The 450,098-nt window shown below is 62.1% G+C and carries 445 protein-coding genes, 6 tRNA genes, 3 pseudogenes and 2 CRISPR repeat arrays (2 of these 456 running past the window's edge); of the genes and pseudogenes, 220 read left to right on the top strand and 234 right to left on the bottom strand.

All coding sequences use genetic code 11. The annotated features are described in order from the left end of the window. The 3 genes in view from AArc1_RS07820 to AArc1_RS07810 are tightly spaced (at most 3 nt apart) and all read left to right on the top strand, a layout consistent with a single transcriptional unit that may run on beyond the window. A protein-coding gene (locus tag AArc1_RS07820; protein WP_117363838.1) for a hypothetical protein crosses the window boundary here: on the top strand, nt 1–903 show its 3' portion. 561 nt of this gene lie to the left of the window's left edge; only the last 903 of its 1,464 coding nucleotides appear in the window; the start codon falls outside the window, past its left edge; the stop codon is at nt 901–903. Continuing rightward, on the top strand, nt 900–2,015 hold the full coding sequence (locus AArc1_RS07815) for a hypothetical protein (RefSeq protein WP_117363837.1): 1,116 nt from the start codon (nt 900–902) through the stop codon (nt 2,013–2,015). Before AArc1_RS07820 ends, AArc1_RS07815 begins: the two co-directional genes overlap by 4 nt. A 3-nt stretch (nt 2,016–2,018) precedes the next feature. Beyond that, nucleotides 2,019–2,828, top strand: coding sequence for a hypothetical protein (locus AArc1_RS07810; protein ID WP_117363836.1), 810 nt, complete (start codon nt 2,019–2,021; stop codon nt 2,826–2,828). 101 nt (nt 2,829–2,929) lie between these two features. Here the strand turns inward: AArc1_RS07810 and AArc1_RS07805 are convergent, their stop codons facing one another. The 11 genes from AArc1_RS07805 to AArc1_RS07765 form a co-directional block, all read right to left on the bottom strand. After that, nucleotides 2,930–3,220, bottom strand: coding sequence for a DUF7692 domain-containing protein (locus AArc1_RS07805; protein ID WP_117363835.1), 291 nt, complete (start codon nt 3,218–3,220; stop codon nt 2,930–2,932). Nucleotides 3,221–3,456: 236 nt separating this feature from the next. Beyond that, nucleotides 3,457–4,026: a hypothetical protein gene (locus tag AArc1_RS18460; RefSeq protein WP_133412333.1), complete on the bottom strand. Its 570-nt coding sequence runs from the start codon at nt 4,024–4,026 to the stop codon at nt 3,457–3,459. A gap of 355 nt (nt 4,027–4,381) precedes the next feature. Further along, nucleotides 4,382–6,001 carry a DUF7845 domain-containing protein gene (locus AArc1_RS07795; RefSeq protein WP_117363833.1) on the bottom strand — a complete coding sequence of 540 codons (1,620 nt, stop codon included), beginning with the start codon at nt 5,999–6,001 and terminating at the stop codon, nt 4,382–4,384. Continuing rightward, the gene (locus AArc1_RS07790) at nt 5,998–6,198 is read right to left on the bottom strand and encodes a hypothetical protein (RefSeq protein ID WP_117363832.1); all 201 of its coding nucleotides are present in this window, start codon (nt 6,196–6,198) and stop codon (nt 5,998–6,000) included. Before AArc1_RS07790 ends, AArc1_RS07795 begins: the two co-directional genes overlap by 4 nt. After that, nucleotides 6,198–6,710 (bottom strand): DUF488 family protein, N3 subclade, encoded by a 513-nt coding sequence (locus tag AArc1_RS07785; RefSeq protein WP_117363831.1) that lies wholly within the window; start codon nt 6,708–6,710, stop codon nt 6,198–6,200. The genes AArc1_RS07790 and AArc1_RS07785 overlap by 1 nt, the downstream gene beginning before the upstream one ends. Next, nucleotides 6,707–7,222 carry a hypothetical protein gene (locus AArc1_RS07780; protein WP_117363830.1) on the bottom strand — a complete coding sequence of 172 codons (516 nt, stop codon included), beginning with the start codon at nt 7,220–7,222 and terminating at the stop codon, nt 6,707–6,709. The genes AArc1_RS07785 and AArc1_RS07780 overlap by 4 nt, the downstream gene beginning before the upstream one ends. 112 nt (nt 7,223–7,334) lie before the next feature. Further along, nucleotides 7,335–8,324, bottom strand: a complete 990-nt coding sequence (locus AArc1_RS07775) for a DNA adenine methylase (RefSeq protein WP_228442408.1) — start codon at nt 8,322–8,324, stop codon at nt 7,335–7,337. Beyond that, nucleotides 8,321–8,455 carry a hypothetical protein gene (locus AArc1_RS19495; protein ID WP_267130097.1) on the bottom strand — a complete coding sequence of 45 codons (135 nt, stop codon included), beginning with the start codon at nt 8,453–8,455 and terminating at the stop codon, nt 8,321–8,323. Before AArc1_RS19495 ends, AArc1_RS07775 begins: the two co-directional genes overlap by 4 nt. Beyond that, nucleotides 8,448–8,687: a DUF7563 family protein gene (locus AArc1_RS19325; protein ID WP_117363829.1), complete on the bottom strand. Its 240-nt coding sequence runs from the start codon at nt 8,685–8,687 to the stop codon at nt 8,448–8,450. The genes AArc1_RS19495 and AArc1_RS19325 overlap by 8 nt, the downstream gene beginning before the upstream one ends. Before the next feature lie 83 nt (nt 8,688–8,770). Beyond that, a tRNA-Trp gene (locus tag AArc1_RS18690) sits at nt 8,771–8,945 on the bottom strand. 46 nt (nt 8,946–8,991) lie between these two features. Further along, on the bottom strand, nt 8,992–9,942 hold the full coding sequence (locus AArc1_RS07765) for a DUF5794 domain-containing protein (RefSeq protein WP_117363828.1): 951 nt from the start codon (nt 9,940–9,942) through the stop codon (nt 8,992–8,994). A 483-nt stretch (nt 9,943–10,425) separates the two neighbouring features. Here AArc1_RS07765 and AArc1_RS07760 point away from each other — a divergent pair. Continuing rightward, a tRNA-Leu gene (locus tag AArc1_RS07760) sits at nt 10,426–10,508 on the top strand. Between the two features lie 140 nt (nt 10,509–10,648). Here AArc1_RS07760 and AArc1_RS07755 read toward each other — a convergent pair. Continuing rightward, nucleotides 10,649–12,343, bottom strand: coding sequence for an ATP-binding protein (locus AArc1_RS07755; protein WP_117363827.1), 1,695 nt, complete (start codon nt 12,341–12,343; stop codon nt 10,649–10,651). A gap of 470 nt (nt 12,344–12,813) precedes the next feature. On the opposite strand from AArc1_RS07755, the gene AArc1_RS07750 reads away from it, so the two are divergent. The 7 genes from AArc1_RS07750 to AArc1_RS07720 all read left to right on the top strand — a co-directional run bounded on the left by AArc1_RS07750 (nt 12,814) and on the right by AArc1_RS07720 (nt 20,810). Beyond that, entirely contained in the window at nt 12,814–13,614 is an 801-nt protein-coding gene (locus tag AArc1_RS07750) for an inositol monophosphatase family protein (protein WP_117363826.1), read from the top strand. A 105-nt stretch (nt 13,615–13,719) separates the two neighbouring features. After that, a complete protein-coding gene (locus tag AArc1_RS07745; RefSeq protein ID WP_117363825.1) occupies nt 13,720–14,853 on the top strand; it encodes a DUF63 family protein in 1,134 nt (377 codons plus the stop codon). Between the two features lie 178 nt (nt 14,854–15,031). Further along, nucleotides 15,032–15,220, top strand: a complete 189-nt coding sequence (locus AArc1_RS19610; protein ID WP_133412332.1) for a hypothetical protein — start codon at nt 15,032–15,034, stop codon at nt 15,218–15,220. Nucleotides 15,221–15,504: 284 nt separating this feature from the next. Further along, entirely contained in the window at nt 15,505–17,859 is a 2,355-nt protein-coding gene (locus AArc1_RS07735; protein ID WP_117363823.1) for an amino acid permease, read from the top strand. Between the two features lie 151 nt (nt 17,860–18,010). After that, nucleotides 18,011–18,871 (top strand): NOP5/NOP56 family protein, encoded by an 861-nt coding sequence (locus tag AArc1_RS07730; protein ID WP_117363822.1) that lies wholly within the window; start codon nt 18,011–18,013, stop codon nt 18,869–18,871. Further along, complete coding sequence (locus AArc1_RS07725; protein ID WP_117365820.1) at nt 18,864–19,499, top strand: fibrillarin-like rRNA/tRNA 2'-O-methyltransferase; 636 nt, start codon at nt 18,864–18,866, stop codon at nt 19,497–19,499. Before AArc1_RS07730 ends, AArc1_RS07725 begins: the two co-directional genes overlap by 8 nt. A 222-nt stretch (nt 19,500–19,721) precedes the next feature. Further along, nucleotides 19,722–20,810, top strand: a complete 1,089-nt coding sequence (locus tag AArc1_RS07720; protein ID WP_117365819.1) for a glutamate--cysteine ligase — start codon at nt 19,722–19,724, stop codon at nt 20,808–20,810. A gap of 209 nt (nt 20,811–21,019) precedes the next feature. On the opposite strand, the gene AArc1_RS07715 is transcribed toward AArc1_RS07720, so the two are convergent. The 3 genes from AArc1_RS07715 to AArc1_RS07705 all read right to left on the bottom strand — a co-directional run bounded on the left by AArc1_RS07715 (nt 21,020) and on the right by AArc1_RS07705 (nt 24,920). After that, on the bottom strand, nt 21,020–23,140 hold the full coding sequence (locus AArc1_RS07715; RefSeq protein WP_117363821.1) for a cation:proton antiporter: 2,121 nt from the start codon (nt 23,138–23,140) through the stop codon (nt 21,020–21,022). Between the two features lie 648 nt (nt 23,141–23,788). Further along, nucleotides 23,789–24,568, bottom strand: coding sequence for a DICT sensory domain-containing protein (locus AArc1_RS07710; RefSeq protein ID WP_186336665.1), 780 nt, complete (start codon nt 24,566–24,568; stop codon nt 23,789–23,791). Further along, the gene (locus AArc1_RS07705; protein ID WP_117363820.1) at nt 24,552–24,920 is read right to left on the bottom strand and encodes a DUF7344 domain-containing protein; all 369 of its coding nucleotides are present in this window, start codon (nt 24,918–24,920) and stop codon (nt 24,552–24,554) included. Before AArc1_RS07705 ends, AArc1_RS07710 begins: the two co-directional genes overlap by 17 nt. Nucleotides 24,921–25,106: 186 nt before the next feature. On the opposite strand from AArc1_RS07705, the gene AArc1_RS07700 reads away from it, so the two are divergent. The 3 genes from AArc1_RS07700 (at nt 25,107) to gyrA (ending at nt 31,428) form a co-directional block, all read left to right on the top strand. Further along, nucleotides 25,107–26,801, top strand: coding sequence for a hydroxysqualene dehydroxylase (locus AArc1_RS07700; protein WP_117363819.1), 1,695 nt, complete (start codon nt 25,107–25,109; stop codon nt 26,799–26,801). Nucleotides 26,802–26,997: 196 nt separating this feature from the next. Then, nucleotides 26,998–28,926, top strand: a complete 1,929-nt coding sequence (gyrB, locus tag AArc1_RS07695) for a DNA topoisomerase (ATP-hydrolyzing) subunit B (protein WP_117363818.1) — start codon at nt 26,998–27,000, stop codon at nt 28,924–28,926. 27 nt (nt 28,927–28,953) lie between these two features. Next, entirely contained in the window at nt 28,954–31,428 is a 2,475-nt protein-coding gene (gene gyrA / locus AArc1_RS07690; protein WP_117363817.1) for a DNA gyrase subunit A, read from the top strand. A 328-nt stretch (nt 31,429–31,756) separates the two neighbouring features. Here gyrA and AArc1_RS07685 read toward each other — a convergent pair whose 3' ends face one another. The 3 genes from AArc1_RS07685 to AArc1_RS07675 all read right to left on the bottom strand — a co-directional run bounded on the left by AArc1_RS07685 (nt 31,757) and on the right by AArc1_RS07675 (nt 34,214). Then, complete coding sequence (locus AArc1_RS07685; protein WP_117363816.1) at nt 31,757–32,290, bottom strand: Rrf2 family transcriptional regulator; 534 nt, start codon at nt 32,288–32,290, stop codon at nt 31,757–31,759. A gap of 147 nt (nt 32,291–32,437) precedes the next feature. After that, on the bottom strand, nt 32,438–33,373 hold the full coding sequence (locus AArc1_RS07680; RefSeq protein ID WP_117363815.1) for a ZIP family metal transporter: 936 nt from the start codon (nt 33,371–33,373) through the stop codon (nt 32,438–32,440). A 160-nt stretch (nt 33,374–33,533) separates the two neighbouring features. Next, entirely contained in the window at nt 33,534–34,214 is a 681-nt protein-coding gene (locus AArc1_RS07675) for a metal-dependent transcriptional regulator (RefSeq protein ID WP_117363814.1), read from the bottom strand. A gap of 94 nt (nt 34,215–34,308) precedes the next feature. Here AArc1_RS07675 and rocF point away from each other — a divergent pair, with 94 nt between their 5' ends. Both rocF and AArc1_RS07665 read left to right on the top strand, forming a co-directional pair. Next, complete coding sequence (rocF, locus tag AArc1_RS07670; RefSeq protein WP_117365817.1) at nt 34,309–35,226, top strand: arginase; 918 nt, start codon at nt 34,309–34,311, stop codon at nt 35,224–35,226. Between the two features lie 83 nt (nt 35,227–35,309). Continuing rightward, nucleotides 35,310–36,479 carry an NAD(P)/FAD-dependent oxidoreductase gene (locus AArc1_RS07665; RefSeq protein WP_117363813.1) on the top strand — a complete coding sequence of 390 codons (1,170 nt, stop codon included), beginning with the start codon at nt 35,310–35,312 and terminating at the stop codon, nt 36,477–36,479. Nucleotides 36,480–36,688: 209 nt separating this feature from the next. On the opposite strand, the gene AArc1_RS07660 is transcribed toward AArc1_RS07665, so the two are convergent. From AArc1_RS07660 to AArc1_RS07650, 3 genes are all read right to left on the bottom strand, one after another. After that, on the bottom strand, nt 36,689–37,213 hold the full coding sequence (locus AArc1_RS07660; protein WP_117363812.1) for an acyltransferase: 525 nt from the start codon (nt 37,211–37,213) through the stop codon (nt 36,689–36,691). Nucleotides 37,214–37,330: 117 nt separating this feature from the next. After that, the gene (locus AArc1_RS07655; protein ID WP_117363811.1) at nt 37,331–38,143 is read right to left on the bottom strand and encodes an Nmad3 family putative nucleotide modification protein; all 813 of its coding nucleotides are present in this window, start codon (nt 38,141–38,143) and stop codon (nt 37,331–37,333) included. Between the two features lie 112 nt (nt 38,144–38,255). Continuing rightward, nucleotides 38,256–38,510 carry a hypothetical protein gene (locus tag AArc1_RS07650; RefSeq protein WP_323368563.1) on the bottom strand — a complete coding sequence of 85 codons (255 nt, stop codon included), beginning with the start codon at nt 38,508–38,510 and terminating at the stop codon, nt 38,256–38,258. A gap of 456 nt (nt 38,511–38,966) precedes the next feature. Here AArc1_RS07650 and AArc1_RS18685 point away from each other — a divergent pair, with 456 nt between their 5' ends. The 3 genes from AArc1_RS18685 to AArc1_RS07640 all read left to right on the top strand — a co-directional run bounded on the left by AArc1_RS18685 (nt 38,967) and on the right by AArc1_RS07640 (nt 40,303). After that, nucleotides 38,967–39,125: a hypothetical protein gene (locus AArc1_RS18685; RefSeq protein ID WP_154670611.1), complete on the top strand. Its 159-nt coding sequence runs from the start codon at nt 38,967–38,969 to the stop codon at nt 39,123–39,125. Nucleotides 39,126–39,370: 245 nt separating this feature from the next. Next, nucleotides 39,371–39,496, top strand: a complete 126-nt coding sequence (locus tag AArc1_RS19490; RefSeq protein WP_267130096.1) for a hypothetical protein — start codon at nt 39,371–39,373, stop codon at nt 39,494–39,496. Between the two features lie 156 nt (nt 39,497–39,652). Continuing rightward, complete coding sequence (locus AArc1_RS07640) at nt 39,653–40,303, top strand: type IV pilin (protein ID WP_117363809.1); 651 nt, start codon at nt 39,653–39,655, stop codon at nt 40,301–40,303. A gap of 224 nt (nt 40,304–40,527) precedes the next feature. Here the strand turns inward: AArc1_RS07640 and AArc1_RS07635 are convergent, their stop codons facing one another. The 7 genes from AArc1_RS07635 to AArc1_RS07605 form a co-directional block, all read right to left on the bottom strand. Further along, nucleotides 40,528–40,836 carry a DUF7692 domain-containing protein gene (locus AArc1_RS07635; protein WP_228442407.1) on the bottom strand — a complete coding sequence of 103 codons (309 nt, stop codon included), beginning with the start codon at nt 40,834–40,836 and terminating at the stop codon, nt 40,528–40,530. A 176-nt stretch (nt 40,837–41,012) separates the two neighbouring features. Next, nucleotides 41,013–41,083, bottom strand: a tRNA-Pro gene (locus AArc1_RS07630). Between the two features lie 376 nt (nt 41,084–41,459). Then, complete coding sequence (locus AArc1_RS07625; protein WP_267130095.1) at nt 41,460–42,368, bottom strand: RNA-guided pseudouridylation complex pseudouridine synthase subunit Cbf5; 909 nt, start codon at nt 42,366–42,368, stop codon at nt 41,460–41,462. 4 nt (nt 42,369–42,372) lie between these two features. Further along, nucleotides 42,373–42,948, bottom strand: coding sequence for a (d)CMP kinase (gene cmk / locus AArc1_RS07620; RefSeq protein WP_117363807.1), 576 nt, complete (start codon nt 42,946–42,948; stop codon nt 42,373–42,375). 134 nt (nt 42,949–43,082) lie between these two features. After that, complete coding sequence (locus tag AArc1_RS07615) at nt 43,083–44,030, bottom strand: DUF106 domain-containing protein (RefSeq protein WP_117363806.1); 948 nt, start codon at nt 44,028–44,030, stop codon at nt 43,083–43,085. Nucleotides 44,031–44,360: 330 nt separating this feature from the next. Continuing rightward, nucleotides 44,361–44,996 carry an adenylate kinase gene (locus tag AArc1_RS07610; RefSeq protein ID WP_117363805.1) on the bottom strand — a complete coding sequence of 212 codons (636 nt, stop codon included), beginning with the start codon at nt 44,994–44,996 and terminating at the stop codon, nt 44,361–44,363. 56 nt (nt 44,997–45,052) lie between these two features. Beyond that, nucleotides 45,053–45,337 carry an amphi-Trp domain-containing protein gene (locus AArc1_RS07605; protein ID WP_117363804.1) on the bottom strand — a complete coding sequence of 95 codons (285 nt, stop codon included), beginning with the start codon at nt 45,335–45,337 and terminating at the stop codon, nt 45,053–45,055. Nucleotides 45,338–45,718: 381 nt separating this feature from the next. Here AArc1_RS07605 and coxB point away from each other — a divergent pair, with 381 nt between their 5' ends. Both coxB and AArc1_RS07595 read left to right on the top strand, forming a co-directional pair. Continuing rightward, nucleotides 45,719–46,759: a cytochrome c oxidase subunit II gene (gene coxB / locus AArc1_RS07600; RefSeq protein ID WP_117363803.1), complete on the top strand. Its 1,041-nt coding sequence runs from the start codon at nt 45,719–45,721 to the stop codon at nt 46,757–46,759. Further along, the gene (locus tag AArc1_RS07595; protein WP_117363802.1) at nt 46,756–49,218 is read left to right on the top strand and encodes a cbb3-type cytochrome c oxidase subunit I; all 2,463 of its coding nucleotides are present in this window, start codon (nt 46,756–46,758) and stop codon (nt 49,216–49,218) included. Before coxB ends, AArc1_RS07595 begins: the two co-directional genes overlap by 4 nt. Before the next feature lie 449 nt (nt 49,219–49,667). Here AArc1_RS07595 and AArc1_RS07590 read toward each other — a convergent pair whose 3' ends face one another. Further along, nucleotides 49,668–51,284: a S8 family serine peptidase gene (locus tag AArc1_RS07590; RefSeq protein WP_117363801.1), complete on the bottom strand. Its 1,617-nt coding sequence runs from the start codon at nt 51,282–51,284 to the stop codon at nt 49,668–49,670. A gap of 221 nt (nt 51,285–51,505) precedes the next feature. Here AArc1_RS07590 and AArc1_RS07585 point away from each other — a divergent pair, with 221 nt between their 5' ends. After that, entirely contained in the window at nt 51,506–51,763 is a 258-nt protein-coding gene (locus AArc1_RS07585; protein WP_117363800.1) for a cytochrome C oxidase subunit IV family protein, read from the top strand. 704 nt (nt 51,764–52,467) lie between these two features. Here AArc1_RS07585 and secY read toward each other — a convergent pair. From secY to AArc1_RS07460, 25 genes are read right to left on the bottom strand one after another with little or no spacing between them, the layout of a single operon-like run. Next, nucleotides 52,468–53,931, bottom strand: a complete 1,464-nt coding sequence (secY, locus tag AArc1_RS07580; RefSeq protein ID WP_117363799.1) for a preprotein translocase subunit SecY — start codon at nt 53,929–53,931, stop codon at nt 52,468–52,470. 2 nt (nt 53,932–53,933) lie between these two features. Then, the gene (locus AArc1_RS07575; protein ID WP_117363798.1) at nt 53,934–54,428 is read right to left on the bottom strand and encodes an uL15m family ribosomal protein; all 495 of its coding nucleotides are present in this window, start codon (nt 54,426–54,428) and stop codon (nt 53,934–53,936) included. 2 nt (nt 54,429–54,430) lie between these two features. Continuing rightward, nucleotides 54,431–54,898, bottom strand: coding sequence for a 50S ribosomal protein L30 (locus AArc1_RS07570; RefSeq protein WP_117363797.1), 468 nt, complete (start codon nt 54,896–54,898; stop codon nt 54,431–54,433). Continuing rightward, the gene (locus tag AArc1_RS07565; RefSeq protein WP_117363796.1) at nt 54,898–55,551 is read right to left on the bottom strand and encodes a 30S ribosomal protein S5; all 654 of its coding nucleotides are present in this window, start codon (nt 55,549–55,551) and stop codon (nt 54,898–54,900) included. The genes AArc1_RS07570 and AArc1_RS07565 overlap by 1 nt, the downstream gene beginning before the upstream one ends. Then, nucleotides 55,548–56,096 carry a 50S ribosomal protein L18 gene (locus AArc1_RS07560; protein WP_117363795.1) on the bottom strand — a complete coding sequence of 183 codons (549 nt, stop codon included), beginning with the start codon at nt 56,094–56,096 and terminating at the stop codon, nt 55,548–55,550. Before AArc1_RS07560 ends, AArc1_RS07565 begins: the two co-directional genes overlap by 4 nt. Next, on the bottom strand, nt 56,096–56,545 hold the full coding sequence (locus AArc1_RS07555; RefSeq protein WP_117363794.1) for a 50S ribosomal protein L19e: 450 nt from the start codon (nt 56,543–56,545) through the stop codon (nt 56,096–56,098). Before AArc1_RS07555 ends, AArc1_RS07560 begins: the two co-directional genes overlap by 1 nt. Next, nucleotides 56,538–57,299: a 50S ribosomal protein L32e gene (locus tag AArc1_RS07550; RefSeq protein ID WP_117363793.1), complete on the bottom strand. Its 762-nt coding sequence runs from the start codon at nt 57,297–57,299 to the stop codon at nt 56,538–56,540. Before AArc1_RS07550 ends, AArc1_RS07555 begins: the two co-directional genes overlap by 8 nt. A gap of 3 nt (nt 57,300–57,302) precedes the next feature. Then, a complete protein-coding gene (locus AArc1_RS07545; protein ID WP_117363792.1) occupies nt 57,303–57,836 on the bottom strand; it encodes a 50S ribosomal protein L6 in 534 nt (177 codons plus the stop codon). 2 nt (nt 57,837–57,838) lie between these two features. Continuing rightward, a complete protein-coding gene (locus tag AArc1_RS07540; protein ID WP_117363791.1) occupies nt 57,839–58,231 on the bottom strand; it encodes a 30S ribosomal protein S8 in 393 nt (130 codons plus the stop codon). 1 nt (nt 58,232) lies between these two features. Further along, the gene (locus tag AArc1_RS07535; RefSeq protein WP_117363790.1) at nt 58,233–58,409 is read right to left on the bottom strand and encodes a 30S ribosomal protein S14; all 177 of its coding nucleotides are present in this window, start codon (nt 58,407–58,409) and stop codon (nt 58,233–58,235) included. Then, on the bottom strand, nt 58,402–58,944 hold the full coding sequence (locus AArc1_RS07530; protein ID WP_117363789.1) for a 50S ribosomal protein L5: 543 nt from the start codon (nt 58,942–58,944) through the stop codon (nt 58,402–58,404). The genes AArc1_RS07535 and AArc1_RS07530 overlap by 8 nt, the downstream gene beginning before the upstream one ends. Further along, the gene (locus AArc1_RS07525; protein WP_117363788.1) at nt 58,944–59,678 is read right to left on the bottom strand and encodes a 30S ribosomal protein S4e; all 735 of its coding nucleotides are present in this window, start codon (nt 59,676–59,678) and stop codon (nt 58,944–58,946) included. The genes AArc1_RS07530 and AArc1_RS07525 overlap by 1 nt, the downstream gene beginning before the upstream one ends. Then, on the bottom strand, nt 59,675–60,037 hold the full coding sequence (rplX, locus tag AArc1_RS07520; protein ID WP_117363787.1) for a 50S ribosomal protein L24: 363 nt from the start codon (nt 60,035–60,037) through the stop codon (nt 59,675–59,677). Before rplX ends, AArc1_RS07525 begins: the two co-directional genes overlap by 4 nt. 2 nt (nt 60,038–60,039) lie before the next feature. After that, nucleotides 60,040–60,438 (bottom strand): 50S ribosomal protein L14, encoded by a 399-nt coding sequence (locus AArc1_RS07515; RefSeq protein WP_117363786.1) that lies wholly within the window; start codon nt 60,436–60,438, stop codon nt 60,040–60,042. Beyond that, nucleotides 60,438–60,866, bottom strand: coding sequence for a 30S ribosomal protein S17 (locus AArc1_RS07510; protein ID WP_117363785.1), 429 nt, complete (start codon nt 60,864–60,866; stop codon nt 60,438–60,440). The genes AArc1_RS07515 and AArc1_RS07510 overlap by 1 nt, the downstream gene beginning before the upstream one ends. Next, the gene (locus AArc1_RS07505) at nt 60,857–61,264 is read right to left on the bottom strand and encodes a ribonuclease P protein component 1 (protein ID WP_117363784.1); all 408 of its coding nucleotides are present in this window, start codon (nt 61,262–61,264) and stop codon (nt 60,857–60,859) included. Before AArc1_RS07505 ends, AArc1_RS07510 begins: the two co-directional genes overlap by 10 nt. Nucleotides 61,265–61,274: 10 nt before the next feature. Further along, nucleotides 61,275–61,490, bottom strand: a complete 216-nt coding sequence (rpmC, locus tag AArc1_RS07500; protein ID WP_117363783.1) for a 50S ribosomal protein L29 — start codon at nt 61,488–61,490, stop codon at nt 61,275–61,277. Beyond that, nucleotides 61,490–62,425, bottom strand: coding sequence for a 30S ribosomal protein S3 (locus AArc1_RS07495; protein ID WP_117363782.1), 936 nt, complete (start codon nt 62,423–62,425; stop codon nt 61,490–61,492). The genes rpmC and AArc1_RS07495 overlap by 1 nt, the downstream gene beginning before the upstream one ends. Further along, nucleotides 62,425–62,940 (bottom strand): 50S ribosomal protein L22, encoded by a 516-nt coding sequence (locus AArc1_RS07490; protein WP_117363781.1) that lies wholly within the window; start codon nt 62,938–62,940, stop codon nt 62,425–62,427. The genes AArc1_RS07495 and AArc1_RS07490 overlap by 1 nt, the downstream gene beginning before the upstream one ends. 7 nt (nt 62,941–62,947) lie before the next feature. After that, nucleotides 62,948–63,373, bottom strand: coding sequence for a 30S ribosomal protein S19 (locus AArc1_RS07485; RefSeq protein ID WP_117363780.1), 426 nt, complete (start codon nt 63,371–63,373; stop codon nt 62,948–62,950). Next, nucleotides 63,370–64,092, bottom strand: coding sequence for a 50S ribosomal protein L2 (locus AArc1_RS07480; RefSeq protein WP_117363779.1), 723 nt, complete (start codon nt 64,090–64,092; stop codon nt 63,370–63,372). Before AArc1_RS07480 ends, AArc1_RS07485 begins: the two co-directional genes overlap by 4 nt. A 3-nt stretch (nt 64,093–64,095) precedes the next feature. Then, nucleotides 64,096–64,350: a 50S ribosomal protein L23 gene (locus tag AArc1_RS07475; protein WP_117363778.1), complete on the bottom strand. Its 255-nt coding sequence runs from the start codon at nt 64,348–64,350 to the stop codon at nt 64,096–64,098. After that, nucleotides 64,347–65,099 carry a 50S ribosomal protein L4 gene (gene rpl4p, locus AArc1_RS07470; RefSeq protein ID WP_117363777.1) on the bottom strand — a complete coding sequence of 251 codons (753 nt, stop codon included), beginning with the start codon at nt 65,097–65,099 and terminating at the stop codon, nt 64,347–64,349. Before rpl4p ends, AArc1_RS07475 begins: the two co-directional genes overlap by 4 nt. A gap of 3 nt (nt 65,100–65,102) precedes the next feature. Then, nucleotides 65,103–66,122: a 50S ribosomal protein L3 gene (locus tag AArc1_RS07465; protein ID WP_117363776.1), complete on the bottom strand. Its 1,020-nt coding sequence runs from the start codon at nt 66,120–66,122 to the stop codon at nt 65,103–65,105. A gap of 4 nt (nt 66,123–66,126) precedes the next feature. Then, entirely contained in the window at nt 66,127–67,014 is an 888-nt protein-coding gene (locus AArc1_RS07460; protein ID WP_117363775.1) for a putative RNA uridine N3 methyltransferase, read from the bottom strand. A gap of 303 nt (nt 67,015–67,317) precedes the next feature. On the opposite strand from AArc1_RS07460, the gene AArc1_RS07455 reads away from it, so the two are divergent. The 4 genes from AArc1_RS07455 to AArc1_RS07440 all read left to right on the top strand — a co-directional run bounded on the left by AArc1_RS07455 (nt 67,318) and on the right by AArc1_RS07440 (nt 69,262). Continuing rightward, nucleotides 67,318–67,388, top strand: a tRNA-Gly gene (locus AArc1_RS07455). Between the two features lie 635 nt (nt 67,389–68,023). Beyond that, nucleotides 68,024–68,371, top strand: a complete 348-nt coding sequence (locus AArc1_RS07450) for a HalOD1 output domain-containing protein (RefSeq protein ID WP_117363774.1) — start codon at nt 68,024–68,026, stop codon at nt 68,369–68,371. Nucleotides 68,372–68,500: 129 nt separating this feature from the next. After that, nucleotides 68,501–68,815 (top strand): MTH1187 family thiamine-binding protein, encoded by a 315-nt coding sequence (locus AArc1_RS07445; RefSeq protein ID WP_117363773.1) that lies wholly within the window; start codon nt 68,501–68,503, stop codon nt 68,813–68,815. Between the two features lie 72 nt (nt 68,816–68,887). Further along, the gene (locus tag AArc1_RS07440; RefSeq protein WP_117363772.1) at nt 68,888–69,262 is read left to right on the top strand and encodes a 30S ribosomal protein S8e; all 375 of its coding nucleotides are present in this window, start codon (nt 68,888–68,890) and stop codon (nt 69,260–69,262) included. A 234-nt stretch (nt 69,263–69,496) separates the two neighbouring features. On the opposite strand, the gene AArc1_RS07435 is transcribed toward AArc1_RS07440, so the two are convergent. Further along, nucleotides 69,497–70,492 carry a phosphate uptake regulator PhoU gene (locus AArc1_RS07435; RefSeq protein WP_117363771.1) on the bottom strand — a complete coding sequence of 332 codons (996 nt, stop codon included), beginning with the start codon at nt 70,490–70,492 and terminating at the stop codon, nt 69,497–69,499. A 202-nt stretch (nt 70,493–70,694) separates the two neighbouring features. Between AArc1_RS07435 and AArc1_RS07430 the strand changes: the two genes are divergently transcribed. The 4 genes from AArc1_RS07430 to pstB all read left to right on the top strand — a co-directional run bounded on the left by AArc1_RS07430 (nt 70,695) and on the right by pstB (nt 74,541). Continuing rightward, nucleotides 70,695–71,741 (top strand): PstS family phosphate ABC transporter substrate-binding protein, encoded by a 1,047-nt coding sequence (locus tag AArc1_RS07430; protein WP_117363770.1) that lies wholly within the window; start codon nt 70,695–70,697, stop codon nt 71,739–71,741. Between the two features lie 47 nt (nt 71,742–71,788). Further along, nucleotides 71,789–72,667: a phosphate ABC transporter permease subunit PstC gene (pstC, locus tag AArc1_RS07425; protein ID WP_117365814.1), complete on the top strand. Its 879-nt coding sequence runs from the start codon at nt 71,789–71,791 to the stop codon at nt 72,665–72,667. Continuing rightward, on the top strand, nt 72,664–73,566 hold the full coding sequence (gene pstA / locus AArc1_RS07420) for a phosphate ABC transporter permease PstA (protein WP_117363769.1): 903 nt from the start codon (nt 72,664–72,666) through the stop codon (nt 73,564–73,566). Before pstC ends, pstA begins: the two co-directional genes overlap by 4 nt. Nucleotides 73,567–73,680: 114 nt before the next feature. Further along, nucleotides 73,681–74,541, top strand: a complete 861-nt coding sequence (gene pstB, locus AArc1_RS07415) for a phosphate ABC transporter ATP-binding protein PstB (RefSeq protein ID WP_117365813.1) — start codon at nt 73,681–73,683, stop codon at nt 74,539–74,541. 85 nt (nt 74,542–74,626) lie between these two features. Here pstB and AArc1_RS07410 read toward each other — a convergent pair whose 3' ends face one another. The 11 genes from AArc1_RS07410 to AArc1_RS07360 form a co-directional block, all read right to left on the bottom strand. Next, nucleotides 74,627–75,388, bottom strand: coding sequence for an HNH endonuclease (locus AArc1_RS07410; RefSeq protein WP_394341270.1), 762 nt, complete (start codon nt 75,386–75,388; stop codon nt 74,627–74,629). A gap of 209 nt (nt 75,389–75,597) precedes the next feature. Continuing rightward, nucleotides 75,598–75,843: a hypothetical protein gene (locus AArc1_RS07405; RefSeq protein ID WP_117363767.1), complete on the bottom strand. Its 246-nt coding sequence runs from the start codon at nt 75,841–75,843 to the stop codon at nt 75,598–75,600. Nucleotides 75,844–75,970: 127 nt separating this feature from the next. Continuing rightward, nucleotides 75,971–77,449: an aminomethyl-transferring glycine dehydrogenase subunit GcvPB gene (gcvPB, locus tag AArc1_RS07400; RefSeq protein WP_117363766.1), complete on the bottom strand. Its 1,479-nt coding sequence runs from the start codon at nt 77,447–77,449 to the stop codon at nt 75,971–75,973. Further along, nucleotides 77,446–78,783 carry an aminomethyl-transferring glycine dehydrogenase subunit GcvPA gene (gene gcvPA, locus AArc1_RS07395; protein WP_117363765.1) on the bottom strand — a complete coding sequence of 446 codons (1,338 nt, stop codon included), beginning with the start codon at nt 78,781–78,783 and terminating at the stop codon, nt 77,446–77,448. Before gcvPA ends, gcvPB begins: the two co-directional genes overlap by 4 nt. Before the next feature lie 202 nt (nt 78,784–78,985). Next, nucleotides 78,986–80,293 (bottom strand): AI-2E family transporter, encoded by a 1,308-nt coding sequence (locus tag AArc1_RS07390; RefSeq protein WP_117363764.1) that lies wholly within the window; start codon nt 80,291–80,293, stop codon nt 78,986–78,988. A gap of 78 nt (nt 80,294–80,371) precedes the next feature. After that, nucleotides 80,372–82,822 carry a heavy metal translocating P-type ATPase gene (locus AArc1_RS07385; RefSeq protein WP_117365812.1) on the bottom strand — a complete coding sequence of 817 codons (2,451 nt, stop codon included), beginning with the start codon at nt 82,820–82,822 and terminating at the stop codon, nt 80,372–80,374. 34 nt (nt 82,823–82,856) lie between these two features. Further along, nucleotides 82,857–83,681, bottom strand: coding sequence for a sulfite exporter TauE/SafE family protein (locus AArc1_RS07380; protein WP_117363763.1), 825 nt, complete (start codon nt 83,679–83,681; stop codon nt 82,857–82,859). A 223-nt stretch (nt 83,682–83,904) separates the two neighbouring features. Beyond that, nucleotides 83,905–85,242, bottom strand: coding sequence for a hydroxymethylglutaryl-CoA synthase (gene hmgB, locus AArc1_RS07375; protein WP_117363762.1), 1,338 nt, complete (start codon nt 85,240–85,242; stop codon nt 83,905–83,907). A gap of 205 nt (nt 85,243–85,447) precedes the next feature. After that, on the bottom strand, nt 85,448–87,415 hold the full coding sequence (locus tag AArc1_RS07370; protein ID WP_117363761.1) for a hypothetical protein: 1,968 nt from the start codon (nt 87,413–87,415) through the stop codon (nt 85,448–85,450). Between the two features lie 68 nt (nt 87,416–87,483). Next, nucleotides 87,484–88,062: a DUF2150 family protein gene (locus tag AArc1_RS07365; protein WP_117363760.1), complete on the bottom strand. Its 579-nt coding sequence runs from the start codon at nt 88,060–88,062 to the stop codon at nt 87,484–87,486. Between the two features lie 74 nt (nt 88,063–88,136). Next, complete coding sequence (locus AArc1_RS07360) at nt 88,137–88,988, bottom strand: TatD family hydrolase (protein ID WP_117363759.1); 852 nt, start codon at nt 88,986–88,988, stop codon at nt 88,137–88,139. A gap of 174 nt (nt 88,989–89,162) precedes the next feature. On the opposite strand from AArc1_RS07360, the gene AArc1_RS07355 reads away from it, so the two are divergent. After that, nucleotides 89,163–90,755 (top strand): S8 family peptidase, encoded by a 1,593-nt coding sequence (locus AArc1_RS07355; RefSeq protein WP_186336663.1) that lies wholly within the window; start codon nt 89,163–89,165, stop codon nt 90,753–90,755. Between the two features lie 5 nt (nt 90,756–90,760). Here AArc1_RS07355 and AArc1_RS07350 read toward each other — a convergent pair whose 3' ends face one another. Continuing rightward, nucleotides 90,761–91,228 (bottom strand): NYN domain-containing protein, encoded by a 468-nt coding sequence (locus tag AArc1_RS07350; protein ID WP_117363757.1) that lies wholly within the window; start codon nt 91,226–91,228, stop codon nt 90,761–90,763. 258 nt (nt 91,229–91,486) lie between these two features. On the opposite strand from AArc1_RS07350, the gene AArc1_RS07345 reads away from it, so the two are divergent. The 3 genes from AArc1_RS07345 (at nt 91,487) to gcvH (ending at nt 95,049) form a co-directional block, all read left to right on the top strand. Continuing rightward, nucleotides 91,487–93,460, top strand: coding sequence for a S8 family serine peptidase (locus AArc1_RS07345; RefSeq protein ID WP_117363756.1), 1,974 nt, complete (start codon nt 91,487–91,489; stop codon nt 93,458–93,460). A 106-nt stretch (nt 93,461–93,566) separates the two neighbouring features. Further along, nucleotides 93,567–94,664, top strand: coding sequence for a glycine cleavage system aminomethyltransferase GcvT (gcvT, locus tag AArc1_RS07340; protein WP_117363755.1), 1,098 nt, complete (start codon nt 93,567–93,569; stop codon nt 94,662–94,664). Nucleotide 94,665: 1 nt separating this feature from the next. Further along, nucleotides 94,666–95,049, top strand: coding sequence for a glycine cleavage system protein GcvH (gcvH, locus tag AArc1_RS07335; RefSeq protein ID WP_117363754.1), 384 nt, complete (start codon nt 94,666–94,668; stop codon nt 95,047–95,049). Nucleotides 95,050–95,133: 84 nt separating this feature from the next. Here the strand turns inward: gcvH and AArc1_RS07330 are convergent, their stop codons facing one another. The 3 genes from AArc1_RS07330 to AArc1_RS07320 form a co-directional block, all read right to left on the bottom strand. After that, nucleotides 95,134–95,313 (bottom strand): hypothetical protein, encoded by a 180-nt coding sequence (locus AArc1_RS07330; RefSeq protein ID WP_117363753.1) that lies wholly within the window; start codon nt 95,311–95,313, stop codon nt 95,134–95,136. Between the two features lie 4 nt (nt 95,314–95,317). Next, nucleotides 95,318–96,028, bottom strand: a complete 711-nt coding sequence (locus AArc1_RS07325) for a helix-turn-helix domain-containing protein (protein WP_117363752.1) — start codon at nt 96,026–96,028, stop codon at nt 95,318–95,320. A gap of 281 nt (nt 96,029–96,309) precedes the next feature. Continuing rightward, on the bottom strand, nt 96,310–96,510 hold the full coding sequence (locus tag AArc1_RS07320; protein ID WP_117363751.1) for a DUF7835 family putative zinc beta-ribbon protein: 201 nt from the start codon (nt 96,508–96,510) through the stop codon (nt 96,310–96,312). Nucleotides 96,511–96,807: 297 nt separating this feature from the next. Here AArc1_RS07320 and AArc1_RS07315 point away from each other — a divergent pair, with 297 nt between their 5' ends. Next, complete coding sequence (locus AArc1_RS07315; RefSeq protein WP_117363750.1) at nt 96,808–97,158, top strand: ArsR/SmtB family transcription factor; 351 nt, start codon at nt 96,808–96,810, stop codon at nt 97,156–97,158. A gap of 73 nt (nt 97,159–97,231) precedes the next feature. Then, nucleotides 97,232–97,504, top strand: coding sequence for a DUF7521 family protein (locus AArc1_RS07310; protein WP_117365811.1), 273 nt, complete (start codon nt 97,232–97,234; stop codon nt 97,502–97,504). A 92-nt stretch (nt 97,505–97,596) separates the two neighbouring features. Here AArc1_RS07310 and AArc1_RS07305 read toward each other — a convergent pair whose 3' ends face one another. Beyond that, nucleotides 97,597–98,184: a hypothetical protein gene (locus AArc1_RS07305; RefSeq protein WP_117363749.1), complete on the bottom strand. Its 588-nt coding sequence runs from the start codon at nt 98,182–98,184 to the stop codon at nt 97,597–97,599. Between the two features lie 413 nt (nt 98,185–98,597). Here AArc1_RS07305 and AArc1_RS07300 point away from each other — a divergent pair, with 413 nt between their 5' ends. The 3 genes from AArc1_RS07300 to AArc1_RS07290 are packed head-to-tail and all read left to right on the top strand — an operon-like array spanning nt 98,598 to nt 100,761. Next, entirely contained in the window at nt 98,598–98,828 is a 231-nt protein-coding gene (locus AArc1_RS07300) for an AbrB/MazE/SpoVT family DNA-binding domain-containing protein (protein WP_117363748.1), read from the top strand. Further along, on the top strand, nt 98,829–99,203 hold the full coding sequence (locus AArc1_RS07295) for a PIN domain-containing protein (RefSeq protein WP_117363747.1): 375 nt from the start codon (nt 98,829–98,831) through the stop codon (nt 99,201–99,203). It abuts the gene before it with no gap. A 43-nt stretch (nt 99,204–99,246) separates the two neighbouring features. Next, the gene (locus AArc1_RS07290; protein WP_117363746.1) at nt 99,247–100,761 is read left to right on the top strand and encodes a replication factor C large subunit; all 1,515 of its coding nucleotides are present in this window, start codon (nt 99,247–99,249) and stop codon (nt 100,759–100,761) included. Between the two features lie 120 nt (nt 100,762–100,881). Here the strand turns inward: AArc1_RS07290 and AArc1_RS07285 are convergent, their stop codons facing one another. From AArc1_RS07285 to rbcL, 5 genes and pseudogenes are all read right to left on the bottom strand, one after another. Continuing rightward, nucleotides 100,882–102,093 (bottom strand): aminotransferase class I/II-fold pyridoxal phosphate-dependent enzyme, encoded by a 1,212-nt coding sequence (locus tag AArc1_RS07285; RefSeq protein WP_117363745.1) that lies wholly within the window; start codon nt 102,091–102,093, stop codon nt 100,882–100,884. Nucleotides 102,094–102,218: 125 nt separating this feature from the next. After that, nucleotides 102,219–102,340 (bottom strand): annotated as a pseudogene (locus AArc1_RS19315) (transcriptional regulator); the annotation flags it as partial. A gap of 22 nt (nt 102,341–102,362) precedes the next feature. After that, nucleotides 102,363–103,469 carry a biotin synthase BioB gene (gene bioB / locus AArc1_RS07275; protein ID WP_117363744.1) on the bottom strand — a complete coding sequence of 369 codons (1,107 nt, stop codon included), beginning with the start codon at nt 103,467–103,469 and terminating at the stop codon, nt 102,363–102,365. 115 nt (nt 103,470–103,584) lie between these two features. Then, complete coding sequence (locus AArc1_RS07270; RefSeq protein WP_117363743.1) at nt 103,585–104,511, bottom strand: cupredoxin domain-containing protein; 927 nt, start codon at nt 104,509–104,511, stop codon at nt 103,585–103,587. 61 nt (nt 104,512–104,572) lie between these two features. After that, the gene (rbcL, locus tag AArc1_RS07265) at nt 104,573–105,823 is read right to left on the bottom strand and encodes a type III ribulose-bisphosphate carboxylase (RefSeq protein ID WP_117363742.1); all 1,251 of its coding nucleotides are present in this window, start codon (nt 105,821–105,823) and stop codon (nt 104,573–104,575) included. Nucleotides 105,824–106,105: 282 nt separating this feature from the next. Here rbcL and AArc1_RS07260 point away from each other — a divergent pair, with 282 nt between their 5' ends. Then, entirely contained in the window at nt 106,106–107,005 is a 900-nt protein-coding gene (locus AArc1_RS07260) for a midas domain-containing protein (RefSeq protein ID WP_186336661.1), read from the top strand. Nucleotides 107,006–107,257: 252 nt separating this feature from the next. Here the strand turns inward: AArc1_RS07260 and AArc1_RS07255 are convergent, their stop codons facing one another. The 4 genes from AArc1_RS07255 to AArc1_RS07240 all read right to left on the bottom strand — a co-directional run bounded on the left by AArc1_RS07255 (nt 107,258) and on the right by AArc1_RS07240 (nt 110,635). Then, nucleotides 107,258–107,701: a universal stress protein gene (locus AArc1_RS07255; protein ID WP_117365810.1), complete on the bottom strand. Its 444-nt coding sequence runs from the start codon at nt 107,699–107,701 to the stop codon at nt 107,258–107,260. 131 nt (nt 107,702–107,832) lie between these two features. Further along, the gene (sucD, locus tag AArc1_RS07250; protein WP_117363741.1) at nt 107,833–108,705 is read right to left on the bottom strand and encodes a succinate--CoA ligase subunit alpha; all 873 of its coding nucleotides are present in this window, start codon (nt 108,703–108,705) and stop codon (nt 107,833–107,835) included. Next, nucleotides 108,705–109,856: an ADP-forming succinate--CoA ligase subunit beta gene (sucC, locus tag AArc1_RS07245; RefSeq protein WP_117363740.1), complete on the bottom strand. Its 1,152-nt coding sequence runs from the start codon at nt 109,854–109,856 to the stop codon at nt 108,705–108,707. The genes sucD and sucC overlap by 1 nt, the downstream gene beginning before the upstream one ends. A gap of 269 nt (nt 109,857–110,125) precedes the next feature. Continuing rightward, nucleotides 110,126–110,635 carry an Rrf2 family transcriptional regulator gene (locus AArc1_RS07240; protein WP_117365809.1) on the bottom strand — a complete coding sequence of 170 codons (510 nt, stop codon included), beginning with the start codon at nt 110,633–110,635 and terminating at the stop codon, nt 110,126–110,128. Between the two features lie 298 nt (nt 110,636–110,933). On the opposite strand from AArc1_RS07240, the gene AArc1_RS07235 reads away from it, so the two are divergent. Next, nucleotides 110,934–111,806: a UbiA family prenyltransferase gene (locus AArc1_RS07235; RefSeq protein WP_228442406.1), complete on the top strand. Its 873-nt coding sequence runs from the start codon at nt 110,934–110,936 to the stop codon at nt 111,804–111,806. 93 nt (nt 111,807–111,899) lie between these two features. Here the strand turns inward: AArc1_RS07235 and AArc1_RS07230 are convergent, their stop codons facing one another. Both AArc1_RS07230 and AArc1_RS07225 read right to left on the bottom strand, forming a co-directional pair. Next, nucleotides 111,900–112,127 (bottom strand): DUF5795 family protein, encoded by a 228-nt coding sequence (locus AArc1_RS07230; protein WP_117365807.1) that lies wholly within the window; start codon nt 112,125–112,127, stop codon nt 111,900–111,902. Between the two features lie 381 nt (nt 112,128–112,508). Then, nucleotides 112,509–112,583 (bottom strand) — tRNA-Glu (locus AArc1_RS07225). 272 nt (nt 112,584–112,855) lie between these two features. Between AArc1_RS07225 and AArc1_RS07220 the strand changes: the two genes are divergently transcribed. Next, nucleotides 112,856–113,593, top strand: a complete 738-nt coding sequence (locus AArc1_RS07220) for a fumarylacetoacetate hydrolase family protein (protein ID WP_117363739.1) — start codon at nt 112,856–112,858, stop codon at nt 113,591–113,593. Between the two features lie 259 nt (nt 113,594–113,852). On the opposite strand, the gene AArc1_RS07215 is transcribed toward AArc1_RS07220, so the two are convergent. Continuing rightward, entirely contained in the window at nt 113,853–114,140 is a 288-nt protein-coding gene (locus AArc1_RS07215; RefSeq protein WP_117363738.1) for a DUF357 domain-containing protein, read from the bottom strand. Between the two features lie 182 nt (nt 114,141–114,322). Here AArc1_RS07215 and AArc1_RS07210 point away from each other — a divergent pair, with 182 nt between their 5' ends. Then, the gene (locus tag AArc1_RS07210) at nt 114,323–115,699 is read left to right on the top strand and encodes an FAD-dependent oxidoreductase (RefSeq protein ID WP_117363737.1); all 1,377 of its coding nucleotides are present in this window, start codon (nt 114,323–114,325) and stop codon (nt 115,697–115,699) included. Between the two features lie 272 nt (nt 115,700–115,971). Here the strand turns inward: AArc1_RS07210 and AArc1_RS07205 are convergent, their stop codons facing one another. From AArc1_RS07205 to AArc1_RS07195, 3 genes are all read right to left on the bottom strand, one after another. Further along, nucleotides 115,972–116,859: a carboxypeptidase regulatory-like domain-containing protein gene (locus AArc1_RS07205; RefSeq protein ID WP_117363736.1), complete on the bottom strand. Its 888-nt coding sequence runs from the start codon at nt 116,857–116,859 to the stop codon at nt 115,972–115,974. Between the two features lie 222 nt (nt 116,860–117,081). Beyond that, the gene (locus AArc1_RS07200) at nt 117,082–119,787 is read right to left on the bottom strand and encodes a BGTF surface domain-containing protein (protein ID WP_117363735.1); all 2,706 of its coding nucleotides are present in this window, start codon (nt 119,785–119,787) and stop codon (nt 117,082–117,084) included. 510 nt (nt 119,788–120,297) lie between these two features. Continuing rightward, complete coding sequence (locus AArc1_RS07195) at nt 120,298–120,906, bottom strand: TetR/AcrR family transcriptional regulator (RefSeq protein WP_117363734.1); 609 nt, start codon at nt 120,904–120,906, stop codon at nt 120,298–120,300. Between the two features lie 282 nt (nt 120,907–121,188). Here AArc1_RS07195 and AArc1_RS07190 point away from each other — a divergent pair, with 282 nt between their 5' ends. Genes AArc1_RS07190 through AArc1_RS07180 form a run of 3 tightly spaced genes read left to right on the top strand, consistent with a single transcriptional unit; the run spans nt 121,189 to nt 127,309 of the window. Then, nucleotides 121,189–122,859 carry a COG1361 S-layer family protein gene (locus AArc1_RS07190; protein WP_228442405.1) on the top strand — a complete coding sequence of 557 codons (1,671 nt, stop codon included), beginning with the start codon at nt 121,189–121,191 and terminating at the stop codon, nt 122,857–122,859. A 9-nt stretch (nt 122,860–122,868) separates the two neighbouring features. Then, nucleotides 122,869–125,466, top strand: a complete 2,598-nt coding sequence (locus tag AArc1_RS07185; RefSeq protein WP_117363733.1) for an efflux RND transporter permease subunit — start codon at nt 122,869–122,871, stop codon at nt 125,464–125,466. Nucleotides 125,467–125,524: 58 nt separating this feature from the next. Continuing rightward, nucleotides 125,525–127,309, top strand: coding sequence for a MutS-related protein (locus AArc1_RS07180; RefSeq protein WP_117363732.1), 1,785 nt, complete (start codon nt 125,525–125,527; stop codon nt 127,307–127,309). Nucleotides 127,310–127,541: 232 nt separating this feature from the next. Here AArc1_RS07180 and AArc1_RS07175 read toward each other — a convergent pair whose 3' ends face one another. Together AArc1_RS07175 and AArc1_RS07170 are read right to left on the bottom strand one after the other, a co-directional pair. Next, on the bottom strand, nt 127,542–127,727 hold the full coding sequence (locus tag AArc1_RS07175) for a hypothetical protein (protein WP_117363731.1): 186 nt from the start codon (nt 127,725–127,727) through the stop codon (nt 127,542–127,544). Nucleotides 127,728–127,888: 161 nt separating this feature from the next. Beyond that, nucleotides 127,889–128,395 carry a DUF6735 family protein gene (locus tag AArc1_RS07170; protein WP_117363730.1) on the bottom strand — a complete coding sequence of 169 codons (507 nt, stop codon included), beginning with the start codon at nt 128,393–128,395 and terminating at the stop codon, nt 127,889–127,891. Between the two features lie 169 nt (nt 128,396–128,564). Between AArc1_RS07170 and AArc1_RS07165 the strand changes: the two genes are divergently transcribed. Next, nucleotides 128,565–129,218: an HAD family hydrolase gene (locus AArc1_RS07165; RefSeq protein WP_117363729.1), complete on the top strand. Its 654-nt coding sequence runs from the start codon at nt 128,565–128,567 to the stop codon at nt 129,216–129,218. Nucleotides 129,219–129,378: 160 nt separating this feature from the next. Here the strand turns inward: AArc1_RS07165 and AArc1_RS07160 are convergent, their stop codons facing one another. Together AArc1_RS07160 and AArc1_RS07155 are read right to left on the bottom strand one after the other, a co-directional pair. Continuing rightward, nucleotides 129,379–130,083, bottom strand: a complete 705-nt coding sequence (locus tag AArc1_RS07160) for a hypothetical protein (protein WP_117363728.1) — start codon at nt 130,081–130,083, stop codon at nt 129,379–129,381. Nucleotides 130,084–130,191: 108 nt separating this feature from the next. After that, entirely contained in the window at nt 130,192–130,374 is a 183-nt protein-coding gene (locus AArc1_RS07155) for an SRPBCC family protein (protein WP_394341220.1), read from the bottom strand. 47 nt (nt 130,375–130,421) lie between these two features. On the opposite strand from AArc1_RS07155, the gene AArc1_RS07150 reads away from it, so the two are divergent. Beyond that, a complete protein-coding gene (locus AArc1_RS07150; RefSeq protein ID WP_117363727.1) occupies nt 130,422–131,228 on the top strand; it encodes an NAD-dependent epimerase/dehydratase family protein in 807 nt (268 codons plus the stop codon). Between the two features lie 207 nt (nt 131,229–131,435). Beyond that, nucleotides 131,436–131,717: a DUF7535 family protein gene (locus AArc1_RS07145; protein WP_117363726.1), complete on the top strand. Its 282-nt coding sequence runs from the start codon at nt 131,436–131,438 to the stop codon at nt 131,715–131,717. Between the two features lie 114 nt (nt 131,718–131,831). On the opposite strand, the gene AArc1_RS07140 is transcribed toward AArc1_RS07145, so the two are convergent. Then, entirely contained in the window at nt 131,832–132,839 is a 1,008-nt protein-coding gene (locus AArc1_RS07140) for a glutathione S-transferase family protein (RefSeq protein WP_117363725.1), read from the bottom strand. A gap of 119 nt (nt 132,840–132,958) precedes the next feature. On the opposite strand from AArc1_RS07140, the gene AArc1_RS07135 reads away from it, so the two are divergent. Next, the gene (locus AArc1_RS07135) at nt 132,959–134,032 is read left to right on the top strand and encodes a DNA methyltransferase (RefSeq protein WP_117363724.1); all 1,074 of its coding nucleotides are present in this window, start codon (nt 132,959–132,961) and stop codon (nt 134,030–134,032) included. 242 nt (nt 134,033–134,274) lie between these two features. Here the strand turns inward: AArc1_RS07135 and AArc1_RS07130 are convergent, their stop codons facing one another. Then, nucleotides 134,275–134,937, bottom strand: coding sequence for a potassium channel family protein (locus tag AArc1_RS07130; RefSeq protein ID WP_117363723.1), 663 nt, complete (start codon nt 134,935–134,937; stop codon nt 134,275–134,277). Nucleotides 134,938–135,118: 181 nt separating this feature from the next. Here AArc1_RS07130 and AArc1_RS07125 point away from each other — a divergent pair, with 181 nt between their 5' ends. After that, the gene (locus AArc1_RS07125; protein WP_117363722.1) at nt 135,119–136,567 is read left to right on the top strand and encodes an NCS2 family permease; all 1,449 of its coding nucleotides are present in this window, start codon (nt 135,119–135,121) and stop codon (nt 136,565–136,567) included. Between the two features lie 86 nt (nt 136,568–136,653). Further along, nucleotides 136,654–136,899, top strand: coding sequence for a glutathione S-transferase N-terminal domain-containing protein (locus AArc1_RS07120; RefSeq protein WP_117363721.1), 246 nt, complete (start codon nt 136,654–136,656; stop codon nt 136,897–136,899). A gap of 130 nt (nt 136,900–137,029) precedes the next feature. Here AArc1_RS07120 and AArc1_RS07115 read toward each other — a convergent pair whose 3' ends face one another. Further along, nucleotides 137,030–138,001 (bottom strand): transcriptional regulator, encoded by a 972-nt coding sequence (locus AArc1_RS07115; RefSeq protein WP_117363720.1) that lies wholly within the window; start codon nt 137,999–138,001, stop codon nt 137,030–137,032. A 249-nt stretch (nt 138,002–138,250) separates the two neighbouring features. Between AArc1_RS07115 and AArc1_RS07110 the strand changes: the two genes are divergently transcribed. The 6 genes from AArc1_RS07110 (at nt 138,251) to AArc1_RS07085 (ending at nt 145,802) form a co-directional block, all read left to right on the top strand. Next, nucleotides 138,251–139,630 (top strand): tRNA(Ile)(2)-agmatinylcytidine synthase, encoded by a 1,380-nt coding sequence (locus AArc1_RS07110; protein ID WP_117363719.1) that lies wholly within the window; start codon nt 138,251–138,253, stop codon nt 139,628–139,630. 1,054 nt (nt 139,631–140,684) lie between these two features. Next, nucleotides 140,685–141,794 carry an OBG GTPase family GTP-binding protein gene (locus tag AArc1_RS07105; RefSeq protein ID WP_117363718.1) on the top strand — a complete coding sequence of 370 codons (1,110 nt, stop codon included), beginning with the start codon at nt 140,685–140,687 and terminating at the stop codon, nt 141,792–141,794. 134 nt (nt 141,795–141,928) lie between these two features. After that, on the top strand, nt 141,929–143,641 hold the full coding sequence (locus AArc1_RS07100; RefSeq protein WP_117363717.1) for a Na+/H+ antiporter NhaC family protein: 1,713 nt from the start codon (nt 141,929–141,931) through the stop codon (nt 143,639–143,641). Nucleotides 143,642–143,743: 102 nt separating this feature from the next. Beyond that, the gene (locus AArc1_RS07095; RefSeq protein WP_117363716.1) at nt 143,744–144,538 is read left to right on the top strand and encodes a VOC family protein; all 795 of its coding nucleotides are present in this window, start codon (nt 143,744–143,746) and stop codon (nt 144,536–144,538) included. 180 nt (nt 144,539–144,718) lie between these two features. Further along, nucleotides 144,719–145,525, top strand: a complete 807-nt coding sequence (locus tag AArc1_RS07090) for a CheR family methyltransferase (protein ID WP_117363715.1) — start codon at nt 144,719–144,721, stop codon at nt 145,523–145,525. A 46-nt stretch (nt 145,526–145,571) separates the two neighbouring features. After that, complete coding sequence (locus tag AArc1_RS07085) at nt 145,572–145,802, top strand: DUF7385 family protein (RefSeq protein WP_117363714.1); 231 nt, start codon at nt 145,572–145,574, stop codon at nt 145,800–145,802. 36 nt (nt 145,803–145,838) lie between these two features. Here the strand turns inward: AArc1_RS07085 and AArc1_RS07080 are convergent, their stop codons facing one another. The 5 genes from AArc1_RS07080 to AArc1_RS18680 all read right to left on the bottom strand — a co-directional run bounded on the left by AArc1_RS07080 (nt 145,839) and on the right by AArc1_RS18680 (nt 150,509). Beyond that, nucleotides 145,839–147,047, bottom strand: a complete 1,209-nt coding sequence (locus AArc1_RS07080) for a chemotaxis protein CheC (protein ID WP_117363713.1) — start codon at nt 147,045–147,047, stop codon at nt 145,839–145,841. A gap of 8 nt (nt 147,048–147,055) precedes the next feature. Next, nucleotides 147,056–147,412, bottom strand: coding sequence for a chemotaxis protein CheY (gene cheY / locus AArc1_RS07075; RefSeq protein WP_117363712.1), 357 nt, complete (start codon nt 147,410–147,412; stop codon nt 147,056–147,058). A 163-nt stretch (nt 147,413–147,575) separates the two neighbouring features. Then, the gene (locus AArc1_RS07070; protein ID WP_117363711.1) at nt 147,576–148,454 is read right to left on the bottom strand and encodes a CheF family chemotaxis protein; all 879 of its coding nucleotides are present in this window, start codon (nt 148,452–148,454) and stop codon (nt 147,576–147,578) included. Nucleotides 148,455–148,604: 150 nt separating this feature from the next. Further along, the gene (locus AArc1_RS07065; protein ID WP_117363710.1) at nt 148,605–150,140 is read right to left on the bottom strand and encodes a globin-coupled sensor protein; all 1,536 of its coding nucleotides are present in this window, start codon (nt 150,138–150,140) and stop codon (nt 148,605–148,607) included. A gap of 201 nt (nt 150,141–150,341) precedes the next feature. Continuing rightward, nucleotides 150,342–150,509 carry a hypothetical protein gene (locus AArc1_RS18680; RefSeq protein ID WP_154670849.1) on the bottom strand — a complete coding sequence of 56 codons (168 nt, stop codon included), beginning with the start codon at nt 150,507–150,509 and terminating at the stop codon, nt 150,342–150,344. A gap of 387 nt (nt 150,510–150,896) precedes the next feature. On the opposite strand from AArc1_RS18680, the pseudogene mvk reads away from it, so the two are divergent. The 3 genes and pseudogenes from mvk to AArc1_RS07045 form a co-directional block, all read left to right on the top strand. Beyond that, nucleotides 150,897–151,886 (top strand): annotated as a pseudogene (gene mvk, locus AArc1_RS07055) (mevalonate kinase); the annotation flags it as partial. Further along, nucleotides 151,883–152,656, top strand: coding sequence for an isopentenyl phosphate kinase (locus tag AArc1_RS07050; RefSeq protein ID WP_117363708.1), 774 nt, complete (start codon nt 151,883–151,885; stop codon nt 152,654–152,656). The pseudogene mvk and the gene AArc1_RS07050, both read left to right, overlap by 4 nt. 97 nt (nt 152,657–152,753) lie before the next feature. After that, on the top strand, nt 152,754–153,998 hold the full coding sequence (locus AArc1_RS07045; protein WP_133412331.1) for a hypothetical protein: 1,245 nt from the start codon (nt 152,754–152,756) through the stop codon (nt 153,996–153,998). A 113-nt stretch (nt 153,999–154,111) separates the two neighbouring features. Here the strand turns inward: AArc1_RS07045 and AArc1_RS07040 are convergent, their stop codons facing one another. Next, the gene (locus AArc1_RS07040; RefSeq protein ID WP_117363706.1) at nt 154,112–156,412 is read right to left on the bottom strand and encodes a universal stress protein; all 2,301 of its coding nucleotides are present in this window, start codon (nt 156,410–156,412) and stop codon (nt 154,112–154,114) included. A 530-nt stretch (nt 156,413–156,942) separates the two neighbouring features. Here AArc1_RS07040 and AArc1_RS07035 point away from each other — a divergent pair. From AArc1_RS07035 to AArc1_RS07025, 3 genes are all read left to right on the top strand, one after another. Further along, nucleotides 156,943–158,292, top strand: coding sequence for a ribonuclease J (locus AArc1_RS07035; protein WP_117363705.1), 1,350 nt, complete (start codon nt 156,943–156,945; stop codon nt 158,290–158,292). 1 nt (nt 158,293) lies between these two features. Next, complete coding sequence (idsA3, locus tag AArc1_RS07030; protein ID WP_117363704.1) at nt 158,294–159,382, top strand: geranylfarnesyl diphosphate synthase; 1,089 nt, start codon at nt 158,294–158,296, stop codon at nt 159,380–159,382. 122 nt (nt 159,383–159,504) lie between these two features. Continuing rightward, nucleotides 159,505–161,223 carry a glutamate--tRNA ligase gene (locus AArc1_RS07025; RefSeq protein WP_117363703.1) on the top strand — a complete coding sequence of 573 codons (1,719 nt, stop codon included), beginning with the start codon at nt 159,505–159,507 and terminating at the stop codon, nt 161,221–161,223. A 455-nt stretch (nt 161,224–161,678) separates the two neighbouring features. On the opposite strand, the gene AArc1_RS07020 is transcribed toward AArc1_RS07025, so the two are convergent. Continuing rightward, nucleotides 161,679–161,996, bottom strand: coding sequence for a chorismate mutase (locus tag AArc1_RS07020; RefSeq protein ID WP_117363702.1), 318 nt, complete (start codon nt 161,994–161,996; stop codon nt 161,679–161,681). Next, the gene (locus AArc1_RS07015; RefSeq protein ID WP_117363701.1) at nt 161,993–162,874 is read right to left on the bottom strand and encodes a shikimate kinase; all 882 of its coding nucleotides are present in this window, start codon (nt 162,872–162,874) and stop codon (nt 161,993–161,995) included. The genes AArc1_RS07020 and AArc1_RS07015 overlap by 4 nt, the downstream gene beginning before the upstream one ends. Nucleotides 162,875–163,031: 157 nt before the next feature. Between AArc1_RS07015 and AArc1_RS07010 the strand changes: the two genes are divergently transcribed. The 4 genes from AArc1_RS07010 to AArc1_RS06995 all read left to right on the top strand — a co-directional run bounded on the left by AArc1_RS07010 (nt 163,032) and on the right by AArc1_RS06995 (nt 167,980). Next, nucleotides 163,032–163,517 (top strand): DUF5796 family protein, encoded by a 486-nt coding sequence (locus AArc1_RS07010; RefSeq protein ID WP_117363700.1) that lies wholly within the window; start codon nt 163,032–163,034, stop codon nt 163,515–163,517. A gap of 4 nt (nt 163,518–163,521) precedes the next feature. Beyond that, nucleotides 163,522–163,767, top strand: coding sequence for a DUF7508 domain-containing protein (locus AArc1_RS07005; RefSeq protein WP_117363699.1), 246 nt, complete (start codon nt 163,522–163,524; stop codon nt 163,765–163,767). A gap of 190 nt (nt 163,768–163,957) precedes the next feature. Beyond that, entirely contained in the window at nt 163,958–165,685 is a 1,728-nt protein-coding gene (locus AArc1_RS07000; protein ID WP_117363698.1) for a protoglobin domain-containing protein, read from the top strand. A gap of 87 nt (nt 165,686–165,772) precedes the next feature. Then, on the top strand, nt 165,773–167,980 hold the full coding sequence (locus tag AArc1_RS06995; protein ID WP_117363697.1) for an AAA family ATPase: 2,208 nt from the start codon (nt 165,773–165,775) through the stop codon (nt 167,978–167,980). A gap of 42 nt (nt 167,981–168,022) precedes the next feature. On the opposite strand, the gene AArc1_RS06990 is transcribed toward AArc1_RS06995, so the two are convergent. After that, nucleotides 168,023–168,841, bottom strand: a complete 819-nt coding sequence (locus AArc1_RS06990; protein WP_117363696.1) for a protein sorting system archaetidylserine decarboxylase — start codon at nt 168,839–168,841, stop codon at nt 168,023–168,025. A gap of 198 nt (nt 168,842–169,039) precedes the next feature. Between AArc1_RS06990 and AArc1_RS06985 the strand changes: the two genes are divergently transcribed. Next, on the top strand, nt 169,040–169,750 hold the full coding sequence (locus tag AArc1_RS06985; RefSeq protein WP_117363695.1) for an RAD55 family ATPase: 711 nt from the start codon (nt 169,040–169,042) through the stop codon (nt 169,748–169,750). 1 nt (nt 169,751) lies between these two features. Beyond that, a complete protein-coding gene (locus tag AArc1_RS18985; RefSeq protein WP_186336660.1) occupies nt 169,752–170,396 on the top strand; it encodes a hypothetical protein in 645 nt (214 codons plus the stop codon). A gap of 172 nt (nt 170,397–170,568) precedes the next feature. Here the strand turns inward: AArc1_RS18985 and cheA are convergent, their stop codons facing one another. Together cheA and cheB are read right to left on the bottom strand one after the other, a co-directional pair. After that, complete coding sequence (cheA, locus tag AArc1_RS06975; protein WP_228442404.1) at nt 170,569–172,548, bottom strand: chemotaxis protein CheA; 1,980 nt, start codon at nt 172,546–172,548, stop codon at nt 170,569–170,571. After that, nucleotides 172,545–173,594: a chemotaxis-specific protein-glutamate methyltransferase CheB gene (cheB, locus tag AArc1_RS06970; RefSeq protein ID WP_117363693.1), complete on the bottom strand. Its 1,050-nt coding sequence runs from the start codon at nt 173,592–173,594 to the stop codon at nt 172,545–172,547. Before cheB ends, cheA begins: the two co-directional genes overlap by 4 nt. A gap of 281 nt (nt 173,595–173,875) precedes the next feature. Between cheB and AArc1_RS06965 the strand changes: the two genes are divergently transcribed. The 3 genes from AArc1_RS06965 to AArc1_RS06955 are packed head-to-tail and all read left to right on the top strand — an operon-like array spanning nt 173,876 to nt 176,289. Beyond that, nucleotides 173,876–174,664 carry a ParA family protein gene (locus AArc1_RS06965; RefSeq protein WP_117363692.1) on the top strand — a complete coding sequence of 263 codons (789 nt, stop codon included), beginning with the start codon at nt 173,876–173,878 and terminating at the stop codon, nt 174,662–174,664. After that, the gene (locus AArc1_RS06960) at nt 174,661–175,830 is read left to right on the top strand and encodes a chemotaxis protein CheW (protein ID WP_117363691.1); all 1,170 of its coding nucleotides are present in this window, start codon (nt 174,661–174,663) and stop codon (nt 175,828–175,830) included. Before AArc1_RS06965 ends, AArc1_RS06960 begins: the two co-directional genes overlap by 4 nt. A 27-nt stretch (nt 175,831–175,857) precedes the next feature. Beyond that, nucleotides 175,858–176,289 carry a chemotaxis protein CheW gene (locus AArc1_RS06955; RefSeq protein ID WP_117363690.1) on the top strand — a complete coding sequence of 144 codons (432 nt, stop codon included), beginning with the start codon at nt 175,858–175,860 and terminating at the stop codon, nt 176,287–176,289. Between the two features lie 559 nt (nt 176,290–176,848). Here the strand turns inward: AArc1_RS06955 and AArc1_RS06950 are convergent. The 4 genes from AArc1_RS06950 to AArc1_RS06940 all read right to left on the bottom strand — a co-directional run bounded on the left by AArc1_RS06950 (nt 176,849) and on the right by AArc1_RS06940 (nt 179,637). Beyond that, nucleotides 176,849–177,502: a plastocyanin/azurin family copper-binding protein gene (locus AArc1_RS06950; protein WP_117363689.1), complete on the bottom strand. Its 654-nt coding sequence runs from the start codon at nt 177,500–177,502 to the stop codon at nt 176,849–176,851. A gap of 307 nt (nt 177,503–177,809) precedes the next feature. After that, entirely contained in the window at nt 177,810–177,974 is a 165-nt protein-coding gene (locus tag AArc1_RS18980; protein WP_186336659.1) for a hypothetical protein, read from the bottom strand. A 57-nt stretch (nt 177,975–178,031) separates the two neighbouring features. Further along, nucleotides 178,032–178,517, bottom strand: coding sequence for a DUF456 domain-containing protein (locus AArc1_RS06945; RefSeq protein ID WP_117363688.1), 486 nt, complete (start codon nt 178,515–178,517; stop codon nt 178,032–178,034). 49 nt (nt 178,518–178,566) lie between these two features. Further along, nucleotides 178,567–179,637, bottom strand: a complete 1,071-nt coding sequence (locus AArc1_RS06940; RefSeq protein ID WP_117363687.1) for a hypothetical protein — start codon at nt 179,635–179,637, stop codon at nt 178,567–178,569. A 114-nt stretch (nt 179,638–179,751) separates the two neighbouring features. Here AArc1_RS06940 and AArc1_RS06935 point away from each other — a divergent pair, with 114 nt between their 5' ends. Next, the gene (locus tag AArc1_RS06935; RefSeq protein ID WP_117363686.1) at nt 179,752–180,489 is read left to right on the top strand and encodes an SDR family NAD(P)-dependent oxidoreductase; all 738 of its coding nucleotides are present in this window, start codon (nt 179,752–179,754) and stop codon (nt 180,487–180,489) included. 15 nt (nt 180,490–180,504) lie between these two features. Here the strand turns inward: AArc1_RS06935 and tmcA are convergent, their stop codons facing one another. After that, on the bottom strand, nt 180,505–182,778 hold the full coding sequence (gene tmcA / locus AArc1_RS06930) for a tRNA(Met) cytidine acetyltransferase TmcA (protein WP_117363685.1): 2,274 nt from the start codon (nt 182,776–182,778) through the stop codon (nt 180,505–180,507). 301 nt (nt 182,779–183,079) lie between these two features. Between tmcA and rpl7ae the strand changes: the two genes are divergently transcribed. The 8 genes from rpl7ae (at nt 183,080) to AArc1_RS06890 (ending at nt 186,804) form a co-directional block, all read left to right on the top strand. Continuing rightward, nucleotides 183,080–183,442: a 50S ribosomal protein L7Ae gene (gene rpl7ae / locus AArc1_RS06925; RefSeq protein ID WP_117363684.1), complete on the top strand. Its 363-nt coding sequence runs from the start codon at nt 183,080–183,082 to the stop codon at nt 183,440–183,442. A gap of 11 nt (nt 183,443–183,453) precedes the next feature. Continuing rightward, on the top strand, nt 183,454–183,678 hold the full coding sequence (locus tag AArc1_RS06920) for a 30S ribosomal protein S28e (RefSeq protein WP_117363683.1): 225 nt from the start codon (nt 183,454–183,456) through the stop codon (nt 183,676–183,678). Next, on the top strand, nt 183,678–184,061 hold the full coding sequence (locus AArc1_RS06915; RefSeq protein ID WP_117363682.1) for a 50S ribosomal protein L24e: 384 nt from the start codon (nt 183,678–183,680) through the stop codon (nt 184,059–184,061). The genes AArc1_RS06920 and AArc1_RS06915 overlap by 1 nt, the downstream gene beginning before the upstream one ends. Nucleotides 184,062–184,063: 2 nt before the next feature. Further along, a complete protein-coding gene (ndk, locus tag AArc1_RS06910) occupies nt 184,064–184,528 on the top strand; it encodes a nucleoside-diphosphate kinase (protein WP_117363681.1) in 465 nt (154 codons plus the stop codon). Nucleotides 184,529–184,738: 210 nt separating this feature from the next. Next, on the top strand, nt 184,739–185,119 hold the full coding sequence (locus AArc1_RS06905; protein ID WP_117363680.1) for a DUF7344 domain-containing protein: 381 nt from the start codon (nt 184,739–184,741) through the stop codon (nt 185,117–185,119). A gap of 207 nt (nt 185,120–185,326) precedes the next feature. After that, complete coding sequence (gene sod / locus AArc1_RS06900; RefSeq protein WP_117363679.1) at nt 185,327–185,929, top strand: superoxide dismutase; 603 nt, start codon at nt 185,327–185,329, stop codon at nt 185,927–185,929. Nucleotides 185,930–186,028: 99 nt separating this feature from the next. Beyond that, on the top strand, nt 186,029–186,256 hold the full coding sequence (locus AArc1_RS19605) for a hypothetical protein (protein ID WP_133412280.1): 228 nt from the start codon (nt 186,029–186,031) through the stop codon (nt 186,254–186,256). A 281-nt stretch (nt 186,257–186,537) separates the two neighbouring features. Beyond that, entirely contained in the window at nt 186,538–186,804 is a 267-nt protein-coding gene (locus AArc1_RS06890) for a DUF5827 family protein (protein ID WP_117363677.1), read from the top strand. Nucleotides 186,805–186,862: 58 nt separating this feature from the next. Here the strand turns inward: AArc1_RS06890 and AArc1_RS06885 are convergent, their stop codons facing one another. After that, nucleotides 186,863–187,441 carry an MBL fold metallo-hydrolase gene (locus AArc1_RS06885; protein ID WP_117363676.1) on the bottom strand — a complete coding sequence of 193 codons (579 nt, stop codon included), beginning with the start codon at nt 187,439–187,441 and terminating at the stop codon, nt 186,863–186,865. A gap of 111 nt (nt 187,442–187,552) precedes the next feature. Between AArc1_RS06885 and AArc1_RS06880 the strand changes: the two genes are divergently transcribed. The 3 genes from AArc1_RS06880 to AArc1_RS06870 all read left to right on the top strand — a co-directional run bounded on the left by AArc1_RS06880 (nt 187,553) and on the right by AArc1_RS06870 (nt 190,329). Then, nucleotides 187,553–188,755: a helix-turn-helix transcriptional regulator gene (locus AArc1_RS06880; RefSeq protein ID WP_117363675.1), complete on the top strand. Its 1,203-nt coding sequence runs from the start codon at nt 187,553–187,555 to the stop codon at nt 188,753–188,755. A 98-nt stretch (nt 188,756–188,853) separates the two neighbouring features. Further along, nucleotides 188,854–188,928, top strand: a tRNA-Glu gene (locus AArc1_RS06875). A 294-nt stretch (nt 188,929–189,222) separates the two neighbouring features. Further along, nucleotides 189,223–190,329: a tyrosine-type recombinase/integrase gene (locus AArc1_RS06870; RefSeq protein WP_117363674.1), complete on the top strand. Its 1,107-nt coding sequence runs from the start codon at nt 189,223–189,225 to the stop codon at nt 190,327–190,329. A 60-nt stretch (nt 190,330–190,389) separates the two neighbouring features. Then, nucleotides 190,390–192,908: a CRISPR direct-repeat array (repeat unit 37 nt; unit sequence GTTTCAATCCCGTTCTGGGTTTTCGGTGTCCTGCGAC). Nucleotides 192,909–193,018: 110 nt separating this feature from the next. On the opposite strand, the gene csa3 is transcribed toward AArc1_RS06870, so the two are convergent. Beyond that, nucleotides 193,019–193,672, bottom strand: a complete 654-nt coding sequence (gene csa3 / locus AArc1_RS06865) for a CRISPR-associated CARF protein Csa3 (RefSeq protein WP_117365805.1) — start codon at nt 193,670–193,672, stop codon at nt 193,019–193,021. Nucleotides 193,673–193,818: 146 nt separating this feature from the next. Between csa3 and cas6 the strand changes: the two genes are divergently transcribed. Genes cas6 through cas2 form a run of 8 tightly spaced genes read left to right on the top strand, consistent with a single transcriptional unit; the run spans nt 193,819 to nt 202,494 of the window. Continuing rightward, the gene (gene cas6, locus AArc1_RS06860; protein ID WP_117363673.1) at nt 193,819–194,682 is read left to right on the top strand and encodes a CRISPR system precrRNA processing endoribonuclease RAMP protein Cas6; all 864 of its coding nucleotides are present in this window, start codon (nt 193,819–193,821) and stop codon (nt 194,680–194,682) included. After that, nucleotides 194,679–197,108 carry a hypothetical protein gene (locus AArc1_RS06855; RefSeq protein WP_117363672.1) on the top strand — a complete coding sequence of 810 codons (2,430 nt, stop codon included), beginning with the start codon at nt 194,679–194,681 and terminating at the stop codon, nt 197,106–197,108. The genes cas6 and AArc1_RS06855 overlap by 4 nt, the downstream gene beginning before the upstream one ends. Continuing rightward, entirely contained in the window at nt 197,105–198,046 is a 942-nt protein-coding gene (gene cas7d / locus AArc1_RS06850) for a type I-D CRISPR-associated protein Cas7/Csc2 (protein WP_117363671.1), read from the top strand. Before AArc1_RS06855 ends, cas7d begins: the two co-directional genes overlap by 4 nt. After that, nucleotides 198,039–198,740, top strand: a complete 702-nt coding sequence (locus AArc1_RS06845; protein WP_117363670.1) for a hypothetical protein — start codon at nt 198,039–198,041, stop codon at nt 198,738–198,740. Before cas7d ends, AArc1_RS06845 begins: the two co-directional genes overlap by 8 nt. After that, nucleotides 198,740–200,638 (top strand): type I-D CRISPR-associated helicase Cas3', encoded by a 1,899-nt coding sequence (cas3, locus tag AArc1_RS06840; protein WP_117363669.1) that lies wholly within the window; start codon nt 198,740–198,742, stop codon nt 200,636–200,638. Before AArc1_RS06845 ends, cas3 begins: the two co-directional genes overlap by 1 nt. Then, complete coding sequence (gene cas4 / locus AArc1_RS06835; RefSeq protein WP_117363668.1) at nt 200,635–201,228, top strand: CRISPR-associated protein Cas4; 594 nt, start codon at nt 200,635–200,637, stop codon at nt 201,226–201,228. Before cas3 ends, cas4 begins: the two co-directional genes overlap by 4 nt. Continuing rightward, nucleotides 201,225–202,220, top strand: a complete 996-nt coding sequence (gene cas1d / locus AArc1_RS06830; RefSeq protein WP_117363667.1) for a type I-D CRISPR-associated endonuclease Cas1d — start codon at nt 201,225–201,227, stop codon at nt 202,218–202,220. The genes cas4 and cas1d overlap by 4 nt, the downstream gene beginning before the upstream one ends. Before the next feature lies 1 nt (nt 202,221). Then, a complete protein-coding gene (gene cas2 / locus AArc1_RS06825; RefSeq protein WP_117363666.1) occupies nt 202,222–202,494 on the top strand; it encodes a CRISPR-associated endonuclease Cas2 in 273 nt (90 codons plus the stop codon). Between the two features lie 117 nt (nt 202,495–202,611). Further along, nucleotides 202,612–206,011: a CRISPR direct-repeat array (repeat unit 37 nt; unit sequence GTCGCGACGGAGAGAAAACCCAGCACGGGATTGAAAC). Nucleotides 206,012–206,170: 159 nt separating this feature from the next. Here cas2 and AArc1_RS06820 read toward each other — a convergent pair. From AArc1_RS06820 to AArc1_RS19300, 3 genes are all read right to left on the bottom strand, one after another. Beyond that, nucleotides 206,171–206,995 carry an IS5 family transposase gene (locus AArc1_RS06820; protein ID WP_117363665.1) on the bottom strand — a complete coding sequence of 275 codons (825 nt, stop codon included), beginning with the start codon at nt 206,993–206,995 and terminating at the stop codon, nt 206,171–206,173. A gap of 172 nt (nt 206,996–207,167) precedes the next feature. Beyond that, entirely contained in the window at nt 207,168–207,836 is a 669-nt protein-coding gene (locus AArc1_RS19305; protein ID WP_267130102.1) for an IS630 family transposase, read from the bottom strand. Between the two features lie 10 nt (nt 207,837–207,846). Continuing rightward, the gene (locus tag AArc1_RS19300; RefSeq protein ID WP_228442402.1) at nt 207,847–208,299 is read right to left on the bottom strand and encodes a helix-turn-helix domain-containing protein; all 453 of its coding nucleotides are present in this window, start codon (nt 208,297–208,299) and stop codon (nt 207,847–207,849) included. Between the two features lie 576 nt (nt 208,300–208,875). Here AArc1_RS19300 and AArc1_RS18450 point away from each other — a divergent pair. From AArc1_RS18450 to AArc1_RS06805, 3 genes are all read left to right on the top strand, one after another. After that, nucleotides 208,876–210,123, top strand: coding sequence for a site-specific integrase (locus AArc1_RS18450; RefSeq protein ID WP_133412330.1), 1,248 nt, complete (start codon nt 208,876–208,878; stop codon nt 210,121–210,123). 288 nt (nt 210,124–210,411) lie between these two features. After that, entirely contained in the window at nt 210,412–210,930 is a 519-nt protein-coding gene (locus AArc1_RS18445; protein ID WP_133412329.1) for a hypothetical protein, read from the top strand. A 2-nt stretch (nt 210,931–210,932) separates the two neighbouring features. Then, on the top strand, nt 210,933–211,967 hold the full coding sequence (locus tag AArc1_RS06805; protein WP_117363663.1) for a tyrosine-type recombinase/integrase: 1,035 nt from the start codon (nt 210,933–210,935) through the stop codon (nt 211,965–211,967). 180 nt (nt 211,968–212,147) lie between these two features. Here AArc1_RS06805 and AArc1_RS06800 read toward each other — a convergent pair whose 3' ends face one another. Together AArc1_RS06800 and AArc1_RS06795 are read right to left on the bottom strand one after the other, a co-directional pair. Continuing rightward, on the bottom strand, nt 212,148–212,711 hold the full coding sequence (locus tag AArc1_RS06800; RefSeq protein WP_117363662.1) for a hypothetical protein: 564 nt from the start codon (nt 212,709–212,711) through the stop codon (nt 212,148–212,150). 6 nt (nt 212,712–212,717) lie between these two features. Further along, nucleotides 212,718–213,857, bottom strand: a complete 1,140-nt coding sequence (locus tag AArc1_RS06795) for a CRISPR-associated protein Cas4 (protein WP_117363661.1) — start codon at nt 213,855–213,857, stop codon at nt 212,718–212,720. Between the two features lie 139 nt (nt 213,858–213,996). Here AArc1_RS06795 and AArc1_RS06790 point away from each other — a divergent pair, with 139 nt between their 5' ends. Both AArc1_RS06790 and AArc1_RS19295 read left to right on the top strand, forming a co-directional pair. Beyond that, complete coding sequence (locus tag AArc1_RS06790; RefSeq protein ID WP_117363660.1) at nt 213,997–214,257, top strand: MarR family transcriptional regulator; 261 nt, start codon at nt 213,997–213,999, stop codon at nt 214,255–214,257. 414 nt (nt 214,258–214,671) lie between these two features. Then, nucleotides 214,672–214,863 carry a hypothetical protein gene (locus tag AArc1_RS19295; RefSeq protein WP_228442400.1) on the top strand — a complete coding sequence of 64 codons (192 nt, stop codon included), beginning with the start codon at nt 214,672–214,674 and terminating at the stop codon, nt 214,861–214,863. 206 nt (nt 214,864–215,069) lie between these two features. Here the strand turns inward: AArc1_RS19295 and xseB are convergent, their stop codons facing one another. Next, a complete protein-coding gene (gene xseB, locus AArc1_RS06780; protein WP_117363658.1) occupies nt 215,070–215,291 on the bottom strand; it encodes an exodeoxyribonuclease VII small subunit in 222 nt (73 codons plus the stop codon). An 18-nt stretch (nt 215,292–215,309) separates the two neighbouring features. Then, nucleotides 215,310–216,536, bottom strand: coding sequence for an exodeoxyribonuclease VII large subunit (xseA, locus tag AArc1_RS06775; RefSeq protein WP_117363657.1), 1,227 nt, complete (start codon nt 216,534–216,536; stop codon nt 215,310–215,312). A 402-nt stretch (nt 216,537–216,938) separates the two neighbouring features. On the opposite strand from xseA, the gene AArc1_RS06770 reads away from it, so the two are divergent. Then, nucleotides 216,939–217,757, top strand: coding sequence for an alpha/beta fold hydrolase (locus AArc1_RS06770; protein ID WP_117363656.1), 819 nt, complete (start codon nt 216,939–216,941; stop codon nt 217,755–217,757). Nucleotides 217,758–218,177: 420 nt separating this feature from the next. Here AArc1_RS06770 and AArc1_RS06765 read toward each other — a convergent pair whose 3' ends face one another. Further along, complete coding sequence (locus AArc1_RS06765) at nt 218,178–218,450, bottom strand: PadR family transcriptional regulator (RefSeq protein ID WP_117365804.1); 273 nt, start codon at nt 218,448–218,450, stop codon at nt 218,178–218,180. Between the two features lie 163 nt (nt 218,451–218,613). Between AArc1_RS06765 and AArc1_RS06760 the strand changes: the two genes are divergently transcribed. After that, complete coding sequence (locus AArc1_RS06760; protein ID WP_117363655.1) at nt 218,614–218,934, top strand: hypothetical protein; 321 nt, start codon at nt 218,614–218,616, stop codon at nt 218,932–218,934. A gap of 131 nt (nt 218,935–219,065) precedes the next feature. Here AArc1_RS06760 and AArc1_RS19660 read toward each other — a convergent pair whose 3' ends face one another. Then, on the bottom strand, nt 219,066–219,770 hold the full coding sequence (locus AArc1_RS19660) for a tyrosine-type recombinase/integrase (RefSeq protein WP_117363654.1): 705 nt from the start codon (nt 219,768–219,770) through the stop codon (nt 219,066–219,068). A 335-nt stretch (nt 219,771–220,105) separates the two neighbouring features. On the opposite strand from AArc1_RS19660, the gene AArc1_RS06750 reads away from it, so the two are divergent. Genes AArc1_RS06750 through AArc1_RS06740 form a run of 3 tightly spaced genes read left to right on the top strand, consistent with a single transcriptional unit; the run spans nt 220,106 to nt 224,732 of the window. Continuing rightward, nucleotides 220,106–221,218, top strand: coding sequence for a hypothetical protein (locus AArc1_RS06750; protein ID WP_117363653.1), 1,113 nt, complete (start codon nt 220,106–220,108; stop codon nt 221,216–221,218). Then, the gene (locus AArc1_RS06745) at nt 221,215–223,071 is read left to right on the top strand and encodes a hypothetical protein (protein WP_133412328.1); all 1,857 of its coding nucleotides are present in this window, start codon (nt 221,215–221,217) and stop codon (nt 223,069–223,071) included. The genes AArc1_RS06750 and AArc1_RS06745 overlap by 4 nt, the downstream gene beginning before the upstream one ends. Further along, nucleotides 223,068–224,732 (top strand): AAA family ATPase, encoded by a 1,665-nt coding sequence (locus AArc1_RS06740; RefSeq protein ID WP_117363651.1) that lies wholly within the window; start codon nt 223,068–223,070, stop codon nt 224,730–224,732. Before AArc1_RS06745 ends, AArc1_RS06740 begins: the two co-directional genes overlap by 4 nt. On the opposite strand, the gene AArc1_RS06735 is transcribed toward AArc1_RS06740, so the two are convergent. After that, nucleotides 224,729–225,391 (bottom strand): hypothetical protein, encoded by a 663-nt coding sequence (locus AArc1_RS06735; RefSeq protein WP_133412327.1) that lies wholly within the window; start codon nt 225,389–225,391, stop codon nt 224,729–224,731. The two genes, AArc1_RS06740 and AArc1_RS06735, sit on opposite strands and share 4 nt — an antisense overlap. A gap of 501 nt (nt 225,392–225,892) precedes the next feature. After that, nucleotides 225,893–226,891: an IS110 family RNA-guided transposase gene (locus AArc1_RS06730; protein WP_117363649.1), complete on the bottom strand. Its 999-nt coding sequence runs from the start codon at nt 226,889–226,891 to the stop codon at nt 225,893–225,895. Between the two features lie 887 nt (nt 226,892–227,778). Here AArc1_RS06730 and AArc1_RS06725 point away from each other — a divergent pair. The 4 genes from AArc1_RS06725 (at nt 227,779) to AArc1_RS19485 (ending at nt 230,505) form a co-directional block, all read left to right on the top strand. Beyond that, complete coding sequence (locus AArc1_RS06725; protein ID WP_117363648.1) at nt 227,779–229,179, top strand: selenium-binding protein SBP56-related protein; 1,401 nt, start codon at nt 227,779–227,781, stop codon at nt 229,177–229,179. Further along, nucleotides 229,176–229,520, top strand: coding sequence for a 2Fe-2S iron-sulfur cluster-binding protein (locus tag AArc1_RS06720; protein WP_117363647.1), 345 nt, complete (start codon nt 229,176–229,178; stop codon nt 229,518–229,520). Before AArc1_RS06725 ends, AArc1_RS06720 begins: the two co-directional genes overlap by 4 nt. Nucleotides 229,521–229,626: 106 nt before the next feature. Then, nucleotides 229,627–230,259, top strand: coding sequence for a hypothetical protein (locus AArc1_RS06715; RefSeq protein ID WP_117363646.1), 633 nt, complete (start codon nt 229,627–229,629; stop codon nt 230,257–230,259). A gap of 120 nt (nt 230,260–230,379) precedes the next feature. Continuing rightward, the gene (locus AArc1_RS19485; protein ID WP_267130094.1) at nt 230,380–230,505 is read left to right on the top strand and encodes a hypothetical protein; all 126 of its coding nucleotides are present in this window, start codon (nt 230,380–230,382) and stop codon (nt 230,503–230,505) included. Nucleotides 230,506–230,576: 71 nt separating this feature from the next. Here the strand turns inward: AArc1_RS19485 and AArc1_RS06710 are convergent, their stop codons facing one another. Next, the gene (locus AArc1_RS06710; protein WP_228442399.1) at nt 230,577–230,981 is read right to left on the bottom strand and encodes a histidine kinase; all 405 of its coding nucleotides are present in this window, start codon (nt 230,979–230,981) and stop codon (nt 230,577–230,579) included. Nucleotides 230,982–231,937: 956 nt separating this feature from the next. On the opposite strand from AArc1_RS06710, the gene AArc1_RS18975 reads away from it, so the two are divergent. After that, the gene (locus AArc1_RS18975; protein ID WP_117363643.1) at nt 231,938–232,162 is read left to right on the top strand and encodes a hypothetical protein; all 225 of its coding nucleotides are present in this window, start codon (nt 231,938–231,940) and stop codon (nt 232,160–232,162) included. Nucleotides 232,163–232,241: 79 nt separating this feature from the next. Here AArc1_RS18975 and AArc1_RS06695 read toward each other — a convergent pair whose 3' ends face one another. Then, nucleotides 232,242–234,875, bottom strand: a complete 2,634-nt coding sequence (locus AArc1_RS06695) for a S8 family peptidase (protein WP_228442398.1) — start codon at nt 234,873–234,875, stop codon at nt 232,242–232,244. 519 nt (nt 234,876–235,394) lie between these two features. Here AArc1_RS06695 and AArc1_RS06690 point away from each other — a divergent pair. The 9 genes from AArc1_RS06690 to AArc1_RS19775 all read left to right on the top strand — a co-directional run bounded on the left by AArc1_RS06690 (nt 235,395) and on the right by AArc1_RS19775 (nt 245,057). Then, the gene (locus tag AArc1_RS06690; RefSeq protein WP_117363642.1) at nt 235,395–237,923 is read left to right on the top strand and encodes a bacterio-opsin activator domain-containing protein; all 2,529 of its coding nucleotides are present in this window, start codon (nt 235,395–235,397) and stop codon (nt 237,921–237,923) included. Between the two features lie 219 nt (nt 237,924–238,142). Then, entirely contained in the window at nt 238,143–238,319 is a 177-nt protein-coding gene (locus AArc1_RS18970; RefSeq protein ID WP_186336658.1) for a hypothetical protein, read from the top strand. Nucleotides 238,320–238,511: 192 nt separating this feature from the next. Continuing rightward, entirely contained in the window at nt 238,512–239,147 is a 636-nt protein-coding gene (locus tag AArc1_RS06685) for a hypothetical protein (protein WP_117363641.1), read from the top strand. A 92-nt stretch (nt 239,148–239,239) separates the two neighbouring features. Beyond that, on the top strand, nt 239,240–239,368 hold the full coding sequence (locus AArc1_RS19780) for a DUF7564 family protein (protein ID WP_449289248.1): 129 nt from the start codon (nt 239,240–239,242) through the stop codon (nt 239,366–239,368). 210 nt (nt 239,369–239,578) lie between these two features. Beyond that, nucleotides 239,579–241,468, top strand: a complete 1,890-nt coding sequence (locus AArc1_RS06680) for a midas domain-containing protein (protein ID WP_117363640.1) — start codon at nt 239,579–239,581, stop codon at nt 241,466–241,468. Between the two features lie 246 nt (nt 241,469–241,714). After that, nucleotides 241,715–243,580, top strand: a complete 1,866-nt coding sequence (locus AArc1_RS06675) for a hypothetical protein (RefSeq protein WP_228442445.1) — start codon at nt 241,715–241,717, stop codon at nt 243,578–243,580. A 315-nt stretch (nt 243,581–243,895) separates the two neighbouring features. Next, nucleotides 243,896–244,057 carry a hypothetical protein gene (locus AArc1_RS18675; RefSeq protein ID WP_154670613.1) on the top strand — a complete coding sequence of 54 codons (162 nt, stop codon included), beginning with the start codon at nt 243,896–243,898 and terminating at the stop codon, nt 244,055–244,057. 714 nt (nt 244,058–244,771) lie between these two features. After that, nucleotides 244,772–244,948: a hypothetical protein gene (locus AArc1_RS18965; RefSeq protein ID WP_186336657.1), complete on the top strand. Its 177-nt coding sequence runs from the start codon at nt 244,772–244,774 to the stop codon at nt 244,946–244,948. Continuing rightward, entirely contained in the window at nt 244,935–245,057 is a 123-nt protein-coding gene (locus tag AArc1_RS19775; protein WP_449289247.1) for a DUF7563 family protein, read from the top strand. The genes AArc1_RS18965 and AArc1_RS19775 overlap by 14 nt, the downstream gene beginning before the upstream one ends. A 71-nt stretch (nt 245,058–245,128) precedes the next feature. Here the strand turns inward: AArc1_RS19775 and AArc1_RS06670 are convergent, their stop codons facing one another. Beyond that, nucleotides 245,129–246,190: a DUF4352 domain-containing protein gene (locus AArc1_RS06670; RefSeq protein WP_117363638.1), complete on the bottom strand. Its 1,062-nt coding sequence runs from the start codon at nt 246,188–246,190 to the stop codon at nt 245,129–245,131. 285 nt (nt 246,191–246,475) lie between these two features. Between AArc1_RS06670 and AArc1_RS06665 the strand changes: the two genes are divergently transcribed. Continuing rightward, entirely contained in the window at nt 246,476–248,278 is a 1,803-nt protein-coding gene (locus tag AArc1_RS06665; RefSeq protein WP_228442397.1) for a hypothetical protein, read from the top strand. A gap of 105 nt (nt 248,279–248,383) precedes the next feature. Here the strand turns inward: AArc1_RS06665 and AArc1_RS18960 are convergent, their stop codons facing one another. Further along, a complete protein-coding gene (locus AArc1_RS18960; protein ID WP_117363636.1) occupies nt 248,384–248,602 on the bottom strand; it encodes a hypothetical protein in 219 nt (72 codons plus the stop codon). After that, nucleotides 248,599–251,460, bottom strand: coding sequence for a PAS domain S-box protein (locus AArc1_RS06655; RefSeq protein WP_117363635.1), 2,862 nt, complete (start codon nt 251,458–251,460; stop codon nt 248,599–248,601). The genes AArc1_RS18960 and AArc1_RS06655 overlap by 4 nt, the downstream gene beginning before the upstream one ends. A gap of 305 nt (nt 251,461–251,765) precedes the next feature. Between AArc1_RS06655 and AArc1_RS06650 the strand changes: the two genes are divergently transcribed. Next, nucleotides 251,766–252,011, top strand: a complete 246-nt coding sequence (locus AArc1_RS06650; protein ID WP_117365802.1) for a DUF7861 family protein — start codon at nt 251,766–251,768, stop codon at nt 252,009–252,011. A gap of 30 nt (nt 252,012–252,041) precedes the next feature. Here AArc1_RS06650 and AArc1_RS06645 read toward each other — a convergent pair whose 3' ends face one another. Then, nucleotides 252,042–252,638, bottom strand: a complete 597-nt coding sequence (locus AArc1_RS06645; protein WP_117363634.1) for a class I SAM-dependent methyltransferase — start codon at nt 252,636–252,638, stop codon at nt 252,042–252,044. Between the two features lie 758 nt (nt 252,639–253,396). Between AArc1_RS06645 and hemG the strand changes: the two genes are divergently transcribed. Both hemG and hemH read left to right on the top strand, forming a co-directional pair. After that, nucleotides 253,397–254,656 carry a protoporphyrinogen oxidase gene (gene hemG / locus AArc1_RS06640; protein WP_117363633.1) on the top strand — a complete coding sequence of 420 codons (1,260 nt, stop codon included), beginning with the start codon at nt 253,397–253,399 and terminating at the stop codon, nt 254,654–254,656. 80 nt (nt 254,657–254,736) lie between these two features. Continuing rightward, nucleotides 254,737–255,798, top strand: coding sequence for a ferrochelatase (gene hemH, locus AArc1_RS06635; protein WP_117363632.1), 1,062 nt, complete (start codon nt 254,737–254,739; stop codon nt 255,796–255,798). Between the two features lie 28 nt (nt 255,799–255,826). Here the strand turns inward: hemH and hemE are convergent, their stop codons facing one another. After that, the gene (gene hemE, locus AArc1_RS06630) at nt 255,827–256,834 is read right to left on the bottom strand and encodes a uroporphyrinogen decarboxylase (protein ID WP_117363631.1); all 1,008 of its coding nucleotides are present in this window, start codon (nt 256,832–256,834) and stop codon (nt 255,827–255,829) included. Nucleotides 256,835–257,283: 449 nt separating this feature from the next. Here hemE and AArc1_RS06620 point away from each other — a divergent pair, with 449 nt between their 5' ends. Continuing rightward, on the top strand, nt 257,284–258,030 hold the full coding sequence (locus tag AArc1_RS06620) for a cytochrome c biogenesis protein (RefSeq protein ID WP_117363629.1): 747 nt from the start codon (nt 257,284–257,286) through the stop codon (nt 258,028–258,030). Nucleotides 258,031–258,036: 6 nt separating this feature from the next. Continuing rightward, on the top strand, nt 258,037–258,180 hold the full coding sequence (locus AArc1_RS06615) for a CcmD family protein (RefSeq protein ID WP_117363628.1): 144 nt from the start codon (nt 258,037–258,039) through the stop codon (nt 258,178–258,180). A 323-nt stretch (nt 258,181–258,503) separates the two neighbouring features. Here the strand turns inward: AArc1_RS06615 and AArc1_RS06610 are convergent, their stop codons facing one another. Next, nucleotides 258,504–259,994, bottom strand: coding sequence for a molybdopterin-dependent oxidoreductase (locus tag AArc1_RS06610; RefSeq protein ID WP_117363627.1), 1,491 nt, complete (start codon nt 259,992–259,994; stop codon nt 258,504–258,506). A 244-nt stretch (nt 259,995–260,238) separates the two neighbouring features. Further along, nucleotides 260,239–260,769, bottom strand: coding sequence for a cytochrome c maturation protein CcmE domain-containing protein (locus AArc1_RS06605; protein WP_117363626.1), 531 nt, complete (start codon nt 260,767–260,769; stop codon nt 260,239–260,241). Nucleotides 260,770–260,872: 103 nt separating this feature from the next. Between AArc1_RS06605 and AArc1_RS06600 the strand changes: the two genes are divergently transcribed. Then, nucleotides 260,873–261,400: a DUF411 domain-containing protein gene (locus tag AArc1_RS06600; protein WP_117363625.1), complete on the top strand. Its 528-nt coding sequence runs from the start codon at nt 260,873–260,875 to the stop codon at nt 261,398–261,400. Between the two features lie 45 nt (nt 261,401–261,445). Here AArc1_RS06600 and AArc1_RS06595 read toward each other — a convergent pair whose 3' ends face one another. Then, the gene (locus tag AArc1_RS06595; RefSeq protein WP_117363624.1) at nt 261,446–262,123 is read right to left on the bottom strand and encodes a cytochrome c biogenesis CcdA family protein; all 678 of its coding nucleotides are present in this window, start codon (nt 262,121–262,123) and stop codon (nt 261,446–261,448) included. Between the two features lie 56 nt (nt 262,124–262,179). Between AArc1_RS06595 and AArc1_RS06590 the strand changes: the two genes are divergently transcribed. Both AArc1_RS06590 and AArc1_RS06585 read left to right on the top strand, forming a co-directional pair. Further along, nucleotides 262,180–262,923, top strand: a complete 744-nt coding sequence (locus tag AArc1_RS06590) for an ABC transporter ATP-binding protein (RefSeq protein WP_117363623.1) — start codon at nt 262,180–262,182, stop codon at nt 262,921–262,923. Beyond that, the gene (locus AArc1_RS06585) at nt 262,920–263,597 is read left to right on the top strand and encodes a heme exporter protein CcmB (RefSeq protein WP_117363622.1); all 678 of its coding nucleotides are present in this window, start codon (nt 262,920–262,922) and stop codon (nt 263,595–263,597) included. Before AArc1_RS06590 ends, AArc1_RS06585 begins: the two co-directional genes overlap by 4 nt. 96 nt (nt 263,598–263,693) lie before the next feature. On the opposite strand, the gene AArc1_RS06580 is transcribed toward AArc1_RS06585, so the two are convergent. The 4 genes from AArc1_RS06580 to AArc1_RS06565 form a co-directional block, all read right to left on the bottom strand. Beyond that, entirely contained in the window at nt 263,694–264,254 is a 561-nt protein-coding gene (locus AArc1_RS06580; protein ID WP_117363621.1) for a DoxX family protein, read from the bottom strand. A gap of 371 nt (nt 264,255–264,625) precedes the next feature. Then, nucleotides 264,626–266,965 carry a cytochrome c biogenesis protein CcsA gene (ccsA, locus tag AArc1_RS06575; RefSeq protein WP_117363620.1) on the bottom strand — a complete coding sequence of 780 codons (2,340 nt, stop codon included), beginning with the start codon at nt 266,963–266,965 and terminating at the stop codon, nt 264,626–264,628. Continuing rightward, nucleotides 266,962–267,423, bottom strand: coding sequence for a thioredoxin family protein (locus tag AArc1_RS06570; protein ID WP_117363619.1), 462 nt, complete (start codon nt 267,421–267,423; stop codon nt 266,962–266,964). Before AArc1_RS06570 ends, ccsA begins: the two co-directional genes overlap by 4 nt. Before the next feature lie 89 nt (nt 267,424–267,512). Further along, on the bottom strand, nt 267,513–268,850 hold the full coding sequence (locus AArc1_RS06565) for a cytochrome-c peroxidase (protein ID WP_117363618.1): 1,338 nt from the start codon (nt 268,848–268,850) through the stop codon (nt 267,513–267,515). 508 nt (nt 268,851–269,358) lie between these two features. Between AArc1_RS06565 and AArc1_RS06560 the strand changes: the two genes are divergently transcribed. After that, nucleotides 269,359–270,120: a hypothetical protein gene (locus AArc1_RS06560; protein WP_228442396.1), complete on the top strand. Its 762-nt coding sequence runs from the start codon at nt 269,359–269,361 to the stop codon at nt 270,118–270,120. Nucleotides 270,121–270,265: 145 nt separating this feature from the next. Here the strand turns inward: AArc1_RS06560 and AArc1_RS06555 are convergent, their stop codons facing one another. The 3 genes from AArc1_RS06555 to AArc1_RS06545 all read right to left on the bottom strand — a co-directional run bounded on the left by AArc1_RS06555 (nt 270,266) and on the right by AArc1_RS06545 (nt 271,823). Next, on the bottom strand, nt 270,266–270,850 hold the full coding sequence (locus AArc1_RS06555) for a hypothetical protein (RefSeq protein WP_117363617.1): 585 nt from the start codon (nt 270,848–270,850) through the stop codon (nt 270,266–270,268). Nucleotides 270,851–270,955: 105 nt separating this feature from the next. Further along, nucleotides 270,956–271,405, bottom strand: a complete 450-nt coding sequence (locus tag AArc1_RS06550) for a hypothetical protein (protein ID WP_117363616.1) — start codon at nt 271,403–271,405, stop codon at nt 270,956–270,958. Further along, nucleotides 271,398–271,823, bottom strand: a complete 426-nt coding sequence (locus AArc1_RS06545; RefSeq protein ID WP_117363615.1) for a DUF2214 domain-containing protein — start codon at nt 271,821–271,823, stop codon at nt 271,398–271,400. Before AArc1_RS06545 ends, AArc1_RS06550 begins: the two co-directional genes overlap by 8 nt. Before the next feature lie 117 nt (nt 271,824–271,940). On the opposite strand from AArc1_RS06545, the gene AArc1_RS18955 reads away from it, so the two are divergent. Both AArc1_RS18955 and AArc1_RS06540 read left to right on the top strand, forming a co-directional pair. Continuing rightward, a complete protein-coding gene (locus AArc1_RS18955) occupies nt 271,941–272,111 on the top strand; it encodes a hypothetical protein (protein WP_154670848.1) in 171 nt (56 codons plus the stop codon). Between the two features lie 307 nt (nt 272,112–272,418). After that, nucleotides 272,419–272,895 (top strand): pyridoxamine 5'-phosphate oxidase family protein, encoded by a 477-nt coding sequence (locus AArc1_RS06540; protein ID WP_117363614.1) that lies wholly within the window; start codon nt 272,419–272,421, stop codon nt 272,893–272,895. A 29-nt stretch (nt 272,896–272,924) separates the two neighbouring features. Here AArc1_RS06540 and AArc1_RS06535 read toward each other — a convergent pair whose 3' ends face one another. Next, on the bottom strand, nt 272,925–273,377 hold the full coding sequence (locus AArc1_RS06535; protein ID WP_117363613.1) for a universal stress protein: 453 nt from the start codon (nt 273,375–273,377) through the stop codon (nt 272,925–272,927). A 205-nt stretch (nt 273,378–273,582) separates the two neighbouring features. Between AArc1_RS06535 and AArc1_RS06530 the strand changes: the two genes are divergently transcribed. Further along, nucleotides 273,583–273,987 carry a hypothetical protein gene (locus AArc1_RS06530; RefSeq protein ID WP_117363612.1) on the top strand — a complete coding sequence of 135 codons (405 nt, stop codon included), beginning with the start codon at nt 273,583–273,585 and terminating at the stop codon, nt 273,985–273,987. Between the two features lie 39 nt (nt 273,988–274,026). On the opposite strand, the gene AArc1_RS06525 is transcribed toward AArc1_RS06530, so the two are convergent. Then, nucleotides 274,027–274,482: a universal stress protein gene (locus tag AArc1_RS06525; RefSeq protein WP_117363611.1), complete on the bottom strand. Its 456-nt coding sequence runs from the start codon at nt 274,480–274,482 to the stop codon at nt 274,027–274,029. A 226-nt stretch (nt 274,483–274,708) separates the two neighbouring features. Between AArc1_RS06525 and AArc1_RS06520 the strand changes: the two genes are divergently transcribed. From AArc1_RS06520 to AArc1_RS06510, 3 genes are all read left to right on the top strand, one after another. Then, complete coding sequence (locus AArc1_RS06520; RefSeq protein WP_117363610.1) at nt 274,709–275,920, top strand: CBS domain-containing protein; 1,212 nt, start codon at nt 274,709–274,711, stop codon at nt 275,918–275,920. A gap of 106 nt (nt 275,921–276,026) precedes the next feature. Further along, on the top strand, nt 276,027–276,893 hold the full coding sequence (locus AArc1_RS06515) for a universal stress protein (protein WP_117363609.1): 867 nt from the start codon (nt 276,027–276,029) through the stop codon (nt 276,891–276,893). A gap of 147 nt (nt 276,894–277,040) precedes the next feature. Beyond that, the gene (locus AArc1_RS06510) at nt 277,041–278,441 is read left to right on the top strand and encodes a TIGR00341 family protein (RefSeq protein ID WP_117363608.1); all 1,401 of its coding nucleotides are present in this window, start codon (nt 277,041–277,043) and stop codon (nt 278,439–278,441) included. Here AArc1_RS06510 and AArc1_RS06505 read toward each other — a convergent pair. The 3 genes from AArc1_RS06505 to AArc1_RS06495 all read right to left on the bottom strand — a co-directional run bounded on the left by AArc1_RS06505 (nt 278,438) and on the right by AArc1_RS06495 (nt 280,389). Next, the gene (locus tag AArc1_RS06505; protein WP_117363607.1) at nt 278,438–279,310 is read right to left on the bottom strand and encodes a universal stress protein; all 873 of its coding nucleotides are present in this window, start codon (nt 279,308–279,310) and stop codon (nt 278,438–278,440) included. The genes AArc1_RS06510 and AArc1_RS06505 overlap by 4 nt on opposite strands. Nucleotides 279,311–279,361: 51 nt before the next feature. After that, complete coding sequence (locus tag AArc1_RS06500) at nt 279,362–279,850, bottom strand: universal stress protein (protein ID WP_117363606.1); 489 nt, start codon at nt 279,848–279,850, stop codon at nt 279,362–279,364. 92 nt (nt 279,851–279,942) lie between these two features. Continuing rightward, on the bottom strand, nt 279,943–280,389 hold the full coding sequence (locus AArc1_RS06495; RefSeq protein WP_117363605.1) for a universal stress protein: 447 nt from the start codon (nt 280,387–280,389) through the stop codon (nt 279,943–279,945). A gap of 108 nt (nt 280,390–280,497) precedes the next feature. Between AArc1_RS06495 and AArc1_RS06490 the strand changes: the two genes are divergently transcribed. Next, nucleotides 280,498–281,982: an AMP phosphorylase gene (locus tag AArc1_RS06490; protein ID WP_117363604.1), complete on the top strand. Its 1,485-nt coding sequence runs from the start codon at nt 280,498–280,500 to the stop codon at nt 281,980–281,982. A gap of 86 nt (nt 281,983–282,068) precedes the next feature. On the opposite strand, the gene AArc1_RS06485 is transcribed toward AArc1_RS06490, so the two are convergent. Beyond that, nucleotides 282,069–282,431, bottom strand: a complete 363-nt coding sequence (locus AArc1_RS06485) for a DUF7344 domain-containing protein (protein WP_133412326.1) — start codon at nt 282,429–282,431, stop codon at nt 282,069–282,071. 295 nt (nt 282,432–282,726) lie between these two features. On the opposite strand from AArc1_RS06485, the gene AArc1_RS06480 reads away from it, so the two are divergent. The 5 genes from AArc1_RS06480 to AArc1_RS06460 all read left to right on the top strand — a co-directional run bounded on the left by AArc1_RS06480 (nt 282,727) and on the right by AArc1_RS06460 (nt 286,790). After that, complete coding sequence (locus AArc1_RS06480; RefSeq protein WP_117363602.1) at nt 282,727–283,164, top strand: universal stress protein; 438 nt, start codon at nt 282,727–282,729, stop codon at nt 283,162–283,164. A gap of 183 nt (nt 283,165–283,347) precedes the next feature. Next, nucleotides 283,348–283,752 (top strand): universal stress protein, encoded by a 405-nt coding sequence (locus AArc1_RS06475; RefSeq protein ID WP_117363601.1) that lies wholly within the window; start codon nt 283,348–283,350, stop codon nt 283,750–283,752. 156 nt (nt 283,753–283,908) lie between these two features. Then, nucleotides 283,909–284,328 carry a universal stress protein gene (locus AArc1_RS06470; protein WP_117363600.1) on the top strand — a complete coding sequence of 140 codons (420 nt, stop codon included), beginning with the start codon at nt 283,909–283,911 and terminating at the stop codon, nt 284,326–284,328. Nucleotides 284,329–284,404: 76 nt separating this feature from the next. After that, a complete protein-coding gene (locus tag AArc1_RS06465; protein WP_117363599.1) occupies nt 284,405–285,703 on the top strand; it encodes a hypothetical protein in 1,299 nt (432 codons plus the stop codon). 178 nt (nt 285,704–285,881) lie between these two features. Beyond that, a complete protein-coding gene (locus AArc1_RS06460) occupies nt 285,882–286,790 on the top strand; it encodes a glycosyltransferase (RefSeq protein WP_117363598.1) in 909 nt (302 codons plus the stop codon). 48 nt (nt 286,791–286,838) lie between these two features. Here the strand turns inward: AArc1_RS06460 and AArc1_RS06455 are convergent, their stop codons facing one another. Continuing rightward, nucleotides 286,839–287,333, bottom strand: a complete 495-nt coding sequence (locus tag AArc1_RS06455; RefSeq protein ID WP_117363597.1) for a universal stress protein — start codon at nt 287,331–287,333, stop codon at nt 286,839–286,841. 442 nt (nt 287,334–287,775) lie between these two features. On the opposite strand from AArc1_RS06455, the gene fer reads away from it, so the two are divergent. Then, nucleotides 287,776–289,026, top strand: coding sequence for a ferredoxin Fer (gene fer / locus AArc1_RS06450; protein ID WP_117365800.1), 1,251 nt, complete (start codon nt 287,776–287,778; stop codon nt 289,024–289,026). Nucleotides 289,027–289,101: 75 nt separating this feature from the next. After that, the gene (locus AArc1_RS06445; RefSeq protein ID WP_117363596.1) at nt 289,102–289,752 is read left to right on the top strand and encodes a hypothetical protein; all 651 of its coding nucleotides are present in this window, start codon (nt 289,102–289,104) and stop codon (nt 289,750–289,752) included. A gap of 99 nt (nt 289,753–289,851) precedes the next feature. Here AArc1_RS06445 and AArc1_RS06440 read toward each other — a convergent pair whose 3' ends face one another. Next, nucleotides 289,852–292,584 (bottom strand): cation-translocating P-type ATPase, encoded by a 2,733-nt coding sequence (locus AArc1_RS06440; RefSeq protein WP_117363595.1) that lies wholly within the window; start codon nt 292,582–292,584, stop codon nt 289,852–289,854. Nucleotides 292,585–292,815: 231 nt separating this feature from the next. Then, entirely contained in the window at nt 292,816–293,022 is a 207-nt protein-coding gene (locus AArc1_RS06435) for a hypothetical protein (protein ID WP_228442395.1), read from the bottom strand. Nucleotides 293,023–293,160: 138 nt separating this feature from the next. Between AArc1_RS06435 and AArc1_RS06430 the strand changes: the two genes are divergently transcribed. From AArc1_RS06430 to AArc1_RS06415, 4 genes are all read left to right on the top strand, one after another. After that, a complete protein-coding gene (locus AArc1_RS06430; protein WP_117363594.1) occupies nt 293,161–293,889 on the top strand; it encodes an SDR family NAD(P)-dependent oxidoreductase in 729 nt (242 codons plus the stop codon). A 137-nt stretch (nt 293,890–294,026) separates the two neighbouring features. Further along, nucleotides 294,027–294,452 (top strand): universal stress protein, encoded by a 426-nt coding sequence (locus AArc1_RS06425; protein ID WP_117365799.1) that lies wholly within the window; start codon nt 294,027–294,029, stop codon nt 294,450–294,452. Between the two features lie 98 nt (nt 294,453–294,550). After that, nucleotides 294,551–295,009 (top strand): universal stress protein, encoded by a 459-nt coding sequence (locus AArc1_RS06420; protein WP_117363593.1) that lies wholly within the window; start codon nt 294,551–294,553, stop codon nt 295,007–295,009. Nucleotides 295,010–295,096: 87 nt separating this feature from the next. Further along, complete coding sequence (locus AArc1_RS06415) at nt 295,097–295,522, top strand: universal stress protein (protein ID WP_117363592.1); 426 nt, start codon at nt 295,097–295,099, stop codon at nt 295,520–295,522. Between the two features lie 145 nt (nt 295,523–295,667). On the opposite strand, the gene AArc1_RS06410 is transcribed toward AArc1_RS06415, so the two are convergent. Next, the gene (locus AArc1_RS06410; protein WP_117363591.1) at nt 295,668–296,129 is read right to left on the bottom strand and encodes a universal stress protein; all 462 of its coding nucleotides are present in this window, start codon (nt 296,127–296,129) and stop codon (nt 295,668–295,670) included. A gap of 148 nt (nt 296,130–296,277) precedes the next feature. Between AArc1_RS06410 and AArc1_RS06405 the strand changes: the two genes are divergently transcribed. Then, nucleotides 296,278–297,078 carry a ZIP family metal transporter gene (locus AArc1_RS06405; RefSeq protein WP_117363590.1) on the top strand — a complete coding sequence of 267 codons (801 nt, stop codon included), beginning with the start codon at nt 296,278–296,280 and terminating at the stop codon, nt 297,076–297,078. Nucleotides 297,079–297,123: 45 nt separating this feature from the next. Next, nucleotides 297,124–298,581, top strand: a complete 1,458-nt coding sequence (locus AArc1_RS06400; RefSeq protein ID WP_117363589.1) for a sulfatase family protein — start codon at nt 297,124–297,126, stop codon at nt 298,579–298,581. 5 nt (nt 298,582–298,586) lie between these two features. Here the strand turns inward: AArc1_RS06400 and AArc1_RS06395 are convergent, their stop codons facing one another. Beyond that, the gene (locus tag AArc1_RS06395) at nt 298,587–299,687 is read right to left on the bottom strand and encodes an SDR family oxidoreductase (RefSeq protein ID WP_117363588.1); all 1,101 of its coding nucleotides are present in this window, start codon (nt 299,685–299,687) and stop codon (nt 298,587–298,589) included. Further along, entirely contained in the window at nt 299,675–301,261 is a 1,587-nt protein-coding gene (locus tag AArc1_RS06390) for a succinic semialdehyde dehydrogenase (protein ID WP_117363587.1), read from the bottom strand. The genes AArc1_RS06395 and AArc1_RS06390 overlap by 13 nt, the downstream gene beginning before the upstream one ends. A 227-nt stretch (nt 301,262–301,488) precedes the next feature. On the opposite strand from AArc1_RS06390, the gene AArc1_RS06385 reads away from it, so the two are divergent. Further along, nucleotides 301,489–301,878 (top strand): DUF2267 domain-containing protein, encoded by a 390-nt coding sequence (locus tag AArc1_RS06385; RefSeq protein ID WP_117363586.1) that lies wholly within the window; start codon nt 301,489–301,491, stop codon nt 301,876–301,878. Between the two features lie 75 nt (nt 301,879–301,953). Here AArc1_RS06385 and AArc1_RS06380 read toward each other — a convergent pair whose 3' ends face one another. Then, nucleotides 301,954–302,844, bottom strand: a complete 891-nt coding sequence (locus tag AArc1_RS06380) for a universal stress protein (RefSeq protein WP_117365798.1) — start codon at nt 302,842–302,844, stop codon at nt 301,954–301,956. A gap of 116 nt (nt 302,845–302,960) precedes the next feature. After that, entirely contained in the window at nt 302,961–303,716 is a 756-nt protein-coding gene (locus tag AArc1_RS06375) for a sugar phosphate isomerase/epimerase family protein (protein WP_117363585.1), read from the bottom strand. Between the two features lie 68 nt (nt 303,717–303,784). Between AArc1_RS06375 and AArc1_RS19480 the strand changes: the two genes are divergently transcribed. The 4 genes from AArc1_RS19480 (at nt 303,785) to AArc1_RS06360 (ending at nt 304,960) form a co-directional block, all read left to right on the top strand. Further along, nucleotides 303,785–303,910: a hypothetical protein gene (locus AArc1_RS19480; RefSeq protein ID WP_267130093.1), complete on the top strand. Its 126-nt coding sequence runs from the start codon at nt 303,785–303,787 to the stop codon at nt 303,908–303,910. Then, the gene (locus AArc1_RS06370) at nt 303,910–304,101 is read left to right on the top strand and encodes a CbaC protein (RefSeq protein WP_117363584.1); all 192 of its coding nucleotides are present in this window, start codon (nt 303,910–303,912) and stop codon (nt 304,099–304,101) included. Before AArc1_RS19480 ends, AArc1_RS06370 begins: the two co-directional genes overlap by 1 nt. Nucleotides 304,102–304,209: 108 nt before the next feature. Beyond that, nucleotides 304,210–304,413, top strand: coding sequence for a cytochrome-ba3 oxidase subunit (locus AArc1_RS06365; protein ID WP_117363583.1), 204 nt, complete (start codon nt 304,210–304,212; stop codon nt 304,411–304,413). Nucleotides 304,414–304,519: 106 nt separating this feature from the next. Next, nucleotides 304,520–304,960, top strand: coding sequence for a pyridoxamine 5'-phosphate oxidase family protein (locus AArc1_RS06360; RefSeq protein WP_117363582.1), 441 nt, complete (start codon nt 304,520–304,522; stop codon nt 304,958–304,960). Nucleotides 304,961–304,976: 16 nt separating this feature from the next. Here the strand turns inward: AArc1_RS06360 and AArc1_RS06355 are convergent, their stop codons facing one another. From AArc1_RS06355 to AArc1_RS18950, 7 genes are all read right to left on the bottom strand, one after another. Continuing rightward, nucleotides 304,977–306,017, bottom strand: a complete 1,041-nt coding sequence (locus AArc1_RS06355) for an NAD(P)/FAD-dependent oxidoreductase (protein WP_117363581.1) — start codon at nt 306,015–306,017, stop codon at nt 304,977–304,979. After that, a complete protein-coding gene (gene trxA, locus AArc1_RS06350; RefSeq protein ID WP_117363580.1) occupies nt 306,014–306,373 on the bottom strand; it encodes a thioredoxin in 360 nt (119 codons plus the stop codon). Before trxA ends, AArc1_RS06355 begins: the two co-directional genes overlap by 4 nt. A gap of 338 nt (nt 306,374–306,711) precedes the next feature. Then, entirely contained in the window at nt 306,712–307,116 is a 405-nt protein-coding gene (locus AArc1_RS06340) for a helix-turn-helix domain-containing protein (RefSeq protein ID WP_117363578.1), read from the bottom strand. Between the two features lie 195 nt (nt 307,117–307,311). Continuing rightward, nucleotides 307,312–307,713 (bottom strand): DUF7475 family protein, encoded by a 402-nt coding sequence (locus AArc1_RS06335; protein ID WP_117363577.1) that lies wholly within the window; start codon nt 307,711–307,713, stop codon nt 307,312–307,314. 115 nt (nt 307,714–307,828) lie between these two features. Continuing rightward, a complete protein-coding gene (locus AArc1_RS06330; protein WP_117363576.1) occupies nt 307,829–309,679 on the bottom strand; it encodes a cation:proton antiporter domain-containing protein in 1,851 nt (616 codons plus the stop codon). Nucleotides 309,680–309,755: 76 nt separating this feature from the next. Next, nucleotides 309,756–310,784, bottom strand: a complete 1,029-nt coding sequence (locus tag AArc1_RS06325) for a sulfite exporter TauE/SafE family protein (RefSeq protein WP_117363575.1) — start codon at nt 310,782–310,784, stop codon at nt 309,756–309,758. Further along, complete coding sequence (locus AArc1_RS18950) at nt 310,785–310,931, bottom strand: DUF7512 family protein (RefSeq protein WP_186336656.1); 147 nt, start codon at nt 310,929–310,931, stop codon at nt 310,785–310,787. Nucleotides 310,932–311,301: 370 nt separating this feature from the next. Here AArc1_RS18950 and AArc1_RS06320 point away from each other — a divergent pair, with 370 nt between their 5' ends. The 3 genes from AArc1_RS06320 (at nt 311,302) to AArc1_RS06310 (ending at nt 313,446) form a co-directional block, all read left to right on the top strand. Further along, nucleotides 311,302–312,144, top strand: a complete 843-nt coding sequence (locus AArc1_RS06320) for a universal stress protein (RefSeq protein WP_117363574.1) — start codon at nt 311,302–311,304, stop codon at nt 312,142–312,144. 283 nt (nt 312,145–312,427) lie between these two features. Further along, the gene (locus AArc1_RS06315) at nt 312,428–312,940 is read left to right on the top strand and encodes a PKD domain-containing protein (RefSeq protein ID WP_117363573.1); all 513 of its coding nucleotides are present in this window, start codon (nt 312,428–312,430) and stop codon (nt 312,938–312,940) included. Between the two features lie 65 nt (nt 312,941–313,005). Further along, nucleotides 313,006–313,446 carry a thioredoxin family protein gene (locus AArc1_RS06310; RefSeq protein WP_117363572.1) on the top strand — a complete coding sequence of 147 codons (441 nt, stop codon included), beginning with the start codon at nt 313,006–313,008 and terminating at the stop codon, nt 313,444–313,446. 57 nt (nt 313,447–313,503) lie between these two features. On the opposite strand, the gene AArc1_RS19600 is transcribed toward AArc1_RS06310, so the two are convergent. The 11 genes from AArc1_RS19600 to AArc1_RS06255 all read right to left on the bottom strand — a co-directional run bounded on the left by AArc1_RS19600 (nt 313,504) and on the right by AArc1_RS06255 (nt 323,501). Further along, nucleotides 313,504–313,848 (bottom strand): helix-turn-helix domain-containing protein, encoded by a 345-nt coding sequence (locus AArc1_RS19600; RefSeq protein WP_117363571.1) that lies wholly within the window; start codon nt 313,846–313,848, stop codon nt 313,504–313,506. A gap of 2 nt (nt 313,849–313,850) precedes the next feature. After that, complete coding sequence (locus AArc1_RS06300) at nt 313,851–314,492, bottom strand: TorD/DmsD family molecular chaperone (RefSeq protein ID WP_117363570.1); 642 nt, start codon at nt 314,490–314,492, stop codon at nt 313,851–313,853. Then, nucleotides 314,489–315,565, bottom strand: a complete 1,077-nt coding sequence (locus AArc1_RS06295) for a polysulfide reductase NrfD family protein (RefSeq protein WP_117363569.1) — start codon at nt 315,563–315,565, stop codon at nt 314,489–314,491. Before AArc1_RS06295 ends, AArc1_RS06300 begins: the two co-directional genes overlap by 4 nt. Before the next feature lie 5 nt (nt 315,566–315,570). Then, nucleotides 315,571–316,218, bottom strand: coding sequence for a 4Fe-4S dicluster domain-containing protein (locus AArc1_RS06290; RefSeq protein ID WP_117363568.1), 648 nt, complete (start codon nt 316,216–316,218; stop codon nt 315,571–315,573). 2 nt (nt 316,219–316,220) lie between these two features. Further along, nucleotides 316,221–318,515 (bottom strand): molybdopterin-containing oxidoreductase family protein, encoded by a 2,295-nt coding sequence (locus tag AArc1_RS06285; RefSeq protein ID WP_117363567.1) that lies wholly within the window; start codon nt 318,513–318,515, stop codon nt 316,221–316,223. Continuing rightward, the gene (locus tag AArc1_RS18665; RefSeq protein WP_154670614.1) at nt 318,512–318,670 is read right to left on the bottom strand and encodes a hypothetical protein; all 159 of its coding nucleotides are present in this window, start codon (nt 318,668–318,670) and stop codon (nt 318,512–318,514) included. Before AArc1_RS18665 ends, AArc1_RS06285 begins: the two co-directional genes overlap by 4 nt. 333 nt (nt 318,671–319,003) lie before the next feature. Continuing rightward, nucleotides 319,004–320,341, bottom strand: a complete 1,338-nt coding sequence (gene extH, locus AArc1_RS06280; protein WP_154670615.1) for a selenite/tellurite reduction operon rhodanese-like protein ExtH — start codon at nt 320,339–320,341, stop codon at nt 319,004–319,006. A 115-nt stretch (nt 320,342–320,456) separates the two neighbouring features. Then, nucleotides 320,457–321,119, bottom strand: a complete 663-nt coding sequence (locus AArc1_RS06270) for a helix-turn-helix domain-containing protein (protein ID WP_117363565.1) — start codon at nt 321,117–321,119, stop codon at nt 320,457–320,459. 98 nt (nt 321,120–321,217) lie between these two features. Then, nucleotides 321,218–321,652, bottom strand: a complete 435-nt coding sequence (locus AArc1_RS06265; RefSeq protein WP_117363564.1) for a DUF6691 family protein — start codon at nt 321,650–321,652, stop codon at nt 321,218–321,220. Nucleotides 321,653–321,733: 81 nt separating this feature from the next. After that, nucleotides 321,734–322,291 carry a YeeE/YedE family protein gene (locus AArc1_RS06260; protein WP_117363563.1) on the bottom strand — a complete coding sequence of 186 codons (558 nt, stop codon included), beginning with the start codon at nt 322,289–322,291 and terminating at the stop codon, nt 321,734–321,736. 16 nt (nt 322,292–322,307) lie between these two features. After that, entirely contained in the window at nt 322,308–323,501 is a 1,194-nt protein-coding gene (locus AArc1_RS06255; protein ID WP_117363562.1) for an MBL fold metallo-hydrolase, read from the bottom strand. 244 nt (nt 323,502–323,745) lie between these two features. On the opposite strand from AArc1_RS06255, the gene AArc1_RS06250 reads away from it, so the two are divergent. From AArc1_RS06250 to AArc1_RS06225, 6 genes are all read left to right on the top strand, one after another. Continuing rightward, nucleotides 323,746–323,991, top strand: a complete 246-nt coding sequence (locus tag AArc1_RS06250) for a sulfurtransferase TusA family protein (protein WP_117363561.1) — start codon at nt 323,746–323,748, stop codon at nt 323,989–323,991. Nucleotide 323,992: 1 nt separating this feature from the next. After that, on the top strand, nt 323,993–324,571 hold the full coding sequence (locus AArc1_RS06245; RefSeq protein WP_117363560.1) for a DsrE/DsrF/DrsH-like family protein: 579 nt from the start codon (nt 323,993–323,995) through the stop codon (nt 324,569–324,571). 178 nt (nt 324,572–324,749) lie between these two features. Continuing rightward, nucleotides 324,750–326,099: an FAD-dependent oxidoreductase gene (locus AArc1_RS06240; protein WP_117363559.1), complete on the top strand. Its 1,350-nt coding sequence runs from the start codon at nt 324,750–324,752 to the stop codon at nt 326,097–326,099. Between the two features lie 119 nt (nt 326,100–326,218). Beyond that, nucleotides 326,219–327,049 carry an SCO family protein gene (locus AArc1_RS06235; RefSeq protein ID WP_117363558.1) on the top strand — a complete coding sequence of 277 codons (831 nt, stop codon included), beginning with the start codon at nt 326,219–326,221 and terminating at the stop codon, nt 327,047–327,049. Between the two features lie 2 nt (nt 327,050–327,051). Continuing rightward, nucleotides 327,052–327,618 (top strand): TlpA disulfide reductase family protein, encoded by a 567-nt coding sequence (locus tag AArc1_RS06230; protein WP_117363557.1) that lies wholly within the window; start codon nt 327,052–327,054, stop codon nt 327,616–327,618. Between the two features lie 2 nt (nt 327,619–327,620). Further along, nucleotides 327,621–328,289: a cytochrome c biogenesis CcdA family protein gene (locus AArc1_RS06225; RefSeq protein WP_117363556.1), complete on the top strand. Its 669-nt coding sequence runs from the start codon at nt 327,621–327,623 to the stop codon at nt 328,287–328,289. A 14-nt stretch (nt 328,290–328,303) separates the two neighbouring features. On the opposite strand, the gene AArc1_RS06220 is transcribed toward AArc1_RS06225, so the two are convergent. Next, nucleotides 328,304–328,507 (bottom strand): hypothetical protein, encoded by a 204-nt coding sequence (locus AArc1_RS06220; RefSeq protein ID WP_117363555.1) that lies wholly within the window; start codon nt 328,505–328,507, stop codon nt 328,304–328,306. A 47-nt stretch (nt 328,508–328,554) separates the two neighbouring features. Beyond that, nucleotides 328,555–329,856: a DNA repair protein NreA gene (nreA, locus tag AArc1_RS06215; RefSeq protein ID WP_117363554.1), complete on the bottom strand. Its 1,302-nt coding sequence runs from the start codon at nt 329,854–329,856 to the stop codon at nt 328,555–328,557. Nucleotides 329,857–330,276: 420 nt separating this feature from the next. Here nreA and AArc1_RS06210 point away from each other — a divergent pair, with 420 nt between their 5' ends. The 3 genes from AArc1_RS06210 (at nt 330,277) to AArc1_RS06200 (ending at nt 332,271) form a co-directional block, all read left to right on the top strand. Then, nucleotides 330,277–330,456, top strand: a complete 180-nt coding sequence (locus AArc1_RS06210; RefSeq protein ID WP_117363553.1) for an HVO_2753 family zinc finger protein — start codon at nt 330,277–330,279, stop codon at nt 330,454–330,456. A 9-nt stretch (nt 330,457–330,465) separates the two neighbouring features. Then, nucleotides 330,466–330,732 carry an elongation factor 1-beta gene (locus AArc1_RS06205; protein WP_117363552.1) on the top strand — a complete coding sequence of 89 codons (267 nt, stop codon included), beginning with the start codon at nt 330,466–330,468 and terminating at the stop codon, nt 330,730–330,732. A gap of 222 nt (nt 330,733–330,954) precedes the next feature. Next, on the top strand, nt 330,955–332,271 hold the full coding sequence (locus tag AArc1_RS06200; RefSeq protein WP_117365797.1) for an MFS transporter: 1,317 nt from the start codon (nt 330,955–330,957) through the stop codon (nt 332,269–332,271). Nucleotides 332,272–332,304: 33 nt separating this feature from the next. Here the strand turns inward: AArc1_RS06200 and AArc1_RS06195 are convergent, their stop codons facing one another. The 9 genes from AArc1_RS06195 to AArc1_RS06155 form a co-directional block, all read right to left on the bottom strand. Continuing rightward, nucleotides 332,305–333,807, bottom strand: a complete 1,503-nt coding sequence (locus AArc1_RS06195; RefSeq protein WP_117363551.1) for a tripartite tricarboxylate transporter permease — start codon at nt 333,805–333,807, stop codon at nt 332,305–332,307. Continuing rightward, the gene (locus AArc1_RS06190) at nt 333,804–334,484 is read right to left on the bottom strand and encodes a tripartite tricarboxylate transporter TctB family protein (protein WP_117363550.1); all 681 of its coding nucleotides are present in this window, start codon (nt 334,482–334,484) and stop codon (nt 333,804–333,806) included. The genes AArc1_RS06195 and AArc1_RS06190 overlap by 4 nt, the downstream gene beginning before the upstream one ends. Nucleotides 334,485–334,522: 38 nt before the next feature. Beyond that, on the bottom strand, nt 334,523–335,536 hold the full coding sequence (locus AArc1_RS06185; protein WP_117363549.1) for a Bug family tripartite tricarboxylate transporter substrate binding protein: 1,014 nt from the start codon (nt 335,534–335,536) through the stop codon (nt 334,523–334,525). Between the two features lie 191 nt (nt 335,537–335,727). Then, a complete protein-coding gene (locus AArc1_RS06180; protein WP_117363548.1) occupies nt 335,728–336,165 on the bottom strand; it encodes a hypothetical protein in 438 nt (145 codons plus the stop codon). 88 nt (nt 336,166–336,253) lie between these two features. Beyond that, the gene (locus AArc1_RS06175) at nt 336,254–336,934 is read right to left on the bottom strand and encodes an MBL fold metallo-hydrolase (protein WP_117363547.1); all 681 of its coding nucleotides are present in this window, start codon (nt 336,932–336,934) and stop codon (nt 336,254–336,256) included. 221 nt (nt 336,935–337,155) lie between these two features. Next, nucleotides 337,156–337,353, bottom strand: a complete 198-nt coding sequence (locus AArc1_RS06170; protein WP_117363546.1) for a hypothetical protein — start codon at nt 337,351–337,353, stop codon at nt 337,156–337,158. Between the two features lie 18 nt (nt 337,354–337,371). After that, nucleotides 337,372–338,670 (bottom strand): hypothetical protein, encoded by a 1,299-nt coding sequence (locus AArc1_RS06165; protein WP_117363545.1) that lies wholly within the window; start codon nt 338,668–338,670, stop codon nt 337,372–337,374. Nucleotides 338,671–338,766: 96 nt separating this feature from the next. Further along, a complete protein-coding gene (locus tag AArc1_RS06160) occupies nt 338,767–339,006 on the bottom strand; it encodes a hypothetical protein (RefSeq protein WP_117363544.1) in 240 nt (79 codons plus the stop codon). A 116-nt stretch (nt 339,007–339,122) separates the two neighbouring features. After that, complete coding sequence (locus tag AArc1_RS06155) at nt 339,123–340,304, bottom strand: cystathionine gamma-synthase (RefSeq protein ID WP_117365796.1); 1,182 nt, start codon at nt 340,302–340,304, stop codon at nt 339,123–339,125. A 144-nt stretch (nt 340,305–340,448) separates the two neighbouring features. Between AArc1_RS06155 and AArc1_RS06150 the strand changes: the two genes are divergently transcribed. The 3 genes from AArc1_RS06150 (at nt 340,449) to AArc1_RS06140 (ending at nt 341,921) form a co-directional block, all read left to right on the top strand. Next, nucleotides 340,449–340,757 carry a 50S ribosomal protein L21e gene (locus tag AArc1_RS06150; RefSeq protein WP_117363543.1) on the top strand — a complete coding sequence of 103 codons (309 nt, stop codon included), beginning with the start codon at nt 340,449–340,451 and terminating at the stop codon, nt 340,755–340,757. A 6-nt stretch (nt 340,758–340,763) separates the two neighbouring features. Then, a complete protein-coding gene (locus tag AArc1_RS06145; protein WP_117363542.1) occupies nt 340,764–341,120 on the top strand; it encodes an RNA polymerase Rpb4 family protein in 357 nt (118 codons plus the stop codon). A 207-nt stretch (nt 341,121–341,327) separates the two neighbouring features. After that, nucleotides 341,328–341,921 carry a DUF655 domain-containing protein gene (locus tag AArc1_RS06140; protein WP_117363541.1) on the top strand — a complete coding sequence of 198 codons (594 nt, stop codon included), beginning with the start codon at nt 341,328–341,330 and terminating at the stop codon, nt 341,919–341,921. Between the two features lie 56 nt (nt 341,922–341,977). Here AArc1_RS06140 and AArc1_RS06135 read toward each other — a convergent pair whose 3' ends face one another. Continuing rightward, nucleotides 341,978–342,196, bottom strand: a complete 219-nt coding sequence (locus AArc1_RS06135) for a hypothetical protein (RefSeq protein ID WP_117363540.1) — start codon at nt 342,194–342,196, stop codon at nt 341,978–341,980. 160 nt (nt 342,197–342,356) lie between these two features. Here AArc1_RS06135 and AArc1_RS06130 point away from each other — a divergent pair, with 160 nt between their 5' ends. From AArc1_RS06130 to AArc1_RS06120, 3 genes are all read left to right on the top strand, one after another. Continuing rightward, the gene (locus tag AArc1_RS06130; RefSeq protein ID WP_117365795.1) at nt 342,357–343,199 is read left to right on the top strand and encodes a 16S ribosomal RNA methyltransferase A; all 843 of its coding nucleotides are present in this window, start codon (nt 342,357–342,359) and stop codon (nt 343,197–343,199) included. Between the two features lie 87 nt (nt 343,200–343,286). Then, on the top strand, nt 343,287–344,444 hold the full coding sequence (locus tag AArc1_RS06125; RefSeq protein ID WP_117363539.1) for a mechanosensitive ion channel family protein: 1,158 nt from the start codon (nt 343,287–343,289) through the stop codon (nt 344,442–344,444). An 18-nt stretch (nt 344,445–344,462) separates the two neighbouring features. Further along, nucleotides 344,463–345,041 (top strand): HemK2/MTQ2 family protein methyltransferase, encoded by a 579-nt coding sequence (locus AArc1_RS06120; RefSeq protein WP_117363538.1) that lies wholly within the window; start codon nt 344,463–344,465, stop codon nt 345,039–345,041. Nucleotides 345,042–345,050: 9 nt separating this feature from the next. Here the strand turns inward: AArc1_RS06120 and AArc1_RS06115 are convergent, their stop codons facing one another. Continuing rightward, nucleotides 345,051–345,458 (bottom strand): hypothetical protein, encoded by a 408-nt coding sequence (locus AArc1_RS06115; RefSeq protein ID WP_117363537.1) that lies wholly within the window; start codon nt 345,456–345,458, stop codon nt 345,051–345,053. Between the two features lie 75 nt (nt 345,459–345,533). Further along, complete coding sequence (locus AArc1_RS06110) at nt 345,534–346,364, bottom strand: VOC family protein (protein ID WP_117363536.1); 831 nt, start codon at nt 346,362–346,364, stop codon at nt 345,534–345,536. Nucleotides 346,365–346,497: 133 nt separating this feature from the next. Between AArc1_RS06110 and AArc1_RS06105 the strand changes: the two genes are divergently transcribed. The 5 genes from AArc1_RS06105 (at nt 346,498) to AArc1_RS06085 (ending at nt 351,871) form a co-directional block, all read left to right on the top strand. Further along, nucleotides 346,498–347,499 (top strand): 5-methyltetrahydropteroyltriglutamate--homocysteine methyltransferase, encoded by a 1,002-nt coding sequence (locus AArc1_RS06105; protein WP_117363535.1) that lies wholly within the window; start codon nt 346,498–346,500, stop codon nt 347,497–347,499. Then, nucleotides 347,496–348,566, top strand: a complete 1,071-nt coding sequence (locus tag AArc1_RS06100) for a methionine synthase (protein WP_117363534.1) — start codon at nt 347,496–347,498, stop codon at nt 348,564–348,566. The genes AArc1_RS06105 and AArc1_RS06100 overlap by 4 nt, the downstream gene beginning before the upstream one ends. Before the next feature lie 198 nt (nt 348,567–348,764). Continuing rightward, nucleotides 348,765–349,382, top strand: a complete 618-nt coding sequence (locus AArc1_RS06095) for a nitroreductase family protein (RefSeq protein WP_117363533.1) — start codon at nt 348,765–348,767, stop codon at nt 349,380–349,382. A gap of 368 nt (nt 349,383–349,750) precedes the next feature. Further along, nucleotides 349,751–350,719, top strand: a complete 969-nt coding sequence (locus AArc1_RS06090) for a sugar phosphate isomerase/epimerase family protein (RefSeq protein WP_117363532.1) — start codon at nt 349,751–349,753, stop codon at nt 350,717–350,719. Nucleotides 350,720–350,746: 27 nt separating this feature from the next. Then, the gene (locus tag AArc1_RS06085) at nt 350,747–351,871 is read left to right on the top strand and encodes a Gfo/Idh/MocA family protein (RefSeq protein ID WP_117363531.1); all 1,125 of its coding nucleotides are present in this window, start codon (nt 350,747–350,749) and stop codon (nt 351,869–351,871) included. 80 nt (nt 351,872–351,951) lie between these two features. On the opposite strand, the gene AArc1_RS06080 is transcribed toward AArc1_RS06085, so the two are convergent. From AArc1_RS06080 to AArc1_RS06060, 5 genes are all read right to left on the bottom strand, one after another. Further along, nucleotides 351,952–352,179: a hypothetical protein gene (locus AArc1_RS06080; RefSeq protein WP_117363530.1), complete on the bottom strand. Its 228-nt coding sequence runs from the start codon at nt 352,177–352,179 to the stop codon at nt 351,952–351,954. Nucleotides 352,180–352,797: 618 nt separating this feature from the next. Beyond that, nucleotides 352,798–353,793, bottom strand: coding sequence for a cytochrome d ubiquinol oxidase subunit II (locus AArc1_RS06075; protein ID WP_117363529.1), 996 nt, complete (start codon nt 353,791–353,793; stop codon nt 352,798–352,800). Next, a complete protein-coding gene (locus tag AArc1_RS06070; protein ID WP_228442429.1) occupies nt 353,786–355,237 on the bottom strand; it encodes a cytochrome ubiquinol oxidase subunit I in 1,452 nt (483 codons plus the stop codon). The genes AArc1_RS06075 and AArc1_RS06070 overlap by 8 nt, the downstream gene beginning before the upstream one ends. A gap of 212 nt (nt 355,238–355,449) precedes the next feature. Beyond that, nucleotides 355,450–356,211, bottom strand: a complete 762-nt coding sequence (locus AArc1_RS06065) for a helix-turn-helix domain-containing protein (RefSeq protein ID WP_117363527.1) — start codon at nt 356,209–356,211, stop codon at nt 355,450–355,452. Nucleotides 356,212–356,511: 300 nt separating this feature from the next. Continuing rightward, a complete protein-coding gene (locus AArc1_RS06060; protein ID WP_117363526.1) occupies nt 356,512–357,690 on the bottom strand; it encodes an NAD(P)/FAD-dependent oxidoreductase in 1,179 nt (392 codons plus the stop codon). Nucleotides 357,691–357,847: 157 nt separating this feature from the next. Between AArc1_RS06060 and AArc1_RS06055 the strand changes: the two genes are divergently transcribed. Continuing rightward, nucleotides 357,848–358,693 carry a universal stress protein gene (locus tag AArc1_RS06055; RefSeq protein ID WP_117365794.1) on the top strand — a complete coding sequence of 282 codons (846 nt, stop codon included), beginning with the start codon at nt 357,848–357,850 and terminating at the stop codon, nt 358,691–358,693. 229 nt (nt 358,694–358,922) lie between these two features. Here the strand turns inward: AArc1_RS06055 and AArc1_RS06050 are convergent, their stop codons facing one another. The 6 genes from AArc1_RS06050 to AArc1_RS06030 form a co-directional block, all read right to left on the bottom strand. Continuing rightward, nucleotides 358,923–361,250 (bottom strand): amino acid permease, encoded by a 2,328-nt coding sequence (locus AArc1_RS06050; protein WP_117363525.1) that lies wholly within the window; start codon nt 361,248–361,250, stop codon nt 358,923–358,925. A gap of 263 nt (nt 361,251–361,513) precedes the next feature. Continuing rightward, nucleotides 361,514–363,364 carry a cation:proton antiporter domain-containing protein gene (locus AArc1_RS06045; protein ID WP_117363524.1) on the bottom strand — a complete coding sequence of 617 codons (1,851 nt, stop codon included), beginning with the start codon at nt 363,362–363,364 and terminating at the stop codon, nt 361,514–361,516. Nucleotides 363,365–363,440: 76 nt separating this feature from the next. Next, the gene (locus AArc1_RS06040; RefSeq protein WP_117363523.1) at nt 363,441–364,466 is read right to left on the bottom strand and encodes a sulfite exporter TauE/SafE family protein; all 1,026 of its coding nucleotides are present in this window, start codon (nt 364,464–364,466) and stop codon (nt 363,441–363,443) included. Between the two features lie 3 nt (nt 364,467–364,469). Continuing rightward, nucleotides 364,470–364,613, bottom strand: a complete 144-nt coding sequence (locus AArc1_RS18945) for a DUF7512 family protein (protein WP_186336655.1) — start codon at nt 364,611–364,613, stop codon at nt 364,470–364,472. A 25-nt stretch (nt 364,614–364,638) separates the two neighbouring features. Beyond that, entirely contained in the window at nt 364,639–365,814 is a 1,176-nt protein-coding gene (locus AArc1_RS06035) for an MBL fold metallo-hydrolase (protein WP_117363522.1), read from the bottom strand. Nucleotides 365,815–365,966: 152 nt separating this feature from the next. Further along, the gene (locus AArc1_RS06030; protein WP_117363521.1) at nt 365,967–367,043 is read right to left on the bottom strand and encodes an NAD(P)/FAD-dependent oxidoreductase; all 1,077 of its coding nucleotides are present in this window, start codon (nt 367,041–367,043) and stop codon (nt 365,967–365,969) included. 144 nt (nt 367,044–367,187) lie between these two features. Here AArc1_RS06030 and AArc1_RS06025 point away from each other — a divergent pair, with 144 nt between their 5' ends. After that, complete coding sequence (locus AArc1_RS06025; protein ID WP_117363520.1) at nt 367,188–367,514, top strand: hypothetical protein; 327 nt, start codon at nt 367,188–367,190, stop codon at nt 367,512–367,514. Between the two features lie 307 nt (nt 367,515–367,821). On the opposite strand, the gene AArc1_RS06020 is transcribed toward AArc1_RS06025, so the two are convergent. The 4 genes from AArc1_RS06020 to AArc1_RS06005 form a co-directional block, all read right to left on the bottom strand. Next, on the bottom strand, nt 367,822–368,496 hold the full coding sequence (locus AArc1_RS06020; RefSeq protein ID WP_117363519.1) for a peroxiredoxin: 675 nt from the start codon (nt 368,494–368,496) through the stop codon (nt 367,822–367,824). 317 nt (nt 368,497–368,813) lie between these two features. Next, complete coding sequence (locus tag AArc1_RS06015; protein ID WP_117363518.1) at nt 368,814–369,668, bottom strand: DUF1641 domain-containing protein; 855 nt, start codon at nt 369,666–369,668, stop codon at nt 368,814–368,816. Between the two features lie 2 nt (nt 369,669–369,670). Next, a complete protein-coding gene (locus AArc1_RS06010; RefSeq protein WP_267130092.1) occupies nt 369,671–370,825 on the bottom strand; it encodes an NAD(P)/FAD-dependent oxidoreductase in 1,155 nt (384 codons plus the stop codon). Between the two features lie 216 nt (nt 370,826–371,041). After that, entirely contained in the window at nt 371,042–372,136 is a 1,095-nt protein-coding gene (locus tag AArc1_RS06005) for a rhodanese-like domain-containing protein (protein ID WP_117363516.1), read from the bottom strand. A 1,153-nt stretch (nt 372,137–373,289) separates the two neighbouring features. Between AArc1_RS06005 and AArc1_RS05995 the strand changes: the two genes are divergently transcribed. Beyond that, nucleotides 373,290–374,522 carry an HD domain-containing protein gene (locus tag AArc1_RS05995; RefSeq protein WP_117363514.1) on the top strand — a complete coding sequence of 411 codons (1,233 nt, stop codon included), beginning with the start codon at nt 373,290–373,292 and terminating at the stop codon, nt 374,520–374,522. 273 nt (nt 374,523–374,795) lie between these two features. On the opposite strand, the gene rdfA is transcribed toward AArc1_RS05995, so the two are convergent. Both rdfA and AArc1_RS05985 read right to left on the bottom strand, forming a co-directional pair. Continuing rightward, a complete protein-coding gene (gene rdfA / locus AArc1_RS05990) occupies nt 374,796–375,434 on the bottom strand; it encodes a rod-determining factor RdfA (protein WP_117363513.1) in 639 nt (212 codons plus the stop codon). Between the two features lie 337 nt (nt 375,435–375,771). Continuing rightward, on the bottom strand, nt 375,772–377,127 hold the full coding sequence (locus tag AArc1_RS05985) for a glycerate kinase type-2 family protein (RefSeq protein ID WP_117363512.1): 1,356 nt from the start codon (nt 377,125–377,127) through the stop codon (nt 375,772–375,774). A 523-nt stretch (nt 377,128–377,650) separates the two neighbouring features. Here AArc1_RS05985 and AArc1_RS05980 point away from each other — a divergent pair. Then, entirely contained in the window at nt 377,651–378,961 is a 1,311-nt protein-coding gene (locus AArc1_RS05980; protein ID WP_117363511.1) for a DUF362 domain-containing protein, read from the top strand. 222 nt (nt 378,962–379,183) lie between these two features. On the opposite strand, the gene AArc1_RS05975 is transcribed toward AArc1_RS05980, so the two are convergent. After that, nucleotides 379,184–380,665, bottom strand: coding sequence for a CoA-acylating methylmalonate-semialdehyde dehydrogenase (locus AArc1_RS05975; protein WP_117363510.1), 1,482 nt, complete (start codon nt 380,663–380,665; stop codon nt 379,184–379,186). A 174-nt stretch (nt 380,666–380,839) separates the two neighbouring features. On the opposite strand from AArc1_RS05975, the gene AArc1_RS05970 reads away from it, so the two are divergent. From AArc1_RS05970 to thrC, 7 genes are all read left to right on the top strand, one after another. Then, nucleotides 380,840–382,147, top strand: coding sequence for an aminotransferase family protein (locus tag AArc1_RS05970; RefSeq protein WP_117363509.1), 1,308 nt, complete (start codon nt 380,840–380,842; stop codon nt 382,145–382,147). A 62-nt stretch (nt 382,148–382,209) separates the two neighbouring features. Further along, nucleotides 382,210–382,722: an Lrp/AsnC family transcriptional regulator gene (locus AArc1_RS05965; protein WP_117363508.1), complete on the top strand. Its 513-nt coding sequence runs from the start codon at nt 382,210–382,212 to the stop codon at nt 382,720–382,722. A 77-nt stretch (nt 382,723–382,799) separates the two neighbouring features. Beyond that, entirely contained in the window at nt 382,800–383,588 is a 789-nt protein-coding gene (locus AArc1_RS05960) for an SDR family oxidoreductase (protein WP_117363507.1), read from the top strand. Continuing rightward, entirely contained in the window at nt 383,585–383,935 is a 351-nt protein-coding gene (locus tag AArc1_RS05955) for a cupin domain-containing protein (RefSeq protein WP_117363506.1), read from the top strand. Before AArc1_RS05960 ends, AArc1_RS05955 begins: the two co-directional genes overlap by 4 nt. A 2-nt stretch (nt 383,936–383,937) precedes the next feature. Continuing rightward, a complete protein-coding gene (locus AArc1_RS05950) occupies nt 383,938–384,759 on the top strand; it encodes a fumarylacetoacetate hydrolase family protein (RefSeq protein WP_117363505.1) in 822 nt (273 codons plus the stop codon). Between the two features lie 105 nt (nt 384,760–384,864). After that, on the top strand, nt 384,865–385,101 hold the full coding sequence (locus AArc1_RS05945) for a hypothetical protein (protein WP_117363504.1): 237 nt from the start codon (nt 384,865–384,867) through the stop codon (nt 385,099–385,101). A gap of 61 nt (nt 385,102–385,162) precedes the next feature. Next, nucleotides 385,163–386,347 carry a threonine synthase gene (gene thrC, locus AArc1_RS05940; protein ID WP_117363503.1) on the top strand — a complete coding sequence of 395 codons (1,185 nt, stop codon included), beginning with the start codon at nt 385,163–385,165 and terminating at the stop codon, nt 386,345–386,347. Nucleotides 386,348–386,365: 18 nt separating this feature from the next. Here thrC and AArc1_RS05935 read toward each other — a convergent pair whose 3' ends face one another. After that, nucleotides 386,366–387,709, bottom strand: coding sequence for an aminotransferase family protein (locus tag AArc1_RS05935; protein ID WP_117363502.1), 1,344 nt, complete (start codon nt 387,707–387,709; stop codon nt 386,366–386,368). 281 nt (nt 387,710–387,990) lie between these two features. Between AArc1_RS05935 and AArc1_RS05930 the strand changes: the two genes are divergently transcribed. After that, nucleotides 387,991–388,509, top strand: a complete 519-nt coding sequence (locus AArc1_RS05930) for a gamma carbonic anhydrase family protein (RefSeq protein ID WP_117363501.1) — start codon at nt 387,991–387,993, stop codon at nt 388,507–388,509. A gap of 138 nt (nt 388,510–388,647) precedes the next feature. On the opposite strand, the gene AArc1_RS05925 is transcribed toward AArc1_RS05930, so the two are convergent. Both AArc1_RS05925 and AArc1_RS05920 read right to left on the bottom strand, forming a co-directional pair. Further along, the gene (locus AArc1_RS05925) at nt 388,648–389,823 is read right to left on the bottom strand and encodes a CaiB/BaiF CoA transferase family protein (RefSeq protein ID WP_117363500.1); all 1,176 of its coding nucleotides are present in this window, start codon (nt 389,821–389,823) and stop codon (nt 388,648–388,650) included. Nucleotides 389,824–389,903: 80 nt separating this feature from the next. Next, nucleotides 389,904–391,073 carry a thiolase family protein gene (locus AArc1_RS05920; RefSeq protein ID WP_117363499.1) on the bottom strand — a complete coding sequence of 390 codons (1,170 nt, stop codon included), beginning with the start codon at nt 391,071–391,073 and terminating at the stop codon, nt 389,904–389,906. A gap of 192 nt (nt 391,074–391,265) precedes the next feature. Between AArc1_RS05920 and AArc1_RS05915 the strand changes: the two genes are divergently transcribed. Then, nucleotides 391,266–392,051 carry an SDR family NAD(P)-dependent oxidoreductase gene (locus AArc1_RS05915; RefSeq protein ID WP_117363498.1) on the top strand — a complete coding sequence of 262 codons (786 nt, stop codon included), beginning with the start codon at nt 391,266–391,268 and terminating at the stop codon, nt 392,049–392,051. Between the two features lie 3 nt (nt 392,052–392,054). On the opposite strand, the gene AArc1_RS05910 is transcribed toward AArc1_RS05915, so the two are convergent. The 4 genes from AArc1_RS05910 to pdhA all read right to left on the bottom strand — a co-directional run bounded on the left by AArc1_RS05910 (nt 392,055) and on the right by pdhA (nt 396,160). Continuing rightward, entirely contained in the window at nt 392,055–393,275 is a 1,221-nt protein-coding gene (locus tag AArc1_RS05910; protein WP_117363497.1) for an acyl-CoA dehydrogenase family protein, read from the bottom strand. Between the two features lie 169 nt (nt 393,276–393,444). Continuing rightward, entirely contained in the window at nt 393,445–394,380 is a 936-nt protein-coding gene (locus tag AArc1_RS05905; RefSeq protein WP_117363496.1) for a ferritin family protein, read from the bottom strand. 71 nt (nt 394,381–394,451) lie between these two features. Further along, the gene (locus AArc1_RS05900; RefSeq protein ID WP_117363495.1) at nt 394,452–394,955 is read right to left on the bottom strand and encodes a hypothetical protein; all 504 of its coding nucleotides are present in this window, start codon (nt 394,953–394,955) and stop codon (nt 394,452–394,454) included. A 77-nt stretch (nt 394,956–395,032) separates the two neighbouring features. Continuing rightward, on the bottom strand, nt 395,033–396,160 hold the full coding sequence (pdhA, locus tag AArc1_RS05895; RefSeq protein WP_117363494.1) for a pyruvate dehydrogenase (acetyl-transferring) E1 component subunit alpha: 1,128 nt from the start codon (nt 396,158–396,160) through the stop codon (nt 395,033–395,035). A gap of 165 nt (nt 396,161–396,325) precedes the next feature. Between pdhA and AArc1_RS05890 the strand changes: the two genes are divergently transcribed. After that, the gene (locus tag AArc1_RS05890) at nt 396,326–396,748 is read left to right on the top strand and encodes a universal stress protein (RefSeq protein ID WP_117363493.1); all 423 of its coding nucleotides are present in this window, start codon (nt 396,326–396,328) and stop codon (nt 396,746–396,748) included. A 77-nt stretch (nt 396,749–396,825) separates the two neighbouring features. On the opposite strand, the gene AArc1_RS05885 is transcribed toward AArc1_RS05890, so the two are convergent. Continuing rightward, nucleotides 396,826–398,424 carry a spermidine synthase gene (locus AArc1_RS05885; RefSeq protein ID WP_117363492.1) on the bottom strand — a complete coding sequence of 533 codons (1,599 nt, stop codon included), beginning with the start codon at nt 398,422–398,424 and terminating at the stop codon, nt 396,826–396,828. A gap of 97 nt (nt 398,425–398,521) precedes the next feature. Further along, nucleotides 398,522–398,746 carry a hypothetical protein gene (locus AArc1_RS18440; protein WP_117369323.1) on the bottom strand — a complete coding sequence of 75 codons (225 nt, stop codon included), beginning with the start codon at nt 398,744–398,746 and terminating at the stop codon, nt 398,522–398,524. A gap of 159 nt (nt 398,747–398,905) precedes the next feature. Here AArc1_RS18440 and AArc1_RS05880 point away from each other — a divergent pair, with 159 nt between their 5' ends. Further along, on the top strand, nt 398,906–400,078 hold the full coding sequence (locus tag AArc1_RS05880; protein ID WP_161958289.1) for a PQQ-binding-like beta-propeller repeat protein: 1,173 nt from the start codon (nt 398,906–398,908) through the stop codon (nt 400,076–400,078). Between the two features lie 17 nt (nt 400,079–400,095). Here AArc1_RS05880 and AArc1_RS05875 read toward each other — a convergent pair whose 3' ends face one another. Beyond that, complete coding sequence (locus AArc1_RS05875) at nt 400,096–401,430, bottom strand: CobW family GTP-binding protein (protein ID WP_117363490.1); 1,335 nt, start codon at nt 401,428–401,430, stop codon at nt 400,096–400,098. Nucleotides 401,431–401,667: 237 nt separating this feature from the next. Between AArc1_RS05875 and AArc1_RS05870 the strand changes: the two genes are divergently transcribed. The 3 genes from AArc1_RS05870 to AArc1_RS05860 all read left to right on the top strand — a co-directional run bounded on the left by AArc1_RS05870 (nt 401,668) and on the right by AArc1_RS05860 (nt 404,922). Continuing rightward, the gene (locus AArc1_RS05870; protein WP_117363489.1) at nt 401,668–401,964 is read left to right on the top strand and encodes a hypothetical protein; all 297 of its coding nucleotides are present in this window, start codon (nt 401,668–401,670) and stop codon (nt 401,962–401,964) included. After that, entirely contained in the window at nt 401,964–402,938 is a 975-nt protein-coding gene (locus tag AArc1_RS05865) for an ArsA family ATPase (RefSeq protein ID WP_117363488.1), read from the top strand. Before AArc1_RS05870 ends, AArc1_RS05865 begins: the two co-directional genes overlap by 1 nt. A gap of 139 nt (nt 402,939–403,077) precedes the next feature. Beyond that, a complete protein-coding gene (locus tag AArc1_RS05860; protein WP_117363487.1) occupies nt 403,078–404,922 on the top strand; it encodes a carbon starvation CstA family protein in 1,845 nt (614 codons plus the stop codon). 160 nt (nt 404,923–405,082) lie between these two features. Here AArc1_RS05860 and AArc1_RS05855 read toward each other — a convergent pair whose 3' ends face one another. Beyond that, nucleotides 405,083–405,721 carry a hypothetical protein gene (locus tag AArc1_RS05855; RefSeq protein WP_117363486.1) on the bottom strand — a complete coding sequence of 213 codons (639 nt, stop codon included), beginning with the start codon at nt 405,719–405,721 and terminating at the stop codon, nt 405,083–405,085. A gap of 149 nt (nt 405,722–405,870) precedes the next feature. Between AArc1_RS05855 and AArc1_RS05850 the strand changes: the two genes are divergently transcribed. Further along, nucleotides 405,871–406,098 carry a hypothetical protein gene (locus AArc1_RS05850; RefSeq protein WP_117363485.1) on the top strand — a complete coding sequence of 76 codons (228 nt, stop codon included), beginning with the start codon at nt 405,871–405,873 and terminating at the stop codon, nt 406,096–406,098. Between the two features lie 12 nt (nt 406,099–406,110). On the opposite strand, the gene AArc1_RS05845 is transcribed toward AArc1_RS05850, so the two are convergent. Beyond that, complete coding sequence (locus tag AArc1_RS05845) at nt 406,111–407,310, bottom strand: redox-regulated ATPase YchF (RefSeq protein ID WP_117363484.1); 1,200 nt, start codon at nt 407,308–407,310, stop codon at nt 406,111–406,113. Nucleotides 407,311–407,743: 433 nt separating this feature from the next. Here AArc1_RS05845 and AArc1_RS05840 point away from each other — a divergent pair, with 433 nt between their 5' ends. Continuing rightward, on the top strand, nt 407,744–408,049 hold the full coding sequence (locus tag AArc1_RS05840; RefSeq protein ID WP_117363483.1) for a hypothetical protein: 306 nt from the start codon (nt 407,744–407,746) through the stop codon (nt 408,047–408,049). A 202-nt stretch (nt 408,050–408,251) separates the two neighbouring features. Here AArc1_RS05840 and AArc1_RS05835 read toward each other — a convergent pair whose 3' ends face one another. From AArc1_RS05835 to AArc1_RS05825, 3 genes are read right to left on the bottom strand one after another with little or no spacing between them, the layout of a single operon-like run. Beyond that, nucleotides 408,252–408,437, bottom strand: a complete 186-nt coding sequence (locus tag AArc1_RS05835) for a hypothetical protein (RefSeq protein WP_117363482.1) — start codon at nt 408,435–408,437, stop codon at nt 408,252–408,254. A 23-nt stretch (nt 408,438–408,460) separates the two neighbouring features. Then, on the bottom strand, nt 408,461–409,549 hold the full coding sequence (locus AArc1_RS05830) for a pyridoxal-phosphate-dependent aminotransferase family protein (protein WP_117365793.1): 1,089 nt from the start codon (nt 409,547–409,549) through the stop codon (nt 408,461–408,463). 17 nt (nt 409,550–409,566) lie between these two features. After that, nucleotides 409,567–410,292 carry a class I SAM-dependent methyltransferase gene (locus AArc1_RS05825; protein WP_117363481.1) on the bottom strand — a complete coding sequence of 242 codons (726 nt, stop codon included), beginning with the start codon at nt 410,290–410,292 and terminating at the stop codon, nt 409,567–409,569. Between the two features lie 214 nt (nt 410,293–410,506). On the opposite strand from AArc1_RS05825, the gene AArc1_RS05820 reads away from it, so the two are divergent. From AArc1_RS05820 to AArc1_RS05775, 10 genes are all read left to right on the top strand, one after another. Beyond that, nucleotides 410,507–411,136: a phosphoribosyltransferase gene (locus AArc1_RS05820; RefSeq protein WP_117363480.1), complete on the top strand. Its 630-nt coding sequence runs from the start codon at nt 410,507–410,509 to the stop codon at nt 411,134–411,136. Between the two features lie 640 nt (nt 411,137–411,776). Further along, the gene (locus AArc1_RS05815; protein WP_117363479.1) at nt 411,777–412,388 is read left to right on the top strand and encodes a translation initiation factor IF-2 subunit beta; all 612 of its coding nucleotides are present in this window, start codon (nt 411,777–411,779) and stop codon (nt 412,386–412,388) included. Nucleotides 412,389–412,549: 161 nt separating this feature from the next. Then, nucleotides 412,550–413,197 carry an HAD family hydrolase gene (locus AArc1_RS05810; protein ID WP_117363478.1) on the top strand — a complete coding sequence of 216 codons (648 nt, stop codon included), beginning with the start codon at nt 412,550–412,552 and terminating at the stop codon, nt 413,195–413,197. Between the two features lie 70 nt (nt 413,198–413,267). Continuing rightward, entirely contained in the window at nt 413,268–414,323 is a 1,056-nt protein-coding gene (gene cbiB / locus AArc1_RS05805) for an adenosylcobinamide-phosphate synthase CbiB (protein WP_117363477.1), read from the top strand. Next, nucleotides 414,320–415,081: an adenosylcobinamide-GDP ribazoletransferase gene (cobS, locus tag AArc1_RS05800; protein WP_117363476.1), complete on the top strand. Its 762-nt coding sequence runs from the start codon at nt 414,320–414,322 to the stop codon at nt 415,079–415,081. The genes cbiB and cobS overlap by 4 nt, the downstream gene beginning before the upstream one ends. Further along, nucleotides 415,081–415,677 carry an NTP transferase domain-containing protein gene (locus AArc1_RS05795; protein ID WP_117363475.1) on the top strand — a complete coding sequence of 199 codons (597 nt, stop codon included), beginning with the start codon at nt 415,081–415,083 and terminating at the stop codon, nt 415,675–415,677. The genes cobS and AArc1_RS05795 overlap by 1 nt, the downstream gene beginning before the upstream one ends. Then, entirely contained in the window at nt 415,668–416,732 is a 1,065-nt protein-coding gene (gene cobT / locus AArc1_RS05790) for a nicotinate mononucleotide-dependent phosphoribosyltransferase CobT (RefSeq protein ID WP_117363474.1), read from the top strand. Before AArc1_RS05795 ends, cobT begins: the two co-directional genes overlap by 10 nt. Next, nucleotides 416,722–417,780 carry an aminotransferase class I/II-fold pyridoxal phosphate-dependent enzyme gene (locus tag AArc1_RS05785; protein ID WP_117363473.1) on the top strand — a complete coding sequence of 353 codons (1,059 nt, stop codon included), beginning with the start codon at nt 416,722–416,724 and terminating at the stop codon, nt 417,778–417,780. The genes cobT and AArc1_RS05785 overlap by 11 nt, the downstream gene beginning before the upstream one ends. Further along, on the top strand, nt 417,777–418,553 hold the full coding sequence (locus AArc1_RS05780; protein WP_117363472.1) for an adenosylcobinamide amidohydrolase: 777 nt from the start codon (nt 417,777–417,779) through the stop codon (nt 418,551–418,553). The genes AArc1_RS05785 and AArc1_RS05780 overlap by 4 nt, the downstream gene beginning before the upstream one ends. Nucleotides 418,554–418,619: 66 nt before the next feature. Continuing rightward, nucleotides 418,620–419,039, top strand: a complete 420-nt coding sequence (locus AArc1_RS05775) for a hypothetical protein (protein ID WP_117363471.1) — start codon at nt 418,620–418,622, stop codon at nt 419,037–419,039. Here AArc1_RS05775 and AArc1_RS05770 read toward each other — a convergent pair. Continuing rightward, nucleotides 419,023–419,211, bottom strand: a complete 189-nt coding sequence (locus tag AArc1_RS05770) for a hypothetical protein (protein ID WP_117363470.1) — start codon at nt 419,209–419,211, stop codon at nt 419,023–419,025. The genes AArc1_RS05775 and AArc1_RS05770 overlap by 17 nt on opposite strands. Nucleotides 419,212–419,255: 44 nt before the next feature. Here AArc1_RS05770 and AArc1_RS05765 point away from each other — a divergent pair, with 44 nt between their 5' ends. After that, on the top strand, nt 419,256–419,456 hold the full coding sequence (locus AArc1_RS05765) for a hypothetical protein (RefSeq protein WP_117363469.1): 201 nt from the start codon (nt 419,256–419,258) through the stop codon (nt 419,454–419,456). Nucleotides 419,457–419,726: 270 nt separating this feature from the next. On the opposite strand, the gene AArc1_RS05760 is transcribed toward AArc1_RS05765, so the two are convergent. The 5 genes from AArc1_RS05760 to AArc1_RS05740 form a co-directional block, all read right to left on the bottom strand. Beyond that, complete coding sequence (locus AArc1_RS05760) at nt 419,727–420,965, bottom strand: hypothetical protein (protein ID WP_117363468.1); 1,239 nt, start codon at nt 420,963–420,965, stop codon at nt 419,727–419,729. 182 nt (nt 420,966–421,147) lie between these two features. Further along, the gene (locus AArc1_RS18660) at nt 421,148–421,321 is read right to left on the bottom strand and encodes a hypothetical protein (protein ID WP_154670616.1); all 174 of its coding nucleotides are present in this window, start codon (nt 421,319–421,321) and stop codon (nt 421,148–421,150) included. Nucleotides 421,322–421,421: 100 nt separating this feature from the next. After that, nucleotides 421,422–421,685, bottom strand: coding sequence for an AN1-type zinc finger domain-containing protein (locus AArc1_RS05755; RefSeq protein ID WP_117363467.1), 264 nt, complete (start codon nt 421,683–421,685; stop codon nt 421,422–421,424). A 114-nt stretch (nt 421,686–421,799) separates the two neighbouring features. After that, nucleotides 421,800–422,345 carry a preprotein translocase subunit SecD family protein gene (locus AArc1_RS18655; protein WP_154670847.1) on the bottom strand — a complete coding sequence of 182 codons (546 nt, stop codon included), beginning with the start codon at nt 422,343–422,345 and terminating at the stop codon, nt 421,800–421,802. Nucleotides 422,346–422,417: 72 nt separating this feature from the next. Further along, on the bottom strand, nt 422,418–423,905 hold the full coding sequence (locus tag AArc1_RS05740; protein ID WP_117363465.1) for a sulfatase: 1,488 nt from the start codon (nt 423,903–423,905) through the stop codon (nt 422,418–422,420). Nucleotides 423,906–424,299: 394 nt separating this feature from the next. On the opposite strand from AArc1_RS05740, the gene AArc1_RS05735 reads away from it, so the two are divergent. Continuing rightward, the gene (locus tag AArc1_RS05735) at nt 424,300–425,250 is read left to right on the top strand and encodes a PfkB family carbohydrate kinase (protein WP_117363464.1); all 951 of its coding nucleotides are present in this window, start codon (nt 424,300–424,302) and stop codon (nt 425,248–425,250) included. 203 nt (nt 425,251–425,453) lie between these two features. Here AArc1_RS05735 and AArc1_RS05730 read toward each other — a convergent pair. Further along, nucleotides 425,454–425,996 (bottom strand): annotated as a pseudogene (locus tag AArc1_RS05730) (RNA-guided endonuclease InsQ/TnpB family protein); the annotation flags it as partial. A 112-nt stretch (nt 425,997–426,108) separates the two neighbouring features. Beyond that, nucleotides 426,109–427,068, bottom strand: a complete 960-nt coding sequence (locus AArc1_RS05720) for a nucleoside hydrolase (RefSeq protein ID WP_117363462.1) — start codon at nt 427,066–427,068, stop codon at nt 426,109–426,111. Between the two features lie 38 nt (nt 427,069–427,106). Here AArc1_RS05720 and AArc1_RS05715 point away from each other — a divergent pair, with 38 nt between their 5' ends. The 3 genes from AArc1_RS05715 (at nt 427,107) to AArc1_RS05705 (ending at nt 428,674) form a co-directional block, all read left to right on the top strand. Further along, nucleotides 427,107–427,403, top strand: coding sequence for a carboxymuconolactone decarboxylase family protein (locus AArc1_RS05715; protein WP_117363461.1), 297 nt, complete (start codon nt 427,107–427,109; stop codon nt 427,401–427,403). A 61-nt stretch (nt 427,404–427,464) separates the two neighbouring features. Then, nucleotides 427,465–428,316: a tRNA pseudouridine(38-40) synthase TruA gene (gene truA, locus AArc1_RS05710; protein ID WP_117363460.1), complete on the top strand. Its 852-nt coding sequence runs from the start codon at nt 427,465–427,467 to the stop codon at nt 428,314–428,316. Nucleotides 428,317–428,428: 112 nt separating this feature from the next. After that, nucleotides 428,429–428,674, top strand: a complete 246-nt coding sequence (locus AArc1_RS05705; RefSeq protein ID WP_117363459.1) for a hypothetical protein — start codon at nt 428,429–428,431, stop codon at nt 428,672–428,674. On the opposite strand, the gene AArc1_RS05700 is transcribed toward AArc1_RS05705, so the two are convergent. Together AArc1_RS05700 and AArc1_RS05695 are read right to left on the bottom strand one after the other, a co-directional pair. Beyond that, nucleotides 428,671–429,195 (bottom strand): hypothetical protein, encoded by a 525-nt coding sequence (locus AArc1_RS05700; protein WP_133412324.1) that lies wholly within the window; start codon nt 429,193–429,195, stop codon nt 428,671–428,673. The genes AArc1_RS05705 and AArc1_RS05700 overlap by 4 nt on opposite strands. A 55-nt stretch (nt 429,196–429,250) precedes the next feature. Beyond that, nucleotides 429,251–430,318, bottom strand: coding sequence for an mRNA surveillance protein pelota (locus AArc1_RS05695; protein ID WP_117363457.1), 1,068 nt, complete (start codon nt 430,316–430,318; stop codon nt 429,251–429,253). Between the two features lie 113 nt (nt 430,319–430,431). Here AArc1_RS05695 and AArc1_RS05690 point away from each other — a divergent pair, with 113 nt between their 5' ends. Then, a complete protein-coding gene (locus tag AArc1_RS05690) occupies nt 430,432–431,037 on the top strand; it encodes a hypothetical protein (protein ID WP_228442394.1) in 606 nt (201 codons plus the stop codon). A 21-nt stretch (nt 431,038–431,058) separates the two neighbouring features. On the opposite strand, the gene AArc1_RS05685 is transcribed toward AArc1_RS05690, so the two are convergent. Beyond that, entirely contained in the window at nt 431,059–431,391 is a 333-nt protein-coding gene (locus AArc1_RS05685) for a hypothetical protein (protein WP_117363456.1), read from the bottom strand. A gap of 998 nt (nt 431,392–432,389) precedes the next feature. Between AArc1_RS05685 and AArc1_RS05680 the strand changes: the two genes are divergently transcribed. The 3 genes from AArc1_RS05680 to AArc1_RS05670 are packed head-to-tail and all read left to right on the top strand — an operon-like array spanning nt 432,390 to nt 435,961. Then, entirely contained in the window at nt 432,390–433,367 is a 978-nt protein-coding gene (locus AArc1_RS05680; RefSeq protein ID WP_117363455.1) for a TAXI family TRAP transporter solute-binding subunit, read from the top strand. After that, on the top strand, nt 433,354–433,875 hold the full coding sequence (locus AArc1_RS05675; protein WP_117363454.1) for a DUF1850 domain-containing protein: 522 nt from the start codon (nt 433,354–433,356) through the stop codon (nt 433,873–433,875). Before AArc1_RS05680 ends, AArc1_RS05675 begins: the two co-directional genes overlap by 14 nt. Before the next feature lie 22 nt (nt 433,876–433,897). After that, on the top strand, nt 433,898–435,961 hold the full coding sequence (locus AArc1_RS05670) for a TRAP transporter permease (RefSeq protein ID WP_117363453.1): 2,064 nt from the start codon (nt 433,898–433,900) through the stop codon (nt 435,959–435,961). A 182-nt stretch (nt 435,962–436,143) separates the two neighbouring features. Here the strand turns inward: AArc1_RS05670 and AArc1_RS05665 are convergent, their stop codons facing one another. From AArc1_RS05665 to AArc1_RS05655, 3 genes are all read right to left on the bottom strand, one after another. Then, nucleotides 436,144–437,373, bottom strand: a complete 1,230-nt coding sequence (locus AArc1_RS05665; RefSeq protein ID WP_117363452.1) for a CaiB/BaiF CoA transferase family protein — start codon at nt 437,371–437,373, stop codon at nt 436,144–436,146. Nucleotides 437,374–437,380: 7 nt separating this feature from the next. Next, complete coding sequence (locus tag AArc1_RS05660) at nt 437,381–438,547, bottom strand: acyl-CoA dehydrogenase family protein (RefSeq protein ID WP_117363451.1); 1,167 nt, start codon at nt 438,545–438,547, stop codon at nt 437,381–437,383. 119 nt (nt 438,548–438,666) lie between these two features. Beyond that, nucleotides 438,667–439,437, bottom strand: a complete 771-nt coding sequence (locus AArc1_RS05655) for an IclR family transcriptional regulator (protein ID WP_117363450.1) — start codon at nt 439,435–439,437, stop codon at nt 438,667–438,669. Between the two features lie 914 nt (nt 439,438–440,351). Between AArc1_RS05655 and AArc1_RS05650 the strand changes: the two genes are divergently transcribed. From AArc1_RS05650 to AArc1_RS05630, 5 genes are all read left to right on the top strand, one after another. After that, entirely contained in the window at nt 440,352–442,079 is a 1,728-nt protein-coding gene (locus tag AArc1_RS05650; RefSeq protein ID WP_117365792.1) for an asparagine synthase-related protein, read from the top strand. 55 nt (nt 442,080–442,134) lie between these two features. Further along, complete coding sequence (locus tag AArc1_RS05645) at nt 442,135–443,226, top strand: thiamine ABC transporter substrate-binding protein (protein ID WP_117363449.1); 1,092 nt, start codon at nt 442,135–442,137, stop codon at nt 443,224–443,226. 61 nt (nt 443,227–443,287) lie between these two features. Next, nucleotides 443,288–445,246, top strand: coding sequence for an ABC transporter permease (locus AArc1_RS05640; RefSeq protein ID WP_117363448.1), 1,959 nt, complete (start codon nt 443,288–443,290; stop codon nt 445,244–445,246). Beyond that, nucleotides 445,236–446,384 carry an ABC transporter ATP-binding protein gene (locus tag AArc1_RS05635; RefSeq protein WP_228442393.1) on the top strand — a complete coding sequence of 383 codons (1,149 nt, stop codon included), beginning with the start codon at nt 445,236–445,238 and terminating at the stop codon, nt 446,382–446,384. The genes AArc1_RS05640 and AArc1_RS05635 overlap by 11 nt, the downstream gene beginning before the upstream one ends. Before the next feature lie 100 nt (nt 446,385–446,484). Continuing rightward, nucleotides 446,485–446,769: a PadR family transcriptional regulator gene (locus AArc1_RS05630; protein WP_117363446.1), complete on the top strand. Its 285-nt coding sequence runs from the start codon at nt 446,485–446,487 to the stop codon at nt 446,767–446,769. 236 nt (nt 446,770–447,005) lie between these two features. Here AArc1_RS05630 and rqcH read toward each other — a convergent pair whose 3' ends face one another. Beyond that, nucleotides 447,006–449,156 carry a ribosome rescue protein RqcH gene (gene rqcH, locus AArc1_RS05625; RefSeq protein ID WP_117363445.1) on the bottom strand — a complete coding sequence of 717 codons (2,151 nt, stop codon included), beginning with the start codon at nt 449,154–449,156 and terminating at the stop codon, nt 447,006–447,008. 164 nt (nt 449,157–449,320) lie between these two features. Between rqcH and AArc1_RS05620 the strand changes: the two genes are divergently transcribed. Further along, nucleotides 449,321–449,980 (top strand): hypothetical protein, encoded by a 660-nt coding sequence (locus tag AArc1_RS05620; RefSeq protein WP_117363444.1) that lies wholly within the window; start codon nt 449,321–449,323, stop codon nt 449,978–449,980. A 64-nt stretch (nt 449,981–450,044) separates the two neighbouring features. Here the strand turns inward: AArc1_RS05620 and AArc1_RS05615 are convergent, their stop codons facing one another. Further along, a protein-coding gene (locus tag AArc1_RS05615; RefSeq protein ID WP_117363443.1) for a TenA family protein crosses the window boundary here: on the bottom strand, nt 450,045–450,098 show its end. Its footprint extends 714 nt past the window's final position; 54 of the gene's 768 nt are visible here — the last part of the coding sequence; its start codon lies beyond the right edge, outside the window; the stop codon is at nt 450,045–450,047.

Genomic DNA, 450,098 nt, shown 5'->3' with positions numbered 1-450,098 from the left:
GAGGAACGGATTAAGGTCGAAACGGACCCGGTCGACGGATTCGTTGACAAGGTAAAGCGATTCGTCGCGGAAAACAAGACGCTGATAATCGGTTTTGCGCTGCTGATGGCCTACTTCATGGCCTGGTGGTTCGGTCGGGCACCCGGACCTATCGAGTTCTGGTCGTCGCTGTCGGACGCTATGGGCGTGATCATCGTCGGTGCGTTCGTGGCGTTCGTGTTGATGCTCGTCCCGGTCTACGTGCTCGCTGCGCGGCTCTGGTCGCCAGATAAAGAGTTCGTCCTGTCGGCCGACGCTCGCGACGTGATCGAAGAGGCGTTAGGCGCTAACGGCGGGCTCGCCGAGATGGTCGAAGCGATTCAAGACGGCGGCGACCTCGAGCACGGCGACGATCGTGACGACCTGGGCGGCGGCAACTACGGCGTGGCGATCTATTCCGGTTCGCCGGATCGAATCGCGGAGATGGAGGTCGACGGCGCCGCTACGGACACCTCGGCTCCAGGCGGGCGTCTCCATGTCGTCGAAGCGTTCGACCCGTCATCGAACGAGGCTCGAGGGACGTGGCCTGGACTCGCCGACGATTTCGAGCTCATCTCTGAGCGGTCGAAGATCGACGGCAACCGAGAGATTCTGCGCGACGAGAGCAACATGCTCCGCTCGATCCTCTCGGCGATGCCCGCGATCTCGATCGCGAGCGACACCGGCTCCGCTCGAGCGGTGGACAAAGAGCTTCGCCACATCATGACCGTCGACGAGAACCCGGTCGACGGTATCCTGGCCCGCGCTGCCAACGGAACCCGATTTGAAGGATTCTATGGCGGTGACGACGGCGAAGAGATTGAATACCAGGACCCGGAGGAACAGGACGACGAACAATCCGAGAAACAAGACGCAGACTCATGAGCAGTGGATACGACGCCGCAGACCTTGCGGATAAGATTCGAGAGGGAGACGTCAACGCGAACATCGACGCCGTGCTCAGTGACTCGAAGTCAGTCGGGAACCTGATGCTGGCCGCAGAGCGGGCCGGCCTCGAGGACGACACATCCCCACTCTTGCACGGACTAAGCCGGACCAGTGAGACGGATATGTTACGCAAGGCCCGGCAAAAGGGACACGTAGCGTCGATGAACGCCGCGACAGGCCTATCCGAGCAGCGGGTCGATGCGACCGGCTATACACGACTTGTCAACGCCTGCAAGCCAGCAGCCCAGCAAATCCTACTGAAAGGCCCGAAGGGGTCCGGGAAGACGGTGTTCGGGATCAATCTCGTGCAGGAACTCTGGCGGGAGTTTGACGAAGACCTCGCGGTCGCGACGAACGTCCGCGGACCGGACGAGCACGAAGACGTGACCTACGTCGACACCGTGAGCGGTCTCCTTGAGTGGGTTCGGGACACCCCCGGCGAGAAGGTGGCACTGATGGACGAGTGGTCCACCGAGATGAACGCCCACGCGAATCCTGGCGGTCAGGTCCGCCAGACAGTCAGTCGGTTTATCAACGCGCTCAGGAAGGGGCAGGGCGGCTCTACGAGGCTGATTATCGTCGGCCACGAGCACGACACCGACATTGCGGCGATTCTTCGTACGCAAAGCGATGTGGTGATCACGAAGGACGGGAAGGCATCGGAGGGAATGGCCGATCTTGCGACGGTTTACGAGGGCTGGCAGTCTTACGTGAAAGACGAGCACTGGTTCAAGGTGCGAGGGCTGTTCGACGTCCCGTCGTCGTCCGTATGGGGCGCTGATACCAACTACTTCGCGACATTCGATGTCGACTTAGACAGCCCCCACCAGCAAATTCAGAAGGGAAAGCTCATCGAAAACTGGGAAGACTATCAGAAGGACGCTGGAGACGGCGGAGACGACAGCGAGAGGCAGATCAAGTGTCGCGGGAAGAAGAGCGACGGAAGCGACTGCAACGCCCTCACAAAGCACGAAAGCGGCTTTTGTAGCTACCACCGCGATCAGTGGGACGGCGACACCGACCCCCGGTTCGAGGATCAGGAGGACTGACCGATGGCGACGATCATCACTCGATACATCAACGGCTCTGGACCGTACGCCTACCGCGTCACCTACGGTGACGGCCAGCACCACTGGGAGTACCTCGGTCCCACCGGCACGGTCGATCCGGAGGACCTTGCGAACGACGAGGTCGCACAGCTTCGTGAGGAGGGCTTCGGACTCGCCCGCTTCCGCGACACGAGCCGCCACGAGTTCGCAGACCGTGACGTCGCAAACGCGATTCGCGACCAGATCGGTGAGGACGAGCTGGCCCCGAGCGACGATCGACGATCGGCAGTGATCGTCCTCGCCGAAGATGCAAGCTTATCAACGGAAACACTGGTGTCCGGAAAAGCAGCCGACTCGAGGGCGTCCGCGTCGGGATCGGGACAGACACCGCTCACGGACGCCGAGCGCAACCGGCTCGACTTCTCGAGGACGAACGTGATGCACGCCAGGAGCGCAAAAGCGGCGCTCCAGGCCGAAGGCATCGACGACTGGCTCTCGATCTACGACTACCGCCTCGAGCCGGAGGAACACGTGTCGTTAGCCGACGCGAACCGCGAGTCTATTCGTGGCGATCGCCTCGACGAGGACGATACCGACGCGGCGGAAGACGAGCTGATCGCCGAGATTGAACGCGGCGAGAGTGAGGCAGCGCGACGGGCTCGAAAAGCCTGTGAGGACGGCCACGAGGAAGCCTGCGAAGAACTGCGGCGGATGGGATGGAGTGACAAGGACGTCCGCGAACTCGAGCAGTATACCGACGCCCAGGACTTCGCTCGAGTCGTGGCAGACGAGAAAGTAGCAGCTGTAAATTGACTCGTTGATAACATCCCTGGTGCCGGCCCTCCCGCGTGCGCGCGTAGCCCCCACCGGGTGGGGGGAGGGGGTCAGGTATCGATCGCCGAGTTCGATCCGGGTTATTCGTCTCCTTTTCTGGTCACAGTCACCGAGGTCTCGACGTCGAAGGTTACCGCTCGAGTCGAGAGTGTCTCGGCGATCTCCTGGCGCTGGGCCTTGGTGAGATCGTCACGCTCGAGGACGGCTCGCGCTGCTCGGACCAGGTGGTCGACGTCTTCGCAGGCGAACGCGACGGCGTTCGATCGGTTGCAGTCGTAGAACCGTGCGGCCTTCTCGATCGCGTCGTAGCGCCATTCGTTGCCCTGGCCGGTGCGAATCCGGACCGAGCCGGGCGTCTGGTTGCGAGCCATGCTTGTGAACACGAGCCGCTATTCCTAGATTTTTGCGGTGACGCACTGGCGTCTCAGTTATAAGGGGCAGTGTCGGGTCGGGTGTGATCGACCCGGCTGGCGAGCTGATCGCCACGGCGACCGCCGCGATATGAACACGGCTGTCTCGGGCTCGTGTTCATATTCGGGAAACCGATGTTCGCGACGTGTGAGTCCTGGGAGGTGGCGGGAGTTAGTAAACGATGAGCAGCTATATTTTATGGTAAATTCTGAACCGGTGAGAGATACCTCCCGTCTGGATCGTCGTATCGTTCTTCCCCAAGGAAAGTCCATGAAACCCTGGGATTGAGGTATGCAACGATTTCCTCTTTTCTTCTTGAATTCACTTCTTCTATTCTTGTTGACGTAGAGCTTTCATTTTCACCAAGCGTGAATTCGATAATGATCGCGGCAGTTTTGCCAGAACTCCGTAGTAGCTGGTCAACTCTAATGTCTACTCCGCCGTCTTGTCTAAGTTCCACGTCAATGTCTGAATGCGGCGCTTCATTTCCATAGGGAACGATATTGAACTCAATTATCTCCTTCTCAAACGACAGGAACAAAGAAACGTCTTCAGCAGATTCATCACCAGTGTTTGCGATTGTGAGAGAATAATCTGCTCCATCATTAATGGTATCTTCAACTACAACTACATTCATTTCAGGGTTTCTGCCAAGTGGACTATCACCAATGAGTCGTGCGAGAGGACGACGAAATACATCCAGAGTTGTACCTAAGAACCATCCTGCTATGATCCCACCGAGCGCCGAGAGGGTATGCGTAATCATTGATCTTCGAGTCGATTTTGTCATTTGATCAACTTCGCTTGACAATCACATCTAGCACAGATTATAAAGTATGTATTGGTAACCCACCAAACCACCGTTTCGTGTGGATCAAGTGGAGGTTCGCGAAGGCGGGGGTGGGGCGCCGTAATTTTTTGGCTCTGTCCCCTTGGGGACACCCGCCAAGGGGGCGTTCGCGCGCAGCGCGAATCGACCCCGCAGGCCCCCCGGCGCGATCGCGCCGGAGCCCCCGGCCTCGAGCCGGTGACTACAACCAGAGTTGGACAGTTACAGCTATAGTACAACCTGAGTTGCTGAAAAGAAGGGTCTGAAGAGTGTTGCCACTATCGAGGCCGGTTCAGCGGTCGGCGACAGCGCCGACGAATCCGACCTCGGTCCCGCCACCAGGTGTCCGCCAGGTGAGCTGGGCTTGCCGGAGTACCGACGGATCGTTACCCGACTTGCGCCACTTCTCGAGCGCCTCGGCGGCGATTCGCTGGACGTTCTCGAAGCTGCTGGACTTCAGTCGCGAGAGAATCGTCTCCATCCGTACGTGCTCCGGGTTGCCGTCCTGGTCGTAGTCGATCTCGGCACCGTTCTCTGCGAGCCACTTCTGGAACGGCGAGGACTCGGCGATGTGGTCGGCCAGTCCCATCACGTGTTGAATCCGGTCGGCCAAACTGTCGATCGCGTACTCGGCTGAGTCGACGAGCGCACGGAGTTCCTCGCGATACTTCCGAACCCGGAACGACACCTGGCCCTGCTCGAGCTCGAGAATCTCGTCCAGATCTTTGATCGCTCGGTAGATCGTCGCCGGATGCTTGCCCAGGTCGTCGGCGAGATCGTCGACGGTGGCCCCGCCGTCGGTCGCGACCGTCTCGGTGACGTCGCGGGCCGTCTCGCCCATATCCCGAAGCGTCGTGATCAACAGGTGGTCCGTCTTCGCCTCGAGGCGCGGCGTCGGATCTTCGTACAGTTCGACGGGTGATTCACGGGAAACGGCGTCAAAGTGATCGTCCGGAATGTAGACGCCGGTTCCGTCGGGTGCGAGCGGGACGTCGTTCCAGTGCAGCGCATTCAGAAGCGTCTCCTCGATCTGTTCGGTGACGTCGTGACGATCGTCCCACGCCCACGCCTCGCGGTCGTTCATCTTCTTGTTCACCAGGACCTCCACCTTCGGGTGGTAGGAGGGGTGATCTTTGTCGACCGCATCCGGATCGGCCAGCTGATAGATCTCGAACTTCCGCCCATAGGTGTGATCGGGGAGTAACTGCCGGACCGACGCCGGGTCGAGAACGAGCCGGTTCTGATGGTTGATAACTTCCCTGTTGTCGATCTTCAGCTCGGCTTTGACGCCCTCCAGGTCGGAGAGAAAGTGCGTGATCTTCTGGAGGACACCGTTCGACGAGAGCTTTCGACCCCAGTCCCGACTGATACGGACGTACCGTTCGTACGCCCACATCGTGCTTGCCTCGTGCGGTCTCGAGCGGAAATAGTGAGAGTGAATCCCTTCACCAGCGTGCTCGAAGATCGCAGTATAAAACTCGGGCAGCAGCTCGAGGCCGCGGTCGGGCTCGATGTTGCTCGTGTGGTATTCGACGTCAACGCCGTCGACTTCGCCGACTTGGTTTTCCCACGGCAGCCGTAACGGCTCGCCGGTTTCGTAGTGACACATTCCGGGAAACCGCGGCGAGATGTTGAACGACGCTTTCTTCTCACCGCGCCCACGGCCCACAATGTCCCACTCGTACAGCCGCTCGGCGTTGATCCCATCCGACAGCCGCGGCGCGATTCCCGACTTGCTGTACCGCACCTCGAGTCGCCAGGGCTCGCCGCCGACCTCGGTGCTCAGTTCTACGTACCCCTCGAACGGCGGCCCCAACATGATCGACGAAAGCGCGTCGTAGGGACCGCGGCCCCAGTCGGGCCACTTCCAGCGCCCCTCGATCTCGTGGGCCGTCGTCGCGACCTGGCTCATCGCAACCCCTCCCGCTCGGCGAAGCAGTCCGGACAGAGGGGAATCTCGCTCTGTCGACGGCATTTCACCTCGTAGCCGACGTACGAGCAGCCGACGCACTTCGACCAAACCGGGTCAACCTCGCCCTCGAGGTCGTCGTCGTTGTCAACGTCCGACGATTCCTGTGGATCGAGGCCGAAGGCGGTCAGGTCGACCATCAGGCACCTCCAGACGCGAAGTCGGCCAGCGTAGGGTCCCCCTCTTCGTCGTCACTCGTCTCCTCGACGGGGATCGTCGTCGGATCGGGATGGTGGACGACGTCGACGTCGTCGAGCTGAGCAACAACCGCGTTCGCGAGTAGGCGGCGGTGACACCAACGGGCGTCTTTCTCCCAGCAGATCAGCCAGACGTCTCGCTGACGGGCTCGATCGACCAGTTCTGCGAGGACTGCCTGCTGTCCCGGTCCCTCGAGGTGCTCGAGGTAGCGCCGTTCGTAGCTGACCGAGTTCCACGCGATCGCGGCGGGGTTCGGCTCGCTATTTTCTTCGGCGGCCTCTTCGACGGTCTTGTAGGCGTTCAGCAGGTCCTCGGGAGGTGCAATGGCCGGAATGTTCCGGTCGGTCACCCGCTCGACGAACTCCTTCGGATAGCGAACGACGCCGAAGACGTCGGCACCCTCGCTCGGCTCGTACTGACCAACCCCGCCGAAGTATGTCGTATGGACTGTCACGGCCGCCCACCTCCTACGGAGTCGACAATCTTCGGATCGATCACGTGCGACCAGGTGAGCTTCGCGACCTCGGATTCCGAGCGCGAGCCGCCGACGTCGTACCACTTCCCGCGAAGCAACTCGTCGACGATCGAAGCCGGGACGAGCGCACGGGCCAACTGGGGAAGCCCCGGCCGTGGAACGTAGACGACGAACAGGTACATCCCGGCCGCCTCGAGCAGCCGCTCGTGGGCGGCGCGCTTGACGTAGAAGCGTCCGCGGGTCGAACGGGAGCCGTTACTCGTGCGGATCTGACAGCCCTTGATCTCGACTGGCGTGTCCGGTTCAACGACGACGATGCTGTAGAACGGCAGCCACTCGCTCGGCTCGAGGAGCGTCGTCGTCTTCGCATCATGCCAGGTGGCTGTTCGGTCACCGACGTACTCCAGGGCGTCGACCGCCTGGACAACGTCGGCCTCGAGGGCGTCCCCGCTGGCTTTCGAACTCTCGAGTTCCGACGCTCGAGAACTCATAGCGGACCACCTCGAGCGCGACGAACCTCTCGAGCGCAGGTCGGGCACAGTCGGCTCGTGGGCGACGTCGGCTCGTCACACCGGTCACAGTCGGCAGATTCGACGAGCCGAGTCATCGGTCATCTCCTCCGTTGGCCACCGCCAGAAGCGTCTCCTGGCGCGTGTCATCATCCACGAATCCGGGTGTGCAGTCCGGATCGAAGTTCATCACCAGCCGTTCGGTGTTTCGTTGGCTCCAGCCACCCTGACCGGCCCGCATCGTCCCGCGAGCCGATCGCTCAACGACGTAGTAGTCTCCCTCGAGCGATTCAGGGAGATCGGTGTAGGAGACGATCCAGTCGCCCTCGGTCGACTCGAGTATGTCGGTGAATTGGGCATGGTCAAACGCATCCTCGTGGGAATAGAGGTCGTCGCCGACGTCGACATACGGTGGATCGAAGTAGTAGCACGTGTCTGCAGCGTCAGTCCGGTCAACCAGGTCGGCGTAGTCGCGGTTCGCGACCTGGACATCCCGAAGCCGATCCGCGACCAGGCGGAGTTTGTCAACCCGTTTCTGGTAAGTGCGCGCGTGATTCCGGGCCTGCGAGAGTCTGAAGCCACTGAAACACGTGTATTTCTGCGCGAACTGTGTGTTACGGAGATAGAACCATCGCCCGGCCCGCTCAACGTCGTCGTCGGGCCGATAGCCCGCGAAATACTGGTGAGCGTACTTCCGGTGAAGATCTCGTCTGAAGGGTGTGGCCTTTAGCCAGTCGAGTAGCTCGGTTTCACGATCACGGAGGACCTGATAGAAGTGAACGATATCGCTATCCCGATCGTTGACAACCTCGACAGTGCTGGCCGGCTTCTGTAGGAGAACGGCCGCGCTGCCGCCGAACGGCTCCACGTAACAGTGGTGGTCCGGTAAGTGGTTGATGATCCAGCCAGCCAGCTGTCCTTTCGAGCCGGGGTACGGGAACGCACCGGCCCGGTCGAGGGTGTCCGCGACGGGTCCGCCATCGGTCCGAACCTCGCGGTCTGTCGGCTCGCCACAGAACGGACAGTAGTTCACAGCAGCGGAGATCGTCTTCCCACAGTCTCCACAGGTCTGCTCGTAGCTCACGCCCGATCACCTCGCGTTTCGACGGCCTCGCGAACTTCGGCGTCCGTCGCCTGGTGGGCTGGGTGGGTGATGGGCGTCCTGCTCGAGACGTCGTACAGTTCGCTTGCAGGCACGAACAGCGCCTCACGCATCGGCCTCACCTCCGTGGCGACCCTCGGACGTCTCCGGGTCCGGAATTGGGACCTCGAGTCCGGCAGCAGAGCCCCGGCTCAGACGGGCGTAGGTGTCACACTCTCCGCAGCGATGGGCACGGTCACGATCGTCACCGAAGACGCGAGCGAACTGGTTCGTAACGTGGCCTCCACAATGAAGACAGGTCGATTGATCGACCGGCCTCCAGGGCGTGGAACTCACGCGAACCACCCCTGGCTCGAGGACTGTCGGCTATCGGATGTGAAAACGTGTCGGGAACGGAATAAATGCGTCTCCGTCCCTTTTATTTCAGATGGGGTCGGAGGGATTTGAACCCCCGATCGACTGATATCTCCGGTGCGCCTCGGAACTCCAGAGGGTCATCACACGGACACTGATCAGGTGTCCGATCAGTATATCAGTCTGGAGTGTCGTCCCGGGCGCGGGACCTCTGGAGTCAGTCGCCATCCCTGGCTTGGCCACGACCCCTCGAGTCTTCGTTAGTGGATGTGCCCTAAAGCGGTTTCGATTCGGGTTACAGCCAGGGGGCGCGGCCATCGGTTTCGGTCGAATCGTGACCTCGAGTCGACGAGCCGTCGGCGGAGTCGGACTCGTCATCAGTTTCGGGTCTCGAGGCGACCCAGCCACCGAAGATCGTCTCGGAGTCGCGCTCGGAGCTGTCGATGATCGGCCCCAGCTCGCGGACGCCGAGACTCGACTCGTCAGGGTCGTCGTCTTCCTCGCTCGAGTCTCGGTCGAAGCCGACGGGGACGTCGATCGCGAAGATGGCGGCGACGACGAGTGCGGCCAGCGGAGCCTGCCCGAAGGCCATCCCGAGCAACGACAGTGGGAGGAGTCCGAGCGCAACAGCGCTACCGAAGCGGAAGCGATCGATGTCCATGTACTCGCGCAGATACGGGCCTCCGAGCGCGACGACGAGGGCGAACGCGACGCCGACGACGGCAGCGAGGGTGGCGTTGGCGACGAGTGCGGGATCGTCCATCACCATGAACGCCGCCCCGTTTGGATCGATGCTGGCGACGAGTCCAAGGCTGATGATTACTGCGGGGCTCGGAAGATACTCGCCGATGGTGGCACTGGCGGTCTTGGCTGCGATGGCGGCGATTACCAGCGCGGCGAACCGCTCGAAGATGGCGATGTCGAGGACGCTGCCAATCGCCGGGGCGAGTGCCGCCTGGACGGCCGCCAGCAGTATTAACGGAATCCCGACGAGCAACACGATCGTAGCTTGCTCCCGCGGCGTGCCCGTCATTTCCGCGAGGATTACCGCGACCGTTGCGCTGCCGCCGAAGATCAGGAGCCCGATCTGTACGGCCCCCAGTGGATCATCGAGCGCGCCGGCAAGGATCAACGCCGGGAAGACGCCGTCGATCAGCGGTAGCATCATCACCAGCGCAAGCAGTCGCGCATCACCACCTACAAATCGCTCGAGGCGGAGGGCAACCGGGTGTTGAGACGTGCTCATCGCTTACCGACGATGGCCGTGACCCGAGGCCGGTGGGGAATAGGGTGGACGATCTCGTACCGACTGGGGAGAGCCGTGGGCGTCCCAGCCATTCGTCCGATTAGGGCCTCGTGCTGTGAGTTTGCGTGTGAATTTCCCGAAATTAAAGGTGGAGGCAGCGATAACACTCGTCTGGCCACCGATTCGGGACGCGCTGGAACTCACAGCGTGCATACCTTACTGCACGCCAGCACTATCAATAAACGTTGTGTGAGACGCCATTCCACGATCGGTTGGCTGAGCGACAGTATCGTTCAGATGCACGCACCGGTGTACGGATTTGCGAGACGAATAGACAATCTTGGAACCGTTCTCAGACTGGCATCAGTCGGCCGTCCGTGCTGGCAATAGCGTCCAATCAAACTGTGGGGTGTCTCGAGGTCCTGACCTGATACCGGAAAATCGCAGACTATTCAAACACCAGTCGCCTACGACCAAATGCGTGCGAGGGTAGCCAAGCGGCCAACGGCGGCGGACTCAAGATCCGCTCGTGTAGACGTTCGTGGGTTCGATTCCCTCCCCTCGCATCGCAGTGAGGCGCAAACCGCGCCAAACGAGATGCAGAAGGTCCTACGCGGGATCTTCCCTCGCAAAGCTTTTGAAGCCTGTCAGACCGACAGCCAAACGGCCGTCCATACATTCGAGGAGTAGGTTCAGATACCGCTCGTCACGACGACTCTCGAGGACTCTCTTCGGTGGCGAACGTGAACCGGGCACCACCGAGGTCGCCGGATTCGACAGAGACCGACCAACCGTGTGCCTCGGCGACGGTTTCGACGATCGAGAGACCGAGCCCGGTGCCGCTGCCGCCAGTGTATCCCTCGCGGAAGACGGCGTCACGGTTTTCGGGCGGGATCCCGGGACCGTCGTCCTCGACGGCGAACCCGTCGGCGATCCCTTCGACGCGGACGGTCACCGGCGGTGCCTCGGATCCCGTCTCGCTAACTGCCGCGGTGTCTCGCTGTGTCGACCCGTGCTCGATGGCGTTTCGAAACAGGTTCTCGAAGAGCTGCCTGAGCCGCCCAGGATCGCACTCGAGAGAATCGAGGTGTCGAGTCTCGAGCGTTGCCTCGCCGGTTTCGACGCCGTCCCAGGCAGTGGTGACGAGTTCCTCGAGCTGGATCTGCTGGAGGTCGTCGAGGGTGGCACCGTCTTGGGCGAGTGCTAGGAGATCGTCGATCATCGTCTCCATCCGCTCGGCGGACGCGAGCACCTCGTCGATGTGCTCGGTGTCGCCGGTTTCTGCGATGAGTTCTGCATATCCCGTGAGGACGTTTAACGGATTTCGGAGGTCGTGGCTGACCACCGCAGAAAACTGCTCGAGTCGCTCGTTCTGTCGGGCGAGTTCGCGCCGGCGCTCCTCGCGCTCGAGCGTATAGCCGACGAGTTCGCCAAGCGTTTTCAGCTGTTGTTGTAACGACCGCGGCCAGGATCGTTTCGTCTCCTGTTCGATCGCTAATACACCCACGAGCTCCCACTCGACGACGATGGGCACCGCAAGCAGCGACTCGAGGTTACGATCGCTAAGATAGGGGTGGGCCCTGGCGTCGGCGTCGGAATCCGACCAGTTCTCGCCTGGAAGAACGGAGCCAACGAACTCGTCGGGGACGTCTACCTCGAGTGACGACGCCGATTTCGGCGGGACGGCGACCGGGTCGAACGACTGGATCGCCAACTCGAATCCCGGAAACGAGTCGGTGGCCACCTTGCTAGGTCCCAGTGATCGACGCTCGCCGTCGCTCCAGCAGTGAGTTGGCTCGAGTATATCGTCGTGGTAGTCGAAGACAAGACAGCGGTCTGCGTCGAGCCGTCGGCCGATGAGTTTCAGTGCCCACTCGATCTCGACATCGATCTCGTCCGGGGCAGCAGACATCAACAGCCGGGCGATGTCGAGGACCGTCGCCCTGACATCCGAGATAGACCGTTCGTACTGCTCGTCGAGCCGTGATCGGAGCCGCTCGAGCGCTCGGTTCGAAGGAGACGTCTCGGTATCGGATCTCGAGACGGCTGTGGCGTTGTCCACCTCGAGCAGCCCCTCCAGTACGCAAGCGTCGGGCGTGTGGCCGAAGAGGATCACCGGTAGATCCGACCAGACGGTACGGACCTGCTCGAGGAACTGTAGGCCGTCGCTGGCAGCGAGTGTTCCGGCGACCACCACGCAGTCGACGCGTGGATCGGTCGAGTCCGCGGCCTCGGCGAGGGACTCAGCGGTCGTCACTGGATACGTCGGGGTGAGTTCGTCCCTGACTCGACATCTGACGTCGTTATCTGCGTCGACGTACAGCACGTGAAACGACCGTTTCCGAGCTGAATCGACGGAGTCGAGGGTTCGGTGGTCGCCTGATCCGCTCTCGCCGTTCATTTCGGTCCCCCGGAGATGAGCCCGAAGGTGTGCGAAGCCACTGGGGTCCACTCGAGTGGCGTCAGCTCACGTGAGCCTCCTGTCTGTATCCCTTGGTGACCCCTTGCTTCCGGCCGACTTTGGGGGTCGACTGGATGGCTCGACCGGCAGCCGGTACCAGTAGCTAGCCGTCCGAAACCCATCTTGCCGTGTCCTCGAGGCGACATGTTCACGCACATAGGAGGAGGTTCGATTGACGTTCGAAATGGCTGGCCGTTTAGGTATAAAGATACCGGCAGAGCTAGCGTTTCAGAGCCGGAAATAGAGAGGCACTGACTACTAATAATGGTTATATTAACCACGGACGTCAGTACGCACCTGCTCGCCAGACGGATCGGTGATCGGTGTGTGACTCGGTGCGGTTGTTACTATAAGAATGGAGCCACGGTCGAATCGCTACTTCTTTTCACAGTGACCGACGACAGTCTCCAATGAGCGAACGCGAACCCGACCGACGTGCGACCGTCGCCCGTCGTGCGGCCGAGGCAGGTGCAACGATCGCGGATGAAGCGTTTCGAACGGCATTCGAGGTCGAGCAGAAAGACGGAAAGACGGACGTCGTGACCCAGGCCGATCGGGACGCCCAGGCGGCCGTAATCGACCTGATCGGTGAGACGTATCCCGACGAACCAGTCGTCGGCGAAGAGGAAGGGGCGCTCAAGCGGGTTCCCGCGGAAGGTGCCGCCTGGATCGTCGACCCGATCGACGGGACGAACAACTTCGTCGTCGGTACCCGGACGTTCGGGACCGCCGTGGCGGCTGTCGTCGACGGTGAACCCGTGGCTGCTGCGACAGTCTGTCCGGCGTTGTCCGATACGTATCGATCCGGACCGGACGGCGTCTATCGAAACGACCAGCCGATCTCGGTCAGCAGCTGTGATGATCCCGAGGCGGCCACGGTCTGTCCGACCTTTTGGTGGGACTACGACCAGCGCGATCAGTACACCGCGACGACGCGCGAACTGGTCACACGCTTTGCCGACATCCGCCGGTTCGGCACCGCCCAGCTCGAGCTCGGAATGGTGGCATCGGGAGCGCTCGAGGGTGTCGTCACCGACCTTCGGATGAACCCCTGGGACAGCGTTGCAGGCGTTGCGTTGATCCGTGAGGCTGGCGGCGTGGTCACCGACCTCGAGGGCAATCGATGGCGCCACGACAGCGAGGGGATCGTCGCGTCGAACGGCGAGATCCACGACGAGTTACTCGCCGCAGCGCAGGCGATCGACGACTGATAGGTCCAGTCCCGTCTGAACGCTTAGTTTCGGGGCTGAGCAGGCCAGTATCCTGAAACGTGAGAAACCGGAACCGGTAAGCATCAGCACCGATGGCATTCGGATATGTACGATTACGTCGAGCGGTACGGTCCGGTGCGGGTCTGGGCTGTGACCGTGCTCGTCCTTGCTGTCGGGATCACGGCGGCTGCCCTGGCGTCCCCACGGGTTTACGTCGATTTCATCTGGCAGTATTACTGGGGTCCCGTCGTCGCAGACGCCCACGGATGGACCTGTGTTGACTGGGCTGGCGGTGCGGAGATGGAATGTAACGCGGCTGCACAAGCGGGTGTAGATACCGGGCCGACCGCATCACCGGGTTACACCTTCGTCTCGTACGCTGGCTACATCCCGACGCTCATCCTCTTACTGATCGGGATCGTCTTTATTCTCCAGTGGCTCGATATCGAACGGTTCCGTTCGGCGTTTTACGCGTTGTTCCCGTTCATGCTGTTTGGCGGTGCACTCCGTACCGTCGAGGACGCGAACGTCGCGGCCTACCGCGAGACGGGGGAACTCGCCATCGAACTCCCGTGGTCCGGCTTTCTCATTAGCCCACTGATCTACTTCACTGTCTTTTTCATCGCGTTGATCGCGCTCGTTGGCTCGGTCTGGCTCGACCGACGGGGTCTCGTCTCGAAGTATGAGTATCCGCTGGCTGGAGTCGGGACTATCCTGCTCGCGGGAACGGTCGGCTATCTCGGCTGGGTCGCTGCGTTCGAACCGTACGCGACGATTTACCCGTGGCTCCTGATCACGACACTCGTCGGGGCGACGGTCGCCACGTGGCTTACCTGGGTCGCCATCGAGCGGTTCGCACCCGACATCAACCGCGGCACCCGGTACATGGGTCTCGTGGTCATCTGGGCACACGCCGTCGACGGTGTTGCGAACGTTATCGGCCTCGACTGGGCCGTCGCGTTCGGACACGAGCAGAACCTGGTCCCGAAACACCCGGTCAACGAGGCGATCGTCAACGTTACCGGATCGATCCTCCCGGCCGACATCGCCGCCGTCACCGGTGCAGCGTGGCCGTTCCTTTTCGTCAAACTCGCAGCAGCAGTCGTCGTCATCTGGATCTTCGACGAGACGGTGTTCGAGGAGAGTCCGCGCTATGCGATCTTGCTGATGATTACCGTCGTCGCCGTCGGTCTCGGACCGGGCACCCGCGACATGCTTCGGGCAACGTTCGGCGTCTGACCGTCGTTTCGATGCGAATTCTTTGTAACGTTTACGCGCTCGCTCGAGCGCCTCGCGCTCGCGATCGTCTAGTACCGCGGTCTTTCTGCTACGTATCTACCACGCCCTCGAGGGGCGAGCGTCGCCCTGGATACCCTGACAGAGGCCGTGCTGTCGATCACGATCGGAGTTGGCGTTGTTGTATTCCGTCCACGTCATCCACCGCTTCATCGACGAGCACAACGACTGTATCGACGGTTTCGAGTTGTTACTGATCACGTTCTGGGGAACTGGCGGCGCGCTCACCGGCTCGGTGCTGACGATGCTGGGTGGTGCGCGCTCGCTCGTCCTGACGATTACACCACTGTTGGACAGTTCAGGTTCCTGATGGTGATCCGTGCGGGCTTCTCGTATCTGATGGCGATTTTCGTCTTACCACCGATGCTGTCTCTGTGTGAACGGATCTCGGGGTAACGTTCGACGGACGCTGACGACAAACGAACCAGTTAAGGGGTGGCTACCGACTCGATGTACTGTGAACGAATAGCCGTCAGTCTCGACGGCCCATCGCCGGCGCTGTTGCCGGCGGGAACCAAACTGGACCCACTAACCCGAACGGACGATGAACACTAGGAAACGACGCTGGCTCGAGTCACGAAACCAGGTGAGACGATGACAGGAACAGACGAAGAACTCGCGAAAGATCTCGGGCTGATCTCGGCGCTTGCGATCGGGATCGGCACCATGATCGGGGCGGGCATTTTCGTCCTGCCCGGTATCGCCGCCCAGCAGGCAGGTCCGGCGGTCGTCATCTCGTTCGTGATCGGCGGGATGATCGCCATGATCAACGCGTTTTCGGTGAGCGAACTCGGCACCGCGATGCCGAAAGCTGGCGGCGCGTACTACTACATCAACCGGGCGTTGGGACCGCTGTTCGGCTCCATCTCGGGGATGGGCGACTGGATCGGTCTCGCGTTCGCGAGCGCGTTCTACAGCATTGGCTTCGGTGGCTACCTCGCGGACTTACTCGACGGCGTCGTCGTCTCGATCCCCGCCATCGGAGAGGTCGCGTTGCTCCCGACGATCGCACTCGGGCCGATCGTCTTGAGCGAGATCCAGATCGGCGCGGTGCTCGCCGGCGTCGTCTTCGTCGGTGTCAACTACATCGGCGCGAAAGAGACCGGCGGCATCCAGACGGCGATCGTTACCATCCTACTCGGGCTGTTGACGATCTTCGCCATCGTTGGCTTCTTCTCGTTCGACTGGGAGACCGTCGCCGCCGACGGCAGCTACGTTCCCGAAGGAACCGCTGCCATCCTCCCCGGGGCAGCGCTCGTGTTCGTCTCCTATCTCGGTTACGCGAAGATCGCGACCGTCGGCGAAGAGCTCAAAAATCCCGGCCGGAACCTCCCGATCGCCATTATCGGTAGCGTCGGGATCGTGATGGCCATCTACACCATTCTCGTCGGTATCCTGATGGGGCTGATCCCCCACGAGGACTTCTTCCTCGAGGAAGTCGAGAACGCGCCGATGACTCACGCCGCCGAGATCGTCTTCGACTACGCGTTTACCGTTGCTGGCATCGAGATTTCGGTTCTCGGCGCGGGTGTTACTTCGATTACCATCGCGGCACTTCTGGCGACTGCGTCCTCTGCGAACGCGTCGATCCTCGCGTCGGCCCGGATCAACTTCGCGATGGGCCGGGACAAGATCGTCACCGACTCGCTCAACGAGATTCATCCCCGGTTTGCGACGCCGTACCGATCGATCGCCGTCACCGGCTTCCTCATTATCGTCTTCATTATCGGCCTCGGTGAGACCGTCGAGATCCTCTCGAGTGCGGCGAGCGTCCTCCACCTCGTCGTCTACGCCCTGATCAACGCCTCGTTGATCGTCTTCCGGGAGACGAACCCACCGGAGTACGACCCCGACTTCGAGGTGCCGTTCTATCCGTACCTGCCGATTGCCGGGTTCGTCCTCTCACTGGCCCTGATCTACTTTATGGACCCGCTTGCGGTCGCGATCAGCGCAGTGTTCGTTCTCTTCGCCGTCGTCTGGTACTTCGTCTACGCGCGAGACAAGACCCAGCTCGAGGGGATTCTCGGGACGTATATCCTGGATCGTTCCGCCGAAATGCCCGACGCGGCGGTCACCGCAGCCGACGCCGTCCGTCCTTCCGGCAGTGAAGAACACACGGTCGTCGTCCCCGTCTCGAACCCGCGAACCGAAGCCCAGTTGCTGTCGCTCGCGAGTACGGTTGCGAAAGCGAACGACGGCCGCGTCCAGGCCGTCCACGTCGTCGAGGTGCCGGACCAGACGCCGCTCGAAGAGGGCTCCGAACACGTCCGACGGATCGACAAGGAGTCCCAGCGGCTAATGGCTCAGGTTCGTGAACGCGTGGAGACGTTCGACGTCCCCGTCGACGTTCGCACTGTCGTCTCGCACCGCTCGTTCGAGGAAGTGTTCGACGTCGCCCGTCGTGAGAACGCCGACACGGTCGTCATGGGCTGGGGCGGCGGTCGACCGTGGTCGGCCGGACGTGCCGAACGGCCGATCGACGAGCTCACTCACGACCTGCCGTGTGACTTCCTCGTGCTCAAAGAGCGCGACCTCGAGACCGGCCGCGTGCTGGTCCCAACAGCCGGTGGCCCGGACTCCGATCTGAGCGCCGAGATCGCCTGCAGCCTGCGCGAGCAGGCCGGCTCCGAGATCACACTCTTGCACGTCGTCGACGACGAAGCCGACCGTGCAGACGGCCAGGCGTTCCTCGAGGAGTGGGCCGCCGAACGCGACCTCGAGGACGCGGCGATCCGCATCGATGCCTCCGGCGACGTCGAGACGGCCATCGCCGCCGCTGCTCGGGATCACTCACTGTTGATCATCGGCGCAACGGAACGCGGATTACTCTCGCGGCTTCTCCGCGGCTCGCTCGCCTACGACGTCGTCAACGACGTCGACTGTTCGGTCGTATTGGCTGAGCGTCCGGCCTCGCGGTCGCTTCGCGAGCGGTTGTTCGGCCGCCAGTAACCCGACTGTCGGTACTTTCACCCGATCGCGTCCGGGCTGTCACGACGTCGACCACCCCCGTCTCGAGATCGGTCACGACGACACGTGAGAGCCGAGCCGACGACGCGTCGGATCGGGAACGCCTTTACAGCCCCCACGAGTAGGTCGGCTCATGAGCGAAAACCCCGACAGGGGGTGGTTCGATGACGTCGACCCCGACGGACTCGAGGGCGCCCGCGAAGCGATCGATGAGGGGCGCGCCGACGCACCGGCCGACTGGCCGGCGCTGGCCGTCGAGGCCGGCTTCGTCGCCGACGAAGACGCGTACTACGATCAGTTGCACGAGGCGACGACCACGGCTGCTCGCGAGACCATCCGCGAGCGCGAGGCTGCCGACGACCGCCAACTCGTCCACGCCGTCCGCGCGATGGACGACTGTGAGCGAACGGCGAACGAACTCGCCGAGCGCCTCGCCGAGTGGGCTGGCACCGTCGACCCCGACGCGGGAACTGGTGTCGACTACGCTCGAGAGCTGGCGAACAGAGACGATGTACCGCCGGAACAACGACGGCTCGTCTCCCTCGCCGGCCGTGTCGTCTCCCTCGCCGACGAGGCCGAGGCACTCCGAGCGTTCGTCGAGGAACGGACGCCGGTGATCGCACCCAACCTCGCCGCGCTCGCCGGTCCCGTCCTCGCCGCGCGACTGGTTTCGCTGGCCGGTGGCCTCGAGTCGCTCGCGAAGAAACCTAGCGGAACGGTTCAGGTCCTCGGTGCCGAAGACGCGCTGTTCGCTCACCTTCACGGGCGTGCGCCGTCGCCGAAACACGGCATCATCTACGTCCACGACGCGGTTCGCGGGACACCTTCGGAAAATCGTGGCTCCGCTGCGCGTGCGTTGGCTGGCAAACTCGCCATCGCCGCTCGCGTCGACCACTACTCCGGCGAACTGAAGCCCGAACTCGAGGCCGAACTCGACGAGCGGATCGCGACGATCCAGGCGCGGACGGACGGTGGAGGTGGCGACGATGAGTGACCAGCTCCCTGCGGGTGTCGAGCGCCGCGCGTTCGACGGCGTCGAACGCCTCGCGACTCGTGGCGACCCCGTCTACGGGGAGCCGACCGACGGGGAGTGGCGCGCGTGGGACCCGACCCGGTCGAAACTCGGCGCGATGTTCGAGTTGGGGATGGAGACCGGCCTCGAGGGTGACGACACTGTACTCTACCTCGGTGCCGCGAGCGGGACGACCGTAAGCCACGTCGCCGATTTCGCCGGACCGACGTACGCCGTCGAGTTCGCCCCCAGGCCCGCTCGAGACCTGTTGTCGGCCGCGCAGTCGCGACCGCGGCTGTTCTCCCTGCTCGCGGACGCCCGCAAACCGGAGACGTACGCCCACGTCGTCGAAGCAGATGTCGACGCCATCGTCCAGGACGTCGCGACCCGAGGGCAGGCTCGCGTCGCCCTCGAGAACCGTCGCTTTTTGGCCGACGACGGGCGACTCCTGCTGGCCGTCAAAGCCCGAAGCGAGGACGTGACCAGCGACCCCGACGACGTCTTCGCCGACGTCGAAACGGAACTCGAGGCCGGCTACGAGATCCTCGAGCGCCGACGGCTCGACGAGTACCACACGGACCACCTCGGGGTTGTCGCGCGGCCGAAGTGACATATCATACGGTCTGTAGTGTGTCACTGAAGTGTCTCCGCTCGATAGCGTGGCGAACGCCTACGCTCGACCCCTTCGACGGCACCACTCGAAGATATTGGCCGATTGACGACCCTGTGGAAGACTCCTGCGGGAGACCCGATGAGTCACATCGACATCGGTGTCGGTCGACCGATTCCGACTCCAAACCGTATTTACTGTCGCGGCCGCAAACGGGAGACGATGGAACGCGGGTCGCCGGAATCGTTCACACGAATGGGCACGCTGGGGATCGAAGAGGAGTGTTTCGTCGTCGACGAAACCGGCCGTCCGACGAGCGGCACGGACGCCCTCGTCTACGAGCACGAGCCACCCGAGATTCTCGAAGACCGGCTCGACCACGAACTGTTCAAGTTCGTCATCGAGACCCAGACTCCGCTGATCGAAGACCCTGATGACGCCCGCGAGCGATTGTGCGAAATCCGCGAGGCGCTGCTCGAGCATGCCCACGCACACGGTTACCGGATCGCCGCCGCTGGCCTCCACCCGCTTGCGAAGTGGCGCGAACTCGAACACGCTGAAAAGCCACGCTACCGATCACAGCTCGACCGGATTCAATACCCACAACACCGGAACACGACGGCTGGCGTCCACGTCCACGTAGGGGTCGACGACGCCGACAAGGCTGTCTGGATCGCCAACGAACTACGGTGGTACGTCCCGGTCGTCCTCGCGCTCTCTGCGAACTCACCGTTCTGGAACGGGTTCGACACCGGTCTTCACTCGGCTCGCGCAAAAATCTTCGAAGGACTCCCGAACACCGGCATGCCGACGTACTTCGAGGACTTCGAGACGTTCGACCGGTTCGAACGCCGCATGCTCGAGACCGGGTCGATCGAGGACCGCGGCGAACTCTGGTACGACGTCCGTCCGCATACTGCCCACGGGACGGTCGAACTCCGCGCGCCGGATGGGCAGGCCGACCCCGACGTGGTGCTCGCGTTCGTCGAGTACACCCACGCGCTGGTCGAGGCACTTGCCGAGGAGTACGAAGACGGTGCGACGGGGCAGGCACGCGACCACCGACGGGAACTGCTGGATGAGAACAAGTGGCGTGCGATCCGGCAGGGACACGACGTCTCGCTCATCGCTCGCGACCTCGAGGGAACCGTCGACCTCGGCGAACTCGTCGACCGCGAGTGCGAGCGACTGGGGATCGATGGTATCAAGCGCGTCTACGACCGCGAGAGCGGTGCAAGTCGCCAGCGTCGGCTGCTCGAGGAATCGGGCCCCGACGCGCTCTGTGAATCGCTGTTCTTACAGACGGAGTGATCGAGCCCGTCGCTGCCAACGAAGCGAAGGGGGTGAAACGAAGACGGGGACCACAAGGGTTGAACGAGGGGGCAGGGTTCTGGCGCGGTGGTGGTGCTGGGGTGTCCCCTGCCGTGTCGTCCGGATGGGAAGTGTACACATACCCGTGGTGCCAAACCAGTTGGGTAGTCCACCTACCGGTCGGTCGCGCTCGCTCCCGGCTGGTAGGATCAGTCGAACTGCAGGAACTGACGGTCGTCCGTTCGGTCGGCAGACGCCGGGTAGACGATCACGAAGTTACCGTCGGTCAGTGTCGAGATGTTCTTGGGAAGCGTCTGGAGTTCGGGGTGCCAGCCGGCGTCGTCGCGTCGCGAACTCATACAGACGATCAGATCGTCAGCGCGAACGTCGTCACGAAGCCTCGAGAGCAGGGCCAACCACCCGTCGACGGATTCGAACGTCCCGGGTGCGTCGGGCTCGATCTGTCCGAACTGGCGGTCGAACTGTGCTGGGTCTTCATCGACGGCGAGCCCATGAATTGGCGCTCCTGTGTCCTCGGAAACGAGTTTGACCGTGTGTAAGGCCTCGTCGAACCCATCGTTGTGGTCGATTTTTGGCGGTAACACCAGAACGATCCGTTTAGTCGTATTCAGCGGGTTGGGAACCCGGGCAACGAGTGACAGTCGACTGGTCCGGCGTAACACCTGATCGATGACGTGTCCGAACACCGTCTGGGTGCGCGAGTGAGCGCCATCCCAGCCGATGACGAGGGTCGAAATTCGGTTCTCGACGACCGCGTTAACAATCCCCGAGGCGACGTTGTGATTGACCCGCGTGTGCGCTTCGATCGGTACCTCCGCGCCAGAGGCGTACTCCGCCATCTCCTCGAGTACCGCTTCGGCGTCGGCGACCGACGCTTCGGTGCGCATGCCTGTCTCCGGACGGACAACCGAGACAGTGTGAATCGGCTCCTCGGTGCGGCCGCTCTGAACCGTAAACGCCAGATCGAGCAGCGACTCCTTGTGCTGTGACTCTGTCGAAACGGGCACGAGGACTCGCTGAGGGATATCGTCCGGGTTGTACGCTGTACGATCGCGTTCACGGATCAGTGTGGTGCCGGCTCGTTCGACGATCGAGGGACTGATCAGGCTCACGACGAGGATCATCAACACGACGCCGTTGATCATGTTCTGGTCGAATCCGGGGATACCCGCGTCGAAGCCGATCTGGACGATCGCGAGTGCAGCGGCCGCCTGGCCGACCGAGAGACCAAACATCCCGAGCACCTCCTGTCGGTTGTAGCCGTACACTCGACCGGTCGCCCACGCGGCGACGTACTTCGTCACGACGACCATCCCGATCAGCGACAGCGCGATGGTGAGCGTCTCGAGTCCCTCTGTGATGACCCACACGTTGACGAGCATCCCTACAGACAGCAAGAAAAAGGGGATGAACAGGGCGTTGCCGACGAACTCGATGCGGTTCATCAGGGGACCCGTATCCGGAACGAGCCGGTTGAGGGCGAGGCCGGCGAGAAAGGCTCCGATGATGTGTTCGACGCCGACGAGTTCGGCGAGAAATGCACAGATGAACAACACGGCCATCACGAACAGGAACTCGAAGTAGCTCTCCTCGCTGTGGATCCGGAAGAACCACCGGCCGAGTCGGGGAACGATCAGCCAGACCCCGACGAAAAAGATCGTCAGCCCGACCGTCAGCTGGACCCAGAAGGCAGCGTCTAACGTGCCACCGACGGACGCGACTACGACTGCGAGTACGAGCAAGGCGAGCGTATCGGTCAGGATCGTCCCACCGACCGTGGCGGTCATCGCCTCGTTTTTCGCGATTCCAAGACGGTTGACGACCGGATAGGCGAGCAGCGTGTGCGATGCAAAAATGGCTGCGAACAACGAGGCTGCTGCGACCGTCAACTCGAGGACGTACACGCCGACGACGGTACCGACCACTTGCGGGATCACGAACGAAAAAAGCCCGAAGACGACGCTGCGGTCTTTGTACTCGATGAACCGGTTCAGATTGATCTCCAGGCCCGCGATAAACATCAGGTAGATCAACCCGACCTCGCCGAGCAACTCGATGGTCGCATCCCGCTCTAAGAGGTAGAGTCCGTTCGGACCGATCGCCGCCCCGACGAGGATGATACCGACGATCCCCGGCAACCGGTAGCGTTTGAGGACGAGGGGTGCGGTGAGAAAGATCACCATAGCCAGCCCGAAGATCAACACGGGATTGTCGAACGGCGGCGACAACGATGGAACTCCGGCGAGCGGGACGATCGCGTTGCTGGCCGGAGACAGGGCGTCCACGCATGGTCGAACCGTCTGTGACATAGCCGTGATGGACTCGAGACCGACGAGCGGCGGGTCGGCGGAGCGATCCGAGTGCTACTCGACACCTGTGGTGCCGACGTACACGAGTCCCCACCGACTAGCACCAGTGTTACTCGCCACTTACGGCGGATACGGCTGCCCGTAGAGCGAGTCTTCGCCTCGCATGAGACGCACGTTCCCCTTTGCACGAGACCCACCGGAACCGAGAACCCGAACTGCGAACGCAGTCTCGAGGCCGCTACTGTGTGCAGCGATCGACGACCTCCCGAAGCAAGGATGATTCGCCCCCGCAGGACACCCGTCTCGTAGCGATTCGACTCCCGGTATGGTGATCGTGCGTGATCCTGAGCGGAGACTCGAACACGGACACGCTGGTCGACGTGAGCCAAAGTGGATACTCGGCTGTCGAGTTATATCGAAACTGGAGAACGGCTGGTGAATCAAGCCAGCCGCGACGAGACGGTCACAGTGTGCGAGGCCGACGAGGGCCTGCAATTCGTACAATCACGTCACGTTAAATAAGTGCAATCGACGAGCGAATGACGGTCACACGTGGTTGTATGTTCAGCTTTCGTGTCGGTGTGCGTTCCGTGAACGAGCCGGTAGCCGCCGAGGGAGCGACCGCCGCGACGGTCGATTGTAGGCCGATCACCGACGCCCGTCAAGCAGCTCGTCCGAATCGTCCCTCTCGAGGACGTCCTCGGCCAGCGACTCGAGGCTCGCGACGAGGCCGTCGACCGTCGCCGGGTCGTACGTCCAGAAGCCGGCGTACGTCCCGGAGCCGCGCTCCTCGGCGACGAGCGCGCACTTCCGGAGGTCAGAGCCGTCGCCATCGAAGACGACGAACCAGAACTCGGCGACTCCGTTCCGATCGCGGTCGACGATCCGGACGCCTTCCATGTCCTCGACCGCGTCTGTCCACTCGTCGGCGACGAACGCGGTAACCGAAAGCGATCCCCTCTCGGCGAGGCGTTCGTAGACTCCACGCTGTGCGACCAGTGCCTCTCGTCGTTGAAAGCCGGCGTACAGCCGTCCAGCGCCGACGCGCCACGCCCGAGCCTCGAACTCTCGAGTCGCTCCGAGTAACTGTCGTCGATCGTACGAGGCGAAGACCGTGTTCTCGAGGAAGTCGAACAGCTCAGCGACGTCGACCGATTCGTTGTCGATCGTCCACGGCGGATGAACCGTCGGCGAGAGGATCGCCTCGAGATGGTCCAGCCCGACGGCGCCACGAAACACGCCATCGCCATCGCGAACGACCAGACAGCCGCCGTCGCCGTCTCGCCCTCGGAACCAGTGGTCGACGTCGACGTTGTACACCGCAAACTGCCGTTGTAACTCACCGGCGACCGCTCCGTCGTCGGTGTAGACCTCGAGTCGCTTTCGCCGGCCTTCGACCTCGGCCAGCGCCTCACGAAGCGTCGGCATCGTGATCGATCTCGAGGAAGGCGACGATCGGTTCGGGGACGTCCGCGTCGGTAACGCGCCGTTCGTCCGGGTCGTACGTGAGGAAGCCACAGTCTTCGAGCCGGGGAAGCATATCGTGGTGGAGTGTTATTTCGGTGCGCTCGTGTTCGGCCGGGCTCGCGATCTGATCCTCGCCGGCGATCGACGCGCCGACGACGACGCCCGCAAGCCGGTCGAGTGACACCTCGGACCGGGTCGCTACGAATGCGACCACGGTTCGGGCGTCACCGTCGGCGAGGGCCCGAAGGACGTCGTCGACCGGGGCGTCGACTGCCGATCGTACCGCCGAGATTGTCGTGACTGGGTGTTTCATATGCTCGTCTTCGACTGCTGGTGGCAAATATTGCTACCCACGTCCGAACGGACTGTCGTTCGGTCGGGACGGATCATGGTCGGTCGTCCAAACGGCCGGGCGACCGTGAGCGCTGGCTATCGGTCGAACGTTCGAGTGGCGGTGTTAGGGACGCCCCTTAGGTCCCTCGAGCCCGGAGTGGGCCCGATGACTCACGTTGCTGTAGTCGGCGGTGGTATCGGCGGCCTCACGGCCGCACACGAACTTGCCGAGCGCGGGGCCGACGTGACCGTCCTCGAGGCAGGAGCACGATTCGGCGGCAAGGCCCGATCGATGCCGATCGACGACAGCCCCGCCCCGCTCCACGGCGAGCATGGCTTTCGGTTCTTCCCGGCGTTCTACCGCCACGTCATCGACACGATGGCGCGAATTCCCGACGGGAACGATACGGTCGCGGACAACCTCGTCGAGACCGAGGCGACGCTCATCGCGAGCGTCGACCGTCCGGACCGTATCGCCGACACCAGCCAGCCGGATTCCGTCCGCGGCTGGCTCGAGGCCTTCCGTCCGGCCTTCGCCGAGGACCTACCGAAAGACGACGTCGCGTTCTTGCTCGAGCGATTGCTGTTCCTGCTCACCGCTTGCGAGCGCCGTCGTGAGTCGTTCGACGACGTCTCGTGGTGGGAGTTCATCGACGCCGAAAACCGCTCACAGGAGTTTCGGGACCGACTGGCTTATGCGACCCAGTCGCTGGTTGCTCTGCGGCCCGAAGTCGGCAGCGCCCGCACAGTCGGAACCATCTACCTGCAACTGTTGTTCGGTCAGCTCGACCCTGGCCGGCCCACCGAGCGTATACTGAACGCCCCCACGAGCGACGCCTGGATCGACCCCTGGACGCGCTATCTCGAAACGCTCGGGGTCGACCTCCGAGCGAACGCTCCCGCGCAGGCACTCGAGTTCGACGGCCGCCGCGTCACCGGCGTCACGCTTTCCGACGGGGAGACGGTCGACGCCGACGAGTTCGTCCTTGCGGTTCCGGTCGAGGTCGCCCCCTCGTTCGTCACACCCGACCTCGCCACCGCAGCCCCGGAGCTTCGGCTACTCGAACGTCTCGATACCGCGTGGATGAACGGGATTCAGTTTTACCTCTCCGAACCGGTCGACCTGACACGAGGTCATCAGGTGTACGCCGACGCACCGTGGGCGCTGACCTCGATCTCACAGCGTCAGTTCTGGCACGACTACGACCTCGAGGCGAGAAGCGACGGCGACGTCGAGGGCGTCCTCTCGGTGATCGCCTCCGACTGGGACACGCCGGGAATATGCTACGACAAACCGGCGAGGGAGTGTACTCGAGCGGAGATTTCGACGGAGATCTGGGAGCAGGTAAAAGCCCATCTGAACGCGGACGAACCACGACTGACTGACGAGATGCTCGTCGACTGGTTCCTCGATCCGGCAATCGTCGAGGTCGACGATTCGTCCACGACGGCAAACGGCGACGTCGTCGAGAACCGGTCGCCGCTGTTGATAAACACCGTCGGATCACTTCGGAATCGCCCACCAGCGGACGTTGGCGTCGAGAACCTCACGCTGGCAGCCGACTACGTACGGACGAACTCGGACCTGGCTTCGATGGAGTCCGCGAACGAGGCCGGCCGCCGCGCCGCCAACGCTATCGTCGACCGTCGCGGGCTTCGTGGCTCGCGGGCCACACTCTGGGCGCTCGAGGAGCCGGTCGTGTTCGAGCCGTTCAAACGAGAAGACCGACTCCGGTACCGACTCGGCCTCCCGCATCCAGCCGAAGTGAGCCAGTCGTTACGACGCTCAGTCACTTCGCTCGTCGGTCGTAAACAGCCGTCGAGCGAGCGTCGGCCACTGGGCGGCACTCGGCAGCGCTGACCGCGCTGTACGATCCGAGTACCGCAAACAAAGAGCCGACGAGGGCGTCGTTTCAGGACTGATCCCTGTCTCACACCGATCCGGTCGTAAATTCCCCGCACTCGCGGGGAAAAGGTGGGCCGACTCTCGATCACGCGCTCGCGCGCGTACGTGAATCTTTATAAGCCCCGGTCCACTACCCGAAAACAGGTTTTACATGTCCCAGGAAAGCGAGTACGGCGCAGGACAAATCCAGGTCTTAGAGGGCCTGGAGGCCGTACGGAAACGGCCCGCGATGTACATCGGCTCTACGGATTCTCGAGGGCTTCATCACCTAGTCTATGAGGTGGTGGACAACTCGATCGACGAGGCACTGGCCGGCCACTGTGACGACATCACTGTCACGATCCACGAGGACAACTCGGTGAGTGTCACTGACGATGGTCGTGGCATCCCCGTCGACACACACGACGAGTACGACCGCCCCGCGCTCGAGGTGATCCTCACGGTCCTCCATGCGGGCGGGAAGTTCGACAACAAATCCTACCAGGTCTCCGGTGGCCTCCACGGCGTCGGGGTGAGTGTGGTCAACGCCCTCTCCGAACGACTCGAGATCGAGGTCAAACGCGACGGCGGCGTCTTCACCCACGCGTTCGAACGCGGCGAGCCCGACGGTGACATGCAGCAGGTTCGCGACCTCGAGCCGGCCGAAGACACCGGAACACGGGTTCAGTTCTGGCCGGACGGGGAGATCTTCGAGGCCGACACGTTCTCTTTCTCGACGCTCGCAAACCGGCTTCGCGAGCTGGCCTTTCTCAACTCCGGCGTTCGGATCACACTGCGTGATGAGCGCGAAGACGGCGACGATGGTGTCGTCGAGGAAACCTACGAGTACGAAGGCGGTATCCGTGAGTTCGTCGAGTACCTAAACGAGACGCGCTCTGCGATGCATCCCGACGTGATCTACTTCGAGGACGAAGACCAGAACATCCAGGTCGAAGTCGCGATGCAGGCCACCGAAGAACTGCAGGGGTCGATCCACGCCTTCGCGAACAACATCAACACCCGCGAAGGCGGTACGCACCTCACCGGCTTCAAGACCGCCCTGACGCGGACGATCAACGACTACGCACAGAACAACGACCTCCTCTCGGATCTCGAGGACAACCTCAAAGGCGAGGACATCCGCGAGGGGCTGACGGCAGTCATCTCGGTCAAACACCCGGACCCACAGTTCGAGGGCCAGACGAAGACCAAACTCGGAAACAGCGAAGTTCGGGGCATCGTCGAGAGCGCCATCCACGAGCGACTGGGCACCTACTTCGAGGAGAACCCAGACACGGCACAGGCGATCGTGATGAAAGCCGTCGAAGCCGCGAAAGCCCGGATGGCAGCCAAAAAAGCCGAAGAACTCACCCGCCGCAAGTCGGCACTCGAGTCCACCTCGTTGCCCGGCAAACTCGCCGACTGTCAGACCAAAGACCCCGAGGAGGCCGAACTGTTCATCGCGGAGGGTGATTCCGCAGGCGGCAGCGCGAAACAGGCTCGAAACCCCGAGTTCCAGGCCGTGTTGCCGATCAAAGGAAAGATCCTGAACGTCGAGAAACACCGGCTCGATCGCATCCTCGAGAACGACGAGATCCGGAACATGATCACCGCCATCGGTGCGGGGATCGGCGACGAGTTCGACGTCGACGAGATCCGGTACAAGAAGATCATCATGGCGACTGACGCCGACGTCGACGGCGCACACATCCGGACGCTCATGCTCACGTTCTTCTACCGACACATGCGTCCGCTGCTCGAGGGTGGCTACGTCTATGCGACCCAGCCGCCGCTGTATCGCATCCGGTATCGCGGCGAGACCTACGACGCGATGACCGACGCCGAACGCGACGAGATCGTCGCGGAGAAATGCGACGGGAATCCGACACAGGTCCAGCGATTCAAGGGACTCGGCGAGATGAACCCCGAGCAGCTGTGGGAGACGACGATGAACCCCGAAAACCGCATCCTCAAACAGATCACGGTCGAGGACGCGGCCGCGGCGGACAAGATGTTCTCCGTCCTGATGGGCGACGCCGTCGAACCCCGAAAGCAGTTCATCAAAGACCACGCGCCGGAAGCCGAATGGATCGACATATGACCGCTCGAGACGAGGTGCTGTGATTCAATGAGTTCAGACGTACCCGATCCGACCGATATCGAGGCACGGACAGTCGAGAACGTCCGCATCGAGGACGAGATGGAACAGAGCTACATCGACTACGCGATGTCCGTCATCGCGGGTCGTGCACTCCCGAGAGTCGAAGACGGCCTCAAACCCGTCCATCGGCGCATCCTATATGCGATAGGCGAGATGGGCGTTACCAGTGGCTCCTCTCACCGCAAGTCGTCTTCGATCGTCGGCGAGACAATGGGTGACTACCACCCACACGGCGACCAGGCGATCTACGACACGCTCGTCCGAATGGCACAGGATTTCTCGATGCGCTATCCGCTGGTCGATGGCCAGGGGAACTTCGGCTCGATGGACGGCGACCCACCGGCCGCCCAGCGATACACGGAGGCCCGGATGGACGCCATCGCCGAAGAGTTACTCGAGGACATCGACAAGGATACCGTTGACTTCTCCTCGAACTACGACGACCGTCTTCAGGAACCGGACGTCCTGCCCGCAGCGTTCCCAAACCTGCTGGTCAACGGTTCCTCGGGGATCGCCGTCGGGATGTCGACGAACATCCCGCCGCACAACCTCGGTGAGGTGATCGACGCCACAATCGAGTTGATCGACAACCCCGACGCGACGGTGGAGGACCTGATGGAGCACGTCAAGGGGCCGGATTTCCCGACGGGTGCCAACATCGTCGGCCGCGACGCCATCTACTCGGCGTACAAGACCGGCCGCGGGCGCATCCGCGTCCGCGCGGCGTTCGATGTCGAGGAGTGGAAAAACGGCCGCGAACGTATCGTCATCACCGAACTCCCCTTCCAGTCTAACAAGGCCCGCCTCGTCGAGCGTATCGCTGACGACGTCAACGAGGGCACCCTCGAGGGAATCTCGGACCTGCGTGACGAATCCGACCGCGACGGCGTCCGTATCGTCGTCGAACTCAAACGCGGCGCAAACAGCGAGATCGTCAAGAACCGACTGCTCGAGAATCACTTAGAGCGTACGTTTGGGGTCATCAACCTCGCACTGGTCGACGGCCAGCCGAAGGTCCTCACGCTCAAAGAGACCCTCGAGGAGTACATCGCGCACCGCCGGGAGGTCGTCCGCCGACGCAGCGAGTACGACCTCGTCGAGGCCGAAGATCGCGCACACATCCTCGAGGGGCGGCTGAAGGCCCTGGAGAACGTCGAGGACGTGGTCGAACTCATCCGCAACAGCGAGGATCGGTCGACGGCGAAGGAGGGCCTGCGCGAGCAGTTCGACTTCTCGGCGGACCAGGCTGACCACATCGTCCGGATGCAACTCGGCAGCCTCACTTCGATGGAGGCTACAGAAATCGAATCCGAGTACGAAGACGTCCAGGCCGAAATCGAGCGACTGACCGCCATCCTCGAGAGCGAGACGGAACTGCTCTCGGTCATCAAAGACGAACTCCGCGAGATCAAAGCCGAGTACGACGACGACCGTCGAACCTCCATCATCGAAGACGAGGGGACGGTCACCCACGAAGACCTCATTCCCGAAGAAGAGGTGTTCGTCGTCATGACCGAAGACGACTACGTCAAGCGGATGCCGATCGACCAGTTCGATCCCCAGGGTCGAGGTGGCAAAGGTATCATCGGTGCGGACGTCAAGGAGGGTGATCGAGTCTCGGCCGTCTTCCGGGCGAACACCCACGATTACCTGCTTTGCTTTACCAATCAGGGGAAAGTCTACCGCCTCAAGACCTACGAGATCCCCGAGATGGGCCGGACTGCCCGCGGGAAGTCGGCCGTCAACATCCTCGATCTGGAGTCCGACGAGGAGATCACCGCCGTCGTCGACACCGACACCTTCGAAGACGACGAGTTCGTGACGATGGCCACGAAACACGGCTACGTCAAGCGGACGAGTGGCGAGGAGTTCGAGCGCATCCAGTCGAACGGAAAGATCGCCGCCTCGCTCGAGGCGGACGACGAACTCGTCGACGTCGAGGTTACGGACGGAACGACCGATCTGGTTATCGCCACCGAACAGGGGATGACGATCCGATTCGACGAAGCAGAAGTCAGAGCGATGGGGCGTAATGCCCGCGGCGTCAACGGTATCAAACTCGCTGCTGAGGATGCTGTCGCCGGACTCGTCGCGACCGACGAGGACGACGGCCGGGCGCTGTTGACGGTCACCCGCAACGGCTACGGAAAGCGGACGCGCCTCTCGGAGTATCGCACCCAGTCCCGCTACGGCAAGGGATTGATCGACATCAAAACTGGTGACCGGAACGGTCGCGTGACTGCCGTCAAGGCCGTCTCCGAGGACGACCAGCTCGTCTTGATGAGCGAACACGGCCAGATCGTCCGCACTCGAGTCGACGAGATCTCGACGGTTGGGCGGAACACGATGGGCGTGACCGTTATGGACGTCGAGGCCAGCGACGCCGTCGCCAGCGTCGACCGAATTCCTGCAGTCTCGATCGAGGCGAACGACGACCAGTAACGCCGGCCAGCCTGGCCAGCCATCGGTTCCCCACCGAAACCGCCGTCAGCAGACACCGCAGTTTCGTTCGTCGAACACCGTCAACGCTTCTCGAGGTAATTGTAGTACCGCCTGCAACGATCCGTACACTGATCGCCGATTCGTCTGGCGAGCAGGTGCGCACTGACGTGCAGTGACTACTACTCATGCGGTGGGCCGCCTCGGGATCAAGCCACGAGGCACTCAGCTTGTTTCCTCTGTAGATGTCGCCGAGAGCAGTGTGAGCGAGTCCCAATGGTGTCCGAGAGCCAGTGATAGACGAGAGAAAAACCGAAAGCTGGGGATATGATCAGTGTTCGGGCTCTTCTGCGGGTGCGACCATGTCCTCGATTCGAAGGATGAGGATGTTGTTGGTGTCGTCTTTACCGTCGACGCTTCCCTCGACGACGAGTTTCGAAAGCGGCGTCGGACCGACGATTATGGAGTCGTCCTCGGCGATGTCGGCGATCGTCCCCTGCAGGTGGATCTCCGCACGGCAAAGTTCGGGGTGGTGGACGCTCGAGAGGTCGATTTCCTCGACGATGACGTCTTCGACGGGTTCGCCTTCGTGTTCGAGCGGGACGGACGCCGGATCGTCCATCTGCTGGATCTCGAGGGCTTCGTAGGCGGCTGCTGTGGGTTTATAGCCGCCTTTCGGCCCTGGTACGCCCTCTACAAGCTGGAGGGCTTTGAGACTCTGCATCTGGTTTCGAATCGTCCCTGGGTTCCGGTCGACCTGTGCGGCGATGTCTTCACCTTTGATCGCATCTTCGGACTCTTTGTGGAGATTCGTCAGTGCGCGGAGAATTTTTTTCTGACTCGGCGTCAATTCTATAGATGACATAGCCAATTATTCGGATTTGAATTCCTTAAACCCGCGGGTTCTGATTTTCCGGTTGTGGTGGTTGCCGATCGAACTCCGAAAGAACGTCAGTCCGCCTGGGCTGCTATTGCGTAGGTGATCGGATCGATAGCAGCAGGGCTGGCAGCATCAGGCTGGGACGAGCCACCCCTCGAGGACGACGTCTGTGAGAACGTCTTCGAGTAAGAACATGAGCGCAAAGCCGACGGTGAACGTCGCAGCGTTCGTCCGCGTGAGGACGGCTTCGGCGTCGAAACGAATGAGTTCTGCAACCTCGATCAGCACCTGAAGGATGGCACCGATTGCGATGGCAAAGAACAACACGGCGAGCAGGTTCGACTGGGCGAAACTGCCGATGTAGCCGCCGAGAATAACCGGCCCACCCGCGATGAGTCCCATCGCAGCGAAGTGTCGCAGTGGTGGCGTGGCCCTGTCGCGGGCGACGGCAGCGACGACCGTTGGCCCCTCCATGACGTTGTGCATCACGAACGCCAGGACCAGGAGCATGAGCAACGTCGCGTCGCCGTTGATGTAGGCGACGCCGATACCGAGCCCCTCACCGATGCTGTGAAGTCCGAGTGCAAGCGCGACGAGATACGCGATCTCGAGCCCGCTCTTTTCGGACGTTGACATCTTGCGCTGGCGCCACTGGCTCGCGGCGTACATAATCGCGAACGTGCCACCGACGCCGACGATGGCGAGGGTCGCGGCGAGCATCGTGTTCTCGGCCTCGAGTCCGTAGTCGAAGATCATGTCCTCGGTCATCTCGACGGCGATGAATGCGAGCACCCCGGCCGCCAGTGCGAGAAATGCGTGTAAGTACCGGGGATCGAGGTCGCGGATGAACGGAAACCAGAGCATTCCGATTGCGACCGGAATGATGCCGGCGATGGCACCGATGATCGTTAGCATCCAGACGATTTCGAGCGTACTTGCCTCGTCGACCGCAGAGAGATCGCCGAACGGCGACGTCAGAAAGAGGACGGCGAAGACGGCGAGCAAAATCACGACCGGGCCGATCGCAAGCACCCACCGCGGAAGGTCATACAGCGTGCGGCCACTCATGTACACCTATCACCCCAGGTGACTGTGAATACGATAATCGATCTCATTGACACTGGTTTAGACGGGGCTAAACATATATCTTTTCTACCGAAACTCGAGTTCGAGTCACTCGAAATCGTCTGATGAAACGGCAAAGTGAACAGTCGGGGGTCGAATTCGGTTACGCGTCGACTCCAGCGGGCTGTGCGACACGGACGTGATGGGCGACCGACTCAGGGAGCGAAACCGCGTCATCGCCAGCGATGGGCCTGGCCGTTACCATCCCGAACGGTGCAACCTCGACGATCTCGAGTTCGACGCCGGGTTCGACGCCGTGGTCGGCGAGATACGCGAGCACGTCCGCGTCACGGTCTGCGACCTCCTCGACGACGACGGTCTCTCCTTCGGTGAACTCGCTGATGGGGGCCCCATCGGGTCGAGCGGGTGGCTCGAGGTCGGCACCCGGAATTGGGGAGCCGTGTGGGTCGACGTCCGGCTCGCCGAGGACGTCTGCGACCCGAGCCTCGAAGTCCTCACTGATGTGGTGTTCGAGCCGGTCGGCCTCGGCGTGGACCTCGGCCCAGTCGTAATCGAGATGTTCGGTGAGATACGCCTCGAGCAGTCGGTGGTGACGGATGACCTCGAGGGCGACGGTTTCGCCCTCCTCGGTGAGGGTGACGCCGTGATATTTCTCGCGGTCGACGAGCTCGCGGTCTTCGAGTTTCTCGAGCATGCTGGTGACGGTCGGCGACGTGACGTCCAGTTCCGCGGCGATTTCGGAGGTTTTGACTCGCTCGTCGCTCTCGCGCTGGAGCTGGTAGATCGCTTTGAGGTAATCTTCCATCACGTCGCTCAGCATCATCGTACGTCGAATTAGATCCGTCTAACCCTAAATCTGTCGACGGCCGCCGCTGTCTCCGATAGGGTCAAATCAGTTGGCGTCGAACGGCGAGACGATGGCTACCGTTCGAATCATCGGTACACCGATGGACTACGGAGCGAACCGCCGTGGCGTCGACATGGGTCCGTCGGCGATCCGATATGGGGGTCTCGCCGACGAACTCGAGCGAGCCGGCGTCGAATCGGTCGATGCCGGCGATCTGTTCGTCCCACGCGCCGAAGAGCGCGACCCCGACGCGACCCCTCCAAGCGAGGGGAACGCAAAGTTCCTCCGGGAGATCGAAGACGTCTGCTCGAGGCTCGCCGACGAAGTCGCGGGGACGATCGACGACGGCCTCTTTCCGCTCGTCCTCGGTGGTGACCACTCCGTCGCGATCGGCTCGATGAACGGATCGGCTCGCGACGCGACATTGGGAGCGATCTGGTTCGACGCCCACGCGGACCTCAATACACCCAGAACGTCTCCCAGTGGAAACGTCCACGGAATGGCCCTGGCTGCCGTACTCGGCCGCGGCGTCTTCGGCGATTTCGAGTGGGCTCACGCACCAGCCGTCCGCGAGTCGTCGGTCGCCTACGTCGGCCTCCGGAGCATCGACGACCGTGAGCGAGCGCTGGTGCGGGACAGCGAGATGACTGCGTTTACCATGTCGGATATCGACGAGCGCGGCATCACGGCCGTCGTCGAGGACGCACTCGAGGTTGCAACGACCGGTACCGACGGTATCCACGTCAGCCTCGACCTGGACTGGCTCGACCCCAACGCGGCCCCCGGGGTCGGGACGCCCGTTCGCGGCGGCGTAACCTACCGAGAAGCACATTCCGCACTCGAGACGGTCTCGAAACGCCACGATCGGGACAACGTGGTCAGATCGATGGACGTCGTCGAGGTGAATCCGATTCTAGACGAGGCAAACGAAACCGCGGGCCTCGCCGCCGAACTGGCCTCGAGTGCTTTCGGCAAACGCATTTTATAACCCGCGCCCCGCGGTGTGACATACCCTGGCAATGTAATACACGTTTCAACACCTTTGTAACCGAGTGCTACTCACAGTGTACTATGGCTGAGAAGGTCGTCGTACTCGGTGCCGGATATGCCGGTGCTGGGGCGATTAACACGCTTCAATCAGAACTCGGGACCGAGACGCGGATCACGTGGATCGCCGACGTCGATTACCACCTGGTTTTACACGAAGTTCACCGGGTCATTCGTGACCCCGACGTTCGCTCGGACGTCACCTTCTCCGTGGACCAGATTACCGATCCTTCGACTACCTTCATCCAGGCTGAAGTAACCGGCCTGGACGTCGACGAACAGGTCGTCGAACTCGCTGACGAAGCGGACGTCGAGTACGATTACGTCCTCGTCGCGCTGGGAAGCCAGACCGCTTACTACGGCATTCCCGGCCTCGAGGAGCATTCGCTGACGCTCAAGAGCCTCGACGACGCCCTCGAGATCCACGAGGCCGTCAAAGCGGCCAGCAAAGACGGGACCCGCGGCGACCCCGCACAGGTCGTTATCGGTGGCGCTGGACTCTCCGGTATTCAGACCGCCGGTGAGATCGCCGAGTTCCGCGACGCCCACCGCGCCCCCATCGAGATCCACCTCGTCGAGGCGCTCGACGAAATCTTCCCCGGAAACGACCCGGAGATCCAGCAGGCGCTTCGCGACAAACTCGAGACCGCTGGCGTCCAGATCCACACCGACGACCCGATCACCGAAGCGACCGACGAGGTCATCCACTTCGATGACGGCGATCCGCTCGAGCACGACGTTCTCGTCTGGACCGGCGGCATTACCGGTCGCAACGCCATGGACGGCGTCGACCTCGAGAACGAGCACAACCGTGTCAACGCCGAGGCGACTTTCCAGACCTCCGACGAGCGCGTCTTCTCCATCGGCGACTCCGCAATCCTCGAGCAAGGCGACCGACCCGCCCCGCCGACCGCCCAGGCCGCCTGGCAGGCCGCCGAACTCGTCGGTGAGAACATCGCCCGTGCGATCGACGGCCGACCGCTCAAAACCTGGGAGTTCGACGACAAAGGAACCGTCGTCTCCGTCGGCGACCAGGCGGTTGCCCACGATATCAAGCCCGCGATGGGCATCTCACTTCCCGTCGATACGTTCGACGGCTTCCCTGCAGAAACCCTGAAAAAGCTTATCGCTGCCCGCTGGATCGCGACCATCACCTCCTGGAGCGAGGCTCGTCGTTCCTGGTCGTCGCTGTAATCGACATCAGTTTCACACCCGACGGTACGACTCGTTGCTTCCGGGCCCGTTCTCTCGTTCCCGGACCCTGCTTCACCTTCGATTCCGTCTTCGTGCCCGCTTCACCAAGCAAGTTCTCAGGGTCGACTGGCAACGCCACGTCGTGCTACCTATTCACAATCGTTAGTCTCCCTATCGAACGTCGATAAACGGTCGATGCTGGCGGCCGATCAGTCGTCAGCCTCGGTACTGTCGTCGTTTCCAATCGGCCGCGCCGGCACACCCGCGACGGTTGTCCCCGGCTCGACGTCGTCGGCGACCAGCGAGTTCGCCGCGACCTGTGCGTCGGCACCGATCTCGACACCCGGAAGCACGATCGCCCCCGCACCGACCATCGCCCGTTCGCCGACGACGACTTCACCCGTCCGATACTCGTCCTGGAGGAACTCGTGACAGAGCAGCGTCGCATCGTAGCCGACGATCGCGTGTTCGTGGAGTGTGAGTAGCTCCGGCCAGAAGACGTCGGGCGTCGCCTCGAGGCCCCAGGAGACGCCCGTGCCGACGGTCACGCCGAGCCGGCGAAGCACCCACCGTCTGAGCCGAAGGCTCGGTGCGATTCGGGCCAGCCAGACGAAGACGTAATTGAACGCGACCCGGAGCGGTGACTTGGCGTTCGTCCAGGCAGCCAGGGAGTTTCCCCGTCCCGGCGTCGGGTGGCGTCGGACGCGATCGTATCGGGACTTGTCGTCGCTCACTCACGGATGTTCGACGGAACGATACAAGAAACCGACTGGTTTATCCGACCGAAACGAACCGGTCGAGATTTGCGCCAACACGAATCACGAGTCGGCCGTAGTTCACACCGACACGAATCACGGGTCGACCGCGGCGTCTTCGGGTCGTCGCTCCTCGAGTGGGCCTACCAGTGATCGGAACCGCTCGCCCGATATCGCACACCGATAGGCCGGCTTGAACATCATGTTCTCGCCACCCTCGCGAACGTCCCAGGCCGTTGTAATTTCGTCACGGAGGTAGTACTGTGGGCGCTCGTTGCCCGGTTTCACATAATAGTCGCTGAGCCGGATCGGGTGTCGGTCGAACAGTCCACCCGGCGTTCGGCCGCCGATGAAGACGACGGTCTTCTCCGAACGATACAGGTCCCCGTCTCGAGCCCGTTTCGCGTGGGCGTTATGGGGGTGGGACGCAAGAATCGCTTTGCGTTCGGGTTGGGGCGTCTCCGGAGTCACCACGTCCACCGAATCGACGGTGAAGTAGCCGATCAGATAGCGGTGTGCTCGGTCGCCATCCGGCCGGCGGAGCCCAGCGTAGAAGCCGACAACGTCGCCGGGTTCGAGGGCTCGAAGCCGAGAGACGTACCCGCTGGCCCGATGCTCGCCGTAGGTCAGTGCCTCGAAGTTCGGATCGCGGTGAAACGGCCACTCGGCGAGTGCTGCGCCTGTAACCGGCTCGGCCTCCCCCCGGACGGGCTGAGGTTCGATCCGCGTCGTGAGGTCGGCTGCGACACGGTCGTCCCGTAGCTCCCACGAGCCGAGCGTCGCGGCCTCACTCGTTCGGTCGGTCTTTTCGGGGATCGGAACGTACTCGAACCGTCCGTCGTCGTACAGCGGTGCGAGCGCGCCGAGATTGGTGCTGTCGGCACCGATACCCGCGAGCACAACGGTCATCGATCGTTTCTCTCCCGTGATCGAGGTTAAACGTCTCGAACGAGGCAGTGGCCACGAATAGATCGCCAGCAGGCTGGCACTCGAGAAACGCAGACGACCACTCGAGCGCCGATTATCGGGTGTTCGAGGTGTAAAACAGCGTGATCAAGAGCACGAGGAAGATCGTCCCCATGATGGCGATGCCGACCCAGATCGTCGAGAGGAGTCGTTCTGGGATCAGGCCGGCGACTTCTGCGAGCCAGAAGACACTGTAGGTGCCGGCAAGCAGGAGACTCGCAACGTAAAGCCGAAAGAGGAGGCGGACGGCGTGATAAAGCGTTGTCTTCGTGGCCTCGGGCGTGAGATGGGCCTCGAGCCAGGCCATCATGGCCTCACCGACCGTCCGTTCGGACGATCATCGGCTCCTCGCGTTCTCTCCCGGGATCGGTTGATACCCGACACGCGTTCAGGTCGCACCCGGCGGTAGAGTGTTCGCCCTGTGCTGTGGTTTGGGGCGACCGCTCGACCGACGTAACTCGCTGCCACCATTGGCTATGAGGTACCTTTCAGGCCAAAACAGTTATACGTTTACTCTGGCTCGAGTCGCGAGTTGCCAGCACTCGAGCCCTGGTTTGTGGTGACTCCCGAACGAGACGCCATGAAAGAACGGCGATGCTGGCAGCGTGTGAACGCTGACCGGTCAGTTCGATCTCCAGGGTGTGGATGACATCTCACTCGTGTCGTGCCGTCCTCGTCGTGTGGGTATCACGTGGCTTCTCGCGGAACAGGTACACCTCTCGAACATGACGATAACTACTTGCGGGTTGCGTTGCTTCAAACACATATGAGTGCGACTGCGATGTTCCCCTTGACCGTCGGCATGTTAGCCGGCGCGTCCCCAATGCTCTATCTGGTGATCGGCGTCCTCGTCGTCGTCGCGGCAATCGGGACGGCGTTAGTGCTCACGCTCCTCTGGGAACGACGAGAAGCGTCTCCGGAGTGACTTTTGGCTCGACTTCCGCTGTGGTGATCGTACCGGATCGCCTCGCGGGGATCGCCGGCAACGCACTCGCCGATCTCCGCGATCGCAGCCGAGACGATCACGCCTGGGCCACCCCTGTCCGAATGCGTACCCGGAGACTGTCGACTAACTGGGCAAGGCTGTACTTCTCGAGGGCAACCGTCGTCATCGATTACCGGCGACTCCGAACGCGGCGGGATTGAGGCGGCGCGACGCGCTCGAGACGCGTGCGAGGACGGCCACGAGGAAGCCTGCGAGAAACTGCGACGGGTAGGGTGAGCGACGAGGGCATCCGCGAACTCGAGCGGTACACCGACGTTCAGGACTTCGCTCGAGTCGTTGCAGATGAGTAGTGAAGGTAAGTAGGTAGTGACAAGTGTTGTTCCTGATGTGTTGTTGCATCCAGAACATGAAAGTTACACGCCAGCTCCCCCAATCAACAGTACTTATCTGTTGTCAATAGTTCGTTGGCCAATAGCTATAAGCCGTAATTAGTCCGACCTTTAAACATGAGTGGAAGGTTGGGGGACCGATCAGTATCATCGGTAGTCGGAGTCGTGTTAATTGTCGCTCTGACCATTATCTTGGCCGCGTCAGTCGCTTTTTTCGCGTTTGCTATTAGCGATCGAAATATGACTGATTCTCCGCAATTTTCCTCGGTCGAAATCACAGATGTGAACGCTTCAGACGGGCCAATCACTGTTCCAGAACTTGACGACGGTGATACGTGCGCTCATTACCATTTAGTCATCACGGTCAGCCACAATGCTGGTGATGACTTCACATCGGACGAACTAGAGTATTTCATCGAGGCTTCCGGCGAAGATGAAACAGTATCGGGACGATTCACGAGTGATGATGCAGATCCTGGTCTAACTGCGAGCAGTGGTGACGAGATAATCATCGCGCTGGATGGAGACACCAATTACCCAGACTGTGTCGACGAAACTGAAGAGTCGGAAGTGGCAATTGTATTTGCTGGCGAATCAGCGTGGCCTCCCGAGCAACCCGACGAAGGAGACGACATTGGGAACCTTCACAACACATTCTTTGAAGAAGACACCGACGATCTCGAAGAAGTGAGTGTGACGATAATTCAGGACTCGACTGATACGGTTATTATAGACGATTCCACAACCGATATCAGAGACCACTCCTAAACTTTCCATCGCTCACCTGCACTGGCCGATTACCGTTGTTTGCAGATCCGCTCTCAACCGTGCCACATTCACGCCTTTTATTCGGCAGGCCAGTTTTGATAGCTCGATACAACTTAATAGCAATTCGTTGATAACTTTGATGTCATCGTCTCCCACCCGTGCGCGCCCATAGCCCCACAGGAAGGTGGAGGAAGGGAAGGTGGTTGTACCCGATTCTAAATCGATCACTCGTCGCCTTTTGGTGTAACTGTGACCGGGGTCTCGAGGTCGAAGGTCATCCCCTTGAGTCGAGAGCGGCTCGGCGATCTCCTGGCGCAGGATCTGGTGAGATTGTCACGCTCGAGAACGGCTCGAGTTGCTCGAACCAGGCGGTTGACGGCTTCGCAGGCGAACGCGATGGCGTTCGATCGGTTGCAGTCGTAGAACCGTGCGGCCTTCTCGATCGCGTTGTAGCACCACTCATTGCCCTGAGCGGTGTGGATCCGGACTGAGCCGGGCGTCTCGTTGTGAGCCATGTTGGTGACCAGTAACATGAACCTCACAGTGAAGACAGGTGGACGTGCTGGTTGACGTCCATGGTGTGAAACTCACGGCGACCCCCTCTCGTTAAACTGTCCAAAGGAGGGAATTGTGATGAGATCGACAACTGGATTTTCGGCAGGTAGAGGCGGCCAAGCCTCTAAGAATTAGACACCTAGATAATTTTGAGTGGGACCGCCGAGAGTCGAACTCGGGTCCTACGGACCCCATCCGCAGAGGATACCACTACCCCACGGTCCCGCATGTAGGTCGAAGACCGTCTGCCGTTTAAGCGTGTCGTTTCGATTGTCCCAGGGGGCAGTCGGTCCGCTCTCGGTAACTGATCCGGTCGGTCAAACGCACATCATCGATGTGTGTCAACGACTGCACAGTTAGGAGGAACACACGAGAGCCGATATCGACCTCGCGCTGTGTAAACGAGTCGTCGAACGCCACGGCGGGGAGATCCGGGTCGAGCCAGAACCTGCTTGGAGATCACCGTCTTCGGTGTTAGTTCCAGTCGTAGACGCTCCGATGAGTAATCGAACCCGACAGGGAGAGCCATCTGAACCGACCCCATCGTCGGCATTCGACCGATGATCGGCTCGCCCCAGGTGTCGGCGACCTCGACGGCTATTCAGACGAGTACGCGCTCGAGATCGACGACAACTCCAGAGTCGTCGTCCTCGGTTCCGACGACCGTCCCGAGACAGACAGCCGCCCCATTCGGGGTCAAACAGGCGACGAGGTCTCCGTTGGTCGTTCCGCGTTCGACCTCGAGGACACCGGGGGCGTACACTGGCGCTCCGTTCGCGACTTCGCGCGCGGCGGACTCAGCGATGACGACCTGGGGGATGTCCGTGAGGATTCGCTCGGCGGGGTCGACCACCTCGTAGAGGGGGTCGGGATTGTCGTCTTCGAGCCAGAACGCCAGCGCATCGAGGAACTCGTAGGCCGAGTGAAGGTCCGTGTCGTCGAACGGTGTCGTTGCCGTCCGCCGGAGGTGACCCATGTGGCCGCCGGTACCAAGCGCCAGCCCGAGGTCGTGACAGAGCTTTCGGACGTAGGTGCCGCTCTCACAACGGATTCGCAACAGCAACTTACGCTCCTCTCGTTCGAGTATCTCGAGGTCGTAAATCTCGCGTACGCGGAGGCGTCGGGAGACCGCGCTTTTGCGCGGGGGCTTCTGGTAGATCGGTCCCTCGAACTCTGCGACGACCGATTCGGCGTCAGCCGGGACCGGTGCGTGACACTCGAGGACGGCAACGTACTCTTTGGATCCTTCGAGGAAGACCTGTGCAAGCCGTGTCGCGTCGCCGAGCATGACCGGCAAACAGCCAGTGACTTTCGGATCGAGCGTCCCCGCGTGGGCCGCCTGGTCGATCGACGCGTCGACGTCTCGCCCCTCGAGCGTTTCGGCGACGGCGTCGCGAAGCCAGCCGCTGACCTGATGTGAAGACGGGCCGGGCGGTTTGTCGAGATTGACGACGCCGAACGTGAGTAACTCGGCGGGCGTCCGCTCGTCTGGTGGACCTCGGAGACTCATCGGATCAGAAGTCGTAGTCGACGTCCACGATCGGTTGTCCCTCATCACCAGCGGCGTCGTATTCCTCGACAGCGGTGACGAGCATGTCCAATACGGCGTCGGGTGCCCAGCGGGCAGTGTTCACAGAGAGGTCATAGATCGTGAGATCACGAATGTCGATCCCGTAGTACTCCTCGTATCGTTGTGCCTCACTCGCTTCGCGAGCCTGGGTTTCTTCGGTTGCCCGAACGGGATCTTTCTCCTCGCGTTCGGCGATGCGCTCGCCTCGAACGGCCGGCGGAGCGTCGAGCCAGAACCGAAAGTCCGCCTGCTCGCCGGCGAGCCAGCCCGCGAGTCGTGACTCGAGCACGAGGTCGTCTTCGGCGACCGCGATTTCACGTAGTCGGCGGTCGAGATCGCGGTCGATCTGGTCGTTCTCCTCGGCGAGTTTGTTGAACTCGAGGGGGGTATAGCCGCGCTCGTCGGCCAGTTCCCTAAAGATGTCACCGCCGCTAACGTGGTCGAGATCGAAAGCGTCGGCGAGCAACCCCGCAGTCGTGCTCTTCCCGCTCCCTGGCGGGCCGGAGACGGTGAGTAACATATGTGAACTGCGTCGTGGCCGGTAAAATGGGTTTTGAAACACGAGCACGCGACTCCGTCCGGAGAGCCAGTTGCTCGAGGGGTGCATCCGATTCCAACGAAACAGCCGAGCGACAGCCGACGGGAGGGGCCAGCTTAGGCGCCCGTTGGCGTCATGTCGATGTTCAGTGCCTTCCGCAGGAGTTGGGTAAAGCCCATCGAGCAGAGGAAGTACCAGATAATCCACGCCCACATCGGGCCGAGCAGTCCTTCATTGAGCGCGACTTCACCAGCGATCGGCATGACCATGATCATCTCCGCATCGCTGATGTGCCCGCCGAGGATCTTCCAGTACATCCAGAGGAACAGCGGAATGGTAAACAGCATGATCCAGACCATCGGCCGGAACTGCTCTTTGAACATCCCCATGTTCTCGGCCATGGCCTCCATCTGCTCTTCGCGGACTTCTTCCATCTCGTTCTCGAGGCGCTCGAGTTCGGCTTCGCTCGCGCCGCGCTCTTCGGCTGCCTCCTTGCGCTCTTTGACGTCTTTCTGTTTCTCCTGCATCGACTTCATCCGCTGTTGGTACTTTCCGATGATCTCCGGGTTCATCAGGTTCGCTTGCAGGAGCGTCGAGTAGAGGCCGGTCAGCATCGACACTGCGAGGATTACGGCATAAAACGGCAACGCGGCATCGAGCGGCGCCATCACCAGATCGATTGCACCACCAACGGTCTCACGAACCGACTCGAGCCAGTACCCGATCATCAACAGGACCGAGCCGACGGCGGCCAGTTTGTCCCACTGAGACCACTTCGTCTCCTCATCGTCGATATCGACGTCAGGGACAATCGAGTCGGTATCGCCGTCGAGCGCCTCGTCGTAGGCCTCGCGGTCGGCGATCTCGAATCCTTCGTCGCCGTCGACCAACACGCCCTTCTCGATCAGTCGCCCCCACTGGCCGCTCGTGAGTTCGTCGCTGACGTCCCCCCACTGGACCTCCCCGCCGTTCTCGTCGGCCGTCTCACGGATGGCCTCGAGGGCGTCGACCATCGAACCATCCTCGCGGACGAGGGCATTGATCTTCTCGGCTGTACGCGTCATCTGCTTGTGCTAGCGCACGTACGGTATACAAGTGTTTATCTTCCGTGCTGCGTGATCGAGCGCCAGCATCTCACGTCGACTGACCGTTTTCCCGCACGTGATCGCTCGTGTGGTCTCATTCCGACCGATTCCATCGGGCTTGGGTTCGTCGTATCGGGCTCGAGCCCTCGCTGTTGTTGTGTCGTGAACGGTCTTGAACTGTTTGACCAGACGACCCAATTATCTGACTCGTATAGTGATTCCTACCCAGAGAATTGCCAGCTGCCCCCACAAATTCACTATCTCACTATCGCCGAACACGAAGTCGATATCCAAAGCGATTAATCGGGCCTACGCAGCGTCTTCGATCGTCTTTTTGACCGCTTCCCAGACCTCGTCGGGTGCCTGCTCGCCATCGACGCGCTCGAGCACGCCCTGTTCTTCGTAGTGTTCGATCACCGGTTCGGTGTTCTCCCGGTACACGCCGAGTCGTTCGCGGACGGTTTCTTCGTCGTCGTCGTCGCGCTGGACGAGTCGTTCCTCGACTTCGTCGTCCTCCGGGGGATTGTACTCGACGTGGTAGATATCGCCCGTCTCGGGGTCCATCCGACGGCCGGTCAGACGGTGGACGAGCTCCTCTTCGCTGACGTCGAGCATGAGCACGATGTCCAGATCGGTCATGTCCTCGAGTTCTTCGGCCTGCTCGAGGTTGCGCGGGTAGCCGTCGAGGACGAAGCCGCCCGCTTGCGAGAGCGCCTCGTCGACGATGGCGTTGACGACCTCGTCGGGGACGAGTTCTCCTTGGTCCATGTACTCGCCAGGAGTGTCATACTCGGTGTCCATCTCGGAGATGTCCATCTCCTTGTTCGACCGGAGAGCGTCGCCAGTCGTGACGTGCTCGACGTTGAACTCCTCGGTGATCTTTGCGCTCTGGGTCCCTTTGCCTGCACCTGGGGCACCCAGGATCAGGATTCGTGGCTGTGCCATACGGTGTCGTTCTCCACCACTGCATAAAGGCTTAAAGAAATACGGCTGGAGATCAGTCAGTCGATTCGTAGGTCGCCGCCCTCACCGTTTTCCTCGCCCTCGTCCCACTCGAGTTCGAACTCGATGCTGAGTTCGGCGGGGCCGCTGGAGCTCGAGGTTTCGCGCTCGGCTTTGATCTCGAAGGTTGGACGGGCGGGGGGGTCCATCGTCACGGATTCGCCCCCGGCCTCGAGCGAGATCGACTCGCCGCTCTCGAGGTTGTCTGCGACGGTGCGAAGGTACGCCGCGATGTCGTCGGTCGACATTCGGCGCTCGAACTTGAATAGAACCTCTTCTGGCATACGCGTATTTTCGCGATGGGTGATATAGACTCTTTTGCAAGCGCGCGCGAAATGCAGAGTCCAGTTTTACCCGTTGAACTCGAGGTTGATCGAGCCGAACGAGTTCGGGAAATGGCTCCTAAGGGAGTCTTTCGGCGTTTATACCTGACAATAAGATCGTGAAATAACGATAAAGAAAAGAGGGAGCAACCCTACGGGTCGTATAGCGGGCCGTAAAATGGGGGCGTCGACGCCGCGTCGCCGAACCGCCCGGCAGTCACCTGGTCCGTCGACTGCCGTTGGCTGGATTCCAAATAGATAAGTGGTCCCGGCAACCATCGACCGACATATAGACGGACTTCAATAGAGGTGAATACAATCTACAGCGCAATAGCAACCCCGATGGAGGTGCAGACGCGCGTTGACGTGTTCGAGGATATCTTCCTTGTTTTCCTCGGACTCGGGACGCTCGTCGGCGTCGTCGTGATCGCGTATACACTGTACAACGCGTACAAGTATCGTGATACTGGCGAGGTCGACGACGACGACGACGATCTGCCAACCCTTGGGGAATTACCGACAGGTGGTAAAGGCGGAAAAAAACTGTTCCTATCGTTTGGCTTGAGTGCCATCATCGTCATCTCGCTGGTCGTCTGGACGTACGGCATGCTGCTCTACGTCGAGGATGGCCCGGACAACAATCCTGAAGATGCGATCGAGATGGATATCGAAGGCTGGGCGTTCGGTTGGGACTTCTACTACGACAACGGTATCGAGACGACCAACGATATGGTCATCCCTGCTGATGAGCCGATCTGGATCGAAGTGACCTCGACTGACGTCTGGCACTCGTTCGGCATCTCGGACCTACGGGTGAAAGCCGACTCGATCCCCGGTGAGTACGACGACACCTGGTTCATTGCCGAAGAACCCGGCGAGCACGTCGCTGAGTGTTTCGAGCTGTGTGGTACCGGACACTCCGGCATGGTCGCTGACGTGACGGTTCTCCCGCCAGAAGAGTACGAACAATGGGTTGACGACCAGCTGACCCTGACGATCACCCTCGAGGACGAGAACGAACAACGAGTTACTGACGGCTTCGAACTCGCCCTCGAACACGAAGAGAACGAGGAGTTCGATGAGGACCTCAGCTTCACGTACAGCGACGACGAGTTCGAAAACGGCTCGATCACGATCGACGAAATCGAGCAGGGTGGACCGTACGACGTGACGGTTTCGTCGATCGACGACGAGTTCGAAGACGTCGAAGACTCTATCGACTTCACCGGTCCGACCGACGAGACCTTCACGCTCGAGCTTTCGGACGGTGAAGCCGACGATGACGAAGAAAACGAAACGGACGACGATACCGACGATGAAGACACCGACGACGAATCGGCTGACGACGAGGAACAGAGCGACGATGGAGGTGACGACGAATGAGTGACCTCCCGCCGATGACCTCGGTCAAGCGGTGGCTCGTTACGACGAACCACAAAGACGTCGGAATCCTCTACCTGATCACCGCGCTGTTCTTCCTCCTGTTCGGTGGTGTTCTCGCCTTACTCTTCCGAGCACACCTCTGGGAAGCGGGTGGTGTCGGGCTGCTTGACGGCGATCAGTTCAATCAGGCCGTTACGGCCCACGGGTTCGCGATGGTGTTCCTGTTCCTCTCGCCGTTCGCGGCAGGGTTTGCGAACTACTTCGTCCCACTCCAGATCGGAGCTGACGACCTCGCGTTCCCACGCCTGAACGCCCTGACGTACTGGTTCTACCTGTTCTCGGGGCTGTTAGTGGGTATCTCGTTCTTCCAGGGTGGAACGTTCGCCGGTGGCTGGACGATGTACGCACCGCTTAACGTTCCAACCTATACCCCTGCGATGCAGGCGACGACCGGCGGGAACGCGACCATCCTTGGTCTGACGCTATTTACTATTTCGATCACGATCGGTACCGTGAACTTCATGGTCACGATCCACCGTTCGCGTGCTGAGGGGCTGGGTCTCTGGAATATGCCCCTTTTCACCTGGTCGTGGCTGCTGACGGTCTGGATGATGTTGTTCGCGTTCGCTGCGCTGCTCGCGGCGTTGTTGTTGCAGCTGTCCGACCGGCTGTTCCTGACCCAGTACTTCGCCGCTGAGCAGGGCTCCGGCCTGTTGTGGGCGCATCTGTTCTGGTTCTTCGGTCACCCGGAGGTGTATATCGTCTTCTTCCCCGCGCTCGGGATCATGTTCGAGACGTTCCAGACGTTTACAGGACGACGGCTCGTCGGCCGGAAGTGGGTCATCATCTCGATGGTCCTCGTGGCCGTCCAGTCGTTCCTCGTCTGGATGCACCACATGTTCCTGACGACGATCAACCTCGAGATCAAGACGCTGATGATGGCGACGACCATCGGGATTTCGTTACCGTTCGACCTGATGGTCTTCGCGCTCATCTACACGATGGTCAAAGGCCGGGTTCGGTTTACGACGCCGTTCCTGTTTACCCTTGGCGCACTCGTGTTGTTCATCCTCGGAGGCATCACCGGGGTCTTCCTTGGTGCCGTCGTACTCGACTACGAGTTCCGTGGCACCTACTGGGTCGTCGCCCACTTCCACTACGTGATGGTCTCGGGTGCAACGGCGTTGATCGGCGGCCTCTACTACTGGTGGCCGAAGATCACCGGAAAGATGTACTCTGAGGCGCTCGGGAAGCTCAACTTCGCCGTCTACTTCATCGGCTTCAACCTCCTGTACTTCCCGCAGTTCCTCGCCTGGGAGACGCCCCGGCGTGTCTTTCACTTCGCCGAGGGAATGCAGATTTATCACCAGATCTCGACGGTCGGGGCGTTCGTCTTCGGTGCCTCGTTCCTCATCCTGATCGGGACCCTGCTACACAGCCTGAAGTACGGCCCTGACGCACCCGACAATCCGTGGGAGTACTCCCGCACTGCCGAGTGGGCCGTTCCCTCGCCGCCTCCGCTCGAGAACTGGGGTGGTCGTCCGAGCTACGCGACCGGTCGACTCGAGTTCGTCGACGAGACGAAAGCGGCAACCGACGGCGGCGTCGCACACAGTGCGGAAGCCGACGCCATCGGTCACGAGGAAGAACACGCCGACCACGCGAGCATCTGGCCGTTCGGGATCGGCGTCGCGACGTTCGTCTTCTTCCTCGGCCTATCGGGGATCACGTCGTACCTCGTCGAGTTCGCTGATGCACGTGACCACGCCGTCGTCGGCGCACCCGACCCGAACGTCATGTATCTGGCGCTGACGGCACTCGGCCTCGTCTTGCTCGGGGTCACGCTGTTCAAGTTCGGTGTCGAGGAGTTCAACGCCCCCGAGATGGCCATCGCCGAGCGCTGGCCGTTCGAGGGTGTCGGCAACACGAAGCTGGGTGTCTGGGTGTTCCTCGCCTCTGACGTGATCGTCTTCGGGGCGATCATCGGCGCGTACATCTTCATGCGTTTGCACCACGGCTGGGGCGAGTGGACCACTGTGCCCTTTGCCTCTTGGCCCGGCCTGCTGAACACCTACGTGCTGTTGACCTCGAGCTTCACGGTCATCCTGGCACTGGTGTTCGCCGAACGCCAGAACAAGAAGGGACTGCTCGGTGCGATGGGTGCGACACTCCTGCTTGCGCTCACGTTCATGGGCGTTAAAGCCTACGAGTACAACTACAAGTTCCAGATCGGCGAGTACTGGTGGACTAGCGTCGAACACTCCATCTACTTCGTGACGACTGGACTCCACGCGCTGCACGTCATCATCGGCGTGCTGATCGCCCTGTTCATGATCTACCGGATCGTGAGCATCGACGCCTACATGGAAGACCACCGTCCAGTGGAGTTCTTCGGCCTCTACTGGCACTTCGTCGACATCGTCTGGGTGTTCCTCTTCCCGCTGTTCTACCTGATGTAGCGCCTCGGCGCTCCCTCGTTTCGAGTTCGGTTTTTGCAACCTGTCTCCAGATGCCCTCGGTACGACGGCCGGTTCGCCGGTGAAGAGATCACCACTGTCTTGCAAGTAAGGAGAGTAGCCAGCCACCAGTCTCGGCTTCCTCGGACTAATTCTGCCAAGTCGCTCGTCCCTTCACACTGTGTCCGTCAGTGTGTCGGCCGTTCGACCGCAGGTTTCGGCGCGAGTTCCCGAAACGGCTCGATACCCACCAGGCACCCGATGCTGACAGCGGGCGCTGCCATCGTGGCTGTAGTGTGAAACGTGACAGCGAGGAAGAACCGGCGTACTCGAGGACCACCAGCCAACGAGTAGTGGTTATCTCCGCGCTCGAGCGGTCGCTGTGGCGACGTGAATACGACGATACGGTCGGCAGCAGCGAGCGGGTTCCAAGCGATGCCGGCTCAGACACCCTACGGACGGCCGACGCGATACCGGGCGATGGTGACGAGGACGGTGACGACAGCAAGGGAGACGATGATCAGACCGACCGCCATCAGCCAATCGTTTGCGACGTCCGTTGTCTCTCCATCACCGTCCGCTTCGGTTTCGACGGCTGGCGTCTCGGTTGCCGCCTCGGCGTCCCGGTCTACCAGGTCGTCGGCTACGGCACTCGCGTTGACGATGCCGTGCCCGTATCGGGTGTCTTGCTCGAGCGGTTCACCGTCGGGTTTCCACGCCGTATCCGTCAGTCCGGCCGACAGAGCTTCCGGGCTCGTGTCGGGTTGAGCTGAGAGTACCAGTGCAACGATGCCGGTGACGTGTGGAGTGGCCATCGAGGTCCCCGGTTTGTCCGCGTAGCCACCAGGGACAGTGCTCGTGATCTCGACGCCGGGTGCAACGACCGTTGGAACGGTGTACGTCTCCGGCCAGTGGTCGGGAGGGGAGTCCCAGTCAGATCGATTTAGCTGATCACCGCCGGAGAAGCTTGCGACCGTCCCATCGTTGGTTACGGCACCAACGCTAATTGTCTCGAAAACGTTGCCCGGAGCGTTGGTCGTCTCCGGACCCTGGTTGCCGATCGCCGCGACAACCACGACATCGCTTTCGGTCGCGTGCTGGATTGGCTCGATCAACTCGTCGTAGACTCCAGGGGAGCCGAGACTGAGGTTGATGACGTCAGCGTTCGCCTCGAGTGCCCACTCGATGCCGGCGACGAGCTGGGCGAACGTCCCGCCGTCGTCGTCTAACACCTGCCCGTGGAGTAACTCGGCGTCTGGCGCGACGCCAACTGCGGTTCCGCTTGCGGCGCCGCCCGCGACCGTTCCACTGACGTGGGTGCCGTGACGGCCCGTATCGTGGGGTGTCGAGCCGGTGACCCGCTCACCGGTTTCGTCGAACTCCGCCCAGCCACCCGGATACGTCGGATCATCTGGCGTTTCAGTGTACAACTCGAGGTCGGGATGATTGGCGTCGATGCCGGTGTCGAGGACGGCGACACGGACGCCCTCGCCGCGTGTATCGTACTCCTCCCACACCGTTGGGACGTTCACGGAGTCGATCGCTGCAGTCGTCTGTGGCCGCTCATCGTCCTCTGCAGCCGGAGATGGGTCGACCGGTGTCTTCGGCTCCGGTGGATCCGGCATGGAGAGATCGAAGTTCTCGTGGACGGCTTCGACCTCGTCGATCCGCTCGAGCGTCACGAGTAGCTGCTCGTCGACAGTACCGGGTTCGAGTTCCAGAACGATGGCGTTGGTCACCCAGAACTCTTCGGCGACGTCGACGCCCGGGGTTTTTTCGACGTATTCGAGCACCGGCTCCTGCGTCTGCTTGGCGTGACTCTCGAGTGCCTGTTCGGTATCACGCACGTCTTCGAGCGGTGCTTCCTCGAGTCGCACGACGAGCTCACTCGAGTCGAGCTCTGCGGTCGAGCCGTCGAGTTCGAGAAGGTTCTGAACCGTTGAGGCAGCTTGTTCGGCCGCGTAATCGTCGCCGCCCGCCGTGACTGTTGCAGGTGCAGACGCGGTGACGAGCAACAGGCAGACGACGAAGATGGAGAGCCGACGGGCGGTCGAGCCACGAGCGCGCATACCTCTGGGTGACAGTCATCGAATAAAGCTATTCTGGGTGTCGGACTGCTCGAGTCCGTCTGACTGTAATAAGTCCCCGTCACCACTGAGCAGTCACGGCAGGGGTCGACGACAGTCCTCGAGCTGGACAGGCAGGTGATGAACAGAATCGTGGCTCTCCGGCTGGAAGAAGTCAATCGTATGAGGAAGGTATAAGTGCCCGTCACACAGAGGTTGTAGCAATGGCTGACGTTCGAACCTACACCCTCATTTACGTCGTACTGTTGGTGCTGGGGACGGGCAAGTTCGTGTTCTTCGAATTTACCCCGTACGACATCGCCCTGGCGGCAACGTTCGTACTCGCGATCGCCAAGACGTTGTTGATCGCCGGTTACTACCAGCACCTGATCGAAGAACCACGCTCGATCACCTACATGATGGTTATCTCCGTGTTCATGGTCTTGTTGCTGACTGTCGCTGCAGGCTACTCGATTCAGTAACTCGGCCCGTTCCCGGATTTCCTTCTCGTCGGCTTCTCGTTTCCTCTTCGCTCGTTCGGCCCCCGATTCCGATCGTACGCTTCGATGGCGCATTCACTCGTCTAAGCGGCAATCGACGGCTTCCCGCCCGTACCCTCCACAGACGACCGTCGGGTGTCGGCTGGTTTTCCTCACTCAGTCATGTAGACGGCCGACCGACGATACGGCGCTCGGTGACACGTACCGACCGAACCACCGAAGCGACACAGCGATCACTCGTCTTGCCAGGTCCCAGCGTCCGTCAAAGCTCGGTGATCGCTCGAGCAGGACGGCCAACTGTCGGATCGAACGTCCAACCGCCAGGGCAGATGCTGGCTCCTGAGAGGGGGTGGGCTTCGTGTCTCGATTGCTCGTCGAGAGGAAACCCACGAAACAGTGTGGTTTCGAGCGATCGACTGGCTCCCGACGTCGAATCACTCAGTGTCGACGAATCAGCGACCGATGTAGGCGAGCGACGACACTCGTCGTCCATTGAAGCACCTCTGTGTCACCTACCGGGTTCGACTGGCTCTCGACGTGTGAGAGACGACTGCTGTCGATCAGGGGCTCGAATATCATGCGTACACAGCCGAGATGGGGCACACTCGAGCATGACCGGTGGAACCCATAGATGCCACTCGAAGCGAACGAAAACGAAGAGAGAAGCGATGTGAGCCGTCTGTCGGCTACTCTTTGCCGAACATCTGGCGCATCATCGGATGCATTTCCATCATCTGCTCCTCAGCGATCTCCTCGTACAGCTTGTACGTGATGGAGACAGCGAGCAGCAGGCCGGTTCCCTCGACGCCACCGACCGTCCCGAGCATGTTCGCCCAGACGGCCAGTAGTCCGACGAGCGCACCACCGATGACGGTCACTTGCGGAATGTACCGTTGCATGACCTTCTCGACGACGCTGACGTTCTGTCGGAAGCCGGGGATCTGCATCCCGGAGTTCTGGATCTGACGGGCCGTTGCATCGGGACCCATGTTCGTCGTCTCGACCCAGAAGATCGCGAAGATAGCGCCACCGATGACCATGAACGTCAGGTCGACGGAGACGCGGATCATCACCATCCAGGCCTGCTGAGTCACCTCTCCAGTCCACCACATCCAATCGTCGGGTGAGTAGATCGGTGCGGTGTAGTAGAAGAACCCGCTTACGGGCTGGCCCTGGGCGTCGTAGACGCCGAGTACCTCGGGCATCCCTGCCCACTGACTGTGGAGAATTTGCCCGATGAACTGGATGTTCGCCTGCAGCGCCCGAACAAGGATGACCGGCAGGACGCTCGCGTAGATGAGCTTCACGGGGAAGCGTCCACGGGCACCCTTGACGCGGGCGTGGCTGAGCGGAATCTCGACGCGAACGGACTCCGCGTAGACAACGATGGCGAAGATCAACACCGTCGTGATGAGGGCGATGATGTGGCCCTCCTCGAGCAACAGGGTGTAGATGCCATCACCGGCAACGAGCGAGCCGATCTCGACTTGCTGGGTGATGATCAGATACCAGTCGTAGAACACCCCGCCCGTCGCAGGCTGGATGAACCCGGTCACCAATCGCTGGCTCACACCGGCGATGATGAACAGGCCGATCCCGCTGCCGATCCCCCACTTGCTGACGACCTCGTCCATATAAAGGATGAGGACGCCGCCGAGGAAGATCTGCAGGAACATCAGTACCTGAACCTGCGTCTGATCGAAGGTGAACCCACCGAGGGTCAGCGACGGCACCGGTGGCAGGAAGCCGCCAGCGAACACCATCGGCAGTGCGGTCAGTGCCGTCATCACGATGACGAGCAGCTTCTGTAGTCCCTGGTAGAGAACCTGATCTCGAGGATCGTTCGTATCGAGCCCGAGCAGGTTCGCACCGCCGAGCAACTGCATGACGATGCTCGCCGTGACGATCGGACCGATGCCGACCTGCATCAGCGAGCCGTGTTCGCCCGCAAGGACGGCACGGAACTCACCGAAGAGGTCGGTCGCTTCTCCGGACTCCAAGCCGAGCAGCGCGATGTTCGTCAGGAAGAAGTACAACACGAGGATGCCAGCCGTCCAGGCGAGCTTGCGCTTGAACGGCACGTGCTTCTGTGGACGCTGCACTGCGGGCATCCGCGTCAAGACCGGTTCGGCGGCTTCCTTCCATCCCATAGTTAGTCCTCAGTCTGTTCGGATTCGTCGTCCTCGGCTTCGAACGCCGCTTCCTGGGCTCGCTCCGACAGCACTGCGTCTCCACCTGCATCCTCGAGTTTCTCGCGAGCCGTCTCGGAGAACTCGTCGGCGGTCACGGTGAGGGCGTTTCGGACTTGCCCGGAACCGAGTACTTTGACGACATCGACTTCGTGGCCGTCCTCGACGACGTCTCGAGCGTCGATTGCGTAGCCGTCGTCAGTTTCTTCGGCGAGGTCGTCTGCGACGTAGAGGATCGCGTCCTCGTCGAGTGTCTTGACGTCGATCTCTTCGACGGTTGGACGAGCGTCCTGGGGCCGTTTGAAGCCGTGTTTCTGCTTCGGTTCGTAGTTGTGGAACTCGTGTTTGCTGCGTCCTGCGCGACCGCGCCCACCACGATGGCCCGCACCTCGTCGATTCTTGTGCGTGCCACCGCCGTGCGTCCGCGAACCGCGCTGACGTCGTTTTTTACTCGTCATGGTTATCGCATCGATTCTAACAGGTCGTTAATCTCGTCCGTTGTATGCTTTCCGAGTTGTCCGCCTTCGACCGTCGGCTTCTTGATGCCGGCGTGGCCGCCACGCGGCGGGTGGAGACGGAGCGTCGGCGATAGTCCCTGCTCGCGAAGCGTCGTCTCTTCATCGAGCAGCGCCTCCGCGAGTGCGCCGAAATCGTCGTACTCGGTGTTCTCGGCGAGCCACTCTTCGTCGACGTCTGCCTGGCGACCCTCGAGCGGTTCGGCACGCTTTGCGAGCACCGTCTCGAGCACCTCAGCGTTCGGTTCCCCGTAGGCAACGTAGTCGTTGACCTTGTTGACCATCCCGACGTAGGTGTCGGTCTCGGGGACCAGCGCACAGTGATTGACGCTGTGGATGTTGAGCATCTCGAGCGTGTCCTGGACGTCCTGTTGGCGGTTTACTTCACCGCGAACCTGCACGACGGCCTTCATCACTCACTCACCTCGGCTGTATCCCGGTCACTGCGCTGTGACTGAGGAAGTCGCGACTGCGAGGCGTTCTCGAGTGCGTTGAACGTCGCTTTCGCGAGGTTGACTGTCGTTCGCGTGTTGCCGTGGCTCTTCGTCCAGGCGTTCTCGAGACCGGCCAGTTCGAGCACCGCGCGTACGGTGTCGCTGGCGGCCAGTCCCAGGCCTTCGGGAGCCGGGATGACTTCGACCTCGACGGAGCCGGCCTTGCCGGTGGTCCGACGGGCCAGCGAGTGTGGTCGGTCCGAGCGGTCTTCCCACGACCCGGAGCCGCGGGGGACCTTGATCATATTCAGCTTCGCGATACCGATGGCCTTCTGGATGGCAGAGCCGACCTGATCGTCACGGCCTTCCGCGTAGCCGACGTAGCCGTCGCGGTTGCCCACGACGACGACACATCGGAACTTGACGCGTCGTCCGGAGTCGGTCATACGCTGGACCATGTTGATGTCCAGCACTTCGTCGTCGAGCCCCGGCAGGAGCTGGTCGACGATTTCGGGTTCCTTCAGCGGGAGTCCCGAGTTGAGGGCAACCTCCATCGAATCGATTTCGCCCTCCTGGACCTTCCGGCCGAGACGGGTGACGGGTTCCCATCCGCTGTCGTTGTAGTTGCTCATTCGAGAATCGCCTCTCGTACGTCGTCGAAGTGTTCAGGGAGTTCCGTTGCGTCGAACTCGCCGCTGTACAGCGGTTCGTCGAGCTGTTCGGCGTACTCGGCGATGTGCTCGCCGCGCGTGCGCGACCAGTCTGCGAGTACGCTGTCGTTGTGCGGGATCTCGAGACCGGCGTCGATCGCGCCCTCCTGAACGGCGAACACCTTGTTGCCAGGCGTCGCCGTGTTGAGGCCGATATCGAGCACCGCTTCCTCGAGTCCGGCGTCGACGGCACGCTGTCCGGCCAGCAGGCCGGTCAGATACGCCGCCGAAATGTTGCTCGTGGGTGCGTCCCAGCCGTACTCCTCGAGATCGCTCGAGTGTGCGCTCGCGAGCGTCTCGTCGCCCTGAGGTCCAGGAACGATCAGCTGCGCCGTAATATGCTTGTTACTCTTGCGAGCAACGAGGCGGGGCTTGCCCGATTTCAGCAGGCGCAACCTCTGGTGGTAGTCCGTTCGGACCTCACGGCGACGTCGCATCGGCACCTTGTATCGTGGTCCTGTCGCCATTATCGATCACCGTAGTTGTCGTCGATGTAGTTCAACAGGTACCGGACGCTACGGAACTCGCCACCACCAGCTTTCTTGTAGAGCTCGCGGTATTGAGCGGGCGTAAGTTCGCCCGTATCGCGGAGTTCACGGAGCTTCCGTCGCTGTGCACGAATCTTGTCCTGCCATTCCTCTTTCGAGTTCTGGCGAGCGCCTTTCTTGCCTTTGCGCTTGCCCGGGCCTTTCCGGTGGCCGTAGGCGCGCTTGGCGTTGCGCTCGCGAGCGCGGCCGCGGGAGTTACCCGTTGGCTCGTCGGCCTGGATGAGGCCTTCGTCGACGAGTTCGCGGATCTCGTCTCGCGTGATCGCCTCGGCGATGTCGGCCTGGGCGGCGGGGTCGAGCCAGACGCGGTTCTGGCCGACGTCCAGCACGTCGGCGGCGAGTCGCTTCTGTGCGGAGAGATCAGTCATTGGATTCCACCTCGACTTCTTCGTAGGTCGGGTTTAGCACGCGGATCTCGCTTTCCTCGGCGAGTTCCTCGATGCGTTCGCGTTTACGCGCACCGACCGACGAGGCGATTCGGACCGCCTCGTAGTCGCCGTCGACGCCCTCGAGATCGTCGGGCGTCTCGACGTACACTTCCTCGAAGCCGCTTGGGTGCTTGCCCCGGACGGCTTCGGGCGTGCGGTAGCCAGCCTGGACTTTCGGGCCCTTGCCCTTGATCCCGCGGCGCTGCTTCGATAGCTGACCGCGTGGTCGACGCCAGGATTCGGGCGTCCGCTTTTTCTTGTGGTAGTCCTGTCGGTTGAACTGCGGCTTGCCGATCGTCCGGCGTCGAGCGAGCAGTCGCTCCTCGTCGTCGGACAGCTCGGGGGTCTTTTCGGTCAGTCCGCGAGCCTGCAGCTCTGTTTCGACGTCCGCTTCGGGCTCGGCTTCTTCGGGTTCTTCGTCTTCGATCTCGGCGTCCGTCTCGTCGGTGACCTCGAGGTCGCCAACGTCGGCTTTGATACGAGCGGCGAGTGCGTTCCCGATGCCGTCGGTTTCGGCCAGTTCGTCCTGAGTTGCTTCCTTGACGTCCTGGACGGACTCGAAGCCGGCCTCGCGAAGCGCCTCGGCTTTGCTCTCGCCGACACCGCTTATGTCCTCGAGTTCCGATGGGCCGTCGTCGGCCTCAGCCGAGGTGTCCTGTGCGTCTTCGTCGGTCGTTGGGTCGTCGTCTGCCATCTATTAGACACCTCCTTTGGCGGGTTTCTCGGTGATGTAGACCCCGTCCTGGAAGACGCGGGTGTCTTTGCCGCTAACTTTCGTTAGCTGCTCGATGTCAGCCGCCGTCTGGCCGACGTCCTCTTTGTTCGGGCCGGAGAGGACGACGACTTCGTCGTCGACGGAAACGTCGGTGTCACCGTGAATCGTCGTGCGTCGCGGTGCTTTCTCACCGAGGAAGTTCTCGATGACGACGTCGGTACCTTCGACGCGAACCTGCATTGGGAAGTGAGAGTAAAAGACTTCCATCTTGTACTCCCATCCCTCGAGGACGCCGTGGAAGGCGTTCTCGATGTGGCTCTCGAAGGTGCCGACGGTCGCGTTGGTCTTTGCGTCCTCGTTCTCGCTCTCGATCACGACGAGATCGTTCTCAACGTCGACGTTCACGTCGGGGTACCAGAGGCGGCGGGTGACGCTGCCTTCCGGACCGTCGACGGTCACGTCGAGGTGGTCGGTCTCGACGGTTACGTTGTCGGGGATTTCCAGTTCAACTCGCATGGTTAGTAGACGTATGCGATCACCTGGCCGCCAATCCCCTGTTCGCGCGCCTCGTAGTGGCTCATAATGCCACTGCTCGTCGTGACGACGAGCGCACCGAAGTCTCGAGCGGGGAGGAACCGTTTCTCCCACTTCTCGAAGTCGTCAGCGCCTGCGCTGTAACGGGGCTTGACGGGCCCACACTCGTTGATCGCTCCTTTCAGTTCGACCTCGAACTGCCCGGCTTTGCCGTCATCGACGAACTCGAAGCCGTCGATGTACCCGCGGTCGTAGAAGACCTCGAGTACGCTGCCGATCTCGTTCGAGGCGGGCGTTACCTCGTGGCTCAGTTTACCGACGCTCTCGGCATTGTCGATGCCCGAGAGCGCGTTGCTGAGTGGGTCGTTTCCAGTCATGTTATCGGTACTTCTTGAATCCCATGTCGCGGGCAATCTCACGGAAGCACTGTCGGCAGAGATTGATGTCGTACTTGCCGACGAGCCCCTGCTTACGGCCACAGCGCTGGCAGGCCTCTAGCTGACCCGTACGCTTCGTGGCGTGCTCGCCCGTCTGTTCGTTTTCACTTTCACTCATCGTCCGTCTCCTCCACGGTGACGTCGAACGTCGCCTCGAGGAACGCAATCGCGTCCTCGGGGGTCAGTCGGTGTTTCGAGGGGATCGGTCGGGTGGCTTTGTCGCGTTTGGAGACGCGGTAGCCCGGACGCACCAGGTTGACGGTGACGTCGAGCCCGTAGATCCCGACGGTCGGGTCATACTCCTGGCTCGGGAACTCGGTGTGTTCCTCGACGCCGAAGCTGAAGTTGCCCGTATCGTCGAACTGATTCGCCGAGAGCGCTGCAAGCGGCAGTGCGGTCTCGAGGAACTCCGTGGCGTCGTCGCCACGGAGGGTGACCTTCGTGCCGATCGGGTCGCCTTGGCGGATGCCGAAGTCGGGTTCGGTCCGCTTTGCCAGGGTACGGACGCTCTCTTGTTCGGTGATCTCTTCGATGATGTCTTCTGCGTGGCCGAGTTCGCGACCGCCCTGACCGACGCCCATGTGGACAACGACCTTTTCGACGCGCGGTTCGCGCATCTCGTGGAACTCACCTTCGGATTCGGCTTCCGACATCAGTCATCACCCTCCGTGCCCGCATTTTCCGACGACTCGTCGTCGCCCGTGAAGTTTTCGTCGATGACGACGACGTACTCCTCGACGGTCTCGAACTCGCCGTCCTCGGTGGTGACGGCGACGGTGTTCGAGCCGCTGCCGGGCGTAACTTCGATCGTATCGATCTCGCCGATTTTGCCACCGTGGTTACCGCTAACGGCAGTGACGAGTGCACCTTCCTCGTAGGGGAAGTGAGCGACGATCGACTTGTCGTCGTTGTCGACGACAACCGAGTCGCCCCCGCTGTAATCGCTCTCTTCGTCGACGACGACGTTCGTGCCGTCGTGCAGCGTGAGCTGTGTATCCCCGCCGGGAACCTGCTGTTTGCCCTCGATCTTGCCGAGGCGGCTACCCGCAGCGTCTTCGTCGATTTCGGTCAGCGAGAGCCGGCCCCCCTCGTCGGGGAACACACGATAGTATTCACCGCGGCCGGGGAACGCTAGGATGTCGAACATCCCGATCGGTCGGCGCTCGTCGTTGATCGGCTGGCCGTTGACGAGGATCGCATCCTCGCTCAGGGCGTACCGTGCCTCTTTTTTCGAGTCTACGTAGCCGAGTACGTCTCGCAGCAAGACGACGAGCGGAACACCGTCTTCACCGTGGGGACCGGCTCCGGCTTTCACCGTGAAGACGTCGGTCTTTCGCTCGACCGGCCAGGACTTCGGTACCGAGAGTCGTTTCTGGTGTTTCGTCATTCGCTCTCACCTCGTTCTTCGAGCCGCGTCTCACGACGCTCGTCCGAGAGGTCGAGTTTCGTGATCCGGACGTTCGACGGGTCGACCGGTCGCGGGACCTCCTCGCCGTCGGCCGTCTCGACCGTCACGTCTTCGACGTGGACGACGCCATTGTCGAGGCGAACGCGCAGAACCTCGCCTTCTTCGCCAGCGTGGTCGCCGCGCATGACCTCGACGGTGTCGCCCGCGTTGACGCGGGTGCGACGGGTGCCGTACTCCTCACGGAGGTCGTCGGACAGCGTCGCGTGAAGCTGTGCTCCCCGCTGGTGCAGCGGTGCACGCTCCGTCTGGTTTCGCTGTTTGTGTGGTTGTTTGCTCATATCTATACGATCATCGTCGCGGTTGATGCGATTGCTCCGAAGCGCTCTGCAACTTCGCGGGCGATCGGCCCCTTGATCTCCGTTCCGCGGGGCTCTTCGTTCTCGTCGATGATGACGGCCGCGTTGTCCTCGAACTTCAGTCGCGTCCCGTCCGGCCGGCGGATCGATTTGCGCTGGCGGACGATGACGGCTTCGAGGACCTGTCGGCGCATCTCGGGCGTCCCTTTCGTGACCGAAACGGTCACTTTGTCACCAAGACCCGCGCTCGGCTGGCGGTTTTTGGTGCCGTGGTAGCCCGCGACGCTGATGACCTTCAACTCACGTGCACCGGTGTTGTCGGCGCACGTGACGAGCGAGCCCTTCTTCAGACCCTGAGTGACGTCGGCTTTCATTGCCTCCATCACTGATCACCTTCGTTGCCGAGGTCGTCGGCAGACAGCTGTGGGTCCGGCTCGGTCTGGCCGGTCAGTTCAGCGACGTCCTCTGCAGTCGCTTCTTCGGTTACTTCGACGACCACGTGCGATTTCGTCTTCGACAGTGGTCGGGTCTCTGCGATCTTGACCGTGTCACCGACCGAGAGCGGCTCGAGCACGCCCGGAACGTGAGCCGGGATGCGCGAACGACGTTTCATGTACCGATCGTATTTCGGTACGGCAACGTCGTACTCTCGCTCGACGACAACGGTCTTGTCCATGTCCGTCGAGACGACGAGTCCCTCGAGGATCTGCCCTCGAACGGGAAGGTCGCCGTAGAACGGACACTTCTCGTAATCGTATTCCTCCGGGTTCTCTGGTTCCGGAGGGGTGTTGACGTCTAGTCCTATTGCCATGGTGAGTCACCATTTGTTTCCGTGCGTCGGGCAGGTTGTGAGAGCAATCGCGACCCATCGACCGTAACGTAGGCTACGTTCTCGCCAGCACACTCCGAGTCGGCACGCGAATTCGCGTCCGAGTCGGGTTTGGAGTCGGCCAGTTTGAACGCAGTCCCCGACTCCTTCTCGAAGTCGGCGGCGTCATCTGTGATCGCAAACTCGAATACTGAGCCCGATTTCGGTACCGTGAGCACCCGGGATGTGCCGTTCTCTCGAACCTCTACTGAGAGCGTCTTCGTCGTCTCGACGACGACGCGGCCCTCGAGACCTACCCGTGACTCGTCGTCGCTATCGACGACGCGGACGGGGAGGCCGTTGAGTTCGTGTCGTGGCAACGTCTCGGGTGTCAGCGGCATTGTCTGTTCGTTACTCCTCGTCCTCGAAGTCGCCTTCCTCGTGCTGGATCGTCTTGATCCGCGCGATGGTGCGACCCAGTTCGCCGATGCGACCTGGATTCTCCGGGGCACCACCGGCTGCGAGGACGGACTTCGAGTTCAGCAGTTCAGTCTCGAGTTCCTCGAGTTCTTCTTCCCGTTCGGCGGGCGTCATGTCACGGATCTCGTCGACGTGGAGAATCGCCATCAGGCATCACCCTCCTCGTCGTCGGCCGTTTCGGAATCGTCGTCTTCCATTTCGGCAACGAGTTCTTCGGCTTCCGCTTCGACGTCCGCTTCGAGTTCGTCGAGGTCTTCCTCGATCGGCGACTCGTCGGGCGTCTCGACGTCCTCATCGTCCTCGAGGTCCTCCTCGAGAACTTCCTCGACGACTTCCTCGTCGACTTCGGGCTCGACGGCCTCGTCTTCGGCGGCTTCGGCACCTTCCTCGGTGGCTTCGGCCTCTTCGGGTTCGCCCTCGAGCAGCTCTTCGACGCCCTCGGCTTCGTTGGCCTCGACGGCATCGGGGACGAGCTCTTCGGGATCCATGTCCTCGTGGATCTGGAAGTCGTCGGGCAACTCGGCGTTCGGCGGGATGATCTTTACCGTCACGCCGATCGTGCCGAGTTTCATCACGGCAACGCCCTGACCTTCGTCGACGATCTCCTCTGCGGGTTCGCCGTTGTGCTTGATGTAGCCACGGTTGAACTTCTCGACGCGCGATCGCGCGCCCGTGACTTTCCCCGACAGGACGATTTCGGCGCCCAGGGCGCCGGACTCCATGATCCGGTCGATCGTCGTGTGACCGGCTTTCCGGAAGTACCAGCCGCGCTCTAGGGCGTTTGCCAGGCGGTCGGCGACGATGCGTGCGTTCAGGTCGGGTTCGTCGACCTCCTGCACGTCGATCTGTGGGTCCTCGAGGTTGAACTTCTCCTCGAGGGCCGTCGTGACCTTCCGAATGTTCTCGCCGCCTTTACCGATGACCATCCCGGGCTTTTCGGCCTTGAGGACGATCTGGGTTCCCATCGGCGTCTTGGCGACCTCCATACCACCGTAGCCAGCGCGGCCGAGTTCTTCCTCGAAGAACTCGTCGATCTGGGACCGCTGCAGGCCATTCTCGATGAATTGGTGTTCGTCAGCCATTAGTTATCGTCCTCGTCTTCGGTTTCGTCTTCGTCGTCGGTCTGTTCGATGCGAGTGTCGTCGACGTCCTCGACGACGATCTCGACGTCGACTTCCGGCGTGTTCCAGGCCGTCGCTCGGCCCATCGCTCGCGGTTTGCGACCGACCGACTCGCCGACTTTGTGTGCTGCGATGTGGACGATCTGCATCGTCTCACCGTCGAAGCCCTGGTGTTCGGCGTTCGACTCGACGTTCTCGAGCAGGTCGAGAAACGCTTTGGAGGCTTTCTCTGGGTACTTGCCCGCGTCCCAGCCGTCGATGTCAGAGCGGTGTCCGGCACCGGTGTTGTGAGACTTAAACGGTACCGAGCGCTCGCCCGCGAGGACGGCCTCGAGATACGTTCGTGCGTCGGCAACCGTTCGCCCTTTCAGCTCGCGAGCGATCTCTTTGCTGTGCTTGTGGCTCATGTGACGCTCCCGAAGCATCGCTTTCGCGGTGGTGTCCGGGTCCGCGTCGACCGAGTAGTTGATTCCCATACGTGGATCACTTCAGTGGGACGAACTTGGACGATCGGGTCGCACCGATACCAGCCTGTCCGTGTTCGACGGAGTTGCGCGTCAGCTGGAACTCACCGAGGTAGTGGCCGATCATTTCGGGTTCGACGCGAACGCGCTCGAACGACTGACCGTTGTAGACGGCGAACGTCAGTCCGACGAACTCGGGCAGGATCGGCATGTCCCGAAGGTGTGTTCGGATCGGGGAGTTTGCCGTCTCCTGTTCGTCTTTGCCGCGGGCCTTCTCGAGCAGCTTTTGCTGTTCGATGGTGAGACCGCGTTCGATACTTCGCCGCTTTCGTGCGGGTAGCAGTTCCGCGACTTCCTCGAGCTCCAGATCCTGCAGCTCCTCAAGCGTGTGGCCGCGGTAGGTAAACTCGTCACCCTCACGGCCGGTTCGGTACTCCTGGCTCATTTGTTTCCACCTCGGCCGGTTCGTCGTGAAGAGATGTCACCGACCTTCCGTCCTGGCGGTGCGTTCCGCGAGACGGACTTGGGTTTGCCGGGGTGCTGTCGACCGCCACCACCGAAGGGGTGGTCAACGGCGTTCATCGCGACACCACGGACGCGAGGCCACTTCGAGCCCCGAGCTCGCATCTTGTGATACTTGTTCCCTGCTTTGACCATCGGCTTCTCCGTGCGACCGCCACCGGCGACGACGCCGACGGTAGCGCGACACTGCGGATCGAGGCGCTTGACCTCGCCGCTTGGAAGCTGGACGACCGCGGCGTTGCGGTCGTGGGTGATCAGGTCTGCGTTGACGCCGGAGGCGCGAGCGAACTTGCCGCCGTCGCCCTGGTTCGCCTCGACGTTACAGACCGGGACCCCCTCGGGTATCTCCGCGAGCGGGAGCGTGTTACCCGGCTTGATCTCCGCGGAGACGCCGACCTGAATCTCCTCGCCGACGGTGATACCCTCGGGTGCGAGGACGAGTCGCTGCTCGCCGTCTTCGAACTCGATGGCTGCGACCGGCGCGGAGCGGGCAGGGTCGTGTTCGATGTCCACGACCGTCCCACGGACGACGTCGTCGCCTTCCGTCTTCTTGTGGTCGAGCTTGGCTTTATAGCGATGCGATGGAGCGCGGAACGTCGGCGTCCCGCGACCTCGTCGTTGTCCGAAAATGCGTCGTCCCATCGGTTAGAACACCCCGATTCGCGAGGCGACTTCCTGGGCGTCGTCGTCCTCGGACAGTTTGACGGTCGCTTTCTTTTTGCCTTTCATGGTCAGCTGTGTGTTGACGTCGTCGACCGAAACCTCGAAGCGTGCTTCGACGGCGTCGGCGATCTCCGGTTTGGTGGCGTCGGGATTGACGACGAACTGGAGCTTGTTCTCGAAGTCCATGTCGTTCATCGCCTTCTCCGTCACCAGTGGGTGTTCGATGATTCCGCTCATCGGTCCGCCACCTCCTCGAGTGCGCTTTCGGTCCAGACGGTCAGTCGACCCGGCTGCGTGCCGGGAGCGAGGTCTTCAGCGTTGACCTCGACAGCCGTTGCGACGTCGGCCCCGGCGAGGTTCCGTGCGGCCCGGGAGGGGCCGGTCTCGCTCGAGGTGACGAAGAGGATCGACTTCGGCGTCTTGTACTTGCGGCCACGGGTGGTCCCCCGGCCGGAACGGACGCTCTTGCCGTCCTCTGCGCGTTCGACGTCGGCATCGAGTCCGGCTGCCTCGAGGAAGGAGACGACCTCCTTGGTTTTCTCGAGGTCCTCGAACTCGTCGTCGACGACGACTGGTACCTGAGTGTCGTCATCGAACGCGTGGCCGCGCTCGGCGACGAGGTCGGCGTCTGCAGTCGCCGCGATGGCGCTGCGGACGGCCAGTTTCTTCTCTTTCGTGTTGATCGATTCGGACCAGTCCTTTTCGGCTTTCGGCGGGTGGGCCTTTCGTCCTTTGACGGTCTGGGGAACGCGGCGACCGCGTCCGTTCTGTCGTGGGACGTGGGCCATACCTCGGCCGCTACCGAACGATTCGGCCGGCGTCCGTCTGCCAGCGAACTCGTCGGCACCGTAGTCCTGTTTTCGGTTTGCCTGGGCGACGCGCACGGCGCGGGCGATCAGGTCGGGCCGGTAATCGGTCTCGAAGACCGACGGGAGCTCGACCGTCCCCGCGTCGTCGCCGTCCAGGTCTCGTACTGTTGCGTCCATATGTTATCCCTGGTTGGATGCGGTGGAGACGTACCGAACCTCGGGGTCGAGGCGCGGTTGGTCTCCGGGTCGGATCGCCGGGCGGAAGCGCACGAGACGCTTGTTCGGCCCGGGGAGCGAGCCCTTGATCAACGCGTGTGGTCCGTCGACTTCGCCGTAGTTGACGAAGCCGCCGTCGACCGACGCGTCGTCGCCGTCGCCGATGTCGACGAGGCGCTTGTTCAGTTCCGTCCGCTGGTGGTAGCCGGTCTGACCCTGCTGGGGGACCGTCGACCGAACGCGGGACGGATTCCAGGGACCAAGGTTCCCGATGCGGCGGCGCCAGCCTTGCCGGGCGTGTTTGCCCTTGCGCTTCTGGACGCCCCACCGCTTGACGGGGCCCTGGGTCCCTTTCCCTTTCGTGACGCCGCTTGCGTCGACGTACTCGCCGGCGCGGAACACGTCGTTCATGACGTGATCGCCGCCGTCCTCGAGCAACTCGAGGGCGAAGTCGACGCGTTCCTCGACGGAGCCGCCGCCGACGCGCGTTTCCATCACGTCCGGTTTCTTTTTCGGTACCGAGGAGATCTCGGAAGGAACCGTGTGTGTGATGACGCGAACGTCGTCGACGCGACCCTCCTCGAGGAGGCCCCGAAGTTCGTCTTCGGCGGCGTCGGCGTCGTAGTCGTCACCGGGGGTGTCGAGGACGCGCTCGAGTTCGTCGACGAACTCGGTGGTCCAGACCTCGGTGACCGGTTTCTTACCGTATGGCGTGTCTTCGTACGCTCGCAGAGCGACCGCGCGCATTGGCGGCGTCTCCACGATCGTCACGGGAACGGTCGTCTCCATTCCCTCGGTCGACGAGTTCGCTTTGTCGTCGACCATAACGACGTGGGTCATGCCGGCCTTATAGCCCGCGAAGCCCTGGAGCGTCGGCTGTCCATCGTCGTCCGGCCACGAGTTAAAGCGTGGGACCTCGCTGGTCGCACGCTGTCGTGGGCCGAACCCGAGTGAGCCTTTGCGTGGTGCGTTTTTTTGTGGCATTCTATCACGCTCTCAGTGAGAGGGATGCGAGCGTGGCGAACAGAGCCTCCTCCGTTCGCACGACCTCGCTTCCCTGATCGGGAACCGTGTTCAGCCAGAGGTCGAACCCGTGATCTGTGGGTTCGACTCCGTCCTCGGGAGCCGACGGTTCCTCGACGCCGTCCGCGCTGGACGACGCCTGAATGGCCGACGCCTCGATGCCGAGGATATCTGGCAGCCCTCTCTCGGGCGCTCCGAACGCGACGGTCATCCCGTCTCGCTCGGTGCGTCCGGCCAGCGTCTCGAGCCGTCCCACGGTGAGTGGATCACCGAATCGGGAGGCTGCGATGCAGACGCCGGCGTCCTCACGGCTGAGTGCTGCCTGTAGGTCCGTCCGCTCGACCGACAGCCCCGGAAGGGGCTCGTCGACGAGCTTCGCCCGGACCGGTCGTCGCGAAGAGATCCTGACTGTCACGCGTTCTCCCTCCTCGACCGCCATTTCTGGTGGCACGTTGAGGGAGATCGGGTGTTGCAAGCCGCAATTGACCCGGACGCGATGATCAGGTCCGACCTCGGTCACGATCCCTTGTCTTGACGACCCCGAACCGTTCGATTCGGAGCCGGTCTGTGACGTGGCGCGGAGCGGGGGCAGGATGCCCGCATACTCCAGTTCGTCTCGCTTGCCCCACGCCTCGGTTCGGAGGTAGGGGGGTGTTGCGGCGTACCGCAGAACGGTACTGACGAACCCGCCGTCGAACCGCCCGGTTTCGCCCCCAGGATCGGGGTAGACGATCAGGCGATTGACCCGAAAGATCGTCGCCGCGCGGGCGACGTATCCGAGTTTGCGAGTTGCCTCGCGTTTGTCCTCGGCTTCTCGGGTGAGCGACGACGGCACGAGCGCGCTGACGGTCATGCCGAAACGCTTCGACGCCGCGTCACTAGACTGTAGCGATGTGTTGCCGACAGGGTCTTAAAAGGGTAGCGGAATCGATTCCGGCTGGTAGGGCCTCACACCCCCGAATTCGTGGGAGATAGCCACACACTCGCTGTTGGTGAAACGTCGGTTCGTTGCTCGAGTGCGTGACTCGGATCTGTCACGTGAAAACCACACTCCGGCGTCGACTTCGGCGTGGTGTACCGTGCCGATGTCGGTTCGATTCGCAACCCTTATACATCCCTCCGGCAGTAGGTTAGAGTGCAGCCAAGCACCAAACGGGCGCTGGTAGTGTAGTGGTATCACGTGACCTTGCCATGGTCACAACCTGGGTTCAAATCCCAGCCAGCGCATTTCTGTGCGAACAAATCCGTGAGCAACGGAACTCGTTCTGGATTTGAAGCACACTGGGGCTCTGCGAGCGAAGCGAGCACGGTTCTCAGAAGCGGTTCAAATCCCAGCCAGCGCATTTCTCCGAACACAACTCCATAAGCACTGTGTAGTAGTCAAGTATCCGTGTTCAGAGGAATCGCCTCTGGGTTCGAACGAGAGAAGTCCCAGCCCGGGAAGCGAAATGGAGTGAGCGAGCAGGACCGTCTTCGCGTTGTTCAACTCCCAGTTACGGTACTCTCTTACAGATTGGTCGTGCGTGCACACACTTACAGGATTTCGGTCGTACGTGCACACGCGAACATCAACTATTCGAGAGCGATCGTTCAAAGTCAGGATTTGGTCAGTCGGAGTCGGCCAGCGAACGGCGTGTGACGTCCGCTTTCGTCGTCGTGTTCTTCTCGAGTCCCTCTCGTGCAGAGCGCGTCGGTCTCGAGACACCGATCCGGTAGCGCCACTGGTTGGATGAAACGACTGATACGGAACCTGAACCGTAATCGGACGTTTCAATCACGCTTGTCTACTGTTTTCGCCTGCGATTTACTTTTATAGTTCAGTGGACTACGGATCAGTAGACGATCGCAACAAACAGTCCACCATGCAAACGGAACTCCCATCCGACGATACTACGAACGGTCCCCGGTACGATCAGGCGAACGATCGCTACGTCTTCCACCACGATAGCGACAGTACCGCGACGATCACGACGACGGTCGTTCACGCCCTGGCAGCGATCGCCGACACCGACGTCTCACAGGGGGAGTTCTCCCTTTACGACAGCGTCGATCCGGACGCGCTCGAGCGACTGTTCAGCCCGAAAGCTGACGGCACGGAGCGGACTGGCGGCCACGTTGCGTTCACTGCGCTCGACCACGAGATCTACGTGTACGCGAACGGTGACGTAATCGTCTACCCGCCTACAGACACCCCTCGATCCGGTCGGTAAGGACTCGTCCTCCGCCTCGGCTATAGAGGACACGGTTCACCAACCAGCGCCCGAAGCCCGCCGGATGGCGTGTCGGTGGTTGGTGTGCATGGACCGAATTTAGTACCCCGGCTATCGATAGCCTCCGATATGACAGTAGTCGCATTGCTGAGCGTTGCACCGGTAATCGAAGACAGCATGGCAGAGGAGGTCGCGAAGGCAGTCGACGCCATCGACGAATACGACGTCGAGTACGAGACGAATCCAATGGGGACAGTGATCGAAGCCGAGGAGATCGGAGAACTGTTCGCCGCCGCTCAGGCGGCCCACGAAGCCGTCGACGCCGACCGTGTGAGTACCGTATTGAAAATCGATGACAAGCGCACGCGCGAGACGTCGGCCGCCGAGAAGGTCGAGGCCGTCGAAGACGCCCTCGGTCGTTCGCCGACCTCGATGGACGGCTGATCCCACGAGCGAAGCGAACGACCGTCGGACGGAAAGCGTGGATTCAAGTATGGGCCGGGACTTCCATCGTGTATGCAAGATCAGGGACGCTCTACGCGCAAGCGCACCGGCGGCCGACTGAAGAACGTTCGAAACCGCCGCAAAGACGAACTCGGCCGACTCCCGACCGAGACCGAAGTCGGCGAGCCACGCTTCCGAACCGTCGACGCCCGTGGCAACGACACGAAGACTCGAGCGCTGGCGACGAACGTCGCAAGCGTCAACAACGGCGACGAAACGGTCGGTGCGGAGATCGAAAACGTCGTCGAGAACGACGCCAACCCGAACTACGTCCGCCGAAACATCATCACGAAAGGTGCCGTCGTCGAGACCTCCGAAGGCCGTGCCCGTGTGACGTCCCGTCCCGGCCAGACCGGCCAGGTCAACGCCGTTTTGCTCGAGGAGTAAGCCGTACCACCGTTTTTCCGGTTCGATCGAACCCGTGAGCAAAGCGATTCATGCTCACAACCTCGTCGATTCTTCGCGAGTTACTGCTGAATCGATCTTTCGACCGTTGGCCGTCTCGGTGTAGTCGAGACACCTGTCTCGAAACCACTGAGCCGGAGAGGTCTCCCTTTGGCAGGCTGTCTCGAACGTATCCGCTTCGATGCCATGGCGTGAGTGTCCGTCGAGTACCTCGGCTTAGGGGCGTGGAGCTGCTTTCTGCAGCGCAGTCTCTGCGATGTTGCCACCGTAGTCGACACTTCGGGAGAGCGAGTCGACGATGAGTCCGAGCGACTGCGCCTGAACCGGATCGAGCTCTCTGAGCATGTCGTCGATCGTTCGCGTGTGGTCGTCGATCTCGAGGACGGCCTCGCGGGCGGCGTGACCGAGCTGGTTGGCCTCGGCGGTCTCGTCGGCGAACAGCGCGTCCATCGCCTTCTCGAGGACGTCGGACGCGTCGTCGTGAAGCGCTGCGAGCGCGTCGGCGACGTCGTCAGGGATCTCGTCGAGTTTCAGCGCGAGGTTGCTGATCTTCGCGGCGTGGTCGGCGACGCGCTCGAGTTGTCGGGCGCTCGAGTGGAAGTCGAAGCAGTCCTCACGGGGAACCCCGAGTTCCTCTGCGGCACGTGGCGAACGAAGCGTCGCACGGAAGATCCGTGAGACGACGAGCCAGAGTCGGTCGACGTCGTCGTCGCGTTCGATGACGTCGTGAGCGATGTCGTCGTCGTTCTCGACCAGTGCAGTCACTGCGTCCGCGAGCATCGAGGTCGCGATCAGACGCATCCGTGAGACGGCGTTGACGATCGACAGCTCAGAAGAATCGAGTAAGTCCTGAATAACGACGCTGTCGGTCGTCTCTTCTAAGATCTCGACGCCGACGAGACTCTGGGTGGCATCTCGGATCGCTCGACGCTGGTCGGTCGTGATTCGGCCGGCCTCGAGTCGGATGATGTCGAAACCGCTGACGTACATCGTCATGACCGCGCGGGTGAGCCGTTCACCTTCGAGGTCGGAGACGTCGAGCGTCCCTTCCTGGCGGTCGACGTCGCTTTGCGGTGTCAACAAGAGGGAGTCGTCCTCAGGATACAACTCGACCGTCGTCCCGGAGCTCACGTCGTTGTCGGTCGCCCAATCTTTTGGTAGAGAAACCGTATACGTTGACCCCCCAGTGACCTGGACCTTTCGCGTCTCCATACGGTGGCTTTGACGCTCGATAGTATAAATGTATGAGTGTCTATATACATCCACCGACACGGTTGAAATGAGTCGGAACGTTAGTCTGTGCCGTTGGGTGGGTTGTCGATACGCTCTCGATATGTGCTGATGTGTGTCAAACATAGAAATATATAGAAAACATAGCAGGGTATTTAGAGTCGATATCGCCACTAGTCGATCGATGGGACACGAGCCGATCACCGACCGGGCCGGCACCCTTTCTCGCCGGCGTTTCACACTCGGTGCCGTCGGAGCAACCCTTTCTGGACTGGCGGGCTGTATCGCGCGGGGGGAAGACAGCGGACTCGAGGGGGCGATCAGCATCGACGGGTCCAACACGGTGTTCCCTCACGGTGCAGTCGTTGCCGAAGAGTTCCAGTGGCGCAACAACCGCGTCGAGATCTCCGTACAGGGCTCCGGGACGGGTGCCGGTTTCCAGCGCTTCTGTGAGGGTGAAACCGACATTCAGAACGCGAGTCGAGAGATTCTCGAGGGTGACGACGACAACGAAGCCGTCCTCTGTGAGGAGAACGGAATCGAGTACGTTGGACTCGAGACGGCACTCGACGGGATCGCCGTCTTCGTCCACCCGGACAACGACTTGGTTGACTGTCTGACCGTCGAGGAACTCGAGGCGATCTGGGAGTCGGGGTCTGACGTCGACACCTGGAGTGACGTCCGCGACGAGTGGCCCGACGAGGAGATCGAACTTTACGGTCGCGACCCAGCGTCGGGGACGTTCGATTACTTCACCGAAGCGCTCACCGGCGAGGTCGGAAACATCCGTTCTGATTACTCCGCGAGTGCGGACACCAACGTCATCGTTCGCGGCGTCCGAGGGGCACAGTACGCACTCGGGTTCGGCGGCGCGGGGTACTACTACGAGAACGAAGACGACCTCAAACTCCTCGCCGTCGACAACGGCGACGGCTGCGTCAAACCGTCGCGAGAGACAGTCGAAAGCGAGGAGTACCAGCCGCTGACCCGGCCGCTGTACAGCTACTTCCGGGCTGATGCGTTCGACAGAGACGTCGTCCGCTCGTTCGCCCGGTTCTTCTTCGAGGAGGTCGACGGCGAGGCGACCGATGCCGACGTCGTCGAGGACGACGAGACGCTCACCTGGACTCAGTGGGCGGCCAGACGGGTCGGCTTCTACGGGATTCCGGACGAACAGGTCGAAGCGAGCAGCGAGAAACTCGAGGACGCGATCGCAGAGGTGACCGAATGAGTCGCGCCGACGAGACGGCCGTCGCGATTACGGGTGAAAACGGACCGATGGGCGGCCTGAAGGAGACGGCGATTCGTTCGGTTTTCTTCTCGTGTGCACTCGTAACCGTGTTGACGACGCTCGGGATCATCCTCGTGCTCGTCCAGGGATCGGTCGGATTCTTCCAGGAAGTGTCGATCGTCGAATACGTCACTGGTACGGACTGGTCACCGGTCATCCAGCCACGCAGTTTCGGCGTGTTGCCGCTGATCTGGGGGACGTTGATCATCACCGTCGGCTCCGCGCTGATCGCCATCCCCGTCGGGACGGCGACGGCGATATACCTGAGCGAGTACGCCGACCCCGAGGTGCGCAAGGTCATCAAGCCGACGCTCGAGATCCTCGCGGGAATTCCGACGATCGTCTACGGTTTCTTCGCGCTCTCGTTCATCACGCCGATCATCCAGCGTGTGTTCCCGGAGACGGGAACGTTCAACGCCGCAGCGGGCGCGATCGTCGTCGGCATCATGATCATCCCGATGGTCTCGAGTCTGAGCGAGGACGCGATGAGTTCCGTTCCGGACGACCTTCGGAACGCCGCCTACGGCCTCGGTGCAACCAAATTCGAGGTCTCGACCAGCGTCGTCTTTCCGGCGTCGCTGTCGGGCGTCATCGCCTCGTACATTCTCGCGCTCTCGCGGGCGATCGGCGAGACGATGGCCGTCACGCTCGCGGCGGGGATGCACCCCCAGATCACGGGCAACCCGCTCGAGCCGATCCAGACGATGACTGCCTACATGGTTCAGATCGGTATCAGTGACGTCTCGGTCGGCTCGATCGGGTACCAGAGCCTGTTCGCCGTCGGGTTGACGCTGTTCGCGATGACGCTCGCGATGAATCTGTTTAGCCTGTGGATCAAATCGCGTTACCGGGAGGAGTACCAATGAGCGCCGAAACGCCGTTCTCCGAGGGTGTCGAGGACATCGAGCGCAAACGCAAGATCGGTCGAGCGTTCGTTGCGATCTGTTTCGCCTCGACGCTGGTCGGCATCGTCGCGCTCGTCGCGTTGATCGCCGACGTCCTCTATGAGTCGTGGGGCTGGGTCACCTGGGAGTTTCTGACCTACCCGCCGTCGCAGGTCGTCGAAAACTTCCTGCCGGACGGACGGGGTGCCGGGATCTACCCCGCACTCGTCGGCTCGATCTTCCTGATCGCGCTCACCGCCGTCTTCACGATCTTCCTCGGCGTCGGCGCGGCGATCTACCTCGAGGAGTACGCCGCCGAAAGCCGGCTGAAGTCGTTCATCGAGGCGAACATCGCCAATCTGGCGGGCGTTCCCTCGATCGTCTACGGGCTGCTCGGGCTGGCGATCTTCGTCCGGGCGATGCAACTCGGGACCAGCCTCATCGCCGGTGCGCTGACGCTGACGCTTCTGATCCTGCCGATCGTCATTGTCTCGAGCCAGGAGGCACTCCGGGCGGTACCTGACTCCCAGCGCCAGGCGGCTTACGGTGTCGGTGCGACTCAATGGCAGGTCATCCGCGATGTCGTCTTGCCGCGGGCGCTGCCGGGGATCATGACGGGGACGATCCTTTCGCTGTCGCGGGCGATCGGTGAGACGGCACCGATTCTGATGGTCGGCGCGGCGACGTCGTTGTTCGTCGCCCCTGACGGGCTCACCAGTCCGTTCAGTGCGATGCCGATGATGATCTTCGAGTGGGCCGGCCACCCTGAACCGGAGTTCCAGCACATCGCGGCCGCCGGGATCGTCGTCTTGCTCACGATCTTGCTGCTGATGAACCTGGTCGCGATCCTCATCCGTAACCGGTACGATCCACGCACATGAGAGCGCACACCCCCGTGACCGAACCCGAACCGGCCGCTCGAGATCGCCTCGAGTCGAACCACGTCCGAATCCGGAACACGTAACTTCATGACAGCCAACCACGACGCAACTGAAATGACCGCGAACCGACGGGACTCACAGTCCGTACCGACCGCCGAAATCGACGAGCGTGGGTCGACTGCTGCGGCTGACGACCGCCCGCTTGGCTCACCTCGCGTCTCGAACCCCGTCATCGAATCCCGCGATCTCGACGTCTTCTACGGGGACACCCAGGCGCTTCACGGAATCGAAATGGAGATTCCCGAACAACAGGTAACCGCGCTCATCGGGCCCTCTGGCTGTGGAAAGTCGACGTTCCTGCGGTCTATCAACCGGATGAACGACCTGATCGACGTCGCTCGTGTCGACGGCGACCTCTACTTCCACGGAAAGAACGTCTACGACGACGACGTCGATCCGGTCGCCCTGCGCCGGAAGATCGGGATGGTCTTTCAAAAGCCCAACCCGTTCCCCAAGTCGATCTACGACAACGTCGCCTACGGCCTGCGCGTCCAGGGGAAAGACGACGGCGACGTCGACGAGATGGTCCGAACCGCCCTCGAGCAGGCGGCGCTGTTGGACGAGGTCGACGGACAGCTCGAGGAGAGTGGGCTCGACCTCTCCGGTGGCCAACAGCAGCGACTCTGCATCGCTCGTGCCATCGCTCCCGACCCGGAAGTCATTTTGATGGACGAGCCGGCCTCCGCACTCGACCCCGTCGCGACCTCGAAGATCGAAGACTTGATCGACGACCTCGCCGAGGACTATACGGTCGTCATCGTCACCCACAGCATGCAACAGGCCGCGCGTATCTCGGATAAGACCGCTGTTTTCCTCACTGGCGGCCACCTCGTCGAGTTCGACGACACCGAGAAAATCTTCGAGAACCCTGAGAGCCAGCAGGTCGAAGACTACATCACCGGCAAGTTCGGTTGAGGACTCGAGCGCCAGTCCAGTGGTCGATCAGTTTTCGCTCATGTTCGAGGTCCGGTACTAACTCGTCAGTGATGGGTGTCGGCGGTCACAACACCCCGAGCGCCGCGACCACGAGGACGTAAAGCACGAGTCCGACGAGGGCCCAGCGAACGGGCGAGACGTTCCACAGAAATCGAAGCGGCGTATCGTCGATTACTCGTTCTCGAACGGTTCTCGGTTGCCGTCGGATGGCGACCTGTGGTGCGGCGAAGAGCCCGGGCCGGACGGACGCATCGAGCCGTTTCGTCGACAGTTCGTGGATCTGCAGCCGGCCCACTCCTGTGAGATCGTCGTACGTACAGCCAGTGTCCGACTCAGCGAGAAATCCCGCGCAGGGCTTACAGAGCGTGAGGTGACCGCACTCGGGTTCCTCGGGGCCCGCCGGCGGCTCGAGCCAGGCGACGAGATCGGTGGGGTCCGACCGTTCGACGCCACAGCGGCTACAGCACTGATCGTTCGGCTCGCGCATTCGGGCGACTGGATCGGGCGCGTCCGGCGTCGGAAATAGCGGCGCCTCGTCGCGAACGTCGTCGAACGACCGGTTGCGCTGGTGGATCACTCCGTGACAGGGCCGACAGAGCGTCACGAGGTTCTCGAGGTCGTCCGGGCCGCCCGCCGCTCGTGGGATCACGTGGTGGGCCTGAAGCGTCCGGTCGTCGGCGCCACAGCGCTGGCAGGCGTAGCCGTCCCGGCGAAGGGTCTGTCGCCGGAGCGCTTCCCACCCCTCGCCGTAGCCGCGTCGGTCGGGACGGTCGTCGCGGTCGCCACCCATCGACGGACAGTGGGACCCTCGAGACGAAAGATCCATCGGCGATCGGTCACGATCGAGGTGACGAGTGCGTCTCGGCTGTCACCTACGGCTCACCCGAACACCGGCGTTAGATCGTTCGGTCGGTTCTGTACCAGCCCCATCACCACTGCCCATGAGCTACACCTGTGGGCGACTCCTCGAGCGGCATCGGCGACGAGTGATCGCTCACACGAAGGCTGTTTCCGTCCCCGCTTCGACCGCGCGGTTTACATCGATTGGCGGTAGCCACACTGCGGACAGACGAGCATGCCGTCCGTGATCAACAGATAGCTACGCTCACACCTGGTGCACGCACAGCCGATCGAGATGTCGGCGTTTCGAGCGACACCACAGAGCGTATTCTGGAGCAGTCGGACGCGCCGATCGGTCGCCTCGAGCCGTTCTTCGAGTCGCTCGAGCCGATCCGACGTCCGTCGCTGGTGGTGCTTGCCAGGTCGGAGTCCGGGGTCCATAGAAGGGGTACGTCGCCAGTGACGAAAACGAACCCGTCTCTCAACCAGTCTGACGGTCCGCGTCGCCGTCAAAACCCTCCGGCCGGAAAACGATACCGACGGTGCCGGCGTCGTTGTGACTGGGGCGTTATTCGTCGTCGAGCGCCTGCCAGGCAAGTCGCGGACTGCGTGCCGCGCTCGTCTGGTCGATTCGTCGAGCAGTCGTCCGCTCGGGTGCGGACTCGAGCGTCTCGTCGTCTTCGGCAGCGACGGCGTTGAACGCAGCGGCGAGGCGATCGAGTGTGGCCTTGCTCTCGACCTCGGTGGGTTCGGTCATCAGCGCTTCGGGGACGATCTCGGGCCACTTCGTCGTCGGCGGGTGCACACCGAAATCGAGCATTCGTTTGGCGACGTCGGCGGCGTCCTGGTCGCCAGCGCTCGCGACGAACTCGTGGTGGAACGGCCCGTAAGGTACCTCGTAGTCGATCTGCGAGGCGAGATAGTTCGCGTTGAGCACTGCCTTCGCACTCGCGTCCGTGAGCCCCTCGTCGCCGAGGCGTGCGATGTAAGCGAACGTCTTGACGAGCACGAGCCAGTTGCCCTGGAAGCCGTGAACCTTGCCGATCGTCTGCTCGGGGTCGAACAGTTCGTAGGTCGGTTCGTCTGCGTCGGACTCGGCGTCGTCGGCCTCGCGAACGCGAGGTGACGGCAGGAACGGCGCGAGTTCGTCGACGACGCCAACCGGACCCGCACCCGGTCCACCGCCGCCGTGTGGGGTCGCGAACGTCTTGTGGACGTTGTAGTGCATCACGTCGAAGCCCATGTCTCCCGGACGTGCCCGACCGAGCAGCGCGTTCAGGTTCGCGCCGTCGTAGTAGAGCAACCCGCCGACGTCGTGAACCATCTCGGCGATTTCGGCGATATCGCGTTCGAACAGTCCGAGCGTGTTCGGGTTCGTGAGCATCAGTGCAGCCGTGTTTTCGGAGAGGGCTGCCTCGAGCGCCTCGAGGTCGACCCGGCCGCCGTCGTCACTGGGCAGCGAGACGACGTCGTAGCCACCGAGGGCGGCGGTCGCGAAGTTCGTCCCGTGGGCGCTCTCGGGGATGATGACCTCGTTGCGGTGGCTTTCGCCGTTGTGCTCGTGGTAGGCCACGGCAACGCGGATGCCGACGAACTCGCCGGCTGCGCCGGCCGGTGGCTGGAGCGTGACGGCGTCCATGCCGCCGATCCGTCCCAGATAGTCCTGGAGCCGGTACATGAGCTCGAGGGTTCCCTGAGTCGATCGCTCGGATCGGTCCGGATGAACGGCTGCGGTCGGCAACGCGGCGACGTCCTCCATGAACTTGGGGTTGTACTTCATGGTACACGAGCCGAGCGGGTACGGGCCGGTGTCGATCGCGTAGATCATCTGCGAGAGCCGGGTGTAGTGCCGGGCGAGTTCGGGCTCGGAGAGGGCGGGCAACTCGAGGTCGTCCCGGGTCAGGTCGTCGGGAAGTGGGCTGTCCGTGTCGTCGCCGTCGATCTCGGCGCTGGTGAGGTCCTTCTCGGCGAGTAACGGTTCGTAGTGGCCGTCCTCGACGTAGCGCGCCTGGTCGTATCGGACCTGCTGGTCGGTTCGCTCGCTCATCGAACCACCTCCTCGAGCGCCGCGACGAAGCCGTCGAGTTCGTCGTCTGGAACCCCGGCGACACAGAGCTGGATCTCGTGGTCGTCGACGACGTGGACCGCAAAGCCTCGCTCCTCGAGGTCGGCGGCGACGGCCGACGCAGGCTGGTCGACGCGCGCGACGAACTCCCGGAAGTGGCGTCGATCGTGGACGGGTGCACGTACACCGGCGACGTCGTCGACGCGGTCGGCGAGGGATTCGGCGCGAGTGACGCCGCGTTTCGCGAGGTCGATCATCCCGTTCGGGCCGAGCGCAGCGGCGTGTATGGCACTTCGAAGGGCAACCCAGGCCTGGTTGGTACAGATGTTACTCGTCGCTCGCTCGCGGCGGATGTGCTGTTCACGGGTCTGGAGGGTCAGGGTGTACGCTCGCCGGTCGGTGTCGTCTTCGCTCACGCCGACCAGTCGACCGGGAACCTGTCGCAGGTACTCTTCGCGCGTCGCGAAGAGGCCGAGGCCCATCCCGTAACTCGTTGGCAGACCGAGGACGCTCGCGTCGCCGACGACGACGTCCACGCCAACGTCTGCCGGTCGCTGGAGCAACGAGAGCGCGATCGGATCAGTTCCCAGAGCGAACAGTGCCTTTGCGTCCGTTGTGATCTCTCCGATGGTCTCGAGGTGCTCTTCGATCGTTCCGCGGACGGTCGGGTTCTCCGCGTAGATCATCACCACGTCGTCGTCGACGGCGTCCTCGAGCGCCTCGAGGTCGACGTTTGCGTCCGCAGTCGGGTACGATTCGACCTCGAGATCCGTTCCGGCAACGTAGTTCTCGAGGGTGCTGCGTCGTCCCTCGAGCAACAGGTCGGGGACGAGTACGCGGTGGCCGTTCACGCTGCGGACCCGGTCTGCGAGGGTCGCGGCTTCGCCGAGTGCGGTCGCCGCATCGTACATCGAGCAGTTGGCGATCTCGAGCCCCGTAAGCTCGACCAGAAGCGACTGGTACTCGAACAGCACCTGCAAGAATCCCTGGGAAACCTCGGGCTGGTACTGGGTATAGGAGGTGAGAAACTCCGACCGATCGGCGAGGTGGTCGACGAGCGAGGGGACGTAGTAGCCGTAGTGGCCTCGTCCGAGCAGTTCGATTAGCTCGTCGTTTCGGTCGAGGATCGATCGAACGAGTCGCCGCGTTTCTCGTTCCGTTCGCGAATCGATCCCGAACTCGTCGTCGAACTGTACTTCAGGCGGAATGTCGAAGAGATCGTCGGCCGTTTCGGCGTCGACCGCCTCGAGCATTGCCGCTCCTTCCTCGTCCGTGTGGGGGGCATACGGACTCCCCGTGGGCTGTGATCCGTGCATAGTTACGGTGTATCTCGAGCGAGCGATCTGTGTTCTTCCCTCCCGCATCGAACGCGAGATTCGATTCGAGACACGATACCAGAGGGTTGTTGCTAGGGGATAATTAACGCACCCGTTCCCGGCAGTGACGAGTGCCGGTCCGACGTCGCTCTGAGAGCCACTGGCTCGCTGCAGCGGTTCCGGTCCGAGTTTGACTCCAGTCTCACCCGTCGGCCGGGTCGTGCTCGCTCGTGGGGCGACCGGTAGACACGTCAGCGCTGCTTTCTCGCGTTGGATCGCTGTCTACCTCGTCGGCTCCGTTTTCGTTGTCTTCCTCGAGTTCCGGTTCGGTATCACTCTCATCAGTTGTCGATTCAGCGTTCGTCGCCGTCTCGCTGACTTTCCCGTCCTCGCCGTCGACACCTGAACCGATACCGGTTTCCGAATCAGTGTCGACTGCAGGGTCCGCTCCAGTTTCGTCCACATCCCCCCACTTTTCGCCGAGCGTTCGTGCCCGCTCTCGAGCGAAGACGTCGAGCGTGATCTTCGCCCCACCAAGGACGACAGGGCCGATGAAGAGGCCAACAGCGCCGAAGACGACGATGCCGCCGAAGATCCCGAGAACGACGATCGCGGAGTTGAACGCGGACGACCGACCGATTAGCGCGGGTCGGAGATACGTATCGGAGGCGCTGACGAGCGACCCGTAGACGACGAGTGCGGCCGCGGCCAGGGGTTGATCGATCGCGAGAAGATACACCGACACGGGCACCCAGACGCCAAACGCCCCGACCAGCGGGAGCAACGCGAGAACGAACGTGGCAACGGTGAGGAAGACGACGGCCGGAACCTCGAGCACCGCCAGGCCGATTCCCAGCAAGACCGCCTGAATGCCCGCGACGGCGACGTTTCCGACGACGGACGCCCACATCAGTTGATCGAGCTTCCGGTACAGTTCCTGCTGGACGTGGTCCTCGATCGGCGAGATTCGATACGACCACGCGATCAATCGGTCGCCGTCCCGAAGGAGAGAAAACAGGACGAACAGTGTCACGGTCAATCCGATCAGGATCCTTGGCAACCCACTGACAAACTCCATCGCCGTCGTCGCGAGTCCCTGAACGCCCGTCGCGATCGGTTCCTGATAGGTCTGGTAGACGTCGACGAGATCGACTCTGAGCCCTGTCGACTCGAGTTGCGATTCGACAGCCTGAACGTCCAGATTTCCCTCCTGAAAGGCCGTGACCACCTCGAGGGCCTCACGCAGGGCAATCGCCAGCACGTATCCGAGCGGGAGCAAGATCGCGAGGACGGCGACGGCGACGAGCGTTAACGCGGCAGTCATCGACCCGACGACGTCCTCGAGCCGTCGCTGGGCCGGCATCAACACGTACGCGAGGACCACTGCCAGCAGGACGTACTGGAGATAGGGAAGAACGACGAGCAACCCGAGGACGACGCTCACGAGCGCGAGCACGGTTATTGCGCTTCGCTCTGAGAGCCAACCTGGCAGGTCGAGGCGATCCGCCATGGCTCTCGATACGACCCCCTTACGCATGACTCCACTGCCGAGTTGGGGCCGATGCTCGAGGACCAGCGAGCTGGGGACTCAGTCTTTCAACAGCGGTCTCGAGGAGTTGCTGACGACGAGGATGCTACTGGCTGCCATCGCGAGTGCCGCCAGCAGGGGGTTGAACAGGCCTGTGACGGCGAGTGGGATTGCGACGGCGTTGTAACAGAACGCCCAGCCGATGTTCCCTTTGACGCGTCGGTCGGTCGCTCGCGCGAGGTCGAACACCGTCTCGACCGACGCGAGGTCGTCGTCGACGAGTGCGACGTCAGCCGCGTCGGCGGCCATCGCGGTGCCGCCGCCCAGCGCGATGCCAAGATCCGCGGTCGCGAGTGCGGGCGCGTCGTTCGTCCCGTCGCCGACCATCACGGTCACTCCGCGGCCACTGAGGCGATCGATCGTCTCGGCTTTCCCCTCGGGAGGGACGCCGGCGAAAACGCGTTCGACCGCTGGATGCGCTCGAATCTGGTCCGTCGCCCGCTCGTCGTCTCCCGTCAGGACGACGACCTCGGTGTCCGTCTTCGAGATCGCCGACAGCGTTTCGTCCCAGCCTCCCCTGAGAACGTCCCCAACGACCACAACACCCTCCGCCATCCCGTTTCGGCCAACGGCAACCGGGACACGTCCCGTCTCCCGGCGCTCGTCGATCTCACTCTCGAGCGCGTCGGGAACGTCCCACCCTCGATCGCGAAAGAGGTCAGGGTGGCCGACGACGACCTCGTCGCCGTCGACCGTCCCCGAGACGCCGTTTCGGTGGCTCTCGAACGAGTCGACACGGTCGTCGACCACGTCAACGTTGTCATCCGTGCTGGGGTCGACGGCTTCGACCGCGCCGCCGTCGGCGATGGTGTCGGTCGGCCGCTCGTCGGCGATCGCCCGTCCAATCGGATGGGCCGACCGCGACTCGAGCAGCGCCGCCTGCTCGAGGAGGCGGTCGTCGACTCGGCTCTCGACGACGCTCATCTCGCCGGTGGTCAGCGTCCCGGTCTTGTCGAAGACGATGGTGTCGGCCTCGCGAACGCGCTCGAAGACGCTATCGTCGAAGACGACGATCGATCGCTCGAGGGCGTCCCGGATGCCCGCAGCGACGGCCATCGGCGTCGCCAGTCCGAGCGCACAGGGACAGGAGACGATGACGACGGTGAGCCCGACGAGCAAGGACGCGGCGAACCCAGTACCCAGTGCGAAGTGGGCAACCGTGACGACGAGCGCGAGCGCGAGGACGAGCGGGACGAAAATCGTCGCAAGCTTGTCGGCGATTTTCTGGATCCCATGGCTCGTGCTCTGGAGATCCCAGACGAGTTCGGTGATTCGATCGAGCGTGCTCGTCGCATCCTCGCCGACGCGAACCGTGACCGCGCCGTCTTCGACCATCGAGCCGCCGACGACTGGATCGCCGGTCATCTTCGTTACGGGCAGTGACTCCCCGGTGACGACCGCCTCGTCGACCGCTGCCTCGCCGTCGATCACGTCGCCGTCGATCGGAATCCGTTCACCCGCCCGGACGCTCACACGGTCGTCCGGCTCGAGGTCCCCGACCGGGACCTCCTCGTGGCCGTCACCCTCGAGACGACGGGCCGCGTCGACCTGCACGGTCGTCAGATCCGAGAGCCGTTCGGTCGCCTCCGCTTTGAGCGTCGACTCGTAGTAGCCGCCGAGGGTGACGACGACCACGACCGCGACGGTTACGTCGTAGAAGATGTGCGGCCCTCCGACGACGATCGAAATCGTACTGTAAAGCCATGGGCCGACAGCCGCGATGGCGACGAGTAGATCCATGTTCGGCGACCGGGTTTTGATGCCGACGTACGCACCCTGGAGGATCGGTCGACCGGTGAAGACGAGGATGATCGTCGTCAGCGCCGCGATCATCAGATAAAACGGCGTTGCTAGCTCGCTGGCGAGCGTCGCCTCGAAGAACTCCATCGTCCGTTCGTCGTAAAACCACGCTCCGAAGTACGTCGGGTAGATGATGACCAGATACTGCATCATCACCATCATTCCCATGAGCACGCCAACGGCGAGGCGTGCCATCTCCCAGTCGTCCGCCCGTCGACGACTGAAGGCGTCGTCCCGGTCGTAGGCGCTGTAGCCGAGCCCGCTGATTCGCTCTTTCAGGTCATCGCGAGAGATCGTCTCCGGATCGTGGTCGATCCGTACCGTATCCGTCACGTAACTCGAGCTCGCGGCGCTGACGCCCTCGCTCGCTGTCGCGACCGACTCGATGAACGCCTCACAGCTCGCACAGTACATCCCGTCGACCTCGAGAAACGTCGTCTCGTAGCCGGGCGGCCGCTCGTGCTCGTCCGGGGAGTCGACCGCTCGAGCCCGTACGTCCGCGGCGTCGACCGCTTCGACGTCACCTAAGACGTCGTAGACGTCCCGACAGCCGACACAGCAGAAGGCGTTCCCGTCGTCGATCACGCCGCTGCCCTCGACCGGGAGGTCACAGAGCGTGCAGCCGTCGTCGGTCGTGAGATCGTCTGTCATCGTGGATCTGGTCTGGTTCTCTGTCCGCAACCGGTCAGTGGTGGTCGTGGCCGCCCGCACCCGGTGCGTCGATAGCGTCGTAGAACGGCAACTCGGGGTGTGGGAGGTGGATACCCAGGCTCATCAGTCCGTGAGCGAACAGGACGTAGCCGAGGAGGATGAACCCCAGCCCAAGCAGTCGGTGCACTCGCCGACGGTGGGCGACATCGACGCGGTCGATGACGGTGCCATAGGCGAAGACCGCCGGAATCGTCCCGATCCCGAGCGCCGCGAGCGCGACCGCGCCACCGGTCGGCGACCCGATAGCGAACGCGTAGAGATACGCCGGGTACAGGACCGGACAGGGCAACAGCCCATGAATTGCACCGAGACCGACGATGCCGGGGCCGTTCGCCAGCCGGTCGACGTAGCCGGTGAGCCAGCCGGTCACCCGCTCGAGGCCCGGCAGTGAGACGCCGCCGGTCGTCCGTCCCAGCAGGTAGTAGACGCCGGTAAGGATGACGAACCCCCCGATTACGAGCCCGAGCCCGCCCCGGAGCCAATCGACGACGGTGGTCAGCTGTGCAGCCGTAATGAACAGAAGGCCACCGAGCGCGCCGAAGGCCGCACCAAGCAGCGTATAACTGGCGGTTCGTCCGAGGTTGAACAGCGCGTGCTGGCGAACCGCGTAGGTCGTGAGATGGCCTCGTCCCCGGTCGGTACGGCGTCCCGTCGCGGTCCCGCCGTCCGTCTTCGCCGTCATCCGACTGGAATAGACGGTCACGAGCGGTCCACACATCCCGATACAGTGGGCTCCGGCGAGGACGCCGATGAGAAGAAACAATACCACATCGATCCCGAGGAGCGTGAACGGATCCATAGCTTTTCAACTCATGAGGCCGGTCGGTAGTCGACATAGCGACTGGACGGGGTAGTGCATTTCGGTCACCGCTCGAGACCTACCGGAGCCAGTGAGGAACGCACAGTCTGACAGCCGAGCCCAATACAAGAGCCAAAGACAGTGTGACACCCGAGAATACGCTGACAGCCGGACACGGTGTGACGATCGAGAACGGGTGGATTCGACGGTTCGGTAACGTCCGTCAGTCGACGTAGCGGTACTTTCGCTCGCCCATCCGACCCCAGCCGTCGAAGACGAATTCGGCGTCGGGCGCGGTGAACTCCTCGACGTCGACGTCCATATCGTGGTTGTGGGCGTCGTGGATCTGTTCGTAGTCCGCCCAGCTCATGTCATATCGTGCGGCGAGCTGTTCGTCGACGTTCAGCGCCTCGATCTCGGCTTCCCAGCCGTCACAGACGGTTTCGGCGTGGATCTCGGCCTGGGCACCACTGCCGTAGGAGCCGACGAGAAGCGTCTCGCCCGCCAGGTCACGACCTGCCTCGAAAGCATGTTTCAACGCGCTCGTGCGTGCGAGGTGGACCGAGCCCGTATACCAGTTGCCGACCTCACGCGAGACCTCGAGCGTCGGATCGATCGTCTGTGCGTACCACTCTCGGTAGCGTTCGGTGCCTTTGAGCGCGTCCATGTACTCACGCAGCGCGTCGTGGTAGGACTCCTCGTCGTCGAACGCCTCCGCCCGTGGCTGGCGTCCGATCTCTTCGGCCAGGTCGTCTTCGATCGCCGTATCCCGCGTGATGTGGCGGTAGCCGAGCAGGCCGGCTTTCCGGACCATCCCCGGGAACGGCGTGTGGAACGGGATAAACGCGAGGTCGTCGGGGTGGACGTCGCCCGCGACGCTCTCGTAATCCTCGAGCGCCTCGCGCATCCGTGCGAGATACACCTTCACCGAGCGCTTGCCGTCGACGCTCGGGAACTGCTGATTTGGCTTCAAGAAGTCCGTCTCGTCGGCCGAACCGTAGCCCTGCTCGGTCGAGAGTTCGACGAGGCCCGGCTCCTCGGTGATCAACATCGCGACGGCACCCGCACCCTGGGTCGCCTCGCCGGCGTCCCCACGGGCGTACAGTGCCGTATCGGTCGCGATCACGAGCGCCGCACGACCGCGATTCCGGCCCGCCTTGATCCAGTTATACGCATCGTCGAGACTCTGAGTCCCTGCGATACAGGCGAACTTTCGCTCGCCCTTGTTCGCATGATGGAAGTCCCCGTCGAAGACCTGCTCGAGACAGCCAGCGACGTACGTCGAAACCGGCTTCGAGTTGTCGAAGGCGCTCTCGGTCGCGACGTCGATGCGGCCGATATCGTCGGGCTCGAGGCCTTTGCGCTCCATCAGCCGGTGGGCGGCGTTGGCCCCCATCGTGACGATGTCCTCGTAACTGTCAGGGAAGGAACTGGCGTTGAGCCCGAGTCCTTTCGTGTACTTCTCGGGATCTTCGCCCTTCTGCGGCGCGAACGTGCCGGGCAAGTCGAGTTTGAGATTCCCGGTCCAGACCTCGATCGCGTCGATACCGACTGCTGTCATAGCCGGATACTGTTGACGAGGATATATGGTATTGTCGTTTAGTGTTTCGACGATTGACGACCGGACCTCTGGTTTATTTAGTTATGATTTCTAAAGCAAATTTACTTATAAGGAGTTGTTGGGGAACTTTTTAACAGCGTTATATCTTTAAATCAGATTAAATTGGCGAAAAGAGCCATATTTATCGATTTGACACACAGACTAGTTACTCTATCGTCTCGCCTGCGTTCTCAGCCAGCACAGTTGCCCCTGCCTGGTCAATTGCTCCCGCAGCACTGATACTGATTTCTGCATTATTCCCCTGAGTTGTGACTTCGGCAGATTGCATACTGATTGTTCCCCCTGCTTGTATCTGTATCTCAGCGTTGGTTCCCTCAGTCGATACTGTAGAGGAAGACATCGCGATATTTCCTTCAGTTTGCATCTGTATCTCAGCGTTAGTTCCCTCAGTCGATACTGTAGAGGACCCCATCTCAATTCCGTTCTCTGCTTGCACCTGTATCTCGGCGTTAGTTCCATCGGTCGAAATGTCCGTATCAGACCCGATGTGGACCGTTTGGGCAGAGATATCGAATCCTTCTGAACCAGATGTGATGTCTCTTTTAATCCGGAGGTCAGCCGAATCGTCATCAAACGACTCTAAGTCTGATTCGGTGTATGTCTCTTCTCCCTCTTCATACTGTCCTGCACCACTTTCGTCATTGAACGCGACGGCACCGTCCGGGAGTTCTGTATCGCTATCACCATTAGGCGGTGGCTCTGACCCGCCATTTTCTCCGTTATCTAGGTCTTCTTCATCGGAATCAACAGTAGCGACAATATGCACATTAGTATTAGACGCTACGTCGAATTCGACTTCTTCACCAATCGGAAGTCCAATAATAGGGCCCTCAACAGTATCGCTAAATAGCTTCCAAGCCCTCACTGATATCTCCGGGTTATCTCCCTCGAGATCGACATCTATAATCTCGGCGAATGTCGCTTCACTATCTTCTTCGGACATGACAGTAGTGCTGACCACAACATCATCCTGCTCCAAAGCATTGGAATCCACATCCAGTTCGACTGTTGCCTCCCCATCTGAATCCGTCTCTTCAATCCACGTATACTTCTGCGATGAGGTTGGAACAGAGTCTGCTTCCTCGAGAGAGACCCGTCCGTCACTTCCCGTCGATTCTGGGAGATTGTCGACGTTTACGATCTCCTCGGTCAAGCCCTCGATATCCTCGATCGAACGAATCTCTGCGTTCGACACCGGATTGTTGAACCGGTCTCTGAACTCGAGGACTGTCGAATCAGTGCCTGAAAGTTCGGCGATGTATTCGACCCGTTCTTCCGGACTTTCTCGAGTCGCATCTCCGACCCCAACCTCTGCCATTCGGAGGTCGTACGTTCGTTCTGTGTTGTTGAACTCGACGGTTACGCTGTCGTCGTTGGTGGTGATGTTGTAGTCGGTCGTTTCGGAGAATGTATCACTCCAGTTATCTGGGCTGTTCGTCGGGAGCGTTATCTCCATCGGATCGTCGTCGTCGCTTTCGACGCCGACAGTGTTCGTCGAGGTACTGAACTCACGAACGTCGACTGAAACGGTCCCCTGGCCGGACTCTGAGTAGTTCCCTTGAAGCGTAACGATCGTGATTTCGTCGCCGTCGACGACGAGTTGGGACTGGCCGCCCACGTTCAGTCGCTCGTCGTTCGGATGGTGATTGTACAGGAGACCGTGTTCGTATCTCGTCTGTGGAGCATCCTGGTACTCATTGTAGCCGGGCGTGTACGTGAGTCCGTAGGTGGGGTAACCCTCTTCCCAGTCGTCGACGATTTGATCGGAATCGTCGACTGGCTCCGCGTTTTTGATTTCGATATCTCCGAGCTGCTCGCTTTCTAACGATCCAGACATTGGTCCGGGATTCATCGCGAACGTTCGCGTTGGATACGAGGTTCCGAGCGACACGGATCGGGACTCGCCGCTGTTGCCACCGGGAACCGAGACGATCGCGTTGCGGACCTGCTGGAGGTCCGCTTGAACGTCTTCGTTGTGTTCGATCTCGACGACTTCGTTCTCGGCGGGGACGGCGTTGACCTGATACAGCGCCAGGGCCGTAAAGAGAATCGCGAGCAGTAACACGGCCCCTATCTGGACCGTTACCGCACGCTCGTCCCCCCAACGCATCATACGACACGATAGTCACAACTAACGTAAACGCTTGTCGGCTCGAGAACAACGGCGAAAACAGATGTCCCCTACTCGTCTTCTTCGACGACCTCCGGATCGCTCATCGCGCTCTGGAGGCTGTCGAGGCCGTTGATCCACTCGGTGACGAGTCCGTACTCGAGTTCTTCGGCGATCGCAATATCGAGATCGTTCCCGTCGATGATCAGGGTACCCGCCTGGGCAGCGTAGCCGAGTGCGGCGTCGAGTTCCTCTTCGGCTTCGGCGTCGGCGGCCGCACCGAGGTAGTCGGCGATGCTTCCCTCTTCGGCGGGGCCGCCGGCGACGTACTCCTCGGCGGCGAAGAAGACACAGACGAGGCTTGTCTGAACGCCGTCGACGAGGATGAGTTTCTCCTCGTCCTCGACGTCGACCTCGCTCAGGACGATTTCGCGGACGTCTGCGATCTCGGCGAGCGCTTCCTCGTCATCGAGTTGCCCGTCGTCGTAGGCGGCGACGATCTTCGCGATCGCGATCGCCGTATCGTCCTGAAGGTTCAACAGGAGTCGGGCCGAGGATTCGTCCTCTGGATCGATCTCTTCGTCTTTGATGCGGTCGATCCAGTTCTGCCAGCGTTCCTCCGAGTAGAACTCGGTCGGGGGATTGCTCATACAGACACCTACACCGGCCGCTTGAAATGCCTTTCTCTACCTTCCCACGAATCGACCAAACGAAATCGGGCGGGTTAGGGATTCTCGAGCGTCTCAACGGTATGTATGCCGTAAACGAGCGTCGGGGTTTCGACGTGAGCGTTTCGGACTGCCTCGTCGTGACCGTTCTCGAGCAACCACGCAACACGACGGGGGACCGTCTTCGGTCCGAGGACGGCACCCGGTCGGTCGGGATCGTCGATGTAGTCGGTCTCCATTAGGAACGGCTCACCGCGGTCTGCGGCCTCCTCGAGTCGGTCTTTTTCGCTCATGGCGCTCGGGACTGGTCCCTCGAGTCGACCGCCGGCGTAGTGTTTGACGACTTTGTGAGCGGGAAGCCCGACCGCTTCGGCCCACGCGGTGACTTCGGTCAAGTCCTCGCTGGCTTCGGTGTGTAACTGGACGGCACAGTCGAGTTCGCTGGCTCGCTCGAACGCATGCCGCATGACGTCGTTCGACGCCTCCCAGACCGCGTCGTCGACCTCGTAGTGAGGGCGGCCGGATTTCAGCGCGAGGGCGTCGCCGGCGTCGACGTACTCGGCGGCGACGTCGATACCGGCTTGCATCAGCTCGCCGGCGTCCGCCGGGTCAAACCCGCGGTCGTCGACGAGCCGGGAGATCAGTCCCGGATGGACGCCGAGGATGGGCCAGGCGCGTCCCTCGAGTTCGGCCGATGCCTCTTCGACGATTTCGATGGTGCGCTCGAACACCGGCCGAAAATCGGCTCCGGTATCTGCTTCGATGTCCAGGTGCCAGGACGGCTTATTCACCACGAGCAGGTGGGTGCCTCCGACACGCGCGAAGTCACGAACTGCGTCGATGCCGCGATGGTGGTCCGGGTCCAGGTGAAGGTGATTGTCGAGAATCGGCGTCTCATCGTCGATCATGGATGTATGTGCGCCGCCGACTGGGAAAAATCATCGATTTCGACCCTTCAGTGGGAGTCGCTCGAGCCGGTGAGAGGGCGGTTCGGGGGTGTATAGTTCCATGTATGGAAGCCGTTCAACGATTACTACACTCATAAGATTTTAATAGTATTGTGTTGTGTTTCATCATGCACCATGTCAGAAGAAAACACCCCGCGAATCGATCGGCGATCGATGCTGCGAACAGTTGGCGGACTGGCTGCGTTCTTCGGGCTCAGCGGTGTGGGAAGCGCAGCACCGGACCGAGAACCCGGGCCAAAAAAGGATGAAATACTCGTCGGCGTCTCACCGTCTGCGTCCGATATCGACTCGGCGGTCGAATCCAGAATCCCGAGTAACGCGGCGATCGTTCATTCGAACGAGACGCTTGGGTACGTTGCAGTTGAGTTTCCCGACGCGTCGGCCCAAGCGAAAGAGAACTTCAAAGAAAACGTTCTCGGAGGCGACAACATAGAGTACGCCGAAGACAACGAAACGCTCGAGACGTTCCTCGAGCCGAACGATCCGCAGTACAGCGAGCAGTATGCTCCACAGCAGGTCAACTGCGAGGGCGCTTGGGAGCGGACGCTTGGCGGGTCGGAGGTGACGATTTCGATCGTCGATCAGGGGATCCAGTACGACCATCCAAACCTCGAGGAGAACATGGACGACAGCGTTTCGGACTTCGGCGAAAACTTCGCTGGGCCCGGCAGCGATCCGTACCCGGTGACCGTGAGCGAAGACCACGGTACTCACGTCGGTGGCATCGCCGCGGGTGAGACGGACAACGAGGAGGGCCACGCTGGGATCTCGAACTGCTCGATGCTCTCTGCACGAGCGCTCGACGAGAGCGGCGGCGGATCGCTATCGGACATCGCCGACGCGATCCAGTGGTCGGCCGATCAGGGCGCAGACGTCATCAACCTCTCGCTCGGTGGCGGTGGCTTCTCCCAGACACTGAACACCGCCTGTGAATACGCCTACAACGAAGGGTCGCTTCTCGTCGCCGCAGCAGGTAACGATGGCACCGATACGGTGTCCTACCCGGCGGCCTACGACGCTGTCGTGGCGGTCTCCTCGTTGGACTCGACGGAGTCACGTTCGAACTTCTCCAATTACGGGCCTGAGATCGAACTGGCGGCACCGGGGACCAACGTCCTCTCGACGGTCAACTGGGACGAATACGACACCTTCTCGGGGACGTCGATGGCGTCACCTATCGTTGCCGGTGTCGCGGGACTCGTCCTCTCGGAATATCCGGACCTCTCGAACGAGGAACTCCGTGAGCATCTCCAGGAGACCGCCGTCGACATCGGTCTCCCCGAAGACGAACAGGGTTATGGGCGCGTCGACGCGGCAAACGCAGTCACCACCGACCCAGAAAACGGCGGGGACGAACCTGGTAACGGCGAATGCGGTGGCGAGACCAACACCGCCTCGACTGAGGGTCGACTCAGTAGCGGATGGTGGGGCAATCCGAGCGATTCGTATTCGTACGAACTCGAGACCGCAGATCCCTGCAGCGCCACGACAACGCTCGAGGGGCCGTCTGACGCCGACTTTGATCTGTTTCTCACGCTCGACGGCCGGACACCGTCACCGGGAGACTACGACGAATCCTCGAGTGGGTCCAGTGCCACCGAATCGATCACCGTCGACCTCGACGGAGACGAAGAACTCGGTATCCTCGTCGAGCGTGTCGATGGCAGTGGCACCTACGAACTCGAGATCGAAGAACGAAGTAGCTGACACGATCAGGGCTCGAGCGTGATCGCCTCGTCGGCTGCGTTCTGCAGCGCGTCCGATCGACCGTGGGAGCCGGGTGCGATCGCGGTCGTCTCGACACCGGCCGTGCCGGCGTACTCGAGGACTGGTTTGAAGTCCGTATCCCGGGAAGCGATCGCAAGCCGGTCGATCGTTCTTTCACTGACGAGGGCGGTCGCGTCGACGGCGAGTTTCACGTCGACGTCGCCGCTGGTGATAATTACTTCGAATCCGCGGGCTTCGGCGGCCTGGATGAGTCCGGGCGTCGCGTGTTCGTCGAGGTAGAGTCTGAGGACGCCGACGCGGCCGAGTTCGGTCGCAGCGTCGCGGAGGTCGTCCAGGTCGACATCGAACTCGTTGCGAAAGACGTTCGGCCCGTCGACGAACAGCCCGACTGCCGGCTCGGTTGGCTCGAACGATCCTGCGGGCGTGAGACGGGCACGAACGGCGTCGAACATACACATCGATTGCCTCGGTTCGGGGAAATGTGTAGCGAAACGCGACCGATCAGAACCGTCGTAACAGCACTCTGTGGCTGGAAACGAGATCGGAGTTTATTGGCCGAAAAACCCCAGATAATACCCGACATTCATTTGTTCACAACTTATATACTACTGATGTTGTGAATGACAGGATAAAATAGAAAATATGTCCAGATAAATCCTCTATCGTTCGAGAAGTTTTTAATAATTTCAGGAATACCTGACTGTCGTCACATGGCACCTACCGGACCTCTGGACAGTGATCGCCGCTCAGTGCTCAAAGCTACCGGCGCTCTCGGCGCGTTCTTCGGCTCGAGCGGCCTCGCCAGCGCAACCGAGGACGACTCTGAATCGTCGCGTTCCGAGTTACTCATTGGCGTCTCTCCATCTACTTCGGACGCCGAAGCAACGGTCGCGTCGGCACTCGGTACCGGCGACGTCGTTCACTCCAACGAAACGCTCCACTACGTCACGGTCGAGTTACCAGCAAACACGCCCGAGGAGGCAAAAGAACAGATCGAAGCGACTCTCGATGGCATCGACGCGATCGAGTACGTCGAAGAGAACGCCACACTCGAGGCATACACGACTCCCAACGACCCGTACTATTCTTCACAACAGGCACCACAGCAGGTCAACTGTAGCGGTGCCTGGGACGAGACGCTCGGCGACTCGGATGTCGTCATCTCGGTCGTCGATCAGGGCATCGCGTACGACCACGAAAACCTGGAAGCGAATATGGACGACCGGACGGGAGCGGTCTTCGTTGGTCGCGGAAGTGATCCGTACCCGGTTAACTCGAACGAAACCCACGGAACGATCGTCGCGGGAATCGCCGGTGGCGAGACCGATAACGGAATCGGCCACGCCGGGATCAGCGACTGTTCGATGCTCTCTGCGCGAGCGTTAAACGAGCACTCGAGTGGCTCGCTCGCGGATATCGCCGACGCGATCCAGTGGTCGGCCGACCAGGGCGCAGACGTGATCAATCTCTCCCTTGGGAGTCGGAGTCACTGGCAAACGCTGGCTAACGCCTGTAGATACGCCGTCGATCAGGGGAGTTTGCCCGTTGCCGCCGCGGGCAACGAGGGATCGACCGTCTCGTATCCGGCAGCGTACGATTCGGTGCTTGCCGTTTCGGCGATCGATTCGAACGACCGGCTCGCGTCCTTCTCGAATCGGGGCCCAGAGATCGACCTCGCTGCACCAGGGAGCAACGTCCTCTCGACGACCCTCAACGACGGGTACACGCGCGCATCCGGGACGTCGATGGCTGCGCCTGTCGTCGCCGGCGTGGCAGGTCTGGTCCTGTCGGTTTACCCTGATCTCTCGCCGGAGGAACTCCGCCAGCATCTCGAGGCGACGGCCACCAACATCGGCCTCTCGGCGAACCACCAGGGGCATGGCCGGGTCGACGCCGCCGCAGCCGTCACCACCGTACCGGACGGACACGAGCCTCGCGACGGAGACAATGGCGACGAGAACGAGGACGAAGACGACAGCAACGAAGACGAAGAAAACGACAACGGTGGGGACGACGAACCCGACGACGACACGTTCGAGTACGCCGTCGAGGCCCACGAGGACGACGTCGAGTACTTCCTCGAGGGCGTCGAGGGCGTCGACTTCACTCCTCAGGCGGAGTCAGAAACCGTCTACGTCTCCGACGACGGCACGCGCGCTGCAGGCCTCCTGATCGATGGGGAACGGCACGCGTTCGACGGGCTACTCGTCGATGAGTCGGTCATGCTCGACGCGGACGTTCGTGGCGACGGAACGGCGTTCATCGACGGCGAAGAGTCCGCACTCGGCTGGTATCCCCGCTCCGGTGCCTCCGGCGACGACTGGAAGGACATCGACGAGTTGCTCGACCTCGAGGACGACGAGTCTGTGGATGACGACTCTGAAGACGACGAGCCGGAGGATGACGAACCGGAAGGCGACGAGCCCGAAGACGACGAGCCCGAAGACGACGAGCCCGAAGACGACGAGCCCGAAGACGACGAACCGGAAGGCGATGAACCAGAAGACGACGAGCCCGAAAACGATGAACCGGAAGACGATGAGCCAGAGGATGACGAACCGGAAGACGAGACGCCGGACGACAGCGACGATGACGACGACAGCGGCGATGACGATCCGTTAGACGCCTGGCGAAGGGGCGACATTAGCTTCAGCGAACTCATGGACGCGCTCCGTTCGCAGTAACCCAATCGGCCGCGCCTCGACGGTCGGTTCCGACCACAACTCGAGTACAGAATACGGCGTTCGGCCGACGAAAAGACATTACTACCCCGGGGATGACCTGTTTGGTATGACGCTGTCGAAGCCGCCACTGTGGGAGCACCACGGTGATCGAGGAGCGAAATTCACGGAGTTCGGTGGCTGGGACATGCCTGTCGAGTTCGATTCGATCCAGACGGAACACGCCGCGGTTCGCGAGGATGCCGGTATCTTCGACGTCTCGCACATGGGCCAGATCCACGTGACGGGGCCGGACGCGACGGAGCTGATGCAACGGCTGACCTCGAACGACGTTACTCGACTCGAGGTTGGCGACTCCCAGTACGCCGTGATCACCGACGAAGCGGGCGTCATCATCGACGACACGGTCGTTTACCGCCTTCCCGACGAAGACGGCGAGTCGACGTACCTTTTCGTCCCGAACGCGGGGACCGACGAGGCAGCCCACGAGCGGTGGATCGGCCACCGCAACGAGTGGGGCCTCGAGGCGACCGTCGACAATCGGACCGACGAGTACGCGATGGTCGCCGTACAGGGCCCGAACGCGCCCAACCTCGTCGAAGCGGCAGCCGACGAGTCGGTCACCGACCTCGGCCGGTTCGAGGCGATGTACGCAACGATCGACGACGTGGAGTGCTGGACGGCCCGGACGGGCTACACCGGCGAAGACGGCTTCGAACTGCTCTTCCCGTGGACCAAAGCCGAGGAGATCTGGGGCGCATTCGACTGCCAACCCTGCGGGCTCGGTGCCCGCGATACGCTCCGACTCGAGGCCGGCTTCGTCCTCGCCGGGCAGGATTTCGACTACGAGTCGAACCCGCGAACACCGTACGAGGCTGGCATCGGGTTTACCGTGGCGCTCGAGACGGCGTTCGTCGGCTGTGACGCACTCGCGGCGGTCGAAGACGAGGGCGTCGACGAGCAACTCGTCGGGTTCCAGTTGATCGACCGCGGCGTCCCACGCCACGGCTACGACATCACGAACACCGACGGACGCGTCATCGGGACGGTAACCAGCGGGACGATGAGTCCCACCCTCGACCAGTCGATCGGCCTCGGCTACGTCCCGGTCGAGTATGCCGACCCCGGCACGACGTTACAGGTCGTCGTCCGCGGCCGGTCGAAAAAGGCAAGAGTTGAAACCACACCATTCATTGATACAGTATAACATGAGCTTCGACATTCCCGACGACAGACAGTACATGGAATCGCACGAGTGGGCACTCGAGGACGACGGCGTCGTTCGCGTCGGCATCACCGACTTCGCACAGGACGAACTCGGCGACGTCGTCTTCGTCGAACTCCCCGACGAAGGCGACGCGCTCGAGCAAGAGACGGAGTTCGGGGTTATCGAATCGATCAAAGCCGTTTCGGACCTCTATGCTCCGGTCAGCGGCGAGGTCGTTTCGATCAACGAGGAGCTGTTCGACGCGCCCGAACTCGTCAACGACGACCCGTTCGGCGACGGCTGGATGCTCGAGATCGACGCCGACAACGCGGACGAACTCGAGGAACTACTGAGCGCAGCCGAGTACGAAGACCAGATCGCCTGAGTTAGTTCGACTCGTCTGACTCGATTTCTGTCCTACCTGTCGACGCCAGTGCCGTCACTCCTCGAGCGTCGCCTCCGGCTACCGCTAGGGATCCGAGGGCGGCTCAGAGCGGTTGACCAGTACGAGCGCGGTTCCCGTGATCAGTACCGTCAGGGCGCCCCAGACGAGCCACAAGAGCCCACTATCCGCGTAGATTGCGAGCGAAAGCGTGAGGAGAAACCCGATCAAGAGCGCGACGGTCAGTCGTTCGGTCCAGTCGAACATGGGCTCACTCGAGCGTAACGAGGTGATCGAGCATCTCCTGGAGCGGTGCCTTCGTCACAGCGAGTGAGTACCCGTCGATCCGAGCCAGATCCGCGGCGTGATCCCACAGTTCGTCTTCGTCGATCCCGTGGAGGACAACGGCGTTCGGCGTCGGGTTGACGACGCGAAGCGCGACGAGCGGAGATTCCCCGCGAGTGACGCCGGTGAACACCAGCGCGCGGTTCGTACTCTGACCGTAGAGCCGGAAGAACTCCTCGCTCGAGAGGCGGGTGATCGCCTCGATGCTGTCGATGACGGTGTGGCCGCTGATGCGGTCGGTGGCTCCCGATGCGATCTCGGTCGCCTCGAGGTCGTCGTAGAACGCCGAGAGGTAGATCGAGGTCGCGTACTCGCGGAGGTCGAGGACGACGTCGCTGTCGAAACCTGCCGAGAGCACTCGTCCGTACTGGCGGATACGATCGCCGCCACGGCGCTCGTCGATCTCGAGCAAGCCACGTACCAGTCGGCCGACGACGCCGATGCCGGGGCTCTCACGGCGTCCGCTCTCGTAGTCCGAGATGACGGACGAGGAAACGTCGAGTTCGGCCGCTAGATCGGTCTGTGAGACGTCGAAGTCGGTGCGCCACTTTCGTAACGTCGCTCCAGGATCGTCACTCAGCGTGATCTCCCCAGCGATCTTCTCCGCGAGTTCCCGTTTCGGTCCGCGTCCGCTCATGTACAGAGGTTACACGGTCGTCCCAAGTAGCTACCGGAGATCGTTCGGCGACCGCGACCGGTCGATACGGTCGGTGGCGATGTGCCGTCGGGTGTGATGTCGCCACGTCACGTACGAACAACGGCTCGAGTGGCTATCTCCGTTCGTCGAGACGTCGATCGAGTGGGGAAAATACTGGGGGTGTATCCGGACAAGGCCCACGTGTCCAGTTTGTTTTCAGTCAGTTCCTGGGGACCGCGACCGCCCTGTGGGGTCACGGTGGGTCGATCCAGTAGTTCGTCTCAGGCGTTGTTCATTCGCTGACTGTCGCGGTTTCCACACCGCAGACACTCCCGGACGCGGTACGGTTCTCGCGAGTATCGGGCGTTCTCTCCGCTGCCGCCTTCGGTTATGAGCTGAACGGTAATTTCGTGAAGCGTATCCGTGTCGCAGACCTCACAGGGTTCGGTCATCCCGTTGGTCACGTCATCAGTCGTTGCCATACTCCCGTCTCCGCAGACAGACCACATATAACGTCGACAGTACCTTCGTCCGTGGAGAAGGGATATATATAGGTCTTCTCACAGCCTGAAGACACCCCACTTGTGCGGACCAGCACACCGCGTATCAGTGGTTGCTGTACCGAGAATGTGACTATCGGTACCGAACCACAACGGGCCTATTGAACATCGAGTCCGTCTCTTCGCCCGTTTTATTGTCAAATAACGAGACTATGGGGTGAAAATCGCCGTCTGCCAACCCGGAAAACCTTTTGTGTTGAGTATACCATTTATTCACACATGGATGAAGAGTCCTCCATCGAAGAAATTCTCGACACGATCGGGGACGAACACGCACGAACCGTCCTCGCGTCTATCAGCCGCAAACCCGGTTCGGCGAAAGAACTCGCAACCAGGCTGGACCTCTCTCAGCCGACGATCTACCGTCGACTCGATCTCCTCGAGAAAAACGACCTCATCAAACATCAGACACTCGTCGCCGACGACGGCAACCACTACAAGGAGTTCCGGTGTAACTTCAACAGTACGGTCATTTCGTTAGAAGACGACGAGTACGACGTCCGAATCTACCGAGAGGAAAACCTTCCGGATCGGTTCTCGAGCCTCTGGGACGACCTCGGTGTGAAGTGAGTCGCGATGACCAACGGACACACATCGTCGGGCACACTCGAGCGGCCGGACACTATAGCTGTCGGTGATGTCGATGAATGAACTCGTCGAAGCGCTGTTGATGCTGATGCAGCTGACCGTTTTCGCCCTCGCACTGGGGCTGACGCTCATCAGTTTTCAGTCGTACAGACAAAACAGTACGAAGCGACTCGAGTCCGCGTTTATCGGCTTTGCGTTTCTAAGTATGGGGGTCGCGCTGACGACGATCGTCTCTCAGCTCCCGTCGCCGCCGATTGCCTTCCACATCGTCGAGACGATCCCGTTCATCGTGGGCTTTGGGATGCTCTATCTCTCGCTCTATCGTTGAGAACCGCTGGCACTGGTCGGTGTGCTGTTCTCGTCCGGACTGCTATCGTCTGTTCCATGAGACCGCAACCCGAAGCGATCTCTGGGACCCAATTACGCCAGATCGTATCGGTTGCCAGCCACTGCAACCAGCATCCCACCGAGCGCTCCAAACACGATTGGGTACGCGAGCCCGGCCAGTACGACGCCAACGAGTAGCTCCGGTCGAAGGACGATCTCACCGGCGTCGACGGTGAACGCAACAAGTCCACCCACCACACAGGGGAGATAGCCGACCACCGTCGTCGCACCAGCAATCCCTGCATCGGTCGGTCGTGTGTACGTCCGCCGGTGTCGCCACGTCACGACTCCGCCCGCGAGGACGAGCGCCACGACTGGGAGACCGTAGAGGGCCACGAACGAACCGCCGATCGCGGCCAGAAGCCCCTGTCCCTCGAGTGTCCCACCCAGTGCGAGCGTCGGTACGTCGAGCGTGACGCCATGGGCGTCGAAAAAGAGCCAGCCAGCCAACTGCCAGTCGGTGGCCGTCTCGAGTAGCACCTCGAGACCGCTCGCCCGTAGCTCCGCCCGGAGGGCGTCGAGGCCCACGACGTAGATGGCGACGTAGCCGACGAGCCACGTGACGACGCCCGCGACTGCACCCGTCCTGACCGGAATCGGAATCCGACGCTGTTCGGCCATTGGCTCGACGTCACTCGGCTATCGGGAAAACGGTTCCGTCGAACGGCGATACCATCGTCTCGAGCGACGACACGTACGCGGACGTCACGTGCCCGCCTGGACCTGAAAACGGGCAGCGAGGAGACGCTCCGCGACTACTGTAGTACCAACTGTAACGAATCGCACACCGATCGCCGATCCGTCTGGTGAGCAGGTGCGCACTGACGTGCAGTGGCTGTCATAAACACGACTCGCACCAACCACGTTCCAATCAGCGAGTGGACCGAGCAGTCGCGAAAGTACGATAGGATTCGATGTCTGGGTGTGGTAATCGGTGGTTCACGAGCGGTGGACGAACTCGGCATCTGCTCCGCTGATGGGTGCCCTGACGAATTCGGGGAAGAGTTTTGCTTTCTCCCACCGAACGTAGGGATATGGTAAACGTAGCGCTTGACGACCGTGGCCGTCTCACGCTCCCGAAGGAGGTCCGAGAGCGATACGGGAACCGATATCACGTCGTCCAGCTTCCCGACGGAGTCAAATTGGTTCCGGTCGCCGATGACCCGCTCGAGGCACTCAGAGACGAGTTCGCAGATGTCGAGAAGTCCGCGGACGAACTCCGTAGAGAAGCGCGTACTGCGGCGTTCGACGAGGCCGGACGCTAGATGTATGCAGAATCTGATTTTCTCCTCGCGTTGATTAAGGACGACGACTGGCTTGGAGAGGCCGCCGAGTCGGTGTACAGAGAACACCGAGACGAGTTGTGGACGTCACAGTTCACGCTCATCGAACTCCTGCTGGTCGCCTACCGCGAGGACCGTGATACCGAACGCGTCGTCTCGAACGCCGCCACCCTCATCGAGGTACGCGGTGACGCGGAGACGGTCGTTACGGCGGCGACGTACGTGGAAGACCACGGGTTCACGCCGTTCGACGCGCTTCACCTCGTCGAATCGAACGGCGATACCATCGTCTCGAGCGACGACGCGTACGCGGACGTCACGCCTCGGCTGGACCTGAAGACGGTCGCCGATGAGTGACGCTCCGCAACCACTAAACGCGACTCACCCCAACCACACGCCAATGAGCGACTGGACCGAGACGTACCGACCGACGACACTGTCGGAGGTACGCGGGAACGACAAGGCCCGCGACAAACTCGAGGAGTGGGCGCGGACGTGGGAGGACCACCGGAAGGCGGTGATCGTCCACGGCAGTCCCGGCATCGGGAAGACCTCGGCGGCTCACGCGCTGGCCAACGACATGGGCTGGCCGATGATGGAGCTCAACGCCAGCGACGACCGCCAGGCCGACGTCATCAAGCGCGTCGCCGGCGAGGCCGCAAAGAGTGGCACGCTCACTGGCGGCGAGGCGGGACGCCGACTCGTCGTCCTCGACGAGGCGGACAACTTCCACGGCAGCGCGGACTACGGCGGCTCGCGGGAAGTCACTCGGGTCGTCAAAGCTGCCAGCCAGCCGATCGTTCTCGTTGCCAACGAATTCTACGACATGAGTCAGTCGCTTCGTAACGCCTGCGAGACGATCGAGTTCCGTGACGTCTCGAAGCGCTCGATCGTCCCCGTCCTGCGAGATATCTGCCGACGCGAGGGCGTCGAGTTCGAGGAAGAAGCCCTGAAGCGAATCGCCGAGAACACGAACGGCGACTTACGTTCTGCGGTCAACGACCTGCAGGCGGTCGCCGAGACGGCCGAGCGACTGACCGTCGAGGACGTCGTGACGGGCCAGCGCGACCGAACCGCGGGCATCTTCGATTATCTCGATACGCTCATCAAAGAGGCCGACGCCGAAGAAGCACTGCGTGCGGCCTACGACGTCGACGAGAACCCCGACGAACTGCTGAACTGGATCGAGGACAACGTCCCCAAAGACTACCAGGGCGCGGAACTGGCCGACGCCTACGACTCCCTCTCGAACGCCGATCGCTGGCTCGGTCGCGTCCGGTCGACACAGAACTACTCCTACTGGCGCTATGCGACCGACAACATGACCGCAGGGGTCGCAGCCGCCCGCCGCGAGCCGAAAGGCGGCTGGACGCGGTACGGGCCGCCGAGTTACTGGCGAAAGCTCGGGAGCACCAAGGGCACCCGGCAGACTCGCGATTCGATCGCCGAGCGGATCGCCGAACGCGAGGGGACGAGCGTCGCGACGGCTCGCCGCGAGATCCTGCCGTTTCTCTCCGCGATGACCCACCACTGCACGAACCGCGACCTCACGGTTCGGACGGCCGCGGCGTACGAACTCAACGCGAAGGAACTCTCGTTCGTCACCGGAAGTGGGAAAGACACCAACAAGGTCCAGTCGATCGTCGACGACGCCGAAGAACTCCTCGAGGAACAGACCGTCGAGCACTCGGGGTCGGCGTTCTTCCAGCGCGACGACTCGAGCGGAGCCGATACGGACGCCGACTCGAGCGGGGCCGACGCGGGCGGAGACGACGACGCTGGTGGACAGGTGACGCTCGCCGCCTCGAGCGACGAAGCGGCCTCGAGCGACCCAGACGATGTCTCTGACGGAAACGATTCGTCCCAGGATGCCGAAGCAGACGAGAACCAGTCCGGGTTGAACGACTTTTTCTGAGTGAATCCTGGCCACGTCGCCAGCCGTCCTGATTCGGAATTCGACAGCGGACGGTAACGACCGTCTTCCCGACGCCGGTGTCGGTTCCGACCACCGCGATCGGTCCCGAACCGACGTCGGTCACAACAGGCCGACCTCCTGACCCGCGGCCTGGAACGCCTCGAGGCAGGCCACGACGTCGCTGTGATCGTGAGTCGCCATCGGCGTGACCCGCAGCCGGGACGTGCCGTCGGGGACCGAGGGAGGCCGAATCGCCGGCACGCAAACCCCTCGTTCGCGTAATCCGTCGGCAAGTACGAGTGCGTCCTGTCGGTCGCCGACGAGCACCGGGAGGATCTGTGAGTCGCCGATCACGTCGTAGCCCATCGCCTCGAGGCCGTCTCTGAGGTGGCCGACGTTCTCCCAGAGCCGTTCGCGGGCGTCGGTGTGTCGTGCGAGGTGTACGGCTTCGCTCGCCGCCGCGGCCGCTGTGGGTGCAAGCCCGGTCGAGAACACGAACGGGCGGGCGTCATTGATGAGACACTCGATCAACGCCTCGCTACCGGCGACGTAGCCGCCCTGGCTCGCGAGGGCCTTCGAGAGCGTCCCAAGCTGGATGTGGACACGATCCTCGAGCCCTTCGGCCTGGACGACGCCCCCGCCGTTGGCGTAGAGGCCAGTTGCGTGGGACTCGTCGACCATCACCCACGCGCCATACTGTTCGGCGAGGGCACAGATCGTCGACAGCGGAGCGACGGTCCCGTCCATGCTGAAGACGGAGTCGGTGACGATGAGCCAGGACTCCGTGGCCCGGCTGTCGGTGTGTTCGGCCCGTTGCTCGAGTGCTGCTTCGAGACTCGCCGCATCACAATGGTCGTAGACGACCGTCTCGCAGCCGGCGAGCCGGCAACCATCGACGATGCTCGCGTGATTCAGTTCGTCGGAAAAGATCACGTCTGGCTCGAGTGCGGTGATCGTCCCGACGCTCGCAGCGTAGCCGGAAGCGAACGCGAGCGCGCGTTCGGTTCGTTTCGTCTCTGCGAGCTGTCGCTCGAGGTCGTGATGGACCATCGTATCGCCCGTGACGAGCCGGCTCGCGCCCGCACCCGTCCCCACCGTCGTCGCGGCCTGTCTCGCGGCGTTCTCGACGCGCTCATCGTCGGTCAGCCCGAGGTAGTTGTTCGAGGCGAACACCAGTGTCTCCTCGCCGTCAAGAACCGGTAGTTCGCTCCCTGTCGGCTGCGCGAAGTAACCCCGTTCGGCGACTCGATCGACGGGAGCGAGCGTCCGTTTCAGATCGGCATCCTCGAGGGAGGCGAGCCGACCCTCCAGGTCGAACCCACGGTCTTCCATTCGCCTGAAGGGTGTCGTCGTCACGATTTGACTGTCACGGTTCGCCGCTGGAGATCCGGCGTTCCCGTAGCCGGCGCGTCGCACGATCAGAACTCCGGCATCAGCTCCGCTGGGCCGAAGACGCTCTATTCGCCGGCGCGGTTTTGACGGACACCCGTTTTCAGGTAGCAGAGGCGGGATCGTTGACCGTGGCCTCCATGCTCGTTTCGTCGCCTAGCTGGAAGGTGTTCGTCGCCCGCTCGCCGTCTGTCGATGTCGTCTACTGATTATCAGTCGTCGCTCGGTTCGGTACCTGTACTCGCTGCCGTCTCGGCCGTCGACGCTCCGGCCTCGGCGTGGCGAGTCTTGATCGCCTCGGGGTCGAACTCGTTCACCGCCCGGTTGGGCTCGAGGCCCGCACGCTCGACGATCTCGAGGTCCTCGGCGGGCGACTGGCCTGCGGTGGTGAGGTAATCGCCAGTGAGAAGGCCGTCGGCACCCGCCTCGAGCGGGAGGTGCTGTTCGTCGGGAGCGAGGTTGGCCTCGCGGCCGCCGGTGAGGCGCACTCGCGACTCGGGATGGAGCAGTTTGTAGACGGCGACCGTCTTGAGAATTTCTTCGGTCGTGATCTCGACATCCTGCTCGGCCAGCGGCGTCCCCTCGATCGGGTTGAGGACGTTGACTGGGAGCGAGGAGATGCCGATCTCCTGTAAGGCGATCGCGGCCTCGACCCGATCGGTCGGCGTCTCGCCCATTCCGAGGATGACGCCAGCACAGAGGTCCATGCCGGCTTCCTTGGCGACCTCGAGGGTCTTCACGCGATCCTCGAAGCGGTGGGTGTCGACGATCTCGGGGAAGTATCGCGGCGAGGTCTCGATGTTGTGATTGTAGTGCTGGATCCCTTCGGTCGCGAGGATCTCGGCTTCTTCTTCGGTGAGGATGCCGAGTGAGGCGTCGATCTCGAGGGTACACTCCTCACGAACCAGTCGGATCGACTCGAGGACCTCGGCCCATTCCTCGGGCCGGTGGTCTTTCGAGACGCCTTTCTCGGCGACGACGATCCCGAACCGCTGGGCACCGTCGCGTTCGGCCCGTTTGGCGGCCTCGAGCACCCGCTCCGGTCCGATGAACTCGTAGGTGTCGATGCCGGTGTCGAAGTGGACCGACTGGGCACAGAAGCCACAGTCTTCGGCACAGTTGCCAGCCTTCGCGTTGACGATCGAGCAGGCGTCGACCGTCCCGTCGCCGAAACGGTCGCGTACGGCGGCGCCGGCTTCCGTGAGCGGTTCGACCGGCTGGGCCAGAAGCGCCAGCCCGTCGGTTCGATCGAGCCGCTCGCCGGCGACCACTCGCTCGAGTGCGTCGTCGATCGTCTCGTTTCCTGTTTCGTAAACCACGACTAGTGTGGTGGTTGACGAGACTATAATGGTTGTGGATGCTCACGACCTCGGCTACATCCGTGCGGTGAGACAGGCGAGACGGGCGATACTCGACCGTTCGTTCAGAAGCCGTCTATTCCGACTCCTCGAGTTCGCGCGTCGAGATTTCGTACGTCTGACCGTCGTACTCGTACGCGCCGTCCTCGCGGCTGCCGAAGATCGGCGTCGTCGCGTCGTACTCCTCGAGTCGGACCTGATCGGCGTCGTGCTCGCGAGCGAGCGCGATCACGTCTCGGAGCCGGTCGTTTCGAAGCACCGTCTCGGTGATCATCGACTCGGCGTCGACGTCGTCGTCGGTCCGTTCGAGTTCGTACGCCCCCAACCGGCTCGAGTCGATATCGGGGTCGCCTCGCGTCGACCGCGCGACGAGGACGTCGTCCTCCCACTCGGTGTCGTCGACCTCGTCAGTCGGCGTCAACTCGAGCGCGTTGGCCTCGAGGGAAAATCGAGCGCAGAAGCCGATCGCCTCCTCGTGGGAGTCGTCGTCGAACCAACCGCGGGTGCCGAAGGCGTACTCGCCGCCACCGAGGCCGACGGCCGGATCCCTGCCACCATGGTCTGGTCCACCGATCGCGCTGCCAGCCCGAACGGGATCGTTGTCGACTCGGAGATCCCACTCGTAGGTATCGCCGTCCTCGAGGTACTCGAGCGGTAGTGGAGTCTCCCGGGGCTCCAGGTAGTACCACTCGCCATCGACCCGCTTGTGCAGGAACCAGCCGTACGGATTGTACGCGAACGGTCGGCCGGACTGGTTGGTAAGCGTGAACGTTGCCTCGTCGCCTTCGCGGATCGAATCGATCGACGGCTCGAGGTAGATCGACGTTTCACGGGGGTCGATTTCGTCGTACGAAACGATTCGCGTTACACGGTCGTACTCGGGGCAGTCGTCCGGAACTGTGCCCTCCGGCGGCAGCGATCTGCCGAGGCCACCGGAGAGACAGCCACCGAGGGTGAGACCACCGATCGCAGCGAAGAGGGCACGGCGCGTCGGGCGGCGCATACGAGTTCGTGGTCGACCGACTGGTAAATGTTTTGTCGTGAACGGGCGGAGTCTTGGTCCGTTAGCGCGGCGTCTCCGCGCCCCACTTCTCGAGCGCCGTCGCCAGTTCCTCGTGGTCGTCGGCGTACGCTTCGAGCGAGACGTCCGCCATCGAGGCCTCGACGGACTGGCGAAGGGCTTTCGCGCCCGCGTGGGTGCCGTCGGGGTGGCCGTGGATGCCCCCGCCAGCTTGGACGATAATGTCGGTACCGAGCGCTTCGAGCAGCTGGTCGACGACACCTGGGTGGAGCCCGCCGGAGGCGACCGGGAGGACGGGCTCGAGGCCGTACAGCTCCGCGGTGAGCCACTCGTTGATGCCGGGGGTGTCCTCGTTCTCGAGTTTGCCAAGGCCTGCGGTGCCCGTGTGGATGTGGTCGACGCCACAGAGCCGCGAGATCTGGGCGAGCACGCGCATCGAGACGCCGTGGTGTGGCAGGCGGTCGAAGGCGGCGTGCATCGCGCGGTGAGCGTGAATCGCGAGGTCGTGTTCTTCAGCCCGGTCGCGCACCGACTGGACGGCCGACCAGCCACAGGTGATGACGTCGACCATCACGAAGCCGCCGCCGTGTTCGGCCACGAGGTCGACGCGCTCTAGCATCTCGTTCGTCTCCCCAGTGACGTTGACGAGGTAATCCTTGCGCTCGCCGACGTCGTCTTCGACCCGGTCGCGGGCAGCGAGACTGTCGGCGAGTCGGTCCTCGAAGGGGTTGAAATCCTGATCGGTGAGGTTTTCGTCGTCTTTGAGGAGGTCGACGCCGCCCCGCCAGGCCTCTTCACCGACGCGAACGTGGGCGTCCGTCGAGAGCCCGACTTTGGGCTTTGGGACCGTCGCGAGCACCGGCCGCTCGCCGGCGTCGAGTTTCTCGTGGGCGACGCTCGGTCCGAACTGCGGGCCAGGAAACGCCGAGACGATAGACTCGGGCCAGTGACAGTCCTCGAGTCGGATCGTGTCGACGGCTTTCATCCCCATAATGTTGCCCGCGATACACGAGAGAATCTGGGGCATACTGCCCGGTTCGAACAGTGCATCCGGGTAGGCAACGGTGACCGCGTCGCCGTCGATTTCGCAGGCGACGGCACCGAGGTCAGTCAGTTCGTCTTCGTCGACGTGCAAGGCGGCCCAGGTGCCGTTCGAGGACTCGGAAGCGACCCGACTTGCGGCCTCGTCCATCGTCATGTCCGCGGCCGGATCGATACGGAACGCACAGACGAGATCCGTCTCAGCGGGTTCGTACTCGAGATCGAGGAAGTCGTCGTATTCGATTCCAGTCATAGCAATCTCCGACGTTTGCTGCGTCGATTATTAAGCGTTTGTACAACAGGCACGGCACGAGAGTACACTCGAATCGGTTTGCGGACGTGAGCCTCGTCTGCTCCCGACCCAGCTTCCGACTCTCGAACGTGACTGGCCGGTTACTGGACATCTGTCCACCACAATCACAGCCACAGGGTGGTGACGGCCGTTACGCTAATCACGTCGGTCTCTCGGCGATCGTGACTGAAAAAATTCCAAAACTTAATTACCTGTGATAATCCACTAGGACTGAACGAGTCTATGACCGACAGTACGATCGACAACAAACCGGGCGAGGGCGGGTTCGACGTCGGCTCGAGCGCCGACGAACTGTTCGGGGAGATCGAGGACGAGTTCCTCGAGTCGGGGGTCGATCGAGCAGCGGGGGACGACGATGCTGTGGAGTCGGACGCCGAGTCGAACGATGCGACTGCGGATGACAGAGAAAACGTCGAGGATCAGACGGCCGCGGCCGTCTTCGGGCAGTTGAAAGCCGACATCGAGGCTGAGGATACAGCGGCGGTCCTCGAAGACGAGAGTCCCGAGGACATCATCGCGAGCGCCGACGAACCGGACCCAGAGCCGGACCCGATCGACGAGGACCTCCTCGCTGACGAAGAGGCGCTGACCGATCTGTTGCTCACCGGCAGAACGAAGGAAGAAGAATTCCTCTGGATCGATCCCGACGACGAATCGGACGAACCTGCCACGGATAACGACTGCGAGTCGGAATCGCTCGAGGGCGACGCTGAAGCCGGAGACTCGGCCGACGCAGAGACGACTCTCGAGTCCGAAGAGGCGGACGGTACCGATCTCGAGGAAACGGACGACTCGAACGAACCAGCTATTACGGCCGACGACAGCGACGATCTCGAGGCGGAGGACTCCGAATCCGAGACGGACGACGACGACACAGGGCCCCTCGAATCGACGGAACCAGCGCCTATGGAATCGGAAGAGTCGGAGTCCCTCGAGGCTGGCGGCCTCGAGGATGATGACGAATCCATCGACGCGACCGACGAACCCGCAGAAACCAACGGCGAATCCACAGAAGCTGCTGTTGAATCCAAAGAAACCGCCGACGAGCCTGCAGCATCTACCGAAACCGACGATTCTCGCGGTCTCATCCGACGGCTGCTCTCTGCGCTCAATCCCTTCTGATCGGGCCGGCTGTTCTCTCGGCTGATCTATCGCGCCGCCGAGCCCGTCGATCCGGGTGTCACTCGAGTCCTTCGTGACGACCGATAGGGGAGCGATGGTTAAACGCTTGATAAGTCGTTCCGAACCCGGACTCGAACGGTCGGTCGCGTCTCCCGTGATCGTGTTCAGACTGGTCGCACTCGAGCCACGCGGACATAGTCGATCGACGGGTGCCACCAGGGTGAACGGTTCTCTACCCGTTCCAGGTGTCGATCAATCGCCGTGGGCGTTGACGGTGACGACGGGCGCTGGCGAGGCACGGACGACACGTTCGGCGACGCTCCCGATGAGTTCTCGAGAGCTCCCCGTTCTACCGGCGGTCGCCATCACGACCAGATCGACGTCGTGTTCGTCGACGTACGCGAGGATCTCCTCGTGTGGAACGCCGCGGTCGACGCTCGTTTCGACGTCGTCGATACCTGCTGCGTCGGCGCGGGCTGTGACTTCCTCGACGGTGCGGCGGCCGGCATCGTACAGCGAGCCGTAGACTTCCTCCTCAGTCGCGTCGTCGAGGTCGGCGGCGAACGCGGGTGAGGACTCGACGACATACTGCGTGTGTAACGTCGCGTCGTACGTACTCGCCAGGTCGAGCGCGTGTTTCAGAGCCGCGTGCGAGCCGTCCGAACCGTCGGTCGGTGCCAACACAGTGTCGTACATACTGGAGAATGCGAGCGGGGTAACGAATCGTTTGTGGCTGATCGAACGTTCGTCGTGGAATTCACTCGTGTGCGAATCGGTCACAAAACGATACGGATAGGTGGTACTGCCCAGGTCGTCGCGACCGGGAGCTAGCCGAGGAACTCTTCGATGTGGTCGGCGACCTCTTCGGGCGTGTCGCCAACGGGGACACCGGCGTCGTTCAGCGCGTTGATCTTGCTCTCTGCAGTACCCGTTCCAGAGCCGGAGACGATCGCGCCGGCGTGACCCATGCGCTTGCCCGGCGGAGCCGTGCGGCCGGCGATGAAGCCAGCGACGGGCGTGTCGACGTGCTCGTCGATATAGGCGGCGGCCTGCTCTTCGTCCTCGCCACCGATCTCACCGCACATGACGATGGCGTCGGTGTCGTCGTCGTTCTCGAACAGCTCGAGGGCGTCGATGAAGCTCGTTCCGATGATCGGGTCGCCACCGATGCCGATCGCAGTAGTCTGGCCGATACCGCGGTTGGTGAGATTGTCGACGACCTGGTAGGTCAGCGTCCCCGAGCGGGAGACGAGGCCGACGTTCCCTTCCGAGAAGATGTTTCCGGGGAGGATACCGAGTTTGGCTTCACCGGGCGTGATGAGGCCGGGACAGTTCGGGCCGATGAGCCGAGTATCGGTTTCGGAGAGACGCTTGTTGACTCGAGCCATGTCCTGGGTCGGGATGCCCTCCGTGATGGCGACCGCGAGGTCCAGGTCGGCGTCGAGTGCCTCGAAGACGGCGTCGCCAGCGAACGCTGGCGGGACGAAGATGACCGACGTATCGGCGTCTTCTTCCTCGACGGCCTGCTGGACGGTGTCGTAGACGGGGACACCGGCGGCTTCCTGGCCACCTTTGCCAGGGACCGCGCCAGCGACGACGTTGGTTCCGTACTCCATCATCTGTTCGGCGTGGAATTTGCCTTCCCCGCCGGTGATGCCCTGTACCACGACGCGCGTGTCGTCGTCGACTAGAACGCTCATTATTCGCTCACCTCCTCAGCGTACTCGACGGCACGCTGGACCGCATCCTCGAGGGTCTGTTCGACCGTCACGAGGTCTTCGTTCAGAATCTCCATCCCTTCCTCCCAGTTGGTGCCGGCCAGTCGGACGACGACCGGCTTGGGAATCTCGTCGAACTGCTCGAGCGCCTCGTTGATCCCTTTGGCGACCTCGTCACCGCGAGTGATGCCGCCGAAGATGTTGAAGACGACGCTTTCGACGTTGTCGTCCGAGAATACCATATCGAGTGCGTTCGCGATTCGGTCGGCTTTCGCACCGCCACCGACGTCGAGGAAGTTCGCCGGTTCGCCGCCGTAGTAGTCGACGAGGTCGAGCGTCGTCATGACGAGGCCGGCACCGTTGCCGATGATCCCCGTGTTCCCCTCGAGGCGAACGTAGTCGAAGCCGTACTCGTCTGCCTTTTGCTCGAGGTCGTCGCCGGTACTCGCGGCTTCGGCTTCCATCTCGGCGAGTTCTGGCTGGCGGAACAGTGCGTCTTCGTCGACGTTCATCACGGCGTCGGCCGCGATGACCTCGTCGTCTGCCGTGACCATCAGCGGGTTGATCTCGGCGTCGGAGCCGTCCTTTTGCTCCCAGAGGTCATAGAGCGTCATAAGCACGTTCGAGACGTCACGGGCGACGGCCGGATCGACACCAGCGTCGTAGACGGCCTTGCGGGCCTGGTAGGGGTGCATCCCGAAGGAGGGGTCGATGTGCTCTTTGGCGATCGCATCGGGGTCTTCCTCGGCGACCTCTTCGATGTCGACGCCGCCTTTGGTCGAGACCATCGCGACCGGCTTGCCTTCGCCGCGGTCCATCGTGATCCCGACGTAGAGTTCGTCGGTGAAGTCGACGGCCCCCTCGACGAGGACGCTGTCGACGTGGTAGCCCTTGAGGTCCATCCCGAGAATCGAGTCCGCCGCCTCGCGGGCTTCGTCCTCGTCGTCGACGAGTTTGATTCCGCCAGCCTTGCCGCGGCCGCCGACCTGTACCTGCGCTTTGATCGCTACTGGATACCCGATTTCCTCGGCCGCGGCGACAGCGCCGTCGACGTCGGACGCCAGTTGAGAGTCCGGCGTCGGGATCCCGGCGTCGGCGAAGACACCCTTCGCCTGGTACTCGTGCAGTTTCATAGCCATTCAAACGGCCGTTCCGACCTTGCTTAAATCCTGCCAGTTTCCGCTCGCTATCTAACCCGACAGCTAGCACTCACTTTCGCCCCCTCAGCGCTCACAGAACCGCCTTACCGCCGATCCAATGCTACTGCGAAGCGGACGCTGCGCTGCTCGATCGGCCAGCCGTTCGAAAACCGACGGGGTTCGAAGTGATCTCGATATCGGACTCGTCGTTCGCCCGGTACGTCTGTCAATGCGTTTCGTCAGACGCCTGCCAACGCGTTTCGTCAGGCTTCGACGCGTACGACGTTCAGGATGATCTGGTTGCGCGTCGTCTCGATTGCCTCGATTTCACCGGCGAGAAGCAGTTCAGAATTCGGCATCGCACCGATAGCGATCGCGTCGCCCTCGTCGAACTCTTGGACCGACTGCTGGAAGCGAATCCGTGCCCGACAGGTCGTCGGGTGGTGGACGTTCGGGAAGCTGATCTCGTCGACGATCGCGTCGACGCGATCGAAATCACGAGCCAGCACCACCGTCTCGGGGTCGTCGATGTTCTCGCGGTCGAGAATATCGAACGCGGCATTCGTCGGCCTGTATCCCCCGGAGGGACCCGGAATTCCTTCGACAAGCCCGAGATCGTTGAGACTCGACATCTGATTTCTGACGGTGCGGGGCTCGCGGTCGATCTCAGCTGCGATCTCTTTTGCCGGAATCGGCGAGTCTGCTGCCTGATAGCGATTAATGAGGACTGTCAGTATCCGATGTTGGCTACTGGTCAGCTCGATCCGTCCCATATCGTCCGTGAGGGTCGTCGCCACTTTATACCATCCGTTGTTGCTACGCCGCTCGACGTCACAGGATGACGGGTGTCCACAACGCCCAAGTCGATTCGACCGCTACCGTCGGTATCGCGGATGCCCTATCGCGTCGCCCTCGAGAAACTCGTATTCGATCGCTTCGGACGGCCAATCGTCCGACGTCGAGCCCCGGTTCCGGATACGAACTCGCTTATCGACGCCTCTCGTTTTCTGGTCCGGGTCGGATCGACCGACGAACCGAGCGAGCCGTTCGACTCCCGGAGGCCGACCTGAGGTGAGGTTCTCGATCACGTGTCGGGACGCGGGGGGCCTCGTCTCGAGCCTCGAGCGTGGGCTTCGACTGCTGGTTCACAGCAACCTCTTCATCTCGCTGTCGACAGTGAGCGTCGCCGTGACGACACTAGTCCTTGCGGAACTCTCGCTCGAGTTCTTCCCACTGTTCGTCGTCTTTGCAGCGACGATGTTCGTCTACTCGAGCAACCGAGTCACGGACCTCGCGGAGGACGAACGGAACGTTCCGCGGCGAGCGGCGTTTACGAAGCGTTACGGCCGCCGCTGGCTCGCCTTCGGTGTCGGTCTCTACTTGCTGGCGATCGGGCTCGCAATCGTCGCTGGAGTCCAAGGGGCCGTCTACCTATTGTTGCCCCTCGTCGCGGCCGTCCTCTACTCCGTCATCGGAATCAAGCGCATCTTCCTCGTAAAAAACGGCTTCGTCGGCGCTGCCTGGGGTCTCCTTCCGCTCGGGGTCGGCTACTATTACAGCGTGCTCTGGAGCGTCGAGATCCTCTTTCTGGCCGGCTACGTTGCGGCGATGATCACGGTCGCGGCGGTGATCTTCGATATCAAGGACATCGAGGGCGACCGTGCGGAAGGGATCGCGACGGTGCCGACCGTCGTCGGTCCGCGACGGACTCGGCTCGTCTCGCAGGCCGCGAACGTGTTGATCGCCGCGGTCGTCGTGGGCCTCGTCGCCGTCGATGCCGTCTCTGGCACGGTTCTCGCCGTGCTCGCGATGAACGGCTACGTGGCCGCGTACATCCCGTTCGCCGACCCGGATCGTGGACCGCTGTTCTACGGGTTCGTCGTCGACGGCGAACACGTCTTTCTCGCCGCGGTCGTCCTCGGCCTCGAGTGGCTCGTCTGGTGAGCGGTCCAGCTCGCGACTGCGGCAACTCCGGGGCCTGCGTTTGTCGTCGGGTCGATCAGCCTCCGCGGTCGGGGCGCACTTTCCGCCCGTCGATCAGTCCCTGTCGGTCTCACTCCAGTCGCAATCCTGGCACTTCCAGCCGGTGACGAACGCAGTAACTGACGGCATGTAACCGACTGTCAGGACGTCGCCCCCACAATCCGGACACGCCCGGTCGGCGTCCTCGATTGTGTCGGCCTCCATAACGGGCTCGCCCTCGATGCGTGCTGCGAGGGAGTCGGCGGTGACCATGCGACCTTGAACCACGCGATTTTCGCTCACACGACGGATTCGGGGTTGCAGCCGCCTAAGCGTTTCCCAGCTCGTGGGCGCGGTCATCATAAGCTGGCAAAGCCCACAACGATCAGGTTTCCCTCACTTGCAGGCGCGACCAACGCGTCGGTCGATGGGGCGGTCATCGACGGGTTTCAGGGCTGCGATCTGGTGAACTACACAGCGTATTACGAACTCTCTGTCCCGTAACGTGGCCGTCTTCGTGCTCGAAGATTGCATCGAGTGCTGCCGTCGCTCATTGGTCGTAAACCGCTCGAAAAGTGCTCGTCTGGGAGTGAACCCGATGCAACGCCTCGCTATCGCTCGGCGTTCCGTGCTTCAAATCCAGAATGGGATTACTGTGGTTCACGAATTTGTTCGACACAGAAATGCTCCGTCTGGGATTTGAACCCAGGTCATCGGCTCGAAAGGCCGAAATGATTGGCCGGACTACACCAACGGAGCGTTCACTTCGTTCACGCACCGAGCGTCGACGGATCCCATCCGTCTCCCCAACGGAGCGTACATACCCTTCACGACGGACCGCGTCCGTCTCACCGTCAGGGCGTACTCAGTCGTTGCCGTGGCCTAGTAAAAAACGTTCCGTTCCGAGTCCGTAGTGGGACGTGCTCACGTACCCAGACTCGGTTCGTTCATCCGACACGATCGACAGCGAGTCCGAAGCTCGATCACCCGCCATCTCAACGTTTTTCTCCCCGGGGTACGACCGGTCGGCCATGAAATACGTCCGTTTCCGAGACCCAGCCGGTGCCGTCCGTCGCGGCGAGTACGAAACCGGTACCGTCCACTTCGCGAATGAGAGCTACGATCTCGAGGACGACGCGATCGACGTCCTCGCGCCGTGTGACCCCTCGAAAATCGTCTGTATCGGGCGTAACTACGCCGACCACGCCGACGAGATGGGGTCGGATGTCCCGGATCGTCCGCTGGTCTTTTTGAAGGGGCCCAACGCGGTCGCGAGCCACGGTGACACCGTCACCGTCCCCGCGGGGAAAGACCGCATCGACTACGAGGCCGAACTCGGCGTCGTGATCGGCGAGCAGTGCCGTCACGTCCCCGAAGACCGAGCGATGGAGGTCGTTGAGGGCTTCACGTGCGTAAACGACATCTCGAACCGCGACGACCAGCGCCAAGAACAGAACTGGATCCGCGGGAAGGCCTTCGATGGTGCAGCCCCGCTCGGCCCCGTGCTGGCGACGCCCGACGAAGTCCCCGCGGACGCCTCGGTCCAGTCCCGCGTCAACGGCGAGCGCAAACAGGACGGCTCCCGCGAGCAGCTGATCTTCCCTATCCCCGAGCTGATCGCCGAGATTACGACCTACATGACCCTCGAGCGCGGCGACGTCATCGCCACCGGCACCCCCGAGGGCGTCGGTCCGCTGTCCGACGGCGACACCGTCGAGATCGAGGTCGAAGGCGTCGGCACGCTCGAGCACACCGTCCGAATCCCGTAGCCCGTCGATCGAGAACTTGGTGATGGCTCTCTCAGTGAGACCACGGTGAAAGCCCCGAGCGCCCTCGAGGGCTGCGGCTCGCTGTGCTCCTCACTCCGTTGCGGTGCTTGCGTCGCCTCGCACCTCGAGGCCACTCGCCCCTTTCATTCCCGCCCGGCGGTGGTTGGGTGGGGTTGCTGGAGGGCGGTGGGGTGGTCGAGTCGGTGCGGACGGCCCCCACTCGATCTCGACAGGACCTCGCTCGAGTGTGAACAGAAATTCACTCGACCGTGAACAGGTGCCCCTCCGTCGGTACGTCGAACAGTCCGACGCGCGCGCCCGCGTCGAGCCAGGCGTGGCCGTACGAGAACGCCGCCAGCGCGTTGACCGGGTCGTCGTTCTCGCGGAAGTGCCGGCCGTCCTCGAGATACGATTCGGCCATCTCGTAACACTCCGCCGCGGCGTCGGCCAGCGGAGTATCTGCTCGCGGGGCGACCGTCGCCTCCTCGAGCGCCTCCGCGAGTAGGTCTCCGTATCGGTCCGTCTTCTCCTCGAGATCCGCAGCCATATCGGCCCCTCGTCGCCGTCGGCCGTAAACCCGTCGCCAGCGGGCAGGTCGCACCGGTCGGAACGATGCTGATCGGGTGGGACAGGACCGAACAGGACGGCAACTATGAAAAAACGTGACGAACTGTCGATAACTCTGCAGGGAACGCAAGTCGTATACAGCCCGTCTCCGTATGCGTGGACATGACCGACGAGCCACGCGTCGAGATCTATACCAAGGAGAACTGCCCCTACTGCGAGAAGGCCAAGGACCTCTTCGACAGCAAGGGCGTCGAGTACGTCGAGTACAACGTCACTACCGGGGAACGAAGTTCCCCGAACCATTCGAGCGGGCAAAGCCCGCGAGAAGACGGCGACGACGACCTGTTCGCCGAGATGGTCGACCGAGCAGAGGGTCGGAAAACCGCCCCCGAAGTGTTCGTCGACGGCGACCTCGTCGGCGGCTGGGACGACACCAGCGCGCTCGAGGAGTCGGGCGAACTCGACGAGAAACTCGGCCTGGTGACCGACGGCGGAGACGAGATCGTCGAACACCGAAAACTGATTATCGCCGGGACCGGGATCGCGGGCCTGACAGCCGCGATCTACGCCGGCCGTGGCGACAACGAGCCGCTGGTCATCGAGGGTGATGAACCCGGCGGGCAGCTGACGCTGACGACTGACGTCGCGAACTACCCTGGCTTCCCGGAGGGGATCAGCGGCCCCGAGTTGGTTAACAACATGAAAGAACAGGCCAGGCAGTTCGGCGCCGAGCTGAAAAACGGCATCATCGACTCGGTCGACGCCGACCAGCGGCCGTTCCGCGTCGAGTTGACCAACGGCGATGTCTACACCACCGACGCGATCATCGCCGCCTCGGGTGCGAGCGCGCGCACGCTCGGCATCCCCGGTGAGGACGAACTGATGGGCTACGGGCTCTCGACGTGTGCGACCTGTGACGGAGCGTTCTTCCGCGGCGAGGACATGCTCGTCGTCGGCGGCGGCGACGCTGCCATGGAGGAGGCGACCTTTTTGACGAAGTTCGCCGACACCGTCTACATCGCCCACCGTCGCGAGGAGTTCCGCGCCGAGCAGTACTGGGTCAACCGCGTCAACGAGAAGGTCGAAGACGGCGAAATCGAGATCCTGAAAAACACCGAACTGCTCGAGGTCCACGGCTCCCAGGAGGAAGGCGTCGACTACGTCACCCTCGTCGAAAACGACAAGGGCCACCCGACGGACCGTCTCGAGGACCCCGAAACCAACGAGTTCGAGTTCGACGTCGGCGCGGTGTTCCTTGCCATCGGTCACACGCCTAACACCGACTACCTAGAGAGCACCGGTGTCGAGATGGACGACGAGGGCTACCTGCGGACCCAGGGCGGCGACGGTGGGGGCCAGACCGAGACTGACGTCCCCGGCATCTTCGGCGCAGGCGACGTCGTCGACTTCCACTACCAGCAAGCCGTGACGGCCGCTGGCATGGGCTCGAAGGCGGCGTTAGACGTTGACGAGTATCTCGAGGATCTCGAGCGCGCGTCGGCGACTGGCGAGACCGAGGCGACGGCGGCAGACGACTGAGTATCTCGAGGGCTCGCTTTCGTCCGGGATCACCTCTCGAGTGAGGTTGTCGACTGTACTGGTCGGTACACGTGACAGTCTCGACCGAAATACTAACTTGAGTGGAATGTAAGGTTGACGTGTGGGGCAGTCCCACGTGGCGTTCCATTCGCGAACGCTTGTCATGTGACGCGCCGGGCCGAACTTTCGGGTAGGGCCAAAGTTTCTCTCCCGGCGTTTTTCCATCCGGCATCCCAACTAGATCGCGCTCGAGGAGCCACCCCTCTTTTCCATCAGTGCCGACGGCGAAGTCCGAGTCCGACAACCGCGAGTATCGTACCGACAGTGACGGCCAGACCGAACCCAGAGATACTGTCCCCATCTGTCGTCTCTACGCTGTCATCGTCGGCTTCAGAGAGTGTCATCTCGACCGACGCTGCCTCGTCAGTCGCGATATCAACAGTCTCGTCACTTGGCTCGTAGCCGTCAGCTTCGACGTGGATCGACTGTTCACCAGCTGGTGTCTCGAGTTCGAACTGGCCGTCGTCGCCGGTGGTAGTCGCCGCGGACGAGCCCACGATGTCGACGTCGATTCCAGCAAGGGGGTCGCCATCGTCGTCAGTGACCGTTCCCTCGAGCGTTCCCGTCTCTGGTGGTGTGAGTTCGCCAGCACCAGTCAAGAGCTTCTCCTCGAACGACTGGCTCAGGTCAGCAGCCGTTTCGAGTGACTGCGCCGCCTCTTCGATGTCCTCACCGCCGAGGGTTCCGTAGTCGTCACGGAGCCGATCAGCTTCCGCACGAGCCTCGTCCGGGCTCGAGACGTCGTTTGCAATCTTACCGAGGGGCGTCTCCTGTGCCCGGGCGTTGATCTCGTCGACAACCGCGTCGAACATCGCTGCCTCGAGCGCTGCCGGTGTCTCTCTGAGCCGGTCGGCTTCGACCTCCGCTTCGTCCCAATCGGTCGCGTCGACCTCATCCACCAACTCGAGATCGTCGGCGTTTTCGATTCGCTCGTTGATCGTCTCGATATCAGCGTTAACGGCCTCGATCCGTTCGTCGTTGACGTCTTCGACGACAGTTTCGTCGAATTCCTCTGCAGCTGCCGTTGCCGGTGCAAGCCCGAGCAGCCCTGTGACCAAGAGTACAGCTACGAGCGCGGCACATCCTCGCCAATTATTCATGTAGGAATCATCTAGTGGTGTGTATAAATAGATTTCCGCATAGTGCTGATGGATTATTTATGGTTCTAAATAGTTTACAACTATTTGGGAGTTTTGTGACGATCGCCGGTAGCTATCGATCACGAGTTGTGTGTGGGAAACGCTCGAGCACTATCGCTTCCTACCGGGATGAATCGACCAAAAGAAAATCCGTGTTGTCGAAAGCCGGATCTATCCGGCAGCTTAGTTCTGGCGGCGGAGTGCCAGCATACCGGCGGCGATCAGCGCGAAGAGCGCAACGGCGATGCCGAAGCCGGGGACGCCGTCGTCCTCGGTCTCGGGTTCGTCGTCGTCATCTTCGTCGACAACGTCGTCGTCGGTGGCGTCGTCGTCAGCGGCGTCATCGTCTGCTTCGTCGTCGTCTGCTTCGTCGTCGTCAGCTGCGTCATCGTCTGCCTCGTCGTCGTCAGCCTCGTCGTCCTCTTCGGGCGCTTCGTCGTCGACCGATTCGACGAAGATGCCGTCGGCGTCACCGATGGAGCTGCCACCGACGCGGAAGTCGATCGCTGCTTCATCGTCTTCGGAGCGGTCACCGAAGTCGAAGTGTTCGGACTCGAAGGCCCCGTCAGAGTGGATTTCGGCGTCTTCAGTGGACAGGAAGCTGTCCGTATCGCCAGCGTTGGTGATGCGGAGGTCAGCGTCCGAGCCGGGGGCGACGTTCGTCTCACCGGTCACGACAGCGTCTTCGGCGGTCTCGAGCTGGACGTTGTCGTCCGCGTCGAGGTTGTCGAAGTGGACCTCGGGGTCCTCGAAGGTGAACGTCGTGGAAATGCTCTGGGTCGAGTCAGCCTGGAAGTACGGGAAGGCTGCGTCGCCAGTGTCACCGTCAGCGCCACCGAAGACGTCACGGTTCTCGTCGTCGTCGATGTCGGCGAAGTTGAAGCGGTCGTCGCTGTCCGTCTCGTACTCGATGTCGACAGTGAAGTCGTCGCCATCGTCGAGCGAGCGGTCGAACGGCTCGTCGTCGGTGTCGACGATGACGTAGAGCATGCCTTCGTCGTTGTCGACGAGGACGTAGACTTCGTCGTCGTCAGCGCCTTCGAGGTCGAGTTCGTTGGCGTCCTGGTTGCCAACGGCATCGTCTGCCTCGACCTCGAGCGTGACACCTTCACCCTCGAGTTCGGTCAGTTCGTAGAGCGTCGCGGAGTCGAATCCGTCGTCGTCAACGATGGGGTCGAAGCTCCCCTCGAGGTAGGTCATCATGCCGTAGATACCGGACATCTCGGCTTCGATGACAAGCTGGTCGTCGATCGCGACGTTCTCGCGCTCGGTCAGTTGCTCGGCGAGTTCGGCGATCTCGTCGTATTCGTCAGCGTCCTCGCTTGGGCCGACCCACGTGGTGACCTCGCCCAGACCGGGCTCGATCAGGTCGAGGGTGGCGTAGCCGATCTCGTCGTCGACGTCGGACTCGCCGTCCTCGGCGATGAAGTAGCCGTTCTCGTCGACCACGAGGTCGTAGTCAGCGGGCTGGAGCGGGCGGACGAGCTGGTCGAACGGCGTCTCGTCGTCGCTCGAGTCGATCAGATCGAGTTCGTCGAGGTAGCCGATGAAGCCATCCTCGAACTCATCGTTTTCCTCAAGGTCGCTGTCGTCGAAGAAGCGTGGCTGGTCGTCGGCATCGTCGAACTCGTAGTCGCTGTGGATGAAGCTCTCGACGATGTCGTCCTCGGAGTAGACGACTTCGTCGTTGGATGCGTTTTCGGTGCCGATGGTTCGGGTGTTCAGCCAGAAGGTGACTTCGTCGTCCGTGCCGCCGTCATCTTCGACGTAGAAGATGTCGACGAAACCGGCGTCTTCGTCACCGAACTGGACGTACGCGCTGTCGGTGTCCTCGAGTTCGACCGTGAACTCGACGAGGTCACCGGCAGTCTGCGTGTAGACGCTCTGGTCGAAGTTAACCGAGGCGTCGGAGTCAGTGACGGTGATGTCCTGGCTGACCGCCGCTTCGGTGTCAGTCACTTCGAAGTCGAACGTGTAGTCACCGTCGTCGATGTCGGTAAAGTCGACTTCCTCTTCGCGGTCGTTGATACCGACGAGTACGACCTGTTCATCAGCATCGTCCTCGTCCTCTGCGAATGCGAAAGCGAGGAACTGGTTCTCGGCCTCGAGCGCGTCGAGAACATCATCAAGATCATCATTGCTATCGACACCGAAGACGCCGTCTTCGTCGGCATCAGCGATGGCTCCGACGATGTCATCGTCGACAATGGGGTTGTCGTCAGCGCCGAACGTGACGTTGTCTCGGACGTCATCGTCGAGGTGGATCTCTTCGAGCGTCTCGTTGTTGATAAGGATGCTCAGGAGTTCTTCTTCATCGAGGTCGCCCTGGGCACTCACGTTGAGCGAGTAGGTGCCACGGTCGGAGTCGATGTCGAGGTCGGTCGTGGCGTCAGGACCGTCGTCGGTCACTTCGTCGTCGTCGAAGGCGACGTCGAGGTCCTGGATGGTCACCTCGAACGTGTCTTCTTCAGCGGGCGAAGACTCGAGGTCGCCGCCACGGATGAAGAAGTCACCGGCGTCGAGATCGCCTGTTTCGATCTCAACGGCGCTCACTGACTCTCCATCGATCGTGTGATCTTCGACATCGAGCTCCTCTTCGAAGCTACTACTGTCGACTTGACCACTATCGAAGGAGTCGACGGATCGAAGTTGGTAGTCGTTATCTTCGTCAATGAGGTCACCGACAACGTAAACGTCCTGTCCCTGGAAGACAACGCTCACGCTCTCGTTATCCACATTGACGTACTGCAGGTCATCATCGTCGTATGGTTGGGTGTCTGCTGCCGCCGAGCCCGCAAACGCTGCGGACATCGCGACGACAGAGAGGACCATAATCGCGGCCAGGAACACGGCGCGTCCCTTTTCGCGGATCGTTGGTTCGCTTGTCATGTGTTGTGTGTTAGGTTCGTGTTTCGATTGGTTGGCGCACTGTACGCTGGGGTAATCCCAGCTTACAGACCGACGAACTCGTCGTGGGGACCAGCGTCGGTCTTCCGGGTAGGGGTATCCCTCCGTTGGCCTGAACTCGGTATAAGCTTTCTGTTATTCCTACCAATCTGAATATGGTTTGTAACCCACGCTTGCTCTAGTACTAGTCGGAGGCTAGAAAACCTATACCGATCCTAAAGCCGATAACCTAATTTTACTCGAGTGCCCCAACAACCCCTACCCATATATATTCAAACCATACTAGTTGGGAAACTATAGTGTCTTCATATATTAGACTGTTGGCTAACAGGGCCTGTCTCGCCGTGCTCGCTCGATACCGAGCAGTAGCGCCGCTGGTCGATCTGGCCTGCACAACAACGGATACTACCTTCCAGAAGTCACTGAAGCGCATTCGCCGGACGGGTACAGCGAATTCTCATACTCGTGCTGTCCGGCAGTCTGCCCCGACGACTATGCGGTGTTGGGTTTGTATACCTGGGACTCGAGTAGCCCCTCGAGCCCATTCCGAACGCCCTCGAGACACACCGTTGATTCACAGGTCGACCGGCGAAGCATGGCACCGGACATCGTCGTTACCAGCGTTTCGGCCACGCGTTCGGGGTCACACTCGCGGAACGTCCCGCGGTCGATTCCTGCACGGATCACGTCGGCAGCGTAGCCGACGAACACTTCGTCGCTTCGGGTGAAGTGTGCGCGGTAGGCTTCGTCGTGGACCGCCTGTGAGCGAAGTTCGACCAGCGTCGAAACGAATCGACGCTGTTCGGACGGGACGTCGCCGAGCCCCCAGCCGACGAACTCCTCGAGTCGGCCACGAGGATCTTCGAAGTCAGCCTCGGTGAGCTGGGTTTCGAAGTCTTCGAGCATGTAGCGCAGACACGCGAGGACGAGGTCGTCTTTACTGTCGTAGTGGCGGTAGACGAGCGAGGGACTTTTCTCGAACTCCTCGCCGATGGCACTGATCGTCAGATTGGCATAGCCACGCTCACACAGCGTTCGGTAGGTCGCCGCGAGAATCTGCTCGCGGGTGTCCTCGGGGTCGACGAAAAAGTCGTCACCCATCGGAGAGTCCCTCGCTGGCTCTATTCGGGTTCGTTCCATCCGCCGGTCTGTTTCCGACGAAGAACCCACCGTTGTACACCCATGGCATACTGGTCGTCACGAGGCACCTCCGTATAAGCGATGTGATTGAACGTTCAATCACAAAAGCTATAGCGCGTTCGACACAGTAACCGACAATGAACGAGTTCTCTCGTGATATGTTTGCCCGACGCTGTTCTTTAGGGCAATCGCGTGTTACCGGACTCGAGCGGTATCGTCGGAACACGGGCAGAGGTGGCGACTGTGGGCGTTGACCGCCGACTGCTACTGCTAGGAGTGGTCGTCGCCGTCGCAGTCACCGTTGTTATGGGTGCACCGGTCGCTCTCGCTGACGACGATGATGTAGACGTCGGTGAAGAGCTACAGTCAAGTGGCTCGGGGAGTTCCGGCGAACTGACCCGTGGTGAGCCTGCCGTCGACGCGACTGTTCCACAAGCCGAGATTACCGCTGGCTCAGAACAGAACGTCGAAATTCAGGTGCAAAACGAGGGCAATATCCGACTCGGAACACAGCGCGACCGTGTCACGCCTGCACGCGGCGTGACCGTCGAAGTCGTAGACGAAGGGCCGTTCGACGTCACCTCCGGCACCACGTCACTCGGCACGCTCGACGAACAACAGACGGCCTCGGTCGACCAACGGATCAAAGCACCGGAGGACCTCGAGCCCGGTGAACACGACATCACGGTCGAGGTCAGTTACTCCTATACCTACCAGGTGTCGGATAACAGTCGCGTGACGACGGAACGGACTGGCAGCGAGACGATCGATCTGACCCTCGAGGTGCCCGACGAGCCCCGGTTCGAGATTAGCGACGTCGTCACAGATGTCGAACCCGGCGGCGACGGCCCGGCGACCCTCGAGATCGAGAACGTCGGCTCCGAAGCCGCGAGTCAGACCCGCGCGACGATCACTGGCGGCGGCGGTGTCACCGTCGACGGCGAGACGGCCGAGGAGGTCCTCGGTGACCTCGAGCCCGGCGACTCGACGGCGGTCACGGTGGACGTCGATATCGCGGAGACGACGAGTCAGGGCGAAAAGCCCCTCGAGATCGCCTTTAGGTACGATGACGAGGCAGGCGTTCAGGTCGGCAGTCCGGATGAACCCGCACAGGAAGAGGTGGCGAGTCTCGCGCCCGCGCCGGAACAGACGTTCTCCATCTCGAACCTCCAGGACACCCTCGCGGTCGGCTACGACGGCGTCGTCACCGGCGAGATCGAAAACGACGGGCCGCGGACGGTCGACGATGGCGTCCTGATCGTCGAACCCACGACTGACTCGCTGTTCGTCGAGGATACCCGCTATGCGCTTCCGGAGTTGAGCCCCGGCGAAACGACGGAGTTCCGGTTCCCCACCGACGTCAGCGGCCAAGCTGACGCCGGGCCGCGACAGCTCCGGTTTACCGTCGAGTACGGCGCTGGTGACCGGTCGACGCTCGAAGACGGCCCCATCTCCGAACGGGTCGTGATCGACGACCGAGCCGACGAGTTCTCGATCACCGCCGATGAGATCCGCGTCGCCCAGGGCGACCTGACCGAGTTTACCCTCGAGATTACCAACGAGCGCTCGGAGACGCTCTCGAACATCGACGCCCGCCTCTATGCCGACAGCCCGCTCGATACGGACAACGACGAAGCGTTCGTCTCCGAACTCGAGCCGAACGAGTCGGCCGAGATCACCTTCGACGTCTGGGCCGACCAGGATGCGACGACCGAGACCCATCCGGTCGAACTCGACTTCGAGTACGAAAACGAGCGAGGTGACGAGGTCCTCTCGGACACCTACACGCACCCGATCGAGGTCGAGTCCGGCGGCGACGACGGTGGCCTCAGCATCGTCGGGATCCTCGTTCGAGTAGGGGCAGTTCTCACGGCACTGGGTCTCGGTGCGACCCTCTGGTGGCGGCTGCGGTGACGACGACGCATGACTGATCCTGATCGGTTCGCGGCCGACGATTCCGCAGGCTCCGACTCGAGCGGTGAGCTCGATCACGAGCAGGCGGCAACGCCAACCGATGGCGACGATCCGTTCACTCGCCGGATCAATCCCCTGATCAGGACGCGGCCGTGGACGATCGTTGTCGTGTTCTTTCTGGTGACGGCGCTCTTTCTCGGCGGTGCCCTCGCGGGTGGCGGCGACCAGGAGGCGGGTGCGGATCAGTTCACCGACGACTCGCCCGAGCAGGAAGCGTTCGACGACATCCAGGAGAACTTCGAACGTGGCGACCGAGCCAGCGGTGGGACGAGCGCCCAGCTCGTCGTCGAGGACGACCGAAACGTCCTCTCACGATCGAGTCTGCTGCGGATGCTCGAGTTCCAGGACCGCGTCGAGACGACCGAGAGCCTTCGAGTCGAATCGACGACGAGTCCGGCGTCGCTCGTGGGCCAAGAACTCGACGAGAACGCGACGACGGCCGAACGCCAACACCGCGAGGTCGAACGCGCCTCTCAGCGACAACTCGAGGCGGCGATCGCCGACGCCGACGAGTCGGCGGGCCTGCCGGTGAGTACCGACTTCAACCGGGAGGCCGCCTCGGCTAGCGTTGCACAGATTGCGATCACCTACGATACGCCCGTGTCGGCTGGCGATGAGACACACGCGCCGCTTCAGTACGAAACCGCAGCGATCGCAAACGAGATCGACGGCTTCGATACGAGCGACAACGTCGTCGTCTTCGGCGATGCGATCCTGAGCGAAGAGACGGTCCAGTTGCTCGGCGATACGGCGATCGTCGTCTTTCCGGCCGCACTGCTGTTGATCCTCTTTTTCCTGCTGGTGGCCTACCGCGACCCGCTCGACCTCGGGTTAGGACTGGCTGCACTCGTGATGACGCTGATCTGGACGTTCGGCTTCATGGGATTCGCGAACATCCCCTTTTCCGACGCGTTGATCACCGTCTTCCCGCTGTTGCTCGCAGTTGGGATCGACTTCGGTATCCACATCATCAACCGCTATCGCGAGGAACGCGCTGCGGGGGCCGCCATCGGCGACGCGATGGGGATCACGACGAGACAACTCACTACGGCGTTTCTGATCGTCACGTTGACGACGGTGTTCAGTTTCGCGGCGAACCTCGTCAGTTCGATGGAAGGACTCCGTCACTTCGGCATCGTCGCCGCGTTCGGAATGATCTTTACGTTTCTCATTTTCGGCGTCTTCCTCCCTGCCGGCAAGGTCGGTCTCGACCAACTCCGCGAGGGGACGCGATTCCCCAGTTTCGGAACCACTCCGCTCGGCAGCGAGGAGTCGGTGCTGGGGCGAATCCTCCCCGTCGGCGTGAAAATCGCACAGGTTGCCCCTGCTCTGTTCCTCGTGACGATCCTCGTCGGCAGCCTGGGCGCGGCAGCGTACGGTACCGGTGTCGACACCGAATTCGATCAAGAAGCCTTCTTCCCCGATCAGGACCGAATCGACCAGTACCAGCATCTCCCCGGTCCGTTCGCCCCGGGCGACTATACCTTCATCACGTTCCTCGACTACCTCGAGGAGGACTTCGAGGAAGGATTCGATAGCTCAGTAACGATCTACGTCGAGGACAGAGACCTGCGGTCGGATCGAGCCCTGACGGAGATCGATCGGTCGCTCAAGGACCCGGACGACGCGTTCGAGAGCGAGGACCGGCGAGCCGACGCGGACACGATTCTGGACGTCATCGACGACGGGGCCGAATCGGATCCCGAGTTCGGACGGACCGTCGAACGCTACGACTCGAGCGGCGACGGCGTCCCGGACCGGGAGGTCGATCACGTCTACGACGAACTGTTCGACTCGGCGGCGAGCGACCAGGCTGCGGACAAACTCACCACCGACCGCAGTGCGACCCGGATCGACGTCACCGTCGACGTCGACGCCGAACAGGACGAGGCCGTCCTCGCCGCCCGGGAGTACGCGGATCGGATGGACCTCGACGCGACCGCCACCGGCCAACTCGTCATCTTCGAGTCCGTCATCGACGACACCCTCGAGTCGTCGATCAACAGCCTGATCGTCGCGTTCGTCCTCACGACCGTCTTCCTCGTGCTTTCTTACTGGTGGCTCGAAGGACGGGCGATATACGGCGTGATCAACGTCGTGCCGGTGCTGGTGACCGTCGCGTTGCTCGCGGGCTCGATGCGGTACTTCGACGTTCCGCTGACGCCGATCAACGCGCCGATCCTGTCGGTGTCGATCGGCCTCGGCGTCGACTACACGGTCCACTTCATGCACCGGTTCGTCGACGAGTTCGAGGGCGGCAAGGACGTCCACGAGGCCCTGCTCGTCACCGTTCGCGGGACCGGCGGCGCCCTGACCGGGAGCATGCTCACCACCGTCACCGGGCTGGGCGTCCTCTATCTCGCGCTCATCCCGCTAATCATGGAGTTCGGCCTGCTGCTCGCCCTCGGCGTTTTCTACGCCTGGCTCACCTCGCTACTGGTCGTCCCCTCGACGATCGTCGTCTGGCAGCGACTCGAAGAACGCTTTGGCACCGCCGGGTTCGACCCCCGAAGCTGGCTCCCGATCGATGGCCGCTTCTCGCGATAACGCCGGAGGCGACGCCGAAATGGCACACCTTCAAGACCGTTGACTCGAACCCACGGGTATGCGACTCGAGGAGTACTGGGGCGTCGGGCCGAAGACGCGGGCGCTGCTCGTCGAGCAGTTAGGTCGAGAGCGAGCGATCCGGGCGATCGAGGGCGGCGACGTGCGAGCGCTCTCGGAGGCCGGTCTCGCCCGGGGGCGAGCCACGCGAATCCTGCGTCGAGCGACCGGCGGCGACGGGATGGAGGTACTGGCAACGAGCGACGCGCGCGCCGCGTACAAGGACCTGCTCGATCTGGCGGTCGAACGCGCCGTGACGGATCGGGCGGCCGACCGAATCCGAGTGCTCACGCCGCTTTCCGACCGCGACGCGATGGAGGACCGCCTCGACGATGTCCTCGCGGCCCGGAACGCCTGGGCCGACCTTCCCGAAGCCGACCGCGAAACCGTCCTCGAGGCATACGAGCGCTACGACGAGCGTGACGAGAGCGAACACGCCGCCGTCGAGGCCGCACTCGCCCTCCTCGAGGCTGGTGTGGACTCGGGGCCGTTCGCAACCATTGCTGAGCTAGAGCGCGACGGGCTCGTCGAGGCAGCCGACGCCCTCGCAGCACTCGACGACGGCCGCGTCAGGGAGGGTGCGGACGACGAACTCGACCGGCTTCGAACCGGCCTGGGAACCGTCGAGGACCTCGACGCGAACGCGCTCGAGGTGATCGAGGAGTTGCGCGCCGACGGCGTCCGCGACGTGGCTGGCTTCCGTGATGCCTTCGAGGACCGCCTCGTCAGCGAGACGGCTGTCACGATCGAGGGAGTTCGGGAGGCGATGCCGACCGATGCGACCGACGCGACGGACTTCGTCGCCGGAACCGTACGAACGCTCAGACAGGACCTCACCGAGGCCATCGACGAGCGTGAAACGGCCGTCGCGAGCGACCTCGAGGCGACGCTCGAGGAGCGCCGGACGGCCGTCGACCGGGCGGTCGAAGCGGTCGACGACATCGCGTTACACCTCTCGCTGGCTCGCTTTGCACTCGCCTATGACTGTACGCGACCGACGTTTGTCGGTGGGGACGACGCCGCGGTGTCGATCGTCGAAGCGCGAAACCTCACGCTCGCTGCCCAGCACGACGGGCCGGTCCAGCCCGTCACGTACGCCCTCGGTGACCACGCGGTGACCGACGTCCCGACAGACGTCGAGACACCTCCGGGACACGAACGCATCGCCGTGCTCACGGGGGCTAACAGCGGCGGGAAGACGACGCTCCTCGAGACCTGCTGTCAGATCGTCCTGTTGGCGATGATGGGACTGCCCGTCCCGGCCGAGCGCGCCGAGGTGACGCCCGTCGACTCGCTGGTCTTTCATCGCCGCCACGCCAGTTTCAACGCTGGCGTCCTCGAGTCGACCCTCCGTTCGATCGTGCCACCGCTTTCGGCTGGTGGCCGGACGCTGATGCTGGTCGACGAGTTCGAGGCGATCACCGAACCTGGCAGCGCTGCCGACCTGCTGCATGGACTCGTGACGCTGTCGGTCGACCGCGACGCACTCGGGGTGTTCGTCACCCATCTGGCGGACGACCTGGAGCCACTGCCGCCGGAAGCGCGTGTCGACGGAATCTTCGCCGAGGGCCTCAGCCCGGACCTCGAGTTGCTCGTCGACTATCAGCCACGGTTCGACACGGTCGGCCGGTCGACGCCGGAGTTCATCGTCTCGCGCCTCGTCGCCAACGCGAGCGACCGACGCGAACGGGCTGGCTTCGAGACGCTCGCCGAGTCGGTCGGCCACGATGTCGTCCAGCGAACGCTCGCCGATGCCCGCTGGAACGAGCCACCCTCGAGCGAGTGACCGTCCGTCACTCGTCTTCCTCTTCGTAGACGTACTCGTCTAACTCAGCCGGCGTGACGAGCTCGAGGTCGCCGTTTGCCACGTGGTCGGCGAGGTCATCCATCGTCTCCTCGACGTTCTCCGCGGAGTCGTCCTCGAGTCTGACGGCACACAGTGCGGTGATGCCGCCGACTTCGGCCGTTCGCTCGAGCGCTTCGCGCGCCTCGTCGGGGTCGGGGTCGACGGCGCGCTGTCAGAGCAGCGGGTTGGCCGCATTTCCCTGGGTCGGGAATCGGCCGACGAAGCCGTGATTCATCAGATCACCTAAGCCCGACTCGAGCGGCCACGAGTCGGCCGCCTCATCGTGTGGGGGTCGGTCGATGCCACGCGTTGGACGACGCCCGTGGTCGTTCGCCGAGTATTCGTGGCTGCCTGTCATTTTCCGCTGGCACGGAACCTATACTGATCATCGCTCGATCTCGATTTCGACGGCGTCACCAGTGAGTCGGGCTCGCCGCGTCGAGGATCCCGACAACGCGCCGGGTCGATGCCCCAACCAGCCAGTCCGTCCACGCCCGTCCCGTGCGGACGACAGCCGTGTTAGTCTGCATCCGGACTGTCCACCCCCCGATACGAGTAGACGACGGCACCCCGTTTCTCACACAGCCGTGATTCGAGGTAGGACCGTGCCGCCCGACGCGTGAGGGAACCCATTTCGACGACGTCTCCGATCGTCGTCTTCGTCGCGCGAAACCACGTTTTGATAGCCCGATCGTCTTCGGGGCGACTCTCGAGGATCGCGCCGCGGCCCTCATCGCGTCCGTCGCCCCACTCGAGCCAACAGACGCGAAAGGCGTCGACCGCGTACCCGGAGTCGGGCGAGACGAGATAGAGCGCCTCGTAGATACAGGGATCGAGGAAATCCGAGAGGATACGATCTCGAGCGACTGAATCCGCGAACAGGCCAGCGTCGACGGCTCCGTTCGCCAGCGGCGACGCCGGGCCGATCGCGTCGATCAGCGAGAGGTCCTCACCGCCCCAGTGGCTGTATCGGAGGTCGTACAGTCGATCCGGGCGCTGATAGGCGACGAGGGCTCTATGGCCCATCGGCCCCTCCACGCTGTCGTGTGTCGTCGATCGGCGGGCGATGAGGAACGTCGGTACGGACGGACATCGCTGGCACTGGTCGCCCGTCCGTACTTGAACCTCCGGACGGCGGCGACCCTCGGTCGGCAAAACGCCGAATATCCTTCGGACCGTAGCCCGACTCGAGCCGATGGGAACGGCATACGACGCAGTTCTGTTCGACAACGACGGCGTGTTGACCACGCCGACGGACCGTACCGTCTTGGTCGACGCGATGCGTGAGGCCTTCCGAGCCGTCGGCATCTCCGAACCGACGGACGACCACGTCCAGACGCTCGTCCGTCCGACCGTCTCGTCGCTCCGACAGATCGCAACCGACCACGGCCTCGAGCCGGAACGGCTCTGGCGTGAGCGCGAGCGAGCCGCAATCGACGCCCAGCTCGAGCAACTCAAGAGCGGACAGAAACGTCCCTACCCGGACGCCAGTGCGCTCGCGGCCATCGAGACACCGACCGGGATCGTCAGCAACAACCAGCACGAGACGATCGAGAACATCCTCGAGTACACCGACGTCGGCGGGTTCGACGTCTGGTACGGCCGAGAGCCGACGCTCCGAGGTATCGAACGGAAGAAGCCACGGCCGTACTACCTCGAGCAAGCGATCGCCGAACTCGACGCCTCGAAGCCGCTGTACGTCGGCGACAGCCAGGTCGACGTCGAGGCGGCGAACGCCCTCGGAATCGACGCCGCGTTCGTGCGACGTGATCACCGACTCGACTACGCGCTCTCGAACGATCCGACCTACGAGATCGAATCGCTCGAGGCCGTGCCGGAGCTTCTCTGAGCGGTGAATCCGTCTCGCTCGCCAGACCGGTGACCGACCGTCGGGAGAGGGGGACCCACCATCACTCCTCGAGCGGCCGAGCTGAAGCTACGGGCGGTCGTTCCCTGCTGATCACGGTTGATTCTGCGGCCGTCCTGGGTGATCGGTTCCGTGATCCGGCTCAGGGAAGATCGTCGAAGACGTACACGTCGTAGGAGTCGATCGGTTCGGCGCCACCGGGGGCCCGGAAACCGGACGAATCGGCGCTAAACTCGAACGATTCGGTTGGGCTGTTTTCGATGTAGGTTCCCGTTCCGCGGAGCCGTCCGGCCTCGTCCCAGATCGGCGCGACGACGACGACCCTGTCGTGATCGGGGTCAGCTAACTCGAGGTCACCCACCACGTTGATGAGGTCGCCGCCGACGGAGAGGCTGGTGTCCGTTACGGTGACGTCCTCGAGTTCCGTACTCCGAACCTGAGCGTGTTCGACCTCGATGTCGTGTTCGAGTGAGTCGAACTCGTCCATCTCGAAGCTTCCCTCGTGAAAGTATCGCAGCGTCGTCTCCGGTGGCAGATAGCTCGTGGTGTGTGTTTCGGACGCCAGGACCGTGTCCTCGTCGTCGAGGACCTCCGACACGATCCTGATCCCGCCGTGGGGAACGTCGGTCCCGTTCTCGACGTCGACCTGCACCCAGGGATCCGCCGCACTACCGTCGGACGAGTCGTCGATCACCGTCGAATCGACGATCTCGATCGACGCCTCTCGGTCGTCTACGTCCTCGTTGTCCTCGACATCTGCGTTCTCGTCTTCCGTGTTCTCCCCCGTCATACAGCCAGCGATGGTGACCGTCCCCCCAGTCGCCATCAAAAATGTTCGGCGTTCCATATGTCCCAATTGTGCTTCTGAATATCAATCCCTGTGGTACCTACCAAGTTAGGGCTGCGGTTAACACCCGTCATATGTCCGGTTTGCCGGTCACCAGCCGACTTTCGATCACGGCCGACTCGAGACGGTGGCCCGACGTTCGGCACGGTCTTTGATCGCGTCGTTCATCGCTTCGAAACTGCGTTCGACGCGAGTGTGGTCGAACAGCACCGGGACGAGAGCGCCGCGAAACGTCTCCCGGTGGAGAAGCCGCGTTCGCCGCCCGTCTTCGAGGGGCTCGAGGCTGAGCAAGAAGACGCTGGCCCGACCTATTTCCGACCCCCTCGCGTCGATTCCGTATGACGAACGTGGCGATAACTGGTGCCTCTGGCTCCGTCGGACGGGAAGCCATCGAAGCGTTCTCGGACCGGGACGTGGAGCTGACCCTCTTTTCACACAGCGAGACGGACGACCTCGACACCACGACGCTCGAGATTGCGAACCGTGACGAATTCGTCGATGCGCTGTCGGGCCAGGACGTACTGGTCCACCTCGCGGCGAATCCCGATCCACGCGCTGAGTGGGATGCGCTTTCGGGACCGAACGTCGACGGTGTCTACAACGCCTACGAAGCGGCCGTTGGAAACGATCTCGAGCGGGTCGTCTTCGCGAGTTCGAACCACGCGGTCAACATGGAAAACGTCGTCTCGGCAAGCCGCCCGGAGTCGACGACGGGTCAGCCGACCGTGATCCGGCCGGAGGACCGACCGGACCCGGATACTTACTACGGCGTGACGAAGGTCGTCGGCGAGGCGATGGGGGACTACTACGCGAAACGCCACGGCCTCGACGTGGTCAACGTGCGGATCGGCTGGCTGCTCAGCCGTGACCAACTCCGTGAGGAGTGTGCCGAGCGCGACGCCGCCGGCGAGCGGTACGCGCGTGCGATGTGGCTCAGCCCCGACGACTGCAGGCGGCTGATCGATGCCGTCACGATGACAGCTCTCCGAACCACCCCGACGGTCGCCCACGGCATCTCCGCGAACACCGAACGGTTCCTCTCGCTCTCGGAGACGATGCTCGAGCTGGGTTACCGACCCGAAGACGACGCCCAGGCCGTCCTCGACGACGGAGACGAGGGTCGCGGCGGTCTCCAGACGGGATGATCCGGTCGAACCGATCCCGGACTCGATCCACCGAGGCCCTCGTCTCCGCCCACCTGGCGGTCGCGCGACGCTCGTGAGCTGAGGTGAGAGTGAGCTGGGCGATCGAGCGTCGACGGGTTCGAATCGAGTCCTCCTGTCCGACTTCCGTGTGCCCACGAGACGGTTCGTATCGAAAGACCGAATAGCGGAACCCACCAACGCTGACGTATGTCCACCAAGGTGGCCGAATCGACGGGTTATGGCCCGAACTTGCAGATGTCTGCGTTCGGGTACGCGATGGCGGCGCTCATGGTGATCGTCGTGTTGCCCCTTCTCCCGATCCTCGTGCTCGCGTGGATTCTCTGGCGAGTGTTCGTGACGGAGGAGTCGATCGAGCCGCGATATGAGGCGTGGCGGAACGATCCCGATCGGCCGCGGCCTCAGGCACCGACAGAACCGGAGCCCGAAGACGATGCAGAGGAAGAGGCCGAAGCGGAGGCCGAAGCCTGAGACGGGCTCCTGTATTGAGTTTCCGACCAGACCACCCGAGGTCGCGGTCAGGCTGAAACTGGCGGATCGGCGTTCGCACGAACTATATTCGAGTCGAGGATCTTCTCCTGACAGTCAGTCGTCAGCCTCAGCGCCGGCGAGTGCCGACGGCGGGCCACCAGGCAGATCGTCTCGGTCGTGTGGGGCATCGAACCCGAGGTCGGGCCCTCGGGCGACGATTCGATGCGGGTTGACCTCCGGGTGCGTCGTGTAGTAATGTTCTTTTATGTGGCGCTGATCGACCGTTTTTGCGACTCCCGGCGTCTGATACAGATCCCGAAGGTACGGCCAGAGAGAGTCGTACTCCCGGACATACTGAACGTTACACATGAAGTGCGTGTGGTAGACCTGATCAAACCGGACCAGGGTCGTAAACATCGCGACGTCAGCTTCCGTAAGCCGGTCGCCCGCGAGGTATCGCTGCTCGCTGAGGACGTCGTCCCAGTGTCCAAGCGCCGAAAACAGCTCGTCGATAGCCTCGTCGTAGGGCTCCTGTTTCGTCGCGAAGCCGGCCCGGTAGACGCCGTTGTTGATCGGTTCGTAGATTTCTTCGATGATCCGGTCGACGTCCTCGCGGTAGCCCTTCGGGTAGAGGTCGACGGTCCGGGTCGCGTACGCGTCGAACTCGGTGTCGAGCATCCGCATGATCTCTCGAGACTCGTTGTTGACGATGGTGTCTTCGTGCGTGTCCCAGAGGACCGGGACCGTCACGCGACAGGTCGCGTCCGGGTCGGCCTTCACATACAGCTCTCGCAGGAAGTCGGCGTCGTGCACTCGGTCGTGTGTACAGCCGTCTTTCGCCGGCGTAAACTGCCAGCCGTCCTCCCCGCGGTAGGGATCGACGACCGATACCGGGATGACATCCTCGAGTCCCTTCAGCGCTCGAACCACGAGCGTCCGGTGAGCCCACGGACACGCATAAGAGACGTAGAGGTGGTATCGTCCCGCCTCCGGCTGATAGGTCGCATCCGGCTCGTCGCGAATCCAGTCGCGAAACGTCGTCTCCTGGCGTTCGAACGAACCCGACTCGTCGGTCGTCTCGAACGCGTCCGTTCGCCACTCCCCATCTACGAGCATGTTCATGGACGGAATAGTCCCTCGAGCGTCAAAGCGGCTCGCTAACACCGGGGTTACCGGGGGTGGATCGGATCGCGCCGGGAGCTGTAGGTTTAAGCGACCGGCGTGAGCACCCACCAGATAGTATGGCAGACGATGGGGACGGCCACCGTCAGGGTCGATTGTTCACCGACGAGGACGGCGGGTTCGACGTCGATCGCGCACGCGAAGAGTCCCTTCCGGTCGAAGACGGGGAGGTGATCGACACCAGCGACCTCGCCGATCATCAGCGCTACGTCGAGGGACGGGGCATCTACGACGAGCGCAATCGGGTCAACGACCTCACCGGCAAAGAGTGGAAGTACGCCACCAAGTCAGTCATCGCCGAGAGCTATCCGCCGGACGTTCAACACGAGCTGCGCAGCGAACACGGCGGTCAGAAACCACCGCGGCTCTGTGCCGAACTCATCGGTCGGTTCAGCAAAGCCGGCGATACCGTCCTCGATCCGTTCGCAGGCGTTGGCGGTACGCTCCTCGGTGCGAGTTTCTGTGAACACGAAGGAACCGGCCTGCGCGAGGCCATCGGTTTCGAGCGGAACGATCGGTGGATCGAGATCTATGAGACCGTCCTCGAGCGTGAGAACGCGGCCCGAGCAGACCGCGGCGAACCCCCGCTAACCGCCCAGGAACTGCGCCACGGCGACTGCGCCGACCTGATCGAGGACGTCCCCGACCACTCGGTCGAACTTCTGTTGACCGACGTCCCTTACTGGAACATGGACGAACTCGAGCAGACGCGTAACGAACGCGCGACTCGAGAGAGCAAACTCGGCGCGTTCGATGCGGATAGAGAGGACGTGGCGGACGGAGCCGAGTCGGCCGACGGGGCCGCCCTCGAGTCCGCCGACGAACCGACGACGGGGACGAAAGACGAGTGGCTTTCAGACATGGCCGAGAAGTTCGATCGGTTCGCGGACGCGGTCACCCCCGAGGGCCACGTCGTTGTCTTCATCGGCGATATGTACCGTGAGCAGTCCTACGAGTTTCTCTCGGGTGACCTCGCACGGGCGATCGAGTCGACCGCACCCCTGACGCTGGCCGCGAACCTGATCTGGTACGACCCCACGAAAGACCTCCACGTCTACGGCTACCCGTTCTCGTTCGTCCCTTCGATGGTCCACCAGAACGTGCTCGTGTTCCGCCTCGAGACCGAGGCGTAGGCCGTCTGACTGCCGTCATTCGGCTGTCTGACGCGGTTTTATGTTCGTCCACACAAACGTTTCCAGCGGCGCGCACGATCGGCAATCAACCCCCCATCCACCCCGTCGGCGCGCCGATTGCCGCCGCTCCCGTCTCCCGCTGTGCGGTGATCGAGACGTCGAACGGCCACGCACGGCCGATCGGTTTCGGATCCGGTTTCTTTCCCTCGTCGATTACACTGGTCGCTTCCCTCGAGCGGCGCTTACGCGTTCGCCGGCAACAGCGCCGATCGAACCTCGTCGGCACGGTCAGTTTCGGTGATGATCGCGACCTCGTCGCCGGCCTCGAGTTCGGTCCCCGGAAGCGGGATCGTCAACGGTTCACGAGCGCGACCGTGAGCGTAGATTCGAGCACAGTCGGGCAACTCGAGTTCGCTCATTCGCTTGCCGACGGCCGGCGAGCCCTCACTGATCTCGAGGACGGTCAACTGGAGGTTCGCTGCGAGGTCTGCGACGACGTTAAAGTCACCGCCGAGGATGGCGGTTTTCGCACCCGCGGCACCCAGGCGCTCGGGGTAGACGATCTCGTCGACCTCTGCGGCGTACTTCTCGTAGATCTCCTCGCGATAGTCCTCGTCGATCCGAAGGACGGTCCGACAGCCGTGATGGTTGCCGACCATACAGGCCGCGAAGTTCGCGTTGAGGTCGGGTGTGAAGGCGCCGACGGCGTCGGCCACCTCGATACCGGCGTCGATCAGGACCGACTCGTCGGACCCGTCACCGTGGACGACGGAGCGTCCGTTCTGCGCTGCCCGGTCGATCCGATCCGGATCGTCGTCGACAACGGTCACCCCATGCCCCTCTTCGGTCAGGATTCGGGCGGTTCGCGAGCCGACGCGACCATACCCTACGATAACAAACTTCATGAGTAGGGACACGACATTGAGGGACAAATAGTTGGCTCCGGCTCGAGTCACCGGTGTCCTCGCGTCGGACCCGGACTGATCCTTGCTGTGTTCCAAGAGGTATGCACGAGTATGGATATTCGACCGGCGTCTGAGACAAGAAACTTTAACTCATCCCTGTATCTATGCTCGAACGTCCAACATGGGGGCAGCCGATACACTCGCGGACTTCTTCGAGTTCGACGAGCACGGAACGAACTTTAGAACCGAGGCCATCGCGGGCGTGACGACGTTCCTCGCGATGGCGTACATTATCGTAGTCAACCCGGAGATCCTCGCACCAGCAATCTTCGAACAGCCGCCCGGAGAGCTCTCTGCCGACTCGACGACCACGCTCGGAGGCGAGACGTTCACGCTCGTCGAGGTTCAGCAGATGCTCGCCGTCGTCACGATCCTCGCGTCGATCGTCGCGATCGTCGTGATGGCGTTTTACGCCAAGCGACCGTTCGGACTGGCACCGGGGATGGGACTCAACGCCTTTTTCACCTTTACAGTGGTGCTGATCCTCGGCGTCCCGTGGCAACTCGCACTCGCTGCCGTCTTCGTCGAAGGGCTACTCTTCATCGCACTCACTGTCGTTGGTGCACGCAAATACATCATCGAACTGTTCCCCGAACCCGTCAAGTTCGCCGTTGGTGCCGGTATCGGTGTCTTCTTGCTCTTTCTCGGCCTACAAGAGATGCAACTCGTCGTCGCCTACGACGCGACGCTCGTCACCCTCGGGAACGTCCTCGAGAGCCCCGTCGCCGCCTTCTCACTTGCTGGGCTGGTGTTCACCCTCCTGCTGTACGCCCGTGGCGTCCGCGGGTCGATCGTGATCGGCATCCTGGGGACTGCAATCGCGGCGTGGACCGTCACGCTTGCGGGACTGGTCGAACCGGGAACGATCACGCCAGAGCAGGGAATGGGTGGTGCTCAGTACGACTTTACGCCGCTGTTCTGGGGCTTCGTCGACGGCCTCGGGATGATCGCCGAAGAGCCGCTTGTCTTCGCGCTGGTCGTCTTCACATTCTTCTTCGTGGACTTCTTCGACACCGCGGGGACGCTCATCGGCGTCTCCCAGATCGCTGGCTTCCTGGATGAGAGCGGTGACCTCCCGGAGGTCGAAAAACCGCTGATGGCCGACGCCGTCGGGACGACGTTCGGGGCCATGATCGGGACGTCGACCGTCACGACGTTCATCGAGTCCTCGACCGGTGTCGAAGAGGGCGGCCGAACCGGTTTCACCGCCCTCGTCGTCGGGCTCTGTTTCCTGGTCGCGCTCGCGTTCGTGCCAATCATCACCGCAATCCCGGCCTACGCGAGCTACCTCGCATTGGTCGTCGTCGGGATTATCATGCTCCAGGGCGTCGCCGACATCGACTGGCAAGACCCCGCGTGGGCGATCGCCGGCGGACTCACGATCACTGTCATGCCGTTGACGGCCTCGATCGCGAACGGACTCGCCGCCGGAATCATGAGCTATCCGCTCGTGAAAGCCGCGATGGGCGAACGCCGTGACGTCTCGCTCGGCCAGTGGACGCTCGCGGTCGTGTTCCTCCTCTACTTCGTGGTCTACTTCGCCGTCGAAGCCGGCGAGATCGCGTTCTAACCGGCGTCTAACCGTCGATTCGACGGTTTCGATCTTCACCTTCGCTAACCGGTGTTCTCTTAGGCATCAGCCCGCAACGAAGAGCCATGGCAGACATCACGCTGTACGACCTCCCTGGCTGTCCGTTCTGTGCGCGGGTCCGCTCGAAACTCGACGAACTCGGACTCGAGTACGACGTGATCGAAGTTCCACGCTCACACGCCGACCGGACTCAGGTCGAGGCAGTCAGCGGCCAGACCGGCGTCCCCGTTATCACCGACGAGGCGACCGGGGTCGACGGAATGGCCGAAAGCGCCGACATCGTCGAATATCTCGAGGAAACGTACGCCTGAGACGGGCCGTCATCAGTCGATACCCACGGAAACGATCTCTCCAGTGGGCGTGGCGATCACTCGAGACTACAGGCTGTCTGAGAGGGAGTCGATCGAACGCGAACAAAAAGCAGTCGCGAACGGCCCCCGATCAGGCCGCTTCTTCTCGTTCCGATCGTTCGCGAATAACGGCTTTGAGGTCGTCGGCGTTTCGGAGGTCCGAGAGTTCGTCGCGTTCGACGAGTGCGGTCCCGTCGACGGCGTCTTGCGTGGCGCGGTCGACGACGTACACCGAATGCGTTCTGGTCACTCGGCTGATAGAACTCATGATCCGGGCGCGCTTCTCGGCGGCTTTCGTGAACTCGGAGTGGCCGGTGAGGACGACTTCCTTGTCGTCGTCTTCCGCGTCACGGCTGACGGCCTTGAACGGCGATCGAACCGTCGGGTGAACCCGGTAGCCCGCACGCGTGAGGACGGCGACGACCTGTTCGTCGTCGGGATCAGCCGCGGGATCGTCAGGTGTCGACTCGGATTCGTGAACGTCATCTGCGCCCTCGAGGACGTCGACGGGGCTGGTCAGCGGCGCGTCGAACAACTCCTCGAGCGCCATCGCGACCTCGACGGAAGCGTTCATCCCGTCTTCGTACTTCGAGACGGTCCGTCGGGAGACGCCGAGTTCGCTCGCAAGGCGGCCGAGACTCCAGTCTCGGCCCTCACGCTCGTCAGCGAGCAGGTCGCCGTCAATGTTGACGTACAGGCCGCCCGGTGCCGCATAGATCAGCGGCGGGACGCTCTCGATGAAGAGGTTGTACGCCGTATCGGGACTGAAAACCGGGACGCCGTGTCTAAAGTAGACGACATCGGGTTTGAGGTCCTCGTCGCGGCTTCGAAGCCCGATCACGAGCGGGGTTGCCCCAAGATACGTCCCAAGGCGGCGCATCTCGTGGCCGGTGGCTTCGTTGAACGCGTCGATGTTACCGAGGATCTTCACGAGCAACAGGTCCTGGCCGCGGCGTGCGGCGACGTCGAAGCTCTTCGGTCGGATCGCACACCGATCGCTCACAACGAATCCCGCGTCCTCTAACATCGCGGTCACGTTGCCGACCAGTGCGGAGCGGGACATAGAACGAACTAGGCTATTCCTCCTATAAGACGTTTTCCCCCGGGGACCCCGGTGCCGTGTTGCGGTTCGCCCTCAAACTGGCTCAACAATTATATAGGGGATGCTGTCTCCGACCTCGACGAGGTGTCGACTCGAGCGCCGACGGATCGTCGGTCTAGACTGTGGCCCATCCCGCCGAATGCAGCCCGCGTCGGGTCCGATCCACGCAGGCCGAAAGTCGTTACCCGCTCGGCCGCCAACGTCCCGCCGATGACGATCGTCGGGATCGACGATACGGACTCCCGTGAGCGCGGGATGTGTACGACCTACGTCGCCATGCGGATCGCCGAGCGACTGCGCCGAACGTGTCGCTTGGACGGGCAGTCGGCCGCCTCGAGCAGCCCGGCAGCGAACGACTCGAGCGACGCCCCCTCTGCCCCCATCGCTCGACTGCTCCTGGTCAGGCTCAACCCCGCCGTCGAGTACAAAACCCGCGGGAACGCCGCCCTGGCGATCCACGTCGACTGTGATCCCGACCTGGCGTTCGCCGTCGCCCGCGAGACGCTCGCCTCGCTCGCAGAGACCGCCGACGAGCGGACGAATCCGGGGCTGGTCGTCGCCGACCACGACGTCCACCGGGCGGCGATTCCCGACGACGTCGCCGGATTCGCCGAACGAGCTGTCAGGGACCACCTCGAGATCGAAGACGCGACGGCCTGCTGTGAGCGCCACGGCTACCGGAGCTGGCACGCCGGTAACGGCCGCGGTCGGATCGGTGCCCTCGCTGCTATCGGGGCCTGGCGCGCACTCGAGGAGTGGACCTACGAGCTCATATCGTATCGTGAGCCCGACCGCTGGGGGACCCCACGGCAGGTCGACCGCGAGAGCGTCTTCGCCGCGGCGGAGTGGGGCTACCCCGACGTCTGGGATACGGTCGACCGCGGCGAGGGCGAGCCCGTCTGCGTGCCACACACGCCCGGCCCGATCCTCCACGGCATCCGCGGGGACGACCCGACCGTCGCCCGTGCGGTCGCCGAGCGAATCGAGAGCGAACCCGTCGCCTCGAGCCAGTTGTTCGTCACCAATCAGGGGACCGACGCCCACCTGCGGGAGGGAACCATCGAGACCGCTCGCGAGGGTCGGGCCTACCGTCTCGAGGGTCGCGTCGCCAGCGAGCCCGAAACGCGACGCGGCGGCCACGTCTTTTTCGAGTTGGCGGCCGCGGCGGCCGACGACGACCCACCAATCGACGACGGTGCGAAGCGGCCACACCTCGAGTGTGCCGCCTTCGAACCGACCAAACGGTTCCGGGACCGGGTCCGGGCGCTACGCGTCGGCGATCGGCTCACCGCCTGCGGCGAGGTCTCGGCGGGCACGCTCAAACTCGAGAAGTTCGCCGTCCGTGACCTCGTCCGGACCGAACGGGTGACGCCTACCTGCCCCGACTGTGAGCGAACGATGAAGAGCGCCGGTCGCGACCAGGGGTACCGGTGTCGGGACTGCGGAACGAACGCCCCATCGAAGGAGTCGGTGCCCATCGAGCGGGACCTCGAGGGCGGCTGGTATGAGGTCCCACCGTGTGCGCGCCGGCACGTCGCGAAGCCGCTCGTTCGAGGTGGGTTCGACGCGCCGGTTCACCCGGAGCGATAGATGGTTCCTATGTCACTGGTCGACGGCCCTCCCTTTCGGCCGACGAGTGTACTGGTCTGTTGGCCGACGGCAGTAACTCGTCTCAGCGGCTGTCCAACGCCTCGAGGTGTGCCAGAGCTACCGATACGAGGGAGCCGAAGATGATGACGAGTGTGACGCCGAAGAGTGCGTACTCGAACGGAGTCCTTGTGAACTACTCCGCCCTGCCGCGCTCGGGCCTACCCGACCCTCGCTTGTTAAGGACGGAGCTTCCTGTTTCTGTGTCGGAACGTGAAGGAACAGCTCCTACAGCGTTCACGAGAACGGAGTTCTCGTGCGGCCCACAGAACGCTCTGAGTTCTGAGGACGGTTCCAGGCTCCGCAGGCGAGTTCCCTTTACTGGTTATCCAATTGAACCCGCGAGAGTACTGCTATGTCATATATGCTCAACTGCTGTGTTCGGCCAGCGGACAGCTCGGGTCGATTGACATCCTCCTCCGCGTGAACGCGGGAGGAATCCCACGGCACCGAACCGTTGAGTTGGGAATTTCAGGTTCGCAGATCACCAAGCCAACGTACCGTCAGAATCGGTGAGTGGCCGGTCTGTGGGCAGTCTCCTGGGAGTGCCAAGCCCCCGGTACTCCTATCCTCGGTTGGGTTCGACCCTCGTGGTTGTTTGTGCCCGGCGGGGGCGAATCAACGGTAACGGACTCGGAGTTACTTCTTCGGTCGGGTCGCCCGGTGCTCGTTATTTGATTCCCGCGTGGGGCACACTCTGTTTCCAACGTGGGCGGACACTCGAACCGCCAGTTTCGGGCGCTCGGCTACATTGGGGTCATAGCCAATGTGCCGACACGCATACATACGTCAGTGTGAAACAAAAACGTACGGGAATTCCCGCTGTGACGGCGCGTATCCACACCGTGAACGACGTGGGATTGTGCCTGCTCCGGGTATAAGTCCGTCTCTCGAGCGAATCCGTCCGCCGAGGGTGGCGTATGGCCGCCGGGCTCGATGGTCTCCCGCGTGACGTTCTCGAAAGGGTTTTTCCGCGCGACCGGTTGAGACTAGACAAATGGGGCTCGAGGAGGAGATCGAAAAGATCGAAGACGAAATCGCCAACACGCCCTACAACAAGTCGACAGAGGCCCACATCGGCCGGCTGAAGTCGAAACTTGCGGAGAAAAAAGAGAAACTCCAGAATCAGAGTTCGGCGGGCGGTGGCACCGGCTACTCCGTCGAGAAACACGGTGACGCGACGGTGGCACTGGTCGGATTTCCAAGCGTCGGCAAGTCCTCGCTGTTGAACTCGCTGACGAACGCGGAAAGCGAGACGGGTTCCTACGAGTTCACGACGCTGGACGTCAACCCCGGGATGCTCAAACACCGCGGGGCGAACATCCAGATGCTGGACGTTCCCGGGTTGATCGAGGGTGCTGCAACGGGCCGTGGTGACGGCCAGCAGGTCCTCGCCGTCGTCCGCAACGCCGACCTCATCGTCTTCGTCCTCTCGGTGTTCGAGATCGAGCAGTACGACCGGCTTCACGAAGAGCTCTACGACATCAACATCCGTGTCGACCAGGAGCCACCGCGGGTGACGGTCCGTCCGAAGATCAAAGACGGCATCAAAATCACCTCGAGCACCGAGCAGGATCTGGACGAGAAGACGATCTCGGACGTCCTGCGCGAACACGGCTACGTCAACGCCGACCTCAACCTCCAGGAGAACGTCAGCATCGACCGGCTGGTCGACGGGCTGATGGAAAACCGGGAGTACATCCCTTCGATCACCTGCGTCAACAAGGTCGACCTCATCGACCCCTCCTACAAGGAGACGGTCGACGAACAGCTCCGCGAACGCGACCTCGATCCCGAGGCGGTGACGTTCATCAGCGCCGCGAAGGAGAAAGGCCTCGAGGCGCTCAAAGACCGAATCTGGGACAACCTCGGACTCATCCGCGTCTACATGAACAAACCCGGCCGCGGCATCGACTGGGAGGAACCGCTCGTTATCGAGGCGGGAACGACCGTCGGCGAAGCCATCGAGAAACTCGGCGGCGAGATGGAAGAGCGGTTCCGCTTCGCTCGCGTCAGCGGCCCCAGTGCCACCCACGACGAACAGCAAGTCGGGACCGATCACGTTCTCGAGGACGAAGACGTGCTCAAACTCATCCTCCGGCGATAACGTCGCGTTCGTCTACTGCTTCCGGCAACTCGAGCCGTGAGGTCGATCCTCGCGTGTCAGGTCGACGAGCGTGACTGTCTCCAAGGCGTATGTTAACGAACACCATTATCTCCGAGTCCAGCGTAAATACGAGTATGTCCGAGCTAGGGGCACTTTCGCTCGTCCCGCCGTTGCTCGCGATCGTGTTAGCGATCGTGACGCGACGGCCGATTCTCTCGCTGTTTCTGGGAATCTGGTCGGGTGGCGTCATCGCCACTGGCGGGCTTGGTATCGGACAGACGTTCGACTGGCTCGTCGAGGCGATCATCGCCGACGACGGATTCCACGCCCAGATCCTGCTGTTTACCCTCCTGCTCGGGTCCGGCGTCGCGCTCATCTGGCGACTCGGCGGAGCAATCGCGATCCGAAACTGGGCGATCGATCGTCTCGAGACCCAGCGAACCGTCGGCGTAGCAACGTGGACTCTGGGGCTCGTCATGTTCTTCGACGATTACGCCAATACGGCCATCGTCGGCAGTACGATGCGCGAGATCTCGGACCGGCTGCGCATCTCCCGCGAGAAGCTATCCTACATCGTCGATTCGACGGCCGCGCCCGTAGCGACGATCGGGCTCTCGAGCTGGGTGGCGTTCCAGCTGTCGATGATCGGCGAAGGGTACGGCGTCATCGAAGAAGACCACGGTGTCGACACGCCCGGACTGTTCGAGACGTTCGTTAGCTCGATTCCGTACAACACCTACGCGCTGTTGGCGATCGTGATGGTCGCTATCGTCGTCATCTCGCGACGGGACTACGGCGAGATGCTGGACGCCGAACACCGAGCCAGAGAGACCGGGCTGGTCAACCGCGAAGACGCCCAGCCACTCCAGGAAGTCGAGAAGGACCTCGGTGCACCCATCGACGACCGGCCGATGTTGCGGACCTTCTTCGCGCCGGTCGTCGTCCTAATCGTCGTGACGCTCGCGGGCGCGTTCTGGACCGGCTACGAAGGCTGGCTCGAAGAACAAGCCGAAGCCGGCGCACCGACCGCACTCGAGGCGGCGATGGCCGAAGCGGGCACGCTTCAGGTGCTGGTCGACGTCGTCGGTGCGGGCGACTTCGCAGCGGCGCTCGTCTGGGGCTCGTTCGCGATGGTCCTGACGGCGATCGTCATCGGCCTCGGCTACGGCCTGTTCGGACTCGCCAAGAGCGTTGAGGCGATCCTCGATGGGTTCAGGCTGATGACTACCGCTGTGACGATTCTGGTGCTCGCCTGGGGGATCAGCGCCGTCGCCGACGATCTCGGAACCGGCGCGTACATCGCGGGTGTCGCAGAAGACGTCGTCTCGCCGGCCATCCTCCCGATCGTCGTCCTCCTCGTCGCCGCCTTCGTCGCGTTCACCATGGGATCGTCGTGGGCGACGATGGGGATCGTCACGCCGATCGCGTTGCCCGTCGCCTACGAACTCACCGGGACGTTCGAACTCATGCCGGTCATGGTCGGTGCCGTCTTCTCCGGAGCGATATTTGGTGACCACGCCTCGCCGATCTCCGATACGTCGGTGCTCTCTTCGACGTTTACCGGGGCAGATCTCATCGACCACGTCAGGACACAGCTCTACTACGCGGGGACGGTGATGCTCGTCGTCGTCCTCTGTTATGTCCTCTTCGGCTTCCTCGGCGTCGGCCCGGTCGTCTTCCTCCCGCTCGGAGTCGTCTTACTCGTCGGCCTCGTCTACGGGCTTTCCGAACTCGACGCCAGCCGCAAGGGACTCGAGCCTCGGCTTCCCGCCGCCGAGGTCCCGATCGGGGACGGTGAGGGTCGGCCGTCATCGAACGCTGACCGACCCGACGGGCGCGACGAGTGACACGTCTTTATAATCGCGGCTGCAAGCGATGTGAGCAGTCGACCGAGCTGGGCGACCGCCGGTTCCGCCACGTTTTTTGACGAACCCACCGTGTCCCCGCGTATGGACGGAACGCTCGACCACACGATGATTCGCGTCGCGGACCTCGAGGAGTCACTCGACTGGTACCAGACGCACCTCGAGTACGAAGAGAAAGACCGCTACGAGGGCGACGGGTTCACTATCGTCTACCTCGGACCAGAAGACGTACACGAGGACGGAGCACTGCTCGAGCTCACCCACAACGAGGGCGAGCAGCCAGAAGTGGGTGACGCCTGGGGCCACATTGCGGTCCGGGTCCCTGAGGGTGAACTCGAGGAACACTACCAGCAGCTGATGGACGGGGGCGTCGAAGAGTATCGGGATCCGGAGTCCTGTGGCGGCCGCTACGCGTTCGTCAAAGACCCGGACGGCCACGAGATCGAGATCGTCCAGCGTGACCCCGAGGAGGGCGCGCTCTGGTCGCTCGATCACACCATGATCCGCGTCGAGGACGCCGACGAGGCCCTTGGCTTCTGGACCCGCAAGTTCGAGTACGACGAGGTCGGTCGGTGGGAGGCCGACACGTTCGCGAACTACTTCGTCGAACCCCGCGACGCCGCCGCCGAAGCGATGTCACTCGAGTTGACCTACAACTACGACGGACGCAGCTACGAGCAGGGTGACGCCTGGGGACACCTCTGTATCCGCGTCGACGACCTTAGTGAGGACTGGGAGACGCTCATCGAGCGCGAGGCTCCCGACTACCGCGACCCCGAGAGCAACGACGACATGTACGCGTTCACGAAAACCCCCGGTAGTCACGAGATCGAACTGCTGGAGCGCGACCCCGAGGCCGACTCCCTGTTCCCGTTCTAATTGCCCCCCAATCGGCCGACCGGACACACCGATGGTCCGGGCGCCCTCGGTCGATTCCCCCGGTCCAATTTCTCTCGTCACAGGGCGTGAGCGCGCCACTCAAAAAAACCTTACACCCGTCGGGAATTGACGGCACGTTTATTCCTCCGCATTCCCGAGTGTCGTACTGAGTGATAACACGTGGGAGCCGACTCTTTCGCCGCCCTTCTCGAGTATATGGAACGACAGTTAAATTTCGCAACCAGCCACTACAACGAGAGCTATCTTGATCGTCGAATTACGGCCCGGATGCGTCGAACCGACTCCGAGGACTACGACGAGTACTACGACCTCGTCCAGAGTGATCCGGACGAACAGGAAGCCCTGCTCGACTCGTTGAGTATTAACGTCACCGGCTTCTTCCGCAATCCGTCGGTCTGGGACGGCATCAGAGACGTCCTCCGAACGCTGTCCGACGAGCAGCGCCGAGTCGAGGTCTGGTCGGCCGCCTGTGCTGACGGCCGGGAACCCTACTCGCTGTCGATGCTCGCACACGACGATCGACAGATCGACGAATCCCGACTCAGTATTCTCGCCACCGATATCAGCGAGCCCGCCCTCGAGACGGCCCGTGAGGGCGTCTATCAGGAGTCACGGACCACGGACATCGACGACCAGCTCTCGCATCTCTCTTCATACGAGGAGTTCGTCGAGTACGACGCTGACGACGGAACGTTTCGCGTCCAGAATGCGGTCAAACGCCCCGTCACGTTCGAGCGCCACGACCTGATCAACGACCGACCCAAATCCGGCTTCGACCTCGTCACCTGCCGAAACCTGTTCATCTACATCGAATCCGACGCCAAACGGACGATGCTCGAGACGATCGCCCGCTCGCTCCGAGACGACGGCTACCTCGTCATCGGGAAAAGCGAGACGATCCCGCCAGAACTCAAATCCACCTTCGAAGCCGTCGACAACAGAAATCGCATCTATCGGCGTATCTAGGCTAGCTGGCCGAAACGTTCAGCGTCGACCGGCCGAAGGCGTCTGTATGGACCCCGAGTTCGACGTTCACGATCACCGACACCAGCTCAAACAGCTTCGCGACAGCGGTGAGACGGCCGTGTTCGAGAACCGGGACGACCTCACCTGTCCCGCCTGCTCGACGCCGTTCGTTCGACTGATGATCGTCGAAACGCCGACGATCAGTTTTCCGCCGACCGACGGCAATCGGTTCTGTCTCGTCAGGCGAGCGGACGACGTCGTCGTCTTTCGACACTGATTGGGAGCCGAAAATACGGGTCAGACTGTTAGACCGTTAGAAGAGGTCGTCGGGATCGATGCGCGTGTTCTCGGCGTTTTCGAGGAGGAGATCATCGAGTGCCGCCTCGAGTTCGCCACGGCGTGGGAGCGCCAGCATCTGGCAGGTGAACACCTGATCCGAGTTCGTCTGAACGTTCGAGTCGAGCATGAACGCGTGATCTTCGGTCTCGGCGATCTGAGACGTGATCGGGCGCAGGATCGAGGCACCAGTGTCGGCGACGAACTCCGGTGGAGAGTGTTTGATCTCGGCGTTCAACACGTTCGCCCAGCCGTCGACGAAGCCGCTGGTCATGATATTGCCGAGTTCGCGCAGAGCACCCTGTTCGGTTTCACCCCACTCCTCGTCGGTTTCCATCGGAACGAGCGCGTCGACGACGGCCCGACCGGAGGGCTGGTCGAAGAGGATCACCAGGTAGCCACCGATCTTCCCTCTAAACTCCATGACGGTGCCGACGTACCGTTTGTTCCCCACCTCCTTGGGGATGTCTTCGATCGGGATCAGACTCAGTCGACTGACGTTGACGGTCGTATCGATCCCCGTCATCGAGGAGATATTCATCGCCGACTTTTCGGCGCCCTCTTTGGTCATCTCGTTGAAGACCTCGAGTTTTTCGAGCGAAACGATGTTCCCCGTATCGGGCTTGAGGGCACGCTCCAGCGAATCGGCGTCCGGAACGAGCAGGATGCGGAAGTCGATCGGTTCGCTGACGGCCGCTTTCGAGGCTTCGACACGGCTGCGAAAGACGAACAGGTGGGTGTCGCTTTCGCTTGCGGCGGTCGGGATGATGTCGTCGCCCGTTCCCTGGATGTACGTCGGCGGCGAACTCTTGATCTTCGCCTCGAGGTAGTTCGCCCAGCCGTCGACGAAACCGCTCGTCATGATGTTGCCGACTTCCTTGATGCTCGACTTCTGCTTTTCCGGATCGTCAGCGGGGACGAGTGTCTCCGTGATGGCCTCGCGTCCGTGTTCGTCGAACGCGAGGACGATCTCACCGGCGATCTCGCCGCTGAGGTGGATGTTGACTCCGGCGAACTCGTCGCCGATGAACTCATAGCTCAGGCTCGATGGAGACATCAACGAGACGTCGGTCACCTGAACGTGCGTATCGATTCCAGTCAGCTGTGAAAGAGATTGGGCCGCCGATTGCGCGCCGTCGTGAGCGAGCTTCTGGTAGGTTTCCAACTCGCGGATGTCGATTTCCATGGAAAGATCTACTCGGCTGCGATGCTGTTTATCTCTTCGAGGACGCTCTCTTTCTGGAACGGCTTCGTGATGTACCCCTCGGCTCCGGCTTTGATCGACTCTTTCATCTGCTCGGCCTGCTCGACACTCGTACACATCACGACCGTCGCACTGGGATCCATGTCAGTGATCTCACCAGTCGCCTCGATACCGTCTTTGATCGGCATCACGATGTCCATAAACACGATGTCGGGGTCTTTCTCCTGATAGAGTTCGACCGCTTCGACACCGTTTTCTGCCTCTCCCACGACGTTGTGTTCCTCCTCGAGAATTTCCCGCAGGAGATCACGCATAAATCCAGAGTCGTCCGTGATCAACACGTCCATAAACGGGAGAATACACCGGGATGACTTAATGATGTTGACCGATTACGCGACGACACTCACACACCACGATGCGAGGAAAGGGCAATCACCACCGGTATCTCATCGGGTCGAAACCGAGCCGTGTCCGTCGAACACCGGCGTCGTAACGAGTCAGACGACCGTCTCAGACGTTGACGTCTTCGATCTGTTGGGTGACGACGATCCGTCCTTTCGGCGTTAACGAGATGCCGTTGCCGTTCTCGAGGATGAGGTCTTTGTTCTTGACTGAGTTCAAGACGTTCGTCACGTAGGCGGGGTCGCCGTCGAGCATGTTCGTGAAGTCGATGTCGCCGCCGGTCGCGTGAACGCCGACGAGCACCCGCTTTTCGGGGTTCGTCAACTCGATCTCGTTGACTTCCTCGCGCAGCTCGTCGAACTCGAGGCGGAGGAATCTGCCGAGTAAGTTCACGTACTGACTCTTCGCGGGAGCGATCAGCGTCGTCTCTGTCAGTCCCGAGTCGTCGATCGATTTGACGATCAGCGTGACGCGATCTGCGCGGTCGCCGAGTTTGTTCCCGCGACCGATGTTCATCACGTTCTCGATGTCGATACTGATCGACTCCTGTTTGGTCTTGATGACGATCGAGCGCTTCTTGATCCGGAGTTTGCCCTTGCGGACGGGGGAGTTTTTCACCCGTCCACCGACGCGGGCAGGGTGTTTGACGGCGACCGTGCGGCCGTTCAACAGGCACCGAAAGAGGATGGCGACGAACGTCTCGAGTTTGTCTCCCTCGCTCTCGATGACCGCACTCTGGATGCCGGTTGGACCCTCGTACCCGATCGTAAGCGTGTCGTCGAAAAAGCGCTTGACGTGCTTTGGGACGGTTCCGACGTTGACGTCGACGACGTTCGAGAGGGGAACAGTCGTCTTGTCGTCCGTGGTCGCAAGCACTAGCCGGCGTCTCGTCATGATGATCCGACCTTTCTCGGGTGTCTCGCTAGTATCGGAACTGGTGCTGAGGAAAAACCGGCCGGTAAAATCTGCGACGATGTCTTCGGTCATGCTCGTCTGTAGAGGGTGGTGCGACGGGCGGCGAGCAACGTGCACCGTTTACCGTTGAATGGGCAGTCAACGTATATATCTCTTTATCAACACCGTCACGCGAGAAACGAGATCGGCCCGTCGTCGAACGAACGCAATCCTTTGCCAATATCAGTCCGAACTGTCTCCGTGATCGGCCAGCCGTGTCATCTCGGCGTCGATCTCGTCGATCGAGCCACGCAAGCGCTCGTTGGCCTCGGCGACGGCCGTCACCTCCGATGCGACCTCCTCGAACTGCTCCATTGTCCGGTCTGTCATCATCGCGACTTCTTCGGTGCTCGCGGCCTGGTCGTCGGTCGCGGTCGCGACCTCCTGGATGCCGACGTTTGCCTCCGCGATCGTTGATTCGATGTGTTCGAGGTTCGTGACCGTCTCCTCGACCAACTCGACACCGTCGGTGATCTCTGCGTTAGCAGTTTCGAGGCTCTCGACGGTCTCCTGGCTGTCGGCCTGGATCTCAGAGACCATCCGTTCGATCGTTGTGGCTTCCTCCTGTGATTTTTCGGCGAGTGATTTGACCTCGTTTGCGACGACGGCGAAACCGTCGCCTGCCTCACCGGCGGTAGCAGCCTCGATCGAGGCGTTGAGCGCGAGCAGATTCGTCTGATCGGCGATGTCGTTTATCACCTCGACGACTTCGTCGATCCGTTTGACGCCGTCCTGAAGCGCTTCGACGTCAGCCGTTACGTCATCTGCCGCCGCGTCGACACGTTGCATCTTATCGATCGCCGCCTCCGCCGTCTCCGTCGTGTCGGCTGCGACTGCTTCGGCCGCTTCGCTGGTCGCGCTCACCTCCTCGGCGTTCGATGCGATCTCTTCGACCGTCGCCGAAAGGCTCGAGACCTCCGTCGCCACCTCGCCCATCGCATCGGACTGTTCGTCGGCGAGGTCGCTGATGTCGGCCGACCGATCCTCGACGGCCGTCGATTGTGCTCTGAGGTCGGTGAGCGAGTCGGCGACGTTTCCCGCAACCTCGTTTCGGCGCTCGAGTTCGGCCTCGACGTCTGCGTAGGAGTCGATATATGTCTCTATCGCCACCTGTTGGTCGAGGGTCAACAGTTTGAGCACCGACAGCGATCTTTCGACGGTCTCGTCGATGGCCTCTCGAGCCGCCGAAAGCGAGACCATCGGCTCGTCGTCGGTCGACGCTGCGTCCGGCCGGTCAGCCGACGCTGCCAGATCGTCCGTGGCGTCGTCAGCGACCGCAGAGAGGACCCCATCGTAGTAGACGACGTAGCTCCCGAGGTAGTGTTTCGGTCCCACGTCGATCATGTCGTGTACCTTACCGACCCGAGCGCGTCGATCGAAGTACGCCCGATCGTACTCGCCACTGCCAAGCTCCAGGAGGTACTGCCGTTGGGCTCGTTTCAGGTTCTCCACCTGCTCCGGCGAAGACTCGAGGATCGACGTTACTTCGGGAAACGACAGCAGATGGTCGTAGAAGTCGTCGACGAGGTCGCTGGCGATCCGTTCGAACAGCGGCTCCATCGACTCGAGGCGGTCGACGTCAGCCTCGTCGAAACGAGTGTACGCCTTTCGATTCTCGACTTCTCGCCGGTCGATCCCGAGCGCATCAGTGAGCGACCGACCGTCTATCTCGCGTCTGTCCGCGTCCGTGATGTTATATCCAGGCAGCGTGTGGTCCATTAAACCTACGATTGCAGGGTTTTTATTAAATACCTGGTGGCCCGTTCGGGCCTTGGGCCAGAAAGGATATACTATGCCACTCGTCGATTCGTCTCGAGTCAGTAACGAGGTGAGAATACAGACGCATGTCTGAAGCGGCACAGACAACGGCGACAACGGAATCATCGCGGTGAGCTTCAAGCTCACACAGGCGTTTCCCACTCACCCGAGCCCACGAAGAACCGCAACAACTACAGACATGCTTGGTTGCTCATCTTCATGATATGATCGGAGAGCCAGCGTTGTACCGACAAACGAGGCGATACCAATGAGTGCGAAGAAAACAACACCTGCCATCAGAAATCGAACCACAGTAACGATGCTCTCCATATTCTCTGTCCCAGATGTCAACTAATATTACTTTCGGAGACCAGGTGATCTATACTACTCCCAACGGATACCCCAGCCTAACCCAAAAGTCAGCTTCAGCGCTTTGTCCACCGCCTCCATCCTCTCCGTGTCGAGGCTTCCAAGCACCGAGTGAATCCATATGTCGACGGAGACGACACGAATTTGCTCGAGACGGATCGAGAACTCTTTTCTCGAGTGGCGACTCCGCCACTTCAACGAGACCCTTGACTGATACGGATTCCATTGCGTCCGTTCCGATGAGCGTCCGTAACGGGATATGCGCTCATCGGTAGCAGTCATTGTATTCCATGTGAAACGACGAAATCGCGAGAAGATAGCTATTAAGCGTCGTCGTACGAACGCCCGGGCATGACTGTCTCGAGCGCTCCCGGCAAAGTCTATCTGTTCGGGGAGCACGCGGTCGTCTACGGCGAGCCAGCCGTCCCGTGTGCGATCGAGTTACGAGCACGAGTCGAAGTGAATCGCCGCGACGACGGAAAGTTACGGGTCCACGCCGAAGACCTCAGTCTGGACGGCTTCACGGTCGAGTACAGCGGGACGACCGACGACCGACCCGACGTCAACGTCTCCGAATCGTTGTTGAGCGCGGCGACGGAGTACGTCGACGAGGCCATCGAACAGGTTCGTGCGGTCACCGGCGAGGACGACGTCGGTTTCGACGTGACCATCGAGAGCGACATCCCGCTCGGGGCCGGGCTGGGCTCGTCCGCAGCGGTCGTCGTCGCCGCCATCGACGCGGCCACTCGAGAACTCGGGACGACGCTCGAGCCCGTCGAACTCGCCGAGCGTGCCTATCGAACCGAGTACGAGGTCCAGGACGGACAGGCCTCGAGGGCCGACACCTTCTGTTCGGCGACCGGCGGTGCAGTCCGTGTCGAGGGTGACGATTGCCGCTCGATCGACGCGCCGGATCTGCCGTTCGTGATCGGCTTCGACGGCGGAGCTGGCGACACCGGCCAGCTCGTTGCGGGTGTTCGGACGTTGCGCGAGGAGTACGACTTCGCCGAGGACACGGTCGAGACGGTCGGCGACCTCGTCAGAGCCGGCGAAGACGCCCTCGCAGACGGCGACCTGGAGGAACTCGGCCAGTTGATGGACTTCAATCACGGGCTGCTCTCGGCACTCGGCGTCTCCTCGCGGTCGCTCGACAGAATGGTCTGGGCCGCCCGTGACGCGGGTGCACTCGGCGCGAAACTGACCGGCGCTGGCGGCGGCGGCTGTATCGTCGCCCTCGATCCGACGCCGGAGACCGAGACCGCGCTGTCGTTCACGCCGGGCTGTGAGGACGCCTTTCGCGCCGAACTTGCCGAAGAGGGGGTGCGACAGCTCGAATGATCGTCCTCAAACTCGGCGGCAGCGCTATCACCGAGAAAGACCGTCCTGAAACCCTCGACGGCGAGGCGCTGGATCGAGCGACTGACGCCGTCGCCGCGGCGCTCGAGGCCACCGACGGATCGCTCGCGGACGGGCTTGTGATCGTCCACGGCGGCGGAAGCTTCGGCCACCACAACGCGAGCGAACACGGCGTAACGACCACTGAGGGGACACACGACGCGGGCGCGGCGCTCGACGTCCACGGCGCGATGAAGACGTTGAACGGGTTCGTCCTCCAACGGCTGCTCGAGCGCGATGTCCAGGCGGTCCCCGTCCACCCGTTCTCGACGGCCGCACGCGACGCCGACGGCCGACTCGACCTCCCGACTGGACAGATCGAAACCCTGGTCGAGGAAGGCTTCGTCCCTGTCCTCCATGGCGATCTCGTCGCTCACGCCGGAGCGGGTGCGACGGTCGTCAGCGGCGACGAACTCGTCGCGGTGCTCGCCCGCGACCTTGCCGTCGACCGTATCGGTCTCTGTTCGACGGTCCCTGGTGTCCTCGACGAGACGGACGAGGTGATCGACGAGATAACGACGTACGAGGATGTCGCGGCGGTCCTCGGCGAGAGCGACGCGACGGACGTCACTGGCGGGATGGCCGCGAAGGTCCGCGCGCTCCTCGACCTCGAGGGTGAGGCGTCGATCTTCGGCCTCGAGGACCTCGGGGCGTTCCTGGCTGGCGACGAGCCGGGAACGACGATCGCATCTCGAACCGTCGGCGAGTCGTAGCGGCGCTTGCACGTAGCTATGCGGATACTGGGCGGTGTCAGCCATCGCCGAGCACGAAGCGAGAACGGTTTTATCGATCCCTGAGAAGGTGACGTAGATGCACTCGAGGAGAGCGGTACTTCGGATGGGAACAGTGGTGGGACTCGCAACCGTCGCCGGCTGTGCGGCGCCGCGAGCAGAGCCGACGAGCCGGCTCGGGGACATTGGGGTTCCCAACCCCGGCAACCCGGTCTACAGAACGTGGCTGCCGGCGTCTGCGGATGCTGAGGATCCGGACGACATCGGTTCGGCTGCGATCCGATACGTCGACGTCGACCGTGCGCTCGAGCGCGGCGACACGCTGTCAGCAGGACTCGCTGGCAGCCTCTTCGAGTTTTGGGCGTTCGGCGACTGGTTCGGCCACGATCTCGCCGACCTCGAGGGGCTCCTCGTGATCGGTGGGGGGCCGCTGACGATCGCCTACATCGGTGAGATCGATGCCACCGAGGCCGAATCCGGGCTCGAGGCCTCGGAGTACGACCCGCTCGAATCGGACGGGGCGGCGGACCTGTTCGTCCGTCGCGATCAGCCACGGCTCGTCGGCGTCACCGCTTCGGGGGTCGTCCAGACGGAACTCGCGGATTCGAGCGACGAGTCGATCGAACGCGGTCGGGTTCGGATCGGATCGCTGGTGGACGCCCACGCTGGCGAGCGTGACCGACGACACGAGTCCGAAGCGGCGTTCGACCGAGTGACCGAACGGCTCGGTCGCGGCATCAGGACGACCGTCCCCCTCGAGCCCCTGGAGTGGATGCCAGAAGGTTCAGCGTGGGGATCGTCCCTCGACGCGACCGACGAGGAGGCCGTCCGGCGGGCGTCGGTCACGCTGCCGGACGATCACGCAATGGACGGCGAAGGAGACGACCTCGAGGACGCCTTCGCGAGCCACCTCGAGGACGCCTGGGGAGACGAGGCGACGGTCTACGCCGACTCTTCGGGTCTCGAGGGGGTCGTCACCGTTACAGACGAACCGATTGGAGAGATCTCGACCGCCGTCCCACCACGAACGACGCTGGCGTTCGAGTACGACGAAGATGAACAGACTGCGACGGTTACGAACCGTGCCGGCGACGCACTCGAGCGATCACAACTCACGATCACGGTCGACGGCCAGACGGGTGACGGACTCCAGCTCGAAGACGGGAGTTTCGAGCCCGGTGATCGGTTCAACGTCCACGGTCTCCCTGGGGACGTCGTGGTTGGATTCGAGTACCAACTCGAGAGCGGTGCGTACGTGACTCTCGGCCAGTTCGTCGGTTCGAGGGAACTCACCGTCGACCCGGACGACGACCTCGAGGCGTAGTCGACGAACGCGCGACCGACAGGGGCCAATCGGTGACGGCGGTACCCAAGTAACAGACAGCGACCGTGGCGGCGACAATCGAACGAACAGTATCGACCGGTGACGACGGCCGGTCAGTCGAACAGAACCCGCTCGAGAATCGGCCGGAGGAACGAGCCCCGTCGTGTCTGCTTCGAGTGGACCAGCAACACCGGCTGTTCGATCGCCGCGGCGATACGGTCCGAGCGTTGTTCGACGACCAGGTCGGGGAGTCGGTGGTGGGTCACCGTACTCAACATGACGAGGTCGGCCGACTCGAGTTCGGCAGAGAGCCCTTCGACGTCGTCGTTCGTGCGGACGATCGAGGACTCGACGGGGACGGTACAGATCTCGTCGAGTTCGGCGTGGTACTCCTCGATCGTCTCGACGAGTTCGTCGGGGGCGTCCGTCGACATCGCATAGAGGAACCTGACACGGGCCCCGAGCGTCTCGGCCATCGCGTCGGCGAGTTCGACCTTCAGCGGATCGTTGAACGGGCTCTGGTCCGTGACGATCGCGATCTCGTCGACCGTCGTTCGCTGTTCGTTCTGGACGAAAACGACGTCACACGGGGCATGCTCTAGAATCCAGTCGCCGTCCCGACCGAACAGCGTATCGAGGCGGCTCGTCGCCTTCTGGCGAGCGAGAACGAGGTCTGCCCCCGACCGCTCGGCGAAGTTGACGACCGCGTGGCGGGTGTCGTGGCTGACGATCTCGCCCACTTCGACGGGGACCTCGAGGTAGCGAACCAGTTCGTCGGTCCGCTTTTCGAACTCGACGTCCGCCTCGGTGAGCTCTTCAGCGGCAGTGTCCAGTGGGACCTGATCGGGCACCTCGTCGAAGCGGATGATGCGGATGTGTCCGCCCCGTCGCTGGACGATCGGCGCTGCCGTCATGAGCAGGGCGTCTTCTTGCTCACGGGTGAGGTCCTGGCGAATCGGGATAAGCACCTCGTACTCGTCGCTGCGCTCGAGCTGGGCCTCGGTGTCCTCGACGAACTGTTTGCCCGCCCGACGCCGTGCGAGCCCTTTGGCAACGCCCTCGCGTTCGATCTTGTCCTCGGCGTACCACTTGAACCAGACGAAGCCGAAGATCACGATCGCGATCGAGCCGACGATCTCCTGGGTTTCCATCTGCGTGATGATGAACACTCCCGAGACGATCCCGAACAGTTGTACCCAGGGGTAGCCGGGCGTGTAGAAGTCCGGATCGTACCACTCGAGGTCGCGTTCGCGGAACGCGATCAGCGCGCCACAGACCAGGATGTAGACGAGGATCTGGAACGCGCCGGCCATCTTCGCGATCTCGTCGACCTCGAGGGTGGCGACGATGAAGATGATGATCGCACCGGTCGTAAGAATAGCGACCGTGGGCGTGTTGAATCGCGGGTGGATGTATTCGAACTTCTTCAGGAAGAGGTCGTCCCGGCTGAGTGCGAGCGGGTATCGGGAGGCAGTCAGGATGCCAGCGTTGGCGGTGCTGACGAGCGCGAGTACGGCTGCGAGGATAATGCCGACGACTGCAAGTGTCCCGACGGGGATGCCGAAGAGGATCGACTCACCGAACAGGAGCTCGGTCGCCAGTGCCATGGGTTCTTCGGAGGCAGCCAGGTCTTCGGCTTCCATCACGCCGACGAGCACGAACACGAGCAGCGCGTAGAGAAACGCCGTAACGACGAGTGAGACGAGCAACCCGAGCGGGAGGTTCCGGCCCGGATTCTCGATCTCTTCGGCGACCGCAGCGACTTTTGTGACCCCCGCATAGGAGACGAGGACGAGCGCCGTCGCAGTGAGCACGCCGTCGGGTCCCTCGCTGAAGAACGGATCGTAGTTCGCGCCGTCGACCTGGATAATCGTCGCCGCGACGAACACCGAGAGGATCACGAGCATGACGATCACCATCACCAGCTGGATACCGCCGGTCTGTTTGACGCCGATGAGATTGATCGCGATGAAGATGATTGCAAACGTGATCCCGAGTGCGCGGACGCCGGGGATCGCCAGCGTCGCACCGAGGCCAGGGATCGCCAGGTCCCACGTCGGAAGGGTGTAGATGAAGTTGATGTAGAACATACCGCCGTAAAGTGCGAGCGATCCCTTGAGCATCAGCATCAACCAGGTCCCAAGTCCGGCGATCGTTCCGAACGACGGCCCGAGGCCGCGTTCGATGAAGACGTAATCACCGCCCGCCTCGGGCATCGCCGTGCCGAGTTCGGCGATGGAAAGCGCCGCCGGAACGACCAGGATTGCCGCAATCACGAACGCGAGGATTACGGCTGGCCCTGCTTCTGCCATGGCGATCCCGGGGAGAATAAAGATACCACTGCCGATCATCGCTCCCATACTGATCGCGATTACGGCGAACAGCCCCAGATCGCGCTCGAGATCCTTTCCCATCGACTTCTCGTTTCGAACGGAAGCTAAGAAACCTTCGCATTTCGGAACCAGGTGTGATTACTACACAAACAAAATAACATCATTGTACATAACGGCCACGGTCACGCTACGAATGATCAATTTGGAAAGATTGTCGAATGCACCGAGGTCGTGATCGCCTCGGACGATCGGGTCGAACTGTGGCTCGGTAGGTCAGTCTACAGGCAGAGCAAGCCGAGTGCCTCGAGGCTTGCCCCCGAGGCGATTTACCAACCCGGTGTCGATAGGTTCGGTACTGTTTTCGGAGGTGTCGATCGGGGGCGATCCAACCCACGGTGTTTTTAACACCCCGGCGTGTAGATGATGATAGCGAAACCCGCGGGCAAGTGCGTTCGAGGCTGTGACGGGTGTTACGGCCAGTCTGGAGGAGTTCTCCTCCGGGAACGCATAGCGGGATGGCCGACGTGCTGTAAGACGCCGGGGCCGAACGACCGGGAGTCCGCGGACCGTTTCGATGAGAGTCTACACCACGGCTTTCAGTACAACGAATCATGGAAATCGAAATCGCAACAATTGGCGGCTACGAAGAAGTCGGGCGGCAAATGACTGCTGTCCGCGCCGGTAGCGACGTGGTCATCTTCGATATGGGTCTGAACCTCTCGCAGGTCCTGATCCACGACAACGTCGAAACCGAGCGAATGCACAGCCTCGACCTGATCGACATGGGCGCGATCCCCGACGACCGCGTCATGTCCGACCTCGAGGGCGACGTCCAGGCGATCGTCCCCACTCACGGTCACTTAGACCACATCGGTGCCATCTCGAAACTGGCTCACCGATACAACGCACCGATCGTCGCGACGCCGTTTACGATCGAACTCGTCAAACAGCAGATCGAGGGCGAACAGAAGTTCGGCGTCGAGAACGACCTCATCAAGATGGAGGCCGGCGAGTCGATGACCATCGGCGACCACGGCGTCGAACTCGAGTTCGTCAACGTCACCCACTCGATCATCGACGCGATCAACCCGGTCCTCCACACGCCCGAGGGCGCCATCGTCTACGGGCTGGACAAGCGGATGGACCACTCACCCGTCCTCGAAGACCCGATCGACATGAAGCGCTTCCGCGAAATCGGTCGCGAGGGTGAGGGTGTCCTCTGTTACATCGAAGACTGTACCAACGCGAACAAGAAGGGCCGTACCCCGAGCGAGCGCGTCGCGCGCGAACACCTCCGGGACGTCCTCTACAGCATGGAAGATTACGACGGTGGCATCGTCGCGACGACGTTCTCGAGCCATATCGCTCGCGTGAAGAGCCTCGTCGAGTTCGCCGAGGACATCGGCCGCCAGCCTGTCTTGCTCGGGCGGTCGATGGAGAAGTATTCGGGGACCGCAGAACGGCTCGACTTCGTCGACTTCCCCTCGGATCTCGGGATGTTCGGCCACCGAAAGTCGGTCGATCGTACGTTCAAGCGGATCATGAACGAGGGCAAAGAAGACTACCTGCCCGTCGTCACCGGTCACCAGGGAGAGCCCCGTGCGATGCTCACCCGCATGGCGCGTGGCGAGACGCCGTACGAACTGGACGACGGCGACAAGGTCGTCTTCTCCGCCCGCGTTATTCCGGAGCCCACCAACGAGGGCCAGCGCTATCAGGCCGAGAAACTGCTCGGGATGCAGGGTGCTCGTGTCTACGACGACATCCACGTCTCCGGCCACCTCAACCAGGAAGGCCACTACGCGATGCTCGATGCGCTTCAGCCACAGCATATCATCCCGGCTCACCAGGACCTGAAGGGACTGTCGGGCTACGTCAACCTCTGTGAGAGCGAGGGCTACAGGATGGGGCGGGACGTCCACGTTTCGCGCAACGGGAACCTCATCCAGCTCGTCGACTGATATGACCAGTACAGAGGCACGAGAGAAGGCAGTACTCGCGGCCGTCCGCGAGCGACGCGAGGTGGTCAACGAGGCCATTCCAGAGGAGTTGCCGGTTCAAAAGCCAGAGCGGCTCTACGAGGCGTCCCGATACTTACTCGACGCGGGTGGGAAGCGTCTCCGACCGACCATCCTGTTGACGACGGCGGAGGCGCTCGCCGACGTCGAGCCGCTGAGTGAACCGTACCGGGCGTTCCCAACGCTCGAGGAGCGCGGGTACGGACGCACGAACGATACGGCCCATGTCCCCGAGACGATCGACGTGATGGATGCCGCCGTCAGCGTCGAAGTCATCCAGTCGTTTACGCTGATCCACGACGACATCATGGACGACGACGACCTCCGTCGCGGAGTGCCGGCCGTCCACAAAGCCTACGACCTCGAGACGGCGATCCTCGCCGGCGATACCCTCTACTCGAAAGCGTTCGAGATCATGCTCGAGACGGGCGCCCCATCGTCACGGACCGTCGAGGCGCTCGAGGTCCTCGCGACGACCTGTACGAAGATCTGTGAAGGCCAGGCGCTCGACGTCACCTTCGAGGAACGTGATGACGTCACACCCGAAGAGTACCTCGAGATGGTCGAACAAAAGACGGCGGTGCTGTACGCCGCTGCTGCCTGCCTCCCCGCGATCTTGCTCGGCGCAGACGACGAAACTGTCGACGCACTGTACGGCTACGGCCTCGACATTGGCCGTGCCTTCCAGATCCACGACGACGTGCTCGACCTGACCGTTCCAAGCGAGAAACTCGGCAAGCAACGCGGGAGTGACCTCGTCGAGAACAAACAGACGCTCATCACGGTCCACGCCCGTGACCAGGGTGTCGACGTCGAGTCGCTGGTCGATACGGACGACGTCGAGGCCGTGACGGAAGCCGAGATCGACGAGGCCGTCGCCGAACTCGAGGCGGCGGGCTCGATCGAGTACGCAAACGAGATGGCCCGCGACCTCGTCGAACAGGGTAAAGACCGACTCGAGGTACTTCCCGAAAACGAGGCGCACGAACTGCTGGCCGAACTCGCCGACTACCTGATCGAACGCAGCTACTGACGACTCGGCTCGTCTCACCGCGACGCGTTTTTACCGGTATCCTGATCCATCCGTCAGCAACGGCCTCGGAGAACGAGGTCACATCGCGGACGTTTTGGTAGGGGCACGACTATCGCTCGACAATGGACGACGAACTTCGCGACCGCGTAGAGCGCGAGGCTGAAAAACACGCGCTGTTGAACGCCGTCAAACACGAAAGCGACGCCGATGTCGGTGCCATCATGGGACCACTGATGGGTGATAATCCTGCTTTCCGCCCCCATGGCGACGAGATCCCGGGTGTCGCCGGCGGCGTCGTCTCGCAGGTCAACGATCTCTCCTACGAAGCAAAGCGTGAGCGGCTCGAGGAGCTCGCCCCCGAGGAACTCGCCGAGATCGAGGCCGAAGACGACGGAAACGATCACGACCTCCCCGACCTCCCGAATGCAGACGATTACGACGAGATTCGGATGCGGTGTGCACCGAACCCGAACGGCCCGTGGCACGTCGGTCACGCTCGCATGCCGGCGGTCATCGGCACCTACCGCGACCGTTACGACGGCTGGTTCTGTGTGCGCTTCGACGACACCGATCCCGAGACGAAACGGCCGGACCTCGAGGCCTACGATGACATCCTCGAGGATCTCACATATCTCGGCTTCGAGCCCGATGCAGTCTACCGGGCCAGTGACCGTCTCGAGACCTACTACGATCACGCCCGTGAGCTGATCGAGTTGGGTGGGGCCTACACCTGTTCCTGTTCTGGCGACGAGTTTAGCGAGCTGAAAAACGCCGGCGAACCGTGTCCCCACCGGGACAAAGACACCGAGACCGTTCTCGAAGAGTTCGAGGCGATGGTCGACGGCGAGTACAGCAGCGGCGAGATGGTGCTGCGAGTCAAAACCGATATCGAGCACAAGAACCCCGCCTTGCGCGACTGGGTTTCCTTCCGGATGATCGACACGCCACACCCGCGTGAGGAAGCCAGCGAGTACCGCTGCTGGCCGATGCTCGATTTCCAGTCGGGGGTCGACGATCACCTGATCGGTATGACACACATCATCCGCGGAATCGACCTCCAGGATTCGGCGAAACGCCAGCAGTTCGTCTACGACTACTTCGGCTGGGAGTACCCCGAGGTCGTCCACTGGGGACACGTCCAGGTCGACGCCTACGACGTGAAAATGAGCACCTCGACCATCGGCGAGCTGATCGCAGACGGCGAACTCGACGGCTGGGATGATCCGCGTGCACCGACGCTACAGAGTCTTCGTCGACGGGGAATCCAGGGTGAGGCCATCGTCGAGGCGATGGTCGGACTGGGGACGTCGACGAGCGACGTCGACCTGGCAATGAGCACCGTCTACGCCAAGAACCGCGACCTGATCGACGATGAGAGCGACCGTCGCTTCTTCGTCCGCGAGGGGACTGAACTCCCACTGGGCGGTAGTCCTCCTGCCGAAGCAACTCCCGCGTTACATCCCGACCACGAGGATCGGGGCGTCCGCGAGATTCCCGTCGGCGACGCCGTCTTCCTCGAGTCCGAGGACCTCCCGGGTCGCGAAGAACGCGTCTGGCTCAAGGGGCTCGGCTGTTTCCAGTACACCCGGGACGTCCTCCAGTACACCGGCGAGGACATCGACGTAGTCCGGGAAGGCGACGTCGACGTCGTCCACTGGGCGCCCGCCGAGGAGAGCGTCCCCGTCCGGATGCGGACGATGGACGGCGACGTCACCGGCCACGCCGAACCCGGCGTCGGCGACCTCGAGGCCGACGAGCTGGTCCAGTTCGAACGTATCGGGTTCGTCCGAATCGATGGGGAGAACGGCGACGAGGTCCTCACGTACTTCGCACATCCCTGAATGAGAGACAGCGTCGCGACAGAATCTGCGTTCGCCACGAACTGATCGACCGTAACGGACGCGATTCGAGTCGAGCATAACTCACAGAAAATCGTGTACGGTCCCCCGTCGGGCGGTGGACGCGAACCGACGCTCCGTAGCCGTAACGAGGTGTGTTCCCGCCCGTCGTTACACAGGATAAAGGCGAAGCCCCACGGCGGTAGCCGTGGGATGAATCTAGACGCGCTGCAACCCACCTCTCTTGGTCATAGTTGGGAGGCAACCGCCGACGTGGGACGCGAAAGCGTACTTCGCCACCGAGGAAATGCACAATCTTGAACTCCCCTTCGGGGAATCCCACGACATTAGTCGTGGGAGGAGGTCAACTGCGTGTTACTGTAGGTGTCTCGGCGTCCGAGCGCTGAAGCTATTCGCGAGGAGAAACAGTAGTAGATCCGCGAAATTAGTGTTGTTTGCTACCGATTTTCACGCTGCTCTACTTTGTTCAACTCGATCAACAGTCGGAAGATCGCTTTCACGAGGTTCGCGTCCACGTCGAACCGTTCTGCGTTCTCGCCCGCACGATCCATCACCGCCTGCTCCTGTTGTTCGTCGGTCGTCGGCAGCTCCTCTTCGGCTTTGACCTGTGCGATCGTATCGGCGACATACGTTCGCTGGGCGATCAGTTCGACGATCTCGCGATCGATCGACTGAATCTCCTCACGCAGTTCGTCCAGGCTCATCTCTTCAGGCGTCCGATTCTCCATGTCGCTTGTGGCTGTCTCTCGAGTCATGGCGTGTTCGTCGTTCGTGTCCCGTCCGTTCGCGTTCGCAGTAACCGTGTCGTTCCGTCGCGGTCAGCCCATCGATTTCGGACCGCCTCGAGTGTCTCCTCCTCGCCGACGGCGACATAGCTTGGGCCCGTCCCCGACAGCGAGACGCCCTCGACGTCGGGCATGACCTCGAGCATGGGCGCTGTCGAGAAGCCGAGCGCGCCGGCGAAGGCGAAGCCGTTGACGGTCATCGCCTCGCCGTACCGGCCCTCGAGAGCGAGTTCTTCGACGAGGTCGGCCATCGGGGCAATCCGTTCACACGCCGAGACGTCGGCGTCGGCGCTGAACGACTGTTCCGGCGGCGTGTAGACGAGCGCATACCAGTCGCGTTCGTCACGAGCGAGGAGTTCGTCGGTCGCATTGTCGGTGACGGTGATCCCGCCGAGCATGCTCGCGCTGGCGTCGTCGAACGCGCCCGTCACCGTGACACCGGCGTCGCGGGCCGCCCGGACGCCGAGTCGACAGGCGTCGATTCGATCGACCGAATCGACCACTTCGAGCGCGTCGAGTGTCGCGAGCACCGTCGCGTTCGCCGCCGCACTCGAGCTTTTCAATCCGGAGGCCATCGGGACCTCGCTCTCGGTTTGTATCTGGGCACCGACTGTCGCCGGCTCGAGCCCCGCTAGCTCGGCGTACTCGTCGATCGTGAACTCCACACAGCGCTCGACGAGGGTCGTGTCGGCGTCGGGCTGGCCTGTGACTTCGCCAGTGACCTCGCCGTCGTCGGTGAGTTCGACGGTGGCTGTCGTCTCGAGGTCGATCGCGAAGGCGGAGCCAACGCCGGTCGCGAGTGCGTTGAGAACCGTCCCTGCTGCCGGGGCAACGGCGCGGCCGTCCATACGAGCACTCTCTCAGAGAACCTATTTACGGCTGACGGTCTCGTGTACCCGCTTATCGGTGCGGTGCCGTGGGATCCTTCCCGCCTTCAGGCAGAGGAGGATGGCAACTGGACGGCGGAACACACCGCTTTTCCCGCATCCCGACGAACGATCACGTATGAGCATCCGCAGTAACGTCGCACCGAGTACGCTCGGCGTCGACTTCGTCGAAGGGGGCGTCGTCGTCCAGTATCTGGACGGACGGGAGACGTTCTATCACGGCCCGCCGAAACCCGTCGAGGAGTCGCTTCGGACGCCGCCGGGCAAACACGTTCACGTCCTCGTCACCGACTCCGACGGCGTCGAAGGCGTCATGACATACGTCAACGACCGTGATACCCACGACGGCATCCTCGAGAAGACTGGCGTCGGCCGGATGTTGCTCGAGGCCGACGACGAGGAGGAACTGTTTCCGGGCGTGACGGTGACGAGCGAGGCTTACTCGGTCCGCGTAGAAGCGGACCTCGAGGTCGTCGACGGCCGTGTGTTCGTCTTCGCGGAAGACGAGATGAGCGAACACGCCTACGAACTGGTCGGTCCAGACTACGATGGGTCGGCCCGACGAGACGTGGGTGATGATTCGACGACCGCTTCGGAGGGCTGAACCCGTGGCACTGCAGAAACCCTGGCAGGATCTCGAGCGCGAGACCGTCGCACGAGCGCCCGACCGACCGGGCGTCTACGAACTCGGTGACGGGTCTGGGACCGTTCTGTCGATCGAGCACGGCGTCCTGCGCGACGAACTCAAAACCGCGCTCGCCTACGGTGACGCCGACCGCGTTCGCTGGACGGAGACGCATACTCTCGAGCAGGCTCGAGAACTGGCGGCCGAACACCGGGGCCGACTTGAGTAGCTCCTGTCGTCGGGCAGTCTGGACGAAGGGGTAATTCCGGAGCGCGACGATAGCAGGTCGATAGAGCCGACCAGACTGGTGGCGTCGTACCAACGGTCGCCAAACTTAACCGACCCCTGTTCGTTCGTCCACGTATGACAGTCTGGGTTGGGGAACCGAAGGCGAGCAGCGATGGCGACAGACTGGAACGATGACGGAGTACGGACGACACTTCGGTCGAGGAGGACTCAACGAGTACGTGGACGTCGACAGGCTGGTCGAGGGAATCGGACTCGACGAAGACGAGATCGACTGGCGAAAGTCATTTATCGGCTTCGACGACTCCGACTGCGAGCGTCTCGAGGCGTTCGACGAGATCTTCCAGGCGCACGCAGACGAGTTTGCAGACAGCTTCTACGACCATCTCACACGTCATCAAGAGACTGCTGACGTCTTCGATCGGTCGCCGAAATCGACCGACGAACTCAAACGGACCCAAAAAGCGTATCTGACGACGCTCGCTGGCGGAACGTACGACGAATCGTATTTCCGGAACCGGGCTCGAATCGGCAAACTCCACGATCTGGTTGATATGCCGATCAAACACTATCTCGGGCAGTACAACGTCTACTACGGATTGTTGTTCTCGCTCGTCACCGACCGGATGCACGAACAGCTCACGGCGACGGTCGACGCCGAACTCGAGCGTGCACACTCAACGACAGAGTCGGGCGAGATCGACTCACAGCGCCTTTCACGCCGGATTTACGAGGACGTCGAGGATGGCATCGACGACCTTCACTCGCTCTTTAAACTCCTCAACCTCGACATCCAGGTGGCCGTCGACACCTACATGCAGTCGCGTCTCGACGCCATCGAGACCGAGCGCGATCGGTTCGCCGCGCTGTTCGAGAACGTCCCGAGCCCCGTCGTCATCGTTCGGTTTACCAGCGACGGCGAGCGCGTCGAAGCGGTTAACGAGGCCTTCGAGGAACTGTTCGGTTACACCGCGGCCGACCTCGCTGGCGACGAATCGTTCGAGGAGGCACTTCGACCACCGGGTGAGGAACCGACGCCGATCGAGGGCCGTTCGTTGCTAGCCGAATTGAACGAGGACTCGAACCGCAAACTGATCGAAGCGGAGGTCACCCTCGAGACGATGTTCGGTCGTCGGGAGTTCGTCCGCGTCTCCGCGCCGGTCGACCGATCTGGCATCGAGAACCTCGAGTACGCCTTCTACATCGACGTCACGGACCAGAAACAACGTCAGGAGCGCTTGCAAGTCCTCTCGCGGGTTCTCAGACACGACATCCGGACACAGATGAACCTCGTGAAAGGCTGTGCAACCAGCCTCGGCGACGCGGACGGAGTGGACACCGATAGACGCCGGGAGATGGCCGATCTGATCGACGAGGCTGCGGACGATCTCCTTTCGATGAGCAACCGCATCCGAAGCATCGAGCGGGTCGTCGCCGGACAGGCCGACCGCCGCCCGATCGACGCAACAGCGCTGCTCGAGGACGTCGTTGCCGATGTCGGTGAGCGATATCCGGACTGTGCGTTCTCGCTTTCGGCACCGGAACGGCTGTGGCTACGCGGGGGCGACTCGTTGCACAACGCCATCGCGAACGTCGTCGAAAACGGGGCCGAGCACAACGATGCGGCCGACCCGAGCGTCGAAGTCTCCCTCGTCGAGAGTCTGGGCGGTGATCACGTTACGATCCGCGTTGCGGACAACGGCCCCGGCATTCCACCCTCGGAGTACGAAGTGCTCACCGGCGAGCGCGACCGCTCACAGATCGAACACTCGAGCGGCCTGGGATTGTGGATGGTCAACTGGGTCGTGACGAAAGTCGGCGGCGCACTCGAATTTGACGCGAACGCGCCGCGTGGCTCGATCGTGACGGTACGATTGCCCCGAGCCGAACCACCGTCGTAGTCAGGCTTCCACAGGCAGCATGGGCAGCTTCCTCACCGATCGACTGGTGGGACAATTCTCAAGGCGACGGCCGCGAAAGGAACGAATATGAGCGAGTCGGACGCAGACGGCGTCACGCTGTCGGTACGGGCTGCAGAAAAGCGCGACGCCGGTCGCGGTGTCGCGCGGGTTCCAGAAGCGGCCCGCCGTCGACTCAGCGTCTTAAGTGGCGATACAGTCGTCATCGAGGGCGAAGAACAGACCGTCGCGAAGCTGTGGCCGGCAGATCCTTCGATACCGGACAACGCCGTCCAGATCGACGCCGACACCCGGGCGAACGCGGGGGTTCACGTCGGGGATGCGGTCACCGTCAGGTCGAAAGACACCTCGACGATTCGGGACGCCACGCGAGTGACGCTCGCCGCACCCGCGTCGCTTTCCGACGGCGAGGGACGACTCGGCACTCGAACGGCGACGAAGAAGCTTCGCAACCGACCGGTTCGCGTCGGCGAGCAGATCCGAATCGAGGGCGTCGCTGGCGATCCCTTCCGCGTCATCGACACCGACCCACGCGGTGACGTCCGGATCACCAGTTCGACGACGATTCGCGTCGTCGAGACGGACTCGAGAGAAAGTCAGTCGGGGTCGGTCCAGAGTGACGATGCGAACGAGACCGGGTCGGGTACCGATCACCGGACGGACTCACCGGCGCTCGACACCACCCTGGAGGCCAGTTCGGGGGTCACCTACGAGGACATCGGCGGGCTAGACGACGAACTCGAACTCGTCCGGGAGATGATCGAACTCCCTCTCTCGGAGCCCGAACTGTTCCAGCGACTCGGCGTCGAGCCGCCCTCCGGCGTGTTGCTGTACGGGCCGCCAGGGACAGGCAAAACCCTGATCGCCCGAGCGGTTGCCAACGAAGTCGACGCCAACTTCGAGACGATTTCGGGTCCGGAGATCGTCTCGAAGTACAAAGGTGAGTCCGAAGAGCGACTCCGGGAGGTCTTCGACCGGGCCGAAGCGAACGCCCCGACAATCGTCTTCTTCGACGAGATCGACTCGATCGCCGGCCAGCGCGACGACGATGGTGATGCCGAAAATCGGATCGTCGGCCAGCTGTTGACACTGATGGACGGGCTCGACGCCCGCGGCGAGGTGATCGTCATCGGCGCGACAAACCGCGTCGACACGATCGATCCCGCACTCCGTCGCGGCGGGCGATTCGACCGCGAAATCCAGATCGGCGTCCCGGACGTGGAAGGGCGCAAAGAGATCCTCGAGGTCCACACCCGCGGAATGCCGCTTGCGGACGACGTGAGCATCGACGCCATCGCCCGCCGCACCCACGGGTTCGTCGGTGCCGACCTCGACGCCGTCGCGAGCGAGGCCGCGATGGCCGCCATCCGTGATCGACCCACCGACGCCGACGACCGGGAGACGTGGAACCGCGATCCGACCGTCAAAAAACACCACTTCGACGAGGCGCTCGCCTCGGTCGAACCCTCCGCGATGCGCGAGTACGTCGCCGAGTCGCCGACGACCGACTTCGGCGACGTCGGCGGCCTCGAGGACGCAAAACAGGTTCTACGCGAGTCAGTCGAGTGGCCGTTGACCTACGACCGACTCTTCGAGCAGACGAATACCGACCCGCCCTCGGGCGTCTTGCTGTACGGACCGCCCGGAACCGGGAAGACGCTGCTCGCGCGTGCCCTGGCGGGCGAGACGGACGTCAACTTCGTCCGGGTCGACGGCCCGGAGATCGTCGACCGCTACGTCGGCGAAAGCGAACGGGCGATCCGCGAGGTGTTCGAACGCGCTCGACAGTCCGCGCCGTCGATCGTCTTCTTCGACGAAATCGACGCTATCACGGCCGCTCGCGGCGATAGTCACGAGGTCACCGAACGGGTCGTCTCACAACTCTTGACCGAACTCGACGGCATGAGCGAGAACCCGAACCTCGTCGTGCTGGCCGCAACCAACCGCAAGGAGTACATCGATCCCGCACTGCTCCGTCCGGGGCGACTCGACACACACGTCCTCGTCCCCGAACCCGATCCCGAGGCCCGCGAGAAGATCCTCGAGGTCCACACCCGTGGCAAGCCGCTATCCGACGACGTGGACGTCGCCGACGTCTCGGCCGCCCTCGAAGGCTACACAGGGGCCGACCTGGCCGCCCTCGTCAGAGACGCCTCGATGAAAGCGATCCGCGAGATCGCAACCGAGTACGGTCCCGAGGAGGCCAACGAGAAAGCCGACGAAGTGGTTATCGAACGTCGGCATCTCGAGGCCGCTCGTGACTCCGTCGACGGCTGAAACGGATACGACGTCGACCGACGGGTTTCGACAGGTGCTGGATCAGGACGGGCTCGAGGCCGGGTCGTCGGTCTCGTCCGCCCCCGACCCGTCCGACTGTGTGTCGAAGTCGAACCCGCCGATCGGCGTGTCGAACGGCCCGACGTCCGCTGGTGTCTCGAGGACGACCGTCTCCCCGGCGGTCGTCGACTCGCCAGGCTCGACGGCGACCTCGTCACGATCGATCGAGGGCGGAAAGCAGAGATCGACCCGGCTACCGAAGGCGATGTGACCGATGCGGTCACCGCGCTCGAGTTCGTCGCCGGGCTCGACGTAGGGGAAGATCCGACGGGCGAACGCGCCCGCGATGAACGTCACTTCGGCAGGTTCGATCGCCCCGTCATCGTTTGGACCGTCGAATCTGTCCTCGTTCGAGCCGTCTAACTCGTCGTCCGTGTCGCCGTCCGCCTCGAGCGCCGTCTCGGCCGACTGGGATGTCAACGAGTCAGTCTCGAGGCTGACGTGGACGCGCTCGTTTTTCTCCGATTCCTTGGAGAAGGCGGGACGGTGGGCTCCCGAGACGTGTTCGACGTCGACGACGGTCGCATCGAACGGCGCGCGGACGACGTGGACGTGCCAGACGTTCATGAACACGCCGAGTCGGACCTGATCGCCTTCCTCACGCAACACCGAAACGGTGCCGTCAGCCGGTGAGACGACGCCTGTCGGCGGCGGCGTCCGCTCTGGATCGCGAAAGAACGCGAGCGCACCGACGCCGAGTGCGAGCGAGAGGAGGCCCGCAGCGACGCTGTAGATGACTGCAAACGGCGCTGCGAGCAGCGGAACGATAGCGTACTTCCAGGCTCCCGGCGCGAAGTTCATAGCGTGAGAGAAGACGTGGACCCGCTTGGCCGTTACGAAAGGTCAGGTTTCATAGAGCTAGCACCCTCCTCGAAAACGGTCGGGCCTCAGCTCCGACTACGGTGGGCCGCTGTCTCGCTGACAGAGGAGGCGTCCACTCACAGAAGTGTCGGCGAGAGCCCAGAATATATTTACCCGGGACAGTCATGGTTGTCGACAATGCGAATTACTACGGGCGTACCGGGGTTCGATGCGCTTGTCGATGGCGGCATTTTGAAAGATCGGCTCTACGTCATCAGCGGCCCGCCAGGAAGCGGGAAGACGACGTTTTGCTCTCAGTTCGTTACCCAGGGTGCGATCGACGGCGAGACGACACTCTTTCTGACCTTACACGAGTCAGAAGCGGAGATCGTCTCCGATATGGCCAACTACGAGTTCGGTTTCGATCGGGCGGTTAGTTCCGGGCACGTGAAAGTGCTCAACGTCTTCGACAGCGACGCCCAGCGGCTCCTCTCGTCGTCCTCGCGCTCGAGCGGCGAGTTCCCCTCGAACGTCGACAACCTCGCGAATCAGCTCGTCGCGTTCATCGAGTCCCGCGGCGTCGACCGCCTCGTGATCGACTCGACAATGTTGCTCGAGTATTATTTCTCCGATGACCTGAACGCCCTCGTGAAGTTCCTGACGAAGCTCAAACGTGCCGATGCGACCGTCCTCTTGATCTCCGAGATGACCGACCCGACCTCCTACACCGACGGCCACTACCTCGCCCACGGCGTCATCTTCATGCACAACTACCTCGAGTCCGGCGGGATGACCCGTGGAATACAGATCATCAAGATGCGCGGCACCGAAATCGACTGTGACATTCGCGAGATCGAGTTCACCGATCGCGGGCTCGCGGTCCATCCCGATCAGAAGGTCAAGGTCTGAGATGTACGGGGAGTCTTTCGGCACCGACTGGGCGACTATCGACGACCGCGACGAAGTCGTCCTCCGGGCGTACGCACTCGGGGTGGCAGTCCGACTGGGCGAGGAGTGGCCGGACGAACTCGAGCGACTCGCGGCGCAGGTACAGACGGCATACGACCGTAGCTTCGTTCAACTGGCCTACCGAAAGGGACGCGACGAGGCGGCTGCAGCGTCGGTCGACGACGACCGACAGATCTGGGAGGAACTCGTCGAAGAGAAGACGACGATCACCCCACTCGAGCGGGACGACGACCGTGACCGGCGGGGATCCGACGCCACGTCTCTTCCGGATGCCCTGGGAATGGTCGACATCGATTCGCTCCCGCCCGACAGCACCCAGCGGGTCAGAAGACCGTCGTTTCTCGATCGTGAGAGCGATTCGCGCCCGTCGTCTCGGGACCAAGACCGAACGGTTTTCGGTCGGCCCGTAAGCGACGTTCAGCGGGACGACGTCAGTCGTGGGAATGGCCCTGACGACGGCGACAGTCCCGACATGTCGACAGCGGCGGGGGAAGACGAGAGCGGATCTAACGCCAGCGAAAGCGAGGAGAGCGATCGGCCTGGAGACGATCACTCCGTCGACGACGAGTCCGCGGACGAAGCGTAATACAGCGAATAGCCGACAATACTCTCCTGACTCGAGTCAACGTTCTTCCTTTGGAATCGAGCGCCTGGTGACTGGTTTGTGACGAGCGCTAACAAAAGACGTGAAGACAACAGGACGTGAAGACAGCAAGGACGAACCTCACTCGACGAACTGACTGCCGATCGGCGGTCGTTTACAGCGTATCGACGTCGAGGATCATCACGACTTCCCCCTCGCCGAGTACCGACGCACCGCTGATTCCCGGGGCACCGCTTAACACACCCTCAAATGGCTTGATGACGACTTCCTCCTGACCGACGACGTCAGAACAGCGCAGACAGACCTGCCGGACGCCGTCTTTGATGCGGACGACCATGTCGTCATCGTCGGGTTCGGCGTCGGGAACGTCGAGTCGGTCGGAAAGCGACAGTAGCGGGTAGACCCGTTCGTCGTGGGTGATCGTAGGGCGACCCTCGACGGATTCGACGGTGACGTCCTCGAGTTCGGAGATTTCGTCGATGTTCTTGATCGGGACGCCGTACATCTCGTCGCCTGCGGTGACGAACAGGACGCGAACGATGGCGACGCTCACGGGGAGCATCAGCGTGACGCTGGTTCCGGCGTTGGGTTCGCTCTCGACGTTGATCGAGCCGTCGACGCCGCGAACGACCTGATTGACGACGTCCATGCCGACGCCGCGACCGCTGACCTCGGTGACCTCGTCTGTCGTCGAGAAACCAGGGTGGAAGATGAGGTCGTACACCTCCGAGTCGTCGAGAAGTCGACCCTCTTCTTCGGTGATGACGTCCTGTGTGATCGCTTTCTCTTTGATCTCATCGACGTCGAGACCACCGCCGTCGTCCATGACGGTTACGGAGACGCGATCGCGTTCGCGTTCACCGATGAGCTTGATCGTTCCCTCACGCGGCTTGCCCTTCTTCTCGCGCTCTTCGGGTGGTTCGATGCCGTGGTCGACTGCGTTCCGAATGAGGTGCATCAGCGGGTCGCCCAGCTCGTTCAGGATCGACCGATCCATCTCGATGTCGACGCCCTCCATCTGGAAGTCGATCTCTTTGTCCTGCTTGCGGGAGATGTCGCGGACGACTCGCGGGAAGTTACCGACGATCTTTTTCAGCGGTACGAGCCGGATCTCGAGCACTGTATCCTGCAGGCTCGCGGTGATCTTGCCGTGTTCTTCGAGTTCGTCTTCGGCCTCGACGAGACCGTTCTCCTCGATGATCTTCCGGAGTTTGATCCGGCTCGTCACCATCTCTTCGACCTGGTTGTAGAGCTGGTCGACCTGCTCGACGTCGACGCGGATCGACTCGACCTCCTGGCTCGAGTGGGTCGTACTCGAGCTTCCACTGGAGCTGCTCGATGCATCCTCGTCGGCCTCGGACTCCTCGGCCAGGGACGCTTCGACCTGGTCGGTGAGCCGATCGGCGCTGGCTCCCTCGAGGTAGCGGTTATCCTCGAAGAATTCCGTGACGTCGGCTTCGGTGGCGTCCGCATCGGCCGAAACGAAGACGTCGAACTCGCCGTCGAACTCGCCCTGTTCGATCGCCTCGTTGTCCGGGGCCGTCGTCAGGAGGTCGTATTCGTCGTTCGTCGCGTCGAGGACGAACATCGCGTCGACGTGTGCTGAGCTGCTCGAGCCGAACTCGAGAGTCGCCCGAAACAGTTCCTGGTCCTCGAGATCACCCTCGAGGGCGGCCGCGAGCTCGTCGATCGGAACGTCGTCTGTGGTCCCACCGTCGTCGGAGTCAGCGGTGTCAGCCACGTCTTCGTCTTCGCCTGCCTCGATCGACGCGCGGATCTCCTCGATCGTCGCCTCGGGATTCGTCTCCGTCTCGCCATCGTCGGAGATCTCTCGGACCATCTGATCGAGCTGGTCGACCCCGCTGAAGATGAGGTCCATTCGGTCGCCGGTCACCGAGAGTTCACCGTCGCGGATACAATCGAGTAAGTCCTCGACGGCGTGTGCGAGATTGCTCGCGTCGGTGTAGCCCATGACGCCGAAGTTGCCTTTGAGGTTGTGTGCGACCCGGAACACCGTCTCGATCGCGTCGGAGTTCTCCGGGTCGGCGGCGTCCTCGAGATCGAGCAATGCGTTGTTGAGCTTCTGGATGTCCTCCTGGCTCTCCTGGACGAAGGTGCTGGTCGGATCGCTCATCCGGACCACCCCCGAAACGCGTTGGTGATCCCTTCGGCGATTCGGTCTTTCGGCAACACCATGTCGACGTCGACGCGTTCGGCAGCCACCTTCGGCATGCCGTAGACCCGCGAGGTCGCCTCGTCCTGGACGAGCGCTTTCCCGCCCGCGTTCTTGATCGCCTCGAGACCGATCGCGCCATCGGAGCCCATGCCGGTCATGATGACACCCGCGAGGTTGCCAGTGACCCGGTCGGCGGCGGTCTCCATCGTGACGTCGACGGCTGGCTTGACGTTGTGTCGTTCCGGCCCGTCGTCGTGGTCGACGATGACGTCGCCGTTTCTGAAGCCAGTGACGGCGAGGTGATATCCGCCTTTCGCGAGGACGGCCTCTCCGGGTCCGATACGTTCACGGCCGGAGGCCTCGCAGATTTCGTAGTCGGTTCGCTCGTTGAGGCGCGCTGCAAATCGTTCCGTGTAATGGTCTGCCATATGTTGTACCACCAGGATTCGCAATCCCGCTCGCACGGGCAGTTCCGACAGCACCTGTTCGACGACCCGTGGACCGCCCGTCGAGGCGCCGATGACGAGCGTCGGATCGTTCGGAAACTCGTCGTCGACCTCGACCGTCGGCGTCCGTACCGATTCAGTCCGATCGGGTTTCTCCGTTGAGACGTCGGCTGCCGCGACCGCCCGCACCCGCTCGACGATCTCGTCCTGTTTCGACCAGATGTCGACCGAATTGTCGCCCGACGGTTTCGCGAGGAAGTCGACTGCACCGGCCTCGAGCGCCTCGAAGGTCGCGTCGGCGTTCTTGGTTGTATGTGAGCTGATAACTATCAGTGGCGTCGGACGCTCAGCCATCACCTCCTCGATGACTTCGTGGCCGGTCATCCGCGGCATCTGGATGTCAACCGTTGCGACGTCCGGTTCGAGTTCCTCGATCGCTTCGACGGCTTCGACCCCATCTTTCGCCCGGCCGACGACGTCGATACCACCGTCCTCGAGAATCTTCCCGAGAGTTTCGCGCATGACTGCCGAGTCGTCGGCGATAACTGCTCGGACCATCAGCAAGCAACGTCGCTGCTGTAAGTCGTCGTCGAATGCTCTTTACGTCGCCTCGAGCCGTCGACGATGCCGACGATCGATTCGCTCACTGCCATGCGGTTGGATTGTGATGACCCCTGCTTAAAGAATTCGGCCAATGAAAGGGTTCGACGGGCGAAACCTGGCGAAACGGGCGGCCACCCGTCACCGGTTCGATCGAGAGTCGAGACCGTCGAAATGGCCTTTCGTTTCGGTTTTCGGCCGTGTGAGTTATGTGGGCTCAATCGAAACGACCCAAGCGAATGGCGGGATCTGCTCGGCTCTGCGTGACAAATCAAAAGGGAGGCGTCGGCAAGACGACCGTCGCGATCAACCTCGCCGGTGCGTTGAACGATCGTGGACACGACGTGTTGTTCGTCGACCTCGATCCACAGGGGAACGCGACGGAAGGACTCGGCTTGCTCAAGACCTACGACGCACAGCCACCCACGCTTCTCGATGCGCTCGTCGAGCCATCGGCCGTCTCGCTCGCGGACCTCGTCCACTCCCATCCCGAGATGGACGTCGTTCCGAGTAACGTCGACATGAACGCGGCCGAATCGACGCTCAGTCAGGAACCGGACGGCGAAACCCGCCTCGATACCCTCCTTTCGGCAATCGAAGCGGACTACGACGTAATCGTCGTCGATTGTCCACCCTATCTCGGGATGGTCACCGACAACGCGCTCGTCGCGACGGAGAATCTGGTCGTTCCGGCACTCGCCGAACCGACGAGCAAACGATCCCTCGAGCTTCTGTTCGATTACGTCGGCGCGCTCGAACTCGATCACGACGTCGAGATCGACCCCCTAGCGCTGGTCGCTAACCGCATCGAGACCACGCGGGAGGCCGATCACATGCTCGAGTGGTTCGAGGAGGCCCTACCAGACGTCCCGCTGTACCGAATTCGAAAGCGAGTGGCACTCCAGCGGGCGTTCGCCGACGGGACGTCCGTATTCGCCAGGGAAGAAGAGACGGACATGCAAACCGTGTTTCTCGAGATGGCCGATATGATAGAAGCGGCGTTCGAACTCAAGGAGGTGCCGGCATGACCGACGATCGGGCCCGGCGCATTCGTAACCTCCGGAACCGAAACGGACGAGGACAGGAGTCGGACGACGACGAGTCGAACGACGCCGAGGAGCCTCGAGACGAGGGCGAGCCGGCGTCGGCCCCGACAGCTACAGATGGGAACGGCGACGACGAGTCCGACGCCAGTGACGACGAGCCGACGGACGAGCCAGGTGGCTCTGCGGACCGCTCTGAGGACCTCGCAGACGGAGCCGAGACGGCGAACGCGACCGACGGGTCAGACTCAGAGAGCGGCGACGAACGGACGATTGAGTCGACGACGGACGAAGGACCCGACGAGCAACCGGTACCGGCCGAGCCCGAATCGACCGCCCAGGCTGGTCACCAGACTGAACAGCTGACCGCCTCCGGATCGGCCGACTCCGAGTCGATGGACGCTGGCGGCGATACCTTCAGCTACGACGAGTCGGCAATCCCGAGCGTCGCCACGGGGAGTACGACGGGAGCCACACGGCAGTTGACCCCGATGGTAGATCCGAACCACGCCAAGGAGTCCCCGTTCGGCGGTGCGATCGCCGACGACGCGATTCAGTCGGACTTCGTCGAAGACGCTGGAGCGGAGGCGACACTCGATGCGGCGGCAGGACCTGCCGACGGAGCTGGAGGGGTTGGCCGCGGCGGGGCCGTTCTCGAGCAAGGCGATGGCCTCGTTGCGTCCACCCACGACGCCGACGGCACGATCCAGATGCTCGAGTTCTACCTGAACGACAACCGCTACGCCGTCGAAATCGAACGAATCAGCGCGATCGTCGAGATGAAAGAGATCACGCGGTTCCCCCGTGGACCCGAGGCGATCGACGGCGTCACCGACCTTCGTGGCGAGATTACGGCCGTCCTCGACCCGACGGCCATGCTCGACGTCGAGCGAAACGAACTCACCGACGATCAGTACATCGTCGTCTTAGAGCGCGACGACGACAAGCAAAAGCTCGGCATTCGCGTGACGGACGTCTTGCAAGCGGCGACATACCAGAAGTCACAGATCGACGAAACGGGCAGCGTAATGGACTCCTCGGGTGAACACCAACACGAGTTCATCAACGGTATCGTCAAGAAAACGACCGACGGCCGGACCGCGCTCGTCACCTGGCTCGATATCGACTCGATCATCGAGAACACGAGCTAGGTTCGATCGGCGCACCTACCACAATCTATGGCAACAACGAAATCGACCGCGGAAGCCAGCACGCACGTTCTCGAGTTCAATCTCGGAGAGAATCGATACTGCGTCGACATCGGATACGTCGCGGAGATCGTCAACACGGATAAACTCACGCCGATCCCGAACACGCCCCCACACATCGAGGGCGTGATGGATCTGCGCGGCGAAACGACGAAGATCGTCAACTTGCGAGAGATTTTCAGTGCCACCGACGACGAACGACTCGGTGAACGAATCATCGTCTTCAAGCGCAAACGCGGTGCCAACGAACGGATCGGCTGGCTCGCAGACGAGGTCCACCAGGTGAGGGAACTCCAGACGGATCTCGTGGACACGTCGGTCGAAGGTTCGGAGATCGCCGGTATCGTCCGTCGTGAGGAGGAGTTCGTCCTCTGGATCGACCCGACCGCCGTCCGCGTCTGAGCGGCCGATTACACGGAATACAGGAGAAAGCTCACGACGGTAGCTGTGGGATGAATCCGTGAGCTGGATGTGGCGTAGTAGCGTAGTCAGCAGTACCGGAGTTCCTACGTCGGGAAACGCCGTCTTCGACGGTATCAGAGCTTCGCTCTCTTGTCTCGCGTGGTACCAAATCCGATCGAACCAGTCCACGACGTACCACTAAGCGGAACCCAGTTCCGCGAGGGCAGCGGAATCTTCGGTTCCGCCAGACTTCGGGTGACGCGAACCGTGGTATCGTGCGGGCTGAATACCCCGTCATGGAGCGACGAGCGGTATTCGTCGCGGCGAGACGCCGACCGCGCGTCGGACGGAGCCCGTTTGGCCGGGCTACACGCGCTGCAACGCACTCCCTTGGTCATAATTGGGAGGCAACCGTCGAGGTGGGACGCGAAAGCGTACTTCGCCACCGAGGAAACGCGCAATCTTGAACTCCCCTTCGGGGAACCCCACGACGTCAGTCGTGGGAGGAGGTCAAAGAGCGCCACACCAGGCGATCGACTGGCCACTCCTCAGCAACCGATTACTCCTCATCGGTGTCGTCGTTCGCTTCATCATTCACGTCCTCGTCGTCCATTTCCTCGTTGTCGACTTCTTCATCGTCCACGTCGTCGTCTTCGTCATCATCTGCCGCTTCGTCGTCGTCCGGCCCTTCATCGGCCTCGGTGATCTCGAGGTCGCCGATCATCGTCGTTTCGTGTGGCTCACAGACGTACTGGGCCATCTCGTCGGTGGCCTCGAACTCGAGGAACTGGTCTTCGCCACCTTCTTCTTCGATTTCGGTCTGGAGGTCGTCGACGACCTCGCCGTCTTCGTCCCAGATCTCGATATTGTGCTGAGAGCCGTCGCCTTCTTCCCACCCCATCTCGTACTCTTCACCCTCCTGGAGGGCGAGCGTCGGGTTCTCTTCGCCCTCGATCTCTTCCGGTTCGACGCCGAGCCAGCCTTCGGTAAGCCCCTCGAAGACGATCTCCGTTCCCGGCTCGATCTCGATCCCGTCTTCGTCGTCCGGTTGTTCGTCGTCCGGTTCCTCCTCGTCGTCAACGGGCTCTTCGTCGTCCGGTTCTTCGTCGTCGACCGGTTCGTCGTCGGCACAGCCGGCGATCAACGCAGTGATACCGACCCCGCCTGTCACTTTGAGTACGTGTCTCCGTGTCGTATCGTCAATCCCACGCATATCTGACACCACCACTCCCAGAATTGTAAATAAATTCGAGTGTGTTTGTGAATATAGTACATTTTTACCTGAGTCTGAGCTATCTGAATCGTGGTTGTTCTCGGATTGAAATAGAACGCTGCTGTGTCCGTCTCGAACTATAGTAGTCACTGCACGTCAGTGCGCACCAGCTCGCCAGACCGACCGGCGGTCAGTGTGCAACTCGGTGCAGGTGTTACTATAGTGATGACTGGAACGAGCCACCCTCATGGTATATCTACCCCGCGATGAGGCGTCGACTGACGCTGTAGTCACTCAGCTGGCCGGTTCACTCGAGCAACTCGTCGCTACAGTCTGGCAGTGGATCGGCGACGACGCCGTTCTGCCGCCCGAGTACGCGAGCGTGTGGCGCACACACGAGCCGGTTGTCGTCCCAGGGGATGTGTAACTCGACGACAGCTGGTCGGCTACACTCGGGCTCCGAACACTCCATACCCGTCTCAACGAGACCTGGAGCTTCAGCATTTCCCCGGGCTCGAGCCGTCGAGGGCTACAGGACGAACACCGCGACGAGAAAACCACCCAGAATCGACAGCGTCAGCAGGGCCTGGACAGCCGTCGATGCGAGAATTCCGACGGTCGCATAGAGCGCAGCAGTAATGCTCCGATCGAGGTCGCCGTTTCTGACGAACTCGAGGACCAAGACGGTCCCGAAGAGCCCAATCAGGAGTCCGATCGGGCCGGTCACGAGCATGAGGACGATGCCGACGGCGGCGGCACTGGCGGTCGTCGTCCACGACGCTCCGCCGGTACGGGCGGCGATCGAACCGCCGAAGAACTCGAACAGGAGCGTTAACACGCCGAGAGTGGTGAGGACGACGAGCCAGATAGGGCCCGGCTCGGCGAACCCGGAGTGCCACCAGTAGAGGTACAGCCCCGATAGCGAGAGGAGTCCGCCCGGTACCAGCGGGATGAGCGTCCCGACGACGCCGGCGACGAGCAGTCCGATCGCGAGGATCGAAACGACCTCGACCATACGTCCCCGTCGGTCGCACTCGAGAAAGCCGTTTTGTCCCACTGACCCGCTACTGGCCGTCGGCGAGGGCGGGCTCTCCGGAGACGGCGAACCGGTAGCCGACCAGGACCAACGGTGCAGCGAAGATGCCAACGACGACGAGGCCGAACGCGCCGAAGATGACGCCCATAACGCCCTCGACGGGGCCAGCGAGGACGGCAGCGACGAGACCCGCGGCGAGCAACAACGCCGGCCCACCGAGGAGGGTCGCCGCCAGCCGCCACAGTCGCTCTCGAGCCAGGGCGACGCCAGCGACGAGAAGCAATCCGCTGGCGACCGCGAGGGCGGTGCCGACGACGACCCACATCGGCGAGTTCCCGCTCCGAAAGAGCACGGAAACGACGAGCATTCCCGGAGCCGCCGCAGCCGCGAGGACTGTGCCACGGCGCACGGTTAACGGTCGAACCTCACCTGCCTGGAACCGCCGGAAAAGCCATCCTCCAGTAATGACGAACGCCACACCGACCGCAGCGAGGATCGTCGTGATCGGTGCAATCACCGTCGTCAAAGCCATGCCGGGATCAATGTCCGGGGTTACGGCGTAAAATTCCCCGTTCGTCTCGACGATCGGGTTTTCGAGCGTGCCCGGCGCTGTCGATGCCGGCTCACCGGTCTCGATAGCGTCTCGAGCGGCCGACTCGGCTTCGTCGACTGGGGCGGCGATTTCGCTGGCTGCCGACGCTGGATCGCGCTCGTCGAACTCGAGTGTCACCGACTCGCCGTCGACGGTCGACTCGAAGGCATAGACGGCTCCGTCGAAGACGACGTACTCGTAGCTGTCCGTGGCGAAAAACTGCGCCTGGGCGTTTGAGACCTCGCCGTCGAACTCGCCGTCAGTCGCTGCGGTTTCGACGGCCTCACGCGGTTCGTCCCCGAGCGGGCTCCCAGTGTCCACGACGTAGACAGTGTGGTCGGACTCGAGCGTCTCGGGTTCGGTTGCGGGATCGAATGCGGTCGCCGAAACGGTCGCCTCACGGTCCTGAGCGACGATGCCGACCGCGTTGAACGAGAGCACGAAGACGAGGCCGACGACGACGAGAGACACCGCGAGGACGTGGCGGTGGCGGATCAGCAGGGACATGACAGCCGGTACAAACGTTCCAGTAAAAAACGTACTGGATTAGGAGTTTACTTAGCGCACCGTTGCAGGTTCCTCGACCAGCACGGTTATACCGGACTCTGCAGACGTGTGGGTATGACCAGAGGCGCGATTATCGTCGGCGCGTCGTCCGGTATCGGCGAGGCGCTCGCTCGAGAGTACGCCCAACAGGGGTGCGAAATCGGGCTGACGGCACGCAGAACGGAGCGACTGAAGCGTATCGGTGCCGAGTTGCCGACCAAATCCTACGTCGCGACGATGGATCTCACCGACGCAGAAGACGCCCGCGAGGGTTTTCTCGAACTCGCAGAGGCGATGGACTCGGTGGACCTCGTGGTGATCAGCGCTGGCGTCGCCGACGTCAACGACGACCTCGAGTGGGCCGTCGAACGACAGACGATCGACGTCAACGTTCGTGGCTTCGCGGCCATCGCGACCGCGGCTCTCGAGTATTTCGAGAGGAATCAGGACCCTGCGAGCGACCGGGACGGCCACCTCGTCGGTATCTCCTCGGTGGCTGCTCACTTCGGCAACGGTGGCACACAGGCGTACAACGCCTCGAAAGTCTTCGTCTCGCGATACCTCGAGGGACTGCGCGTCCGACAGGCCAGTGCCGACACAGACGTCGTCATTACCACCATCGAGCCGGGGTTCGTCGACACCGACCTCGCGTACGGCTCGTTCTGGCAGTGTTCGCCGGAGACAGCGGCAAAGCAGATCGTTCAGGCGGTCAAGAAGGAACGAGATCACGCCTACGTCACCCGTCGATGGCGACTCGTCGCGTGGGTGCTCAAAGCGACGCCGAAACCGTTGCTGCGGCGACTCCTGCCCTGACGGCCCTGGAGATGGTTAGCCGCGGAATCTGTCGCGGGCTTCGAGGGCCGTCTCGGTCCCGTAGTGGTCGATGAGCGGACAGAAGGCCTCGCCGATGGCGCGCATGCACTGCCCCGTCGAGTGATACTCGAGCCCCTCGGCGACGGACGCCCAGTCTCGCCCCTGTAGGGCGCGCAGAACGAGCAGTCGTTCCTCACGAGCCGAGAGGTCGACCGCGTCCGGGTCGTCGAGGAAGTACCGAACGGCCAGTTGCCGAAACGGCCGAGGGTCGACGTCGAACAGGCCGGGGCCGTACGCCGCCCCCGCGACGACCCGCCACTCGTGGTCGGAAAGCTCGACCGGGGGTGCCGATTCGGGAGGAACGCTTCTGAGGGCCAAACGGGCCACGTCGGGCTCGAGATCACGGAGCGTATCTGCACACACTGACGGGAACCGGCGGGCGAACCACGTCGTGTGGCGATCACAGAGCGCCCAACCGGCTTCGCTCGTCGGCGCGAGCATGAGCGCGGAGTATTCGCCACTGGCGTCGTTTCTGGTGGTCGAGACGTGGACCGTCCGGTATCCGTTCTCGCGCCAGAACGAAAGTAACCTCGCCGTTGCGCCGAAGCTGGTTCCGAGCCAGTCGACGTTTTCGGCGAACTCCGTCCGGATTCGCTCGAGCAGGTGTGAGCCGAGCCCCTGTGATCGGACCGCGTGATGGGTGGCAATGCGCACGACCCGGATGCCAACCGGGTCGCCTGCGGACTCGTCCCGAAGTTGGCTCGTGAGCACGTCCGGAAGCATGTTCCCCCGGACCCGACCGCCCTCGTACATCTCCGCCCGGGTTTTGTCAGCGAGGCCTCCCTCGCGAGCGAGCAGCGCGACACTAACGACGTGGCCGTCGTACACGAGCGCTCGAGCCTCGAGATTGGGCGCGTCGAGCAGCCGAGCGAGGTCGTTGGGTTCGGTCCGGTAGTGAGCGAGGACGAGCAGGCCGAACGCTTCTCTGAGCACGGGCTCATCTGTGAGCAGTTCGTCGTGCTCGAGTCGGCGGTACTCGACCGCTCCGGGGTCGGCGTCCGCCACGAGGGGGTCGACCGGCGGCCGTGCGTCGAGCAACAGCGCACGGAAGGCCCACACCTCGACGGGATCGCCCGCCGCATAGCGGATCGGCTCCCGCAGCGTCCGCGCTTCGACGACGTGGTCGCGTTCGGCGAGCCGATCACGGAACCGGACCGAAAAGCCCCGTCCGGCACCCTCGTAGCCGTGGATCGTCGTCGCGAAGGCGATCCGGTCGGCCGCGAGCAGCGACTCGAGCAAGCGAACCGGAAGCGCTGCGGCCTCGTCGACGATCACGATATCGGCACCGTCGAGCGATCCGTCGTCGACGAGCAACGTGGGTGTGCGAAAGCGGATGCACCCGCCAGTCGTCGTCTCGAGCCGTCTCGAGGCGCTTTCGGCGAGTCGGTCGAGCGCCACGAGCCGTTCGCGGGCGCGTTCGAACACTTCGCGAGCGTTGCGCCACCGCGGTGCGGTGACGAGCACGTCCTCGCCGGACGCCGCGAGCGCACCGGCGGCGAGTCCCGCGGCGCTCGACTTTCCGCGACCCCGGTCAGCCTCGAGGACGACGGCACGAGCCGTTCCCTCGTCGGCCGCCCCAAGCGACTCGAACGCCCCGACTGCGTCGACCTGATCGGCCGTCTGACACGCTTCGTACACGGCTGTGGGAAACGAGGCGTCAGCAGGTGCCTCGAGCGGGGGTGTCGACTCCGTTCGCTGCGGTGCTGGCCGTGTCAGCCCATCGTCCTCGATACGTTCAGCCTCGAGGTCGACGACGGCGATTCCACGATGGGCGTAGAGCGTCTCGACGAGGCGGTCCCGGAACCGACTCGTGACGTCCGCCAACGAGTACGGCGGAACGGCAAGCGACTCGTCGAACGTGTCCTGGACTTCGGACCACGACTCGAGCGGGGGTGTGAGCAACACGAGCAGCCCACCGCCATCGACCGCACCCGTGACCGTTCCCAGCGCGTTGGGTCGGAGCCCATCGTGGACGTCGAGGGCGACGACCGCTTGCGTCGTCCCGAGGAGTTTCCGGGCATGAGCCTGAGTGACCTGCTCACAGCGGAGACGGTCGTCCGGTCCGACCAGCGTCGTCGCCGTAATCGCCACGGGAAGTGCATCGAGGACCGACTCGAGAGCGGCGTATCCTCGCTCGCGCTCGCCCGAGAGCACCAGCAGCCGTCGCTCGTTCGTCGCACTCGCCTCACCGGCGAGGGATTCGGCGAGACCGACGACGTCGAAACTCATGCTCGAACGTCGGGTGGCCCGGAAGTAATAGCCACCGGACCCGGGTGGAATTCGGGAGGGGGACGAGTGGTGGACGGGAGGAGCGGCGGACGGGAAGAGTACCCGTGTGGCGCTATCGCACAGCTCCAGCAGTTTGAACACGCTTTTAAGGGGGGCAGCGCTACTCCGTAGTACACCCTACGCGGGGTTGATGATGCTCCTAGCCTCACAGGACTTCCGCCGGAATCGATCCGGCACGGGATGCCCAGCGTCCCGGACGGCAGGGGAGCGCGAGCCCACGTGTAGGAGAGGTGAACAACCAATGTCAGTCTACGTAACCACAGACATCCCAGCCGACCTCGCAGACGACGCCCTCGAGGCGCTCGAGGTCGCTCGAGACACCGGACGAGTAAAGAAAGGAACGAACGAAACGACGAAAGCGATCGAGCGCGGCAACGCCGACCTCGTCTACGTCGCCGAAGACGTCTCTCCTGAAGAGATCGTGATGCACATCCCCGACCTGGCGGAGGAGAAGGGTATCTCCGTCGTCTTCATCGAGACGCAGGACGACGTCGGCCACGCTGCCGGCCTCGAGGTCGGCTCGGCCGCCGCGGCGATCGTCGACGCCGGAGAGGCCTCCGGTGACGTCGAAGACATCGCCGACAAGGTCGAGGACCTCGACTGAGGTGATCGAACATGAGTGCTGAAGAAGAAAACGGCGGCTCAACCCCCGCCGAAGTCATCGAGATCGTCGGCAAGACCGGCATGCACGGCGAGGCCATGCAGGTCAAATGCCGGATCAAGGAGGGGGAGAATCAGGGACGAATCATCACCCGTAACTGCCTCGGACCGGTCCGCGAAGGGGACGTCCTCCAGCTTCGCGAGACCGCCCGCGAGGCGGACTCCATCGGAGGACAATAATGGTCGAGAAACGCACCTGCGACTATACGGGCGAAGAGATCGAGCCCGGAACGGGCATCATGTACGTCAAAAACGACGGGAGCGTGCTCCACTTCGTCGACTCGAAGGCGGAGAAAAACTACAAGCTCGGTCGTGAACCCCGGGACCTCGAGTGGACCGAAGCCGGCCGCGCCGGTAAGGGCCCCGTCCAAGAGGAAGCGCCTGCGGTTGAAGACGCCGACGAACCGTCCGCGGACGAAGACGAGGTCGACGACTCAGAGGCAGACGAAGCCGCTGAGGACGAGGCGGAGTCCGACGACGAAGCCGCAGACGACGAGGACGAGGACGAAGACGACGCAGACGCCGAAGACGAATCGGCCGACGCTGACGAGGAGGACAACTAACCATGGCCGACACCGAGCGGACGTTCGTGATGGTCAAGCCCGACGCCTTCGCGCGTGGGCTGGTTGGCGAGGTCGTCTCCCGACTCGAGGAGCGCGGGCTCAAACTCGTCGGCATCAAGGTCATCAACATGCCCGAAGAGCGTGCCAAAGAACACTACGCCGAACACGACGACAAGCCGTTCTTCGACGACCTCATCGAGTTCATTACCGCAGGTCCCGTGGTTCCGATGGTCTGGGAAGGCCAGGACGCGACCCGTCAGGTCCGCCAGATGATCGGTGAAACCGATCCGCTCGAGGCTGCCCCGGGCACGATCCGAGGCGACTATGCGCTCGACCTCGGCCGAAACGTCGTCCACGCGGCCGACCACGAAGACGAGGGAGCGAACGAACGCGAGATCGCGATTCACTTCGACGACGACGAACTGATCGACTACGACCAGCACGACGCCGAGTGGCTCTACGAGTAGACGCCCGTCGTCCAATCGGTTTCGACGCTCAGTAGTCGATCACAATTTCTTACCGACGGTCACATCACTCGAGCGCCTAGTTTACAATCATATTTTTTGTTTGTGTATTTTAGACAGGTATCGTTCGTGGTAGACGTAACATCTAATGTGTCGCCTGCAGTAGACTCTGCTGGTGGTTTCGAATGGTAACTTACGGTAGGTGGTCCGGGGATGCGTGAGACCGAACGGGAATCGACGACACTCGTCGCGGAGTCGACACCGTCGTTGAATCTCATTTTCGATCTGCTCTCGAATCGCTGCCGACGCTATGTGCTGTACTACCTCTACGACCAGCCAGACGGGGTCGCGACGATCGAGGACGTCGCCGACCACGTGGTCGTACTCGAGATGCAGGAAACCGGTGCTGACACTGAGGTGAGCGCCGACGAGCGGAGCCACGACGTTCGGGTCGAACTCCAACACGTCCACCTACCGAAACTCGAGGACGCAGGAATCATCGAGCTTGACCGGCGCAGCGAGACGGTCCGGTACTGGACCCAGCCGTCGCTCGAAGAGTGGCTCGAGCACGCAAAGCATAAGGAACTCTCGTAAGCGACACCGTTCGAAACCGAGCATCAGTCGACGACGGTCGTAGGGCGTTGATTGGTGGTACGCTGAAAGGTTTAACACGAAGTTCGTGGTTGCTCTCCGTGTCGTCTGTATCGGCTCTCCACTGACCGAACGACGTGAGGTGTGATATCGTTCCACTCCTCAACACTTAACAGGAGAGATACCGATATAGACTAACAGGTGTTATCAATGACTGACCACGAACTTCCACCACTTCCATACGATTACGACGCACTCGAGCCATCGATCTCCGAACAGGTCGTCACCTGGCATCACGACACCCACCACCAGGGCTACGTAAACGGCCTCAACAGTGCCGAGGAGACGCTCGCTGAGAACCGCGAGTCCGGCGACTTCGACTCGACGCCGGGCGCGCTCTCGAGTGTTACCCACAACGGCTGTGGTCACTATCTCCACACGCTGTTCTGGGAGAACATGTCCGCTGACGGCGGCGGCGAGCCAGAGGGCGACCTCGCCGACCGAATCGAGGCGGACTTTGGCTCCTACGAGGGCTGGAAGGGCGAGTTCGAGGCCGCCGCCGGCGCCGCCGGTGGCTGGGCGCTACTGGTCTACGACCCGGTCGCCAAGCAGCTCCGCAACGTCGCCGTCGACAAACACGACCAGGGCGCACTCTGGGGCTCGCACCCGATCCTCGCCTGTGACGTCTGGGAGCACTCCTACTACTACGACTACGGCCCGGACCGCGGCAGCTTCATCGAAGGCTTCTTCGACGTCGTCAACTGGGACAAAGTCGAAGAAGAGTACCAGAAGTGCCTCGGCCACTTCGAGTAAGCGACGAGCCAGTCAATCCCGCTGTTTTTTGATCGTTCGCGAACGAGCGACGGCTCCGTCCTGCGTCGCCGCCGGTGCAAGCCACTGCCGTGATCCACAGTGAAAAATGGCAACTACAAGCGTACACGGCCGCCCAGGACGAACCACCCGACGGCGACCGACCGAGCCAACACCGAGCAGGCGGCCCCGATCCCGTATCTCGATCGCGGCTGGTCGGTCGTCTTCGTCGAGCCGTCGGACGCGTCTATGGTCGTCGGCGAGTACCGGTCGCCGCTCGCCAAAACGATAGCCGACGAGCGATTCGAGCGACTCGCCTGGAACGCATAGGACGTCTGTGAGTATCTCGACGCCAGTCGGTCGGGCGAACGACTCTCGCTCGACGTGACCGGCACCGATCGGCTGGTGTACCACGGCCATTACCATCAGAACGCTCCCGGAACCCTCCCTGTCGAACGCAACTCGGCGACTTCGAGGGGTACGACCGCCCGAAACACCCACTCGAGATGTTGGCGGACGCACTCGAGCGGCGGGGCTGAGAGTCGTCCGACCGTCGGCGACGCGAGCCCAGAACGAACGATTTAGGCACACACGGCCGGTACGGATGAGATATGCCCGTTCCGAAATCCGAGTTCGACAGCCTCCCGCCGTGTGATTTTTACACGCCCAAGGAGCTCTTCGAGACCGACCAGATGTACACCGTCTACGAGATCGCTCGGCTCCTCCAGGGGCTCGAGGCCGACGTCAACATCGATCGGGAGACCGAGGACATCCTGCTCGACTGGGCGATCCCGTGGATCATGACCAACGCCGACGACCTCGTCGTCGCCGAGCCGCGACACGACGACGAACCCGGCTACTACGGACTGAAAGAGTAAAAAGCGACGCGAGAACGGAGAACGTATCTCCTGGTTGACAGCCGTCACACCCGGCCCGTCACATCTGGCGAGCCATCTGTGCGGCCAGTTCGACGTGATCGTAGGGCTGGTTCGTCACGCTCGGGCCGTGTCCGGTGTGTAGCTCCGCGAGGTCGGATGAGATCCGCTCGAGAACTCGATCGATGCTCTCGATCAGCGTGTCTCGGTCGCCTTCTGCGAGGTCGGTTCGGCCGAAACTGCCGTTCTGGAAGACCAAATCGCCTGCAAAGAGGACGCCCGCGTCCGCCGAGTGAAAACAGAGGTGATCGTCTTTGTGGCCGGGGGTGTGTAACGCCACGTACTCGTGATCGCCCAGCTGAATCCGTTCTTCGTCTTCGATCGCGTGATCGACGCCCTCGATCGACGGATCGTAACCCCAGGCGTCGACGTCGAAGGCGTCTGTGACCGCCTCGAGATTCTCGACGTGGTCCGAATGCGTGTGTGTGAGGACGACTGCGTCGAGGTCGTCGACGCGGTCACGGATTCGGTCGACGACGTCGAAATTGGCTCCCGGATCGACGATGACCGTCCGTTCACCGCCGACCAGGTAGACGTTGCTCGTAAACGCTCGTACACCCTGTGCGAGATTGTCGATCATGTCCGGGGCTACACCGTCGAGTGGTTTGTGCGTATCGACACACGGCAGGCACGACCGCGATTTTCCCTGTATTCACAAGCATTTTGAACTCCGCCACGTAGTGGTAACTGAATGAACCGGCCGGTTTCTATCGGAATCGTCGTCCTCGTCGTCGTTGCCGGGCTGTTCGGGCCGATGGTGCTGGGCGGCGCCGCCGCCGAACGGGGGGATCACGGGTCGCCAGCCGTAAGTGCCCCGTCGACGACTGCCGTAACTGCAAGTTCTGACGACATCGGTTCGGGTGACTTCGATACGACGACGTTCGATATCACCGTCCACGAAAACGGGAGCGCGACCTGGACGTTCAGGTACGAACTTCGACTCGACGAAGGTGACGGCTCGGCGACGCAGGAGAACTTCGAGGCGTTCGCCGAGGAGTTCGAATCCGAAGAAACCGGTATGTACGTGCAGTTTAGAGAGCAAGCAGTCGCGATGGTCGATGGGAACGATCAGACCGATCGGGAGATGGAGGCATCGACGTTCAACCGATCAGCGACCGTCGACGGACAACTCAACTCGATGGGAGTCGTCGAGATGTCGTTCCAGTGGGACGGATTCGCCGAGACCGACGATGGGGCAGTCGTCGTCGGCGATGTCTTCCAAGACCTCTACATCACTGACGATCAGTCGATCGCCATCCAACCCGGCGGCGACCTCGAGTTCCAGCGTGCAGAACCCGAACCGGACTACGTGGGCGCTTCGCTTTCGGACGCTTCCTCGATCCAGTGGAGCGGCGAACAGGAGTTCCTCGACGGCCAGCCCCACGCCGTCCTCGAGGAGCCTGATGCCGGCTCGACCGGCGACAGTGGTACGTTGTCCGACGGAACGATAGCTGGCGACAGCCCACTCCCTTGGGCGCTCGCACTCTTCGTCCTCGCACTCGGCCTCGCTGCAGGGGCCGTCTGGTACCGCCGATCTTCCGGGGACACTGTAGGCAGTTCGTCCACGGCGACCGGCCCGACCGACGACTCCAAAGACAATCCCGGGACCACCACTCGAGACGACACCGATGAGCACGCTACAGCCGACCCACTCTCCGACGAGGAACTTCTGACCGACGAAGACCGCGTCGTCACCCTTATCCGTGAGAACGGCGGCCGGATGAAGCAAGTCAACATCGTCGAAGAAACCGGCTGGTCGAAGTCGAAAGTGAGCATGTTGCTGTCGGACATGGAAGAAGACGGGACCATCAGCAAACTCCGGGTCGGCCGCGAGAACATCATCAGCCTCGAGGGGTTCGAACCGGAAGCAACGAAATCCCCATTCGACGAGTAATCGGCGCCGAGGCGTGCGAACGCAGCCCATCGCTGGGTCGAAACGCAACTCTTAAACGAACTACCGCGCAATAATCGATTGCAGACGAAGTCCAACGCGCTCCGTTGGTGTAGTCCGGCCAATCATATTGCCCTCTCACGGCAATGACCAGGGTTCGAATCCCTGACGGAGCACTCCATCCTTTCGCTGTCTCCTGGTTTCGAGCTGTGGCAACAGGTGTACTTCGATGTTGCCCCAGGGCAATCCGATTCAACGGGTCGACGTATCGTTTCGCCGTCTGTCGATTAGACGGTTTTGCCCAACATCCCGATTCAACGGATTAGTGTTCGGAAGAAATAACAGTTGGCGATCGGCAACTGCGCAGCCATTTCGGCAGAATTCCGGGAATAGACGGGTGACAGCGTACATAAATTGGTTCCAGTCCCTCCGTCAATTGGGTCCCGGCTATCCCGTCCAGTGTGATTTCGATGACTGACTTAGACGAGATCACGTTAGTTACGGGACCGTCAGAGGCCACGCTGAACGAGCGACAGTTGGTTGACTATCGGTCACAGCGGAGAGATTGTCTTCGATGGTTACTCCATTTCGGCAAAGATCCTGATCATGCAGAGGGGTACGCTTTTGAAACTGTTCGAGCACGCGCCAGTCGCATGGACATGTTTTACCGATGGGTTTGGGAGACTGAGGATCGATACGTATCTACTCCGGACCACAGACATGCTGACGCCTATCTGAAGGATCTCGCCTATCGAAATACCAGTAATGCTGATAAATCAAACCATCAGAAAGCCGTTCAGATGCTGTTCAAATGGCGCACGCACGAGCATGGGATAGCAGAATGGACCCCATCAATCACGTTTTCAGCGTCAAATTCTGCGGCTCAACCAAAGGACTTCTTTACTCGCGAGGAACGAGGGCTGCTTCGTGATGCGGCACTTGAGTATGGGAGTATACCAGGATACGGCGATCTCTCACCATCGGGTCGTGACCGGTGGCGTGCATATCTCGCACAGCGGTTTGAGAAACCAAAATCGGCGGTGACTTCCGAAGACTGGGAGCGAGCAAACGGCTGGAAAATTCCGTCGCTCGTCGCGACAAGTTTGGATACAGGATTACGACCAATCGAAGTCGCTCGAGCGCGTACGTACTGGGTTGATGTGGACAATCAGGTGTTGCGGATTCCCAAAGATGAAAGTTCGAAAAATCGAGACAACTGGGTTGTGAGTTTACACTCACGGACTGCCGATATTCTCCACCGATGGATCAACGAGCGAGACTCGTACCTGGATTACGACGAAACAGACACACTCTGGTTAACCCGTGAAGGGAATACGTATCGGTCGTCGTCGCTCAAATATCTCCTTCAACAGCTTTGCGAAATTGCCGACATTGATACAACGAATCGGACGATTAGTTGGTACACGATTCGTCACTCCGTAGGAACGTACATGACTCGAGAAGAAGGATTGGCAGCAGCACAAATGCAACTACGGCATCAGTGCGAACAGACGACGATGAAATACGACCAAGCCCCGGTTGAAGACCGACGCGACGCCTTAGATCGAATGGGATAACGGTTATCACAACTATACTCATCCACCGCTTGCATTATACTGTTTAAACTATAACGACATATTTCAATCCCGTTCTGGGTTTTCGGTGTCCTGCGACGCTGTCGCTCGAGAAGCACAGTGGATCTCTACTTTGTTTCAATCCCGTTCTGGGTTTTCGGTGTCCTACGACCTGAGGTTCAGGCGATGAAAGAGCGAGGTCTGACCGTTTCAATCCCGTTCTGGGTTTTCGGTGTCCTGCGACTCGAAACGATCGGCCGGAAATCCACTGGCCAACCCGTTTCAATCCCGTTCTGGGTTTTCGGTGTCCTGCGACCGCGGGACGTCCGGTCCGATCCCACCAGCCTAACTGGTTTCAATCCCGTTCTGGGTTTTCGGTGTCCTGCGACCCACGGTTTGTAGGCGGTGATGGTTCCGATATACTGGTGTTTCAATCCCGTTCTGGGTTTTCGGTGTCCTGCGACCCTCCGCATCCTCAAAGTCTCGGACGCGGTAGCTCGTTTCAATCCCGTTCTGGGTTTTCGGTGTCCTGCGACGCCATCGCCCGCTCGAGTAGGGACTGCATTACGCGCTGTTTCAATCCCGTTCTGGGTTTTCGGTGTCCTGCGACGCGACCGCCCGATGACGATCTCGTCGGTCATGTTTCAATCCCGTTCTGGGTTTTCGGTGTCCTGCGACACGGCGACGAGACCGACGACGAGCGCGAGCGGCCGGAGTTTCAATCCCGTTCTGGGTTTTCGGTGTCCTGCGACTGTCCGATGAAACATCTACCCATCCGCCGTCATTAAGTTTCAATCCCGTTCTGGGTTTTCGGTGTCCTGCGACTTGACCGGGACAGTCTGAACGCTCGGAGGGGCACAGTTTCAATCCCGTTCTGGGTTTTCGGTGTCCTGCGACATGGAGACGAGGACGGGAACGGTCGCGGCCGGCGGGTTTCAATCCCGTTCTGGGTTTTCGGTGTCCTGCGACAAGCGGCTCACTTAGTGCTCGGGAGTGATCGGCGCGGTTTCAATCCCGTTCTGGGTTTTCGGTGTCCTGCGACGGCCCCGCTCGGTACTGAATGAATCCCATCGGAATGTTTCAATCCCGTTCTGGGTTTTCGGTGTCCTGCGACGAGTGGTTGAAGATCGGCTCCATCACCGACCAGACGTCCGTTTCAATCCCGTTCTGGGTTTTCGGTGTCCTGCGACTCCTCGGTGTTCTCGAGCAACGGCAGGAGCGCACGCGGTTTCAATCCCGTTCTGGGTTTTCGGTGTCCTGCGACAAACCCACCGCCGGACAAACCAGAAAGTGAATACAGTTTCAATCCCGTTCTGGGTTTTCGGTGTCCTGCGACCGCTCGAACTCGAGGTGAGCTACGAGAACCGTACGCTGTTTCAATCCCGTTCTGGGTTTTCGGTGTCCTGCGACACGGCGAATGTGATCGGGAACGCGAACGCTCCGAAGTTTCAATCCCGTTCTGGGTTTTCGGTGTCCTGCGACCCGTCGACCGCGTCCACGAGGTCGTCCGTGTGCACGGCGTTTCAATCCCGTTCTGGGTTTTCGGTGTCCTGCGACAATATGGCCGTCTCGGAAGGCGAATCTATCGACTCGGTTTCAATCCCGTTCTGGGTTTTCGGTGTCCTGCGACCACGCTTCGGAGTTCGGAGCACAAGGGCACTCGGTTTCAATCCCGTTCTGGGTTTTCGGTGTCCTGCGACAACGAAATCGACGACTACGACCCGGACGACTGGGGCGGTTTCAATCCCGTTCTGGGTTTTCGGTGTCCTGCGACGTGACTGCCACGTCGATGCGTGTGCCGTCGAACGTGTTTCAATCCCGTTCTGGGTTTTCGGTGTCCTGCGACCTGCCGGGCGTCGGGCCGTCCTCTAACAGCGGCCCGTTTCAATCCCGTTCTGGGTTTTCGGTGTCCTGCGACTCGTACTGATTATCATGCATGTGGCTACCAGAGCCGAGTTTCAATCCCGTTCTGGGTTTTCGGTGTCCTGCGACGCCACAAGAGCAACTTCGTCGATCGTGACGCCAAACGGTTTCAATCCCGTTCTGGGTTTTCGGTGTCCTGCGACGGCCTTGTCCAGTAGGTCGTGATCCGCAAGCGTCCGGGTTTCAATCCCGTTCTGGGTTTTCGGTGTCCTGCGACGCCAGATTAGACGATCCAAGCGGGGCAGAGATCCAAGTTTCAATCCCGTTCTGGGTTTTCGGTGTCCTGCGACAGCCGGCGTGGATCGACGACGACGTGAGTGTCGACCGGTTTCAATCCCGTTCTGGGTTTTCGGTGTCCTGCGACGCCGTTCGAAGAGATCGAGACGTACGAGACGACAGTGTTTCAATCCCGTTCTGGGTTTTCGGTGTCCTGCGACATCGCAACGAGGATCATCACGAAAGCTCAGCAGCGAGTTTCAATCCCGTTCTGGGTTTTCGGTGTCCTGCGACATCCCGAAGGCATGACCGACACCGATCCACAACCGACGGTTTCAATCCCGTTCTGGGTTTTCGGTGTCCTGCGACTGGGACTTGGCCTCGTCCCGCCCGAAGACTCCGCAACGTTTCAATCCCGTTCTGGGTTTTCGGTGTCCTGCGACAGGGGGTTAAGATACACTGATCAGCGCTAAAAGCGTTTTTCATCAAGCGATAGTTTGCCTATCGTTCATGGACCGGGGCTGTCCACGGATTTTAAAAAAGTCCATGAAGCTCACTGGCTACCGCGACCGCGAAGATACAATTCTCCGGCAAACGTCGATTGGACGATTTTCGTTCGACCGTGCTTCTCAGCTTGAACAAGTCCTTGTTCTTCAAGACTACTTATGTGACGCGTAATCGAACTCTTCGACCGATCCAACTCCTCAGTGAGGGTTGGTACGGAAACACATTCGTTCTGATCGACGATCATGGCCAGTGTCGAAGCGACATTATCCGGAACTGACGCTGTCATCGCAGGCGACTCGAGTTCGCGAACAGAACCATCGATATCGCTGAACGACAGCGTCGCATTGGTCTGTTCGCTGTGTACAAACGACGCGGTCGTCAGCGGGACAAGGATATCGCGGGCACCACCACTGAGATTGACGATAACGTCACCATTCGCATCAGTGATGATGTCGCTGCATTCAAGTACAGCAGTCGGATAGTCGTCGTAGGTAATTCGCTTGAGTGTGAGCGTCACGTCCGGCTCAATCTCGTTGAGAAGTCGTTTGATGTCCTCGATTGCTTCTGTCGCCCGTTGTTCGTCCGATTCCTCGTTCGGACGGAGCAAGCAAATTTCGTCTCCCGGATCGACCCCACGACTGAGAACTGGACGAACGACACTGGTCGAGTTGTAGCCGATTGGGGAGACGTACGTACGCATATCGAACATGATCAAGGACGAGCAGGAAAAGTCCACCGTTGCAGAAAGGTGAAACCGTTGGGCGAAGATTGCTTTTTCGCGCAACTGTTTCAAATAGCCGACAACTTTATTTGTTACGTCTCCGACGGTTAGTTCGTATCGATCACATGGGAGAACTAACAGAAAAAGTTTCGCGTGCCAGACGTGTCACGCTTACCGTTCGGCCGATCGAACGGTTTCCAGTCCCGAAGTCGGACGGCTATCCGCTCTACGGGGCACTACTTGGAGTTCTCGACGACGCCGACGAATCAGTGAGCAAGCGCGTCCACGATTCTCCGCTTGGGAGCTTGCACAACAGCGGCCTCCATGGCGTCTTCGGTGATAGCGACCGACCCCATCACAAGTCGGTCCGTCCAGATGAGACATACGAGGTCACGCTTGGAATCGTCGATTCCGATGACGAGGCAGTGTTCCAGGCGCTCGTCAAAGAACTCGTGCTTGAAGGATCGACGACCGAGCTCACCAATGGCACGCTCCGGGTGGAATCGTTCGAGAGCGAAAACGTGAGCCACGAGGAGTTGCTCAAGCGTGCGAGCGATCTCAACGATCCTTCGGTCACGATCCGATTCCGGACGGCGACGTGTCTCGAAGAGGCCGATGACGTGACGACGATGTTCCCTCATCGTGTCGCGGTGTTCCGATCGCTACTCAATAAGTGGAACCAGACTGCGCCTGACGAGCTGGAAGTCGAGTTGACTCGAGATGCGTTACTGTCGTCGGTAATCGAGAAGCCCAACGCACGTACGTATCGGACGCATAGCGTGCTTGTTAATCGCGTGAAAAACGGCGATGGCGAGACGCGAAATCTGTTCAAGCAGGGATTCACCGGCGAGTGTACCTATGCGTTCAAGGATGCAAGCGAGTCCGTCCAGAATGCCGTTGTGGCACTCGCGTTGTTCGGTGAGTATAGTGGCGTCGGAAGCGCCGTGGCTCGAGGGTGCGGGAACGTGAGTGTGGAGGTGACAGCATGAACCCAGAAGCTGCTCGAGAGGCTCACGAAACGCTTGTCGGGAGTACGGACCTATACTCGAACGTTATTGATGCAGCAGGTCAATACGACGCAAAAGTCGATTCTAGCGCGAACTCGTCGCTGGCTGCCCATATCCTGAACGCAGTAACGATTGGCGTGAATGCGTTCGTCTATGAGGCTGTCGGACCGGATGAAGATCTGTTCGAGGAGTATAGTGAAGACATTCGTGTGCTTGCATCCGCTCTCGCTCTTCACGATACGGACAAATTTGTTCGTGAGGCACACGGAGCTGACGTCGATGGAAATACCGCAGAAGCGTTCGACTGGTACTTTGACCCGGAACCTGACAAAATCGGAGAGTTACGTAAAGCCGATCCGTTCGGAATAGAAGAGTTCCTCGGTGAGGGATATCGCGACGATCTCCAGTATCTTGTTCAGCGAACCGAAACGACCGAGAATAGTACCGAAACACGAGGTATCAACACCGATTTCAACGGACTCGAGCGGTACTGTCGAATCGGAGATAGCACTGCGTCGGTTGCACTCCGTGAGGGTGTCGACGGTGCGTATGAACAACTTCAGACACTGATGGGGGCGGATGATGTCCATCTCGTTACGTTCACGCAACTCGAGCAGCCGATCTTGAACGATACACTCCTCGCCACAGCAAAGGAGGTTATTGCAGGTGAAACGGGCGAGGACCCGTATGGAGTCGTTGTCGGTAGTTCACCGGCCGCGATCGTCTATCTCGGCGACCCGATCGACCGATCGACTCTCAGGACCGCTGTTGCAGAGCGGGTTCCGAAACGAATCAGTGCTGACTTCGAATTTGACTGCAAGCTCAACTGGAATTCGTTCGACTACGATATCTTGGCTGAGGTCAGCATTCCAGTTGAAGAGAAAAAACAGAAGATAGCTGACGCGTTCCGCGAGCTTCTCGGGCGGGGATCCGCAGGCGTCGAACCGTTTGAGCATATACCTGAGGAGTTTGACGGATACTTTCCGGTATTGGCGAAGGGCATCTACATCGATGGAAAGTCAGAGTTTGATGATCCAGCAGTCCAAGACGCGTATAATCAAATCAAAGAAGATCAAGGCCCCCAGAAGGTCAAACTCCACTTTATCGCGTATCTCGTTCAGCACCACGAGGAACACGCCGGCTTCCTCGAGACTTTCGCCGCAGATGTCCGCCCCGAGCTTCACGACGATCTCGAGCCGGAAACAGACGCGATCGGTGCCGTCGTCGATCGATTCTTCGATGGACGGGTTTCCCAAACTCTTGGCTCGAAGGACGAGATGTGTTTTCTCTGTGGCGCGGAAACGGACACAAAGTATCAGAAGGGGCTCAGTGCAGTCTACCGAACGCAAGAGTACTCTCGGCGTGTCCCCCCACATGCAAAGTACAAGTCTATCTGTGAAGTGTGTAATCTCGAGTATGCCCTTCTCTCACACCTCTGCGAGCAACATGATGTGAGTACCAACAATTCACTCGAGATTGCGTACTTTTACTTCGATGACTTCCTCGGAGATGTCCGGGTCCGAAGCCAACGGGTCGGCAATATCGTCCAAGGAGACAGTGACGAACTGGACGATCCTGAAGTGAAAGCTGAGTTGGTGAAACCTCAGTATTTCCTCCAGCCCGTCTACGTTCTAAACGAGAACCACCGGATGGCAGTTATCCGGCAGGTAATGGAGGCAGCCCGAGAATCCGGGATGAAGGTGGTCGTCGGACGACCATTCACGCGCTTCGAAAGCGCGGATACGGTCTTTAAAGACGAGGAGGCCACCCGACCACAAGAACTCCTCGGGCTGGACGAAGCCGAGCGATTCGGGCCGCTTCCCGAATTCGTTGACGGGAATCAGTCGGAGTCACATCTCCGGCGTACACTCCAGCTATTCAAGATCATGAGCATGATCGGGCAGGAGGCGAACATGAGCAATCAGTACCTCCATCTCGATCGCGACACCTTCCACAGCATCGCCGACTTCGCAGTCGTCAACCACGACAATGCGGTCAGGCTCTCGGATCTTCGAGAGTATTTCGAAACTTATCATGAAGATGCACTCATGGACATGAAAACCGTCGCCGAACGAGGAATCGACCTGTTCGGCCAACAGTACGACAGCAAGTATAAGAAAACGAAAGTGTTCCGCGAGGCACTCGATGCGTTCCTCAGCGGAAAGAACCAGCAAATGGATGACGATCGGCTCGTCGAGTACGTTGAGAGCCAGGTGTACGCTGCAGCCGATCGCGAAGACTACGCAGGAAATGCGACACCTGAGCAGGCAGAGGCGTTCGTCGAGGCGATTCGGTCATATCTCCTCGAGAACGACCTGTATGACCTGAAGAAGCTCTCGGACTGGGAAGACGCGCTCGTCAACTCGTACTACTACGCATACGAACAAGCACTTCAAGATCTCCAATGACACTCGAATACCCCGACAAAGGTCTCGTCGAATCGTTCGATATCTACCGAAAAGAGAAGCCGTCCGTCACCCTCGTCGTAAAACGAGATGTGACTGAGCCGACGCTGTTCCGTAATTCGAACCACGATCGAGCGGAGACACAGGAGTTCGGCGACAAGCTTCACGCCCAGGTAAACGGTGAGAAATTCACGAGCAAGGAACGACTTACAGGGCTTGCGTTGCTTCGCGGCCTGGACGAGGAGTTTGTCCACGAAGAGTACGCGTACAACGAACCCGAAACGCTCGAGAAATCGCTCAACGTCGGGACAATCACCTACGGACTTGCCGGAACGGGCGATCAGGACTTCGCGATCAAATCTCGGGTCGTCGAGGGGTACACGTACACCACCGACGAGTACGACCTGATGAACAAGGAGACGCGAAACGCCGTCTACGAATCGGGAACGATGAGGAACGAGGACGGCGGACAATCCGAAGCTCTCTTCGACTTCGTGAAAGTCCAACCCGGCAATGATCTCGTACACTTCGTCACGCTCGAGGCGGCGACGGGTCCGATGTTGCTGTATGTCCTACACAATATCCTGAACACTGGCAAGTACGGGGCTCGAGAGACACGGACAGGGCGGAACATCCGGAACGATGTGCTCGGCATCATCCTTGGAAACCACGACACGTCACTGTCGACTGGGGAGCTCCTGATGGAGTATCACGACGAGGGTGACGACCTTCGTGCGAGTATCGGCGAGTACGTCTCGGACGTGAGCCGTACTGACTGGGACGTCTACGGTGACTTTGAAGATGCCAACGACGCACCTGATTGGTTCGAGCGACTCCAGGCAGTCGCTGCGAGAGAAGCCGACGACGCTGACGAGGTGCTACGCGAGGAGTTCGAAAGTCTGCTGGAGGGGGCGAAAAGCAAACTCCTGGACGATGATTGAACAGACGTTCGAAGCAACGTTGTACGCCCCGCTCTTTTACTCCAGTTCGGAAGGGCGGGCGATCCGAACACAGCCGACGCTCTCGGCAACGGCACTCATGCATGCCCTCGGATACCGGTACTTCGGTATGGAAAAACGGTATGCCGAACTCGGAGACGAAGCGACTTCGCCAGACTATTCACACCTCGCGGATACGTCGTTTTTCGTCACGGACATGCGGCCAGTCGCTGTCCAGACGGACGAACGGACATTCCGAAGTACTGACTTTCGATCAGAGCGACATTTCACGACGAACGACCCGGACATCGCGGATCAGGTCGCCGGGACGAAGTCGGTGCCTTCGGTTCTCGAGAACTCGGGGGCAGCCTACCAGACGATGCGTAACTACGTCGGAATTACGCCTGGTTCGACCTTCGAATTTACCGTCTGGAGCGAAGATGAGCTTCCAGATCGGCCTTTCTTCCGGATGGGAATCAAGCAGACTGGTGAAATCCGGGCGAAAACCTCGGATCTGGATACGCTGGTCTTGAACAAGTACCTCCTTTCGGAGGTCTATGGTCTCTCCGACGAACTTCTCGCAAAGTTGATGGAACGAAGTCAGTCGTTCAAGCGAGGCAACGACCCGCGATTACAGCACTTCGTCGGACCGGACCCGGGCTTCGTCCGTGACTGGATCTTGCCAGAGGTTCTCTGATGAATCAGTTCGAAGTAGCTGGTGCGTCTCTCGCGACGGAACCGCCGGAACCCGCACTTGAGGAGCGCGGATTTGAATACGCTCGTGCGTTCCAGAACCGTGTTGTAGAGTGGATTCACGACGGGACGGAACCCGTTGCTGTCGTTCGAGCACCAACTGGGGCAGGAAAGACGGCCACGTTCTACGAACTCATCGACTCACGAGAAATGTCGTTGCTCGTCTATCCGACAAACGCTCTGTTAAGACAACAACGCGAGCGATTTGAGGACGATGGGATTTCGGTGGCTGTTCTCAATGGGAATACTCTGGATGGACACGGACATGAACGGACTGAAAGTCTCCTCCAGTACGTGAATACGTACGCTGCTGACCATGAGGTCGTTCTCACGAACCCAGACATTCTACAGGCCGTGATCCAGGCTATGTACCAAGGCGGTGAGCCGATGCGGTTTTTTGACCAATTCGATGCAATCGTCTATGACGAGTTTCACTTCTACGACGCGCTCGCTGCGAGCGGGTTGTTACTCCAAATAAAGATACTCGAGGAACGCCGACCGGATCCAAAAATCCTACTTGCTTCAGCAACACCAAACGAGGACTTCGTTAACTTCTTGCGCGAGCGAGTCGGTCTCAATCTTTACGATATCGACGCCGACTACGTCGAAAATGGCGATCGGTTTCGACAGGCCGTTAAAGTCGTTCGACACGAGGAACAGAAGTTACTGGATCAGCGTGAAGACGTTGCCACGGCACTTCGGGACGAAATCGAATCAGCAAGCAGTTACGACGAACCACACGCTGTTGTCGTGTTCAACAGCGCACGAGACAGCAACAAGTTCCACCAGTTCTTGCACGACGAGTATCCGGTTGTCTACGAACATACCGTCAAGGATAACGGGTTCGACACGAACGACGAGTCGGTCGATCTCGACAGTGAGGAGTTCTACGTGCTCAATACAACGAGTAAGGGCGAAGTCGGGCTGGACTACGACATCACGACACAGTACATGGAAAGTCCACGATCCGCGAGCGCCTTCCTTCAGCGATTTGGCCGTGCCGGTCGAGAATCCGAAGCGACAGTCCACCTCTACGGACTTGGTCAGGGTTCGTGGGGTGACGATGTCGACTTTCCCACGTTCGCTTCCCAGGTTTACGAGGGTCTCGAGGCAACCGAGATGAACCACGACTGGCTCTCTGACCTCGTTGGTTTTCGAGCGGCCTACGCAATTTCGGTCCGAGAGAACAGCTCAGGATGGTTCAACGAGGAGTTGCGAGAAGACTTCGAGGCGAACATCGAGCGATATGATCGTTGGCGTGGATTTATCGCGAACATCGAACGGGAGATCGGCGAGATTAAAGACGGGTTCAGTCCCGGAAAGTACCAGGAGAACGACCCGGAAGCCAAGCTGTTGCAGTTCACAGAACACTGCTTCCAAGTATTTCGTGGACTCCGTGGACAATCGTTACCGGCATCGATCAAATACCCACGAGGCGATCGACTCGGTGTGACGACCTACGATCTGACGACGACGCTTCGCCACTACGACATCTCGCACGTGGAAAACGACGATATTCTCGTTCTCGAACCATCGGACGACGATAGACTCTCACCAGTAACAGCACGACTTCCCGAATATGAAACAGAGCCGACACGGTACGACAAGCCAACAATCGAGATTGAGGACCTCCTCCAGACGAAGATTCATCGTCAGATCGATCAACTCGAGTTAAGCGACGAGTTTGAGGTTAATACGGACCTCTTACATCGGTTCTTCCGTGTCATACAAATCACAAACGCTGTCGTTCCAAGCCGCATTACGACCGCAAGCTACGAGATTGAGATCGATTCGGGCCGCAATGGACCGCCAACGATCGACATCACCCAGCGAGTGATATGAGCGAGGAATTGGTCAACGTGTCCGACTTGAACCAGCACGCGTACTGCCCGCGTCGGTACTGGTATCTCCACTTCTACGACACGCAAGGGCGCAACTACGAGCGGATCGAGGGAAAAACGAAACACGAGAACCAGTCTGAACGGGGTAACTGGCTGAATGAACTCTACCTCGAGTCCGAACGCCTTGGCCTCAAAGGGAAGATCGATGTTCTTGATCTTGAAAACGGTCGAACTGTCCCAGTCGAACGAAAACGAGCAGAGAGCGGTGATTACTACAAGAGCGACGAAGTACAGCTCGCAGGCTACTGTATGCTTCTTGAGGATCATCTCGACGAACCAGTCCGGCAAGGTGCGATCTACCTCTATGAAACCGACCAGCGAATGCATGTACCAATCACAGAAGATCACCGCGAAACAGTCCGAGAACAGATCGATGCAATGCAGTCTATGACTGTCGACTCAATCCCACCGTTTACCGACAACCCGAAAAAGTGCGAGGCATGTTCCGCACGTGAATACTGCCTGCCGGAAGAAACAGCCCGACTCGAGCCTAAGAAGGTCCGCGGAACGGGCTGGGAGGGTCGAATATGAAACCGCCGGAAGGAATGTTTGACGAGTCGGTCATCTACGTGACCAGACAAGGCGCACAGGTTCAGGTCGACGGTGGTAGAATCGTAGTATGGGACGTTGACGGCGACGAGGGTGAGCTGGCTTCGTTCCCGATTGAGAAACTTGATACGATCAACGTCTTCGGGGGTGTCAACTTCAGTACGCCCTTTGTCGCTCGAGCAAATGAACACGGGATCGTCCTCAACTACTTCACCCAGCACGGCAAGTATCGAGGGAGCTTCGTCCCCGAGAAGAATACGATCGCTGAAGTTCGACGGGCGCAATACGACCTCTCGAGAGATGAAGAACTCGCCATTGCTCAGCAAATGATCGCTGGCAAAATTCGCAACGCACGGACACTCCTCTCGCGGAAAGGCGTCCGTGGGACAGACGTACTAAAAGACCTCGGCGTTCGGGCAGAGTCCGACACGACGAAAGACGACCTCCGTGGGACAGAGGGTGAGGCCGCAGAGCGATATTTCCATCTTCTCGACGAGACGCTCGTCGATGGCTGGACATTCGAGAAGCGGACAAAGCGACCACCCGAGGACCACATTAACTCACTGTTGTCGCTAACCTACGTCTTCATGAAAAACGAGGTTCTGTCGGCGCTTCGCCAGTACAACCTCGACCCGTTCCTCGGCGTGTTACACGCCGACCGCCACGGTCGTCCCTCGCTCGCACTCGACCTCCAGGAGGAGTTTCGCCCAATCTTTTGTGACGCCTTCGTCGTGCGCCTGGTCAACCGTGGCGTGATTGATCACGAAGACTTCCGGAAAGACAATCGGCTGAGTGACGACGCCTTCAAAATATACCTCGAGAAGTTCGAGAACTACATGAACGAGGAGTTGACTCATCCTCACTTCGAGTATACTGTCACGCGCCGAAAGGCGGTCAGACAGCAGGCAATCCTACTCCGAAAGGCAATCACCGATGAACTCGAGATGTACCATTCTCTCACTTTCACGAAATAAGATGCGACTCGCCATTGCCTACGACATCAGCGGCGATGCAAACCGACGACGCGTATACCGCACCCTCGAGCGATACGGCGCATGGAAACAGTACAGCGTGTTCGAAATTGAGGTCTCAAAAACTGACCGTGTCGAACTTGAGGATGAACTCGAGTCCCATATCGATCCGTCTGATGGTGACCGAATCCGGATATATCGCCTCTGTAACGCCTGCCAGGACGCAACGACGGACCTTGGTGCGAATCAACCAGGCAAATCTTCGAACGTGATTTGACTGGGAGCCTTCGTGGACCTTTATTAAGTCCGTGGACAGCCCCTATCCACGAACAACTGGTACTAGATCACGAGTTGAGGAACGCTTATTTACCTTTTACACCGATGTTAACCCCCTGTCGCGACGGAGAGAAAACCCAGCACGGGATTGAAACTAGCCAGACGCGAGTGTCTTCGGGGACCATCTGCTGGTGTCGCGACGGAGAGAAAACCCAGCACGGGATTGAAACGTTCGACTCCCGACAGAGTCCGAAGGGTCTCTTTTGTCGCGACGGAGAGAAAACCCAGCACGGGATTGAAACGTCGCGATCGTCTGGCCCGCGTCACCCTCGATCGGTCGCGACGGAGAGAAAACCCAGCACGGGATTGAAACTTGTCGGAGTCTTTCGGTCGCATAAGCGGCGCTTCGTCGCGACGGAGAGAAAACCCAGCACGGGATTGAAACTCTTTGGGACGTCGATCGTTGAGGCAATTTCTGATGTCGCGACGGAGAGAAAACCCAGCACGGGATTGAAACAGCCAGACGCTATTGACGAGTTCTTAAACGATGTCGTCGCGACGGAGAGAAAACCCAGCACGGGATTGAAACTCGGCGACGACGTCGACGAGTGCCCCGAGTGCGGGAGTCGCGACGGAGAGAAAACCCAGCACGGGATTGAAACTCACGTCACGGTCGCTGTTCGACGATAGTGAGGACGTCGCGACGGAGAGAAAACCCAGCACGGGATTGAAACACTCGCTGTCCCTCGATCTCGGCCTCGAGGTCGTCGACGGTCGCGACGGAGAGAAAACCCAGCACGGGATTGAAACTGTCAACCAGCCTCTCAGAACAATCCGCGTTAGAGCGTCGCGACGGAGAGAAAACCCAGCACGGGATTGAAACCAAGTTCGAGTCCCAAGCCCGTTTCTCCTTGTTTGGGTCGCGACGGAGAGAAAACCCAGCACGGGATTGAAACACAGCGATAGCCCCTCGAACCAGACCCTTTGCGAACCGTCGCGACGGAGAGAAAACCCAGCACGGGATTGAAACCGAAACGGCGATCTGCCGACACAGACCCACAAGGTTGTCGCGACGGAGAGAAAACCCAGCACGGGATTGAAACACGTAGTAAATCGTCTCGCTCTCAGTCCAGAGGATCGTCGCGACGGAGAGAAAACCCAGCACGGGATTGAAACTCAACGAGGTAGCCCTCGCCTTCGTCGTAGTCGCCAGGTCGCGACGGAGAGAAAACCCAGCACGGGATTGAAACAGCACCGAATCGGCCTCGGTATCAAGCAGATAGACCGGTCGCGACGGAGAGAAAACCCAGCACGGGATTGAAACAGTCTGTCACGCCAAGAACGCTTGAACAAGACACGGACGGTCGCGACGGAGAGAAAACCCAGCACGGGATTGAAACGTCCATCGAGTGACCTTCCGAGGCTGCGTTCCAGACTGTCGCGACGGAGAGAAAACCCAGCACGGGATTGAAACTCGTGCTCGAACTCCCACTCGTTCAATTCTGTGAAGGTCGCGACGGAGAGAAAACCCAGCACGGGATTGAAACATATCAGCACGGCGACGCCCGAAGACGACGCTACGAGGTCGCGACGGAGAGAAAACCCAGCACGGGATTGAAACTGAGCGTCCACATGGACGGCGATCGAGACGCCGAGATGTCGCGACGGAGAGAAAACCCAGCACGGGATTGAAACGGTGGGTTTGAGGTTAGCGTATCCGGCGTGCCCGCCGGTCGCGACGGAGAGAAAACCCAGCACGGGATTGAAACTCATCCAAACTCGCAGAGTAGACGACCCCGTCGCTCGTCGCGACGGAGAGAAAACCCAGCACGGGATTGAAACAGTATTCCCATAACGTAGTTTGACGCCAGCGATAGGTCGCGACGGAGAGAAAACCCAGCACGGGATTGAAACGCTCTTGCAGCGCTGTTCGGATAGGCAACGGACTCGGTCGCGACGGAGAGAAAACCCAGCACGGGATTGAAACCGAAAGAGGATGTGGACGTCGCCTCGATCGTGTCCGGTCGCGACGGAGAGAAAACCCAGCACGGGATTGAAACCGCCGTACTTCGCCGCCTGGCCGGTCGTGCCGTCGGTCGCGACGGAGAGAAAACCCAGCACGGGATTGAAACAAGCTGATCTTTGGTCACTTCAAGTTCCGCGAAGTCGTCGCGACGGAGAGAAAACCCAGCACGGGATTGAAACGTGTCCCAGTAGACATCGCCCTGGACGTCGACCGTGTCGCGACGGAGAGAAAACCCAGCACGGGATTGAAACTCCATTGTGGTATCCGGCCCTGTAACCTAGTTCCCAAGGTCGCGACGGAGAGAAAACCCAGCACGGGATTGAAACAAGAGGATCTGCAGGACGCCGTCGAGGACCGGCTCGGTCGCGACGGAGAGAAAACCCAGCACGGGATTGAAACAGTGTCGGACCATACCGAAGACACGCTGAGAGTCACGTCGCGACGGAGAGAAAACCCAGCACGGGATTGAAACTTTCTGACGGAGCCTGGCTTGCATTTTCGTAGACCTGTCGCGACGGAGAGAAAACCCAGCACGGGATTGAAACTTTCCAGAGCAACGATGGCCCAGATCACTCGTCATGTCGCGACGGAGAGAAAACCCAGCACGGGATTGAAACGAAAAGGCACGGTTCACACCCCCCCAGAGCGGCCAGGTCGCGACGGAGAGAAAACCCAGCACGGGATTGAAACTATCCTGCAGCCGAAGCGCGCTCAGGTCCGGCGGTCGCGACGGAGAGAAAACCCAGCACGGGATTGAAACATTGCGACTTTCGATTGTATTCATTGGGTATCACGCTGTCGCGACGGAGAGAAAACCCAGCACGGGATTGAAACCCTCGGCCGTCGCGAGACGCCAGTTCGCCGGCAGCGTGTCGCGACGGAGAGAAAACCCAGCACGGGATTGAAACGATGTATGCCTGCTCGACTTCCTGTTCCGCTTCGATGTCGCGACGGAGAGAAAACCCAGCACGGGATTGAAACGTAGCGCCCGCGTGCGCCGTCGTACGCCGAGGGATAGGTCGCGACGGAGAGAAAACCCAGCACGGGATTGAAACACGGTCCTCGCACCACTCACCCACACGCTCGCGAACGGTCGCGACGGAGAGAAAACCCAGCACGGGATTGAAACTTGTCTCTCGAGAATCACGGAGGTCTGTCGACCGTCGCGACGGAGAGAAAACCCAGCACGGGATTGAAACGCAGCGTTCAGAATCGCTTTGATGTGATTCGAGTCCATGTCGCGACGGAGAGAAAACCCAGCACGGGATTGAAACCCGCAGGTCGAGCGCCGGCTATCGGTCGAGACGTGAGTCGCGACGGAGAGAAAACCCAGCACGGGATTGAAACATAGTTAATGGATATTGCGTGGACAATTGGCGACGTGAGTCGCGACGGAGAGAAAACCCAGCACGGGATTGAAACTTCGGAGTGCGGTCTTAGTTGTCACTACCGAGAGTCGCGACGGAGAGAAAACCTAGCACGGGATTGAAACATCGAGGCGCGACTACCTCACCGCGGGGTGGCGTCGCGACGGAGAAAAATCTAGCAAACAAATAATAGCAAACTTATATTTTAACGTTGGTACTGGCGTCTAGTGCCCCTTCAGCTGTGAAATGGGCCGTGGTGAATCGCCATACGGCACTTGATTTGGCTAGTTGACGGCACGCTTGATGTTGTAGACGACACACATCAGAACGATTTCACGGAACTCACGATACCAGCTTCGCGCACGCACGGCATCGCCGAGCGTGCGCTTGATCACCGAGAAAACGGTCTTAGACAACGCTCTCTGGCCGTAAAGAGTCTCATCGATCCGCGCGTTATGCGCGTGATCGATGGGGCGGAACTCTCGATGCTTGATCAGCGGTCTGACGCCCTCTTCTCGGAGTTTCTCACGTAATCGTTGCCAGTCGTAACCTTTGTCGGCGGCAAGGCTGTGCAACTCGCCCGCGTTGCGGCGGGCGAGTTGCCAGCCGATCTGCGTGTCGTGACGTTTCTCGGTTGTGCAATGAACGTCGAGGACAGCTTGTGACGCTGTATCGACGAGAGCGGTTGTTTTGAGCGTCTGAACCCGGTAATTTGTCCGGCGGCAGTAGTGTTTGCTGGCGTTTTCGCGGTCGAAAAACGTCGCGTCCATCGCTGCATGACCAGATGGCTCGTGCAGTTGCGCCGACAGGCGCAACAGCACTCGCCAGACTTCCATCTTGGTCCTGTCAAACGCTTTCACTAGCGTCGAGTGATCAGGGAGATCGGCCTTCTCAAGGCCGATCTCCGCCAGTATTTGTGGCATCTCGCTCAAGAGATCGAGCGCTTCGCGGTAGGATTTCTCCAAGTAAATCCGCAGACAATGCAGAGAAACGACGGCGTAGTCGGCGAATCCGCCGCCACCTTGCGGGGCGGCGGATTCGCCTCGGCCACCAACAGCACTTTTAGCCAACGTCACGACCTTCCCAGTGAAGCGGGAAATTTTGGACATGAACCATCCGCCGTTTCCCGCTTCAACTCCCTAGTTCTGACGGATCAACTCGACGCAGTCTGGCGATTCACCAGAGCCGTGAAATGCTAGATTCATGCAGTACAGCGCCTCCCAATTGATCCTAGCAGATCAAAACTGAAACCGCACTAGTAGCTTCCCAAGCGTCGAGTGACTAGTTCTCGGCCTCTTCGAGAGTCGGATAGAGTCGGTGTAGTTTCGTTCGAGCGTCCTCGTTTCTGAATTGCCAGTTGATCGTGACATCGACCTCATTGCGCTCGGCTTCCCACGCAGCGACCTCCGACTGGAGGGTCGCTGCGTCGGGAATGCGGCGGTTGAGACACTGGCTCTGGAGTGAACTCCAGACGAGTTCGGCCATATTCAGCCAGCTGCCGTGCGTGGGCGTGTAGTAGAACTCGAACCGGTCGAGATACTCGCGTGCTGTTTCGGGCGGGAAGAACCGATAGAACGCGGCGGGATTGTGCGTGCTGAGGTTGTCCAGGACTACCCGGATGCGGTCTGCATCCGGGTAGTCGTTAGCGATCGCTACCATGCAGTCGATCCACTCGGACGTTCGTCGGCGTTCCGTCACGTGAAGGCGACACTGGCCGGTCAACGGCTCAGTCGCAACGTGGAGCATCCGGGTTCCGTTGCGTTCGTAGTGGTGATCCGTTCGAGCGACCGCTCCCGGTGACGCCGGGAGCGGGTCGCGGACGTGCTTGCGAAGTTCCTTGCTGGACTCGTCGAAACAGACGACTGGACGGCTCTCGTCGTATGGTTCTTCGTACAGCGAAAGGATCGTTTCCATCCGATAGACGAACTCGGCGTTCTCTGTGGGTGGAATCAGCCAGTACTCAGAGCGGTGTGGCTTCAGGTCGTTTTTTTAGACGCTGTCGGACAGCTTCCTCGGAGATCGAGTCGAACTCGATCTCCTCGAGAGTAACAAGACGGTCGGCGAGCAGGGCGTACGTCCAGCGCGTGCGGCCGTCTGGTGGCTCTGAGCAGGCAAGTGCAACGAGGTGAGCTTCGGCTCGGCCGTCGAGTTTCGGCTCGTAGTCACGATCGGGCTTGCGGCGATGAATCGCCGCAATCCCTCGCTCGGTGTACGCTTTGCGCGCCCGATGGGGTGTCCCGACCGAACAGCCGACGTGCTCACAGATGGCCGCATCTGTGAGCCCGTCGTCAGCCTTCAGAAGGATCCGTGCACGGGTGATGGCCTCTGCTCGGTGTGTGCCCTTCGTAACGAACTCCTCGAGTTCAGCACGTTCTTCGTCAGAAAGATCGACAGTGTACTTCTTTCGGCTCATTCCTATAGATACGTGCCCAGAGGATATAACCTAGCTGTCCACGGTTGGGACGGTACTAGGTTGTCGGAAGAACCAAGGACTCCAAACGGGATCACGGTCCAGCGACGCTGTCGACTCCTCTGCCAATATCATCGCCGAACCCCCATTTCATAAACTATGATTAAAATACAGATATTTCCAAAGACATAATCCAAATAAATGATCAAATGTAGGAATTTCACAATCGGATGGCTTCAAGGCTTATTACTTTTGAAGTGGAGTCAATAGCCAGACGAATCTTTGATGAGTTTGTTTCTTACACCACTGGGTGTCAAATAATCGAATTATGGGTAATTTAAAGTGGGCTCGCATAGTGAATCCCATTATGATCTAAAACACCCAAAATCGGTCAAAACCCTGTTGGAACCATTGGTTGAGGCCCAGGGTTCCAACAGAGATGTTGAATGCACGCCCCCAGGGACGTACACTGGAGTCCCGGTAGCCGTGACTCCATTCTCCAATCGTACACCTATCGGTAAATAGCATACGGTAAATGGAGATGTTCCTGAGGAGTATGGATAATAAAGACTTAGAGAAATGCTAGAAACCAATCACCAAGATAAAAAACAAGCCGAAACAAGTGATGAGATTAGATTTGTTCCGGAGTCGATCCGGAACGATCTCTCATACCGGCAGCTAAACGAACTGGAGAGCCATTATCAAGAGTACTGGACATGGTTACAACAGACCGGAAAAATTCCTCAACGCAAGGTAGGGTTTGCACCTGGCTCAGTGTCTGATCAGTTCCATCGAACAACGCAATTCCATCGATGGGTATGGGCCCGTACTGAAACAATCAGCAGACGAATCACCCATGCGCATGCTGATGCGTATGAGAAGGCGCTTGCACAGGACAGGATTCAAACCAAGAACGAGAAACCGTATGCTGAAGGAAGTAAACGCAAACTCCAGCAAGCGGTGGTGAATTATTTCAGATTCAAATCAAATCGCACTGGTGAAGAGCCATGGACACCGAGTCTAACGTTCACTCAAAGTGAGTACGACCAAGCGGATTACTTTAACCTGAAAGAACGGGATCGATTGTATGAAGCAGCGCTTACGTACGACGATGTTGGGAAATATGATAACCTGTCGCCTGAGACTCGAGATAGATACAAAGCCTACTTCGCTCAAAAGCTTGGAAAGCCGAAGGCAGAAGTCACTCCAGACGATTTCGAACGCTCCAGAACTAGCTGGAAAATTCCTTCCTTGGTGAGTGTCGCCCTCGATCTCGGAGCCCGCCCTGCGTTCATCTCGAGGTGTTCCAAACTGTGGTACAAGCCAGAGACAGGGGTATTCCAGATTCCAAAAGATGAATCGCCGAAGAACGATGCATGTTGGGAACCTGGCTTGAGTACCCGATCAGTTCAGGCCACGAATAAGTGGTTACGCCAGCGCGATGCTATGCCGAAATACGACGGCATTGAGACGCTCTGGCTGAACCGAGAAGCAAACCCGTATCGGTCAGACTCATTGAATTACCTACTAGATCAGCTCCTTGAAGAGGCCGGGATCAATCAATCAAATCGAAAGATAACGTGGATGTCAATTCGCCGGTCTACGGGAACATATCTCACTCACTTTCGGTCTCTGGCCTACGCGAAAGAACAACTCCGGCATAAATCCCGACAGTCCACTCTTCGATATGTCGAGATTCCAGTGGAGGCACGTCAGAACGCGCTCGACCAGCTCAGCGAGCATTCAGTCGCTAAGCTGGGAGACACTCAGGTGAATTCAATCGACGATAAATCAGTTTCTTCTTCAGAGGTGAGGTATGATGACTAAGTCGACCTCTGCTTGTAGATATCTTGTAGAGCTACCGACCGGGGATAGTTCGACTGTAAGTTGCAGCTCAATCGTTGCTCCATCGTCAGAGCGCGATAATAGAAAAATCGCCAGCACAGTGACCAATGTTGTTTGGAAGACGAATAGCCGGCAGAACTGTAACAAGATGAGTCACAAAATGTGGTTACAGCCATCCTGCAGAATTGACCCCGATGAGTACAGCAGATTCTTTCGGGAAACAAGAAATGAACACGAAACTCATCCAATACTGAACGGAGGGGAAGTATATTGACTGATTCATTTCAGGGAGAACCCAACGTCACTGAAAGTACCCAGAAGAAACGGGTAAATATCACTATCTACCCTAAATTACACAATAGAGCGCAGAATCATGCCGAAGAACGAGGAACGAATTTCAGTGGTCTTGTTGCACAGTCGCTCTATGACTATATAGGTCCTGGAGGAAATACGGCCCAACAAGATGACATTCGGTCAGTTGTCAAACGATTAGACGACCTTGATGCTGAGACGGACGGTATCGATGAGAAACTCAATCAGATCATCGAACTCGTTGAGAGAATCGCAGCACAGTTGGGGCCAGCGGAGGATCATATCGCCGATCAAGTTGAGAAAGAACTGAAGATCGCAGATCATCCGCTTTCCATTCCTGATCTATCTGGCCGATTGTCATTGTCACCGTCAGACGTCGAAGCCGGACTTAGACACCTTGAGGAGCAATTCGTGGTGCAACGCATAGATTCAAAAGGTGAAGAAAGTGACACGACCCGCTGGAAGCTACAAAAATAACAATGAGCACTAATCCTCAAACCCCACCAATCCATTCGCTCGTACGAAGGAGCCCCGACCAGAACGAAGAAGAGTTCCGAAATAACCTTGAAAACGGATTAACTGAAATATTTGAAAGTGATGAGATTCTTGATTATGCACTTAGATTAACTGCAAGAACAAATGGTAAAGTAATAGCAGATAAGTTGTACAAGTATAGAGAATTTGAGAATTTCCTCGCGGCTAGGTCTACTTCAATCACTCAGGCGGAGAAGTCAGACATTCGTGATTTTTTTGACTCTCGAGCACGGGAGGGAATTACTGTCGAAACACTGGATAAAGAAATATCGACTTTAAGAGCATTATACGGGCATATCAAAGATGAACTGGATAAAAGTGTTCCTTCAATAAATATCAAGGGTGAAGAATATGCGGCGAAAGTACCCAGGTCCACCGAGCGAAAAGCGATTAGTCGGGAGGAGGTCCGGAAGCTCATTGATGCTGCAAATGGAGTACGAGATACATTGATTAACGCTCTTTTTTATTATACGGGCCTACGAAGGTCTGAACTATCGGAATTGAATGTAGAAGATGTGGACAGAGATATTAGAGAGATACTGGTACGGGATGGGAAAAATTCGAAACCGAGGACTGTTCCTTACTCAGCGGAATTAGACCGTTTGTTGGACCTCTGGATCGACGAGATCCGACCGGACAGACCAGGGGCTTCAAAACCGGCCCTGTTCTTAGGAGAATCAGGACGAGGTTTTGGTGAACGCCTTGGCCCGAAAGGGTTTTATGATATTGTCATGGAGAGTGCTGATCGGTCTGGTCTACAAGAAGTAATAGGCACAACTGCAGATGGTAGAAACAAATACCGAATCACTCCACACATATTACGTCATAGTCTCGCAACTCATATGGTTGAGGATGGGGTGAACCTACGCTATATTCGAGATATATTGGGGCACAGCTCGATTGAAACCACCCAGCGATACGCAAAGGATAGAAAAGAAACTGTATTTAAATCATATCATTCTGATTTCGAAGGTATATAAGGAAAAGATCTTATCGAACTATTGTGGATTGGCATTTTCTATGCCATTTACCTGGACAGCCAAAAATCAGATGACCCACAGATGGATGTGTAGGATATACACACGATTGTTCTGCTTAGGCACATAAGCATTTTTATCATGTGTATTTTGTACACACAATCTTTCGTTTTCATATAATGTTCAAAGAGGAGAACCAATTAGGAGACGACGTGGTACCAGCGGACCAAGTTGAATAAATATGCCCCATAGCTGTTCCACCGCAGCCTGGTGCTCTGCCACATCTAAATCACCTAAAGAGCAAGTGGATTGCAACGGTTGATCTGAATTTGGTAGATCAGAACTCAAGAAGTGATCATCAGCGTCAATTTGAATCATAAAATATTGTTCTACCAGTTTCGCAGTAGACAAGTGATCGAATCCTCGGAGCGTTGCAGACGTGATCGGAGAGACCAAGAGGCGAGATCTGAGCAAGTGAAGAGTGTGTTCTGTAGGGGTAATGATCGTTAAATCAGAACGACGGTGGGGTCGTAATTCATCCAGAAGCGCGCTGAGCAATTCGGTTTCTCGCATGGGAGAGCCGATCTCCATCGATTCGAATTGTAGGATATTCTGAGTATTGGCAAGGCCGACCTGCCACCCCGAAATGTACGTCTCTTCCTCCTGACTTGGAGTTTCCAATACGAGGAGGAGCCAAGATCCCACGGAGTCATCAGGTTCGGCGAACCACTGTTTCTCCCCAAGCATCTTTACTCACTCCCGCGAGCTCTGTTCTTTCGGAGTCGGTCCACGAACGCTCCCCTGATCAACCGTTACTGACTTGCAGTTCGGGCACTGGATGGGTTGACGAGGTTGGCCCGGTTCGAGACGTCGCCACGAGAACTCGTCAGTACATGATTGGCATCTCCACTTGTGAACTTCGAACTCTTTCGCTAACTCGGGAAACTGGTGAGCTATTGTCGGGGTCAGCTTCACATCGCCACGGTGAGCCTCGAGGTGAGTGACAACCTTCTCTTCGGGGTACTCGTGTAACGGTAGGAAGCCTCGAGGTGGGCTATCTTCACCGATCCCATCCGTTTCTTTGCCGCACCGCTCTCGATAGGAACAAAACTGGCACTCCCAGTCGAATTCCGGGTCAGCCGGCGGGAGTCGATTTTCGATCCGACACTCGCTGTGGGATGCGGCCCAGTCAAGGACGCGCCGTCGCCAGAACAGCGGATCGAACTCACAACGGAACACTTTCAATTCCAGCGTCGTTCGATCCACATAGACGAGCAGCGCGTCGGTGATCCGCCGATCAAACTTGTCGGTCAACCCGTACATGTAGGCGTGTACCTGTGCGAGGTGGTGAGCGTTTGGTGATTCAAGGTGGTCAATCGAATCTTTGGTTTTGACCTCGGTTAGCAAAATTGGGACGCCATCCTGATCAACGAACGCGGGGTCGGTTTCGCCTCTGAGTCGTAACTGTCCCGTACGAGATTTAATTGTAAAATCCACCCAGATTGAGTTTTGAACGTAGGTTCTATCCCCCAATACAGCCTTGAAAAATGGTATAATCAGTTCGGTTTCAACATTTTCGCCAATCCAGAAAATCCCTGACGGGTCAGGAGTCTCTTTCGGAGCGTTGTGTTGACGATAGTAGAGTTTGCGGTGACACTGTAAGAGTTGGCTTGGGGTATGATACAAGGGTTCTCGTGACGGGCTGGGGCCATTGAAATACGACTTACCATCTTGTACATTGTCCGCAAACTCCTGGGCGCGATACCAGCGCTGGAATGACGTATTTTTCACCCGTTGGGTAACTTTGTTGATTGTATTAGAAACTTCTTCATTCGTGTACTCCGCCGTGAGTAATTCATAGAGCGTTGGAAACTGTGTCTGTTCACTTACCATCTCGGATGACCATAATCGTGTCCGTGGTGAAATGGTGTAGTTATAAACACAATATTTTGTATCTATGACCACAAAATATTGGGGCTAAAGACAGGTTATGCTGCCCTCTTAGGTTGCTCTTTCTTGTACGGAGTTCCTAATGCGCCCCCGGGTAGATTGGATGACTCAGGCGGACGAACGGATTTTAGAATTTCTTTTTGAGAAAGATATCGTAGCATCGCCTACAGTCATCGGAGCAAATATTGATTATACTGGGGAATACGTCTCCCGGCGTTGCAGAAAGCTTGCCGAAGTGGGTCTAATCCAACGAGTTGATGCAACAAACTATCGAATTACAGAACTAGGAGAGGATTTTCTCTCAGGAGATATCAATGCTGATGAGCTGCATCTAGATGAGTAGTCTTGCTCATCATAGAATCGCTATTGCCGTTCAGCCACCGACTTGAGGAAGTGGACCAGACCGAGCCTATTGTGCCAGATTGGTCGTGGAGCCAATCGCCGGGATTTACGAGCTATATATCTATCAGGCACTCCGACAAGTTGAGTTGAGATATGACTCAAAACTCATAGCCATCGTAGATGATGGAACGTAGCCACGTTCTGCGTGTTTCACATAGCATATAGATCTTGTTTATTTCTCAAGCTAACGGTCACCTGTGCCAACAACCGATCGAATCCTCGAGAAGCGTTCTGTGACAGGTTCTACTCGAGACTGGCGTAGCTACTTGGTTACCTTTCACCGAGCGGATTCGGGAATCTCCGATACTGGGGTAGGGGCTGAGGTTTATACAGGAGGAGGCAGCCAATGCGGGCGATGTCTGATCGAAAGCGAGATGATCTGTTGATCGCAGTCGCGCTGACAGAATTTAGTGTTCAGTACGAAGGTGTGGATCCAGAACTCTCGAGGAGGGCATGGTTGTTAGCAGCTGATCGGTTGCTCGAATACGAGGTTGAGCCTCGAGAGGCAATCAATTGTCTCGACATTGGCGGTTCGAGTAATTCCTGATAGCCGTTTACTGACACCGCTTTTCAAATAAGGGATCAGCGGATGTCGACACCCAGGAGTTAGTCACGGTTTCAGAAGTAGTCGATCCGAACGGGTTGTATGAGAACGAGACGATCTCAACTCGTGGTGGAATATTTTCGTCGCGATAAGTGAACACTGGATATCCGCGGTCTCCACTTTAGCGCCGTCGATTCAGTTGTCTGTTTTCAGCTCTCGAGCGAATCCTCAGCACTCCGCTCAATGATTTCTCCACCGCCGATATCCAATTCCTCCTCCAGCTCAGCGAGAAGACGCGTTCCTTCGGTGTGAAGCTCTTTGGCTCGCTCGAGGGAGAGTCCACCGTCCTCGAGCTGGGCGATAATCTCCTCGAGTCGATCGGTCTTGTCTGAAATCGATGCATCGGCCGGTATCTCTGAACTGTCACTCATAGTATCTCTATCACTGTCTCAAAGGAGGATGTAGCCGAGTAACACCACCAGCAGAATGACGAGCATCACGATGATGATGCGCTGTAGCCGCTGGGACTGTTCGTACTCGCTCGCAACTTCGGCTTTCTCCTCTTCGTGGGCTTTCTGCTGTTCAAACGACTCGAGTGCGTGATCAAGCTGATTCTCGAGTGTGGTGAGTCGCTCAGTAGCGACGGTCTCGAAGGCGTGATCGAGTTCCATCGAGTGGGTCGCGAGCACAGAACTCACGTGCTGGGTGTAGACGCTGTCCAGTTCCTGCTGTGTTGTTCCGAGCCGGTCTCGAACCAGCCGTTCGTATGCGCTGTTCAGTCGCTCGCCAGCGGTCTGAACGGTGGCCTCGAGGTCTTCCTTCTTCGGGACGATCTCGCCGGCGTGGGTGGGCGTCATGACGCGTTTGTCAGCGACCTCCTCTGCAAGTGTCCGGTCGTCCTCATGGCCGATCCCGACGACAATCGGCGTGGCCGTGTTGTGGATAACGCGGCAAAGCGGCGTTTCGTTGAAAACGCGCAGATCTGTATCTGCTCCGCCACCGCGGGTAACCACGATCACGTCGATCTGGGCGTTATCGTCAAGTACGCTGATCGCTTGCATCATCGACAGCATCGCGTCGTCGCCCTGCACGGTCGTATGCTGGATGCGGATGTCGACGTCGGGATGGCGGTTATGGATACTCGTGACGGCATCCTTTCTCGCGTCGCTATCTGCGCTCGTGACGATCCCGATTCGATGTGGAAACTCAGGAAGCGGTTGTTTCGCGTCTTCGGCTAGGAGGCCATCCTCCTCGAGAAGCTCTTTGTTCTCCTGGTACGTTTGGTGGTAGGCTCCTTTCCCGACTTCGACGAAGTCCTCGACGATGAGAGAGACGCTTCCCTTTGCCTCGTAAAACGAAAGATCACCTTTCACGGCGATCTGCGTTCCATCGTCAATCGAGACGGCCAGCGACTGCAGCCGGTAGCTGAAGATCACACAGTGGATCGTAGCGTCGGCATGACCAAGGTCGAAATGGGCGTGGCCGTTGCCGGAGACTCCATAGTCGGATACCTCCCCGAGGACGTAATCGTACTGCAGGTCGCTTGTCTCTTTCAGGAGTGTCGCGATCCCGTCATTGAGGGTGTCCACGAACGCGATGTTCTCTGTCTCGAGTGTGTCCTGGTGGGCTTCGATAGATGAGGCTGTGTCTGCGTCCGTCCTCGAGTCTGTGCCCATTGAGTTGTTCCTGTTCGCATCAGTACAAAAATGCTAGCCTTCGGTCGACCTCTTCGGTCTCTGTTGATGGCGATGCAGCGACCAATAACCTCGCTGGGACTGGTGGGATTGCTCGAGTGGCTTTGATGAATTGGCTCTTCCTGATTCTGGTGTAGGGGACAGTCGAGAGGGTTTGAAGGTGGCTACGTAGGCTAGTGCTCGTTCCTGAAGGTTCGACTCTATTGAAACCTTCGGCGGATTATAAATATCGACTGCTGAATGTGGAGCCAGAGCATGAGTCCAACACGATCCTTTATCGCGACGGATATCAGGGGTATTACCGACTGCCGGTGCCATATTCTTCAAGTCAGTGTGTCGTACGCCGGGAGTAGCTATAATTGATTTTGGGTTTACAGTTCTTGTATGCAGTCTCACACTGTAACAGGTGGTGAAGGTGCCAACCTGCACGTTGACGAAACCGGACAGGCAGACGGACACTCCATCTTGTTCATTCACGGGTACAGTCAGTCACGACTGTCATGGGACAAGCAGATGCACTCAGATCTGGCGGACGAGTATCGGCTGCTGGCGATGGATATTCGGGGCCACGGAAACTCGGATAAGCCGAAGAATGCTTACAACCGTTCGTCCGTATGGGCAAACGACGTTCAGGCTGTCATCGACGAACTGGAACTCGACCAGCCCGTCCTCGCTGGATGGTCCTACGGCGGCCTCATTCTCTCGGATTATATTTCAGAGTACGGGACCGAACATATCGCAGGGTTGAACTTCGTCGGAGCAATCTCAAAGACAGGTACTGAGGATGCTCTCGCTGTTATCGGCGACAAGTATCTCAATCTCATTCCCGGATTCGAGTCAACAGATACGCAAGAAAGCGTCGACACTCTCGAAACGTTCGTCGAACGGTGCGCCTATGATGAACTCAGTCCGCAGGATCACTACTATTTCCTCGGCTTCAATGCAGTCGTCCCACCGCACGTGCGAGAGGGGCTCCACACACGAGAAGTAAGTCACGATAGCGACCTTCGAAAGGTCGATGTCCCGACGCTGATCACTCATGGAGAAGAAGATATCATCGTTTTACCAGCTGCAGCCGAGGAACATGCTGAACTGATCGAAACTTCTGAACTGTCATGGTTCCCCGAGACAGGACACTCGCCCTTCTGGGAACAGCCCGAGCGGTACAATCGTGAGCTTCGAGAGTTCGTCGAAGGACTGTAGGCCGGACATTCGAGTGGGCCCCAATAACGAGCGACACGCCGTCGCGACGCGACGAAACAGACGGTCGTCGCCGAGTGCAAAAACTGTGGCGTCGCTGGCGGCCGGGAGCGTCGCAATCTGCTGGTGGGCGATACGGCGGAAGAGACAATTTGTTACTCCAACTAGATTCTTCGACCCGGCGCTACGAGAATCAAGCAGGTAACAAAGCCAGCACGAAATTGAGGACTTCCCCACGGACCAGATGGCACGAATTCCAATGGCCTAATCAGACCGGTTCTTTCTGCAAGACTCTCGTCATATATTCCGGACGAAGTACTGGTTATCTCCTGAGTCCGATAGAACATCCAATACACACCACGCATCGGTTTGCTCACCGGACGAAAGGAGAGCCAACTCTACATGAGATATTCTTCGACTCCCTTAATTCACATACCGCTCTTCCCATTCTCGCCGATCTTCAATCGTTTCGAATCCAGCGTCCGTGATCGCATAGTAATTCGTTCGCCGATCAAGTTGCCCTTTCTCAACTACTCCCTTGTTGACGAGCGTATCGAGGTTCGGATACAGTCGTCCATGATTGATCTCGCTCGCATAGTACTCCTCTATTTCGTCTTTGACTTCTTGGCCCGACGGTTGATCGGCACCAGCAATGACATACAGCAAGTCACGCTGGAACCCAGTCAAATCATCCATAGTCTGATCACCATGGGTTGAGTAATTGTAATCACCAGGCTGATTGACTTTTAAAATGCATCTACCCGTGCAGGTAGTTTTTAACGCTGTTGTAACTCCCAGTGTAAAATGCGTCCATATATCGATCCTAGATTTGATAACGAGATAGCCAGTTCTCCGGATCATGACACGCGACACGTCGGAATCTGACACCTCTGAAGCCGGTCGATTGCCGAATCTTGTAACGATTGTTGGACGTGGTGTTCCATCGAATTTTGAAATCTCTGTAGCTGGCGAGCTCGAAATGCTTGCAGATGATCCATTCGAAGAGGGAACGGTCGTTACGAAGTCAGCCGTTGAGGGTTCGATTGATACCGGTGTGCAACGATTCCGATTCTCTGGAGAGTTAGCCAATATCAGTGTCGTTGACTGGAACGGTGTTGAAGGAGCAGCGTCTCCAAGTACACCGACCGTTCACGTCAATTATGGCGTTCAGAATCAGTAAATAACGACTCCGATCAAGAGACACCCTACTATCATCTATTGTGACTGTGCCGGGTTGATCAAGAACTTCTCTGAAGGACACATACGCCCTGAATTCAGCGGAGGCTGGAAGAGTAGTGAGTAGCGTGTTAATTAGCGATGGTGCGCCTGCCGGAGTGCATCTGCGGTCGCTGTTCCGGAAATTCGGATGTATTTCTGGGCGGTGGCGAGATCGCTCCACCCCATCAAGGCCTGAAGCGGAACTGGCGCAACTCCCTGATAGGCGTGATAGCTCGCGGCTGTTGCTCGTAAACAGTGTGGGTAGACGCGCCCCCGAAGATCGGCAGTCTCCGCAGCTTCGTTCACCCGCCTATTGATCGTTGAGCGCGAATGTGGAAACGAATCGTACCGATTGGCGAAGCGTTCGAGACACAATTCGAGACGTAACGACAGGTCGAACGGGATCGCCCGCGCGGAGGAAACCGTCTTTGGGTGCCACCGTGACTCTACTGCCTCGTCCTCGGTGAGGTCGTCACAGTGGTTCGCTTCCTGAGTTGCTTGGCGACGACAGTACCCACAGGCACACGGCTCGTGCTGTGGAATCTGGAGAAGTTTCCGATCCCAGTCGAACCAGTCGGTAGTGAGATGTGAAATCTCGCCCCCACGGAGTCCGAGCCGACCTGCGACCAAACAGATGAATCGTGCTTGGAAATCACGGGGACTGGGTAACTCCGAACAGGCTTCGAGCAACAACTCGAACTCCCGGTCGGTGAGGACATCTTCGTGAGAATGTCGTGTCGTCAATGCTCGTCGATGTCGCTTCGCCCACGTTGATGACTCAGACTGATGCTGTGTCATTACAGCCAGAGATGTGCGCGGTTCCCAGAGAAACTATTCAAAATCGAGATTGTTCGACAGTGCTGAATATAGAGGGTCCATGCAGCACTCGGTCACTGTCGATTTCATGCTAGTTCTCGTGAGTGAGCTGTTAAGGAGATCTGCGCAGTGACCACCGGTATTTCTATCGGAATTAACACCGAGGTGCAAAGATCTTACAACATTCTTGAATCATTAGGGGCCCTGCACCGAACAGTGCCACTAATAAGCGGAAGAAGAGAGAGATTGGTTACTCCCCCCTGACTTTTATTCCCCGTAAGTCTATTAGTGATTGCAATCTGTACGGGAAACTGATCATGGCTGAAACACGGCAGGCGTCATTAACCAAGACCTTAGATATCGACCGGTTAAGAGAGGTTGGTGCGAAAATTGCGGGGCTCCCGGAACGAGAGGAGTTCAAAGATAAAATTGAGGACGATCTCTGGCAGACGTTTACGGGGAAGCAGAATCCTGGGAATTCTGTGGCTTATGAGTCTTTGTCGGAGAAAAGCAAATCGGTCATTGGATATGTAGAAGGAGAGGATGATGAGCAATTCATTCCGTGGTGGTTGGTATCTTTTGAGTGGAAAGCCAGTTCTAGGGGAGAAGAGATCACTTTAGATAGAGGAGATGACTTTGATGATGAGTTGTCGAAGTTGGAGAATTTTGATCCGAAAGCTACGGAGATTCACAAACCGAGTTTCCGAAACCCATACAATAGACAGACAATCTTAGATATCCTTGAGGGCTTTAAGTATTTGTTTAAATCTCTTGATGAACGGATAGCTATTGAAAGTAATTCTACCGATTTATCACTTCCATCCAATATTTTTGAGATAGAAGAGGATTCGATTAGTACAACCTCTAGTTTTGAGTCTTGGTTCAACTCACTAATTGGAGTTTGTCCTCCAGTCAATAGCGAGCTGACTGCCTTATTGATGGTGAATACAGGTGTTCAGCGGGAAGCTGTAGAAGACGTGGTTCCGTCTGAGCTGTTAGAAAAGATGGATGAGTTAGAGATTTCTAACGGCAGAATTTTTGAGAGGGAATATCAGAAACCCTTAGAAGAGATTTTAGGTCTGAGACAGGTGTTCGATCTAGTTGTTCCAGGCACGGAGAAGTTCGATGAGTTGGGTGGTCTTGAAGGGTTGTTCTATGAGAACTGGGCGAAGAATTATTCCGGTAATCAAGAGATAGACCAGTGGATTAGCCAAGCCGATGATTGGAACCCAGATTCGTTAGATGAGGGTCAAGAGCCTATTTTTGGAAGTATTGCGTTTTCAGCTCCGCTCCGTCTCAAAAGAAGGAAACCGATATTCGCAACATTGGGACTATATTCTCCCAACTCTGACAAATCGGGGTATTACAGTAGACTGAAGCGACGAGAGGTTGCAGATGTTATGGAGGCTAACGGATATCTTAAAGAATGAGTCGAGATTCTGAGGAGAAACCGCGGGAACCTATTGATGGAGATCAGGAAACAGGAGCAAGTGAACCAAGAACAGGGCAAAGCTCTATCTCAGGGGAAGAGTCAGGCGAAGGTAGTCCATCTGATTTGAAGGACATCCAAGTTAAACTGGTTGATGAGGTGTTAGAGGCGGAGAAACAGCAGGTCCACGTTGATAGGCAGATCAAGCCCGAAACAGATATTTCACCAACGGGGGTAACCGGGTTAGAGACTCTTAGTAAAGACAATATAGATATTTCAAAAATCCGCCACTCTGTTGATCAACGAATCGCCCCCCAGAAAGATATCACGGCTACCTGTAATCAACTCACGATCCCGGTTACAAAGGGTTTGGAAGCATACACGGTTTCACACACCGATATCAAAACGGTCTCCCCCAATCAGAAGTTAGAGGAGGAAGAAGAGTTCCAATTGGCGACTCTCCAAGAACTTCTTTCAGATAAAATCGAACACTCAGTGAATCACCATATGATCCCCGCACAACAACAGTCACAGAGTAGAGAACCGATGGAATTGGATAAAGAAGACCCGGTTTTTACTTGGGGCGGAGGATCACCGTACAGTTCTGGGAGACCTAAGTTAGTCCTCCATCGAAGCACTGAGAACTTAGACACACTCCCATTTCTCCAAGTTCTACTGCGTGATACCTACAAAGAAATCGAGGGAGGGGAACCGGGTGCGGAGACAGTTGAGTTTGTGGCGAATGAGCCTCGGATTCCACAGGTCCAGAAGAATATCGTCACCTTGGATTTGACTAACGGCGAGTGGAAGTCGAATATGCGGGGTGAAACCCCGGTTATCGAGCGAAACGACGTTGATATTGTTTCCACTCTACGGGAAGTCTCTTCCACTCTCTATACCGGAGAACTCGGATATTTCGTTGTGAATATACCGGATGAATGGGAAGGCGACCTGCTCCAAGGTGATTTCTTTGATAGACTAGTTAAGCGGGTTGCAGAAGCAGGTCTCCCAGAAGAGGAAGAGTCAGAAGGCTTTTTTGAGGTATTACAGTCTTCACCGGTGGTTATCGCAGACCCGAAAGTTGAGGACAAGAGTGAATTGATCGAAAGCGTTGCTCGTTACTTTTCCATCAACAGTAGTCCAGATCGTTTTGTTAGCGTTGACCAAGTAGAGCAGGTTAGGGAGCGAGCACTGAAAAGGAATGACTGGAAACGGATTGCTCTTACTGAAAGACAATCCTCTGGGAAAGAAAGCGATGAACATTACTTCTGGAAAGCCGCAATCACTGAGGGTTTAGCCTGGGAAATGCAGCAATACTTTGAGACCCAGGAGCGTCCAAATCAAGACGATCAATCCTTTGAAGGATTTGTTAGAGACGAGATATTAGAGAACAGGATTATTGAGACAGAGAAAGATATGGGTGATTCAGATGAGGAAACGGGGATAGAGCCGGATATTTTTATCAAGTCTTTCTACCAGAACTGGGTTGAGGACGGTACCAAGAAGTTCCTCGATCTGGATGAAGATATAACTCAGGACGTAGCCATTGAATTTGAAACAGGTCGAAGTGAGGGAGCATTCAATTTCCGAAAAGTACGGGAGACTCTGGAGAAGTATCCGGATGCTGAAGCCAGTAGGAAGATGATCTGTCTGGTTCTCCCTACCCGCCTCTTCTTCAGAGGCGAAAAAAGGGCACAAATGATACTTGACTTAGTGAGTTCGTGGGACAAGGAAGATCCCGGTCAGAATCTTTCGGCAGAGGTTTTTGTCCCGGTATTGGAAGACGGCTATTGTCGAGGCTTGGAATCAGCAGATGAGGTTGTAGATCGTCTCTACAGGGGTGAGGAGAGATGAGCGAGCTAGGTGAACGATCAGATTTTGAAGAACTTCGGAGAGGAACTGGGTTGAGGACACGTATCTCTCTTCAAACCGGCGACGGTGCTTGGATTGATCGTTCTTCGCTGACTGGCGATGGTCAGCCAGAGGAATATATTCTTGATGTAGAAGATGAAGGCGAACCTCGTTATACACTACAACCTGAAGAAAGTGAAGAGAGGGTTGTTGGATGGGGGCGTTTTGTTTTCCCGATCAGACGGAAGGTTGAATCGGATGAGGAAGAAGAGGTCAGTGATGACTTGAAAGTAGTCATCGAAGTCTCTGATAGCGGTGAGGTACCAAAGACTACGCCTTGGGACTCGAAATCTGAGGTTCGTTTTGCTTCTGACTTGCTGGAGAAGGAGAGTGGGTACGACCCGGTAAATGCGGATAGAGTTGCGGGGTTGGAAGACGAGAAACAGAAATTAGAGCGGTTCTTAAAAGAGGCAGAGGAAGATTGGGGATTGTCTGAATCAACGGGGATTATCTTAGAAGGTCCTCCTGGTACAGGAAAAACGGAGTTAGTTATGGAGGTATGCCAGGAAAAGTATGGATCTATACCTGTCACAATCTCTGGACCTGAAATCTTGAGTAAGTGGGTTGGTGAATCAGAGAGAATGCTTCGTGAGAAATTCGATGAAGCTTGGAGTACAGAACACAAAGTACTGTATATCGATGAACTAGATGCAATCGCTCAGTCACGGAGCGAGGTCTCCGAAAGTTATAGTGCCCAGATAGTCGCTCAACTGCTAGTTCTTTTGGATGGAGTTGAGTCGAAAGAACAGTCCGATGACTTCGAACGGGCGCTAAAAGTGGTAGCTTCCACGAATCTGTCTCACGTCGTTGATCCTGCTCTTCGACGGCCTGGAAGACTTGGAAACCGTCCGATCCAGTTTAGTCGTCCTGACCGAACCGAGAGAAAAGCAATTCTCCATCACTATTTGGAAAACGTGTACGTCAGTGAAGACGGACAGCTCAGCAAAGAATTGAAACAGTTCGTAGAAGGGAGGGACTTGGAGTACCTGAACCCCCTAATTAAGGAGACTGAGGGATTTACTGGAGCAGATATAGAGGACCTGATCCAAGAAGCGGTAAGTCGTCTTTCTGAAACCAGACAGGAGATACTGGGCCGTGAATTCTTGAAGGAGGTCATTGACGGCGGTGATTTCAAAGCTGGACAAGATTTCTCTGAGAAGGAGCTTTCACAGCCCGAATTACAAGCAGAGGGGCACACCGATGTTGATTATTCTTCAGAGCAACCTGCAATCCATTATTTGGACGCTGAAGACCCAGCAGAAGTTGCGAAGATGTACTTTAGAAAAGTTAACCAAGAAGAAAAAGAACGAGACTTGACGTATAAGTTCCGAAAAGTTAGTCCAAAAGACATTTTGAATAGTGATTCGGTACGAGCACGAGAAGAAACCGTCCAAGCATTTCAGCACCGAGAAAACGAACGAATTGCTCTGTATCTAGAGAATGCAGGGCTACTAATACGAGGTAGTGAAAGATCCTCACTGATAGACCGTCTGATCGGAATCATCAATGAACAGTTCCTCCTGTGGGAAGAAGAGAATCTACTAATTCTACCGAAATCAGCCTCAAACATCCTTGAAGAAGTCAGCCAGATATACCAAGATTAGTTAGGCGACTCAATCCTTAACTTCGGTAGGAACTCATACGGATCTTCCAATTTGGTGTAAGCCGGTGTCAGAATGATTTTGCTGTTGTTGACGTAGAAACAGCCATTCGCTACTAACTCCTCAATGTAATCCGTCTTCTTATCGTCAGTTGGCGTGTCACCGGTTATAATTGAGTAAAATCTCCAGAGAACATCGTTGTCAGGTTTGGTTCTATTGCTCCAGACGCCAAGGTCATATCCTCTAATAGCTGTATATGCGAGAATTCTTGACTCCGGACTAAGGGAATTCAGGTTCTCTCGGACTTCTTCAGCAAGTTGTGCAGCAATTTTCTCAGAGAAAGCGTCCTGAATCACTTTGTCCAAGTCAATATCTATGTCATCAACAGTGATTTTATCGAGACGTGTGGATTCCTCTTCTGTTCGGAGTTCAATTTGAGCACCGTAACTACTGGATTCGCTAGTGATAGAGTTGTATGCTGTTATCTCAGTAAACTTTTCTTTGAATTTGGCAAATCCTTGTCCGGATCTATACCGTAGCCGGAGATTGCGGTTGATTTGCTCTGTCTTTAGATGTTCAGCAGCGAGATAGGCTGCTTCTGCGACCTCCGGACTATCCTGGCTATCCTCCATAAGATTAAGCACGTCTTCTTGTGTTACCACATTATCCACCTCTTATCTCTAATGTGCGATCCCGAAATTGAAAATATTGGCTACTTCATCTCTCGTCTTTAACAACGTCTACGATCGACCGTATCCCTTATTCTCCGAAGAGTCGTGAAGAACCGCTATCCAAATAGGTGAATAAGCTGATATTTGTCGGACTCCATAGCCCTGATCTTCTAACTCTTTGCCTATCTTCCGGCCTTACTACTCAACCAAGCCATCTGACCAAGTCAGCCCCAGTTATTCCCCTTTATTTGATTCGGTGCTATGCTGAAGATGCGCTGTGTATTCACCTATGGAAATTCTGCCGATTGATCAAACCACGTTTGCCAAGATAATTCTTCGGGCGACGAGGACTTGCTGTAGTTTTCTGGCGTAGAATCGACAACCGGCGAACCGATAGCTACTGAAACAGCCATCAGGCGGGGGACTTCTTGTTTGCGAGAGTAATCACTCACGCTGCCGCCAGCCGGCCAATGAGCGCCGCCCCGGCGGCGCTCAGGCACTCACCCCTGGTGGATCGTACACCTCCTCACGGTCAAGCATGTGATACATTGATACCAGCAACTTCCGAGCGGTTGCCACAATCGCTGTTTTCGAGTTCTTCTTTCGAGCTAACCGGTTGTAAAACCGGCTGAGATACTCGTCTTCGCACGTATGAACCGCACTGTACGACGCTTGAACGAGCAACCACCGGACTCGTCCTGATCCTCGCTTCGAGATGCTCCCCTCAAACCGCGAGTCGCCAGACTCGCGGATTATCGGGTTCAGCCCGACGTAACTTACGACCTCTTTGGCCCGATCAAACCGGTTGACCTCGCCCAACTCCGCGTAAATCGTCAACGCCGTAAAGTAACTCACACCAGGAATCGTCATCAGGAGCTGGGTCTCTTTCAGAGACCCAGCCCGCTCCTCGATCTCTGCTTCTAACGATTCGATCTGCTCGGTGAGCACCTGAATCAGTTCCAGGTACGACTCCAACAACGCGTCCCACGGTGCCGGGAGCGAGAGTTCCGCCAGGAACTCTCGTCCCTTTACACTCAACGGCTTTACTTCCCGAGTGATGCCGTGGTCACTCAACAGGCCATGGATCTTGTTCGCGTACTCGGTCCGGTTCTCAACGAGCTTCTGGCGCCCGCGCACAAGTGCGCGGGCTTGCCGAACCTCGTCGGTTGGAACGTAGCTCTCAGGAACCGATCCTAACCGAACCATCCGAGCGAGTTGTTTGGCGTCGACGCGGTCGGTTTTCTTATCCGAGTCGGAGATCAGCTTTAATTCGCCTGGATTGGCGACAGTCACATCCAGATACTCTGAAAGAGTATCGTGGATGTGGTAGTAATTGCTGGTCGCTTCAAGCGCGGCCTTGGACCCAGCGTACTGCTGGGCAAAGTCGTCGAGGTTCGCGTTTTCGACGCGAACCTCTTCGACGATCTCACCGTTTTTGTCCAGTACTGCGATCTGTGAGTACCGCTTGTGTACGTCGATTCCAATGAACATTGGACTCACCTTGGAACGCCGGTGCGTGAAACAGAGATTCACCTATACGGGCTTTCCCGACTGCCGCCGGGAGCGGCAGTCGGGCTGTGATGCCCAGGACTCGGCTTCCTACGCACTCGGACCAGTCAGCACCACGTGCTCTCGGGCACGGAATACAGCTCGGTCTCTTGCGTCCCATACTTGTTTCACGCTCTCATGGGATATAGCAGAATTTCCATCGAGTCAGCACGACGGTACTTTCAGCACGACGGTACTTTCAGCACGACGGTACTTTCATACAATTTGAATTATGTACTGGGTTGTGAAGGGGAAAGAGCAGGACCATCAAGATCCAAATTTAAAAATAAAATTTTGAGAGAGCTAATTAGGTGAATCGGGATTGCCTAACAGGCAATGAACTGGTGGTTTATGTATGTGCGTGGTGTTCAACCGGGTGCCACAGCCCTCTATCAGGGAAAACGTGGAAGGGATCGGAGCAGTTTGGGTGTCTAAGCCGTTCGAGTCGGGTTGGACTCTCACGGCAATGACCAGGGTTCGAATCCCTGACGGAGCATTTCTGTGGCGAACAAAGTCGTGAGCTACAGAAGTCTCATTCTGGATTTGAAGCACGGAAATCCGAGCGGAGCGAGGATTTGCATCGGGTTCGAATCCCTGACGGAGCATCCGATTCTTTTGCCGTCTCCTGGCTTTGGGTTGTGCCAGCGAGTGTATGTATCCGTTCCCCAGGGCACGCACATACGTCGGATAACGTTGCCATACACGCTGAGCTGTCGCCGTTGACGGACGATCACGAGGGAACGTCGAAATATATCTCTCGTCAGTACAGTTCGGCTCCCCTCGAAAAAACCCTTGACACTCGGTGACGTGAGTCGTAACGATATCCTGCTATGAGTTCACACGATCACGCAACGGATCACGCTGGCGCGCACGAACACTCGGACACTGAGGGTCCGGGCTACCCAACGCCAGCGGCGATGCGAACGGAGTCTAAACGCGAGGAGACGGCGTACGTAATGGCACCCCGTGTCGGGATGGCCGAGGGGGGCCACGACCTCGTCGGCATCGTTGATCTGGATCCCGATTCGGAGACCTACAGCGAACTGATCGACGTCGTCGAGATGCCGAACAAGGGCGATGAGTTGCATCATTTCGGCTGGAACGCCTGCTCATCGTCCTGTCACGTCGGCGGCCTCGCACGACAGTACCTCGTCGTCCCCGGCCAGCGATCCTCGAGGATCCACGTCATCGACGTCGAAACCCCGCGAAGTCCCGAACTGGTAACTGTTATCGAGCCCGAGGCGGTCTTCGAATACGACCTTTCGGCTCCCCACACGGTCCATTGCGTCCCGGGCGGCAAGATCGTCGTCAGTATGCTCGGAAATGCCGACGGCGAACTCCCCGGAGGCTTCTTGCAACTCGACCAGGAGGACTTCAGCATCGACGGCCGCTGGGAAGCAGACCGCGGTGAGATGGCGATGAACTACGACTACTGGTATCAGCCCCGCCACAACGTCATGGTCTCGAGCGAGTGGGCCGCACCCGAGACCTACTACCCCGGCTTCGACCTCGAGGACGTCGAGGCAGGCAAGTACGGCGATAGCATCCATATCTGGGACTGGGAGTCCCGCGAACACGTCCAGACCCTCGAGTTCGGCGAGGCGGGACAGGTTCCACTCGAGGTGCGGATGAGCCACAATCCGGAGGAGACCCAGGGGTTCGTCGGGGCAGCGCTCTCCTCGAACATGATCCACTTCTACCGGACGGCTGACGGAACGTGGGACTGGGACGTCGTCATCGACGAGGACCCCCGCGAACATCCCGACTGGGAGATGCCGGTGCCGCCGCTGATCACGGACATCGTCCTCTCGCTCGACGACCAGTATCTCTTCTTTTCGAACTGGCTCCACGGCGACGTCCGCATGTACGACGTCAGCGACATGGGTAACCCGCGGCTGGTCGATCAGATCTGGGCCGGCGGGCTCTTCGGCGACCGCCAGGAGGTCCAGGGGACGGAGATCCGCGGCGCACCACAGATGCTCCAGCTCTCGCGAGATGGCCAGCGACTGTACTGGACGACGTCGCTGTTTTCCTCGTGGGACAACCAGTTCTATCCCGATATCGCCGAGGAAGGGTCGTTGATGTTGAAAGCCGATGTCTACCCCGAAGACGGACGGATGGAACTCGACGAGGAGTTCCTCGTCGACTTCGGCGAGGCTCCAGGCGGTCCCGCCCGCGCCCACGAGATCAGATGGCCCGGCGGCGACTGTACGAGCGACGTCTGGCAATGACGGCGGGGTCGGACGAACCCGACGACCCTCTCACCGCCACCCTCGTCTCTGGAGACGGCCACGAGACCGAACTCGCGATCAATCCCGGCGAGACCGTCGTCGACGCCGCCGACGCCGCCGGCGTGTCAGTTCCCTACGGGTGTCTCTACGGTGTCTGTGGGACCTGCACTGTCCGCGTGCTCGAGGGCGAGATTGCACACCGCGAGCCACCGCGGGCGTTGAACGCCGACGCGCTCGAGCGGGGATACGTGCTGGGCTGCATCGCGACGCCACAAACCGATTGTCGGCTCCGTGTCGGTCACGAGGTCCAGGCCGAGGCTGTGAGAACGCCCTGGAAGTAGCGGCTCAAGACTGTTTTGGACTCCCGTGGACGTATCCACCCGTTACTTCACCGTTCGCGGTCATCGTTCGACTCGCCTTGACAAGGCTCTCGAGCCAGCTACGGCCATGAAACGCCGGACACTGTTGACAGCGGCAGCTGGAGTAGTGGTTGCAGGGTGCTCGACGGAAACCCCAAGTGCCGGGCCAGGCGAAGACGAGACCGAAAACCGGTCGGCCTCGGACGAGCAAGGGGATACAGAGAGCGACTCGGGCGACGACCAGCCGAGTGACGACGCCGTACTCGAGGCGTTCGAAACGGGACTCGAGGACCGTGGGTTCGAGGGAGTGAGCGTCGACGAGACCGACGACGGAGTCCAACTCGGCTACGACGCGACCGGGACGAGCGACGACGACGTCGCGACGGAAATCGAGCTGATCACCGACGGCTACACGAGCGCTATCGAACTGGGGCTGTCGTCGACGTCTCTCGACGCGATCGCCTCCGATCCCGACGGGGACCTACTCGACTACTTCACGATCGAAACCGAGTGGATCGAGGCGTACCTCGCCGACTCCCTCGAGTGGCGCGAGCTGCTCACCCGTATCGCACAGACGTTCGAGTCGGAAGCACCAGCCGAGGACGCCGACGACCCAGCCGACGACGAGGAAGCGGAGAGTGACGGCGAAGACGGCGATGAAGACGAAGACGACGAGATTGACGATGGCGATGATGAGGACGACGAGCAATCGTCGGGATGAGGACCGGTTGGTTTCACGGTTCGACCGTCAGCGTCCTCGAGTCGGTGCCGTCTCAGTCGTCGTGACGACCGCTGGTGATCCCTCGAGACGACCGCTCAGGCGGGGCGGTGTACGGTCGAGATGGGACTGGAATCCTACCTCGAAGCGTTCGGTCGTCGTGACTGGCAGACAGCGGGTCCCGTCGGGACCGTCCGACCGGCGGTCGTCGGCACCGGGGGCTCGCACGCAACCGCACCCTTCCCGTGATCGAAGCGGGCAACTACTGTGGTTCTTCGGTTCTGATAACTGGGTCGACCGGGTCGGCGCGGTACCGTGCGTTACCGGGCGAGCAATGCGTACAGCAGCCCCAGGAGAACGCCGTAGACGGCGTGACCCAGGAAACTCGCGCCGCTCCAGTCCGGCACGGGCGGTGCCATCTCCCTCATCAGGCCGACCCATGCGGGCATGACGAACGACGCGAGGACGAGCCAGAGGCCGATCCCGTAGGCGAGCCCCGCACCGGCGATAGCGACGTTGCTTCCCAGTCGGTCCTCGAGCCCGGTCATCTGGAGGACGAGCGCGAAAACGATGCCGAGGGTGATCGAGTGAAACACGTGGATCGCCCACCCGAGAGCGAGCGACGGGCCGAAGCCGTACATTCCAGGGATCGCCATCTCGATGACTGTCTCCATCGCCATCGTCATTAGCACGCCGAACGCGAGGCCGCCGGCGAGTCCGCCCACGAGCCCTGCTTGCCACGGTTCGAAACGCGGCTGTGTTCGAGTCTCAGTCGGTGTGGCCGTTTCAGATACCATACGCTACGAACGGGCGCGCCACTCCTACCACTGGTACCTATGGGCCTCGGTCTGGCACAGCCAATGTACACCATCGGACACCCTTCGACAGACGGTCGACGCCACGCTCACGGAGCGACAGCGTTCGGCCCTCGAGTCCGCCTACGCCGCGAGGTTTTACGGCAGGCCGACAGTCCGGTGATCGAACCGGTCGTCGGGCCTCGGCAAGAGCAACACGTCGCCGAACCATCCCACATCCTCCCGATCGCCGCTGTCCTTTCGACCGAGGTTTAGCTGATTATAGGCGCTAAGCCCCCGTCCTCGAGGAGCGAACGAAGTGAGCGAGTAGGGCGGGGATACAGCGCCGCCATCGTTTTATTTTCACCGCATGGTATGGCCTTACTATCCCTGCAGTCGAAGGGAGTAGTACGGCTTACCACGCTTCCGGCGGTGTTCAAGCGCGACAAGAAGCGCGCACCGTTGGTTGTGGCCGAGCGTCCATCCGGTAGGAGTGGGACACTCCGAACCACCCGTAAAGGGAAGCCGCCTGCGGAGTCTGGAGCCGCTGTGTCCACGTCGGATGCAAGCTCCGACACAGAAACAGGAAGCCCCACCCTCTACAACCGAGGGGCGAGTAGCCCCGAGCGCGGTAGGGTAGGGTAGTTCACGTGTTCCCTCCCGGTTACGTCCGACGACACGGACCCAAACGCGATCGAACGGTCGCCGTCGTGTCTCGAAGATTCCAACCATGACACAGGACTGCCAGACACGAGCCATCGGCACCTCTCACCACGACACGGACGCAGTCTGCGAAGACGAACCCGAAGCGAGGCGTCTCGGATGAACTGGGGGCGCCAAATCGAGCCGCCGACTCAGAACGCGACGGTATCACACCCCCTGACGCTATGACTACACACATCAAGCTTCACGGCTCGAAGGCACGCCGATTCGAGACGATCAAAGGCGAACTCTCGGAACGGATGGGGTACGACCTGAGCAACCCGGAAGTCCTCGGACTCCTCATGTCGAGTCTCGAGTCACACGCCTCGAGCGAAGGGGAAGGAGCCGAACCGACCGAAGACACCTGCTCTGACACACACTGGTCTGGACTCGAGGTGCCGCTTTTTTGATCTGGCCCTCGCTCGTATTTAGGCCTCACCCGGATCCAGCTCCGTGTTGCGGTTGCCACTGTGTGGTCGACGGTCCCTGTTACTCGCCCAGCGTGATCCGCGTCGTCTCCTCACTTGTCTGTTCGAAGTAATCGGTCGCACGGATCGTGACGTCGTAGTCCGCTTCTCCGCCGTCGAACTCACCGTCTCTGAGCGAGTCGGTGTCGGACGCCTCCTCGCCCCGTGCCATCGAACTCGAGTCGTCGACGACCTCGCCGTCGTCGGCCCGGACCAACTCGAGTTCGACGCCGTCGAGTTCCTCGCCGTCGTCCGAGACCGCCCAGTCGACGACGGCCTCGGGCGTTCCGAGGAAGTCGTCGCTCGAGACTTCGAACCGGTCGATGCTGGGCGCGGGGGAACGCTCGTCGAGCGAGAGTTCCTCGCGTTCCTCGGTGACGTTCCCCTCGGCGTCGGTCACCGTCAGCGTGATCTCGTACTCCTTGCCAGCGCCCTCGAACCGATCGCTGTTTCTGACCGTATGAACGCCGCTTCCCTCGCCGCCGTCGATCTCGGATGCGACGCGGTGGAGTTCCTCGTCCTCACCGGCGTAGCGCAACTCGGTCGCGACGAGTTCGAGGTCGCCGTCGCGGTCCGAGACTCTCCAGTGGACGTTACACCGGACGAACTGGCCGTTGCTGTCGTCGGTGAGTTCGAAGCGATCGATCTCCGGAATACCGGGTTCGGCCTCGGTGTCAACGGTCACCGTCTCGCCGGTCGTGCGGTCGTCGTCTCCCTCGGCGACGGCTTCGACCTCGTAGGCCGTTTCGGGCTCGAGCCCCGAAAGCTCCGCCTCGTAGGTGCCGATCGCCTCGAGCGACTGCGAGTCGCTCGACTCCCACTCCTCGTCGCCGTCCTCGCGGATTCTGAACGATGCCGCCACGCCCTCGGCGTCACTGAGCCCGCGAAGGGTCCCGACACCCCGAATCGTTCGGTGGTCGATTGCCTCGAGGTCGCCCGTTTCGACGGCGAGTTCGTCCAGTCCGGTCTCGAACGTGACCACGTTCGCGGTCGACGTCTCGTCTCCATCGTCGAGGACGGCACGGACGTCGTACTCAGTTTCGGGGGTCAGTTCGTCGAGTTCGACGTCGAACTCGGCGTCCGGCTCGACCGACTCGGTCTCGGTTTCGGTCCACTCGGATACGTCCGACTCCCGCCACTCGAAGGAGACGTCGACCGTCGACGCGTCCTCGATCGATCTCATCGACCCGTTCAGCGTCGCGCGCTGTGCCCGAACGGCCGTGACGTCCTCGGTAGTGATCGGTTCGAGTTCCTCGAGCGCCTCGAACGAGTTGAGCAGGCCGTATCCCTGCTCGTCCTCGTCGAAGCCGAGGTCTTCGGCCGTTTCCCGGAGGAGGCCGCGGACGCCACCGGGGTCGTCGACGTCGTCCGTCGCGTCCGCGTGCTCGAGTCCCTGGCTCATCAGCTGTGCGCCGATGGCCGCGACGTGTGGCGTCGACATGGAGGTCCCGTCGAGATAGACGTACTCGTCGTCGGGCTTCGTCGAGAGTACGTTTTCGCCCGGAGCGACGAGTTCGATTCCGTCGCCGCGTGCCGACCAGCTCGGGACCCCGTCGCGCTCGTCCGTCGCGCCCACGGCGATACACTCGTCGTACGCCGCGGGATAGTCGATCCCACCTGTAGAGCCATCATTGCCAGCCGCGGCAACAATCAGCACGCCCCGCTCGTAGGCGTACTCCAGGGCATCCTCGAGCACCTGCGCTTCGTCGCTTCCGCCGAGGCTGAGGTTGATGACGTCGACGTCGTTGTCCGCACACCACTCGATGGCCGCAGCGATATCCGAATCGTAGCCGGAGCCGTCGCCGGCGAGCACCTTTAGCGCACAGAGCGTCACATCCGGTGTCACTCCAACCACGCCTTTCCCGTTGTCCAGTGCGCCAACGGTGCCCGCGCAGTGGGTTCCGTGGCCAGTTTCGTCGTCCCAGTCGGTCGCACAGGAGCCGCCGTTACAATCGGCGAACGCTTTCCCCTCCGGCACCTCGAGACTCTCGTGGTCGGGATCGACACCCGAGTCGAGGATGGCAACCGTCACACTCGAACCGTCCGCACCCGCACTGTGAAGGTCGGTAGCCCCGATCCGCTCGACGCCCCACGGCGTCTCCTGTTCGTCAGCCAGATCCACGCTGTCCGACTGCTCGACGCTTCGGTGTATCGATTGCCGGCGGACGTGATCCTTCTCGATGTATCGTACCTCCGGACGGTCTGTGAACTCCCGGCGCGTCTCGTCGCCGAACTCGCCGACCACGACGCTTCCGCCCCACGAACACTCGCGCGATCGGTGGAGGGTCGAGGCCGACCGGCAGATCCGCTCGGTCGACGTTCCCGCTTCGAGACCGACGACGTAACGATCCCCGTGTCCGTCGTTCCCGCATCTGTCGTCCCCGTCTCCATCCGTCCCACCGGCCGCGGTCGTGCCGAGACCGATGGTACCGGCCAGACCTGCACTGAGGGTTCCCAGCGCCGACCGTCGCGTGAGGCCACGGCGACCACAGAGCGGTGCGAGAACGAACAGGAGCCCGAGTGTCGGTGCCAGGCTCGCCCGGAGCCGGTCCATCGTCGCCCTCGAGGGTGTCGACAGGAGTTCGGTGACCACCCATGCCGGTGCCGACAGGAGTTCGGTGACGGTTTTCCGGGGCCACGCCCGCTCGTCGTGCACTCCGCTTGTCGTCTCAGGATCTCGGGGAGAGGATGGCGTAGATTCTTCGCCAATCGGGGAGGATCGTCGCTGTTCGGTCATATCGGTGTTCAAATGCGCCTCTTTTGGACACGGGCAAAACGGCTGGCGCTACGTGGATAGTCCACCGGCTGAGACGGGACGATTCGGATAGTGTCTCACGTTATATACTCGCCGTTTCCGTTGCTTGCGTTCGCGTTTTACCAGTCACAGGGACGACAGTGGGGGAGAACGAGCGAGTAGGACGGTCGGGGCATTCGACTCGTCCGCGAGGGGACCAATCGTCCTACCGCTGGCTTCAGTGGCGGCCACTCGAGCGCCAACGTACGTCGGGTGTCGAGAGTTAGGAGCGTCGGCATCGACGTTCTATACCTGCGTCACCTGTTATCACGAGTGAATTCCCGGTATCGCTCGAGCGCTCGCCGAACTGGACGACCACGATCGGCGGTCGGGAGGAACCTACCGATACAGTGTCGATCAGACGGACTGGAATGATCATCGATGAATAGCACGACGCCGTCCCGTGGGACGCCACGATCGAGGGAGCCCATTCGCGTGCTCTTCGTCGATACGGGTGCCACGACCGTTCGAGCCGCGAAATCCGTCTTCGAAGACGAGTTCGGGATCGACGTGACGGTTGCCTCCCGAAGCGACGACGTATTTCGGTCGCTCGAGTCGGTCGACTGCGTTGTCCAGGAGATACGGCCCCCGATCGTCCACGACCTGGACGTGCTCGAAGCGGTGTGTGATTCGTTTCCCGGACTTCCGTACATCGTCTTCTCGGAGATACGCGCCACCGATCTGGTCGGTGAGGCCCTCTCACAGGGGGCGACGGATTACGTGCGGACCGACGCGGACGATGCCGGATACTGGCTGCTGGCATCGCGGGTTCGACGGGCCGTCGATCGCCGCTACGGGGACGAACTCGAGCGCTCGGACGGGTTCTACAGTGACGTCGTCGACGGCAGCTGTCTGCTGGACGAGTCGGGGTCGTTCGTCGCGGTCAGTGCGAGCTACGGTGAACTGTTCGGCTACGATCCGGAGCACCTGATCGGAGAGTCGTTGCCGAGCGTGTTTCCTGCTAGCGAGGCGAGCACGCTCGAGACCGTATTCGACCGCGTTCGAAGACGTGGCCGGACAGTCGAGGAGGTCACTGCACGCAGGCGTGACGGCGATGCCGTCCCTGTGCTCGTCTCGCTCGCTCGCAGAGCGGACGATCAGTACGTCTGTACGGTCTTCGACCGGAGCGATCGAACCGCTGGCATCACTGCGGATACCGATCACGACACCATCGGGCTCGAGCGGGCACTCAGTCGACTCGAAGCGATGGTCACGGAGCGCCTCGGAAACGAGACGGAGACGGACACGGACCAGGACCTCTGTGAGGCCGTCGTTGAGGTGATCGAAAACGGGAACGAATCGGCGGCCGTCGCGATCTACCTCTACGACGAGCCCACCGACGGACTCTCCCGTCGGGCGGTGACCACACGGTTCGACGAATCGGCGACCACGCTGTCGTTCGAGGCGGAATCGACGCCCGCCTGGACTGCCTTCGTCGAACGGACGCCGGTCTTCGTCGCCGACGTGCATCCCGAACCGGCCGAGCCGGTCCAGAATCCGGCGATGGCCCGTGGGCTCGTCGTGCCGGTCGGTACTGCTGGCGTTCTCGTGGCCGGAACGATCGACGGGACACGACTGACGCCGCTCGATCACGCGTTTGTTCGCCTCTCGAGTGCGACCGCCGGGACGGTGCTCGATCGAATCGAGTCCCAACGGTGTCTGAGCGAGTGTCACAGACGGCTCGAGCGGGCGAACCTGGAGACAGAACGCTTCGAGACGAGACTCGACCTGGTTCGACACGTCGCGCGAGTGATCGGCCGGGCGTGGACGCGCCCCGAACTCGAGCGGGCCATCTGTGAGCACGTCGTTGCAACCGGCCAGTACGATTTCGTCAGGATCGCCGACGTCGACGAGGTCGACGAACGAGTCCGCGAGCGGACGTGGGCTGGAGCCGAGAAGCCCTACCTCGAGCGCCTCGATTCCAGCGTGGACACGCTCGTCGGCCAGGGCGAACCGATGGCGACGGCGATCGAGACGAAAACGGTGCAGGCCAGCCGACACCTCCTGACTGGCTCCGTGGACGAACAGTGGCGCCAGGAGGCGGTCACACGAGGGTACCGATCGATCGTCGGCGTTCCGCTCGTCTTCCGAGAGCGGACCTACGGTGGGCTGGCCGTGTACAGCGAACAGCCGGATCGGTTCGACGATGCAGAGCGGGACCTCTTCGAGGACCTCGGACGCTGGGTCGCTCAGGCGATACACGCGATCGAAACGAGGGCCGCACTGGTCGGTCGCGGCGGCGTCGAACTCGAGTTTCGCGTCCGCGACCGTGAGATCGAGTTCCTCGAGTGGGCCCGCGAGACGGGGTGTGCGTTCGAGTTCGAGACGGTCGTCTCACGGCCCGATGGATCGATCCGTGGGTTTTTTACGATTAGCGGGGCACCCGTCGAGCGGATACTCGAACTCGCCAGTCGGTCGCCGTCGGTTACCGAGACCCGACTCGTCACACAACGGGGTGACAGACACCTGTTCGAGTGTACTTTCACCGAAGACAGCGTCGTCGCTCGCCTCCTCGAGTACGGCGTGCTTCCGAAGACGATGTCGGCGTCTGAAGACGCCGGGCGGCTCGTCGTCTCGCTCCCCGATCGAACGACTGTCAGGGAGTTCGTCGGCTTTTTCACCGGCCTCTATCCCGACTCGACGCTCGTCAGACGGCAAGATCACGAGTTCGTCGATCGGCCCGGCTACGGCTTCCGGTCGGACCTCGAGAACGCACTGACGGACAAGCAGTTCGAGGCGCTCGAGACGGCGTTTCTCAGCGGCTACTTCGACGTGCCTCGAGAGACGACCGGAGAGGGGGTCGCCGACCTCCTCGGCGTCTCGCAACCGACGTTCAACAACCACCTCCGGGTCGCCCAGCGAAAGCTCCTCTCGATAGTGTTCACTGACGACCCAGACCCCAAGGAGTGACGATCGGTCGCCGTCAAGATGACGACCGATGAACCTTCCGACTGGTGGGGCGGCGTCTGTCGGCGACCGATGGACAGAGGGTGTCCACTGTCCAACTACATAGGCGGACAATATGTACCAAAGGGTGACGTATGGGAACCGATGGCAGCGACTGTCCGTCGTTCGGGCCCCTCGTCGATAGACGATCGTTGCTATCGTCGCTGACGAACGCAACCACCCATGACATCACACATCAAACTCTACGGGTCGAAAAGCGACCGGTTCGAAGAGATCAAAACCAATTTAGAACAGCAACTCGGCTACGAGCCGTCCAACCCGGAAGTCGTCGGCCTCATCATGGCCGCCTACGAGACCGACGAGAGTAGTGCGCTCCAGGTCGACAACGCACTTCTGTAAGGCCCGCTTGCATGCGACTTCTCGAGTTCACGGCCTCGTTTCGTAGTGCTCTCGAGTCAACGGCTCCGTTTCGTGCGGCTTTCGACACCCTGGCTGTCGGTACTGGCCAGTGCCCGCCGACGCGACGGTCGATGCCTCGATTCTTCGACTACGTTTCATACTCCGTCACCGCCTGTCTGGCGACGACTTCCGATGCAAACACACTGTGCGTACTGCGGAGCGGCGGTCCCCGAGGAAGCGTACGACGACCATCTCAGGCAGGCCCACGCCGACGAGTTGCGGGCGATCGATTCCCGACGCCTCGATCCGCCTCGAGATCGGACGAAACCACGGAATCTGGCGCTGTACGCCGGCGTGGGTATCGTCGTCGCCGTGTTCGTGCTCGGATACGCCCTGGTGTTTCTCGGTGCCGACGACGGCGACAGCTCCGCCGCCACACAGCCGGATACGACCACTCAGATCCACGAACACGGACAGCTTTCCGTCCAGTACGACGACACCACCGTCGACTTCAACCAGCCACAGTACATCGAGGCCGACGGCTGTTTCCACTTCCACGCGTACGACGACGCGGCGGTGTGGCACACCCACTGCGACGGCGTGACGATCGAGTACGCCCTCGAGACGCTCGGGATGAGCGTGACGGCCGAGACGTTCGCCGTCGACGGCCAGGAGTTCGACGCGGACGCCGGTGACGAAGTCAGCGTGACCGTCGACGGCGACCCGGTCGATCCCCAGGAGTACGTCCTCGAGGGTGTCGAGTCCGTCGACGACGCGAGCGAGGGTGCTGGCGATACCGTTGAGATCGTCGTCCACTCCGGCGACTGATCGGCCCGTCGTTGAACGATGGCGATTCTTCCCGATCTGTCGCGGTCGTTCACCGATCCTATAGGAGCCCGTTCCGCCGTGGATAAGGTACGATGAGTCACGAATCCAATTCGCTGTGTATCACGTGTGGAGACACGTACCGGAGAGCGAACAGGTACCACGGATACTACTGTACCGACTGTCGAGTGAGCCCCGGCGATAGGCGTTCGATCGGGACGTGAGACCGGTCCCTGAGGACACGACTACACCTCGCTTCTCGAGCCCTCACGTTCGTTCTGATACTAGCCGCTGTCCCCCGAACGCCCGACGTGTAGCCCGATTCTTCGTCACTCTTCGTCGCCCCTATTTGAGCGCGAGCGCCGAAGACCGCACCGTCTAGGGACCGATTCGCAGCGAACCTGCTGGAAACACTAGATACTGGACAGAAACACATGATAGACCACGTTGGTGTCCTCGCGTTGGCCGCTCTCCTGGTGTTAGGTGGCGTCGTCGCCGCGACTGGCGGCGTCACCAACGGTGACGACCAGACCGTCATCTACACCTTGGACGACGAGCGATGCGACGTGAGCGAGCACCTGGACGAAACCCTCGACGTCACGAGCGAGATCGACGAACGCGACAGCCAGAGCGAGCGCGAGCGTGACCGAGCGAACACCGACCACCGCGAAAACGACCGTGATCGAGACGTCAGCGAACGCGACAGCCAGAGCGAGAGCTCGAGCGCACTCGACGAGAGCGAGCGCGAGTTGAGCGAGCGCGACAGCGCAAGCGACAGCGAGTACGACCGCGACGGCAGCGAGTTCGAAGTGAACGACCGCGACGAAGCGCGCGACTCGAGCAGCGAGCGCGACGCCAGCGAGGTCGACGACTCCGCACGCGACGTCAGCGAGAGCGAAATCGACGACACCGACGTCGAAATCAACGAGAGCGAACGCGACAGCGAGCACGACGTCAGCGAACGTGACGCGACCGAGTCGGACGGCGACAGCACCCACAGCGAGACCGACTCGAGTGCAAGCGACAGTGCCAGCGACGAGAGCGAGGCGAGTGAAAGCGAAAGCGCGAGTGAGGCAGACGAGCGCGACGCCGTCGCTGACGAGCACGCCAGCGACCGGAGTGAGAGCGACGTCGACCACGACGACACCGCGCGTGAGACGAGCGAACACGACAGCAGCGACATCGAAACGACCGACGACGAGACTACCGCGGACGAACGCAATCTCGAGGAACGATCTGCCGAGGAGAACACGAGCGACGCGAGTGAGAGTACCGCCGACGAGCGCGAGAGCGACCGTGACGCCACCTCGAGCGAGGAACACGAGGAGTCCGGAAGCGAAAGCGACACCGAACGGATCGACGCCGACCGCTTCGACCGTGGCGAGGACACCGATGCGCAAGAACGCGCCGACAGCGAACACGACACAGCGCGTGCGGCGTCGGACTCGAGCGAGCAGACCGAACACGAACAGGAACGCGAAACGAGCGACTCGGATCGCGACGAGAGCGAGGAGTCGGCGACAGAGAGCGACCGCAGCGAGCGCGACCGCAGTGAGTTCACCAGCGGATCGTTCCTGAGCGAATCCTTCGACTCGGTCCTCGACGAACACGATCAGGCCCGCCAGGGCAGCGAGTACACGCTCGAGGAGAGCGACCGAGAGGCGAGTACCGCCGACAGCGAGAGCGCTCGCAGCGACTTCGACGCCGAGGAGTTCGAAAGCGAGCGCAGCGACACGGAGCGCGACCAGCAGCAAACGACGCTCGATACCACGGACAACGACACCGAACGCGCCGAAAGCGAGCGTGCTGACCGCGGTAGCGAGGCCGACCGAACCTCGAGCGAGCGCGACGGGAGTCAGTATTCCGACGACCGTGAGGAGAGCGAGCGTGACCTGAGCGAGTCCACGGCGTCCGAACGCGACACCCTGAGCGAGCGCGATACGGGCGTCGACGAGCACGTAGACACCGACACCGAACGCGAGCGGCTCAGTGACCGCGATAGCGAACGCGACGAGAGCGACCGCGACCGCAGCGAACGCGCCGACGAGAGCGAACGCGAGAGCGAGCGTGACGTCAGCGAGAGCGAACGCGACCTCGAGACGCGAGACAGCGACCGCAGCGAGTCCGACGCCGACAGCGAGCGTGAACGAGCCGAAAGTGAACGAGACCAGAGCGAGCGCGAACAGACGACCGACTCCGACTGCGAGACGATCTCCGAACGGCTGATCGTCACCGGCGACAGTCCCCAGGAACTCGAGCGAAACGGCGTTCTCGTCGAGAACGACGACGGCTCTTACGATGTCGACGTCAGCAAACTCGAGTAAGCTGTGACAGCGGTTGCGGCTTCAGCCCACGAAATTTTTCGACCCAGCGGATCGACGACGAGTTCGACGTCCGTCGGACTGCCGACGGCGACCCGTGCGTGGGCCAATCGGGGTCAGCAAGCGCGATCTCTCCCGGATCTTCCCGGGCCTTCGTCGCCAGTTCTTAACACCAACTGGCGAAGCGAGCAGTGACCTACGGGATAGGTTCACGAGCGTAGAATGATACAGAACGTAACAATCCTCACAGTGATTGGTCTCTTGGTGGTCTCCGGTGCGGCCGGCGTCAGCGGACTCGCCGGCGCGAGTGCCGGTGGGAGCATGCAAGTGGACGATCGATGTGACGAAGGCGAAACCGTCGACGACAGTACGTCGTCGGCAGACGACGAGGAGGAACGTGAGACAGACAGCAGTAGCGAGCGGGACCGATCTAGTAGCGATCTCCGAGAGAGTTCGAGTGACTCCGACTTGAGCGAGAGCGACAGTTCGAGCGACAACTCGAGCGAGTTCGACGAAAGCGAACTCGAAGAGAGCGACCGTGACAGCTCCAGTGACAGCGACTCCGATCGTGACGCCAGTTCCTTCGAAGAGAACGACCGTAACGAAGCGCACGACTCGAGCAGTGAGCGCGACGTCAACACTGTCGACGAGAGTAACTACGACGAGAGTCACGGCGAGATCGACGACTCGGACGTCGAGGTCACCGAAGACGAGAGCGACCTCGACCGTGACGAAAGCGAACGCACCGAGAGCGCGAGCGACCAGGACAGCACACACAGCGAGCGCGACTCGAACGAAAGCGATCACGCCTCCGAGGCCAGTGACTCGAGCGAAAGCGACAGCTCGAGTGACACCGACGAGAGCGCCAGTTCGACAGACGAGAGCCGAAGCGACGTCAGCGAGAGCGACGTCGACTACGACGACCGCGACGTCGACGTCAGCGAATCCAACGCGAGCGCCGCAGACGAACACGACAGTCAGAGCGACGAAGACGTGAGCGACCTCGACGAGCGCGTCCTCGAGGAGAGCCGTAGCGACGTGAGCGACCACGATCGCGACGAAGACGAGAGCGAGTCCGACGAGAGCAGCTCCGACGAGAGCGAACGCTCGAACAGCGAAAGCGACTCCGAAAGCGACGAGCGCGACGAAGTCGACCGCGGCGAGAACGACCGCGACAGCTTCGACCGCATCGACAGCGAGTCCGACAGCGACTCCGAAGAACACGACCGCTCCGACAGCGACGCCAGCGACAGCGACCGCAGCGTGAGCGAGGGTGCCTTCGACGAGTCCGACCGCGACGCCTCGGAAACCGAACTCACCCAGAGCGACCGCTCCAGCTCCGACAGCGACAGCGACCGCAGCGAGAGCGACGACTCCGAGCGTGATGCGAGCCAGAGCGACCGCCAGGGCGCAGAGAGCTCCGCAGACGAGAGCGACCGTGACGCGAGCAGCGCTGACAGCGACCGGACCCACAGCGAGTCCGACAGCGACGCGAGTGAGAGCGACAGCAGCGACACTCAGAGCGACCACCAAGACAGTAGCCTCGACAGCAGCGATAACGACAGCGAACAGCGCAGTAACGCGACCGACGAGAGTGAACTCTCGAGCGACCGCTCCTCCAGCGAGCGCGACGGGAGTACAACCAGCGACGAGAGCGACGTAAGCGAGAGCGAGTACAGCGAATCGACCGAGTCCGCACTCGACTCCGACAGTGAGAGTGACACTGGCGTCGACACCCTCGAGAACGTCGACGTCGAGAGCGACTCCAGCAGCGAGTCCGACAGCGCCGCCGACGTCAGCCAGTCTGACCGCTCAGAGCGCACCGACGACAGCCAGACCGAGAGCACGCTCGAGAGCAGTGACAGTGACAGCGACGTCGACGAACGAGACAGCACTCGAAGCGACTCCGACACCGACTCCGAACGCAGCAGCTTCGAGAGTTCGATGGACGACAGCAGCTTCGAGGAGTCCTACGACTCCGACTGTGGTCAAGTCACCGACACCGACGATGATGACGGCGATGAGGATAATGACGACGATAACGACGCCCGCTCGAGCCTGACCGCGAGCATCGGCGCAGCCGTCGACAGCCTCGTCTCCGGCCTGCTTGGCTAAGACGCGAACTCCCCTTCTATTTTTGAGAGCCGGTGTCCCCCCGAGCGACCGCACGATCCTGGTGTCGCCCCTCAAGGAGCGACTCGATCGGGACGACCTGACCTTCCGCGGTGTTCCCACAGTCGAATCACCCAGCTGTTCGAGGGCGACACCTCGAGCGGGTCACGCACTGTCGGGACCGACAGACTCTTGCTAACGTGTGTCGGGCGGTCGGATCGAGGTAACTGGGCAGCGAACAGTTGCACTCCGGCCACCTACTGAGAACTGAGACGCGAGTCGTGGTCCACCGAGCCACGTTCGCCCACCCTCATCACCATGGCAACGAACGACCTCTTCCCTGATCCGGAATCGCCCGACGTTCCGACGAGCGTCGTCGCAACCGTCGACATCAGCGGCCTCGTCACGATATACGACGAACAGCAACAGGGCGCCTGGATCAGTTCGCCGTACGCAATCGAACTGCAGCAGGCGATCTGACGGCCGGGCTCGAGTCGATGACAGCAGAACTCGTCTCGTCTCCACACACCACTCGGAGTACCAACGAATCGACGACTCCCACCGGCGTTCGAAGCCAGCAATCCGGATTCGGATCGCGTCGGTCCACCACGACCGGTCCCGACAGTTCTCGAAAGCCGCGGTGCTTCTCGATCCATGAACGGACGACGAATCACACACCAGGCGACGATGCTCGCCATAGCTCGGTGGAATTCCCCCTTCAGAGCCGACTGGCGCGACTGACTCGATGAGCCGATTGGACGAACTAGCAGGCAGTGAAAGTCATTGCACTCTCGCTCGCGATTCAGCGGCCAACACGGCAGATGCTGGCCGCTCGAGTGCGAACGATGCGTAAATCGTTTCAACGACTACTATAGATCCACCGGCCTGGTGGATGGACCGACCAACGTACTTCGGTCGCCCCGTTGCAACTACAGAGGTAGCCGATATGTGTCAATGGCTGTCGTTCGTGAGCATATGGGAGCGATCGGCTGCCGTTCGGGGGACGGCGACGATCCGGGACGGCCGTTGGTATCGCCGTCGGCGAGCGGGGACGCAGGGACCCTCCGGCCAGCACGAGATGCCACTCCGGCTGATACGAGTCGTCGTTCCCGCGTCGGTGCACGACGGGACCGACGAACGACGGCACGGTCGCCCCCGAAGACCAACTGCGGTGACACGGAGACGTGACGACACATGACCTCACACATCAAACTCTACGGATCGAAAAGTGACCGATTCGAAGAAATCAAAGCCAGTATGGAACAGCAACTCGGCTACGAGCCGTCCAACCCGGAGGTCGTCGGCCTCATCATGGCCGCCTACGAAACCGAGGAGACCAACGCGCTTCGCGTCGACAATGCACTCGTGTGATCGCTTCGGAAGTGATCTCTCTCGAGCGTACGTTCGAGTGTTCGGGGACAACGACGATGGCGTGAGCGGCTGTCTGTACTGTCTCGACGCCGCCACGTCCGGGATGTGATTGGATGAGGTCGACGCGTCGATTGGGTGAGAGAGGCGACTCGAGGTTCGCACTCGGTATCTGAACTGCCCTCACCGTAACTGCCAGAACACCCGCTGGGTTTCTCCCCACTCCGTGAAGTCAAAGATCCAGTACAGGTCGTCGGTCCCCTCCGCGATCTGATAGGCGACGGTGCCCTCGTACGATTCGCCGTCGGAAACCGTCACGTCCTCGAGCCCGCCGAGCGTCCGCATCGTCCCGGACGTTTCGGCGTAGATCCGCCCCGTGTCGTCTTTGAGCTGGGTCTGCTCCGGCGTAAGCGCCCGATCCCGACCGCTTCCGTTATGAACGGTGACGCCGACCGCGACGATTTCGTACCCCTCGTCGGACTGCATGAATCCGCCGAGGTTGTTCCCGTGTTCGAGACTCCCGACCGCGACGTCGATCCCGCCGTGCTCGACGCCCTGAGAGAACGTCTCTACCTCCGCGACCTCCTGTTCGAGCGTCTCGACGCGCTCGTCGTCCGACTCCGCCCCGAGGTCGACGACGACTGAGTCGCCGCTCGCTTCCGGCTCGAGTTCGAGTACGAGTCCCTCGGCGTCGTCGACAACGTCGTAGATGAGATCACCGCGGACGACTTCGCCAGGTGCGAGGCGACTCGCAGTGGGGTCGAGTGCTGTGATCTCGAGTTCGTCCACGCGGTCGTACGTCTTGCCGTCCTCGTCGCCGAGTTCGACCGCCACCGTCTCGTCGACGTCGATCACCGGCTCGACCCCGTCGTCGGCGTGCTGGAAGGCGACGTCGACGACGGCGAACGCCCGTCCGTCCTCGGCCCCGAGTACCTCGTCGTCGGGCTCGATCACGGCGTCCTCGACCACCTCGAGCGTCGAGACGACCGCACTGAGGGGATCGACCTCGAGGAGTTCGCCGAGTTCGGCCTCGTCGGTCTGGTCGTCGGATTCGGCTCGCTCGGAGACCGAGTCGGTGCCTGGGTCGGGGTCGTCGCTCGAGGTGGCGTCGTCGGCCGCTGTAGCCGATTCGTCCGCGTCACGCTCGTCCATCGACGGCTCGTCGTCCTCACCCGAACAGCCGGCCATGGCGACGGTGGCGCCACCGACCAGCGCGAGGTACGTTCGACGGTCGATTCGGTTCATAGTCGATTCCGGTGGCCCCAGGGCAAGTACAGTGGGTGAAGATGCCCGTCGAACCGGGAAGATTCTCCTCGAGGGCAACTGGTGGCACCCCCGATCGCTCCCGGATCTTCCCGGGCCTTCGTCGCCAGTTCTTGAGCCCCTGTGTCGAAGGGTGAGCCGACCTACGAGATTGGGTCAGAGCATCGAATGTTCCAGAACGTAACAATCCTCACAGTGATTGGTCTCTTGGTGTTAGCGGGGGTAACCGGCGTAAGCGGCCTTGCCGGAGCGAGCTCCGGCGCTAGCATGCAAGTGGACGATCGGTGTGACGAAGGCGAAACCGTCGACGACAGTACCTCGTCGTCGGACGAAACCGAGGAAACCGAACAGGACAGTAGTAGCGAGCGGGACCGATCCAGTAGTGATCTCCGAGAGAGTTCGAGCGACGCCGACCTGAGCGAGAGCGACAGTACGAGCGACAGCTCGAGTGAGTTCGAAGAGAGCGAACTCGAAGAGAGCGACCGTGACAGCGAAAGCGACAGCGTCTCCGACCGCGACGGCAGCACCTACGAGGAGAACGACCGCGACGAAGCGCGTGACTCGAGCAGCGAGCGCGACGTCAGCGACGTCGACGAGAGCGACCGCTCGGAGAGCCAGAGCCAGATCGACGACTCGGACGTCGAGATCGCCGAGGACGAGAGCGACCTCGACCGTGACGTCAGTGAGCGCGAGGACAGGACGACCGACCGTGACAGCACACACAGCGAGAGCGACGCGAGCGCGAGCGACAGCACCTCCGACGAGCGCGACGTCAGTGCAAGTGACAGCTCGGTCGACACCGACGAGAGCGAGGCCTCGACAGACGAAAGCGAGAGCGACGTCAGCGAAAGCGACGTCGACTACGACGACCGCGACGTCGACGTCAGCGAATCCGACTCGAGCAGCCTCGAGGAGAGCGATAGCGACAGCGAGATGGACGAGAGCGACCGCGACGAGCAGACCGTCGAGGAGAGCAAGAGCGATGTGAGCGAGAGCGAGTACGACGAAGACGACCGAGAAAGCGACGAGAGCGAGAGCCAAGAAAGCGAGAGCGAAGAGCGTGAGACCGACTCCGAAAGCGACGAACGCGACGAAGTCGACCGCGGCGAGAACGACCGCGATAGCTTCGACCGCATCGACAGCGACAGCGACAGTGACAGTGAAGAGCGTACCCAGAGCGACAGTGACGCGAGCGAGAGCGACCGTAGCGTCAGCGAGAGCGCCTTCGACGAGTCCGACCGCGACGCCATGGAGACCGAACTCACCCAGAGCGACCGCTCCAGCTCCGACAGCGACAGCGATCGTAGCGAGTACGACGACTCCGAACGCGACGCGAGCCAGACCGACCGACAGGGCTCCGAACAGTCCGTCGACGAGAGCGACCGCGACGCGAGCACCAGCGACAGCGACCGGGCTCACAGCGAATCCGCGAGCGACCAGCACGAAAGCGACCGCGGCGAGGCCGAGAGCGACCAACAGGAGCACAGCCTCGACACCACCGACAACGACAACGAAGAACGGAGCATCGACGTCGACGAGAGCGAACTCTCGAGCGACCGCACGTACAGCGAGCGCGATGGGAGTACGACCAGCGACGAGAGTGACGTAAGTGAGAGCGAGTACAGCGAATCGAGCGATTCCGCACTCGACACCGACAGCGAGAGCGACAGCGGCGTCGACACCGTTGAGGACCTCGACGTCGAGAACGACTCCAGCAACGACTCCGACAGCGCCGCCGACGTCAGCCAGTCTGACCGCTCAGAGCGCACCGACGACAGCCAGACCGAGAGCACGCTCGAAGAGAGCGACAGCGACAGCGACGTCGACCAGCGAGAGAGTACCCGCAGCGACTCCGACACCGACTCCGAACGCAGCAGCTTCGAGAGTTCGATGGACGACAGCAGCTTCGAGGAGTCCTACGATTCCGACTGTGGTCAAGCCACCGATACCGACGATGATGACGACGATGGCGACGATGGCGACGATGATGACGAGAACGACGCGCGCTCGAGCCTGACCGCGAGTATCGGCGCAGCCGTCGACAGCCTCGTCTCCGCCGTCCTGGGCTGAGCGGACACCAACCAGTCGATTTTTCACCGCACCAACTCCCCGCGAGCGAACGCCATCGCCGGTGACGTGCTGCGGGTGCGCCGAAACTGTCTCCGACAGCTCGTCTCAGTGGATATGCCGTCGTCTCACGTCCCGCGAAGGCTGTGGCTTCGCCGATCCGCCGTATCTTCGAGACCAGCCGCCATCGTCTTCGTCGAACGACGCCATCAGCAGCCCGACGACTTCCGGGTTGGACGGCTCGTAGCCGAGCTGTTCGGTGAGCGTCGCCTTGATCTGTTCGAACCGTTCTGCTTTCGATCCGTAGAGTTTGATGCTCGTGGTCATTCTACTCGAGGTGTGCTCGTCGGCTCGTCGAAGAACGCCGACAGCAGGTTCCAGTTGGCTTTCCGGAGGTGCTGGTGTAAGGTCGACGACGAGATGTCCATCGACTCGGCGAGTTCTTCGGCGGTCGTCTTCCGCGGCCAGTCGTAGTAGCCAGCGAGGTACGCCGCCTCGAGCGCCCCGCATTGTTTTTCCGTGAGGTTCGTCGCGACTGCAGTACGGAACTCATCAGCGGTCGTCACGGAGTGGTCACGCTCGCGTTTTGCGACGAGTTCGAGCGCGTCGAACTCGCGCACGAACGCGCCGACAAGTTCGCGAACGTCTGCCGTGTGCGGTGCTTCGATGAGGACCGTCCCCTCGCCACCGTCGGCGACCGCGGACCGCACGGTCGTCCCCAGTTCGAGTGCGTGCTGGACCAGCGAGTGTGACGTGACGGTCTCGAGGACGAAGCCCTCGGGACGGTCGGAGACGACGCGAGCGCGCTCGATGTGAGCAGCCTCTTGGGCGACCTCGAGGACGGCCGACGGCTCAGCGCCCACGATCCTGTCGTAGGTGATGAGACGGCCGTTTTCGATGGGAATTCCGCGCTGAAACTCACACCGACAGTCGAGATCCGCCGTGAGCCGGATGTGAAACACGGCCGGATCGGCCACGCGAAACTCGAGTTCGACGATCGAATCGGCGAGGAGCAACTTCCGGCTCTTGAGCGCGTTCTGTGCGAATCCGATGACCTTCCCGAGCGATTCGAAGCCGCTGACGGCCTGCTCACAGAAGACGTCGTCGCGAACGCTGTTGATGACGAGGACACCGACGAGTCGATCGCCGAACAGCAGTGGCACGGCCGCGATCGACTCGACGTCCTCGCCGGCCTCACCGTCTTCCTCGTCGGCCCCGTTGATGCCGTCGATCTGGTACTGGTAGATGACGTGCATCTCCTGGCTCTCGATCGCTCGCTTGACGACGCCGCCACCGATTCCCGACAGCGACGCGTTCGTGATTGTGTCGAGGTAGCTCTCTTCGACGCCGACGCCAATGGCAGATCCGAAGCGATCGCTTGCCCCTTCGATGCGGCCAATCCAGGCGCTCTGATAGAACTCCGACTCCACCAGGTGCTCACAGATCGTCCGGTCGAGTTCCTCGCGAACCGTCGCCGCCACGAGGCTGGTGCTGATCTCGTTGTTGACGGCGTTGATCCGGATCAACGTCTCGAGTTGGTTGTGCTGCTGGCGCAACTCCCGTTCCTGGGTGCGGAGCAGGCGGGTTCGGTCGGCCCGCTCCAGCGCCGCTCCGATCCCCATCGCCAGCAGTTCGACGAGGTGGACGTCGTTGTCGTCGACCTGTTCATCGCTTCGAACGATGAAGCTGAGAACCCCACACCGTCCGATCGGAACGTGAACGCTCGCGTTCTCGAACGGCGACTCGGAGCCGACATCGCCGCGTTGATCGGTCGCGTTGATCAGCGGCTCCTCGTCTCTGAACGCCCGGCCGGCGAGCGTCGACTCCAGGTCGTACGCCATCTGCGTCTCGAGAAGCTCCAGGGCACCGTCGGTCAGCGCAACGAACGCGAGACGGTTCGCGTCCTCGTCGAACAGGCGGATACAGGCGACCTCGAACTCGAGGACGTTCTCGACCGCCTCGATCCCGATCTGGGCGATATCGTCGTGGGTGTCCGCGCTCATCAGTTCGCGGGCGACTTCGATGAGCGCCTCGAGCTGTCGTTCTCTCGTTTTCCGTTCGGTGATGTCACGAGCGACGCAGACGATCCCGTCGCCGTGGGCCGTAAGCGAGTGCTCCTGGGGGAACCGTGAGCCGTCCGCGCGCTTCCCGGTCGCCTCGCCGCGCCAGTAGCCACGTTCGAGGACGATCGGCAGGATCTCCCGTTCGATGCGGTCGGCCTCTTCTTCGGGGAAAAGCACCTTCCAGGAGGTCCCGACGAGGGCTTCCGGCTCGTCGTAGCCGTGTAACTCGGCTAGAGCAGGGTTCACGTAGCAGAGCTCGCCGGTCTCGTCGGAGAATCCCATCCCATCGATCGCCGACTCGATCACGGCCGATCGGTGCTCGACGGCGCGTTCTCGCTCGAGGCGGTCGGTGACGTCGCGAACCACGCCGACGGTTCCGACGAACTCGCCGTGTCGCTCGAGAACTGACAGGCGCAACTCACAGGGGAGTTGCTCGCCCGTCGCGGTCGTGACGTCGAGATCGAGCGTAACCGACTCTCCGCCGGTCCGCATCAGTTCACGGATCCGGTGTTCGGTTCGCTCGATCGTCTCGTCGTCGAGAAGCACCGAGACGTGCTCCCCGAGGAGGTAGTCGCGCTCGTACCCGGTCGCCTCGACGATCCGATCGTTGACCGCGACGAATCGTCCCTCACTGTCGAGGTAGTAGATCCCGTCAGCGACGGTGTTGACGACCCCGTCGTACCGTCGGTCCGCCTCGAGTTCGGTCCGGTTTCGAAGCCGAACGATCAGGAGTCGGCGTCCATCGTGCTCGACCTCGTCGACCGCGAGGGTGACCGGAACGAGCCGACCGTCACCGTGGACGAGCGAGTGAGTACATTCCAGTGCCCCGCCGCTCAGTGTGTCGTCCTGATGCTTGGGACGCGATCGGCCCTGCTCGAGGAACTGCTCGAGTGGGTCGTCTCGGTCGTCGGCGAAGAGGTCCACGAGCGGTCGGCCGAACAACTCATCCGGGTCGTATCCGACGAGTTCCCCGACGTACGGACCGGCGAAGACGATCGTCCCGGTGGTATCGAGACAGACGAGCCCACCGATGCCAGTGGCTATTTCTTCACCGAAGAACGGATCCGGGTGTCGAGATGGCGGCGTGTCTCGTTTCGGTTCTAGGTTGGCCTTCCCTGACATTGTGTTTCTCCTGGCGATCGGGTGTGTCAGATCGCGACTGTTCCTGGCGGTGGCTGGTCGTCCACCGCGGAAGAGCGATAGTGTAGCTTAGCGCGCACGGCTTATCGAGTTACTCACTGAGAATCGTCCACCCCCTGTCCGCAGATCACCTCGTGAACAGAGGTCACGTGCAGTCGAGGTGGCCGGCGACTGCCGTCCTCGGCCGTCGACGTCGATCCCGACGGCACCGGAGTCCTTGCTACCGCCGCGATGGCGAGATCGTCGTGTCCGCTACCCTCAACTTCATCGACGCCGTTCGTTCGAACGTGGCTCACGACCGAATCCACGCACGGAAACCGACCCACGACCTCGAGCGGTGGTCTGTCGGAGTGATCGAAGGCCTCGAACAGCGGGACGGCCACGGCGTCTTCGAGGTTCGAACGCCCGAGGGTGAACGGATCGAGCTCGTCGTCACACTGGCGATTCGAGACCTGGTGATTCGCCGGCTGGACCTCGAGGACGGCGACTCACCGATCGGGTCGCAAGTCTGGTATCGAACGCGTGGCGGCTGAGCCGACCGCCTTTACGTCGACGTCGGCTCGTCACTCGCAGGTTGCGAAGACGAACTCGGTGTGGCTGCCGAGCGGATCGGTTGCCATCTCCGTTCGGAAGTCCGAGAACCCCGCTTCGCGCAACTGGGCCAGCGTTTGCTCACGGCCGGGCGTCGAAAAGAACATCTGACCGCCCATCCAGCCGCGACGAACCGTCTCGAACCGGCCGCCTGGCAGTGTCAGGAGCAGGCGACCGCCCGGACGGAGTACGCGGGCGAACTCGTCGTACACCAGTGGATGGCGCTCCCGTCGGACGTGAAACACCGCGTGATAGGCCGTTATCGCGTCGAACTGGTGATCGGCGACCGGCAACGTCGACATCTCACCCTGGATCAGCCGCGCCGCCGGGACCGTCTTTGCTGCGAGCTCGAGCCCACGTCGGGAGATATCGAGGCCGACGCTCCCCGGTGGCAGGTTTGCAAGCGTCCGCGCGCCGTCGCCACAGCCGATGTCGAGCACCGCAGGACGCTCGGGGAGCGACTCGAGAAGTTCGTCGATCAGTTTCGCGTCCGATCCGTCCGGCGATCGCCGTTCGGCGTACGTCTCCGAGACGACGTCCCAGGCCCGCCGCACCTCGTTTCGGTCCATACGTGTGTCACGGCCTCTGCAGGCTTGACCGCTACGGGGGCGATTCGGGGTACACACACCGACAATCCGCCAGTGCGGTCGGTTGTGGCGAATCCGCTAGTACGAGTTGGCAAATACGCGCCGTGACGGGGCCGTTGACTGCCAGTACGTGCCTCGCCTCAAACAACACCGCTCCGATCCCGACCGCAGCCCCATCGTCCACGCTCGAGGCTGATCGTCGCGCTGTCACGGATACGCACCACGCGTTTGTGTACGACACTGCTGTCATTAATCAACAGATATTATTTTAAAATGGTTGTTCAAACAATTCAAATACCACCGTAGCGGGTGTCAGCTACTGGTTGCCCCGAACGAGCAGAACTCGGGCCGTCGAACGGTCTATTCCTCGAGATGTGACACCTGGGACTGTCAGACTCGAAAACACTCAGAACGACTCGAAGGCTGTTTGTACACGGCTAACCGATGTCCGAACCGACGTGCATGACCGCCTTTGGTTCCGACGCCGTAGCAGGATATCACGCTGTTTCTGTCCGTGGCCGTACTCGACCCCTCTCGAGACGGAATTTTGAACCATATGCAATATCGAGCAGTTTCAGAAAGCAATTTTGTTGATAGGATTGGGCTGAGAAAGCCGAGTCGATGACGCACCTCGAGACTGCGACCTGGATATATTGGCTAACGTACCACGTAGTTGACTGAACCTTCTCACACGGGCATCCCGACACAGTAAAAAGCACTCGACCGAAACGATAAATGAGATGAACATCGGTGTCGTCGGGGCCGGAATGTCCGGACTCTCCCTCGTCCATTCACTCGCCGATCGAGAGGTCGACGTCGTCGCGTTCGAATCGCGCGAGGACCCTGGGGGAGTCGTCCAGAGTCGACGTATCGACGGACACGTCCTCGAGTTGGGGCCACAACGGCTCCGGTTGACGCCGGGAATCGAATCGATGGTCACGGATCTCGGCCTCGAAGACGAGTTACGGCTAGGGGAAGACCAGCCGATCTACATCTACCACGACGGCGACCTCCACGTCGCCCCACTGTCGGTTCGCGACGCGCTCACGACTGACCTGCTCAGTATCCGAGGGAAGCTTCGAATCCTTCTCGAGCCGCTGTACGGACCGGCGAAACCGGACGAGAGCGTCGACGCGTTTCTCACCAGGAAATTCGGCCGACAGGCGTCCCGACGCTATCTCGGGCCGCTGTACAGCGGTCTGTACGGGACACACCCGGATGACATGCTCGTCGAGTACTCACTCGGCCGGGCCCTCGAGAACGCGGGAATCGACCGGAGCGTGCTTCTGTGGATCGTCAGAAAGCTCCTCCAGGGACGCGACCCACCAGCGATCTGTACGTTCGAGGACGGCCTCGGTGTGCTCCCTAATCGCCTCTATGAGGCCCACGCGGACGCTATCGAACTCGGAACCGCCGTCGAATCGATTCACGAGAGCGGCGACGGCTACGACCTCGAGACCGACGACGGCGTCACGACCGTCGACGAAGTCGTCCTGACGACACCCGCGCCGGTGTGTGCGGACCTGCTCGCGGACGTCGATTCCGATCTCGCGGCGACGATCCGACGGTTCAACTACAACCCCATCGGGATGGTCTATCTCGAGTCGGATTTCGATGGGACAGGGATCGGCACGCTCGTCCCGCCGGACTCGAGCGCCCAGATCAGCGGCCTGACCTGGAACGCCAGTTTCCTCGGCCGCGATCGACTCTTTACCTGTTACGTCGATCCGCTGAGCACTCCCGGGATGGTCGAACAGTCGGACGACGAGCTCGGACAGGTCGCTGCCAGGGAGTTCGAACGCATCACTGGCGCGGCTGCGACGCCGATCCACGTCCATCGCTGGGAGCCGGGAATGCCCGCCTACGACCGCTCCTGGCGAGCGATGGACGACCTCGAGTTACCGCCCGGAATCCACCTCTGTACGAACTTCGTCGACCGACCGGGGATTCCTGGCCGCATCCGTGCTGCTTCGCGACTCGAACGCGAACTCACCGACTGAGCCGCCCGTCACCGTCGGATGTGGCCGACGTGGCTTCCGCCTTCGAAGTATCTATACCAGTCCCATCCTAAGCGCCGTCCATGGAAACTGGTATTGTCTTGTTGAACTTCGGTGAACCGTCCGAGCCGGATCGTGAGGTCGTTCTCGAGTATCTGACGCGAATCTTCTTCGACAACGCCGACCTCGAGGACGCAGCGTCCGAAGAGGCAGCCTGGGAACGTTCTCGAGAGCTGGCAAAACGGCGACTGCCGAGTCTGATGGAGGAGTACGAGCAGATCGGCGGTTCGCCGCTGCAAGAGCAGGCAGCAGCCCAGGCGGCGGGGATCGACGAGCGACTGTCCGAACGCGGTCACGACGTGTCCGTCTTCCACGCGATGCAGTTTATGGAACCGCTGATCACGGACATCCCCGCCGAACTGGCCGAGGCCGGGATCGACTCGGTCATCGCCGTTCCGATCTATCCCCTGTGTGGCCCCTCGACAACGGTCTCGGCAATCGACTCGCTCGAGTCAGCGATCGAGGAGACCGACGGCTACGACCCCGAGTTCACCGCGATCACCGGCTGGCATCGCGTCCCCACGTACAACCGTCTCCGAGCCGAGGGGATCAGGGAGTTCGTCGAAGCGGAAGGAGTCGACCTCGAGGACCCCGATACGGCCTTCGTCTTCTCCGCCCACGGCACCCCGAAGAAGTATCTCGAGGAGGGCAGTCGGTACGATAAGTACGTCCGGGAACACGCCGAGGCCCTCGCTAACATCGCCGGCATCCCCGAGTACGAGATCGGCTACCAGAACCACTCGAACCGCGGGATCGAGTGGACCGAACCCGACACTGAAGACGTCGTCGAAGGACTCGAGGGCGAGGCCGAACGCGTCATCGTCGAGCCGATGAGTTTCATGCACGAACAATCCGAGACGCTCGTCGAACTCGACATCGACCTCCGCGAGGACGCCGACGCTGTCGACCTCGACCTCCATCGGGTGCCGGTCCCGCACGACGACCCACGGTTCCCGACGCTGCTCGCCGACACCATCGAGCCGTTCCTCTCCGACCTCGAGCCGTCGTACTACCAGCTTCGCCAGTGTGAGTGTCGCAACGAGCCAGGGACGTACTGCTACAACGCTGGCCTGCCGCCACAGTAACGTCCACCGCAGAACCTGCCGCCTGCGACTACCGCGTCGCGTTTTTCGCGGTCTCGAAGAACGCCGCGACGTTCTCGACGGGGACGTTGCGGTCGACACCGTGGCCCAGATTGAGGATGTGTCCCGAGTCGCCAGCGGCCGCAATGACGTCTCGCGTTCGCTCGCGGACGGTGTCGGGTTCGCCGTAGAGCAACGCCGGATCGAGGTTGCCCTGGATCGCGACATCACCGAGTTCCTCCCGAGCGTCCGCCAGATCGACCGTCCAGTCGAGGCCGACGACATCGGCGCCGGTTTCCTCGAGCAACTCGAGGTTCCCGCTGACGTTCCGGACGAACACGATCGTCGGAACGTCGATGGCGTCGACGATCTCCTGGTGAAGCGACAGGAGGTATCGACGGTAGTCCGCCGGCGAGAGTAAGCCGGCATAGGTGTCGAACAGCTGAATCGCGTCCGCGCCAGCCTCGACCTGGAACTCGACGTACTCGAGGATAACGTCGGTAAACGCTCGTAGCAGTCGTTCGAAGGCCTCGGGGTGTTCGGCTCGGAGTCGGCGGACGGCCATAAACGACCGCGAGGACTGACCCTGACAGACGTAACAGGAGAGCGTAAAAGGGCCGCCCGTAAAGCCAAGCGTCGCGGCATCGTCACCGAGTTCCGCAGAGAGCCGCTCGAGCAGTTCGCCGACGTACCAGAGTTCGTCTCGGACGTCGCTGCGTTCGCGGTGCGTATCAGCCGGTGAGTCGACCGGATTCTCGACGACCGGGCCGACACCGGACTCGAGGTGATAGGAGAATCCCAGCGGCTCGAGGACCGTCAGAATGTCCGAATACATGACGATTCCGTCCGGCTGGAACCGTTCCCAGGGCTGGAGAGTGATCTCGGCGGCGATCTCGGGCGTCGAAATCGCCTCGAGGAACGTATAGTCTTCGCGAAGCTCGCGATACTCCGGAAGATATCGGCCGGCCTGTCGCATCATCCATACCGGCGGCCGTTCGGTTCGTTCGCCGCGAGCAGCCTGGAGGAATAGATCTTTCATACGCCGATTTTCGTGGCGGAAGAGCCTAATAGTTGTGAAACACCGACCACCGGAACCGACACCATCCCGGTCGACTCTCACCGGTGGCAGTGGTGATCGATATAGTAGCCACTACACGGCAGTGCGCACCTGCTCGCCAGACGGATCGGCGATCAGTGTGGGGCTCGTTGCAGGTGTTACTATGCTGCAGAGAAAGGAAGGTCACGTCGTAGGCAGGTGGCCGAACTAATCATTTCCTTACCCTCATATGGGGGATTACAGCAGTATTGTTGTAAAGGACCTCGATATGGAGGTTCTACTGTGATGATGGCCTAATACCTGCGCCGTGGCACGTCCTAGCTTGACAACACGTTGTGTCAGTAGATACTCAGGGAAACGTCACCCACGAACCTCCAGAGATCCGGTAACGAGTACGCACGTTTTTACGTTATCCCGCTATAAGCCTCGATATGGGTTCGTTCGAACGAAAAACGATTGCACTCTTTCGCCGGCTGTTCCGAAGTTCTCTATCCGGCTACGTGGCGTTACTGACCGGGCTCGTCTCGATCGGCCTGGTGTTCGGCTACGCCTCGGATTCGATGTACGGTGTCGACCACGGAATCAATCTCATCGCCTACTGGCACGTGCCGCTCGCGCTCGTCGGCGGACTCGCACTGACGGTTACGTTCGCGGGCTGTGTTCTCTATCTCGTGACCGGAACGCGGTTCTGGGAGCACCTCGCACACGCCTCGGGTGAACTCGGTTTCATCTTCGCGACGTTGACCCTCGTGACGGGCAGCGCCTGGGGGCGCGTAATCTGGAACACCTGGTGGGACTGGTCCGACATCCGGCTCGTGACCTTCCTGTTCGTCTGGTTCATCTACGCGGGCTACCTGATCATCTACTCCGGGGCGGGCGCTGGAGCCCGCGTGTCCCGACTTGCGTCCGTCTACGGCGTCGTCGGATTCGTGACCGTCCCGATCTCGTATGCGTCGACTCGACTGTGGACCGCACGACTCCACGCGCCTTCGGTGGGTAATCCGGACGCAGAAGCGGCGATTTCGGCGGAGGTGCTGTTGGTCTCGCTCGTCGCAATCCTGTTTCTCTACGTCTACTTGCTGGGCAGTCGCGTCCGGCTCCACGAGCTCACCACTCGCATCGACGCGATGAAGACCCGACACAAGAGAGAAACCTACAAATCGGCGGAGGGAGACTAGTCCGATATGGACTACCTGTTGTTGGTCGCGTACGGGGCTATCTTCTTGGCACTCGTTCTGTACGTCCTCCATCTGCGAAGCCGACTCACCGAGATCGAACAGCGCCTCGAGGACGTCAGCACCGAGTACGACCTGGATTCGGACGACTGACCGACCGTCGCTGTTTTATTTCGAGAGACAAAGACGTTGCTCCCATCCAATCAGCAGCGCCAACGCGGTGCCGGACAGGCTCGGTGCGCGTGAAAAGACCGTCTACGATTTCAATGTTGTTCTGGCCCATCCGTTACACAGAGATCGAACGCTCTATCCACACCAGCTGGACAGAGACGACGAGTTCGACGTTCACAGGACCGTGTAACCGATGCGTTCCGCTCTCGGAGCGCCGTCGCTCGAGCGCGAAACGCGGTGTCGTTCAGAAGAGACGACGATAGAAAGACGCTTGAGGTGTGAGAAAACGACGGTCGTGCCGTGGCTCAGTCCGTACTGATCGATCGGTGTGCCCACCCGGTCGCGCCGTCCGGATACGGGTCCGCTTCTTCTTCGGGCTGAGTGGTTCCTTCCCCGTCGATCGTCCGGGCGTAGATCTCCGCCTGCCCGCCGACATCCGCAGCGTCCACCTCGTAGACCCACTGTCGGACGGTATCCGGGTTCGGAAGCGGATCGCTGAGCGTTGCCTCGTTCCACTCGTCGCCACCGTCGACTGACACCTCGACCGTCTCGACGCCACGCCCACCAGCGTACGCGTGGCCGACGATCTGGACTCGATCGTCGGGACGATTGATGCGGTCGATCTTCGTCACTGCGTTCACTGGTCCCATTCCTTGCCAGCCGCGTTCCTCCCAGTAGCCACCTTCTTCCTCGTCGATGATCTCGATGTCGGTCAACCACTTGACGTGGAGTTTGCCCCAGCGGTCGGGAACGAGCACGCGAACCGGGTAACCGTGCGCCTCGGGCAGTTCGAGGCCGTTCATCCCGAACGCGAGCACCGATTCCTCGAGATCGTCGAGCGGAATAGAGTAAAAGTACTCATCAGCGCCGTACAACATGGCGTACTCTCCCTCCGGCGAGGCGTCTTCGAGAATGTCTTCGAGTTTGACACCGGTCCAAATGGCTGTATCGAGCTGATCGCCGTCGATGGCGTCGCTCAGACAGCGGATCGCCTTGTACTCGTGGACGACTTCCTCGCTGCGGACGTCGTCGAGGTCGAGCTCGAGTTCCTCCTCGACCAGCCCGGTGATCGACAGCGACCACGACCCCGAATCCAGCGACGGCGGACTCGGATTGATGTCTACCTTGAAGAAGTCGTCGACGTCGGTGACGACCGGCTTGATGCCCTCAGCCTCGAGTTCCCCGTCTTCGGCTTCCGATCGGAGGTGTTCGACCTCGAGTAACTGTGCCCGTTCTTGCAGTTCTCGTTCGGACCGTTGAGTCTGGCTCCGACGAACGAGACCGAGACCGTGAGCGACGACGTTGAACGCGACGACTGCGGAGGCCGACTTCACGAGCGTGCGTCGGTCGGTGTTGAACTCCTCGGCCGGTGCCGGGTAGACAGCAAACAGCGTCACGACGCCAGCCCCGACCACCGCGGATGGGACGACGGCTCCGGGAACGCCGACGACAAGAAACGCAGGGACGAAGATGAGGAGGGCCGCCACCGCGAAGCCGCCAACCTCCTCGTACGACGGGACAAAGCGCGCAGCGACCGTGTATCCACCGACGGCGAGGGCACCGAGAATCACAGAGAGCACGCCACCGGAGAAGATCATACTCAGCTCGAGTGCGAGTTCTCCAAATCGCTGGGTGACCGCCGAGATGAACCAGCCGGGAATAAACTCGAGGACGATGTAGTTGAACGAGGTGACGAGGAACCGTTCTGAGGTCGCATAGATCGCAAACGAGGTCGCAACGGCCGAGACGCCGCTTGCGAGCAAGGCGATCACGAGCGTGAGCCGGCGATCGATCATACGACTCTCACCCACGCTCGAGTGAACCGGACGTGGAAGCTGGCGCGAGTGTCGTCGAACGTACGCATCATAGCAGTAATCAGGATCGAACGTAGTTAAACGCCGCCCTCGTTATTTCGTATCGGGAATCGGTCGCGGGAGCCGAAGCGACGACGGTGTGCAGGTCAGCCCGAGACGGCCACGAGACCAGCGACCTTGGAAGCGCTTGTAGACACTGTCGCATCGAAAAACGAGCTAGATTCGGCTAGTCGGCCGCGTCGTCGTCAGGAGCGTCGTCGTACTCGTCGTACTCGTCGTACTCATCGTACTCATCGTACTCGAGTTGGTCTTCGTACTCGTCGTAGTCGGGGTGGTCTTCGTACTCCTCGAAGCTGGGCATTTCGCCGTCGTGTTCGGATTCGTTAGCGCCGGCGTCGTCGGGGTGTTCACCCTCGTGGGCTCGCACGGTGAGTTCGTCCGCTGTGAGTTCCTCGCCATCGTAGACGCCTTCGGCGACGACGATCCGCCCTTCGGACATCGTTTCGGGCATCTCCCCGTCGTACGTCACCGGTTTGGTGTGATTCTCGTCGATTACGTCGAAGGTGATCTCGTCATCGTTTGCCAGGTCGACGGCGCGACCCTCGAGTTTGACGAAGTCACCGTCGTGATCGTCGGTCTCGGCGAGATCGGTCGGTTCGACGAACTCGGCGGACGAACCCATCGTGGTTGTCACCAGAACCGCCAGCAAAACGACGATCCCGACGCCGCCGACGAGCACCTTCACTCTCCTGTCCATTATACCAGAACGTTCGTGGGCACACACATCAAGACTTCGTCTACGTTCCAGCCAGCTGGAACTGGGCGAACGATATATACAGCAACGGTCCAGGAGGCCAGCCATGTCACTCACGCGACGGCGATTCTGCACCTTCGGGGCCGGTCTCGCTTCGATCGGACTCGCGGGCTGTCTCGATCGCTCGAGCGACGAACCGGAGGTCGAACCGGACGCCGAGTCCGACGTCGAGGGCTGGACTTGGACGGGATCGATCCCCGTCGATACTGCCATACAGTACCACGATTCTGGGTGTGGGTGCTGTGTCGAGTACGTGGAGTACCTCGAGGAACACGGCATCGACGTCACGATCGAAGAAGTCGACGATCTCGCCGCGGTCAAAACTGAACTGTCGGTGCCGAACGAACTCAGAAGCTGTCACACCACCGTTTTCGGCGACTACCTCGTCGAAGGCCACGTCCCGCTCGAGGCCGTCGAAGCGGTGTTCGACAACGGTGACGACGAGTCGATACTCGGGATCGCAATTCCAGGGATGCCCCAGCACGCACCTGGGATGGGCCCACCTGCCGACGAACAGTTGCAGGTGTATTCGTTCACCGTCGACGGCGAGACGACCGAGCACGTGACCGTCTGAGTCGACGTCGGGTCGCGCTGGGTTCGGGTGTGGGTCGAGTCTCGTCTACAGTGCAGAGAGGAGGATTCGATCGACCTCGAACAGAAGCGCGACGCCACTGATGAGCAAGATGACACCCATACTACGGCGCAACACGTCGTCTCGCCCCAGCGCACCGAGGCGGTCTCCGATCGACCGGCCCGCGATTTTGCTCCCGTAGGCGACGCCCAGAAGCGGCATCGAGAAGCCGAGGCCGTAGACGAACAGGAAGAACCCGCTCTCGAGTGCGGCCCCGGTCGTCGCCGCGTAGGCGAGGACGGCACCGAGGACGGGCCCAACGCAGGGGAGCCAGATGACACCCAGCAGGACGCCGAGCGAGAACGCCGAGCCGAGCGGTCGTTTTCCTTCGTCGAAAACGGCTGCCCGTTGTGCCGCAGATCCCGAGAGTCGGGAGGCGTACGTCGAGTACGTTCGATACAGGTCTTCGTCGATCATCACCGCACCGAAGGCGACGATCGCAAGAAAGGCCGGTGTCCGTAGCGTTTCCGGCGAGATCGCACCCGCAGCGCCGACCAGTAGCCCCAGGGCAGTAAACGAAAGCAGGCTCCCCGAGATGATCGCGACGGGGCGCAACCGGTGGCCGACGCTTCCCGAAAGCAACGGCGGCAACAGCGGGAGACAACACGGCGTCAGGATCGTCGCCACGCCCGCGAGAAAGACGACGGACAATGTCGGAATCTCCATCGTATTGGCGTACGGAATTACAATGCTTAAGTTGTGCGTCCGCCAACGGTCGATCGATGGCAGTCGTTTCCGTCTCCGCCGTGTCGAAGCACTTCGGTGCCCACGTCGGCGTCGACGACCTCTCGTTCGAACTCGAGTCCGGCGAGACGGCCGTCCTCTTCGGCGCGAACGGGGCCGGTAAGACAACGCTTATACGCATGCTCGCCTCGCTGTCGCGTCCGACCGACGGGGCGATCGAAATCGACGACGAACCGCTCGTCGGCGGCAACGCGAGCGTCCGCTCTCAGATCGGCGTCGTCACCCACGATACGATGCTCTACGAGGAGCTCACTGCCCGCGAAAACCTCCGACTCCACGCTCGTCTCCACGGCGTCGATACCGACGTCTGTGAGGCCCTGCTCGAGACCGTCGGGCTGGCCGACCGTGGCGCAGAGCGCGTCTCCGGATTCTCTCACGGGATGAGCAAACGCGTCTCACTCGCACGGGCTCTGGTTCACGACCCCGACTTCCTGCTGTTCGACGAGCCCTACACCGGCCTCGATCAGGCGTCACTGAAACGGATCGCGGACGTGCTCGAGGACCTCGACGACTGTACCGTACTCGCGTCGACACACGATCTCGCACGTGGCTTTCGCCTCGCCGACCGGTTGCTGTTTCTGAACGACGGTCGGCTCGTCGACGACGCCGCGGCCGACAGCTTCGAGAGCGTCGACGAGGTCATCGACCGGTACGACGAACGCTGTCGTGGCTCCGTCGGCTCGGACGTCGATCGTCGCAGCCGAACGGGTGTCCCCCGATGAACCGTCGGTACGCCCGAGTCGTCTACGAGGTCGCCCGCAAAGACCTGCTCGTCGAATCGCGAAGTAAACAAACGCTCAACGCCGCATTCGTCTTCTCGGCGCTCATCATTGTCGTCTTCTCGTTCGTCTTCGGCGAGGCCGTCGGCGAACGCGAAGTCTTAGCCAGGGGTGCCCTCTGGTTGGCCGTCGTCTTCGGCGGTGCCGTCGGCATGAGTCACGCCGTCGCTCTCGAGGGGAAAAACGAGGCTATCGACGGTCTGTTGCTCGTCCCCGTCGATCGATCGGCGATCTACCTCGGAAAAGTCCTGAGTGCAACGGTGCTCATCACCGCCATCGGGACGCTGAGCCTCGCGTTCGTCGTTGTCTTTCTGGACTATACGTTCGGCCTCGAGGCACTGTCGTCGATCATGCTCGTGATCGTCCTCGCAGCGGTGGGCTTCAGCGCGGTCGGCGTGTTGCTTTCGATTCTCATGTTACACTCTCAGCTCCAGGAGTCGCTGTTGCCCGTGTTGCTCGTCCCGCTCGTCGTCCCCATCATCCTTGCCGGTACCGAACTGACCCAGCCTGAGTTGGCTCCGGAGATGACGTCGGCCTGGCTTCGAATCTTGCTCGCGTACGACGGGCTGGTGTTGCTGGCCGGCTGGATGACCTTCGAGTACGTCGTCGAGGACTGACCGACAACACGCGAGCGGCTCACCGACAGGTGCCGCCGCTGTCCGAGTGAAATCGTGCGGGAAAAGGTGGTTGGTTCTCACCGGTGGTCGGCGGAGTCAGCCGAGGAGGTATCGAAGCTTCGGATAGCGATCGATCAGTGCCTCGCCGCCGACCTCGAGCTGTTCGATGTACCGATCGAGACCCAGGATGCGTCCGGCGCCGAAGGCGGCGACGGCCAGGAACACCACCAGATAGACGAAGTCGCTGTTGATGAAGCCGAGGGGGCCGGCGACGTCCCAGCTGCCGAGGTAGAACATCGACATCTGCATCGCCCCGCCCAGCGCCGCTAATCGGACGAACGCGCCCGTGATAAGTGCGAGTCCGATCAGAACCTGCGTGACCGGCACGACGACGTTGGTGAACTCCATGAACGCCGGGTTCGAAGCCATCGTTGCGTAGATGCCAGCGACGGGGCCCTCGGCACCCATCAAGTAGCCGCTCGCGTCGAACGGCTCTCCGGCGAAGAACGCGAACTTACCGAGGCCCGCTCCCAGGAACGCACCCCCCATCGTGAGCCGGAGTGCGACCACGAACCACGCACTCAGTGCGTGGGGCCGGCCTTCGAGTGTGATACCACCGTAGTCGCTTTCGAGTCGATTTTGAGTCCTGGTTGACATCGGCCTTCACCTTACAGTTCATACTGGACGGACTAGACAGTTGAACCAATACCCACATTCCTACCTTCCGGGAACACAGTTGACGAGAACAGGGACTTATTAGCCGACGTATGAACAATTATCCGCATTAGGCGACGCGACCGGTGACCACGTGGTGGGCCCCTGAGCATACCAGCCGAAACCTCACCGCGACCCGGAACCTCGAAGAGGCCGCTCTCCTCCCCGGGAGAACATGTACGGCGGTACGCTGAAGCGTATAAAACCGTTCACAATGGTGCCTGCGTCCACGCAGCCGATCCAAACGGCTCTCAAGAATCGGTGGTTCTCCACTCGAGTCACTACCCCAAAACGAATCGAAAAACGAAGCGAAATTACCGCTTGCGGAACCGACTATCGCCGACGATCAGTGCGGTGATCCCGACGAGCATCAACCCAACGCCGGTCCAGATCTGGTTCGCGAGCGGATACGTGTCGATGGTAATCGATGCACCACCCTCACTGACCTGGCCGACGACGTACGTGTCGCCGGTGATGCCACGTTCGATCAGCGCGTCGTTCGTGTTCATCTCGGAGCGAAGATACTCCTGTTCGGCGATGGACCCCTCGGCGACCTTCTCGTCGCCCTCATAAACCGTGATGTCGACCTCGTGTGAAACCATCCGCGGTTCGTGGACGTCCTCAGGCGGATCGGAGACGGTTCCCTTGTTGTCGGCGTCGGTATAGACGTAGGCGTCGGCGTCAGTCGCGAGCGACTCGCCATCAAAGACGTTTCCGCGGGCGATCACCTCCGTTCCCTCCTCGAACGACGTCGACGCGTCGGAACTCGCGAGCCAGACGTCGCTGTCGTCGAGACGGGCGACGTCGGTGTTTTCTATGGTGTCTATCTCGGTGATTTCCCCTCTGACAAGTGAGACCTCTTCGGAGACTGCGAGCATTTCCGCGGGCGACCGGGCCGCGTCCTGGATCGTCGGCTCCTCGACAGAGTCGTAGTTCGTGACCTCGACGGTGTACTCCGAGTCGGGAACCTCCTCGACGATCGGCTCGGGGTTGTCGGTCGCATCGGCGACCCCGACGACGGCAACCGACGCCGACGTCGAGAACAGGTAGACGAACGAGACGGCGACAATCAAGACCGCACCGCCGACGTGGATGAGGACGATTCCCGTCTCCCGGAGTTTGAAGGCTCTAGAGGGGACGCCTCTGACGCGGTCGACGTAGCGGACGGTCCAAGTTACCGCAAAGAAGACCGCTGGCGGAACGATCGAGAGGACACTCGCGTTGCCGACGATTCGGTAGACTGCCGGGTCGTGTGCGCTCGGATCACTCAGGAACCAGTTGGCCGACGGTGTCACGAACGCCGCTGCGATCGTCACGACGGCGACCGCGGCCGTCGCCCCGATGGCGAGCCGCCGCCGTCGCATGTCGAGCAACGCATAGAGACCGCCTGCAAGCAACATGAAGACGACGACCGGGTAACTCCAGAGGTTGTAGTGATCCTGGCCAACACTCACTTCGACGCCCGTCGCGGCGTTGCGAAGCACGGGGAACGACAGCCCCCAGATCGAGATGAACGCGAGTACTGCAAACGAGAGGACGGCACCGTGATAGACCGTTCGCCGACTGAGCCACGGTTCGTCGGCCGGTCGGTCAGGATCGCCGGCCTCGAGGAACCAGTAGGCAAACGGAAGGACGATCGCGAGCGTTCCGGTGACGGCGAGTAAGAACAGGATGCCGGTCCCGATACCGCCGGCCGCAAAGGAGTGGACGCTGCGGAAGACGCCACTGCGGACGACCGTCGTCGCGAAGATCACCAGCGGGAAGATCAAGGCAGCTGCCGCCGGCGCGAAGATCGAGTACTCGCCGCTCGTTTCGTATCGATTGGCCGCGTGTAACGCCGCCGTCAGTCCCAACCACGGGATCAGGACGGCCGTCTCGACGGGGTCCCACGACCAGAAGCCGCCCCAGCCGAGCACGCCGTACGCCCAGATGCCGCCGAAGACGATCGATGCCGTCAACAACAGCCAGGAGATACGCAGCCACTGGAGCATGCTCGGGAGCCACTCGTCGAAGACGCTCGCCTCACCACGGAACCGCGAGACGAAGTGAACGATCCCGAGCGCGAACGGGACGATCAACAGCGCGTACGCAGCGAACGTAATCGGCGGGTGAATCGCCATCCACGGGTCGATCAACAGCGGGTTCAGCCCGTCGCCGTCCGGCGGGACGAACCCTGCCGGCGTGTCCGGATACGCCACGTCGATCGGCGTAAACGGACTCTGGGTCGTCAACATCGCTGCGAACGTCGCGACGATCGCGAGCGAGATCGACTGGACGAGCCGCGACCCCCGTCCCTCGAAGTGACTCGAGTAAACAGTCCAGGTTGCGACGACGGCCGTCAGCGTCGCCCAGAAGAGGATCGATCCCTCGTGGTTCGCGTAGACGCCAGTCACCCGGTACAGAAGCGACAGGTACTCCGCCGAGTTCTCCCACACGTAGGCGTACGTGTAGTCACCGACGACGAAGAGGTAGGTCAAGTAACTGTGAGCGGCGACCAGTGCCGCTGTTGAGACCCCCGAGGCGACGAGCGTGAGCCGCTGGAACTCGTCGCTCCGGGTGAGATAGCCATACAGCAGTAACGCCGCCGACAGGCCGCTTGCGAACGCGGCGACGACGATCAGTAGTGTTCCAAACGTGAGTGCATCCGGTATCATTGGTTCTCTGCCGCACTTTCGAGTCGTTGGAGGAACTGGTCCTGTTCGGTGTAGCCGCCGAGTCGTGTAATCTCTTGTTCGTCGTTAGTCATGATAACGTGCTGTGGCGGATATGCGGCCTCGTGTTCGGCCGCCATACTGGCACCTGGGCCAGGGTCGTCGAGGTTGATCGCGAGCAGGACGTACTCGTCGAGAGTGTCACGAATCTCGTCGTCCTGATAGTGCTGGTCCTCGTAGTCCTGACAGTACGTACACCACGTCGTCCAGTAGTAGACCAAGACAGGCTTGTCCTCTTGCTCGGCGATCGCCAGCGCCTCGTCAGGGTCTTCGTGCCACTCGAGGCCGCCCTGGTAGGTGTAATCGTGATCGCTCAACACCGGTGCCGCGTTCATCGAATAGTAGCCGAACCCCAATACGGCGATGAGCACGACTATCGTGAGAAGCTTCCGAGGGGTCATTATAGGCGTATACTACGGTTTGGAGTGGCTGCTGAAAGAGTTGTCGTTCGAAAAATGAACGTTCTATCCGCGATTCGAGGATGGGTAGGTTATTCGTTGAGTCGACGGCTGTAGCCGACGAGTGCTGCAGCGGACACCAGTGCCAGCGCCAGCACGGCTGCACCGAGGCTCATGCCGGGGATGCTGTCGCCTTCATCGACGTCGTCACCGTTTTCGGCGTCGTCACCCTCTTCTTCCATGTCCTCGAAGTCCATCCCAGCGTCCATCGGGACCATCGACTCGCCGCTCGGGTTCGGCAGCTGTGGCATCTCCTGTTCCGGGTACTCGCCGGTCAGGCTGGTCAGGAACGCCGTGACATCTTCGACTTCTTCGTCAGACGGGTCCTGGTCGAGGCTGCAAGCCGACATCACGCGGACGGCTTCCTCGAGGTCAGGGACCTGTCCCGTGTGCATGTACGGAGCGGTGTGTTCGACGTTACGCAGCGTCGGCACCTTGTACATGAATTCGTCACTCTCGTCGTCAGTGACACCCATGCGGCCGGGGTTGTCCATCAGGTCGTACTCTTCGATGTACTCCTCACACTGTGGGTTGTCCTCGAATGTCGGGTGTGGCTGGTAGACGCCCTCTCCGGATTCAGGTTCGTCCCACTGGCCGCTGAACATCGGTCCGGAGTGACAGCTCTGACAGCCGAGGTCCTGGAACGTCTCCATGCCGTCGAGTTGCTGTTCGGTCAGCGCGTCTTCGTCACCCTGGACGTACTGGTCGTACGGGCTGTTCGGCGTGTTGAGCGTGCGTTCGTACGCGGCGATCGCGTCGACGGTGTTCTCGAGGCTAATCAGTTCCTCGAGGTCGTCGGGATCATCGACTTCGTCACCGTAGACCTCCTCGTAGGATTCGACGTAGTCGTCAACCCCACGGACGCGGTCGAGGGCTGCCTCGTGGTCTGGCATGCCCATCTCGACGTCAGCGACGATCGGTCCTTCGGCCTGTTCGGCCAGCGTGTCAGCACGACCGTCCCAGAACTGCGTGTGGTGGAATCCGGAGTTCCAGACGGTCGGCGACGCGACCGGACCGGTTTCACCGTGGACACCCATTGCGATCGGACGGCTGTCGTCCCCACCTTCCATCACGTTGTGACAGGTGTTACACGAAATGGTCCCCGTCTCGGAGATTCGCGGATCGAAGTAGAGCTGTTCACCGAGTTCGATCTTTTCTTCAGTGTCGCCGTCCTGTTCGATGTACTCGTATCCAGGGTGCGACTGGTCAGTCGGAGGCTCGACCGGCAAGTCCTCCGTGTCGTGTGTGAATTCGTCTTCGTCCACTTCGTTCGCAGCATCTTCGTGCTGCGCCATTGCGGCTGCTGCACCAACGATCAATAATGCACTGACACCGATTGCCAGCAGTATCAGTATTCGTCTGCTACCCATATTGGTCCGATTCAGTGGACGGGGCTTAAAGATTCGGGGTTATCCCACGGCAAATGGAACGAAACCTGTACTATTGAAGCTCAGCGAGCACAGGTCGGTGTACTGGTACATCGGATGGGCCACACCACACTGTACCTGGGTCAATCGGAATCATCGCCTCAGTGGCCCCCTAACCACAACTGGGCCGCGTTTCATTTACTCGCCCTCGGAGTATCAGATGTGCCCCGACCCGACATAAAAAGTCGCCCGCACGCTGTGCGCCCCAAGTGTAACCCAGCGTAATGGTCCACCATATTGCGGGCCAGTACGGTCACAGGAGTCCCCATCACAGTCAGCGGTTCTTCTGTAGTAGGCATTAGTACGGATCGTTGTACCATTTTCCGGTGGTCGCCGCCCCGTCAGAGCGACCACCGGCACCGATTTCAACAGACTGTATGACACTCACTGGCTACTGTAGTACTACAGAGGGCAAACCTTTAGACGACACCTCGCCGACTTCTGGATACTCGTGCTCCGATCGAATCGCCTGCTCGTGACAGTTACCGTCGCGTGCATCCTGCTCGCGGGTTGTACCGGCGTTGGGCCCATGTTCGACGACGATAGTGAGGCCGACACTACCGTCGACGCCGAAGAACTCCTCGCGAACGCCGACGCCGTCGAAACGTACCACGTCGAAGTGACGCGAACACTTCAGGCACCTGCAGTCAACGAGACGACCAGGCTCGACGGGGTCGTCGATCGTGAGAATCGACTCGCCTCGCTCTACAGCACGTCCGAGACGGACCTGGGCGACGGTCCAGAGACCACTGAGACGGAACAGTACGTCGACGGCGACGTACAATATACCACTGATTCCGGCGACTGGGATCGAGAAGTCCACCACGACGAAGCCGACGTCTGGGCGGAGCTCGATCGACTCGAGCGCGCAGTCGAGACCGTCGACGACACAGCCTTCGAGGACGCAGACCGGATCCGAACCGAGACCATCGCGGGGACCGAGACGACGATGTTCGAACTCGACGTGCCGGACGACCGCAAAGACGAACTGGCAGGCGTCGATGAACAGGCACACGTCGCGACGTCAGTCGAGCAACTCGTCTACTACGTCTACGTCGACACCGAGACGAACACGCTCTACGGGACGGACCTTCGGATGGAGGTCACGCAGGGCGAAGGGTCGGCGCTGATCACTACGGAGACGATGTTTTCCGAATTCGACGACGCGGACGAGGTGTCGGTTCCGGACGCGGCGATCGAAGAAACCGAGTAACGGTCGCGGTCCTCTGGAGGGGACAGACCAGCCTGACGATCGATCGAGGCCCAGTTCGACCAGCCTGACGAGCCGTCGAAGACCCGAGTTTCGAAGCCGTTCGTCACACAGTCGAGTCAGCCGTGAGTTCGATCAGTTCGCGATCTCAGTCATCGTCGTCTGTGTCACTATCAGTCCCTTCGTCGTCCGCTTCTGGGTCGACTTCGTCGTCCGGTAGCTCCGTGCCCGGATCGGCGCCACCTTCTCCCTCACGCTGTTTCGCCTCTTCGAACCGCTGTTCGGAGAGCACCGCGCTGATCGATGGCTGCTCGAGCAAATCGAGGATGACGTTGGCGTCGCCTTCGACGAGCAAGGTCCCTTCCGTCGCGGCGGTGTCGGCGTGGATCGCACCTGCCTCGTCGATTCGGGCACTTGCGTCATCGATGGCCGTTCCGATCAGTTCCTGTTCGCGTTCGGCGAGTTCCTGTTCGGCTTCTTCCTGCTCGAGGTCGCCCTCCTCGAGTGCTTCTGAGACCTCCATCTGGGCTTCCCGGAGCGCCGTCGGATTCGGCTGGACGATCACGGCAACGGTTCGACCGCCGTCGGTCGGTGCCGGAGACGACTCCTGGTCTTCGCTCTCCATCGGTGACTCCGCCTCGTTCTGGCGGTCCGTACACCCGGCGAGTCCGGCCGCACCGAGGCCGGTGAGTGCGAGAAATCGTCGCCGGTCGGGATTGGGTCGGGAGTTCATGGGGCGATCGTACGGCCGTGACGGAAAAAACGTCACGGGTCGTTCCCGCGACCTGGTATCGCCTCGGAGTTTTCTCGCGCGAGCAGTCGGCTCGTCGCTCGCGTCTTACGACCGAGCGACGATCTCAGCGCCGATCCGGTTGCAGACGAGCGCATACGCTGCCATCACACAACCACCTACGGCACCGAGAACGACGCCGCCCAGAACCACTGATAAGACGGGGATCGATCCTGGATCGATCTGGGTCGGAACCGGCGCGACGAAGCCGACCACGAACACTACCGTGAGATAGACGACCGCGACGAAGACGCCTACCATGGTGGCGTCGACGACCATCGATCGTGCGTCCCGCTCGCGGTCGACGACGCTCCCGGAGCCGGCAGCCACGAGCGTCAGTAGCCAGAAGTATCCGAAGAGGATCGTCGCCACCGCGGTGCCGATCTCCGGGAGAAACCACACGAGCTGACCGACGAGATGAGTGGTCAGCAGTGCACCCACTGCGACGAGCACGAGTGTACTCGTCCCGACCAGCCAGATCTCGAGCGCCCTATCCATGGGTGAGCACCCCTGCAAGCACGATCACGACACCGATACCGAGTCCGGTCAGGCCGTACAGCAATCTGACTCCCGAGTTCGTCGTCCTCGAGATGTCGGCTCGCTGGAGGTGGAGAACGGCGAACGTCCGAACGACCGACCCGGCGGCCACGACGAAGACGCAGCCGAGTTTGATCGCGAGGATCGTTCCTGGTTCGCTATCGATTGGGGGCGTCCCGAACGCGACGAGATTACCGAGCCCGGTAAAGACGAGCAGACTCGTTCCGCCCCAGAAGGCGCCCTCGAGCCAGGCCAACAGCCGCACCGAGACGGATTCCTCGAGCCAGAGCGCGAGACACACCGTCGTGACCGTCCCCAGGAGCACACCAGCCGTAAGAACGTGGAGGATTCGAACCGCGAGATACTGAGAGACGACCATCCTGCGTAGCTGTTGAGGCTAGTTCGGCAAGTACGTGATGGTGCGCTGGCCTACACACTGATTCGAGGTAGATCTGACAGCCGCTATAAAGCCATTGCTGTCGTAAGTCCCCGACGAATGACTCAGAGCACGTTCGGCTACCTGACGCCGGAGAACGCCCCGCTGTTCACCGACCTGTACGAGTTGCGGATGATGCAGGGCTACCACACTCATCGTTCCACGATCGGCAAGCAGAGCCCAGACGAAGAGAGCCGCTCATCAGTTACTTATTTTTACAGTAAGGGTTAAATATACTATATTATACACTTCTATCGACTCAGTAGGGTGCGATCCGAAGCTGGTCTCGCTACTCGAGCAGTCGACCGTGGGCGTCGATTTCGCCCGAGCCTATTCGGGTGGCGGAGATGCGTTGACCGTCGTGAATCGGCCCGGACGTGCCGGCGACCGCTGCGTGCATACGCGACGGGCCACCCCGAGCGCCAGCAACGTGTTTCGAGCACAAGCAAGGAGGCGGGCAAACTGAAATAACAGTATACCAGACAGTCACTCGATGCTGCAGAGGCTTCTTTACTCCCCTTACTGACGGTAGTGTAAGATGTCGATCGACGAGTTGCGAGCGTACGGCCTGACGGAGATGACAGATCCCGAGATTGCGAATTTTCTGGCGAGCCAACGCGTTGGCGTGCTCGCCCTTCCCGAGGAGGGGGCCCCGTATCTGTTCCCGATCTCGTACGGGTTCGACGGCGACGATAGCCTCTATTTCACGTACCTGTCCGGCTCGAGCAGCCGGAAACGACAGGCGACCGACGTGGCGGAGACGGCGAGTTTTCTCGTGTTCGCGGTCGATACGATGTATAGCTGGGAAAGCGTCCTGTTGACGGGTCGACTCGAGCGGGGTTCGGAATCGGCGTGGGACGACGTCGAGGCGCTTCTGGCCGACGTCTGGAGGCCGGATCTGTTCGAGAGCGCGTCGCTGTCCGGAGACGTCGAACTGTACGAGTTCCGTATCGAAGACCGATCCGGCGTCAAACACCAGGGACTTCCACCTGGCCTCGAGCCGAGCGAGACGTAGGGCGTGCCGTCGGCCCCTGTGTCGGCCGACTACTCCGTATTGACCGGCGTCTTCACGATTGTTACCGGCCGTTCGGCCATGTGAGCGACGCGTTCTGCCACGCTTCCGAGGAGCCGTCGGTACTCGTCCGACCGGTGTTTCGAGCCTACCACCGTGAGTCCGACGGCTGCGTCCTCGGCGTAGGTGAGGATCTCCTCGTGAGGGACTCCGTGGCGGATTTCGGTTACGGTCGAGACGTCGGCCGCTGCAGCCTGCTCGGCGATCTCGTCGACGGCGTCCCGGCCGGCGTTCTCGAGGGCACTCTCGAGACCCTCGAACTCGTGGACGTACTCGTCGCCGGGATAAGAGCTGTACGCGTCCGCGTCGACGACGTACAGCACGTGCAGTTCCGCGTCGTACCGTGTCGCGGCGTCGGTCGCGTGGTCGATCGCACGATCGACACCGGGACTCATATCGGTCGGGAGCAACAGTCGGTCGTACATCGGTTCGATTCATTCCGACGAGCGACATAAATCACGGGTGTGAGTGCGACGAGTACGTGCTCTGGTCGGCAACGGTCGTCGGCAGACGAGGGTAGATCACCGCCGGTTCCGGTGGCTTCCGTGTCACGATAAACGACGGGTTCTGTCCTCGAAAAGCGGGTTCATCGGTAGATTCATCACGATTACTGAACAGTCTCCGAACGTCATGAGCGGTGATCGGAGCCTGGGAAGAACGCTCCTGCTGGTTGGAGCGGTGGCTGCAACCGGGATCGTGTATGTAGGGCTCGTACCGTTGTATCTCTCTGCAGGCGATCCTGACAGGGCCATTCGATCGATCGTGGTCGGCTGGGTGCCTTACGCGCTCGTCTGGTACCTGCTCGGCCGACGCCTGTCGTCGCCAGAGCGCCTCCCGAACATGCGCGCGGCCGACGCCGGTCTCGCGTTCGTCCTCGTCTCCTTGCTCGCGAGTCTCGGACTCGACGCGTGGGGCGTTACCCCGGAACTGGTCCCGGAAGCACACGCACTCCAGGCCGTCGGCATATTCGTCGGGCTTGCACTCCTGGGCTGGGGCATCGGCCGACGGTCGAAAGCGCTCTCTCGAGCCGCGTAGTGCGATCGTGTCTGCACTGACGTTCAGTGGCCACTATAGTCACTGATCGGTGGAGACTGGACCGCTGTCGGAACTAACGACGAGGACGTCGCGCCCGCTGTGGCGGGTGACGCCTTCTGTGACACTTCCAAGCATCATCCGGCTGATTCCCCCGCGTCCTCTCGATCCCATGACGATGACGTCGACGTCGACATCGTCGGCGTAGTCAAGGATTTCCCGAACGGGGACGCCCTCGCGAACCGCGGTCGTCACTGGAACATCGAGTTCAGCAGCCCGGTCTGCGACCTGTGTGACGTACTCCTCTCCTCGCTCGCTGAGGACATCGTCTGCACTGGCGGTATCACCTGGCAGCGCGACGGACCCGAGCGGCCCCGTCTCGACGACACAGATAACGTCGACCGTCGCGTCCATCGTCTTCGCCAACTCGAGTGCCGCCGCTGCGGACGCCTCGGCATAGTCGCTCCCGTCTGTCGGAACGAGTATTCGATCGTACATACGTCAGCTATCTCGCCGCGATATATAAAGCCAGGACGTAGTCGATTGACTCGCCAGAAGTGACCAGATCGACAGACCGGTGTCGAGTCGTCGAGCCTGCTTCGGACGACGGTGATCGAACGATCATCGACGGTAACAGGGCTCGCAACTGATACGAGTTTCGGAAACTCACGATACCGGAGAATCGCCGAGGATATGTATGCGCCCTGGGAATCGACGATCACACATGGACGTAACTGCTATCGTCGATCAGGAATTCGACACGTACGACGAGGCGACGCCGGTTTCGAAGCTCCGCGGGGCGTTCGAAGACTCCGCACAAAAAACGCTCGTGATCACTCGCGACGGCGAGTTCGAGGGGATCGTCGCTCGACGCGACGTGCTCTCTTCTCACGAAAAGACGTCGCGGAAAGCACGCTCGCTCGTTCGCTCCGTGCCGACGATCGAAGCCGACGAAGACGTTCGCGAGGCAGCCCGACTGATGATCGCCGGTGACACCCGGCTCCTGCCCGTCCTCGAGGGCGACGACCTCGTCGGCGTCGTTCGGGCCGACGATCTCCTCGGACACGTCCAGCCGTTCCTCTCGGTGCTGGACGCCGACGACGTCGCGTCGACGGACATCGTCTCGGTCGAGCCGACGACCACGCTCGGAAAGTCGCTCGCGACGTTCCGAACCGAACGCATCCAGCATCTGCCCGTCGTGAGCGAGGACGACCCTGCAGACGTGGTCGGGATCGTCAGCCTCGCGGACGTCCTCGAGTTCGTCACCCGTGAGCTCCAGCGCTCGCAGGGCGGCGACCCCAACGAGGATATGGATGCGAGCTCCGGCGGCCACCACGGTGGCTTCGGCGCTCGCGAGGGCGAAAGCGCCGATCTGCTCGAGCTCCCCGTTCGTAACGTCATGGTCGAGACGCTCGGCACCGCGAGTCCGAACGACGACCTCGATGCCGTCCTCGAGACGATGCTCGAGTTCGGTGGCTCGTCGTCGATCATCGTCGACGACGATGGCGCACTCACCGGTATCGTCACCAAGACGGACCTCCTCGAGTCGCTGACCTGGACCGAAGAACAGCGGCTGCCGGTCCAGGTGTTCGGTGCCGACCTCATGGCGGATACGAACCGCGAGGAACTCGCCGAGCGCATCGAGGACGTCACCCGAAAGTTCCGTGACATGCGCGTCTTCGAGGCGAAGGTCCACTTCCAGAAGCACAAAGAACAGCTCCGCGGCGTCCCGCTCATGCACGTCCGAATCCGGTTGTTCACCGACAAGGGCCTGTTCGTCGCCGCCGACGAAGGGTACGGCGACCGCCACGCGTTCTCGCTCGCGTTGAACGCGATCGAACGCCAGATCCTCGAGGGCAAGACCAACGGTAAATCCAAGAAGCCGGCCGACCAGGAAGACCTAGAGAAGGTCTATGGCTGGTGGCTGAGCCCGTAGTCGGCGAGGTACCGTCAGACACCACATCGCGACTTCGACTCTCTTTTGGGCTGTCGAACCGGGAGAACGACTAACCCGACGGCCAGTGACAGTTCGGACAGCTACGATGGCTGATTCGATCACCGATACGAAGACGTTGCTGGTCCCGATCGCGAGCGAAGAGACGGCCGAGCGACAGCTAGATATGGCTATCGGCCTCGCCCGGGAGCGATCGTATCGGATCCGTCTCCTCTACGTACTCGAGGTGCCACCGCAGTTGTCCCTCCAGGATGGTCGCCGGTATCTACTCGAGGAGGAAACAGAAACGGTGCTCGAGGCGGCTGCTAACCGGGTCGAAGCTGCTGGCGTGCCAGTCGACCAGCGAATCCGGATGGCCCGAGACGTCGCGGCCGGAATCGTCGGCGGCGCGACGGCGTACGAAGCAGCCGAACTCCTGCTAGGGTGGCGGGGCCGGCCGCCGCGCGAACAGGTACTCCTCGGGAGCCACCTCGATACGGTATTGCGGTCAGCACCGTGTGATCTGCTCGTCGAGCGCATCAAGACGCCGACGCCCAAGATCGAGTCGGTGCTGGTCGGTGTCGCTGGCGGTCCACACGACGCCTACGCTGCGGAGACGGCCGGAGCTATTGCCCGCCAGCACGACGCGTCGGTCACACTGCTTCACGTCTACGACGCCGACGATCCGGACCTGTCGCGAGCGGAGGCGAACGGACTGCTCGCGAGAACGGCCGCTCGAGTCGAGCCTGCCCCCTCGGTCACGCGTGAACTCGTTGCGGCCGGCGACGTTGCGGGGACGCTCACCGACTGGACGGCAGACTACGACGTCACCTTCCTCGGCACCTCTCGAGGCGGGCTTCTCAGGCGACGGGTTCTCGGAACCGTCTCCGAGGCCGTCGGCCGGCACGCCGCCGGGACGGTCGTGCTGGCGAAACGACACGAGCCCGCTTCGTCGCGGCTACGTCGGCTGTTTTAGGTCGGTCGTGGCTCGGCGTTGAAACTGCGTGCTGTCAGTCCGACACTGTACGGGTGAGGCACAACCTGGCGGTCGACGCCGCCGGTTCACCGGAGCCTCGGCGAGGTCGGGCTAAGCCTATGCGCCAGGCCGTGGTCCGGTTCTCGCGTGCGCTACATCGAAATCACGATCCCATCGGGCAAACGGCGTGCGGTCCTCGATATTCTCGACGACGAGGGGATCGAATACGTCGTGAGCGACGAGATCGGCCACCAGCAAACCGACGCCGTCGTTCGGTTCCCGCTCCCGACGCGAGCCGTTGAGGGCGTCCTCGATCGACTCGCCGAAGCCGAGTTGTCGACCGCTCGAGTCGTCGTCATCGACGCCGAGACGGTCATTTCCGAGGAGTTCGACGAACTCCGGAAACTTCACAGGCGGGGCACGACGACCGGCGAGCGCACCTCGAGACAGGTGCTCGTGACGAAAGCGGACGAACTCACACCCGCGTTCTCGATCTACGTCGTGATGTTGCTGATCAGCGCGGTGGTTGCCACGTCCGGGCTGCTCTCGGACTCGCCCGCGGTCGTCGTCGGCTCGATGGTGATCGCACCGTTGCTCGGGCCCGCGTTGGCCGCAAGCGTCGGCATCGTCACCGGAGACGGCGAGCTTCGGACGCGAGGCTTTCGGTATCAGGTCGTTGGCGTCGCCGTCGTCATCGCCGCGTCGATTGGGCTCGCCACCCTGGCTCGGCTTGCCGGCCTCGAGCCTGGCGGGGTCGACATCGTCGTGGTCGCCGAACTCGAAGAGCGCGTCTCACCGAACCTGTTCTCGCTGGCGGTCGCACTCGGGGCCGGCGTCGCCGGTATCCTGAGTCTGACGCGTGGGTTCTCGGAGGCGATCGTCGGCGTGATGATCGCCGCCGCCCTGATCCCGCCGGCCGCTGCGGTCGGGATCACGACCGCCTGGGGAATGTACGGGGCCGCGCTGGGTGCGTTCGGCCTCGTCGCCATCAACGTCCTCTCGATCAACGCCGCCGCGCTGGTCACGCTCTGGCTCGCTGGCTATCGCCCGCAAGGCCTGTTCGAGGTCTCGCCGACCCGCCGCCAGACGGCTACGTACGCCGCGGTTTTTGCCGTCGGACTGCTGGCCCTCTCGACACCGCTGGTCGGAATTACGCTCCTCGAGTTCCAGACGACCCAGTTGAAATCGACGGCCGAAGGGGAGGTCGAAACCGTCCTCGAGGAGCCAGACTACGACGGGGTCGAGGCCGAGTCGGTCGAGGTCATCCTCGACGACGACTACCCGCTCCGGTCGATCGACCGAGTCGTCGTCACGGTTCGAACCGACGGCGTCGAGACCGATCCCGAACTCGGAACCCGGCTGTCCGACGCTGTCAGTGCCGAGGTCGACGACCCACCCATCGTCGAGGTCCGGTACGTCCTGGCAGACCAGCACGGTAGCGACGAGCAGCCGGCGCTCGAGCCGACGGAGCGACAGGTCGTCCACACGGTCGGCGACCGGAGTGATAACGAGGAAGAACGACTCGAGGAGCGTCGAAGCCGGGCCTAGCCGACGGTCAGTACCGGCACACGCGAGCGACGAACGACGCGGGCCGTGGTGCTCCCGAGCAGGTCGGCGCTGCCGATCGCGTGCCCGCGAGTCCCCATCGCGAGGAGGTCGGCGTCGACGTTCGAGGCGTACGCGAGCAGTTCGTCGGCCGGAACGCCACGACGGAGTTCGGTCGTGGCCTCGAGGTCACGCTCGCGGGCCGCTTCGGCGACCGTCTCGATCGCGCGTTCGCCACCCTCTCTGAGAAGTCCCAGGATGCTCCGGGGGGCGTCTTCGAGGTCGTAGACGGTCGAGTCGATGACGTACACCGCGTGGACGGTTGCATCGTACTTCTCGGCGACGTCGAGGACGGTCTCGGCGGCGCGTTCGGCTGTGTCGCTGCCGTCGGTGGGGACGACGATCCGGTCGTACCCGTCGTCGGCCGTCGACGGCGCGTCCTCCTCGAGTCGCACCGAGATGACGGGGATCGACGACAGCGCGAGGACTCGCTCTGTGGTACTTCCGAGACGGACCCGATCGGCACCGCTTCGACCGTGGGTCCCCATCACGATCGCATCGACGTCGTGGTCCGTCGCCGAAGCGAGGATCTCGGCGTAGGGAATTCCCTCTCGAACCTCCCGTGCGGCGTCGGTCTCGTCCGCTTCGGCCCGATCGGTAATCCGGATCGTCGCCTCCCGGCCGCGACGCTCCGAGGGGGCATAGAGTTCCTCGCGCTGGTCGCCGGCCACGCTGGCGGGCTCCGCGCCCGTATCCACGACATACAGGGCCTGGACGGTTGCACCGTACGTCCGTGCGAACTCGAGGGCGTGTGCGGTCACTGCGTCGGTTCCGGCACTGCCGTCGGTCGGAACGAGTAGCCTCGCGAACATAAGGGAGGTCCCACGTGCACGCACATCAAACACCGTGTAGGCTCGGCACGGTCACTCGCCGAGCGAGGGCCCCTCTTCGAGACGGACGGACGGCGAGGACGGCGGTGCGTAGTGGCGGACGACGTGGACGTCGTACGCGGCGCGCGCTGCGACCCCACCGGCGACGCTGGTTACCGGTTCGGCGATCTCGCCGACGTCGTCGGTCCCGAGAAAGACGACCGACGGGCGGAGTTCCTCGGCGACCGTGCCGATGCGCTGGGCGACGGCCATCGGCATCCCGTCGTCGACGCGCTCGTATCGAAACGTCGCCGCCGGCGCGATGGCTGTCACGCCGTCTTCGAGTTTGTCGGCGACGTACGCGACGCTGAACGGTTCGTCCTCGCCGTCTTCGTACCACCCTTTCGTTACCGCGTAGGATTCTTCCGCCGGAACGACAGAGAGGGCGACGACGTCTTCCTCGAGCACCTCGCCGTACTCGGCCGCTCTGGCGACCGCCGCCTCGGCCAGATACGAGCCGTCGAACGGGACGAGAAACGTCATGTGTGAGTCTACGGCACAGGGAGTAAAAACGTTGGTGCGGGCTGTGGACGCCGGAAACGATCGAGTTGCCTGTTGGACCGCCAGAGCCCGCCTCAGCGGACGACGGTAACCGTCGTCGGTGCCCGACGGACCACGCTGTCGGCGACGCTACCGAACATCGGCCGACGCGCGTTCGGGCGGCCGTGTGACCCGATCACGACGTGGTCGACGGGCTCTTCCGTCGCGTATTCGAGGACGAGTCTGGCCGGATCGCCGACGTCAGACTCGAGCGTGATCGAGCGGTCGTGGTCGGCCGCAACCGCCTCGAGGTCGGCGAACAACCGCTCGGTCGTCTCGCGGACACGGGCGTCCCAGGCGTCGGTCCCCACCATCGGCTCGAAGGCGGACTCGAGGTCGCCATCAGGCCCGTAGCTGGGACCGAACAGGTCGGTCACGTGGTAGGCGACGATCTCGGCGTCGGGAAACGACTCGAACGCATAGCGGAGCGCACGTCTCGAGAGCGGGGAGCCGTCGACCGGAACCAGGACGGTACTGGACATGTGGACTCCTATTTTCCGAAGCGATATAGCAGCCACGGGGTCGACCACGGTCCCAAACGGGGCTCGCGGCGCCACTGTTTTGCTATCGCAGTGAGATCGGTCGGACGAATGGAACTCGAGGCTACGGCAATCGACATCGGGACGAGCCGCCCGCTTGTCCTGTTGAACACGACCGACGCTGACGAACTGGGGGCCCACCCGCTCGACCGAGTCCGGATCGGATGGAACGGCGAGACGGTAACTGGGATCGTCAAGCGGACCGACGAACTCGTCGAGCCGGGTACCGTCGGCGTCACCGAACCGCTTCACGCCGTTCACGGTGCCGTCGACGTCAAACTCGCTGGAACACCCCGGTCGGTGCGGTACGTTCGCAAGAAACTCGACGACGTCGAACTCGAACCCCACGAACTCGGGCGGATCGTCCAGGACATTCACGAACACCGCCTCTCGGACGTCGAACTGGGTGCGTACGTCTCGGGGATCTACGCCAACGGCCTCTCGCTCGAGGAGACCAAACACCTCACGGAGGCGATGAGTGCCGTCGGCCAGCAGCTCTCGTGGGACGCGCCGGTCGTCGCGGACAAACACTCGATCGGGGGCATCGCAGGCAACTGCGTGACGCCGATCATGGTCGCGATCGTCGCGGCCGCCGGCCTGACGATGCCGAAGACCTCCTCACGAGCGGTGACCTCGCCGGCGGGGACCGCCGACGTGATGGAGGTCCTCTGTGACGTCGAGTTCTCGCTCGCGGAGATCGAAGAAATCGTCACCGAGACGAACGGCTGTCTCGTCTGGGGCGGCGGCGTCGACCTCTCACCGGTCGACGACGAGATCATCCGCGCGGAAAACCCACTGTCGATCGACCCGCCCGGACAGCTCATGGCGTCCGTCCTCTCGAAAAAGCGCAGTGCAGGCTCGACTCACGTCGTGATCGACGTCCCCTACGGCGAGGGGGCGAAAGTCGAGAGCCTCGTCGCCGCTCGCGAGCTCGCAGACGACTTCAAGCGCGTTGGCGACCACCTCGGGATGGACGTCAGCTGTGCGATCACCCACGGCACCGATCCGATCGGTCGCGGTGTCGGCCCCGCTCTCGAGGCACGGGACGTCCTCGCGGTGCTCGAGGGCGACGAGGACGCCCCGGAGTCGCTCCGACTGAAATCGCTTCGACTCTCGGAACTCCTGCTCGAACACTGTGGTGTCGACGCTTCGGCCGCGGAACTCCTCGAGTCCGGACAGGCGCTCGAGCGGTTCCGCGACATCGTCGCCGCCCAGGGTGGCGACCCCGACGTCTCCTCGGCGGACCTCGAGCCGGGTGCGCACTCGACGACGATCCGTGCGGATCGTGCCGGGCTCGCGAGTCGCGTCGACAACAGACAGCTCTGTGATCTCGCCCGGCGGGCTGGCGCTCCCCTCGATAGCCGGGCCGGGCTCGTGATCCATCAGACCGCCGGCACCGCTATCGAGATCGGTGCCCCTCTCTATACGATCCACGCGGAGACGGCGAGTAAACTCGAGGAGGCTGAGGCACTCGCCGACCGACTCGAGCCGATCCGCGTGCGAAGCAAAGCCGACGCGCTCGTGGAACGACGCTGAGCGGGAGCTTACCACGTCGACCGGAGATGGCCGTCGACGGAGAAACCGGTGGCCAGGCCTGCAAACCAGGGATGGGTGCCGGCGGATCAGCGCACGATGGCGGACCGATTCGCGCCGACCGCCTCGAGGACGTTCGTCAGGACGTCACACTGATACCACCGAACCGTCCCGTCGTGCTCGTCGTACTCCATAACGCCGACGTCCTCGAACATCGGCAGGTGGACGTGTTGGAACTCGACTCGCCAATCGTCGCGGGCTGGTCCGCTGTCGCCATTGGCCGCCGCGACGGCCGCGAGTACCACCTCGAGGTCGACGCAGTCGTCCGTGATCGCCTCGAGCGTTGCGGCGACCTGTCGGCGTCGGTCGTCGGCGAGGAGCCTGAAGAGGCTCTCGAGGTCACACGCCGCCCGAACGACGCCATCCGTGTCGACGATCGGATGCTCGGTCATCGAGTCGGACTCCACCGCCGATACGTAAGAGTCATCGAGAGAATTCCCACGGCGTGAAAGCGTAAATACAAGCACACTGTTCGCGGATTTATAGTTTCAATACGCTCAGACTGTCCGGCGAATCACGACGTTTTGGACCGTGTCAGAGCGCCGACCGTGGGATGAGAGCCGGGTGAACAGGGCGGTCGTGCAGGGCTGAATGGCTGGACTCGAGAACGCCCCCACTCGGGACTATGGCACCTGACCAGGGGAGTCGCCCATATGGGATTAACCGATCGGACAGTGTACGGCCCCTATGAGCGACCGTATCCTCGTTGCCTACGACGGCTCACCACCTGCGAGAACCGCACTCGAGTTCGCCTTCGACGAGTTCCCGGACGCCGACGTCACGGCACTCTACGTCGTCGAGATTCCCGAGGGATATCTCGGCGTGATCGACGGCCCCGATATTTCGGTCCCGCTCACCGGCAAGGCCCGCGAACACGCAGACAGCGTCCTCGAGCCCGCACGGGCGCTTGCGGCCGACTGCGACCGCAACCTCGAGACCGAGGTCGACAGCGGCAAACCGGCTCACCGAATCGTCGAACGGGCACTCGAAGACGACTGTGAGACGATCGTACTGGGCAGCCACGGCCGACAGGCGATCTCTCGAGTCGTGCTCGGGAGCGTGGCCGAGCGCGTCGTTCGTCGCTCGCCGATTCCGGTCGCCGTCGTCCCCTCTACTAGCCACTGAACGGCAGTGTCCACCCGACCGCACGGGGGAGAGCGCGGTTCGGCGCGAGGAACCGAGTGCAAACCGCGGACGGTGCGCTCGGTGTGGGAACCGGTTCAGTTGTTGTTAGGAGCGTTTCGAGCGCGCCCACGACGGCGACGCCTGTAAGGTATTTGTAGCTACCTGTGGTCGAACCCCTACGTTATGTACGAGACGATCGTCGTCGCGACGGATGGGAGCCAATCAGCTGACCGGGCGGTCGACTACGCGGTCGATCTGGCGTCGACGTTCGATGCCGAGCTATGTGTGGTCTCCGTCGTCGACACGCGCCGATACGGCGATTCGATGCTCTCGGGCGATGTGTCCATCGTCGAGTCACTCGAGCGTCGTGGAACGGAACTCCTCGAGGACGTACAGGCCCGGACGGATGTCGAGGTATCGACCGAACTCCGACGCGGTCGCCCTCACGGAGAGATCGCTGGCTTCGCCGATGAGAACGATGCGGACCTCATCGTTCTGGGCAACCGCGGACTCGGTTCGAGCGCCGAGATCGGCAGTACGGCCGAACGCGTCGTCAGGTACGTCGATCGGCCGGTTTTGACGGTGTAATCGACTGGTATCGGTGACGAACCACGGCCGCTCCGGGTCGCCCGGCTCGAGCGACCGGACGTCTCTGCTCGAGCCGGTGACGGTTCGGCTTTGGAACCTATCAGCGGCGAGGGTGTGAGTTATTTGGACGGCTTCGACGTGCGTACCGCTGTACCGATGTACGACACCATACTGGTCCCGACGGATGGCAGCGATCCGGCGAACCGGGCGGTCGAACACGCCCTCGAGCTCGCCGACAGGTACGGCGCGTCCGTCCACGCGATGTACTGCGTCGAGACGCACCGCTACGGCGAGCCAGCGCTAAGCAGCACGGAGATCGTCCTCGACAACTTAGAAGACAAGGGAGCAGCGATGCTCGAGGAGTTGAACGACCGCGCGGAAACTGTCGGCGTCGACTGTGACTGGCACGTCTGCCACGGTCGGCCCTGGGAACAGGTTCGCGAGACGGCCGACGAGATGAATGCCGACCTGATCGTGATCGGTTACCAGGGACAGAGTCACACGCGAACGAATCGGATCGGTAGCGTCGCCGAACGCATCGTCCGGACGGCCGACCGCCCGGTGCTGACCGCCTAGGGGACCATCGCTTTCGGTCCGTCATCCCCCTCGCTCGAGGGATACCGATTTGCGTGGATCACTCGAAGCATCCGACATGGCTCACGCGGACGACCTCGGCGGCTTGCTTTCGGAGACCGGTCCGAACGCGATCCTCGGCTGGCTCCTCGTTTTCCTCCTCGCGCTCACCGGTATCGGGACCGTCCTCGAGGGATTGTACGACTGGACGGTCATGACACTGGTCGTGATCGTTGTCGTCGTCGTGCCCGCGGTTGCGTTTCGTGATCCGCGGGTGATGCCACCGTGGGAACTCGTCGCGGTCGTCGCCCTGCCCGGCGTCTGGCAGACGCTCCTCGGACAGGTGTTCGCCACCGAGATCGCCATCTACCTCGCGGTTGCGGCGCTCGCGCTGTTGATCGCCGTCGAACTCCACCAGTTTACCGCCGTGCGCATGAACCACGGGTTCGCGATCGTCCTCGTCGTGTTGACGACGCTCGCCGTCGCCGGTCTCTGGAACGTCCTCCAGTGGAGCGCCGACGTCCTCTTTGGCACGTCGTACGTCCTCGATGGACGATCACAGGACGCCGTCAACGCCACCGTGATGACCGAGTTCATCTACGCCGGCATCGCCGGCATCGGCGGCGGACTCGTCTTCGATCGCTACTTTCGCTCGCGGGATCGTCGTCCCTCCGAACGGACGTACGTCCCGCCCAAGCCACTGCCGGACGACGACCGGGAGCGACACGAACCGGTCAAACTCCGGGACCGACTCGGTATCTCGCCGACGCGCCAGCGCCAGGCCAGCCGCACAATGCAGGCTCTGCTGGTCGCCATCCTACTTTGGGGACTGTCCGTCCGCGATCTCCCCACGATCGCCAACGCCGTCGTCGCGCTCACGATCACCTTTATCCCGGCCATCCTCGAGCGCGAGTACGATCTGCCGATGGACGCCGGACTCGTCCTCTGGATCACCGCGGCCGTCTTCCTCCACGCGCTGGGCTCGGCCGGCCTCTACGACGCGATCGATCCCTGGGATCACCTCACCCACGCGCTGTCGGCGTCGGTCGTCGCCGCCGCCGGCTACGCCTTCTTCCGGGCGATCCACCTCCACACCGACGACGTCTACGTGCCGCCGAAGGTGATGAGCGCGTTCATCCTCATCTTCGTGCTGGCGGCGGGCGTGATCTGGGAGATCCTCGAGTTTATGATCGACCAGAGTGCGGTCGCGTTCGGCCTGGACGCCGTTCTCGCCCAGCACGGCATCGACGACACGATGATCGACCTCGTGTTCAATCTCGTCGGCGCGGTGATCGTCACCCTCTGGGGGACGGCGTACCTGACCGACGTCTCCGAGTCGCTCTCCGAGCGGTTCGATCGCCGCTTTGGCACCGAGTGAGACGGACGGCCGTCCGTCAGGTGTCGTGAGACTGCGACCACAGCGGGGACATCGAGACGTCGGTACGGCAGCCCACACGGGCCACGGGATCGCGACCGGGCAGCGACCTATCTGCTTCCCGTTGTACATGTCACAGCCCACCGAAACGGTTAGCCTACTGGCTGGTGTATCCCCTCCGATGGCGAGCATCATCCTGCCGACGTTCGAGTGGACGCGCTCGTGTGCCCAGCTGGCGAGTCAACTCGAGCCCGAGGACGAACTGCTGGTCGTCTGTGATAGCGAGGACGATCCGGTCGCGGACGTCGACCTGCCGGCACAGGCCGACCTGCTCGTCGCTGGCGAGCCCGAGGGCTGTTCGGGGAAGGCAAACGCCGTCGCGCTGGCCCTCGAGTACGCCTCTCAGGACCGGATCGTCCTGACCGATGACGACCTCGAGCGGGACGCCGACTGGCTGGCGACGATCAAACGACTCGGCGAGGAACACGGCACGGTGACCGCGGTTCCCGTCTTCGTCAGTGACGAGTACCCGTTCAAACTGTTCGAGCCGCTTTGTCTCGTCGTCGCCACCCTCGTCGTCGACCGGACGAACTGGGTGGCCTGGGGTGGCGGCGTTACGTTCGACCGACGCGAGATCGACCTCGAAGGCTACGTGGCCGACTTGCGCCGAACGATCTCCGATGATGCCTTACTCGCCGAGTACACCAACGACATCGTCGCGTCACCCGAACTCGTCAACGAGGTTCACGTTCCGGGAGGTCTTCGGGCCACCTACGAACGCCTCACGCGGTTCGTTACGATCTTCTACCGGTTTGCCCCCCGCAGGACGCTCGCGATCCTCGGTCTCTTCGTCGCCATCGTGATACTCGGTGTCGTCGCAACGCTGCCGGTGGGCCTCGCCGTGACTGCACTCGCGTACAACCGGTACCGTGCGTTCGGGGTCGATCGCTGGACGTGGCTGTTCGCAGTGCCGTCGGTCGCCCTCACGCCGCTGCTCGGCGTCGTCGGCATCCTGCGACCGACGTTCGTCTGGGGTGGCCGTCGTTACCAGTGGGACGAAACCTTCGACGTGACCGTCTTGGACCCCTGAGTTAGGTTCCGGTGTTCGAGCACGCTCGAGGGCCGTTCGCGCCGTCGGTCACCCGCCTGACCCCTGATCGTAGAACTCCGCGTGGGGGGCGATCGCCTCGAGGTCCGGTGGGCGAATCTGGCGGACGACATAGACGTCGTAGGACTCTTCGTCGGCGACGTAGACGCCGACGCTCGTCAGCGGCGTGACGACGCGACCGACGTTGTCGCTTCCGAGAAAGACGACTTGCGGGTCGTGGGCCTCGATGAGCCGTTCGATGTGGTCTGCGATCCGCTCCTGTGGCGGAAACTCGCGGATGCGTTCGTACTCGAACGTCGCCTCGGGGGCGAGCCTTGCGACCTGCGCCTCGAGTGTGTCGACCACCGCATCGACGTTGTACGTTTCGTCCGGCCCGATCCACCCCTTCTCGCGGGCGTAGCGCGTTCGTTCAGGGACGACGCTGACAGCGGTGACGGCTTCCTCGAGGGCACGACCGTACTCGACGGCCCTGACCAGTGCAGCTTCCGCGAGTTCCGATCCATCGAACGGGACGACGAACGACATACGCCGCTCCTCTACGGCCGCGGCAATAATGGTGGGCCACGTCTCGAGCGAAACCACCCCGTTAGGTCTTCAAAGCTATCAATTTGCTGTTACATGATAATCGCCCCCACGAATCGGCGCGTGGTCACTCCCGGCGTCCCGAACTCGAGCGCTCGTTCGTGGACGGAAGGGCCGTCTGCCTCCCCCGATCGCCAGCGCTCGCCGGTTCGATCGAGCAGTTAGACGTCCGCACAGTGTCGACACTCCCAATCGGGGTATCTCACGACCCGACAGCGAGTACCACGGCTCCTGAGCCGTTCGGCCGCCGATCCGACACGGGATCCCGGGAGCCGACCTGCCGCCCCTCGAAGCCCTCTCCCCCTCCGGCGGTGACACCGACGGCAGACCGCAGGTGTGGTCCGTCCTAGAGGTATTTCAGAGCGAACGTGGTACGGCCCTCGAGATGTACGAGACGATCCTCGTTCCGACCGACGGCAGTCCGGTTGCAACCGACGCCGGGACGTACGCACTCTCTCTCGCAGAACGGTTCGACGCGGCGATACACGTCGTCTCCGTCCTCGAGGGAGGACTCGTCGGCGACGACGGCGAAGACGAGAGCGAACGGGCGGTCGACGAATTGGCCGAGCGAGCGGCCGATCGCGGCCTCGAGGTGACGACCGAACTCCGCGAGGAGGGCGACGCCGTCCACGACGAACTCCTCGAGTCGGCCGACGAACGCGAGGCGGACCTGATCGTGATGGGGACGACCGGTCGCAGCGGGCTCGGCCGGTTCCTGCTGGGCAGCGTGGCCGAACAGACCCTCCAGGAGTCGTCTGTCCCGGTCGCGACTGTCCACGAGGAAACCGACGTCGAGGGCGCGCTGGATCGCGTCTTGGTTCCCATCGACGGGAGCCACAGCGCGACGACCGCTCTCGAGCACGCCATCGACCTCACCGTCGCGACTGGCACACGGCTCCACCTCGTCCACGTCAGCGACGAGGAGCCCATCGAGGGGGTAGAACCGTTCGACGTTGCGGAGACGGCTACAGATGGAGAGGATATCGAGCCGGTCGGTCTCGAGCCGGTCGACGACGCGCTCGAACGCATCCGCAGGTCGGACCTCGAGGTCGTCGACGTCTCGATCCCGAGCGGTCGTGTCGACCAGCGCATTCTCGCGTCCGCTGCGACGCACGACGCTGACTGCATCGTGATGGGAACCCACGGCGAGACGGGGCTGCGACGCTACCTGCTCGGGAGCACGACCGAGCGTGTCGTCCGCTTTGCGGGCGTCCCGGTAATCGGCATCAGCGCACCGCGTTCCGAGACGGTGACCGTCGAGTACCTCGACTACCAGGTCATCGACGACCGCGGCTGGTCGCTCGAGGACGCCGACCTCCTCGAGCGGGCCGCGGACGCCGACCTCGATGCCGACGCTCACGGGACGCTCGAGGTGTCGCGTGAGGAGTACGTACTCGACGCAGCGGAAGCCGCGGGACTCGACTGGCCGTACTACTGTCGAGCCGGCGGCTGTGTGAACTGTACTGCGGTCGTACTCGAGGGCGACCTCGAGATGGACGTCCAGCGGAGTCTGTCGAACGAAGAGGTAGAGCAGAGGGGATTCCGGCTGACCTGCGTGGCCACACCGGCGAGTGACTCGGTCACGCTGGTGTACGGTGCCAAACACCTCGACGAACTGCGAGACCGAGTGGTCTAGGTGTCGCGTACCGGGAACAGCTTTATCAGCGTGATCGATGTCCGTTCGGCCACGACCACGTGACACTGGAAGATCATGACAGCAGACACTAACAACGAACTCACCCACCATCTTGGCGTAGCGATCGGGAGCCTCGTCGCCGCAGTCTTGCTGTGGGTCGTCGGATACGGCGGGCAGCGAGTCGTCGGTGCCGTTCCCTTCTTCATCCTATTTGTCGTGATGGTCATCGGTCCGCTGGTCCGTATCCGGCCGTCGATCAGGCGTCAGTTCTCGGGGAACTTCCCGGTGAACTGGCGGTCGGAACTCGGCATCTGGTTCGCGATCTGGTCCGTTATCCACGTCCTATTCGTCTTCGCGGCGCGTGACTGGGACGTCGTCGGCTATCTCGTCGACATGAGTCCGTGGGCGTTCGGTGCCTTCGTGGCCGTCCTCATCGCGATCGTCCTGGCGGCCACGTCGAACAACCGGGCCTACGACTATCTCGGCACGAAAGCCTGGAAGTGGCACCAGAGTCACGGCACCTACGTCATCTTCTGGCTCGTTGCCGTCCACGGCTACGACCGGGCGTACCTCCGTCCATACGAGGAGATGGGGTTCCCCTCGGACGATCCGCTCCACCTGATATATCTCGCGATGATCGTCGTAGTAGTGCTCCTCCACGTGGCCGCGTTCGCCGCGGTGGTCTCCGAGTACCGGAAGACCGGTGAGTATCCGCCCGGGCTATGATCTTCGTTTGCGGCTTTCACCTCGCCTTTTTGTACTCGGCGTGAACGGGATGGCGCTCGAGGAAGGCGTCGAGAAGCGACTGACCGGAACGACCAGCGGTCAGTACCGGTCGAAGTACCGGTCCTGAAGCGCGACGAAGCCGGCCATCAGGATCGAAAAGACCGCGACGACGAGGCCGATCTGCAGCCAGTGGCCAAACGCCAGCGGCGTAACGCCGAACAGCACGCTCAGCGGCGTATAGAGGACGAGCAACTGGAGCGTCAGGGTGATCGCGATCGCGAGCAGCAGCCACCGATTGTTGGAGAACGGGCCGAGGCCATACCGCGTCCGGATCGCCCCGATACGGGCGATCACCATGAATACGAACGCGGTGAACACCATCGTCTGGGCCAACACGAGATCGCCGACGACCTGGTTGTAATAATAAAACAGCGGCAACAGCGTGGCCGTGATCAGGATCGCGATTCCACCGATCGACGACATGATCCGCTCGGTGATGACGCCCTCACCTGGGGGCCGTGGCGGCCGCTCCATGACGTCGTCGGCTTCGGGATCGACACCCAGCGTCAACGCGGGGATACCGTCAGTCACCACGTTGATCCACAGGAACATGATCGGCGTCATCACCAGCCCTGCACCGGACATGATCCCGGAGAACAACAGAAGAACGTGGGCGCCGTTGGCCGAGAGGAAGTAGTTGACGAACTTGCGGACGTTGTCGAAGATCCGTCGGCCCTGCCGGACGGCGTCGCGGATCGTCGCGAAGTTGTCGTCGAGCAAGACGATATCCGACGCCTGCTCGGTGACGTCCGTCCCGCGAATCCCCATCGCGACGCCCACGTCGGCGTTCTTGATCGCCGGCGCGTCGTTGACGCCGTCGCCGGTCATCGCTACCGTGTGACCTTTCGACTGGAGCATCTTGAGGATCCGCGTCTTGTGTTCCGGCGACGTCCGCGCGAAGACGTCGACGTCCTCGACGACGTCGGCGAGTTCCTCGTCGCTCATCTCCTCGAGTTCGAGGCCGGTCACCACTCGGGCCGACTCGAGGCCGATCTCGCGGCCGACCGCTCGTGCGGTGGTCGCGTTGTCACCCGTGATCATGACGACGTCGATCCCCGCGTTCAGACAGCCCTCGAGCGCGCCCGCCACCTCGGGCCGGGGTGGATCGAGCATCCCCTGGAGGCCGAGAAAGACCAGGTCCTGTTCGTCGTCTTCGCTCACCGTCTCGGGTCCGTTCGGCTGGAACGCGAAAGCCATCACGCGCAGGGCGTCCTCGGCGAACAACTCGTTTCGACGCTCGAGTTCTGCCCGTCGCTCGTCGGTGAGATCGACGAACTCGCCGTCGACGTACTCGCGGGTACAGCGCTCGAGGACGACCTCGGGAGCGCCTTTCGTGTAGGCGACGTGGTCGCCGTCGGGCGTCTCGTGGAGGGTGGTCATTCGCTTGCGATCCGAGGTGAACTCGACCTCGCCGATGCGGGGGTAGCGCTCGCGGAGGTCCTCGTGGTCGAAGCCGGCTTTCCGGCCGGCGACGAAGAGCGAAATCTCGGTTGGATCGCCGAGATAGGTCAGGTCGCCGGCTCCGGACGCCGACTCGTCGTCGCGGTCTTCGCGTCGGCCGAGTTCGACGTTGTTACACAGCATGCCACAGCGAAGCAGTTCGCCGACGCGTTCGGCATCGACCTCCTCGCCGTCGTAGCGGATCTCCCCGTCGGTGTCGTAGCCGGTGCCGGTGACCTCGTAGATCTCGCGGTTCGCTGCCACTCGAGTGACAGTCATCTCCTCTTCGGTCAGCGTCCCGGTCTTGTCGGTACAGATGACGTCGACGGAGCCGAGCGCCTCGACGATCGGGAGCCGACGGACGAGTGCGTTCTGTTCGGCCATCCGTCGAGCACCGAGGGCGAGCGAAAGGGTGACGACGGCCGGCAGTCCTTCGGGGACGGCGGAGACGGCGACGGCGACGGCCGTCATGAACACCTGGACCGGCTCGGTGTCGCCGATCACCAGTTCCACCACGCCGATCACCGTCACGATGCCGATGACGGCTCCGGCGATGATCTTGCCGAGTTTATCGAGTTCGGCCTGAAACGGCGTATCGCGTTCTTCGGCCTCCTCGATTGCCGTCGCGATCTGGCCGATCTCCGTCTTGGAGCCGGTTTCGACGACGACGGCGATTCCCGAGCCACGCTCGACCACGGTGTCCTTGTGGAGGACGTTCTCGCGCTCGGCGATCGTGACGTCCTCGGTGATCGTCTCCGGCGTCTTTGCGACACTGACGCTCTCACCCGTGAGCGCCGACTCGTCGACCCGGAGGTTCGTCGACTCGATCACTCGCGCGTCAGCGGAGACGACGTCGCCGGACTCGACGAAGATCACGTCGCCCGGAACGACTCGAGTGGCGTCGATCTCGGTCTTTTCGCCGTCTCGTCTGGCCATCGCGTACGTCGTCGACATCTCCTCTAACGCCTGAATGCTCTGTTCGGCGCGGTAGTCCTGGACGAACCCGAACAGGGTGATCAACACCACGATGCCGGCGATGACGCCCGCGTCGATCAGCTCGCCGATCACCGCCATCACGGCCGCGGCGACGATCAGCACCCAGATCAACACCGAAGTGTACTGCTCGAGGAAGATCCGAAGCGCCGACGCACCGGCTTCGGTTTCGACCTCGTTTCGGCCGTATCGCTCGAGACGGTCAGCAGCCTCCGCAGAGTCGAGGCCCGCTTCGGCGGTCTCGAGTTCCGCGTACGTCTCCTCGAGCGACCGCGCGTGCCAGTCGACCGCGGGTTCGGTCTCCGGTCGCGCGTACTCCTCGTATTGGGTCTCTGCCACGGATGGACGTGTCGTCGGCGTTGTAGATAACGTTCAGTTTAGCGGCTCATTTGACGACCGAGTACGTCGGTGGCTTCTCGCCGACCTGTGCTATCTGGAGTTGCCGGTCCGACTACCGGTTTCCGATCGTCCGCCACTACAGGTGAGACGGCCGTCACCGGTCAGTGCGGTCGCCCGATCGTTCAGGTCGATGGGATGAACGTGACGAGCCAGTGGCCGTCGCCGTCGGATTCAGCGTCGAGCAGCACTCCTTCGCCGCGCTCGATTTCGTGGGAAGTCGCCGATGAAGTTCCCCGCGTAGAGTTCTTCGATATCGTCGACCGAGATCGACGCATCCTCGAGCGCCTCGAGGGCGGCGTCGGTGAACAACTCGCGTGTCGAAGAGTCCGGATGGTTGCCGTACGGTGTGCTGGCGACGCCAGCGATCTGGACGGTCATGCGCCCCGGCCTACCACGACTCGGGTTGTAATACCCTCAGCCACAGGTATTCGCACTGACCGATCACTGCTGGTGACGTGTCGATTGTCGCGTTGACACGAACGAATTTATATGGCGTCGGTGTAGCGGGTGGGCGCAATGCTCGACGATACGATCGCGATCGTGACCGGCGGTGCCGTCGGCATCGGGACGGCAATCGCCAGCCGATTCATCCACGACGGTGCGACCGTCGTCATCGCCGACGTAGACGAAGACCAGGGATCGACAGTGGCCGACGAACTCGGCTGTCAGTTCGACCACTGCGACGTCCGAGAGTACGATCAGGTCGAGGCACTCGTCGATGACACCGTCGACGAACACGGGAGCCTCGATGTCATGGTGAACAACGCCGGCGTCGCCTCGGTCACCTCCGTCGAGGAGATGGATCTCGAGGAGTGGAAGACGGTGCTCGAGACGAACCTGGACGGTGTCATGCACGGCACCAAGGCCGCCTTACCCCACCTCAAGGAATCCGACGGCTGCATCATCAACCTCGGCTCGATCTACGGCCTGGTCGGCGGCAAAGGGGCCGCCTCCTATTCGGCCGCGAAAGGCGGCGTCGTGAACTTCACCCAGCAGGTCGCGATCGACTACGCAGACCAGGGCGTCCGCGTCAACAGCATCTGTCCCGGCTTCGTCGAGACGCCGATGACCGAGGACCTCCTCGAGGACGAACGGTTCTACAACTTTTTAGAACAGAAGACCCCGATGGATCGACACGGCCAGCCCGAAGAGATCGCCCCGATGGCCGCCTTTCTCGCCTCCGAGGAGGCGTCGTTCATCACGGGAGCGAACATCCCGGTCGACGGTGGCTGGACGGCGTTCTGAGACTGTGGCCGGCCACCGCTGACTCCTCGTCGGCCGTTGTCGTGACTGGCGCGATGGGTTCGCTCGTCGAGACGACGGTACGCGGTACGTTCGAACTCGGTGCTAGTATTATACAGGATCCCGACGTATCCGGTCGCATGAGCAATCAAATCCTCGTCCCGTTCGATGGCTCACTCCCGTCGAAACAGGCACTCGAGTACGCCTTCGAGCGGTTTCCAGATGCCGACGTGACTGCCATGTACGCCGTCCCGACGCCGGGAGGCTACTGGGCGGCGTTCGAGGGCACAGAGACCCACACACCCGGAGAGGCGGAGGCCCGTGAACGAGGCGAGACGCTTCTCAAGGGGGCGACCGCGCTCGCCGACGAGCACGACCGGTCGCTGTCGACACATCTCTCCTCCGGGAAGCCGGATCAGGAAATCATCGACACGGCTGTCGATGAAGAGTTCGATGCGATCGTGATCGGCAGCCACGGTCGCGAGGGCGTCTCACGAGTGTTGTTGGGGAGCGTCGCCGAACGGGTCGTCCGGCGAGCGCCGATTCCCGTAATCGTCGTCAGATAGCCTCGCGGCCTCGGCTCTCCGCTGACCAGCCCGCTCCAGTCGGCCACTCGAGCACGAGAACCGTTATCCGGGATCGTCTCCTCTGATTCGGTAGCCGAATGGCCCCGACCGCGTATGCCGACGAATCCGTGGAGTCGATTCTCGTCCCGACCGATGGGAGCGACGCAGCCGAGGCTGCCCTCGAGTGTGCGTTCTCGATCGCCGACGCCTCCGAGGCCGTGGTCCACGTTCTCGCCGTCGTCGACGTGACGACCGCGCCGTTCGAGTTCGACGTCGGCCTGGTCGATCGACTCGAGCGGGCCAAAACCGGGCTCGTCGAGGACGTCGTCGACGCCGCCGACGGCCACGACGTCAGCGTCACCGGGGACGTTCGCCGCGGCCGGCCCGCTCGGGTGATCGTCCAGTACGCCGACGACCACGACATCGACCTGATCGTCATCGGCCGAACCGGCCGTGACGGACTCACAGCGCCGATTTTGGGGAGTACAACTCGGCGCGTCACGCGAAGTTCACCGGTCCCCGTTCTCGTGGTACCCACCTCGAGTGACGGCGACTGACCACGCCCGACTCTCGCGGATGGTGCGGCGTTCCCCCCTCGCGGACGGGTGACTTTACTATCGCGCCGGGAGAACGACCGAACCGAGATGTCGAACTCGATTCTCGTTCCCCACGATGGCTCCGCAGACGGACAGGCTGCCCTCGAGTACGCCCTCGAGACGTTTCCCGACGCCCGACTCGTCCTGTTTTACGCGATCGACCCGTTCGAGGTAACGTCCGACGAAGACCGACTGCCGGCGCTGTCGGATGCCTGGCTCGAAGACCAACGAGAGGAGGCGGCCGCGCTCTTCGACGACGCGCTCGAGGACACCGAGACCGGTGCTGTGACGATCGAGACCGAAACCCGGGTCGGATCGCCACCGGAGGCGATCGTCGCGGCGGCGGAAGATCTGGCCGTCGATCAGGTGGTCCTGGGAAGCCGCGGTCGCGGTCAGATTACGGACGCACGGATGGGAAGCACCGCCGAACTGGTCGTCAAACGCGCCGACGTGCCGGTAACGGTTGTCCGATAGCGACGCGAGGTCGACCCAGGCACTCGCTGGCACCGAGAATACACTAACACCTGCACCGAGTTGCACACTGACTGCCGATCCGTCTGGCGAGCAGGTGCACACTGCCGTGCAGTAGCTACTGTAGGCTAACGAGGGCCGACCCACCTCATCGCTCGTCGGCGGCCCTGACGACCGTGACGGGCACCGGTGATCGCTGAACGACCAGTTCGGCGACGCTGCCGAGTAACAGTCTGGTCGGCCCGGTTCGGCCGTGACACCCGATGACGACGTGGTCGACGTCGTTCGATTCCACGTAGTCGACGATTTCGCGGGCAGGGTCGCCGACCTCGCTCGCCGTCTCGAGCGTCCCGTCGGCGTCGGCTGCCCGCTCTCGTGCCTCCTCGAACAGGCGCTCTTCTTCCTCGTGAGCCCGGTCATACCACGCCTCGGAGCCGTGTGGGGGCTCGGTTCGGACGTCGACGTCCGTTGCCGAACTGTAGCCCGGATCGGCCGGATCGATCACGTGAAAAGCGACGACGGTTCCGTCGCCAGCGAGCTCGAGGGCGTGATCCAGCGCTTGCCACGACATCGGCGATCCATCGATCGGAACGAGTAGCGTACTGGCCATCTCACCACAGTACCCTCCAGCGCACCAAAATAGTATGCGTGGCCGATGGGAGATCGGCGGGTTCGGGCGTCTGCCGGTCGACGACCTCGCCTCTGGCTGACGGTATCGACATGCTAATGGAGTCGACCACTCAAAAGGATGTCAACGAATGGTCGTCGAGGGGCTCGGACTGGTGCTGGCCGCAGGGGTGTTTACGGCCCTCGTCTGTGGGCTCGGGACGCTTCCGTTTTTCTTCGTCGACGACGTCGGCGACCGGCTCACCGTCGCCCTCTGGGGGCTCGCAGGCGGGATCATGCTTTTTGCATCCCTCTTCGGGTTCATTTTCGAAGGGCTGGGCGAAGGCTCGATCACACAGGTCGGGTTCGGCCTCGTCGTCGGCGTCGGCCTGGTCGTCCTCGCGGATCGCGTCATCTCAGGCTACGAGTTCGAACCTCGGGAGATGCCCGCCGCTGACTTTCGGAAACTCGTGCTCATCGTCGGTGTCCTCACCGTTCACAGCTTTCCAGAAGGTGTCGCACTCGGCGTCGCGTTCGCCGACCTCGGCGTGGAAGGCGACCTCGTGCTGGCAGGCCTCGCAGTTCCGGCTCTGGCCATCTTCATCACGGTCGCAATCTCCATCCAGAACATCCCCGAAGGCCTCGCCGTCGCGATCCCGCTTCACACCTACGGCATCTCGAACTGGAAGATCTTCGGCTGGGCCGTCTTCTCGAGCATCCCACAGCCGATCGGAGCCGGCATCGCGTACGTCTTCGTCACCTACGCTCGTGAGTTTCTTCCCTTCGGCTTTGGCTTCGCCGCGGGCGCGATGATCTATCTCGTTCTTCACGACATGTTCCCCGAGGCCCTCGATCACGGCTCCGACCTTCCGGGTGGCGGCCGCCGAGAACTCTTCGTCGGCATCGGTCTGGGCGTCGCGATTATGATCCCCGTAATGGTTCTGACAGAGTAGTCAACAGCCCAACGATTATCCACGATGTCGTCGTAGCCTTCCGCCATGCCCCCCTCACGACCGAATATCGTCTTACTGACCTGTCACGACCTGGGTCGGTATCTCGGCTGTTACGGCGCGGACGTCGAGACGCCCCACCTCGACGCCTTCGCCGAGTCCGGTGCCTGCTTCGAGAACCACTTCGTGACGGCCCCGCAGTGTTCGCCCAGCCGTGGGAGCTTCATGACCGGTCGGTATCCCCACGTCAACGGGCTGATGGGCCTCGCCCACGGCGAGTGGGAACTCCACGACGGCGAGCGCATCCTGCCCCACTATCTGGGCGACCTCGGCTACGAGACGCACCTCTTCGGTCTCCAGCACATCACACAGGACACCGACCGGCTCGAGTACGACTACGTCCACTCCGAGGGTAACCTCTACCCCGGCGTCTCGCCGGCAGTCCACCAGGCAAACCGGGCGCGCAACGTCGCCGACGTCGTCTCTGGGTTCCTCGAGCGCGAGGCGTTCGACGATCCGTTCTTCGCGGCGATCGGGTTCTTCGAACTCCACCGTGTCGAAGAAGAACACGGCCGATTCGGCTTCGACAGCGACCATTACGAGACCGACGACCCCGACGAGATCAGGCCCCCGTCGTACCTGCCGGACCGGCGGGGCATTCGCCACGACCTGGCCGAAATGCACGGCATGGTTCACGCCGTCGACGACGCCGTCGGGACGATCCTCGAGGCGCTCGAGGACGGTGGCCTCACCGAGGAGACGCTCGTGATCTTCACCACCGAACACGGCATCGCCTTTCCCCGTGCTAAAGGAAGCTGTTACGACGCCGGCATCGAGGGAGCCTTGTTACTTCGCTATCCCGAACTCGCCGACGACGGCACGCGATACGACCAGCTCATCAGCAACGTCGACGTGTTGCCGACGATCCTCGACCTCGTCGGAGACGAGAGCGACGAGAGCGGTGACGGAGACGACGGGAACGGCGAGAGCGGTGACGGAGACGACGGCAACAACGATGGCACCGGCGAGAACACCCTCGACCGGCCGAACGAGATCGACGGCCGAAGCTTCCTCCCGCTGTTGACCGGCGACGAGTACGACGAACGCGAGTGCGTGTTCGCGGAGATGACCTGGCACGACATGTACAACCCGGTCAGGGCTATTCGCACGGAGCGATACAAGTACGTCCGTAACTTCTGGCACCTCCCGAAGGTGTACCTGACCAAAGACGTCTTCGCGAGCGAGGCCGGCCGGATGATCCGTGAGACCGACGCCGTCCCGCCACGGCCGTACGAAGAGCTGTTCGACCTCCACGAGAGCCCACAGGAAGACGAAAACGTCGCCTTCGAACCCCGATATCAGGACGTCAGAGTCGACCTCTCGAGACGGCTCTACGAGTGGATGGACGAGACCGACGACCCGCTGCTCGACGGCCCCGTCGTCCCCGGCGATTACGGGACGATCACCTCGTGGGCTCACGAAGAGACCGACGGGCGTTCGACCTGAGAGTACTAGACCATCGGCTCATCGCCGACGTCAGGGTTCTGGCGAACGAAGTCGACGAGCCGGTCGGCGTACGATTCGAACGGCGGGACCTCGAGTCCGCTTCCGGCGAGTGCTCGGTTGGTCGCGGGACAGGCGTACCGTGTCGGGTGATCGAGGTAGTCGAGCGTCGCCGGCTCGAGGTCGAGCGCGGTGTGTTCGAGCAGTCCCGTGACTGCCCGTGCGAGCGGCTTTGCCGTCGGGACGGTCACGGTGCGGTGACCGGCGGCGTCGGCGAGAGCGTCGACGAACGCGGAGACGGGAAGCGGCGATGGATCACAAAGCTGGTAGACCTCGCCGATCGTCTCCTCGCTGGCGCTGAGGTGGGCGATCGCGTCGACGACGAAGTCCCGTGGCACGACGTTGAGCTCTGTGTCGCTCGAGTCCGGGAACCGAAACGCCGCCGTAAGCCACGACGGCTGGGCGAGCAACATGTTGAGCAGGTAGTAGGGGCCGTCGAACTTGTCGGTCTCGCCCGTCCGGCTGTCACCGACGACGATCGCTGGCCGGTAGACGGTTGCGGGCATCCCCTCTGCCATCCGTTCGCTGACCGCGACCTCGGCGCGGTACTTCGTCTCCTCGTAGTGGTTGTTGAACGACTGGCCTTCCTGGAGGTGCGCTTCGGTGAACACGCCGTCGTAGCGGCCACTGACGTAACAGGTGCTGACGTAGTGGAGTCGGTCGACGTCGAGCCGTGTGGCGAACTCGAGGACGTGTTCGGTACCGCGGACGTTGACCGCCTCCGCCAGTTCGCGGTCGACGCCGAGGTCGTAGACCGCCGCGAGGTGATACAGTTCCGAGACGCTTTCGAGCCCATTGCGGTCGTCCCCCAGTCCGAGGTCCGGCTCGGTGATGTCGCCCTCGTAGAGGTGGATCGCCGCCTCGGCGTCGACGCCGTCGATTCCGTCGGTGATCTCCCGGGCTCGCTGGCGGGCCACCTCACGGTACTGGGGCTGGACCAGACAGGCGACCGGCCCGTCACCACGGGCGAGCACGCGCTCGAGCAGCGCCGAGCCGAGAAAACCCGGAAAGCCGGTGAGAAAGACGGCTGGCTCGGTCACCGGAACCACCGCTCGAGTCGCCGCTGGACGGTCGTCAACCCCAACATGAATCGGGCGAACAAGCCAGGCGAGACGCCCGGGGGCGCGTCGAAGGGACCGATCCGGGAGGTCGCGACCGTTCGTGACTCGAGGAACCGTCGGATGCCCTCGGGGCCGTGGCGACGGCCCATCCCGGAGTCGCCGAACCCGCCCATCGGGGCGTCGGCAGCGGCCCAGCCGACCGTGTACGGGTCGTTGACACAGACGGTGCCACAGTCGATCTCTCGGGCGACCGCGCGGCCGCGCTCGCGGTCGGTCGTCCAGACGCTTCCGTTCAGCCCGTACTCGGTCTCGTTGGCCCGTTCGATCGCCTCATCGACGTCCGCGACGGGAACGACGGAGACGACGGGGCCGAACGTCTCTTCGCAGACGACCCGCGAGTCGGGGGCAACGTCGCTCAGGATCGTTGGCTCGTAGCAAAACGGGCCGACATCGGGGCGAGCGCGCCCGCCCGTGAGCAGCGACGCGCCGTCGTCGACCGCCCCCTCGACGTGTTCACGGACGCGTTCGAGGTGGTCACCGTCGATCAGCGAGCCGACGTCGGGGCCGTAGTCGAACTCGAGGCCGAGACGGAGGTTGCGGGTCGCGCCGACGAAAGCGTCGAGAAACGCGTCGTACCGACGCTCGTCGACGTAGATCCGTTCGGGTGCCAGACAGAGCTGGCCCGCATTGGTAAAGGCACCCTTGACCGCGCCGCGGGCGGCCGTCTCGAGGTCGGCGTCGTCGAGGACGACCATCGGGTTCTTGCCGCCGAGTTCCAGCGAGCAGCCGATCAGGTTCCGTCCGGCCCCTTCGGCGACGAGTCGGCCCGTCTCCGTGCCGCCGGTGAACGCGACGTAATCGACGCGATCGATCAACGCGGGGCCGACAGTGGAACCCTCGCCGGTGACGATCTGGAAGAGTCCGTCCGGGAGGCCGGCCTCCTCGAAGAGGGCTGCGAGCGCGAGCGCGACGAACGGCGTGCGCTCATCGGGTTTGCAGACGACGGCGTTGCCGGCGAGCAAGGCCGGAATCGCGTCGGTTAGCGCCAGCGTCAGCGGGTAGTTCCACGGCGAGATGACGCCCACCACGCCGACTGGCTCGTATGTGACGGTCGCGTCGGCAGCCAGCGGAACGGCCCCCGAACGGGGCTCGTCGGCACACAGCTCCGGGCCGTTGGTGGCGTAGTACGAACAGGTCAACGGCACGTCGAGGACCTCCTCGAGTGCGTGATGGCGTGCCTTGCCCGTCTCGAGCTGGACGATGTCGAGCAACTGGTCGCGACGCTTGAGGACCCGATCGCCGAGGCGCTCTACGATGGCCGCCCGTTCGTCGGCGGGCGTGGCTGCCCAGGCGGTCTGAGCCGTTCGAGCGCGGTCGACCGCGCTGGCGACGTCTTCGGCGGTACAGGCGGGCACCGACCCGATCTCGTCGTCGGTGATCGGCGTTCGAACGGGTATCGACGAGCGGTCACCGGTCGTCTTGATGCGCCTCGTGAGCACCTCGAGCTGGCCGGGCGAGAGGCACGTTTCACCGACCACTGGAGGGTCCGTCGTCCGTGACATACCGGTCGTTAGCTCCGTGCCCACCTGTATGTTTGCCAACACACAGACGATGACAACGAGTAGGCGTGCGAACCGGCGAAAGCCCGTCTATCTCCGTCACCGCCTCCTGAGTCGGTACCGTTCGAACCCGCGGCTGGTCATTTATCATGCTGGTCGGTGTGGCGTCACCCGTACCGAACGAAAGACCGCCCATCACCACGGTCAGTCATCAGCACCATCCACCAACGATGAACTACAAAGAATTCGTCGGACAGGTACAGCACAGACTCGAGTACGCCGAACTGGGGCCGGCGGTCCGGGCGAGCCGAGCCGTCCTGACGACACTCGGCGAGCGCCTCCACGAGGGCGAGGCGACCGACCTCGCCAGCCCGCTCCCGATGGAGATCGACCGCTATCTCATCGAAGCCGAGCACGGACAGCGGTTCGACTACCAGGAGTTTGTAGACCGCGTCGCCGAGCGCGAGGGCGTCGACCGGTCGGACGCCAACTACCACGCCCAGCAGGTACTCGCGATCGTCGGCGAGGTGGTTCCGCCCGGCAACCTCGAGAAGGCCAAAAATCAGTTGCCCGAAGACTTCGATTCGCTGTTCGAGCACGTTGATCACCTCGAGTCGTGATCGACGCCCTCACGCACGTAGCCGAGACGTCGGCTATCGGCTCACTGAGACGCCTCTCGGCTCGGTGCCAACGGATCAACGGCGCGTCGAAGCAGGTGCCCCGCGGACGAGCGTGACCGTCCGTGGTGACCGGCGTGCGACGCGTTCGGCGGTCGAGCCGGTGAGCAGTCGTGCGGCCAGCGAACGGCCGTGGCTTCCCATTACGATCTGATCGTAGTCGGTCGACTCGGCAGCGTCGACGATGGCGTTTCCAGGCGTCTCGTTGGCTGTCTCGGTCTCGAGTGCGACGTCGTGCTCGTCTGCGACGCTGCGCGCCGTCTCGAAGATCCGCTCGGCACGAGCTTCGCGGTCGTCGACGAGGTCCTCGAGGTAGGTCCCACGGACCTCCGATCGGGGACGGTCGAACGGCAACGACAGGGCGTGAAGTATCGTGTACTCGGCGTCGGGGAACGTCTCGAGGGCGTACTCGAGGGCCGCGGTCGCCTGCTCGGAGCCGTCGAGCGGGACGAGAATCGAGCCGGGGAGGTCGCGGTCGTCGAGCGCCGTCGTCGGCTCGGGGACGACCGTCGTCGAGACCGGTGCTCGGCGGACAACGGCCTCGCTCACGCGCCCGAGAAACGGCTGGCTGATCGGCGACTGCCCGTGGCTCCCGAGGACGACGTGATCGACGTCGGTGTTTGCGAGGGCGAGGATTTCTTTGTGTGGCGTGCCGGTCCGGAGATACGTCTGGAGCGAGCGACCGTGGACCGCCGCGCGGTCGACTGCCCGCTCGAGAATCGTTTCGCCGCGTTCTTCGGCGCGGTCGAGAGCCGATTCGGTCGATCCGGCGGTCGCTTCGTTGTCGGCCGCGGGATCGACGACGAAGACCGCGCTGATCGTCGCCTCAGGAAACGAGGCCAGACTGTACTCGAGGCCGGCGTCGGCGTGGTCGGACCCGTCGAGCGGGACGAGGACGTGCTGTGGCATGATGATCACCAGCGAGCGACGGCTCGCAGTGGCGCTGATTCCACGGCGGCCTGTATAAAAGCACGACCACCGAGCGGCTGTAACGGACGCCCCACGCTGTGCGCTCGTCGGCTGCGTTAGGAATTGTCGGCCTCGAGTGCGGCCGTCGCGCGCTCGGCCGTATCGCGGAGCAACGCGACGTCCTCGGAGAACACCTCGACGGCGACGGTGCCGTCGAACCCGCCCAGATACTCGGTGACGATCCCGTAGTCGATTTCGCCGGCTCCGATGGGGATGTGGGTGTCACCGCGACTCCGGGCGTCGTGGACGTGGACGTGAGTGATGAGATCGCCGTATCGCTTGCAGAAGCGTTCGACGCCGTCGTTACCGTCTTCCATGTAGGCGTGGCCGACGTCGAAACAGACTGCCGTCCCCGTCTCGCGGGCGAGGTCGCCGAGCACCGTCAGCGGGAGGCCGCGCTTCTGGTGGCCGACGTTCTCGACGACGAGTTCGACACCAGCGTCGGCCGCGGCCGCGTCGATCGCCGCCAACTGGTCGGCGAACAGCGGCCGGAGGTCCGTATCGTGGGGATTGCGCGCCGTCCCGTGGAGGACGGCCTTCCGTGCGCCGGCCGCACCGGCCCACTCGAGCAGCCGTCGCTGGTAGTCCAGAATTGCCTCGTTGATCTCCGGAACCGGCGTGACGACGTCCTGTTTGAACGGCAAGTGCACACAGAAGTCGGCGTTCGCATCGGCCAGAATCTCCTCGAGTCGGTCGCCGTCGATCGCCTCGAGGTCGACGCCTTCGGCGAGGGAATACTCCGCCAGGTCGAAGCCGCCGATCGTCCGCTCCATCCGCTCGAGTGAGTCGCCGACGGTGAGGCCAACGTCCATATGACGACATTCTTTGAACACAGTATAATTCGCTGTCGTTCTCGAGGCCCACATCGAGACTGACACTGGTGGCTGGACAGGACGGCCTCGCCAGCACCCTGTGGGTCGGAAGACTCGCCACACAGTCGCTCGTCGTCGATGCCATCATGGTCCTCCAGCACGCAGTAACACACGCTGGAGCGTTGATCACCTGATGCGAACCTCACCCGCTCGACTGTTGATTCTGATCGCGTTCATTCTCGTCTTCGTCGTCGAGCTCAGGACGGTCCTCGCATTCTTCGACGTCGAAATAACCGTCCTGGAGTCGCTCGCCATTGGTCTCCTCGCAATCGGCACTCTGCTCGTGTGGGCACTGCGCCCCGCAGCCGACGAGCCAGAACAGTAGCACAGTCGGAACCGAACGACCATCGACGTCCCTCGCTGAAAGCGTCTTTTCGTACTCGAGATCGCTCGTGCCGCTAGATTGAATATCCCACCGCCGAAACGGTAGCTCATGTTCGAGGACCTCGCACCGCGTCACGCGGCCGCCGTTGGACTGCTGGCTATCGTACCGACGATCATTTACGGACTCGGCGCACCGGGACTCGCCGGATACGTCTCGACACTCAACGTCGTCATCATCTTCGCCGCCATCTACATTGCGATGTCGCCGCTCGAGGAGTCCGGCGGCTCGGGAGACGAGAGCGCAGCCAGTTAAGCGCCGAACGACGCCCCGGCTACGGCGGAGACGGACCAGAGACGCACACGAATCGGACGATGGCTCGAGTGGGGCTTTTTTTATGATCCGCGTGGTGGGACGGTCCATGCAGGGCCTACGCTGGGTGAGCCTTCCGCCGGACGAACGAAACGAGTTTCTCGGCGACGGTGGCATCGGCGTCCTCTCGTTCGGGACCGACACAGACGACCCACCGAGATCGATCCCGATCTCGTATGGGTACGCCGATGAAACCGAACAGTTCTACTTCAGGCTCTCGTTCCCACCTGAGACGTCCAAGGCGGACGTGATAGAGAATCCAGTCTCGTTCGTGGTCTTCGGGAACGAAGACGGCCAGTGGAAAAGCGTCGTCGCCACAGGTCGACTGCAAGAACTCTCGTCGCTCCCGTCTGAGTCAGCCGCCGTCCAGAGAATGTGGGCCGTGAGCATTCCCACAGTCGAAATCTTCGATCAGCCACGCGAGGACATCTCGTTTCACGACTTCCGACTCGAAACCGAATCGATCACTGGCAGACAAGAATCGACCTGAATCGTAACAGACCGTCTCAGTCGTCGGCCTCGAGTTCGGCGACGGCTGCCGCGTCGGCCACGGCGTCGCGTTCGTCGAGCCACTGTTCGGCGTCGAGAGCGGCCATACTGCCGGTACCAGCCGAGGTAATCGCCTGGCGATAATCGGGGTCCATCACGTCGCCGGCACCGAAAACGCCCGCGACGGACGTCTCGGTGGTCATCCCCTCGAGCGTCGCCAGGTGGCCGTCCGAATCGAGGTCGACGGTCGTCCCCTCGAGATACTCGGTGTTCGGAACGTGGCCGACGCCGTAGAAGATGCCGCCGACCTCGACCGCCTGGGAGTCGACGTCCTCGCCCGCTTCGAGCTTCTCCGTCGGTCGGCCGTCAGGGTGTGAGATCAGCGTTGCGCCCGTAACGCCGTCGTCTTGGGAGCCGTGGATCTCGAGCAGTTCGGTGTTCCAGCGGAACGCGATGTCGTCGTGTTCGAGAGCGCGTCGGGCCATAACTTCGGAGGCGCGCAGTTCGTCGCGACGGTGCACGACGGTGACGCTGTCGGCGAACTTCGCGAGGAAGAGCGCCTCTTCCATCGCGCTGTCGCCGCCGCCGATCACGAGGACGTCGTCACCGCGGTGGAACGCCCCGTCACAGGTCGCACACGTCGAGACGCCGTAGCCCATCAACTCGTCTTCGTTCTCCGCGCCGACCCAGCGGGCGCTCGCGCCGCTTGCGACGATTAACGCCCGCGTATGGATCGTCTCGCCGTTTGAGAGCGAAAGCTCGAACGGTCGGTCGTCGAAACTCGCGTCCTCGACGGTGGCGTGGCGGAACGCAGCACCGAACCGCTCGGCCTGCGCTTTACCCCGCTGGATCAGCTCCATGCCGCCGATTCCCTCGGGGAAACCGAGGTAGTTCTCCACCTCGGTCGTCAGCGTGAGCTGGCCACCCGGCTCCGGCCCCTCGAGGACGAGCGGCTCGAGGTCGGCTCGGGCGGCATACACCGCAGCCGAGAGTCCGGCGACGCCGGAGCCGACGATCACCACGTCGTGGACGGGTCCCGTCCGCTCGTCCTCGCTCATTCGGTATAGCCCTCGATCATACTCTGCAGGCGTTCTGCCGGCAAGACGCCGGTGTGCTGTTCGACCTGCTGGCCGTCAGCGAAGAGGACGAGCGTGGGGACGCCACGAACGCCGAACTCGCCGGCGAGCAGCTGGTGGTCGTCGACGTCGACTTTCGCGACGAGGGCGTCGGTCTGTGCCGCCAGCTGGTCGAGGACGGGCGAGAGCATCTTGCAGGGACCACACCAGTCGGCGTAGAAATCGACGAGGACGACGTCGTGGTCGGCTACGAGCTGCTCGAGGTGTGTCTCGCCTTCGACGTGGACGGGTTCGTTGGTCGATTGGTCCGGTGATCCGGAGGGTGCATCGGTTGCCATCAGCCAACCGTAGGGGCCAGCAGCGTTTAAAGGTTTTGTGTGTGTTGTACAATATCGACACAAAAATTGCGGACGAGTCACGCAGTGATCGACGACATCGGCAACGACCCGACGACGACCCGACGGCGACCCGACAACGACTCGACAGCGACTCGACGAGGAATCGACTACCGGCTCACCACGGGCGCTGCCAGGTTCGTACTCGAGAAGCCTCACAACGAGCGAGTCGACTCAATAGACCAGACCTCGAGAGCGACCGCACGTAGCTCCGGACTCGGGTCAACTCGTCGTCTCCCTCGAGAGACGTGCCTGTTGGTGTGTTCCGATCCCCACTGCCGTTAGCTCTGGACGGCCGGAACGTCGTCTTCCATTCGGTCGTACTTGTCCTCGAACTCCTGGATGAGCTGGCCCATTTTCGCGTACCAGTCGTTTAGCATGCGCTGCATATCGCTTGCGATCTGGTCCGGATCGGTCGGGAAGTAGACGTGGTAGTACCCACCCTGGTCGTAGTTGATCTGTTCTTTCTGGATGAATCCGCTCTGGAGCAGTCGCTGGATCGACCGGTAGGCCGTCGAGCGCTCGCGGTCGACGCGTTCGGCGACTTCGTCGATCGTAAGCGGCTCGTCGCTCTCGACCATTACCCGAAAACACTCCTTATCGAGTTGTTTGAGCCCGTGAATACACTCGAGCAGCCCTTCACACTCCATGTCCTGCTGGAGTTGTTCTGCCATCGAATTAGCCATAACTAGCTCGGGATACGAGACCGGACCGTAAAAGGATTGTGTGAATATTGTACAATCTCAATGAGCAGGCGAAACGACAACGCAGGCGGCAATGATCGACTCCATCAGGTGCGCTCGAGCCCAGAGAGCCGGGCCTCGAGCGAGGTTCGGAGACCGCTCGTCGCTCGTCTGTTAGTGCGGTCTGAGAGCCGGTGATCAGGTATCAGCGTACAGGTACAGTGCACAGACGGCGAGGACTGCCTCGGCCGCTTTCGTGATGACTGCCAGTGGGTTCAGGTTGCCCTCCATGTAGAACGCCTCGACGCCCCAGCCCTGGACCGGAAAAAGGGCAAGGATCGTGATGATCGAGTAGGCGGCAGCGACGAGAAACAGCGGTCGACTCCAATAACGAGTCAGGTAGATCGCTGCCCCACCGAGGAATCCGAGGCCGTTGAGGATAAAAAGAATCCCCAGCGTCTGGCTGAACTGGATCGCGTTCGTCGACGCTACCAGGTGCAACACGCCGGTGATGACCGCCATGAGGATGGCAACGTACCCGACCGGGTTGGATGGACGATCGAAAAGCGGTTCTGTACGAGTCGTGGAATTTGCGCCCATATCTATGACGTCACGCAGATCGCCACAAGAACCATCTGGTACTATTCTCGAACGGGCCGGGGAAAAACTGACGGTCGATCGAGTGTCTCCATCAGCGTGGACCGATGAACGCCGGTCAGTCGTGTGGGTGAAAGCGCTTGACGGCCCGGTCGACGGCGTTCGTCTGACCGAGGAAGGTGACCCGGTCGCCGTCCCGGAGCCGGTGGTCACCGGTCGGCACCTCCGTTGTTCCGTCCCGGTGGGTGAGCAGACCGACGATGCAGCCATCTGGGATCTCGGCGTTCACGTCGGCGATACGCTTGCCCACGAGGTCCGACGCCGTCACTTCGATCTCCTGGACGTCGCCAGTCCGGCCGAGTTCGTTCATCCACGCCGACAGCGACGGCCGCTCTAAGACGTTCTCGAGCGACCAGGCGGTGGCCATCGAGAGATCGATGGCGCGGACGCCGAGGGCTTCGAACGCCTCGACGTTCTCGGGCTGGTTGACGCGTGAGGCCACCTTCTCGACGTCGAAGGTGGTCTGTGCGAGCTGACAGACCAGCAGGTTCACGTCGTCGTCCGGCGTCGTCGCGATCACCGTCTTCGCCTCGCCGATACCGGCGCGTTCGAGGATGTCGGCGTCGGTGCCGTCGCCCTTGATCGTCCGGAGTCCGCGCTTGCGAACGGTTTCGACCGCGTTCGGGTCGGGATCGACGAGCAGTACGTTCTCTCCGTCCTGTTCGAGCCGTTCTGCGAGGGAGAGGCCGACCCGTCCCCCGCCAACGATGATGGTGCGCATTGGTGAAACCTCGAGTACGTTCGCGATCTGTCGTGCGAGGCCGGCCTGGAGGACGACCGTCGCAAAGATGATCAAAAAGACGGTGCCAGCGAGCAACTGGGCTTCCTGTGGCCGCCCGAGCGCCTGGAGTTCGACCGCGAACAGCGTGGCGACGCTCGCTGGGATGATCCCCCGTGGACCGACCGCCGAGAGGAAGAGCCGCTCGTTGGTGGTGAACCGTTCGTTCGTCGTCGCGAGGTAGATCACGGCTGGCCGGATCACCATCGTGATCGCGACGACGAGGGCAAGCCCGGCCACGCCGAGTCTGACGATGTCTCCGAAGTCGATCAGCGCCGCCAGCGCGACGAAAACGAACGAGAGGACGACCACCGAGAGGTCGTCGAGAAAGTCGACGACCGCCTCACGATGGGGCAACTCGACGTTGCCGAGTGCGAACCCGGCCATCGCAGCCGCGGCGATGCCCGTCTCACTGGCGACGAACTCGGCACCGCCGTAGGCGACGACGATTCCCGCGAGGACGATCAACCGCGCGTGCAGTGGTGCCGCACACGGCATCTCGTTCCCGCGGCTGAGCGCCAGCCAGACGATCGCCGCAACGAGTGCGCCGATGCCGAGTCCGACGGCTAACCGGATGACGAAGTCGCCAGCGAGAGCGCCGAGTCCACCGTCGCCGGCGATGAACACCTCGAAAACGACGACCACGAGGATCGCCGCCGTCACGTCGTTGATCACTCCTTCACCCTCGAGGACGGCGGCCACGTGATCGCGGACGGTGACGACCTGCAGGATGGGGCCGACCACCGTCGGTCCGGTGGCGATCAATAGCGCACCGACTAACAGCCCCACCTCGAGACTCGTCTCGAGGAAGAAGACGACCGCAGCGGCCGTCCCCAGCCACGTGATCAGCGCACCGACGGTGGTGAGCCTGGTAAGTGCTGTTGGGCTCTCCCGGAGTTTCTCGATGCGGAGGTGGTAGCCGCCTTCGAAGAGGATGATGGCGACGCTGACGCCGACCATCGCGGAGAGGCCGTCGCCGAAGGTCGCTTCGGAGACGAGCCCGACTCCTTCGGGCCCGATAGCGATCCCGGCGAAGATCAGAAACAGCACGCTCGGGATCCGGAGTCGATCCGCGAGCACGCGGGAGGCGACGCCGAGTGCGAGGATAACGGCGACGACGACGATCAGCATCACGCTCGGTGGCGACGGGGACCGTCGATCGCGCCGACGGTCGTTTCAGTACGATACTGGGGACATCCCGACGGCATCAGTCGTCACCGTCGAGGGTCGCCTGTGCGTTTGGTCCCGTCGTTCCGACCTGCTGGGCGACCTGATAGAGGATTATCGACGCGACGAAGAACGACGAGCCGACGAGCAAGACGACGCTCAGCATGTCGAGTGCGCCCGTTCCGAGCCAGTTCGCGAGTTCGCTCAACCCGATCCCGGCGCTGGCCAGTAGCATCATGATACCGAAGTAGACGATGACGTCGTCTTCTTCGACGATCGTCGTCGCCGCCGAGCCGATTCGCGCGCCCAGCGCGCTCCCGACGAGCAACAGCGAAACGACGACGAGGTCGACGCTGCCCGACGCCCCGTAGGTGAACGTGCCGAACGCGCCGGAGAACAGCCCGGCGAACAGGCTGGTTCCGACGGCGGCGGTCAGCGGCGTCCCGATCAGATAGTAGATCGCGGGCATTCGCATGAAGCCGCCGCCGACGCCGATGAGCCCGGAGACCAGGCCGACGACTCCGCCGGCCCCCGAAATCGTCCAGAACGAGGCTCGTCCACCGGAGGTGAGGGTGACCATCGGGGGAACGGTGTACGACTGGATCTTCTGACCGATCGCCGGAATCTCCTCATCGCTCACCTCGTCCGCTTCGTCATCGGAAACGTCGTCGAGGTTGGATGCACGTCGCAAGAACAGCAACCCGATCCCTGCTAACAGAACGACGTAGGCAACGCCCGTAACGAGTTCGGCGATTCCCAGCGCCTCGAGGGCGAAGACGAGTCGGCTCCCGAGTTCGATGCCGATCGAGAGCACCACGAACAGGATCGCCCCGAGCCTGTAATCGACTTGCCCGACGTCGTAGTGTTTCATCACGGCGATGACCGACGTACCGAAATAAAACGCGAGTCCGCTGCCGATCGCGACAGGCGCGGGGTACCCGAGGATCAACAGAGTGGGCGTGATCAGGAACGACCCGCCCATCCCGAAAAAGCCGAACAGGACCCCGACCATGAAGCCGAAGCTCACGAACAACAACAGCAACGGCAGGCTGAGTCCAAGTACGTCCATCTATGCGCTTGCGAGTCGCTGGATCAGCGGCGTAAATACTCGCTCGAGGACGCCGTATCCCACGTAGAGGGCGACCGCCTGGAGGAGGATGGCGGCGACGACGAGCGTTGCCTGGACGGGACCCGAGAGTGCGGCGAACTCGATCACGAGTATCGACCACCGGTTCGGTTCAGTTGTGTGCGGGTCATGGATTCTTACTCACTACTCTCTACCCGGAGAGGCCGTATAACGCTTTTGGGACTGAAGCACAATATTACTGCAGAGTATCCCACGAATATCCAACGAGAATATTTACATACGTTATTGGAATATATCTTCCTTAGATCGACAGCAGCGTGAAAGCAGCGCGCCACGGTGGTCAGTCAATGGGCGGCACTGTCATCACAACCGACTGATTGTCGTACTGACTGTCTATCAGTCGTCGGATACCGGTTGCAACCCGCTCACCCGACCGGTCCGAAAGCACCCTGTATTGGGCACCCCAAACAATATTATACTGTCGACCCCTACGAGCGGTATGAAAGCGGTCTGTGCGACCGACCTGTCGGCAGCGAGCGAGGCGACGATCCAGAGTGAAACCTGTCTCGAGTGTATCGGCCGGATCGGCGTCGACGAACTTCACCTCGTCACCGTGGTCCCCTCGAACGTCCACGCCGGGATGCCGGGTATCGACTTCGAAAAACGCCGTCGACGGGCCCTCGAGCGGTACAGTCGCGTCGTCGAGGACGCCGGCTTCGAGGTCGAAACTCACGTCGTCCGCGGGACACCACACCGACGCATTCGAGGGATCGCCGAGACGATCGGTGCACAACTCACCATCGTCGGTTCACGGGGCCAGAGCCCGCTCGAGAACCGCGTCATCGGCTCGACCGCGCGCAACCTCGCGCGCACGACGGTGACGCCTCTGCTGGTCAACCGGATCGAACGGGAGGCCGACGATCCTGACATCCTCCGGGAGCACCTCTTCAGGCGAATGCTGTACGCGACGGACTTCTCGACGAACGCCGAGACGGCCTTCGAGACGTTCTCGTACTTACGTCATGCGACCCAGGAGGCGACGCTCGTTCACGTCGAGACGCCGAAAGACCCCGGTCTCGAGGAGTCGAACTCCGACTCGCAACTGGCGGAACTGGCGGATCAACTCGAGAACTGGGGGATCGAGACCCGAACCGATGTCAGGCGAGGCGACCCCGCCGACGAGATCCTCGCGGCGGAAGCCGAGTTCGTCCCGACGACGATCCTCGTGGGGTCGCGTGGACACAGTCGACTCCGCCGACTGCTGCTTGGCAGCGTCTCCGAAGACATCGTCGCCCGTGCGAACGGGAACGTGTTGCTCGTGCCACCGGCTCGAGACGTCTAAACGAATAGCAGCGCGAGTTCCCCGCCCTTCCGAAAACCGTAGGTTTTCGGCTTTCGCAAATCTCCGATTTGCGTCAACACCGCGGGCGGGGGTGAAGCGCGTCACTCCGGCGCGTGTTCCGTCTCTTCGATATATCGTTCAACCACTTCCTCCGATCGACTTACCGAGAGCCGAGACGTAACACGTCAGTACCTGCCCGACACGGAACCGTTTCACGGACAACATCGTCTTGGTCCGAGAGACTGCCGGCAGAGTTACACACTCAGCAGGTCCCGCGGCTACCATGGACGACTCGAGCAAGATCCTGGATGCTGTGGTGTACTCTCGCCGAACGATGCTGAAAGCTGCGAGTGTCACTGGAGTAGCGCTAGTTGCGGGCTGTGCAGATGATGCCGAAGAACCGGACGATGAAGAACCAGATGATGAAGAACCGGACGACGAAGAAGTAGACGCCGAGGAGTGGGAAGACGTCGACGAGTTTTATTTCGAGGGCCGAACCGAAGCCTGGATCGGCATCGAACCGGAGCTCATCGCGGACGAAGAGAACCCCACGATCACGCTCATCGAAGGGCAAGAGTACGACTTCCGCTGGGTGAACGGCGACGGCGTCACGCACAACCTCGAGATCAGAGACGGAGACGACGAGATCATCGACGACTACCAGAGCGACGACGTCTCGGAGGAGGGCGAGGAGACGACGCTCGAGGGTGTCGTCGCCAGCGAGGACATGGAGGTCTACATCTGTGTCTACCACGAGGCGACGCAGGTTGGGGACATCGAGATCCAGAGCGACTGACTCCTATTCGATATTGTACCCAAAGCACACAACTGTTTTACCGGTGGAGTGCGTACCGACGTTCGATGAGTGACTCGATAGACGAGGAGCGACAGCGGATTCGCGAGCAAAAGAAGCGGGAGCTTCAACAGCGCCTCGAGAACGGCGACGTGCCGGGAGAAGGGAGTGCGGAGGCATCGGCCGAGGCACCGAGCGAGCCGATCGAAATCGAGGGCGCCGGCCACCTCGAGTCGGTCGTCGACTCCTACCCGATCGTCCTCGTCGACTGTTACGCCGACTGGTGTGGCCCTTGCCAGATGCTCGAGCCGACGATCGACGCTCTCGCCGCAGAGACCGACGCTGCCGTCGCGAAAGTCGACGTCGACGCGAACCAACCGCTGGCACAGCAACTCGGTGCACGTGGCGTCCCGACGCTCGTGTTGTACGCCGACGGTGAACCGGTCGAGCGAACCTCCGGCGTACAGCCCCGCGAGGCGCTCAAGCAGTGGATCACTTCGTATAAGTAGCGACGCGATCGCCGACCGGTAGTCGGCGGACGCGTTCCGACGGTGGATGAACCACCGTCACTCACAGGCTGCGACCAGCGCGAGCATCAGTTTCCGTTCGACCGTTGTCAGCCGCTGTGAGACGGCTGATTCCGATATATCGAGCCGGTCAGCCAGGTCGGTGAGACGGGCTTCGCGCGGATTCTCGTAGTAGCCTTCCTCGACGGCCATCCGCGCCGCCTCGAGCTGTTTTTGCGTCAGCGATCCGATGTCCAGCGAACAGGGGGTGATCCCGTCGCGGGAGACACAATCGATCGAGAACGAGACGTCCTCGCCGTCGGCGTCGGCCAGACAGTGTAACAGCTCCTGTCCGGTCTCGGGGTTCGCCCACGAGAGCGTCATCCGGTACTGGGCGTTGGTCATACTCACCCTCCTTCGCCTCCATCAGTGTCGACCGACGCAACGAACCGGTCGCCAACGTCGGCCACGACTCGTGCCGTCGTCTCGGCGGCCCACTGGTAATACGACGCGCCATCGATCGCCGCAACGCGCTCGGCGAACGTCTCGAGCCAGTCGAGGTGGTGTTCGTGAAAGTCCGCATACTCGTCGTCCCTGCCTGCCTCGAGCACGAGCGACGCGTACTCGAGCAACACGGCGAGGTGGTCGGCCGGATATCGGGCCGGAACCTCCGCGTCGATCACATCGAATCGTCGTTTCGCGTCGGCCTCCGCTGGCCCGGCCAGCAGTTCACGCTCCCGGCCGTCCCACCAGGGTTCGTGAACCGACTCGACCGGTGGCGCGGCCGGGCCGTCGAAGCCCTCGAACGTCCGGAGATACGCCTCCCGGAGTTCGCCGTGGCTCGCCTCGAGCGTCGGTGCCGGTTCGACGTCGACGCCGAGTCGCTCGAGTCGCGTTCGCACTTCAGCGTCGAACCGACCCGTCCGCGCAGCCTCGTAGAAGGCCTCGCTCGGGTGCTCGAAACACTTCGCTAGCAGCGCGTACAGCTCCGCGAGCGTCTGTCGTTTCTCGCGCTCGAGCGCGGATGCAGCTGTGGTCGTCGACGTCATCCGAGCACCACCACCGGATCCTGCTGCGCTGCGAGTAACATGACGATCCTGAGCGCGAGGCCCCCGAGTACGAGCAGACCGAACGAGCCGACCAGCGCTGGAACGGCGACTCGCTCGAGATCGGCCGATCCGCGACCGGTCAGCGCGGCTACGCCAACGACCAGTCCCACGACGAGTGCAACGGCAAGCGCTACCACGACGAGCCAGGCACCGACCGCGAGGTTCGTCTCGGTGAGTGCGACCTGCGAGGCTGCGGCGGCCGGTGCGTCACTCGTCGCGATCTCGGTCCAGCCGTACCAGACGGTCACGAGGCTGAGCCCCGAGAGAACGCCGGTCGCGAGCGTGTAGCCGCCGACGACGGGGTCGACCTCGCGCTCGAAGAACACGGTGAGCGCAACCGTCAGGCCGACACCCGCGGCGAGGCCGCTGAACAGGAACGCGAGCGGCACTACTACGGGCATGTTCCACAGCGGCACCGTTTCGACGATCGCCAGCTCGAACCCGGTGTAGATAGTCGCCACCGCGAGCAGGCTCCCGATCACGTACAGCCCGACGATCACGACCCTCGGCGGTCGGACCCGATCGACGAGGCCGTCCAGCAGCTCGAGGAGACCCAGTTTAGCGACGATGGCCCGTGGGAACAGGCTCGCGCCGTCGTCCGCCGCAGCCTCCGTACCGAACAGCGAGAGGAGCAAGCAGACGATGGCGATCACCGAGAGCACCACGAGGATCCACGTCCCGATCGTGATCCACGAACTGAAGTTCGTGAGATAGATCGGGAACAACAGCGCGCGGTAGATCACCGCGAGGTGAGAGAGGACCGCCAGCCCGGCGCCTGCAGCACCCAGGACGGCCACGAGAAAGCCCCAGCGGGCGATGTCGCTCTCGATCGCGCCCGGCTGGGTATCGCGTCGCCAGCGGACGAGTTGTGCCGTCGCTCCCGCCAGAAAGCCGCCCCCGGCGACGACCGCCAGGAACAGATAGACGGGGATCGAGAGATCCCAGTAGTCCGCCGGCAGCCAGAGCTGCTCGACGAATCCCTGAGCCAGCACCACGTGAGTGTCGAGTGGCATCGGGATCACCCCTCGTACGTGATCGCGCCGGCTGGTTCGTCTCCCTCACGAATCGCGTCGGCGAGGTCGGCGTCTTCCTCGAGCGGCTCGACGATGACGCGTTTGCCGTAAGCGCCCTGTTCGAACCGCTCGGCGGCCTTCTCGGTCGCCTCGGCCATCACCTCGCTCTGCGGGCCGGCTTTGATCGCTTCGCCGACACAGTCGTCGACACACGCCGGGGTTGGACCGCCATCCTCGGGCGTCTGTCGCTCGGGCTGTCCGTGGCCACCGCCCGGCCCTTCGCCCAGACAGAGGTTACACTTCGACATCAGCCCCTCGTCGTCGTACGTCGGGGCGCCGAACGGACACGCCCAGGCACAGTAGTGACAGCCGATACAGCGATCCCGATCGACGGTCACGATTCCGTCCTCGTCGCGTTTGATGATCGCGTCCGGCGGACACACCTGCTCACAGGGGGCGTCGTGACAGTGCATACACGACATCGAGATCGGCACCTCCTCGAAGTCGGGATACTCACCTCTCGAGAGGTGAGAAACCGTCCGCCAGTCGTCGGCGTCGGCGTCCCGGTCGTGGCGCTGCTTGCAGGCGACCGAACAGGCGTGACAACCGATACACCGGTTCGGATCGAAGTAGAACATCCACTGTTCACTCATGGTCAGTCACCTCCGGCCGGCCTGATTTCGGCAGCCAAGTGTCTGTCCACCTGGGACGATACTGGATCGTGTTGCGTGTCGTGTACCCACATGGTGTTCATGCCCTCTTCGTGGCTGTTCCCCGTGCCGAAACCGAACTCGGCGGTGACGAACCCCGGTTGCGTCCGCTCGCTGACGTACGCCATGGCGGGCTCGTCACCTTCACCGGCGGCGGTCTCGACCGTTACCATGTCGCCGGTTTCGATCCCACGTGGCTCCGCATCGCGTGGGTTCATGACGAGGTAGTTACCACGGTAGTCTTCGCCCTCGAGGCCGTGCTTTCGGGCGTACTGTTCGTGAAGGTGCTCGAGGGGCTGGTCGGCTCCGAACGAGAAGAAGACGCTGCGCGTGTCGTAGAAGTGCAGCGGGTACTCGTCGTCGGGTTCGTCGCCCCAGGTCCCCGGCGGAATCCACTCGGGGGCCGTATCGATTCCGAGTTCGTCGGCGGATTCGGCGTAGCCGCCCTCTTCGTCCAGATCGAACTGGAACTGCCCGGTCGCGGTGGGGAAGCCGTTTTCTTCCCACTGTTCGTACTCGAACTCCTCTAAGAGGACGAAATTCTGCTCGGCGACCTCCTCGAACGTGTAGTCGATGTTCGCCAGCATGTCCTCGTTGTACTCGGCCTCGCTCTCCCAGGGGAAGTACTCGCCCCAGCCTAGCTCCTCGGCGAGGCCCTTGTAGATCTCGTAGCCGGACTTACAGTCGCCGAGTGGCTCGTGGACTGCCTTCGAGGCGCTGATCCAGCGCCGGTCGTGGTAGGCGCTCCAGGTCGGCGCGTAGTTGATCAGCGTGTCTTTCTCGAGCTGGATCGCCTCGGGGAAGACGACGTCGGCGTTCCGCGTCAGCTCGTTCCAGTAGGCGTCGATGGTGATCACGAGATCCATCGTCTCGATGGCCTCGAGCCAGGCCTGGGTCGAGCCGTCGGTCAGGGGGTTGTCGTAGTGGTTGACCATCCCCATGATGTGGCCGTTGTCGACCATCTCGGGGACGACGGTGTGGCCGATCCCCGTCGTGTGTCGGAACGGGTAGTCTTCGTACTCGGGAGACAGCTGTAACGCTGGCTGGCGTCCCTCGGCGTTGTTCGGCAAGTCGATCCCGCGTTCTTCGAACGGGTTCATCTGCAACGGTGGCCCCTGCCACATCCGGAAGCCGCCGGGTCGGTCGATGTTGCCGACCAGCCCGTTGAGCGCGAAGACGTTCTGGGAGGCTTTCTGTGCCTCGGCGTACTGTCCAACGCCGGTCCAGAGGGCGATACCAGCCGCCGGGGCCGCCTCTGCGAAGTCTGTCGCGATCTCGCGGATGAGTTCCGCGTCGATCCCGGTGATGTCTTCGGCCCACTCGGGCGTCTTGTCCGCGACGGCTTCCTGGTAGGCGTCGAAGCCGTGCGTCTGTTCTTCGACGAACGCCTCGTCGTACAGCTCCTCCTCGATGATCACGTGCCCCATCGCGAGCGCGAGCGCGCCGTCCGTCCGGGGTTCGATCGGCAGCCAGTGGTCAGCCTTCTGCGCCGTCGGCGTGTGCTGGGGATCGACCACGACCAGCGTCGCGCCGTTTTCGAGCGCCTCGAGGACGCCTTTGGGCTCCCATTGTCCAGCGAACGACTCGAAGATGTTCCGACCCCAGGCGATGATGTAGTCGGAGTGCTGGTAGTCGACGAACCGCATGTTCGCGCCCAGCCCCATCAGGTTCCCGCTCAGGTGCGGGCCGCCGAAACAGACGTGTCGACCACGGCCGATGCTCTCCGGGGTTCCGTAGAGGTTCCCCCAAAAGTACTCGTGAACGTTCGTCGTCGACCAGCTCGTCGCGTCGAGCAGCTGTTCGGGACCGTGCTCGTCGGCGAACTCCTCGAGTCGCCGGGCCGTGTACTCGAACGCCTCGTCCCAGTCGGCTTCGCGCAGTTCGCCGTCCTCGCGGATGTACGGCTGCGTGATCCGGTCGGGGTCGTAGAGCTTCTCGAGTTCGGCCTGTCCTTTCGGACAGAGCGTCCCCTCGGTTCCCGGACCGGCGCTTCCGCGGGGGTGTTCGTCGACGCCGTTGATGTCGACGGCCGTTCCGTCTCTCACCGTTAGCTCTTGCCCGCACGCGTGGTGGCACATCCAGCAGTTGCCGTAGGCGGTCTCCGTTTCGGCATCCGGATCGACCGCCGGCTGGTCGTCGCCACCGGCGAGACAGCCGGCGAAGCTCGCCCCGACCGCGGCAGCTCCCGCGGTCTTGAGCACGGTTCGTCGCGTGAGGTCGAACCCATCGACGTCGCTCATCGGCCGGTCACCTCCGAGCGACGCGTCTGGCCGACGACGTGGGCTGTTGCTCCGACCTCGGCCGGCGCCGACGAAACCGTCGATCGGCCATCGCGACGGTCGGGTTCGGTCTTCCGTCCCGGCATCTCGTGCCGGATCTGTGATTGCCGTCGCATAGTGTTTCCTCCAGGTAAAACGAGGGTCCCAACGACGGTATGGTCGACTCTGGATAGGATTCGGTTTTATATAGGGGCGGGAGCGAGACGATGATGCTCGGCCGATATCGAGACGAATACCACGATCGATGCCACGAGCGGTGGCTTCTCCCGTTTCGACCCGCTAAACTGCAGCCGTCGTTACGAACGAACGGCCTCACAGCGCCTCAAACGAGTACTGAAGTGTACAGATATTTATGTAGGCCCTCTCGAATCGCACCAGACCGATCCGACGTCGAGTCCAAAAAACAGCGGCTGGCTCACCTGCCTATCGTGGACCCACTCGAGCACCGGCTACGGCGTCGGGGCAGGTCGTCCGACCGAGCAGGCGAAGTCGTCGGCACCATCCGCACCGTCGTCCTCGTCGACCTCCCCGCCAGCCATGTAGTCCATATCGGCCGCCTCGAGCTGGTTGGCCTCGGGCGTGTCGAGGTCAGGTATCTCGTCGACGGTGATCTCGAGATCGCCAGCCTCGAGGTCGCCGTCCGTTCGGCCGTGTTCGTCGACTCGCCACGTTTCGGGAACGTCGTCGCCCGCGTACTGCTCCCACTGGCCCCAGGAGCCATCGTACAGCATCACGTCGTCGTACTCGAGGATGCCGTCGAGGACGAAGAAGCTCACCGCCGCCCGGTAGCCGCTGCCACAGTAGGTGAGGACGGTGTCGTCCGGGGAGACGCCGAGGTCGTCGTAGTGCGCCTGAAGTTCGCCCGGCGCTTTGAAGTATGCACCCTCGGCTTCGAACGTGTCGAAGTGGTGATCGCCCTCGTGGACGGCGAGTGGGTTGTCCCAGGTGGCGTTGCTGATCATCGTCCCGGGGGCCGACGCCTCGTCACCCTCGCCGTCCTGGCGGTTCTCGAGGATCACGTCGTCGCTCTCGCCCTCGATGACGTTGTCGACGCGCTGGATCATCTGGCCGATGCCGACCCGAAGGTCGTTGTTCAGCTCCTCGTTGGCCTCGACGCTGAAAGTCGTTTGCGGGACGTCCAGCGGATCGAACTGTCCGGTCTCGAGGTCGTACTCCTCGCCGTAGGCGTGGTAGCCGCCGTTGAGGATTTTCACGCGCTCGCGTGGGAAGCCCCAGTACCGCAGCGTCCAGTAGCCACGGGCGACGCGGATGGGTTTGGTTCCCGAGACGACGATCGTCGTCCGGGGACAGACCCCCGCCCGGTTGAGCGCCTCGTCGACCATCTCGCCGTTTGCGACCATCGGTGCCGCGACACCCAGCCCTTCTTCACGCTCAGTGTGTAACTCGTCGACGTACCACGGAGCCGCTCCGGGAACGTGTCCGTCCTCGTACGACTGGATCGCACTATCGTCGGGGTACCAGTCGTCGATCCGGAGAATCACGACCCGGTGGGACTCTCCGGGATCGTCCTTGTTCACGAGGCCGGCTTCCTGCCACTCGTGGAGTGTCGTCGGTTCGATCAACGCCGTCTCCGTGTCGGTCGGATCGGGGAGGTCTTCGGTCGGTTCGTCGTCGTCCGGTTCGTCGTCGTCGTCCGATTCGTCGTCCGGTTCTGGCGCTTCTTCTTCGGGCTCGTCGGCTGGGTCGTCTCCGAGACAGCCAGCGAGGGTCACCACACCCAGTGCACCACCAGCCGCGAGGAACCGCCGCCGGTTTATCGTATTCATACATGCTAATATGTCCTCCCGAGCGGAGTAGCTGTAACCCGGAAATGATTTAGGTTTTAAGTAGTATGCCGGAATTTCCCGCACAATCGTCGGCTTTCAACACGCTCGACGACGGTCAATCGAGACACTCGCTCTTGCAGGCCACCTGCCGCATGACGTTGCTCTCCGCACGGCGGAGTCGTTGAGAGAGCGCCGACGAAGAGATGCCGAGGTCGGCTGCGAGGTCCTCGAGCGGGACGCGGGTGTCGGGGTCGTAGTAACCCGCCTCGGTCGCGTGTTCGACGGCCTCACGCTGTTTGGGTGTGAGTGTCGAGATGTCGACCGAGCAGACGTCGTCGTGACCGTCTCGGTCCGTCGAGACGAGACTCTTGACGCTGACCCGTTCAGAGACCTCTCGAACGTCCGAGACGAGCGATGAGACGGTCTCCGTATCCGCCGCGTAGGTTTCGACGACGAACCAGCCGTCACCGACGCCCAGAAACCGCGGAATGCAGCCGTGATTCGAGAAGATGACGCCGGGACAGTGGCTACAGACATCGTTCGATCCGTACTTCGTTTCGACGTTCTCCTCGCCGTCCTCGTCTTCTGTCCGTACAGTGACGTCACAGTGACACTGTTCGTTTTCGAAGCGGACGTCTACGTCGACGATGTCGCCGTCGACACCGTCCATGAAGCACGACCCGCCGCGGACGATCTCGAGGACGACCCGGAGATCCCGGGCTTCGATCCGCTCGTGACCTCGGGAGGGAGTTACGTCCGCCGACACCAACTGGCTCATACGAGGATGTACGAAGGGGGAGATACAACCTATCTACTACTGTTCCCACGTGATGAAAACGAGCATCGACATGTTCGCTCGCTGACCCCCGGAGACGATCAGTCGTCGGCTGCAGTCGATCGTGTCGACGCCACGTCACTCGAGCGCACGACGCCCTGGAGGTATGCGCCGACGAACATGCCGGCGATCGCCCAGAGGATCGTCACGTTGCCGACGCCGAGGCTGGCGTAGGCCGCGCCGGGACAGATGCCCGAAAGGCCCCAGCCAACGCCGAAGATCGCGCCGCCGATCAGCACGTTGCGATCGAACGACTTCAGCCGTCGGCCGTAGCCGGTGCCCGTCAGGGGCGCACGACGCCCTAGACGCGGCATAATGGCGAACGCGATGCCGGTGACGATCGCCGCGCCAAACATGACGAACAGCAGGCCGAAGTCCTCGAACTGCAGGAAGTTCAGGACGACTTCTGGCTGGGCCATGTGGCTAAACCCGAGGCCGAAGCCGAAGATCAGGCCGCCGACGAAGATCAGCGGCATGAACAGCGGGTGACGGTCGCTCGCGGAGCGCGTTGCTCCCCGCTTGCCGTTCGGAGAGTCTCTTTTGGGACTCTCGCTCATCTACGGGCTCACCCCCAGTGCCATCACGATCTGGGCAGTTCCGATCGCGACGATCAGGAACGTGATCACGCCAACGATCGAGGTTTTCGACGCTGAGCCGACACCACAGACGCCGTGGCCCGACGTACAGCCTTTCCCGATTCGGGTGCCGATGCCGACCAGTATACCGCCGAGGAACAGCCGCCAGGGCTGGACCTCGGTCAGCCAGATCGTTACACCGCCGACCTCACGGAGTTCGCCGGTCGTCCCAGGCTGGTAGAGCGAACTCGAGAGAACTCCCGACTGGAACGTCAGTGCGTAAATCGCGGCCCCGAGGACGATACCGAGGGTAAAGACGATGCGCCAGTCACGCGAGGCCCGATACTGCTGGAATCGTGACTGATCGGAGACGTACGACAACGTCGACTCGAGGAAGGTACTCGCCCCGGCGGCGATGCCAGTACCCAGATAGATCACGGCAGCGCCGAGGCCGACGAGCAGGCCACCGACGGCGTATCGGCTGATGCCCTCGGGAAACAGCGACTCGACCAACGCGGGAGCGAACAGTTCAGATACCATTCATCGAATAAGGGCGCTAGTCACCTGCCAGCGATCCCTTGCTGGCGGCGCAGTTGTTCGGGCCAAGCTCGAGTTCGAACGCCTCGTCGTCGTCCGCCTCTTGCTGACCGAGGTTCGTCGGGATGATGTCCTCGTAGTTGGCCGGTCGAGGCGGCATATCCGAGAGGATCAGGTCGACGAACTCGTCTTCGTCCATCGTCAGCGCGTCCATCTCGTCGACGAGCTGGCCGATCGGTGCCGTGTAGGTGCCATCGGCGGCGGGCTCGGCAGCGTCGCTGTAGTGGGCGCCACCGATCAGCGTCTCGTCGGGCAGCGTCAGCACACGCTCCTGAAGCGACTTATAGAGCTGGCTGGCGGCTTCGGGTGCGCCGTCGTCGCCTTCCTCTAAGTCGGGCCGGGCGACGCTCTCGATGAAGAGGCCGTCGCCGGTCGCCAGCAACTCGCCGTCGATCAGGTACGAGGTCATCCCGGAGGTGTGTCCGGGCGTCGACACGGTTTCGATGGTGGCGTTGCCGACCTGGAACTCGTCGCCGTCTTCGGCCAGCGTCATCTCGTCGGCGTAGGTCACGCCACGGTCGACTGCGGCCTCGGGGATAACACCCTCGACACCCTCGTCAGCGAGGTTTCGGACCCCCGAGATGTGGTCGGCGTGGATGTGCGTATCGATCGCGTACGTTAGCTCGACGCCGAGTTCGTCGGCGTCTTCGAGGTAGCGATCGGTGAACGCACGGAGCGGATCGATAACGGCCGCCTCACCGTCGTCGTAGACGACGTAGCCGAGACAGCCACTCGAGGGACGCTGGTACTGGAGCAGCGTTCCGGCGCCGTCGTAGCGCTCGACTTCGACGGCCTCGTAGATGCGTGCCCAGCCGTTCATCCCTTCCTCGAGGTGGTTGACCTCGTAGCCGCGTTCGTTCAACGCGCCCGCAACGAACTCGCTCGCACCGCCTTTCGCACAGAGGGCTGTTACGGTCCGGTCCTTGGGGATCTGTGCGAGTACGTCCTCGTCGATCTCCTCGTCCAGAAACTCGAAGTACGGGACGTTGATCGACTCGACGGTCTCACCGTCGATGCGCCACTCCTCGTAGTCGCTTTCCATCCGCGCATCGAGCAGCGTCACGTCTTCACCGGCGTCGATGCTCGCCTTCAGTTCGTCCGGGGTCACCGACTCGACTGGCACGTCCGATGTCGGGAAGTCCATGTCGTCCATGATGTACGGTTCGAACTACCGGGTACTCTCACTTAAGGGTTTGCATGGTATTTCGCTAACTGCACAATAATGGGTCTCGAGGAAAACGTCACCCACTCCCTCAAACCATCTGAGCATCCGGCGAACGCTTATGTGCGCAGTCCCACCGAATCACGGCTGTTCAATAACGGGACAATAACCGCTATGTTTTTATAGCCGCAGTTAATATTGTGTAGTAGCTCCAATACAGAGACAAAGATCAATCATGAGCTCAGAATACGATACCACCGAGACGCTCGACGTGAAAGGACAGTCCTGCCCAATGCCCGTCGTCAAAACGAAACAAGCGATCGACGACCTCGAGGCCGGCGACGTACTCGAAGTCGTCGCGACCGACTCGGGCAGCATGAGTGACATTCAGGGGTGGGCCAAAGGGACCGACGGCGTCGAGCTACTCGAGCAGGTCGACGGAGACGACATCTACACGCACTACGTGAAGAAGACGGACTGACATGAGCACGGACAGCCACCCGTCGATCGACGAGGAGGGAGACGCCACAGAGCTCCAGGCGCTCCGAGAGCGTGTCGCCGAACTCGAGGAGTCGATCGCCGACGCGGACGACGATACCGGCGGGAAGAAGATGACGATCATCGCCACCAAGGGCACGCTCGACATGGCGTACCCGCCGCTGATCCTTGCGAGTACGGCGGCCGCCTTCGACTGGGAGGTCGTCGTCTTCCACACGTTCTGGGGACTGGACATCCTTCACGAGAACAACTCCAAGAACCTCAAACTGAGCGCCGTCGGCAACCCCAACATGCCGATGCCGAACGCGGTCGCCGCGCTCCCGGGGATGGACGCGATGGCCACGAAGATGATGCGCAAGAAGATCGACGAAAACGACACGGCCACCATCGAGGAACTCATCGATCTCTCGCTCGCACAGGGCGTCGACCTCCAGGCGTGTCAGATGACCATCGAACTGATGGACTACGACGAAGCCGACTTCTACGACGGCGTGACGACCGGCGTCGGCGCTGCGACGGCACTGCAGCACATGGCCGAGTCGGACGTTCAGTTGCTCATCTGAGCCGGGACGGAGTGGCCAACGAACGACCTGTTCTTGTGACGATGAGTTTGTACGTCTCGAGAGTGTGACAGACCAGGATTCAGTGCTGGAGCTGCCCCGAGTTCGGCATCCGAACCAGTATTCTTAATATTGGGTTTTCTGCGAAATACTTTACTCTGGGCTCGACGTATCGAGTGTCATGGACGACCCATTCGTCATCGTCGGCGGCGACGCAGCAGGAATGAGTGCCGCGAGCAAGGCCAAACGAGCCGACCCGGAGCTAGACGTGATCGTCTTCGAGCGCGGTGAGTGGGTCTCGTATGCGGCCTGCGGGATGCCATATTACGTGAAAGGAACCGTCGAAGACCTCGAGGATCTCGTCGCAGTGACTCCCGAGGAGTTTCGCGAGGACCGCGACGTCGACCTGCGAACGGGCCACGAGGTCATTGCGATCGATCGCGAGGAAAAGACCGTCACCGTCGAGGCTGACGGCGAGCAGTTCGAGCAACCGTACGGAAGCGTATTGATCGGCACCGGCGCCCGCGCAGTCGAACCGCCGTTCGACGGCCTCGAGCTCGAGGGCGTCTACACGCTCCGGAGCATGGACGAAGCCGACGCGATCGAGTCCTTCGTGACCGACCGCGAACCCGAGCGCGCGGCGATCGTCGGCGGTGGCTACGTCGGGATCGAGATGGCCGAAGCGCTCACCGAACGCGGCGTCGACGTCTCGATCTTCGAGATGCTTCCCCGCACCCTCCAGCCGTTCGGCGAACAGACCGCCGAGATCGTCGAGGACCACCTTCGAGACCAGGGGGTCGATCTCCACCTCGAGACGGCCGTCCAGGGCTTTGCGGGTGACGGCCGCGTCGAGACGGTCGAACTCGAGGCGGAGACAGTGGCGGCTGACCTCGTCGTCGTCGGCGTTGGCGTCACACCGAACGTCGACCTCGCCGAGAAAGCGGGAATCGAACTCGGTCCGACGGGAGCCATCGCGACCGACGAATACGGCCGGACGAACGACGAGGACGTCTACGCGGCGGGCGACTGCGCCGAAGCGACGAACGTCGTTACCGGCGAGCCCGACCACGTCCCGCTCGCGCTTACGGCCAATCGCGCCGGTCGAGCGATCGGATCGACGGTGACGGGTGACCCGACGCCGACCGGCGGCACCGCCGGGACGGCGATCGTCAAAGCGTTCGAGCTGGGTGCGGCCCGGACCGGCGTGATCGACGAGGACCGGGCGCTCGAGGCCGGGTTCGACCCTGTCTCCGTGACTGTTCAGGTGCCGACGCGTCCACACTACTATCCGGGTGCCACCGACCTCACCGTCACGCTGGTCGCCGACCGCGACTCCAAACGCGTCCTTGGAGCGAGTCTCGTCGGCCGCGACGGTGCCAAGCGAATCGATACGGTGGCCACGGCAGTCGACACCGGGCTGACCGTTGGGGAACTCGAGTCACTGGACCTCGCGTACGCTCCACCGTTCAGCCCCGTCTGGGACCCGGTTCTGACGGCCGCGAAGGTGCTGTCGGGGACCATCGAGGGGTGACCGAGCCGATGGATGGACGAGCGCCAAATCGTCGGTGTTCCGACCCGTCGAGCGCCGAGCGTGACTCGGTTCGGCGAACGAACCAATCGTCTTTTCCTCGTCCAGCCGAACGGACGCATATGAACAGGCGGACGTATCTACAGGCAGCCAGCGCAGCAGGACTCGTGGGCGTCGCTGGCTGTCTCGACGGAGTTCTCCAGAGTGGGGCTGACGGAACCGTCCTCGGTCCGCCGGAACAGGACCTGAGCGAGTCGTCCCACCCGACCTATGGTGACGAACTGCCGTCCTTTAGCGTTCCTGATGCGTTCACCGAGGAACCGGTCACCGACGAGCAGTTTCGTGGTGAGCAGGCGATGCTTATGACGTTCGTTTTCACCTCCTGTCCGGATGGACTCTGTCCGGCACTCCTGCAGATGCTCAACGCCGCCGCCCAGGACGCCCAAGCCGAAGGCTACGAGGACGACGCTGCGTTCGTCGCGATCACGTTCGATCCCGACTACGACACGCCGGAGGTGCTCGAGCAGGAAGCCGAAAACGTCGGTTTCGACCCGAGTACGGACAACTGGCACGTGCTTCGACCCGAAGACAACGACGTCGCCTACGACCTCGTCGCAGGGGACTTCGGCGTCCCAGTCCATCTCGAGGATCACGAAGACCACGGTGACGAAGATGGCGACCACAACCACGAGGACGGCGACGATCACGATTCCGAGGACGGAGCCGACCACGATCACGACGGTGAGGAACACGAGCACGGAGACGACGACCACGACGATGACGAACACGACCACGAGGACCACGGTGACGGGTCGGAGCCGACAGACGGGACGCACTTCTACGTCATCTTCCTGGTCAACGAAGACGGCATCGTCGAGCGGTCTTATCCGGGAGCGACCGACCAGCCAACGGACCAGATAATCGAGGACCTGCGCACGGTCGTTGGAGAATAACGATGCGACGACGAGAACTCGTGGCTGGACTGCTCGGCGGCGGCTTGCTCCTCGGCGGTGGTGCGGTCGCCCTCACGGATGGCCCCTCGCTGTTCGACGACGACCTCCCTGAGGGAAACGACCCCATCGAGATCGAGGCGATCGAGGCTCGAGGCAGCGAGGCCGGGACGCGTACCGTCCCCGACGACGAGGAGGCGACCGTGCTGACGTTCTTCGCGACGACCTGTGAGAGCTGTGCCGAGAAGATGCCCAACCTCGCGGAGGCGGCGACGACGCTCGAGGCGGAACCGATCAACTTCGTGTCGGTCACGGCCGAACCCGTCGGCGACAACGTCCCCGAATCCGCGGTGGTCGAGTGGTTCGAAGACCATGGTGGCGACTGGACGGTCGCCCACGACAGCGGCTCGGAACTGAGCGTCGCCTACGACGGCATCCCCTATCCGAAGACCGCCGTCGTCGACACTGCCGGACGCGTCTGGTGGGAGCATACGGGAACCGCCACGACAGACGAACTCGTCTCCGGCATCGAGGGCGCACTCGAGGACGCCGCCGAACACACCGACGCCTGATCATGCTCGGTCCAGAGGTCCTCGCTGCGATGGGGTTCGCCGCCACCGCCGGGGTCGCGACGTTCTTTTCACCGTGTGCGTATGCCCTGTTGCCGGGCTATGTCGGCTTCTATACGAGTCAGACCGACGATCCGAGCCTCGGCGGGACCGTCGTCCGCGGTACGGTCGCGGCTGCGGGCGTCGTCGTCACTCTCTCTGCGCTACTCGGCGTGACGTTCTGGATCGGCCATCAGGCGTTCGAGAACCTGCTCGTCCTCGAGCCAGTGGTCGGCCTCGTCCTCGTCGCGTTTGGGGTCCTCATCCTGGCCGGAAAAGCACCCTCACTGTCGGTCGCGCTCCCCCAGCGACGCTCGAGCGTGCTCGGCTTCGGTATCTTCGGTGCGGGCTACGCCGTCGCCTCGGCGGGCTGTGTTGCCCCCATCTTCGTGACGGTTGGCGTCCAGGCGCTGTCGTTCCCGCCGGGCGAGGCGGCGCTCGTACTCGGCACCTACGTCGGCGGCATCGCGCTGTTGATGCTCTCGCTGACGGTCGCGACCGGAATGGGACTGCTCGCGGGTGCGAGTCGGTATGCAGCCTACAGCGGCCGCCTCCAGCAGCTCGCCGGCGTCGTCATGATTTTGGCCGGTATCGGCCAGCTCTACGTGGCTTACGCCGCCTCCGCATCGCTCTGAGGGGTGGCGCCCAACTATCGGTTCTCGGACTCTTCGGGCGCGTGCTGTTCGTCTTCGTCCTCGAGTTCCTCGAGCGCCTCGAGGTACTGTTCGGCGTCGTAGCGAACGTAGCCCGTATAGAGCAAGACTACGGCGAACAGGATCGCTGGCACCCCGAGCAACAAGAACAGTGCGGCCAGGATCGTGACCACGTCGGCCGGAATCGCAGCGATGCTCATTACTCGTTCGAACGGATGCTACGGCCGAAAGGGTTTCCGATAGTCGATCAAGTTCGACGCGCGAACGCGTCCAGATTCGACTGGACGCCAGCGGCGAGTTCGGACTTTCGTCGCAGGCGCTCGATAGAAATCGGTAGCTGGGTCGCAATCTCCTCGACCGCCCCGTGGAACGTCTCCGCCTCGCCGTAGGTTCCATCGAAGGCGTTACGGATGCTTTCACGGACCTGCCAGACGCCGACGGGTGCCCAGTAGTCGTCGCTGACCTCCCGAAGGACGAGACACTTCGCCTGTCGGCCGATCGACTCGAGATGCTCTAAGACGGCCAGTCTGGCCGCGTAGTACGCGCCGGCGGTTTCCTCGACGTAACTCGAGCGGCCCTCGTAGCCCTCGCTCGCGCTCTGGAGCCAGATGTCGCCTTCGGGGTTCGGGTTCCAGATGCTGCCGGGGGCTTTCATCTCGACGAGTTCGAACTCCCAGCTCCCGGGGGCGAGAATCACCCAGTACCGGTTGCCCATGTACTCGTTGGCCCACACCTGTACCTCGTCGACGCTCGGTTCGTTTCTGATACGCCCACGGAGGAACTTCCCGACGGTGTCGTCGACGGCGGTGATCGACCACCGGGTCGGGACGAGCCGACGCTGTGTCGCCTCGCCGAGCGCGCCCGCCGAGAGGATCGAGTTGATCTCGTAGACGTCGAAGCCCCGGCGATAGAGGTACGTCATCGCGCCCTGGGCCTGCCAGTCGTCGTCCTCGAGCGTCTTCTTGACCGGTTTGGGAACGTAGGGGTTCTCCCGAAGCTCGGCGTTTCGCGCGTTGGCTCGTGGGCCGCGGGGCGTCGCGACGTCGGTTCCCGGGTCGAGCCCGAGGTCGGGCGTCCCGTCGAGCCCGATCTCGAGGTCGACGGGGCGACCGGCGATGGCGACCTCGCGTTGGACCCCGACGAAGCCGTCCCAGGCGTCGTGGACGTTCGGCGTCAACCGGCTCGCGATCGAGGGTGAGTCGACGTCGGCCCGTTTGCTCGAGTTCAACAGTCCGGTCCGGCGCTGGAGGACGTCGCCGATGCCGTAGCCCTGCTGGTACCACGAGCCGTCGGTGACGTACTCCGACGCGGCGGCTTCGTCGCCCACGGGCGAGAGGAGTCCAACGGGGATATCCGGGTAGCTCGACCGCCCGACGAAGATGGACGGCGACGTCGAGCCCACGAGCGTATCGCCGCTCAACGCGTCGTCGAACCGCCGCTCGAAATCCGCTATGTGGTCCGTGATCGCGTAGGATTTCTCCTTTGCGAGGCGTCGTCGCTCGGCCTCCTCGTCGGGCTCGAGCTCCTCGATGTAGTCGTCGAGGCGCATTCACCGGACGTTCGCGTCGATCCGGTTTGAATGTTGAGTTCGACCGTCGGTCTCGGATTCGAGTCCGACCGACCGGTGTGGGTCGGCGCTCGAGTCTGAGGCCGGTCGCTGGACGCTCGAGCGGTCGGAAATGAAGTGTCAGAGGCACGGCCCACCCGGCGATCGGGCACTGTCACCGGCTGGCAGGCCGCAGGTTGACTGACTATCTGGATAGTAAAAGCTCTACAACAGCGTTTTCTGACCCAGAAAACACTGCCGGCTCGTGGTAAGAGAGACACCGAATCTCGGTCGTGATCGGCGTCATGGCTCGCAGGAACCACCGGCAACGTACTCGACGCCGTCTGGTCCGCGGCCGTTTACGGTCTGTCGACGAGGGGGCGAAAGGCAACCGTTAAAAACGACCGGCGGAAAAGAAGGGGTATGAGTACGACGGATGACCGACAGTCGCGCTCGTGCGTGTCCTGCGGTCTCAACATCGCAGGGACGAACGCGGCCGCGTTCAAGTGTCCCGACTGTGGCGTTCAGATCTACCGCTGTGCCAAGTGCCGGAAGCAGAGCAACCTCTATGAGTGCACCGACTGCGGATTCACTGGACCATAAGCTCAGACCATGGGAAAAGTAGCTGCCAAAATCAAGGTCATGCCGTCCAGCCCCGAAATCGACCTCGACGCGCTCCAGGAGCGTCTCGAGAGCGCCCTCCCCGAGGGTGCGAAGATCAACGGCGTCGAGCGTGAGGAAGTCGCGTTCGGCCTCGTCGCGCTCTACCCGACCGTGATCGTTCCCGACGGCTCCGGCGGAACGGAAACCGTCGAGGAAAGCTTCACGGACGTCGAGGGCGTCGAAAGCGTCGGCGTCGAGAACGTCGGCCGAATCTAACTTCGACCGGTTTCGAAGGACGTTCGACTTTTCATGACACCCCGTCGATAGCGGCTGCAACGGTCGTTGTTCGTCGAAGGAGAGCGCAGCGCGGTTGCGACCGTCGACGAACGCTCCTGTTGTGAACGACGTGGGCGGACGGACCCGGCGTCATCGGGAACGATCTCTCAGTGTCAACTGGTGCCAAAACGCTTAGGACAACACCCGGAAAACGTGGCGAGCGTGAACGTCCTGTCGGATCCGACGAAACGACGGTGGCTCGCGTGGGCTGCCCTCGCGACCGTCTTCTTGTTGGTCAACCTCCACCGACTTTCGACGGCCGTCCTCTCCGACCGGTTGACGACCGACTTCGAGACGACGGCGGCGCAGTTAGGAACCCTTCATGCGTCGTTTTTCCTCATCTACGCCGCCATCCAGATTCCGACCGGCGTCCTCGCCGACCGTGTCGGACCCCGGTACGTCGGCTCGATCGGTGCCGTCGTCCTCAGCGTCGGCGCGGTCGGCTTCGCGCTCAGCGAGAGCTACCTCCTTGCGTTCGTCTCTCGAGGACTCATCGGTCTCGGTAGCGGCGTCATCTTCGTCTCGATCCTGCGGTTCTGTGCGAACTGGTACCGGACCGACGAGTTCGCGACGATGGCGGGACTGACCGGGAGCGTCGCCGGCCTCGGTGCGATCCTCGCGACGACACCACTCGCCGTCACTGTCGACTCCTTCGGCTGGCGTCCCACCATCGTCGGGCTCGCCGTCGTCGGATTCGTCGCCGGTGGCGCGGTGTTCGTCCTCGCACGACAGTCGCCGGCCGACGCCGGCCTCGAGCCGATCGATGGAGTTCCTGAACAGCCCTCGGTATCGTTTACGGAAACCGGAAGTTACCTGCGGACGCTCGCGCGGGACAGAGACCAGTGGCTCCTCTCGGTGGTCTTCTTCGCGGGCAACGGGTCGATCCTGACGCTGCTCGGTCTGTGGGGCGTCCCCTATCTCGTCGTCGTCTACGAACTCGACGTCACGACGGCCTCGTATTTCACCCTGCTCGGCTCGGTCGGCCTCCTGGTCGGCCCGCCAGCCATTGGCTGGGTCTCGGATCGGCTGGGACGGCGCTTGCTCCCGATGACGGCGGGCATGGGGTTGCTCGCGGTTGCTTTTAGCGTCGTCCCCATCTTTGGAACGCCACCGCTGGCACTCATTGCCATCTCCTATCTCGGTGCTGGAGTGCTCTTTGGCTCGGCGATGCTGTCGTTGTCGGCCGTCAAAGAACGGTATCCCGCCGGTGCGAGTGGAGTCGCGACCGCAACCGTGAACACGGCCGGCTTCGCCGGGGCGACGATCCTTCCGACAGTAATGGGGGTCGCACTCGACGCCTACCAGACCGGCGAGACCGTCGAAGGAACCGTCGCCTACACCGAGTTCGGCTACCGGCTGGCGTTCGCCATCCTCGCTGCCTGTCTCCTGCTCGCGTTTTTCAGTTCGCTCTGGTTGCTCGCTCGAGACGGTCGCGACAGTTCGACGTCGGCCGACGCCTCGAGTCGGCTAGGTCCCTGATTCACGGTGAAACGAAGCGGGGACAGAACCCGTTCAGCCCCGGAATCGCTCGAGCCCGCTTTTGAGAAACGGTCCGAGCAGGACGACACAGATCAGCCCGAACAACAACGGGGAGAGCCAGCCGTACTCGAACGGATCGACGAAGATCATGTACGAGCCATCCGAGAGCTCGAGCGATCGGAACAGGTTGTCTTCGGCGATATCGCCGAGGACGACGCCGAGGACGAACGCGATCACCGAGTAGTTGTATCGGATCATGTAGAATCCGACCACCCCGAACAGCAACAGCGTCAGGACGTCGACCGGGTTGGTGTCAAGCGCGTACGTCCCGAGGAACGAGAGAACGATAACGACTGGAATAATGTAGTCAGTATCGATCTTCGTCAGGACGTCGAGTCTCGGTATCAGTGAGATACCGACCAGCAGGATGACGAGGTTCCCGATCAGTAACGCGAGCAACATCGCGTACGTGAGTGCGAGTTCACCACCGGGGTCGAACATGCTTTGACCGGGGCGGAGGTCGTGCATGAGTAATCCACCGATGAGGACCGCTGTCGAGGAGCTACCGGGGATTCCGAAAGAGATCGCTGGCACGAGCGATCCGGCAACGGTCCCGTTGTTCGACGCTTCGGAGGCGATAACGCCCGTTTCGTTGCCGGTCCCGAACGATCCGGGATCGTCGGAACTGCGGACGGCTTCGGAGTAGGCAATAAAATTCGAGACCGTCGCTCCCGCGCCAGGGATCGATCCGATGAGCATCCCGAGAAAGCCGGATTTGACCACCGTGACGGGTCGGTTGAGCGTCTCACGAATACCAGTCGAAACGCCACCACCGATGCGAACGTCGGCGTCGGCGATGCCGCCGTCCTGGCCGGCGAGTTTCATCATCTCCGCGATCGCGAACAGGCCAATGAGCACGGCCACGAAGTTGATCCCGTCGTAGAGGAGTATCGAATCCGTATACCGATTGTCGAGACTCATCGGCGCAGACCCGACCGTCGTGACTGCCAGCCCGGCTACGCCAGCGAGCAGCCCCTTGAGCATCGAGCCGCGGGTGACCACAGTGATCATCGCGAGACCGAGCACCGCAACGAGGAATCGCTCTGGCGTACCGACAGCCAGAACGACGGCGACCAGAAACGGCGAGAACGCCAACAGCGTGACGACGGTGATGATGCCAGCGATCGACGACGCCGTCGCGGAGATCGACAATGCTGTCGCTGCCCGTCCTTGTTCGGACATCGGATAGCCATCAAACATCGTGGCAGCCGACGACGAGACGCCCGGCGTGTTGATAAGGATCGCCGCGATCGAGCCGCCGTACATCGACCCGCTGTAGACGCTAATCAACAGGACGATCGCGTTCGTCGGCTCGAGCGGGAGCGTCAGCGGCAGAATGATCGCCATTCCGAGCGGCGGCCCGAGTCCGGGAAGGGCACCGACGACGATCCCGAGTAAGATTCCCGCGATGACCCACGCCATCGTCTCGGCCGTAAACAGCGTCTCGAGTGCGACGCCGAACGCCTCGAGGCTCACGCGGGGTCACCCCCGAGGAGCGTCGAAACCGGGAGGTCGGGGGCCACCGGAACCGGGAACCGCCAGCCGGTGTACCAGCCGACCGCGATCTCGGGCGTGACAGCGAGGAAGAACGCATAGGCGATGCCGAAGCTCCCGGCGACGAGAACGGTCGCCCGTGGGAGCGATAGCCTCGCCCAGAGCGCATACGCCCCGACGAAGATCGGCGTGGCATAGAGCATCCCGATCGTAAACGTCAACCCGGTGTACAGGACGCAGAGACCGGCGACGACGGCGGGGCCGCACGGATCGTCGACGTCGTAGGTGTAGCTGCCGGCAGAGTCGCGACTGGCTGACTGGTCGAGTTCAGCGTCCGCGGTCCCGGCAATATCTGCGCGCGTATCATCGCTCGAGAGTAGCTGAACGGGCGTGGTCGCCACCGAGCGAAGCGGACCCGGCAGATAGTTTCGCGCGAGTAACAGCGCCGAAAACACGACCATCGCCCCTGCAGTCACTCGCGGGAAGGTCGCTGCATCGGCCGAAAACTCTCGCGCACCCCAGATCATGTAGAGTCCAGAGAGCAAAAAGACCGACAGTAGCAGGTGCTCCATCGTTGGCCGTTCGCCCAACACGACGGTACCGGCGTCGGCGAGCGCGTCGAGAGCGGTTCGAAGTGTACGTGATAGTGTCGACTCCATCGCTAGTGTGCAGTGCCCATTGGGAGAGAGTTCGGGGGTTACTCCCGATCCTCTTCGATTCGCTGTTCGAACGTCTCGAAGTCGACGTTCGCCTCGAGGTCGTCGAGTGCGCTTTCGAGGATCGACGCTGTCTCGTCGAGACCACCGTACTCGACGATGTTACCGGTGTCTGCCTCCCACGCTTCGGTTTCCTCGTGGGTTGCTGCGTACTCGATCGCCTCAGCGAGATCGCGTCGGACCTCCTCGGGCGTGCCCGGCGGTGCGACGTGGGTCAGCTGGAACTCGGCGATGTACGAGAGGCTGTCGCCGTAGTTGGTGATCTGGTCGATCTCGGGGAACGCCTCGAGGTCGGTGTCCATGAGGTTCACGACGGCGCTAACGTCACCGGAGTCGACGGCGTCGGCCGCCGAGGTGTTCGTCGCAATCCCGGCCGGCACTTCACCCGAGATAACCGCCTCGTTGACCGCACCACCGCCGTCGTACGGGACAGCGGTGTCCCACTCGAGGTCGTACTCGTCCCGGAGGAGATAGGAGACCGCGTGACTGTCGTGGCCGACGCCCTGGAACGCGAACGAATCGATCTCGCCGTCCGCGTAGGCGTCTTGCAGCCCACCGAAGTCGTCGATCCCGTACTCGTCGTTGACGATGATCGTGTACCCGAAGACCCCGGAGTAAGCGATGGGGTCGAAGTCGGTGGGCTCCCAGTCGTCGATCCCTTGGATGCGCCACCCGAACTGCCAGCTGGGCGTGTTCCCCGTACCGAAGACGTAGCCGTCGTCGGGCTGGTTGAGGAGCCACTCCATCCCAGAGAGTCCACCAGCACCCGGCTCGTTACGTACTTCGATCGATTCGTCGAGCGCCTCCTCGGCCAACGGGGCCAGCTGTCGTGCGTACGTGTCGGTCCCACCACCTTCCGACCAGGGGATCATCCACGTCAGCGAGTCCGATGGGAACGACCCCGACGCCTGCCCGTCGTCGAGACAGCCAGCCATACCGGTTAGAGAGATCGCAGACGTTGCACCGAGTCCAGTCACAAACGTTCGTCGATTCACGACTGTCTCTTGTCGCTGGCGTCCTGATAAGACTGGGCACTTCTGCAAGAGTTACAGCTATCAATTACAGAAATAAACAATAATGCTGATTTTAGACTGACTATTGTCCAAAATCGAGCCCATTGGTATCGCCACCCACGAAAAACCATGGCAACCTGCCACTCGAGGTCACGGCCTGGGTCAGACTCACCTCACTGTTGTTTGTTCACGTTCGCGCCGAGGTCCGCCTCGGAGACGATCTTGGCCCCGATCGCCGAGAGATCGACGGTGACGTCGCCGGGGACCACCTTGCTAATCTCGTCGACGTTCCCCGCAAGCACCGTCAGGATGTCATCGGGATTGGCATAGAGGAGCATGTTTCCGTCCTGGCCCTCCGCGACGAGCTGGGTATCGTTGAGCACCACCTGGTCGTTCTGGATCGTCGCTGCGACGACTGGCAACGCCGCCGGCTTTCCCTGTTCGTCGTCGCGAACGCGACGGATGTGGACCTCTCCAAGGTCGAGGACCTCCTTGTGTTCCTGGATAACCTCGGCACAGGCAACCATGTCTTCGAGCAGGTCCGTCTTCTGCTCGGCAGCGCCGTGGTCGCCCTCGAGACAGTGCTGGCAGACGCGAAGTTCGAGACGCATTGGAACGTCGTTGGCACTCGAGCCCGATGAGAATTCCGTTTCGACGAGTCGACGACGCGAGGCGGGGTCGATCCACCGCAGGCCGCAGTTAGCAACTCGAGTCGACGATCTCGCGAAGACGGTCGCTGTCGGCCTGTACGTATCCGCCGTGGTGACAGACGACGTGTTCGATCTCGAGATCCGCGAGTCCGGCGACCGACTCGAGTGCGCGGTTCATATCGGGAGTGAACTCGGGGTTCGGCCCGGAGAGTGAGGCCGCACCGTCGGCGACGAGTGCGTCACCAGCGATCAACAACCCGCCCGCAGGGAAGTGCAGAGAGATGTGGCCGGGCGCGTGGCCCGGCGTCTCCACGACGTCCATCGGTCCTGCGAGGGTCGGCACGCGAACGCCGTCGGTGAGTTCGAGGTCGACGGCAACCGGTGGGTATCGGTCGCCGTCGCCCTTGATCGGCTCGCGGTCGCCCGTGACATACGGCGCTTCCTCGCGATGGGCCGCGACGACCGCATCGGTGTGGTCTAAGAGTTCGTCGAGTCCGCCCGCGTGGTCACCGTCGTGGTGAGTGAGGACGACCAACCAGACGTCCGCGAGGTCGTAGCCGATGGCCGTGAGGTGCGTCCGAAGGGCGTCGACGGCACCATCGGGACCGACGTCGATCAGGACGACCCCACGGTCGGTCTCGACGGCCGTCGGGGTGATCGTGAACTCGAGGCCGCCGTACTCGACGTCGAACGGTAACGTGTGGACGCCGGCGTCGTCTCGGTCGCTCATACACCCCGGTTCGACGGACGGTATCGTGTAGCTGGCGGTCTCGGTGTTCGCTGGGGGGCCTGCGAACGTTTCCCATCCGAATAGTTGAACTGCACGGCAACCGAGGTGTCGGGTACACGATGCGAACGACGAACTCGCCGTGGGTGATCCTGGGACTGGTGCTGAGTGGGCTGGCACTCCCGTCCGTCCTGGTGTACGCAGTCGGTCACGGTGACGTCCTTTCACTGGCGATCCTCGGAGTACTGCTCGGGGTCCTCGCGTCCAGTATCGCCTCCACGAGCGACTATCTCGGCTCGAGTCGATCCACGGGGAAGACCGCTGAAACCGGCTCGATCCAGCACGGCATCGATCACTCGATCGACGTCGACGGTCGGGCCGTCGACGTGTCCGATCTCGAGCGCCAGGCCCGTCCTGTACACTCACGGTATGTTATCGTTTCAGGTCCCAAGTCGGTCCTCGAGCAGCGCTGCGAGTGCCTCCGAGAGTTCAACGAGGTACAGCGTCCCCCACGTCGCGACCAGTAATGCACCGACGACGTTGAAGATCATGTCGACGATCGTGTCGTCGATGCCGTGTTGGGCGAGCACCGGCTCCATCCCGAGTGCGAGCGCCCCCTGATCGACGATGAACTCGAGGATTTCCCAGATCACGCCGATCGCGAGGATAAACGCGATGAGGAACGTAAACATCGCCCACGGCGGGAGATGGATCGAACGCTCGTGGAGGTGGATCGCCCGTAACACGGCGTAGCCGGCGGCGGCAACGACCGACGCGGAAAGCGTGTGCGTGAGGTGGTCATACGGGGCGATGGCATCGTACAGAGCAACCGTTCCGAGGGTGTGAAAGAAGACCGCACTCGCGACCCAGAGGGCGAGCCCGGGCTCGATCGGCAACGCGTAGTTCCGTCGGAGTAGTGCGGGGATGAACGTGATGGCGATTGCAAGCGCCGCGTTCGTCAGTACCGGGAGGTCCCGGACGAACAGCCCGTAGACGAAAATCCCGACCAGAACGAGTTGCATCGCTCGAGTGAGTGCCCGCTGTCGAGCGATCGGGATTCCGAGACGGTCGCTCAAGACGACAGCGTCGACCGATCGGTCATCGTCACCGTCGTGGTGAGGTGGTGATGAACCGGCCACTCGGGGGTGGGTCTCGGTGTCGGATAGGCGAAAGTGCACGAAGACGACGAAGCCAGCGAGGAGCCCGGCGACGACGGCGTAGCTAAACTCGATCATCACGGCCGCATTGATCGCATCCTGGCTGCGACCGTCGAGTAAGAACGTCGTTCCCAACAGGGTATCCGACGTCCACCGGAAAATGTTCAGTAGCCCGATCATCGCGAGCGTCACCACGACGGTGAGAACGACGCTGAACCACGGGACGAGTCGAAGCGAGGTGAACCGGTGGAGTTCAACGACGGCGAGGAGGCCGAGCGTTCCGAGCGCCAGTGCTGGCACGATACCCGTGACGAGCGGCTGTGGACCGAACGCCTCCCAGAGGACGGGAAGCGCGACCAAGAAAACGAAGTACCACGGTGGCATGACGGTCAGATCGCGAAACCTGATCGCGGGCGCAGTCGCAACCGCGACCGCGACGAGCGCAAACAGCACCGATGCGTACGCCTCGAGCCAGCCGCCACCGATCGCACCCAGGACAAGCAGTCCCACGAGGAGCCACGAAAGCGCCGCGTTACGTGAGGACTCGGGGAACATCGCCGCAAGTCGGTCGGTGGTTTCCATCACCGACCGCCTCCGTACGGCGTGTCGCTCGAACGCGTACCCGGACGTCGAGGCAAAAACATGGAGCGGAGCACTCCCCTCCCGGCTGGAGGGGAATTACTCATCCGTACCGTCGGCGGTCGAGCCACCGAAAACGTCCCCAGTGAGTTCCGCGACGCGACTGCTCGTTCTGTCGATGTCGACGACGAAATCAACGTCGAACGGATACGTAACCGGAAGAACGGGGGCGGGAAACTGGCCACTCGAGTCGAGCGCACCAGCGACGCTCCGTGGCTGTTCGGCGACAGTTCTGGCTTCGGGACTGCCGTCTTCGGGGACAGCGATCGTCTCGTACATTATCCCTGAGAGGTAAGGCGGGGAACATAAATCCACCCCGTTTACCAGCCCCGACGCTCACACGTCGGCCGTTCGTGAGCGTACTGTCACCCCCCGGTGTCTCTCGGCCGCATCAGCTATTCCAGCGACGCCTCGAACGCACGATTTAGGTCCCCGATCAGGTCGTCGACGTGTTCGATGCCGACGGAGACGCGGATCAGGCTGTCGGTCAATCCGGCCTCGAGTCGCTCTTCGCGGGGAATCGCAGCGTGAGTCATCGGCGCGGGCTGTTCGATCAGGCTCTCGACGCCGCCGAGACTCTCCGCGAGCGTGAACACCTCGGTGCTCGAGACGACCTCGCTTGCCTCCTCGAGGCTGGCGTCGAGTTCGAAACTCAGCATGCCGCCGAAATCGTCCATCTGTTCGCTGGCGATCTCGTGGCCGGGGTGGCTCTCGAGCCCCGGATAGTGGACGCGGTCGACGCGTGGGTGGCCCTGGAGCCAGGCGGCGATCTCGCTTGCGTTCCGGCAGTGACGGTCCATCCGGACGGGCAGCGTCTTGGTTCCGCGGAGGACGAGGAAGGACTCGAAGGGGCCGGGCGTCGCGCCGACGGCGTTCTGGTAGAACCCAATGCGCTCGTCGAGGTCGCTGTCGTTTGTGAGGAGGGCACCGCCGACGACGTCCGAGTGGCCCCCGAGGTACTTGGTCAGCGAGTGTGAGACGATATCGGCTCCGAGATCCAGCGGCCGCTGGAGATACGGCGTCGCGAACGTGTTGTCGATCGCACACAGTGCGTCGTTCGCGTGGGCGATCTCGGCTGCACCCTCGATGTCGACGATCGACATGAGCGGATTGGTGGGTGTCTCGAGCCACAGCAGTTCCGTCTCCTCGCGGAATGCGTCCTCGATCGCTTCGAGGTCGGTCATGTCGACGAACGTAAAATCGAGGTCGTAGTCCTCATAGACCTGGGTGAAGATGCGGTGGGTGCCGCCGTAGACGTCGTTGCCCGTGACGACGTGATCGCCCGCCGAAAGCAGGTTGAGAACGGTGTTGATCGAAGCCATCCCGCTGGCGAAACAGCGACCGTACTCGGCGTTCTCGAGGCTCGCGAGATTCGCCTCGAGGTCAGTTCGGGTGGGGTTGCCCGTCCGCGAGTACTCGTAGCCGCGGTGGTCGCCTGGAGCGTCTTGCTCGTACGTCGAGTTCGCGTGGATCGGCGTCATCAGCGCACCCGTCTCTTCGTCGGGGTGCTGTCCGGCGTGAATCGAGCGGGTCTCGATTCGATACTCCATGTCGTGTCGGCCATCGCCGTCGGTCATATCCCAGGCATCGTACTCGAGGTGGTTAGCTGTGTCCACTCGGGCCGGTTCGACGATACGCCGACGTGTGTGACCACGGCACGTCGACGCCTGCGCGAATACGTGTGTTTTATAACCGTCAGCGGCTAACCGCGTCGTACGACTATGCCGAACTCTAATGGCCCTCGTCAGGGAACCCGGAACAAACTCGCGAACGATCCTCGAGAGCGCGGCACGTCTCCGCCACAGCGTGCGATTCAGCAGTACGAGGACGGTGAGATGGTCCATCTCAAGATCGACCCAAGCGTCTCCAAAGGCCGCTTCCACCCGCGCTTTGACGGCCACACCGGAGAGGTCGTCGGCAAACAGGGCAACGCGTTCAAGGTCCGCATCGACGACGGCGGCAAAGAGAAGACGCTGATCGTCACCGCGGCCCACATGCGTGCCCAGGACCGATCCGAAGAACGCGTCTAAGCCAGTATGACGATCTTCAAGGAGATCGTCGACGAGGAGTATCTGACGATCTCGGAGGCGAAAGAGCTCCTCGCCGACATCGAAGCCGAACGCGCACTGGACGAGGATCGCGAGCTGCGCTATGAACTCGCACGAGCGATCGAGCACGTCAACCGCTTCGCCGCGCTGGACCCCGAAGAGGCCCAGGAACTCGTCGCCGAACTCGAGGAACTCGAGAAGGTCGACGAGCCTACGGCGTACAAAATCGCGAACCTCCTGCCGCGCAACCGCGACGAGCTCCGAGCGGTGTTCGCACAGCAGCGGTACTCGCTGTCGGGTGACGAACTCGACGAGATCCTCAACGTCGTCGCACAGTACGCCTGAAGCGGTCCGTTGTGTCGTGCCAGATTCTTGGGATACCGACGAGAGAGGGCGTCGGTACGACGGAACCCACAGACACCAGTCCGTTCGAACGACGGCACGCAGGTCGGGTGGATCGTCGCCGGTTCCGTCACTCTCGAACCCGCGCTGCGATCGATCGTATGAAAGCGGGCCGACTCTTTAAGTAGGCCGTTCCCGTACCGTGTTACAATGAGCGAAGCGGAAGGCGACGAGACCGACGTTCGCCGTGCAGTCGTGTTGGACTACCTCGCACACGGACTCTCTGACGACGCACGGCCACAGTACGAAAAGTCACCGGCCGGATACGCCATGCGTATCGACGACTTCCAGCTCTACGAAGTCGCGTTCGACGAAGCGGTACGGCTTACGATCGGCAGCGATGTCGTCGTCGAGCCACCCGAAGAACGCGACGTCGTCATCGAGTGCCAGGAGGTCGAGTACGACGATCTTTCGTCGGGGGCGAAGACGGAACTCGAGTACGTCGTCGAAGATCTCGTCGAGGAACACGAACGGCGGTTCGTCGACTTCTACAACGACGCCCAGCCGATCACGCTCCGGCTCCACCAGCTAAATCTCTTGCCGGGGATCGGAAAGAAACTACGAAACGGCATCCTCGACGAACGAAAACGCAAGCCGTTCGGAAGTTTCGACGAACTCTCCGAACGGGTCTCGGGCCTGCACGACCCGGACGAGATCATCGTCGAGCGGATCCTCGAGGAGCTTCGTGACGACGATCTGAAGTACCAGACGTTCGTGGGTCGACGCGACGGTGCCCAGGAGTAACGAGCCGATATCAGAGGACTGTTCTCTCGAGTTGACGTCGTCGGTGGCTCCCCCAGTTACCAGTCGTAGCAGACGGCGACCGGATGGTCGTTCGGGCAGCGACTCCACACGTGGCGATACCGCGAGGACGCATCCGACTCGTCCTCGCGCTGGTCGTCGGCCGAGACGTTCGTCACGGAGACCACGACAGCCGAGTGGGGGAGCCCGAACAGTACGTCGTGTTGGCAAGCTGGACACGCGACGGTCGTCGGTCCGCCGTCCGATTGCTGTTCCATATCCGATAGCCTCGGGCTATCGGTATAGGTGGGCGTACTAACAGTGACAACTCTGAAGTCGCTCACGCTCGCTGACCCGTCGGTCGGGGTCGCCGAATTCGGTGTCAGATCGAACGCTCGAGACGGTGCGTTTACACCTGCCCCGGTCAAACTTCGGCCAATGAGAGATCCCGACGCGCTGATCGCCCGGGCCGGCGTCCGTGGCGACCCGGACCGCGACCAGCACTTTCTCGTCGACGACCGCGTCCTCGACCGATTACCGACCTATCTAGAAGACATCGAGGCCGACACCGGCCACCTGCTCGAGATCGGCGGCGGGACAGGGGCGCTCACTGACCGATTGCTCGCCGTCGGCGACGAGGTGACCGTCGTCGAACGCGACCCGAAACTCGCGGCGTTCCTGCGCGAGGAGTTCCGCGAGGAGGTCGAGTCGGGTCGGCTGACGGTGATCGAGGGTGACGCCCTCGAGGTCGACCTCCCCGAGTTTACGGCCTCGGTGTCGAACCTCCCCTACGGCGTCTCGAGCGAGATCGCGTTTCGACTCTTCCCCGAGAAGCGGCCGCTGGTCCTGATGTTCCAACAGGAGTTCGCCGAGCGAATGGTCGCCGAACCGGGCACCTCGGCATACGGTCGACTCTCGGTCTCGAGCCAGCACTACGCGGCCGTCGAACTCGTCGAGTCGATCCCAAAGGAAGCGTTTTCGCCGCCACCAGCCGTCCAGAGTGCGGTCGTTCGTGCTGAGCCACGTGCGCCCGACTATGCGGTCGACGACGAGGCTTTTTTCCTCCGGTTCGTGAAGGCGCTGTTCACCCAGCGGCGAAAGACGATCCGGAACGCGATTCGGAACACGGCTCACATCTCCGGGCTCACGGAGCCGGAGGCAGTCGTCGAGGCCGCCGACGAGGAGGTCCTTCGCAAACGGGCGGGCGCGATGGCACCGGCCGAATTCGCCGCGCTGGCGCAACTCGCCCTCGAGACGAGCGGGCTCGAGTCGAACGGCTGAGCGACCGATCGATCCGGTGAGTCGGCGACCGCCGACCGACGGATACTCAAAGCTTCACGAACGAAAAGCCTCGAGAGCCGACGAAATATGTCAGACGTACTGGTCGGATTCGACTCGGCACTCGGCAGTATCGAGTCGACGGAGCTGAAATTCGCCATCTCGGTTGCGGCCCTTGGACTGCTGGTGTTCGTCTTGCTCACCTATCGGAGCCTGCAGTCGTGGATTAGCAGCCGAAGCCGACCACTGTACGGCGATCTCGTCTCGACCGTCCTCCTCGTCGGCACCTGTGCGTTCGTTCTCGCCGTCGTCCTGGGGGTGTGGGAACAGACGGGGACGGTCCGCGATGCCTACACGGACCACGGAATCGACAGCGCACTCGTGCCAAATGCGATCGCCTCGTTCATCTTGCTCGTCGGGACGCTGATCGTCACGCGGTTCATCCGCCGGCTCATCGACGAAGTTCTCGGATCATCGTCGGCCGTCACGGCCCACCAGCGCGAGATTAGCCACCGGGTTGCCCAGGTTATCATCTGGTCGGTGTCGCTCGTGGTCGTCCTCGGGGTCTGGATCGACGACCTTGGGGGTCTCCTCGTCGGGGCCGGCTTTCTGGGGATCGTCGTCGGGATGGCCGCTCGCCAGACGCTTGGGACGGTCCTCGCAGGCTTCGTCATGATGTTCGACCGGCCGTTCGAGATCGGCGACTGGGTCGTCGTCGACGACGAACAGGGGATCGTCACCGACATCTCCATCGTCAACACCCGCATCCGCTCGTTCGACGGCGAGTACATCATGATCCCCAACGACGTCATCGCCTCGAGCATGGTGACGAATCGCTCGAAACGCGGCCGTCTGCGCATCGAAATCGACGTCGGGGTCGACTACGACACGGACGTCGAACACGCCGCTTCGCTCGCCGAATCGACCGTCGCCGACCTCGAGGTCGCGCTATCGGCGCCGAGCCCACGGGTCGTCAGCAAGGAGTTCGGCGACTCAGCGGTCGTCCTCGGTGTGCGCTTCTGGATCGACGATCCGAGCGCCAGACGCGTCTCGAACGCCCGAACGGCCGCGATCAACGCGATCAAACGCGAGTACGACGACGCGGGAATCACCATCCCCTACCCACAGCGCCAGCTCTCCGACCGACCGAGAGCGGACAGTACGAAGGTCACCGACGATGGTGGCCACGCCGGCCCGGACCGCCGCGATGACCGAGAGCGAGAGCTGACGCCACGAGAAGACGACTGACTCGACTGAATCCGACCGATGACACTCAGAGATCGACGCGATATCGAGACGGACGTGTACCAGCCAGCCGAAGACTCGCAGTTGCTCGCCGACGTCGTCTGCGAGCGACTCGCCGCCGACCCCGACGACGCGATCCTCGAGGTCGGGACGGGCTCTGGCTACGTCGCTGGACGGATCAGCGAGGTGACCGACGCGCGTGTGGTCGCCTCGGACCTGAACCCCCACGCCGTCCGGCAAGCCCGTGGCGAGGGCGTCGAGTCGGTCCGTGCCGACCTCGTCTCCCCGTTCGCCAACGACGCGTTCGACGTCGTGGCGTTCAACCCGCCGTATCTGCCGACGGACCCCGAAAACGAGTGGGACGACTGGATGGAACGGGCCCTCTCGGGCGGCGAAGACGGCCGTGCGGTGATCGACCCGTTTCTCGAGCGCGTCGGCCGCGTCCTCGCCCCCGACGGCGTCGTCTACCTGCTCGTAAGCAGTCTCACCGGCGTCGACGAGGTCGCCGAACGCGCCGGCGAGGCAGGATTCAGCGCCGTCGCCGTTGCCGACGAGTCGTTTCCGTTCGAGACGCTGACCGTCCTCGAGTTGTTCGAGTGATCGACGACGCTACGCGTCTCCCTCGGCCGGTTCGTCGCGCTGAGTGGCGGATACCTCATCGGTGCCGTTACCGCCCGACCGAGCTGCGTTGAGCGCGAGGAGGACAAGCACGACGCCGAGGACGCGAACCGCCGTCACGAAGTCGTCGTTCCAGTCGACGGCTTCGGGGTTTTCGTAGGCGATTTCGGCGCCGAACTCGAGGTAGCGGTCGGGAAACAGCGCGACGACGACGCCAGCGACGCCTCCGATGCCCAGCAGCCAGCGATACGTGCGCCCGCCGACGACGCTCGCCAGCGCGTACAGGGTACCTTCCGCCCGGATCGCCGGGACGATGTATGGGTTCGCCGTACACTCCTCGGGGTTCTCGAGGGCAACGTTCTCGAAGGCCTCGAGGACCGAGTCGGGAAACAGTGCCATACCGAAACGTTTCAGCGCAACTACCTTAACGGTACGAGCTGGTTCCCTCGCCCTGAGAGGGTCGAGCGGACAGTGTCAGGCCTGCTCGAGCACGCCAAGTCGTTTGCCGAGCAGTTCCGACTCGAAGAACGCCACCCGGCCATCGGGCCACTCGATGGCGTCCTCCAGCGGATACCGTTCTCGAGCAGCCCCGAGGTCGTCAGTGGCGAGCAGACACGAACACGGCCCATCGGGGAATGTCTCGAGGCGACCGGCCAGCCAGCCGTCACTCCCCGACGCGGGCGTCGCGAACGCGATGGGGAATCCGGGAACGGCGGCGACCGTCCCGAAATCAGGGACCGTCCCACGGATCGGTGTCGGAATCCGGTAGCAGTCACGAAACAGGTCGATGGCGGCCTCGAGATCATGGACTCCGAGGACGACCTGTGCGATACCGGTCAGGGGACCGTCGGCGACGCTCGCGCTTGGTTCGACGCGGGCTGACAGCGGTGTCCGGTCCGCGATGGCGAACGGGAGGAGGAGTCGGTCCTCCTCGGTTCCGAACTCGGCGCGATCCCACTCGAGAAGTGTCCCATCGTCGCGCTCGCGCGAGTCGGATAGCGGTCCACGAACGGGGACCCCACGCTCGAGCATCCGTTTGCACGTCTCGACGACGTCCGGGACGCGAACGCACCACGCGGCCGGGCCAGCGTCCGCCCGGATGTGTGCGGGCCAGAAGTCGTGATCACCCTCGGTACGTTCTGCGATGAGTTCGACGTACGATCGGTCGCCGAAGCCGAGGACGGACATGTGAGTGACCTCGTTGCCATGGACGCCACCGTACTCGGGTGTGAGCCCTAGTCGGGTGAACTCGTCGCTAATCGCCTCGAGGTCGCTGTACGCGAAGGGAACGTGGTCGATTTGCATACCACCGCTGGGGGCGCTGGCACGATAACACCCCGGCTCTGTGAGGCGACGACTCGGAACATGCAAAAATTACTGGAATGCATCATAGTGGATGGAAAATATTAAGCGTCGGTATAGCCTAGCCCGGCCTACGATGACTGAGTACGTTTCGACCACGCCCGGGTGTTATCCGCTCCCGGACTGGGCGAAAGACGACCTCTCGGATCTGAAAGGCCACCAGAAACACGATCTCATCGGCGGTGACGAACGCGAAGAGATCGTCACCGTCTACGACGAGGCCCGCGAGGAACTGATCGGCGTCCAGCAAGACGCTGGCCTCGACCGAATCGTCGAGGGACAACTACGGTGGGACGACATGATCGCCCACCCGCTGGCCGTCCACGACGCCGTCGAGACCCGCGGTATCGTCCGCTACTACGACAACAACAACTTCTACCGCGAGCCCGTCGTCCAGGGCGACCTCGACTTCTCCGGTGACGTCGCAGGCGAACTCGAGGCCGCGGCCGAACTCGTCGACGACGGCCTGCAGGCCGTTCTCCCCGGCCCGTACTCGCTCGCCGACCTCGCGACGGACGAACAGTACGGCGACGAGGCCGACTTCCTGGCTGCGATCGCCGACTTCCTCGCCGGCGAGGTCGACGCGTTCCCCGCCGTCGAGACGCTGTTCTTGCTCGAGCCTTCGCTCGTCGAGAACGCGCCCGACGACGGTCTCGACGAACGCGCAAGCGAGGCGATCGATCAGGTCGCCGCCGCGACGGACGCCGACGTTATCGTCCAGCCCTACTGGGGGGCACTCGAGGAGAAGGTCTACGCTCACCTGCTCGACGCCGACGTCGAGGCAGTCGGCTTCGATTTCGTCGCCGACCAGGACCAGAACCTCTACAACATCCAGGAGTACGGCGCGACCGACGACGTCTCGCTCGGCCTCGCAGACGGGCAGAACACGCTCGTCGAGGACCCCGAAGCGATCCGCGACCGGGTCGACTGGGTGTTCGACCAGCTGCCAGTCTCGGAGTTCGAGACCGTCTATCTCACGACGAACACGGAGACGTTCTACCTACCCTATGCTAAACACGAGGAGAAACTCGCCGTCCTCGCCGAAGCCGCGGAACTCGCGGAGGTGACCGCCGCATGAGCAACGAGAACAAAGATCAGTTCCGACCTGAGGGCCACGAGAACGAGCACTTCCTGCTGTCGACCGTCGTCGGCAGCTACCCCAAACCCAAGTGGCTCAACCGCGCAAAGGAACTCTATGAGGACCCCGACCACACGTTCGACGCCGACGACTACCAGGAGGCGACAGACGACGCTGCCCGTCTGATTACGCAGGAACACGAGCGTGCGGGCTTAGACGTCGTCGTCGACGGCGAGATGCGCCGAAACGAGATGGTCGAGTTCTTCGCCCACCGAATCGAGGGCTACGAGTTCAACGGCCCGGTCAAGGTCTGGGGACACAACTACTTCGATAAGCCCTCCGTCGTCTCGGAAGTCGAGTACACCGACTCCTGGCTCGTCGACGAGTACGAGTTCACCGCGAGCGCGACCGACCGCCCGGTCAAGGTGCCGATCACCGGCCCGTACACGCTCGCCAACTGGTCGTTCAACGAAGCCTACGACGACGACGATGACCTGACACTCGACCTCGCAGACCTCGTCAACGAGGAGATCGAAAAGCTCGTCGAGGCCGGTGCCCGCTACATCCAGATCGACGAACCCGCGCTCGCGACCACGCCCGACGACCACGCTATCGTCGGCGAGGCACTCGAACACATCGTCGCCGACATCCCCGAGGAGGTCCGCATCGGCCTGCACGTCTGTTACGGCGACTACTCGCGGATCTACCCCGAGATCCTCGAGTTCCCCGTCGACGAGTTCGACCTCGAACTCGCAAACGGCGATTACGACCAACTCGACGTCTTCAAAGACCCCGAGTTCACGGCCGATCTCGCACTCGGCGTCACGGACGTCCACGTCGCCGACGTCGAATCCGTCGAGCAGATCGAAGAAAACATCGAAAAGGGCCTCGAGATCGTCCCGCCGGAACAGCTCGTCGTCTCACCTGACTGCGGCGTAAAACTGCTCCCACGTGAGGTCGCCTACGGCAAGATGGCAAACATGGTCGAAGCCGCCCGCAACGTCGAGGCCAAACTCGACGCCGGCGAAATCGACCTCGAGCGAGCGCACGCCCCGGCAGACGACTAACGGCCCCGCTTTCGATCTCGACCCGCCGGTTTTCCGCAGTTGTACCGAGTTCGAGTCCTGAATGTACGCTCGTAGTGTGTAGATATTGCCATACTTGCCAATCGTGTGGAATGCACACACGAGTCGACGACATCGACGTCACCTGGTAACCCGACTGTCTAATAACCTATAGGTGTCGTCCGGCCGAACGAGGCGGCAATGAAAGAATCCGTATCGAAGCAACCGTCGCTGCACGAAGACGCCGTCGACCACCGCGAAACGGAGTACGACGTCGACCCGCTCTTCGTCACCCGCTGGTCGCCGTACGCGATGACCGGTGAGCCACTCGAGGAAGAACAGTTCCTCCCGCTGTTCGAGGCCGCCCGGTGGGCACCATCGGCGTACAACAACCAGCACTGGCGGTTCGTCTACGCCACCCGCGAGGACGACGAGTGGGAGACGTACGTCGACTTACTCGTCGAGGGGAATCGGGTGTGGGCTACGGAGGCGGCCGTCCTCGGCGTCATCGCGTCGAAGACGACGTTCGATCACAACGGCGAACCTGCACCGACGCACTCGTTCGATACCGGCGCTGCCTGGCAGAATCTCGCGCTCGAGGGCGCCCGCCGCGGACTGGCCGTCCACGGGATGGCCGGCTTCGACTACGAACGGGCGGCCGAGGAACTCGATGTCCCCGAGGAGTTCGAGATCGAAGCGATGTTCGCCGTCGGCGAGCACGCACCCCCGGAGACGCTTAGCGAGGACCTGCGCGAGCGCGAGCAGCCAAGCGGCCGCAAGCCCATCGAAGAGATAGCCCATCGCGGCACGTTCGAGTAACTCGACGTCGCTCCCTGTGATTGCTCGACCTGTAGCCACCCATACGTTGTGATCGTTTTCTGACGGCGTCGACCCGATCGACGCTCTTTCACCACACCACCTCGAGCCTCCGCGTCCGAGTCGGCGTTACATTTCGATAGGGCGCGTTCTCCGACACGATCACCGATGGGGATCGGACCCGAACACGTCACGCAGCCACGCACCCTCCAGCGTCCTCGAGGGCAGCCATCGTTCACGTGAGCACGAACGAACCGTGCGAATTAACCAGTGACGACGTGGAAGCCGACGGTGTCGATCCCGAAGCACGTGATCCACTCGCCTGAATCGTCCGCCAGCTACCACGAACCCCCCTCATAGATACTAAACGCATGGATATCGGCGTTCACACCCCACCGTTGTACGATCGATCGTTCGAGGACGCCCTCGAATTTCTCGCAGACCGCGGCGTTAGCGCGGTCGAACCCGGCGTCGGCGGCTATCCCGGCGACGACCACCTCGAGCGCAACCGGTACCTCGACGACGAGTCGGCACAGGAGAGCTTGAAGGAGACGCTCGCAGACCACGACATGCGTATTAGCGCCCTTGCGACGCACAACAATCCGTTACACCCCGACGAGGACGAGGCCGAGACGGCCGACACCGAACTCCGCGAGGCGATCCGACTCACCGCCCAGCTCGAGGTCGGAACCGTCACCTGCTTTTCGGGCTTACCGGCCGGCGGCCCCGACGACGAGGTGCCAAACTGGATCACCGCGCCCTGGCCACCCGAACACGCCGAGGCGCTCGAGTACCAGTGGGAACGGGCCACGGAGTACTGGTCGAATCTCGCCGCGTTCGCCGACGAGCACGACGTCGACCTTGCGATCGAGATGCACCCGAACATGCTGGTGTACGAACCCGCTGGCTTGCTCCGACTTCGCGAGGTGACGAACGATCGCGTCGGGGCCAACTTCGATCCCTCCCACCTCTACTGGCAGGGGATCGACGTCACCGACGCGATCCGGTTTCTCGGCTCCGACGGCGCGATCCACCACGTCCACGCGAAGGACACGCAGATCTACGACGAACAGGCGCGGATCAAAGGCGTCCTCGATACGACCGCTTACGACGACGAACTGCACCGTTCGTGGCTGTTCCGCTCGGTCGGCTACGGCCACGGCGAAGACCACTGGAAAGACGTCGTCTCGACCCTTCGGATGGTCGGCTACGACGACGTCCTCAGCATCGAACACGAGGACTCGCTCACCAGTTCGATCGAGGGCCTCGAGAAAGCGATCGACTGCCTCCAGCGGGCCGTCTTTCGGGAAACTCCCGGCGAGGCCTACTGGACGGAGTAACCACCGACGAGACAGCTACCATACACTATGACACTCGACGTTGGCGTCCTCGGCTACCGGTTCATGGGTAACGCACACGCAAACGCCATGGCGCGACTTCCGATGTTCTTCCCGGATGCGCCCGCGATCGACCGTTCGGTCCTCGTCGGCCGCGACGAGTCCGCCCTCGAGGAGGCGGCCGACCGCTTCGGCTTCGACTCGATCGCGACCGACTGGCGAGCCGTCGTCGACGAGGTCGACGTCTTCTACAACCTCGGTCCGAATCACGTCCACGCCGAGCCCTCGATCGCCGCACTCGAGGCTGGCACGCCGGTCTTCTGTGAGAAACCCCTCGCCCCGACGCTCGAGACGGCCGAGGAGATGGCCGATGCCGCCGCGAACGCGGGCGAGGACGTGCCCGCGGGCTGCGCGTTCAACTACCGGTTCGTCCCCGCGATTCAGTACGCAAAGCGGCTGCTCGAGGCCGGTGATCTCGGCGAGATCCGCCACGTCCGCGGTCGCTACCTGCAAGACTGGCTGGTCGATCCCGAGGCCCCGTGGTCCTGGCGCAACGACGCCGAACTGGCGGGCTCCGGCGCACTCGGCGATCTCGGCGCGCACACGGTCGATCTCCTGCGATTCCTCGTCGGCGACGACGACCTCGCGGGTGAGATCGACCGCGTCAGCGGCCACCTGCGGACGTTCGTCGACGACCGTCCCGTCCCCGGGGAAGACGACACGCGGCCAGTCACCGTCGACGACGCCTACTCCGCACAGGTCGAGTTCGAAAACGGTGCAATGGGGTCCCTCGAGGCCTCGCGGTTCGCGACAGGCCACAAGAACGATCACACGATCGAGATCCACGGCTCCGAGGGCAGTCTGCGCTTTTCGCTCGAGCGGTTGAACGAACTCGAACTCGTACGAGATGGTAATCGAGGCTACGAGACGATCCTCGTCACCGACGCCGACGACCCCTACATTGACCACTGGTGGCCACCTGGACACGTCCTGGGCTGGGAACACACGTTCGTCCACGAGAACTACGAGTTCCTCAGCGCCGTCGCCGAGGGAACCGAGTTCGAGCCGAGTTTCGCCGACGGCCTCGCCGCCCAGCGCGTGCTTGCGGCGATCGAGGAGAGCGACGAGCGCGGCGAGTGGATCACGCTCGAGTGAGTCAGCAGCGCGGGTCGACTCGAGTGAGTCGACTCGTCAGGTCGGCCCCGAGTCGGGTTTCGACTCCGATTCGACGCGCGTCAGCGTCTTGACTCGTCGAACCAGACGCTTTTGCCGCCGAGTGGCTGGTCATCGAACTCGAGATGGCCGGCTTCGATACCAGTCACCTCACCCGTCACCGCCGGATCGTCGCCGCCGGTACGCTCTGCTTCGCGGACTTCGACCCCGTCGCCGACGTCGACGTGTTCACGAACGAGTGCTTCAGTTCGGTCGTCGTCCGCGTCCGGCGGAATCGTGAGTTCGGTCATCGCTCGACATCTGGACCGCTCTGGCCGTAAACGCCCGCGCGTCACCTGACGGCACTTTTTACGCGGTCGCAGTCCCGCTCCGATAGGGGCCTCGAGACGTCCTGTTCGACACGGTCCGTCGCGGGCGTCTCTCGTGCTGTGATTATTGTAGCCACTGAAAATCAGTGCACATACGATCGCACGGGAGGAGCGCGGTTCGGAGCGAGGAACCGAGCGAGAACCGCGGATAGTGCGATCGGTGTGGTTTCAGTTGTCACTATAGTTCCCCGGACGGGTGAACTATATGTCGTCCACCGTTCATTAACTCGCTAGTAACTGTTCTAAATAGTATTATATAATTTGATAATAATGACTGGGAGAAGCCCGACTGTAGCTATCCGACTATCGACCTTCGAGCCCAGAGCGAGCATTTCTTTCGGTTTCACCGCGTGGTACAGGCATCGGACACACCGAGTCGTAAAATTAAAACGACAGCAGTCAGATGTCGACAGATATCGAGTCTGAACGGCGAACAGTCCGTTTTTGGTGTTGGGACAGTACACTCTCCGAAAATCCGGGGTATAATAGATTGTTTAGTATATTGCTAATATATACTTTTACTTATATTTCGGTAGTCGGTCAGCTGTAGCTCTCTTCTGGCCTCGCGGGACCACTGAACAACGAGTAGAGAAACACGAAGTAGCCGACGATGATTGGGAGAAAGATCGCTGCGACGAGCGTAGTCATGTTCAGCGGAAGCGGGGAGACGACGGCGTCGGCGATCGTCAGGCCCGCTGCGGGATCGACCTGCGGGTACAGCAGCGTCGCGACGAAGACGACGAACGCGCCGGCGATGCCGGCCGCCGACACCAGAGCGATGCGGAACCGATCGTGGGCGATAGCGACGACGTTACCGACCGCGAATGCTACCGTCGCGGCGACCACGGCGACGGTCGAGCCCGACAGGAGGACCGACTGGAGCCCGGGATACCGGCCGTACAGCACGATGGCAGTCAGCACGAACAGGCCGACGTAGACGGCGGTTGCGAGTTGTCCGCGTCGGCCGACGCGGGCGCGCAGTTCGCCGTCGGTCTTGACGCCCAGGAACGCCGCCCCGAGCACGATCGTGAGCGCGACGACGGTGACGCCGATCACGAAAGGGCCGGCGGCGAGTGCCGAAGGAGTGCCGAGAACCCAGCTCGCGACGAAGACACCGAGCAGGAACGGCGAAGTGGCGCTTCCGACGACGAAGCAGGCGTCCCAGAATCGAACCCACGGCTCGTCGTCACGTTCCTCCCTGAGTTTCGACCCGAGTCCCCGCAGTGACAGCGCGAACAGGATCGCGAACACCAGCAGGTAGTGACGCGACAACAGATTAGCGTACACCACCGGAAAGCCCGCGAACAGTACCGTCCCGAACAGGACGAGCCACACCTCGTTGGCCTTCCAGACCGGGCCGAACGCCGCGAGCATCGTCTGCCGTTCTGCCTCGTCTGCCTCGGCATACAGGATGCCTAGGCCGAAATCGAAGCCGTCGAGCAACAGATAGACTCCCAGCGAGACGACCACGAGCCCGAACCAGATCTCGGGCAGCGACTCGAGCAGGTACGCCGAGTCCGAGAGGAGCTTAGTCATCGGCAGTCACCCCCGGTGCGTCGGGGCGGTCGTCCTCCTCGATGCCGACCTCGTGTCGCTCGGCCTCCTCGTCTACGAGGCGCTTGAAGACGTAGAGGAAGACGCCGAACAGCAGGATATACCCGATCACGAACGCGATCAGCGTCAGGGTCGCCTCGGTCGAGGTCAGTGGCGGTGAGACGCCCTCGGCAGTCGTCAGGACGTCCTGAATGATCCAGGGTTGACGACCGATCTCGGTGACGTACCAGCCGGTGATCAGCGCGACGAACCCGAGCGGTGCAGAGATCATCAGCGCTTTGAGCAGCCGCTCGTCGTCGGCGAGTCCACCCCTCCAGAGGCGGTAGGTTCCCCAGGCGCCGAGCGCGATGAACCAGAAGCCGAGCCCGACCATGATCCGGAACGACCAGAACACCCACGCGACGGGTGGATTTTCATACTCGAAGTCATTTAACCCGGTTATCTCGTATGATGGGTCACCGTGGCTTGCGAGGAACGAGGCCAGATACGGGATACTAATGGTATAGAGGTTATCTGCCCGGGGGTCAGTAAACGATTCGAGTTCCGTTGGAATCGCAACAATGTGTAAATCAGCAGAGCCGGTTTCGTAATGTGCTTCCATCGCGGCGAATTTCTGAGGCTGTGTCTCTTCGACGTGGCCTGCATACAGGTCACCGTGAATGGCCTGAAACATCGACGTAATCAGAAGGACGACGACGGCCACCCGAAGCGCCGTGTTCCAGACCTCGCTGTCGCGGTTCTTCCAGACGAAGTACGCCGCGACGCCTGCGATCAGCAGCGTCACGGAGATGATCGCGGCGTTTTGCATGTGGACGTACATCCACGGGAATCGAGGGTTGAAAAACGCCGCAACGGGGTCGACGAGCTGGGCAATCGGGACGCCGCCTTCCATCACGACCTCGTGGCCGCGGGGCGTCTGCATCCAGGAGTTGACGACGAGGATCCAGAACGCAGAAAGCCACGCGCCCAGCGCGACCATCACCGACGAGAGCGCGTAGAACCACTCGGACACCCGCTCACGACCGAACAGTAACACGCCGAGGAAGACGGCCTCGAGCATGAACGCCATCTTCGCCTCGAACGAGAGCGGCCCCCCGATCAGTTCGCCGGCGGTTTCCGAAAAGGCCGCGAAGTTCGTCCCGAACATAAAGCCCATCGGGATGCCGGTGACGGTTCCCATGACGAACCCGATCGCGAACAGTTTGGTCCAGAACTTTCTGAGTCGGGCGTATCGTTCCTTTTCCGTCCGAACCTCCTGGACGGTGAAGTAGACGAGAAACGGTGCGAGTCCGACGGAGAGGGCCGCGAACACGATGTGAATCGTGATCGCCCAGCCGAACTGGGCTCGGCTCGCCAGCTCCGGCGAGAGAAACGACAGCCACGGCCCGACTTCGAACAGTGCCGTCGTGAGTGTTGGGTCGGTCATCAGTCGGCTTGCGTACATATCGTGCTCACCAGTGAGTCACAGTTAGGGACGACCGATGGGTAAACTCATGTTCGGCTATAGCCAAGTTTTTACCATCGAACCAGAGCCTTTATCGCCTTTTAGCGATACAGTTCGATTGATAAACCAGAGTGTAGTGGACGAACGGCCAATTTATTCTGCTGGAAGAATCGTCCGGGTTCGGGGTCGGCCGCTCAGGCGAGGGGTGCGTCCTCGAGTTCGGCGTGTCGCTCGAGGTAGCGTTTGACGAGTTGCGATTCGGCCATGCGGAGCCGGTAAGAAAGCGTCGACTCCGGTACGTCGAGTTCGGCTGCGAGTTCGCCGATCGTGACCTCCCGGGGGCGTTCGTAGTACCCCCTTGCGGCCGCTTCGGCGATCGCCTGTTGCTGTGTCCCAGTCAGATCCGAGCCGACGAAGTCGTCGCCGTGCCACGTCGTCGCCTCGCCGATGTGGCCCAGTTCGACGTCGATGCCCGCAGTGCAGGTTTCCTCGACGAGGTCGAACAGATCGCCGACGCACTCGTCGGATCGCAACAGTACGCGCCACTGTTCGCGCCCCGCATGGGCGTTACACTCACAGATCGTCCCCGTCCCCGACGCAGCCGCAATCGCCGAGTCGATCGATGGACAGTCGTCGAGTTCGTCGACGTACACGCAACACAGCCGTCGCCGCGGCGTACACTCGAGCGGGTACACCGTGTTCGTGGCTCGACAGGGTTCGATGCCGATCGGTCGCGGACGGAACTCGCGGTCCTCGAGGACTGTCTGGAGCCGATCGGCGGCTTCTGGTGGGCCAGTGAGCCGAACGAGCTGGACGGCCGACATCGGCCCGAGCGTGACGGAAATCTTCGAGGCCTGGAGCGTCGGATGTTCGTGGAGGACGTCCGCGACCGGATCGACGCCACGCTCGTACGCCAGGGTGAACGTGACCTCGCGAAGGCGACGCTGGTGGGTCATAGGCCCGATTGCGCCCCCCGAGACGTCGTCGGCAGTTCGACCGTGTGGCTGTAGCGATTCCCCGACTGGGTCGCGAACGGTACGGTGGCTGCCATCCCGTCCGGAAGGAGGGGCCGGATTCGCCTAAAGGAGTCGAACGACGTGGTTTTGGCGGGGAACGACGGACTCGTCGATCACTGCGGAAAATATTGCGACGACCATCCGTGATGCATCCTCTCGAGGCTAGGGCGGACGCTCGAGCCTTCCGGTTCGTATCGTACCTCAATCACTCGGTCGTGACGAGGCTCGCCTCGACGATGCTCACGGTACCGGATCGTAGCCGCGCATCCAGGTGCTCCAGTACATCGACGGAATAACGTTGACGTCCATGATCCAGTTCATCTTGCTGTTGATCGGCGCCGAGATCGGTTTCTCGTAGTCGAACTCGGCGATCATCGCCTTCCCCTTCTCGGTCAGCAGCGGGCAGGCAGTGTAGCCGTCGTAGGAGGCGGTGAACGAGCGCTCCTCGATCAACGCGGCGAGATTGTCGACCAGTGTGTGCGTCTGTTTGCGGGCCGCAGACGCCGTCCGCGAGGTCGGGAGGTTGCTACAGTCGCCGAGGGCGAACACCTCGTCGTATGCGTCGTGCTGGAGGGTCTCCTCGTCGATGGTGACGTACTCGCCATCGCCGGTCAGCGGCGAGCGCTCGGTCAGTGCCTCGCGGCCGTACTGTGGCGTCACGGGTGCGTACATATCGTACTCGACCGTTCGGCCATCCGTCGAGTGGATCTCCTTCGCCTCGCCGTCGACCTCGGCGACGGTGAACTCGGGGACGAATTCGATGTCACGGTCCGCCCAGATCTCCTCGATCTTCTCGTTGTACGGCGCCTTCTGGGGTGTCGTGCCGAACGGAACCTCGATCGGTTTGGTCATGACGAGGTCGACCTCGTCGCGCATCCCCTGTCGCCGGAAGTAGTCCTCGGCGAGCATCGTCAGCTTCAGCGGCGCGCCGCCGCATTTGATCGGTGTCTCCGGCACCGAGACGACGAACCGGCCGCCGTCGAACTCCTCGAGCGCCTCACCCAACTCGAGGGCGGCCTCGTAGTGGTAGAACGGGAAAACCGAGTCGGTCCCCTCCCAGGCGTCGACCAGGCCGTCGACGGCGTCGTCACGAAGTGCGTTCCCGAGCGCGACGACGAGATAGTCGTAGGCGACGTCGCCGTCGTCGGTCTGAACGATTCGGTCGTCCGGGTCGACGCCCTCGACGGTCGCCTGGCGGAACGTGATCTCCTCGCGGAGGAGGTCCCTGATCGGCCGGCGCTGCTGGTCAGGCTCTTTGTACCCGAACGGGATGAGGTAGTACGACGGCTGGTAGTAGTGGTACTCGCTTCGGTCGACGACGGTGACGTCGACGTGGTCGAGTTTCCGGGAGAGCCGGTTGGCCGTCATCAACCCACCTGCGCCGCCACCGAGCACTACGACGTGCGGTGTTGCAGACATTGTCGGTAGTGATTGCTACTGGGCCATCAACGTTCCGTTGGTGATCGCCAAGGTCGCAGTCACCACCGTCGTGTCGATACACGACGGCGGGTTCGCCGATCGATCCTTCGACGACCGAACCAACAGCGATAGGGGCTGGCCGGCCGCATCGATGGGTATGAAAGCGGTCTACGCGACAGACCTGTCTGCAGCCAGCGAAGCGGCCATCGAGACCGACACCTGCCTCGAGTGTCTCGACCGAATCGGCGTCGATACCCTCCACCTCGTCACGGTCGTGCCGGCCAACGTCCACGCCGGAACGCCCGGCATCGATCACGAAAAACGGCGCAGACGCGCGCTTCGCCGCTATCGCGAGACGATCGAGGCCGCGGGCCTCGAGGTCGAATCGCACGTCGTCCGGGGAACGCCACACCGCCGAATCAACGGCATCGCCGAAACCGTCGGTGCGGACCTGACGATCGTCGGCTCGCGGGGTAAACGCACGCTCGAGAACCGGCTCATCGGCTCGACGACGCGGAACCTCGCGCGGACGACGGTCGTACCGCTGCTGGTCAACCGGATCGAACGCGAGACCGACGACCCGGTGCTCATCGAGGGCCAGCTGTTCCGACGAGTGTTGTACGTGACCGACTTCTCCGAGAACGCCGAGCGTGCTTTCGAGGCGTTCTCATATCTCCGTCACGCGACCCGCGAGGCGACGCTCGTTCACGTCGAGACGCCGAATAGCCCCCAGCCAACCGGCGACGAGGCTCCCGGCGACAGACTCGCCGAACTGGCGACTCGGCTCGAGTCGTGGGACGTCGATGCGACCGTCGAGGTCCGAGCGGGCGATCCGGCCGAGGAGATCATCACAGCGGAAGCCGAGTACGAGCCGACGACGACGCTGCTCGGCTCGCGCGGCCAGAGTCGACTTCGACGGCTGTTACTCGGGAGCGTCTCAGAGTCCATCGTCGCGAATGCCCGCGGCAACGTCTTCCTCGTTCCGCCGAACCGGACAGCCTGAGAGGGATCACCAGCCGTCGGTGTCGGCCGAGCCACGACCCGGCAGCCAGGGACGCCGGAGGGCTGGTCTCGAATGTGTAGTTTCGACTGGCCAAATCGTCCTCCGCTCACTGTGTTTGGATCGGCACAGTCACACGACGGACGTTGCTGGGGGCCCGAGTTACTGTCCGGAAATCGACCCGACCAGTCGGATCGAAAACAAACGGAAAACCGCCGTGTGGCGGTCGTCGTCAGTTGAACAGGTGATTCATCACGAACCGCTCTACGAGGCCGGGACGGCGGCCGTCGTGGGTCTGGACCATGACGGCGGTCGTGTCGACGGAGTCGACCAGTCGGTTGCCGGGTCGCCCGAGCAGGCGGGCACTCAGCCCGGTCCGGTCGACGCCGGTTACCAGCAAGTCGGCGTCACCGACGAACCTGGTCAAACCGGCCGTCTCGTCGTCGGTCTCGATGATCGTCGAGCGCGCCGGCACCGTCAGGATCGAGATGAGTTCCTCGTGGTAGCGCTCGATCGATTCTCGCTGGCTTTCGGGTGCGTTCTCCGGAATCGCCTGCAGGAGATTGAGCTGTGCACCGGTCTCCTCGGCGACGGCGTCTGCAAAGAGGAGCTTCAACGGATCGTACGCCCCGCGGTTGGCGACGACGGCCATCTCGTTTGCGCCGTCGAATCCATTATCGTCGACGAGCAACACGTCACAGGGGGCGTTTCGAAGCAGCCAGTCGGTCTCACCGCCGAACAGTCGCTCGTGGAAGTCGGCCTGTCGTCGTTCGGCGATCACCAGGTCGAAGTAGCCGTACGTGGCGACGTCGACGATGGTCTGTTTGTGGTCTTTGCTGTCGATTCGCCGGTACTCGACGTGGACGTCATCGGTCTGACTCTCGACTGAACGTTGCTCGACGCCGCCGGAGGATCGAACCGGGAGCGAAACGGAACAGCCGTCGGGGAACCACGACGGCGCGTCCTCCGAATCCGCGGGCAACCAGTCGGGGACGGTCCCCGCGTACACCTCCGGGTGGTCCTCGGCGAACACGCGGTGTGGGACGTCGACGAACTCGACGACCGACACGGACGTGGTCCGGAGCCGACCCATGTCCGTCGCCATCCGAAGCATGTCTCGTCTGGCGTCAGCCGACGTCTCCTCGGTAACCGCGACCAGCACATCGTACTTCGCGTCGGAGTCGAACAACTCCCTGGTTCGGCCGGTCGCCCGCTGGCTGACGTTCTCTCGAGCGCCGACTCTGGCAGCGCCCTCACGCTCAATGCGGGGCCGGGCGTAGAAGACGTACCAGCCGACGGCGACGATCGTGATCGCCACCGCACCGGCAAGTGGCACGGTCCCCATCTGCGTGAGAACGACCAGCCCACCAGCCATCCCGACGAGCTGTGTCCAGGGGTACAGCGGCGAGACGAACTCGGGGTCGTAGTCGTCGACGACCCCCTCGCGAAAGCCGATCACCGCCAGGTTCACCAGGATGAACACGAGGATCTGGAACGCCGAGCCGAACTTCGCGACCTGCTCGATCGGTAACGTCGCGATCATCAGCATCATCACTCCGCCGGTCACGACGACCGCGAGTGCAGGCGTCTTGAACCGTGCGTGGAGCTGCTCGAACTGTCCGGGGACGAGCCCGTCTCGAGCCATCGCGAACGGGAACCGCGAGGCCGACAGCAAGCCGGCGTTCGCCGTCGACGCGAGCGCCAGCAGCGCCGCGAGGACGATGATCAACGCACCGAGTTCGCCAAGGACTGCCTCGGCGGCATACGCGATCGAGGCGACTTCCTCGCCGCCTTCGGGGACGAACTCGCCTCCAGTGGAGAGATCGGGTGCGACACCGATGGCGACGTAGACGATGAGTACGTACAGTGCTGTCGTCACCAGCAACGAGCCGATCATCGCCCGGGGGATGGTTGTGCCGGGATCTTTCACTTCTTCGGCGACGGCGGCGACCTTGATCACCCCAGCGTAGGAGACGAACACGAGCCCGGTCGCCGCGAGAATGCCCTCAGAAGTGAGGTCGAACGAGCCGGCCGTCTGTGCGGGCTCGACCGACGGGAAGCCGCCGACGACGAAGTACGCCATCGCGAGGATCATCACGCCGACGATCGCAAACTGGAGTGCGCCGGTGCTCTTCGTGCTGACGACGTTCAACACGGTGAAAACGATCGCGAGCGCGAGCGCGATCGGAACGACGTACTCGGCGAGTCCAGGTGCAACGTACACGAGATACGGAACGCCGCCGATAAGCGCCAGTGCACCCTTGAACGAGAGCATAAACCAGTTGCCGATACCGGCGATCGTTCCTAACAGCGGCCCCATCCCGCGTTCGACGTATACGTACGAGCCGCCGTCTTCCGGCATTGCCGTCGCCATCTCGGAGGCCGATAGCGCCGCCGGCAAGACGAGCAAGCCGGCGATCAGGTACGCCGCAACGACTGCCGGACCGGCGGTCGCGTACGCGATTCCGGGCAGGATGAAGATTCCACTGCCGACCATCGCGCCGATAGCGATCGCTGTGGTCGCGGGCAATCCGAGATCGCGCTGTAAATCGCTCGTCATCTCTCGGTATCACCTCGCTCAGTACTGATCGTCGAGGCTGTCCGGACGCTTGGCAACCGTTGCTGTCGATGATTCATCCGCTCGCTCCGGTGTTGACGATGGCAGTGACTACAGGATGGCCAACTGATCAGTTCGTCCGAACTGCGGTTTCGGTCTGGCCATCGTCGCTCACTGGACCTCGCACGGTGGTACCATTGTGTTCGTCTCATTGGTTTGAATTTGCGGTAGTTCTGATCACTGGGTTCTGTCTGCGAACCGATCGCTCAATCGTGAGGGTGGAATCGCTTGATAGCTCGATCGACAGCGTCCATTTGACCGAGGAAGGTGACCCGGTCGCCCTCCCGAAGTCGGTGACCACCCGTCGGCACCTCCGTCGTTCCATCCCGGTGGGTCAGCAACCCGACGATGCACTCGTCTGGAATTTCGGCATTGAGCTCGGCGATGGGCTTTCCCACCAGATCCGACGCCGTCACTTCGATCTCCTGGACGTCGCCGGTCCGGCCGAGTTCGTTCATCCACGCCGACAGCGACGGCCGTTCGAGGACGTTCTCGAGCGACCAGGCGGTGGCCATCGAGAGGTCAATGGCGCGGACGCCGAGGGCTTCGAACGCCTCGACGTTCTCGGGCTGGTTGACCCGCGAAGCGACCGTCTCGATGTCGAAGGTGGTCTGAGCGAGCTGACAGACCAGGAGATTGACGTCGTCGTCCGGCGTCGCCGCGATCACCGTCTTCGCCTCGCTGACACTGGCACGCTCGAGGACGTTCGCCTCGGTGCCGTTTCCCTCGATCGCACGGAGGCCCCGTTTGCGGGCGGTTTCGACCGCATCTGGAGCCTCGTCGACGAGCAGTACGTTCTCTCCGTCCTGTTCGAGCCGCTCTGCGAGGGAGAGGCCGACCCGTCCCCCGCCAACGATGATGGTGCGCATTGGTGAAACCTCGAGTGCGTTCGCGATCTGTCGTGCGAAGCCGGCCTGGAGGACGACTGTCGCGAAGATAATCAGAAAGACGGTTCCAGCGAGCAACTGGGCTTCCTGTGGCCGCCCGAGCGCCTGGAGTTCGACCGCGAACAGCGTGGCGACGCTCGCTGGGATGATCCCGCGGGGGCCAACGGCGCTGAGAAAGAGCCGTTCGGTGTGCGTAAAACGCTCGCTGGTCGTCGAGAGGTAGATCACGGCGGGCCGGATCACCATCGTGATCGCGACGACGATGGCGAGCCCGGCCAGCCCGAGTGCCATGATGTCCTGAAAATCGATCAGCGCCGCCAGCGCGACGAAGATAAACGAGAGGACGACCACGGAGAGGTCGTCGAGGAAACCGATCACGTCCTCGTGGTAGGGCAGGTCGACGTTCCCGAGGACGAACCCGGCCATCGCAGCCGCGGCGATGCCTGTCTCACTGGCGATCGTTTCCGCGCCCGCATAGGCGACGACGACGCCGGCGAGGACGATCAACCTGGCGTGCAACGGTCCAGTTTCCGGGGTAAACTCCCGCTGATTGAGCGCAAGCCAGACGGCGGCAGCGACGAGTGCGCCGAATGCCAGTCCAACGAGTAATCGCCACGCGAAGTCGCCGACAAGGGAGATGAGACCGCCATCGCCGGCGATCAGCACCTCGAAGACCGCGACCACCAGGATCGCCGCCGTCACGTCGTTGATCACGCCCTCGCCCTCGAGGACCGAGGCCACGTGATCGCGGACGGTGACGACCTGCAGGATGGGGCCGACCACCGTCGGTCCGGTGGCGATCAATAGCGCACCGACTAACAGCCCCACCTCGAGACTGGTCTCGAGAAAGAGGACGACCGCAGCGGCCGTCCCCAGCCACGTGATCAGCGCACCGACGGTGGTGAGCCTGGAGAGCGCCGTTGGACTCTCCCGGAGCTTCTCGACGCGGAGGTGGTAGCCACCCTCGAAGAGGATGATCGCGACGCTGACGCCGACCATCGCCGAGAGTCCGCTCCCGAAGGTCTCACTCGAGACGAGCCCGAGGACTTCGGGACCGATGGCGATCCCGGCGAAGATCAGAAAGAGGACACTCGGGATGCGGAGTCGATCGGCGAGTACGCGGGAGGCAACGCCGAGAGCTAAGATAACGGCGACGACGGTGACGAGCATCACGATGAAACGCGTGATAGCGCAGTAGCGATGGTTCCGGGTGTGTCAGCGCTGTCCCGTCGACTCCGCGGAGGCATCAGTCACCTCCGTCGGGAGTCGCTTTCGTGTGCGATCCGTCCATTTCGACGTTCTGAGCGGCCTGATAGAGGATCATCAGCCCGACGAAGAACGACGAACCGACGAGCAAGACCACGCTTAGCACGTCGAGTGCGTCCGTTCCCAGCCAGTTTGCGAGTTCGCTCAACGCGATGCCGGCGCTGGCCAGCACCATCATGATGCCGAAGTAGATGATGACGTCGTCTTCTTCGACGATCGTTGTCGCCGCCGAGCCGATCCGTGCACCCATCGCGCTGCCGACGAGCAGCGTTCCGACGACCGCGAGGTCGACGCTGCCCGACGCCCCGTAGGTGAACGTGCCGAACGCGCCGGAGAACAGCCCGGCGAACAGGCTCGTCCCGACGGCGGCAGTCAGCGGCGTCCCGATCAGGTAGTAGATCGCGGGCATCCGCATGAAGCCGCCGCCAACGCCGATGAGTCCGGAGACGAGGCCGACGCCCCCGCCGGCACCCGAAATCGTCCACAGCGACGCCCGGCCGCCGGACGTCAGCGAGATCATCGGAGGAATGGTGTACGACTGAATCCTCTGGCCGACCGCCGGTATCTCCTCATCGTCGACGCCATCGTCGTCCTCATCGTCCTCGTCGAGATTGTACGCCCGGCGCAAGAAGAGCGCACCAATCCCCGCCAACAGGAGCACGTATGCGATCCCGGTGACGAGGTTGGCGATCCCTAGCGCCTCGAGAGCGAAGACGAGGCGGCTCCCGAGTTCGATACCGATCGAGAGCACGACGAACAACACCGCGCCGAGTTTGTAGTCGACTTGCCCGACGTCGTAGTGTTTCATCACGGCGATAACCGACGTGCCGAAATAAAACGCGAGCCCGCAGCCGATCGCGACTGACGCGGGATAATCGAGGATCAACAGGGTAGGCGTGATCAGGAACGACCCGCCCATCCCGAAAAAGCCGAACAACACGCCGACCATAAAGCCGAAGCCCACGAACAACGCCAGCAGTGGCAGGCTGAGCCCAACGAGTTCCATCGACTAGGTCACCCGCTGGACGCGTGCAACTACTTTCTGGACGAGCGACTCGAGCCAGCCGTAGGCGACGTAGAGGACGACTGCCTGGGCGGTGATGAACCCGACGACCGCGAACGCGCCGAGCAGTCCGCCTTCGATTCCGAGCATATGCGTAGCGATAGGTTCCCTCGAATCAGTCGTCCGCGACGGCGCTATCTTCGGTGGCTGCACAGCGGTTGGGGCCAAGCTCGAGTTCGTTACGCTCGTCTTCGCCCGCTGGCTCGTAGACGCCGAGGTTCGTCTCGATAACCTTCTCGTAGTTCGGCGGCTTCGATGGCAGGTTGTCGAACATGTGCTCGACGAACTCGTCTTCTTCGAGCTGGATGATCTCGTTTTTCGCCCAGATCTCGCCGACGGTCGAGAACATCGGTGCGCCGGGCTGGACGTCGATGTACTCACCGCAGTTGGTCAGCGAGAAGTGTCCAGGGAGGATCTTGACGTGGTCCGGCAAGGTCCCGATCTTGTGGTGGAGCGTCTCGTACTGGACTCGAGCACCGGCTTTCGCATCCTCGCCAGCGAACTGGAGCTCGGTGCGGCCGATCGACTCGACGAACAGCGTATCGCCGGTCACCAGTGCCTCATCTTCGACGAGGTAGGAGGTCATACCCGTGGTGTGACCCGGCGTATGAACTGCCTTGATGGCGATGTCGCCAACAAGCACTGCTTCGTTTGGCTCGAGGCCGTCGAATTCGAACTGCGGATCCCGCGTGGTAGCGGGTTCGCCGAGGTGGTAGGGGGTGTCGTACTTGTCGGCGAGCATGCGGCCCGCAGAGATGTGGTCCGCGTGAATGTGTGTATCGAAGACGCGGGCAATCTCGTAGCCACGGTCGGCTGCAGCGGACTCGAAGGCACCGGTCGCACGCGTGACGTCGATGAGTGCGGCTTTACCGGTACGCTTCGAGCCGACGAGATAGCCGAGACACCCCTTCGCACGGCGCTGGAGCTGGAGGATCTCGAGTTCGTCGCGTTCGGTCGCGATCGGAACGACGTCGTAGACCAGACTCCAATCTTCCATTCCACCGTCAACGTAGGCGACGTCTTCGAAGCCTTCGACCTCGGTGAGGTACTCGGCGAACGCACCGGCCGAGTTGCCGGTTGCACACGTGATGATGACCGCGGCTTCGGGGTCGTAGGCCTCGGGGTCGAACTCGCCGACGAGTTCGTCGTCTGAGCCCGAGTACTGGACGTTCTCGGCCTCGGCAATGTGCCACTCTTCGAAATCCTCGGGCGCTCGCGTGTCGAAGAGCACGTCGAACGCATCGGCTTCGATCCGGTCTCGTAAGTCTGCTGCCGAAATGGCTTCTACCATACGAGAGATCGTTCGTACCGTCTAATCTTAAGAATTCGAGCACCCAGAATTATTGTTCCATTCGACGATCGTGTGCTCGGTTCCCGGAAAGAACCTACGGAAGTTGCCGCGACTCTCCGGCGGCCTCCGACAAGCAGGGACAGGAGCCGATCTCAGTCGTCGGCGACAGTTTCGGACTGCTCGTCGGGATAGCCGGCATGTCCATCGTGGTCGACCGCTGTCGCTTTCAGGCCCGCGGAGACCGCTGGAACGTCGGCGTCCGAGACGGCTCCGTATTCTTCGATCGCTTCGAGCGAGCGCGGGAACGCACGCAGGTCTTTGTGAACCGCGATACCCGCGTTGGCACCCTCGCCCATCGCGATTGGGACCTGATTGTGTCCGGGTGTGAGGTCGCCAACGGCGTAGACGCCGTCGACCGACGTCCGTCCGTGGTCGTCGACGGCGACGGTACCATCGTCGGTTCGCTCGAGGCCGAGTGACTCGACGAGGTCGTCGTGGTAGTTCGACCCGTACATCGGGAACCCGCCGGTGTACTGCCGCGTCGTCCCGTCTTCGAACTCGAAGGACTCGAGCCATCCATCGCCGCGTTTGGTCATGCCTGTGATCTCCTCGGTGACGACGTCGACAGGGTGGGCCTCGAGCATCGTCGCCGTCTCCTCGCTCCACTCGGGTGCGTCACCACGGGTGAGCACATCGACGTCGTCGGTGTAGTTCAGCATGATCATCGCAACGTAGGCGGCCGCATCGGTCGTTCCCATCACGTAGACGGGTTCGTCGACGAACATGAACGCATCACAGTGCAAACAATAATGCAGCCCCCGCCCAGTTCGTGGAAGCGGTGGATCTGGGCGCTCGTCAGCGAATCCCGTTGCGAGGACGACCCGACAAACGTCGACCGTCTCGTCGTTGAACGAAACGCGGAAGCCACCGTCGACCGGACTCGAGTCAAGGCCGTCGATCGGGGTGACGTCCTCGACGAGCCCACGTTCGACGTCGGCACCGTATCCCTGTACCTGCTCACGGGCGGTCTGAAGGAACTCGTTGCCCGAGACGTGTTCTTCGATGCCGATGACGTTGTGGGTTTCCTGCATCATAGCGGCGCGGCCGCCGCCACGATCGACGACTAGCGTGTCGAGCCCCAGTCGAGTCGCGTACAGCGCACTCGTCAGTCCTGCCGGCCCGCCGCCGACGACCGCAACGTCGTAATCGAATCCGTCGTCCGTATACATATCTGATGCTACGTCGCAGGAGGCAAAAGCCTGTCTTCGTGGCTCGAGACGCCGATCGAACCGTCATACGGCGGGGGATCGAGTACAAACGGTCCAGCTCAGGACACCGTCGTGATTAAGTAAATCGAATTCGGACGAACACGTATGGTGAACAGTTTCGATAGCGACGAATCCGTCGTCTCACTCGACGACCTCGACAGTCTCGCGTCCCTCGACACCGCGAGCGAATCGTTCGAGCCAGCCGAAGACGTGTCGCTCGAGCATCTTGGTCTCGAACTCGTTAGACACCGACACGACCGAATCAACGAACTGTACTACGAGGCAGGCTGTTCGGACGCCGCAGCCGAAGCCGTCGCACTCGCCGAACTCGGACTGACGCCCGCGTGGATTTCAACGCTCATGACCGCAACAGGTCGGTCGAACGTCTCTGCACAGACGGTCGCGACGCTCATCGAGGAGTGTACCGTCTAGTGGCGGTCCAGTCCTGAGCTGATGCGGTAAACCACGTCCTGAGGGGCGGTTCGGCTCGTCAGTCGACACTTGGAACGCTACTAATACGTACGGAATCGACGACGGCACCCCATCAACGAACAGATCGACCGGGCAGCCACGCCGCTCAAAAATGTGGCGTACGAACCGATACAAGCGTCACTCGATGGGGCAGCCAGCTCGAGAGACGACTGATGACTGGACCGTGCTGTCGGCAGTTGGATAGCGTCGGGCGGTCACGACGGATTCCCGACCGGTCGACAGGCGGAGAACGAAAATGACGACTTGCTTAGAGGTCTTTCAGCGTGAACCACCAGTCGTACGATTCGTACCCCTCTTCGTCGGCTTCGGCCAGTCGGGCCTCGGCTTCCTCGACAGTCCCTGGTGGCGAGAGCAGTGCCTTGTCGCCGAAGTTCTCGTTTTCCGGCCAGTTTGCCGGGAGCGCGACGTCTTCGTCGTCACTGATCTGCAGTGCCTCGAGCGAGCGAAGTACTTCGTCGACGTTTCGGCCGATCTCTTTGGGGTAGTAGAGGACCTGCCGAGTGATCCCGTCGGGGTCGACGATGAAGACCGCACGGATGGTCGACGTACCCTGTCCAGGGTGGACCATTCCGAGTTTTTCGGCGACGGTACCGCTCTCGTCGGCGATGATCGGAAAGCCGATATCCTCGTCAATCTCGTCGTCGATCCACTCGGTCCACTTGATATGCGAGTGGACGCGGTCGATCGAAAGCCCGATCAGTTCAGTGTTCAGTTCCTCGAACGCCTCGCGGCGCTGCTCGAAGCCAACGAACTCGGTCGTACAGACCGGCGTAAAGTCACCGGGGTGGCTGAAGAGGACAAACCACCTGTCCTCGTAGTCGTCCGGGATCGCTTTCGTTCCGTGCGTCGTTTCGACTTCGAGTTCGGGGAACTGATCCCCGATGAGCGGAAAGCCGCTTTCCGCGGGTTGGTCTACAGACATTGTATCTGTAGTTATGGCACTAGCAACTATAGTTCCTCTTCACCAAGAAATTATTTCTACTTCTGACTCATTTTTCGCTTCGTGAGAAAAATACCGCCGCCTTCTCTCGACACTGGCATACGTCTCGGTACCACACCCCGACTAGAGCGGTGACGGTGTACACAGCTCCGAGTTACACAGTGAGACGGCTACGATACCGGGTTCCCGTCAAGCACAAAATAGGTCACGAGGGCGTCGGCACTGATAGATCTGAGTCATCATGCGATGTCGGACCCTGGTTGCAACGTCGTCAGTCAAAAACGTGCGATCGTACCGAATCACTCACCGTCAGTGGCTCGAGAGGCCCCCATCCGACGGAGGAATTCCATCAGGACGCCGAGGCCCTGTCGAACGTCGTCGTCACGAAGGGCCCCGATCATCCCCAACAATCCGACCTTCTTCGGGGGTTCAGGATCGGTAAACGCGGTGAACCCGGATTCCATGGCATCGATGAACTGGTCATCACCGAGCTGACAGGCGAAGACGAGCATGTTGCCGAGGTTTTGTCCCAGTCGCTCGGGTTCGAGGTCTGATTGTGCGTACGTACCGGCGAGCCCGGCGAACATCACTCTAAGTTCGGCGATCGGCTGGCGGTTCTCCTGGGCCACCTCGACAGCCTCTGGAACCAAATCGGACGCAAGCTCGTGAGTCACGTCGAGCAACTCGAGCAGCTCCGCCATCGTATCGGCGTTCTCGCCCAGTCGCTCGAGCAAGACGAGCGTCTCCTCGCGCTCGAGTGCGAGCCGCAGTCGGGCGAGCGTCTCCCGGTTCTCGTGAACGATCGTCTGTACCTCCGGGACGAGGTCGGTCACGAGTTCGTCGGTTACCTCGAGCACCTCGAGGAGTTCAACGAGAGTATCAGCGTTCTCCCCGACGCGCTGGATGAGCACCAGCGTCTCCTCGCGCTCGAGAGCGAGCCGAATCTCGCGGATCGGCTCACGGGAGTCGCCAGCGGCCTCGCGAAGCTCAGGGGCGAGGTCCGCCGAGAGCTCCTGGGCGACGACGAGCAACTCGAGCAACTCCGCCAGTTCTGCGTCGTGTTTTTCGATGACTCGTGCGAGTTCGTCGGCCTCGGCGGGCTCGAACGGCGTTTCGTCGAAGGATCCGTCGATCGATTGGTCGTTTCCTGCCATGCTTACGGAAGTGGGTCGTAGCCTTTCATCCAGGCATCCCAGTAGACGGTCGGGAGGACGTTGACGTCCATGATCCAGTTCAGTTTGCTCTCGACGGGCGCAGAGATCGAGTCTTCGTAGTCGAACTCGGCGATCATCGCTTTGCCTTTCTCCGTCAGTAGCGGGCAAGCGGCGTAGCCGTCGTAGTTCGCACGCAGCGGTTTGTCCTCGACCAGCGCCTCGAGGTTGTCTGCCACGACGTGAGCCTGCTTGCGAGCGGCTGCTGCCGTCTTCGAATGGGGTGCGTTCTCGCAGTCCCCGAGCGCGAAGATTTCGTCGTACTCGTCGTGCTGGCAGGTGTGTTGGTCGATCGTGACGTACTCGCCGTCTTCTGAGCCGTCGGCCAGCGGCGACCCGTCGGTGATCGCTTCCTGGCCGAACTGTGGCGTCACCGGTGCGTAGAGATCGTATTCGATCTGCTCGCCGTCCGCAGAGTGGACGACGCCCGCGTCGGGATCGATCCGGTCGACCGAGACGTTCGATTTGAACTCGATGTCGCGATCGTCCCAGATCTCATAGAGCGCGTCGCGGTACGGCTGCACGCCGAAGTGGTGCTCGGCGTTGCGCGTCATGATGACCTCGACATCGTCGCGGATGCCTCGCCGTCGGAAGTAGTCCTCCGCAAGCATCGTGAGTTTTAGCGGCGCGCCCGGACACTTGATCGGCGTATCTGGCTGGGTGACGAGGAAGGTCCCACCGTCGAAATTCTCGAGCGCCTCACGCAGTTCGAGCGCGGCGTCGTAGTGATAGAACGGATAGACGTCGTCGCCTTCTTGCCAGGCCTCCACGAGGCCTGGCGTCGCGCTCGGGTCGAGCCGGTGGCCCGTCGCGACCACGAGGTAGTCGTACTCGAGGTCGTCGCCCTCGGCAAGCGTGACAGTTCGCTCGTCGGGATCGATCTCCGTCACAGCGTCGTTGACGAACTCGACGCCGGATTTGAGCAACTCATCGATATGTCTGGACTGCTCCGGTTCGAGATAGCCGAACGGGATCAAATAAAACGACGGTTGGTAGTAGTGTTCTGTGCGTTTGTCGATTACGGTCACCTCGACCGCCTTGGAGTCCAGTTTTCGACGGAGAATGTTCGCCGCCATCGTCCCGCCGGATCCTGAACCCACAACCACAATGTGGTCCATACACCTTCGAATGAAGGACCTATTATACCTAAGTCTGTATATAGGAGAGATTATGATCGGAGACGGCCGCGGCGTGAGTTGACCATGCAATTATTGCGTCAATCGACTACGACCCACCTACCGAAAGCGCGATTACGCAACTCCCTCCGTCGGGCTGAGAACGTGGGGTCACGGTCGCCGATCGGGGCGTTTGCAGCGTCAACTGTCCCCTGCCTTCTCGACGGGAGCGTCGATGAGATTGCCCCACTCGATCCATGACCCATCGTAGTTGGCCACGCCGTCGAACTCGAGCAGTTCCGAGAGCACGAACCAGACGATCGACGACCGCTCGCCGACGTGGCAGTAGACGATCGTTTCTCTGTCCGGGCGGACGTCGTGTTCGGTGAACAGCCGCTCGAGTTCCGGTTCGTCTTTGAACCGCCCATCGTCGTCGATCACGTCCGACCAGACGATGTGGATCGTCCCCGGGATGTGGCCAGCGGTTCGTGCCTCGGGGAGGCTTTTGTTCGGTGGCTGGGTCTTCTCGCCGTGATACTCCGCTGTCGAGCGAACGTCGACGAGCGTTATCTCGCTCGCGAGGGCGGACTCGACGTCGCTCCGGTAGGCTCGAATCCGCTCGTCGGGCAAGTGGGCGACGTACGTCTGCTCGGTAACGTCTGGTCGGTCGGTCGTCAACAGGCCACCGACGTCTTTCCACCGTTGTTTGCCACCATCGAGTAACCGTACGTCCGTATGACGGTAGTACTTGAACAACCAATACAGATACGCGGCGTACTGGTTCTCGTCGATGCTGTAAATCACGACCGTGCTGTCCTCCGTGATACCTCGAGAGCCGACGTACTCTTCGAAACAGCGCTTGTCAGCGATACCGCAGCCGTTGACGTCGACGAGATCGGAGAGGACGTCGATCGCTACCGCTCCCGGAATGTGGCCACACTCGTACTCACAGTCGGCTTCGACGAGCCGAAGCGATGGATCGTCACGCTGAAACTCCTCGAGTCGCGCTTTGACCCACTCGGGCGACACGACCGCCGATTCGCTTCCGGTCGTACTCTCCTCCGACGTGCTGAGTCGATAGCACGTCTGTCGCCCGTCGTGGAGAGCCGGCGACGAGTCGACGAATCCGGCGTCCTCGAGCTGGTCTAATCCGTACCGAACCGTTCGCGACGAGAGCAACGTCTCCTCGGTCAACGCCTTCAGCGTCATTGGACCCGAGTCCTCGAGAGTCTTATAAATGAACTTTGAACTCGGCGGTAGGTCCTGGAGCGCGTCGTCGGATTGGTTTGCCGCCATAATCGGTCTAATACGAACTTGGGCAGTAACCTATACAGTTCTTTCGCACGGCGGGCACATGCCGACGAACGTCACCCAGAGTCAGTATCGCTGAGGAAGATACCACCAATATTTACGAGTGATTTACAATAGTACGGGCTTAAAGCGCGGGCAAAATGAAGCAACTATTTCGGCCTCTTCGAGCGGAGCGGGCACACGCTGACAGACTGGCGGAGTAGAAAGCTTCAGATCGAAAGCTGTAGTGGATGGCATTCCTCCCACGAAAGACGCGCTTTCACCGTAGGCTTCGAGGCGATACCGACAGTACAACCCATCGTACAAACGCTGAGGGAAATCCTCACAGGGCACGTTTCGACGGTTCCCGGATTCGAGTACCGTACCACGACGTTTACTCTTGTGTCGCCCATAGCCGCAGTTGCCGTTCGAGTATTCACCTCTTCCGAACGGTACCTGAAGTCCGTCTATGGGGGCACACCCCCCGTTTCGAGACCGACGTTGATTGCACTCAGGAATTGTCGGTACCCCATCTTGTAAAAATCGCATTCAGAAACGCTCTGTTACATTTCGAGCTGGCCGATCAGAATCGACCGCCGCCGCACTAACACAATCGGTTAGTGATGGATGTACACCGATTCCCGGCATTGACAAAACGAATTACGGCCACGCATGCGGTAAATAAACGATAGAGTTGTCGTAAGACCACTCGAGGTCAGTAGAACAATCCGCAACCGGAAGGACAGCACAGACAACCTCACAGTCAATTCGACCCACAACAGGTGACCGGTTTAATTACTCTCCGGCAACAATACGCGTTCTGACACATACTATTTCTGTATAAATCTTTGAAGTGACAAATGGCTGGCGAGTATACCGAAAGTCGAACAGTGGTAACCAGCGGCTCGGAGCAGTCGACGGTCCACCGACATCGTCAACAGTGACGCCGTCGGCTACTCTTCCCACTGGGTCGAAATGTAGAGCAACGCGATCAGACAGAGGATCACGATGACAAACAGGGCAATCGTCATGATCCGAGGTGCGACCATACCTGGAATTCGAACGCGTCGCTCAAAGCCGTACCGGTCGCCGACGCCTCGAGCCTCGAGACTACCTGAGCCGTACGACGGTTTTTGTGCGATCCGGACGAACACCACGTATGAAGGTAATCAAAGACAGCGTCCACGACCACATCCAGGTCGATGGTGTGGCACGTGACCTCCTCGATACGCCGGAGCTCCAGCGTCTTCGACGCATTCGCCAGCTTGGCACCGTTTCGTTGGTCTACCCATCTGCCAATCACACTCGGTTCGAACACAGCCTCGGCGTCTACCACCTCGCCTGCGAAGCCCTCGAGCAACTCGGTATCGAAGGGACGCAGGCCGAGCGTGTCCAGGCCGCCGCACTCTTACACGACGTCGGTCACGGCCCGTTCAGTCACAACCTCGAGACCCTCACCTACCGTCGTACCGGTCGGTATCACGACGACGTCGGCCACCTCCTCGGCGAGGGAGCGGTGGGGGACGTCCTTCGCGACCACGACCTCGAGCCCGAGGTGATCGCAGGGCTCGTCGCCGGCGAGGGTCGGTTCGGCCAGCTCGTCTCCGGTGAACTCGACGTCGACCGAATGGACTACCTCGTCCGTGATGCCCACCACACCGGCGTTCCATACGGAACGATCGACCACGGGCGGCTGGTCCGAGAACTCACGTTCGCCGACGGCGAGCTCGTCCTCGACGAAGGGAACGTTCAGACCGCGGAGAGTCTGCTGGTCGCCCGCGCGCTCATGAATCCGACCGTCTACAGCCACAGCGTCGCCCGGATCAGCAAGGCGATGCTCAGACGGGCGGCCGAACGACTGCTCGAGGCGCCCGATGCGACCGTCGACGCGGCCACCCTCCAGCGGATGGACGACTCGGATCTGACCGTCGCCTTGCGTTCGAGTGAGGCGACGAGCGGGTTCGCCCACCGACTCGACCAACGAGACCTGTTCAAGCGGGCCGTCTGGGCGGAGATAGACGACGTACCCGGTGGAATCATCGAAGCGGACCACGACGCGATTCGGGCGTTCGAGCGCGAGGTCGCTGACCAAGCCGACGTCGACCCCGAGGCTGTGATCGTCGACGTGCCAAGTAGGCCCTCGATGACGGAGTCGACCTCCCGTGTGCTGGTCAACGGTGAGATTCGAGAACTCGGCCAGCAGTCGCCGCTCGTGGGAGCGCTTCGGGCGGCCCAGTACTCCCAGTGGCGACTGGGCGTCTACTCTCCCAAGGCTGCTCGCGAGCGCGTCGGCAGGGCCGCCGTTGCAGTGTTGGGGCTCGACATCGACGGCGCTCTCGTGAGTGAGGTCCGGGACGGACTTGACGCGACGCTCGACCAGTTCGTCGAGTGATCGCTGTCGACTGACTCACGGACCCAGTCAGCCGCCGGTAATTTTGAACGGGCAAAGCGACGAGCGCTAGCTCCGCAACCGCCACGAAAACCCAACTTTCGAATACATCATTCGAGATTGAGAAGATAGCGAGAGATCCGAGACGGCGCTGCCGTGGCTGGTACCGTTCGAACGCGCTCGTCGTCCACGAACGAGAGCCTGTGAGAGAACGTGCGGTCGGGACCGCAAAGGGCAGAGACGCTACGAAACGGGAAACCGCGCTCGGGCGGCAGGTCAGTCGCCCGCTCCGGGTTCACAGTCACAGCCGCCGCGTTCGAGTAAGTCGCGGACGGTATACTGTTGGCGACAGTCCTTGCAGGTCACGCTGACGGAGACGAGGACGTCGAACTCGCCGATGTCGAGGACGTCGTTGCGGACGAGTTGGGCGATCGTATCCTCGGTCACGGCGCTGGTCCGGTTGCGGAGCGCGCCGAGTTTGTCGCGACTGCGCTCGAGGCGCTCCTCGTCGCTGGGCGACTCGAGAGAGGCCTCGAGGCAGTCCGTCAGATGGTTGTAAACGGTCTGGTGGGAGACGAAATCGCGCTCGACGTCCTCGACCGGGACACCGTCGCGCTCGAGTTCCTTTCGGGTCTGCACTCTGGTCCCGCTGCTGACGTCGTCGTCGGTGAGCAAGCGGTAGGTGTTGGCGACCTCGCCTTCTTTGTACTGTAAGCCAGCGTCGTCGAGTGCTGCCCGTAGGATTTGCTCGTTTACGTGCTGTGCGAGATCCCGCGTGCTGTATCGGTCTTCGGTTCGGTCCGTCCAGAAGCGAACGAGTTCGTCGTCGAGGTCCCCGAGGCCGTACTGGTCCCGATTGCGGCCAACCTTACAACACGACGATCCAGTCGCTGTTTCCGATGTACGTTCGCTCACTACCCAGACTAAACTCAGTTCGGTCCCAAAAGTATTCCGCACGTGGTCACGGGTCGTTCACCGCAGAACGTGCTTTACGCGAATGCGTCCGTAAGGCGATCCGATGGCGATCGAAATTAGCCCACCGTTGTAGAGTGTCAGGAACAGAGTAAAAAGGCATTATTATATAATCACAATCAGTACTGCAGTTAGTTATTTGACTTCCACTCCTTTCGATAGGGAACCGCTTTACACCGGGTGGCCGACGCCCTCGCATCGACTACTGCCAGTCAGTCCCGAGACGACTGCACTGCAACCGAACTGTTGTCGAATCGGTGTCTCGACACTGCAGATCCCCTCACTCGGTCGAATCTACGACGATCACCCGGAGATCGTTGACGTTCGTCCCGGTCGGCCCCATCTCGATGGTGGCTGTTGTGTCGGCCAGCACGGATAACGCGTCGTTGCGCGCTAACGCCGACTGCCCGTCGACGTCAGAGACCGTCGTCACGTCAGCGACCGCCCCGGCAACGTCGGTTGCGCCGTCTATTCCGTCGGTATCGACGCTCGAGACCACGATCCCGTCCGCCTCGAGTGCGAGGGCCGCACTGAGGACGAACTCCTGATTGGGGCCGCCATCGCCCGGATCATCACAGAGCTGCACTGTCGTTTCGCCACCGGAGAGCAAGACAGCAGGCGGTTCGATCGGTGTTCCGGTTTCGCGACACTCCTCTGCGATCGCGACGTGTGTGAGTGCCGACTCACGAGCCTCGCCGCGGACGCGTGAGGAGAGCAACAATGACTCGTAGCCTCTGTCTTCCGCGGCGATCTGTGCAGCCTCGAGCGCCGTTCGCCCGTTCCCGACGAGGTGGGTACGGGTGTCGTCGAACGCCGGGTCGCCGGTCGCTGGCGTCTCCGGGTGGTCGCCCTCGACGCCGGCTTCGAGGTACGCTTCGACGCCGTCTGGAACGTCGAGATCGTAGCGCTCGAGTACCGCGACGGCGTCGGCGTAGGTCGACGGATCAGGGACCGTCGGGCCGCTCCCGATCACGCTGAAATCGTCACCGACGACGTCGCTCAGGACGAGCGTGACGACGGTCGCCGGTGACGCGGCCCGGGCGAGTTGCCCACCCTTGATCGCCGAACAGTGCTTGCGGACGGCGTTGATCTCGTCGATCGACGCGCCGCAGGCGAGCAGTTCCTGGGTCACTGCCCGGAGAGCAGACAGTGTGAGCGGGTCCGCGGGAGCCGCGAGCAGCGCGCTCGCCCCGCCGGTGACGACGGCAAGGACCAGATCGTTCGCTTCGGCTGCGTTTGCGATTTCGAGAACCCGACGGGCGCTACGTACACCAGTCTCACTCGGGAGCGGATGATCGCCCGAGAGGACATCGACCGTGTCTGTCGAGGTCGGATCGTCGGTGACGACGGCGCCCCCGGACAGGCGGTCGCCGAGTTCGTCTTCGAGCGCAGCGGCGAACTGTCCCGCCGCGTTGCCACCACCGACCACCACGACCTCGTCGAACCGGTCGAGGTCGTACTGGCCGCCGTCGTCGTCCGTCTCGACCGATAGCTGCCCACCCCGAACCGAGATCGTCCGTTCGACACGAGCAGCGGGGTGTGCGGCCTCGATCCCGGACACGAGGCACTCGAGTGCGACCTCGTGTCCTGTCGTCTTCGCGACCGAGTCGTACTCTTCGACCTCGATAGCGTCCATACCCCACGTAGGCGAAAACACGATATGTAACTGGCGCGTGATAGTGTCTCCCGACCGCGGACGAACGCAGCCGTTGGATTTTGTATACCATCTTGTAGTTTACTGGGATCGGATGCAGGCGTTCAACCCAGTTTCCCGAGTCGACGCCGACCGACACCGCCCAGCCGACGCAATCTGTAACGAAACCCGCCGCGACAGAACCCAGGGAACCAAACACCAGATGCACCGCCCCGATACTATCGGACAGATGTGGGGTGAAGCGCATTCGCCGGACCGGAACGGAGAACTCCCACACTCGTTCTGTCCGATAATATGATGAGTCCGAAGCCGACGTTGCGATCCTGCTCCGAAAGTTCGTGTATAAACCGAGACTCGGCTGCGGACGCCCACCTGAGCCCTGTTCCGATGATCAGGCCGTCGCGTCCGTGAACGCGATTAGCGGGCTCGAGGCGTTGTGACGGCGTCGGCTCCCATTCCGACCCATTCCTGTGTTTATATATGTCGGGCATCGATACCTCGTCGTATGGAGTTCCCAGCCGCGGACGATCTCGAAGCCCTGATCGATCGACCCACCTACCCGTCGGTCGCGTCGGTCCGATACGAACCCGAGACTGAGACGCTCGAGGACCCCCTCGCGACGACGCGAACGGAACTCGAACAGCTCCCGCTGTCCGGACTCGACGCGGGAGCGACGATCGCCGTCGGCGTCGGAAGCCGCGGTATCCACGACATCGACGAGATCGTCGCCGAGACGGTCGCATTTCTCGACGGTCGCGGCTTCGATCCCGTTCTCGTTCCGGCGATGGGAAGTCACGGCGGCGCGACACCCGCGGGCCAGCTCGAGATCCTCGAGACCCTCGGAATCACCGAAGAACGCATTGGAGTGCCGATCGACGCGCGGATGGAGGCCGACCCTGTTTCCGAGGTCGAAGTTGGCGGGACGACGGCGTCGGTGTACGTCGCCCGTGCCGCCCTCGAGGCCGACGCCGTCATGGCCATCAACCGGGTGAAACCACATACGAACTTCACGGGGCGGCTCGAAAGCGGGCTCTGTAAGATGCTCACCGTTGGCCTGGGCAAACAGCGGGGTGCCCAGGCCTTCCACTCGACAGCGCTCGCGGAGGGCTACGTCCCCACACTCGAGGCGATGATCGAGGCCGTCAGGGAGTCAGTGTCACTGCTCGGGGGGCTGGCGCTCGTCGAGAACTTCTACGAGGAGACAGGGGTCGTCGAGGCCGTGCCGGGCGAATCGCTCGAAGAGCGAGAACCGGCCCTGCTCGAGGTCGCACGCGAGGAGATGGCGACGCTGCCGTTCGAAGACCTCGATCTGCTCGTCGTCGACGAACTCGGCAAGGAGATCTCCGGCGCAGGGATGGACACCAACGTGATCGGGCGCTATCGCGTCCTGAACGCGCCCGATCCGGAGACGCCGGCGATCGACCTGATCTACGCCCGCGGGCTCACCGAGGGGACGAAAGGCAACGGCAACGGCATCGGCCTGGCCGATATCGCGCGACGGGCAGCCATCGAGCAACTCGATCTCCAGAAGACATACGCCAACGCCCTGACGAGCGGCTCGCTGGCCAAGGCGAAGCTGCCACCCGTCGCACCGACCGACGAACTGGCGCTCCGAGTCGCCTTGAACGCACTCGGCGGCGACGATCCCGAGACTGTCCGTCTCGCCTGGATCGAAAACACCACCGACCTCGCCGAGTTCCGAGTTTCGGAGGCGCTGCTCGAGTCGCTCCCCGACGAGGCGACCGTTCTCGAGCGCGAACGCCTCGCGTTCGACGAGGGAACGGCGACGTTCGAGCCGCTCGAGCGGTTCCCGTGACGTACTCCGGCGTTGGCCCGATCAGTCCTCGGACGTGCAGTTCGAAGGGTTCCGGGAAACGGACTACTCGTGGCCAACCGACGGACCAATAGCAAAGTGGGTTTACACCCATACTGGCGTAATTTCTTACGAGGTGAGACCCATCATCGGCCGCGTTGGTCCCGAGGTAGCTCGAAATAGGCGTAATCGAAAGCGTACGAACACGGCTTCACACTCCGGAACTCAGCGGTCCGGCCAGCGCTCGAGGTAGATCGTCTCGTCGGTGTAGAACTGAATCGCGTCTTGGCCCTGTGCGTGGAGGTCGCCGAAGAACGAGTCCTTCCGGCCGCCGAAGTGGAAGAAGGCCATCGGCGCGGCCGTCCCGACGTTGACGCCGAGGTTGCCGGCTTCGGCTCGGTGTCTGAACGCGCGGGCGTCGGCCCCGCTGCCGGTAAACAGGCTCGCGGCGTTTCCGAAGTCGCTCCGGTTCATCGTCTCGATCGCCTCGTCGATGCCGTCAACGGGCGCGAGACCGAGCACCGGCCCGAAGATCTCCTCGCGAACGATGCGCATCTCGGGGCTCACGTCGCCGAAGACGGTCGGCCCGAGGAAGTTTCCGTCCTCGTAGCCCTCGACAGCGACGTCACGGCCGTCGAGCAGAAGTTCGGCCCCCTCGTCGATTCCGCTCTCGACGTACTCGCGGACCCGCCCTTCGTGATCCGGTGTGATGAGTGCCCCGATATCGGTCTCCTCGTCGAGACCGTAGCCGACCGTCTGGGTACGGGCTTCCTCGAGCACCAGGTCGGCGAACTCGTCGTACACCGAGGCCTCGACGAGCGCGACGTCGTTCGCGAGACAGCGCTCGCCCCCACAGGCGAACGACGAACTGACCGTCTGTTCGGCCGCGAACGCGAGGTCGGCGGTCTCGGTGACGATAACGTGGTTCTTCGCGCCGCCCTGAGCCTGGACGCGCTTGCCGTTCGCGGCGGCGGTCTCGTAGACGTGCTTTGCAATGGGCGTACTCCCGACGAACGAGACGCCGACGACGTCGTCGTGCTCGATGAGCGCGGCGGCCGTGTCGGGACCGCCGTTGACGAGCTGGACGACGCCGTCTGGAAAACCGGCCTCGTCGATCAGTTCGAAGAGTTTCAGGGGGACCAGTGGGTCCTGCTCGCTGGGTTTCAGGACGAAGCTGTTGCCGGTCGCGACGGCATATGGCAGAAACCACAGGGGGATCATGCCGGGGAAGTTGAACGGTGTAATCGCCGTGAAGACGCCGAGCGGTTCACGAATCGCCCGTTCGTCGATCTCCGGTGCGGCGTTGGCCACCGTCCCGCCCTGGATCATCGACGGCATCCCGCAGGCTACCTCGACGTTCTCGATCCCCCGGCGTAGTTCCCCACGGGCTTCCGCGAGCGTCTTCCCGTGATCCCTGACGAGTATCTCTGCGAGTTCCTCCTGATGCTCTTCGAGCAGCCCCTTCAGTTCGAACAGCGGCTGGATACGTTCCTCGACCGGTCGGGAGCGCCACTCGAGGAACGCCTCGTGGCCGGACTCGACGGCGCGGTCGACGTCGGCCGCGGAGCTGTAGGGGATCGTCGCGAGCGCCTCGCCGGTTGCCGGATCGACCACCTCGTGTTCCGTCTCGCCGTCGGGCCGTTCCCAGGCGCCGTCGACGTAGTTCCGTACTGTTTCGCCCGTCGAAAGCGGTTCTCGCTGGACCATGCGATGTGGTACACCGAGGCTCGAAATAAGCGTTCGGACTTTTCGACCATAGTTATACGAATTCGGAGTACAGTTGAAACTGGTTCGATAGAATCGTTATCTGGTCGAATTATAATGGTTTCTATTCCCATCTGGAAAAACATTATTGACCCTCGGCTCGAGGTGTCGAGTACCATGGCAGGTTCCGACGATGCAACCATTCCACACTGGTACGCACCGGAGCGCCCGCCGATCTCGATCAGAGACGGCGACGGCGTCACCGTAACCGACGACGAGGGTACTCAGTACCTCGATTTCCTCTCACAGCTGTACTGTGTCAACGCCGGCCACGGCAACCGAGCGATCGTCGATGCAATGACCGAGCAACTCGAGCGCGTACAGTACGTCTCGCCGTCGAAACGGACGCCCGTCCGGGCCGAACTCGCGGATCGTCTCGTCGACGTCGCTCCCGATCCGCTCTCGGACGTGGTGTTCTCGGTGACGGGCAGCGAGGCGAACGAACTCGCAATCCAGTTCGCTCGCGAGTACACCGGTGCCTCGAAGATCCTCACCCGCTACCAGTCCTATCACGGCTCGACGTACGCGGCGGGCGCGCTGACCGGCGATCCCGAGACGCGAAACGCCGTCGAATCCCACGCCGCGACGACGGGTGTAGTGAAGTTCTTGCCACCGTTGACCCATCGCTCGCCGTTCGAGGCCGAAACGCCCGAGGAACTCGCCGAACAGGCGGCGAACCACCTCGAGTACGTTATTCGAAACGAGGGACCCGACAGCGTGGCGGCGATCCTGACCGAACCGATCGGCGGAACGAGCGGGGCCTACACCGCGCCGCCGGGGTACTTCGAGCGCGTTCGAGAACTCTGTGACGAGTACGACGTGCTGTTGATCTCTGACGAGGTCATTGCCGGCTTCGGCCGCTGTGGCGAGTGGTTCGGCATCGATACCGAGGGCGTCGAACCCGACATGATGACGTTCGCCAAGGCAGTCACGAGCGGCTACGCACCGTTGGCTGGCGTTCTCGCTCGCCCCGAGATCACCCACTCGCTGCGGGAGGACGGTTTCCCGATCGGCCAGACGTTCGGCGGCCACCCCGTCGCCTGTGCGGCCGGAAACGCCGCACTCGAGGCGTACGAAGACGGCCTCATCGAGAACGTCCGGGCCGTCGAGCCGACGTTCGAGTCGGCACTGGCCGCACTCGAGGACGAACACGAGGCCGTCGGCACCGTTCGCGGCCGAGGGTTCCACTGGGCGGTCGAGTTTACCGATCCGGAGACCGGTGAGCCGTTCATGAACCCGTGGGTCGAAGACGGCCACAACCCGGTGGTCGACGTCCTCGGTGAGGCGGCCGACCGGGGCGTCCTCCTCGGTGGCGGGCGACCCAAGACCCAGATCGTGCTCTCGCCACCGCTCGTCGCCGACGAGGACGACGTTACGACGGCCGTCGACGCGGTAAGCGAGGCTATCGCGGCCGTGTTCGACTGACCAACTCGCCGGGGACGGACCTCGGACGTGACCGTTACGTACCCAGCCACCGATCGCTACACATGGACGACGAACGAACGGACGTCGACGTAGACGAGACGGACCTCGCGCTCTTGCGGCGCGTCGAGCGCGACGACGACGTGAACCTCACCGAGCTCGCTGCCGAACTCGACCTCTCGAAGTCGGCCGTCCACTATCGTCTGAACAAGCTCAAAGACGCTGGCGTCATCACTGCCGTCTCGGCCGACGTCGATCCGCTCGCGCTCGGACTCACCACGCTGGTCATCACCGAGGTGTCCGTCGTCCACGAGTCCGGCTACGCCGACGAGATCGGCACCGAACTCACCGAGATCGACGGCACTGTCCAGGTCTACTACACGATGGGCGACGTCGACTTCGTCGTGCTCTCGCGGGTCCAGAATCGCGAGCAACTCAACGCCCTCATCGACGAAATCGTCAGTATCGACGGCGTCAACGAGACCTCCTCGACGTTCGTCATGAAGGAGCTGAAAACCGGCGGTGAGACGGTCGCCGCCATGTCCGACGAGATGATCGCGAATCTCATCGAGGAGTGATACGATCGGTGCGGACCCCCCACGCGGTTACCGAAACGGCAACCTTTTTGGCCTTTTCCTCGGGGTGTACGAACGAAATGGATCTACAGATCGACGGCAACACGGCGTTGGTAACGGCATCCTCGAGCGGCCTGGGGAAGGCGTCGGCCAAAGCGCTCGCGCGCGAAGGGGTCAACGTCGTCATCAACGGACGCGACGAAGCGCGACTCGCGGAGGCAAAAGCGGAGATCGAAGCGGTCGCGACGGGCGATGTGGTCGCCCAATCGGGTGACCTCACCGACGAGGACGACATCGAGACGCTGGTCGAGACGACCGTCGACGAGTTCGGCGGCCTCGACCACCTCGTGACCAGCGCGGGCGGCCCGCCCTCTGGCCCGTTCCTCGAGACCGACGACGACGACTGGTATCACGCCTACGACCTGCTCGTCATGAGCGTCGTTCGCCTCGCCCGCGAGGCCGAACCCCACCTCAAAGCAAGCGACCACGGGACGATCGTCAACATCACCTCCCGCAGCGTCAAGGAAGCCATCGACAGCCTCGTCCTCTCGAACTCGGTCCGGATGAGCGTCATCGGCTTAGAGAAGACGCTCTCGAAGGAGTTCGCCCCCGACGTCCGGACGAACGCCGTCCTTCCCGGCCCACACGAGACTGCCCGCATCGAGAGCCTGGTGAATCAGGCGGTCGACCGCGGCGACTATGACTCCTACGAGGAGGGGCTGGCCGACTGGGCCGGCAACCCACTCGAGCGCGTCGGCGATCCGATGGAACTCGGTAACACCGTTGCCTTCCTCTCCTCGCCGGCCTCCGGGTTCATCAACGGCGAGAGCATCCTGATCGACGGCGGCTCGACGGGGGCGAACCTATGAAGCCCGTCGACTTCGACGACGCCGAGACGTACGAGCCAGACGAGGGCTGGCAGCGACGTGCGCTCGCCGGCAGCGACCAGTTTTCCTTCGAGTGGTTCGAGAAGCCCCCAGGCCACAGCTCCCCGATGCACCATCACGAGAACGAGCAGGTCTGTCTCTGCCTGCAGGGCGAGCTGACGGTCACCACCGAGGACGGCGAGTCGGTCACGCTCGAGCAGTACGATTCGGTCCTCCTCGAGTCCGACGAACCCCACAAAGTCGAAAACACCGGTGACGAACGTGCGGTCGGCCTCGACGTCTTCGCGCCCGGCCGGTCGTTCGACTTCTGGACGGATCGGGACGACTGAGCATGAAACGTCTGGCACGCACGATCGACGGGACCGCCCTCCTCGGCGACGACGAGGGGTTCGTCCCGCTCGCTGCCGCCGACCTCGACCTCGAGACCGTCCGCGACGCCCTGCCACGGGCCGCAGCGGGGACCCTTCCTGACCCCGAAGACGCCACCGCCGACCGTCTCGAGGCCGAACACGTCCGATTCGGCCCGCCGCTCGAGCGCTTCGGCAAGCTCTGGGGGATCGGCCTGAACTACGAGGAACACGCGGGCGATCTAGACGAACAGCGCCCCGAGGAGCCAGCGAGTTTCATGAAGCCACCATCCGTCGTGACGGGGCCGGGCGGGCCGATCAGGCTCCCCCCGACCGACCGGAGCGAACGCGTCACGGCCGAAGCCGAACTCGCGGTCGTGATGGGCCGGACCTGCCGAAACGTCGACGAGGCGGCAGTCGACGACGTCGTTGCGGGGTACCTGCCGGTCATCGACATGACCGCCGAAGACATCCTCCAGCGCAATCCGCGATTCCTGACGCGAGCGAAGAGCTTCGACTCGTTTCTCGTCGTCGGGCCGTCGATCGCCGTCCCCGAGGAGCCACTCCCACTCGAGGAGCTTTCGGTCCGGACGATCGTCGACGATGAGGTGGCGGCCGAAAACGAGATCAGAAACATGCTGTTCCCGCCGGCAGAGATCGTCTCGTTCCACTCGGGCGTGATGACCCTCGAGCCGGGTGACCTCTTCAGCACGGGGACGCCGGGTGCCGAACCGATCGAACCGGGTGATCACGTTCGCGCGAGCGTCGAACGGATCGGCTCGGTCGACGCCCCGGTCGTTCGGTGATCGGTTACGCCGACCCGGTTCCGTTTTCGCCATCACGGCGGCCCGACCGACCCATTGCCGGGCGGGTAAGCTACAGGTAGCGTCGGCCCCTACGTCGGTCCACGCATGCAACCCGACGGGGATCCGGCGGCCGTGCAAGTGGAACGGGGGTGGTTTCGGTTCGGGGTCGTCCTCGCACTCCTGTACGCGACGTTTACGCTCGTCGTGTTCTCCGTCCTCCAGGTGGACGAGACCCTCGGAATCGCCGTCGCCGTCGGCGGTGGCGTCCTCATCGGAGTCGGGGTCATGATCTACGTCTTCGTCGTGAAAGGGGCGGGCGACCTCAGCATCCCACGCGGGTGATCGTCGGACGCACGTCGCACGAACGAACGGTTTTGTCGCTCCGACGAGAGCGTTCCCGTAGATGACCACCTCACTCCGGTGTTACGACTGTGGGAGGACGGCTGCGCTCGAGGACGGAAAAAGATGTGTATGTGGCGAACCGCGCTGGTTCAACGTCGACGCCGCCAACTTCGAGTGGCCCGACGGCGACACAGCAGAGGGGATGTGGCGCTACCGGGACGTACTTCCGGTCTCGAGCGGCCCCGGCGTCGCTCCCGGAGGAACGCCACTCCACCGAGCCGAAGGGCTCGACGCGGACGTCGGCTGCCGGCTCTCGGTGAAAGTCGAGGGCCAGAACCCGACGGGGAGTTTCAAAGATCGCGGCACAGCGGTCGGCGTCGGCTACGCGCTCGAGGCGGGCACCGACTGGATCGGCACCGTCTCCCACGGCAACATGGCGCTGAGCACGAGCGCGTACGCCGCGGCCGCCGGCCTCGACTGTGCCGTCTTCGTCCCGACCGACACGCCCGCCGAGCGACTCGAGTTGATGGCCCGTCACGAGCCACACATTTTCCGCGTCGAGGGCCACTACGGCCAGCTGTACGCCGACACACTCGCACTCGAGACCGACGTGAGGTTCGTCAACTCCGATACGCCGCTGCGGGTCGCCGGTCAGAAGACGGTCGCCTACGAGATCCTCGAGGCGTTCGCGCCGGACGTCCCGGACGCCATCGCCCTGCCGGTCAGCAGCGGCGGACAGGCCAGTGGCGTCTGGAAGGCACTCCGCGAACTCGAGACGGCGGGCCTGATCGACGACCCCCCACGACTCTACGTCGTTCAGGCGGCCGCCTGCGATCCGATCGCGACGGCGTTCCGCGAGGGTCGCGACGAGGTGACGCCCGTCGACGGCGGCGACACCATCGCCGTCTCGATCGCCAACAGCGACCCGCCGAGTGGGACCCGCACGCTCTCCGCCGTCAGAGACACTGGCGGCGCGGCCGTCTCCGTCACCGACGACGAGACCCGCGACGCCATGGCCCTGCTCGCGACGACCGCGGGCCTCTCCGTCGAACCCTCGAGCGCCGTCGCCCTCGCCGGCGTCCGGGCACTGGCTCGAGACGGCGAGATCGACGCCGACGAGGAGGTCGTGACGATCCTCACTGGGTCGGGCTACAAGGAACGCTTCGACACCGACGTCGACGCGCGGACGAGGACGATCGCGCTCGAGGCACTCGCCGACGAAGTCGAATCGGTCGTCGACCGCTGATCGCCGCCTGCGGTGCTCTCACTGCACTTCGTCGGCGACGGTCTCAACGGCGTCGACCACCACGCTGGCGACGGTTTCGACGGTGTCCTCGCCGATCGTCAGCGGCGGGGAGAGCATGAGGTGGTCGCCCGCGACGCCGTCGACCGATCCCGATCCCGGATACGTGTAGACGCCCCGGTCCATCGCGTGGTCGTAGACACGACGGGAGACCTCCAGGTCGGGATCGAACGGTTCTTTCGTCGCTCGGTCGGCGACGAACTCGAGGCCGATCATCGCGCCAGCGTGGCGGATCTCGCCGACCATGGGGTGGTCCCGAAGCGGCTCGAGCGCGTCGACGAGTTGCCGGCCGCGTTCGCGGCCCGTCTCGAGCACCGAGTCAGTGTAGCGCTCTATGACGTGCGAGGCGATCGCCGCCGACAGCGGGTTTCCGGTGTACGTGTGGCCGTGATCGAACGAGGCGTCGCCGTCGGCTGTGAACGTCTCGGCGATCGCGTCACGGACGAGCGCTCCACTGATCGGGGTGTAGCCCGCGGAGAGTCCCTTTCCGACGGTCAGCACGTCCGGCACGACGTCGAAGCGTTCGACGGCGAACAGCGGCCCCGTCCGGCCGAATCCGGTCATGATCTCGTCGGCGATGAACAGCACGTCGTAGTCGTCACAGATCCGTCGTACTTCCTGGTAGTACGCCGCGTGGGGATGTGCGGCGGGAACGCTCGAGCCCGATACCGGCTCGGCGACGAAGGCTGCGACGGTCTCCGGGCCCTCCTGTTTGATCGTCGTCTCGAGTTCCCGCGCTGCGGCGATCGCTTGCTCTTCCGGCGCGCCGTCGTACGCCCACCGGTAGGGATACGCTGGCGGGATGTGTGGCCAGCCGTGCAGTTGTGGCTCGTAGGCCGTCCGTCTCGAGGTGTTCCCGGATGCCGAGAGTGCGCCGAGGGTCGCTCCGTGGTAGGACTGCCAGTGGCCGACGATCTTGTGTTTGCCCTCGTCGCCGCGCTCGCGGTGGTAGGCTCGAGCGAGCTTGAACGCGGACTCGTTGGCTTCGCTCCCGGAGTTGACGAAGAAGGCGGCGTTCAGGTCGCCCGGCGCCCGCTCCGTTAACTGGTCGGCGAGTCGTTCGGGAGCTTCGTTGGTGAAGTGTGAGAGACTGAGGTACGAAATATCGGCTAACTGGTCAGCGACGACGTCCCCGAGTCCCGGAACGGAGTGACCGAGGTTGACCACCGCGGCACCCGCGGCCGCGTCGACGAGTTCGCGACCGTCCGCGGTGACCAGGAACTCGTCGTACGCCCGCACGATCTCGGGGAAGTCGGGCTCGAGCCCGCCGCCCCACTTGTAGAAGACACTGTTCTGACGCTCCATGCCACTCGCAGCGGTAGCCTGTCTGATAAAACTTTCTCGGATCCACACCGATCGTCGACAGAACGTATCGCCCGAGGGGAAGACCGAACTCTCTTACTCGAGTCGAAGCCGGCCGGTCGGCTTCGGAAATAGGACCAATTGACAACCTAACGATAATAATGTGGAGAAAACAAATACGGCATCGTTGCGGCCACCACATCACTCCTCCGCGAGCGGCCACCTAACCGACGTTCACGTTCTCGTGAACTACTGTTATCTGGCCGGTCGTGGACCGGTCGAATATGGTCGACAGCCGAACCTACACGTTCGAGGGAACGGACCCGACGATCGACGAATCAGCCGAAGTGAGTCGCGAGGCGGTCCTGGTCGGCGACGTCGAGATCGCCGCGGAAGCGAGCGTCTGGCCGGGGGTCGTCCTCCGGGGTGACATCGGTCCGGTCCGAATTGGCCGTCAGACCCACGTCGGCGACAACGCCACAGTCCACGCCTCGACGCTCGAGGAACGAGTGATGGTCGGCCATGGCGTCGTCCTCAACGAGGCGACCGTCGAGGCAGGGACGCTCGTCGGCTTCAACGCGACGGTGAACACCGGTGCCACGATCGGGTCCGGAACCGTCGTCGCTGCAGGAACGGTCATCCCCGATGAGTACGACATTCCAGCCGAGTCGTTCGTTCGCGGCGTGCCCGCAGAGATCACCCCACTCGAGGAGACGACGATCGACCCCGAGGCGATCTTCGAGGAGTTTTCTTCGGGCGACTACACCAACCTCGCCCAGCGCCACGGCGAGTTGTTCGAGTAGTCACTGGGTCGGATGCACGGTCCCCACTGGTCGAGTGGGCCATGGTTTCGAGCGGCCACGCTCTGGTTAATGTACTAGTAATGACAGCTCAAGAGTTTTGTCTACAGGCTTATTGATCGAGAAGTGGCCGACGACCGATCAGCGAACGACGTCGTCCTCGAGGAGGGCGTCGATCGTCTCCTCGTCGTAGCCCGCGCTGGTGAGGTACTCGCGCGTGTGTTCACCCTGGGCCGGCACGGACTCGTCGTCAGTCGCCGACGGCTCGCTCGAGCGGGCCGGAAACCCAACTCGCGGAGGTGCCTCGGGCGATCGTTCAAATAGATCGCGGGCGCACAGCTGTGGGTGCTCGACCATCTCAGCAGGGGAGTAGACGGCCCCGACGGCGGCGTCGACGGACTCGAGGCGGGCCGCCCACTCCTCGCGCGTTCGGGAGGCGAACAGATCGTCCAGTTCGGCGCGCAACGCGGCACGGACGTCGGGATCGCTCGAGCCGTGAGCGTCGAGTAAGTCCTCCCGGTCGACGGCCTCACAGAACGCTCGCCAGAACTTCGGCTCGAGTGCGGCGAGCGTTATCCATTCGTCGTCGTCGGTCCGGTAAACGTCGTACCAGGGCAACGCGCCGGAAAGCGGCGTTTCACCCGGTCGTGGCGTTTCGGGGTCGCCGGTGAACGCCTGCGTTGCGACGGCCTGGGAGAACGAGGCGACCACGTCGGTCACCGCGACGTCGACGTACTCGCCGCCGGTGGTGCCGAGTTCGCGCGAGAGCAGCGCGCCGACGATAGCGAACGCGGCGAACAGCCCGCTGGCCATGTCGCCGATCGGGTAGCCGGGGACCTGGGGTTTCGCGTCTGCGGACTCCCTGGTCATATCGAGGAGGCCGGCGACCGCGACGTAGTTCAAATCGTGGCCGACCCGGTCGGCCCAGGGGCCGTCCTGGCCGTACCCCGACAGCGAGCAGTAGACGAGGTCGTCGTTGTACGCAGTGAGCGTCTCGTAGTCGATCTCGAGGCGGTCGACGACGCCCGGGCGAAACCCCTCGAAGACGACGTCTGCGTCCTCGACGAGGCGGTAGAACGCCTCGCGTCCGTCCGCTCGCTTGAGATCGATCGCGACGCTGCGTTTGCCCCGGTTGACCGCGTCGAAGATCGCGCCGACGTCTCGTGAGGTGTATGGCTCCATGTGCCGTGCGTAGTCGCCAGCGCCGGTGTCTTCTACCTTCACGACCTCAGCCCCGGAATCGGCGAGCAACTGCGTCGCGTACGGGCCGGGCAACAGCCGCGTGAGGTCGAGCACGCGTATGCCATCTAATCGCATACGGCGAGCATGGTCACACCGGTACTTTACCGTGGGGGTCGCCGAATCCGCCGACGAGTGGTCGCTGACTCGAGTCCCGCTTACACGCGCTCGATGATCGTCGCGATCCCCTGACCGAAGCCGATGCACATCGTCGAGAGGGCGGTGTCGACACCCGTTCGCTCGAGTTCGTGGGCCAGTTTCGTCAGCAACATCGCACCGGTCGCGCCGAGCGGGTGGCCGTGGGCGATCGCGCCGCCGTTGACGTTGACGTCCTCCCAGGAGACGCCGGTCTCCTCGAGCCAGGCGGCGACGACGGACGCGAAGGCCTCGTTGACCTCGAACAGGTCGATCTCCTCGAGGTCCATGTCGGCCTTCTCGAGGACCTGCTCGGTCGCGGGAATCGGCCCCGTGAGCATCGTGATCGGGTCGACGCCGACGACCTCGGTCTGGACGATGCGAGCCATCGGCTCCCAGCCGTGGGCCTCGGCGGCCTCCTCGCTCGCGATCAACAGGGCGCTCGCGCCGTCGACAATTCCCGACGAGTTGCCGGGGTGGTGGACGCCTTCGCCTTCCGGACGGAACGACAGTGGTAACGACTCGAGCGTCTCGAGGTCGGTTCCGGGACGAGGGTGTTCGTCGCGCTCGACGACGACGGATTCGCCGTCGAGTTCCGTCTCGACGGGAACGACCTGGTCGTCGTACCGGTCGTCGTCCCAGGCGGCCTTCCAGCGGCGCTGGGAGTCGACGGCGAGTTCGTCGAGTTCCGATCGGGAGAAGCCGTACTCCTCGGCGATCCGTTCGGCCCCTTCGCCCTGGTGGGTCAACTCGTCGAACTGTTCGAAGTAGGTCTCGCTGACGGTGCTCGAGCCATCGATACCGTCGGCCCCATCCGACCCCATCGGAACGCGGGTCATGTGCTCGACGCCACCGGCGACGAGGACGTCGTGCTGGCCGGCCATCACGTTCGTTGCGGCGAAATTAACTGCCTGCTGGCCGGACCCACACATCCGGTTGAGCTGGACGCCGGGAACGCCGTCGCCCCAGCCGGCGATCATCGGCGCGAGTCGGCCGATGTTCAGCCCCTGCTCGTCGATCGGCGTCACACATCCGTAGATGACGTCTTCGATCGTCTCGGGGTCGAAGCCGTTGCGCTCCTCGAGTGCGCGTAACGGTTCGGCTGCGAGGTCCTGTGGGTGCGTGTCGCTAAACGAGCCGCTGCGCTTGCCAAACGGCGTTCGGACGGCGTCGACGATGACTGCGGAGTTCATTGCTGGACGGAGCTATGCCAACGGAAAACATAGCTGTTGGGAAGCCGGAGGCGGCCGGATACTCTCTCGAGCCCGTCGTAGGCTGGGAAACGATCGCATCGCTTGCAGGCTACAAGGCAACTTCTGGGTTTCTCGCATGTGTGTCGATAGCTGCCAAAGAACTAACTGTCAACGCGTTCAACCGAATCGGCGATGGATCTCGGGATCACCGACCGGACCGCCGTCGTCACGGGCGGCGCTGGCCGTATCGGGAGCGCAGACTGTCGAATCCTGGCCGAAGAGGGCGCGAACGTCGTCGTCCTCGACGTCGACGCCGACGGAGCCCAACAGGTCGCCGGGGAAATCGAGGAGACCGCCGGCGGTGGGGCAGCGATGGCTCTCGAGTGCGACCTGACCGATCGCGAGGACGTAACCGACTCGATGGCCGCCGTCCGCGAGCGCTTCGGCGGCGTCGACATTCTGGTCAACAACGCTGCGATGGTCGACGCCCGGTCGCGACTCGCCGACTACGACGACGACCTCTGGGACCGCGACGTAGCGATCAACCAGACCGGGACGTACAACATCAGTCGAGAGGTGTTCCCGCAGATGTGCGAGCGCGGCTGGGGCCGGGTCGTCACCATGTCCTCGATGGCCGGCTGGTACGGCGGCTTCGGCCAGCTCTCGTACTCGGCGACGAAGGCCGCGATGATCGGCCTCGGACGGACGATGGCGCTCGAGGGTGCCCAGGCTGGCGTCACCTCGAACGTCATCGCGCCGAACATCGTCGTCGACGCGTGGGCAGAGATGAGCCCGGACGAACTGCGCGAGCACGTCGACGAGTACTTCGCCCGAATCGCCGAAGCGACGCCGATGCGCCACCTCGGCACCGAAGACGACGTCGCCAACATGGTCGCGTATCTCTGCTCGGAGCAGGCCTCGTACGTCACCGGCCAGATCGTCGGCGTCACGGGCGGCGTCGATCTGTTTAGCTTCTAGCTGCTAGTCGAGCAGCCCCATCGACTTCGCGATCGTGTTGAGCTGGATCTCGTCGGTCCCCTCGACGATCCGCAGGATGCGGGCCTGATGGAGCAGGTCCATATGCGGGTTCTCTTCGGCTAGCCCGTTCGCGCCGTGGATCTGGACCGCCGCGTCGGCGACCTCCCAGAAGACGGTCGTCGCGAACCACTTGAAGATCGACGATTCCATCACCGTCCGCTGGTCCTGGGCCATCTTCCAGGCGAGTTTCAGCCCTGCAGCGTCGGCTGCGTAGGTTTTGGCCTTCCCGCGAGCCAGCGGTGCCGACACCTGCTGGAACCGACCGACCTGGCGGCCGAACGCCTCACGCTGGCCCGCGTATTCGGCGGCCGCCTCGAGCGCGAACTCACTGTAGCCGACGGCTTCGGCCCCGAGCTCGAGGCGGCCGAGCGAGAGGAACTCCATGGCGGCGTAGAACGCCCCGTCGACCTCGCCGAGGACGCGACTGTCGGAAACGCGAACGTCGTCGAGGACGATTTCGGCCTGGGCACCCGGCGAGCCGACGGCGTTGTTGAACGCGCCGAGCTCGTACTCGTCGCGCTCGAGGAGAAAACAAGTGATGCCGCCGTATCGGCCGGCTTCTTCTTGCGGTGTCGTCCGGGCGAACACCTGGACGAAGTCGGCGTAGGGCGCGTTGGTGATCCACTGTTTGCGGCCGTTTATCACCCACTCATCGCCCTCTCTGCTGGCGGTGGTCGCCATGTTCGGCGAGTCCGAGCCCACACCGGGTTCGGTCTGGGCGAACGCCGTCGATTTCTCCGCGCGGATCGTGGGCTCGAGGTAGCGCTCGATCTGTTCGCCCTCGGCCTGTAACAACAGCGGCTTGGGCCCTTCGGGGCCAGCGAGCACGTAACGGGCCAGCCCAGGGCCGTGACTCGCGAGGCGCTTTTTCGCGAGATACCACGTGACCGTGGAAACTCCCTCGCCACCGTAGGCCTCGGGGAGGGTCATCGCGTAGAAGCCAGCCTCGGCCGACCGGCGGCGGATCTCCTCGCGCGCCTCGAGCAGTTCGTCGGTCCAACGGCCGTCCTCGTGGTATCCCCGTCGGGGATTGGTGGCCAGGTCGCCGAGTTCCTCGACGATCGGGTCGACCTCCCGTTCGACGAACTCGTCTATACTCTCGAGGATCAGTGCGGTCTCCTCATCGACGTCGAACCGGACGCCGCTTATGTTGCTTGCTACCATGCTTCAACGACCGTCTGCGGGAGCTTAAGATTCAGGCCACCGAGTCGATCCGATTGGCTGTTCGCCACTGCACCGCCGCAGTCGTGTCATACGCACTACTGTACGTCGGTTCCGGGGTAACCACGACCTGTCCGGCGATTGCGCCGGTAACTCGTTACAGTCATCCGTCTCAATCGTCGCCGTCGAGTCGTACCAACTCTTCGACGTCTGGAATGTCGGCTGCGGCGTCGGTGATCTGTCGCATCCGGTCGGTGTGTTTGTCGACCGCGTAAGCGGCCAGTTCGCCCTGCTCGAGGCCGACCTGTTCGTCCGGGTCGTTGGGTTGGAACCGGTCGTCTTCGGTGATCCCCTGGACGAGTGGGAGGAGGTCGTGGACCGTCTCCTCGATTAGCTTGGGATCGACGCCGTCCTCACGAATGAGCGTCTTGAGCTGGTTCATGCCGAAGCCGACGTGGCGACCTTCGTCGCTTCTGATCTTCGTAAAACCCTCGACGAGTCCCGGCAGATGAGGGAGCGCCTCGAACTCACCGCCGTAGGAGGTCTGCATCCCGTAGTAGCCCGTCTGGGCGAGAATTCCTTCGACGGTGAGGTGATAGTGACAGTAAGCCTTCGCACGGTTCTCGGGGGTGTCCGCCTCGAGCAGTCGGAACTGGGCGTTCTTGTTCCGGTCGAACAGTTCGAGGTAGGGCTCGTTGAACCACTTTTCGTCGCGGGGGTTCGACCGGTCCCAGCCGAGTTCGTCCTCGACGGTCCAGATCACCTCGCGCCAGTACCGGTCGAAGAAGTCGGCGTGTTTGGCCTCCTCGTACAATTGGGTCGTCAGAAACAGCTGGTCATCGATGTCCTCGAGCACCGTCGCCAGTGGCGCGAGGTCCTCCGTGACGGCGTCTTCACCCGCGCCGAACTTCGCGATGCCGTTTACGGTCTGGTCCCATCGACGCTGATCGTAGTCGGGGGTTGCCTCGACGTGTGCGAGTAAGTTCTCGGCGTCAGCCTCGAGGTCGATCTCGCCGGGGTCCCAGTGGCGTTCGACGGCGTTTCGGTAGTATCGATTCGAGCGCGACTCCCGGTCCATCACGTCCGATGGGGTGTAGGATGTTGACATGGAGCCAGCCTACACCAGCCAACTATTAAATTTCACCGCCGACCCAGGCTGTCCGAGTTCGTCGCGGACGGTCAACGACCGCGAGCGGAGGCTCCGAACTCGAAAATTTCTTCGTAGAGTTCGTCTGCGATCGTGTCGAAGTTCGCCTCGGCGTCACTGGCGTCGACCGAATCACCGACGCCCTGATACTCTACTGAAAGGCGAGCGATGGGAACGAGTGCGATACCACCGACCGTCACGTCGCCGACCGACGTGTGGACCGTCCATTCGGTTCGCATGCCGTTTGCAGACCGCGTCACGCCGTCGACGGTGCCGCCAGCCGCACTCCAGTGTGCAACGAGTCCGTCGGTAAGCCGACGTAACTGCCGTTCGCCGAGGACGTGTCCGATGACACCACCAGCGAGAAGGAGAACGAACGCGGCGACACCGAGCGAAAGCCCACCGTAGGGAACGTTCAGCGACGCCGCGAGTCCCGCGAGTACGACGACAACGCCCACGATTCGCCCGTCGAATGCGTTCGGTATCGTGCCGCTCCAGTCGGCCTCCGTCGTTCGAGACCGCTGTTCGAGTTGCATTTCGAGCGTGGGTCGGGACGACGATAGTATAGCCGTTCGCCTGTGCTACTGTGTTCTTTATGTATCGATCGATAGAGTTACTCGTAGTCGAGTAACTCGTCGTCTCCATGTTCGGCCCGCAGCGCCTCGAGAGACTCACGTTGTTCCTCGAGCCGCGGTGTCGGTTCCTCGTAGACGTGCTCGAACATCGCTGACGGATCGGCGTCAGCCGCCTCGGCGCGGTCGATCAGGCCCTCGAGCGTCGTCTCGATCTCTTCGTCGATGGCGTCGAGTTGATCGTCGTCGAGGATCCATCGCTCGCGGAGGTAGGTTTCGAATCGCTCGAGGGGGTCGCGCTCGCGCCAGCGCTCGACCTCGGCCTCGTCGCGGTAGGCCGATGGATCGTCGGCCGTCGTGTGAGCGCCGAACCGGTACTGGACGGCCTCGATAAGCGTCGGGCGCGGTCGCTCGCCGTCGCTCGCGAGGGCTTTCTCGCGTGCCGCTTTCGTGACGACGTAGGTTGCGAGGGGATCCATCCCGTCGACCTGGATGCCGTCGAAGCCGTAGGCGGTCGCTTTCTGTGCGATGGTCGCACTGGCCGTCTGACGTTCGCGTGGTATCGAGATCGCCCACTGGTTGTTGTTACAGAAGAAGACGGTCGGCGTATCGAAGACGCCCGCGAAGTTCATCGCCTCGTGGACGTCGCCCTCCGACGTCGAGCCTTCGCCGAAGTGAACGACGGATGCCGCCCCGTCACCCTTGAGTTTCGAGGCCCACGCCCAGCCCACCGCGTGGGGGACGTGTGCGCCGATCGAGATGTTCAGCGGAAAGACGTTTACGTCGGCGAGCGCCGCGTTCCCGTCTTCGTGGCCCATCCAGTAGAGGACGTACTCCCAGGGCAACTCTCGGGCGACGAGCGCGCCGTGTTCACGGTACTGAAACGAAACCATGTCGTCGTCGGCGAGCGCGTACGTCGATCCGATCTGTGACCCTTCCTGGCCCGCAAGCGAGGCGTAGGTCCCCATCCGTCCCTGCCGCTGTAGACTGATCATTCGCTCGTCGAAGCGTCGACAAAAGCGCATGTCCCGGTACATCGAGCGCAGCGTTTCCGTCTCGAGGTCGGGCTCTAGGTCCGGTTCGACCACGTGTCCCTCGGCGTCGAGCACCTGAATTCGATCGTCCGGCGCACGATCGAAGAGGTCGCGCTCGAGCACGTCTCCTGACATAGTTCGAGGGTCGTCCCCGGCCCACATAAGGCTGCTCGCTCGAGTGGGTTCGAGACGCACCGATTCAGCCGTGACGGCCGGGCACACGACCGGTTCGCACACGTTCGACGACGTACAGGGGTGCTAACGGACGGATTTATAATTCGGCTTTACGAACACATCGCTATGTACCGCGTTCTTGTTCCAGTCGACACCAACGAAGACCGCGCGCTCGCACAGGCGGAGTACGTCACCTCTATCCCGCATGCGAGCGACGACGTCGAGGCCCACCTCCTGTTCGTCTTCACCGACGACAGCGAGGAGCTGCCACAGGAGTTCCAGCAGTTCAAGTCCGCCTCGCGGATCGGCTCCGTCCGGCGGGCCAAAGAACGCCTCGAGGAAGCGGGCGTCGACGTCACCGTCCTCGAGGACAGCGGTGACACGGAAGCCGACATCATCGACTCGGCTGAGGAGTTCGACGTCGATGCGATCGTTCTCGGCGGGCGAAAGCGCTCGCCGGTCGGGAAAGCCGTCTTCGGGAGCGTCACCCAGTCGGTCATCCTCAGCGCCGACCGACCGGTCGTCGTCACCGGCGGACACGACGAGTAGCCGCTCTCGGCTCACTCCGGTCCGTCCCTCCAACGCGTGCACCGTCACCCCACTGTTCGGCGCTTACCACTTTTCCGTCAGGACCGCTCTTCTCCGATCACAGCGGTCTCGGTGGCGTCATCGTAGGGTTCGCCGTCGGTTTCCTCGATCACGTACCGCTGGCCGAGCATGGGATCGAGCAGACTGTCGACTTCGCCGCGGTCGTCTCGAAGCACCGGCGCGTCCTCGGTGTCGGGATCGGCCATCCGGTTGTCGATCGCCCCCTCGAGATCGACGCCGAGATCGCGAGCGTCGTTTCGCTCGGCGAGGTCGGCGTCGGAGAACCCCGTCGGCTCGTTCGTCGCGACGACCTGGATGTTCTGGACCGCGCTCGAGTCAGCTGTCCGGAAGCTGTAGGTATCTGGGAAGACCGACGCCATCGTTCGATGCTGGGCGTGGTAGAACTCGGCGGCCGGACCGGACGGCGAAGAGATGACGTTCGCGTGGAGGACGCCATCGTCAGCCAGTCGCTCCGTGGCCAGCTCCATGAACTCGACGGTCGTCAGGTGAAACGGAACCTGATCCTGCTTGTACGCGTCGAGGACGATCACGTCGTAGGTGTCGTTCGTGCCCTCGAGGAACTGGCGGCCGTCCGCTTCGTAGATCGAAATGTCCTCGCGGTCGGGCTCGAGGCCGAAGTACGCCTCGGCGGCGGCGGTCACCTCGGGGTCGATTTCGACGACGTCGACGTGGGCGTCATAGCGGTCGGCGAAGTCCTGTGGGCCGGTGTAGCCACCGCCGCCGACGAACAGCACTCGGTCGACGTCGTCGGGGTCGTCGGCCATGAGCATCGGCAGGTGGAAATACTTCGTGTAGGTGAAGACGTGTCGCTCGGGGTCCTCGAGATCCATCGCGCTGTGTCTGGCACCGTCTAGGTACATCGTCCGTTCTGTGCCGTCATCGACGATCTCGAGTTGCTGATGTGGTGTCTGGGTCTCGGAGACGACGTCGCCGCGGTAGTCGACGTCCACGGGGGTCGCCCCCGCCGCGCCGACGAGCAAGAGGACGACGAGCACGCTCGAGACGGCCGATCGTCGCGTGAGATCAGGTGCCAGAAGGGCGACGGCTGTTCCGACGAGGGCACCACCGAACAGCAGGCCGATCGCGTCGACGCTCAGTGCGGGGATGAGGACGAACGTAGTCGCCGCTGCGCCGACGATGCTGCCGATAGTCCCCAGCGCGTAGACGTGGCCCGACGCCTCACCGGTGCCCTGTTTGTGCGAGAGTTCGGCCGCGTAGGGGCTGATGAACCCGAGCAGGTACGTCGGCGGGCCGAACAGGAGGATCACGGCGGGTAGCGAGGCGTACCGCGGTGGCAACGCGAGCGTCGACGTGTACGTCAACAGGAGGTCACTCGCGTAGATCACGACGGCAACGTAGACGGCCGTCGCGAGCATGATCCAGCTCATCTCGCGATTGCTCGCACCGCCGGCACGCTTGCCGCCTTGCCAGTAGCCGAGACTCAACGCAATTAGAAACACCGTGAGAATACCGCCGACAGTGTAGATATGGCTGCCAAACTGTGGGGCGACGATACGGACCGCGAGGATCTCGAGGCCCATGCTGGTGATCCCAGAGACGAACACCGCGAGTTCGGGCTTGGTCGGTCGGTAGCCGGCGACGGGCCGCAACTCCATCACCCAAACGGAACAGGTCGGGCGGTGAGTACCTGTCGCCTCAACACGGACACAGAAACTGGTCGGATCGAGCGCACGCCGCCGAGTGAATCCGCCTTCAGGGTCGACTCACGACGAAGGTGAAGACGAAGACGGCGATCGCGACGCCCGCGACGTTCGTGAGCGAGAACTGGACGATATCGACGAACGACGCCCCCCAGACGAGCAGCCAGGCGAACGTCACCGAGAGCACGGCATTGATGAGAACCAATACTACCGGATGGCCGTCCGAAGACTCGAGTCCAGCTTTGAATCCCTCGCGTTCGCCGTCGGGCCCTGTCATAGCAAGAACAGCGAACGTGGCTCACTTAGCCATTTCCCTGACGCCCGAGCACCCGAGCGAGTCAGAAGGTGCGTTCGACGGACGGGGCGAGTACGTGTAGCCGGAAGTCGAGACGAGAGCACCGGAACGGATATTCTCACAGAGGATAACGTCAGAACGATGCCTTCCAGACGAACGATGCTCACGTCGGCCGCTGTGGCGTGTGCAGGCGTCGTCGCTGGCTGTGCAGCCCCCGACGACCGAACGCCGAACCTCTCCGGGGAGTGGACACAACTTGGCTACGACGCGACGAACCGAAACGCCGCGCTCGACCGAACGGTCCCCGGATCAGTCGCCACGGCGTGGACGGCCCCGACCGACCGCTGGCCGTACGTTCCCCCCATCGTTGCGACGGACGCCGTCTTCCTCGCTGCCTCTGACAGCGTCCGGTCGCTCGAGGCACGCGACGGAACCGAGCGGTGGCACCGGATTCTCGAGGGGCGAATCGCGGCGGGACTCGCCGTCTCCGACGACGTGGTACTCGTTCCAGAGCACCGCCTCGACGATCCGGACCGGTTACGAGCGCTCGATCTCGAGGATGGCAAAGCGCACTGGACACTCGAGTTCGAGAGTCGACCCTTTGCACCGAGCGTCGCCGACGGGCGGGTAGTCTGTCGCACGCAAGAGGCGTGTCTCGCCGTCGAGTCGGGTGAAATCCTGTGGCGGACCGAACTGGACCAACTCGCCTACGACGAGTACAACGTCCCCGACGCGGACGACCTCACGTCGACGATCGCCCCCGCGGTGACCGCCGATGCGGTGGCCGTCCCCGACCACGACGCCCTCGTCTGTCTCGACCCCGACGACGGGACCGAACGTTGGCGCGTCGACCTCCACGGTGCGATCTCGAGCCCCGTCGCGATCGACGGCGCGATCGTCGCACTCGGCGTGCACGAGACCGTCGCGGTCGAGGCTGATGGTACGGAACGCTGGCGGATCGACCGCGGCGGCTGGGGGGCGATCGCGGCCGCCGACGAACACGTCTACACGCTCGCCCGGAACGGGCTCTCAGCGCGGTCGGTCGCCGACGGCGACGCCGCCTGGGAAGTCAGCGCAGGAAACGAGATCTACCGTGGTCAGCCCGCGATCGTCGGCGATGCCGTTTTGATGGCCGACGACGACCTGCTCGCGGTCGATCGCGACGGCCCCGGCCTGGCCTCAAGCGGCGAGGTGTTCCGGGTCGGTGACGACCACCACGCGACGACCTACGGCGGCGTCGCCGTCGGCGCCGGCCGAATCTTCGTCGTCGACGGCTTCGAGAATCGACTCGTCGCGTTCGAGCCGGAATCGTAGGTCGCTTTCTCCGCCGGTCAGTCGGCTGGCTCGCGGACCACGGCCTCCTCACCCTGTTCGACTGGGAACTGATTCGAGTCCTCGAGCGACGCCGCCCCCCACTCTTCGTCGTCGACCAGACACGACTCGAGTTGTCCGCGAAGCCGGGACTCGTCGTACTCGGTCCCGATGAACACGAGTTCCGTCAGCCGGTCGCCGTGGTCGTCGTGCCACTCGAGTCCCGGCCGATTCGACCGGTAAAGGTCCTGATCGACCGCAGGGAGCGAAGCGATCCACGGCCCGCGGACGGTCGCCCGGATCGAGGGACCGGCCTGTGAGACGTCGACCTTGCCATCGTTGCCGGCGATCCAGACGGTCCCCTTCGATCGGACGATCCCGGCAGGGAGGTCCCGCAGGAACGTCGCGAACCGCCCGGGGTGGAACGGCCGACGCGCCCGGAAGACGAACGAGTCGACACCGTAGACCTCGTCCGGGTGGCGGTGATGGTGCTCGTCGTGGCCGTCGTGTTCATGGCCGTGCTCGTGACCCCCGTGTTCGTGCTCGTCGTCCTCGTGGTCCTCGCGTTCGTGCCCGTCGTCCTCGTGGTCCTCGCGTTCGTGCCCGTCGTGGCCCTCACCCTCGTGGTGGTCGTCGACCTCGGCGAGCGCCCGCTGCCAGCCGGCGAGTTCGCCCATCCGATCGGGGTCGAATCGCTCGAGTCCGAGGAGTCGATCCGGGTCGACGGCGCTGAACTCCGTCCGGATCGTCGTCGCGTCCGGCTGGAGCGCCTCGACCAGCGCCTCGGCCTCCTCGAGTTCGTCCGGCTCACAGCAGTCTGTCTTGTTTAACAGGACGACGTTCGCCACCTCGAGTTGCTCGATCAGCAGATCGGAGAGCGGACGGACATCCTCGTCGTCCGCCTCACCGTGGCGTTCGGGCACGTCTTGGCCCGCGAAGGCGTCGAGGAAGAGCCGCGTATCGAGAACGGTGACCAGCGCGTCGATCTCGTACCGCGCGGCGACTCTCGATGCTGTGGTGAACAGCCGTGCGACGGGTGCCGGTTCGGAGATGCCCGAGGATTCGACGATCAGGTGATCGAACTCCCGCTCGCGAGCCAGCCGAACGACGGCCGTCTCGAGGTCCGCTTGCAGTTCACAGCAGATACACCCGTTCGAGAGCTCCGCGACGCCCCCTTCGACGTCGAGGTCCGACCCCTCGGCGACGAGGTCGGCGTCGACGTTCACGTCGCCCATATCGTTGACCAGGACGGCGAGGTCGCGGTCACCGGCGGTTCGCAACAGGTGATTGAGCAGCGTCGTCTTTCCAGCCCCCAGACTTCCCGAGAGGACGGTAACCGGGATCGTCGTGTGCATACACACCACGTGGGGCTTCCGAGGAAAAGAAGCGTCGACTCACGCCCGACCCATTGGACGGTGATGGCACCATCATAAACTACATACCGCACTACTAAATCAGATTTCAGCGGCTTCGACGCACCGAGAACTCGGGTCGATAGGCGTCCGCCCGGCTGCCCTCGGCTCACGGACCCGACCACTTCGGGCGGCCGGGCCGCGACACTTTTTTCACGTCACGCACGAGCATGACCGACGATGACACTCGCCGAGCGGATCGCCAGTTATCGAGCCACACTCGAAGAGTGGCTCCGGGGGCTCTATCACGGGATGATCTCACACCCGGCGTACGAGAAGATCGAGGCCGAAGCGGAGGACCTAGAAGACGAGTTCATGCTCGCCTGTTTCCCCGACGCCTTCGGCGTTCCGTCGCCGGTGTCGTACTACACGGCAGAACTCCTACCGTACTTACAAGACGAGTTCGAGGCGTGGGAACGACGCCTGTGGGACCGCAGTACGCTCGTCGAGCGAAAGGGACAGCAGTATCACTTCTGATGGATCGATACGTCTTCTTCGGCGGCAAAGGCGGCGTCGGCAAGACGACCGTCTCCTCGGCGTACGCGTACAAGTGTGCCGCGGCGGGGCTCGAGACGCTGCTCGTCTCGACGGACCCGGCGCACTCCGTTGGCGACCTCTTCGAGCAGTCGTTCGACGACGATCCCAGAGCCGTCGAGGGAGTCGAACACCTCTCGGCGATGGAGATCGACCCCGACGAGGAGGTCTCGAGACACCTCCAGGACGTCAAGCGAAAGCTCTCGGATCAGGTGTCGGCGGCGATGGTCAACGCAGTCGATCGGCAGATCGAGATGGCCCACGGAACCCCCGGTGCCTACGAGGCGGCCCTGTTCGATCGCTTCGTCGACGTGATGCGAGACGGCGACGCCTACGACCGCATCGTCTTCGATACGTCACCGACCGGTGGCACCCTGCGACTGCTCTCGCTGCCGGAGTACCTCGAGGGGTGGATCGATCGGCTGCTGGCGAAACGACGAAAGAGCATCGATCTCTTCGAGAAGGCCGCGATCGGTGGCCGGGAGCCTCGTCGCGTTCTCGAGGGAGATCCCGTGCTGGCGCACTTGCGAGCGCGCAAAGAGTTCTTCGAGGACGCCGGACGGATGCTCCGGGAAGACGCCGCGTTCTTCCTCGTGTTCAACCCCGACTCGCTGTCGATTCGGGAGACGGAGCGGGCGATCGACCGACTCGACGAGCAGGGGCTATCGGTTCGGGGGCTCGTCGCCAATCGATTCACGCCGGCACCCGACCCCGACGAAGAGGGACGTGGGGCAACCTACCTTCGCTCGCGCGTCGAGACCGAACGCGAGCGACTCGAGACGGCACGGGGGGAGCTCTCACCGCCGATCCTCGCCACGATCGAGACGTACGTCGAGGAGGTGCGGACGGACCGTCTCGCGTCGGTCGCCGATGAACTCGAGATCGACGTCGACCGGACACGACGCCCGACGTCCTGACAGACGCTTCCGGCTGCGGCCTGGAGTCGGGGTCTCCTCTACCGCTGTGGATGGAATTGTCGACGCCTACCCGGTAAGACAGACGTGCCGTTCCCACATGATTTATATGAGTCTGAGGTAATTTGGTTCTTGGGCACTTATGACAGGGGTAATCTGGATCGTGGCTACGGTGTTGGTGCTGTTTACCGTTGGCTACGTCGGATACGGGCGGTACCTCTCACGATTCGTCGAACTCGACAACTCTCGAGAGACACCCGCTCACAAGTATCAAGACGGACAGGAGTACGTACCGGCAAAGAAACCGGTGTTGCTCGGGCACCACTTCTCGAGTATCGCGGGCGGCGCACCGATCGCTGGCCCGATCACCGCAGCACTCATCTGGGGATGGGTCCCGGCGGTGCTGTGGGTCGCGATCGGAAACCCGTTAATGGGAGCCGTCCACGACTTCATGGCGCTGTCCTCGAGCATTCGCCACGAGGGCAAATCGATCGGCTACATCATCGGGGAGTACATCGGCGAGCGGGGGAAGAACATGTTCCTCTGGTTTGCGTTCCTCGTCATCATCCTCGTGGTGGCAGTGTTCTCGCTGCTGGTGGCGATTATTCTGGACGCCTATCCGCAGGCAGCGACCGCGAGCCTGCTCTACATCGGGTTGGCATTGGTGTTTGGCGTCTGGCTGTACCAGCTTAACCTGCCGTTCCTCGCGGGCACTGGCGTTTTCGTTGCTGGCGTCTTCGCGAGCGTCTGGGTGGGCCTCCAGTTCCCCATCGCGTTGTTCGAACCGAGTGGCTTCGCCGACGAGGCGATTGTTCTGTTCTCAGGCGACGGGATGTGGGTGCCGGGTGCAGCACTATTCGGCGCGAACACCGCGACGTGGATCCTCGTCGCGTTGGGCTACGCCTTCGTGGCCAGCATTCTACCGGTTTGGGTGTTGTTACAGCCGCGTGATTACCTCTCGTCGTTCCTCCTCTATACGGGGGTCGGCGGGACGTTGCTCGCCGTCATCGTCGGGACGTTCCTCGGAACGACCCAAGGCGGTTCGGAAGCGCTTTCGATCCAACTTCCCGCGTACACCGGCTTCTTCGGCGGCGACCTCGTCGCCGTGGCCATGCCGCTGTTCCCGTTGTTGTTCATCACGATTGCATGCGGGACGATCAGCGGCTTTCACTCGCTGGTTTCCTCGGGAACGACGGCGAAACAGCTCAATCGCGAAAGCGACGCCCGCCTGATCGGCTACGGTGGGATGCTCGCGGAAGGGCTGCTCGCAGCAACCGCACTCGCAGCCGTCTCGGTCATCGCCGTAACTGACGCTGGCGTCGACGGGATCGCTGCTGCACTTCCCAACTTCGCGGAGGGTGGTGGGCTCATCCTCACCAGCTTCGGAATCCCGTTGCTCATCGGGGAGGTCTTCATGGCGCTCGTGTTCGTTAGCTTCCTGTTGACGAGCCTCGACACCGGCCTCCGACTCGGCCGATACATGATGGAAGAACTCGTCGGCACCCCCGAGAGCGGCGTCGAAAACGTAGCAGCAAACAAGTACGTCAACACCGGCCTTACAACGTTCGCGGCCTTCCTGCTCGTCTCGAGTGGCCAGTGGGAAGAACTCTGGCCGCTATTCGGCGGTGCCAACCAGTTGCTCGCGGCGCTTGCACTGCTGACGGCGACCGTCTGGCTCGCCAACTGGAAGGACACGAAGCAGCTCCTGACTACAGGGCTGCCAGTCGCGGTCATGGTCATCATCACCGTGTCCGGGCTGCTCTGGCTCGCAATCGTCGAGAACCTGCAGCGTCAGTTGCTCGACGCCGCGTGGCGAGCAGAGGCCGGAACCGTCGAACTCATCTCGAGCGGACTCCGGATGGTCCTCGCGTTCGCGTTGATCTTCCTGGCGCTTGCGATCATCAAGATGGCCTACGAAAACCTCACCGAGGCTCGCGATAGTCTCATTTCAACGGAGGAACCGGCGGTCGGATCCGACGACGACTGATCCACCGCCGATCCGGTTTCGAGAACGGATTGGGAGCAGCGGAACTCGATAGATACCGTTCGACGTCTCGGCTAATTCACTTCTGAGCGTCGCGTACCCGACAAACTGCCACTGGTCCGTTCGAGATGAAGTCGGTCACGTCGAACGCGCTAGCGGTCACCTATCGCGAAAGGAGTCCGGAGAGTCGCCCGAAAAGTCCACGCCGTGGCTCCTCGAGCGGCTCCCAGAGAGCGAAGGCGCTGTCGACCTCCGTTCGCGCACTCGAGACGACGTCCGTTGTATCGGGCGCGACGACACAACAGTGGATCTCGTAGTGACCGTAAAAGCCAAATTTCAGCAGCGTCCGGTCGGTGAACCCCTCGACGAACGCGCGGACGTCGTCTGGAATATCCGGGACGACCAGGACGAACGTGAACTCGGTCGCTCGGTGTTGATCGTTCGGTTCGACTCGGTCGTCGGCCAACTCGTGGCCTAGCTCGACCAGTCGCTCGAGGTCAGCCACCGAGACGCGGTCGCGACGGTCCGCATAGAGGAACTCCCGCATATGGTGATTCGCGTACTGAACTGACGGGTGAAAGAGGTGTTTGCTGCTCTCGACACGCAGCTCCCCGTACATCTCGAAGCGCTCTCGGCCCGCTCGGACGTCCTTCTCGAGGTCGTAACTGTGCAAGAGTCGGTCGCTCACTCGGTCCAGATACTCGTCGTCCCAGTCGGGGACTTCCTCGAGCACCTCGGCCGGGAGCGCTCGCTCCTCGAGTTGATCGTCAGCGTCCTCGGGCGGTGCTGAGCCTCCGCTCATGGCGCTTGCGTCATAGTCCGCCCGTCTCGCCCGTCGGTTCCATCCATGGTATACGATTCCACGGCCGTGGTAAAAGTTCGTCGGCGTCGGGGAGGGGCTCGTTGCTCTCGACCCGAGCGTTTAGGTCTCGTGAGATCGTATACCATCATATGACGACCGACCGGGAAGCCTGCGGGCGCTGTTCGATGTCGACGGCCGTCGACGTCGCGAGCGCGGGCCGGGAAGAAGGAGACGGGTCCGACCGCGATCCGTTCGGCGACGCCCGAATCGAAGTCGACGAGCGCCAGTTGCGCGCCGTCTCGCCCGGTGCGTGGCTCTCGCGGATTTCGGATCGGGTCGGCTCGAGCGTCGACCGACTCACCTGGGGCGATCGCTGACGCCGCGACGGCTCAGTTCGTCGTGATGACTTCGATCACGTCGCGTGACTCGACCTCGTAGTCCTTGCCGAGTTGCCGATTCGATCGGCAGTCGATGGCGTGGAGGAAGCCGTCGCCGATGTCGGAGTGAAGGCTGTAGGCGAAGTCCTCCGCGGTCGAGTTCGGCGGGATCAGATAACAGTCGGGTAGCACTTCGCCGCGTTCGTTACCGAGGCCGTTCGCACCGCCCGGAAACACGGGCACGACGCCGAGGACGTCGAACAACGCGGTCTCGAGGGCCGCCTGCACGCCAGTCGCGCCGTACTCCGAAAGGAACGCACGGATCTGCTCGAGGCCGTCTTCTTGTTCGTCGGAGATGTCGTCTACGATCTCGAAATCGTCGTCGCCGGGACGGTAGTCGACGACGCCAGCGTTGTCCGCGGACTTGAGCGCCTTCTCGGCGTGGGCGCTGCAGGGGACGATCGTCAGGTGCTCGTAGTCGGGATCGGTCGTGATCTCCTCGTAGTTCGCCTGCGCCTCGGGGGTGTCCATCTTGTTCGCCGCGATGACCATCGGCTTGGTCTCCTTGCGGATCTCGCGGGCCAACTCGAGTTTGTCTTCGGCCTCCCACTCGGCGGGGTCGAAGCCGACGTCGGTTCGGCGGATGAGGCGTTTGATCTCGTCTTCGTTCGTCTTGAACGCGCTCATCTGCTCGGCGAGTTCCTCTTCGATCGCGTCGTCTTCGGTGGTGTAGCCCGACTCGTATCGGTTGATCCCCTTCTCTAAGATGTCGAGGTACCACTGGTCGAGTTCCTCCTCTAAGAAGGCGATGTCCTCGCGCGGGTCGTGGCCCTCGGTGGCTTCCCCCTCGAGGTCCGTCGTACCGGAGAAGTCGACGACGTGGACGAGCACGTCGGTCTCGTTTAAGTCGGTCAGGAACTGGTTCCCGAGCCCTGCACCCTCGTGAGCGCCGGGGATCAGCCCGGCGACGTCGACGAGTTTCGTGGGGACGAACCGGGTGCCGTGATCGCAGTAGCCGACGTTCGGGGTACACTCCTCGTCGAACTCGGGTGCTGCACACTCGACGCGGACGTACGCTTCGCCGACGCTGGGGTCGATGGTCGTGAACGGGTAGGCCCCCTCGGGGACGTCGTTCATCGTCGCCGCATTGAAAAAGGAAGACTTGCCGACAGAGGGTTTGCCGACGAGTCCGATCCGGTAACTCCGACTCATTACTCATTCCAGGGAGAGTCCGATTAAACGGGTTTCCTTCCAGTTCCGACGTGATATGGTTCGTCTTGACACGGCTGGAGCGAACCGGTCGATCGGTCGAAAGCACTGGACGGCGGCAGATCCTGCTGGTCGAGTGGTCGTTCGGGACGCGGCGAGAGCACGGAGGCCCGTCTGACGATACGCGCTGATACGCGCCGATAAGGCGGGGTATAGTAGCCAGTGCACGTCAGTGCGAACCTGCTCGCCAGACGGATCGACGATCAGTGTGTGACTCGGTGCAGTTGTTACTATCGGCCACCGCGAGGGGTGTCTTCGAGCGGTACCCTTTGTTCGGTGAGATCGTCCTAGTCTCAAGAGGTTCTGAGACGAGAGAGGGTCATCACACACTGACAGTCACGCTGACGTATTTATGCTGGCGCATGGTGGCTCGAGTATGGTGGATTCAAGCGCGAATTCGGCGCCGGTCCCCGCCGGGTCACCGACGAGCGACTCCGAGACCGAGGTCGACGATTCGAGTCGTTTCCTCGAGGACGCCCCCGACCACGACCGGTCGATCGACCGCTGTGTGACCTGTGGAGAGCCGATCGAAACCGACGACTACCGGCTGAGTCGGATCGTCGAGACGGCCGTCACGACCGTCGAAGCACACTACTGTAGCGAGGAGTGTTTTCCGGAACAATCGCGAGCAGAAACGGTCACCCGAACCGACGGCCCGCGTGACTTCTCGTACTGTCGATAGGGCGTGATACTGTCGGATAGAAGTCACCGAGGGGCATTCGCCGGGCGGGGGCGGCGAATTCTCACACTCGTTCTGTCCGGCAGTATGAAAACACGTCGTTGTGGCGTTCGACGAGTCTATATTCGTCGTCAGAGCCCTGGATGGTTGCGATCCTGAAAACGGACTCGAGATCGGACGACGGTATGGTGACAACTGCACCGAGTCACACACTGATCGCCGGTCCGTCCGGCGAGGTGGTGCGAACTGACGTGCAGTGGCTACTATAGCCAACGGCCGCGTTCCACCTCAATTCGGCGAGGACGAGCCAGGCGAGTACGAGGGGGCCGACGACGCCCCATTGCTGGGTTTCGGTCTCCGCGATCGGCGCGAAGACGCCGACGGGCCCCACACCGAGGCACTCCCTCGAGGCCCCTACAACACGTCCGCCAGCGCGTCCATGGTTCGGTCGACGCGGTCGTCGCGGGCGTTATGACCCATGTGACCGATTCGAAGCACGTCATCGGCGAGGTCGCCTAACCCGGTTGCGAGGACGATGTCGTGTTCGGCGAGCACCGCCTGTTGTAGCTCGGCCGCCCGGCCGTCGACCTCGAGGGCGGTGACGGTCGGCGAGCAGTCGGCCTCGTCGGCCGGAAAGGTCTCGAGTCCGAGGTCGGTGGCGCGGTCACGACAGCGGGCAGCGACGCGTTCGTGGCGGTCGAAGACGGATCCGAGACCTTCCTCGAGTAGCAACTCGAGGGCGGTCTCGAGTCCGGCGACGTTGGCCGACAGGTGGGTGTAGGGGAACCACTCGTCGTCGACGACGGTCCGCCAGGCCTCGAGGTCGAGGTAGTACGACCGGTTCTCGACGGCGTCGATGCGGTCCCACGCGCGGTCGCTGATAGCGCAGGTGGTCAGCCCCGGCGGGGCGCTGAAACACTTCTGGCTCGCACCGAGACACACGTCGATCGAGTCGGTCGGAACGGGCGTACCGCCGAGTGAGGAGACCGCGTCGACGACGCTGCAGACGTCGAACGCCTCGAGCACGTCGAGGATCGGCTCGAGATCGTTGAGCGTCCCGGTCGGCGTCTCGCAGTGGACCATCGTCGCGAGGTCGAACGGCTCGTCGGCATCCTCGAGCATTGCTCGGACGGTATCGGCGTCGAGCGTCTCGCGCCAGGGCACCTCGCAGGTGACGGGCTCGCCGCCGTAGTCCGCGACGAAGTCGGCGAAGCCATCGCCGTACAGTCCGTTCGAGAGACACAGCACGCGATCGCCCGGCTCGACCAGCGAGGCGACGGCAGCCTCGAGCCCGAGTATCCCCTCGCCGCCGAGGACGACGACGTCCCTGGACGCGTCCGGGTGGGTAGGGTCGCCGTCAGCGCCGGTCAGGGCGATCGTCTCGACGGCGTCGGTCACCGATCGGTAGCACTCGAGAAACGACGACTCGATATCGGGGTTCGCCGTCGGTTCGGCCATCCGGTCACGGACGGCGGCGGGCACTTCCGTCGGCCCCGGCGTCATCCGCAGTCTGGCTTCGTTCACGGATCGAACGGCGCGCCGAACGCCGATAAACCCACTCGCTCCGTGCGTCGGCGTTGGAGCCGTCCGCGGACGATCGGCGTCACCGGGAAGAGACTGAACTCGAGTCGCTCGACGTCGACGGCCTCGAACGCCTCGTGGCCGACGAACCGATCGATCGTGTTTCGGTTGAGCTGACAGCCAGCGGCAACGCGTTCCCACAGCGGCGTCAGGGCGTCCTGACCGGCCCCGCGCCAGCCGTCCGCGCGGACGTGCTCGAGGAACCTGAACTCGCCGCCGGGTTTCAGCACTCGCGCGACTTCGGAGAGCGCTGTCTCGACCTCTTGGACGGTGCAGAAAACGAGACTCGAGATGACGACGTCGAAAGCGTCGTCGGGATAGGGCAACGATTCCGCGCGGGCATCGCGGAGGTCGACTGCGACCGCCTCCTCGCGGGCGTTGCGAACGGCGCGTCGTCGCATGTGCGGGTCGGGTTCGATGGCGTGGTACTCGAGGTCGTCGCCGCCCGCCGCGACGAAAGAAAACAGCTCACCGTTGCCACAGCCGATCTCGAGGATTCGCCCCGAGAGGCCCGCTGTGAGGTACTCTCGGTGGGGACCCATGAGCGTCGACTCGGGGAGGAGGTCGTACAGTGTAGCGAAGACCGGGTGGGCGATTTCGTGCTCGTGCTCGTGATCGCACTCGTACTCGTGGCGATCCGGTGAGGCAACAGGCGAGTCATTCATACCTGTGGGTACAACGAGCCGTGGGGAAACCGTTTTGCCGTCGTCGCGTCTCGACTGCGGCCGATCGCACGACCGCTACGTGATCGGTGTGCGACCAGTTTCAGTTGTGCCCATACCTGATCGGGTTCGGAACCCGGCCACACCGATCCCAACACGAGTCGAACCCGACGTATGCCACGCCAAAGCATAGTGGGTGGCGCACGTAGAGGCGACCATGTTCGACGACAGAACCGACGCCGGCGAACGACTCGCAGCGGAACTCGAGCGCCGCGGCCTCGAGGTCGACGTCGTCCTCGGCATCCCACGGGGTGCGTTGCCGGTCGCTCGACCAGTTGCGAACGCACTCGAGGCCGAACTGGACGTGGTGGTAGCCCGCAAACTCGGTGCCCCCGGGAACCCGGAACTCGCTATCGGCGCCGTTGCGAGCGACGGAAGCGTCTGGCACAACGACGCCCTGATCGCCCAGCTGGGCGTCTCGGCGGACTACCTCGAGGAGATCGAGCGTGAGGAAGCCGAAAACGCCAGTCGGAAAGCAGACCAGTACCGCGATGGGGCGAGCATCCCCGACCTCGACGGGAAACGCGTGGCCGTCGTCGACGACGGAGTCGCGACGGGGGCGACGGCGATCGCCTGTCTCAGACAGGTCCACGAGGCCGGTGCCGAGCACGTCGTACTCGCGGTCCCCGTCGGCTCGCCCCAGTCGGTCGACGATCTCGCGTCCGAAGCCGACGAGGTGATCGCGCTCCAGACGCCGGCAGATTTCCGCGCCGTCGGACAGTACTACCGACAGTTCGGTCAGGTGAACGACGCCGACGCGATCGCGTACCTCGAGGGGGATCGATGACGATCGGACCGACGGCTACGGATGGAAAGGGACCCTGAAAAAACGGATGGCCGCTGGGCAACGCGCCACCGTGTGCCAGGGTCACGAGCGACTTCGTGCCAGAAACACATAAACACCCCTCGAGAGTTGCGCAAGTCGATACCGTCCGGGCGAATCGCCTTGCGTCACAGTGGTCGTGACCGGGAGGTGTGCCTGCTCGAAAACGAATACCGCGAGTCGAAGTGGCCCCATCGAAGCGACAGTGTCAAACCGATGCCTAAGTCGCAACTGCGGTAGGTAGGTGGTGATGGTTTCGAGACTACCGCAGTGCGTTTACACCGCAACACTCCTAGAATATAAGTAACCCTGATTTGGAAAGGAAACGGTCCCCTCGCAGGGAGTCAAATCGATCAAAGCAGTGGTGGCGAACGGCCGATAACAGGTCGGCGAACACGAGAGTCTACAGCGAACTCGCGGGACAGACAGGAGGCCCGAACGAGCCCAATTCCGAACGGGACCTCACCGCTCTCGACGAAGCGAACCAGGGGTCCCCGAGCGAACGGGACGGTAACGTGCTCTGCGGCCGGGGCGATCACGTCCCGCCGCTGGCCCCGACCCGGATAGCAGAACGGATTTACGTTCGCATCGTCTGTCCTCGAGTATGGATTACGAGTCGAGTCTCGACCGAGCGATGGACGAGGTCCCGGACATCGGGGGCGACGAAGAGCGACTGCAGATTCCCGACGCCGAGACCCAGAAGGACGGCGCCTTCACGCGATTCAAGAACCTTGACGAGATCGCCGACGTCCTCTCGCGTGAGGACGAACACCTCCACCGATTCGTCCAGCGTGAGATGGGGACCAGCGGCAAGTTCGAGGATGGTCGCGGACGCTACAACGGGACGTTCTCCCAGCAGGACTTCAACGCGGCAGTCGACGCCTACGTCGACGAATACGTTCTCTGTACGGAGTGTGGCCTGCCGGACACCCGTCTCGTCCGTGAAGACCGGACGCCGATGCTTCGCTGTGACGCCTGTGGTGCGTTCCGTCCCGTTACCAAGCGCTCTGCGAGCAGCCAGCAACAACAACAGCAGGAAGCCGTCGAGGAGGGCAAGACGTACACCGTCGAGATCACCGGCACGGGCCGCAAAGGCGATGGAGTCGCCGAGAAGGGCAGCTACACGATCTTCGTCCCTGGCGCCAACGAGGGCGACGTAGTCGAAATCTACATCAAGAACATCTCCGGCAATCTGGCGTTCGCTCGACTCGCCTGAGCGTTCGAACGGACCATATTTTCACGACGATCACATCGACGAACAGCCAGGCGCTTGCCTGGCAGTGAGTCAGGACCATCTTGACGGGCTCCGACCGGGAATCGCCCATCCGAGTTCGGCGAACCGCGAAAGTAAAGGTAGTTTGTGCTAGTCACACATTCGTGGGAGTCTCGTTCGATCTCTTTGGAACCCTCGTCAGCGTCGATCGCCCGACCGACCCAACCGAAGCCGTCGCGCGCGAACTCGAGCGCCGGGGCGTCGCCGTCCCAGACGACTGGGCCGACGCCTACGCCGAGCCACACATAGACGCCCCCGAGGGCGCCGAGGTGCCGTTACCTGCACACGTCGCCCACGCACTCCGAAGCCGGGGTGTCGACCTCGAGGGGACCGAAAACGCGGCCAGACGCGCCGTCGTGGCGGCGTTCGACCCCGAAGTACGAACGCGAGACGGCGCGCTCGAGGCCCTCGACGCGGCTCGCGAGCACGGCCCGGTCGCAATCTGTTCGAACTGCAGCGTTCCCGAACTCGTCGGCCGGACGCTCGTCCGGGCCGATTTCGGCCGCGACGACGTCGACGCGATCGTCACCAGCGTCGGCTGTGGCTGGCGAAAGCCCGCCCCACAAATTTTCGAGCTGACGGCGACCCGGCTCGGCGTCTCGACCGCGGAGCTGGTCCACGTCGGCGACGACCCGCGAACCGACGGCGGCGTCGAACGCGTTGGCGGTACTGCAGTGATACTCGAGGAGACCCCGTTGCTCGAGGTTCCCAACCGACTGGCGACACTTACAGAGGCCGACGACGAACGATGATCGACAGACGGAGACACCGCGAGCGAGCGAGCGATCCGCCGCGAGCGAGCCGAGCGGAGGGGCGACAGCCGTGACGGCCACGACGGTCGCGATGATCGCTCTGGCGCTCGGCCTCGATGCGCTGATCGGCGAGCCGCGAAACGCCTTTCACCCCGTCGCGTGGTTCGGCCGTCTCGTGGGGGTACTCGACCGCGAGTGGGCCGACAGCGACCGGGGACAACGGCTGGTCGGGCTCGCCGTCGCCATCCTCGCGCCACTGATTCCCGCGGGGGCCGCCGGTGGGGCTGTCCTCCTGGCGACCGCGGTTCATCCCCTCGCTGGCGCGGCCGTCGCCGGCGTCGTCCTCTTCGTCTCGAGCAGCCTGCGGTCGCTCCTCGAACTCACCGAGACGGTGCTCGAGGCGACCGAGGGCGACCTCGAGACGGCTCGCCACGAGATCCGTGGGCTGGTTGGCCGCGACGTCTCGACGCTCTCGCCGGCGGAGCTTCGCAGCGCGGCGCTCGAGAGCGCGAGCGAGAACCTCGCCGACGGGCTGGTCGCGACGATGCTCCCGTTCGCCGTGCTCGCGCCGCTGTCGCTTCCCGTCGCCGCAGCCGCAGCCGCCTGGGTCAAGGGCGTCAACACGCTCGACTCGATGCTCGGCTACCCCTCGAAACCGATCGGGACGGCGAGCGCCCGGCTCGACGACCTGGTGATGTGGCTCCCGGCCAGGGTGTCCGCGCTCGCGATCGCCCTCGCGGCCGGTGATGTCGGGTCACTCCGGCGCGCTCGAGCCTGGGCACGCACACCGTCGTCGCCGAACTCCGGCTGGCCGATGGCGACGCTGGCCTGTGCGCTCTCGGTCCGGCTGGTCAAGGCGGGTGCCTACGACCTGAACCCCGAGGCCGGTCTCCCGACGCGCGCTGACGGCGACCGCGCGGTGAGACTCGTCAGGTTCGCAGCGGCCGTTGCAGTGGTGTTCGCCGTCGTCCTCGCGGCTGTGAGTGCGGCGGTGCTCGAGGCGTCGGTCCTGAACGGGACCGCTGTCACCGTCGCAGCGCCGATACCGACGCCTGCTGTCACCATCCTAGCGCCGATGCCGACGACTGGTGCCACCACGGTGGCGATTCCGGGGGTGAGACTGTGAGTAGCCGCTGGATCGGCGCGGTTCGCGGCGGCCTCGGATTCCTGACCAGACTTCCCGTCGGCTTTCGAGACGGGGATTGGGACGCGCTACGACGGACACCGGCGGCGTTTCCAATCGTCGGATTCGTCGTCGGCGCGCTCGCGGCGCTCCCGCTACTGGCGAGCGACGCAGTTCCGGCGTCGACGGTGGCGTTCGCGTACCTGCTCGCGGTGTACGCCGTGACCGGGATTCACCACCTCGACGGGGTCGCGGACCTCGGCGACGCGCTCGTCGTCCACGGCGATGTGGACCGTCGACGCGAGGTCCTGAAAGACACGACGACCGGCGTCGGAGCGATTCTGGCGGTCGGGGTCGTCGTCGTTGGTCTCGGACTCGGCGGACTCGGGCTGGCCGGACTTCCGGTCGCGGCTGCCGTCGGTGTCGCAATCGCCGCGGAGGTCGGGACGAAACTCGGCATGGCCGCAATGGCCTGTTTCGGCCGAGCGAGCGCCGACGGGATGGGCAAGGGGTTTACGGCCGCCACCAGTCCGGCCTCGTTCGTCGCGCCCGCGGCCCTGGCACTGCCCGCGGTCGCACTCACCTGGCCCCACCCCGCCGCCGGGGTCGCAGTCGTCGCCGCAGTCGCCGCCATCGCGCTCCCCTGGGCCTGGGCGACCCGTCACCTCGGCGGGATCAACGGCGATATCTTCGGCGCCGCCAACGAGATCGGACGCGTCGCCGGCGTCCACGTGGGGGTGATCGCGTGGACGCTGTTGTGATGTGTGGCGGGAAGGGAACCCGCCTCGAGAGCGACCACGAGAAGCCGCTGTTCCCGATCGAGGGCGTTTCGATGGTCGACCGAGTCTCTCGGGCGCTCGAGGGGAGCCGCGTCGAGACGGTCTACGCGGCGGTCTCGCCGAACGCACCGGCGACCCGTCGCCACCTCGAGAAGCGAGCGATCGACGGCCGAGACGAACTTTCGGTTCTCGAGACACCTGGCGAGGGCTACGTCGCCGACCTGCTTGACGTGCTCGAGCGTCCGGCCATCGAGCCGCCGATCCTCACCGTGGCGGCGGATCTGCCCTTGCTCGAGGCACCTGCGGTCGATCGAGTGCTTAGGGCCCATGGCGGCCGGAACGCCTCGCGCACGGTCTGTGTCCCCGTCGCATTGAAACGCCGGCTCGGCGTCAGCGTCGAGACGACGCTCGAGCCGACCGACCACCTCGCGCCGACGGGGGTGAACGTCGTCGGCACCACTGACGAATCCATGATAGACGTGAGCTACGATCCGCGACTCGCGGTCAACGTGAACCGACGTACAGATGCCAACACTGCGGCGAAGCACTTACAGCGAGGGGGCGACCCATGCGCGTAATCCTCGCTGCCGGCACGACCGAAACGGCCCTGATCGACGGCATCAGCGCGGCCGGTGCTGCGCCCGAACTCATGGCCCAGACACCCTCTGCGGACGTCGAGATCCTCGAGTACGGCCGGCCGACGGTCTCGCCGGTGACGCCGGTGTCCCCGACGGGCTGTCCGACGCCCGCGGCAGTCACCCGCGCGGTCCGCGACGTCGTCGACTTCGACCTGACCATCGTCGATGCCGGCCTCGCACGGCCGACCGGCTCGCCGACGGTAGACCTCGAAGTCCCGGCCGGAACCGACGTCCGCGAGCCGACTGCCGTCGCCGACGCCGCGGCGATCTTCGAGCGCGCTCGCGAGTTCGGCGCCAGCCTCCCCGACGAAGCGCTCCTGCTCGGCGAGACCGTGCCCGGCGGGACGACGACCGCACTCGGCGTGCTCACCGCGCTCGGCGAACCCGCCGGCGTCTCCTCGTCGCTCCCCGACAATCCCCTCGAGCGCAAGGAACGCGTCGTCGAGACGGCGCTCGAGGCGAGCAACCTCGAACCGGGGGCTTGCGGGGCTGAACCACTCGCAGCGATCCGCGCAGTTGGTGACCCCGTCCAGCCGACGATCGCCGGCATCGCCGCGGGCGCACTCGAGTCCGGCACGGACGTGACCCTCGGTGGGGGGACCCAGATGGTCGCCATCGCGGCCGTCTTGCGCCACGCCGGCGTCGATGAGCCGCTGTCGCTCGCGACGACCTCGTTCGTCGCCGACGATCCGAGCGCCGACCTGGAGGCCGCCTGTGACCGACTCGACTGTGAGCTGACCGTTACCGATCCCGGCTTCGACGGCCGCGAGCACGTCTCGATGCAGCGCTACTGCGCCGGCGAGGCGAAAGAGGGCGTCGGGATGGGTGGCGTCCTCTCGCTCGTTCCTGACGGCGAAATGTCGGCGGTCCGAGACCGGTTCGAGGCCGTCTGTGCCCGACTGGGGATCGACGAAAACGGCGTCGACCCCGAGTCCGGGAGCGACGCCGCGGGCGACGGCACTGACGCGGCTGCGGGGGCCGACGGTGGACCCTGAGTCGGTTCGGGAAAGCGAGCGCGTCCCCCACGGCGGCGAGTCCGATTCCGACGTGCTCGACTTCTCGGCCAACACTAACCCGTTCGCCCCCGACGGCGTCGAGGCTGTCTACGCCGACGCGCTCGAGGACTCCCGGCGATACCCCGACGACGAACATCCCGAGTTTCGGGCGGCTGCGGCCGATTTCGCCGGCTGTGCGCCCGAACGCGTCGTCCCCACAGCGGGCGGGCTGGCCGCGATTCGGCTCATCGTGGCGGTCACCCTCGAGCCCGGCGACGAAGCGCTCGTCCCGTATCCGAGTTTCGGCGAATACGCCCGCGAGATTCAGCTGCAGGGAGCGACTCCCCGGTTCGTCGCCCACGACGAAGTGCTGTCGACCGGCGTAGACGTCCTCGAAGACTGTGCGCTCGCGGTCGTCTGTACGCCGAACAACCCGACTGGCGAGGCGAGCGACCTCGACACCCTCGAGGCCTTCGCGGACCGCTGTGCCGACGCGGGGACGACTCTGCTCGTCGACGAGGCATTTCTCGGGTTTACCGACCTCCCGTCGGCGGCGTCTCTCGAGCGCGAGCACGTCGTCGTCGCTCGCTCGCTCACCAAGCTGTTCGGCCTGCCGGGGCTTCGAGCGGGCTTTGCCGTCGCATCTGGCGACTCCCTCGCCGCACTCGAGACGGCCCGTCGCGCCTGGTCGCTCGGAACGCCAGCCGCTCGCGTGGGCGCGTACTGTCTATGCCAGAAGGAGTTCGTCATAGAGACGCGCGAGCGCGTCGCGAGCGAGCGCGATCGGATGGCTCGAGCGCTCGAAGGCCGCTTCGACGTTCACCCATCCGACGCGCCCTATCTGCTCTGTGACGTCGGCGACCGCGACGTCTCGAACGTCGTCGGAACGGCCCGCGAACGCGGCGTTGCGATCCGTGATGCGACGACCTTCCGCGGCCTCGAGGGCCACGTCCGTGTCGCCGTCAAGAACCGCGCCGCAAACGACCAGTTGCTCGCAGCGCTCGAGGTGCTCGATAAGGCCGACCGCGAGGACGACCGCGAGCGATGACCGAACCGATCCCCGACTACGAGGCGTGCCGTCGCGACGGTGTCCTCAGGGTCCGTCGCGAGGGGACCGAGTGGCTCTCGACGGGGGCCGACGGCGGCCGCACCCGTGGCGAGTGTGCGTACAACGTCTCGGTCCCGGAAGGGTGGACCCGGACCGACCTCGCAGCCTACGTCGACGAACGCCTCGAGCGGGCGGGCTTCGACGTCGGCGACGCCGACGCGAGCGGCGAGCGACCGCCGGCATTGCTCACCGGTGTCGACATCGCGGACGCCCGCGGCGCCCGCTGCGGTCCGGTCACGGCCTACGCGACCGCCGGCGTCTCGAACCCGGCCGCGTTGCCGATGGAGCCACCCGGCGGCTCGCTCCCCACCGATCTCGAGCCCGCGACTGACGACGATCACTCGACGCCCGGCACCGTGAACGTCGTCGTCGGCACGACTCGCTCGTTGCCCGACGGCGCGCTCGCGAACCTGATCGCGGTCACTGCCGAAGCGAAAGCGGCCACGCTGCTCGAGACGACCGGCTTCCCCGGAACGACGACCGACGCCGTCGTAGTTGGACACGATCCCGACGGTCGGTCCACCCGATTTTCGGGCAGCGGAACGGCCGTCGGCGCCGCGACGCGAGCCTGCGTCCGTGAGGCCGTCCGCGCCTCGCTTTCGGCTCACTACGAGGACCACGACGTTGGCTGCCCGGCGTCGGTCGAAGAGGCAACGTACGGCGTTTCGACGGACGTTCGGGCGACCGTGTTCGAGCCGCCAACCCTCGAGTAAAGAACGGATGGAGCGTCGGCGGCAGATCCCTTCCAGCTAAACCGTCTCGGGCCCAACCATCGCCTCATGGGGGAAGCCGACCGGGACCCGACGACGATCCGCTCACTCGCGATTTCACCGAAAGACGCCGTCGACGCGTTCGTTTACGGGCGGGAAAATCCGGGCGAGGGCGTCCTTCGCATTACGCCGCCGTTCCACGGACGTATGCGTGCCAGAATTCACGTCTACCACGTCGACGACGCGCCAGTCACCGGGGCAATCCACGTCGCCCCGGCCGACGTTATCGAAGCCGACGTCGTCGACGCCTATCCGACCCTCGAGGACGAACTCGAGGGTGCCGACGCCGCCGAGACGGAGCGAATACGCGAGCGCCACGGGGACGCAGTCGAGGAGTGGCGAGCCACCGCCCGGACTGCCCTCGTCGATTCCGTGTCCCTCGAGACGGCCGCTGGTACACACCGCGTCGACGTCAAACCGCTCGGCTGAGTCGCTGGCTGAGCAACGCAGACGGATCGGTCTCGATCCATCCCTTCGAGTTCGTCCCATGCCGCTGGCGTTTCTCGAGGGCGTCCCACAGCGTGTTGTCGGCGTCTGCCGGCCGAATCCGGTCCGGAGAGACACGACGGAGCGGGCTCGAGCCGTCTACTTTCACTTTCACCGTGGACGGATCGCTTTGACGTACACTCACGCCAACGGAGAGGTATGACGTTGATCGTCGACCGAACGAACGCATCGATCGGGGAGAACGAACCGACCGCAGAGCCCGTCGAGGAACGACGACGGATCGAAGTGACGGAACTACACACGGCCGGAATCGAAGGGTTCGTCGACTCGAGCGTCGACACCGACTGCGTCTCGCTCGAACACCGCGGCGGACGTACCTACCTCGTTCTCGAGGAGTAAGCCGCGTCGCTCGAGTGGTGACGAGCCGTCGGCTGGGTGTTGGGATGGCACGCAGTACGACGATACTACCCAGACTGAGGTGTCACACGCCACACACCGCTTTTCGCTGTCTTGCTTCGAGGGCACTCGGCGGATACGCGTCAGGCGACGCACAATCGTACTCGTAGCACCGTCGTTGGGCAGGGCTCACGTGCGATCAGCACTGGGGAGCGGTCAGAGACCGACTCGGGGCATCACCGTCGAGACGGTACGCTGGACAGTTTGAGTCGGTCAGACCGGTTCGCACAGCGCCCAGACGTCCTCGACCGGCTCGAGTCGGTGAGGTTCGCGGCCGCGCTCGGTGAGTAAGCCCACATGATACAGCATCGCCTTCAGCTGGAATACGGTCGGCGCGTGGTAGACTGACCCGTCCTCGAGCGCCGTCCGCCGGAACGACCCGTCGCTGGTCAGCACGCGGCGTCGGATAGCTTCGTCTCCGCGGAGGAACAGCTCGATGGTGAACGACGGGTGCAGTTCGTGCATGTACTCGACCAGTTCGACGAGCGTCGGCTCGGCGTTCCAGTCGTCGTGCATCGTCTGGAGCACTTCGACGAGGAGTTCCGTCGCCGGATAGGCGAACAGGACGCGACGGGCGAGTCGCCCCCACGCCGGTGCCAGCTCGAGAAACCGGGTTTGCGAGCGATACCACTCGGCGAACTCCTCGAGCGCCCGCTCGACGGACCCACACTGGGAGTTCGCGAACCGGACGACTTCGCGGCCGAGCGAGGTCAGACGGACTCGAGGGGTGTCCTCGATCAGCCCCAGAAACGCCGCACCGCGTCTGGCGTCGTCGACTGCGCCTACGACCCTGTACTCCGTGAGGAGGTCGTCGGTGTCACCGTCGGCGTAGTGGGCCAGGGGGTACCCCAGGTAGTTCTTCGGGTGATTGAGGCCGAAAGACGCGTCGGCGACGCCCTGGGCGCTCGCCTGAAATCGCAGCGCCGTGGCTTCACTCGAGGTTCGGTTGCCGACGACCCGCGGGGTCTCGAGGGGGTCGACCTGGCCGTCGGCGTCGACACCGAGGACGCCGACGTTTAGCTCCCGTGCGAGGGTTCGATCCGTCGCGGTGATGGCGGCTGTTGGGGCGGCGACGTACGCTGCGTTCGCCTCGTGGAGGCGGTCGTAGGCCTGGACGATCCCCCGCTGGGTGTCGACGCCGTCGCTCGCGTAGCCTTTCGCCTCGACGGCGATCAGCGGCGGCTCTTCGCCGAGTCGGTCGACCGCGAGCAGATCGGCGTCCACGGTCGCGACCCCGACCAGGTCGGGATAACCGCCACCCAGGCGGACGTGATTGAACGGCGCAAGTGTCTCCCGGACGGACCGTTCGATCGGGTGTCCCGGACGCCACTCGGCCTGCGAGAACTGCGTGTCGGCGACGACGTACGACGCGTCCGCCGACTCCGGAAACAGGTGTCGTTTGGTGTACGCGAGCACCTGAGGCTCCGAGAGCGAGGCGGCTGCACTGCTCATGCGCTCGAATGTGCGAGCTGCATCAAGGTCCTTTCGGCACCTCGAGTGCCCGAGTCGACGGCCAGCCGCGGACTCTGCGTCTCCCGTGGGCCGACGCCAGCCCCATACTGTCAGACAAGATTACTGAAGCGCGTTCACCGAACTGGAGCGGCGAATGCTCACACTCGTTCCGTCTGGCAGTATCAGTAGACCCCGACGCGTTGGGCGACGCCTGCGAGGAGACTCCCGAGCCCGAAGACGGAGACCCCGGCGGCGAAGGTCCAGATACCTGCGTCGGGTTCGTAGAAGCTGAGCGCCCAGAGTCCGGCCAGCAGTCCAAAGCCACCAGCGAGCATCAGCGAGCGAGATCGGTCCATACCTGACCTTTTCAGTCGAGTACGAATAAGTTGCGCCTCGAGGTCAGCTACTAGTAGGCCTACTCACGCTCAGTTCGTGGCACACTGGAGAGACATGGGTTCACAGGAGCAACAAGACCGCTATAGCGCCGACGAGCACGACTGCGGCCACGATCCACACCCGTTTGTCCGACAGTTTCGACGGCGAACTCGAGGGAGTGGTCTGATACACTTGCCTGAGTTCAGGACCGAGCGTGTTCGCCTGGGCGAGGTTTGGACACTCGTGTTTCTCCGGGAGTTTGTGTGCCCCACAGTGGGTCCGTCCGCAGTAGGTACACGAATACGGCATAGTGATCTCATCCCCACAGACGCGACATTCAGCCATTGGTTACTGGTTCTCTCGAATCGATATAACACAGCACGTCTTTCGAGTCCACACTGTGTGAGCGTATCGATGGACCGCTTCGTGTCGCGGGTCCACGACCGAAACGGGGACTGACTACTCGAACCGATCGAGGACGGCCTCGAGTTGTGACTCCTCATCGGCGATGATCTGGAAGGTTCCGTCCCACTCGCCGTCGGCCATCGTTTCGGCGAGATCCGGTCCAAGCGCGTACGAGCCGAGGACCTCGTCGTCGCCGTGGATGGTGAGCTCTTGTTGCGTGGGGTTTTCGAGCGCGTCGATGGCCTCGAGTTCGTCGACGAACGTCTCGGCTGCCTCGTCAGTGAAGACGACCGAGACGTAGTACCAGTTCGGTTTTTCCTCGTATTCGACGTCGCCCAGATCGGTGACGTCCCCATACGTCGCGAGGACGATCTCTTCGGCGTCGACATCGTCGTCGTCGGCGTCTTCCCGATCGATCGTCGTCACAAGTGAGGCTTCGGGCTCCGTTGCAGTCAGCGCGTCTTCGTCGTCCTCCCCGCTTTCGTCGTCACCGTCGTCGTCGGATTCCTCGAGGTCCTCCTCGTCCTCTGAGCCGAGACAGCCGGCGAGACCGACGAGGGTGAGACCGCTGGCGGCAAGCGTGTGTCGTCGCGAGAGCATACCCAGAGCTTCGCACCGAAGCTCTTAAATTCCGGTGACTGGGTTCCGGATGAGAACACCGCGATGCTCGAGTCAGAGATAGCCGAGATCCGCGAGGCGCTCTTTCGTTCCCTCGCGCATGGCGACCGACTCGCGCTCTTCGAGTGCGCCGAGAGGTTCGAACTGCGTCTCGAGTCGATCCCGGAGCGTGCTGACGCGTTCGGGCTCGGTGTCGGCGATGGTGGTCTCTTCAAACGGATCGCTCGGGAGGTGGTGAAGCCGCTCGAAGCCGTCGTCGCCGCGAACGTACTTGTACTCGCTCGTCCTGACCGCCCGCAACTGGCGGTCGAACTCGTAGACGCGATCCGGAAGGTCGCCGAAGCGGTTCTCGAGGCGGTCGATCGACGGTTGGGGGGCGACGTACTCGGCGAAGACAGCCTCACGAGGGTCGGTCGGCTCTTCGGGCTGGATCGGACGGCCAGCTGACTGGTGTCGAAGCGCTGGATCCTCGACACCGGTTGCTGCACACAGCGTCTCCGGCAGGTCGAGCAACTGGACCAGTTCTCGACGGCTGCCACCGTCGGTGAACGGCCCGCCGTGGAGGACGAGCGGCACGTGCAACAGCGTATCGTAGAGGTTGTACTGGTGGCCGAAAAAACCGTGTTCGCCGACGTGCTCGCCGTGGTCACCACAGACAACGAACAGGGTGTCCTCCCACTCTCCGGCAGCCTCGAGCGCTCTACGCAGCCGCTCGAGCTGGTCGTCGACGTAGGCGAGTTCGGCACGGTAGAGCCCACGGAGGAGTTCGAAGTCGCGCGCTGAGAGGTGATAGTCCGCACAGTCGTACGCACGTGGGTCCTGTCTGATCGCGCTCGCTTCCTCGTCGGTCGCGTCGTCGGGGAGGAATCGCTCGGCGTACTCCTGTGGTGGGTCGTACTCGACGTGGGGTTCGATGAAGTTACAGAACAGGAAGAACGGTCGGTCGTCGTCGCGGTCGGCGAGCCAGTTCGCGATCCAGGTCGTCGATCGGTCAGCACCATCGTCGCCAGCCGGCTGGAACACCTCGCTGTAGAGGATGTTGGTCGCGTTGATGATGGGGTTGCCGTCGAACAGCCGTCGGCGGGTTGCCTGAAGCTTCTCTCGGAGATCCTCGCCGCGAACGACCGCACCCATATCGGCGTCGGACTGGACGTACTGCCAGCCCTTGCGCAGGTCGTCGAAGCCGCGGTCGAAGCCGAACTCCTCGGTGATCCAGGTGTTGTTCGAGACGCCGACGGTTTCGAAGCCGGCATTCGAAAACGCTTCTGGCAAAGTGCGGAGGTCGTCCTCGAGCGCAGGGTGGCCGCCGTGGGCACCGTGTTCGGAGGGATAGGTCCCGGTGAACAGCGATGCGTGAGACGGGAGCGTCCAGGGTGCGGCCGCAAAGGCGTTCTCGAACGTCGTCCCCGTTGTGGCCAGTTCGGAAAGCGTTGACGTCGTCTCTGGGCCGACGCTTTTGGCTCGAGCCGTATCGAAGACCACGAGAACGACGTTCCGGGCGGTGCCGTGTGATTCGCCGACACATCCGTTAGACTCCTCCATGCGTGGGCCACACTCCGCGTTTCGTCCTGAAGATCATCGGCCCGGAGTATGCAGGTCAACAGATCTGTGCCACGGTATTGGTGGAGTCCGTTCGGGAAACTGTCGTCACAAACCAGTGGTCGCGTCGTTCGACTCCCGTACCCGCGACCCATACGACCACTTGAAACGGTTCTCTCACCCATCGTCTGTCCTCCATGCGATCGGGTGCGAGCCCGGTAGCAACCATCGCCACTCGACGTCGTTCTGGTCCGCTGTCGCCGTATCGGGCCGTCTCGGGCGATAGTAGCCACTGCACGTCAGTGGCTACTAGAGGACAGCACGGCCGTCGAGATGCCACAGTCCGGCGCGCTCGAGGCCGACGGGATAATACGTCCGTGGACGAACGGCCTAGACGATGACCGAGGTTGCGAGCCTGGGCAGCGTCAACGTCGACCGGATCAGGTACCGTCCCACGGACCGAATCACCGAACTCGAGACCACACACAGCTGGTTCCCGACGGCCGGTGAAACCGTCCGGATAGACGGGACGCCAGCGACGCTCGAGTTCGAGACGGCGGCGGACGAGAGCGCCGTCGGCGGGAAGGGCGCAAACCAGGCAGTCGCCGCCGCCCGCGCGTCCGCCGACGTGGCGCTGTTCGGCTGTGTCGGCGTCGACGAGGATGCCAACGGGATATGTGAGACGCTCGCCGACCGCGGCGTCGACGTCGACGACGTCGCCGTCACAGATCGAGAGACCGGGAAAGCCTACGTCTTCGTCGACGAGATGGGCGAGTCCTGGATCGCGATCGTCGGCGGCGCAAACGAGACGCTCGACCGGGCCTACATCGATGCCAACTACGACCGCTTACAGGCCGTCGACGTGCTCCTGCTTCAAAACGAGATTCCCGTCCCGACGATGACGTTCCTCCTCGAGCGCTTCGAAGCCGACGAATCCCGGCCGACCGTCGTCTTCAACGCCGCTCCCGCAGCGGGCGCGGAATCGCTTCTCGAGCGAGAGGCCGTCGACTACGTCGTAGTCAACGACGCCGAGTACCGCCTGCTCGAGGAGACCCTTGCAGGCGTCGACGGGACCGTCGTCCGGACGCGCGGCGGAGACGACGTGATCCTCACTGGCGACGTCTCCTACCGCGCGACGCCGCCCGTCGCCGACCCGATCGACACGACTGGAGCGGGCGACGCCTTCTGTGGCTACTTCGCGGCTGCACTCGCCGACGGCGAGACTCCCGAACGGGCGGTCGACATCGCTGCGGCCGCGGGTTCGGTCGCGACCGAACGCGAGGGCGTCCAGCGCGCGATACCGACGAACGCGGACGTTCTCGAGGCACTCGAGGGGGACGACAGGTAGAACGGTTCAGACGGACGTTTGGGTGAGTACAGCCCTGATATTGACACCGTCATATCCGCTTGAAGGGGGGATTTCACTCGAGAATCTGAAGACCGGCTTCTGTGAACTCGAGCCGAGAGTCTCGTGACGCTCGGTCACGTACTGGACGGTATCAACTTTCCCGGCCTGAAGGCCGGCGTTTGTCGGTGAACTCCCGGTCTGGCCTATGATAAGGCGGGCGTGAAATCGCCGTTCCCGTTCAGCGTTCCCGACTTCAGGGCGAGTTGATTGGTCGCCCCTCCGGCCGGAGATTTCTGCCCCGACCGGAGTAGTTTCCTTGCAACGTTCTTTGCGGCGTTGTAGTCGGCGTAAACCTCATAGCCACACCTCTGACAGCAAAAGGCTGCTTGTGACGTGCGGTTCTCGCGGAGTGTCGTCCCGCACTTTGAACAGCGCTGGGACGTGTACGCTGGGTCGACCTGCGTTGTCGTGATCCCGAACTCGGCGGCTTTGTACTCGACGTGCTCGTACAGTTGACGGAACGCCCATCCGTGAAACTTCTTCGCGCCGGACATTCGGTCCCGAATATCGGTCAGGTCCTCGAAGGCAATGTGAGAACAGCCGTGCGTTATTGCCTCTTGAACGATAGCCTTCGATATTCTGTGCAGTACGCCGTTGTTCCAGCGCCGTCCTCGAGTCGAACTCGGACGTGACCGTCCGATTCGACCACGCTGGCTGTCAGATCGTGATCGGCCCCGACCTCCACGGAGTAGCGATAATCGACGGGACCCACTGACTGGGCGCTGATCCGACCATCGACCGCCTCAGTTTCCACACGCCGAATTCACATCGAGTCGTCCGTTCTTCGGGCCGACTCGGTCAGTCAGAGACGCAACCGTCCGTTCGCTCGAGTCGTCGCTCCAGCGTTGTACCGAGGAGGTCTCGAAAGCGGTCGTAGTCAGCGTCGACGGCGATGCGTCCGTTCGGCTCCGCGCCCGTTACACCCTCAACGTCACAGACCAGTGCACCGCGAGCGAGGCCGTCGTCCGCGCCGACCTCCATCGAGTAGGGTTCGGTTTCGAGCATCTCCTCGTCGGCGACCGCCGCGAGGACGAGGGCGTCGTGAATTGCGGCCGACTCGATGTCGTATCGATCGAGATACTCGGCCTCGTAGTAAGTGAGCCACTCGCGGACGGACCGACCCAGCGGGCCGTCGGCCTCGAGAGTCTCGAGTCGGCTCGGCGGCAGGGTTGCCTCCCGGGTGACGTCGAGACCGACGACCGTCGGCGAGCAGTCCCGGACGACTCGTCGGGCCGCGTGCGGATCGGAGTGAAAGTTCGCCTCCGCCAGTGGCGTCACGTTCCCGCGGGTGAACGCGGCCCCGCCCATGACGACGAGTTCGTCGAGCAGGTCCGGGAGATCGGGTTCGATCGCGAGCGCGAGTGCCACGTTCGTCAGCGGGCCGATCGCCGCGAGGACGAGGTCGCCCGCGTGTACTCTGGCCTGTTCGACCATGAACCGCGCGCCGTGGACGTCGACCGGTCGCGTTGCCGGACCCGGCTTCGGTAAGTCGCCTTTGATCCCGCCCTCGCCGTGGATATGTTCGGCCGTCTCGAGGTCGACCAGCAGCGGCCGATCGGCCCCACGGGCGACGGGCACATCCGTCCGCTCGAGCAACTCGAGGATGGCGCGGGCGTTCTCGGTCGTCGCGTCGACGGGCGCGTTACCGTGGACCGTCGACATGCCGACCACCTCGAGGTCGGGATGCTCGAGGGCGAGCAAGATCGCAAGCGCGTCGTCACAGCCAGGGTCGGTGTCGATCAACACTGGACGGGTCATGTCCCGTTCGTCGTCGTCGCCGACGCATAAAGAGCCGGATGACATCCTCCTCGGCGTATTCCGACGTCTGGGAGTCCTACACCGACCTCGGTGAGGCCTGTGCCGACGCCGGTCCGATCGACGACGAGACGAAACGGCTCGTCAAACTCGGGCTCGCCGTCGTCGCCCAGTCAGAAGGGGCCGTCCACGCTCACGTCCGACGCGGCCTCGAGGAGGGGGTCAAGCCCAACGCCCTCGAACAGGTCGCCGTCCTCTCGCTCCCGACGGTCGACTTCCCGCAGGCGATAGCTGCGTTGAGCTGGATTACCGGCCTCGACCGAGACGACGGCCTGTAGCCCGTCACACGACGCACGCAGGTCGACGCCCCTAACACGCTGGCATACCTCGATCGAACCGATGCCGACCCGCGCGTTCCGGATCGCCTACGACGGCACCGGCTATTACGGCTTCCAGCGCCAGCCCGACGTCGACACCGTCGAGGACATGCTCTTCGACGCGCTGCGCGCGCTCGAGGTCTTGGCGCCCGACGCGGACAAACCCGAGGGGTACGCCGCCGCCGGGCGGACCGACGCGGGCGTCTCCGCGCTCGCCCAGACGGTCGCCTTCGAGACGCCTGACTGGCTCACCCCGAGAGCGTTCAACGCCGAGCTCCCGGCTGACGTCCGTGCCTGGGCTGTCGCCGACGCCCCCGAGGACTTTCACGCAACCCACGGCGCGAGTCGTCGCGAGTACGTCTACCACCTGTACGCCCCACAAACTACCGCTCGGCTCCCGGGCGAATCACAGGTCGTCGACGACGAGCGGTATCGCGCCGCCTGCGAGGCCCTCTCTGGTCCCCACGACTTCCACAACCTGACCCCCGACGACTACAACACCGGGCGCTCTCCGACCGTCGAGGTCCGCCGCGACGGCGAGTACCTCCTCGTGACTGTCACTGCCTCCGGCTTCGCCCGCGAACTCGTCCGTCGCCTCGTCTCGCTCGCCCACGATATCGGCGCTGGCAAGGAGCCACTCGAGAAAGTCGACCGTGTTCTCGCCCCCGAACCGCTGCCCGGCCACGAGGGAATCGCCCCCGCGCCACCGGAACCACTCGTGTTGACCCACGTCGAGTATCCGGACCTCGAGTTTACAGTCGACCCCGACGCGGCGGCGAGCGCTCGAGCGGTGTTCGACGCGAAAACCGTCGAGCGACGAACTGGCGCACGCGTCGCAGGGCAGATTGCAGATGGAATGAGCCGCGGGCGATAACTCCGACGGGGTGCCCGGACGGAGGCGACAGCGAGGATCGGACGAGGGCGACAGCGGGCATCTGACGGGACGCTTCGCTAGCGCTTATACGACGGCGGAGATATCTCGAGGCATGGAACTGTCGCCCGAAGAGTACGGTGCGTACTGGCGTGCGTCGATCTACGTCGCGGCTGGATTCTTGCTCGTCTTCCTGAGCTACCGGTTCGTCATCACGGAGCTGTTCGCGTTCGGGAACGCCGGCGCGCTCATCATCGGGATCTTTCTCTTCGCCGCGCTCACGTTCGCAGGGATCTTCGTTGCGATGCTCGGCGTTGCTCGCGTCATCCGGACGGCGATCGACGCGGAGATGCGCGGTTAGGCCGTTCGATACTCCTCGAGGTCGAGTTCGTCGCGTCCGGCCACCTCGCCGTCGGCACGAACGTCGATCGTCACGGCGTGTTGGTCCCGATGAATCCAGCTTCGTCGGACCTCGAGCGACGCCGTCTCGCCGGGGTCGAGCGGGACCGGCTCGATGGGGGCGGTCGTCTCCTCGCCGTCGTCGAACGCGAGCACGACCCGATCGACGGTCAGAGGGTCGGGCGTGACGTTCTCGAGTTCGAGGACGAACGACTCGACGCGGGTTTTCGCGCCCTCGTCTTCGAGCTCGAGGTCTACGTCCCGCAGAACCCCGCTCGTGGCGTCGGTCGCGTTCGAGGGAGCGGGGGTCGCCGTCGCCGCTGCGTCCGCAGGCGATTCGTCCGGACTGAACGTGGTGAGACACCGGTAACAACGGTGAAAGTCGTATTTCACCAGTGTGTGCCCGCGGTGGAACCGTCCGGTTCGTACCTTCCGTACTAGCAGTCGATTCCCGCAGTTGGGACACGACGGTCCACCGAACATACTCGAATCCAAGATCGCGAAAGAGTAATAGGTTTTGTGTGACGTCGTCACGCCCTCATTCGAGTCGATAGCGTAACAGCGCGGCGATACCACCGAGGTTCGAAAGCTGCTGACCGGGTGGGAACTCGCTCGAGAAGACGGTCACCTCGCCGCCCTTTTGTTCCGCAGTTCGGACGATGTCGTCGACGTCGATCGCCCACTCGCCCTCGGGGCCGCGTTCTTTGCGCAGGCGGTCGTCGAGGATCAACAGGTGTTCGATCGCCCCGTACTCGGCGGCTTTCTCGACTTCTTCGGGGCCGTAAGCGGCCTTTGCACCCTGGGCGATTCGCCGGGTCAGTTCGTCTATGTACTCGGCTTCGCTTTCGATTCGCGTCTCTTGCTGGACGTCGGCGACGGCGCCGCGTTTCAGGACCTCGTGGACGCCCCGGTCGCCGACGCTGGCCGTGTCGACCATCGTCACCTGCTCGGCGACCTCGGGTTCGTTCTGCTCGAGAGACTTGTAGGCGTCCTGTTTCGTAAAGCCAGGACCGGCGAGGATGATCGCGTCGGCGTCCTGGCGTCTGAGGACTGTCCCCAGTTCCAAAAACAGTTCGTCGCGCCCGCGAGCGTACTCGCCTTTGCCGGTCGTCCCCGTGATCGTCGCCCGCTCTTCGGTGCCGTACTGGGCGACGGTGTGGACGTGTGCCTGTCCCTCTTCGACGGTGGCGATGGCGACGTCGGGGTTTTCGGTGGCCTGTTCGGCTTCCTCTAAGCGGGCTTCCTGGTCCGGTTTGAACCACTTGTCGATTGATAACTCGTCGCGCGCTTCGACGTTCAACGTGTGGTGAAAGCCGAGTTGATCCTCGCGTGAGCAAGCGACGATCTCGCCACCGACGCGCAGCCGGTTGGCGAACTTGTGAAACTCGACGTCGTCGACGGCGATCGCGACCCACATGTGCTCGCGCTCACCGCCCGTATCGCGCATCTGGTCGTCGTTTCGCTGGATGCGGCGGGTCGTATCACCCGCGACGCGGTCGCCGGGCTCGAGGACGTACTGGAGGTGCCAGAGATCGTCGACGCTCTCGGGGACGACGGTCACCCGTTCGCGACCGCCCTCGAGTTGTTCCCGGTCTTTGATCTGCATGACCGTTCGTTCTCGCGGCGGGGGTAAGTGGGCTGCGATCGATTCGGCCGACGCTCGTCGCGTTCTGCACTGGTAGGGACGTGGTGTTTCCCCATTGAGTGTCTACCACTAGCATGTCCATTGGACACGTAGACCAGCTAGACAGCTTCGGAATCCGCTCGCTCGTGACACACGCACTCATGGCGGTTTCGTTCACCGGAGCGATCGCCGCAGGGCTGTTCGTCGACGGCCAACTCGGGCTCGTCTCGTTCATCGCGTTGCTCAACTTCACCGCGGGCGTCTGGGTCTCCCAGTCGATCCACTCGCTGGGGAACGCGAGAACCGACGATACCTACGACGGCGTGTTGGGTGTGTTGCGCGATACGACCGGCGAAAAGCGATTCCACGGGCTCGACACCGGCCGACTGGCCCGACTCATCACGCTAATCGCGGCCGTCACGGCGGTCTCGCTCTTGACCGCCGGGCAGGTCCTTCCGAGCGAACTCGCCTCGATCGGCGTCGTCGCAATCGGGAGCATCGCACTCGTAACCGCGATGACTGGCTTCCTGATCGCCCTCGGGTCGTCCTACGACGACGCAACACGCCACACGACGATCGAGATCGAACATCAGCGTGAGTACCCCTCCACGCGAGACCGGGCCCGAGACGCAGAAACGATGGAGCAGATCATAGACCTCGGCGGTATCGACGAACCACCCGACCACTTCGAGCAGTACTGACGGCCGTGGAACCGACGCCGGTTATCTCTCCTCGAGCGATTTTGAGTCGCCGTCGCCTGGACTCGTGCTCGCATCGCTTTCGAGGCCGACGCCGTCGTCCGAACCGGTCTCGAGTTCCACGTCGTCGGATCGTGACTCGGCGTGCTCGAGTTCGGTTTCGTCGCGATCCACCTGGGACGAACCGTTCGAAGTCACGGCAGCCTCGAGCTGGCGGTTGTGTGGTCCGAACGCGAGATACAACAACACGAGTGCGAAAACGGTCATTGCGATGGTGACAAGAGCAGCGATTCCGATCGTGAAGTCAACCTGAAGCGGTACGGCCGCCGATGTGAGGTCGCTCGTCCGTTCGGCCATAGTGATGTCAGTGCGACACTACTTGGGCCAACCCAAAAGAAGTTGACCTGAAACGCACCGGACGTGAAACGCCGAGATGTCGAACGTAATCGGTAGTTCTCGACGAGACGGAGCGGTCCCGGACGACGATACCCGCCGAGCAGCGCATCGACTCGCTTCAGTACCAGGGTAGCTGTTGAAAGATACCAAAGCATCTGATCAGCAGCCAGAAACAGTCCTAATAAACCACATCGTATAATTTGGGGTTTTAATTTTTATTGATAATAATTTTCAACTGGTATTTTAGGGAGAATCAGGAAGGTATAGCGTACTCTGGATTACCTCGAAAGCACTCGAGGGAGCCGCTTTCGACGCCAGTCTCAGTTCCCAGGAAGCGACGTTGTGTTCCGAATTTGCAAGTAACGAAGACGCGACTACCCACCATTGGACCAGTGACCAGCTTCACGATCGACAACGCATCCGGCTCCTCTCCCGAGCCGTCACTAGTAATCATTTCTCTGGCAATATAGCAGAATGGGCAGTATTGTAAACTGTACTGTTTGACATTATTCTGTAGGGTACGATCCGGTGCACGTCCTCACCAGAAACAAATGTCGGACATCTAATTACCGCCGGTCGTCGGTCCAATCGCAAGCGCGATGGTCCACCCGTTGGAGAGGTCGGTTTCACTCACAGTGTGGTTGTGTCCCGTCCTGTCACGTGATCTCAGGTTCGTCGTACAACTCGAAACGCAGAACACAGCGACGGTATACCGCTCGAACTTAGGGAAAGCACTCGGCTCGAGCGTCCTGGTCTGCAGCGAGGCCGGACTTTCTGTACGAGGTACTGACGCAACCGCAGTTCGGTCCCGGTAGCGTCGAGGCTGACGTACAGCGAGCCGTATGGTGCCACCGGTTGCACTGACCGAAACGAGGTCGCCAGACTGAAGAACTATAGTAAATCGTGATAGACTACCACTCAGTAAAGTTTATCTACCCAGAAACTCGCCTATTAATCACATGGATCACAGCGACAGCAGCGAGTACGGTCGTCGAACGGTTCTGAAGGCAACGGGAGCGGCTGCCGCCGGTGGACTGACAGCGATGGCGGGCTGTCTCGGCGATGGGGGTGAAAACTTCGTAACCATCGGGACTGGGGGGACCGGTGGCGTTTACTACATTCTCGGGGGCGGCATCGCCGACTTGCTCAACGAACACGAGGATCTCGGTGTCGACGCATCGGCCGAGTCGACGGGTGCAAGCGTCGAAAACGCCCGCGAAGTCGGCGGCGGTGACATGACGATGGCACTGGCGCTCAGTAATTCCGTCCTGCTGGCAGTCGATGGCGAAGGAGACTTCGACGAACCCGAGCCACTCCAGTCGATGTTCGGTGCCTACGTCAATCACACGCAGGTCGTCGTTCCCGAAGATTCCGACGTTGAAACGCTCGCCGACCTCGAGGGACTCGACGTGAGCGTCGGCGCACCGGGCAGCGGAACGGAAGTCATCGCTCAGGAATTGCTCGAGTGGTACGGGCTGAGCTACGACGACATCAACGAAGAGCGACTCGCGTTCGACGAGACCGCGGACGCGCTGATCGACGGCCAGATCGACGCGGGCTTCTGGAGTGTCGGCCCGCCGACCTCGTCGATCGAAGAAGTTGCCAGCCAGCGTGACATCCGTCTGCTCAGCTTCCCTGAAGACGACCTGGCCGAGATCGACGACGAGTTCCCATACTACACAGCAGCAACCATCGAACCCGATACCTATCCCGACCAGGACTACGAGGTTCACAATCCCGGCGTCGTGAACACGATGATCGTCAACGAAGACGCCGACGAGGAACTGGTCTACGACATCACTGAGATTATCTACGAGAACCTCGACGAACTGGCCGATATCCACGACGTCGTCGGTCAGTTCGAAGAGACAGCACGTGACTCCCCCATCGATCTTCATCCGGGGTCGGAAGCGTACTTCGACGATGCCGGCCTGTAGTCGGTCGACGCTCTTTCGCGCAGTTGGTGGGTCGATCGTCTTCGGTGTGGCCCTCCTACTCGGTGCAGTGATCGCGTCGCCGACGGTACCGACCGTCCAGCTCGCTGATGCAGAGACGGACGAAACGCTCGCAGTGTACTCCCTCGAAGAGGAAGAGACGTTCGAGATTCGGTACGTCCACTCGTTCGAGGGGACACCAATACACGAGACGTACACCGTCGAAGACAGTGAGATCGTACAAGTTCGCGAGGCCTACGCCTACCACGCGGCTGGACTCGAGCACAGTCGTGAGACGTACCGTGACGGCAACATGACCGTGAGCGAACTCGACCACGAGCTGGGATCGTTCTCGGTCCGCGTCGCGGAAACGACCGAGCAGTCGCTCGTGATCGACGGTGAAAAACGAGCACTCGACTCGTACGCAGAACCCGGATCGACGATCCGAATTTCGGCTACAGAACGCAATGGCGTCACCAACAGGCTACTCCGTGCGGTCGGAAGTTGGTGACTAACGACGGAAACGGAAACACATGAGTAGTACAACTACCGACGACGAACTCGAGATCAACTTAGAGGAGAAACCGAAGGGAGCGGCGCGTGGAAGCCATTTCAGTGGGATGACAAAACGTCGTCTCTCGGGCCGAATACTGTACCTGGCGATCGGTATCGCCGTCGTTGCGGGGATCTATCATACGGTCACACCGGCGCCATGGATCGGCGTTCCAGGGGCGTTCATCCACCGACCGATCCACCTCGTATTCATGGCAGTGCTGGTGTTCCTCTGGTACGAAGCACACACCGGCGAGGCCTCCGACGGCGTCCCGTGGTACGACTGGCTACTGATCGGGATCACGATCCCCAGCGTGCTCTATCTGGCCTACGCCGTCGAGTTCGGCGATTTCGCAGCGCGAGCGGGGAACCCCACGACGATCGACATTGTCTTCGGGTTCTTTACGATCCTCATCGTGCTCGAGATGGCTCGTCGGACGACCGGGATGGTCCTCCCGATTATCTCCATCGCGTTTATCGCCTACGCCTTCCTCGGGCCGTACATGCCGGGGCTGCTCGCTCACCGCGGCTACGGCGTCGAGCGGCTGGTCTCGCACCTGTATCTCTCGACCGAGGGCGTCTTCGGCATTCCGCTCGGGGTGAGCGCGACCTTCGTCGTCCTGTTCATCATCTTCGGGGCGTTCCTCGAGGTCACCGGGATCGGCGACTGGTTCATCGACCTCGCGTACGGCTACACTGGACGGCTCGCAGGCGGACCGGCCAAGACGTCCGTCCTCGCCAGCGGTTTCATGGGCAGCCTGAACGGCAGTGCCGTTGCGAACACGGCCACGACCGGCGCGTTCACCATCCCGCTGATGAAGCGAACCGGCTTCGACAGCCATTATGCCGCAGCCGTCGAATCCTCCGCCTCGAGCGGTGGCCAAATCATGCCGCCGGTGATGGGCGCTGGCGCGTTCATCATGGCCGTCTGGACCGGCATTCCGTACGTCTACATCATCGCCGCAGCCGTCATCCCGGCTCTGCTGTACTTCCTCTGTGTCGGCATGGCGGTCCACTTCCGCGCGAAGAAACAGGGGCTCGAGGGCCGGCCCGCCTCCGAACTGCCTGATTCGGGTCACCTCCTCAAGACTGGTTTTCACTTCACGATCCCGATCATCGTCCTCGTGGCCCTGCTCGTCCAGGGCTACACCGCGATGCTCGCCGGGTTCGTCGCGATCGTCTTGACCGTCATCGTGGCGATCCCGCTCTCGACGGCCAGGGAGTTCGTTAGCGCGCTCACCGGCGGCGATACCCAGACGGTACGGCGACTCTCCTCGAACGCCGCTGGCACCGCCGTCCGGGCGTTCGACCGCGGGATCCGGATGACACTCGTCGTCGCGGCCGCGTGTGCCACGGCGGGGATCGTCGTCGGCGTCGTCACCCTCACTGGCCTCGGGCTGGCGTTCAGTTCGCTGGTCGCGAACCTCTCCGGGGGCGTGCTCATTATCGGCCTCGTGTTGACGATGATCGCCTCGATTATCCTGGGGATGGGACTGCCGACGACCGCGGCCTACGTCGTCGTCGCCGCACTCGGTGCCCCCGCACTGATGGACCTGGGCGTGCCCGAACTCGCCGCCCATCTGTTCATCTTCTACTTCGCGATCATCAGCGCCATCACGCCGCCGATCATGCTCGCGGTGTTCGCCGCCAGCGGGATCGCAGAGTCTGACCCGTGGCGGACTGGCTTCACGGCCCTCGGCATTGCGGTCGTCGGGTTCATCATCCCCTTCCTGTTCGTCTACGGGAACGAACTCATCCTGCTGGCCGATCCGGGTGCCGTCACGATGGCTGACGTGCCGACCATCGGCTTCAGCGTGCTCACCGCCATCGTCGGGGTGATCGCCCTCTCGGCGTCGACGCAGGCCTACCTCATCGACGACATGGCCCTTCTCGAGCGGGCCGTGTTGTTCGTCGGGGCGATCACGCTGCTCGCCCCCGGACTGTTGACTGACGCAGCCGGACTGCTCGTCCTCGGTGTCATCGCCGCTCGCCAGTACTCCGTCGTCAACGACGGCCTGCCATTCGTCTCCGGGACGAACCGGTAACTCACACCCCGTTTCCGGTCGCCAGTCTATCGATTCACGGCTTTTTGCTCGTCGGATTCAATCCACAGTACAGTACAATCGTGGCCACCGCTCGAGGGCGGCGATCAATCCGAGAAAAACACAATCGAAAACGCCGAGTTCCCATCGGTCGCCCGCTATCACGAGCGCATCCCGAACAACCGTTAGACGGTGTTGGCGTCGCGCAGTCGCTCTCGTTCGGACTCGTCGTAGCCGAGTTCAGCAAGCACTTCGTCCGTGTGTTCGCCGAGCGATGGCGGATGGCGTCGGATCGACGTCGGTGTCCCGGAAAAGTGCATCGGGCTGGCGACCATCTCGAGTGAGCCCACGTCGGGATGGGGGATCTCTCGATGCATGTTACGGGCGTCGACCTGTGGATGATCGAAGACGTCACCGATGTCGTGGACGGCGCGGGCGGGCACGTCGCCCGCCTCGAGCGTCTCGACGAGATCGTCGGTCGTCCAGTCGGCGAACTCCGCCTCGAGGATTTCCTCGAGTGCGTCGCGGTGGTCGACCCGGTCGGCGTTGGTTTCGAATCGCTCCTCCTCGAGCAGGTCCTCGCGGTCGAGGGTGTGACAGAGGTTCCGCCAGAGTTTCTCCGAGGCGGCCGCGATGACGACGTAGCCGTCACTGGTCGGGAACGCCTGGTAGGGCGTGATCGTCGGGTGTCGACTGCCCATCCGTTTGGGCGGCTCGCCCGTCGCGAAGTAGTTACTCGCCATGTAGGACAGCCAGGCGACCTGCCCGTCGAAGAGACTAATATCGATTTTCTGGCCGCTTCCGCCACGTTCCCGGTGAAACAGGGCCCCGAGGATCGCCTGGGCGGCGTACATCCCCGCACCGATGTCGGCGATGGCGACGCCGATCCGAACCGGCGCGCCACCCTCTTCGCCGGTAATGCTCATGAACCCGCCTTCCGCCTGCATGATGAGGTCGTAGGCGGGCCGGTCGGCGTACGGTCCCCACTCGCCGTATCCCGACAGCGAACAGTAGACGAGGTCCGGGTTTTCGGCCGTGAGGTCCTCGTAGCCGAGTCCCCACTCCTCGAGCGTCCCCACGCGAAAGTTCTCGACGAAGACGTCAGCGTCGGCGGCGAGTTCGCGCAGGAGTTCGCGTCCGTCTTCGGTCTTCAGATTGAGGCTCACCGAACGTTTGTTCCGGTTGACGCTCGCGTAGTAGGCACTGACGGCGTCTTCGCCCTCGCCGAACTGCGGCGGATACCAGCCGCGGGTCTGGTCGCCGACGTCGGGTCGTTCGACCTTGATCACGTCCGCGCCCATATCGGCGAGTTGCATCGTACAGAACGGCCCGACGAGCACCTGCGAGGCGTCGAGGACGGTGATCCCCTCGAGTGGACCCGACTCACCGTCGGGCTCGCGTGCTTCTCCGACCATCGTCCGACTAGGCCTCGTAGGCGGCGATGCCGGTGAGGTCCTGGCCGAGGATCAGCGTGTGGATGTCGTGGGTCCCCTCGTAGGTGTAGACCGTCTCGAGGTTGGCCATGTGACGCATCGGCGAATAGTCGGCGGTGATGCCGTTGCCGCCGAGCATCTCGCGGGCGATACGAGCCTGGTTACGGGCCATCCGGACGTTGTTGCGCTTGGCCATCGAGACGTGTTGTGGGCGGAGGTCACCCGCCTCCTTGAGGTCGGCCAGTCGGTGAGCGAGCAGCTGGGCGAGCGTGATCTGGGTCGCCATCTCCGCGAGTTTGTCCTGCTGGAGCTGGAAGCGAGCGATCGGGCCGCCGAACTGCTCGCGGTCGAGTGCGTACTGGCGTGCGGTCTCGAAACAGTTGCGGGCAGCACCGACCGCGCCCCAGGCGATGCCGTACCGCGCTTGCGTGAGACAGGACAGTGGTCCTTTCATGCCGCTGACTTCGGGCAAGACGTTCTCTTCGGGGATGCGAACGTCGTTCAGGCCGATCTCGCCCGTGATCGAGGCACGAAGCGAGAACTTCTCGTCGATCTTGTTCGTCGAGACGCCGTCGCGGTCCGTTTCGACGAGGAAGCCACGGACGGGTTCGTCCTCGCTCGAGCGGTCACGTGCCCAGACGACCGCGACATCCGAGATCGGCGAGTTCGTGATCCAGGTCTTCGCGCCGTTGAGGACGTAGCCATCGGCGTCGCGTTCGGCGTGGGTTTCCATCGCCGACGGGTTCGAGCCGTGTTCGGGCTCGGTGAGGCCGAAACAACCGACGGCCTCTCCCGAGCCGAGTTTCGGGAGCCACTCTTCTTTCTGTGCCTCGCTGCCGAAGGCATGAATCGGGTACATCACGAGCGCACCCTGCACCGAGGCCATCGAGCGCAGCCCGGAGTCACACGCCTCGAGTTCCTGCATCAACAATCCGTACGCGGTCTCGGAGACGTTCGGCGAGCCATAGCCCTCGAGGTTGGGCGCAAAAAAGCCCATCTCGCCCATTTCGGGGATGAGCTCCGTCGGGAACGTCCCGGCCTCGTAGTGCTCACCGATGTCGGGAGCCACCTTGTCCGCAACGAACTCGCGGGCCGTATCCCGGATGAGTTTCTCCTCTGATGATAGATCTGCCTCTAGGTCGACGTAGTCGAGCATACGATACTATCTCTCTGGCAGAACGACTTAACCTTTCACGTTCTGGCACCGGCTACCAGGGACCGACACGCGAGACACACATCGGCGAAGGTTACAGGTCGACACCGGACGCCCTCGAGTCAGTGATACGCCAGCTTCAGTTCGATCTCGTTGACCGCACCGAGCAGCAGGTCCGGCAGTTCAGACCGGAAGTACTCCCCGGTCAGTCGCTTCGCCGGACCGGCAATCGCGATCCCGCCGAACACCTCCCCCTCGAGGACGATCGGCGTCCCCACCGCCCGAATTCGGTCGTGGGATTCGCGGTCGTTGAACGCCACCCCTCGATCGCGAATCGTCTCGAGTTCCTCGTCGAGTCGCTCGCGCGACGTGATCGTCCGCTCGGTGACCGGGGACAACGCATGTGCGGAGACGATCTGGTCGACGCGCTCATCGGGCAGGTGCGCGAGGATCGATTTGCCCGACGCAATCGTATGTAGCGGCTTTCGCTTGCCCGCCCAGGAGTTCGTCGGCACGCCGCGTTCGCCGGTCATCCGGTCGACGTACACCGCCTCACCGTGTTCTTCGACGACGAGATTCATCGCCTCGTTCGTCTCGTCGATGAGCCCTTCGAGTGCCGGTTTCGCGGCTTCGATCAGGTCCCGATACCGACGCTTCGCTTGTGTCCCGTGGTCGAGGAACTTCAGCGAGAGGCTGAACAGCCCCTCGTCTTCGACGACGTACCCACACTCTTTGAGCGTCTCGAGGTGTTCGTGGGCAGTGCTGTTCGCGATGTCGACGTCCGCGGCCAGTTCGGTCAACCTTGCCGCCTCCCGCTCGTGGAGCGTTTCGACGATGGCGAACGTCGTTCTGGTCGCGTTGATCCCCCCGTTCGGACCCGGCGTCTGTGGCATTCGTCTATCATGACCGACAGTCCGTCGGTGTATAATCCTTCCTATTGCGACAGCGCCCGCACAGACGCCTCTGTTCGATCAGTGGCATATCGGATCGTCCGCCGACGGGTGTCGATTCCACTCGAATCACAGCCTTCGAATGGCACATACTCGTTTCGGGACAGCCGAAATAGCGCAGTGGTGTTGTTCGGCAGTGGCAGCGAGCCCAGCGGAACCGATGAGTGCTGACACGGAGAGGCCCCATCTCCCGGCCTCGTGTCCACCTTCGAGATCGAACGCGTCTACAGCCCCGACTGCTCACCAGTTGGCTCGAGCGTGGTTCCGAACGCTGATCAACCAGAGGTTTACAGAGGTACAGCCGTAATGCCTGCGTCGTGTCAGGCGGATCTACCGTATAGACTTGTTTCGTCACTGCCGAAGTAGACCTACGACAGTGTCGTCGGGGGTTGTCTTTCACCATCGATGAGCAGACAGGTGTTTGATAGCTCCATCGAAACTATGGTCAAGCGATACGATCAGAATCCCTACTATTACTTTTCCACTATTATCCAGTTTATCACATATAACTGTTTGATTTAGTATTTATGCTATTTTGTCTCGGAGTGACGGAATCGAAATCGTATTACTACCGAAAAAGGCGAGTAAAGTGCTTGAATCGGAATAGATCGACTTGAAAAAGCCAAGTACAATCCGGATCAGGTGAGAACATAATTGCTCGCCCGGCAATTCCTATCTGAATTCTATGTATATACTATATCTTTAATATTTGAGTTCATGTCGGTCAAGGTAAGCGGAACACACCCCATGTACTGTTTACTAGTCGAACATTCGTGACGAAACGGATTCAACGTTGGCACCTGCTCGAGCTCGACCACAGCCGTCGGGGCTATATATTAGACGGCGGAAGCACGGTCATGGAACCGTGTCTGGTCGAGCCGCGGTGGTCACGCCACGAGGGAGTCGCCGTTCGCGGACGGGCGTTTGCGACCGATTCCCTGCTCGAGGGTGCTGCCCTGGCCGCGCGATTCAGGGAAGCGATCGACGCGGGAGGTGACTCACTCGAGGCGGCCACCAGCGTTGCAGCCACTCTCGAGGGGTTCTACGCTGCCGTCATCGATATCGACGAGGAGACGATACTCGTCGCCGACGGCGCTCGATCGATCCCGCTGTACTACGCGTCGGCGGGCGTCGTCTCGGACCGCGGTCGCATCGTCCGAGATGCGATCGACACCGATAGAGACCCCGTTGCCGAGAGCGAGTTCCTGCTGACGCGGTACGTGGCTGGCCCGGAGACGATCTGGCGGGGTGTTTTGGCGATCCAGCCCGGCGAAGTCGTTCGCCTCGCAGACGGCGAGATCGACCGTCTGACGTATCGTGGGTACTGGCCTCGCGGAGCAGCAGTCGACGGCGAACCCCCAAGACGCCGGCTCGAGTCGGCCCTCGAGACGGCACTCGATCGACTCGAGCGCGTCGCTGGCGGGCGACCAATTGTCCTCCCGCTGTCGGGCGGCTACGACTCGCGGCTGCTGGCGTCGGCGCTCGTCGCGCGCGGTCGCGACGTGGTCGCGTTCACGTTCGGCCGGTCGGGTCACCCAGACGTCGAGGTCAGCCGCGAGGTCGCCTCGCGACTCGGCGTTCGCTGGGAGTTCCTCCCCTACGACGAGTCCAGCTGGTGGGAGTGGTATCACGGCGAGGTCGGACGGGACTACCGCGAGCAGGCGTTCGGTGGGGACGCCCTGCCGTTTCTCGCCGAGGTCCCCGCACTCCACCGGCTGCTCGAGGCCGGACGGCTGCCCGAAGACGCGCTATACTGTCCCGGCCATACCGTCGCGACACCGAGCGAGCGGCTGCCGCGGTTCGCAGCCGGAGCCGGCGAAGAGCGGCTCGAGACCGGTTGTGGACGTTTCGATACCGACTCCGAGGTCGTCGATCCGTCGCTCGAGGGGCTCCTCGGGTACGTCCTCGACTATCACTACACGCTGTGGGACGCCGACCCAGCCCTGAAGCGCGACGCGTTTGCATCCCGGATCTCGAGGATTCTGCTCGGTGATCGAGACATCACCGAGATCGACGGCCCCGCGAGCGCCGCAGCCGCCTACGAACGGTGGGAGTGGCGGGGCCGGATGGCGACGTTCACCAACGGCGACCTGCGGGCGTACGACCACGCCGGCCTCGAGTGGTGGCTTCCGCTGTGGGACCCGGCGTACGTCCGTGCCTGGGAACGCGTCCCGCTCGAGTACCGTCGAGAGAAGCGACTGCACGCGGAGCTGGCCGTCGAGCGCTACCGGCAGGTGGCGGACGTCTCAAGCGAGCGAGCAGGGCTCATCGATCGGACGGTGTCGGCGGCCGATCGTCACTGCGCACTCCTTCGACACACGCCGGTCCGGCAGTTCACCGAACGCGATGGGCAATGGGATCCACCGTTTCTCGCGCCCCGAAACCGCTGGTCCAAGCCCGGATCGCACCCGCTGGCCTGGGACGGCGCCGTCCACCCGGCGCTGCGCGAACGACTTGCGGAGGGACGAACGTTCTACGCCCTTCGCGTGCTGAGCGAGACGGGGCGTCTCGATCTCTCAGACTCCCATGCAACGCTCGAGTCGCCCAGATTCGACCGACTTCTCGACGTCAGTGCGGACGACTGACACGCCGCGTGACGGATCGCGCCACTTACGTACCACCGACTGTGATCACTGAGTAATGAGACGACGGACGTTTCTGGCATCAGGCGCTGCAGTCGGTGCTGCGGCCGTTGCCGGCTGTTCCGCAGAGGAAGTCGACGACGGTACCGGTGGGACGACGGGCTCGGTCGAGGACGACGATACCATCGTGGTCGCGTCGACGGAGGCCTTCGTCGACGCGCCGAGCGATAGCGCCGGCCCGTGGGTCAAAGACGAGTTCGAAGCGCGGACGGGTGCCACCCTCGAGTGGGACGTCCGCGACCAGGGGATCAACTACTACATCGAACGGCACAACGAGGGCGTCGGGAACGACGCCGAGGTCTACCTGAACGTCAGGCCCCACGACCTCGTCCGGATCGACGAGAACGCCGACGGGGACCTCTTCGTCCCCATCGACGACGGCGCGCTCTCGAACCTCGACGACGTCGGCGAGGACTACTACTTCGATCCCCAGGACCGGGTCGTTCCGACGTGGCTCAGCTACTGCAGCCTCGTCTACGACGGTCGCTCGCTCGAAGCCCCCGGATCGTTCGAGGACCTGCTCTCGGAGGCGTACCGGGGAAAACTCGCCCTCTCGAACCCTCAGGAGGGGACGACCGGGCTCCTGTTTATGCTCTGGACGATCGACGAGTTCGGCGAGGACGGCTATCTCGAGTTCTGGAACGACCTCCTCGAGAACGACGCGCGCGTCCTCGACGGCTGGAGCGACGTCTACCCCCAGTTCCTCGAAGAAGAGGTGCCGATGATCGTCTCCTACTCGAACGACCGCGTGTACGCAAAGCGCGACGAGCAAGACCTCGAGAAACACCAGGTCGGCTTCCTGGAGGGCCAGGGCTACGCCAACCTGCTCGGTGCGGCCCGGTTCGCCGACGGCACGAACGACGACCTCGCTCACGAGTTCGTCGACTTCGTCTTAGAGCCCGACGTGCAGGCGGCGGTCGCCGAACGGAACGTGACCGGCCCCGTCGTCGAGTCAGCCGAGCCACCGGAGGTGTACCGCGACTACGCCGAACACCCCGACGAGATCGTCTTCTTCGACTACGACGAACTCAGCGGGAACCTCTCGACGTGGCTCGAAGACTGGGGCCGCGAGGTCGCCGGAGACGTGTAAGCGACGCGAGTGACCGACACGTGGATCACGGACCGACGACCGACCAGTACCTCCCATCACAGTGACTAACACCGATCCAGCAGACGACGGCCCCTCGACGGCTGACGGCACCTCGAGACCGGCTGGAACGCCATCTCAGGCGGCTGAGGGCGCTGGTCCCGCTACTGGCGTCGGATCGGACGCTGTAGGTCTCGAACCAGCCGCTACGAAGTCGGCTGACGAGGACCCCGATAGCCCGACTGACCGGCAACGGCGCGTCCGCGACCGCCTCGAGCGCCGGGCAATCGCGACGTTCGCTGTCGGGACCACGCTCGTGTTGCTCGTGTTGTTCTACTATCCCGTCGCGACCGTCTTCGTCGACGCCGTCTACGTCGAGGGCGCGCTTACGCTCTCGCTGTTTCTCGACCTGCTTCGGGATCCGTTTTATTTCGGCGACCTCGCACGGCTGTTCGCCGGAGAGTCTCCCCTGGCGGTCGTCGGCGACCTCCTCTCGGCCGACCGGCGGCTCGGCATCGTCGGCTTCACTGCCTATCAGGCCGTCCTATCGACGCTGTTGAGTGTGGCCCTCGGACTGCCGGCGGCGTACCTCCTGGCTCGCTATGAATTTCCGGGACGGCGAACGCTCCGATCGCTGACGATCCTCCCGTTCGTCTTCCCGTCGATCATGGTCGCCGTCGGCTTCGTCGCCACCCTGGGCCAGAACGGGACGCTCAACGCTGCGCTCGGCGTTGTCGGGCTCGGCCCCGTCGACCTCATGTTCTCGCTCGAGGCCATCCTGATCGCTCACGCGTTCTACAACGCGCCGCTGATCGCCCGCGTGACGGTCGCCGCCTGGGAGTCGGTCGACGCCCGTGCGTTCGAGACAGCCCGGAGCCTGGGTGCGAGCCCGTTCCGGGCGTTTCGTGACGTGGTTGCCCCACAACTGTATCCAGCCGTGTTGATGGGGTCGGCGCTGACGTTCGTCTTCACGTTCGGGACGTTTCCCATCGTGCTCGCCCTGGGCGGCTTTCAGCTCGCGACCGTCGAGGTGTTCGTCTACCAGCTGATCCGGGAGTTGAACTACGCCGAGGCGGCCGCGCTGGCGATCGTCGAACTCGCCATCTCGCTCGCCGTCCTCTATGGCTATCTCCGATACGAGGCGACCCACGTCGTCCGCTCTCGAGGCGCCCAGCCGCTCCCACGAAAGCGCCTCGTCCCGCCGGCGTTCTCCGCTCGTGAACTGCTGCCTCGAGGCGGCCTCGCCGTCTACGCGGTCGTCGCCCTGTTCGTCTTCGTCTCGCCCATCGCCAGTATGGTTTATACGAGCCTCGTCGGCGCGAACGGGCTCACTCTCGAGCACTATCGATTCTTACTCGAGCGTCAGGCGACCGGCGCGACGTTTCAGATCCGTCCCTGGCCCGCCGTCCGCAACTCGCTCGTCTTCGCCGCGGGCGCACTGGCTATTTCACTCCCGATGGGCGTCGTCGTCTCCGTGCTGACCACCCGACGCTATCGCGGCCGAAAACTGGTCGACGTCATCGCGATGGCACCGCTGGCTGTCTCCGGCATCATCGTCGGTATCGGTCTGCTCCGCGGTCCCGTCTTCGGCGTCGAACTCGCGGGCTGGCGATTCGCCGTCGGCGGCGCGCTCGCCATCGTCGCCGCTCACGCCGTCTCCTGTTATCCGTTCGTCGTCCGCACCGTCGCACCCGGGCTCGAGTCGCTCGACCGGTCGCTGCTCGAGTCAGCGCGCTCGCTCGGGGCCTCTCGAGTGCGGGTGCTGGTCGACGTCGAACTCCCGCTGGTCTGGCCGGGCGTCGTCGCCGGCGCGGCGTTCGCCGTCGCCATCTCGATGGGCGAGTTCTCTTCGACGGTGATCCTCGCCACCGGCACCGACCAGTATACGATGCCGGTCGCGATCGAACGGTTCATGAACCGCCAACTCGGACCGGCGAGCGCGATGGGCGTCGTCTTGCTCGTGGTGACGAGCATCAGTTTCGTCATCATCGACCGACTCGGAGGTGAGAGCTTTGGCATCTGACAGTCCCCACAGCGTCGTCGAACCGTCCGAGCGGCCGAGCGAGCGAGCCGACGCGCCCGTGGCCCTCGAGTTCGACGGCGTCACGAAACGGTACGGCGGGACGACCGCCGTCGACGACCTTTCGCTGTCGGTCCGCGAGGGGGAATTTTTCACCCTCGTCGGTCCCTCCGGCTGTGGAAAGACGACCACGCTTCGGCTGATCGCAGGCTTCGAGCGTCCGACCGACGGGACGCTCCGGTTCGGCGGGGACGACGTCACGGGTGTCCCGCCAGAGGATCGCGACGTCGGCGTCGTCTTCCAGAACTACGCGCTGTTTCCCCACATGACCGTCGGCGAGAACGTCGCCTACGGGCTCAACTTTGCAGACCCCCCCAACGGGCTCTCGAGCGCGGAACGCGTCCGCGAGCTGCTCGAGCTGGTCGACCTCGAGGGCTTCGAAGACCGCGAGCCCGAGAACCTCTCGGGCGGGCAGAAACAACGCATCGCGATCGCTCGCGCGCTGGCACCCGGTCCCGAGGTGTTGTTGCTCGACGAACCGATGAGCGCACTCGACGCCCAACTGCGCGAACGGCTCCGACTCCAGGTCAAAGCGATCCAGCGGGAACTCGGAATTACGACCGTCTACGTCACACACGACCAGGAAGAGGCGCTGGCAATCTCCGACCGCCTCGCCGTGATGCGTGCTGGCGCCCCGGAGCAGGTGGCACCGCCGCGGAAGATCTATCGCCGACCCGAGAGCCGGTTCGTCGCCGAGTTCGTCGGGGACAACAACGTCTTCTCGGGCACCGTCACCGCCGTCGAAGACTCGAGCGGTGGCCCTCTGGCGACGGTCGACGTCGGTCCCGAATGCTTCACCGTCGCCGTCGACGACGCCGACGCGAGCGTCGGTGAAGTGGTTAGCTTCTGTGTCCGCCCCGAGAACCTATCAGTCGACGAACGCCGTCGCGACGATCACGGACATCTCGAGACGAACGCGACGACCGCGACCGTCGTCGGCGCGGAGTTTCTCGGCGAACAGACCAGGGTCCACCTCGAGTGGGGCGGTCGCGAACTGCTCGTCCGAACGACCGATCCGCTGTCGGGTGACGTGGTCTTGAGGTTCGACCCAGATGGGACACACCTCATCCCGGACTCCTGAACGAGGAGTCGGTTCGATCCACGTGGACGTTCGTGTTTGTCAGCAACGACATTGTGGTTCGATAGATATATTTGTCTATCTTATCTATCCATGTGTAGATATGTACGACCTGACTGGCTTCCAGCGCGACCTGCTGTACGTCATCGGTGGCCTCGACGAACCCCACGGCCTCGCGATCAAAGACGAACTCGAGAACTACTACGAAAAAGAGATTCACCACGGACGGCTCTACCCGAACCTCGACACGCTCGTCGACAAGGGCCTCGTAGAGAAAGGGACCCGTGACCGACGGACGAACTTCTACACCGTCACCCGCCGGGGCCAGCGCGAACTCGAGGACCGACGCTCGTGGGAAGATCAGTACGTCAAAGACCTCGTCGAGTGACCCCTCCCGTCGCTCGTATTACTTCGGTCGGCAATCGGCCCGAGTAACTGAGCGCCGATCGGACACTCCGTTTCTATCCGTTCGCCAACATTGGCTAGTGATCGAATCGGTCTTCGTTCAGACCGGTTTTCCACCGATGGAAACGGAATTCGGCGTCGGCTGAATCCGCTCGGTCGGTACCGGCGCAACCGCGACCGTTCTCCAGTCGTATCTGTGTCCTGTTATAGCACTCCGTTTCAGTCTTCGGCGATACGACTGCCGCCTGGCGGCATGAAATGCTGGATTCGATCCGGGCTGGCGACTTTGCGAACGTACGACTCGTCTTCGAAGCGCTCGCGGAAGCGCCGGTAGATTCGCTTTGCTGCGTCGGCCTGGGCGTACCGGCCGGGCTCGAGCGCGATCGTCGTCGCCGCGGTCCCCTCGATGGCCGACGGCGGGCCACCGATCACGCGGGTGTACGGCTCACACTGGATGCCAACGGCGACGCCGACCGGCGTATCGTCGTAGTAGGTCCGGTCACCACGAACCGCGAATCCGCCTTTCTCGAGGTACTCGCCGCTCTCGGGCGTCTTGGTGACCTGATCCGAGTCGACGGCGTAGACGTCGCCCGCGTAGCGGCCGTCCTTCCAGACCGACGAGTAGGAGACGGCGAACTGGGCGGCCTCCTCGATGCTCGAGTCGGGGAGTTCGATGTCGTGTGAGGACGCCTCGCTTGGATCGGTCGCTTTGAGCACGGTGACGGGGCCGCCGTGGGCCTGCGTGTGTAACACTTTGTCTCCGGGCTCGAGGTACTTCTTGACGAGTTCCTCGTTCTGATCGGCGTTGCGTCCGCCGATGACCAGGTAGCCGTCGCTGGTGTGGAACCAGCGGAATCGATCGTACCAGGGCTCGTTCTCGCGGATCGGGATCGAGGATTCGCTCAACCAGTCGATCTCCTCGTCGGTCTCGTCCATGTCGGCCTCGTCGGTGGCGTCGTCGGCCTCCCACTCGTCGCGGCGTCGTTTGGCATCCTCGAGGTCCTCGCGGGTGTCCTCGATCGCAGCGAGTGCACCCTCCTTTTTCTCCTCGACGGTTTTGGCCTCGGTGTAGAGGCGATCGGCGTTCTGTTCGACGCCGTCGCGGACGACGAGGTCGACGTACTCGCCGTCGACGTCGACCGTCACCGTCCCCTCACTGCCGTCGATGTCGATCACGGCTTCTGCGGCTTCGATGCCGCGTTCTTTTCCCTCATCGAACGTCGCTTCGATCTCGTCCCAGGGGCGGTCTTGCCCGCGGGCCGTGCGAATCGTCGAGAGCACCTCGTCGACCAGTCCGTAGTTTGCGTACAGCGACTCCGCCTGCTCACGCAGGGCGTCTGCCTCGCGCTCGAACCCATCGATCGCCCCCTCTTGCTGTTCGATAATCCGTTCGTACTTGGCGATCTGTGCTTCGAAGTCGGGTCGCTGCGTCGTCGGGTCCGGTTCGTCCTCGTCGGCTAACTCGAGCCGGAAGAAGTAGTCGTCGAGCGCCGAAAGAAACGTCTCGTATGCGTCGGCGGGGAGTTCGGCCCGCTCCTCGAGCGGGAACGGCGTGACGTCGACGACGCGGTCGGGACTCGTCTCGTCGGTGTCGTCGGGGCTTCCACTCTCGTCGTCCGTATCCTCGAGGTACAGTCGGGGGTCGACGTTGGCGTTCCGGATGTCGATCGCGAGGCGTTCGATCGTCTCGTAGAGTCGGTCATAGACGGCCTCGTCGGCGTCGGCGATGTCCATCCCCTTCTCGATACCCGCTCGAGAACAGACTTCCTCGGCGTAGAGGCCCCCGAAGTTGAGCTGGGTCGCAAGCGTCCGAACGACGTCCGAATCGGAATCGTCCATCTCGTATGCGAACGCCTCGCGGGAGATCGTCAGGGGATTCGTCCGCGATTCGGGGAACTCATAGCGAGAGCCGGGGACGACAGTGCGGGATTTCAGGCGAACGGTCTCAAGACAGTCGATCACCTCGTACTCGCCGTTGGTCACGGCGACGTTACCCTGGCCGAACAGTTCGACGATGATCCGGGTGGTGCCGTCCTCGCGCTCGAACGTGAACTCGAGGATGCGGTCGAACTCGTACTGCTCGACGCCGGCGAAGTCAGCCCCGGAGAGCCGGTTTCTGAGCATCATCGCGAACTGGGGCGGTCGGCCGGGAGCGTCGGGGACGCGTTCGGGGGCGACCGTGTGGGCGCGTTTGATCTCGCCGACCTCGAGCAGGAGTTCGAGTCGGCCGCGGTCGAAATCCCGTAACTTCAGCCGGACGAGGTCGTCGCCGTAGAGGTAGGCTTTGTCGACTTTCGCGCCCTCGTAGGCCCCGAGTTCCCTGACGATGGCAGCGAGGTCGACGCTCGTAAGCTCCCGCTTTGGATCCATACCCAACTCTGTCCGGCGCTGTCAAAAAGACGTGTCGCTCCACGACGGCCCCGAGTCCGACAGGCAGTCGTCGGGTGGCGACCACGACGGCTCGAGTCAGAAAACCTAATCCGGACCGGCACCCAGGATACGGGTATGCATCTCGGTCACGGAGGTCGACGCCCGTGAGCGCGCCGACGGCGCCCCGCGGCTGGCAGGACGCCTACGAACTCCCGGACTTTTTCGAGCGGCTCGAGGCGAGCGGCGGCATCCCCGTTCTGGAACTGCTCGAGGACCTAAACGAACGCAGCGACCTCGGCCTCGAGGCCGACGGCGTCGTCTATCACGACCGTGGGATCCGCGTCCCCGGCTACAATGCGACGTTCGTCCACGAGCCGGCCGGTGCGCGCGGTCGACCAGCCTTCAGCGTCGAGGTCGACACGGTCGGCCCGCGCAACACGTGGGCGAAGTTCGACGGCACCAACTCGTGGGACGCCTATCTCCTTCGGACGCAGGGACTATCAGCGATCGCCTGGCTCAGCGACGAGGAGTACCAGGTCGAAGAAGCAGAGCAGTTTTCCTCGAAGCAAGACGCCGTCCTCAACGGCCGCTTTTCGTTCGGGCTCTTCATTCACGCCGGGGACGACTGGGACGAACAGGTCGAACGCATCCAGCGAACCGATGCCCCGGCGTACCTCCAGGGCGAAGACGGCTCGGTCGTCCTCCCGTCGACGCAGTCAGAATTCTACCAGTACGTCGACTCGAGCCCGACCTCGTTCCGTACCAGCGGCGGGGGCGCACCGTCGTACCTCGGCCTCCTCGAACTCGAGATCACGATCGACTGAGCCGGTCGACGTGAGAGTAGCCGTCGTTGGACTCGAGAACGGACTGTCAGAATCGGCCCGCCGGTCACTCACCACCCACCTCGAGCGCCGAGTCGAAGAAGGCGACCTCGAGGGCGAC

Source organism: Natrarchaeobaculum sulfurireducens (assembly GCF_003430825.1).
In the GTDB taxonomy this organism is placed as follows: domain Archaea; phylum Halobacteriota; class Halobacteria; order Halobacteriales; family Natrialbaceae; genus Natrarchaeobaculum; species Natrarchaeobaculum sulfurireducens.
Note: the sequence above shows the minus strand (reverse complement) of the source record. Positions and strands in the feature narration are given on the sequence as shown.

What these genes read in the sequence shown, in the direction of transcription:
- AArc1_RS05945 (WP_117363504.1), top strand. Translation starts at nt 384,865, where the DNA reads ATGCAACCCGACGGGGATCCGGCGGCCGTGCAAGTGGAACGGGGGTGG.
- AArc1_RS07640 (WP_117363809.1), top strand. Translation starts at nt 39,653, where the DNA reads ATGAGTGGAAGGTTGGGGGACCGATCAGTATCATCGGTAGTCGGAGTC.
- sucD (WP_117363741.1), bottom strand. Translation starts at nt 108,705, where the DNA reads ATGAGCGTTCTAGTCGACGACGACACGCGCGTCGTGGTACAGGGCATC.
- AArc1_RS06435 (WP_228442395.1), bottom strand. Translation starts at nt 293,022, where the DNA reads ATGACCGTCCAGATCGCTGGCGTCGCCAGCACACCGTACGGCAACCAT.
- AArc1_RS07185 (WP_117363733.1), top strand. Translation starts at nt 122,869, where the DNA reads ATGACTGATCCTGATCGGTTCGCGGCCGACGATTCCGCAGGCTCCGAC.
- AArc1_RS06845 (WP_117363670.1), top strand. Translation starts at nt 198,039, where the DNA reads ATGATTGAACAGACGTTCGAAGCAACGTTGTACGCCCCGCTCTTTTAC.
- AArc1_RS07320 (WP_117363751.1), bottom strand. Translation starts at nt 96,510, where the DNA reads ATGGCAACGACTGATGACGTGACCAACGGGATGACCGAACCCTGTGAG.
- AArc1_RS05630 (WP_117363446.1), top strand. Translation starts at nt 446,485, where the DNA reads ATGTACGACCTGACTGGCTTCCAGCGCGACCTGCTGTACGTCATCGGT.
- AArc1_RS07590 (WP_117363801.1), bottom strand. Translation starts at nt 51,284, where the DNA reads ATGCGCGCTCGTGGCTCGACCGCCCGTCGGCTCTCCATCTTCGTCGTC.
- AArc1_RS06090 (WP_117363532.1), top strand. Translation starts at nt 349,751, where the DNA reads ATGGATATCGGCGTTCACACCCCACCGTTGTACGATCGATCGTTCGAG.
- AArc1_RS07240 (WP_117365809.1), bottom strand. Translation starts at nt 110,635, where the DNA reads ATGGGACGGATCGAGCTGACCAGTAGCCAACATCGGATACTGACAGTC.
- secY (WP_117363799.1), bottom strand. Translation starts at nt 53,931, where the DNA reads ATGGGATGGAAGGAAGCCGCCGAACCGGTCTTGACGCGGATGCCCGCA.
- AArc1_RS06360 (WP_117363582.1), top strand. Translation starts at nt 304,520, where the DNA reads ATGCAGGGCCTACGCTGGGTGAGCCTTCCGCCGGACGAACGAAACGAG.
- AArc1_RS05680 (WP_117363455.1), top strand. Translation starts at nt 432,390, where the DNA reads ATGGATCACAGCGACAGCAGCGAGTACGGTCGTCGAACGGTTCTGAAG.
- AArc1_RS05995 (WP_117363514.1), top strand. Translation starts at nt 373,290, where the DNA reads ATGAAGGTAATCAAAGACAGCGTCCACGACCACATCCAGGTCGATGGT.
- AArc1_RS05855 (WP_117363486.1), bottom strand. Translation starts at nt 405,721, where the DNA reads ATGAGCGGAGGCTCAGCACCGCCCGAGGACGCTGACGATCAACTCGAG.
- csa3 (WP_117365805.1), bottom strand. Translation starts at nt 193,672, where the DNA reads ATGCGTACGTACGTCTCCCCAATCGGCTACAACTCGACCAGTGTCGTT.
- AArc1_RS07180 (WP_117363732.1), top strand. Translation starts at nt 125,525, where the DNA reads ATGCGACTCGAGGAGTACTGGGGCGTCGGGCCGAAGACGCGGGCGCTG.
- AArc1_RS06545 (WP_117363615.1), bottom strand. Translation starts at nt 271,823, where the DNA reads ATGGTCGTCTCTCAGTATCTCGCGGTTCGAATCCTCCACGTTCTTACG.
- AArc1_RS07360 (WP_117363759.1), bottom strand. Translation starts at nt 88,988, where the DNA reads ATGATCGACGATGAGACGCCGATTCTCGACAATCACCTTCACCTGGAC.
- AArc1_RS07750 (WP_117363826.1), top strand. Translation starts at nt 12,814, where the DNA reads ATGAGCGAACGCGAACCCGACCGACGTGCGACCGTCGCCCGTCGTGCG.
- AArc1_RS06605 (WP_117363626.1), bottom strand. Translation starts at nt 260,769, where the DNA reads ATGGACAGGAGAGTGAAGGTGCTCGTCGGCGGCGTCGGGATCGTCGTT.
- AArc1_RS05645 (WP_117363449.1), top strand. Translation starts at nt 442,135, where the DNA reads ATGAGACGACGGACGTTTCTGGCATCAGGCGCTGCAGTCGGTGCTGCG.
- AArc1_RS05950 (WP_117363505.1), top strand. Translation starts at nt 383,938, where the DNA reads ATGAAACGTCTGGCACGCACGATCGACGGGACCGCCCTCCTCGGCGAC.
- AArc1_RS06030 (WP_117363521.1), bottom strand. Translation starts at nt 367,043, where the DNA reads ATGTATACGGACGACGGATTCGATTACGACGTTGCGGTCGTCGGCGGC.
- AArc1_RS05775 (WP_117363471.1), top strand. Translation starts at nt 418,620, where the DNA reads ATGGGGGAAGCCGACCGGGACCCGACGACGATCCGCTCACTCGCGATT.
- AArc1_RS07305 (WP_117363749.1), bottom strand. Translation starts at nt 98,184, where the DNA reads ATGGCCGAACAGCGTCGGATTCCGATTCCGGTCAGGACGGGTGCAGTC.
- AArc1_RS07735 (WP_117363823.1), top strand. Translation starts at nt 15,505, where the DNA reads ATGACAGGAACAGACGAAGAACTCGCGAAAGATCTCGGGCTGATCTCG.
- gcvPA (WP_117363765.1), bottom strand. Translation starts at nt 78,783, where the DNA reads ATGCACGGATCACAGCCCACGGGGAGTCCGTATGCCCCCCACACGGAC.
- rpmC (WP_117363783.1), bottom strand. Translation starts at nt 61,490, where the DNA reads ATGGCGATTCTCCACGTCGACGAGATCCGTGACATGACGCCCGCCGAA.
- AArc1_RS06035 (WP_117363522.1), bottom strand. Translation starts at nt 365,814, where the DNA reads ATGGTAGAAGCCATTTCGGCAGCAGACTTACGAGACCGGATCGAAGCC.
- AArc1_RS06270 (WP_117363565.1), bottom strand. Translation starts at nt 321,119, where the DNA reads ATGAGCCAGTTGGTGTCGGCGGACGTAACTCCCTCCCGAGGTCACGAG.
- AArc1_RS18985 (WP_186336660.1), top strand. Translation starts at nt 169,752, where the DNA reads ATGTACGGGGAGTCTTTCGGCACCGACTGGGCGACTATCGACGACCGC.
- AArc1_RS06460 (WP_117363598.1), top strand. Translation starts at nt 285,882, where the DNA reads ATGGCGAGCATCATCCTGCCGACGTTCGAGTGGACGCGCTCGTGTGCC.
- AArc1_RS06820 (WP_117363665.1), bottom strand. Translation starts at nt 206,995, where the DNA reads ATGTCCAAAATTTCCCGCTTCACTGGGAAGGTCGTGACGTTGGCTAAA.
- AArc1_RS07385 (WP_117365812.1), bottom strand. Translation starts at nt 82,822, where the DNA reads ATGACAGACGATCTCACGACCGACGACGGCTGCACGCTCTGTGACCTC.
- AArc1_RS06870 (WP_117363674.1), top strand. Translation starts at nt 189,223, where the DNA reads ATGACTGACTTAGACGAGATCACGTTAGTTACGGGACCGTCAGAGGCC.
- AArc1_RS07635 (WP_228442407.1), bottom strand. Translation starts at nt 40,836, where the DNA reads ATGTTACTGGTCACCAACATGGCTCACAACGAGACGCCCGGCTCAGTC.
- gcvH (WP_117363754.1), top strand. Translation starts at nt 94,666, where the DNA reads ATGAGCTTCGACATTCCCGACGACAGACAGTACATGGAATCGCACGAG.
- AArc1_RS06070 (WP_228442429.1), bottom strand. Translation starts at nt 355,237, where the DNA reads ATGACCGACCCAACACTCACGACGGCACTGTTCGAAGTCGGGCCGTGG.
- AArc1_RS18660 (WP_154670616.1), bottom strand. Translation starts at nt 421,321, where the DNA reads ATGGACCGATCTCGCTCGCTGATGCTCGCTGGTGGCTTTGGACTGCTG.
- pdhA (WP_117363494.1), bottom strand. Translation starts at nt 396,160, where the DNA reads ATGTCAGGAGACGTGCTCGAGCGCGACCTCTTCGATCGTGCGCCGGAC.
- AArc1_RS07730 (WP_117363822.1), top strand. Translation starts at nt 18,011, where the DNA reads ATGAGCGAAAACCCCGACAGGGGGTGGTTCGATGACGTCGACCCCGAC.
- AArc1_RS06320 (WP_117363574.1), top strand. Translation starts at nt 311,302, where the DNA reads ATGAAAGCGGTCTGTGCGACCGACCTGTCGGCAGCGAGCGAGGCGACG.
- AArc1_RS07535 (WP_117363790.1), bottom strand. Translation starts at nt 58,409, where the DNA reads ATGAGTGAAAGTGAAAACGAACAGACGGGCGAGCACGCCACGAAGCGT.
- AArc1_RS05970 (WP_117363509.1), top strand. Translation starts at nt 380,840, where the DNA reads ATGGCAGGTTCCGACGATGCAACCATTCCACACTGGTACGCACCGGAG.
- AArc1_RS06145 (WP_117363542.1), top strand. Translation starts at nt 340,764, where the DNA reads ATGACGATCTTCAAGGAGATCGTCGACGAGGAGTATCTGACGATCTCG.
- AArc1_RS06130 (WP_117365795.1), top strand. Translation starts at nt 342,357, where the DNA reads ATGAGAGATCCCGACGCGCTGATCGCCCGGGCCGGCGTCCGTGGCGAC.
- AArc1_RS06290 (WP_117363568.1), bottom strand. Translation starts at nt 316,218, where the DNA reads ATGAGTGAACAGTGGATGTTCTACTTCGATCCGAACCGGTGTATCGGT.
- AArc1_RS07795 (WP_117363833.1), bottom strand. Translation starts at nt 6,001, where the DNA reads ATGAGCCAGGTCGCGACGACGGCCCACGAGATCGAGGGGCGCTGGAAG.
- AArc1_RS06385 (WP_117363586.1), top strand. Translation starts at nt 301,489, where the DNA reads ATGAACTACAAAGAATTCGTCGGACAGGTACAGCACAGACTCGAGTAC.
- AArc1_RS18675 (WP_154670613.1), top strand. Translation starts at nt 243,896, where the DNA reads ATGGCAACGAACGACCTCTTCCCTGATCCGGAATCGCCCGACGTTCCG.
- AArc1_RS05965 (WP_117363508.1), top strand. Translation starts at nt 382,210, where the DNA reads ATGGACGACGAACGAACGGACGTCGACGTAGACGAGACGGACCTCGCG.
- AArc1_RS07780 (WP_117363830.1), bottom strand. Translation starts at nt 7,222, where the DNA reads ATGAGTTCTCGAGCGTCGGAACTCGAGAGTTCGAAAGCCAGCGGGGAC.
- AArc1_RS05795 (WP_117363475.1), top strand. Translation starts at nt 415,081, where the DNA reads ATGTGTGGCGGGAAGGGAACCCGCCTCGAGAGCGACCACGAGAAGCCG.
- AArc1_RS07685 (WP_117363816.1), bottom strand. Translation starts at nt 32,290, where the DNA reads ATGTCATCTATAGAATTGACGCCGAGTCAGAAAAAAATTCTCCGCGCA.
- AArc1_RS06615 (WP_117363628.1), top strand. Translation starts at nt 258,037, where the DNA reads ATGGACTACCTGTTGTTGGTCGCGTACGGGGCTATCTTCTTGGCACTC.
- AArc1_RS07310 (WP_117365811.1), top strand. Translation starts at nt 97,232, where the DNA reads ATGAATGAACTCGTCGAAGCGCTGTTGATGCTGATGCAGCTGACCGTT.
- pstA (WP_117363769.1), top strand. Translation starts at nt 72,664, where the DNA reads ATGAGCGCCGAAACGCCGTTCTCCGAGGGTGTCGAGGACATCGAGCGC.
- AArc1_RS18975 (WP_117363643.1), top strand. Translation starts at nt 231,938, where the DNA reads ATGACTACACACATCAAGCTTCACGGCTCGAAGGCACGCCGATTCGAG.
- AArc1_RS05815 (WP_117363479.1), top strand. Translation starts at nt 411,777, where the DNA reads ATGGATTACGAGTCGAGTCTCGACCGAGCGATGGACGAGGTCCCGGAC.
- AArc1_RS06985 (WP_117363695.1), top strand. Translation starts at nt 169,040, where the DNA reads ATGCGAATTACTACGGGCGTACCGGGGTTCGATGCGCTTGTCGATGGC.
- AArc1_RS05820 (WP_117363480.1), top strand. Translation starts at nt 410,507, where the DNA reads ATGTTCGACGACAGAACCGACGCCGGCGAACGACTCGCAGCGGAACTC.
- AArc1_RS06740 (WP_117363651.1), top strand. Translation starts at nt 223,068, where the DNA reads ATGAGCGAGCTAGGTGAACGATCAGATTTTGAAGAACTTCGGAGAGGA.
- AArc1_RS06295 (WP_117363569.1), bottom strand. Translation starts at nt 315,565, where the DNA reads ATGCCACTCGACACTCACGTGGTGCTGGCTCAGGGATTCGTCGAGCAG.
- AArc1_RS07510 (WP_117363785.1), bottom strand. Translation starts at nt 60,866, where the DNA reads ATGGCAATAGGACTAGACGTCAACACCCCTCCGGAACCAGAGAACCCG.
- AArc1_RS05955 (WP_117363506.1), top strand. Translation starts at nt 383,585, where the DNA reads ATGAAGCCCGTCGACTTCGACGACGCCGAGACGTACGAGCCAGACGAG.
- cas1d (WP_117363667.1), top strand. Translation starts at nt 201,225, where the DNA reads ATGAAACCGCCGGAAGGAATGTTTGACGAGTCGGTCATCTACGTGACC.
- ndk (WP_117363681.1), top strand. Translation starts at nt 184,064, where the DNA reads ATGGCCGACACCGAGCGGACGTTCGTGATGGTCAAGCCCGACGCCTTC.
- rpl7ae (WP_117363684.1), top strand. Translation starts at nt 183,080, where the DNA reads ATGTCAGTCTACGTAACCACAGACATCCCAGCCGACCTCGCAGACGAC.
- AArc1_RS07705 (WP_117363820.1), bottom strand. Translation starts at nt 24,920, where the DNA reads ATGAAACACCCAGTCACGACAATCTCGGCGGTACGATCGGCAGTCGAC.
- AArc1_RS06175 (WP_117363547.1), bottom strand. Translation starts at nt 336,934, where the DNA reads ATGAGCGACCGAGACGACGCCGGCGTCCACACGTTACCGTTCGACGTC.
- AArc1_RS19495 (WP_267130097.1), bottom strand. Translation starts at nt 8,455, where the DNA reads ATGCGTGAGGCGCTGTTCGTGCCTGCAAGCGAACTGTACGACGTCTCG.
- AArc1_RS07530 (WP_117363789.1), bottom strand. Translation starts at nt 58,944, where the DNA reads ATGTCGGAAGCCGAATCCGAAGGTGAGTTCCACGAGATGCGCGAACCG.
- hemG (WP_117363633.1), top strand. Translation starts at nt 253,397, where the DNA reads ATGAACATCGGTGTCGTCGGGGCCGGAATGTCCGGACTCTCCCTCGTC.
- AArc1_RS07260 (WP_186336661.1), top strand. Translation starts at nt 106,106, where the DNA reads ATGACCGACAGTACGATCGACAACAAACCGGGCGAGGGCGGGTTCGAC.
- AArc1_RS07295 (WP_117363747.1), top strand. Translation starts at nt 98,829, where the DNA reads ATGTATGCAGAATCTGATTTTCTCCTCGCGTTGATTAAGGACGACGAC.
- xseA (WP_117363657.1), bottom strand. Translation starts at nt 216,536, where the DNA reads ATGGGCACAGACTCGAGGACGGACGCAGACACAGCCTCATCTATCGAA.
- AArc1_RS07575 (WP_117363798.1), bottom strand. Translation starts at nt 54,428, where the DNA reads ATGACGAGTAAAAAACGACGTCAGCGCGGTTCGCGGACGCACGGCGGT.
- AArc1_RS06470 (WP_117363600.1), top strand. Translation starts at nt 283,909, where the DNA reads ATGTACGACACCATACTGGTCCCGACGGATGGCAGCGATCCGGCGAAC.
- AArc1_RS05960 (WP_117363507.1), top strand. Translation starts at nt 382,800, where the DNA reads ATGGATCTACAGATCGACGGCAACACGGCGTTGGTAACGGCATCCTCG.
- AArc1_RS06300 (WP_117363570.1), bottom strand. Translation starts at nt 314,492, where the DNA reads ATGACGTCGACGACCACAGCTGCATCCGCGCTCGAGCGCGAGAAACGA.
- AArc1_RS07255 (WP_117365810.1), bottom strand. Translation starts at nt 107,701, where the DNA reads ATGTACGACACTGTGTTGGCACCGACCGACGGTTCGGACGGCTCGCAC.
- AArc1_RS06990 (WP_117363696.1), bottom strand. Translation starts at nt 168,841, where the DNA reads ATGAACTTCGCGCCGGGAGCCTGGAAGTACGCTATCGTTCCGCTGCTC.
- AArc1_RS18980 (WP_186336659.1), bottom strand. Translation starts at nt 177,974, where the DNA reads ATGGAGTGTTCGGAGCCCGAGTGTAGCCGACCAGCTGTCGTCGAGTTA.
- AArc1_RS07485 (WP_117363780.1), bottom strand. Translation starts at nt 63,373, where the DNA reads ATGAGCCAGGAGTACCGAACCGGCCGTGAGGGTGACGAGTTTACCTAC.
- pstC (WP_117365814.1), top strand. Translation starts at nt 71,789, where the DNA reads ATGGGCGGCCTGAAGGAGACGGCGATTCGTTCGGTTTTCTTCTCGTGT.
- AArc1_RS05845 (WP_117363484.1), bottom strand. Translation starts at nt 407,310, where the DNA reads ATGAGTCGGAGTTACCGGATCGGACTCGTCGGCAAACCCTCTGTCGGC.
- AArc1_RS07460 (WP_117363775.1), bottom strand. Translation starts at nt 67,014, where the DNA reads ATGACCGTCAGCGCGCTCGTGCCGTCGTCGCTCACCCGAGAAGCCGAG.
- AArc1_RS07655 (WP_117363811.1), bottom strand. Translation starts at nt 38,143, where the DNA reads ATGACCGTTGTGCTCGCGGGTATCGGTGCCGACAGCACCAATCTCGGC.
- AArc1_RS18665 (WP_154670614.1), bottom strand. Translation starts at nt 318,670, where the DNA reads ATGCGACGGCAATCACAGATCCGGCACGAGATGCCGGGACGGAAGACC.
- AArc1_RS06620 (WP_117363629.1), top strand. Translation starts at nt 257,284, where the DNA reads ATGGGTTCGTTCGAACGAAAAACGATTGCACTCTTTCGCCGGCTGTTC.
- AArc1_RS06095 (WP_117363533.1), top strand. Translation starts at nt 348,765, where the DNA reads ATGAAAGAATCCGTATCGAAGCAACCGTCGCTGCACGAAGACGCCGTC.
- AArc1_RS05650 (WP_117365792.1), top strand. Translation starts at nt 440,352, where the DNA reads ATGGAACCGTGTCTGGTCGAGCCGCGGTGGTCACGCCACGAGGGAGTC.
- AArc1_RS07610 (WP_117363805.1), bottom strand. Translation starts at nt 44,996, where the DNA reads ATGGCACAGCCACGAATCCTGATCCTGGGTGCCCCAGGTGCAGGCAAA.
- AArc1_RS07165 (WP_117363729.1), top strand. Translation starts at nt 128,565, where the DNA reads ATGGGAACGGCATACGACGCAGTTCTGTTCGACAACGACGGCGTGTTG.
- AArc1_RS06555 (WP_117363617.1), bottom strand. Translation starts at nt 270,850, where the DNA reads ATGAACTCCCGACCCAATCCCGACCGGCGACGATTTCTCGCACTCACC.
- AArc1_RS06935 (WP_117363686.1), top strand. Translation starts at nt 179,752, where the DNA reads ATGACCAGAGGCGCGATTATCGTCGGCGCGTCGTCCGGTATCGGCGAG.
- AArc1_RS19600 (WP_117363571.1), bottom strand. Translation starts at nt 313,848, where the DNA reads ATGACCAACGCCCAGTACCGGATGACGCTCTCGTGGGCGAACCCCGAG.
- AArc1_RS18945 (WP_186336655.1), bottom strand. Translation starts at nt 364,613, where the DNA reads ATGCTCGGAATCGAAGGCGGACTGCTCGGCGCGTTCGCGGTCGTCGGG.
- AArc1_RS18440 (WP_117369323.1), bottom strand. Translation starts at nt 398,746, where the DNA reads ATGACAGGGCCCGACGGCGAACGCGAGGGATTCAAAGCTGGACTCGAG.
- AArc1_RS07105 (WP_117363718.1), top strand. Translation starts at nt 140,685, where the DNA reads ATGGGGCTCGAGGAGGAGATCGAAAAGATCGAAGACGAAATCGCCAAC.
- AArc1_RS06220 (WP_117363555.1), bottom strand. Translation starts at nt 328,507, where the DNA reads ATGAGCATCGCTGCGATTCCGGCCGACGTGGTCACGATCCTGGCCGCA.
- rpl4p (WP_117363777.1), bottom strand. Translation starts at nt 65,099, where the DNA reads ATGGACGCAACAGTACGAGACCTGGACGGCGACGACGCGGGGACGGTC.
- AArc1_RS07350 (WP_117363757.1), bottom strand. Translation starts at nt 91,228, where the DNA reads ATGTTCGACGCCGTTCGTGCCCGTCTCACGCCCGCAGGATCGTTCGAG.
- AArc1_RS06960 (WP_117363691.1), top strand. Translation starts at nt 174,661, where the DNA reads ATGACCGACGATCGGGCCCGGCGCATTCGTAACCTCCGGAACCGAAAC.
- AArc1_RS07115 (WP_117363720.1), bottom strand. Translation starts at nt 138,001, where the DNA reads ATGTCCCGCTCCGCACTGGTCGGCAACGTGACCGCGATGTTAGAGGAC.
- AArc1_RS06205 (WP_117363552.1), top strand. Translation starts at nt 330,466, where the DNA reads ATGGGAAAAGTAGCTGCCAAAATCAAGGTCATGCCGTCCAGCCCCGAA.
- AArc1_RS06855 (WP_117363672.1), top strand. Translation starts at nt 194,679, where the DNA reads ATGAACCCAGAAGCTGCTCGAGAGGCTCACGAAACGCTTGTCGGGAGT.
- AArc1_RS18955 (WP_154670848.1), top strand. Translation starts at nt 271,941, where the DNA reads ATGACTCAGAGCACGTTCGGCTACCTGACGCCGGAGAACGCCCCGCTG.
- AArc1_RS05915 (WP_117363498.1), top strand. Translation starts at nt 391,266, where the DNA reads ATGGATCTCGGGATCACCGACCGGACCGCCGTCGTCACGGGCGGCGCT.
- AArc1_RS06790 (WP_117363660.1), top strand. Translation starts at nt 213,997, where the DNA reads ATGCGCCCCCGGGTAGATTGGATGACTCAGGCGGACGAACGGATTTTA.
- AArc1_RS18970 (WP_186336658.1), top strand. Translation starts at nt 238,143, where the DNA reads ATGACATCACACATCAAACTCTACGGGTCGAAAAGCGACCGGTTCGAA.
- AArc1_RS06235 (WP_117363558.1), top strand. Translation starts at nt 326,219, where the DNA reads ATGAACAGGCGGACGTATCTACAGGCAGCCAGCGCAGCAGGACTCGTG.
- AArc1_RS07815 (WP_117363837.1), top strand. Translation starts at nt 900, where the DNA reads ATGAGCAGTGGATACGACGCCGCAGACCTTGCGGATAAGATTCGAGAG.
- AArc1_RS06765 (WP_117365804.1), bottom strand. Translation starts at nt 218,450, where the DNA reads ATGGATGATTTGACTGGGTTCCAGCGTGACTTGCTGTATGTCATTGCT.
- AArc1_RS06410 (WP_117363591.1), bottom strand. Translation starts at nt 296,129, where the DNA reads ATGGCCAGTACGCTACTCGTTCCGATCGATGGATCGCCGATGTCGTGG.
- AArc1_RS06920 (WP_117363683.1), top strand. Translation starts at nt 183,454, where the DNA reads ATGAGTGCTGAAGAAGAAAACGGCGGCTCAACCCCCGCCGAAGTCATC.
- gyrB (WP_117363818.1), top strand. Translation starts at nt 26,998, where the DNA reads ATGTCCCAGGAAAGCGAGTACGGCGCAGGACAAATCCAGGTCTTAGAG.
- AArc1_RS06570 (WP_117363619.1), bottom strand. Translation starts at nt 267,423, where the DNA reads ATGACCCCTCGGAAGCTTCTCACGATAGTCGTGCTCATCGCCGTATTG.
- AArc1_RS06505 (WP_117363607.1), bottom strand. Translation starts at nt 279,310, where the DNA reads ATGTTCGCGAGGCTACTCGTTCCGACCGACGGCAGTGCCGGAACCGAC.
- AArc1_RS06665 (WP_228442397.1), top strand. Translation starts at nt 246,476, where the DNA reads ATGCAAGTGGACGATCGGTGTGACGAAGGCGAAACCGTCGACGACAGT.
- AArc1_RS05715 (WP_117363461.1), top strand. Translation starts at nt 427,107, where the DNA reads ATGACATCCTCCTCGGCGTATTCCGACGTCTGGGAGTCCTACACCGAC.
- AArc1_RS06120 (WP_117363538.1), top strand. Translation starts at nt 344,463, where the DNA reads ATGACACTCAGAGATCGACGCGATATCGAGACGGACGTGTACCAGCCA.
- AArc1_RS07505 (WP_117363784.1), bottom strand. Translation starts at nt 61,264, where the DNA reads ATGCCGCTGACACCCGAGACGTTGCCACGACACGAACTCAACGGCCTC.
- AArc1_RS07805 (WP_117363835.1), bottom strand. Translation starts at nt 3,220, where the DNA reads ATGGCTCGCAACCAGACGCCCGGCTCGGTCCGGATTCGCACCGGCCAG.
- AArc1_RS06995 (WP_117363697.1), top strand. Translation starts at nt 165,773, where the DNA reads ATGAGCGAGTCGGACGCAGACGGCGTCACGCTGTCGGTACGGGCTGCA.
- AArc1_RS07120 (WP_117363721.1), top strand. Translation starts at nt 136,654, where the DNA reads ATGGCAGACATCACGCTGTACGACCTCCCTGGCTGTCCGTTCTGTGCG.
- idsA3 (WP_117363704.1), top strand. Translation starts at nt 158,294, where the DNA reads ATGACCAGTACAGAGGCACGAGAGAAGGCAGTACTCGCGGCCGTCCGC.
- AArc1_RS06760 (WP_117363655.1), top strand. Translation starts at nt 218,614, where the DNA reads ATGACACGCGACACGTCGGAATCTGACACCTCTGAAGCCGGTCGATTG.
- AArc1_RS06645 (WP_117363634.1), bottom strand. Translation starts at nt 252,638, where the DNA reads ATGGACCGAAACGAGGTGCGGCGGGCCTGGGACGTCGTCTCGGAGACG.
- AArc1_RS07550 (WP_117363793.1), bottom strand. Translation starts at nt 57,299, where the DNA reads ATGGCAGACGACGACCCAACGACCGACGAAGACGCACAGGACACCTCG.
- AArc1_RS18680 (WP_154670849.1), bottom strand. Translation starts at nt 150,509, where the DNA reads ATGGAGAGCATCGTTACTGTGGTTCGATTTCTGATGGCAGGTGTTGTT.
- AArc1_RS06500 (WP_117363606.1), bottom strand. Translation starts at nt 279,850, where the DNA reads ATGACGTTTCTCGTCCCGTTCGACGGCTCGTATCTGGCCGAGGCGGCG.
- AArc1_RS07615 (WP_117363806.1), bottom strand. Translation starts at nt 44,030, where the DNA reads ATGACGCGTACAGCCGAGAAGATCAATGCCCTCGTCCGCGAGGATGGT.
- AArc1_RS06400 (WP_117363589.1), top strand. Translation starts at nt 297,124, where the DNA reads ATGCCCCCCTCACGACCGAATATCGTCTTACTGACCTGTCACGACCTG.
- pstB (WP_117365813.1), top strand. Translation starts at nt 73,681, where the DNA reads ATGACCGCGAACCGACGGGACTCACAGTCCGTACCGACCGCCGAAATC.
- AArc1_RS06255 (WP_117363562.1), bottom strand. Translation starts at nt 323,501, where the DNA reads ATGGACGACATGGACTTCCCGACATCGGACGTGCCAGTCGAGTCGGTG.
- AArc1_RS18450 (WP_133412330.1), top strand. Translation starts at nt 208,876, where the DNA reads ATGCTAGAAACCAATCACCAAGATAAAAAACAAGCCGAAACAAGTGAT.
- AArc1_RS07040 (WP_117363706.1), bottom strand. Translation starts at nt 156,412, where the DNA reads ATGGGAAAGGATCTCGAGCGCGATCTGGGGCTGTTCGCCGTAATCGCG.
- AArc1_RS06210 (WP_117363553.1), top strand. Translation starts at nt 330,277, where the DNA reads ATGAGTACGACGGATGACCGACAGTCGCGCTCGTGCGTGTCCTGCGGT.
- AArc1_RS06430 (WP_117363594.1), top strand. Translation starts at nt 293,161, where the DNA reads ATGCTCGACGATACGATCGCGATCGTGACCGGCGGTGCCGTCGGCATC.
- AArc1_RS07440 (WP_117363772.1), top strand. Translation starts at nt 68,888, where the DNA reads ATGCAAGATCAGGGACGCTCTACGCGCAAGCGCACCGGCGGCCGACTG.
- AArc1_RS05825 (WP_117363481.1), bottom strand. Translation starts at nt 410,292, where the DNA reads ATGAATGACTCGCCTGTTGCCTCACCGGATCGCCACGAGTACGAGTGC.
- AArc1_RS05735 (WP_117363464.1), top strand. Translation starts at nt 424,300, where the DNA reads ATGACCGAGGTTGCGAGCCTGGGCAGCGTCAACGTCGACCGGATCAGG.
- AArc1_RS06165 (WP_117363545.1), bottom strand. Translation starts at nt 338,670, where the DNA reads ATGGAAACCACCGACCGACTTGCGGCGATGTTCCCCGAGTCCTCACGT.
- AArc1_RS07200 (WP_117363735.1), bottom strand. Translation starts at nt 119,787, where the DNA reads ATGACAAGCGAACCAACGATCCGCGAAAAGGGACGCGCCGTGTTCCTG.
- AArc1_RS07555 (WP_117363794.1), bottom strand. Translation starts at nt 56,545, where the DNA reads ATGACTGATCTCTCCGCACAGAAGCGACTCGCCGCCGACGTGCTGGAC.
- AArc1_RS06425 (WP_117365799.1), top strand. Translation starts at nt 294,027, where the DNA reads ATGAGCAATCAAATCCTCGTCCCGTTCGATGGCTCACTCCCGTCGAAA.
- AArc1_RS05690 (WP_228442394.1), top strand. Translation starts at nt 430,432, where the DNA reads ATGTCCATTGGACACGTAGACCAGCTAGACAGCTTCGGAATCCGCTCG.
- AArc1_RS06420 (WP_117363593.1), top strand. Translation starts at nt 294,551, where the DNA reads ATGGCCCCGACCGCGTATGCCGACGAATCCGTGGAGTCGATTCTCGTC.
- AArc1_RS06190 (WP_117363550.1), bottom strand. Translation starts at nt 334,484, where the DNA reads ATGGAGTCGACACTATCACGTACACTTCGAACCGCTCTCGACGCGCTC.
- AArc1_RS07300 (WP_117363748.1), top strand. Translation starts at nt 98,598, where the DNA reads ATGGTAAACGTAGCGCTTGACGACCGTGGCCGTCTCACGCTCCCGAAG.
- AArc1_RS07210 (WP_117363737.1), top strand. Translation starts at nt 114,323, where the DNA reads ATGACCGACGAGCCACGCGTCGAGATCTATACCAAGGAGAACTGCCCC.
- AArc1_RS06770 (WP_117363656.1), top strand. Translation starts at nt 216,939, where the DNA reads ATGCAGTCTCACACTGTAACAGGTGGTGAAGGTGCCAACCTGCACGTT.
- AArc1_RS06355 (WP_117363581.1), bottom strand. Translation starts at nt 306,017, where the DNA reads ATGAGCGAGGACGAGCGGACGGGACCCGTCCACGACGTGGTGATCGTC.
- AArc1_RS05885 (WP_117363492.1), bottom strand. Translation starts at nt 398,424, where the DNA reads ATGGAGTTGCGGCCCGTCGCCGGCTACCGACCGACCAAGCCCGAACTC.
- AArc1_RS07110 (WP_117363719.1), top strand. Translation starts at nt 138,251, where the DNA reads ATGACGATCGTCGGGATCGACGATACGGACTCCCGTGAGCGCGGGATG.
- cobT (WP_117363474.1), top strand. Translation starts at nt 415,668, where the DNA reads ATGCGCGTAATCCTCGCTGCCGGCACGACCGAAACGGCCCTGATCGAC.
- AArc1_RS05850 (WP_117363485.1), top strand. Translation starts at nt 405,871, where the DNA reads ATGACGACCGACCGGGAAGCCTGCGGGCGCTGTTCGATGTCGACGGCC.
- AArc1_RS06940 (WP_117363687.1), bottom strand. Translation starts at nt 179,637, where the DNA reads ATGTCCCTGCTGATCCGCCACCGCCACGTCCTCGCGGTGTCTCTCGTC.
- AArc1_RS07450 (WP_117363774.1), top strand. Translation starts at nt 68,024, where the DNA reads ATGCAAACGGAACTCCCATCCGACGATACTACGAACGGTCCCCGGTAC.
- AArc1_RS07160 (WP_117363728.1), bottom strand. Translation starts at nt 130,083, where the DNA reads ATGGAACGCCGAACATTTTTGATGGCGACTGGGGGGACGGTCACCATC.
- AArc1_RS07480 (WP_117363779.1), bottom strand. Translation starts at nt 64,092, where the DNA reads ATGGGACGACGCATTTTCGGACAACGACGAGGTCGCGGGACGCCGACG.
- AArc1_RS07050 (WP_117363708.1), top strand. Translation starts at nt 151,883, where the DNA reads ATGATCGTCCTCAAACTCGGCGGCAGCGCTATCACCGAGAAAGACCGT.
- AArc1_RS07135 (WP_117363724.1), top strand. Translation starts at nt 132,959, where the DNA reads ATGGCAGACGATGGGGACGGCCACCGTCAGGGTCGATTGTTCACCGAC.
- AArc1_RS06075 (WP_117363529.1), bottom strand. Translation starts at nt 353,793, where the DNA reads ATGACTAAGCTCCTCTCGGACTCGGCGTACCTGCTCGAGTCGCTGCCC.
- AArc1_RS07700 (WP_117363819.1), top strand. Translation starts at nt 25,107, where the DNA reads ATGACTCACGTTGCTGTAGTCGGCGGTGGTATCGGCGGCCTCACGGCC.
- AArc1_RS06600 (WP_117363625.1), top strand. Translation starts at nt 260,873, where the DNA reads ATGTCACTCACGCGACGGCGATTCTGCACCTTCGGGGCCGGTCTCGCT.
- AArc1_RS06655 (WP_117363635.1), bottom strand. Translation starts at nt 251,460, where the DNA reads ATGTCAGGGAAGGCCAACCTAGAACCGAAACGAGACACGCCGCCATCT.
- AArc1_RS05925 (WP_117363500.1), bottom strand. Translation starts at nt 389,823, where the DNA reads ATGCGATTAGATGGCATACGCGTGCTCGACCTCACGCGGCTGTTGCCC.
- AArc1_RS07565 (WP_117363796.1), bottom strand. Translation starts at nt 55,551, where the DNA reads ATGAGCAACTACAACGACAGCGGATGGGAACCCGTCACCCGTCTCGGC.
- AArc1_RS07745 (WP_117363825.1), top strand. Translation starts at nt 13,720, where the DNA reads ATGTACGATTACGTCGAGCGGTACGGTCCGGTGCGGGTCTGGGCTGTG.
- AArc1_RS05875 (WP_117363490.1), bottom strand. Translation starts at nt 401,430, where the DNA reads ATGCACACGACGATCCCGGTTACCGTCCTCTCGGGAAGTCTGGGGGCT.
- AArc1_RS06725 (WP_117363648.1), top strand. Translation starts at nt 227,779, where the DNA reads ATGAGTTCACACGATCACGCAACGGATCACGCTGGCGCGCACGAACAC.
- nreA (WP_117363554.1), bottom strand. Translation starts at nt 329,856, where the DNA reads ATGCGCCTCGACGACTACATCGAGGAGCTCGAGCCCGACGAGGAGGCC.
- AArc1_RS06310 (WP_117363572.1), top strand. Translation starts at nt 313,006, where the DNA reads ATGAGTGACTCGATAGACGAGGAGCGACAGCGGATTCGCGAGCAAAAG.
- AArc1_RS06135 (WP_117363540.1), bottom strand. Translation starts at nt 342,196, where the DNA reads ATGGAACAGCAATCGGACGGCGGACCGACGACCGTCGCGTGTCCAGCT.
- AArc1_RS06415 (WP_117363592.1), top strand. Translation starts at nt 295,097, where the DNA reads ATGTCGAACTCGATTCTCGTTCCCCACGATGGCTCCGCAGACGGACAG.
- AArc1_RS07585 (WP_117363800.1), top strand. Translation starts at nt 51,506, where the DNA reads ATGGCTGACGTTCGAACCTACACCCTCATTTACGTCGTACTGTTGGTG.
- sod (WP_117363679.1), top strand. Translation starts at nt 185,327, where the DNA reads ATGACTGACCACGAACTTCCACCACTTCCATACGATTACGACGCACTC.
- AArc1_RS18965 (WP_186336657.1), top strand. Translation starts at nt 244,772, where the DNA reads ATGACCTCACACATCAAACTCTACGGATCGAAAAGTGACCGATTCGAA.
- AArc1_RS07025 (WP_117363703.1), top strand. Translation starts at nt 159,505, where the DNA reads ATGGACGACGAACTTCGCGACCGCGTAGAGCGCGAGGCTGAAAAACAC.
- AArc1_RS19300 (WP_228442402.1), bottom strand. Translation starts at nt 208,299, where the DNA reads ATGAGCCGAAAGAAGTACACTGTCGATCTTTCTGACGAAGAACGTGCT.
- ccsA (WP_117363620.1), bottom strand. Translation starts at nt 266,965, where the DNA reads ATGATACCGGATGCACTCACGTTTGGAACACTACTGATCGTCGTCGCC.
- AArc1_RS06535 (WP_117363613.1), bottom strand. Translation starts at nt 273,377, where the DNA reads ATGTACGACCGACTGTTGCTCCCGACCGATATGAGTCCCGGTGTCGAT.
- AArc1_RS06720 (WP_117363647.1), top strand. Translation starts at nt 229,176, where the DNA reads ATGACGGCGGGGTCGGACGAACCCGACGACCCTCTCACCGCCACCCTC.
- AArc1_RS07345 (WP_117363756.1), top strand. Translation starts at nt 91,487, where the DNA reads ATGGCACCTACCGGACCTCTGGACAGTGATCGCCGCTCAGTGCTCAAA.
- AArc1_RS06060 (WP_117363526.1), bottom strand. Translation starts at nt 357,690, where the DNA reads ATGTCTGCAACACCGCACGTCGTAGTGCTCGGTGGCGGCGCAGGTGGG.
- AArc1_RS06250 (WP_117363561.1), top strand. Translation starts at nt 323,746, where the DNA reads ATGAGCTCAGAATACGATACCACCGAGACGCTCGACGTGAAAGGACAG.
- AArc1_RS07095 (WP_117363716.1), top strand. Translation starts at nt 143,744, where the DNA reads ATGGACGGAACGCTCGACCACACGATGATTCGCGTCGCGGACCTCGAG.
- fer (WP_117365800.1), top strand. Translation starts at nt 287,776, where the DNA reads ATGTACGAGACGATCCTCGTTCCGACCGACGGCAGTCCGGTTGCAACC.
- AArc1_RS05975 (WP_117363510.1), bottom strand. Translation starts at nt 380,665, where the DNA reads ATGGTCCAGCGAGAACCGCTTTCGACGGGCGAAACAGTACGGAACTAC.
- AArc1_RS07605 (WP_117363804.1), bottom strand. Translation starts at nt 45,337, where the DNA reads ATGCCAGAAGAGGTTCTATTCAAGTTCGAGCGCCGAATGTCGACCGAC.
- AArc1_RS06800 (WP_117363662.1), bottom strand. Translation starts at nt 212,711, where the DNA reads ATGCTTGGGGAGAAACAGTGGTTCGCCGAACCTGATGACTCCGTGGGA.
- AArc1_RS07355 (WP_186336663.1), top strand. Translation starts at nt 89,163, where the DNA reads ATGTCAGAAGAAAACACCCCGCGAATCGATCGGCGATCGATGCTGCGA.
- AArc1_RS06795 (WP_117363661.1), bottom strand. Translation starts at nt 213,857, where the DNA reads ATGGTAAGTGAACAGACACAGTTTCCAACGCTCTATGAATTACTCACG.
- cas6 (WP_117363673.1), top strand. Translation starts at nt 193,819, where the DNA reads ATGGGAGAACTAACAGAAAAAGTTTCGCGTGCCAGACGTGTCACGCTT.
- trxA (WP_117363580.1), bottom strand. Translation starts at nt 306,373, where the DNA reads ATGGCAACCGATGCACCCTCCGGATCACCGGACCAATCGACCAACGAA.
- AArc1_RS07370 (WP_117363761.1), bottom strand. Translation starts at nt 87,415, where the DNA reads ATGATGCGTTGGGGGGACGAGCGTGCGGTAACGGTCCAGATAGGGGCC.
- AArc1_RS07365 (WP_117363760.1), bottom strand. Translation starts at nt 88,062, where the DNA reads ATGAGCAATCCCCCGACCGAGTTCTACTCGGAGGAACGCTGGCAGAAC.
- AArc1_RS06140 (WP_117363541.1), top strand. Translation starts at nt 341,328, where the DNA reads ATGAGCGAAGCGGAAGGCGACGAGACCGACGTTCGCCGTGCAGTCGTG.
- AArc1_RS06380 (WP_117365798.1), bottom strand. Translation starts at nt 302,844, where the DNA reads ATGCCACAGCACGTCCTCGTCCCGCTCGACGGGTCCGACCACGCCGAC.
- AArc1_RS06180 (WP_117363548.1), bottom strand. Translation starts at nt 336,165, where the DNA reads ATGCGTCTCGAACTTCGCGTCTGCCAGCACTGTCTCGAGGGCGACCAC.
- tmcA (WP_117363685.1), bottom strand. Translation starts at nt 182,778, where the DNA reads ATGAGTTTCGACGTCGTCGGTCTCGCCGAATCCCTCGCCGGTGAGGCG.
- AArc1_RS07020 (WP_117363702.1), bottom strand. Translation starts at nt 161,996, where the DNA reads ATGACTCGAGAGACAGCCACAAGCGACATGGAGAATCGGACGCCTGAA.
- AArc1_RS07100 (WP_117363717.1), top strand. Translation starts at nt 141,929, where the DNA reads ATGTCCGAGCTAGGGGCACTTTCGCTCGTCCCGCCGTTGCTCGCGATC.
- AArc1_RS06370 (WP_117363584.1), top strand. Translation starts at nt 303,910, where the DNA reads ATGCGAACCTCACCCGCTCGACTGTTGATTCTGATCGCGTTCATTCTC.
- AArc1_RS07755 (WP_117363827.1), bottom strand. Translation starts at nt 12,343, where the DNA reads ATGAACGGCGAGAGCGGATCAGGCGACCACCGAACCCTCGACTCCGTC.
- extH (WP_154670615.1), bottom strand. Translation starts at nt 320,341, where the DNA reads ATGAATACGATAAACCGGCGGCGGTTCCTCGCGGCTGGTGGTGCACTG.
- AArc1_RS06480 (WP_117363602.1), top strand. Translation starts at nt 282,727, where the DNA reads ATGAGCGACCGTATCCTCGTTGCCTACGACGGCTCACCACCTGCGAGA.
- AArc1_RS07595 (WP_117363802.1), top strand. Translation starts at nt 46,756, where the DNA reads ATGAGTGACCTCCCGCCGATGACCTCGGTCAAGCGGTGGCTCGTTACG.
- AArc1_RS06880 (WP_117363675.1), top strand. Translation starts at nt 187,553, where the DNA reads ATGAACCGGCCGGTTTCTATCGGAATCGTCGTCCTCGTCGTCGTTGCC.
- AArc1_RS18960 (WP_117363636.1), bottom strand. Translation starts at nt 248,602, where the DNA reads ATGACCACGAGCATCAAACTCTACGGATCGAAAGCAGAACGGTTCGAA.
- AArc1_RS07720 (WP_117365819.1), top strand. Translation starts at nt 19,722, where the DNA reads ATGGAACGCGGGTCGCCGGAATCGTTCACACGAATGGGCACGCTGGGG.
- AArc1_RS05685 (WP_117363456.1), bottom strand. Translation starts at nt 431,391, where the DNA reads ATGGCCGAACGGACGAGCGACCTCACATCGGCGGCCGTACCGCTTCAG.
- AArc1_RS07540 (WP_117363791.1), bottom strand. Translation starts at nt 58,231, where the DNA reads ATGACTGGAAACGACCCACTCAGCAACGCGCTCTCGGGCATCGACAAT.
- AArc1_RS07175 (WP_117363731.1), bottom strand. Translation starts at nt 127,727, where the DNA reads ATGACAGGCAGCCACGAATACTCGGCGAACGACCACGGGCGTCGTCCA.
- AArc1_RS06915 (WP_117363682.1), top strand. Translation starts at nt 183,678, where the DNA reads ATGGTCGAGAAACGCACCTGCGACTATACGGGCGAAGAGATCGAGCCC.
- AArc1_RS07015 (WP_117363701.1), bottom strand. Translation starts at nt 162,874, where the DNA reads ATGGACGGCCGCGCCGTTGCCCCGGCAGCAGGGACGGTTCTCAACGCA.
- AArc1_RS06045 (WP_117363524.1), bottom strand. Translation starts at nt 363,364, where the DNA reads ATGCTCGTCACCGTCGTCGCCGTTATCTTAGCTCTCGGCGTTGCCTCC.
- truA (WP_117363460.1), top strand. Translation starts at nt 427,465, where the DNA reads ATGCCGACCCGCGCGTTCCGGATCGCCTACGACGGCACCGGCTATTAC.
- AArc1_RS07285 (WP_117363745.1), bottom strand. Translation starts at nt 102,093, where the DNA reads ATGGAAGACCGTGGGTTCGACCTGGAGGGTCGGCTCGCCTCCCTCGAG.
- AArc1_RS07545 (WP_117363792.1), bottom strand. Translation starts at nt 57,836, where the DNA reads ATGCGAGTTGAACTGGAAATCCCCGACAACGTAACCGTCGAGACCGAC.
- AArc1_RS06885 (WP_117363676.1), bottom strand. Translation starts at nt 187,441, where the DNA reads ATGATCGACAATCTCGCACAGGGTGTACGAGCGTTTACGAGCAACGTC.
- AArc1_RS07065 (WP_117363710.1), bottom strand. Translation starts at nt 150,140, where the DNA reads ATGGACCACACGCTGCCTGGATATAACATCACGGACGCGGACAGACGC.
- AArc1_RS07710 (WP_186336665.1), bottom strand. Translation starts at nt 24,568, where the DNA reads ATGCCGACGCTTCGTGAGGCGCTGGCCGAGGTCGAAGGCCGGCGAAAG.
- rbcL (WP_117363742.1), bottom strand. Translation starts at nt 105,823, where the DNA reads ATGACTGGAATCGAATACGACGACTTCCTCGATCTCGAGTACGAACCC.
- AArc1_RS06065 (WP_117363527.1), bottom strand. Translation starts at nt 356,211, where the DNA reads ATGACCCACCAGCGTCGCCTTCGCGAGGTCACGTTCACCCTGGCGTAC.
- gcvT (WP_117363755.1), top strand. Translation starts at nt 93,567, where the DNA reads ATGACGCTGTCGAAGCCGCCACTGTGGGAGCACCACGGTGATCGAGGA.
- AArc1_RS19775 (WP_449289247.1), top strand. Translation starts at nt 244,935, where the DNA reads ATGCACTCGTGTGATCGCTTCGGAAGTGATCTCTCTCGAGCGTACGTT.
- AArc1_RS06750 (WP_117363653.1), top strand. Translation starts at nt 220,106, where the DNA reads ATGGCTGAAACACGGCAGGCGTCATTAACCAAGACCTTAGATATCGAC.
- AArc1_RS18685 (WP_154670611.1), top strand. Translation starts at nt 38,967, where the DNA reads ATGAGTGCGACTGCGATGTTCCCCTTGACCGTCGGCATGTTAGCCGGC.
- AArc1_RS06580 (WP_117363621.1), bottom strand. Translation starts at nt 264,254, where the DNA reads ATGTCAACCAGGACTCAAAATCGACTCGAAAGCGACTACGGTGGTATC.
- cheY (WP_117363712.1), bottom strand. Translation starts at nt 147,412, where the DNA reads ATGGACGTGTTGATCACGGACGACTCTGGATTTATGCGTGATCTCCTG.
- AArc1_RS06125 (WP_117363539.1), top strand. Translation starts at nt 343,287, where the DNA reads ATGTCAGACGTACTGGTCGGATTCGACTCGGCACTCGGCAGTATCGAG.
- AArc1_RS06485 (WP_133412326.1), bottom strand. Translation starts at nt 282,431, where the DNA reads ATGACCGAGCATCCGATCGTCGACACGGATGGCGTCGTTCGGGCGGCG.
- rplX (WP_117363787.1), bottom strand. Translation starts at nt 60,037, where the DNA reads ATGAGCAAACAACCACACAAACAGCGAAACCAGACGGAGCGTGCACCG.
- AArc1_RS06525 (WP_117363611.1), bottom strand. Translation starts at nt 274,482, where the DNA reads ATGTACGATCGAATACTCGTTCCGACAGACGGGAGCGACTATGCCGAG.
- AArc1_RS07570 (WP_117363797.1), bottom strand. Translation starts at nt 54,898, where the DNA reads ATGAAGGCCGTCGTGCAGGTTCGCGGTGAAGTAAACCGCCAACAGGAC.
- AArc1_RS06680 (WP_117363640.1), top strand. Translation starts at nt 239,579, where the DNA reads ATGATAGACCACGTTGGTGTCCTCGCGTTGGCCGCTCTCCTGGTGTTA.
- AArc1_RS05780 (WP_117363472.1), top strand. Translation starts at nt 417,777, where the DNA reads ATGACCGAACCGATCCCCGACTACGAGGCGTGCCGTCGCGACGGTGTC.
- AArc1_RS05900 (WP_117363495.1), bottom strand. Translation starts at nt 394,955, where the DNA reads ATGCAACTCGAACAGCGGTCTCGAACGACGGAGGCCGACTGGAGCGGC.
- AArc1_RS06715 (WP_117363646.1), top strand. Translation starts at nt 229,627, where the DNA reads ATGAAACGCCGGACACTGTTGACAGCGGCAGCTGGAGTAGTGGTTGCA.
- AArc1_RS07715 (WP_117363821.1), bottom strand. Translation starts at nt 23,140, where the DNA reads ATGTCACAGACGGTTCGACCATGCGTGGACGCCCTGTCTCCGGCCAGC.
- AArc1_RS06020 (WP_117363519.1), bottom strand. Translation starts at nt 368,496, where the DNA reads ATGTCTGTAGACCAACCCGCGGAAAGCGGCTTTCCGCTCATCGGGGAT.
- AArc1_RS06585 (WP_117363622.1), top strand. Translation starts at nt 262,920, where the DNA reads ATGAACCGTCGGTACGCCCGAGTCGTCTACGAGGTCGCCCGCAAAGAC.
- cas7d (WP_117363671.1), top strand. Translation starts at nt 197,105, where the DNA reads ATGACACTCGAATACCCCGACAAAGGTCTCGTCGAATCGTTCGATATC.
- AArc1_RS05865 (WP_117363488.1), top strand. Translation starts at nt 401,964, where the DNA reads ATGGATCGATACGTCTTCTTCGGCGGCAAAGGCGGCGTCGGCAAGACG.
- AArc1_RS06160 (WP_117363544.1), bottom strand. Translation starts at nt 339,006, where the DNA reads ATGTACGAGACGATCGCTGTCCCCGAAGACGGCAGTCCCGAAGCCAGA.
- AArc1_RS07010 (WP_117363700.1), top strand. Translation starts at nt 163,032, where the DNA reads ATGAGCATCCGCAGTAACGTCGCACCGAGTACGCTCGGCGTCGACTTC.
- xseB (WP_117363658.1), bottom strand. Translation starts at nt 215,291, where the DNA reads ATGAGTGACAGTTCAGAGATACCGGCCGATGCATCGATTTCAGACAAG.
- AArc1_RS06475 (WP_117363601.1), top strand. Translation starts at nt 283,348, where the DNA reads ATGTACGAGACGATCGTCGTCGCGACGGATGGGAGCCAATCAGCTGAC.
- AArc1_RS05905 (WP_117363496.1), bottom strand. Translation starts at nt 394,380, where the DNA reads ATGTCAACATCCTACACCCCATCGGACGTGATGGACCGGGAGTCGCGC.
- cheA (WP_228442404.1), bottom strand. Translation starts at nt 172,548, where the DNA reads ATGAGCGATCCGACCAGCACCTTCGTCCAGGAGAGCCAGGAGGACATC.
- AArc1_RS06530 (WP_117363612.1), top strand. Translation starts at nt 273,583, where the DNA reads ATGAGCGGTGATCGGAGCCTGGGAAGAACGCTCCTGCTGGTTGGAGCG.
- AArc1_RS18460 (WP_133412333.1), bottom strand. Translation starts at nt 4,026, where the DNA reads ATGATTACGCATACCCTCTCGGCGCTCGGTGGGATCATAGCAGGATGG.
- AArc1_RS07495 (WP_117363782.1), bottom strand. Translation starts at nt 62,425, where the DNA reads ATGGCTGACGAACACCAATTCATCGAGAATGGCCTGCAGCGGTCCCAG.
- AArc1_RS05755 (WP_117363467.1), bottom strand. Translation starts at nt 421,685, where the DNA reads ATGGCTGAATGTCGCGTCTGTGGGGATGAGATCACTATGCCGTATTCG.
- AArc1_RS07725 (WP_117365820.1), top strand. Translation starts at nt 18,864, where the DNA reads ATGAGTGACCAGCTCCCTGCGGGTGTCGAGCGCCGCGCGTTCGACGGC.
- AArc1_RS06055 (WP_117365794.1), top strand. Translation starts at nt 357,848, where the DNA reads ATGAAAGCGGTCTACGCGACAGACCTGTCTGCAGCCAGCGAAGCGGCC.
- AArc1_RS07430 (WP_117363770.1), top strand. Translation starts at nt 70,695, where the DNA reads ATGGGACACGAGCCGATCACCGACCGGGCCGGCACCCTTTCTCGCCGG.
- AArc1_RS05980 (WP_117363511.1), top strand. Translation starts at nt 377,651, where the DNA reads ATGGAGTTCCCAGCCGCGGACGATCTCGAAGCCCTGATCGATCGACCC.
- AArc1_RS05695 (WP_117363457.1), bottom strand. Translation starts at nt 430,318, where the DNA reads ATGCAGATCAAAGACCGGGAACAACTCGAGGGCGGTCGCGAACGGGTG.
- AArc1_RS06335 (WP_117363577.1), bottom strand. Translation starts at nt 307,713, where the DNA reads ATGGGCGCAAATTCCACGACTCGTACAGAACCGCTTTTCGATCGTCCA.
- AArc1_RS05675 (WP_117363454.1), top strand. Translation starts at nt 433,354, where the DNA reads ATGCCGGCCTGTAGTCGGTCGACGCTCTTTCGCGCAGTTGGTGGGTCG.
- cas4 (WP_117363668.1), top strand. Translation starts at nt 200,635, where the DNA reads ATGAGCGAGGAATTGGTCAACGTGTCCGACTTGAACCAGCACGCGTAC.
- AArc1_RS05665 (WP_117363452.1), bottom strand. Translation starts at nt 437,373, where the DNA reads ATGGTCGGAGAAGCACGCGAGCCCGACGGTGAGTCGGGTCCACTCGAG.
- AArc1_RS06365 (WP_117363583.1), top strand. Translation starts at nt 304,210, where the DNA reads ATGTTCGAGGACCTCGCACCGCGTCACGCGGCCGCCGTTGGACTGCTG.
- AArc1_RS07290 (WP_117363746.1), top strand. Translation starts at nt 99,247, where the DNA reads ATGAGCGACTGGACCGAGACGTACCGACCGACGACACTGTCGGAGGTA.
- gcvPB (WP_117363766.1), bottom strand. Translation starts at nt 77,449, where the DNA reads ATGAGCGAGCGAACCGACCAGCAGGTCCGATACGACCAGGCGCGCTAC.
- AArc1_RS06230 (WP_117363557.1), top strand. Translation starts at nt 327,052, where the DNA reads ATGCGACGACGAGAACTCGTGGCTGGACTGCTCGGCGGCGGCTTGCTC.
- AArc1_RS06540 (WP_117363614.1), top strand. Translation starts at nt 272,419, where the DNA reads ATGTCGATCGACGAGTTGCGAGCGTACGGCCTGACGGAGATGACAGAT.
- hemH (WP_117363632.1), top strand. Translation starts at nt 254,737, where the DNA reads ATGGAAACTGGTATTGTCTTGTTGAACTTCGGTGAACCGTCCGAGCCG.
- AArc1_RS06330 (WP_117363576.1), bottom strand. Translation starts at nt 309,679, where the DNA reads ATGCTGATCGTCGTCGTCGCCGTTATCCTCGCACTCGGCGTCGCCTCC.
- AArc1_RS07680 (WP_117363815.1), bottom strand. Translation starts at nt 33,373, where the DNA reads ATGAGTGGCCGCACGCTGTATGACCTTCCGCGGTGGGTGCTTGCGATC.
- AArc1_RS07080 (WP_117363713.1), bottom strand. Translation starts at nt 147,047, where the DNA reads ATGGAAATCGACATCCGCGAGTTGGAAACCTACCAGAAGCTCGCTCAC.
- AArc1_RS06240 (WP_117363559.1), top strand. Translation starts at nt 324,750, where the DNA reads ATGGACGACCCATTCGTCATCGTCGGCGGCGACGCAGCAGGAATGAGT.
- AArc1_RS06115 (WP_117363537.1), bottom strand. Translation starts at nt 345,458, where the DNA reads ATGGCACTGTTTCCCGACTCGGTCCTCGAGGCCTTCGAGAACGTTGCC.
- AArc1_RS05910 (WP_117363497.1), bottom strand. Translation starts at nt 393,275, where the DNA reads ATGGTAGCAAGCAACATAAGCGGCGTCCGGTTCGACGTCGATGAGGAG.
- AArc1_RS06965 (WP_117363692.1), top strand. Translation starts at nt 173,876, where the DNA reads ATGGCGGGATCTGCTCGGCTCTGCGTGACAAATCAAAAGGGAGGCGTC.
- AArc1_RS05840 (WP_117363483.1), top strand. Translation starts at nt 407,744, where the DNA reads ATGGTGGATTCAAGCGCGAATTCGGCGCCGGTCCCCGCCGGGTCACCG.
- AArc1_RS06890 (WP_117363677.1), top strand. Translation starts at nt 186,538, where the DNA reads ATGCCCGTTCCGAAATCCGAGTTCGACAGCCTCCCGCCGTGTGATTTT.
- AArc1_RS06260 (WP_117363563.1), bottom strand. Translation starts at nt 322,291, where the DNA reads ATGGTATCTGAACTGTTCGCTCCCGCGTTGGTCGAGTCGCTGTTTCCC.
- cas2 (WP_117363666.1), top strand. Translation starts at nt 202,222, where the DNA reads ATGCGACTCGCCATTGCCTACGACATCAGCGGCGATGCAAACCGACGA.
- rocF (WP_117365817.1), top strand. Translation starts at nt 34,309, where the DNA reads ATGGCTACCGTTCGAATCATCGGTACACCGATGGACTACGGAGCGAAC.
- AArc1_RS07410 (WP_394341270.1), bottom strand. Translation starts at nt 75,388, where the DNA reads ATGGATCTTTCGTCTCGAGGGTCCCACTGTCCGTCGATGGGTGGCGAC.
- AArc1_RS06690 (WP_117363642.1), top strand. Translation starts at nt 235,395, where the DNA reads ATGAATAGCACGACGCCGTCCCGTGGGACGCCACGATCGAGGGAGCCC.
- hmgB (WP_117363762.1), bottom strand. Translation starts at nt 85,242, where the DNA reads ATGACAGCAGTCGGTATCGACGCGATCGAGGTCTGGACCGGGAATCTC.
- AArc1_RS19780 (WP_449289248.1), top strand. Translation starts at nt 239,240, where the DNA reads ATGAGTCACGAATCCAATTCGCTGTGTATCACGTGTGGAGACACGTAC.
- AArc1_RS07765 (WP_117363828.1), bottom strand. Translation starts at nt 9,942, where the DNA reads ATGAGCACGTCTCAACACCCGGTTGCCCTCCGCCTCGAGCGATTTGTA.
- AArc1_RS05655 (WP_117363450.1), bottom strand. Translation starts at nt 439,437, where the DNA reads ATGCCACAGACGCCGGGTCCGAACGGGGGGATCAACGCGACCAGAACG.
- AArc1_RS07035 (WP_117363705.1), top strand. Translation starts at nt 156,943, where the DNA reads ATGGAAATCGAAATCGCAACAATTGGCGGCTACGAAGAAGTCGGGCGG.
- coxB (WP_117363803.1), top strand. Translation starts at nt 45,719, where the DNA reads ATGGAGGTGCAGACGCGCGTTGACGTGTTCGAGGATATCTTCCTTGTT.
- AArc1_RS06745 (WP_133412328.1), top strand. Translation starts at nt 221,215, where the DNA reads ATGAGTCGAGATTCTGAGGAGAAACCGCGGGAACCTATTGATGGAGAT.
- AArc1_RS06445 (WP_117363596.1), top strand. Translation starts at nt 289,102, where the DNA reads ATGACAGCAGACACTAACAACGAACTCACCCACCATCTTGGCGTAGCG.
- AArc1_RS05720 (WP_117363462.1), bottom strand. Translation starts at nt 427,068, where the DNA reads ATGACCCGTCCAGTGTTGATCGACACCGACCCTGGCTGTGACGACGCG.
- AArc1_RS06080 (WP_117363530.1), bottom strand. Translation starts at nt 352,179, where the DNA reads ATGACCGAACTCACGATTCCGCCGGACGCGGACGACGACCGAACTGAA.
- AArc1_RS06285 (WP_117363567.1), bottom strand. Translation starts at nt 318,515, where the DNA reads ATGAGCGACGTCGATGGGTTCGACCTCACGCGACGAACCGTGCTCAAG.
- AArc1_RS07145 (WP_117363726.1), top strand. Translation starts at nt 131,436, where the DNA reads ATGTCCACCAAGGTGGCCGAATCGACGGGTTATGGCCCGAACTTGCAG.
- AArc1_RS05830 (WP_117365793.1), bottom strand. Translation starts at nt 409,549, where the DNA reads ATGACGCCGGGGCCGACGGAAGTGCCCGCCGCCGTCCGTGACCGGATG.
- AArc1_RS07675 (WP_117363814.1), bottom strand. Translation starts at nt 34,214, where the DNA reads ATGATGCTGAGCGACGTGATGGAAGATTACCTCAAAGCGATCTACCAG.
- AArc1_RS06085 (WP_117363531.1), top strand. Translation starts at nt 350,747, where the DNA reads ATGACACTCGACGTTGGCGTCCTCGGCTACCGGTTCATGGGTAACGCA.
- AArc1_RS07650 (WP_323368563.1), bottom strand. Translation starts at nt 38,510, where the DNA reads ATGATGGCCTGGCTCGAGGCCCATCTCACGCCCGAGGCCACGAAGACA.
- AArc1_RS06015 (WP_117363518.1), bottom strand. Translation starts at nt 369,668, where the DNA reads ATGGCAGGAAACGACCAATCGATCGACGGATCCTTCGACGAAACGCCG.
- AArc1_RS05920 (WP_117363499.1), bottom strand. Translation starts at nt 391,073, where the DNA reads ATGAACTCCGCAGTCATCGTCGACGCCGTCCGAACGCCGTTTGGCAAG.
- rqcH (WP_117363445.1), bottom strand. Translation starts at nt 449,156, where the DNA reads ATGGATCCAAAGCGGGAGCTTACGAGCGTCGACCTCGCTGCCATCGTC.
- AArc1_RS06340 (WP_117363578.1), bottom strand. Translation starts at nt 307,116, where the DNA reads ATGGCTAATTCGATGGCAGAACAACTCCAGCAGGACATGGAGTGTGAA.
- AArc1_RS05880 (WP_161958289.1), top strand. Translation starts at nt 398,906, where the DNA reads ATGCCTTCCAGACGAACGATGCTCACGTCGGCCGCTGTGGCGTGTGCA.
- AArc1_RS07330 (WP_117363753.1), bottom strand. Translation starts at nt 95,313, where the DNA reads ATGTTCGACTGGACCGAACGACTGACCGTCGCGCTCTTGATCGGGTTT.
- AArc1_RS07790 (WP_117363832.1), bottom strand. Translation starts at nt 6,198, where the DNA reads ATGGTCGACCTGACCGCCTTCGGCCTCGATCCACAGGAATCGTCGGAC.
- AArc1_RS06730 (WP_117363649.1), bottom strand. Translation starts at nt 226,891, where the DNA reads ATGTTCATTGGAATCGACGTACACAAGCGGTACTCACAGATCGCAGTA.
- AArc1_RS07205 (WP_117363736.1), bottom strand. Translation starts at nt 116,859, where the DNA reads ATGAATAATTGGCGAGGATGTGCCGCGCTCGTAGCTGTACTCTTGGTC.
- AArc1_RS06040 (WP_117363523.1), bottom strand. Translation starts at nt 364,466, where the DNA reads ATGGAACTCGTTGGGCTCAGCCTGCCACTGCTGGCGTTGTTCGTGGGC.
- AArc1_RS06685 (WP_117363641.1), top strand. Translation starts at nt 238,512, where the DNA reads ATGCAAACACACTGTGCGTACTGCGGAGCGGCGGTCCCCGAGGAAGCG.
- sucC (WP_117363740.1), bottom strand. Translation starts at nt 109,856, where the DNA reads ATGAAACTGCACGAGTACCAGGCGAAGGGTGTCTTCGCCGACGCCGGG.
- AArc1_RS07405 (WP_117363767.1), bottom strand. Translation starts at nt 75,843, where the DNA reads ATGGACCCCGGACTCCGACCTGGCAAGCACCACCAGCGACGGACGTCG.
- AArc1_RS05870 (WP_117363489.1), top strand. Translation starts at nt 401,668, where the DNA reads ATGACACTCGCCGAGCGGATCGCCAGTTATCGAGCCACACTCGAAGAG.
- AArc1_RS06150 (WP_117363543.1), top strand. Translation starts at nt 340,449, where the DNA reads ATGCCGAACTCTAATGGCCCTCGTCAGGGAACCCGGAACAAACTCGCG.
- AArc1_RS07560 (WP_117363795.1), bottom strand. Translation starts at nt 56,096, where the DNA reads ATGGCGACAGGACCACGATACAAGGTGCCGATGCGACGTCGCCGTGAG.
- AArc1_RS05860 (WP_117363487.1), top strand. Translation starts at nt 403,078, where the DNA reads ATGACAGGGGTAATCTGGATCGTGGCTACGGTGTTGGTGCTGTTTACC.
- cmk (WP_117363807.1), bottom strand. Translation starts at nt 42,948, where the DNA reads ATGTTACTCACCGTCTCCGGCCCGCCAGGGAGCGGGAAGAGCACGACT.
- AArc1_RS05700 (WP_133412324.1), bottom strand. Translation starts at nt 429,195, where the DNA reads ATGTTCGGTGGACCGTCGTGTCCCAACTGCGGGAATCGACTGCTAGTA.
- AArc1_RS06595 (WP_117363624.1), bottom strand. Translation starts at nt 262,123, where the DNA reads ATGGAGATTCCGACATTGTCCGTCGTCTTTCTCGCGGGCGTGGCGACG.
- AArc1_RS06025 (WP_117363520.1), top strand. Translation starts at nt 367,188, where the DNA reads ATGGTGAACAGTTTCGATAGCGACGAATCCGTCGTCTCACTCGACGAC.
- AArc1_RS06465 (WP_117363599.1), top strand. Translation starts at nt 284,405, where the DNA reads ATGGCTCACGCGGACGACCTCGGCGGCTTGCTTTCGGAGACCGGTCCG.
- AArc1_RS06100 (WP_117363534.1), top strand. Translation starts at nt 347,496, where the DNA reads ATGAGCAACGAGAACAAAGATCAGTTCCGACCTGAGGGCCACGAGAAC.
- AArc1_RS07270 (WP_117363743.1), bottom strand. Translation starts at nt 104,511, where the DNA reads ATGCGCCGCCCGACGCGCCGTGCCCTCTTCGCTGCGATCGGTGGTCTC.
- AArc1_RS07665 (WP_117363813.1), top strand. Translation starts at nt 35,310, where the DNA reads ATGGCTGAGAAGGTCGTCGTACTCGGTGCCGGATATGCCGGTGCTGGG.
- AArc1_RS06905 (WP_117363680.1), top strand. Translation starts at nt 184,739, where the DNA reads ATGCGTGAGACCGAACGGGAATCGACGACACTCGTCGCGGAGTCGACA.
- AArc1_RS05935 (WP_117363502.1), bottom strand. Translation starts at nt 387,709, where the DNA reads ATGGAGCGTCAGAACAGTGTCTTCTACAAGTGGGGCGGCGGGCTCGAG.
- AArc1_RS07325 (WP_117363752.1), bottom strand. Translation starts at nt 96,028, where the DNA reads ATGAGCGGACGCGGACCGAAACGGGAACTCGCGGAGAAGATCGCTGGG.
- AArc1_RS07000 (WP_117363698.1), top strand. Translation starts at nt 163,958, where the DNA reads ATGACGGAGTACGGACGACACTTCGGTCGAGGAGGACTCAACGAGTAC.
- AArc1_RS06455 (WP_117363597.1), bottom strand. Translation starts at nt 287,333, where the DNA reads ATGTCGTTCGTCGTCCCGTTCGATGGATCGGAACTCGCGGAAGCTGCA.
- AArc1_RS06105 (WP_117363535.1), top strand. Translation starts at nt 346,498, where the DNA reads ATGACTGAGTACGTTTCGACCACGCCCGGGTGTTATCCGCTCCCGGAC.
- AArc1_RS07465 (WP_117363776.1), bottom strand. Translation starts at nt 66,122, where the DNA reads ATGCCACAAAAAAACGCACCACGCAAAGGCTCACTCGGGTTCGGCCCA.
- AArc1_RS07085 (WP_117363714.1), top strand. Translation starts at nt 145,572, where the DNA reads ATGGACCCCGAGTTCGACGTTCACGATCACCGACACCAGCTCAAACAG.
- AArc1_RS07125 (WP_117363722.1), top strand. Translation starts at nt 135,119, where the DNA reads ATGGGGGCAGCCGATACACTCGCGGACTTCTTCGAGTTCGACGAGCAC.
- cas3 (WP_117363669.1), top strand. Translation starts at nt 198,740, where the DNA reads ATGAATCAGTTCGAAGTAGCTGGTGCGTCTCTCGCGACGGAACCGCCG.
- AArc1_RS06945 (WP_117363688.1), bottom strand. Translation starts at nt 178,517, where the DNA reads ATGGTCGAGGTCGTTTCGATCCTCGCGATCGGACTGCTCGTCGCCGGC.
- AArc1_RS06495 (WP_117363605.1), bottom strand. Translation starts at nt 280,389, where the DNA reads ATGTCCAGTACCGTCCTGGTTCCGGTCGACGGCTCCCCGCTCTCGAGA.
- AArc1_RS07475 (WP_117363778.1), bottom strand. Translation starts at nt 64,350, where the DNA reads ATGAGCGGAATCATCGAACACCCACTGGTGACGGAGAAGGCGATGAAC.
- AArc1_RS05985 (WP_117363512.1), bottom strand. Translation starts at nt 377,127, where the DNA reads ATGGACGCTATCGAGGTCGAAGAGTACGACTCGGTCGCGAAGACGACA.
- AArc1_RS07810 (WP_117363836.1), top strand. Translation starts at nt 2,019, where the DNA reads ATGGCGACGATCATCACTCGATACATCAACGGCTCTGGACCGTACGCC.
- AArc1_RS07445 (WP_117363773.1), top strand. Translation starts at nt 68,501, where the DNA reads ATGACAGTAGTCGCATTGCTGAGCGTTGCACCGGTAATCGAAGACAGC.
- AArc1_RS06515 (WP_117363609.1), top strand. Translation starts at nt 276,027, where the DNA reads ATGGCTGATTCGATCACCGATACGAAGACGTTGCTGGTCCCGATCGCG.
- AArc1_RS07070 (WP_117363711.1), bottom strand. Translation starts at nt 148,454, where the DNA reads ATGACCGAAGACATCGTCGCAGATTTTACCGGCCGGTTTTTCCTCAGC.
- AArc1_RS07625 (WP_267130095.1), bottom strand. Translation starts at nt 42,368, where the DNA reads ATGAGTCTCCGAGGTCCACCAGACGAGCGGACGCCCGCCGAGTTACTC.
- AArc1_RS05740 (WP_117363465.1), bottom strand. Translation starts at nt 423,905, where the DNA reads ATGGAGGAGTCTAACGGATGTGTCGGCGAATCACACGGCACCGCCCGG.
- AArc1_RS06265 (WP_117363564.1), bottom strand. Translation starts at nt 321,652, where the DNA reads ATGCCGCTGATCTTCGTCGGCGGCCTGATCTTCGGCTTCGGCCTCGGG.
- AArc1_RS06955 (WP_117363690.1), top strand. Translation starts at nt 175,858, where the DNA reads ATGGCAACAACGAAATCGACCGCGGAAGCCAGCACGCACGTTCTCGAG.
- AArc1_RS05660 (WP_117363451.1), bottom strand. Translation starts at nt 438,547, where the DNA reads ATGCTCGACTACGTCGACCTAGAGGCAGATCTATCATCAGAGGAGAAA.
- AArc1_RS07515 (WP_117363786.1), bottom strand. Translation starts at nt 60,438, where the DNA reads ATGGAGGCAATGAAAGCCGACGTCACTCAGGGTCTGAAGAAGGGCTCG.
- AArc1_RS06550 (WP_117363616.1), bottom strand. Translation starts at nt 271,405, where the DNA reads ATGGATAGGGCGCTCGAGATCTGGCTGGTCGGGACGAGTACACTCGTG.
- AArc1_RS05705 (WP_117363459.1), top strand. Translation starts at nt 428,429, where the DNA reads ATGGAACTGTCGCCCGAAGAGTACGGTGCGTACTGGCGTGCGTCGATC.
- AArc1_RS06325 (WP_117363575.1), bottom strand. Translation starts at nt 310,784, where the DNA reads ATGGACGTACTTGGACTCAGCCTGCCGTTGCTGTTGTTGTTCGTGAGC.
- AArc1_RS06155 (WP_117365796.1), bottom strand. Translation starts at nt 340,304, where the DNA reads ATGACCGACGGCGATGGCCGACACGACATGGAGTATCGAATCGAGACC.
- AArc1_RS06050 (WP_117363525.1), bottom strand. Translation starts at nt 361,250, where the DNA reads ATGACGAGCGATTTACAGCGCGATCTCGGATTGCCCGCGACCACAGCG.
- AArc1_RS19660 (WP_117363654.1), bottom strand. Translation starts at nt 219,770, where the DNA reads ATGACACAGCATCAGTCTGAGTCATCAACGTGGGCGAAGCGACATCGA.
- thrC (WP_117363503.1), top strand. Translation starts at nt 385,163, where the DNA reads ATGACCACCTCACTCCGGTGTTACGACTGTGGGAGGACGGCTGCGCTC.
- AArc1_RS06315 (WP_117363573.1), top strand. Translation starts at nt 312,428, where the DNA reads ATGGACGACTCGAGCAAGATCCTGGATGCTGTGGTGTACTCTCGCCGA.
- AArc1_RS06610 (WP_117363627.1), bottom strand. Translation starts at nt 259,994, where the DNA reads ATGATCGATCGCCGGCTCACGCTCGTGATCGCCTTGCTCGCAAGCGGC.
- AArc1_RS06005 (WP_117363516.1), bottom strand. Translation starts at nt 372,136, where the DNA reads ATGGCGGCAAACCAATCCGACGACGCGCTCCAGGACCTACCGCCGAGT.
- AArc1_RS06375 (WP_117363585.1), bottom strand. Translation starts at nt 303,716, where the DNA reads ATGGACGTTGGCCTCACCGTCGGCGACTCACTCGAGCGGATGGAGCGG.
- AArc1_RS05670 (WP_117363453.1), top strand. Translation starts at nt 433,898, where the DNA reads ATGAGTAGTACAACTACCGACGACGAACTCGAGATCAACTTAGAGGAG.
- AArc1_RS05765 (WP_117363469.1), top strand. Translation starts at nt 419,256, where the DNA reads ATGACGTTGATCGTCGACCGAACGAACGCATCGATCGGGGAGAACGAA.
- AArc1_RS06520 (WP_117363610.1), top strand. Translation starts at nt 274,709, where the DNA reads ATGGACGTAACTGCTATCGTCGATCAGGAATTCGACACGTACGACGAG.
- hemE (WP_117363631.1), bottom strand. Translation starts at nt 256,834, where the DNA reads ATGAAAGATCTATTCCTCCAGGCTGCTCGCGGCGAACGAACCGAACGG.
- AArc1_RS06950 (WP_117363689.1), bottom strand. Translation starts at nt 177,502, where the DNA reads ATGCGTGGGATTGACGATACGACACGGAGACACGTACTCAAAGTGACA.
- AArc1_RS07380 (WP_117363763.1), bottom strand. Translation starts at nt 83,681, where the DNA reads ATGGATCCGTTCACGCTCCTCGGGATCGATGTGGTATTGTTTCTTCTC.
- AArc1_RS18655 (WP_154670847.1), bottom strand. Translation starts at nt 422,345, where the DNA reads ATGCTCTCGCGACGACACACGCTTGCCGCCAGCGGTCTCACCCTCGTC.
- AArc1_RS07150 (WP_117363727.1), top strand. Translation starts at nt 130,422, where the DNA reads ATGACGAACGTGGCGATAACTGGTGCCTCTGGCTCCGTCGGACGGGAA.
- AArc1_RS06805 (WP_117363663.1), top strand. Translation starts at nt 210,933, where the DNA reads ATGAGCACTAATCCTCAAACCCCACCAATCCATTCGCTCGTACGAAGG.
- AArc1_RS06670 (WP_117363638.1), bottom strand. Translation starts at nt 246,190, where the DNA reads ATGAACCGAATCGACCGTCGAACGTACCTCGCGCTGGTCGGTGGCGCC.
- AArc1_RS07140 (WP_117363725.1), bottom strand. Translation starts at nt 132,839, where the DNA reads ATGAACATGCTCGTAGATGGGGAGTGGCGAACGGACGCGTTCGAGACG.
- AArc1_RS19485 (WP_267130094.1), top strand. Translation starts at nt 230,380, where the DNA reads ATGGGACTGGAATCCTACCTCGAAGCGTTCGGTCGTCGTGACTGGCAG.
- AArc1_RS06490 (WP_117363604.1), top strand. Translation starts at nt 280,498, where the DNA reads ATGGAACTCGAGGCTACGGCAATCGACATCGGGACGAGCCGCCCGCTT.
- AArc1_RS07390 (WP_117363764.1), bottom strand. Translation starts at nt 80,293, where the DNA reads ATGGCGGATCGCCTCGACCTGCCAGGTTGGCTCTCAGAGCGAAGCGCA.
- AArc1_RS07215 (WP_117363738.1), bottom strand. Translation starts at nt 114,140, where the DNA reads ATGGCTGCGGATCTCGAGGAGAAGACGGACCGATACGGAGACCTACTC.
- AArc1_RS05760 (WP_117363468.1), bottom strand. Translation starts at nt 420,965, where the DNA reads ATGAGCAGTGCAGCCGCCTCGCTCTCGGAGCCTCAGGTGCTCGCGTAC.
- AArc1_RS06110 (WP_117363536.1), bottom strand. Translation starts at nt 346,364, where the DNA reads ATGCAAATCGACCACGTTCCCTTCGCGTACAGCGACCTCGAGGCGATT.
- AArc1_RS19295 (WP_228442400.1), top strand. Translation starts at nt 214,672, where the DNA reads ATGTCTGATCGAAAGCGAGATGATCTGTTGATCGCAGTCGCGCTGACA.
- AArc1_RS07435 (WP_117363771.1), bottom strand. Translation starts at nt 70,492, where the DNA reads ATGGAGACGCGAAAGGTCCAGGTCACTGGGGGGTCAACGTATACGGTT.
- AArc1_RS06245 (WP_117363560.1), top strand. Translation starts at nt 323,993, where the DNA reads ATGAGCACGGACAGCCACCCGTCGATCGACGAGGAGGGAGACGCCACA.
- cheB (WP_117363693.1), bottom strand. Translation starts at nt 173,594, where the DNA reads ATGGTCCGAGCAGTTATCGCCGACGACTCGGCAGTCATGCGCGAAACT.
- AArc1_RS06390 (WP_117363587.1), bottom strand. Translation starts at nt 301,261, where the DNA reads ATGTCACGGACGACGGACCCTCCAGTGGTCGGTGAAACGTGCCTCTCG.
- AArc1_RS07045 (WP_133412331.1), top strand. Translation starts at nt 152,754, where the DNA reads ATGCACTCGAGGAGAGCGGTACTTCGGATGGGAACAGTGGTGGGACTC.
- AArc1_RS07220 (WP_117363739.1), top strand. Translation starts at nt 112,856, where the DNA reads ATGAAATACGTCCGTTTCCGAGACCCAGCCGGTGCCGTCCGTCGCGGC.
- AArc1_RS07315 (WP_117363750.1), top strand. Translation starts at nt 96,808, where the DNA reads ATGGATGAAGAGTCCTCCATCGAAGAAATTCTCGACACGATCGGGGAC.
- AArc1_RS06225 (WP_117363556.1), top strand. Translation starts at nt 327,621, where the DNA reads ATGCTCGGTCCAGAGGTCCTCGCTGCGATGGGGTTCGCCGCCACCGCC.
- AArc1_RS07525 (WP_117363788.1), bottom strand. Translation starts at nt 59,678, where the DNA reads ATGACGAAACACCAGAAACGACTCTCGGTACCGAAGTCCTGGCCGGTC.
- AArc1_RS06565 (WP_117363618.1), bottom strand. Translation starts at nt 268,850, where the DNA reads ATGGGTAGCAGACGAATACTGATACTGCTGGCAATCGGTGTCAGTGCA.
- AArc1_RS05890 (WP_117363493.1), top strand. Translation starts at nt 396,326, where the DNA reads ATGTACCGCGTTCTTGTTCCAGTCGACACCAACGAAGACCGCGCGCTC.
- AArc1_RS06405 (WP_117363590.1), top strand. Translation starts at nt 296,278, where the DNA reads ATGGTCGTCGAGGGGCTCGGACTGGTGCTGGCCGCAGGGGTGTTTACG.
- AArc1_RS07490 (WP_117363781.1), bottom strand. Translation starts at nt 62,940, where the DNA reads ATGGGAATCAACTACTCGGTCGACGCGGACCCGGACACCACCGCGAAA.
- AArc1_RS06590 (WP_117363623.1), top strand. Translation starts at nt 262,180, where the DNA reads ATGGCAGTCGTTTCCGTCTCCGCCGTGTCGAAGCACTTCGGTGCCCAC.
- gyrA (WP_117363817.1), top strand. Translation starts at nt 28,954, where the DNA reads ATGAGTTCAGACGTACCCGATCCGACCGATATCGAGGCACGGACAGTC.
- AArc1_RS07195 (WP_117363734.1), bottom strand. Translation starts at nt 120,906, where the DNA reads ATGGGTGACGACTTTTTCGTCGACCCCGAGGACACCCGCGAGCAGATT.
- AArc1_RS07130 (WP_117363723.1), bottom strand. Translation starts at nt 134,937, where the DNA reads ATGAAGTTTGTTATCGTAGGGTATGGTCGCGTCGGCTCGCGAACCGCC.
- AArc1_RS07170 (WP_117363730.1), bottom strand. Translation starts at nt 128,395, where the DNA reads ATGGGCCATAGAGCCCTCGTCGCCTATCAGCGCCCGGATCGACTGTAC.
- AArc1_RS05930 (WP_117363501.1), top strand. Translation starts at nt 387,991, where the DNA reads ATGGTCGACAGCCGAACCTACACGTTCGAGGGAACGGACCCGACGATC.